The organism is Actinomadura mexicana (assembly GCF_900188105.1).
Classification (GTDB): Bacteria; Actinomycetota; Actinomycetes; order Streptosporangiales; family Streptosporangiaceae; genus Spirillospora; species Spirillospora mexicana.
In genome coordinates, this window is sequence record NZ_FZNP01000002.1 from 455,554 (window position 1) to 899,176 (window position 443,623).

A 443,623-nucleotide genomic window follows, 5' to 3' on the forward strand; every position below is an offset into this window, starting at 1 on the left:
CGCTCGGTGAGAAGGATGTCCGGGCCGGCCGGTCCCTCGCCGAACAGGATCAGGACGGCGGCGGCGCGGGCGGCGGGGGCGGGCCGGAACACGGGCGGCACGGGCAGTTTCGGCGCCTCCGCGCGGAAGCGGTCGAGCCAGGCGGGGCAGTCGGGGGCGGCGTCGGTCACGTCGGTCCCAACTCCGGAACGGCCCCGTTCCTTCCCGGGGCCGTCGGGAGAACCGCTCACGAGAACGGTCCGGGCTTGACGAGCTTGCGCGCCGTCTCCTCGTCCACCGGCCCCTCGCCGAAGGACGGGCACAGCCGCGCCAGCGGACACGCCCCGCAGGCGGGACGGCGCGCGTGGCAGATCCGGCGTCCGTGCCAGATCAGCCGGTGGGACAGCATCGTCCAGTCCTTGCGCGGGATGAGGGCGCCGATCTCCTCTTCCACCTTCACGGGGTCGTCCTCGGCCGTCCAGCCGAAGCGCCGGGCCAGGCGGCCGAAGTGGGTGTCGACGGTGATGCCGGGGACGTCGAACGCGTTGCCCAGGACGACGTTGGCCGTCTTGCGTCCGACACCGGGCAGCTTCACGAGGTCTTCGAGGCGTCCGGGGACCTCGCCGTCGAACCGGTCGCGCAGTGCGGCCGACAGCCCCATGACGGACTTGGTCTTGGCGCGGAAGAACCCGGTGGGCTTCAGGATCGCCTCGACGTCCTCGGGGTCGGCGGCGGCCAGGTCCTCAGGGGTGGGGTACTTGGCGAACAGCGCCGGCGTGGTCAGGTTGACCCGCATGTCGGTGGTCTGCGCCGACAGCACGGTCGCGACCAGGAGCTGGAACGGGGTGCCGAAGTTCAGCTCGCAGTGCGCGTCCGGGTACGTCTCGGCCAGGATCCGGTTGATCCGGCGCGCCCGCCGCACCAGCCCCAGCCGCGTCTCGTCCTTCCACTTACGAGCCCGCGCCTTCGGGGACGCCTCCGTCGCCATACCGGCCAGCCTAGAGCCTCGCGGCGTCGTTCCGGCCGAACGAGAAAGTCGCGCCGACCCGCGTAATCGGAGCGGCGGCGGGCCGTCTCCACGGGCACGACGTCCCCGAAGGAGTTCTCATGTCCGACCTCAGCCAGGTGGTCCGCCTTCCGGTGCGCCGGATCGAGCTCGACCTGTCGTTCGAGGGCGCCGCCCGGATCGCGGGTGATCTTCGCGAGCACGTTCCCGGCATCGCCGCGGAGGCGGTGCGCCGGATCGAGAGGCGGCTGCCGGAGTTCGTCCGGCCGCACGATCCCCGCTACGCCAAGGCGATGCAGCTGGGCGTGCGGTGCGCCATCGGGCACTTCCTGGAGCTCATGGCCGACCCCGCCGCGCCCTCGGCGGACATCGTGGAGTTCTGGCGGCAGATCGGGGTCGGCGAGGCCAGCGAGGGGCGGACGCTGGACTCCTGGCAGGCGGCGACGCGGATCGGGACGGGCCTGGCCGTCGAGCGGCTCACCGACCGCGCCGAGCGGATGGGCTGCCGCACGAGCCCGGCGATCATCGCGGCCATCGCCAACGCGGCGCTGGACTACCTGAACCAGCTGGCGGCGATCGTCGCCGAGGGCCACGCGGACGCCGCCGCGCGGGCCGCGGGCGCCCTGCAGGACCACCGGCGGCACCTGCTCGACCTGCTGCTGCAGGGCGCGTCCCCGGCGGACCTCAAGGGGGCCGCGCGCGAGGCGGACTGGGCTCTGCCCCGCACGTTAGCGGCCGTCGCCCTCCGCGAGCACGGCTCCGACGCGCGGCACCCGTCGCTGCCGCCGGACGTCCTGCTGGGCCTGCACCTGGGGGAGCCCTGCCTGGTCGTCCCGGATCCGGAGGGCCCCGGCCGCGCCCGGATGCTGGAGCGGCAGCTGCACGGCTGGACTGCCGCGATCGGCCCGGCGGTCGGGATCGGCGAGGTCGGGACGTCCCTGCGGCTGGCGCGCGAGACCCTGGCACTGGCCTGCCAGGGCCTGATCGGCGGCGCGACGCCCATCCCGGCCGAGCGGCACATGCCGATCCTGGTGATGATGCGGGAGCGGCCGCTGGTGGAGAAGGTGATCGCCCGCAGGCTCGCGCCGCTGCTGAGCGCGCGTCCGGCGCAGCGCTACCGGCTCGCCGAGACGCTGCTGGCCTGCCTGGAGCACGGGTTCAACGCCACGGAGGTGTCAGGTCACCTGCACCTGCACCCGCAGACCGTCCGGTACCGGCTACGGCAGCTCGACGACCTGTTCGGCGACGCCGTGCACGCGACGTCGGACCGGCTGGAGCTGCACATGGCGCTGCGCGCGTGGCTCGCCCTCAACGCCGAACCCGCCGCCGAACCCGCCGCCGCACGCGACCGCCTCAACTACGGGTGACCGCCGGTGGGGTCATCCGGCGGCTTCGACGGCCCAGCCCTGGGCCGCCATGCCCGCGTAGGAGGACGGTTTCAGCGTCACCGGCTTCAGGCCCGACCAGCTCGCCTGGAGGTAGTAGCCGTCGCCGTTGGCGAGCCGGTACACCGACGGCGCGAACCGCACCAGCTTCCAGACCTGGTTCGAGCCGCCGCAGGGCGCCATGACCACCGAGTACTCGCTTCCGCCCTCCCAAGGGACGCCCGCGGCAGGCGTCCCTCGGCTCAGGCATCGGCCGGTGGAGCTGCTCGTCAACGTGAAGCCGCCGGCGGTGCTCCTGCGCTTCCACCCGGTCGCCCGGGCGGTGCAGGAGCGCTGTACGACGGACGTTCCGCTGGGCGCCAGGCACGATTGCAGCGTCGTGTTCCGCACGTGGAAGGGGCCCGCACCGGACGCCGCACCGTCGCCTCCGCCCCCTCGAACCCGGGCGCCGCTTCCGGGGGAGCGGGTGCCGACGGTGTAGTCGGGCGGGGCGGCGTCGGCCGGTGCCGAGCCGGCCGGAGCGGGCGTCGTCGGGGGCGGTGCGGCGCGCGGGTCCTCGCCCGGACCGCCGCCGACCGTGGTGAACAGGATGATCATGATGCCGGTGGCGACGCCGCCGGCCACCGCGGCCGGTAGGGTCCAGCCGGGCAGGGACGCCGCCGGGGCGAGGGGCCCGAGCGAGCCGAGCGGCGCCGACGGCGCCCCCAGCAGGACGGCGCCGATCGGCAGGGCGCGCCGCAGCCGCCCGTTGAGGTCGGCCATCTCCTTGGAGGCCCGCGCGCACTCCTCGCAGGACTCCAGATGCCGGCGCAGGGCTCGGCTCCGCCGGCGACCGGGACGGCGGACGCTCGCGGCGAGCTGGGCGGTGAACTCCGCGCATTCGGGGCGCCCGCCGGAGCCGGCGACGAGGAATGCCTGCCGGAGCCCTTCGCGTGCCCGGAACGCGAGCTGGGAGACCGCGCCCTTCTCCATCCCGAGCAGCTCCGCGACCTGCCCGACGGGCTCGTCCTCGATGACCGTGTACCAGAGGACGGTCTGCCACCTTTCGGGCAGCGACCGAAACGCGCGGACGAGCGCGTCCAGTTCGTCGACGTCCGGTGGCTCGTCCTCGGATTCCGACGCCCACTCGGCGACCTCGTCGGTCACGACGGTGCGACGGGCGCCGCGCGCCCAGTCGGTGGCCGTGTTCCGCACGACGGTGTAGAGGTAGGGCCGGCACGCGTCCCGGGGCCCGCCGCCCTGGCGCATCGCCGCGAACGTGCGGGTGAACGCCTCGCTCGTCAGGTCCTCGGCGAGGTGCTGGTCGCGGACCAGCCCGCGCGCGTACCGCAGGACCGCCGTGTGGTGCCGCCGGAACAGCTCGTCCGAGGCATCCTCGTCGCCCTCTCCGGCCGCCGCCAGAAGGTCGGCGTCCGGCCGCGTTCCCACGCCCGCTACCACCACGCCATCCAACCCAAGGCCCGCATCTCACCACAACCTTCGGAGGTCGCTTGCTCACCGAAGGAGTAGACACCCGACTCGCGCCTGAATTACGGGGATTTATGGGCAATCTTAAAAAGACAGGCTTGTTCCCCGATGTTAGGGTCGCCGCATGATCCTGGACTCGTCCCGCTGGACGGCGACCCTCGCCGGGAGGCGCGTGCTGATCACCGGCGCCGCACGGGGCATCGGCGCGGCGCTCGCCGCCCGGCTGCACGAACGCGGCGCGCGCGTGGCGCTCGCCGGCCTGGAGCCCGACCTCCTCTCGGACGTCGCCGCCGGGTGCGGGACGGCGCCCTGGTGGACGTGCGACGTGACCGACCGCGGCACGGTCGAGGACGTCGTCGACGGCGCCGTCCGGGAACTGGGCGGCCTGGACGTGGTCGTCGCCAACGCGGGCGTGGCCGCGCAGATGCCGGTCATCGGCGGCGACCCGTCCGTCATGGAGCAGAGCGTGCGGGTCAACGTGCTGGGCGTCTACAACACGCTGCGCGCGGCCGGGCCTCACCTCAGCCATGAACGCGGTTACGCACTGGCCGTGTCGTCCCTGGCCGCGGCCGTCAACGCGCCCCTGCTGGGCGCCTACAGCGCTTCCAAGGCCGCGGTGGAGGCGCTGGGCAACACGCTGCGGGCCGAACTGCGCCCGTGGGGCGCCAAGGCCGGTGTCGCGTACTTCGCCGAGCTCGACACCGACATGACGCGCCGCGGGTTCGGCACCGAGGCCGCGTCCGCCCTGATGGACGCGTCGCCCCGGAGCAGCCTGGCCTTCGGCGTCACGCCGCTGAAGGTGGGGATCGACGCGCTGGAGCGCGGGATCGCCCGCCGGTCCAGGCGGATCGTCGCCCCCTGGTGGGTGGGCGGCGTCCTGCCGGTCCGGATGGCGGTGCAGCCGGTCGCCGACCATCTCGTCCAGCGCGGGCTGCGCGACATCCTGGAGATCGCCAGGAACGAGCGGGTGGAGCTGACGACACCGCAGCCGGACACCGGGCGGTGACAGCGCCCCGCGCCACTCCCGGCGGGATCCGCGAGGTGGGAGTGGTCAACTGGCTCGCCTGCCGCGTCGCGGGCCGGGCCGCCGGGACCGGGCCGCCGAACCTGTTCCTGACCCTGGCGCGCCGCCGCGGGCTGTTCCGCGGCTGGCTGTGGTTCGCCGGGCGGCTCATGCCCGGCGGCACCCTGCCGCGCCGTGACACCGAACTGGTGATCCTGCGCGTCGCCCACCTGCGCGACTGCCGCTACGAGTTCGGCCACCACGTCCGGCTCGCGCGCCGCGCGGGCGTGCGCGAGCCGGACGTGGAGCGGCTCAAGGCGGGCCCGGACGCCGACGGGTGGACGCCGCGCGAGCGGGCGATCCTCACCGCCGCCGACCGCCTGCACGCCGAGCAGGACCTGGACGACGAGACCTGGACGCGGCTGCGCACCCACCTCACCGAGGGCGAGTGCGTCGAGCTGACCATGCTCGCCGCCCACTACGAGATGCTCGCGACCGTGATCACGACGCTGCGCGTCCAGCCCGACCGGCCCCGCCGCCCCGCCGAGGCCGCTGACCGGCACGTCCGAGGAGGTCCCCCATCCGCACCCGAGCCCTCGCGATCGCCCTGACCCTCGCCACGGCCTCCACGGGACTCGCCGCGCCCGCCCACGCGGCCGGACCGGCGGTCCGGTTCACCGACTCCGGCGGCATCCACGTCGTGAACGTGCGGCGCATCGACGACCGCCAGTACGCGCTTCGCGTCAGCACGGCCGCACTGGGGCGGGCCGTGGACGTGCGCGTCCTGCTGCCGACCGGCTACGACCGGCGTCCCGGCTCCCGCTTCCCCGTCCTGTACCTGTTCCACGGGACGTCCGGGCGCGCCTCGGACTGGGTCGACCGCGGCGACGCCGAGCGGACCACCGCCGGAAGGCCGCTGATCACCGTCATGCCGGACGGGGGCTTCGACGGCAACGGCGGCGGCTGGTACACCGACTGGGCCGACCCGCGCACCGAGCTCGGGCCGTCCAGGTGGGAGACCTTCCACGTCGCCCAGCTCATCCCCTGGATCGACCGGAACCTGCGCACCGTGCCCCGGCGGGAGGGCCGGGCCGTCACGGGCCTGTCGCAGGGCGGCTTCGGGGCGATGAGCTACGCCGCCCGCCACCCCGAGCTGTTCGTGTCCGCGGCGGCGTTCTCGGGCGCGCCCGACATCGCCTACGACCCCGTCGTCTCGGTCGGCGCGACCGGGGTCGTGTCCTACGTCGCGGCCTTCGACGACGGCGTGAGCCCTGACGCGGTCTTCGGCTCCCGGCTGACGAACGCGACCAACTGGCGCGGCCACGACCCGGCGACCCTCGCGCCCAACCTGCGCGGGATGCGGCTCGCCCTCTACACGGCCACGGGCATCCCCGGGCCGCTCGACCCGCCCGTCCCCGATCCGGCCGCGATCGGCATCGAGGCCCTCACGCACGCCTCGACCGCCAGCTTCCACCGGCGGCTGGACGCGCTGGAGATCCCCAGCCACTACGACGACTACGTGCTCGGTACCCACACCTTCCCGTACTGGGCTCGCGACCTGCGGCGGCACATCGGCCCGCTGATGCGGACGTTCGCCGCCCCGCCGCACCCGCCCGCGAAGATCTCCTACCGTTCGGTCGACCCGGCCTGGACGCAGTGGGGCTGGACCGTCTCGCTCAAGCGGCCGAAGGCCCAGCAGTTCAGCGCGCTGACGGACGCCTCCGCGACCGGGTTCGCCCTGCGCGCCGCCGGGGCGGCCACCGTCACGACCCCCGCGTCCTACCGCCCCGGCGCCCGCGTCGTCATCAGCGTGACGCGCGGGCGCACGCACAAGGTCATCAGGACCGCCGCCGGCCCGTCCGGGCGGCTCACCCTCACGCTCCCGCCCGCGCGCGGCACCGCGACCACGCTGGTCGGCATCAGGCGTCCATGACGCCCGAGCGCAGCAGGAGCCGCACGTGCTCCATGACGGGGGCCCTGACCGCGCGCAGCGCCTCCATGTCGCCCGCCGCCACAGCCGGAGTCACCATCGAACTCACCGCCGACACGATGACCTCACAGGCGAACCGGCCGGCGTCGCCCGTCACGCCCATGAGGTCCGCGAGGCTCGCCGCCAGACCGCGCTGGATGCGCGCCCGCCGCCGGACGGCCTCCGGGCCCGCCGCGTACACCTCCACCAGGAACAGCCGCGCGTACCCGGGTTCCAACGCGAGCGCCTCCAGATAGGCGGTGAAGACGCGCTCGAACCGCTCCGCCGCGTCGCCCTCGCCCTGCGCCGCCCCCCGTTCGCCCGCGCCGCCCTCGCCCTGCGCCGCCGCCTCCAACTGGAGGTACAGCAGAGCGCCCGCCTGGTCGAAGGCGGCCATGAAGCAGTCGAGCTTGGACGAGAACAGCGCGTAGAAGCTCTGCCGGGACACCCTGGCCCGCTTCAGGACGTCCTCCACCGACGTCCCGACGAACCCCTTCTCCGCCATCGCCGCCGCCATGGCCCCGCACAGCCGGTCGCGGTGCACCCGCTCGACCTCCGAGCGCGACAGCGCGTGGCGCCCCCTGGGCAGGCGGCGCGGTGTGGGCCCGGGCTCGGACGTCTGCATCCGCTCAGGTTAAGGCACGGCCGCTTCCCTGCCCGGGCCATCCCGTAACGGGCGATGAGACCGGTGTGATGGCATTCACCCGGCGGTCCGTACACTGGGCGAACGGGATCGGGGCCGCCCCCCGGGACGGATCACCCCTGGTCCCGCGTTTCGGCGCGCCGTGACCCTGCCTTCACGTACGCGGTGGGACGTACGTCACACTAGGCAAGTAGGTGTTCCGAGGAGGAATGGCGTGACCGATCGCGACGTGGACGTTCTGAGCAGAGCTCCGCTCTTCGAGGCTCTCGACGAGCAGGGTGCCAAGGCGCTGCGCGCCAACGTGACCGAGGTGCGTCTCGCCCGCGGACAGACGCTGTTCAACGAGGGCGAGACCGGGGACCGGCTCTACGTCGTCCTCGAAGGAAAGATCAAGCTGACCCGGACGGCGCCGGACGGGCGCGAGAACCTGCTGAGCGTGCTCGGCCCGAGCGAGATGTTCGGCGAGCTGTCGCTGTTCGACCCGCGTCCCCGCACCGCGAGCGCCATCGCGGTCACCGAGTGCCGCCTCGCCGGGCTCGGCCACGACGACCTGCGGCCCTGGCTCACCGGCCACCCCGAGGTCGCCGTGCAGCTGCTCCGCGCGCTCGCGCAGCGGCTCCGCAAGACCAACGACGTGATGGCCGACCTGGTCTTCACCGACGTGCCCGGGCGCGTCGCCAAGGCGCTGCTCGACCTCGCGGAGCGCTTCGGCCAGCCGTCGGAGGCGGGCCTGCACGTCCACCACGACCTCACCCAGGAGGAACTGGCGCAGCTCGTCGGCGCGTCCCGCGAGACGGTCAACAAGGCCCTCGCCGACTTCGCGCAGCGCAACTGGCTGCGCATCGAGGCCCGCGCCGTCGTGATCCTCGACATCGAGCGCCTCCGCAAGCGCTCGAAGTAGCGCGGGGGTCAGATGGCCCCGCGCTCGGCGAGGTAGTCGAGCTGGGACTGGACCGACCACTCGGCCGCGGGCCACAGGGACCTGTCCACGTCGGCGTAGACGCGCTCGACGACCTCCCGCGCCGTGCGGGCGCCCGCGGCGACGGCGGCCTCGACCTGGGCGAGGCGCTCGCGGCGGTGGTCGATGTAGTGGTCGAGGACGGCGACGGGGTCGTCCAGCCTGGGCCCGTGACCGGGGAGGATGGTCGCGGCCCCCCTGTCGGCGGAGAACCGGCGGAGCCGGTCGAGCGAGCCGAGGTAGTCGCCGAGCCTCCCCTCCAGCACGGTCGTCCCGTACCCGAGGACGGTGTCGCCGGTCAGGACGGCGCCGTCGGCCGGCAGCCAGAACGTCAGCGAGTCGTCGCTGTGGCCCGGCGTCTCCATGATCCGCAGCTCCAGGCCGCCCGTGGTGACGACGTCGCCCTCCGCGAGGCCCTCGTCGCCGAGCCGGTGCCGGGGGTCCAGCGCCCGCACCTTGACCCCGCCGCCCGCCAGCTTCGCGAACTTCGCGGCGCCCGCGGAGTGGTCGGGGTGCCCGTGGGTGAGCAGGACGAGACCGACCCGCCGCCCCTGCGCCTGCACCGTCTCCAGGACGCGCCGCAGGTGCTCGCCGTCCTTCGGCCCGGGGTCGACGACGACGGCCTCGGCGGCACCGGGCTCGGCGATGATCCAGGTGTTGGTGCCGTCCAGGGTCATGGCGGACGGGTTCGGGGCGAGCACGCAGGTCGCCCGTTCGGTACCCATCCCGTCGATCTCCGTCATGTCCCCCATCCTGCCCGAGGCGCGATCGGGGTGACGGGCCGGGTTCCAGCCGAGACGCTCCAGCCGCCGGAGCGCGGAGGTGCCCGCCAGCCGCCGCAGGACGGCCTGGCTCAGCGGCACCCGGCGGGTCACCTTCCTCAGCCCTGCGGGTAGTGCCGCGCGACGCCCTCGGGCAGGACGAGGTAGGCGTCCCCGTCGATGATCTCGGCGACCGGCTCGTGCACGACGATCTCGCGCCGCGCGGCCAGCACGTCGGCCACCGTCGCGAACTCGGCGAGCTCCGCCAGCGTCGCGATCGTCGGCGGCAGCATCATCCACTCGCCGCGCGCGGCCCGCTCGGCGGCCTCCCCCGGGCTCACCCAGGCGACCTGGTCGGCCTCGGTGCTGACGTCCCTGGCCCGCTGCCCCGCCGGCATCGCGGCGACGAAGAAGCGGGTGTCGTAGCGCCTGCGCTCGATCTTCGGGGTGATCCAGTGCGCCCACGGGCGCAGCAGGTCCGAGCGCAGCACGAGGCCGCGCCGGTCGAGGAACCCCCCGAACGACTGGGAGCGGTCCAGCAGCGCCTGCCGGTCGGCCTCCCAGTCGTCGCCGCGCGTGTCGCCCACGACCGTCTCCGCGGTCGGACCGGCGAGCAGCACGAGCGTCTCCTCGAACGTCTCCCGGACCGCCGCGCAGACCAGCTCGCGGGCGAGCGTCTCGTCCGCGTCGAACGCCTTGCCCCACTCGGCGGGGGACGGCCCGGACCACGCCAGCGCCGCCTCCCCGTCGCGCGGGTCGACCGAGCCGCCGGGGAACACGTAGGCGCCGGGCGCGAACGCCATCGACCGGACGCGGCGCAGCATGAACGCCTGGAGCCCGTGCTCGCCGTGGTCGCGCAGCACGACCACGGTCGCCGCGTCCTTGGCGGCCACCGGCTCGGCCCGGCCTTCCAGGATGTCCTCGACCTGCCCCCGGAACGACTCGGGCAGCTTGAGTCCGTTGGTGATCCCCATGGCGAGCCATTCGGACATACCGAATGGCGTTCCGTCAAGCCCGGCGCCTCACGCCACCTCGGCGATCAGCTCCACCTCGACCGGCACGTCCCGCGGCAGGACGGCGACGCCGACGGCGCTGCGCGCGTGCCTTCCCGCGTCCCCGAACACCTCGGCCAGCAGATCGCTCGCCCCGTCGACCACCTGCGGCTGGCCGTGGAAGTCCGGCGCGCTGGCGACGAACCCGACGACCTTCACGATCCGCACGATCCGCGACAGCTCGCCGACCTCCGCCTTCAGCGCGGCGATCGCGTTCAGGGCGCAGATCCGCGCCTGCCGGGCCGCCTCCTGCGCGCTGACCTCGGCGCCCACCTTCCCGGTGGCGCCCAGCTCGCCCTTGACCAGCGGGATCTGGCCGGCGGTGTAGACGAGCGACCCCGTCCGCGCCGTCGGCACGTAGGACGCGACCGGCGGGACGACCTCCGGCAGCTCGATGCCGAGCTCGCGGATGCGCTCTTCAGGCGTGCTCATCGCCCATTCCTCCTCGTTGAGGTCCGTTACGACGGGGCTGTTCCGACAGGGCAGCCGCTACTCGACTTCGCGCTTGAAGTAGGCGACGAGGTTCTCGGGGTTCGGCCCCGGCAGGACGGTGACGAGCTCCCACCCGTCCTGGCCCCAGTTGTCGAGGATCTGCTTGGTCGCGTGCACCAGCAGCGGAACGGTCGCGTACTCCCACTTCTTCATGGCCCTCACCCTAGCGATCGGCCGTCCGCCCCGGCCGCCTGACCGGCCTCCTCGCCGTACCGCTCGCGCGCCGCGTGAATCTCGCCGATGTGCCGGTCGGCCCACCCCCGGATGGAGGCGAGCAGAGGCACGATCCGTTCGCCCAGAAGGGTCAGGGTGTACTCGACCTGGACGGGCACGGACGGAGTCACGCTCCGCGCCACGAAACCGTCCCGCTCCAGGGAGCGGAGCGTCTGCGTGAGCATCTTCGCGCTGACGCCCGGGAGCGCCCTGCCGACCTCTGCGTACCTGCGTGTGCCGTGCGCCAGGTCCGTGAGGACCAGCATGCTCCATTTGTTGCCGATGATCCCCATCAGCTGATGGGTCGGGCACTCGTCCATGTAGGCGTCGAACGCCGCCTTCTCCTGCTCGCGACGCTCCGCCGCCGTCATCGTGGCCATGCCGCGGGTTCACCTCCGGGTGCCGAACGCACTCCGAAGTAACTTCTTCCGGCCCGCGGCTGTTCCGGCGACAGTGGCCGGTGCGGGGTTCCCCGCACACCTGCCCACTTCGTCCAGGGAGTTCTGCCATGCGCGCGATCATCGTGAGGACACCCGGCGGGCCCGATGCGCTGGAGCTCGCCGACGTTCCGGTGCCCGTCCCGGGGCCCGGCCAGGTGCGGATCCGGGTGGCGGCCGCGGCGGTCAACCCGGTCGACGCCGCCACCCGCTCGGGGGCGCTCGCCGGCGCGGGACTGATGCCGCCGTTCGGTTCGCGGCCCGCTGCCGGCATCGGCTGGGACGTCGCCGGCACCGTCGACGCGGTCGGGGAGGGTGTGACCCTAATCGCCCCCGGCGAGGAGGTCATCGGCCTGAAGGACCGGCTCGACGTGCCGCTGGGCGCCTACGCGGACGCGATCGTCCTGGACGCGGACGCCGTCGCGCCCGCGCCGCGGTCGGTCCCGGCCGCCGAGGCGGCGACGATCCCGTTGAACGGGCTGACCGCCTGGCAGGCCCTCGACCTCCTCGACCTGCCCTCGGGAGCGACGCTGCTCGTCACCGGAGCCGCGGGCGCCGTCGGCGGCTACGCGGTGGAACTGGCCGCCCACCGGGGACTTCGCGTCGTCGCCGCGGCATCCGCGTCCGACGAGGCGCTGGTACGCGGTTTCGGCGCGGAGATGTTCGTCCCGCGCGGCGCGCACCTCGGGGACGGCGTCCGCGCGCTCGTACCGGGCGGCGTGGACGGCGCCCTCGACGCCGCCCTCCTCTCGGTCGCGGCCCTCGACGCCGTCCGGAACGGCGGTGCGTTCGCGGCGGTCAACGGCGGTCCGGCCACGCCGCTTCCGCTGCGCGGGATCACCGTCCACAACGTGTGGATACGCGCGGACGCCGCGCAGCTGGCCGCGCTCTCCGCACTGGCGGACGAGGGCCGCCTCACCCCCCGCGTCGCCGACGCCCTCCCACTCGCCGAGGCATCCAGAGCCCACGAGCGCCTGGACGCGGGCGGCCTGCGCGGACGGCTGGTCCTCACCCCATAGGGCCTTCTGGCGGGTCGGCGGGGTGTTCGGCGCGGAGCATGACACGGCGAAGGAGGTCCGCGAGAGTGCGGCGCTCGGCGGGATCGAGGGCGCCGAGCAGGCGGGTCTCCTCGACGCCCAGGCCGTCCATGGCGTCGCGCCAGGCGGAGCGTCCGGCGGGGGTCAACTCGACGACGACGCGGCGGCGGTCGGTGGCGGAGGGGGACCGGCGGACGAAGCCGCGGCGCTCCAGCGCGTCCAGCCGTCCGGTGATCGAGTTCGGGGGCATGGCGAGGTCGGCGGCGAGCCGGGAGGGCGCGGCGGTGCCGTGGCGCCCGGCGAGCGCGTGCAGCGTGTCGAACTCGTGCCGCTGCAGGCCCGAGGCGGCGAGGAGTTCCTCGCGCATCTGCCGGATGTGCTTGACGAAGAAGATCATCCGGGTGACGGCGCCCTCGATGTCGGGATCGAGGTCGGGCACGATCGGCGCCCACCGCTCCACGTGGTCGTCGGTCCGGTCCCTGTCGCCCATGCGGGGATCGTAGTCGGTTTCCTGGTTCGGTGGCGAATAATTCGTTGCCGATTAGTTCGGTGACGAAGTACATTGTCCGACCATGACCCATCCCCTGCGCGGCCGGGACTTCCGGCTGCTGTTCGCCGCCCGCGTCCTGTCCCTGACCGGGGACGCCGCCATCCCCGCCGCGCTCGCGCTCGCCGTCCTGCGGGCGACGGGCTCCACGTCCGCGCTCGCCCTCGTGCTCGGCTGCGCGATGGTGCCGCGCCTGCTCCTGCTGCCCCTCGGGGGCGTGCTCGCCGACCGGTTCAACGCGCGCGGCGTCGCCCTCACGACCGACCTCGCCGGTGCCGCGGCGCAACTGTTCGCGGCACTGGAACTCCTGAGCGGCGAGCCGCGGCTGTGGCACCTCGCCGCCGCCCAGGTGATCGGCGGCGCGGCCTCGGCCTTCCAGACGCCGACCGTCTCGCCCCTGATCGCCGGCACCGTCGAGCCGTCCGGGCTCCAGAAGGCCAACTCCCTGATGGGCGTCGCCAACGGCGCCACCCGCCTGGCCGGCCCCGCCCTCGCCGGCGCCTTCGTGCTGACCATCGGACCCGGCTGGACGTTCCTGCTGGACTCGGCGTCGTTCGCCGCGAGCGCGGCGCTCCTCGCCCTGGCGCGCGTCCGGCACGTCCCGATCCCGCGGCGCTCGCTGCGCGCCGACCTGGCGGAGGGCTGGTCGGAGGTCCGCTCGCGCGACTGGTACTGGACGAGCCTGATCGCGCACGGCGTCTGGAACGGCACGTCCGCCGTCCTGCTCACCCTCGGCCCCGCCCTCGCCGTCGAGCGGCTCGGCGGCGAGGGGGTCTGGATCGCGACCCTCCAGGTCGGCGCCGCCGGGCTCGTCGCCGGGGCGCTGCTGGCCGCCCGCGTCCGTCCGCGCCGTCCCGTCCTCGTCGCGAACGTGGGCCTGGCCGCGCTGGCCCTGCCCCTCGCCCTGTTCGCCGTCGCCGCGCCCGCGCCCCTGCTCGTCGCCGCGTACGGGCTGGCGCTGACCGGGCTCGGCGTCCTCAACCCGACCTGGGAGACCGTCGTGCAGATGACCATCCCACCGCAGGCGCTGGCCCGGGTGACGTCCTACGACTGGCTGCTGTCGCTGGCCGCGGCGCCCCTCGGCTACGCGCTCGCACCGTGGGCCGCCTCCGCCTGGGGCCCCTCCGTCCCGCTGTGGACGGCGGCCGTGCTGGTCGGCGCCGCCTGCCTGGGCACGGCAGCGGTACCGGGCGTCCGGCGCCTGACCATGCCCGAGGCCGCGCCGGACGCGGCGACCGCCGCACCTCAGCCGCGGGCCGGGTGAGGCCCGCCGGTCAGCTGGGCGGCCGCTGCTCCTGCGCGGCCTCCGGCGCACCGCCGCCGATGCCGCGCCGCTGCTCGTCCGGCGGCGCGGCCACCTCGGACCCGCGGCGCTTGGGCTCGTCCAGGCCGATGACCGGCGGGACCTCCTCGGCCGACTCCAGCGACGACGACTGCTCGGCCGCCTTGGCCAGCTCCTCCTCGGCCTTCGCCAGCCGCTCACCGAGGTCGGGCTTGGCCTCGCCGCCGTCCTCGGAGCGTCCCGAGCCGCCCGCGGCGCGCTCGAAGAACCGCAGGATCTCCACCGGCAGCGGCATGACGAGCGTGCTGTTCTTCTCGGCGGAGACCTCCACGACCGTCTGCAGCAGGCGCAGCTGGAGGGCCGCCGGGTCCTGCGACATGATCTCCGCGGCGGCGGCGAGGCGCTTGGACGCCTGGAACTCGCCGTCCGCGGTGATGATGCGGGCGCGGCGCTCCCGCTCCGCCTCCGCCTGCCGGGCCATCGACCGCTTCATGCCCTCCGGCAGCGACACGTCCTTGATCTCGACCCGCTCGATCAGGATGCCCCACGGCCCCTCGGTGATCTCGTCGATGATCGCCCGCAGCCGCATGTTGATCTTCTCGCGCTCGCCGAGCAGCTCCTGCATGTCGGCCTGCCCGATCACCGACCGCAGCGACGTCTGCGCCACCTGCGAGACCGCGTACTGGTAGTTGTGCACGTTCACGATCGCCTTCACCGGGTCGATCACCCGGAAGTACACGACCGCGTCGACGCGGACGCTCACGTTGTCCTGGGTGATCCCGTCCTGGCCGGGCACCCCCATCGTGATCGTCTGCCGGCTGACCTTCTGCATGCGCTCGGCGATCGGCACGATCACCGTCAGGCCCGGCGTGCGCACCGCGCCGGGCCGCATCTGCCCGTTCCGCTGTACCTGCCCGAACCGGAACACGATCCCGTGCTCGAACTGCTGCACGACCCGGATCGACGACGACAGGACGATCAGGCCGCCGACGACGAGGACGAGCAGGATGATCAGGGCCACCGCTTCCATCACGGCACCTCTTTCGCATGAGGGCCCGGGCCCCGGGAGGCGCCCCCGGAGCTCCGGCGGCGTCCGGACCGGTCAGGGTCCGGACGGAACCGTCCGTAGCACGGTTCACGTTTTCAAGCTAACCGCGCGGGCAGGCCGAATGACAGCATCCGGGCGGGGGAACCGTGTCAGGGATCACTTGCATGAGGGCGACCGCCCCCTCAAGTGTTTGACGAGTGAACGATATGGTCGATCGGGTGAGCGCGAGAGACACCGACTGGGACGGCGTACGCCTCCATGTGGTCACCGGCAAGGGCGGCACGGGCAAGACGACCGTCGCCGCCGCCCTCGCCCTAGCCCTGGCCGCCGGCGGCCGCAAGGTGCTGCTCGTCGAGGTCGAGGGACGCCAGGGCATCGCCCAGCTCTTCGACTGCCCGCCCCTGCCCTACGAGGAGCGCCGCGTCGCCGTCGCCCCCGACGGCGGGGACGTCCACGCGCTCGCCGTCGACACCGAAGAGGCGCTCATCGAGTACCTCGAGATGTTCTACAACCTCAAGCGCGCCGGCAAGGCGATGACCAAGCTCGGCATCGTCGACTTCGTCACCACCATCGCCCCCGGCCTGCGCGACGTCATCCTCACCGGCAAGACGTCCGAGTCGGTGCGCCGCAAGAAGAAGGACGGCTCGTTCGTCTACGACGCCGTCGTGATGGACGCCCCGCCCACCGGCCGCATCACGAAGTTCCTGAACGTCAACGACGAGGTCTCCGGCCTCGCCAAGGTCGGCCCCGTCCGCAACCACGCCGACACCGTGATGAGGGTCGTCCGCAGCCCCGAGACCGCGGTGCACTTCGTCACGCTCCTGGAGGAGATGCCCGTCCAGGAGACGATGGACGGCATCCGCGACCTCACCGCGGTCGGGCTCCCCGTCGGCGGCGTGATCGTCAACATGGAGCACCAGCCCGTCCTCACCGAGGACGACCTCGCCGTGGCCGCCGCCGGAGCCCTGGACACCGACGAGATCGTCCGCGGGGTGAAGGCCGCCGGCCTGGAGCACGACGCCGAGTCGATCGCCGCCGTCCTCGCCGGCGAGGCCTCCGACCACGCCCGCCGCACCGCCCTCCAGCGCCGCGAGAAGGAGCGCCTGGACTCCGTCGACCGGCCCCGCTACACCCTCCCCATGCTCTCCGACGGCATGGACCTGGCCGGCCTCTACGACCTGGCCGCCGCACTCCGCGACCAGGGCGCCGCATGACCGCGCCCGCCCACGCGCTCTCCACCGCCTACGGCCGCCACCGCGGCGTCTCCTGGGTGAGACTGACCCGCCGTGCGGGCGGGGACCGACCGGCAGAGGTGATCCGATGAGCCAGACCAGCAAGACCCCACCGGTGCTCGACGTCGACGGACTGCTCGACGACCCGCGCACGAAGATCATCGTGTGCTGCGGCTCGGGCGGCGTCGGCAAGACCACCACGGCCGCCGCGCTCGGCGTCCGCGCCGCCGAGCGCGGACGGGACGTCGTCGTCCTCACCGTCGACCCGGCGCGCCGCCTCGCGCAGTCCATGGGCCTGTCGGAGCTCGACAACAACCCGCGCCGGATCGAGATCGACGGCGAGTGCGAGGGCGAGCTGCACGCCATGATGCTCGACATGAAGCGGACCTTCGACGAGATCGTCGAGGCGCACGCCGACCCGGACCGGGCCAAGCAGATCCTCGCCAACCCCTTCTACCAGTCGCTGTCGTCCAGCCTGTCGGGCACGCAGGAGTACATGGCGATGGAGAAGCTCGGGCAGCTGCACCGCTCCGGTGCCTGGGACCTGATCATCGTCGACACCCCGCCGTCCCGGAACGCGCTGGACTTCCTGGACGCCCCCGAGCGGATGGGCCGCTTCCTCGACGGCCGCTTCATGAAGATCCTCGCCGCCCCGGCCAAGACCGGCGGCCGCTTCGGCGTCAAGGTGATCAGCGCCGGGTTCGGCGTGTTCACCGGCGTCATCAACAAGGTCCTCGGCGTCCAGCTGCTGCGCGACGTCCAGACGTTCGTCGCCGCCTTCGACACCATGTTCGGCGGGTTCCGGGAGCGCGCCGAGAAGACGTTCAAGCTCCTGCAGACCCCGGGCACCGCGTTCCTCGTCGTCGCCGCGCCCGAGCCCGACGCCCTGCGCGAGGCGTCCTACTTCGTCGAACGCCTCGCCGAGGAGCGGATGCCGCTCGCCGGACTGGTGGTCAACCGCGTCCACGAGTCCGCCGGCGACGTCATCTCGGCGGCCCGCAGCCAGGCCGCCGCCGAGACGCTGGAGGAGCGCGGCGAGCACACGCTGACCGCGGCCCTGCTGCGCCTGCACACCGACCGCATGCAGCTGGCCGCCCGCGAGGAACGCCTTCGCGACCACTTCGCGTCCACGCACCCGACCGTGCCGGTCACGGCCGTCCCGGCGCAGGCGGAGGACGTCCACGACCTGGACGGCCTGCGCCAGGTGGGCGAAGACCTGGCCGCCCCCGCCGCGTCCCCCACCGCCGCCTGACGCCCGCCGAAAACCGCACGCGTCCCGGACTCGGACGCCATACCCGGATGTTCTACCCGCTGTGCACTCTGATCAGCGGAAACAGTCTGAAATGGGCGTGACGGTAGGCCCGTACCCAATTGGTGGTACGGGCCTACCTGCCACGCTTTATTTGGACCGTGCCGGTCCTCGAACCGCTGCCGGACGGGCCCCGGGGACCCGTCGAACTCAGCTGGCGACGAGTTCCTCGGTGACGACGAGCTCTTCCTCGTCGATCTCCGCCGACCGCTCGTACTCTTCCTTCGCGGTCTCCAGCAGGTCGCGCCACGAGCGCACATCCGGCCGCCGCCGCAGCAGGGCCCGACGCTCCCGCTCGGTCATCCCGCCCCACACGCCGAACTCGATCCGGTTGTCGAGAGCGTCGGCGAGACACTCCGTGCGCACCGGGCAGCCGCGGCAGATGAGCTTGGCTCGGTTCTGCGCCGCACCCTGCACGAACAGAGCGTCCGGATCCGCGTTACGGCAGGCGGCGCGGGCGGTCCAATCCGTGATCCACATCTTGGCCCCACTCCCCTAGGGTCTGTGTCGATTTGCGCTCCTTGGCCGGACGGGCGCGGACGTCAGGCCGCCAAACGAAAGCCGTGGGGAAGAACTTACGGAAGCGAGGGACGTTTCAACAGCCCCCGTTGGGCCCATTCTCGATATAGCCCACCGGGGCCATACCGCCGGAACGGACTAGTTACCTGTAGTTGACGCGCCAGACACCGTGCAGGTTGTCACGATGAGGGCATAACGGACGTAGATCCTGATCAGCCGGTCCGGAAAGCACGAACCGCGGGGGACCTGTCCCTAATGCACTGCTCGTCCCGCGTACCCTAGACCCCGTGCGCGTTGCGAAGAACGATCGGGCCCAGGCCGCGTCCACGCTGTTCAGGTTGCTAGGTGCCGGGGTGGTGGCGGGCCTCGTCGTCGCGCTCATCGCGCTTCCCGCCGTAGGCAGCGCCGGGCTGACCGCCCGCGACGCCGCCAACAACTTCGAGGACATGGACAGCCGGCTCAAGACGACACCGCCGTCCGAGAAGACGGTGATGTACGACGGGAACGGCAAGCAGGTCGCCACGTTCTTCGACAAGTACCGCGAGTCCGTCCGGCTCGACCAGGTCGCCCCCATCATGCGGCAGGCGATGGTCGACATCGAGGACTCGCGCTTCTACGAGCACGGCGCGCTCGACCTCAAGGGCACCATCCGCGCGATGGCCTCCAACGTCGAGTCCGAGCAGACGCAGGGCGGCTCCACCCTCACCCAGCAGTACGTCAAGAACCTCCTGGTCGACAGCGCCAAGACCGAGGAGCAGTACCGCGAGGTCACGGCCCCCACGGTCGGACGCAAGCTGCGCGAGCTCCGGTACGCCCTCGACATCGAGCAGCGCCTCACCAAGGACCAGATCCTTGAGGGCTACATGAACGTCGCCTACTTCAGCGCCGGCGCGTACGGCGTCCAGGCCGCGTCCAAGCGGTACTTCAGCATCCCCGCGTCCAAGCTGGGGCTCGGCGAGGCCGCCCTGCTCGCCGGCATCACCCAGAACCCCACCGCCTTCGACCCCATCCGCAACCCCAAGGACGCACGCAAGCGGCGCGACGTCGTCCTCTACCGGATGGCGCAGCTCGGCCACATCACCAAGGCGCAGGCCGACGCGGAGGCCGCCAAGCCGATCCAGCTGAACCGCACCGACCCGGTCGGCGGCTGCGAGACCAGCAAGGCCCCGTACTTCTGCGAGTACGTGAAGTACGACATGCTCAACATCCTGTCGAACGGCAAGTACTGGCAGCTCAAGCCGAAGCAGCAGCAGAACGTCGTCAACAAGCTGAACCGCGGCGGCTACACCATCCGCACCACGCTCGACATGGACGACCAGCACGCCGTCGACAGGGCCCTGCGCGGCACCGTCGCCCCCGGCGGCAACCGCGTCGGCGCCGAGGCGATGGTCGAGCCCGGGACGGGCAAGGTCCGGGCCATCGGGCTGAGCAAGCGGTACGGCGCCGGCAAGGGCCGGACGACCATCAACCTGCCCGCCGACTCCGCGCACGGCGGCGGAAGCGGCGTCTCGGCGGGCTCGACGTTCAAGGTCTTCACCCTCGCCGCCGCCATCGACCAGGGCATCCCGGTCAGCACGACCATCAACTCCCCGCAGAAGACCACGGTCAGCGGGTTCCAGCCGTGCCGCTACACCGGGATGTACGACGGCAAGAAGGTCAAGAACGCCATGATCGGCGGCGGCTCCTGGACGCTGAAGAACGCCGGCGACAGCGAGCAGGGCAACTTCGACCTGAAGACCGGCACCTGGCACTCGGTCAACACCTTCTACGCCGTCCTGGAGAAGCGCGTCGGCGTCTGCAACGCCGTCAAGATGGCCGAGAAGTTCGGGATGAAGCAGGCCACCGGCGACCCCCTGGCGCCGAACCCGTCCCAGGTCCTCGGCGTCAACGACATCGACATGGTGCACCTCGCCGCCGCCTACGCCGGCTTCGCCGCCCGCGGCAAGTACTGCGCCCCCGTCTCGGTGACCGAGGTCGTCGACCCCGAGGGCAAGAAGCTCAAGCTGCCCAAGCAGGACTGCCACCAGGCCCTCGACCAGGACGTCGCCGACAAGGTGAACTCGATCCTGCAGGGCGTCCTCACCAAGGGCACCGCCGCCGGACGCAGCATCGGACGTCCCGCCGCCGGCAAGACCGGAACCTGTGAAGAGTTCACCTGCGCCGTGTTCGCCGGGTTCACCCCGAACCTCGCCGCCGCCACCGCCTACTGGGACTTCCGCGGCCCCTTCCAGTACAAGGTCTACGGCGTCTACGGCGCCGACATCCCCGGCGGCATGTGGCAGCAGTCCATGCGCAACGCCCTGGCGGGCAAGCCCGCGCCCGGCTTCCAGACCCCGACCCGCGACTTCGGCGACACCACGAACGTCCCGCAGGTGAAGGGCCTCACGATCGCGGCCGCCACCGCCAAGCTCAAGGGCGCCGACCTGAAGGTGCAGGTCGCGTCCGGCTCCGTCGACTCCGACCAGCCGAAGGGCACGGTCGTGTCCACCTCGCCCGACGCGGGCAGCTCCGTCCCGCCCGGCACCACCGTCATCCTCTACGTGAGCGGCGGCGGCAAGAAGCGCGGCGGCCGAGGGCCGCACTAGGGCGACTGACGCGAAAGGGCCCGGCGCCACGCCGGGCCCTTTCTCATTCCGCGAGCTGCCGCTTCACCTCCGCCGCGACGCGCCCGCCCTCCGCACGCCCGGCCACCTTCGGATTCACCGACTTCATGACCTGCCCCATCGCGCGAGGCCCCGACGCGCCCGTCTCGGCGATCGCGTCCGCCACCAGCGCAGTCAGCTCCTCGCCGGACAGCTGCGCGGGCAGGTACCCCTCCAGGACCTCGCCCTCGTCCCGCTCCGCCTGCGCCTGCGCCTCGCGCCCCGCGTCACCGAACGCCGTCGCGGCCTCCCGCCGCTTCTTCGCCTCCCGCGTGAGCACCTTCACGACGTCGTCGTCGGAAAGCGTGCGCGACTGCCTGCCGGCGACCTCCTCGTTCTTCACCGCCGTGAGCACCATGCGCAGCGTGCGCGTCCGCAGCTCGTCGCGCGCCTTCATCGCGGACGACAGATCGCTCTCCAGCTTCTCCTTCAGGGTCATGCCCCACATCATGCCCGTCCGCGACCTTCCGCCTCATCAGGATTACCGACCGGTGCCCATGTCTGAAAGCATGGAACCCTGAGAAGGGAGAGCCGTGCGAAAGATCCACGCCGTACCGCTGGGAGTGCTGGGCGCGGGCGCCGCGACCTTCGGGTACGCCTCGCTGATCGAGCGGAACTGGTTCCGCCTCCGCCGCTTCGACGTGCCGGTGCTGCCGCCGGGCCGCCCCCCGGTGAAGATCCTGCACATCTCCGACGCGCACCTCACGCCCGGGCGGTCCCGCCTGATCCACTGGGTCCGGTCGCTGGACGCCCTGGAGCCCGACCTCGTCGTCAACACCGGCGACACCCTCTCCCACCGCGACGCCATCGGCCCCTTCCTGGACGCCCTCGGCCCCCTCCTCGACCGCCCCGGCGTCTTCGTCTACGGCTCCAACGACCTGTACTCCCCGGTCCTGAAGAACCCGCTCCGCTACATCTGGCGCACGAGCAAGTCCGACTACGGCCGCCGCCGCCGCGAGCCCGACCTCCCCTACCGCGAGCTCGGCTCCTCCCTCCAGGCCGCGGGCTGGCTCGACCTCAACAACCGCATCGGCCGCCTCAAGGTCGGCGAACTGGACGTCGAGTTCGGCGGCATCGACGACTCCCACATCAACCGGGACCGCTACGACAAGATCGCCGGCCCGGTCGACCCCCAGGCCGACGTCCACCTCGGCATCATGCACTCCCCGGAACCCCGCAACCTCGACCGCTTCACCGCCGACGGCTACGACCTCCTCCTGGCCGGCCACACCCACGGCGGCCAGGTCTGCGTCCCCTTCTACGGCGCCCTGGCCACCAACTGCGGCATCGACCGCCCCCGCGTGAAGGGCCTCCACAAACACCGCGGCTCCTGGCTCCACGTCTCCGCGGGCCTGGGCACGTCCCCCAAGGCCCCCATGCGCTTCTGCTGCCCGCCCGAGGCCTCCCTGCTCACCCTCGTCCCCCGACGGTGAACTGGAAGACCGCCCCTTTCCTACCCGCCTTGTACGACCTCGCCGTCCAGAACCGCGCCCTCTCCCGCCTGGGAGCCCGCGCCCTCTGGAACTACGACATAGCCCACCTCCACGAACTCATCGCCGCCCAGGACCCCTCGGCCCTAACCCTGGACATCCCCTGCGGCGGAGGCCTGGCCATACGCGACAACCCCCGCCACGTAGCAGCCGACCTCTCCCGGACCATGCTCAAGAGGGCCCGCCGCAAGACGACAACCCTCGTCCAGGCAGACATCTACAACCTCCCCTTCCCCACCTCCACCTTCGACCGGTGCCTCACCTACAACGGCCTCCACTGCCTGGAGGACCCACCAGCCGCCCTCAAGGAACTGACCCGAGTCCTACGCCCAGGCGGCACCCTCCAAGGCGCGACCGTCGTCAAGGGCGCCGGCCGAGACCCCCTGATCGAGCTCCTCCAACACCAAGGCGCCTTCGGCAACCCGGGAACGGCCACCGACCTCCGAACCTGGCTGGAGACCGCCGCCCTGACCAACATCACCCTCACTCCCTCCGGCGCCGTGACCGCCTTCACCGCCCGAAAAACAGGGACGCAGCACTCCCCAGCATCCGCTAAGGTGGACTAGGCGCCGGGAGAACGTACAACTCCCGGGCAGCCACCACCGGGGTGTAGCGCAGCTTGGCAGCGCGCTTCGTTCGGGACGAAGAGGTCGTGGGTTCAAATCCCGCCACCCCGACAGAAAACGCCAGATCAGAGGCCGGTTCTCCTCCACGGAGACCGGCCTCAAGATCTTTTGACCCCCATCTGACCCCGACCCTAGCCGTGACCCCGCGACCTCCAGGGTCACGCACCATCACCAACCGGCCACAGCCCAGGCGCGCCGACACCCATCTGAACCATTGCTTCTGCCGCTCGCACCACCCGTTCCATTCCGCTCCTGCCTCTTTCGGGGCAGCGTCCAGCGGACAGCCCCAGGCTGCCAGCCCGCGAACATGGACGTAGGTGCATGAGCCGAGATTGTGCTCCTATCCAGTGAACGCCGACTGCCCGTCGGGCAGCAGGGAGCTCGCCAACGGATCCTGCGTCAGCGGCCACAAAGTGGTCTAGCTCATCACCGCCCTTTGCGTTGGGCATGATCCAAGGCAAGGACTCCGGTGAGCCCACTGTCGCCTCGGCATGCCGCCGAACCACGTGATTAGGCGGTGTGGGTTGCCGCCGGCCGCCGACAGGGCGACCTACTGGATGGGGCGGCCGGACTCCGGTGAACGCGTGGACCTAATCGAAGATCCTGCCGAGCACGTGTGAGTGGTCGGTCTTGTAACTGATGAGCATGGCCAGGGACTCGGACGGCACGTGGACGCTCTGGCGTGGCCACACCCGCGAGTCCGATCGGCGGTGCATCCGCCTTGACCCGCCGGACATCCTGCTGCCCACAGCTGAGTCCCTGAAGTCACCTGGGCCGTCGCGACTGTGACGGCCCAGGCTCGGCGACCTCGATGGTCTGAAGGCACCGGCCATTCCGGCCTGCCCCTCGACGAGCACGACCGTGCAGCGGGGCTGCTGCTGGCATCGACCGCCGGGGCTAGCCTGAGGCAGCGTCATCCCTTACCGCCATAGCCGAACACGAATAGACCGGCTTCTTGGTGCTCTCCTGCGCCCGCTCAAGGCGCCGCTCAACAACCTCTTGCCTCGCATCCACCAGTACGACCCCTTATATGGACGTGGAACTGACGGTTGTGTAGCGGCTGTCTTCAGGAGCCCTAGCCTCCTACTTATCAGCGCGCCGGGCTACCTTGTGAGCTGGCTATACCCGGTGCCGCCTCGCCCCACCGGTGGCCGCACTTCGACCATTTCCCACGACCACAGGGGCATGGGCGGCTGCCCCGCACCGGGGAGAAGTTTCTCCAGTACGGGCGCCGGGTCAGGGTTGCCGCTGCAGTTGTCAAACCGACGTCGTCCACAAGGGCAAGAGAGCGATCCAGGATGTCAGCGATCAGACGGCCGGCTCCGATCAGGGCATCCGCAACAATGAAAGCGATCGTCGGCTCCAACAACTGATGCTGGCCATCGCCCTCAAGCGAGAGCGGAGACCTTGCGTAGTACCGAACGAGCACAGCACCTGACTCGTGGGCCATCGGAGGGGATGCGTACGCAATCGTCGCCCCGAACGCCGGGTGTGCAGCATCAGACAGCCAGTCGTACCATTCATGGAAGCGCGGTTCTCCTGAGACCTTGGCCAGCTTCTTCACCAGCGTCAAGACGTTGGTCGCCTGCAGCTTCTCGTGGCTGTGCGCGAGGCGAGATCCCATGCCAGCATGTAGTAGGACAGGCGCAAGGGCATCACGGACGGTCCCGGGCCGTTTGAGCGCATCCGCTGGCGTGGCCTTGGCGATACGCCATGCCTCGGCGAGTTTCTGCGCCTGGTCGACGAGTGCACCTGCTTCCTCGACGACAGCTCGCGCTGTTACCGCTCCAGAGGCGATCCGCCAGCGCCAGAGATTATCCACGGTGTCTTCAAGGAGGTCGATGCTCCGCCAAGCGTGCACTAGCCACCAACTGACGAGCCGTGTATGCAGTTCGGGGTAGATCACCGCGGCTGCTTCATCCCGCATCCCGGGTTCTGACGGTTCATCCAACGCCAAGATCGTGGCCTCGTCGTCGGAAGCCACGTATACCCAGTCTTCGCGACGCTTGGCGGCACGTGCTTTCCACCGGGCGATGTTGCGGCCCGTGCGCGGGACGAGCAGGAGGTCGACCGTGCCAGCGTTCACCGTCAAGATTCGCAGATCCTCAACGCGACGGATTAGCGCGTCCAGTTCCTTGGTGCGTGCTTCGCCCAGCGCCTTGGCAGCCGTCTCAGCCATACTCGGTCGCGCTTGCACAGATGATCACATCCTCATGTCGTAGTAGACGCTCACCCAGCAAGGGCCGTAAAGCTTCAGACTCCGCTAGCATCGCCTACGAGTGTGTTCAGGCGCACGTGATATTCTCGTTTCCCACGCAACCGAGTGGCCCCAGCGCGGAGATTCCGAGAAGCCTTGCCCGAGGTTCCCGCACCGCTGCATGGACATTGCCGACGAACGAGTAATGTGATCCCCAGACTGCTCAGCGCTCGTGGCTGGGAACGTGCAGTGACCGCGAGAGGTTACCTCTTTCGTGGTTGTCACGCTTCGGCGGCGGATGCCGCCAGCCGAGCACATCCAACCGAGTGAGGCCGCGCACGGCCATCACTTCCTCAATATAGGGATTCGATCATCTCCGCGGGGCTCCCTCCGTAGCATGAGCCCGCCTCAGCGGGCCACTGCTCCACCCAGGGCAGCACATCCAGAAGTCCTGCAAGGAGCGGAACCGCGTCATCCCCTTCCTTGATCAGGCCGATGAGAATCAAGGCACGCTCGCGATGGTCTCACTACCCATCGGGCTGGAAGGCCGGTTCGGTGGCTCGACCGGCTGATGGCCTTGTGTCCTAGCTGCCACCGGGTCCAGAATGTCAGTCGCGCGGAGGCCAGTGGGCAGCGCAACCTAATCGGCGCACAGCTTCGCCGGGTCAACTCCTGAACGGCGGCTCAGGCTGAGGAGGAGATCGCCCGCGCCAAGCGCGTTTACGAGCAGCGGCGGCTCGTCGAGTGAGACCTGGACCTCTCGGCCCTGGCCGAGTTCGTCACCATTGAAGGTCAGCCCTCGCTCTACATCCCGGCGTCCCAGCGGAGGCGGCTCGACAACTCCTGCCACGGCTGAGAAAGCGCCCATGCGGTATCGCGACCGGCGTCCCCCCGTCTTCGGGACGGAGCGCCGGCCGCGGCCGCGTCAGTACTCGGAGCGTGTCTCATATTTCAGTACCACGGCGGACTTCTTCACGAAGTCATCAGTGCACTCAGCGAAGTGTAATTCCAGGGGTTTCCAGTCAGGCATTCAGTTGTTGTCAGCGCCAGCCACGAGGCGTTGGAGGTCAGCTGTAACTACTCTGTATGTAGTGCCTATGCGGATGACCTTGCAGGGGAAGCGGTTCTCGCGGGCGAGTTGGTAGGCGCGGGTTCGGCCGAGGCCGAGGGCTCGGGCGGCCGTCTCGATGGTGGTGGTAGTTGGGAGAGCCGCCAACTCCTCATGGGTCATCGGTTCCATGCTCACGCCTCCTGAGTGTGCGCGCGGCAAGAGTCGAGGGGGACGCTTCGTTCGCTGACCGCAGGCGGTACGAGGAGTGTCGGGTCGGTGATCGGGCTCGGGAAGTCGTTGGCCGCCGCTCTTACGCCAGCGTCGTCCTCATACGTGTTGTCTTGGGTGGTCAGGGACGCCGCGCCTCTGTGGGTGGGGCGGAAATGGACGGCATTGATGGTGGATTGTGCGTCGCTAAGGGCCGAGCAGAGAGCTTGGAGGAGGGGTCTTGCTTCGGCCAGAGTTCGACCGTGGCGGTCCAGAACGATAGCCAGGTCTTCACCGCGGTCGTGACCGAGGCGGTCGGCTTGGAGTTCTCGGAGGAAGAAGCGGTTGATCTGCTCGAGGAGCTGGTCGAGGCCGTAAGTGGTTGCGCTGAGGTTGCCGAGGATGGTGTAAGCGGTGGCGGGGAGGGTGAGGCTCGGAGGGCCGGCGGTGGCGTGATTGAGCTGGCGGACGTGTTCGTACAAGTTGGTCGCGAGGCGTGTGGTCTCTTCGTCGTTACGAGCGGTCGAGGGAGCCTTCGTTTCGTCGGTCATGTGGGTGACTCCTTGTGGCGTTGGGGTACGTGCGCGGGCTGTGCTCAGCCATGGCTTCGCCTTCCTTGTGGGGTGGGATGAGGGTGCGCAGGCTCGTCATCTCGGACGCCGCACTGGCGCACATCTGCATATCGTTACGATTGTTTACGCTCCGTTAGTATGCGGTGGCGTCCATCGTTACGCCACGACCGGTACCGGTGTGGCGCCAACTTCTCTGGTCGCTACTGCGATGGGCGGCGAGGGGTGGTGCGCGCCGGCGGTGCAGGCGCGGGCCTGGTAGATCGGTGAGGGCGGTCTGCCTCCAGGTTGGGGAAGGGCAGGGGGAAGCCAGCAGCAGCGAGTCGCGCCGGGTTGTGCTCGGGTGTGTCGTTGGCCGGCGCCCGGAACAACGTCGGGTTTGTCGGCCGTGGGGTCGGTTGGCGAAGTCGGGTGAGCTGGGCAGCAGCCTTACGGGCTGCAGCTGCTTGGGCGAAGCGTTGCTGCGATTGCCGGTGCTCCGCGATCGCTTCGATAAGGGCAGCGAGCTGCACGATCAGATCGGAGAGGACGCCTGCGAGGCTCGGGCGATGACTGTGCGCCCCTCCGATCTGGGACAGAGCCAGAACCCGCGCAACCGTACGGAGGTTCGTGCCATAGGGCGTGGTGGGGGACTGGCGCCCGTAGGGTTCGCGAGCTGCTCGGTCATAGAAGTCGGCCGCGCGGGCGAGTTCCCGGTTGCCGGTGATGGCCGCGGTTACGTGGAGGACGTCGGAGGCCGCGGCGGCTAGGTCGGCGCGGACGGCAGGGTCATGGATGTGGCGCATCTGCCAGGTGGCTGTCGCGGCAGCTCTTGCGGCCTGCTGGTAGGCAGCATCTCGCTCCTGACGAGTCAGCTTCACTTGGCCCAATGAGCGCGGGTCGAAGTGCCTGCCTTCCTCAGGAGCCGACCAACGACAGCGGAGTTTGGGAAGGGTGAGGTCGGCGGCGAGCTTGCCACCGGAGAACCAGACCGGTTGACCATCTTGGTTGGTGTGACCGGGAAGCGCGGCCGCGTAGCCCGTGATCTCTCCGGGAGTGCGGACGCTCTCACGGACCTTGACCAGCACTCCAGCCTGCTCAAGGGCGACAAAGAAGTCGTCCTCGGTCTCAGCTCCGGCAGCTGCGGTGGCAACGCGCCGGCGGAGGGTACTGCGGGGCGGTTCCGACCAGTTCTTTCGGTGAGCGAGTTCCGTCTCGGCTCGGGTTGGTCGGGGCGCTGCTGTGCGGTCGGCGGGTGCGGTTGGTGTCAGGCCGTAGCGGTCTTCGACGATGTGGCAGGCATGGGCGACCTTGAAGTAGTCGCGACGAAGGTTCGGGTTGCGTCCATCCTCGCGGGCCAGGACGGCAACGAGATGGATGTGGTCCTCGGCATGGCGGACCGCGATCCAGCGGCATGCTCTGTCATCACCTCGCGGCGCCAACCCGGTCTGGTGCATGACCTCCTCAGCAATGTCGGCCCAGTCTTCATCCGACAGGCGTCGGTCCGAGGGCGCTGCCCTGATCGAGCACTGCCAGATCGGCAAGGCAAGCGGCGTATGACGAAGGGTGTCGAGCGGAGAGGTCAGGACTCCGACTAGATGCCGGTAGTCGCGGTCGCCTCTGACGTCCGTTCCGGGCTCCAGAGCTATGGGCAGGCGGAACCCTGCAACAAGGTGGGGATCGACGTGCTCGTTACGTTTCCCTGGTCCGTAGAGGTACGACAGCAGTCGGGCGAGGCTTTGGCCGCGTGTCACTTTCCCGATCAACGCAGCAGCCGACCTATCTCAACAGACGAGGCGTCCACCCTGCGAAGGACCTTCTCCAGATACGCTAACGAAGCGGAAAGTTCTTGAGGCGCCTGTCCCGTTGCGTTCGCTATTCGGGCCATCTGATTGATGTTCACACCGATACGGTTCAGCTGTCGCGCGATGCTGCGCAGTTCCTCACAGAGCGCCAGAGTCGGTTGCTGTCCGGACCCGTGCTGACGAGTGGCTGCCTGTACGGTGTGGACGATAAATGTTCCATAGGCGGCGCCCGCTCGATGGGCTGCCTCACAGATCTCCTTATATTCCTCGTCACTTACTCGGAATCTCATCTCCCGATCTCGTCGACGCCCTCCGGTGAGCTGCGAACGTCGTTGCAGCTTGCTCTCCCTGCTGACCTGTTCCTCGTCCGTGTTCCATCTCCTGCCGTGCTTGTCGGACCGCGCCCGGTCGACTCAGCAAAGCGACACGGTATGGATCATCCTGGAGTCCGTACCGTGTCGCGACACGGCCCTACCTTGCAGCCTCAAAGCAGGGTCGTCGGCGATTCTGCCAGCCAATGCTACATTCAATCGCAGAGCGCTAATCCCTGGCGAACGGTGTCGTTGAATACCAGGCGGTTCAGATCATCAATTGACAGGAGCTACGCTACAGGAGTTAGCGTGCAGAGAGTTTGCGACCCTTGCCTCCCTCGAGATTTTTATGGAGGTCGACCGGTCGATCACGGCAGGTTCGAGCGGTGAACCGATGCCGGTTTCGCAACGGCGATTGGAGGCAAGGGCAGCTCGCGTACAAGATGCCGCCGATGATGAGCCGCACCGGGCAACTCTCGCGTGGGAGGCGTTGATGCTGCGCCAACGATCGTCGCGCTCTGTCCCGGCTTCGTCCACTGCGCGGCGGATGGTCCGTCCGCAACTCGTCCGCCGCCGTCCGTCCGACGTCCGCCCGGCGGACGGCGGACGGCGGACGGTTCGTCCGCGCGGACAAACTGCGGACGGACCGTGGACAAGTGGGGACGGGCGGCGGACAAACGCGGACCAAACCCTTCCCCGTCGGCGGCACCTGTATCGCTCCCACTCAGCGAAACGGGAACTCAGGCCGTGCGATGATACGGCGACGGCCGCTTGGGACCAGGACGGTCTGGACAGGGCGACTGTTGACGGTGTTGAACTGCAAGCAGAAGTCTCCGCGGCCCTTGATGGAGGTCCGAGTCCTCCAGGCCGCCAACGATCACCGAGCTTTGTGTGCCGCGCGCCGCGAACCCGCTCGTCCGCGGACGGCGGACGGCGTGGTCGAATCCGATCGCCGTCCACTTCGGCAGCGGTTTGTATAGCTGATAGCGGCGTCAAGCCCCGCCGGTCCTGCTGCGAGAGTCCTGGTTGAGCACTCGACGGAGATCGGCGCCGCCTCAGCGCCTTTCGGTCCCCCGCCATGCCTCTCTCAGCAGGATGCGGCGGCAACCGGCAAGTAGGCAGCTGAGACGGCCGTGACGTCGGCGGCATGTCGCTACGCCAGCGGGCAGGGGCCAGCCGGCCGCAAAGTGTCCTTCCCCTCGGGGCGTGGAGACCTGAATCAGAGAGATGGTTGGGTCGTGGGAGACAAGAGACGCCGGTTCGATCCGGAATTCCGTGAGGGAGCGAAGCGGATCGTCAAGGAGACCGGCAAGCCCGTCGCGCAGGTCGCTCGGGGCCTGGAGATCAACCCCTACACGCTGCACAACTGGATGAAGGCCGACCGTGTGCGGGAGGCCGCGAGCGAGGCGTTGAGCGAGTCCGAGCGTGAGGAGTTGGCTCGGCGTCACTAGGTCTCACCACCAGGGTCGTGCGGCCGGTGATACCCGGGGACGTTCACACCGGCCGCACGATAAACCGGCCAGGATGGCCAGCAAAGGACGCGGAGCACGGGGCGGCGCGCGTCGCGATGGCCGTCTCACGTCACGACGCCATACCCTCTGACCAGGCCAAACTCATAAACAACATCCGTGGACGCAACCACTGCGAGCGCGGCTCGCGAGGACTGATCAACTGCAGTCCGCCCGCGGGACAACACCTGTTTGCACCGATTACGTCGGCATCGCGATGTATATATGGAATCTGGCTCGCCAGCGGCTGGGGGAGGCCTGGCATCTGAGTGTCTGCGGGGGCTTGCCACGCAGGGCCCGAGACCGGTAGTCATCTATGTGAGATTTCAACTGCCTAACTGGACATCAACTAGTGGAGTGCGAACGCTTCAGTGCGGGTCTCCGAGGTTGAGCAGAAGGGGGACTCGAGCGGTGCCTGATCGGTTCACCGTGGGCAAACTGGTCCAGTACCCGGGATCACCTGGAGTCGGAAGAATCGGTACGGTCGAGGGCCGACATGCGCGGGTCGAGTTCTTCGAATCGGTAGCCGCGCCTGTTGCCCATTCCGAGCAGGTGGCCCTCGCCGATTGCCGTGCAGTCGCTCTCGCTGCTGAGACGCGAGTCTACTGGAAGAATCCGGACACTGGTGACTGGCTCGCCGGACGAGTCACCGCCATGGTTGATGATCGCTGTTTCGTCCGATTTCCCAACGCTGTCTATGACCGTCCTGTCCCAGTGAACGAACTTCGGGTGCGGTGGGATCGGCCGATCGCCGATCCTGTCACGGTACTGACGGCGGGCGGGAACGAGTCTGCTTACTTTCATGAGGCCCGGATGCCGTTTCTCCGTGGCCTGGTGGCGCAACGTGCGGCCAGCGCAAACATCTCGGCCCTGTCCTCTTCCGCGGTGGAGTTCTTCTCCCATCAGGTTCATGCCGCACTGACAGTCCTGTCCGACCCGGTGCAGCGGTATCTACTCGCGGACGAGGTCGGGCTGGGGAAGAGCGTCCAAGCAGGCTTTGTCATCCGGCAGACGCTACTTGATCATCCCGAGGCATCGGTTTGTGTCGTGGTCCCGGAGGTTCTCCGGCGGCAATGGTGCCGGGAGTTGCACGACAAGTTCTTCATCGGGGACTTCCCGTCGGCCAGGGTGAAGGTCGTGGCGCATGAAACTCCCGAGCGCTGGGCTGTCTACCACAAGAGTGATCTGGTGGTGGTCGACGAGGCGCACCGGCTGGTGCAGGCGAGCGGGCCCGAGGATCCCACCTATCAAGCGCTGGCGGATCTGGTGCACTCCTCACCCCGGTTGCTGCTGCTGTCGGCGACTCCGATCATGTCGCACCACACAACCCAACTCGGGCTGCTGCATCTACTCGATCCCGAGTTGTACCGGTGGAGCGACAGCAAGGCGTTCGAGCGCAAGTACCGGCTGCGGTCGCAACTGGCCAGAGAGGTTCACGCCCTCGACAGCGACTTCACCTATCTCCTGCCGTCAGCGATCGAGGACATCGGTGCGCTGCTGCCCGCGAGCGACCGCCGGTTCACCGAACTGAGCGGCAAGGTCCTCGAGCTCCTGGACGAGAACGACGAGTTGCGGCCCGACACCGACCCGGCGGAAATCAAGGTCCGGACCGAGGCACTCCGGGCGCACATCAGTGAGGCCTATCGGCTCCACCGGCGGGTTATCCGTCATCGGCGCCACACCGTCGCACGCGAAGACCCAGGCCCGCAGTTCCCGCTGTTCGAGGTGCGTGGCCGCCAAGAACCCCAGACCCTGGTGCTTGACGGTGCCGGCCACGCCGCGGCGGGAGATGCGCTGTCGCGGTGGCGGTCCCAAGTGTGGGACGCCCTCCTCAACGCGGGATTGGAAGGCCAGGCGCCCGAGTACGCAATGGCGCTGGCCGTCCTTGTCTCGCGCGCCTGTGTATCGCCGGAGGAGTTCGCTGCGGCCCTGGCCTGGCGGATCGAAGGTGACCAGATGGCGGCGGACTGGGCCGGGCTGGACGCACGCGAGCGAGCACTGCTGCGCGAACCGGCGGTGCTGGAGGCCGACCGAGCGGCGTTGGCGGGATTGCGCGAGTTGCCCGGCGGGTTCCGCCTTGGGAAACGGCATCTCGATGATCTGATCGACACGATGCTCCCGGCCATCAAGTCCAGGCGCCGAGCAGTCATCTTCTGCGGGCCGGGGCGCCTTGCCGGGGCTCTGACTGAGCGCATGCGGCAGCGCTTCGGGAAACTGGCCGTGTACGAACACTCCCGCCAGGTGGATGCCGACGCCGCCGAGGAAGCGATTTCCGCCTGGTCGGTACCCATGAGCAAGCACCCAGGCAGCACGGTACTGGTCACCGACGACTCGGCCGAGGACGGGCTGAACCTCCAGGCGGCCGATGCCGCCGTGCATGTACGGCTGCCGTGGTCTCCCAACCAACTGGAACAGCGGCTCGGACGTGTCGATCGTTATCAGGCTCCGGGCAGCGGCCCTGCGGAACCCGCGCACCAGTACCTGATCGGAGACCCTGACGCGGAGGCCTCGTTCATACAGGCCTGGTCCGTTCTGCAGACGGACGGATTCAAGATCTTCACCGAGTCGGTCTCCACTCTCCAGGACGCGATCTCGGAGGGGCTCGTCGAGGTGTGGACCGCTGCGCTCGAGCAGGGGCCTGAGGGGCTGCTCGCGATGGCTGAGCCGGTGAAGAGCAATCTCGGGGCGGCACGCGATGAGATAGACAAGTTGGACATGCTCGAGGCCGTCCACGAGACCGCCACGGAGGCCCGGGAACTCACCGGGGCGTTGCTGGAGGTGGAGGCGGCCTGGCGTGAGATGCGCACGGCTATGTTCAGCTACGTCGCGGACAAGGGCGGCATCAAACTGCGCCATCACGACCGGACCGTGGCTGGCTGCGAACGGGAGGTCTTCGACCTCTGGCAGTCCCACCCGCTGCTCGACCCGCGCCGCTGGTTCGATGCCCGGTCGCGGGTCTCCCAGGAGATGGCGCAGGGTGCTTTCAACCGCTCGGCAGCGTTTCGGGCCCCGGGCACCCGGCTCTTGCGCCCGGGGAATCCGCTGGTCGACATACTCGCCGCAGCCATCTATCACGACGATCGCGGGCAGGCCTCGGCGTTCCGCAGGATCGATCCCGCCTATGAGGGGCCGGCGATCGCGTTCTTCGGCTTCGACTACCTGATCGAGGCAGATCTGTCTGGGGCGCTCAGCCTGGTCACCGATCAGGCCGGAGCGAGCCTGGCGCTGCGGCGGCAGGCCGACCAGTTGCTGCCACCGTTCACGCTCAGGACTTGGATCGAGGCGGGCACGCAGTCGCCCGTCACAAGCGCGTCGGTGACGGGCTGGCTTGAGCGGCCCTACGACAACAGACGCGACCGCAACTACAACGCAGAACGGATGTCGCACTTGCTGGAGGTGTTCGGAGGCTGGGCCGGTTACCGCACCGCCGCCGTCGACGCGGAACACCTCGCGCGTGCCCATCTGGCCGACGTGACTGATTTGGCTCGCAGGTGCGCCCGCGCCCAGGAGCGCTCTCGGCAGCGAGTCGCGATCACGCTCGCCCAAGCACAGGCCCGACAGGACGCTGGTCATTTGGTCGGTGACACCGAGAGCCTGCTGACCGACGCGGCGGTGACCGACGCGCTGGTGGAGGGGTTGTCCCAGCCGGCGGTGAAGGTGGTCGCCGCCACGTGCATCATCCGCACCGGGCGTGAGGCGGTACGACGTGTCGGCCAGTGACTGGGTCAAGGCCAAGCATCTCTTCGCGGAATGGCCCGACCGTCAGCGCTCCGACGATGCCAGCGGCACACTGCGCCGTTTGTCGGACGCGCTGGCGCAGGTTCAGGACGGCGGCGCCGGCTGGCGAGACATCGCAACGCTGACCAGGCAGGTGCTGTTGGAGGCTCATGCTCGCGGCAACGAGTCGCCGTTGACGGTACCCGCCGACCCTGCACTGCCGACGATCGAGCAGTGGTGGCTGGCCGGATGCCAGGCACGGCAACTGACACCTGGCATGATCACCGTGTCCGCACGCCTCTGGCATCCCGACGTGCCCGAGGGCCCGGCGGCCAAGGCTGCTGAAGCAGACCTCCGGCAGGTCTATCTCGGCCACAACTCCAGGCAGCGTCTCCGGCTGGAGGGTGTTCCAGGGGACCCTTTCTGGTCCGCCGCGGTGGACTATGAGCGTTACTACTCGGTCGGCCAGCGCCAAGCCGCACGCTCGGTGGTGCTGGCACCTGCGGGAAGCACCACGATCATCTGTCTTCCCACCGGGCATGGCAAGACCCCGGTGGCGCTGGCTCCGGTGCTGCTCGGCGGGCGGGGCCGCGGTGTTGCCGTGGTGGTCGTGCCCACGGTCGTGCTCGCCCTCGACATGGAACGCCGCGTCCGCGATCTTGTGGACAGGCAGGCCGTGAAAGCACCCACTGGCCGCTACGCATATACCGGCAACCTCCCCGAGGAGGTCAAGCGCCAACTCGTGGACGATATCCGTACCGGGCGCCAGCCGGTGGTGTTCACCGCGCCGGAGGCGGTGGCGAAAAGCCTGCGCAAGCCGCTGGACGATGCCGCCGAGGCGGGCCTGCTCAGCCACTTCATCATCGATGAAGCACACCTGGTCGAGCAGTGGGGCAACGAGTTTCGGCCCGAGTTCCAAACAATGGCCGGCCAACTGCGCGGCTGGCGGCGGCGGGCACCCGAAGGCCGGGAGCCGCGCGCGGTGGCCATGAGCGCCACCCTCACCAGCGCGCAAGTCGAAACCCTAAAGTTCCTGTTCGGTGGCCCCTTGGGAGCGGAGGTCGTCTGGGCCTCGCAGCTGCGCAGTGAGCCGAGTTACTACATCGGCTCGTTCGGCGATGAGCAGACCCGGCGGGAGGATGTGGCCCGGGCGCTGACCCTTCTGCCTAAACCGTCGATCCTGTATGTGACCAGGGTCGAGGACGCCCGGGAATGGGCCGCACACCTGCAAGATCTCGGGATGCGGCGGGTGACCGCTGTCACCGGCGGGTCCACCGACGACGAGCGGCAGAGCGCCATGGAAGGCTGGGCTGGTCGCAGCGCACAGGCACCGGCGCCTACTTACTACGACACCGTGATCGGTACCTCTGCTTTCGGTCTGGGAATCGACCTCGCCGATGTCCGCACCGTGGTGCACGCATGCCTGCCCGAGACCGTGGACCGTTACTACCAGGAGGTCGGGCGCGGCGGACGCGACGGAAACCCGTCGGTGGCCTACATGGCCACTGCCCCACGGGATTTCCGCTTGGCGAGTGACCTCAACGCCCAGGCGATCCTCCGGCCGGAGACGGCGTGGGAGCGGTGGAGCGCCATGTTCCATCAGCGTCTGCGCCCCGATTCCGGCGGCATTTACCAGCTGAATCTCGGGTCGCTGCGAGCCAGCCTCGCGACGGGATACGAGACCAATCGCAAGTGGAACATCCATACGCTCAACCTCATGGTCAGGGCCAAGCTGATCGAATTGAGATCACCCGAGCCCCCTGCACCAACTGACGGGGAACCACCCGATGCCTGGCGTGTCCGGCTGCAGGACTATGTCGAGGCGCTGCCGGTCAGGGTCGATGTCCGGCTACTGGACGGCGGCACGAATGATCATCGGTACTTCACCGACAAGATCGCCGCGGCGAGGACGGGCATCCTGGACGCCCAGCGGGCCGCTTTGCAGCGGCTGCGCGAAGCGGTGAAGGGCAGCCGATGTGTCGCGGACGTTCTCGCCGATTATTACATCCTGCAGCGCTCGGCAGGATCGCTGCCGACCTCTGCCGCCTGCCGCGGGTGTCCTTATTGTCGTACTACCCGTGAACCACCTGACAACGGCCATCTCTACACCGAACCGTGGCAGCCCGACCCCGACCTCGTGTCCTGGCCCGGCGTCCCCAGTGACCCACTGAATTCCTTCCGCGGGCAAGGTCAGACCAGTCTCAGCATCTATTGGGCCGGCGAGGACGAGTATCGAGATCTCGTCGCTGATCTGGTGACTCGTCTGTGTCGAAGGGGGATGTCCATCGTCGGTGGCGTTGGTCTCGACGCGGGCTTCCTCGCCCGCATCCAGCAGAACGCCGCGCCGCATCCCCTCATTTTCGACGCTGAGGAAGACCTCCTTGCGGGCTTCCCCGGTCCCCTCATCCAGGTGCTGGGCGGCCAGCAGATGAGTACCGCCGAGGCTGAACGTTTCTGGAGCACCGACATCACCTATTTTGTGCACGCTCGCCATCTCCAGCACCCCGGCAAGGCTGGCGCGCGCCTCGTCGACGTGCACGGCAGCAGCATTTCCGTCCGAACCGCCTTGAGGTCTCTGTAATGGCACTGATCAACGATCCGGCGTCGCGGCCTGCTCCGATGTGGGCGGTGGTGCGATTCCTGGCCGCCGAGAAGCGGCCTGTCGCCGCCGAACGCGCCAAGAATCTCCTGACGCCTCCCGGGCTGGTCGGGGACGACCACAAGATGTTCGAGTGGGCCGTCGACACGCTGAAGAGACTCCGGTTGGCGGAGGAGACACCCGAGGGATACCTGCGGCTCACCGGCCCCGCCGCCCATCTGGGTGTGGCCGACTACGGGGCGTTCACCGGTGTGCTACGCAACGCGGTGCTCGCCCCTGAACTCAACTCTGGGTTGGGAAACGACGATAGCCAGGTTGAGGCCCGTGACCTGACCCGAGCCTTGTGCTGGTTCCTGTCCCTGGACCCCACAGGGGAAAGCGTCGGCCTCGGTAACTATCCCCGGCTCCAACTGAACGTTCTCAGTTCGGTGGTCGGGAAAGCCATTGAGAACAACAACCGCTGGAACTACTTCAAGGTATGGGCCCCCGCGCTCGGATTGGGGGCGGCGGCGCTAACGGTCAGCGGTGACGCGAGCCACCTGGTGCCCGACTGCACGCAGGCCGTCAGGCAGGTGGCGCAAGCGCTCTGGAGAACTGCGGACACGGTGAGCGCCGTGGAGGTACTGGACAAGCTGCGGACCGCCTTGCCGGTGCTGCCCGGCGGTGCCTATTCGACCGCGGTCGGAGTGGCGTCCCCCGGTGACACCGTGGCTGGGCCCGCGCTCTCCTTCGCCCTGCTACGCGGGGCCGACGAGGGCTGGTGGAGTCTGAAACGCGACGCCGACGCCAGTCGCACCCTGAGGATCCACGATCCCGACCGCCCGTCCTCCCCTCTTTCCTGCAGTTCCATCACGATCTTCGAGGATCTCCATGGCTGACCTCCGCGGCCACCTGTGCTGGGCGCCTGAGACCGCCTCCGCGACCATCAACACCGAGGCGGTCAATCCGTCCCCGGCGGTGTTCCTGGCCACGCACACGCCGTTGCGCATCCGCCGGGCCCGAATTCAGGATCGCTCGCTGATCCCCATGGACGGCACTGCCGACGAGGGCACCGTCCTGGCTGACTTCCTGGAACGTCGATCAACCACAGGAGCACTGCTGATGCCGGTGGTGGGCGACACCGGCTCGGGAAAGTCCCACCTCGTGCGGTGGGTGAGGGAGAACATCCCCGTTTCCGGCGACCGCCAGGTCATCTACCTGGAGAAGACGCAGACCAGCCTCAAGGCGGTCGTGAATGCGCTTCTGGAAGGAGTGGACAGCGAGTCACTGAGCAAACTGCGAGCCGACATCGACTCCTTCAGCAGTGGGCTGGACGAGGTCGCGCTGGCCCGGCGGTTGATCAACGCGCTGAACGAGGCACTGGCGGCCACCTCACCCCGGGACTTGTCGGGTGCGAACCGGATTCTGGCGGGACCCCGCGGGCTCGCTGTACTCCTCCAGGACCCCCATATTCAGCAGTATCTGTTGGGGCCCGGCAAGTACGTCCCGCTGCTGGCCGCTCAACTACTACACGACCGTGACGCCGCCTCCCCCGAACGTCCCGCCGGTTTCACAGTGGACGACCTGCCGCTAAAGGTGAGGGAGATCGACAAGGCCGCTGAGGTCTCCAAAGCGCTACTCTCCAAACTGCTGTCCAAGCCGGACCTGCGTACCGCGGCCGTCGACCTGCTCAACCAGCATATCGAGACGGCGATCCAAAACGTCTCCAGCCTGGGCTCTGGCCGGTTGCAACAAGCGATGCTCCAGGTGCGGCAGGAGTATGCGCGCCAGGGCAAGGAAATCATCCTGCTGGTCGAGGATTTCGCCTTGGTCCAGGGCGTGCAGCGCGAGTTGCTCGACGCGCTGACCGAGCCCGCCGTTCGTGAGGGCACCATCCGGTACGCACACATGCGCACGATGATGGCGGTGACCACCGGCTACTTCACCGATCTTCCCGAGACGGTGATGAGTCGGGTGTCCGCGGCCACCACCGGATACCTCTACGACCTCGACCTGATCTTCAACCGGCAGGACGATGGCGCCGAGCAGATCGCCTCGTTCGTAGGCCGTTACCTCAACGCGGCACGGATCGGCCAGGAAGAACTCGAGCGGTCCGGCGGACACCGTGTGCCCAACATCTGCGAGACATGCCCGGTCAGGAGCTCCTGCCACGACTCCTTCGGTCACAGCCCGGAAGGCCATGGCCTCTATCCCTTCAACCGGCCGGCGCTGCTGCGGATGGTCCATTCGGTGGCTCCGGCTAACCAACCCTGGGCCTTCGTCCCCCGTACAGTGCTCAGCAACGTCGTCCGCCGGGTCCTGGTCGATGATGCCGCCGAGATCAGCGCGTGTACCTTCCCTGATGCTGCTTTCAAGGAGCGTTTCCCACTCGGACCGGAAGATCCGCCATTGACCTCCGCGGTGTCGGAGCTCGTCAACAGCTACGATCAGATTGCCCCCCAGCGCCGCAACACGTTGCTGGAGTTCTGGGGTGATGCTCCGGCCGACCCGGCTGAGTTGGATCCGGGCATCCTCGAGGCATTTGGACTACCTCCCTTGCCCGATGAGGCCAGTCAGCATCGTCCGGCGGGTCCGGAGCCCACTCCGTCCGCCAAGGGTAAGTCTCCAGCGGGGGAGAACACGCCCTCTCCGGCCCTGCGGCGCAAACTCGAGGCCATCGAGAACTGGGCCACCCGAAACCTTCCACTCCAGCAGGCCATCGCAGGTGAACTGCGTGCCCTTATCGGCGAGACGGTGTTCCGCCGCTACAACTGGTCGCAGCCACTCATGAAGGAGATAGGGAAGACAGAAGCCGCCTCACGTGCCTGGCCCAACAACTCCATCGTGGTCTCCATCGAGGGGGCGGGTGGCGAAAACCTGCCCGGGACGGCCGCCGCCCCCATCAAGTTCAAGCGCAACACCCTCAACAGCCAGTTCTTTCAGAGCCTGCTGCTCGCCAAGTACAACTCGGGCGTCCCCAGATCCGAGGACATCCGCCGGCTGGCCCGCTTCGCCGACACCAAGGCCACGGATCTGGCAGCCAGGCTCCAGCAGAGCTTTGAGACCTCTGACGCCGACCTCACCACAGGGTTGCGAGCCGCACTTATTGGCGCGGCGCTCGCGGGGAAGGCCTGGCCCGGCATGGACGACGCCGACTTGCTCAGCGCCGCACTGCACGACGGCCGCGGCTGGACGCGCGGCGACCACACCATCCGCACCGCTCAATGGCGCCAACTGTTGGAGCATCATCTGAACCAGCGCAAGACCCTCGTGGAAGGACTCCGTGCCGGCCTCGGCTTGTCGCAAGGAATCGGGGCCGTACAGATGATCGACGCGGCCCGAGCCCTCCCGTTGCTGCGGCAAGCGGCCTCCAACTGGACCTGGCGCTCACCGGGGCAGGTTCCCGAGTGGGTGAAGCGTGCGGTCACGGGCTTTGCGACCTGGGAGGAGCGCATCGACGAGCAGAACACCGAGTTGGCAGCCACGCTCGGCAGGGTCCGCCGGCACCTGCCACGAGAAACCAGCGGGCGAGACAGTGTCGAAGCCGTTCAGGCGGCGCTGAAGGAAGCGGACAAGGTCGGTCTGTCCCCCACCGGAGCCCAGCAGAGGGACCGCCTGGATGCGCTCATCGCCGAAGCCGCCAATGCCGACTGGCAGGTTGTTTCGGCCCTCGAGCGGGACCTGAACAAGATCTCCTCAGCCGAGGCTGACCATGCAACGGCGGTGCGGGTCCATGCGGCCGTCCGGGATCGCGGTGCGTCGCTTTCCGCCATTGAGGCGTTCCTCACTGGGGCGGACCAGTGGCTGACCACCGCGCTGGGCGACGCCGGCGCTCGAAGCGACCTTGCCGGTGACGCCGCCGCCAGGGATGTGCAGACGGTGCTCAATGAATGGGCCGCGTTGAGCGAGGGGAAGAACGACGATGGCTGACGGATATTCCGTACTCGACAAGGCCCTGCAATTGCAGGGCGAGGCCCGCCGACTAGATCTTGGACGCAAGGACGTCCAGCAAGCCGAACGCATCGCCGAACGCGTCCACACACTCCGCGCCGCGCTCGGCGAACTGCGCGGCAGAGCCGACCTGGCCCGCACCCTCTCACAGCGGACCGGTGCCCGCATCGACCTGTCGGGGCTGAGCAACGGACAGCGGGAACTCGCTCGCAAGGCCGCGGGCGGACTCCCGAGCAACAGCGCATTCAACACCGCCCGCCAGAAGATCAAAGAGTCGAGCGACGGGCTCCTGGCCGAGATCCTGGACGTCTGGCGGACCTGGACGGCGCAGCGGCTGGATCGGCTTCCTCTGAACAGGATCGCGATGCTCGACGGGACCCAGCAGAAGGCGGCGCGTTCTACCCTCAGCAACCTCCGGACCTGCGCGCGCTCCGCCAACCTCACCTCCACCGACATCGTCATGTTCGTCACGCAATACGAGGGCCTGGAAGCTCAACTGGAGCAGGCCCAGGACGCGCCCCCGGCCCTGCTCGACTTGCTAAACCGTCTGAACACGGCCCCCTTGGCGCTGCGGGAGGTGAGCGACGAACAGATCGCGTTGCTGCGCCGCTACTCGATGGACGTTGAGATCGAATTGCGCAGGAGGAACTCGTGACACTAGGCCTGCACCCGCGCTTGGCCAGTCACCTGCTGGATCGGCTGGAAGACCTCGAACTCCCGCTGTTGGCATGGGGAGTCACTGCCGGCGCCCTGTCCAAGGACGAAGTTCTGGAGGTGATCTTCGAATCTCTTCTCGACCACCCGGACGCTCCGCAGAATGCCACCCCAGAAGACGTCCTGGGCAGGCTGATCGACATGGCGCTTCTGCACCCCGTCCCGGATTCGTCGCCCTCGCGGTATCGGACACGCTTCGCCGAGGCGCTGCGGCTCACCACCCAACTGCGACAACTCTTTCCCTGGCATCTCGACGCCGACGGCACCTCGAACCGCTGGTGGACACGTGGGCACCGCCTCGTCGCTGACTATCGACTGCACACCGCCGCGCGCCGGTACCCACGTCGGGACATCTGCGCGGCCGACGCGCTGGCAGCGTTCCGGCAAATCCCGCAATGGGGCCCGGTTCACGAACACACGGCCGCCGCACAGATCGGCGATCGGAGCCTCGCCCGGTTCCAGGTGGCGGCAACGCAGGCGGTCCTCGGCTCCCTCACCCGCGGGCGGTCGGCGGGCGTGATCGTCGGTGCGGGCACTGGCAGCGGCAAGACGCTCGCGTTCTACCTACCCGCCATGGCCGTCATGGCCGAGCAGGCCCGCCCTGGGCACTCCCGCGTTCACACGCTGGCCCTGTATCCGCGGACAGAACTGCTGCGCGACCAGCTACGCGAGGCCCTGGCCAGCACGCAGGCGGTCGAGTCCGTTCTGAGGCGGGACGGTCGGCGCCCCCTGCGCATCGGTGTCCTCTACGCGGACACCCCGCGAACTCCGCAGGAACTCGACGATTCGGGCCCAAGGCAGACCGCGGCAGCGCGGCGATGGCATCGGCGCAGCGATGGGGTGATCTGCCCGTTCCTGACCTGCCCGCAATGCTCCGACGGTGAACTGCTCTGGAACACGGCCGACCGGAAGGCCGGTTCGGAACGGCTGGTCTGCCTGGGCTGTAGGAAGGTCGTTCCGCCAGGCCGCCTCGCACTGACCCGCCGATCGCTTCAGGACGACCCACCGGATCTGCTGTTCACCACGACCGAGATGCTCAACCGGAACGGCTCAAACCCGTGGCTGGGCCGTCTGCTGGGCTGGTCGGGGTCGCACCCCCCGTCGCTAGTCCTGCTCGACGAGGTGCATACCTACGCCGGTCCGCAGGGCGCCCAGGTTGCCCTGCTCCTGCGACGATGGCGGCATGCGGTACGCAAGCCCGTCACCTTCGTCGGCCTGAGTGCCACGCTCAAGGACGCCGGCCCGTTCTTCGCCCAGCTCACCGGACTGCCCGGCAACGCGATCGAATATATCGAACCGGCCCCTTCCGACCTGGAGGAGGAGGGCCGGGAGTACGCGATCGCGCTGCGCGGGGATCCGGTCTCAGGCGCGAGCCTGCTGTCCACGTCAATCCAGACCGCGATGCTCTTCGGCCGGATGCTAGATCCGCAACGTCAGCCATCCCTGTTCGGTTCAACCGGTTTCCTGTTCACCGACGACCTGGACGTCACCAACCGCTTTTATGACGACCTGCGCGACGCCGAAGGCGGTCAGTCACGTGGCGGAATCCGGCTAGGCTCGCGACGCGGGAAGGTGCTGGCGGGACTGCGCTCCCCAGACCTGCCCCAGCAGTCGGCACGCTATGACGACGGGCAATCCTGGGACCTCGCTGAGAGAATCGGGCATCACCTCGATCCGGAGCTGGTAACCGGGGCTTTGCAGATCGGCCGTACCTCCTCCCAGGACACCGGCGTCGACCCGAACGCCCAGTTGACCGTCGTGACCTCCGCCGTGGAGGTGGGGTTTAACGACCCTCGCGTCGGCCTGGTGCTCCAGCACAAGGCACCCCACAACCCGGCCTCCTTCATCCAGCGCAGGGGCCGGGCGGGCCGCAGCCGCGGCACCCGCCCGCTCACCATCGTCACGCTGTCGGACTTCGGCCGCGACCGCCTGAGCTACCAGGGCTACGAGACGCTCTTCGCGCCCGAACTCACCGCGCGGAGCCTCCCGATTCACAACAGGTACGTCCTGAAAATTCAGGCGACCCAGTCGCTGATGGACTGGCTCGGCCGTGACCTACGGCGCGTGCATCCCCGACAGGATCCCCGCGTGCTGCTCACCGCCCCCAGGCGCCAACTGACGGCCGTGCAAGTGCAGGCCGGTCACTGGCTCGCTGACCGGCTGGAGCGGCTCCTGTCCGACAGCGCCCTGCAGGACAGGCTGGCCCGCCATCTTCAGGCGGCACTGCAGGTCAGCTCGGACGAGGCCCAGGCTCTGCTGTGGGACCAGCCTCGTTCGCTGCTACTCGCCGTGGTTCCCACCGCGCTGCGCAGGCTGCGCAGCGAGTGGAAGCCGCTGCGCGACGATCCGGGAGCCGTAGCCGGGGAACTGCTCCCCGAGTTCGTGACGCGTTCGCTGTTCGCGGCGCTCAACCTTCCTGAGGTCGAGTTCGACCTGCCGTTCGAGACCGGAAACGACGACGAACTGCTGCCCGTCGCCAGAGCGCTCAATGAAGCCGTCCCGGGCCGGGTGAGCAAACGCTACGGCTACCGGCGCGACGAGCACCGCACCTGGATGCCCGCTCCCGAGGACGGCGACCAACTCGAACTCGACCAGGCACTCATTCCCCGATCCCAAGAAGAGGGGACCTGGCACCCGCTCGGCGCTGATCCTGCCGGCTTGCTGGTTCTGCGGCCCTTCCGGATGCGGCTTCACCAACCCCCCAAGGAGGTGGCGAGCCGCTCCCAAGGCACCCCCCGATGGGGCACACAGATCGTCGTGCCCGACGAGGCCACACTCGGTGATCAAGAGGTTAACGGGGCCGCCCCGTGGCAGTGGAACCTGCGCATCGGCTTCGCCACGCACGCCACCGGCAACCCGATCGAGATTCGCCGGATGACCCACGGGGCCGACTGCGAGGTGGTACGCGGGCGTTCCAGCGACCGCAGGCGCATCCGCTACACCCTCGAAGGTCGGCCTGCCGCCCTGGGATTCAGCCTCCGGGTCGACGCGGTCCGTATCGGGCTGGGCCCACTCGACCTGACCGCTCCCCGCATTAAGGAATATTTGGCCTCTCCCCAATGGCGGTCCCAGGCGTTCTTCCATGCGGTGGCCGAGGACGAGACCCTCGCCGAGGCAGCCAACGTCTTCAAGCGCGACTGGCTCGCCCTGGTCTATCTCACCGCCTTCGCCCTCGCCGGACTGGACGGCAACACCACCCCTGAGCAGATCCGGATAGCGCTGTCCGGTGGTTCCTGGCGCGACGATCTCGCGACGATCCTTGGCGTGCTCTACCGCGAGGACGAGGCCGCCGAAAGCCAGGCCACAGCCCGCCTGGTCGCCGACCTGATCGAACTCAGCCACGACGACAGGGTGATCAGCGCACTCGACCGGGCAGGGCAGCTCCTTACCGCCCCGGACGTGGCCGACCTCACTCGGGAGCAGGCTCGCCGCGCCTACCGCGACACCTTCGCCGCCGCCGTGCTCGCCGCCGCGCTACGGGTCTGCCCCGACGCGCAGGAAAGGGACCTGATCGTCGACATCGTCCCAGGAACCGGTCCCGGCTCGGCCGACACGATTTGGCTGTCGGAGACCTCGATCGGTGGGCTCGGCGTGATCGAACAACTAGCCCGCTCCTACGCCACGGCCCCAACACGCTTCTGGTCACTGGTCGCCGGTGCCCTGCGGCCGAACGATTACGAGTACATCGACGCGACCGTCACCCGGCTCTTGCGGCACATCGTGTTCGAAGAACCCGCCGGTACCGCGGCGGCCGCCGTCGAGCGGATACGCAACTCGCCCTCGGCCGCCGAAGCCGACCACGCCCTGGGTGCCCTGCGGGCCGCCTGGGCCGAACTCGACGGAACCCCACGCCATGGCGCGGTCGCCACCGTCTCGACCCGGCTGTTGCGCCCTGGAAGCAACCGGGAAACCGACGAGAGTGCCCTGCGGATCCTGGACTCCTGGGCCGGCCTGGAGAGTCGGCTCGGAATCGAGATCGATGCCCGCGTGATCGCCTACGCGGTCGGCTCCGGGCGCCTTCAGGTAGGTGCCGGTCCTCTGAAGGCCGACCAGGCATTCAGCATGATGTGGCCGCGCGGTGCGCAGGCACGCAACCACCATCTGCAGCACTACCAACCGTACCTGGGCGCCAAGGCATTTCTCGACCGGCTGCTGGTGGAGGCCGCCCATGACGAGCGGCTACCACGGATTGAGGTGACCGAATCCGGTTGGGAACAGCAGTACAAGAAGGTCATGGCCGAAAGCGGGGCCGCCGACCTCTCGTGCCCAGCGGGTGACCGCCGCGCCCTGAGTGATGCTCTGGCCAAGGTCCCGGCGATCCGGGTGGACCGTGACGTGCTTCGGGTCCACGGTGAGGTCGAGCATGTCACCCGAGCCGCGAACCAGTACATCGCAAGAGTGGTCCTGCGGGAGGCAGAGCTGTGACGGATCGGGAGCGCACCCTGCGCACCGGCAGCCGGATGGGGCTGCGAGCAGATTCCATTCTCGGAGCCGCCCTGCTGTCGGAACTCGTCCACCCCGGGCCGGTGCTCTGGCTGGTGTCAAGCTGGATCACCGACGTTGAAGTGCTCGACAACGGGCATGGCGCGTTCGATGCGCTGCTGGGCGACGACCCGCCCGCCACGTGCAGGCTGTCGCAAATACTGGGCTCAATCGGCGCGGCGGGGGCGGACGTGCACGTGGTGACCAGGCCCACCCCGCATAATCAGGCCTTCATCGACCGGCTCCGCACCACCGTCCACAGCCAGCGGCTTCGGTTGACGCTCGATCCCAAGGTCCACGAGAAAACTCTGTGCGGCCGCGATTGGATGCTCAGCGGATCCATGAATTTCACCATAAGCGGGCTCGGCGACAACGAGGAATCAGTGACCTACCGCGTCGGTGATCCGGCCGTCGCCCAGGCACGGCTGGATTTCGCCGCACGATGGAAGGACCAGGTGTGACCGGCCAGAACCCTCCTCCGACCACGCCGGACAACGAGAGCGCCCGCGTTGAGGTCTTGCTCGAACGCTTCTTCGGGGCCGGCAATGACGCCGCTCAATGGGGCGAGTTGATCAGGCCGTTCGTCGACACACTGCGCAGTTCAGCGGACGCCCCGATCGTGCTGCCCCGCTTCCACGCGGACACCCGCGATTTCGCAATGTACGTCATCACCCGGTCTCCCACCGAACTCGTCCAGGCACGAGAGTTGGTCAGGGCATTCGTGGGACCCACCTACAGCACCGGCGGCGACACGATTCCGGCGGCTCTCGACTCCGAGGACCCTATCGACGCCGCAGTGATCGACTTCGCCGGTCCGCAAAGCACATTGGTCATCCGGACCAGTTCGCACCAGCATTACCGGCCGAAGTTGCGCGTGGCGTTGCAGTTGATGCAGAGCACGGCCGCCAGCCGGCCGGCCAGATCCTGGACAGTGATCAGGCCGCTCGGCCGACTGCTCGCCGAGTTCGATGCGTCGCTGGCCGCCGGCGGCGTTGCGTCCTCGAATTCAGCCCTAGAACAGGTCATCGCCCGCGGCGGGATCAGTGCCACCAACCTTGCGCATCTACGTATTAAGCGGTTCGACCGGCTGGGTCTGGGGCGGGACCTGCTGGCATTGAACGGCCTTGCCGAAGTCATGCGCCAAGATCCGCCGCGGCCCGTCACCGAAGCGGTCCTCAACGCCGTGCACAGCACGGCGTTGGACGAGCCGTTGAGCCAGGGCGACATCCCCGGTGCTTGCGACCGGCTTCGCGAGATCAACCTCCCTCTGCCCATCAAGGCCGATGTCGGCTTCTACAGCGACGAAGCCGTCACCGTCATGCTCACGACGGCAGTGGGACGAGGTGATCTCTCACAGCTTGCCCGCCTGGTCACGGCGTTGCGCCAGGACGACCGCCAGGACTCGGTGCCCGACATTGTGTGGCAAAAGGCCACCATCCTGGTGCAACCCCAGAGCCCTCACCCGCCCCTTCCCCAGGAGGCAAAGCCCGGCGCAACGCCGCCGATTCCCGCTCCGGAATCGACCCCAGATTTTGGCGAGCCCTCCCAGTTGGAGTCCTGGGGCGAACTCTTCAAGAGTCTCGCCGCTCCCGGCCCCTCACATCGGGCCGCACTCGACGCCCTCCGCCACGAGGTATGGAGGGACTGGCCTCCTCTGCCGGATTCCGACGAAGAACTCTCGCACGCACTCGCGGCCTTCGACGACACCGCCTGGAACCGGGCATGGGCGGCCGTCGGGGCAATCATCGAAGTGATCGGCAGCGCCGACACTGCCCCCGGCACGGTCCGCGAGTTCATCACCTACGCGCTCACTTTCAACAAGTTCTCGGCCGCCGACCTGGTCACGCTCCAGGCACTCACCGAGATCTTCCTGCGCGCCCGTCCAGTCGCCGACGCCTACCGTTCGCTGCTCGAGGAGTTGCGAGACAGTTGCCCCCAATGGGTCTCCCCGGAGAACGCCGACCCGGCCCTGGATCTCGCCGACCGACTGGTACTTGCCGCCTGCCCCGATAACAATGCTCGGCTGGGCCTCGCAGTCGCACTACTCACTCCGCTACACCGCTATCAGGGCCGCCTAGACGACTCCATCCTGCCCTTCGCGCGGCAACTTTCCGATGAACTGGACCTCCCCCTCGACTGGCCACAGGAGGAACCTGCCGAGGAAGACGACGGTCTCGGCGACTTGGCCGGACGCTCCCTGCTGCTGTACTCCCTCGACGAGGCGGTTCTGGATCGTGCCTCAAGAGCGTTGCAACAGCAGGCCCCAGACCTCAAGATCGCCCTTTCCTTCGACAAAGTGGGCAATCCATCACTCAGAGAGAAGGCACGGCGCGCCGATGTGATCGCCCTCGCTACAAGATGCGCCACTCACGCCGCAACCGGATTCATCACCACACACGCCAAGGCTTCCGAAATCACCTACGCGGACGGAAGCGGCTCGGCATCGCTTCTACGCGCAGCGACGAACGGCCTCAAGGCGCTACAGCAGCGGGTGTAGCCACCACATGCATGAAACCGTCCTCCGACAAGGGACTCTCGGTATCAGAAGAGGATCTGCTGGTCGACGACGCGGATCAAGCCGTTGGTGAGATAGCGGACGTCGCTGGGAGTGTTCTGGAGGTTATTCCACTTGCGCTCTTCACCGTCCCCGAAGTCCCAACTGCCCGAGGTCCAGGCAGCGGCACGCTTGATGCGCGCCAGCGCGTTGCGGACCACGTGTGTGCCGACGTTGTAGGCAGGCAGTTGTTCCGTAAGGTGGTCCATGACAAACCCCATGGCCTGGATCCCCGCCCCGTGGGTCAGCCGCGATTCCTTGGGAGGCAGTTCCCACGCCTCTGGGAACATCTCCCGCACGATCGCCCAGTAGGAGTTCAGATGCAGCAGCATCTGCTCTACGTCGCCCGAGCCGTCGCGAGGGTCCCGGTACTGGTAGAGAGCGCCTTCATAAAGGCTATGTTCGATCATCTTCAAGATGCTGTTGTCCTTGATATAACCGCCAGCCGAGGTGGGCGTCGCGATGGCGCGGTAGAAAGGACCATTAAACGTGCCGTTAAGGCGCGTCATCAATACCGCGGGAAGTTGCCGACGGGCATAGGAGGGCGGCAGATGTCCCTTGGTGTCGGGCAATAGTTCGTGAATGAGGCCTTTGGGCAGCGGCTTGGTGTTGTTGACGAGGATGAACTGGGCGCGCTGTTCGGTCTCGTCCTCGGCGATGAAGCCCACGGCGGCGACCGGAAACTCCCCGATATCGGCCTCTCTAATGGCGGCGCTGCGTTGCTGGCCATCCACGATCCACGCCGGCTTCTCTTCGTCGCTCAGCGTCTCATCCACCGGAACGATCAGATCACCAGGAGTGGAGTAAGCTGGACTGGCATCCTGCCCCGGTCGCTCGGCCGCGCTCGGTTCAAACCTGACCCGGCCGTCAAATGCAAGGACGATGGAGTTCGGCAGCATAGCGTCCCCCGACTCCAGATATCGGCGGATCGTACGGATGTGGCTAGCGACCTCTGGCCGCTGATAGCCGTGCAGCTGCTCCTGGTCATCGCGGCTGATACGGGAGACCGCCGCGAATTCGTGCAGCCGCTTACCATCCACCGCGAAACAATAAATGCTCCGCGAACCTTGCTTGATCTCCAGTGCAGGGAGTCGAAGCGTGTAGCTATCGGCCATTAGTTAGTTCTCCCGCACAGACGACTGGACAATATTCCGGACCTTGCGATTGAAAATAGCCAGATTATGGAACCCTCGACTCTTGTTTCGCTCAGTTCCTCGGAAGATAATGATCTCGATTCCGCACTTGCGACAGAGGGTGCATTCACAAGTCCTCCATGGCGCCGCTTCCAGGGTCCGTTGGTAAGCGGCGAGGCGACTCTTTTTCTCCGGGACGACGAGTTGCTCGTACTCGCCGAGGATATCGATGACCTTGTCCAAGAGCTCGGGATCCCGATCGTAACCGCGAAGCCGTTTGAGACATTCGCGTTCCGCGGCCTTAACCAGGGACTGCGACACCACCCCTGACAGAATCCGGCGCTTGAGGGCGGGATTGCCGTCCGCCTGCGGCACCCGGATGGCTGTGAATGTCTCGGTGGGGGTGTGGTAGTTGTTACGATCGTCCATGAACGACTGCCGGAACGGCGCCGTGCTGTCGAAACTGGTTACTCCAGACTGCGCGAACTCCTCGATCGAGCCGACTCGTGTAATACCGAGAAGATGCAACTGGGTATCCGGCCGCCGCACCGTGTCAATCTCCTTGAGGCAAGCGAGAATGTCATCGGTCTTCAGTGGGACCATGCCACCTAGAGCAATTCTCTGGTATCCGATCTCCTGAAGGCGCATGACACTGTCGGCGTAACTCGCCGGACTCCACCCCTGGGCGGCCCCGACCGCTTCGATCTTGCACCCCCTCGCGTGCACGCCAGCCAGAAAATCCTCCGCGTATCGGAGTGAGATCTGCCGACGCTTTGCCCAGGCGGGGTTTACTTCTGCGTCCGAAACGTCGGGGTCGTAGCCGAAGATGACATGGTCGATACTAATCCCGGAGTCGAATCCACAACCCTCGTAGAAGTCGAGAACTTCATCAACGCTGTAGGGGGGGACTTCCTCATCCGCATAGTTGAATGCGCCACAATCGCCCAGGGTGGCCACATTGTCCGGCAGGCGAAAAAATTTGGAAACGCCGAACCGATAGAGCCGTTCTCGCTGCGGCATCGAGTACTTCCCGGAGCCCTTGACCGAACCGTCGACGATCGCCTTACTTACGAGGACTCCGTCATAAGGCTGAGGGTTTAGAACCTCGTGCGCGTACCTATCGTCTCGCTGCCGAACCCGGTAGGGGGAGTACTCCTCGTTGAGGAAATCGTAGGTCGGGCTGACCTGGTCTTGGCTGTCGGGGAAGTAGAACCTCACGAGAGCTCCCTGCGGGCGTTCTGGTAGACGCGGATCAGGTGATTGGAGAGCTCTGTCACTTGCCTGCGCGTGTTCTCGATCTCGTTCCAGCGGTGCCCCAGATCCTCCCACGAGCCGGCTGTCCACCGGCAGTGGGGGGCGACCAGGGCAAGGTGCCGCCGAACCTGCTCGGGCGCGTCCGGCCGCAATGGGTCGACTGTCCCTAGGACCCGGTCCATGAGTCGCCCCATGGCTTTGATCCCGGCACCATGCATGAGCCGGCTCTTCTCCGGCGGCTTGCCCCACGCGTCGGGAAAGGTGTCCCGCACAGCCGACCAGTAGATGAACAGGGCCTGGATGATCCCGTCGAAATCGGTCTCGTTACGGCCTAGATCCCGATACGGGAACAAGCATCCGGCGGACGACATCAAACTTTCTTTGATCATGTCCACGATGCCCGTGTCGGTGATGACCGCCTTCGGCTGCTTGCGCCCCACCGTTGAAGGCCGCTTGATCATCTCGAAGAACGGCGAGTTCTCATCGGAGTTCAGGACGTCACACAGGCTGGATGGGGCCTTCTGTATCTGCAAGCGAGGCGGAAGCGGGCTGTCGACCTCGGGAAGCAGTTCAGTGACCAGTCCGCGAGGAAGCGGCCTGGTGTTGTTGATCCGGACGAACTGGTCGCGCTGCAACCGGACCGTCTCGGCGACGAACGCCATCACCACCACCGGGAAGTCCTGCCTCCGAGCCTTGGCCAGCGCGATGGCGCGTTGCTGCCCATCGACGATCCAGGCGGGCTTGATTTTACCCTCCTGAGGCAGTGGGATGATGAGCCTTCCCGTGTCGCAGACACCATCGTCGGCATGCCGATTGCCACCACGGGTGCTCCTGAAACGCACCTGCTCGGACAGCGCCATGATGATGGGGTTAGGCAGGATTGGCGCATCGCTATCCAAGTAGTCCACGATCTCCTGCACGTGCCTGCGCACCTGCGGCCGCTGATAGCCGATCAGCTTTCCGGCCTCATCGCGGCTCACACGGGAGATATCGGCAAACCGCAGGACATCATGGGCGCGGAGCATGAACACATAGAGGGGGTACTCCTCCGCCTGAACAATCCGGAGCGCACGGACCTCGGTTTCCAGAGGCTTGGTCCTGGCCGCCATCAGGACACGATCCCGGCGGAAGAGGCGATCTCGTTGAACAGCGTTCTGAAGCGCGCCTGCTCGCATGATTGGCCAGAGGCACGCAACTGGCGCAGCAAGCGGGTAGCTGAGGTCGGGCCCAGACCGAGGGAACTCCGGATGAAGCTGCGTACTTCGTCGTCGGTGAGCTTAGTCCCCGGTGGTCGTCGCCCAGTTTCCTTGGGGGCAGCAGCTGTGGCTTCGGCCATAAGACGGGTCAGATTGGATCGGCGGAAGGGAACTCCGTTGTCGCGGGAGGCAGCCAGCACGTGGGTCGCCGCACGGACGTTGAGGGACAGGAGGCTTCCGCCGATGGCGGGCCTGAGGGCCGCGGTGACCGGGACGACGAGACGCTCGATCTCATGACAACGACCGCTCGGCCCGATGATCGAGAGATTGTCGCTGTCTTTCAACTGGGAAGCCGCCTGGCTGAGGTCATCGGAGCACGCACGAAGGTAGGCCTCGGACAAAACTGCGACGATGACCGAGTCCGGGTCACGTGCGGCGAGTTCGGTGATTGAGCGGGGCTGCCCAGGCTGAGGTCCCGTCCAGGACGTCAGCCCAGACCACCATCGACGGGTTCCCTCGGTGTTCTCGGCGACCGAATCTTCCTGACCAACGGCGAACGTCGCCGCGTACGCGTCGATCGGGGCTTCGGCGGAAATCAGGCCGTAGCCGGCTGAGCAGACCCATAGGGACGCACCTGAGCCAGCGGTCTTAGCCAACGTCTTAGCCACTTGCCAATGCTCACCCGCGTACATCTGGCTGGCCGGCACACTGGGGGAACCGAAAGACAATCGCTTCACCCATTCGGTGCAGCGCTCCTCGAAATCGTCGACATCGAGATTGCGGAACTGGAGCCGCTCAGCAACCGCTTGACGCTTCCGGTTCGCGCAGGTGACCACTACATGCACGCTCGGCTTAACTCGGCCTGTGCCGTCCGCCATGCTTAGGCCCTCCCAGTCGGGGCCGTCCAGGACACCGCCGCGTAGGCCTCATGGTTGTGGATGCTCTCGTCGTTGACCGCCCGAACACGGTACAGGCGGATACGCTCCGAGGCGGCCAGTACCTGGGCAACGTTGCGGACCATGTCCTCTACGAAGACAGGATTGTCGTAGCCCGCCATGGTCACGTGGCGTTCATCGGGTCTCTTCAGCAACGCGTAGACAGGCGAGGATGCCGCTGCTTCAGCGATCCCGATGAGCTCGTCAAACCAGAGATCCGTCGGGTGTTCTGCAGGCTTGACGTCGATGGTGATGTGGCCACGCTGGTTATGGGCCCCACGATCGCTGATCGCCTTGCTGCATGGGCAGACACTAGTGACCGGCACATCCGCGCTCAGGACCATCGAGGCACCTTGAGGACCGCTGGAGACGGCCACCGCGCAGGTGTACTCGATGAATGCTCGAGCACGGGTAACCGGGGCTTCGCGCTCCAGGAAGTACGGGAACGACATCTGAACATAGGCGGAGGCAGTGCCCATGTGCTGACGGAGCTCGTCCGCGATACTGGTTACGTTTTGGGGGCTCAACTGGTCCCGGGCGCCGTGGAGCACTTCGATGAAGCGGCTCAGGTGCGCGCCCTTTACCTCGGGTCCGAGACTCACCGACATCGCGACTGTGGCGACAGTTTCTCGCTTTGCCCCCTGTCCATCGGCTACAAGAACCGGATAGCGAAGGCCTTCCACACCGACCTCATCAAGCGGGATCCCGCGAGAGTCTGGGGCCGCTTGCACGTCCTCGAGCCTCATGTGTCCCCCCTGTAGATGCAACCCGAGGTGCAAGTCTCACGCACCACGATCGCGGAGAGCGGCAACTGATGGGTCAAGCGATCCCAGATCCACCTGGCGAGAACTTCGCTGGTCGGGTTCTCAAGCCCCGGGACCTCGTTGAGGTAGTAGTGATCAAGCTGGTCCTGGATCGGCTTGAATGCGACCTTGATCTCGGCGAAGTCCATGAGCCATCCGGTGGCCGGATCGACATCGCCGCTAACGTGGACCTCTACGCGGTAACTGTGCCCATGGAGCCTCGCGCACTTGTGCCCGGTCGCTACATTCGGAAGCCGATGAGCGGCTTCGAACGTGAACTCACGGAAGATTTCCATCACCGAATCCCCAGGGTCTTGTGTGTCTGGACGCTCAAGTGCCATTGGGGGTGCTCTAGGCAGTACTCGACTGCCGCCTGGGTGTTGGCCACCAGGTCAGGACCGTCCATCGGCTGCAGCATGAACCGAGCGAAGTCAAGGTCCTCAAAGCGTTCTGGTTCCGCTCCGACCTGGGGGTAGACCAGTTTTAGATCGTTCCCAGATATCAGGACCAACTCCGTGCCGGCCTTCGGACTCACGCAGATCCAGTCGATCCCGTCAGGTGCCGGACGGGTGCCGTTGGTCTCGATGGCGACCTCGAAGCCCTCGGCATGCAGGGCGTCAAGCGCCTCGGCATCCAGTTGAAGCAATGGCTCTCCGCCCGTGCACACTACGTAAGGCCGGCTACGAGGATGTGACTGTCCCTGCCAAGTCTTGGCCACCGCAGCGGCCAGGTCGACGGCAGTCCCGAACCGCCCACCACCTGGTCCATCTGTCCCAACGAAGTCGGTATCACAGAACTGGCAGATAGCTCGGTGCCGGTCTTTCTCTCGTCCCGTCCACAAGTTGCAACTGGTAAACCGACAGAACACAGAGGGCCGCCCTGCATGACTTCCTTCGCCTTGCAGGGTGTAAAAAATCTCCTTGACTCTGTACATCTCCGTGGTCAGGCGTTTGCTGAGGAGAAGGAGGGATCCACCAGACCAAGTTCAGCAAAGCCGCGCCCCCGCAGTAGGCACGAGTCGCAGGTCTCACAGGCGCGACCATCGACTGGGTCATAGCAACTGTGAGTCCAGGAGTAGTCCACCCCCAGATCGAGGCCGCGCTGGATGGTTTGGGCTTTAGTCAGTTCGATCAGCGGCGTGTGGATCTTGAGCCGCTGGGTGCCCTCTACGCCGGCCTTGGTCGCCCGGTTGGCCATGTGCTCGTAGGCCTCGATGAACTCGGGACGACAGTCCGGGTACCCACTGTAGTCCATCGCGTTCACTCCGATGAAGATATCGGAAGAGCCGAGCGTCTCCGCCCAGGCGAGCGCGAAGGAGAGAAAGATGGTGTTCCGCGCCGGTACATAGGTGATCGGAATCTCGTCCGCGCTGACGTCGTTGACACTCTCGTGATGCGGCACAGCGAGTGCGTCATCGGTCAAGGCTGATCCGCCGAAGACGGCGAGATTGATGTCTGCGATCACATGCTGAGCGGCCCCCAACTCAGCCGCGACCTTCTTGGCCGCGTCGAGTTCTTCAGTGTGGCGCTGCCCGTACCGGAAGCTCAGCGCGTACGTCTCGTAGTCTTGCTCGCGGGCGATTGCAAGGACAGTGGTCGAGTCCAAGCCTCCACTCAGCAGCACGACTGCTCTGCGCTTGTCACTATTCACTTGCGACCTTCCGCTCGTCGAGGCACCGGGGAAACTACATCACCGTTCGTTGCTCGACGAGGTTACTTTCACGGAAGTCACATCGCAACGCTGACGCGGCGGTCCCACAAGCTGGACCGGCAGGGCGTCGTCACGCGTTGCACCTCGCCATGACCCGCTGCAGCCTCGCTGACATGCAGTGTTAGCCCCTTCAAGGCGATCGAGGCAAGGTGAGTCAGACAGAAACTGCAGCACGAGCGCCTACAGCATGACTGTCAGTTTCTGTTGATCAATCAAGCAGGGAGCCTGTGTTCTGTGGGGGTGTCGGTGACATACCACAGGCACTGTCGCGAGCAGCGCGCTGACCTGCGTATCGAGCACGCTCATCAGGCGATGGATGGCCGAGACGGCCTGATGAAGGGTCGTGCGGCCGGTGAAACCGGGGGGACGGTCACCGACCGCACGACGAGCCGGCCAAAGGAAGGCCGGCGAAGGACGCACGTCACGGGGCTGCGGCGCGCGTCCTGGTCTCAGCGCGTGATCAGTGCCCAGGCGGCATGTCCGTCGGCGCAGTCGTACTGCCCGGTCTCATCGGCGTACGCGTCCGCCAGGATCAGTCCGCGTCCGTGCTCAGCCGGATCGACGCTCCGGTCGGTGCGGGCGGCAGCGGGGCCGTCGTCCATGACCGTGAGGCGCGTCCACCGGTTGCTGATGCTGAGTTCGGCCCTGATCCGGCCGCCGGGCCGACTGCTCGCCGTGTGCAACAGCGCGTTCGTGCCGTACTCGCTGACGACCAACTCGAACGCCTCGGACAGTTCCGCCTCGTCGGCCAGGAGCAGGCGAACCCAGCGACGCAGTAGAGGCACCGCGCTGGTCACTCCGGGGACGTCAACGCGCCAGACGCGGCCGTCCTTGTCCCCCTCGGCGTTCGCCCCGTGCCCATTGGCCTGCCGCGCCGTCGGCATCCTCAAGATGGTCGGCGCGCCGTCTGCTTCCGGCGTGATGGGGCTGTCACCGTCCAGGGTTCCGACGGTCTGCGAAGTCGCCTCGGCGCGCTGGACAGTAGGCGATGCCACGGCCCGCAGAGCTATCCTCATCCGTACCTCCTTCGGGAGGGTGAGGCCGCGCGGCCGGGTCAGGGGCTCCAATCCGTAACCCGGCCGCGCGGCTGCTGTGTACTGACCGCCGAGACGCTCCGTCGGGTCAGCCGATCACGATCCAAAGCCTGCAGAAGCTCCTGCCACCACAAGCTGTGACTTGCTGCGCACCGTCAGTGTGCCGAGTAGCATGCGGCTGTGCAACTGCTCTCGTGAAATTTCTCCGGAGATGCAAGAGGTGGCGGCTTGACCTCCCCAACCGTTCGACGTCGGCAACTGGGCACGGAACTCCGTCAACTGCGTGAGGCCACGGGTCTCACCGGCGACGAGGTCACCGAGCGCCTGGGTTGGTATGGCGCAAAGGTCTCGCGGATCGAGAAGGGCCGGATCTCGGTCCCGTGGTCGGACGTCGTTGACCTACTCGACCTGTACGAGGTCAGCGACTCCGCCACTCGGGAGGCACTCATCCAGTTGGCCAAGGCGGCACGCCAGAAGGAGTGGTGGCAGCCCTACAGCGACATGCTCAGCAAGAACGCGCGGACTTACATTGGGCTCGAGTCAGCGGCCGAGTCACTTCGGACGTATCAGCCCTCGTCGGTCCCTGGCCTGCTGCAGACCACCGACTACGCGCGAGCGATCATCACTCGCGCTGGCCCGTTGACACTCGGAGAGGACGAGATCGGACGTCGTCTCAGCCTCCGTACGAAGCGCCAGGCCGTCATCGGTGAAGCAGGCAGCCTCCGGCTATGGACAGTGCTGGACGAGGCCGCCCTCTATCGCGAGATCGGAGGGTCCGATGTCATGCGCACGCAGCTCATGCACTTGGTCGAGATGGCGCACCACCCCCAGATCGACATCCAGGTGATGCCGTTCAGCGCAGGTCCACATGCCTCACTCAGCGGCATGATCGGGGTCTTCGGCTTCCCCGGCTCCGACCCGGATGTTGCCTACGTCGACAGCGTCTCGGGAACCCTCTTCTTGGAACGTGCAGCGGACGTGGAGGCTACGAGCACCGCGTTCCAGCACCTCAGCGCGACGGCCCTCAGCCCCGTGGCATCCGTCGACCTGATCAAAGCCGTAGCTCAACGACACCAGACAGGGTAGACAAGTAGGCATGATTCCGGATTTCAGCCGAGCATCTTGGATGAAGAGCACTCGCAGTCAGCAGACGACCGATCAGTGCGTCGAGCTAGCGGGCGCCGGTGGTTACGCGGCCGTGAGGGATTCCAAGGATCCGGAAGGTCCCAAGCTCATCCTCGAAGGCCCGGCTTGGCAGAGGTTCAGGCATCAGATCAAGGCCGGTGCCTTCGACTGAAAGTGCGCCGGGCCCAGAAAGCCGGTCCCAGCTCCCCGGAAGCGCTGGGTTCCTCCGCGCGGCAGCGGGTGGGCGGGGAAGACCGGCTACTCGTCCAGATAGAGCTGTGCAGCGCCCTCCGACATCGGGGGGAGACGGTGTGGAGAGTCCGCAGGAACTCATGGCCGTAGTGTCCAGCCCACTACTCCACCATCGTCAGCGTGCGCTGATCGAGCTCCTACGGATTCGGACGCCGTCGCGTCTGCCTCCTGGTAACTCGACGAGCCTGGCCTTGTTGGTCGCACGATGGGTCGGGAGCCATGGCCGGTGTTACCCCAACTGTCAATCCCCTCATAGCGTGGAGACGGTGTTAAGCCACTTCGGCCCTGAGCTGGGCCGTTGATGCTCTCCGTGCTTCTGCCATCTGACGCTCGAACGTGATTGGGGCGAGTCCCGTCGTTGGCGCTGTGTCTCCTGCTGGTGTTGTAGAAGTCGGCGATCCGGGTCGCGACCTTGATGCGGGCCTCGGCTCGGGTGGTGAAGCGACGCCGGCGGACGAACTTGATCCGCGGAGACCCTTAGGTGCCGCCGGACGCCTCGAAGGGCCGGCGGATCGCGGTGTCCAGCCCGGCCCGCCGACGCTGCCGCCCGATCGGCGCCTGGACCCCGATGCGCCTTCCACTTGTAGAACCAGGACTGCGAGACGCCCAGCGCCCAGCGGGCCACGGCATGGGGGACGTCGTGGCCGGTCTTCTGGTCGGCGATGAAGGCTGCCACGCTCATCGGCCCTCCACCTCCTTCCCCCAGGGGCTATTCGACACAGACGGCCAGTGGATAGCCCGTCATCTGCGCGACAACTATCCGGACCTACTGGCACTAGTGGAAGACGAGCTGAGCCTCTAATCCGCCAGGCCCAGCCGCACTGCCCATCGATACGGGATGTAGTTGTCCAGCACGTTGGCCGGCACCGACAACCGCTCATGGAGCTCAGGCTCGTCGTCTCGCGCGTAGAAGCGGTTCAGTCCGTCGAACAGCGCCAGCTCATACCCTAGGCCAGCACGCCTGGTTCCCACTCGTGATGGCTAGGACGCGAGGTCAAGGGCACCGTCGCCTCGATAACGATCGCCCTGGGCCGCCACGCCGCCAGATCCGCCGAGGCCAGTACGGAGACCTCAGCCCCCTCGACATCTACCTTCAACAGATCGAATCCTGGCTGCGCGTAATCCGACAGCACCGTCTCCAGCCGCGTCACCTCGACGCGCAACTCCTCACAACGCCATCCATCGGCAAGGTGCAGGGCCAGCACATCCCGCTCCAGAGTGCTGAGGCCACCGCCACCGGTCTTCCCCGGCCCCGGAACGATCCGGAAGAAGCTCGCCTGACCAGCCTGCTCCCCGATCGCCACGTCCAGCGTCACATCACCCGGCCGGGTAGCCCGCAAGCTCTCGAAACGCTCGGGCAGCGGCTCAATGTTGACCCCGCGCCATCCGAGCCGGTCCACCAAGTTCTTGGTGAGTGACCCCTGAACCGGGTTCCCAGCCCCAACATCTACGAAGAATCCACCAGACTGGTCGCCGAAGGCCCGCATCAGCACAACGTCCTCGGCGTCCCGCCATACGCGACCAGATCGCACCCAGCGGGCAGGTTCGACCCCATACCGCCAACCGTAACCACGTCGCGCTCGTCTTTGCCTCACACCACCGGGTAGCTGATTGGCGGGGCCCATCCTTCATGGGGTCGTCCCTCTACAGCACCAGCCGAGACTCGGGGAGCTCGACTGCAAGGAGCCCGCGCGATGATCCCAAGACTGATGGGCCGGAGTATCTCATTCTGCCTGGCATGGCACCGCCGGATTAGGTGCGGGGGCGGTCCGGGGTGCCTTCCAGCGGCCATGCCCGCTCACCGCGGGTGCGCAAGGCAGTGGCTATGCCCGCCAGGGCGTGCAGCGTCTTCGGGGCACGGGTGAGCCAGCCGCCGGTCTGGTAGCCGACGGGCCCGGGCCCGTAGTCGTGGATGAGGGCGATGTGGGAGTCGAACAGCAGGAAGTCGAAGTAACTGGACACGGGAGACGGCGGCACGAAGAACTCGATGCGCTCTCCCAGCCGGCTCCGCACCTCATAGTTGATCATCTCGTAGTGCAGGTAGTTGGTGAGCGGGTAGGAGAGCAGCCGTACCCGAGTGAACTCCAGGTTCCGCGACCTCACCTCGTCTCGAAGAGGCTGGTCCTCCATTGCCTCTTCCTCCAGGAGGCGGCGGGCCAGCGCGACATCGCCCGCTTGGAAGGCCTCCTGCGATCGGACGCTGTCGGCCTCACGGTATGACTGCCAGCACTCCAACTTGAGGAAGCGCCGCTCCGTGCGTGCCCAGGCTTCACCGAACGACTCCAGGAAGCCCTCCAAGGTGAGCCGCACACTGCCGTCCAGCGCCCACGCAGGCGGTTGATGCATCATTCGTCCGGGGTGAGTGCCTTCGTCAGAGCGATGATCTGATTTGACGGAAAGTGGATCTGGACGAAGGCGGTTATCGTGAATCGCTCGCCTGTCCAGACGACGGGCGTGTGGAGACGCCAGGAGCCCTGGGCCCATCGGGTGGTGACGAACTCGCGGAACTGGTCATCGGCCGCCAGATCGCTGAGGAGGGCGAGCGCATCGCCGCGCGGCATCTTGAGCCAGGCCCACCCGCGGTAGTACTCGATGAAACCAGCGTTGCCCGTCGGCTCGCCGACAGACTCTACGGCGTTGCGTTCGGCTTCGACCGCCTCACCTGTGTCCTGGCAGCAGGCAGCGGTTTGCCAGCGCCTCGCCCAGATGGCGCGGACGAGGTCGACCATGGCGTTGTCGATGAGGACCGCTTCCTCCTGGTGAGGAGGAACCAGTGTTGTCGAGGGATGGACCTGGAGGGCCATATGTGTCCTTCCAGCGTTCTTGGCGCACCGGGTTGAGGGGTGCGTTAGGTGGTTCGATGCTTGACCCAGCGAGTTGCTGCTGCGGCAAGCCCGGGGTGAGGTGCGTGGTCACCGATGTCTTCCCACATCGCGGCCTGCGCTTTGGCGAATGCTGTCACCGCGTCGGCGGTCGCGGCGGCGAAGAGCGGGATCTTGGACGCCCAGGCCTGTGCTTGCGCCGGATGGTGTCCGCAGGCGATGAGCCAGACGATCCAGCAGGCAGGGTCGATCCAGCGGGCTCCTCTGGTGGGCCAGGCCCAATCGAGCATGTAGGCCCGCTTGTCACTGCCGATGAGGATGTTGGTGGGTGACCAGTCGGTATGCGAGAGCCACTCGCCGGCGAACATCTCGGATTGATCGCTGTAACTCGACCAGCGTTGCTCGGCTCGCTTGAGTTCGACACCGTCAGGGGCGGGTGGCCAGTGAGCCATCATGGCGATGATGAGTTCGAGGTCAAGGCTGGACGGCTCGTAGGACGCAGGACGGCCCTCGATGAAGCCGAACCCGTTGAGGTCCCAGCCACCTGTGATCTCCGTCCATCGAAGCGGAGCCGAGACGTTCTGGATGTGCGGGTTGATCCGGCGTTCACGTTCCTGGGTCCAGGCGCGGGGGTGATCGGTGCGCAGCCCTTTGACGAACGTGGTGTCGTTGATGATCACGGCTATCTCGGAGTTGAAGCCCTCGCTGACTGGGCGAGCAGTGATCACCGGCCCGGTGTGCTTCTCGATCAGTGCCTGCGTCTGGTGCCAGGGGAGCCGTTCGGTCACATCGGAACCGTACTGGAGGGGCCCTCGCCTGCGGGGATGGGCGAGGGGCCGTGCTGCGGTGCCCTACGCGTCGTCATTGATACGGGTTGTCGTCGCCGCAGCCGAGGCCGATGGCGTATTCGGCTGCGTCATTGACATCCTCGACGATCTCGACGACGGCTTCCTCAGTCGCGGGGCCGTCCTGCACCTCGATCGTGATACTCACTGGGATACCTCCTCTCGGGGCTCTTGGTGCTGGCAGTAGGTGGCCAGCGGGGCTTTGGCTTTGCGGTAGAGCTGCACCAGCGGCATGCACGTCCCACATGTGCTCTGGAGCCTGCAGCCGGTGCATCCGCCCTGGCGGCGCAGCAGGTCGTCGCTGATGCCGCCCAGGCGTTGGAGCCCTTGTGGCCCCTCGCGTACCAGGTCGATGTTGGGGTCACGGCCGATCTTGCAGATGCTCGCCCGGCCGAACGGGTCGACGTGGAACGACGTGTGCCCCGCGTCGCAGCCGGTGAAGGGTGCCCGCTTGCTCAGGAACTGGGGTGACTGGGACGGCAGGTTCTCAGCACCACCGTGGATGGTCGGGGACATGTTGGCGTACTCGCGATGTCGTAGCCCGAACCGTTCGGCCAGTTGCCGCATGAGGTGGAGTTCATGGGCATTGCGGTTGGTGATGATCAGGCTCAGATCCAGCTGGAGGCCGGCCTCGTGCGCCGCCGACAGCCCGCGCATGAACTTGCGGAAGGAGCCGGGCCTCCGGGTGAGGCCGTCGTAGGTCTCCGCTGTAGCGCCATAGACGCTCAGGCTCATCTTGCTCGGCCTGTAGGTCGTCAGCAGGTCGAGCATTTTGGGGTTGGCCAGCCGGGAGCCGTTGGTCAAGATCTCCACCATCATGCCCAGTTCGTAGGCCTTGGTGTGGACGGCGGCGAACAGCCGATCCACCATCGGCTCCCCACCTGTGAGCTGGAGCCAGAGGACGCCGGCATCCCGGATTGCCTCCAGCAAGCGCTCACGCTCGGGCCAGCCCAGGCCATCGAAGGTCTTGAGGCCGAGGTAGCAGTGCTCACAGTCGTAGTTGCAACCAAGATTCAGCTCATAGGTCGCCTTGCCGAATTCGTGGTTCGACTCGCAGCGGATGAGCAGGTGATCGCCGGGCGGCTGCCCGTGAAGGTCGATCCCCCAGGCGGTTCGGGCGGCTGCTGTCAGCCAATCAGGAAGCACCTCGGCGTCGGCAAGTGCCCGGTAGGCCCCCTGCGAAATCTTGATTCCTCGGGTCTCTCCTGGCATCAGCACTAGGAAGCCGCCTAGGAATGGACTTGCGATTAATTGGTACATCTGGCCCGTCCCGTACATATCGCCTCGGCTTGAATCCGTCGGACGCGTTGCGGCGCGACGTCCAAGACGTTAAAACCGCAGGAGGGGTGCGACCCGGAAAGAAATTCCGGGGTCGCCTGACAGGGGGCTGTGATGTCCGATCACTTGCAGCACCTATCACCAGGGCAGCGCGTGGCCTGGCACCGCGTCCGGCGGGGCATGTCTCAAGAGGTCTTGGCCGGCCTGGTCGGACGGACCGAGGACTGGCTCAGCAAGATCGAGAATGATCGTGCGGCTTTGGACAGACTCTCGATCATCAGGGCACTCGCCGATGCCCTGCGCATCTCCGTCTTCGACATCATCGACCCACACCCTGCCGAGTCGACGCGCCGTGAGCCGTCCCACCTGGACGTCAGCGCGGTCCGTTCTGCGCTCACCGACTACCGGCAACTGTCCCCACTGCTGGCGGCGATCGAAGCAGAGCCCGAACCGCCCCGGCTGGAGGTACTTCGCCGCGATGTGGCAGACGTGATGGCCGCCTATCAGCATTCACGCTACGGACAACTGCTCGCCCGCCTGCCCACGCTGCTCACCCAGACCCACCTCGCTGCCAGGGAAGCCCGCGAGGAACAGCGGCCGAACGCCGATCGGCTCGCCGCCCTTGCCAACCAGTCGGCCGCGATGCTGCTCACCAAGCTTGGTGAGGCCGACCTCGCCTGGATCGCTGCTCAGCGCGGACTGACAGCGGCCGAACGCACCGCAGACCCCACGATCATTGGGTCGCTGTTCCGCTCGGTGATCCACGCCCTGCACTCCCAAGGCCGCCTCGACGAGGCAGCGACAATGGCCCAGCATGCGTCGCGATACCTGCAACACCAGCATGGTGATCGCTCACCTACGCTGCTGTCGATTCACGGAACCCTGCTACTCCCCGGAGCCGTCGCCGCCGCCCGCGCCCACAACCGAGCCGATGCCATGGGCTACCTGAGACAAGCCGAGCAGATGGCCGACGCACTCGGCGCGGACGCCAACCACCTGTGGACGGCGTTCGGCCCCACGAACGTGCGGATCCACCGCGTCACTGCAGCCATGGCGCTGGGTGATGTCCCCACCGCGCTCGACCTCATTCCAGGCATCACCACCGCCCACCTACCTGTCGAACGTTCGGTCCGCCACAGCCTTGAAGTCGTCAACGCCTACCGGGCCCGTAACAAGGTCGATGAGGCCATCAGTGAACTGCTCACCGCTGAGCGCCGGGCTGCCGAACAGGTCCACGCCCACGTCATGAGCCGCCAACTCGTCCACCAGCTCCGCGGCACTGCTACCGGCAAGAGAAGCCGCCTCCTGGCTGATCTCGCACGCCGAATGAGCATCATCTAGCCCGATCTCCTACGCTCAACACCCGTGACCGATGACCCGGCAGCAACCTTCGCCCGCGCCCGAGCGGCGGCAGGTGTCCTGTTCTTCAACGATCAAGACCACATCATGCTGGTCGAGCCGTCCTACAAGGACTATCGCGACATCCCTGGCGGCTACGTCGAGCGCGACGAGACCCCCTACCAAGCCGCGAAGCGCGAAGTCGCTGAAGAACTAGGTATCCGCCCGGAGATCGGGCGACTCCTGGTCGCCGACTGGGCGCCTAACGAAGCCGAAGGCGACAAAATCCTCTTCCTCTTCGATGGCGGCACCCTCACCACCGACCACCTCAATGCCATCCGCCTTGAACCCAGCGAACTGGTCGGCTGCCATTTCCACGACATCGCCCAGATCAACGACCTGACCATCCCGCGTCTCGCTCGCCGTCTTCTCCACGCCCACGCCGCCCACCGCGACGGCAGCACCCGCTACCTCGAACACGGGGAACGTACTTGAGCAAGCAAGACTGACCCTGTAGTGACCAGCGCGGCGGAGTCCAAGGTCAGGGAAGGACGCCAGCGTGTCCACGCCGGCGGCGTGATGGTCATGACCGTGCCGCGAGTAGGGTGGCGCGGTCGAAGCGGGCGATGAGGCCCGTTTTCCGGTGGTGCTTTCGGCGCAGGTGCGTGAGCCGTGCAGTGAACTCCTGGCGGAGGCCTGCACGCTCGGCGATGGCCCGCAGGTCTTTGAGGATCTCGACGGCCACGTCGTAGTCGGACGGTTTGCGGGCATCGATCAGTTCGTCGACCCGTGCCCAGGTGATTTCCGGGTCGCGGGCGATGGCTTCGAGTCGCTTCTCGCGGGCCGCCGCGCGTTGTTGCTCGCGGCGGGCCTCCTGCTCCGCACGTGCCGCCTCGGCCTGCCGTTCACGCTCGTGGCGGAGTGCGGCAGCGGCGTCCAGCAACTCGGCCACCGTGCGGCGCGGACGGTCGTCTCTCGCGGCATCTGGTTCGCCGCGGAACAGGCGGAGTAGCTCCATCTGGACCTGAGGCCCTTGCCCTTGCGCGACCCGGAGGAGGAGAGCCCGCCCCTCCTTCGGGGGCAGTTCTTCGATCCACTTGGCGAGCCGGCCAGGGTCGTCCTTGGCCTCGGCCAGGGGCGGACTCTTCTGGGCGGCGACCCGGAGCAGGTCGGAGTCGAGGCGGAGGAAGTCGGCGAGAGCGCTCTGGGGAGCGGTCAGGGCACGCAGCCCCGCAGGCACCGGCGGTTCGAGTTCGTCGTCCTCGTCCTGGTCGAAGGCGTCTTCGTCGCGTTCCCAGGTTCCGTAGGCCGCGAGCCAAGCGAGGTAGAGCGGACGCAGGTCCCCGGCGGCGAGTTCGGTGCGGACTCCGATGATCGCCGACAGGGAGTCGTCGGCGCCCTCAATCCAGTCGCCGCCCTCGTCCTGGCTGGTCAGGTCCAGGATGAGGTGCTTGTCGGAAACCTCTGCGGTGACATAGGGGTCGATGCAGTACCGCTCGGCGACCTTGAGGGGTAGCAGGCTGCGAGGAAGGCGAAGCATCACCTGGTGGGTGCCCCAGTTGGTGACGTACAGGTGGGCGTCGTAGTAGCGCCGCATCATCGTCCGCGGACTACCCCGGAAATCACCCCAGTGGTACTCGTTCGTGAAACTGGTGGCGGTGATCCGTGCCCGAGTGGACAGAGCGCGGACTTCGGCCTGCTGCCGCTCGTCCAGAGGCTGGTCGACGGCCAGGAACTCGTAGTACTGGTATTCGCTCATCTTCGCTCGTCGTCAGCAGGCCCAGTGTCGGTAAGCGTCGATCCATTCGGCGCCCGCCGGGTGTGGCGTTGGAAGCGGCAGATCTAGAAGCCCGATGGCCTGCCGGTGCTTGCCGCGGGTGCAGATCCCAACGATCTCGCCACCAGGCGAAAGATCAATCTTCGTGACGGTCTTCTCGACCCCCAGGACCGTGGTCTGGAAGGGCACGATCACCTGCTCTTCCAGCAGGCAATGGAACGCGGCGTGTTGCTCGTGCTCGTCGTAAGCGTCGACGATCGCCTGCTCGACCAGGGCGTCCAATTCGGCATCGCTCAGGCTTGTCACCCTGGTGAGGGTAGTGAGGACGGACTGAGGATGTGAGGTTTCGCCCGACCCGACGATCAATGGGTGGCGCGGTCCTCGGCTCGGAACCCTGGGTGCGCGGGATGTCGGCGCTCAGCGGGTTCCGCCGTTCGGCTTGAATGGCTCTGTGACGGACACGCAGGTCAACAAGGTGCGGCGGTTGATCGACGGATTGCGGTGGGACCGCCGCCGGGACCCTTATCGGGGACGCCGAGAGTACGCGGCTCGGGCCGACGAGGTGGCAGCGGAGATCGACCACCTGATCAGACGCGAGGCGGCGGCTCAGGCGGTTCCCTTGGCGCGCCGGGCGGTGGAGCGAGTCACCTCGGCGTTGCTGTATCTGGACGACTCGTCGGGGATCGTGGGCGACCGATTGCGCGAGCTGCTGTTCCTGTACGCCCAGGCGTGCACGGCGGCGCCGCCGGATGCCAAGCGGCTGGCTGCTTGGCTGGTGAGGACGCGACTGGACGGGCCGGGCTGGCCGGACATCCGGCTGGCGGAGTTCAAGGACGCGCTGGGGGAACGAGGTCTGAGCGAACTCGCCCGCCTCGTGAAGGAGCGTCGTGCCACCGATGATCCGGACTCATGGGCGGTGACCGTGGGCGTGCGGGACCTGCGGGAGCAACTGGCGGCGGTCTCGGGCGACGTGGACGCGCATGTCGCCGTGCTGGCCGAGGACCTGCGCGGCACCTACCGCTACACCGAGATCGTGAACGCCTTGCGGGCGGCCGGACGGGACGGTGACGCGGAACGGTGGGCCCGCGAAGGGCTGGCGCGTGACAGCGCGGGCCACCAGGCCGACGAGATGCGGAACCGGCTGGTGGATCTGCTGCTGGACCACGGTCGCGGTGACGAGGCCATCGCGCTGCGCCGGACCGCATTGAAGCACCGGACGATGCACATCGACTACGTAGCGCTCCGCAAGACCGCCGAACGCGCCGGCCAGTGGCCCGACCTGCGCAACCCGGCGCTGAGCGTGATCCGCGGCCGGGCACAGGTCGACCACCGCTACGTCACCGAACTACTCAACGTCTTGATCGATGAGAACCTTCTGGACGAGGCGTGGCACCTCGCGGTCGCCTATTCGAACGACCTGCACGAGTCGCAGTGGTTCCGGCTGATCGAGCTCTGGGAGATCGGGCACCCCGCCGACGTGATCGAGCCCTACCAGGACCTGATCGAGCTGCGGTTGGCGATGACCGGCGACAAGTACCGCTACAGCAAGGCGGTCAAAACGATCGCCCGACTCGGTGAGGCGTACCGGCGATCAGGTGACGAAGACGGCTTCGCCGGCTACCTGGCCGACCTCCGGATCCGCCACAAGCGCAAGACGTCGTTCATAGCCAGGCTGGACCGGGCAGGGCTGCGTCCGTGACCAGCACTCTTGAGCAGGAACGGACGACCATGCCAGTTGGCATGCTAGCTAGCGTGGTCGTGAGCAAGAGCGGAGTCCGAGGCAGGTCGGGATGTAAGTGGCGCCCCCGCCCCGGCTTCACATCGTTGAACTGGAGCGGGAAGGGTTGGCTGACCCTTCCCGCCGACTCCTCTCGACTATCGCGCGGTTGAGCGGTTGCGAGTTTTGGCTAGGGCTTCGAGGGCGGTTTCGTCGGCGTCGGGGAGGGTGTGTAGGTAGCGCTCTGTGGTGGCGATGGAGGCGTGGCCTAGGCGTTCTTTGACTATCTGGAGGTCGGCGCCGCCGTTGAGGAGCCAGGAGGCGTGGGCGTGGCGTAGGTCGCGCATGGTCGGCCTGAAGTCGAGGCCGGCCGCGGCGATGGCTGGGTTCCAGATGTTGCGGCGGAACCAGTCGTTGGGGATGTGGCCGTCTGTCATGCGCGTGCGGAGGGGGCGCGGGTTGTCTTTGCCGTTGGCGCGGCGGGCGGCTCGGTAGAGGGAGAAGACACCCCGGCAGTAGTCGCAGCGGCAGCGGCCGGCGGTGTAGCCGCTGAGGGTGCCGTGGTTGTAGGTGCGGCCCTTTTCGTTGGGTTCGGTTCGGCCGAGGGTCTCCGGGTCTGGGATCTCGGTGATGCGGGCTCGGGGCTTGTCCTGGGGCGGCATGTGGAAGAAGAGGTCGTCTCGGGTGAGGCGCGCGGCCCTGATGTGCTCTTCGAGCTTCTCGGTCATCTGGGCGCTGAGCTTGAAGCGGCGGTACTCCTTGTCCTTCGGGTAGTCCTTGACCAGGAAGTGGCCGCCTTCCGGGTGGAACTTCGGGTTCAGCTCCACGACCGTGCGGCTGACCGTGAGGATGCGCGTCTTGAGGTTGAGGTCCTTGGGACGCAGCTCGCTGAGTTCGCCCCAGCGGAGGCCGCTCTCGATCTCGGTTTCGGCGAGGAGTCGGAAGGTGCCTTCGGGGAGGGCGTTGTAGACGTCGTCGAACTGCTCGGGCGTGACGATCTGGAGAGGCTTGCGCGCGATGGGCGGAGACTTCACCCCACGACAGGGGTGTAGGTAGGTGACCTGGTCGTCCAGTGCCGTGGTGAAGATGGCACTGAGGATGATCTTGTTGCACTGGATGGTCACGGGCTTCATGCCCTGGTTCTTGAGCTTGGCGATCCAGGCTCGGACGTGCTCGGGGAGGATGTCGACCATCCTCATGCCGCCGAACTCCGGCATGAGGTGCTTGTGGATGGCGTAGGTGTAGCCCTCCCGGGTGCTCGCCTCCATCTCGTGGTTCGGGAGCCAGGTGTTCTCGACGTAGTCTCTGAATCGCTGCCTTCCGCGGGCAGGTTCTCCGGTTCTACCTTCCGAGACCTTAACTTCGGCGCGCTGCCATGCTTTGTCCGCTTCTTTCTTGCTCGCAAAGGTTCCAGCAGACCTTCGCTGGCCGCGAATGTCGTCGTAGTAGGCCGTGTAACGTGGCTTGCCGTCCTTACCCACTCTCTTGCGTGTCTGCCCCATGGGCTTTCCGCCTCCCAGGCTTGATCATCTGACCCTCGTTTGACCCCGGACTGCGAGTGATGGCGTGACCCTGGAGATCACGTGCTGGCAGCCGAACAGGCCATCTACCTGGGATTTTATCGAGATCCAGCGTTTTCTGCGAGCCGCAGAAAACGTACAATTCGCCCTTCGGGATTAAGAGGCCGTGGGTTCAAATTCTAGCAACCAAACAGAACGTCAGGCCGTAGGCTGACCTCCGGTCAGGAGACCGACCTTGAGGTCTTTTCTCCACCGTTCACCTTTGTGGACCTAGATCGTTTCTCGCGTCTATTGCGGGCGACTTGCGGTGCGATCGGGATCGCGGTCGCGCCTCAACATGCCTGTAGGTTCCATCACCCCGCCCTTCCTCGAGTTGGTTTTGGCTGCGGAGCCGAGAAGGGCCGGCTTGTCCGGCCCTTCTCGGCTATCGCTTGGTTGGGGGTTTGCGGGTTCTGGGCGGGGCCTTGATGGCTGTTCGCCGGCGTCCGGAGGGGTGCGGGTGGCGCTCGGTGGTGGCTCTCAGGTGGGGCCGGGGCCCTATCGTCACCTCTGGCGTGTCAGGCGCACCTCGGTCCTGCCGTCGTTCTCGTCGGTGGCGAGCCACCGGTAGGCGCTGAACTCCGCGGTGTCGCCGCCCTTGGTGACGGTGACGCGGTTCAGGAACCATCCGGACTTGTTACCGGAGTTGTCATGGCCGATGACGATGGTCTCCAGCCGTCCGATCTCGGTCAGATCCAGGGTGAAGTGGTCGGTGGCGCCTTGCTCGAAGTTGTCCCTGCTGTCGTCCAGGTTGACGGGGCCCGCGGAGGCGACCGAACCGTAGAGGGTGATGTGGACGTTGGCGTCGGTGCCGGCGTTCTCGACATTGCCGGTCTCCACCGTGATCTCGTATCGGGCCATGGGGGGCTCCCTCGATTCCAGGAGTACTGTGTTCACACGAGCACTCTGCGCAACAGATGTGCCCTCCGGCTCACCGACCACAAACGAGGCTTTGAGCGACTTCTTGTATCCCCACGGACACTGACGACTCGCGACCGGGTCGCCGTCACCTCCCGTTCGATGCCCAATTCGAGACGGTGAGCGAATGATCGGTCCTTGCTCGGTGTCGGGTCGCGCGGGCGGACCGGTAAGGACGTACGCGGACGGCGCCTGGGCGGCCGACACTCTGGCTGCAGCCTTATGCCCTGCTGAGGTTTCCCGAGTGCGATGCCGTACGAGCGCGGCGAACCGCGCGCCGAAGCTCTGGGCTGCCTGTGTAAGGGGCGGCGAGGTCCGAAATCTTGCGGCAGCCGTCCATCTGACATGGGTGGCGAGCGGCCCGATGCGCAATAGCGTGACGGGTATGCACGCGTTACGCCGCGGCCTGGTAGCGGGTTACCCCGGCAGCTCTTGGAGATCGTCTGCGTCCCGGCGCACCAGATGGCCGACTACCTGCATGGCCGCGCCGTCTATGAGGTTCGCTGGTCTCTCACCGGGTCATTGGACACACCGGTCGTCTCCGGCGGCACCGGATAGGTCGAGGCGTTGAATGACCAGCGGCTGGTAGCGCACGTGGGCGGGCTCGGCCGGAATTCACGGTGGGTGGCGTCGTCGTGCTCGCGGCTCGGACCCTCTGGACGGACGGCGCGCATCCGAAGCACGCCGCCCTCCCGGCGAGCCTTTCAGGGCACCGTCACGCTCTCGGCCAGAGCTCGCGATCAGGCGCCTGCCAGAAGCCCGCCCACTCCGAGTCCGCCGCCCATGGTGAGGGGGCGATTACGTGGCACGCCGACTGATCGTCGAGGATCTCCGTCTCGGGGTCGTGATCAGCAAGAGGTCCATCTGGAGATGGTTCGGCATTCTGCCGAGGTGCGCTGTGGCGACAGGGTATGGCGACGTTCGCAAAGGTGACTTCATCGAGGCCTGCACCCGTCCGAAGGCGGCGGTGGTGACCCCGCTCTGGTGCTGGGAATCCAGGATCTGCTCGACCGGCGGGAAGAATTGGGAAAGGCCGAGATAACAGAGGTGGTCGCCGGGCCCCTGGGCGGTCAAGTAGCGCACGTGACTCCGTCCACGGGAAGGTTGGCGGTGGCGACCGTGTCCGGGTCCTGCGCGGTGGGCGACCGGTGCCCGAGGCGCTGCGCCTGCTGTTCATGACGGGGCGGGACGGGCAGCCGGCCAGCGAGGTCTTCGCGGGTGACGGCGCGTCCCTGTATCTGGGTCATCCCGGTCTGCGTGCCGGGGACACGGTGATGGTCTTCGACGTCCCTCGCCCTGTGTGGACGGAGCATCGTGCCAGCCTTCTCACGGTTCGCACAGTGATGCGCTCGACCTCCGAAGTGGCCTACGCGGAGGCGTATGCCGACCCGCATTCACCTGGGAAGGGGCTGCGGCCGGCGGTCGGGCACCGCGCCCGTGTCCTACGCGACCGCGTGGTCGTCGCCGACGGCCTCACCATTGGCCACTGCCCCGAGAGAAGGGCGGCGGACCAGGTGATGAGGTTCATCGCGAGGAGCGGCGGCACCCGCACCGGTCTGACCGTTTTCGATATCGGTCTCGCCTTTCCGGATCTGCGAGCACGTGACCAGATCGAGGTGTATCAGGTCGTCCCGGCAGATGGGCAGCGCCATTCTGGCTGAGAACGGCCGGGGGCTCATGGGGCCGGCGCGCTGCCATTGGCCGCGCGGCGGGTTGACCTTCACGGGCCTGTTATCGGGAGCCCGTAGGCTGCCGGGGTGGACTGGGTTGAGCGGGTGACGGGGGTCCGCCGGTGGTCGCGCGGTGGGGAGCGGGCACCGCACAAGCCCCTGCTCTTGCTGTACGCGCTCGGGCACTTCCAGCGGTGCGGCGACGCTCCGATCTTCTATGGCGAGGTCGAGGAGCACCTCGCGGGCCTGCTTCGGGAGTTCGGGCCGCCGCGGAGCACCAGTCCCGCGTACCCCTTCCATCATCTGACCAGTGACGGTTTGTGGGAGGTGCGGACCGCCGACGGAGGTTCCAGTCCCGGACCCCGCGTCGGTGTCCTTCGCGCCGAGGCCGCGCGCGGCCGGCTCACCGGTGAACTGGCGGCCGCGCTGCGCGGCGATCCGCGCCTCTTGCCGCAGCTGTGCCGCGCCATTCTGGACGTCAACTTCGAACCGTCCCTGCACGACGACATCTGTGCGGCCGCTGGTATCGACCTGGAGTCGGTCGAGGCCGCGGGAGCGGTGTCGCGTCGGCGCGATCGTGCCTTCCGCGAGCAGATCATGGTCGCTTACGAGTACCAGTGCGCGTTCTGCGGTTATGACGGCTGGCTGAACGGGACCGCGGTCGGGTTGGACGCGGCTCACGTCCGGTGGTGGGCTTTCGACGGGCCCGACGACGTCACCAACGGCATCTGCCTGTGCACGCTTCACCACAAGCTCTTCGACAAGGGGGCTCTCGGTATGGCCGACGACCGGCGCGTCACCGTGTCGGTGCACTACATCGGGCGCGGGCCGGCCGCCCGCGCGCAAGTCCACGACCTCGCCGGACGGCCGGTCAGCGCGCCGCAGAGCGCCTTCCCCGACGTGGACGACGAGTACATCGCCTGGCACGCTCGCGAGGTGTTCCGCTCCCCCGCCCGGGCGGCTTGAGGGCGCTCTTCAGCCGGGCTGGGTGACGTCTCATCGCCGGGGCGCGTCTTGCCAGGCCGGGGAGCCTCACCACCGGGGCTTCCAGGGGCGGGCTGCATGCCTTGGTCTGGTGAGGGTAAAGCGACTGCGACCATAAGCGACTGAAAGGGCGGATTCATGATTATTGTCGCGATCGTGGGGGTCTGTGCGGTTCTGCTGGTTCTGGCGTTCCTGCTGCCGAGGCTCTCGCGGCATCCTCAGCGAGGTACTCAGCGAGTGCTGGGGGTGGGCTCACGTGCGGGTTCTTCGGCCCCGGGCGGGCTCGGGCGGCTGCTGAGCAAGCCGTTCCGCAGTTCCTCGCGGGCCGTCGGCCGCAGCGGGGAGGCCGGCCGGCGCGCCCGCGGCCGCTCGCCGTTCTGATCCCGAGCCGGAGCCACGACGTCCTTGGCGGCCCGTATCATGGCTCTTCGAGGGCCTTGACGGCGCCCAGGAGATTGCGGAGTGCCGTCTCGTCGCGTTCGACGTCTACCGGGTCGAAGGGCCATTCGGACACCGGGAGATTCGTTATCTCACCCGGCCGGCTCGACTCGGCCAAGGTCATCTCCGCTGCGACCTCGATCTCCATCTCGACCTCGAAGTCGCCGCTTGGCGAGGTGTCCATGATTCCTCCATGTGCGGCTGTGGGCGGCGCTGAGCCCGGAGCCCTGCCGTCTCCGGCCGCCCGAGGTTTCTGGGCGGCCGGAGACGAGCTGCTGGATGACGGGCTCGTGGCTACTTCGGGGTCTGGAGACGTCCTGGCCAGGTGTTGTAGTGCACCTTGCCGAGGGTGGCGTCGCCCAGGGGGACGAGGCTGTTCTGCTTCAGGGGAGCGCCGAAGTAGTGGGCGTCGGGGTCGGCGACGACCTCGCGCGGGTCGTTCCGGATGGCCAGGGCCTCGCGGAAGAACTCGTCCATGCGGTAGCGGTCCGGGCCCGCGATCTCGGTTCGGCCGTTCAGCGGGGAGGCGGTCGCGACCTTGGCGACCTGCTCTGCGACGTCGTCGGCCGCCATCGGCTGGTAGAGGACCGGGGCCATGCGGACCTTGCCGTCGGTGGTCGCCTCGTCGGCGATGGCCCTCGTGAACTCGAAGAACTGCGTCGCGTGGACGATCGAGTACGGGATCGGCGACTTCTCGATCAGGGACTCCTGGGCGATCTTCGCGCGGAAGTAGCCGCGCTCCGGCGGGCGTTCGGCGCCCACGATCGACAGGGCGACGTGGTGGCCGACGCCCGCCTTCTCCTCGGCGGCGAGCAGGTTGCCGGTCGAGGTCTCGAAGAAGTTCAGGACGGCCTCGTCCTCGAAGGACGGCGAGTTCGACACGTCGATCACTACCGACGCGCCGGTGAGGACCTCGGCGAGGCCTTCGCCGGTGAGGGTGTTGACGCCGGTGTTCGGGGCCGCGGGGACGGCCTCGTGGCCTTGCGCGGTGAGGTTCGCGATCAGCTTCGACCCGATCAGGCCGGTGCCGCCGATGACGACGATCTTCATTGGACTCTGCCTTTCGTTTCAGGCGGTCAGGTGTGCAGGACGGTCCTGAGGACCGTGATGGCCTGGGCGGTGGCGGCTCGTGTGGCGTGGGTGTCGCGGACGGGGTTGAGCATCATGAAGTCGTGGAGTGCGCCGTTGTAGCGGACGCTGGTGGTGGGGACCCCGGCTTCGGTGAGGCGGCGGGCGTAGCCCTCGCCCTCGTCGCGCAGGACGTCGTTCTCGTCCACGATGACCAGGGCGGGCGGCAGGCCGGCGAGGTCGTCCAGGGTGGCGCGCAGGGGTGAGGCGGTGATCTCGGCGCGTTCCTCGGGGTTTGGGGTGTAGGCGTCCCAGAACCAGGCCATGGCCTTGGCGGTCAGGTGCGGGCCGTCTGCGAACTCGCGGTAGCTGGCGGTGTTCTGCGCGGCGTCGGTGACCGGGTAGTAGAGCGACTGGTGCACGAAGGACACGTCACCGCGTCGTTTGGCGAGGATGGCCAGGACGGCGGCCATGTTGCCGCCGACCGAGTCCCCCGCGACCGCCAGGCGAGAGGCGTCGAGGCCTTCGGCCGCGCCGTTGGCGGTGATCCACTGCGCGGCGGCGTACGCCTGTTCGATCGCGACCGGGTAGCGGGCCTCGGGCGAGCGGTCGTACTCCACGAACACCACCGCGACCCGGGCACCGACCGACAGTTCCCGGACGAGACGGTCGTGGGTGCCGGCGTTGCCCAGGATCCACCCGCCACCGTGAACGTAGAGGACGGCCGGCAACGCGCCTGGTACGCCGGGAGGCTTGACCAGGCGGACCCGCACATCCCCCGCCGCAGCCGGGACCGTGATCCACTTCTCCTCCACCTCGGGCATCTCCACCGGGGCGGCCTGGACATCGTCCAGCAGCGTGCGCGCGCCCTCCACACCCCGCTCGGACAGCAGCGGTGGCTTGGCGGCCGCGTCGGCGAACTCCTGCGCCGCCGGCTCCAGAATGTGCCTGCTCATGGGCGTCTCCTCCCTTCGACTTCATCTCCACTGTCGCCGGACGGGTCCCGGAGAGGACCAGGGTGTGGCCCTGGCCTGGTCACTGGGGTTCCCCGGGGACGGCAAAGCGACCACCCCCGGAACTGCGAGATCTTCGTACTCCCGTAACGCTTCCCGACCAGGTAAGACAGGTAGGAGCGGAACCGATCGAATGGGTACCAGGTGCTACGAGGTCGACGCGGCGAGTGTGCTGAGTTGGACGCGCTGCTGGACGGCGTGCGCGGCGGTGAGAGCCGGGCGCTGGTGCTGCACGGTGAGCCCGGCGTGGGCAAGACGGCGCTGCTGCGGTATCTGGTCGAGCGGGCGCCCGATCTGCAAACGGTCCGGATCACGGGTGTCCCGTCCGAGACGGAGTTGGCCTTCGCGGGGCTGCACCGGCTCTGCGCGCCGCGGGCGGACAGGCTCGACGCGCTTCCCGCTCCCCAGCGTGAGGCGCTGCACACAGCGCTCGGGCTGAGCTCGGGACCCGCCCCAGATCGGTTCCTCGTCGGCTTGGCCGTCCTCGGCCTGCTCTCCGAGGCCGCCCGCGAACGTCCGCTGATCTGCCTGGTGGACGACGTGCAGTGGCTCGACCGGCCCTCGGTGCAGGCGCTGGCGTTCGCGGCCCGGAGGCTGCGCGCGGAGTCGGTCGCGCTGGTCTTCGCGGTCCGCGAACCCGAGGAAACGACGGATCTCGTCGGACTGCCAGAAATAGCCGTCATGGGCCTTCCCGACGAGGACGCCCGGGAACTGCTCCGCGCGTCACTGCCCGGCCGGCTGGACGAGCGGGTCCTCGACCGGTTCGTGGCCGAGACGCGGGGCAATCCGCTGGCCCTGCAGGAGATGCCCAAAGAGGTGGCCCTGGAGCAGCTCGCGGGCGGCTTCGGGATACCGGACGTCGAGGCGCTCGCGGGGAGGCTCCGGGAGATCTACCAGCGGCGGCTGGCGGGGCTGCCGGAGAGGACGCGGCGGTTGCTGCTGGTCGCGGCGGCGGAGCCGGGCGGGCAGCCGGTCCTGCTGTGGCGGGCGGCCGACCGGCTGGGAATCGGGATCGAGGCGGCGTCGCCGGCCGTCGCGGCGGGGCTCGTCGAGATCGACGATCGGGTGCGGTTCCACCATCCGCTGGTGCGTTCCGCCGTCTACTGGGCGGCGTCGCCGGAGGACCGGCGCGCCACGCATCGCGTTCTGGCCGAGGTCATCGACCCGGAGGACGAGCCCGAGCGCCGTGTCTGGCACGCGGCGCAGGGTGCGCAGGCGCCGGACGAGGAGATCGCGGCGGAGCTGGAGCGTTCGGCCGGGCGCGCGCGGAAGCGGGGCGGGCTGGCCGCCGCGGCGGCGTTCCTCGCGCGGGCGGTGGAACTGACCCCTGACCACGTCCGGCGCCAGCAGCGCGCCTTGGCCGCCGCGCGGACGACCCACCAGGCCGGGGCTCCGGACACGGCGCTCAGGATGCTGTCGGTCGCGGAGGCCGTTCCGCTCGATCAGGCGCGGCGCGGTCAGGTCCGGTTGCTGCGGGCCCAGATCGCCTTCACGGTGGGCCGGGGCCGCGACGCTCCGCGCCTGCTGCTCGACGCCGCCCGGCGGCTGGCCCCGCTGGACGCGCCGCTGGCGCGCGAGACGTATCTGGAGGCGATCAACGCGGCGCTGTTCGCCGGGCCGCTGGCGGAGGGCGCCGGGGAGGTGGAGGCGGCCGAGGCCGCGCGGTCGGCGCCGCCGCCCGAGGGTGAGCCGCGGCCGGCCGATGTCCTTCTGGACGGCATGGCTCTGCGGATCACCGAGGGCCTCGCCGCGAGCGTGCCGGCCCTGGAGGAGGCGATGCGCGTCTTCCGCGGCCCCGACCTGCCGGACGAGGACGGGCTGCGCTGGCTCTGGCCGGCCGGTGTGATGGCGGCGGCGCTGTGGGATCACGGGACGTGGGACGTGCTGTCCGCCCGGCATGTCCGGCTCGCCCGTGAGTCCGGGCAGGCCATGGCGCTGCCGCTCGCCCTGACCCAGCGGGTCGCAGTGGAGGTGTTCGCGGGCGAGCTGGCGGACGCCGAGGCCCTGGTCGAGGAGATCACGACGGTTTCGGAGGCGATCGGGAGCCCGCCGCCGCTCTACGGTGCGCTGCTGGTCACGGCGTGGCGGGGCCGCGAGGCCGAGGGCGCGGCGCTGCGGCGGACCGTCGCCGCGGAGGCGGCGAGCCGGGGTGAGGGCAACGGGCCGGCGGTCGGCGCGTGGGCGGCGGCCCTGCTGGCCAACAGCCTCGGCCGGTACGAGGAGGCGCTGGCCGCCGTCCCCGACGCCGGGGAGGATCGTCCGGCGGGCGTGGGTGCCGCGCCGTGGGCGCTGGTCGAGTACGTCGAGGCGGCCGTCCGGAGCGGTGCGCCCGGACGGGCCGCCGCGGCTCTCCGGCGGCTCACCGAGGTGACGGTCCCGGCCGGGACGGGCTGGGCGCTGGGCGTCCACGCGCGCTCGCAGGCCCTCATGAGCACCGGCACGGCGGCGGAGGGCCACTACCGGGAGGCGATCGATCTCCTCGGGCGGACGGGCGTCCGCGGCGAGCTGGCCCGCGCGCATCTCCTGTACGGCGAGTGGCTGCGCCGCGAGCGGCACCAGAGGGCCGCCCGCGAGCAGCTCAGAACCGCCCATGCGTCGTTCACCGAGATGGGGATGGACGCCTTCGCGCGGCGGGCGGCCCGGGAGCTGCTGGCCACGGGTGAGAACGTCCGCAAACGCGCCGGGGAGGCCGCGAGCGAGCTCACGCCGCAGGAGGCGCAGATCGTCCGGCTCGTCCGGGAGGGCCTGACCAATCCGGAGATCGGGGCCCGGCTGTTCATCAGCCCGCGCACGGTCGAGTGGCATCTGCGCAAGACGTTCGGCAAGCTCGGCATCACCTCGCGGAAGCAGCTCCAGCGCAGCGGCGCCGCCGGCGAGCGCTGAGCGCGCGGACGAAGGCCGGTGGTTTCGCCGATGCCCGCCGGGATGGCGGGGGTCAGACTCCGGGGCGTTGGCTGTCCCACCCCTGGAGGTTCCATGCGAAAGGTCCTCGGTTCCCTCGTCGCGTTGCTCGCGGCGCTGGCGGCGTTCGGAGTCGGCCTCGCGCCGGCGCAGGCGGCGGGGCCGCGACCCGTGGTGTTCGTGCACGGGTACACCGGCAACGCGTCCAACTGGGTCACCGCCATGTCGGTGTTCCGCGCCGCGGGCTACGGCAGCGACCAGCTGTACGCCTACGAGTACGACTCCTACGGCGACAACAAGCAGAACGCGGCGGGTCTCGCGTCGTACGTGAACCAGGTGAAGTCGCGGACCGGCGCCTCCAAGGTCGACATCGTCAACCACTCCATGGGCGGCCTGGTCAGCCAGTACTACCTGAAGGTGCTGAACGGGAACCCGAACGTCGCGCACCTGGCGTCGATCGCGGGGGCCAACCACGGGACGACGTACGCCAGCGCGTGCACCATCTACGAGACGTGCCGGCAGATGCTGCCCGGGTCGACGTTCATCCAGCAGATCACCGCGGGGGACGAGACGCCCGGCAGCACGCAGTACGCCACCTGGTACTCGGCGTGCGACGGCATCATCATCCCCTACACCAGCACGCGGCTGGACGGCGCTAACAACCACAACGTCGCCTGCCAGACCCACATCGGCTACCTCACCGACACGGTGGTCCTCGGCGCCATCGCCCAGTTCACGAAGAGCTGAGTCCGGCACTGGGCACAACGGGCGGGAGGGCGACCTCCCGCCCGTTCCGTTTGGCGTCGCGGGGGCCGGCGCAAGATCCGGGTGGAGGGCCGAGCCGAGGGGAGGCCCACCTATGGAGAAGCGTGCGGGGAAGCCCGTGGCGGCCGGTCTGGTCTGCCTGGGTCTGGTCGCCTGCCATGCTTCGCCCGCCATGGGGAGCGAGCCGCCGCCGGCCGCGAAGGGCAGCGGATCGGCCGCGCCGGGACGGCTCAGCGGGAAGGTGATCGTGATCGATCCCGGCCACAACGGCGGGAACGCGGCCCATCCGGAAGCGATCAGCAGACCGGTGTGGGTCGGCAACGGGCACAAGGCCTGCAACACGACCGGTACGGCCACGGCGGACGGCTACGCCGAGCACGCCTTCGCCTGGGACGTCTCGAACCGGCTGGCGAAGGCGCTGCGGGCCAGGGGCGCCAGGGTGACGTTGACGCGCGGCGGCGACACGGGGGTGGGGCCGTGCGTCACGGAGCGGGCGGCGATCGGGAATCGCGCGCACGCCGACGCGACGCTGTCGATCCACGGCGACGGGGCGGCGGCGTCCAGGCACGGATTCCACGTCATCCTGCCGCTGCCCGTAGGGAGGAACAGAGAGATCGTCGCCCCGTCCGCCCGTCTGGGGACGGCGATCCGCGACGCATACCGGTCGGGGACGAGCCTGCCCTACGCCGACTACCTCGGGAAGGACGGCCTCGACCGGCGGGATGATCTCGGCGGGCTGAACATGTCCACCGTGCCGGCCGTGCTCATCGAATGCGGGAACATGAAGAACGCGGGGGACGCGGGCAAGATGTCCAGTCCCGCGTTCAGGCAGCTCATGGCCGAGTCCCTGGCGCAGGGCTTCGAGAACTACCTCCGCTGAGTTTGCCCGCTGCTGGGATTGTCCGGGACGCCTCCGGCTAGGTCAGTCACGACGAGGCACACCGGACGAACGGACGATCGCCATGCACCGTACGCGCGGACGAATTGGGTCGCCGCCCAACTGGGAACTCCTGGTGGGGCTGGTCGCCACCGGCTTCATCATCTACGTGTGGGTGTGGGCGGCGACGCAGGGCGGCCCGCCCTTCTGGTAGGGCCGCCCGCCCGTCCTGCCCTAGCGGTCGAAGAGCGCCCTGAGGGATTTCGCCACCTCCGCAGGAGCCTCCTCGGCCATGAAGTGGCCGCACGTGACGGTCTCATGCCGGAGGTCGGCCGCCCAGGCGCCCCACAGCGCGACGGCGTCGTAGCCCAGGGCGGCGCCCCAGTCCTGCTGCAGGACGGTGACGGGCATCCGCAGGCGGTTGCCCGCGGCGCGGTCGGCCCTGTCGTGGTCGACGTCGACGCCGGCGGACGCGCGGTAGTCCGCGACGATCGAGGGGACGGCGGCGCGGCAGGCGTCCAGGTAGGCGGCGCGGACGTCGGGCGGGATCGCGGACGGGTCGTTCGTCCACACGTCGAGGAAGTGGCCGAAGAAGGCGTCCGAGGCCCCGGCGATCAGCTGCTCGGGGAGGCCGGGCGGCTGCGCCATCAGGTACAGGTGGAAGCCGACGGCGGCCGACGCGCCGTGCAGGACGTCCCACATGTCCAGGGTCGGCAGGACGTCCAGGCAGGCCAGGTGGGTGATCGTGCCGGGGTGGTCGAGGCCGGCGCGGAACGCGACGAGCGCGCCGCGGTCGTGGCCGGCGAGGGCGAAGCGGTCGTGGCCGAGGGCGCGGGCGAGGGCGACGGTGTCGGCGGCCATGGTCCGCTTGGAGTAGCCGTCGGACGGTTTGTCGCTCTCGCCGTATCCGCGCAGGTCGGGGACGATGACCGTGTGGTCGGCGGCGAGGTCGCGGGCGACGTGCCGCCACATCAGGTGGGTCTGCGGGAAGCCGTGCAGCAGGACGATCGGGGAGCCCGATCCGCCGACCGCCGCGTTGAGTGACACGCCCTCGGCGACGGGGACGCGCTGGTAGCCGAAATCGCTGATCGTTGGCATGCGTCCAGGCTGCCGGGCGCGAATGAGCATCCGATGAGCGCGCTATACCGTGGTGGCGTGGAGGTCCTGTTCGGGGTGCTCGGGCCGGTGACCGCATGGGACGGGTCCGGGAACGCGATCGCGCTGAAGGGGCCGCGTCACCGCGCCGTCCTGGCCCGCCTGATCGTGGCGCGCGGACGCGTGGTGCCGGTCTCCCGGATCGTGGACGATCTGTGGGTCGATCCGCCGTCGGACGCGGTCGGAGCCGTCCGCACCTTCGTGGCGGCCCTGCGGCGCGTCCTCGAACCGGACCGTCCGCCGAGGACGCCGCCCCGGCTGCTGGTCACCGAGGGTCCGGGGTACGCGCTGCGCGCCGGGCCCGAGGCCGTGGACGCCTGGCGCTTCGAGCGGGTCGTAGCCTCGGACCGTCCGCCCGCCGAGTCGGCGGGCGCACTGGACGAGGCGCTGAGCTGGTGGCGCGGCCCCGCCTACGCCGAGTTCGCCGACGAGCCGTGGGCGCGGGCGGAGCACTCCCGGCTGGCCGAACTGCGGCTGCGCGCCGTCGAGCGGAAGGCCGAGGCGCGGCTGTCGCAGGGTCGGGCCGCCGAGGCGATCCCGGACCTGGACGCGCATGTCGCCGACCATCCCTGGCGCGAGGACGCGTGGCGTTTGCTGGCGCTCGCCCTGTACCGCACCGGCCGCCAAGGGGACGCGCTGGCCGTCCTCCATAGGGCGCGCGGCCTTCTGGTCGAGGAACTGGGGTTGGACCCCGGTCCGGCCTTGCGCCGCCTGGAGGCGGACATCCTCCGCCAGGCCGACCACCTGGAACCCTCACGGGATGCGGCGTCGCGCGTGTGGGCGCAGGCGGCCGAGGCGTACGACCGGACGGTGGCGTCCGGCGCGCGCGCTCGGCTGGAGTCGACGGTCGGCCTCCTGCGGAGCCTCGCGGTGACCGGCGCCGGGGGGCTGGTGGCGGCCCGCGAGCAGCGCCTGGCGGCGATCACGGCGGCGGAGGAGCTGGGCGACGCGGAGCTGACCGCCCGGGTGATCGGCGCGTTCGACGTCCCGGCGATCTGGACCCGGTCGGACGACCCGCGCCAGGCGGCCGGGGTGGTGGCGGCGGCGGAGCGCGCCCTCGACAGGCTGCCGCAGGGGCACGAGGCCGCGCGGGCCCGGCTGCTGGCAACGATCGCGCTGGAGTCGCGCGGCGCCCGCCACGACCGCGGGCGCGAGGCGGCGCGGGCGGCGGTCCGGACGGCCCGCGAGCGTGATGATCCCGCCCTCCTGGCGTTCGCGCTGAACGGCGCGTTCATGCAGGCGTTCGACCGGGCGGGGCTGGCGCCGCGACGGGACGAGATCGGCGCCGAGCTGGTGGACCTGTCGGCGCGGGGCGACCTGTCGAGCTACGAGGTGCTCGGGCACCTCATCCGGGTCCAGGCCCGCGGCGCGCTCGGCGACTTCGGCGGCGCCGACCGGCACGCGGCCGCCGCCGACCACCTGGCCGAGCGGCACGAACGTCCGCTGGTCGGCGTGTTCACGACCTGGTACCGGGCGCTGCGGCTCGCCGCGTCCGGCGGGGCCTCGTTCGAGGAGGCGGAGGGGGCCTACCGGGGTGCGGCCGCTCGCCTGAAGGGGTGCGGTATGCCCGGTCTGGAGGATGGCTTGCCGCCGCTCGCCCTCCTCTGCCTGCGCGTCCAGCACCGGCTGCCCGCTCAGACCGAGCCCGCCGACTGGGGGCCGTACCTGCCCTGGGCCCGCCCCTTGGTCCTGCTGGCGCGCGGACGTCCCGTCGAGGCCGCCGCAGTGCTGCGGGAGGTCCCCGACCCGCCGCGCGATCTGCTGCTCGAAGCCTTGTGGTGCCTCACCGCCCAGGCCGCCATCGCCGTGGGCGACCGGGCGGCGATGCGACGGGCACGCGACGAACTCATGCCGGCCGCGAGCGAGCTCGCCGGCGCGCAGAGCGGGCTGCTCACCCTGGGCCCGGTCTCCCGCCACCTGGACGACCTCGCCACCGCCCTCGCCGAATGATCCCGGGCGGACGGCCGGCCACTCGCCCGCGTGGCAGGCACGAATCGAGGAGTTCTTCGCCGACGCGTGCACGGTCGGCAGGCCAGGGTCGTTTCGGGTGATCAGCCGCCTCCCAGCTCGTCCGCTTCAAGGCGGGCCAGCTCGCGGCGGGAGCGGATGCCGAGTTTGCGGTAGGAACGGTAGAGGTGGTGCTCCACCGTGCGCGGGCTGAGGAACAGGTGCGCGGCGATCTCCCGGCTGGTGTTGCCGTCCCTGGCCAGGCGCACGACCTGGAGTTCCTGGGGCGTCAGCCGCTCCAGCGGGTCGGCGGCCGTCGGCCGGGCGGTCGGGACGGTTTCCCCGGTCGCCTTCAGCTCCGCCTCCGTGCGGGCCAGCCACGGCGCGGCCCGCAACCGCTCGAAGGTCTTGAGCGCCGCCCGCAGCGGGGCGCGGGCGTCGGTGCGGCGCTGGGCCCGGCGCAGCCACTGGCCGTACACCAGCTCGGTCCGCGCCTGTTCGAAAGGGCGGTTCGCGCGCCGGTGCGCCGCCAGGGCGCGCAGGTAGTCGTCCTCGTCGTCACTCAGCAGCCCGCGGCAGCGGGCGCTGACCGCCTCGGCCCATGGCCGTCTACCGGCGCGGGCCCACGCTTCCAGGCGGCGCAGGGACTCCCGGGCCCGCTCAGGAGCGCCCAGCCGCACGGCCGCCTCGACCCTTTCGGCTTCGGCTGTGACCAGCACCGTCAGGTGGCGCAGCGGCCCCCGCTCCGCGGCTTCGAGCCGCTCCAGCACCCGGTCGTAGCGTCCCAGTCCCATGTCGAGCAGGCAGAGCGCGGCGAGGCCGGTCATGCCGCCGGCGTCCGGCTGGTCGCCGGTGAGCCGGACGCAGCGCTGCTCGTCGCCCTCGATCGCCGCCACTCTGGCCAGTACCGCGTGCAGTCGCCCGACGCGCCCGTGCATCCCGGTGTCGCGGGCCAGCTGAACGGCCTCGGCGATGGACGCCTCGGCGGCACGGTGCCCGCCGGCCTGCACCTGCACTCCGGCCAGGTCTTGCAGCACCTGCGGCAGCGCCACCACCAGGCCCTGCTTGCGGAACCGGGCCACCTCGGCGCTCGCCAGGGCGGCGGCCGCGTCGTCGTCGGCCATGACCATCGCGCAGAAGGCGGCCGACTGGACGGTGCCCTCCGGCAGCGTCCGCGGCGCCTGGCCGGTGACGTCAGGCAGCGTGTCCGCGACGAACTCTGCCAGCAGCGGCATGCCGCGCGCGTAGTCGTCGTCGACCAGGTGCGCCAGCCCCTGGACCATCGGATCCTGCGCGCCCATGGCGGTCAGCCGTGCGGCCGCACCCCGGATCACCTCCGCCTCGCCGCAGAGCCAGGCGTACCCGGTCGCCGTGCGCAGCATGGACACGGCGCGCACGGGTTCCGCGGCGGCGCACCGTTCCATCAGGAGGCGGGCGGCCTGGCGGCCCTGTCCCCGCTCGAACTCCACCGCCGCTCGTGTCTCGGTCAGCGTGGCGAGGGACGTGGGATCGTCCAGGATGGCCTCGGCCCGGCCGACGAGGCCGGCGGCGTGGTCGGTGTGGCCGGACGAGAGCGCCAGCGCCGCGGCCTGGCCGAGCCGGACGGCCCGGTCGCACGGTCGCGGGGTGAAGGCCGCGGCCTGTTCCCACAGCCCGGCGGCAGCGGCGAAGGCGGCCCGGCCGCGCGCTCGTTCGGCGGCGCGCGTCAGGTCCACCGCCAGGTCCTCGTCGGGTGAGGTCGTCGCCGCGGCCCGATGCCGGACCCGGCAGTCGTCGTCGGTGGCCGCGTCCGCCAGCGCCCGGTGCACGGTGATCCGCCGCGCCAGCGGCGCGGCCTGGTAGGCGGCGGTGCGGATGAGGGGATGGCGGAAGGCGATGGCTGCGGCACTCACCTCGACCATCCCGGCTCTCTCGGCCCCTTCCAGATCCTGCGGTCCGACTCCGAGCGCGTCCGCGGCGCTCAGCAGCATCGGCAGGTCGCCGCGGCCCTCGGCGGCCGCCATCAGCATCATCAGGCGGGTCCGGTCGGGCAGCAGGGCGATGCGTGCGCGGAAGGACGCGAGCACCCGGTCGGCGATCGGGATCGGGCCGGCCGCCGCGTGGTAGCGCCTCCGTTCGGAGGAGAACTCGATCAGCGCCAGCGGGTTCCCCTCGGACTCGGCGATCACCTGCTCCCGCGCCGCGGGGGCCAGGCCCCGGTGTGCCAGGACACGTTCCGCGTCTTCCAGCGACAGCCTCGACGGGCGGATCTCGGGCAGGCCGGGGGCGTCGAAGCCCTCCTCCCGCGCGGCGAACAGGAGCGCCGCCTTCTCCTCCGTCAGGCGCCGGGCGGCGAACAGCAGGGCGTCGGCGGTGGCATGGTCGAGCCAGTGCGCGTCGTCGACCAGGCAGAGCACCGGTCCGCCGTCGGTCAGATGGGCCAGCAGGCTCATCACGGCCAGCCCGGACAGGAACCTGTCCTGCCCGGCCGGGTCGCCCGAGCCGAGCACCGCCCGCAGGGCGTCCGTCTGTGCCGCGGGAAGGGCATCGAGGTGTTCCTGGACCGGCCAGAGCAGTTGGACGAGCCCGGCGAAGGCGAGATCCGCCTCCGTCTCGATGCCGGTGACCCGCAGTATTCGCACGCCGGTGCCGGCGCAGTACTCCGCGGCCCAGTCCAGCAACGCCGATTTGCCGATGCCGGGCTCGCCGCGCACGACGAGGCCGCCGCTGCGGCCGGCACGCGCGGCGTCCACGAGGTCCTGGATCGCGGCCTGCTCGCTCGCCCTGCCGTACAGCAACCGACCATGCCTCCCGTGCGGGATACGTACGGCGTACCGTCCGGGATACGTACGCGATCCCAGTAGTCCAGTACCGAAACCTTACCGATTCGGCCGGTAGAAGCCCGTTTCTACCCTCGTGGCAACGAAGACGATCTTGCAACGAGGAGGATGGTCGTGAACGAGCTTTTCACGCCGGTGGCCATCGGCGAGCTGGATCTTCCCAACCGCCTGGTCATGGCGCCCATGACGCGGAGCCGGGCACGGGGCGGGCTCGTCGGCGAACTGACCGCCGAGTACTACGGCCAGCGCGCCGCCGCCGGCCTGATCATCACCGAAGGCACCCAGCCGTGCGTGCTCGGCCAGGGCTACATCGACACCCCCGGCCTGCACTCGCCGGAGCAGGCGGCGGCCTGGCGGGCGGTCACGGACGCGGTTCACCGGCGAGGCGGCCGCATCGCGGTCCAGATCATGCACTCCGGGCGGATCGGCCATCCCTGCCTGTATCCCGGAGGAGAACTGCCCATCGCCCCGTCGGCCGTCTGCTCCGGAGAGCGGCTCTACACCCCCGAAGGGCCGGTGGAGTGCCCGACGCCGCGGGAGATGACGCTGGCCGACATCGACCAGGCCATCGAGCATTTCGCAACCGCGGCCCGGCTGGCGATGGACGCGGGCTTCGACGCGGTCGAGCTGCACGGCGCCAGCGGCTATCTGATCCACCAGTTCCTGTCCGACAACACCAACCGGCGCAGCGACGCCTACGGCGGCTCGGTGGCCGGGCGCATCAGGTTCGCCATGGAGGTCGTGCAGGCCGTCACCGACGTGATCGGACCGGGCCGCACCGGCATCCGGATCTCACCCGGCATCACCTACAACGGCATGGACGAGAGCGACACGGAGGTCCTCTACACGGAACTGGTGCGCGCACTCGCACCGCACGACCTGGCGTACATGCACGTCTCGGAGAACGACACACGCCACGTGACCAAACTCATCCGCGCCGAGTGGGAAGGCCCCCTCGTCCTCAACCCTCACCCGTGGAGCGGCGAGGAGCCGGCCGGCCCGGCGGACGGGATCGAGGCACTGCGGTCCGGCCTGGCCGATGCGATCTCCTTCGGCCGGCTGTGGCTGGCCAACCCCGACCTTCCCACCAGGATCACGGTGGGCGGACCGTACACCGAAGCCGACCCGAGCACCTTCTACGGCGGCGGCCACCACGGCTACACCGACTACCCGGCGCTGCCCGCGAGCGGGGAGGACGGATGAGGACCCCGTCCACCACCCCTTCGGCCGCGCGGACCGGAGCCCCGGATCGGCCCGGATCCGCGGGTCGCGGGGTCCCGGCTGCGTGGCTGGCGCTGCTGGCAGGGCCGCTCTCCTTCGGGATCGCCGGCCCCAGCCTCATCCTGCCGGACGCCGCCCGCGACCTCGCACTGAGTCTGGGCGCCGTGACCTGGATCGTCACCGCCTTCGGCTGGGCCATTGCGATCGGCACCCCCCTGATGGCGGGCTTGCAGAGCCACCAGGGCGTCCGCCGGGCCCTGCTCGCCTGTGCCGCGCTGGTCGCCCTGGGCGCGTCGCTCGTGGTGGTCGCGCCCTCGCTGCCGATGCTGGTCCTCGGCAGCGCGGCCCAGGGGCTCGGCACCGCCGGGTTCACCACGATCGCCATGAGCCTCACCCGCTCGGCGCGCGCCCTGGGACTCGTCACGGCCTCGCTGGCGACGGTCGGCTCCACCGCGCCGCTGGTCGCCGACCTGGCCGGAGAGCTGCTGTCCTGGCAGGCGGGCCTGGCCCTGCCCGCACTGAGCCTGCTCGCCGTTCCCGGCGTGCTGCGCCACCGACCGAGCGGCCCGGCGCCGGACGCGCCCTTCGATCCGGTGGGCGCGGTGCTGCTGGCGGCACTGGTCTCCGCGCTGGTGGCCGTGCCCCACTCATGGCGGCCCGCCGGGGCCGCCGCCGTGGCCGCCGGCGGGCTGCTGGCCCTGCACCTGCGCTCCAGGCGCGACGGATTCGTGCCCGCGTCCATCGTCCGCGCCCCGGTGTTCTTCGTGGCGTCCGGACTGGCGTTCCTGCTGGCCGCGACCAACTTCGGCATGATCTATCTGCTGCCCGCCCTGCTCGCCGAACAGGCGGACTGGAGCAGCGGCCAGGTCGGAGCCGCCATCCTGTGGCCGCTGCTGCTCGGCGGGCTGGGATCCTACGGGATGATCGCCGCCACCGCGAAGGCGCCGCTGAAGGCCGTCGCCGTGCTCTTCCCCGGGCTGGCGGCGGTAGGCGCGGGGCTGGCGTGCCTCAGCTTCTCGCCGGCCGTCCTCCTCATCGCCCAGGCGTTCACCTCCCTCGCCGCCGCCTCTGGACAAGGGGTGTTCGCCGCACGCGGCGCCGACGCGGTGCCCGAGGGCGCCAGATCGACGGCGATGGGCCAGTTCAACCTCTTCTACCTGCTCGGCGCCGCGTTCGGCCCCGCCATAGCCTCCGCGCTCGCCGGCTGACGTCGGGGCGTCTCCAGGGTGCACCGGGACCGGGACGGCGCGGTCCCCGACGGCGAGACCTGCTACCCGGCGAAGGCGGCCACATCTTCGGGCCCAGGATGTCGGGGCCCGGAGGCGGACGAGGCTTCCGGGCCTCGCCCCAGCAGGGGTTTACCCGGTGCAGACCATCTCCTGTCTCCCGCCGGGTAGGGCGCCAGCGAGAGCGGGTGAGAGGAGACAGGCGTCGTGACGGACGTTGCGAGCATGGGGCCACAGCCGGGGGACGACCGTCCGGTGCTGACCAACCGGCAGGGCCACCCGGTATACGACAACCAGAACCAGCGTACGGTCGGCTCCCGTGGCCCGGCCACGCTGGAGAACTACCAGTTCCTTGAGAAGATCAGCCATTTCGACCGGGAGCGCATCCCGGAGCGGGTCGTCCACGCGCGCGGCGTGACGGCGTACGGGTTCTTCGAGGCGTACGGGAAGTGGGGCGACGAGCCGATCTCGGCGTACACCCGCGCCAGGCTGTTCCAGGCCGGGGGCAGGCGCACGCCCGTCGCGCTGCGGTTCTCCACGGTCATCGGCGGGCGCGACTCGGCGGAGACGGCACGGGACCCGCGCGGGTTCGCCATCAAGTTCTACACCGAGGAGGGCAACTGGGACCTCGTCGGCAACAACCTGGCGGTCTTCTTCATCCGGGACGCCATCAAGTTCCCCGACGTCATCCACGCCCTCAAGCCCGATCCGGTGACGTTCCGGCAGGAGCCGGCGCGCATCTTCGACTTCATGTCGCAGACACCCGAGACGATGCACATGCTCGTCAACCTGTTCAGCCCGCGCGGGATCCCGGCCGACTACCGGCACATGCAGGGGTTCGGCGTGAACACCTACAAGTGGGTGAACCAGGCAGGTGAGACGAAGCTCGTGAAGTACCACTGGATGCCGAAGCAGGGCGTGCGCAGCATGACGGCGGACGACGCGGCGGCGGTGCAGGCCGACGACCTCGGGCACGCGACGAGAGACCTGCACGAGGCCATCGACCGCGGGGAGTTCCCGGAGTGGGAGCTGGTCGTCCAGATGATGGACGACCACGATCATCCGGAGCTGGACTTCGATCCCCTCGACGACACGAAGGTGTGGCCGGAGAACGACTTCCCGCCGAAGCCGGTCGGGCGGATCGTCCTGGACCGCAACGTCGAGGACCACTTCGCCGAGAACGAGCAGATCTCGTTCGGTACCGGCGTCCTTGTCGACGGGCTCGACTTCTCCGACGACAAGATGCTCGTCGGGCGGACGTTCTCCTACAGCGACACCCAGCGCCACCGGGTCGGCCCGAACTACCTCCAGCTGCCCGTCAACCGGGCCAAGGGCGCCAATGTGCGGACGAACCAGCGCGACGGGCAGATGACGTACCACGTGGACGCCGGGGGAGCGAACCCCCACGTGAACTACGAGCCGTCCATCACCGGGGGCCTGCGCGAGGGCGAGTACCCGACGCACGACGAGCAGGGCCCGGAGATCACGGGGCGCCTCACCCGCATGCGCATCGCCCGCGCGAACGACTACAAGCAGGCGGGCCAGCGCTACCTGCTGATGGAGGACTGGGAGCGCGACGACCTGGTGCACAACTTCGTCGAGCTGATCTCGCAGTGCGCGCGGCCCGTCCAGGAGCGCATGGTGTGGCACTTCCTGCTCGTCGAGGACGATCTCGGACTGCGCGTCGGCCAGGGGCTCGGCATCTCCGCCGACGACGTCAGGCACCTCGGCCCGCTGCCCGGGCAGGACCTCACCGACGAGGACCAGGGACGGCTGAAGAACCTCGGCCAGAACGGGTCGCGGGACGTCGACGGTCTGAAGATGACGCACTGCGTGGCGAACGAGAGGGCCGTCCGGCGGGCCTAGTTCTCGGAGATGAGGGTGTGGAGGCGGCGCGTGCCGTCGCGCCGCCCGGCCCGGTGGTGCCCCTCGACGGCGGCCTGGACGATCCGGCCCTCGGCGCTGAATGCCTGCTCCATGACCGTGATGTACTCGGCCGTGGGCGGGTAGAGGCGCGCGGCGGCGCCGGCCGTCCGGCGGATGAGGACGCGGGCGCCGGTGCGCAGCGCCGACTCGAAGTGGCGGACGTCCTGCCCCGCGCGGGCCTCGCTGGCGCCGAGGGCGCGGAACGCGTCGAGCACGGTGCTGGTCTCGCGGGCACCGGTGTAGGCGGCGAGGGCGTCCCGGACGAGGGCGAGGATCTCGCGCGCCCTCAGGTGCGTGTAGGCGGGGACGCGCTCGGCGATCTCACCGGCGACCTCGGCGGTGATCTCGTCGAGGCGGTCGGTGAGGAACTGGTCCAGAGTGGGCTGCATGGCGCGTCCCCTCTCGTTGCTCGTCCCCGGGGCGGGACCGGGAGCGTTGGCCGAGAGCACACCGATCCAGGCGGATGCGGTGGGGCTATGTTACCGGCGCGTAGGTCGGATGCGCTGCCCCCTTTTCCGAAATGTCATCAAGCTGGGTTGGCGGCCCGGCCCTCGGTGACCAGAAGGACGACCGTCCCCGCGTGCCCGGGCGCGAGGAGCGGACGGCGGTCCGGTGCCAGCGCGGCGCGGGCACCGGCGAGGGAGGCGGCGCCGCATGGCCCGGCTGGAACGCCGAGGTCGGCCAGGTCGCGCGCCGCGCCGGCCGTGGATGCGTCGGTGACCGCTATGGCGGCGTCCAGACCGGAGCGTAGGACGGGCCAAGCCAGAGTCGACGGGGTTGCGCAGTTCAGACCGGCCATGGTGGTCGGCCCCGTCTCAACGGTCAGCGGCCTGTTCTGGTGGAGGCTCGCCAACACGCAGGGCGCCGCATCGGGTTCGACGGAGAGCAACGTGGGGGCGGACCGCCCAGAGCGGTAGTGAGTCACAGCCGCCTGGGCCAGCGACCCCACCCCGACTGGAATCGCCACAAGGCCCGCTGGGGCGGCCCCCGCCTCAGCGAGTTGTTCGTCCATCTCGGTGAAGAGGGTGGAGTACCCCTCGACTATCCATTGCGGCACGCGTTCGTAGCCTCGCCACGCCGTGTCCTGGACGAGCAGCGCCGACGGGTCGGACGCCGCAGCATCGGAAGCGGCCCGCACCGCCTCGTCGTAGGGCACCGGCATCTCGGTCACGGCCGCGCCCTCCGCCTTGATCGCGGCCACGGCCTCGGGGTGGACGCCGCGCGGGACGTAGGCGTCCGCGGGCAGCCCCAGAAGCCGGGCCATCGCCGCGACCGCGCGCCCGTGGTTGCCGTCCGTCGCCGTCACGAGCCGGACGTCCGGCCGCATGGACCGCAGAGCCGCGAGGGACGTGGCGCCGGGCGCGAGGCCCAGACGGTCGCAGAGCGCCCGGTGGACGCCCCACGAGGCACCGAGAATCTTGAAGGCGGGCAGCCCGAGGCGCGCCGACTCGTCCTTGGCGAACAGCCGCCGCGCACCCAGTCCGGCCGCGAGGGACGGCAGCTCCACGAGCGGAGTCGGGGCGTAGCCGGGGAGCGTCCGGTGGAAGGCGGCGACGTCGCGCGGCGCGGGAGGGCACGTCCAGTCCCGCGCGGCCGGACGGGCGAACCAGGACGAACGGGCAACCGAGGCAGGGGCCGTGACCATGGCGAACACCGTGCCGCACCGACTTCCCATCGGTCCAGCGAATGTTTCCGAGGAATAATCGTCACTCAAGCCGATGAATGGAGGAGCCATGCTCGACCTGCACCGGCTCCGGCTCCTGCGCGAGCTGAAACACCGGGGGACGCTCGCCGCCGTCGCCGAGGCCCTCTCCTATAGCCCGTCATCTATCTCGCAGCAGCTCTCCGTCCTGGAGAAGGAGGCCGGGGTGCCGCTGCTGGAGCCGGTGGGCCGCCGCGTCCGGCTTACCGCGCAGGCCGAGATCCTGGTCGCGCACACCGAAGCGGTGCTGGAGCGCCTCGAACAGGCGGAGGCCGACCTCGCCGCGTCCCTGCACGGCATCACGGGGGTGCTGCGGGTCGCCGCGTTCCAGACGGCCGCGCTCGCGCTCGTCCCGGACGCGCTCAGCGCGCTCCGCGACGCCCATCCGCGGCTCCGGATCGAGGTCACGCAGCGGGAGCCGGAGAGCGCACTGCCCGCCCTGCTCGCGCGCGACTTCGACCTGGTGATCACCGAGGAGTACCCGGGCGAGCCGAGCCCGCGCCCGCCGGGCGTCGACTACGCGGAGCTCGGGACGGACGAGATCCGCCTCGCGCTCCCGTCGCGCTCACCGGACGCGGCCCTGCGCGACCTGGCGGGGAGCCCCTGGGTGATGGAGCCGGCGGGCACGGCGTCCCGGCGGTGGGCGACGCGGCTGTGCCGGGAGGCGGGCTTCGAGCCGGACGTGCGCTTCGAGTCGACCGACCTGCTGCTGCACCTGCGGCTGGTCGAGCGCGGCCACGCCGCCGCGCTGCTGCCGGGTCTGGTGTGGCAGGACGGCCCGCCCGCCGTACCGGTCACCGGGCTGCCGGAGGAGCACCGCACCCGGCGCCTTTTCACGGCGTCCCGCCGAGGAGGCGGCTCCCACCCGGCGGTACGCGCCTTCCGCGAGGCCCTCACGGACGCCTTCTCGCACCGCCCCTGGCAGGGCACGTCCTGAGGCGGCCCTCTGGCGGGCGCGTGAACCCGAGTGGGGTCTTCGGGCAACAACCCGTCGCAACCTCACGAAGGGACACCATGACGCATCGAGACGGGCCCACCCGGTGACCGGCGCCGCCGTCGGTCACCGGGCCTGCCGGGACCTGAGCGACGCCGAGGCGATCCGGCACTCGCTGACCGAGCCGGAGAGCTTCGCGGTGCTGTTCGAAAGGTACGGCCGCCAGATCCACCGGTACGCGGCGCGGCGGCTCGGCGCGCAGGCGGCCGAGGACATCGTCGCCGAGACGTTCTTCGCCGCCTTCCGGCAGCGCGCCTCCTACGACCTGGCGCAGCCGGTGGCGCGCCCCTGGCTGTACGGGATCGCGACCAACCTCATCGCGCGGCACCGCCGCACCGAGGAGCGCATGTACCGGGCCCTCCAGCGCACGGGACTCGACCCGCTTCCCGAGCCGCTCGCGGAGGCCGTCGTCCGGCGCGTGGACGCGCAGGTCGAGGACCGCCGCCTGGCCGGGGTGATCGCGGCGCTGCACCGCCGCGACCGCGACGTGCTGCTGCTGTTCGCCTGGGCCGAACTCGGCTACGAGGAGGTCGCCGCGGCGCTGGGCATCCCCGTCGGCACCGTCCGCTCCCGCCTCAACCGGGCCCGCCGCAAGATCCGCGGGGTGCTCGGCGACGCAGTTTCGATCGGAGAGGAGCACTGATGGACGAGCTCACGAAGGTCCGGGAGTTCCGCGAGACCGTTCCGCCGATGTCCGCCGAGGCCGAGGAGTCGGTGCGGGGCGGCCTGCGGGCGCTGGCCGCCGGCGACGAGCCCGCGGCCCGCACCGCGACCGGAAGACGCCGGCGCCCGGTCGCCCTCCCCACCGGTGGCCGGCTCACGCGCTGGATACTGCCGGCCGGGGCGGTCATGGCCGCCGCGGCCGTGGCGGGGGCCTTCTTCCTGCACGATTCCGGCAAGGCACCGCGTCCGCCGCTTCCCACGACGGCACTTCCCCCTGTGGACGCCAAGCCGTTTCCCGACGTCCAGCTGGTCAGCGCGGTCGAGTTGGGCTCACGTGCCGCTCGTGCCGCCGAGCGGCAGCCGTACCGCAAGCCCGGGCCCGAGCAGTGGGTCTACACGCGTTCCGTCGCCGCGGGCGGCTGGAACATGAGCACCTGGTGGAAGGGCGTCGACGTCGGTTCCCGGATAACGTACGAGGACTGGGAGCGTGTCGACGGCGGCGGCCGGGCCCACTACTTCGGCGGCAGGCTGCGAGTCTTCTCCCACCCCCCGAACGACTCGCAGAACGGACCGCTGTTCAACCTCGGCAACTACGGCACCCTGCCCACGGCACCCGGCGCACTCCTGCATCGCCTTTCCACGGCCCGGTACCCGACCCAGGAGGGCGAGACGGGCGCCCAGGACGTCTTCGAGTTCATGGAGAAGATCCTCCGCGACCCGTCGCCGCCCAAGCTGCGATCGGCCGTCTACCGGGCACTGCCCAAGGTCGACGGCGTGACGCTGCAGAAGAACGTGCGGGACGCCGCCGGCCGCCCCGGCGTCGCCTTCGCCCGGACCGACGATCTCGGCGAACGGACCAGCATCATCCTCGACCCCGTCACCTACGCCTACCTCGGCAGCCGCGAGGACGTCGCGCGCGCCCACACGCACCCGCTGGATGGCGGCAAGTCGGTCACGACGAAGCCGGGCACTGTCCTGTCCTGGTACGCGGAACTGACCCAGACAATCGTCGACGGCCCTGGCAGGCGCCCCTGAGAGGTACGGGGCCTCCCCCGGGTCACCTTCCCCCCAGGGGGTGACCCGGGGGGAAACTCCACCGTGAATCGGGGTTTTCCCCTATGGCGATGAATTCGTGCGGGAGGCAGAGTCGTAAGCAGCAGAAGGGTGACGAGGAAGTCTCCCGCAGGAAGAAGGCACTCCGATGTCGACCATGCCGAGCTTCACCTCGATGAACGCGTCCGACCTCGCCGAGATCCTGTTCACCTCCCGGCTGCAGGAGTCCGACCGTCCCTCAGCCGAGCAGGTCCGCACCGCGATCAACGACCGGTTCGGAGCCTGCGGCGGCGAAAGCGCCGCGTGGGTCGCCACCGTCGCCCAGGAGGCCGGCGACCACCCGGAGACCTATCTGGCCCGCATGCGCTGGGCGCTCACCACCGTGCACGCGGCCTACCCCGACCTGACCACCGCCGCCTGACCCCGGGAGGGATCATGCGCTCACCGTTCGCCGACCGTCGCGAGGACATCCTCCCCCGCTCGCTCGCCGACCTGCTCGCCGCCGAGGCGCCCCACTCCGCCGACGAGGCGCCCCGGCGCCGGCAGCGCAGGACCAGGACCGTCCGGCGCGTCACGCAGCCGCCCGCGGCTCGACGCCTCCCGTGATCGGTCCGGCCCGCCTCCCGTGACCCGCGGGCCCGACGAGATCTTCTCTGCGCTCGGGGCCCGGCCCGAGCCGGACGGGGCCCTAGGGCCCTGAAAGGCGGGACTCGAATCCTTCTAGCGTGTTCTCAACTGAGAGAACGAGCGGAAGGACGGGGCTCGATGAAGCGACGAGTTGTGGATATCGCCGCAAGCGGCGCAGCGTGCAGCGCCATGACGGCTGCCCTGATGTTCTTCTCTGTTTTCCAGGGGCAGGGGGAAGTGGCGAGCCGCGCCTCGGACACCAAGGTCGCGGCCGATGCAGGAGTACCGGTTCAGAAAGCACCGTCCTCCCACCCCGAAGGCGCGAAGAAGAGATGCGTTCTGCGCTCGTGGCGCCCTGCCGTCAGCGGGAAGGGCGCGGCCGCCAAGGTCGTCGGCTACGGCAGCATCATCTGCGACAAGCCCGGCCACATCACCCTTGAGGTGTCGCTGTGCAAGCGCGTACCGCTCGGCGGCTGGGCCTGCAACACAGGCCAGAACTCGTACGTCCTCAAGAAGTGGGGGGCGTATCTCCAGGTCAAGGCGACGATCCCGTGCGAGCGGACCCCGGGCCGAGAGACCTACCGGACCGCAGTCGTCGGCGATGTCGTTCAGGGCTGGGGGCAGCACCACAAGAACGGCGACAAGGCACGACTCTTCTGCCCCGGCTGACGCACGGCAGGTGGCCCCGGCCGGTTCGTCCGGCCGGGGCCTTCGGCTTTCGGGCCACCGGCTCGGCGTCCCGGCCCGCCGGGGTCAGTGGCGCGACTTGGTCTTCTTGACCGTCTTGTGCTTGGACGACTTCTTCTTGTGGCCGCCGCCGTCCGACTCCCACTCGTACCCGGGGGTGTTGTTCTTGCAGAAGCGGTCGCTCACCTTCGTGTCGGTCGCGTCGTGCTCGCACCACCGGTCCTGACCGCAGGCGGTCAGCCCGAACGCGGCGACCAGACCGACGAGCGCAAGGGCCGCGGAACGGGTCTTCAACATCTTGTGCCTCTCTCCGGCAGGGGGCGTCGACACCGACGAGGGATATGACGTGCGCGATCGCCCCGGCGTTCCGTCGCCGAGCGATGCGGGACGTGGCCCGGACCGGCCGCGAACTATGCTGGCCGCCGTGAGCGAAGAGCCGATGGAGGAACAGGGCGGCCACCCCGGCGCCGGGGCCCGCGAGTACCGCATCGGCGAACTCGCCACCGCCGCCGGGGTCCCGGTGCGGACGCTGCGGTACTACCAGGAGCGCAAGCTGCTGCCGCCGCCCCGCCGCGAGGGACGCATCGGCCTGTACTCCGAGGACCACCTGGCCCGCCTCCGCATGATCGGGAACCTGCTGGACCGCGGGCACACCCTGGAGGGCATCCGCGAGCTGCTGGCCGCCTGGGAGCAGGGCCGCGACATCGGCACCGTCCTCGGCGTCGAGAAGGCGGTCACGACCCCGTGGTCGAACGAGGTCCCGGTGACGATGACGCTGGACGAGCTGGCCGCGCTGTTCCCCGGCGAGGTCGGCCCGGAGGCCGTCGGGCGGGCCGTCGCGCTCGGCCACATCGAGGTGGACGGCCACCGCGTCACCCACTGGAGCCGCCGCCAGCTCGACGCGACGGTGGCGCTGGTCCGGGCCGGGGTGCCGCTGGACGCCGTGCTCGCGGCCGGGCAGGAGCTCCAGCACAGCATGGACGACCTCGCCGCGATGTTCGTCCGGCTGATCACGACGCACGTCGTCGGGCACCTGGACGAGGCCGTCGACGACCGGCACCTCGGGGCCCTCACCGAGACCATCGCCCGGCTGCGCCCGGGGGCCCAGGTCACGGTGGAGGCCGGCTTCGCGCGGGCCATGGACCGGCAGGTCCGCGCCGCGATCGACGAGCTGCTCGGCCGCCTGGCCACTCCCTGAGCCGTCCTTTACCGAAGCACGGCCGCCGGACGCCCCGCCCCTGCTTTCATGATCATTAACGTGGCCGGATGGCACGATCCATCGCCGCGCTCGCGCTCGCGGCCGCGCTGCTGCCGGCCGCCGCGCCCGCCCGGGCCGCGGCCCCGGACGGCCCCTGCTCGTCGTCCCGGCACCCGAAGGCGGCCGACCGGCTCGGCGCGCGGCTCAGGCAGGCGCTGCGCGGCCGCGCCGGGACCGAGTCCGTCGCCGTGTACGACCGCAGGCGCGGCATCCGCTGCGCGGTGGCGGCCGGGCGGCACTACGACTCGGCGAGCGTCGTCAAGGTCACGGTCCTCGGCGCGCTGCTGCGCCGGGCGGCCGGCGAGGACCGCCCGCTGACGGCGACCGAGAGGATCCGGGCCCGCAGGATGATCACTCGCTCGGACAACCGCGCGACCTCCGCCCTGTGGCGTGCGCTGGGGCGCGCCCGCATCGCCGGCTTCCTCGACGAGGCCGGGATGACGCAGACGGAACTGGACCCCGGCGGCCGCTGGGGACTGACCCAGATCACCGCGCACGACGAGATCGAGCTGCTGGAACAGCTCACCTCTCCGAGCGAGCTCCTGCCCGCCAAGGCCCGCGCGTACGCGTTGGAGCTGATGCACGAGGTCGTCCCGGCACAGCGGTGGGGGACCCCGGCCGGACGTCCCGCCGGCGTCACCTGGCACGTGAAGAACGGCTGGCTGCCGCGCCCGGAGCGGCGCTGGCGCGTCCACAGCATCGGTGGTTTCGACGGGCACGGCGAGGACTACATGATCGTGGTCCTCACGCAGGACACCCCGTCCATGGCCTACGGAGTCACCACCATCGAACGCGTGGCCCGCACCGTCCACCACACCCTGGCCGCGACGAGGCTCCCGACGCCGCCCGACCGTACGCGGAAGACCCCCTGACCGCCGCAGGGCCGGCCGAAGGCGACCGTCAACGCGGATCGGTGCCCTGACGCTCGGCGGGGCCCTGTTCCAATGCGGCCTCATAGGCCCGCAGGGCGTTGATCATCGTGGCGCGTTCGGCGGGGGCGAGGTCGCGCATGACGCGCTCCCAGGCGGAGGCGCTTCCGGAGAGCCATTCGGCGATCGGCGCGGCGAAGGCGGGGGCGATGGCGACGATGCGGCGGCGGCGGTCGGCGGGGTCGGGGGTGCGTTCCAGGACGCCCGGCCGCGACAGGTCGCTCACCATGAGGCTGACGGTCGTCGGGGCGACCTCCAGCCGGGCGGCGAGTTCGTTGACGCTGGCCGGGCCGTCGTATTCCAGGTGGGCCAGCAGCGCGAGATGGCGCGGCGCCAGGTCGAGGCCCTGGAGCGCCGGCGGAATGGGCAGGCGTTTGGCTCGGCCGACGAGCCGCGGCATGAGCAGCAGCAGGGTGCGGACGGCCTCGTCGACGGCGGGACCGCCCGATTCGGTGGACATCGGCACCCTCCACAAGTACCTTTAAAATCAAAGCCTTTGAGGCCAAAGAGAACGGGGACCCCTGTGCCGCATCTGACCGTCCACCTGCCGGAGGACAAGCTGGCGGGCAACGAATCCGAGCTCATCACCGCTCTGACCGAGGCTATCGTCGGCGTCTACGGCGAATGGGCCCGCGGCCTGGTGGGCATCCGCCTGTCCGGCGTCCCCGCCGGCCGCTTCGCGCAGGGCGGCAAGGCCGTGGACACGAACGTCTCGCTGCTCATGGGCGTCCGCGCAGCCGCCTTCGAACGCCCCGACGCCGCCGAGATCAGCGCGAACCTGGCCGCCGCCCTCACCGACGCGGTCACCGACGTCCTCGGCGAGGACCTCCGCCCCGGCACCACGGTGGAACTCGTGCCATCCCCCCAGGAACGCACCTTCGTGGCCGGCGTCCCCGCTCCCTGACCGGCGGAAGCCGCATGATCATCAATGTCGGCGAGCCGGAGACACGGCGCGGGCGGGTCACTACGGTCCCTTCCTAGCCGGGAACTCATCTCTCTGGAGGAACGCCGTGGCCGCAGGCGAGGAGGACGTCGTCACCCTGGACGTCACGACGGGGAGCGAACTCGGGTTGTCCGAGGCCGACCTCACGCTTCTCACCGAGACCGGGCTGCTCAGAGACGCGGGCGGGTACTTCTGCACGGACATCCCCGACGGGCCGCTCGGGCTGTTCGCCGTCCTCCCGCTGAACGAGGACAACCGGGCGCTGATCCTGGGCGGGACCGGCCCCGACGGCGAGAACACCCAGAGCCACGACGACGCCTTCGACACCAGGGGCGACCTGGTCGACGAGCTGCACCTCGGCTGGGCGGGCGACCGCGAGGAGATCGCCGCAGCCCTCTCGGAGACGGGCCTCGCGGTGAAGCCCCCCGGAGACGAGGGGACGACCTTCATCCTCGCCCCCGCCGACCGCCGGAGCTGACCCACCTCTCGATGGGGACGGCGACCGCCTTCACGCCATGGCGGTGCGGGGGGCTCGGCGATACTGGGGGGATGGTCGACGACGAGCGCTGGAAGGCGCGTTTCCGAGCCGCGCGGATCAGCCTGCCCCGATGGGCACGTGACGCCCCGAACCGCAGCATCTACCGCTCCAACGTGAGCGGGACCTGGGAGGTCTACACATGGGACCGCGAGACGGGTGAGCAGCGCCAGGTGACCGACCGCCCCAACGGGACGTGGTCCGGAACCGTCGACCCTTCCGGCGAATGGGTGTGGTGGTTCGCCGACACGGACGGCGACGAGTTCGGCGTGTGGAAGCGCGTCCCGTTCGGGGAGACCGAGAGCGTTCCGGCAGTCCCGGAGTTGGAGCCGTCGTACCCGTCGGGGCTGGCCCTGGGCCGCGGCGGCCTCGCCGTGATCGGACGGACGACCGAGGAGGGCAACACCGTCCACCTGTGCCGGCCGGGTTCCGCGCCGGAGGTGCTCTACCACCACGCGGAGGACGCCCACGTCGCCGGCGTCTCGCGGGACGAGTCCCTGATCGCGATCGGGCACAGCGAGCACGGCGACAGCCGCCACATGGCGCTGCGCGTCGTGCGGCAGGACGGCTCCCCGGTCGCCGACCTCTGGGACGGACCGGGCAAGGGCGTCTACGGCGCCGGTTTCGCTCCGGTCGACGGCGATCCGCGGCTTCTGGTCAACCACGAGCGGCGCGGCCGGGAGGAGATGCTCATCTGGGACCCGATCGCGGGCACCGAGCAGGAGATCGTCCTCGACCTGCCCGGCGAGATCGGCGCGAGCTGGTACCCGGACGGGGCGTCGCTGCTGCTCTCCCACTCGCACGAGGCGCGCGACGAGCTCTACCGCTACGACCTGACCGACGGCGACCTGACCAGGATCGACACGCCGCGCGGGGTGCTCGGCGGGGCGGACGTCCGGCCGGACGGGACGGTCGAGTTCTCCTGGTCGTCGGCCGCCGAGCCGCCGGTGATCCGCTCGACGTCCGGCGCGGTCGTGCTCACCCCGCCCGGACCCGCGGCGCCGCCGTCCGTCCCGGTCGAGGACGTGTGGGTGGAGGGCCCGGCCGGCCGCATCCACGCGCTGGTCAGCAGGCCGGAGGGCGACCGCCCTCACCCGACCGTCTTCGACGTCCACGGCGGGCCGACCGCGCAGGACGACGACTCGTTCGCCCCCGCCGTCGCCGCCTGGGTCGACCACGGGTTCGCGGTCGTCCGCGTCAACTACCGGGGCTCGACCGGCTACGGCTCCGCGTGGCGCGACGCCATCGAGGGGCGCGTCGGGATCACCGAACTGGAGGACATCAAGGCCGTCCGCGACTGGGCGGTCGAGTCGGGCCTCGCGGATCCCGCGCGCCTCGTCCTGACCGGCGGGTCATGGGGTGGGTTCCTCACCCTGCTCGGCATCGGCACCCGGCCGGACGACTGGAGCGTCGCGGTCGCGGCCGTTCCGGTGGCCGACTACGTCGCCGCGTTCGAGGACGAGATGGAGGGCCTCCAGGCGTTCGACCGGTCCCTGTTCGGCGGTTCGCCGGAGGAGGTCCCCGAGCGGTACCGCGAGTCTTCCCCCATCACCTACGTCGCGCGGGTCAAGGCGCCGGTGCTGGTCCTGGCGGGGGAGAACGACCCGCGCTGCCCCATCCGGCAGATCGACAACTACCTGGCGCGGCTCGCCGAACGGGGGCACCCGCACGAGGTGTACCGGTACGACGCGGGCCACGGCTCCCTCGTCGTCGAGGAGCGCATCACCCAGATGGCCGCCGAGATCGGCTTCGCCCGGAAACATCTCGGCATGTCGTGATCTTTCCCCGGGGGACGGGCGGGCCGCCCCGCCCGTCCCGGGTTTACAAGATCGCCCCGTCGGGCATCCCTCCGATCGGCCGCACGCACCACCGGTCCAGCGCGGACCGGCTCTCGCCCCCCGGACATCACCGATCGGGGGGGGTCGCACATGCCACGGCCGTGCAGCATCCACTGCGTCATGCCGTCCGAGTGCCGCCGGGCCCCCGGCCTGGCCCACCACCCGGCCTTCCGCCCGGTCGCCGCGGCGACCGCCCTCGCCATCGCCGGCACCATGCTCGTGCTCGCCTCTCCCGGCGCGTCCGCAGCGACGCACGCCTCTCCCGGCTGGCGGGCCGCCTCCGGCACCGGGCCGCCGTCCCCGGCGAGGCGCCTGCTCGACCCGGCGCCCGCGTCCCGTCCGAACGTCAGGTCGGCCGCACGGAAACGGACCGTCCCGCCGCGGGACGCCCCGCCGGACCTGCCGAGCTCGCAGCGCCTGGACCAGCAGTTCGCCGAGTACGCGCTGCGGGCGAGCGGCATCGGCTGGCGCTCCACCGGCCGCTGCTCCGACCGGACGGTGCGGACCTGCACGTCGTTCGAGGGCATCCGGTGGGGGACGATCAGGAGCCTGATCGAGTTCGCGGAGTCGAGCGGTTGCGAGGTCACCGTCACGGGCGGCACCGAGCACGGCCACGCGGGCGGCACCTACAGCCACGCGAACGGCTACAAGATCGACATCGCGACCGGGAGCTGTGTCGACGAGGCCGTGCGGCGCTACCCGTTCACCGGCGTGCGGGGGGACGGCGCGCGGCTCCACCGGTCTCCCGAGGGCGTCGTGTTCGCCCGCGAGAAGGACCACTGGGACATCACGATCAGGCGCGGACCTCGCGGATGATGCCCACCAGCTCGCGGGTCACCGACTTGAAGCCCGGAATGCGCGACATCGCGACCATGCGGTTGACCAGCGGGACCGTCCGCTCGACCAGGAGGTAGGTCTTGCGGCAGCCGGGCGAGCTGTCGTGCACCCAGTACAGCACGACGCCCATCGAGTAGATCCACAGCAGCTCGGGCAGCTCCGCCCGGAACTCCTTGTCGATCTTCAGGTCGGAGCCCTCGACGACCTCGCGGTAGATGGCCACCGCCGAGTCGCGGGCGGGCCCGGACTCGGCGCTGAACGGGTTGAGCGGGCTGGTCGGCTCGGCGGCGAACTTGAAGAACTTCCCGGCGAACTCGTGGTAGGGGACCATCGTGTCGACCCGGGCCTTCAGGACGCCCAGCAGCCGGGGCGCGAACTCGCGCTCGGCGTCCAGGACGGCCCGGCAGGCGGCGACGTGCTCGTCCTGCAGCTCGTCGTAGTAGGCCTGGATCAGCTCTTCCTTGGACCCGAAGTAGTAGTAGGCGTTGCCGACCGAGACACCCGCCTCCTTGGCGATCGCCCGCATCGTCGTCTGCTCGTATCCGCGCTCCCGGAACAGGCGCAGCGCCGTCTCGACGATCAGGGCGCGCGTCTGCTCGGACTTCACGGCCTTCGTCTCGGTCACGCATGCCACCCTAAAGCCCGAGTACGACCTCCCGCTCATGCCGCCATCCGCCGCGCGGTGCAACCCGGCGCCCCGGCACGGTGTTGACCGAGCATGACCAATGCCCTGGAAGCCCTGGAACGTTTCTACGCCGCGGAAGCGGACTTTCTGGCCGTCGGCGGCCCCGGCAAGGGGGATTTCTCCGCGATGGCCGCTCATCTCACCTCGGACGTCGTGATGTACCAGGCGCCCAGCCTCCCCTACGGCGGGACGTGGCGCGGTCACGACGGCATGGAGCGGTTCATGGCCGTGATGAGCGGGCTGTGGTCGGAGCTGACGTTCCGCGAACAGCACTACGCGGTGGACGGCGAGACGGTCGCGGTCCGCAACGACTGCGTCTTCCGGGCCCGCGCGACCGGGCGGGAGGTGGAGACGTCCGTCCTGCAGTGGATCACGGTGCGGGACGGCCTGGTCAGCGAGTTCCGCCCGTTCTACCTGGACACCTCGGCCGTCCTCGCGGCCCTCAGGGGGTGAGCTCGGCGGCGACCAGCTCGGCGATCTGGGCGGTGTTGAGCGCCGCGCCGTTGCGGAGGTTGTCGCCGCAGAGGAAGAGGTCGAGCGCCCGCGGGTCGTCCAGCGAGCGCCGCACCCGCCCCACCCAGGCGGGATCGGTGCCGACGACGTCCGCGGGCGTAGGGAACTCCTGCGTCTCCGGGTTGTCGCAGAGGACGACGCCGGGCGACCCGGCGAGGACGGCCTGCGCCTCCCGCTGGTCGACCCGGTCCTCGAACACCGCGTGGACCGACAGCGAGTGCGCCGTCACCACCGGGACGCGGACGCAGGTCGCCGTCACCCGCAGGTCGCGCAAGCCGAGCACCTTCCTCGACTCTTCCCTGATCTTGAGCTCCTCCGAGCTCCAGCCCCCGTCGCGGACCTCGCCCGCCCACGGCACCACGTTCATCGCGAGCGGCGCCGGGAACGGCCCGAACTCGCCCACCGCGCAGCGCAGATCGCCCGCGCGGTTGCCGAGCGCGCGGTCTCCGCCGACCTTCTCCATCTGCTCGTACAGGGTGTCGACGCCCTCCAGCCCGACGCCCGACGCGGCCTGGTAGGACGACACGACGAGCTCGCGCAGCCCGTACCGGCGGTGCAGCACCCCGAGCACCATGATCATCGACAGCGTGGTGCAGCTGGGGCTCGCGACGATCCCGCGCGGGCGCCGGCGCACCCGCTCCGGGTTCACCTCCGGGACGACCAGCGGCACGTCCGGCGCCATCCGGAACGCCCCGGAGTTGTCGACCGCCACGGCGCCGCGGTCCGTCGCGACCGGCACCCACCGCGCCGCCACCGCGTCCGGCACGCCGAACATCGCGATGTCGACGCCGTCGAACACCTCGGGCGCCAGCGGCTCCACCTCGACGTCCGCACCGCGCAGCGGCAGCGTCCGTCCCACCGACCGGGGCGAGGCGACCAGCCGGATCTCCCCGTACACGTCGCGGCGGGTGGACAGCAGGTCGATCAACACGGCCCCGACGGCCCCCGTGGCTCCGACGACGGCGAGCGTCGGCCCGCCCGTCCCCCGCGTCCTCGCACCGGCCGGCCGGGCATTCGGGGCCATGGTCGCCTCACCCTCTCGCCGTCGAGTCGTGTCCGCACGTCCAACTCCCGCCGCGTGCGGCCGGTTCCCCGAACGACCCTGCCACCGCGGGCGGCCGGCGTCAGCGTCATGCGGCACAGGCCGAACACGGCAAAGCGGGCCGCACGGAATCCGTGCGGCCCGCCGGGGCGTGCGGTCAGCGGCCGGTGCCCCCGTAGACGACGGCCTCGACCTGCTCGGCGTCCAGGTCGAACGCGTGGTGCGCGGCGGCGACCGCGGTGTCGATGTCGTCCTGGGCGACGACGACCGAGATCCGGATCTCCGAGGTGGAGATCATCTCGATGTTCACCCCGGCCTCGGCGATCGCGCCGAACAGCGAGGCGGTGACGCCCGGGTGCGAGCGCATCCCGGCGCCGATCAGCGACACCTTGCCGATGCGGTCGTCGTAGCGCAGCGACTCGAAGCCGATCTTCTCCTTCAGCTTGTTCAGCGCGGTGAGGGCGCTCTGCCCGTCGGTGGACGGCAGCGTGAACGAGATGTCGGTCCGCCCGGTGGACGCCGCCGACACGTTCTGCACGATCATGTCGATGTTGATCTCGGCCTCGGACAGCACCGTGAAGATCGTGGCGGCCTCACCGACCTTGTCGGGCACCCCCACGACGGTGATCTTGGCCTCGCTCCGGTCGTGCGCGACGCCGGAGATGATCGCCTGCTCCATGTCCTGTCCCTCGATCTCGCTGCTGTCGACGACCCACGTGCCCACCTTCTGGCTGAACGAGGACCGCACGTGAATCGGGATGTTGTAGCGGCGCGCGTACTCCACGCAGCGCAGATGCAGGATCTTCGCCCCGCTGGCCGCCATCTCCAGCATCTCCTCGTAGGAGATCTTCGGGATCTTGCGGGCGGCGGGCACGATGCGCGGGTCGGCGGTGAAGACGCCGTCGACGTCGGAGTAGATCTCGCAGGCGTCGGCGTCCAGGGCCGCCGCCAGCGCGACGGCCGTGGTGTCGGACCCGCCGCGGCCGAGCGTCGTGATGTCCTTGGTCCCCTGCGAGACGCCCTGGAACCCGGCCACGATGCAGATCGAGCCGCCGTCCAGGGCCGTCCGGATCCGCCCCGGCGTCACATCGATGATCTTGGCTTTGCCATGCGAGCCGTCAGTGATCACACCGGCCTGGGAGCCGGTGAACGAGCGGGCCTCGTGGCCCAGGTTCGCGATGGCCATGGCCAGCAGCGCCATCGAGATCCGCTCGCCGGCGGTGAGCAGCATGTCCAGCTCACGGGCGGGCGGCAGGGGGCTGACCTGCTTGGCCATGTCGATGAGGTCATCCGTCGTGTCGCCCATGGCGGAGACCACGACGACGACGTCGTTGCCCGCCTTCTTCGTTGCGACGATGCGCTGGGCGACCCGCTTGACGCCTTCGGCGTCGGCGACGGAGGAGCCACCGTACTTCTGCACGACAAGAGCCACGAGTGGGCGCTCCTCGGATCGGGGTCAGGCGTTTCTGGTCGTCGAGTCTACAGAGCCGGACCCCATGGATCACGACCAGGTAACTCTCCCGGCCCCGGGGGCCTGCCGGACTCGACCGCCGGCCCGGGGCCTGCGGGGCGGGGGCGGTGCCCGGCGGGGGTCACGCGATGTACCAGGCGACATGAACGACCGTGGCGCAGAATGTACGCGCCATGGAATGTCAGGAGTGAAACACGCGAATAGTCTGAAGCAAAGGGGAGCGCGAAGGCGAGCCGAGGGAGAACGTGCGAATGTGGCACCGGCTATCGCGGATACCGCTCGCGTCCCGGATAACCGAATGGAACCGTGAGCGATCTTCTTGGGTGCTCTGCGAAGGAGTGCACGCGAACGTCCGGGAACTGGATGCCCATCTGGCCACCCGGCGCACAAGTCCGCCCTCCGCGGAGCACGCCCAGCTCGTCACGAACGCCAGGTCGGCCCTGGACAGCGCGTGCCGAGTCATCGACGTCGACGAGCACCCGCGCGGCCGGACGGCGTCGCACGTCACCGCGGCGCAGATGCACGTCAACTCCGCGCGCACCCTGTGGCTGCGGACACTCCCTCCCGAGGATCTCGTTCCCCACCTGCCCGACCTGTTCGCCATCATCAAGCAGCATCTCCCCGCGGACGACACCCGCCGGATCGCGGCAGAGGAGGCCGCGCGGGACCTGCAGCAGGCGCATTCGACGGATCGGGACGCCGCCGGCCGGCACCGCTGGTGGACGGTGGCGCGCGGCGCCGAACATTCAACGCTGTCGTTCCCGGGGATGTCGGCCGTGCTGGACGCGGTCGACGCGGCCCGGGAGGCCTCCCTGAAGGAGAGGCTGCGCGCCGTGAACTTCGCGCGGCTCGTCTGGCTGGTGACGTTCGGCTTGTTCTGCCTGGCGTTCGGCATCGCCCTGGTCGGGGGCATCTGGAAGTCGGCCGCGCCCCTGTGCTTCACACCCGAGAACCTCTCCCAGCAGGCCGTCGCCTGCCCCAGCAGATCCGTCAGCCCGCCGCCCCCCGGCTCCCCCGGAGCTGTGGCCTCTGCGGGGGACTACGCCATCGTCGAGATCGCCGGCATGACGGCGGCCTGCATCGCGGCGGCCTCCGCTCTGCGGAAGGTCCGGGGAACCACGACGTCCTTCGGCATCCCCGTGGCGCTGGCCCTCCTGAAGCTCCCCACCGGGGCGATCGTGGCCGTGCTCGGGCTCGTACTCCTGCGCGGCGGGTTCATCCCGGGGCTGAGCGCCCTCGACTCCTCGGGCCAGATCATCGCCTGGGCGGTCCTCCTCGGCTACTCGCAGGAGCTGTTCACCAACTTCGTGGACAGGCAGGGCCGGGAGGTGCTGGAAGGGGTGCACGGGACCGCCGATCCGAAGGCGACACGGGAGACCGTCGTCCCGGAGCCGCCGGCGACGGCCTCGGTACCGGCGCCGAGCGGCAATGGTGAACGGCCGCACGCGAGTGTAGATAAGTGAATAGCTCACTACTTTCCAAGAGATGACGGCCCGCAGCGCGTATTTACTGAGCTATTCCTCCATGCGCGTTGCCCTCTTGAGGCAATCCTTCGGATTGTGGACATAGGAGGGAACATCCTCGCAAGGAGGTGATCGACATGACCGAACAGAGCGTTAAGGAAGCCGTGCAAGCCCCACCCTGGCCGGGTCGATTCCTCGCCCTGATGAAGGGCGACGACGTCCGCACCTGGCAGGACAAGATGCGCAAGCGCGGTTGGACGAGCCTCACGGTCGACGGTATCTACGGCACCCACTCCGAGGAGGTCTGCACGGCCTTCCAGAAGGAGAAGAGGCTGAACGTCGACGGCATCGTCGGGCCGCAGACGTGGGAGGCGACCTGGAAGGCGCCCATCACGTAGTACCTTCTGCGCTGCCATCGAGCGGGTGTGCCTGGCCAGGGCACGCCCGTCGCCATGCGGAGTCACAGGATCGGTGGCCCCAAGGCCGGTGCGCCGAGGGCCCTTCGGCAGGTCCGGCGCAGGAGTGATCGTCAGGCTTGCCTCGAAGCGCCGGCGCTCATCCCGCGGATGGCGCCGGCGTCGATCCTCGTCCAGTCCTAGACGGTGGTCCTGATGGGGGTCTGTGCCGGTTCGATGGGCCTCGCGGGACGGCTGCGGAGACCGAACGCGGTGATCAGGGCGGCGGCGACGGCTGCGGCGAAGGGGACGGTGAGGGCCGTCCGGAGCGCGTCGAGACGGGCCTCCGGGGAGCCGTCGCCGCCGAGCGCCGCGACCTGGACGGCCGTCACGGCGGAGAGCCCGAGGGCCGCGCCGAACTGGATCGCCGTGTACAGCAGGCCGCCGGCCAGCCCGTACTCGCCCTCGTCGACGCCGTCCGTGGCGGCCATCGTCAGCGGGCCGTAGGCCAGCGCGAACGCGAGACTGAGCAGAGCGATGATCGGGAACATGACGGTGTAGGCCCAGTCGAGCCCGATCGGCAGGAACAGCCCGTAGGCGACGGCCGCGAGAACGAGGCCGCCCAGCAGGACCCGCAGGTTGCCGAAGCGGTTCACCAGCCGCGGGGTGAGGGTCGGCGCGAGCACGGTGTCGAGGCCGACGACGAGCATGCCCAGTCCGGTCTGCCACGTCGTCCAGCCGCGCAGTTCCTGCAGGTACAAGGTCATCAGGAACTGGAAGCCCGCGAAGGCGCCGATGAACAGGAGCGCGCTCAGGTCCGTCCGGACGAGGGCGGCCGACCGCAGGATGCCGAGGCGGACGAGCGGGCTCGGCGACCGGCGCTCGACCACGGTGAACACGGTGAGGAGAAGCAGCCCTCCGGCGAAGACGCCCCCGGTGAGCGCGGTGCCGTCGCCGGGGTGCTCGAGCCGGACGATCCCGTAGGTGAGGAGCAGCATGGCGCCGGCGACGGCGAACGCGCCCGGCAGGTCGAAGTCGCGCGTCCCCCTCCTCGGCCCGGCGGCCCCCGGCTCGGCGATCAGCGGGACGGCCGCCGCCAGCAGCAGCGCCGACAGGATGACCGGAGCGAAGAACACCCAGCGCCAGCCGAGCGACGTCAGCAGGCCGCCGGCGACGAGGCCGAGCGAGAAGCCGCCCGCGGCCGTCCCCGCGTAGACGCCGAGCGCCCGGGTGCGCGCCGGCCCGGCCGGGAACGCGGCGGTCACCAGCGCGAGCCCCGCCGGTGCCATGAACGCCGACGCGACCCCGGTGACGAACCGCGCGACCAGCAGCATCCAGCCCTCGGTGGCCAGGCCGCCGAGGCCGGAGAACACCAGGAAGGCCGCCAGCCAGAACAGGAACACGCGCCGCCGGCCCAGCAGGTCGGCGGCGCGCCCGCCGAGCAGCATGAATCCGCCGTAGCCGAGCACGTAGGCGCTGATGACGCCGCTGAGCATGCCGGTGGAAAGCCCCAGGTCCGCCCGGATCGAGGGGAGCGCGAGGTTGAGCATCGCCATGTCGATCCCCTCCAGGAAGACCGCACCGCACAGGACCAGCAGGGACGCCCAGGCGCGGCCGCCCATGCGGGACGCGGATGTTGACATGACCCGGCTCCTCTCTTCCGAGGCACCGGTTCCCCTGATGGACGCCGGTTCCCTCTTGTTACCGGCAGCATCTTCCGACACCATCAGCAAGCATGGAAGACGGAACTTTCGCGTCCCCCGGTTACTGCGGGGTCACCGCCGCCGACGAGGACGTTCTGCAGTGGGACACCCGCAACGACTGCGAGGTCCGGCAGATCCTCGACCGCATCGCCGACAAGTGGTCCCTGCTCGTCATCGCGCTGCTCGACCAGCGCTCCCTGCGCTTCACCGAGCTCCGCCGCCGGATCGACGGCATCAGCCAGCGGATGCTCGCGCGGACGCTCCGGCACCTCGAACGGGACGGGCTCGTCAGCCGCACCGTCCACCCGACCGTCCCGCCGCGCGTCGACTACGCGCTCACGCCGATGGGCGCGACGCTTCATGAGACGATCCGGTCGCTCGTGGTGTGGACGGAGGAGCACCAGAGTTCGATCGCCGCCGCCCGGACCGCCTACGACGTCCGCGTCGAAGCCGAACGGCGGGCGGCCGAGCAGGAGGCCGCCGAACGCGACGCGGTGGCCCGCGACGTCCTCGCCTACCGCCGCTGACCGCACGCGAAGCCCGCGCCGGCGGTTTCCCGGGAGACCTGCTCGCTCGGAGCGGTGCCGCCAGAGCGCCGGCGGGCCCCGCGCGCTCGCGGCAATCGGTTCAGCGGCGGGCGGGGTCGGTGGACAGCTCGGAGAGGTTCATCGCCATCGTGCGGTGGACGGCGGGGATCCAGTCGAGGGTGCGCAGCAGGGTGTTGCGCACCCCGCGCAGCACGGGGCCGCCCAGGGTCGCGACGTTGGTCATCTTGTCGGTGAACGAGACGACCTGTTCCGCTACGGGGCGGCGCTCGGCCTCGTACTCGTCCAGCACGGAGTCGGGGGCGCCGTCGCCCAGCACCGCGGCGAGCTTGCCCGCGAGGTTGAGCGCGTCCTGGATGCCGGTGTTCATGCCCTGCCCGCCCGCCGGGCTGTGGACATGGGCGGAGTCACCGGCCAGGAAGACGCGGCCCGCGCGGTACCGCGCCGCCAGCCTGTGGTGGACGCGGAAGCGGGAGCTCCACACGACGTCCTTGATAAGCGCGGGCTGGCGCCTGGGGCCGCGCGCGTCCAGGAGCGCCTGGACGTCGGCGGCGGTCGGGTCCTGGGGCGCCTCCTCGACGGTCGCGACGATGCGGTGCCGCCCGCCGGGCAGCGGCGCGACGACCGTGACGCCTTCCGAGGAGAAGAACAGCATGACCTCCTCGCTGCCGCCGGCCCAGTCCAGGTGCACGTCGGCGAGGATGAACGACTGCGGGTAGGCGTCACCCTCGAAGGCGATCCCGGTGTGCTCGCGGACGGTGCTGTGCATCCCGTCCGTCCCGACCGCGTAGGCCGCGCGGATCCGTTCGCCGCTGGCCAAGGTGGCCGTCACACCGTCCTCGTCCTGGGCCAGGTCCGTCACCTCGGACGGCCGGTGCACGAGGCCGCCTGCCGCGTGCAGCCGTCCGAGCAGGATCTCCTCGGTGACGTTCTGCGGGACGAGCAGCGTGTAGGGGAAGTCGGTCGGCAGGTCGCCGAACTCGACGGTGAGCAGCACGCGGTCCCGCTCCCGGACGGTGAAGCGCGGCACGATGATCCCGCGCTCGACCAGCTCGCCGGTCGCCTCGATCTCGCGCAGCGCCTCCAGCGTGCGGGCATGGACCACGGCCGCCCGGGAGGTGTTCGCGCCCTCCGCCGCCCGGTCCAGCAGGACGGCGTCCACCCCCTTCTGCCGCAGCGAGGCGGCGAGGGACAGCCCGGCGGGCCCCGCGCCGACCACGAGCACGCCGGTGGACTCCGGAACAGCCGTCATGATCACTCCTGTCGCCCATGGACGTTGGCCAACGCCTGGTGGCCAACGTTCGGTGGCCTGCTCGTGATGGACTCTAGGACGTTGTCTCCGTGTTTGCCAACGCGTGATGGCATAGGTTGGCGGGCATGGCCTTCACCGAGCGTTCCGCGGCCAGCCGGACGGCGATCCTGGACGCGGCCCGGCGCCGGTTCGCCGAGGACGGCTACGAGCGCGCGACGATCCGGTCGATCGCGGCGGAGGCCGCCATCGACCCGTCCATGGTCATCCGCTACTTCGGCAGCAAGGCCGAGCTCTACGCCGCGGCCTCGGCCATCGACCTCGCCGTCCCCGATCTCGGCGACGCCGACGACGCGGCGGCCGCCTACGTCGAGTCCTTCCTGGCCCGCTGGGAGGCGGCCGAGAACACCGCCGAGGCCGTCCTGCTGCGCACGGCCCCCACCCATCCCGACGCCGCGGCCCGCGTCCAGGCCGTCTTCGACCAGGAGATCGTCCCCGCCCTGGAGAAGGTCCTGCCGGACGACCCCGCCGTCCGCGAGCGCGCCGCGCTGCTCCTGAGCCAGACCCTCGGCATCGTCTACGGCCGCTACCTGCTGGGCCTTGAGCCTTTGGCGTCCATGGACGTCCACGAGATCGCAAGAATGGCCACCGAAGCCGCCAGAATCGCCCTTGGCGACCCTCGCGAGTGAAGTCGGCGGTACGGGTCGCCGGCCGAGCGGTCAGCGTCTCCACGCATCGCCGAAACGCATAGCCGGGAGGCCGGGGCGCCCGAGAAGATCGTCCGCGTGACCGTGCCTTCGAGCGGGCGCGTCGCGTATGTGGTCTTCGGCACGTCGCAAGGGCGATGCGCGACGAGGTCACCTGGGGCGAGCGCTTGGGCGGACCGATGGAACCGCAGTACCTGGGCGGGCTTGCTCGGCGCTGGTGACATGAGGGTCGCTGTGTCGTCAGCGGTATGAGACCTCCGGCCATCGCCCAGATCTCCTCCGCTGACCACCCGGACGGTGGGTCAAGCGTCTAGGTAAAGGCAGGCGCCGGCGGGGTGCCGTGGTTCAGCTCGTCCACCAGGGATCCGTCGCGTTCGTGCCATGGCCCGGCCCGGGACGGGGCACGGCGGTGAGGGAGTCGATGGGAGAGCTGATGGGCGGGTTCGACGAGTTGCCGAGGGTTCGCCGGGGACCGCTGCCGTCCCTCTACGCGGCGCTGCGGCGGAGGGCTCCGCAGGTGGCGACGGTGCGGCCGGACGGTGGCGGGGGCTTACTGCACGTCTCCTACCGGGGTCAGGAGGGCCGGGTCGTCTGGGACGACGACCGCGAACAGTTCGCGTGGCACTCCGGGGGGAGCGGCCAGATCGGCTCGGACGTCGAGAAGGCGGCCGAGCTGATCGCGTGGGCGCTCGGCGCACGGACCGGCCCCGCCACGTCCGGCTAGGCGGGGCACGGCCGGGTCAGGCGGGGGCGGCTTCCGTGGCCGCTTCCGTGGCGACGCTCAGGCGGGCGTTGGCGACGAAGGCGTGCAGGGCCCGCAGAGCGGCGCCGGCGTGGTTGCCCCAGTGGTTGAAGTACGAGTACTGCCACCACCAGAGGGCTTCCAGAGGACGGTCCTTGTTGTAGTGGCGGAGCCCGTGGACGAGGTCGCTGGCGACGTCCACGAGGTCGTCCGACAGGCGGTAGGAGGTCGGCTCGGTGTCCTTGTAGGGATCGAAGACCTCGACGTACTCGTCCATGGCCTGGAGCCGCTCGGCCAGGCCCTGCCGGATCGAGTCGAGGTCGGGGTCGTCGCCCATCTCGGGCTCCCAGTTGTCCGGGAGGATCACGTCGGCGCTGGCGCCGAGCTGCGCCCCTGCCAGGATCACCTGCGACACCTCCAGCAGGAGGAGCGGGATGGTGTGCGTCCCGCCGTCGCCGCGGGCGACCGCCTCCAGGCCGTTCAGGTAGTTGTCGACGTGGCACGCCACGCGTTCGGCGAGGGCGTTCCAGTCCTGCGGGCTGTTGGTGTCAGACATCGAGCAGCCTCCGTCCTTCGAATGCGCGGCCCAGTGTGACCTCGTCGGCGTACTCGAGGTCGCCACCCACCGGAAGGCCGCTGGCCAGTCGGGTGACGGTGATGTCCATGGGCTTGACCAGCCGGGCGAGGTACGTCGCGGTCGCCTCGCCCTCCAGGTTGGGGTCGGTGGCGAGGATCAGCTCGGTCACCGCCCCGTCCGCGAGCCGCTGCATCAGCTCGCGGATGCGCAGGTCGTCCGGGCCGACGCCCTCGATCGGGCTGATCGCGCCGCCGAGCACGTGGTAGCGGCCGCGGAACTCGCGGGTCTTCTCGATCGCGACGACGTCCTTGGACTCCTCCACCACGCAGATGATGTGGGGGTCGCGGCGCGCGTCACGGCAGATCCTGCATTCCTCTTCTTCCGCAACGTTCCCGCATGTTTTGCAGAAGCGGACCTTGTCCTTGACCTCTTTGAGCGCCTTGCCGAGGCGCTCGACGTCGGCCGGATCGGCGGCGAGGAGGTGGAAGGCGATCCGCTGCGCGCTCTTGGGGCCGACGCCGGGCAGTCTGCCCAGCTCGTCGATGAGGTTCTGAACCACCCCTTCGTACAACGGACCCCTCCTTTACTGTCGTCTTCTGCCCGCGGCCCGGTTCAGGCGCCGCCGAGGCCGGGGAAGCCGCCGGGGATGCCCCCGCCGCCACCGAGCCCCTGGGCGAGGGGGCCCATCTTCTCCTGCTGGAGCTCCTGCGCCTCGCGGGCGGCGTCGCGGATCGCGGCCAGCACCAGGTCGGCGACCGTCTCCGCCGTGTCGGCCGGGTCGTCGGCGTCGATCGCCTTCGGGTCGATCGACAGCCCCGTGACCTCGCCCTGCCCGTTGACCGTCGCGGTCACGAGCCCGCCGCCGGCGGTCCCCGTCACCTCGGTCTCCGCGAGCTCGCGCTGGGCGTTGAAGAGCTGCTCCTGCATGGCCTGCGCCTGCTGGAGGAGTTCCTGCATGTTCAGCTGACCACCGGGTTCCACGGTGCACTCCCTCTTCCGGCCCCCGAGGGCCTTCTCTCTGGCACTCCGCCAGCCACCGGACGTCCGTCCCACGAGACTACGGGCTCCCAGGCCGTTTCGGTACGCGAGGACCCCAGCGCGCCATTTCGGAAGCACCTCCGGGAATCGGCGCCCTACCGGCCCCCTGCCCGGGCCCGGCGCCGCCGGTTCAGAGGGCCGAGTTGTCGATCTCGCGGATGATCTGGCCGCCGAGTTCGCGCTGGATGAGGGCCATTCCGCTCATCTCGGCCTCGGTGCCGTCGGCATCGGCGTCGCCCTCCGGGTCGACCTCGTCGCTCTCGTCCGCGGGAGGGGGTTCGGGCGGCGGCGGGGGCTCGTCCGGCGGCGGCGGAGGCGGCTCCGGGGGCCCGTCGGCCCTCGGCGCGGACGGTCGCGCGGACGGCTGGAAGGGCGGCCGCGGCTGCGGTGCCGGGTTCGGTGTGGCCGCCCCACCGAACCCCGCGCTAGGGCCCGGCCTTCCCCCTGGTGGGGACCCGCCGGGCGCTCCGCCCACGACGGTCTCTATCCGCCAGTCGACGCCCATCCGCTCCTTGAAGACCTCGCGCAGGACGGCGTCGCGGCCGCCGTTGACGAAGCCGAGGCGGCGTCCCTCCGCGTCGAAGCCGAGGGTGAGGACCCTGCCGTCGAGCGAGAGCGGCTGCACCCCGGACATGATGACCATCCAGGTGGCGCGGCTCTTCTGCTTGACGGCCTCGACGACGTCCGGCCAGAGCCTCTGGACGGTGGAGAGGTCCGCCCCTCCGCCGCCTCCGCTGGAAGCGGCGGGGGCCGGCGGTGCACTGGAGGGTGCGGGTGATGCGCTGGAGCCGGGACGTGCGCCGGCCGGCGCGGCCGTGGGCCGGGAGGCCGCGGGTTGCGGGGCCGCGGCGGGGGCGGCTGCGCGGTTATCCACAGAACCGGATTCTGCGGGTGCTGTGCCGGGGCCAGGGTTGACACTGGAAGTGGGGTCGGCCCCCCGGGAGGGAGGGGACTGGGTTCCGGGCGTTTGAGAACCCCCGTCGCGAGACGCTGGAGCCCCCGGCTGCTCCGACGCTCCCTGCACCGGACCGCCCTGCGCCGGACCGCCCTGCCCGGACGTTCCGTGCGTCGCACCGGCCTGCCCCGAAGATCCTGGAGGGGGGCCTCCCTGACCTGCGCCGCCCTGGACGGGGGCCGGACCCGGACCCGCGAAGGCCTGCGCCAGAGGGTCACCGCCCTGCCCGCCACCGAACCCGGCCTGACCACCGCCGAAGCCGCCCTGGCCGGCCTGGCGTTCCAGACGGTCGAGGCGAGCGAACATGGACGCCTCGTCCTCGTACGCGGCCGGCAGCAGGATCCGGGCGCAGATCAGCTCCAGCAGCAACCGCGGGGACGTGGCGCCCCGCATCTCGGTGAGCCCGGTGTGCAGCAGGTCGGCGGCACGCGTCAGCTCTCCGGGCCCCATCGAGGACGCCTGGCGCCGCATCTGCTCCAGCTCGTCGGACGGGAAGTTCAGCAGCCCCGAGGCCCCGGCCTCCGGGACGTTCGACAGGATCACCAGATCGCGGAGGCGTTCCAGCAGGTCGGCGGTGAAGCGGCGCGGGTCCTGGCCGCTCTCGATCACGCGGTCGATGGCGGCGAACACGGCGGCGCCGTCCCGGGAGCCGAAGGCCGCGACGACCTCGTCCAGCAGCGCGGAGTCGGTGTAGCCGAGCAGCGACACGGCCCGCGCGTAGGTGATGCCCTTCTCGTCCGACCCGGCGAGGAGCTGGTCCAGGATCGACAGCGTGTCGCGCGCGGAACCGGCCCCGGCCCGGACGGCCAGCGGGAGCGCGGACGCCTCGTACGGGACGTCCTCGCTCTTCAGGATCTCCTCGACGAGATCCTGGAGGACGCCGGGCGGGATCAGCCGGAACGGGTAGTGGTGGGTCCGGGACCGGATCGTCCCGATGACCTTCTCCGGCTCGGTCGTCGCGAACACGAACTTCAGGTGCGGCGGCGGCTCCTCGACGAGCTTCAGCAGCGCGTTGAAGCCCTCGCGGGTGACCATGTGCGCCTCGTCGATGATGTACACCTTGAAGCGCGCCGCGACCGGGGCGAAGAAGGCCCGTTCTCGCAGGTCGCGGGCATCGTCCACACCACCGTGGGACGCGGCGTCGATCTCGATCACGTCGATGTGCCCGGTTCCGGACGGTCCGAGCGCGACGCACGAGTCGCACTTGCCGCACGGGTCGGGGGTCGGCCCCTCCTCGCAGTTCAGCGAGCGGGCGAGGATCCGGGCGCTGGACGTCTTGCCGCAGCCGCGCGGACCACTGAACAGGTACGCGTGGTTGATCCGGCCGTTGCGCAGCGCCTGCTGGAGGGGCTCGGCGACGTGTTCCTGCCCCTTCAGCTCGGCGAACGTCGCTGGCCGGTACTTGCGGTACAGAGCCAGACTCATCGGGGGTCCGCCCTCCCTCGAGAAGCAGAGCGTCAGAAGCGCCGTGTCGCCGTGGACCGGTCGTCGCGGACCGGTCGCCGTCAAACCAAGGGACCCCCCGCACACCCGCCAGAGCCTGTTTATCCTTGCTGCCTTCCGGCCCTGGGGAGGTTCACAGGGTGACGCCGTGCGAGGGGTCTGCCCAAAGTCTATGGCATCCCCGGCCCAGGATCGCCACGCATTCGGCGTAGTCTCCGCCCATGCCCGCCTCTCCCCAGGACACGCTCCTGCACATCGCCGAACGAACCCACTGGGAATCCGCCCGGAGCACCGGCGTGGCGTACACCATGTCCACCCTGGGCCGGACCCTGGACGAGGAGGGCTTCATCCACTGCTCGTCCGACATCGCCCAGGTGGAAGGCGTCCTGGGCCGCTTCTACGGCGACGTCCCTCGCGACGACCTGGTGCTGCTGGCCGTCGACGTCTCCCGCCTCGACGCGCCCGTCCGCTACGAGCCCGCCGGGGACGAGCTGTTCCCCCACGTCTACGGACCGATCCCGGTCAACGCGGTTATTGATGTCAGGTCACTGCCCGAGAACCGGTAGGCTTCCGCGTGGAGGATTCGCCTAGTGGCCTAGGGCGCACGCTTGGAAAGCGTGTTGCGTGCAAGCGCTCGCGAGTTCGAATCTCGCATCCTCCGCCACACCGAGGCCGGTGCCCGACGCGGGCACCGGCCTTTCGCATGTCCGGTGGGTGACGGCGTCACTGGCCCAGCGGGGAGATCGGGCGCTCGAAGAAGGTCTCCAGGACCACCGTCGCCTTCGTCCCGCTGACGCCCTGGATGTCGTACAGCCGCCGCAGGACGTCCTGGAGCCGCGCGGTCGTCGACGTCCGCACCTTGACGAGCACGGACGCGCTGCCCGCCACGACGTGGGCCTCCTGCACCTCCGGTATGGCGGCGAACTCGGCGGCGCGGTCGCCCATCCAGACCGAGGAGTCGATCAGGGCGAAGGCCAGCACGCCCTGCCCGAGCGCGGCCGGCTCCACGTCCACGCTGGTCCGCCGGATGACGCCCCGCTCGCGCATCTTCCGGACCCGCTCGTGGACGGCGCCCGCCGACAGGCCGACCGCCGTGCCGAGCGCCGTGTAGGACCGGGTGGCGTCCTGCTGGAGGAGTTCCAGCAGCTGACGATCGATGTCATCCACGTTCCTCACAAGATGACTGTATCGCGCATGATCATCCCGAAGTCGCTCCGAACGATCTTCACATCACCCGCGATGACGAGGGGCACCGCGCCGCGTCTCGCCAGGCGGCGTGTCATCGCCGGCGGCGAGGCACCGCCGAACGGGGCGGCGCCGAACGCATGTGGTCGCGCACCGGCGACAGCAGGTCGGCCAGAGCCTGGGTGTCCCGGCGCGACAGCGGTTGGAAGAGCTGCCGGCTGAGGACCTCGGTGTGGCCGGGGAGCACCTTGGCGAGCAGCGCCCGCCCGGCATCGGTGATCGTGACCGTGACGCCCCGGTCGTCGTCTGCGGAGCGCGTGCGCCTGACGAGGCCCGACTTCTCGAGCAGGCCGGCCTGATAGGTCAATCCGCTGCGGCTGTACACGACGCCGTCGGCCAGGTCGGTCATGCGTTCACTGCCGCTCGGCGAGTCGAGGCCGAGATGCGCCAGGAGCTGGAACTGCACGTAGCTGAGATCGCCGGCCTCGCGCAGCTGCTGCTCGACCGCGTGCCGGAGCAGGCCCGCCACCTCCATGAGGGCGAAGTACGCGCCCAGCTGGACGGCGTCCAGGGACGGCGGCGTGTCGGGCATGGTGGAGACTTTATCACTGCTTCATCTTCGAAGCATTTGCTTCGACTTCAAAGCACTGCTACGGTGGCACAAGTGCTTCGGATTCGAAGCACTCGACCGAAGGTGAGGCACCGCGAATGAAGGCAGTTCGATTCCACGAGTACGGCGAGCCCGACGTCCTCCTCTACGAGGACGTCGACCGGCCGGTGCCGGGCACCGGACAGGTGCGAGTGCGCGTCGCCGCGACGACGTTCAACGGCGTCGATGGCAACATCCGCGCGGGGTTCATGCAGGGTCCGATGCCCCTCACCTTGCCGCACGTCCCCGGCCTGGACGTCGCGGGAACGGTCGACGCGCTCGGCGAGGGCGTCGGCGGCCTTGAGATCGGTGACCAGATCGTCGGATTCCTGCCGTTCGTCGACGACGGCGCCTCGGCGGAGTACGTCCTCGCGCCCGCCGAGATACTGGCGCCGGCTCCGACGAGCATCCCGCTCACCGACGCTGCCGCGCTGCCCCTGGTCGGTCTCACCGCATGGCAGGCGCTCTTCGACCACGCCGAACTGAAGGCCGGGCAGCGGATCCTGATCAGCGGCGCCGGCGGAGCCGTCGGCGGCTACGCGGTACAGCTGGCCAAGGCTGCCGGCGCCTACGTGATCGCCACCGGCAGCCCCCGCAGCACCGAGCGCGTCAAGGCGGCGGGTGCCGATGAGGTCATCGACCGCACCACGACCGAGGTGACCACCGCGGTGACCGAGCCGGTCGACGTCCTGCTCAATCTCGCACCGATCGACCCCACGGAGTTCACTGCGCTGGCCGGCCTGGTGCGCGACGGCGGCGTCGTGGTCAGCACCACCGTGTGGATGCCCGCCCCGGCCGACGAGGAGCGCGGCGTGCGAGGCATCGACCTCTACGTCCGCAGCGACCCCGAGCAACTGTCGGAACTCGTGGCGCGTGTGGACCGTGGCGCGCTGACCGTCGACGTCGCCGAGCGTGTCCCGCTGACCGACCTGGCCTCAGTCCACGCTCGGGCGGCCGCGGGGACGCTCTCGGGCAAGGTCGTCGTCCTTCCGGCCACCGCCTGACCCACCCGTCCGCAAAAACGCGCACTGACAAGACCCTGTCGCGGGCCACGTCACTGAAGCATTGGTCACACTGACACGAACGTGTCGCGCAACATCGGGCGAGGTGCGAGCCACTGCTTCCCGGCGCCTACATCTGGTCTGACCACCAGTCGTGAACGGCCGCACCCGACCCTTCCGGTACTAAGTCACGGTCGGGATGAGCTGGGCGGTAACTGGTTTACCGAATCCGGAAAGCAGAGTGACGCATGTTGTTGCGCGCCTTCTCCGCGCACTGGCGAGCCCGTAGACTCGAAGGGTGATCTTCAAGGCGGTGGGTGAGGGAAGGCCCTATCCAGAGCACGGTTTCTCGTCCCGGGACTGGGCCAAGATCCCCCCTCGCCAGATCCGCCTCGACCAGCTCGTCAGCACCAAGCGGGAGATGGATCTCCACTCGCTGCTGTCGAAGGACTCCACGTTCTACGGCGACCTGTTCCCCCACGTGGTCCAGTGGCAGGGCGAGCTCTACCTGGAGGACGGCCTGCACCGGGCACTCCGGGCGGCCCTGCACCAGCGGCTCGTCGTGCACGCGCGCGTCCTCGACCTGGACGCCGTCGACATGACCTGATCAGCGGGTACGGGCGGGCTCCGGCGCCGGGAGGGCCTTCGGCTCGACCAGCGGCGCCGCCGGGTGGGCCGCGCGGACGAACCCGGGGCGCGCGGCCAGCAGTCCGACCACGACCTCGGGGACCACCAGGACGAGCAGCAGGGCCAATGGCACGTTCCAGCCGCCCGTGGCATCGTGCAGGACGCCAACCGCGAGCGGGCCGGTTCCGGCGAGGAGGTAGCCGCCCGTCTGCGCCATCCCCGACAGGCTCGCGGCTGCGGACGGGGTCGGCGAGCGGAGGCTGAGCAGCGTGAAGGCCAGCGGGAACGCGCTGCCGGTGCCGATGCCGAGGATCACGACCCACGCCCACCCGGGGGCGAGCAGCAGCCCGACCAGGCCGACGACCATCGTGGCCGCGACGGCGACGACGAGGGGGCGCTGGTCGCGCAGGCGGGCGGCGAACACCGGCACCAGGAAGCCCAGCGGGATCCCGACGATCATCATGGTGGAGACCATCATCCCGGCGGTCGCGGCCGGGTAACCGGCGTCGCGCATGACCTCGGGAAGCCACGACAGGAGCACGTAGAACATCAGCGACGCCAGGCCCATGAACGCGGCGACGAACCAGGCCGTCGGGGAGCGCAGCAGCGATCCCCCGGCGCGCGGGACGGTGACCGGCGGCGTCGGAGCGCGGCGGCCGCGCAGGGCGATCGGACCCCACACGAGGGCGGCGACCAGCGACGGGACGGCCCAGACGGCGAGCGCGAGGCGCCAGCCGCCCGCCTCCTCCAGCGGCACCGCGAGGCCCGCGGCGATCGCGCCGCTGGCCGCCATCAGCATCATCGCGAGCCCGGTCAGCGAGCCCAGGCGGGACGGGAACGCGCGCTTGATCACGGCCGGCATGAGGACGTTGCCCATCGCGATCCCCGCCCCGGCCAGGACCGTTCCAAAGAACAGCGAGACCGGGGACTGCACCACCCGCAGCACGATCCCCGTCGTGATCATGACGAGGGAGCCGGCGATCGCGGTCTCGGTCCCGAACCGCCGCGCGACGGCCGGCGCGACGGCCGCGAACACGCCCAGGCACAGCACCGGGAGCGTGGTGAGGACGCCGGCCTCCGCGCCCGACAGCCCGAACGCGTCCCGCAGGTCGCCGAGCACGGGCGAGATCCCCGTGATCGCGGCGCGCAGGTTGATCGTCAGCAGCACCAGGCCGACGAGCGACCATGCGGCCGCGGCCCGGGAACCTGGAGTCGTGGAGCTGTTCATGTCACCTTCGTTGTTTCGGTCGCTTCGAGCGCAGGTTCTGCTGCGTCGAGCTGGTTCTGCTGCGTTCCGGTGCCCGTGCCTGCCGGTCGCCGGGCACCCCGACGGCCGCCCCGTGAGGTGGGCGGGTCACGCCCCCGGTCATGGTGCGGGCTTGTGCTTACCGCGCTAGGTCTCCTGCGGAGCCGTTCCGGACAGGGGGACGGTCGAGGCGAGGATCTGGTCGAGACACGCGTGGGTCGCCCGGGTGGCGGCGTCGGCGTCCCCCGCCTCGATGGCCGCGGCAATGGGGCCGTGCGGGACGTCGGCGTGTGCGAGCAGGCTCCCGGCCGCGCCGATGCTGGCCCGGAGCGCCGCGCTGAAGTCGCGGTACAGGTCCGTCAGGACGCGGTTGTGGGTGGCCTCGACGACGGCGGTGTGGAATTCGAGGTCCGCCTCGACGAACGCCGAGTGCTCGCCCGCCGCCCATGCCGCGTCCCGGCGCGCGAGCGCGACCGCGATGGCGGCGATGTCGGCGTCCGTGCGCCGGGTGGCGGCGAGCCTGGCCGCCTCCACCTCGAACCCCCGCCGGACCTCCAGGATCTCGACGAGTTCCGCGGTCTCCAGCCGCCGCCGGACGGCTCCGGACAGCTCGCTCGTCGCGCGCACGTACGTCCCGTCGCCCTGGCGGCTCTCCAGGAGCCCCGCGTGGGTCAGCGCCCGCACCGCCTCCCGGACGGTGTTGCGCCCGACCCCGAGCGTCTCCGACAGCACCGGCTCCGGCGGGATCTTGGCGCCCACCGGCCACCCGCCCCCGGTGATCTCGCCCCTGAGCTGGTCGATCACCTGGTCGACCAGTGACGACCGCCGTGCCGTCCGCAGAGTCACCCGAACCTCCAGTCAACCAGTCATCCCATGTCTGGATGATACGACATCCATGACCCCCGGGCTATTCCGGCCCCACCGCCATGGGGTTCGTGGAGGCGCCCGGCGGAGCCGATCCCGCAGGTCACGGCTCCACGATCGACGAACGTGTGCGATGCGACACCCAGACGGCAGGGCGAGGCGGCACGCGCTCATCGCGGCCGCCCCGCCTTTCCCGCGAGCGAGCGATCTAGTGCCGGGCGCTCAGGGCGACGCGGTTGAAGACCGACAGGCCGGCCGCCTCCAGGGCCTGGCGGTAGGCGGTGGCGGCGTTGTCGGGAGACTCGATCAGTTCGTAGAGTTCGCCGAGCTCCCGGTAGAGGTGCGCCGCGGGACGGCCCTCGGGAAGGGTCGCCAGTTGTTCCGAGGCGGCGCGAAGGACGACCTGGGCGGCCGAGGTGTTGCCCTGGGCCACCCGCGCACGAGCCAGGACCAGGCGGGCCAGAACGGTCTTCTGGGTGCGGACGCCCTGCTCGTTGGCGGGCTGAGGCGTCATGGTGTGTCCGCTCTCGGGGGCGGACAAGGCCATGCCGGTGTCCAGGAACTGTTCGAGCGCGGCGATCGCCTCGTCCAGGTCGCCGACGAGGACGAGGGCGCGGGCCTTGGCGATGGTGCCTTCGGTGGCCTCGGCGTCGTCGAGACCGGTGGCGTCCCGGAGGAGTGTGAGCGCCTCCTGGGCCGCTTCGCGGGTCCCTTCCTGACGCGGGCGCTCGAACCCGTACTCACCGGGCGGCGCAGCGCCGGGCGCCGCGGCGGCGGAGAACGGCTCGACACCCCTGAGCAGCGCCTTGGCTCCGGCGAGGGCGAGGCGTGCGTGGGCCTTCATGGGGGTCGTGTCCGTACGCGCGGCAAGGGCCTGGTCGGCGAAGTACAGGGAGTCGCCGACCGCCCCCTCGTCCAGCGCCCGCATGCTGGCGCGCTGGTAGTGGACGCTCAGCGGATCGGCGGCACCGGCCCCCTCGGGGTGCAGGAGGCGCCGCCCGAGTTCGTGGGCGCGAACGGGATCGGAGCGATCCACATAGGCGAGCAGCAGGATGCGTCCGGCCTCGGTGTACTCGTGGCCGGCGTGGAGGCCGAGCCGCTCCAGCCGTTCGAGGGCCCGCTCGCCCAGCGCGACGGCCTGCCCCAGGTCGCCGACGGTGTGGTACGACCGGGCCAGCGCGATCACCGGGGGCAGCCAGCTCGCCCGGCCCGGGTCGCGCTCGGCCTGCTCGCGCAGCTCCTCGAACAGCTCGATCGCGCGGTCGGTGCGGCCCAGTTCCTCAAGGGCGCGGGCGCGGCCCAGGCGGGCGCGGGCCGTGAGGTCGGGGTCGTCGCTGCGGGCGATCACCTCGTCGAACCCGGCCTCGGCCGTGGCGGGGTCGCCGCGCAGCAGCGCCAGATGGGCGTGGCGCTCCCGCACCTCGAGATGGGCGCGCTGCTCCGGCTCGACGCCCTCCGCGAGGTACTCGGGAGTGCAGCCGAGACGCTCGGCCAGCATCCGCAGGACGGTCGGCGTCGGCGTGCGCTTGCCCGACTCGATCAAAGAGATGTAGCTGTCGGAAAGGTCGTGACCGGCGAGTTGTGCCTGCGACAAGCGTCTGGTCAGCCGCAGGTTGCGGACACGTTCGCCGACGTTGCCTGGACCCGGCATGTGGACTCACTTAGCGGAAGTAAACAGGCGGCTGGGGTGCCGACATGATTGCACATTGCGGGTTATCACACATCGAGAGCAAGGAAGCGGCAGGAGAAGAGAGCGGCCGGAAGGCCCGCGCGAGCGGCGCTTCGGCAAGATTCGCCGGTTCGCGCCGGCGGGCCTTCCCGTCGATCGCGACGTCTGTCATTCGCCGACGGTATCCGACGGTCCCGGCAAGATCGCAGAGACCGCCGATATTGATCAGCCCACCGCGCTTTCCGGCCAGTACCGGACGGCCGGCCGCGCGTTCCGCGAGGTTGGGACCGCTCCCAGCGGTATCGGCCGGTGCAACTCGCGGATCGCCGGGTCCCCGTGGTCCGGCGGTGCGGTCGCCGATGTTCCGGTGCGTCAGGCCGTCCTGCATGGTCTCAGATCACCACGAGGGCCTCTTCGGCACCCCCTGCGGCAACAGGAAAGCCGGGCACCGCGGTGCCCGGCTTCCAGCGTCAGGAACGTCGCAGAGCTAGATCTCCCCGTCGGGGTCGTCGCCCTTGGGCAGCGTGGCGGTGGGAGCGTCCTGCGCGTCGGCGTCTTCCGGCGGACGGGGCCGGCGCGGCGGCGGGGGCGGGGGGAGCGCCTCCTCGGGAGCCGGGTTCTTGTTCGGGAAGATCATTTCGCAGACTTCGAGGTAGAGCTGCTCGGGGTAGGGCAGGAAGGGCACGTTCGTGAGGGCCTGGTCCTGGCCGGCGGACTCCAGGACGAACTCCCCGTATCCGAGCATGCGGCCCGCGATCGTCCGCTTGAAGCTCATGTCGGTGACCTTGGCCAGCGGCATCATCGCGACCTTGCGGGTGATGAGGCCGGTGGTGAGCAGCATCCGCTGGTTGGTGATGACGAAGTAGTCGACGGACCACTCCGCGACCCGCCACACGAACCAGGCGAGCAGGATAAGCCAGCCCCACCAGACCCAGCTGAAGACCGAGCCGCCGTTCTCGGCGAGCGTCTGGCTCAGCAGGCCCGCGAGGATGAGGCCGCCGAGCAGGAGGCCGACCGGGACCATCAGCACGGCCGGATGGCGCCGCACCGTGATCACCTGGTTCTCGTGGGGGAGCAGGTACTTGTTGACGGACGCCGGCGCGGAGTCGCCGGGAGTGACGAGTCTCATGCCGGCCTCAGGCGAGCGAGTTGACGAAGGTGGCGAGGGAGTCCGCCGCGGTGGAGATGCCCGTTGCCGCGTTGTCCACCGATTTGGCCGCCCCGTCCGGCTGCGTGATGATGTAGAACGCCACGAAGGCCATGGCGGCCCACGTGATGTACTTCTTGGCCGGCACAGCTGCCTCCCGGAGCGTTGACCCACGGACCCCGGTTTCAGTTTCGCACAGCCCACACGGGCGGCAAAGCAGCGCGACGGCGCGCGGCGCCCGCTTTGCGGGTCAGGGCGCGTTGTCCAGCGAGGAGCGGCGCGCCTTGCGGCGCCTCTCGGCCGCGACCGTCGCCAGCACCTCCAGATGCCGGCGCGCTATCCGCTCCACGAGGTCGGGCGGGGCCGATCCGGTCACCTCCTCGGCGCCGTAGCGCGCGGCCGCGACGCACCGTTCCACCGTGTCGGTGCCGTGGACGTCGTGGAACTCCTCGGTGAGCCGTTCTGCGATCTCGGTGTAGCGCGGCAGGTCGCCGTCCCCTGGGTGAGCCATCATGTGTCCCCGAAGCTCGCTCGCGCCGCCCGGTCCGTGACGGTCCCCTGTGCCGGGACGGCGGAGGGGAACGCGCGCTCGCGTTCCGTAGAGGTGGTGGTACCCCCTGCCGTCGGGATCGAACATCGCAGGTCACGCCGGGGAAACGGACTCCTGCCGGAGGGGTTAGACGACGCCGTAGAGCCGGTCCCCCGCGTCGCCGAGGCCGGGCATGATGAAGCCCTGCTCGTTGAGGTGGGAGTCGATCGCGGCCGTGACCACCTTGATGGGCGCCGAGATGTCGGAGAACGCCTGCTCCAGGTACTTCAGCCCCTCGGGCGCGGCGAGGAGGCAGAGCGCCGTGACGTCGTCGGCGCCGCGCTCGAACAGCAGCCGGATGGCGGCCGCGAGCGTCCCGCCGGTCGCGAGCATCGGGTCGAGGACGTAGCACTGCCGCCCGGACAGGTCGTCCGGCAGCCGCGTCGCGTAGGTCTGGGCCTGCAGGGTGCCCTCGTCCCGGATCATCCCGAGGAAGCCGACCTCGGCGGTGGGCAGCAGCCGCGTCATCCCGTCCAGCATCCCGAGGCCGGCGCGCAGGATCGGCACGACGAGCGGCTTCGGGCTCGCCAGCTGGACGCCTTCCGCCGGGACCAGGGGCGTCTGCACCGTGGCCTCGGCGACCCTGACGTCGCGGGTCGCCTCGTAGGCGAGCAGGGTGACCAGTTCGTCGGCCAGGCGGCGGAACGTGGGGGAGTCGGTGCGGACGTCCCGAAGTGTGGTGAGCTTGTGCGCGACGAGCGGGTGGTCGACGGCGAGGGTCTGCATGCGATCACGGTAGCCCAACCCGCGGGGCGGTCCGGGGCGCCAGGATAGGTCGCCGCTGAGCGGGCAGGATGGCCTTATGAACAGCGAGAGCGATCAGCAGCCGAGCGGCTCGCGGGCCCGGGAATCCGCGCCCGATCCGCCCGCTCCCGCCCCGGCTCCCGGCAGCGAGCCCCCGGCGCCCGACTTCGCGGTGACCGAAGTCACAGCCGAGGGCGCCGAGCGGCGTCCCGGGCCCCAGGGCGACATATCCCCCGAGCAGGTACGCGAGCACCTGCGCCGCAGGGCGCTCTTCCTGCGCGAACTCGCCGAGGCCCGCGAGCTGCGCCGGCGCGTGACGCCGCACCGTTCCCGCCGCGCGCGGATCCACGCGGCACTTCGGCGCCGCACCTTCCGCATCAATTGATCCGGATCGGTTAGGTTCATGCCGCCGGGCACCGTGATCGGCGCTGACTCCCGGCCTCACCTCCGGGTGCGGCGGCGAGTTTGGTGGTGGGGCACGCGAGCGCGCGCCGCATCTGCGACCATGCCCTGGCAGGAGACGTGCCGGTGGGGTGGAAATGACGGATGTGGACGCGACGGACTTCGCCGTTGTGGTGTATCGCGAAGACGTGGGCTGGGAGGCCGAGATCCTTCCGGTCGCGCTGACCGAGGACCTCGCGGGGCTGATCCATGCCCTGCGGCAGCAGCCGAGCCTCGGCGGCACGGTCGGGCTGGTCTCGGTCGGCGACGACTTCTTCGTCGCGATCCGCCTGCTCGGCGACGAGGTCATGGTGTTCCTGTCGGACGTCACCGCCTCGGTCGACTGGCCGCTCGCCCGCCAGGTGCTGGACTACCTGGACATCCCGGTCCCGGACGAGGAGGAGCTCGACCAGGTCCTCCCGGTGGGCGACATGTCGATCTTCGCCGACCTCGGGCTGGACGAGATGGAGCTCGGCGCGATCTCCGGCGACCTGGAGCTCTACCCGGACGAGATGCTCCTCAGCATCGCCGGCCGCATCGGTTTCGCCCCGGCCTTCGAACGCGCCCTCGACGCCGTCCCCTGACCCGCCCGCCGCCATGCGCGGCGGTCAGCGGGGGAAGCCGCTGCGCCGGGCGTAGGCGCTCAGACCCGCCCAGTCGTCGCCGGTGTGGCTGTGCTGCGGGTCGAGGCAGCCGAGGCTGATCGGGCGCTTCGCGTCGTAGCGGGGCGCGTGCGGGTCGGGCGGGTCGGCGAAGTTCAGGACCTCGGCGATGTTGCGGGCCGCGGCGTCCCGCACGGTCAGCGGCTCCAGGCCCCACCGCCACTCGATCGCCTTCAGGACGGACGTGTGGTCGTACACCTCGTGCGCGACGGCCCCGCGCCGCGCCCGCGGGGAGATCAGCAGGCAGGGGACGCGGAAGCCGCGCAGCCCGGTGCCGAGGTCGGGCCGCGGGTCGGGCCCCTCCGGCGGCGGCACGTGGTCGAAGAACCCGCCCCACTCGTCGTAGTTGATCACCAGCAGCGTGCGCGGCCAGTTCGGCGAGGTGACGAGCGCGGTGTAGACCTCGTTGAGGAACGCCTGGCCGAAGCGGATGTCGGCGAGCGGGTGCTCGTCCTCGGACATGCCGGGCAGGAACAGCTCGCCGAGGAAGCCGGGCTCGACGAAGCTGACCGCGGGCAGCCGCCCGTCGCGGGCGTCGGCGCGGAACTCGGCGATGTTCCGGCTGATGTCGAGATGCCGCAGGCCCCACAGCGCGGTGAACGGCACGTCGCTGAAGTAGTACCGGCAGGAGATCCCCCTGGCCTTCAGCCGGTCCCAGATCGTGGTGGTCTCGGAGATCGTCAGCGAGTTGGAGATCCGGTCGGTCTGCCCGGCGTGCTGGAAGATCCGGTTGGGGAACGTGGACGACATGATCGCCGGGAAGTAGCGGTCGCAGACCGTCCAGTCCAGGGCGGCGCGGCCGTGGAAGCCGAGGTCGGGGCCCTCGTAGTAGCCGATGGAGAACACGTCGTTGTCGCCGGCGCGCAGCCACCCGTCGCACTCGCCGTCGTTGTACTCGGTTCGCCCGCCCTGGTAGGAGTGGTCGGGGTCGCTGAAGCCGCACCCCCACGGCACCTTCAGGTGGTGGGTCTCGTGCGCGTTGCCGCCGGCGTCGGTGAAGGTGAGCCCGGCCTGGCGGCCGTCGGCGCCGGGCAGCCAGCCCATGTAGTGGTCGAAGGACCGGTTCTCCATCATCACCACGACGATGTGGTCGATGCCGGACTCCTCCGGATCGGGCAGTCCGGCGACGGGGGCGCGCCGGGCGGCGGCCAGCTCGGCCGCGTGGGCCTGGGCGGACGACCCGGAGGCGGCACCCGCCGCGATGATCGCCGCGGCGCCCGCCGTCCCGGCCAGAAACCCGCGCCTGCTGAGTTCGTCGGCGCCCATGGCACTCCTCCCGGGATGGCGATCGCTGAGCAGTATGCGGACTCGCATGACCCCGGGGAAGGACGCCGGGCGTCCGTCACCGGACAAGAACGCGAAGTTTATTCACAACCGCTTCCGGGCACCCGGCAGCCGATTCCCGCGCACGGGGGGTGTGAGCGGGCAGACCGTTTGGGTCACAATAAGCAGGTGTCCTACTTCGCCGCCGTGTTCGCACAGACCCCCCAGGGCTGGGTCGGAACCGAGGCCGTGCTCGACGAGGCGGAGAGCGTCGACGACGTCGCCGACCTGATGCGGGAGGCCGCCGTCGAGTCCTACGGTGACCCGGTCGTCCTGCTGGTCGAGCAGGACGACGACTGGTTCGCGATCGTCCGGCTCGACCGCGACGACGAGCCGCGCCCCTACATCTCCGCCGTCCGCGAGGACGGACTCGGCTCGCTCTTCCAGCAGCTCGTCGGCGAGGTGCCGGACGGCGACGCGGCGGGCGACGCGGCCCTGCTGGAAGACCTCGGGATCGACGCCAGGCGGCTCGGCGAACTCGGCGAGCGCGCCCTGCCCGGCGACGCGCTCCTCGCCGTCGCCGAGAAGGCCGGATTCGGCGAGGAGTTCGACCACCTCCGTGACTGACGCGCGCGATCCGGTCGTCGCGACGTTCCGGCCGGCGATGCTCAGGGCCCTCGACGCGGCCCGCGAGGCGGCCGCGGACGGCGAGATCCCGGTCGGCGCCGTCGTTCTGGACGCGTCCGGCGAGATCATCGGAACGGGCCGCAACGAGCGCGAGCGGACCGCCGACCCGACCGGCCACGCGGAGATCGTCGCGATGCGGCGGGCGGCGGCGGCCCTCGGCGGGTGGCGGCTGTCCGGATGCACGCTCGTCGTGACGCTGGAGCCGTGCACGATGTGCGCGGGGGCGTCCGTCCAGGCCCGGCTGGACCGCGTGGTCTATGGTGCGGTCGACCCGAAGGCGGGCGCGGTCGGGTCGCTGTGGGACGTCGTCCGCGACCGGCGCCTCAACCACCGCCCCGAGGTGATCGCCGAGGTGATGGCCGAGGAGTGCGCCGCCCCGCTAATCGAGTTCTTCGCGCGCCGCAGAGTCGGGTAGGCTCTCCCGCGGTGGTGTCGCCTAGTGGACGAGGGCGCACGCCTCGAAAGCGTGTGAAGTGCAAGCTTCCGTGGGTTCGAATCCCACCACCACCGCCGCCACGAAGGCCGCCGCCCGCCCGGGCCGGCGGCTTTCGCGCTTTCCGGGCGCCTCTCAGCCCGTCGCGGGCCCCCTGCCCCCTCCCCGCCAGAGCGGGATGCGGGACGGCCGGAAGGCGGTGCGGGCTCGCTCCGGGGCCGGCGCGGGCCCGCCTGGAACAGCAGCACGGAGAGTTAGCCCGATATGAGGATCGCGTCTGCTCCTGAAGGGGGCCACCCGGGCAATGGGAACATCGACTACAGGTCGGCTCCGCTCGATACGAGGCGGACGAGGATTCCTCAGCCGACCGTGACGAGTGCCACGCCGGCTATGGCGACGGCCATGCCGACGCGTTGGACGGCCCGCAGGCGCTCGCTGTACGCGACTCTCGCCAGCAGGACGGTGATCGCCGGGTAGAGGGACGTGAGGACGGCCGCGAGGCTGAGCATGCCGTTGTGGACCGCGAGGAAGTACAGCACGTTCGCCCCCGCGTCCAGGCTGCCGGACAGCAGCGCCAGCACGATCAGTGTCCGTCCGGACAGCTTCGGACCCGCGTTGCCGCCGCGGGCCGCCAGGAACAGCAGCACGATGCCCACGATGGCGAGGTTGCCGAGGCGGGCGCCGACGATCGGCCAGAGCCCGGTGCCGTCCCCCGCCTCGTTCAGCAGGACGAAGAAGACACCGAAGCAGCTGCCGGACAGGCCGGCCATCACCGGGCCCGAGTCCAGGAACCGCCGTCCGGCCGCGCCCGCGGCGGGCTCCTTCTCGCCGCCGGCCTCCATGCTGACCAGGCCGATCGCGACGAGGCAGAGCAGGACGCCGAGCAGGACGGAGGCGTCAAGCCGCTCGCCCTGGGCGACGCCCACGGCGACCGGTATCACGGCCGCGGCCAGCGCCGACACCGGCGCCACCACGCTCATCGGCCCCCGCGCGAGGGCCCGGTAGAACGCGATCAGCCCGCCGCCGCCGCAGAGGCCGGCCGCGAAACCCCACGCCATCGGGCCGGGGCTCACGTCCCCGCCGGTGAGCAGCGCCGACACCAGCACGACCGCCAGCCCGATCGGAACGCACCAGGTCAGCACTCTGATCGCGGTCGATCCGCGGGTCGCGGTGCCGCCGAGGAAGTCGGCGACCCCGTAGGCGAGGGCGGCGGCCAGGGCGAGAACCGTGACCATCACCGCCCGCCGATCAGCCTGGTCTCGATCCGGACGCCGGGCGAGATCGTCCGCAGCCGCTCCGCGAGCCGGTCGCCGGCCTCGGCCAGCCGGTCGAGGGGGTACGGCTCAAGGCGTTCGAGGAGGAACAGGCCGTTCGTCGTGGTCTCCGTCAGCCGCGTCCGGACGCACTGGCGCCAGTTCCAGCGCCGGCAGGTGACGCCCTGGTCGTCCCGCCAGACGACCTCGCCGGGGTTCGGGTGCTCGACCGCGGGTTCGCCGCCGGCGACCACGTCGAACGGCTCGTCACCGGTGGCCCTGGCCAGCCGCGCCGGGCCCCGGTAGGCGTCCAGGTCCTCACCGCCGATGGGCAGCGCGTACTCGACGCTCACCGCGTTGTAGGCGTCCACGACCCTGTTGACGGACGGGAGCGCGTCGGCGCGGCGCAGTAGCGCGTCCACCGAGGGCCGGGTGCGCTGCGGCTTGGCCCCGAACGCCCGGTAGGCCTCGCGCCACGCCTCGACGTGCGGGTCGCCGGCGTCCGCCGCCTTCGCCGCCTCGGCCAGCCATCCCTCGCCGGCCTCGTCGCTCGGGCCGTTCTCCATCCCCTCGGCGGTCATGACGAGCACGGCGAAGTCGGGACGCAGCTCCCGCACGGCCTCGTCCACCACGATCCGCTCCAGCATCCTCATCCTCCGCACGGTCACTTTAATGACATTCACATATCATCATACCGACCGTCGGTGGCGGTCCCCAAGCGATGCAACCTCCTGCGGTCCGTATTCCAGCCCTCGTGCACCCCTGTGCTTGATCTACTCCAGGAGGTCGGCTGAAGCCTCGGCGATGTCCCGGCCGGCGCTGAGGTGCGGTCGAGGCGCGTTCGGCGACGTCTCGGCGGCACATGGTCCGGCCGCACTCCGCGTGGCTGATGTGGGAGCGCGCGACGTTGACGTGCCTCGGGAGTGCGGGAGACTGGCGGACGGCGGACCGGAGCGAGGCGGCTGGAGGGCGCTTGAGCGGGCAGGAGGCGATCGGCGAGGCCGTGGCGCGGACGGTGCGGGCGCTGCGGGCCGGGCACGGGTGGAGCCTGGACGAGCTCGCCGGGCGCGCCGGGGTGAGCAAGGGCGTGCTGGTCGGGCTGGAGCAGGGGCGCGGCAACCCGAACCTGGGGACGCTCATCCGGATCTCCGACGCGCTCGGGGTCCCGCTGACCCGGCTCGTGCAGGTCGAGGAGGAGCCACCCGTGCGGCTGTTCCGGCCTGAGCGGCACGTGGTGCTGTGGCAGGGCGAGCACGGCGGAACGGGAACGCTGCTGGCCGGGAGCGACCCGCGGCCGTCGCTGGAGCTGTGGAACTGGGTGCTCCAGCCCCGCGAGACGCGCGAGAGCGACGCGCACGTACCGGGCACCAAGGAGATCGTGTACGTCCAGGAGGGCGTGCTCACCCTGGGTGTGGACGGCCGGACAGACCTCGTCGGGGCCGGCACGGCCGCCGTCTTCGTAGGCGACCGCCCCCACTCCTACGGCAACGCGGGGGAAGAGGAAGTCCGCTTCATCCTGGCCGTCCTCGACCTCTGACCAGCTCTGCGCACGCGGGTGAGAACCGGCGGGCACCTGCGGTCAGGGCCGGACGCGCGGACCGGGGCAGCGCGCGGCCGGTCGGGGCCGCGGTGCCCGTGGACGGGGCTGGGCGTGCGACTCGGGCATCGGCGCGCCGGTGGGAGCTGGGACGTAGGCCAGGGCGGACGCGCGTGCGGGCCGAGCGTGAAGCGGGGCCGAGCGTGTGCAGGCGGTTTCGGGTGGCAGCGCACGGGTCGGGCCGAGCGGGCGGGATCGGGTGGGCTAGCCGGTCAGGCGGACGGGCATGGCCAGGTAGCGGTAGCCGGTGTCGGTGTTCTCGGGGTCGGGCTCGTCGTCCTTCTTGTCGGGGATGGCGGTGAGGAGGGCGGCCTTGGTGGGGCCGGTGCATTCGAGGCGGGCGTACTCGGTGTCGATGCCCGCCAGGCCGTCCAGCAGGTACTGGGGGGCGAACGCGATGTCGATGTCGTCGCCGTCGAGGCGGGCGCCGACGCTCTCGTTGGCGCGGGCCGAGTCGCCGGTGGCGGCGCGGATGCGGACCTCGTCGGCGGTGAAGGCCAGCCGGATCGGGGTACCGCGCTCGGTGACGAGGGCGGCGCGCTTGATCGCCTCGACGAAGGGGGCCACCTGGATCTCGGCGACCGACGTCCAGGTGCCGGTGAGCCGGGACCGGTAGTTGATGTACTGGTCGTCGAGGAGGCGGCTGGTCATGCTGCGGCCGCCGCCGGAGATGCCGATGAGGGTGTCGGCGGTGCCGCCGAGGCAGATGGAGACGTCCGCGCCGCGCTTGATCGCCTTGGCGGTGTCGGCGAGGGTGCGGGCGGGGACGACGACGCCGGCGGTGAAGTCGGGCTCCTCGGGGGACCAGGTCAGCTCGCGGGCGGCGATGCGGTACCGGTCGGTGCAGGCGAGCCACATCGTGTCGCCCTCGATGTCGATCCGGACGCCGGTGAGCATGGGCAGGGTGTCGTCGCGTCCGGCGGCGGGGGTGACCTGCGCGACGGCGGCGGCGAACAGGTCGCCGGGGACGGTGCCGGCGCGGGCGGGCGGCTCGGGGAGGGTGGGGTAGTCCTCGACGGGCAGCGTCAGGAGGCCGAACTCGGCGGGGCCGCAGCGGACGACGACCTCGGAGCCCTTGGTGAAGACGTCCACCGGCTGGTTCGGGAGGTTGCGCACGATGTCGGACAGCAGCCGCCCGGGGACGAGGGCGCGGCCCGGCTCCGCCACGGCCGCCTCGTCGGTGGCGTGGGCGGACACCTCGTAGTCGAACGCGCCGAGGGTGAGGCCGCCCTGCTCGGTGACCTCGATGAGCATGCCCGCGAGGACGGGGAGCGCGGGGCGCGACGGCAGCGTCCGCGCGGCCCACGCCACCGCGTCGGCGAACGTCGGGCGCTCGACTCGGAACTCCACTTGATCAGCCCTTCTCGGGGTGGACGGCCGTCACGAGCACGGTAACCCGGGGCTCCGACATTCCTCCACGTGGGTCAGAAGAGCGCGTTCTCGGTGGCCCTGAGCTTGCGCTCGAAGTCGAGGAGGTAGCGCTTGCGGTCGAGGCCGCCGCCGTAGCCGGTGAGGGAGCCGGTGGAGCCGACGACGCGGTGGCAGGGGACGATGACGCCGACCGGGTTGCGTCCGTTGGCGAGGCCGACCGCGCGGGACGCGGTGGGGCTGCCGATCTCGACGGCGAGTTCGCCGTAGGTGACGGTCTGGCCGTAGGGGATCTCCTGTAGCGCGGCCCAGACGCGCTCCTGGAAGGGCGTTCCGTGGAGGCGGAGCGGGAGGTCGAACTCGGTCAGTTCGCCTGCGAAGTACGCGGTGAGTTGTTCGGCGACGGTCGCGAAGGGCTGGTCTTCGGGGTCGCCAGGGGCGCCGAAGGTCTCCTCGGACGGACGGTGCCGTTGCATCTCCATGTAGAGCCCGGACAGAGCGCCGTCGGTGGCGACCAAGGTGAGCGGGCCTACGACGCTTTCTATGACGACGTGCGTTGTATCCACAGCGGTTCCTTCAGTTCGCGGGAAGCAGGTTGATGGCGTGGTCGAGGGTGGCCCAGAGGTACTGGACCGAGTAGGCGCGCCACGGTCGCCATTGTGCGGCGCGCCGGGTGAGCGCCGCAGGGGTGACGGGAAGTTCGAGCATTGCGGCGGCGGCCCTGATGCCCAGGTCGCCGGGGATGAACGCGTCCGGGTCACCGAGGGCGCGCATCGCGATGGTCTCGACGGTCCACGGACCGAAGCCGGGTAGGGCGGACAAGCGCGCGCGGGCCTCGTCCCAGTCGCTTCCCACGCCGAGGTCGATCTGCCCCTGGGCGAGGGCGTCGACAAGGGTGGTGAGGGTCGTGCGGCGGGTCTTGGGGAAAGCGAGGGACTCCGGGTCGAGTTCGGCAAGGGCGGAGGGGGTCGGGAAGAGGTGCGTCAGCCCGCCGCCTGGGTCGTCGATGGGGTCGCCGTAGGCGGTGACCAGGCGTGCCGCGTGAGTTCGTGCCGCGGCCGTCGAGACCTGCTGGCCCAGGACGGCACGGACGGCGAACTCGGGGGCGTCCACGGTGCGGGGCACGCGGCGCCCGGGGGCCTTGTCGACGAGCGGGGCGAGGACGGGGTCGGTGCGGAGGATGTCGTCCACGGCGACGGGATCGGCGTCCAGGTCGAGCATCCAGCGGCAGCGGCTGATCGCGATGGGGAGGTCGCGCAGGTCGCTGAGGTTGAGCGTGCAGGCGACGTGGTCCGGCTGGGGTCGCAGGGTGGCGACGCCGTGCCCGTGGGGCAGCCGCATGGCGCGCCGGAACGCGCCGTCCCGCCACTCCTCGACGCCGGGGACGGCGGTGGCGGCGAGGTGCCCGAACAGGTTGTCCGGGCACAGCGGGGCCCGGAACGGCAGCCGCAGCGACAGGACACCGGACCCGGCGGGCGGATGTCCCTTGGCGACGCGGTCGCGCAGGGCGGACGGGGTGAGCGCGAACACCTCGCGGACGGTGTCGTTGAAGGCGCGGATGCTGGCGAACCCCGCCGCGAACGCCACGTCTCCCATGGGGAGGGGCGTCGTCTCGATGAGGAGCCGCGCGGTCTGCGCGCGCTGGGCTCGTGCCAGGGCGAGCGGGCCCGCGCCCAGTTCGGCGTTGAGTTGGCGCTCTATCTGCCGCGTGCTGTAGCCGAGCCGTGCCGCGAGGCCGGGAACCCCCTCCCGGTCGACGACGCCGTCGGCGATGAGGCGCATGGCCCGGGCGACGACGTCCGCGCGGTGGTTCCATTCCGGGGAGCCTGGGGACGTGTCGGGACGGCACCGTTTGCAGGCCCGGAATCCGGCCTGCTGGGCGGCGGCAGCGCTCGGGTAGAAGCGCATGTTCTCCGGCTTGGGCGGCACCACGGGGCAACTCGGACGGCAGTAGATCCCGGTGGTCACGACCCCGGTGAAGAACCATCCGTCGAAGCGGGCGTCCTTCGACTGGACGGCCCGCACGCACCTTTCCACGTCCTCGTGCATGCCTCCAGCATCACCGATGGTCAGGGGTCTTGACTGGCAGGAATCCGACATTATCGTCGCGGCCCAGGTCACCGGATGCACGGGCATGACGTCCCAGGTAATCGATCTTCCGCCGCGGACCCGGCAGCGTAGAGGTCATCGGGGCGACGAACCCGAACATCCAGATGGGAGTCACGACATGAGCGATGTGCAGCAGCGGGTCGAGCGCTACCTGGCCGTGTGGAACGAGACCGACCCGGCCGCGCGGCGTGCCGCGATCGACGAGCTGTGGACGGAGAGCCCGGTCTACGTCGACCCGCTCGGCGTGGCGGAGGGGCGCGACGCGATCGACGCGTTCGTCGGCGCCGCGCAGCAGCAGTTCCCCGGCCTGGTGTTCCGTGCGGCGGGGACGGTTGACGCCCACCACAACGTGGCCCGCTTCACCTGGGAGCTCGGCCCGGAGGGCGGGGAGGCGATCGTGGTCGGCTTCGACGTGGCGACGTTCGACGACGACGGCCGGTTCGACCGGGTGACCGGGTTCCTCGACAAGGTGCCGGCCTGACCCGGGCTGTGCCGGCCCGTACCGCCGGGGGGCGGCGTGCCGGACGCCCGTGACGTCCGGCACGCCCCGTTCACAGTTGCCGCAGCGCTCCCCCGTCCACGGACCATTCGGCACCGGTGACTTGGGTGGCCAACGGTGACAGCAGGAAAGTGATGACCCGTGCGACGTCCTGGGGCGTGCCCAGGCGTCCGGTGGGGAGCCGCCGTTCGTCCTGGACGAATCGCTGGATCGCCTCCTCCACCGGTAGGCCGTACTGGTCGGCCAACTGGTCGGCGAACCCTCCGGGCTCGTCCCACAGGCGCGTGCGGGTCGGGCCGGGCATGACGACATTGGAGCGGACCCCGCAGGGCCCGAACTCCCCCGCCAGCGTCTTGGACACCGACAGCAGCGCCGTCTTGGACGCCGCATAGTCGACCAGTGGCGTATCGGGAAAACGTGCGGCCTCGCTTGCGACGTGCACGACGCTCCCCGCCCCCTGGTCGATGAGTGCGGGCAGCGCGGCACGGGCCATGCGCACGGCCGCGTGCAGGTTCAGCTCGAACGTCGCGTGCCATTGGGCGTCGGTGACGTCGAGGAACCCGATCCGGGATTCCAGGGCGCCCGCGTTGTTGACGAGGCCGTCCAGGCGTCCGTGCCGCTCCAGCGCGACGTCCACGACGTGCTGCGCGGCGTCGGGACGGGTGAGGTCGGCGGCCACGTCGACGGGGGAGCGCGCCACCCCGACGACCTGGGCGCCCTCGCGGGCCAGGAGTGCCGCGGTCGCCTCGCCGATCCCGGCTGACGCGCCGGTCACGATGTAGACCCTGCCTTCGAGTTCGAGATCCATGCCGGTCCCCTACCTGCGGCGCAGGAACGACCCGGCGAGGGCCGCGCCCGCGAGGACGATCGCGACGTTCACGGCCGTCGCCATGTGGACGCCGCCGAGGACGGACGCGTTCGCCGTGGCCACCGCGCTCATCACGGGGATGCCGAGGGTGATCGCGACCTGCTGCGTCATCGTGGCGAGACCGGTCGCGAGGCCCTGCTCGCGGTCCGGCAGCCCGGACGTCGCGATCCCCATGAACGCGACGATCGCGACGAGGTTCCCGAACCCCCCGATCGCGGTGGCGGCGAGCAGCAGCCCGAGGGCTCCGCGTGACTCCCCGAGGCCCAGCAGCGCGGCGGTGGCCACGGCCTGCAGGACGAGTCCGGACACCAGCGTGGCCGGGCCGCCGAGGCGCCGCATGACGCGGGGCGCGGCGACGCCTCCGGCGAACGTCCCGGCGCCGAGGACGCCGAGCGCCAGCCCGGTCGCCAGCGGCGAGAAGCCCAGGACCTTCTGGAGGTAGAGCGTCATCAGGAACACCAGCGACGTCTCCGTGGCAAACGCGACGAAACCGCCCACGTTTCCCCACGTGACGGTGCGCCGGGTGAGGACGTTCAGCGGCGCGAGCGGAGCCGGGGACCGCCGCTCGACCAGGATGAACGCGGTGAGCAGGACCGCGGCGGCGACCAGTGCGCCGAGCGCGGCGGGGGAGCCCCATCCGGTCGAGCCGGCGGACGTGATCCCGTAGACGAGGGCCAGGAGGCCGCCGGTCACGGTCACCGCGCCGGGAACGTCCAGCCTCGCCCTGTCCCGGGACCGGCTCTCCGCGACCACGGCGGGCGTGACCGCGAAGATCAGCACCGCCACCGGCACGTTGACCAGGAAGGCCCAGCGCCAGCTCAGCAGGTCGGTCAGCACCCCGCCGAGGACCGCGCCGACGGTGAACCCGGCCGACATCAGCGCGCCGCTGAGCCCGAGCGCCCGCGTCCGCAGCGCCCCCTCCGGAAAGGACGTGGTGAGCAGCGACAGGGCGGCCGGTGTGGCGATCGCCGTGGCCAGGCCCTGAAGGACGCGTCCGGTGAGCAGCATCGCCGGTGCGGTGGCCAGCCCGCCGACCAGCGAACCTACGGCCAGGAGCGCCATGCCCGCGAGCAGCATCCGGCGCCGTCCGAACAGGTCGGCCACGCGACCGAACAGCAACGTGAATCCGGCGGCGGGGAGGGCGAACGCCGTGGCGATCCACTGGAGTTGGTCCAGTCCGAAGCCCAGCCCTCTGCCGACGATGGGCATCGCCACGTTCAGGATGGAGAAGTCGATGGCGAGCATGAACTGCGCGCCGAGCAGGAGGGTCAGAACGAGCTTGTGCCGTGACGACATCCGCTCTGGAGGAGCGGACACGGCGGTGGTGAGTGCGGTCATGGCAGAGACCCTCGCTGCTCTGGACGCGCCTACCCAGTCCCCGCTCGTTCGTACCACTCCCAGTAGCAGGCTCAGCGACCTGGGAGTGAGAGCCAACTTGGCTCCCTGGCGTGACGGCCTTCCGGTGTCCGTCTCCTTAGGCTCAGCAGCGTTCAGCCAAACCGACCAGGAGGATTGCCGTGCGTGGCAAAGTTTTCGCCCTCGCCATAGCCGCAGTCAGCGTGACCTCACTCAGTGCATGCGACGTGGCATTCGCTTCCACCTACGAGGACGACGCCACGCTGAAGGGCAAAATCACCGCTGTGCGAATCGACCACATCGACTCCGGCAGTGTGACGCTTCACGGTGGCTCGTCCAAGACGTCCCTGCACCGCAAGGTCAAGCACCGCGGTGACAAGCCGGAGGGGCCCAGCTACCGGATCGAGAACGGTGTCCTGACGCTGCGCGGCTGCGGCTCCGACTGCTCGGTGAGCTACACGGTCGAGCTTCCGGCGGGCCTCCCCGTGTCCGGCGGCACCTCGAACGGCTCCATCACCCTGTCAAAGGTGGGCAAGGTGGACGTGTCCACCAATTCAGGCTCCGTCCGCCTGGACGGGGCCGCGGGGCCGATCAAGGTCAGGACGGACAACGGCGAGATCCGGGGGAGCGGCCTCAAGGGCGGCGTCGACGCCGAGACGGACAACGGCGACGTCACCCTGACACCCGGTTCGCCGCAGGACGTCCGCGCGAAGACGGACAACGGCGAGGTCTCTGTCACCATGCCCGCAGGGCGCTACCGCGTGAGCACGCACACCGGCGACGGGGACCGGCGGCTCGGCATCCCGAACGACCCTTCCGCCAAGTACCGGCTCGACGTCAGCACCAGCAACGGCGACATCACCACCTGGGCGGCCTGACCCACCGGTCCTCAGGACCAGTGCGTTCAGGCGGGTGACGGCGTACTGCCGCATCCTCTCGTCGTCCAGGGAGTCGGGGACGTCGCGAGCCTGCTCGCACCTGGCGATGGCCTCGCCGGCCCGACCGAGGTCGTCGACCGCCTCCGCGGCACGGGCGGCGCGCCCGAACAGGCCGCGCGAGCCGGTCCCGGATAGCCTCGGCTGCATGGCGCGCAACGGCGAACTCGGCGAGTTCCTCAGGTCGCGGCGGGCGCGGCTGCGGCCCGCGGACGCCGGCCTGCCCTCGTACGGGACGCGGCGGCGTGTACCCGGCCTGCGGCGCGAGGAGCTGGCACAACTCGCCGGGGTCAGCGTCGCGTACTACATCAGGCTGGAGCAGGGGACGGCCGACGGCGTGTCCACCGAGGTCCTGGACGCGATCTCGCGCGCGCTGCGGCTGGACGGCGACGAGCACGCCCACCTGCACCGGCTCGCCCACCCACCGCGCCGCGCGCCCGCCTCCGCGCCTCCGCGCCTGCGGGCCCCGCTGCAGCACCTGCTCGACTCGTTCACGCACGCGCCCGCGTACGTCGTGGGGCACTACACGAACGTGGTCGCCTGGAACCGGCTCACCGCCGCCGTCTTCGTCGACCTGGCGAACGTCCCGCCGGACGAGCGGACCTGGTCGCACCAGATCCACCTGAACCCCGACTACAAGGCCCGGCTCGGCGACAACTGGCAGACGGTGGCCCGCCGCAACGCCGCCTACCTGCGCTTCCGTTCCGGTCAGGACCCGGACGACCCGCACCTGCGCGCGGTCATCGACTGCCTGCGGGAGCGGAGCCCGGAGTTCGGGCGCCTGTGGTCGGCGCACCATGTCACGGATCTGACGCACGGCGAGGCCCGCATCGACCATCCCGAGGTGGGACGGCTCGTCCTTCCGTTCGAGACCCTGCACCTTCCCGGCGACCCCGACCTCAGCCGCCTCATGCTCTACGCGGCCGCACCGGGCTCGTCCTCAGAGGCGGCCCTGCACAAGCTGGCCGAGGCGTCCGCACACCTCTCCAGCGCCGACCTCGCCTGACGCGGCCCGTACCGGCTCACTTGGCGGCCGCACGGAAGTGGGCGTCACGGTCGGCCGTCGCCAGGGCGGTGTTGAGCAGGGCGATCACCGCGAAGGCGACGGCCGACGTGGCGTGGCCGACACCGTGGAGGGCGAGCGCGCCCGCACCGAACACGGCCGCCTTCACCAGCAGGACGAGCGGCAGCGCGATCGCGAACCGGGCCCGCGGCGCGGCGAACAGGCCCCACAGGACGATCGCGGCAGCGGGTGCCCCGAGCCCGAGCACGACGTTGACCAGCACGTTCCCGCCCGTCGTGAAGCCCCACCAGGCGAGCGCGGCGATGGCGACGAGTTCCAGCAGGAAGGCGAGGCCCTCGTTCATGGCATGAAATGGCCCAGGTAGACGCACGCCGATACGGTACCTCCGTGGACGAGATCTCCTGGCGGGAGGACGGCCGGGACCATCGCGTCCGCTGGCGGTCGGAGAGCGGCGCGCCGCCGCCCCGCCGCATCGTGGTCGCCGACGACGAGACGCGCGCGGACGACGCCTACCGCCTGGCGTGCGAGGGCACCGCGCTGCTGTGGCGCGGCGACTTCCAGAACGCGCGGCAGCTCCTCAAGGCCATGGCGCGCCGGATCGACCGCCCCCCACGGCGGCGCAGGCACAAGCCCGAACCGGACCGCGCGCAGGCGTTCCACCTGTACCGGCAGGCACGCGCCCAGCGCGCGCGGACGCTCGGCATGCTGCTCATACCGTTCGACCCCGGTCACGTGGTTCCGCTACGGCGAGCACCGGACGTCCAGGAAGCCTGTACGGAGGCCTACGGGACGGGCGACCAGCCCTACATCACCTCACTGCGTGAACTGCTCGGCCTGATCGGCGCACACGAATGGCGTGAGAAGGGCGTCCCGATCCCTGCGCTGGGCAGCGACCGCATTCACCCGCACTACGGCGTCTTCTCACCGATCAGGGGCGAATACGTAGACCTGGTGGGCGAGGCACCGCTTCCACCAACGAAAACGGCGTTCGACATAGGAACCGGTACCGGCGTCCTTGCAGCGGTGCTGGCTCGTCGTGGCATCGAGCACGTCGTCGCCACCGATCAGGACCCGCGTGCACTGGCGTGCGCCCAGGAGAACGTCGACCGTCTGGGGGTGCACGTCGAAGTCATGCAAGCCGACCTCTTCCCGGACGGACGCGCCGGTCTAGCGGTCTGCAACCCGCCCTGGGTTCCGGCCAAACCGAGCACCCCCCTGGAACACGCCGTTTACGATCCGGGCAGCCGGATGCTGCGCGGTTTCCTGTCCGGCCTCGCCGACCACCTCGAACCGGGCGGGGAGGGCTGGCTGATCCTGTCCGACCTGGCCGAACACCTGGGCCTCCGCACGCGGGACGAGCTCCTGGAGATGATCGCCTCGTCCGGTCTGCGGGTCGCGGGCAGGCTCGACACCGCACCGCGCCACCCGCGCGCCGCCGATCCCGACGACCCCCTCCACGCGGCCCGCGCCGCCGAGACCACGTCCCTGTGGCGGCTCACCGCCGAATGACCCCGTTCAGCGGTGGCTGCGGTGCGCGGTCTCAGGGCCGATGACGCGCAGCAGATCGAGGGACTCGATGCTGTCGGTCCCGGGCGGCGGCGTGAAGACGAAGAGCCGCTGGTCCTCGGCCGGCGTCAGCAGCGCCTCGGTGTCGAACTCGATAGGGCCGATCTCCGGGTGCACGACCTTCATCCGGCTGGTGCGCTCGACGGCGACCTCGTGCCGGTCCCAGACCCGGGTGAACTCGTCGCTGGCCGCGTGCAGCCGTTCGACCAGGGCGGACGCGGCCGCGTCGTTGCCCCGGCGCGCGACGGCCGCGCGCAGCTGGGCGACGTGCCGGCGGCCGTGCGGCTCGTGCTCCTCCTCCGGGTACGCCTCCCGGACGAACGGGTCGGTGAACCACCGCCACACGATGTTGCGGTCAGGCTCCTCCACCGTGCAGACACATCCGAACAGGGTTTCGGCCAGCGCGTTCTGCGCCAGCAGGTCGCCCAGGTCGCCGATGATCTGCGCCGGCGTCTCGTGCAGCCGGTCCAGCAGGTACAGCATGCTCGGCCGGACGTACTCGCCCGCGAGCGGCCCGGCGGGCGGCCGGTGGCCGGCGAGGACGTACAGGTGGTCGCGCTCGTCGATCGTGAGCCGCAGCGCGCGGGCCAGCGCGCCGAGCAGCTGCGTGGACGGCTGCGGGCTGCGGGCCTGCTCAAGGCGCATGTAGTAGTCCGCCGACATGCCGGCGAGCAGCGACACCTCCTCGCGGCGCAGCCCCGGCGTGCGGCGCCGGGGGCCCGCCGTCAGCCCGACCTCCTGCGGGCGGAGCCGCTCGCGGGAGCGGCGGAGGAAGTCGGCGAGCTGCTTGCGGTCCATCTCCATGCCTCCATGATTACGCCCCGTCCGGAATGTCCGTAGCTCTGAGACTGGGATCGGTTGTCCTAGCCAAAGCCGTCCGCTCCTCATCGCGGCCGGGCGCTGGCAGGGTCGACGGCGTCCAGGAAGAACATCGAGAAGGACGGCCCGTCATGCCGAAGCTCACCATAGGAAACGCCACCGTCCCCTACCGCGTCGAGGGTTCGGGGCCCGCTCTCGTCCTCGTGCACGGCGTCGGACCCGGCTCGGGCATGTGGGACCAGCTGCTCGACCGGTTCACCGACCACCGCACCGTCGTCCTGCCCGACCTCTCCGGCAGCGACCCCGCCGAGGACGACGGCTCGCCGATCACTATCGAGGCGCTCGGCGCGCAGGTCAACGCGGTGATCGAAGACGCGGGCGCGGGCCCGGCCGACGTGGTCGGGTTCTCGCTCGGCGCCCCGACCGCCGCGGCGGCCGCGGCGCTGCGGCCCGACCTCGTCCGGCGGCTGGTGCCCGTCGCGGGGCTGTCCCACTCGGGCGACGAGTACGTCCAGCAGCACATGACCCTCTGGCTGGGTCTCGCCGGCGACCCGGAGAGCTTCGGGCGGTTCGCGACGGTCACCGCGTTCAGCCGCGCGTTCCTCAACCAGATCGGGCACGACGCGGTCGAGCAGCAGCACGCGTTCATGGTCCTGAACGACGACCGGCTGCGGCAGATCGACCTGGTCAGGCGGCTCGACATCCGGCCGCTGCTGCCCCGGATCGCGGCGCCCACCCTGGTCATCGGGGCGACCCGCGACCAGACGATCCCCGTGCAGAACCATCGGGAGCTGTTCGCGGGCATCGGCGGCAGCGAGTACGCCGAGCTCGACACCGGCCATGTGGCGATGGCCGAGCGGCCCGACGAGTTCGTCGAGCTCGTCCGGGACTTCTTCGAGCGTCCCTGACCGCCGCGCCGGGGGCCGCTCAGCCAGGTGCCGCGGATACCGGGCCGGGCGGACCCTGGTTACCGTGCATGCGCCGGGCACCATGGGAGACATGCGTCCCATCGATCAGCAGACCATCCTCATCACGGGCGCGACCGACGGGCTCGGTCGCGCCCTGGCCGCCGAACTGGCCGCCGAAGGGGCCACGGTCCTCGTCCACGGGCGGAACGACCGGCGCGGCGAGGCGACCCTCCGGGAGATCGGCGGCAGGGCGTCCTGGTACCGCGCCGACCTGTCCTCGCTGGCCGAGGTCCGCGCGCTCGCCGAGGCCGTCCGTGCCGACCATCCGCGCCTGGACGTCCTCGTCAACAACGCGGGCATCGGCATCGAAGTCGACGGCCCCCGGCAGGAGAGCGCGGACGGCCACGAGCTGACGTTCCAGGTGAACTACCTGTCCGGTTACCTGCTCACCCGCCTGCTCCTCCCCACCCTGATCGCCTCCGCGCCCGCCCGGATCGTCAACGTGAGCAGCCTCGGCCAGCACCCCATCGACTTCGACGACGTGATGATCACCCGCGGGTACACCGGGATGCGGGCGTACTACCAGAGCAAGCTCGCCCAGATCCTGTTCACCTTCGACCTCGCCGCCGAACTGGCCGGGACGGGCGTCACCGCGAACGCTCTGCACCCGGCCACCTACATGCCGACCAAGATAGTGGTCACGCCGATCAGCACCATGGAAGAGGGCGTCCGCGCGACCCACCGCCTCATCGCCGACCCCGCCCTGGACACCGTGTCCGGCCGCTTCTTCGACGGGCTCCAGGAAGCGCGCGCCGACGCCCAGGCCTACGACGCCGACGCCCGCGCCCGGTTGAAGGCCCTCTCGGACGAGCTCACGTCCCCCTGAACCAGCACGGTCTCTGAACCAGCACGGTCTCTGAACCAGCACGGTCTCTGAACCAGCACGGTCTCTGAACCAGCACGGTCTCAGACATGCGCGGCCTCCCAGATCGGACGGGCCTCGACCCGCGTGATGCGCCATCCATCCGCCGTCCGGACGGCGCGCAATTCGTAGCGCTCGCCGAGCAGGCGCACGCCGTCCTCCCGGGCGAAGACCACCAGGAGGTTCGCGCCGATCGCGGCATGGTCGCCGTCCACGTCGATGAGCGGGTCGGTGATGAAGTGCTGGGTCGGCACCGTGTGGTTCCGGCGCGCCTGCGCGACGAGGGCGTCCACCCCTCTCGCCACACCGCCCGGCGTGTGCGCCTCGGCGTCTTCGGCGAAGATGGCCCGCCCGTCACCGGGGCTCTTGTCGTCCAGCCACCGCCCCAGACGGCTGACCAGGGCGGATAGTTCGGCACGAGTGTCCACGGCTTCTCATTTCATTGGTATCGCCAATGTTGGCATAGCCAACAATAAACGATCGTTGGCTGAACCAACAAGCCCTAGACTGGACCGCATGACGACGTCCGACGACCGGACGCCCACGCGGCTCCGGCGCACCCCGAGCTGGCTGATCAACCTGGCCTCCGCGCACAGCCACCGCCTGCTCGCCGAGGGATTCACCGCGGCCGGCGCCCGCGGGTACCACTACCGGCTGCTCGCCGCCCTGGACGAGTACGGCCCGTCCAGCCAGGCCGACCTCGGCCGCCGCACGGGCATCGACCGCAGCGACGTGGTCGCCGCCCTGAACGAACTGACCGCCAAGAACCTGGTCGACCGCTCCCCCGACCCGGCCGACCGGCGCCGCAACGTCATCACGCTCACCCCGGAGGGATCCCTCCACCTGGAGGAACTGGAGAAGGTCCTCACCCGCATCCAGGACGACCTGCTCGCGCCCCTCGCGCCGGACGAACGCACCCGGCTCACCGAACTGCTCGTCCGCCTCGTCGACCACCACGCGGAGAACCGCCGGCCCTGATAATCGCTGGCGATCGTTGGGACGTCCAACGTAGAGTGACCGCCCCCCAACCTGAGGAGCCGCCCGTGCCGCCCGCCATCCGCCTCGCCGAACTACCGCCCGCCGCGATGAAGGCCCTGCTCGATGACGACCTGGAGGGCGCCGGCGCGGTCGCCGGGGTGCCCCTGACCGACTACTTCATCACCGGCGACGCGAAGTACCTCTGGCGCTTCCGCCTCGCCCAACTCGACCGCGACCCGTCTCACGCCCCCTGGATCGTCCGGGCCGCCGTCACCGAACCGGAGGGCGTGGTCGTCGGCCACGCGGGCTTCCACGGCGCCCCGGACGAGAACGGGACCGTCGTGATCGCCTACTCCGTCGACCCCGCCCACCGCCGCAAGGGCTACGCCCGCGCGATGCTCGCCGCCCTGCTGGCCCGCGCCGCCGCCGAACCGTCCGTCACCACCGTCCGCGCCACGATCAGCCCCGACAACGAGGCGTCCTTGGCCACCATCGCCGGCCAGGGCTTCACCCACATGGGCGAGCAATGGGACGAAGAAGACGGCCGAGAACTGATCTACGAGCGCCCCGCCCGCTGAAGATCTTCAGAACGCTCCGGCCCCCGGCGGCCAACACCGCAGCTCAGCGGTCTTTGGTGGCCTGTTCGACCTTCCGTCCCCCCCAGGCGCCGTCGTCGACAGCGCCGCACGACCTTTCGGCGGGCGATACCGCCGCTTGCGGCGTTAGGCTCGCGGGGACGGGCACCGGGGGGAGACGCACCGCGAATCGGATGGGGGCCTGATGGAGAGCCGAGAGCTACGCGAGTTGCAGCGGCCGCTCAAGGAGCGCTACCGGGAGGATCCCGGATCCGCCGTGGTGACCTTGAGCGCCTCCGGGACGCTGGAGGACGGCGTCACCTGCTCGGTGGAGACGGGACGGGCGCTGGCGGTGGCCGGGCTGCACCCGGCGGCCGGCGGCGACGGCACCCTGCTGTGCTCCGGCGACATGCTCCTGGAGGCGCTGGTCGCCTGCGCCGGGGTGACGCTGCGCTCGGTCGCGACGGCCCTTGAGCTGGACGTCCACGGCGGGACGGTCAGCGCGGAGGGCGACCTGGACTTCCGCGGGACGCTCGCCGTCGACAGGGAAACGCCCGTCGGCTTCCGCGCCATCCGGTTGCGGTTCGAACTCGAGACCTCCGCCTCGGAGGAGGACATGGCCACGCTGCTGCGGCTGACCGAGCGGTACTGCGTCGTGCTGCAGACCCTGGCGTCCTCCCCCGAGCTCACGGTGACCTCCCGCGCCGGCTGAGCACGTCCCACCGGCCCCGAGCCTCGTCGGCCTACAGGGACCCTCCTTCGCGCTGGCGGCTTCCGCGAGCGTGGCGGATGGAACGGTCGGACGCTCCGCTCGGGGCTCCCTCCACCCCCGGGCTCGGTCGCCGGTCCGGGCTCCAGGCCGGGATGGTCGCGCAGCCAGGTCTCCGCGCGCCTGCGCGACGCCTGCGACAGCCACGCGTCCTGGACGACCTCGGTGAGTTCCCGCAGCGTGAGCTCGCCGAGGCGGCTCGCGACGGTCGTCTGCCCGCATGCCGGGCAGCGTACCCGGGCGCCCCCTCTCAGACCCGCCCCGAAAGGCACCGGCCCCTCCGCGCGGCGCATGCCGGTCGGCGGAGCCCACGCTGATCGTCAGGGCTGCTCCCGGCGCGTCCGTCCTGCAGGGCGATCTCCGCTTGGAATGCCGGGAAGCATCACGAGGGGGCGGGCCCGGAGCGGTCAGGAGCTGAGGACCTCGCGCTCGATCTGCTCGAACTGCGCGCCCATCGCCTCGGCCAGCGCGGTGGCCCCCGACAGCGGGCGCACCATGACCGTCAGCTCGTCGATCAGGCCGTCCTCGTCGAGGTGGAGGAAGTCGCACCCGTGCACCTCGCGGCCGTTCACGGTCGCCTGGAACATGAGCGCGTGGTCGCGGCCGTCCGCGCCGGCGATCTCCCGCACGTAGCGGATGTCCTCGAACACCCGCGCCGCGGCTCGCACGATCGCCGCCGTGATCGCCTTGCCGTGGTACGGCTTGAACACGACCGGGCTGGTGAACACGGCGTCGTCGGCCAGGAGCCCTGCGATCGCCGCCGTGTCCCCGTCCTCCACCGCCCGCCTGAACGGATGCATGCGACACCCCGAGTTATCCAACTTGTTGAATAGGTGCAAATTACACTAGCCGGGTCGCGGGAGGCCGTCCACCGGGCGGCGGCGTGGCGACGATCACGGGCCGATACGCTCGGACCATGTCGTTGCGGAACGCGGTCCTGGCCACGCTTCTGGAGGGCGAGGCGTCCGGGTACGACCTGTCCAAGAGCTTCGACGCCGGCGTGGCCAACTTCTGGATGGCCACTCCCCAGCAGCTCTACCGGGAGCTGGACAAGATGGCCGCCGACGGACTGATCCAGGCGCGGGTCGTCCAGCAGGAACGCCGCCCCAACAAGCGCCTGTTCTCCCTCACCGAGGCCGGCCGCCGCGCCCTGCACGAGTTCACCGCCAGGCCCCCGCGCCCCGGCGCGATGCGGGAGGAGCTGATGGTGCAGGTCCAGGCCGTGGACGCGGGGGACGTCGAGGCCGTCATGGCCGCCCTCCGCGAGCGCCGGACCTGGGCCGAATCCAAGATCGCCCGCTTCGAGCGGCTCCAGGCCCGCTTCCTGAACGGCCGTACCGAAGCGGAGTACCTGGCCACCGCCGACAGGATCGGCCCCTACCTCACCCTCATGCGCGGCCTGGCGTTCGAGCGCGAGAACCTCCGCTGGTGCGAGGAGACCCTGACCATCCTCGACCGCCGTACGACGAGCCACCCCCTGAAAGGCTGACCGGGTCCAGGCGCTCCTGCGTCCGAGCCCCGCCCCCGGACCGGTCACCGTCTCGGGGCGGCGCGCTGGTGCTCGGACAACACGGTTGCCGCCGGCCGCACAGCACCCCGCCGTCTCAGGCGGGAAGGGGCTCAGCGCAAGCAAAGGGCGGATAGGTCTCGCCGACCGTCCGCTCAGCGGCGTCGATGTAGCCGGTGAGGGCGTTGCGGGATCGAGCGAGCCTCTCCATCTGGTCGTCCAGTCGCCGCAGCCGTGTCCGCATCGCGACCAGCAGCTCGGGACACCCGAGCAACTCCGGGGTCTCCCCGGCCGCGCAGGGCAGCAGATAGGCGATGTCCTCAGACGACAGTCCGGCGCCGAGCAGGTGCCGGATCTGCTTCACCCGCAGTACGGCGGCGTCGCCGTACTCGCGGTAACCGTTCGCGCCGCGATCCGCCTCCAGCAGGCCCTGCGCCTCGTAGTAACGCAGCTGATGGGCCTTCACGCCCGTCCGGCGGCTCAGCTCTCCGATCCTCATCGCATCCTCACTTGACCTTCAGACCGGTATCAACGTTGACGATGCTGCCATGGACGACAACACCGACATCCCCGTGACGGTCATCGGACTCGGCCTGATGGGCCGGGCACTGGCCGGCGCGTTCCTGAAGGCCGGACATCCCACGACCGTGTGGAACCGCACGACCTCCAAGGCCGACCAGCTGGTGGCCGAAGGCGCACGACTGGCGCCGACGGTCGGCGACGCGATCAAGGCGGGTTCCTTGACGATCGTCTGCCTCACCGACTACCAGGTCATGCGCAAGGTACTCGACGCGAGCGAGCTGGACGGCACCACGCTGGTCCATCTCAGCTCGGGCAGTTCGGCCCAGGCCCGGGAGGCCGCCCGATGGGCCGAGGGGCGCGGCGCCCGTTACCTGGACGGCGCCGTCATGGCCGTCCCGCCGGTGATCGGGACCGCCGAGGCGGTGATCCTGCACAGCGGGCCGCGACCGGACTTCGAGGCGCACGAGGCGACACTCGGCGCGCTCGGCACCGTCACCCATCTCGGCGAGGATCCCGGGCTGGCCTCCCTCTACGACGTGGCCGGCCTGGCCATGATGTGGAGCGTCCTGAACGCCTGGCTCCAGGGCACCGCCCTGCTCGGGACGGCCGGTGTCGACGCCGCGGCATACGCGCCGTTCGCGCAGCAGATCGCCGCGGTGGTGGCCGGATGGCTTCCCGGATACGCCGAGCAGATCGACCGCGGCTCCTTCCCGGCCGAGGTCTCCGCCCTGGAGACCGACGCGCGGGCGATGGCGCACCTGCTCGAGGAGAGCGAGGCGGCGGGCGTCGACGCCGGGCTGCCGAAGCTGATCAAGGCGATGGCCGACCGCTCGATCGCCGCCGGACACGGGGCGGAGCAGTACCCCGTCCTGATCGAGGAGTTCCGCACCCCCCGAGGAGCCTGACCGCTCCCGCGATGACTGCGCTGTGAGGAGGACGCCGCCCGCACGGCGGGCCCGGGCGGAGGGACCTACCGGGCCCGCCCGGCCACGCCCAGGCCCACCTGCGTGTTCAGGGGTGGAACGCCCGCCGCGCCGCCGAGCGACCCCATGTCTTGGAGTTGCTGAAGCGCTCGGGAGCCCGTATCACCGAGGCGCGTTACTGGGCCATGTCGACGAAGCGGCTGTAGTGGCCCTGGAAGGCGACCGTGACGGTGGCGGTGGGGCCGTTGCGGTGCTTGGCGACGATCAGGTCGGCCTCGCCGGCGCGCGGTGACTCCTTCTCGTAGGCGTCCTCCCGGTGCAGCAGGATCACCATGTCCGCGTCCTGCTCGATGGAGCCCGATTCGCGCAGGTCGGACACCATGGGCTTCTTGTCGGTCCGCTGCTCGGGGCCTCGGTTGAGCTGGGAGAGCGCGATGACCGGGACGCCCAGCTCCTTGGCGAGGAGCTTCAGCGAGCGGGAGAACTCCGAGACCTCGACCTGGCGGCTCTCGACGCGCTTGCCCGACGTCATCAGCTGCAGATAGTCGATGATCACCAAACGCAGGTCGTGCTGCTGCTTGAGGCGGCGGCACTTCGCGCGGATCTCCATCATCGACATGTTCGGCGAGTCGTCGATGAACAGCGGCGCCTCGGCCACCTCGCTCATGCGCCGGGCGAGGCGCGTCCAGTCCTCGTCCTGCATGGTGCCGGACCGCATCGCGTGCAGCGCCACCCGCGCCTCCGCGGACAGCAGGCGCATCGTGATCTCGTTGCGGCCCATCTCCAGGCTGAAGAACGCCGAGGCCAGCCCGTGCTTGATGGACGCGGCGCGGGCGAAGTCGAGGGCGAGCGTCGAGTTGTGCGTCGGGATGCAGGAACGCCCCGCCAGGTACATGTGGTCGTCGTTGTCGACCTGGACGCACCGCACCGGCACGCTCTCGACCGGCCGCACATCCACGATGTACCGCACCCGCGTCTCCGGATGGACGCTCGCGCGCTGCCGCGCCGCCTTGCGCGGGAGCCGGAACACCGTCTCGGCGGGGACGAAGCCCATCTGCCAGAAGTCTTCACCGGCGGGGTCTGCGGTCATGGCGACGTCATGGCCGAGGCTGACGAGCAGCTCGCGCATGTCGCCCGCGAGGCGTGCGGACGTGACGGCGACGTCGACACGGCCGTCCGTGGAGATGTGCCCGCAGACGTCGAGCAGCCCGGCGAGCAGCGCCCGTCGCTGGGCGGCTGAGGCGCGCAGGTAACGGGACGGGATGCGCTTGCCGCCGAGGAGAGCGAGCGAGGCAAGCCGCTCGCGCACGCCGGACAGGAGATGGCACCCGAAGAGCGGCTCCGCGGCGACCTCCTGGCCGGTGGCCTCGATCTGGGTGATGACGGAGCCGTCCAGGCAGGTGATGCGGGCGTCGTCATCGTCTCCTGCACCGAGCCAGGCGCCGAGGACGTAGGGGTCGAGCGGCAGGTCGGCCTCGGGGAGGTCGAACGGGGCGGCGAACTCCACGGCGCGGCGGGGGCCTCGGTCCAGGGCCGCGAAGATCTGCTCGGTCGTCTCGATGCGGTGGACGGTCTCGCCTGCGTGCGGCGAGGCGGTTCCGTGGTCTTCCGTGGTGCCGGCTCCCTGGGACGGTGAAACCGAGGCCGCCTCGCCAGGGCTCACCCCCGAGGAGCGGACGGTGGCGTGGACGAGTGCGGCGTCGCGCGAGTCGAAGTGGTTCGTCTCCTGAGGCACGACGGGGCACGCGTCGTCGGTGAGGCGACGCGTGCGCGGCCCGGACCTGCCTCCCATGCCCGCGGTCGCGCTAAGCCGGGCACTCCCGTGACCTGCGAGAGGACCGCGGCAGGCGGCTTCGGCGACCGTGGAGGAGGACTGCCGGGCCTCGCCCGCGGTCGGCCGCCGGCCGGGCAGGCCGAGCGCTTCCCGGGAGACGCTCTCTTCGGTGGTGGTGCGCCACTGGTGTTGGGCGTCGGCGACGACGACCTCACCGTCGGAGAACTCGATCTCGTAGCAGGGGCGGCCGTGCATCACCTCGGTCGCCGCGACCACGCGGGTCGGCCTCCCGTCGGCTCCGATCAGATGGTCACCAACGGACACATCGCCCATGGTCGACCACCCCAGAGGGGTCGGAAGTGGGACATCTACGTTCAAAGCCTTGCCCATCGCGGGGCGCGCGGCGACGACGATCATCTGGCCGGGGTGCAGGCCGTTGGTGAGGGCGTCCAGGTCGGCGAAGCCGGTGGGGCAGCCGACCATCTGGCCGCCGCGGCTGCCGATCGCCTCGATCTCGTCCAGGGCGCCGGGCATGATCTCGCTCAGCGCGACGTAGTCCTCGCCGGCGCGCTTCTCGGCGATGGCGAAGACCTCGGCCTGGGCGCGGTCGAGGACCTCGTCGGCGTCGGCGCCGTCGGCCGCGTAGCCCATCTGGACGATGCGGGTGCCGGCCTCGACCAGGCGGCGCAGGATCGCGCGCTCGTGGACGATCTTGGCGTAGTACCCGGCGTTGGCCGCGGTGGGGACCGAGGAGATCAGGGTGTGCAGGTAGGGGGCGCCGCCGATGCGGCCGATCTCGCCGTTCTTGGTGAGCTCGCCGGCGACGGTGACGGCGTCGGCGGGGTCGCCGCGGCCGTAGAGGTCGAGGACGACGTCGTAGATGATCTGGTGGGCGGGGCGGTAGAAGTCGGGAGTGCGCAGCAGCTCCACGACCTCGGCGATGGCGTCCTGGGAGAGCAGCATGCCGCCGAGGACGCCCTGCTCGGCCGAGATGTCGTGCGGGGGGGTGCGCTCGAACTCATGCTCCTGCGGCCCGATATCCGCAACGCTCATCGCCACACCCCCTTCGTCCTGGCCCGCCGGCGGCCCCGTCCGCACATCGCCGACCGTTCACCTCACGTCTATCTGTCGCATCGGACATTCTCGCGAGGGCACGCCGCCGCGGGCAAAGCGGCCTGTGGACAAGCCTGTGGATGACTTGTGCAGACACGCGGGTCAGGTTGTGCACGACCTGTGGACAAGTCTGTGGATTCTTCGGGGACGGCACCCGGACCTCCCCACTGAGCTGCGACAACCTCGTCCACCGGGTGTGCGGAAAAGAAAGTGCGCCGACGCGGGCCATGTAAGGCTTCTATTTCGTTTGCGAGTTACACGCTGGTAGCCTCGGCGCGATGACGACCCCCCGGCGGCTCGCGACCGCGCACGACCGCGAGATCCTGCGCCTCGCCGTGCCGGCCTTCGGCGCGCTCGTCGCCGAACCCCTCTTCCTGCTGTCGGACTCGGCCATCGTCGGGCATCTCGGCACCGCGCAACTCGGCGGGCTCGGGGTCGCCGGGCAGGCTCTGAACACGCTCGTCTACCTCTGCGTCTTCCTCGCCTACGGCACGACCGCGGGCGTGGCCCGCCAGGTGGGCGCGGGGGACCTGCGGGGGGCGATCAGGCAGGGGATCGACGGCATGTGGCTCGCGATCGCCATCGGCGCCGTGCTGATCGTGGCGGGCTGGCCGCTGATCCCCTGGATCGTGGACGCCTTCGGAGCGTCCCCGGGCGTGGCGCCCTATGCCGAGACGTACCTGCGGGTGAGCCTGTTCGGGATCCCGTCGATGCTGGTCGTCCTGGCCGGGACGGGCGTGCTGCGCGGCCTCCAGGACACGCGCACGCCCTTGCTCGTGTCGATCGGCGGCTTTTCGCTGAACCTGCTGCTGAACGTGGTGTTCGTCATCGTGCTGGGGTGGGGGATCGCCGGATCCGCGTGGGGCACCGTCCTCGCGCAGACCGGCGGCGCGGTCGTGTACGTGGCCGTGGTGCTGCGCGCGGCGCGGCGGCAAGGCGCCCTGGTCCGCCCCGACTGGGACGGGCTGCGGACGTCCGCCACGGCCGGATTCGGGTTGCTGGTACGGACGGCGGCGCTGCGCGTCGTCCTCATCGTCGGGACGTCGATCGCGGCGCGCATGGGGGACCCGGAGATCGCCGCTTACCAGGTCGGCTTCCAGGTGTGGACGTTGCTGGCGTTCGCGCTCGACGCCATCGCGATCGCCGGGCAGGCCATCACCGGGCGTTACCTGGGCGCGGCCGACATCACCGCCACGCGGGCCGTCACGCGCCGGATGGTGGGGTGGGGCGTCGGCTGCGGCGTCGTGTTCGGCCTGGCCGTCCTCGTGATCCGGCCGTGGCTGCCCGCCCTGTTCACCTCCGACGGCGACGTCCGGAACCTCCTGCTCGCCTCGCTGCTCCTCGTGGCGGTGCTGCAGCCGGTCGCCGGGGTGGTGTTCGTCCTGGACGGCATCCTGATCGGGGCCGGCGACGGCGCCTACCTCGCCGTGACGACGCTGGTCGCGACGGCCGTCTTCCTGCCCGCCGCCCTCGTCGTCCACCGGACGGACGCGGGCCTGACCGGCCTCTGGGTCGCGATCGGCCTGTGGATGCTGACCCGGATGATCACGCTGAGCCTGCGCGCCCGCGGCGACCGCTGGATGGTCACCGGCGCCGTCCGCTGACACCGAAACGCGGCACGGCCGGCCACCGCCATGGCCCCCGCCCGAGCGGACCGGACGGTGACGATCAGCAACCCGTCATCCGGGCGGGTCTCCTCCGCATGGCCGTCCCCGGCCCTGCGGACCAGACCGTGATCGGGGCGTACACGATCGGTCAGGTCCGATTCTCGGATCGCCGCCGCATCGCCGGTCACTCCCGCTACTATTCGAACATGTGTTCCACACATGGCGAGCGGATGGCCCGGCTGACTCAGGCGATCGACGACCTGGCGGCGGAGGGCCTCGCCGGCCTGCCCCCCGAGGCCCTGGTCGAACGGGTGGCGGGCATCTGGTCGCTCGTCGAGGGCATCGACCCCGAGATCGCCCGGCGCCGCACCCGCTACACGATGCCCGAGACGTAGCGGCTCAGCCCAGCTCGTCGAGGGGCGGCAGCAGCGGCGACAGGATCGACCCGCCGTCGGTACCGCCCTGGTCCGTGGAGCTCTCGTCCGTGGAGCTCTCGTCCGTGGAGCTCTGGTCCGTGGAGCTCTGGTCCGACGTGCCCTCCAGGCGCTCCGCCACCGAGCGCCGCAGCTGGGGCAGCCGCGCATAGAGGACGTCCCCGGGGCACGAGGTGCTGTTGTAGTCGCGGTGACCGACGATGGCCTCGGACGGGTCGAGGCCGTACTTCTGGCAGAGCCAGACGCACACCTCCGTCAGCGATCTCCACAGGGCGCCCGGCACCGCCGCGGACATGTAGGTGCCCTCGTTCTCGATACCGATCGTGTGCTGGTTGTGGTGGAGGACTTGCGCGCCGATGGCGAGGCCGCCCGACCGGATGGCCTTGAGGCTCCGGTTGCGGCCCTCCATCACGGCGCCGCCGCGGCTGATCGTGAGCTGCTGGCCCGTGTCGTCCCAGCCGTTCCGGTTCATGTGGATGTTCTGGATGGCCCGCGACAGGGCGAACGCGTGGGCGAGCGAGCGGTCCCGCGCGTTCACCGTCGCCGTGTGGTGCACGATGATGTGGTCCGGCGGCCGGTCGGCCACTTCGGCCGCGCGCCTGGGCGCCCTCGCGTTCCACTGCGCCCGCGTGTACACCTGCGGGGCGTCGGCAGTGAACAGCACACGGCCGTCGGCCCCCCGGTACGGCCCGGCCGCAAGATCCTCCGCCATGGCCTCATTCTGGCGGGACGTCCCCAGGGGCAGCACCTCCAGCAGCCCGGCCCCCATGACGCCGCCGATGACCGCCCTGCGTGTCACTGCTCCGCCCGTGCACCGCCGGTCGTGCGCGCCCTCCCCCGAATGCGCGATCACCACCGCCCCCCTTCGTCCCGCGACACTATGATCACGGAACGTGATCGCCGCAAAGCTGATCACTCAAACACACGGCGATTCACGGTCGTATTGCGAGAAACCCCAACAATTAAGGCCCTCGCAAACGCCGGCGGATCCCGCATCTCCGGCCCCCGCGGTCAGGTCCGAAGACGAGTTCCGGACTGCGTGACAACGCCGACGACCCCCGGCCCTGAGCGGGTCCGGGGGTCGTCGGGTGTGGTCGTGCGTCAGGCCTCGAGGACGTTGACGTCGATCGTGGCGTTGACGTCGCTGTGCAGGCGCACGCTGACCCGGTGGGTGCCGACGGTCTTGATCGGGTTCCCGATCTCGATGCGGCGGCGGTCCAGGTCGGGGCCGTTGGCGGCGCGTACCGCCTCGGCGATGTCGGCGGCCGTGACGGCGCCGAACAGGCGGCCGTTGCTGCCGGTGCGGGTGCGCAGCGTCACGCGCAGCCCGCCGAGCCGGTCGGCGACCTCGCGGGCGTGCTCGACGGTCGCGATCTCGCGAGCCGAACGCGCCTTCTTGATCGACTCGACTTCCTTCTCGGCACCCCGGGTCCACTTGATCGCGAACCCGCGGGGGACGAGGTAGTTGCGGCCGTAGCCGTCGCGGACGTCGATGACGTCACCGGGCTCGCCGAGCCCGGTGACCTGCTGGGTCAGGATGAGCTTCATGTTCTTTACCCCCTGCCTCAGCGCGCGGTGCTGGTGTACGGCAGCAGCGCCATCTCGCGGGCGTTCTTGATCGCCGTGGCGACGTCCCGCTGGTGCTGGGTGCAGTTGCCGGTCACCCGCCTGGCACGGATCTTGCCGCGGTCGGAGATGAACTTCCGCAGCAGGCCCGTGTCCTTGTAGTCGACGTAGGAGATCTTCTCCTGACAGAAAACGCAAACCTTCTTCTTCGGCTTGCGGGGAGGTGGCTTCGCCATCGTGGTGCTCCTTTGGGAGAGCCCCGCTCACGCGGGAATGGACGTGTACTTGTTGTCTTTTGGTCGTACCGGAGCGGCGGACTCAGAAGGGCGGGTCGTCGGAGAACCCGCCGCCGCCACCGCCGCCACCGCCGCCACCGCCGGTGGCCCAGGGGTCGTCGGCCGGAGCGCCGCCCTGCTGGCCGCCGCCGAAGCCGCCGCCCTGCTGGCCGCCGCCGCCGAAACCGCCGCCGCCCTGACCGCCCTGGCCGCCCTGGCCGCCGCCGCCGAAGCCGCCGCCGCCGCCCTGACCGCCACCGAAGCCGCCGCCACCGCCGCCGCCCTGCCGCTGGGTCTTGTTGACCTTGGCGGTGGCGTTGCGCAGCGACGGGCCGACCTCGTCGACCTCGACCTCGAAGACGGTGCGCTTCTCACCCTCGCGGGTCTCGTAGGAGCGCTGCTTGAGGCGTCCCTGCACGATCACCCGCATGCCGCGCTGCAGGGTCTCGGCCACGTTCTCGGCGGCCTGCCGCCAGACGTTGCAGGTCAGGAAGAGCGCTTCGCCGTCCTTCCAGTCGCCCGCCTGGCGGTCGAAGAACCGCGGGGTCGAGGCGAGGCGGAACGACGCGACCGCCTGGCCGCTAGGGGTGAAGCGCAGATTCGGGTCCTCGACGAGGTTCCCGACGATCGTGATTACGGTGTCGCCTGCCATGGGGCTCGCTCCGGCTGCTGTGAGGGCTGAGCCTGGCTCAGTGGACCTCGGGGCGGATGACCTTGGTACGGAGGATCGACTCGCTCAGGTTGAGCTGCCGGTCGAGCTCCTTGACCGTGGCAGGCTCAGCCGACAGGTCGACCACCGCGTAGATGCCTTCGGACTTCTTCTGGATGTCGTACGCCAGGCGCCGGCGGCCCCAGACGTCGACCTTCTCCACGCTGCCGCCGCCGTCCTTGACGACCTTCAGGAACGGGTCGAGCGCCGCGCTCGCGGTGCGCTCGTCGATGGCGGGGTCGAGAATGGTCATGAGTTCGTAACGACGCATGCTGTCCCTACCTCCTCTGGACTGATGCGGTCACGGTCTCTCCGTGACAGGAGGGCTCTTGCGTCCGTCGCGGCGGTGCCGGACCGGATCGCCGGACGGACCTGCCACGAGACCGATACAGGCTACCAACACTGAGGCGCGCCCGAGCCCGTTCCCGCAGCGGAGCGCGGGGAACCGGCTCGTGCGGCCCGTCCCGGAGGGCGGGGGCGCCCCCCGCGAAGTGACAGGCGCCCGTTCCCGCGACCAGGCCGTCGCACGCCTAGCGCCTTGCTCGGGGTTGGGTGGGGCGGGTACAGCGGCGGCGTTCCAGTTCGGCCATGATGTCCGCCATGCGGGCGCGCATGCGGGCGGCCTGGGTGGTCAGCATCGACAGCTCCTCGACGAGCTCCGCGTCACCGATGAGCCCCAGCTCCGCGTTCTTCACGGTGTGCACCTCCTGCTCTCCCCCCGCTTCCCCTCGGGGGACGGACCGAGCCGGTGTTCTCGAATCCGTGTTCGACCGTACCGGGTGCCTCCGACATTCCGCGCCGCCCACCGGTTGATCTCCGTCTCGGCTGGGAATTGCTTTACCCGCACGGCCCGTCCGGTCCCGCGCTCACCGTGTGGCCCCGGTGCGGGAGTCCGAGCTGGAGGAGGATCCCCATGTCCCAGCAGGCGACCGGCGCCGGCGCACGCGAGAGCGCCGTCCGCGCCCAGAGCGAGGCCGAGCCCCATCGGCGCAAGGACGTCCTGGCGGTGGCCGCGGTGACGATCGGAATCCTGGCGCTGATCCTGGGCTGGATCCCCGCGACCCACTTCCCCGGGGCGCTGCTCGGCGTGATCGGCCTGCCGGTCGCCCTGTACTCCCAGATGATCTCCGCGACGACGAACGAGCGGTGGCTGAACGTGGTCGGGATGGTCGCCTCGTTCGTCGGCGCCGGCTTCGCGCTCAGCCACGGAGGCTTCTCGATCTGACCGCGGAGCCGGCGTGACCGCGCAGCTTGTCGCGGGGCGCGGCTAGTCTCGTGGGCATGCGCATCGGAGCCCACGTCGACCAGAACAACCCGCTCGACAACGCCCGCGCGGTCGGCGCCGACGTCGTCCAGTTCTTCCTCGGCGATCCGCAGGGGTGGAAGAAGCCGGTCCTGCCCGAGGGCGTGGAGGCGCTGGAGGGTTCCGGCGTGGAGGTGTACGTGCACGCCCCGTACACGATCAATGTGGCGACGTCCAACAACCGGATCCGGATCCCGAGCCGCAAGAACCTCACCCAGCAGCTGGAGGCGGCCGCGTCGATCGGCGCGAAGGCGCTGATCGTGCACGGCGGGCACGTGCTGAAGGACGACGACCCGGAGACCGGCTTCGAGAACTGGCGCAAGGTGTTCGAGCGGGTCGAGTGCCCGATCCCGGTCTACATCGAGAACACGGCGGGCGGCGGGAACGCGATGGCGCGCAGGTTCGACCGGATCTCGCGGCTCTGGGAGGTCCTCTCCGGGGTGCCGGGCCTTGAGTCCAAGCTCGGTTTCTGCCTCGACACCTGCCACGCGCACGCGGCGGGGGAGGAGCTCGTCGACGCCGTCGACCGCATCAAGGCCATAACCGGCCGCATCGACCTGGTGCACTGCAACGACAGCCGGGACTCGTTCGGGTCGGGGGCCGACCGGCACGCCAACCTGGGCGGCGGCAGCATCGACCCGGAGCTCATCCTCGGCGTGGTGAGGGCGGCGGGCGCCCCGGTCGTGGTGGAGACGCCCGCGGAGGGCCAGGCCGACGACATCTCGTGGTTGCGTTCGAAGCTCTGAGAAAGCGGAGTCGGGATCGTCGCCGATGTCCGGGAACCGCGGTGGCGGGTGCGGCATCTAAACGCGCGTAGGCCCAGCCTGACGACAAAACTCGAAGGTCACGTCACACTGGCATAATCCGGAACCAGCCCTCAGCGCACGCGTGCTCTCCGGCGGCGGGCGCGCGAATCGATCGGGAAGCACATGGCACAGCCCCCCTACGACCCCTACGGCTACGGAGCCCAGGACCCCTACGCGCAGTCCTACTCGCAGCCCCCGGCCGTGCAGCACCACTACTACGGGCAGTCGATGCCGGTCGTCCGGCCGACCAACGGGATGGCGACCGCCTCGCTGGTGTGCGGGCTGATCGGCTTCTTCGCCTGCGGCGTGACGTCCATCCTCGCGGTGATCTTCGGACATGTCTCGCTCGGTCAGATCAAGCGGACGGGCGAGGGCGGGCACGGCATGGCCGTCACCGGCCTGATCCTCGGCTACCTGATCTCCGCCGGCTGGCTCCTCATCCTGCTCTTCTACATCCTCGGGATCGCGATGTTCGCGGCGAGCAGCGGTTCCACCAGCACCTACTGATCCGGGCCCGCCCTCAGGCGAGCCGGGGGACGCCCGCCACTTCCACGCCGACGCTCGACATCAGCACCGTCATGGGGGTGGGGGTGTCCCGCCAGGCCTTCACCGCGCGCCCGAACACGTCGAGGACGGCGCGCAGCGACGCCGGGTCGGCGTCGGCCAGTTCCGCCCACGATTCGTAGAGCACCAGGTAGCCGTGCTTGGTGGGCGTCCACGACAGGTCCCTGAGGCATTCGCCGAGATCGGCCCAGTCGGTGCCCGCGCCCTCGGGCAGTTCGAACACGCCGCCGCACAGCCGCAGGAACGAGTCCCTGTCCCTGGCGCGGCGTCCGTCGAGGTAGAAGCCGCGCCAGCCGGCCTCGTCGGCGCGCTCCCTCCAGCTCGTGTCGCCGACGGCCCCCGGCATAGGGGGCGCCCGCCACTGGTAGACGCCCGGTCTCAGCCGTCCGGCGAGCAGCTCGGTCAGTGCTCGGTCCGTGTTCACGTCGTCTCCCGGCAGTTGCCGCTCCCCCGCGGGTCCGCGGGGTCGGGGGCGACCAGCGCCGCCTGCCGCGTTCCGTTCCCCCACGCTCACCACAGAACCCCTCGATATCGGTAGATTCCGGCCATTTAACCGCCGCATCTTCCGCGACACCCCTTCCCCCGAGGCGCCGATGCGGATCCCTGGCGCGCCGGCGTCCCTTGACGCGCGACCGATCGATCGGCGACGGCCGCGCGATCCGGGTCACCGGCGAGGTCCGGCACGGGGAGGTCCGCGTCCACCGCGGCGGCGTCGCCACCCTGTCGGCGATGTTCTCCCGCGAATTCGTCCAGGACGTCCGCCGTGCCCGCCGCGAGGGCACCACCCCGAGCGTCGCCGACCCGGCCTACGAGGACTGAGCCGGTGGCCTCAAGCGCCCCACCAGGCCCGTCCCGGCGAACCCGCCCGGACGGGCCTCTCCCGTGGCCGATGTGAGAGCGTGCGAATCCGGGTTGAGTCTCCAGCGGGTGGAGGCCGCAGGGTGAGGGGCATGGACGGCGACACCACGTACACGATCGGCGAGCTGGCGCGCCGCACCGGGCTGCCGGTGCGGACGATCCGGTTCTACTCCGACACCGGTGTCGTCCCGCCCACCCGCCGTACCGAGGCCGGTTACCGGCTGTACGACGCCGACGCCGCCGCGCGCCTCGACCTGGTGCGGACGCTGCGGGACCTCGGCATCGACCTCGCCACCGTCCGGCGGCTGCTGGACCGGGAGGTCGACGTCGGGCAGGTCGCGGCGGCGCACGCGGACGCGCTGGACGTGCAGATCCGCACGCTCAGACTGCGCCGGGCCGTGCTGCGGGCGGTGGCCGAACGCGGATCCACCCCAGAGGAGATCGAACTCATGCACAGGCTCGCCCGGCTGTCCGACGAGGAGCGGCGCCGGATCATCACCGACTTCATCGACGAGTCCTTCGCCGGACTCGACCTGCACCCCGGCTTCGCGGAGAAGATGCGCGCCGCGCTGCCGGAGCTGCCCGTCGATCCCGAACCCCAGCAGGTCGACGCCTGGATCGAGCTGGCCGAACTGGTCGCCGACCCCGGCTTCCGTGCCTCGGTGCGCCGGATGGCCGAGTTCCAGGCGGCCGAGGTCGCGCAGGGGACCCTCCCTGACGGCCTCGCCGGCCTCGGCGACCTGACCCGGGACAAGGCGGAGCAGGCCGTCGCGGACGGGATCGAGCCCGGATCGGACGCGGCCCGTCCCGTCGTCGACGAACTCGTCCGCGCCTACGCCGACGCCTGGGACGCCGCCGCCGACGCCGATTTCAGGCGCGGCCTGCTGCACAGGTTGGAGGTCGGCACCGACCCCCGCACCGAGCGGTACTGGCAGTTGCTCGCCCTCATCAACGGCTGGCCCGTCCCGCCGACGATGACGCCGCTCTTCCAGTGGTTCATCGACGCGCTGCGCTCCCGCGGCTGACTCAGGAGGAGGGCAGGGGCACGCCGGCGTGGTGGTCGCCGCGCCGGCGTGCCAGCGCCACCACGTCGGATGCGCCGTCGAGGACTCCGCCCGCCGGGTCGTCGTCCCCGTCCGACCGGACGATGTCGCCGGACGGGACCAGGACGTCCCGCACCACGAGCGCCGCCAGGACGAGGACGGTCACGAACCGGGCGAGCAGCGCCAGCGTGTAGACGTCCTTGCTGATCCCGCCGTCCGGGGCGTCCAGGCTCAGCACCGCCGACAGCGTCCCGGACAGGTCGGCCCCCTGCGTCTGCGCGGACACCGACAGCAGGAACCACCAGATGCCGAAGAAGTAGGCGATCTCGCCCAGCTGCCAGGCGACGAACGCCGGCGGCTTCGGCCGTGCCAGCACCGCCAGCGGCAGCAGCCACAGGACGTACTGCGGCGACCAGACCTTGTTCGGCAGCATGAACGCGACCAGCACGAGGAACATCAGCTGCGGCAGGCGCGGGCGGCGCGGGGCCGCCAGGGCGAGGACGGCGATCCCGGCGGCGAGGACTAGGAACGTTCCCGTGCCGAACAGGTTGAGAAGGTCGGTGTCGGACGCGGGCTTCTCCAGCCCGTGGTCCTGCAGGACGAAGAAGATCGAGCCCCAGTCGATGCCGCGCTTCTGGCTGAAGGTGTAGAACTCCTTCCACCCGTCCCACGCGAAGAGCATCACGGGCAGGTTCACGGCCAGCCACCCGGCGGCGGTGCCGGCGAGCATGCGGCCCATGGGACGCCACTGCCCGGCCCGGACGCACAGCAGGACGAGCGGCCCGAGGAACAGCAGCGGATAGAACTTCGCCGCGATCGCCAGGCCGAGGAGGGTGCCCGCCAGGGCCGGGCGGCGCGCCGACCAGGCCGCCAGCGCCAGCGCCGACAGCGCCACCGCCAGCAGGTCCCAGTTGATGTAGGCGGTGAGGAGCAGCGCGGGGGACAGCGCCACCATCAGGCCCGTGCGCAGCGAGCGGCGTCCGGCCGCGTACGCGGTGGCGAGGACGGCGACCACCGCGAGGACGGCGAGGAGCAGGACGGTGCCGTTGTAGAACGCGAGGCCGCGCGAGTCCACCCCGAACGGCTTGACCAGCCACGCGACCAGCTGCATGAAGCCGCCGCTCAGAACCGGATACTCCACGTACCGGATGTCGGAACCGGTGAACGTGTCGAAGTACGGGAGCTTCCCGTCGCTGAGCCCGCGCACGTAGTAGAGCGGATAGACGTCGGTGTAGCAGGCGTTCGCCGTCGTCTTGAGGAAGTCGAACCGCACCGACGCGCAGGGCTGCTTCTGCAGCCAGCCGAGAAGGCACGTCAGGGCGGTGAGCCCGACCAGCACCGGCGCGAGCGGCTTCAGCCGTCCGGGAGCGTCCGCCCGGTCGCTGTCGGCGGACATCGTGAGCCTCTCCGTAGACGACGACATGGAGAGCAAGCCTATTCGCCCGAAGGGCACGGGCGATCAAGAACGGGGACGGCCCGGAGCCGTGGGGCTCCGGGCCGGTCGCGTCGCGGACGTGCCGCTAGTTGTTGGTGGGGGGGTCTTCCTTCCGGCAGGCCGGGTCGTTCCTGTGCTCGGGTTTCGCGCACCACCAGGTCTTGTCGCCTGTGGGAGGCAGGTCGGGGTTGCAGCCGAGCGGCATGTTGTACTGGTTGCACGGCACGTCGCCCGACCCCGGCGGGGTGATGGTCGGCGTGTTCGTCGGCTTCGGCGTCTCCGACTCGCAGCCGGGCTGCGGCCTCTGCTGCCCCGGCTGCCCCGGCTGGCAGGTCGGCGTGTTGGTCGGTGTCGGGGTCGAGGTCGCCGTGGGAGTGGGCTTGGCCTTGGCCCACGGGGCGACCTGGCCGCCGTTGACCGGCGGCGGGAACGGCGTGATGTCCTTGCCCTCCAGGGCCTTCAGCATGAAGGTCTTGAACAGCTCGGCCGGGACCGTACCACCGTAGACCTGGCTGTAGTTGCCGACGCCGATCAGCGACTTGCGGTTGCCCTTCTTGTCCTGCCGCCACATCGCCGCCGACGTCGCGAGTTCCGGCGTGTAGCCGACGAACCAGGCCGACTTGTTCTCGTCGGTGGTACCGGTCTTGCCGGCGACCGGACGGGCGCCGAGGCTCGCGCGGGTACCGGTACCGCTGGTCACGACCGCCTGCATCGCGTTCGTGGCGTCCGCCGCGACGCCCTCGTCGAAGGCCGTCGAGGGCTTCTGCCAGGGCAGCTTCTCCAGCGGCTTCTGCTTGTTGTTCAGGATGGGGCGGCCCCGGTTGTCGGTGATCTTGGCGATCACGTGGGCCTGCCGGTGCTTCCCACCCGCCGCGAACGTCGAGTAGACCGACGCCATCGTCACCGGGGTCGCGTCGATGACGCCCAGCGGCAGCGACGTGATGGTGTTCGAGAGGTTCTCGGTGTCCTCCGGGATGCCCATCTTCTTGGCCATGTCCACGACGTTGGCCAGCTGGACCTTCTGCCCCAGGTCGACGTACGCCGTGTTGATCGACAGCGCCGTCATCTGCTTGAGGTTGTAGACCCCGTTCTCCTTGCGGCTGTCGTTGGTGAAGGACGCGCCGCCGATCGTCCGCTTGTAGCTGCCGTCCATCGTCGTCCGCAGGCTGATGCCCTGGTCGAGCGCCGTGGCGAGCACGATCGGCTTGAACGACGAACCCGGCTGCACCTTGCCCTGGAAGGAGTTGTCGAACTGCTGCTTGCGGTAGTCCGTACCGCCGTAGGCGGCCACCACGCCGCCCGTCTTCGGGTCGACCGCCGCGAGACCGAACTGGATGTCGTTCCCCAGCCCGTTCTGCTTGCGGATCTGCTTGACGGCCTTGTTCGTGTAGTCCTGCAGGTCCTTGCGGAACGTCGTGGTGATCTTCAGGCCGCCGGTCTCCAGCATCTGCTCGTCGATGCCGAGCACCTTCAGCTCGTTGAGGACGCGGTCCTGGAGGTAGCCGGAGTTCGGGTCGTCCGGGACGTCGCTCCAGTTCTTCTGCGTCTGGGGGAACTTCGCCTGGGCGCGCTTGCCCGAGTCGAGCCACCGCTTCTCGACCATGCCGTCGAGGACGTAGTTCCAGCGGTTGATCAGCGCCTGCTTGGCCGGGTTGGACGCCGGCCCGTAGGTGGCGAAGTAGCCCGGCCGCTGGATCATGGCCGCGAGCATCGCCGCCTGCGACTCGTTGATCTCGGTGACGGGCTTGTGGAAGTAGGCGCGGGACGCCGCCTGGATGCCGTAGGCGTGCCGCCCGAACGGGACCGTGTTCAGGTACAGCTCCAGCACCCGCGACTTGTCCATCTCCTTGCCCATGCGGATGGAGATGAGGATTTCCTTGAACTTGCGGCTGACCGTGCGGTCCTGGCTGAGGTTCGCCCAGTAGTTGCGGGCGAGCTGCTGCGTGATCGTCGAGGCGCCGGCGACGTCGCCGCCGGTCCCCGCCCGGTACATCGCGCCGACGATGCCCATCGGTGAGATGCCCGGCTCGTGCCAGAAGTTGCGGTCCTCCGCCGCGAGGACGGCGTTCTGGACGTGCTTGGGCACCTTGTCCAGCGAGATGTCCTCACGGTGGGTGCCGATGCGGGCCAGCGGCGACCCGTCCGCGTAGCTGATCACCGACTCCTGGGCCTTCGCGGCCTGCTGCTTCTCCGTCGGGATCGGGGTGTTGGCGTAGGCGACGATGACGAGCGTCGCCAGGCCGAGGATCACCACGCTGACGGCGGCGACGGTGATCTTCCAGTTCGGGACGTAGCGGCGCCAGCCCGTCTTCTTGTTCGCCTCGTCGGTGGGCTTGCGTTCGCGGCGGCGGCCACCGCCGCGCCCGCCGCGCCCGCCGCGCCCGCCGCCGCGGCCCTCGTCACCCCAGAAGCCGTCGTCGCCGCCGCCTCCAGAGCCGCCGCGGCCGCCAGGTCCACCCGGCCCGCCCGGCCCTCCGGGGCCACCCGGCCCTCCGGGACCGCCCGGCCCGCTCGGAGGACCCCCGGGCCCGCCTCGCATGGGACGGCCGGCGCCGCCCGACCGCATGGGCGCGGGGGCGCCGCGACGCCGCGTGCCTCCAGGGGCGCCGGCCCGCGAGGGCCCGCCCGCACGTCCGCCCGGCCTGCCTCCGGGGCGCGGCGTCCTGCCCGGCGTCGGCGAGCCGCCGGGCGCGCCGCGCTGCCCGCCCGAGGGCGTGCCGGAAGAGCCGGGACGGGGGGAGCCCCTCCGGCCAGAGCCCTCTCCGAAATCCGGTCCAAATCGGCTTGGGTTACTCACGCGGCCTCATCAACTGGGGTACGGCTTTGCGTCGTCCGAGCGTACTGTGCCCCCGGCGCGCAGGGGGCCGCTGAGGCAAGGCTCACCTTCATCGGAACGGACGGGCGCATGCGGTCAAACGCGCCGGCGTGCGGCGACTCGCAAGGATGCTCCATGTCACACCCCCAATATCCAGTGGACGGTTCGGGTCGCGAGGGCCGGTCGGTTCATTCGGGCGGCCTCGCCAGCGGCAGCAGGGGCCGCAGGCTCTCGGTCTCGGTCTGGGCGCCGCGGCCGCCCCTCCGGCCCCGGCAGGCGGGGTCGCCCTGGTGGAGCTGGCACCACCACCGGGGCGGCGGGTTGCTCGGCGGCTTGTTCGGGTCGCAGTTGCCGTTCTGGAACGGGGACTGGCAGGGCTGGCCCTGGCCGCCGTCGCCGCCGTCGCCGCCGTCCTGGCAGCGCGGGTCGAACTTGCCCACCGGGGTGTTGCACCACGGCGGCTTGCCCTCGTCGTCCTTCTTCTTCTTTTCCGGCGGCTTCGCCCACTTCTGCACGATCCCGCCCCACGCGGGCGGCGGGAACGCCTGCGAGTCCATGCCCTGCACCGCGTTCGCCATGTAGGACCGCCAGATGCGGGCGGGGATCGTGCCGCCCTCCACCTCGCCGATCTGCGGCAGGATCACCGACTTCTTCTTCCCGTCCGGGCCGAGCGCGTCGTTGTAGATCGTCACCGCGGTCGAGACCTGCGGGACGTACCCGACGAACCACGACGAGACGTTCCGGTCCGTCGTACCGGTCTTGCCCGCGGCCTGGCGGCCGTCCGGCAGCGCCGCCGCCGTCGCGGTCCCGCCCTTGATGACCTGCTGCATCGCGTACGTCGCGTCCGCGGCGACCTTCGGGCTGAAGACGCGGCGCTTCTCGTACTTCGGCCGCAGCCGCACCGTCTTGCCGTCCGACTTCTTGACCACGCGGATCACGTGCGGCTGGTGGTACATCCCGCCGTTGGCGAACACCGCGTACCCCGCCGCCTGCTCGATCGGCCGGATGTTGTTGACGCCCAGCGCGAGGTTGAGGCAGCACTTGTGCGGTTCCAGCAGGTCGGACGCGATGCCGGCGTCGGTCTCGGTCTTCATCGCCTCCTCGATGCCGACCTTGCCCATCAGCTGGAGGAACGCGGTGTTGACCGAGTCCTTCGTCGCGGTGATCAGATTGATCGCCGGGCCCACGTCATGGCTGTTCGGGACGATCACGGCGTTCGGGTCGTCCTTGGACACCACGCTGCCGTCCGGGCCGATCGGCGCCTTCGACCGTCCCTCGACGAGGCTCTTCAGGCTGTAGTTCTGCTTCAGCGCCGTCGCGAGCACGTACGGCTTCATCGCCGAGCCCGCCTGCGCCGAGCCCTGCCACACGTTGTCGAAGGACTGGTCCAGGTAGTCGGGGCCGCCGTAGAACGCGACGACCTCGCCGTTCGCGCTGTTCACCGACACCAGGCCGACCCGGATCTTCTTCTTCGCGAGCTTCTTCGGATTCACCTGCGGGACGGTGTGCTCGGCCGCCCGCTTGGCCATGACCATCTTCTTTCGGTCGAACGTCGTGTAGACCCGCAGGCCCTGGGTCGTCAGCTCCTTGGTGTCGATGCCCTGCCGGCCGAGCTCCAGCTTGGCGCGCATCAGCATGTAGCCGCGCTGGCCGCCGTAGAGCTGGTCGCTGGTCCCCGCCTTCCGGATCTTCGGCGGGCCCTGCTTGATGTACTTGTCGGCCTCGGCCCGGCTGAGCTTGCCCATCGAGACCATGCCGTTGAGCGTGTACTGGTACCTGCCGGTCGCCCACGCCTGGCCGGCCTTGTCGCTCGGGTCCCGGTTCGGGTTCTGGATGATGCCGCCGAGGAGGGCCGCCTGGTCGGGCCGCAGCTTCCACACGTCCGTCCCGAAGTACTCGCGGGACGCCGCCTGGATGCCGTAGGTGTCACGGCCGAAGTAGATCGTGTTCAGGTAGAGCTTGAGGATCTCGTTCTTGGAGTGCTCGTCCTCCAGCTTCAGCGAGATGAACAGCTCCTGGAACTTCCGGCTGACCGTCCGGTTCTTCGGATCGGAGTAGTAGTTCTTCGCGAGCTGCTGGGTGATCGTGGAACCGCCGCCCGACCCGCCGGTCAGGTTGTCCCACACCGCCCGCGTCGTGCCCTTGATCGAAAACCCCGGGTCGGTGCGGAAGCTGCGGTTCTCCGCCGCCAGCACCGCGTTCTGGACGTTCGGCGGGATCTTGGCCAGCTCGACGCTCTGCCGCTTCTTGCCGATCCGGCCGATCTCGGTGTCGTCGGTGTAGTAGAAGATCGACGCCTGGTCCTCGACGCCCGCGACCGTCGGCTCCTTCGGGGTCGGGGTGTTGGCGTAGGCGACCCAGACCAGCGTGACGAACGCCGCGAGGCCGAGCCCGCAGATGCCGCCCATGACCTTCCAGGACGGGATGAAGCGCCGCCAGCCGGTCTCGCGGGACCGCAGATGGCCGAGGAACCCCTTCTTGCCGGGCGGCCCGTGCCGTCGGGGGCCCCCGGGGCCCCCGGGGCCTCCGGGACCACCGGGTCCGCCGGGTCCGCCAGGGCCGGCGGGGCCAGCCGGGCCGCCTGTGCGGTTGGCCGCGCGCACACCGCCGCCGCGGAACTTCGCGGTCACCTTCGCGCCGAGGTCCTGCCCGGCCTTTGTGAGCCCACCGAGCTTCTCTCGCACGCCCGGCTTCGGGGCCGCGCCGGGCATCCCCGGCGTCCCGAACCCCACGGGCGGGCCCATTGCCCCCGCACCGGGCGCACCGGCGATTCCCTGCGCGGGACCCATGCCGGGCGCGTTCGGGAACCCGGGACGTCCCGGCGCCCCCATCCCAGGAGCCGCCTGCCCGCCAGGGGGGCCGCCCATCCCAGGACGACCGCCTCCCATGCCGGGTCCGCCCTGCATGCCGTGGCCACTCGGGGGCGCGTTGCCGGGCACGTTGCCCATGCCGGGCCCGCCCGACGACTGGAATCCACCGGGTCCACCATTGCCACCGGGTCCACCGAACCCGCCTTGGCCAGGCGTCCCGCCGGGACCACCGCTGCCTCCAGGACCACCGAACCCGGCTTGGCCGGAACCGGGACCGCCGGGGCCGCCGAATCCGCCTGGACCGGACGTACCGCCGGGGCCGCCGTTAGGACCGAACCCGCCGTTACCGCCGAAGCCGCCCTGGCCGGGCGCTCCGCCCGGTCCGCTCTGGCCGCTCGGCACGAGCGCGTTGCCCGGAGCGGCCGGACCGCCCGGGGCGGCGTGGCGACCGGTGGACGGCGGGACGGGGCTCGACGGGCCCGCGGGAGCGGGCGCGGCCGGCAGGGGACCTTCGAGCGGACCCGGGCTCGCGCCGGGAGCGCCCATGAAACCGGGCCCTTCCGGGGTGCCCGGCGGGGCGGGGTTCGGGGGCGCGCCAGGGGGGCCCGCGGCGTTCGTTCCGGCGGGCTCACCGTGGGCGCTCGGAGAGCCGTGATCGCCGGAGTCACCGGGACGGGGGTTCTGGTGCCCGCCCGGCCTCTGCGACCCGGGTTCCGGTCGGGGCTGGCTTGGATTACTCACGCGACCTCATCAACAGGGGACAACGGTTGTTGCCGAGGGCCGGGGGGCTCCCGGCCCTTGTTGCGGCTCGTGCGCCGTCCGAAGAGTACTGTGCGGGCTGGTGAGCGGGGGGAGCGTGTGCTCGGCGAAGGACGCCCCGGCCGGTCCGCGCCCCGAAGGGTCGGTGGCTCCTCCTCACTCGGCTACCGTTCCGGGCTGTCCCGGGATCAGGGTCGTGCGACGCGGCCAGGTGGTTCCAGGACGCAACTTTGACACATTTCCACCACATACACCCTGAAATCGCCACATTCGCGATACGGGCTGATGGGGGCGTCGGGGCGTCCCAGGTAGATCGCCACTTGCCAGGAGGAGCCGGGCTACGTATCTTGTCGATGTATCGAGTCGATACATTCACTCGATACATCGGATCGAGACATCGGCTTCTGCGGAAGAGGGACCGGGATGGCGGCCAAGAAGGGCGCGGGCGTGCTGGAGCTCGCCGTGCTCGGGCTGCTTCACGAGTCCCCGATGCACGGATACGAGCTGCGCAAGCGGCTCAACACCCTGCTGGGCATGTTCCGCGCGTTCTCGTACGGCTCGCTCTACCCGTGCCTCAAGCAGCTCCTGGCCAACGGGCTGATCATGGAGGACCGGCCGGAGGAGCCGAACGCGCCGCTGGCGCTGCAGAGCCGCCGATCGAAGATCGTTTACAAGCTCACCGCCGAAGGCAAGGAGCGCCTGCAGCTGCTCCTCACCGAGGCCGGCCCGGCTTCGTGGGAGGACGAGGGGTTCGGCGTGCACTTCGCCTTCTTCTCGCACACCCGCGCCGACGTCCGGCTGCGGATCCTCGAAGGCCGGCGCAGCCGGCTGGAGGAGCGCCTGGAGAGCGTTCGCGCCGCCCTGGCGCGAACCCGCGAGCGAGTCGACTCCTACACCCTGGAACTGCAGAACCACGGGCTGGAGTCCGTCGAGCGCGAGGTCCGGTGGCTCAACGAGCTCATCGGGCGCGAGCGGGCCGAGCAGGAACAGCAAGCACAGTCAGCTAAGCGAATTGACCAGGACATGCCTCGGGACGAGGGCCGCTGAGCAGTGGCCCGGCGCCTTCGGGGGCGGGTGAGACCACCACATGTTCCGTAACAGAGAAGGAGCTACCGGATGGGTTCGGTGCGCGTAGCCATCGTCGGTGTGGGCAACTGCGCCTCTTCCCTCGTCCAGGGCGTCGAGTTCTACAAGGACGCGACCCCCGACACGCGAGTTCCCGGCCTGATGCACGTCCAGTTCGGCGAGTACCACGTGGGCGACGTCGAGTTCGTGGCGGCGTTCGACGTGGACGCCAAGAAGGTCGGGATGGACCTGTCCGAGGCCATCCACGCCAGCGAGAACAACACCATCAAGTTCGCCGACGTGCCGCCCACCGGGGTGACCGTCCAGCGCGGGCACACTTTCGACGGCCTTGGCGAGTACTACCTGGACATGGTCGAGGAGTCCGACGCCGAGCCGGTCGACGTCGTGCAGGCGCTGAAGGACGCCGAGGTGGACGTCCTGGTGTCGTACCTGCCGGTGGGCTCCGAGGAGGCCGACCGCTTCTACGCCCAGTGCGCGATCGACGCCAAGGTCGCGTTCGTGAACGCGCTGCCGGTGTTCATCGCCAGCGACCCCGAGTGGGCGCAGAAGTTCACCGACGCGGGCGTGCCGATCGTCGGCGACGACATCAAGTCGCAGGTCGGCGCGACCATCACGCACCGCGTCATGGCCCGCCTCTTCGAGGACCGCGGCGTCGAGCTGCTGCGCACGTACCAGCTCAACTTCGGCGGCAACATGGACTTCATGAACATGCTGGAGCGCAAGCGGCTCCAGTCCAAGAAGATCTCCAAGACGCAGTCGGTCACCTCGCAGATCCCGCACGAGATGGCGAAGGCGGACGTGCACATCGGCCCGTCCGACCACGTGCCGTGGCTGGACGACCGCAAGTGGGCCTACGTCCGGCTGGAGGGCCGCTCCTTCGGCGACACGCCCCTCAACCTGGAGTACAAGCTGGAGGTCTGGGACTCCCCGAACTCCGCCGGCGTCATCATCGACGCCGTCCGCGCCGCCAAGATCGCCAAGGACCGCGGCATCGGCGGCCCGATCCTGTCGGCCAGCTCCTACTTCATGAAGTCGCCGCCGGAGCAGTACAACGACGACCAGGCGCACGACGCGGTGGAGAAGTTCATCCGCGGCGAGATCGAGCGCTGAGACCGGCGGGCGCAACGCGCCGGTCAGCGTTCCCCCATCCAGGGGTCGGCGGTTCGCATCCCAGGTGGGACGCGGTTCACGAGCCGTTGAGAGCCTGATCACAAAATTTCCCGAGGACGCCCTGTCAGTGGACATCCCACTGTCAGGGCGTCCTTACTTCTGTAGAGAAACGGTGATGTACCGGCCCTTTGTCACGCTCTGGCCCTACTGTGACACCGCCGGTGACTAGCGCGCCAGGTTCTGAGTCAGTGAGGTGACACCGTGGCGGCACGCGAAATGATCAAGGTGGCGGCGGGGCTGGCGGGCCTCGTGGTGGGGCTCGCCGGATGCGCCGGAGGAGGCGACGGCGCGTCCGCGGAAGGCGCGTCCCGCCAGGGCGGCACGCTGCGCGTCGTCGGCTCGTCCGACGTCGAGCACCTCGACCCCGCGTCCGTGTCCAGCGTCGGCGCGTACGGGCTCGTCCGCACGTTCGCCCGGACCCTCTTCGGGAACCGGGCGTCCAACGACTTCCAGGAGACGGTCCCCGTGCGCCCCGACGTCGCCGCGCGGATCCCGACGCGCGAGAACGGAGACGTCGGCAAGGACCGCCGCACGTACACGGTCCGGCTGCGCGACGGCGTCCGGTGGAACACCAGCCCCCCGCGCCCCGTGACCGCCCAGGACTTCGTCCGCGGCCTTGAACGGCTCTGCAACCCGGCCTCGCCGTCCGCGGCCAAGGGCTACTTCGTCTCCACGCTCAAGGGCATGGACGTGTTCTGCCGCGGCTACGGATCCGTCGACGCCAAGGACGCCGGGGCGATCGCCGCCTACCAGCGCGACCACGGCTTCGAGGGCGTCCGCGCCAAGGACGAGCGGACGCTGGTGTTCAAGCTGAAGCGTCCCGCCAGCGACTTCCTCAACCTGCTCTCGCTGCCGGTCACCGCGGCCGCGCCGCAGGAGTACGACAGGTACGTCCCGGACAGTGCCGAGTTCCGGCAGCACACCGTCTCCGACGGCCCGTACCAGATCACCGATTACAAGCCGGGCATCTCCTACCTGCTCACCCAAAACCCGGCGTGGCAGGCGGGCTCGGACCCGCTGCGCGAGCGGCACGTCGCGAAGATCCAGATCACGCTGGGGCAGGACTCGCCGGAGACCGTCCAGCAGCAGATCGAGCAGGGCACCGCCGACCTCGCGTGGGACCAGCCCGTCCCGACGTCGGCGATCCCGCGGCTGCGCGACGACCCGCGCTTCGCGATCAGGGAGACCCCGAACAACAGCCCGTACCTGGTGTTCAACACGCGCAGCCCCCGCAACCGCGGCGCGCTCGGCGACCGGGCGGTCCGGCAGGCGCTGGAGTACGCCGTCGACCGCAGCGCCCTCATCAAGATCGTCGGCGGGCCGTCGGTGGCCAGGCCGCTGCACACGGTGCTCCCGCCGGGCAACTCCGGCTACGCGGCCGTCAACCACTACCCCACGCCCGGTGAGTCCGGCGACCCTGCCAAATGCCGCGAACTGCTCGGCAAGGCGGGCCGCTCCGGCCTCACGCTGAAGTTCCCGTACCGGACGAACAGCGTCCACAGACTGATCGCCCAGTCCATCGCCCAGAACCTCGACGCCTGCGGGGTCGAGACGGAACTGACCCCCGACTCGGGCGGCTCGTTCTACTCCAGCACCCTGTCCACCCCCGCCCGCGCCCGCGAGGGCAAATGGGACATCGCCGCCCCCGGCTGGGTCCCCGACTGGTACGGCAACAACGGCCGCTCGATCATCCAGCCGCTCTTTGACGGCCGCACCTACGGCCCCAACTCCACCAACTACGGCGGCTACGACAACCCGCAGGTCAACGCGCTCATCGACGCCGCCCTCACCGCCCCCGACGCCCAGCGCGCCGCCGGCTACTGGCAGCAGGCCGACCAGAAGATCATGGAAGACGCCGCGATCGTCCCCCTCCTGGACCGCGCCCAGACCACCTACCGCTCCTCCCGCCTCCACGGCACCTACTTCCTCCCCACCACCGCGGGTTACGACTTGACGCGGGTTTTCATCGCTTAGTTGGGGTGGGGCGCTCTGCGCCCCACCCCAACTAAGCGGGCGATCGCTGGCATCGCTCCGACTCGCCTGGCGGCTCGCTGCGCGATCAGATTCTCGCTTCGCTCGAATCTGCCTTCGGACGCGATCGCAGCCGTTGAGGTCGTTGCGTGGTTGCGGTGCACCAGGCACGAAGGGGAGAGCACTGCAACAAAGACGACATACTCTGATCGGATGCGGGCTGGTGAGTTGCGGGAGATCTTGCGGGGGCGGGATTTCCGGCGGCTCTACGGGACGCGGCTCGCCTCGCAGCTGACGGACGGCGTGTTCCAGGTGGCGCTCGCCGGATACGTGTTCTTCTCGCCCGAGCGGCAGGCGACGGCGGCCAAGGCGGCGGCCGCGTTCGCGGTGACGTTGCTGCCCTACTCGGCGCTCGGGCCGTTCGCCGGGGTGTTCATCGACCGGTGGCGGCGGCGGCAGATCCTCGTGTGGACGCCGGTGCTGCGCGCGCTGCTCGTGCTGCTCGTCGCCGGGCTCGTGGCGGGCGGGCAGGACGGGCTCGGCTTCTTCCTCGGCGTGCTCGTGGTGCTGGGCGTGAACCGCTTCTTCCTCGCGGCGCTGTCGGCGGCGCTCCCGCACGTCGTGCGGCGCGACCAACTGGTCACGGCGAACGCGTTCAGCGTCACGTCCGGGACCGTCGTCGCGTTCGCCGGCGCGGGCGCCGGCTACGGGCTCCGGCGGGTGTTCGGCGCCGGGCACGACGGGACGGCGCTGATCCTCGTGGCCGCGGCGGCGCTGTTCCTGCTCGCCGGGCTGATCGCGACGACGCTGCCGAAGGGGCTGCTCGGCCCCCACCGGGCGGTGGAGGAGGTCGCGACCGGGGCGGACGTGCCGCAAGCCCCTCGGGTGGTCGAGGCCGTCCGGGGGGTTCTGGGCGGGCTCGTGGACGGGGGGCGGCATATCGCGCGGCGGCCGCAGGCGGCGCTGGCGCTCGGTGCGATCTCGTTCCACCGGTTCCTGTACGGCGTCGTTCTGATCATGACGCTGCTGCTGTGCCGGAACCACTTCGCCGGCGACCCCGACCGGGGGCTGGAGACGTTCGCGCTCATGCTCGGGGTGTCCGGCGCCGGGTACTTCGCGGCGGCGCTGATCACGCCGCCGGTGGTGCGGCGGATCAGCAAGCAGGCGTGGGTGGCGTGGCAGCTCGGCGGGGCGGCGCTGAGCCTGCTCGTCCTCGGCATGCCGTTCGCGGAGCGTCCCTGGGCCGTCGGCGCCTTCCTGCTCGGCGTCGTGTCGCAGGGCGTGAAGCTGTGCGTCGACACGACCTTGCAGGAGACGATCGACGACGCCTACCGGGGGCGGGTCTTCGCCGTCTACGACATGCTGTTCAACGCGACGTTCGCCGCTGCCGCCGCCGCTGCCGCGACCTGGCTGCCCGCGGACGGGCGCGCCGACCTCACCCTCCTCGCGGTGGTCGCGGCCTACGCGGCGGGCGCCGTCGCCTACCGGACGGCCGCCTCCCGCATGCGCCGGCCCGCGCACGCCCTGCGTTAGAGCGACTCCGCGACGGCGTGCAGGGCGGCGGCGATGTGGTGGACCTCGTCTTCCGTGCACACGTACGGCGGCATCGTGTAGACGAGCTTGCCGAAGGGGCGCAGCCAGACGCCGTGCGCCATGGCGATCTCCTGGACGGACGGGACGTCCACCGGCTCGCGCGCCTCCACCACGCCGATCGCGCCGAGGATGCGGACGTCCGCCACTCCGGGGAACTCCGCGACGCCGTCGAGCCCGCTGGTCAGGACCGCCTCGATGGTGTCGACCTCGTCCCGCCAGTCGCGCGAGAGCAGCAGGTCGATGGACGCGGACGCGACCGCGGCGGCGAGCGGGTTGGCCATGTAGGTGGGCCCGTGCATCAGGGCGCCCGCCTCGCCGGAGGTGATGCCGTGGGCGACGCGGTCGGTGCACAGCGTCGCGGCCATCGTCATGTAGCCGCCGGTCAGCGCCTTGCCGAGGCACATGATGTCGGGGACGACCTCGGCGTGGTCGCAGCCCCACAGCTCGCCCGTCCGGCCGAACCCGGTGGCGATCTCGTCCAGGATCAGCAGCAGGCCGTGCTCGTCGGCGATGTCGCGGAGGGCGCGCAGGTACTCGGGGGCGTAGAAGCGCATGCCGCCGGCGCCCTGGACGATCGGTTCCGCGATGATCCCGGCGAGCTCGCCCGCGTGCTTGGCGGCCAGTTCGGCCAGCTCGTCCAGGAACGCATCGTCGGGTTCGGCGGAGTAGCCGAGCGGGGGCGGGGGCGCGAAGACGTGCTGGGGGAGGACGTCGGCGAACATGTGGTGCATCCCGTTCACCGGGTCGCAGACCGCCATGTCGCCGAACGTGTCGCCGTGGTAGCCGCCCCGGACGGTCAGGAGCCGGCGCCGTTCCGGACGCCCCTGCGACCGCCAGAACTGCAGCGCCATCTTGATCGCGACCTCGACCCCGACGGACCCGGAGTCGGCGAAGAACACCTTGGTCAGCGGCTCAGGAGTGATCTCTACGAGCCGCTCGGCGAGCCGGACGGCGGGCGGGTGGGTGATCCCGCCGAACATGACGTGCGCCATCTTGCCGAGCTGCCCGGTGACGGCCGCGTTCAGCTTCGGGTGGTTGTAGCCGTGCACCGCCGCCCACCAGGAGGACATGCCGTCGATCAGCTCGGTGCCGTCCGCGAGGGTCAGCCGCACCCCGTCCGCCGACACGACCGGCAGCGCGGGCGCCGCCGCGGGCATCGGCGCGTACGGGTGCCAGATGTGCTCCCGGTCGAACTCCAGCATCCGCTCGGTCTCCCGGGGGCTCATCCGCCCCAGCCGCAACGGGATCACTCGCCGTTCCCCTCCCGGTCGGCCGGGGCGCCGATGCCCTCGGCGGCGGCCCAGCGGCGCAGTTCGGCGGCGGCGGCCTCCTTGCCGATCATGCCGCGGTCCAGGCGGAGTTCGAGGAGGAACGCGTAGGCGCGGCCGACGAGGGGGCCGGGGGTGATGCCGAGGATCTCCTGGATCCCGTTGCCGTCGATCTCCGGGCGGATCGCGGCCAGCTCCTCCTCCTCCGCCAGCCTCTCGATCCGCACCTCCAGGTCGTCGTAGGTGCGGCGCAGCCGGTCGGCCTTGCGCTTGTTGCGGGTGGTGCAGTCGGCGCGGGTCAGCTTGTGCAGGCGGGCGAGGAGCGGCCCGGCGTCGCGGACGTACCGGCGGACGGCCGAGTCCGTCCACTCGCCGGTCCCGTAGCCGTGGAAGCGCAGGTGCAGCTCCACGAGGCGGGACACGTCGGCGATGACGTCCTTCGGGTAGCGCAGCGCGGTCAGCCGCTTGCGGGTCATCTTCGCGCCCACGACCTCGTGGTGGTGGAAGGAGACCCGGCCGCCCGGCTCGAACCGCCGGGTCCTCGGCTTGCCGATGTCGTGCAGCAGCGCCGCGAGCCGCAGGACGAGGTCGGGGCCGTCCTCCTCCTGCGCGATCGCCTGCTCCAGGACGATCAGCGAGTGCTCGTAGACGTCCTTGTGCCGGTGGTGCTCGTCGATCTCCAGCCGCAGCATGGGCAGCTCGGGCAGGACGTGCGCGGCCAGGCCCGTCTCGACCAGCAGCGCCAGGCCCTCCCGCGGGTAACGGCCGCAGAGCAGCTTGGACAGCTCGTCCCGGACCCGCTCGGCCGACACGATCTCGATGCGGTCCGCCATGTCCTTCATCGCGCGGACGACGTCGGGCGCGACGGTGAAGCCGAGCTGGGAGGCGAACCGGGCGGCGCGCATCATCCGCAGCGGGTCGTCGCTGAAGGAGTCCTCCGGCCGGCCGGGCGTCCGCAGCACCTTGCGCTGAAGGTCGGTGAGGCCGCCGAACGGGTCGACGAAGTCGTGCCCGGGCAGCCGCGCCGCCATCGCGTTGACGGCGAAGTCGCGGCGCCGCAGGTCCTCGACCAGGGACGTCCCGTAGGACACCTCGGGCTTGCGGGACTTCGGGTCGTAGGACTCGCTGCGGTAGGTGGTGATCTCCAGCTCGACGCCGTCCTTGCGCAGGCCGACCGTGCCGAACTCGATGCCGATCGTCCAGTGCGCGTCCGCCCAGCCGCGGATGAGCTCCAGGGTGCGCTCGGGCGGGGCGTCGGTGGTCAGGTCCACGTCCTTGGTCGCGCGGCGCAGCAGCGCGTCCCGGACGGGGCCGCCGACCAGCGCCAGCTCGTGACCGGCCGCCGCGAACCGGGCGCCGAGATCATCGGCGACGGGCGCGATCCCGCGCAGCAGCTCGGCGATCGCGGTACGCCGCGAGGACTCTGAAGTCACGTTCTGGTCAGGCACGGCCATCGAGCGTATTTCCTTGGTTGACGGGCTGACAAAGGACTTTCTGGCGAGCGTCGGGGCCCGCACGGGAGTCCTTTCGGGGCCGAAGAAGGACGGGGCCCTTCACACGCCCCGATCCCCGGGTTACCTTTCGGGCACCCCGACGACGCCCTGCGCGACCCGGTGAGCCTCCCGTACGACAACGGTAGCGGGATCCAAAAGGGCCACGGTCCGCCGCACCTGCGGTTGAGGCGCGTCGCGAGGGTTCGCGTCCCGCGCGGCAGGGATGGAACCTGCCGTTCCGGGTATGTGGGGGCTTCCCCCGCAATGTGCGACGCATGGGGCCGTAGGGAAACCAGATCCGGGGTGAGCGGGGACGCCCCCGCGGGATGGAGCCGAACATGAAGGACGCTCTCACCATCCACCGCGCGCTTCTCGGTTGGGAGACGGCGCACGAGATCGTGCGGCTGCCCCTCGCGATGACCCGGGCCGACGAACTGCCCAGGGCGCTCGGCCTGCCGCCGGAGCGGTGCCTGGTGACGCGCGTCTACTCCTGCGAGGGCGCCCACCGCGGCCGCCCCTTCCTGGCCGGGGCGATAGTCCCGGCGGGACGGCGGCCGTCCGCCGAGGCGGTGCGGCTGGGCGTGGGCGCCCGCGGCGTCCGGCCCGCGCACGCGGACGTGGTCAACGCCGTCACCGAGTACGCCGCGGGCCTGGTCTGCCCGCTGCTCCTGCCGGAGTCGATGCCGCTGCTGATCGACCGTGAGCTCGTGGACGGGCTTCACGCCCATGGTGTCGTCTACACCGCGACCGGCGAGGCGTCCACGGCGCTCGGCATCAAGGCCAGCGCCCTGTACTCCCTCTGCCATCCGAGACCCGTCGACCTGCTGGCCCCGCTCAGCGCCGCGTCCGCCCCGGGGCGGGACCACGTGACGACCTGAGCCGCCCGCCCGTCTCGGCCCGGCTGGCGGGTGCACCGGGCAACGCCATGAACACCGACGGACTACCATCGGGGCCGTGGTGCGGGAAAACGACGCCCGCCGTCCTCGGCCTGTCCTCGCGCCGCCGGACGGGTTCTGGACGGGCACGGCGTGAGGGCGGACACGGCGTGAATGCGGTCGGACGCGCGTTGGCGCTGGCCGCGCTGCTGCCCTGTCTCGCCATGGCGGCCTCCCCGGCCATGGCGTCCCCCGCCGGGGTCCGGGCCCGGACCCCCGCGAAGGCCCCGGCCGGCGCCCCGGCCGCGGCCCAGGCGCGCGCGCAGGTGGCGCTCGCGCTCACCAAGGTCACGCCGAAGACCCTCACCGCGAAATCCAAGATCGAAATTTCCGGCGCGGCGCGGAACCGCACCGGCCACCCGCTGGCCGGCCTCACCCTGCGGCTGCGCTACAGCGCCCAGCCCGTGACCAGCCGGAGCCAGCTCGACCAGCTCGCGTCCGGGCAGCAGACCGCGCTGCCCAACGTCGCCCCGCAGCAGCAGTCGCTCGCGCAGGCGACCAGGCCCGGGGTGACGCAGGGCTGGAGCTTCCGCACCACCGCGCGGCAACTGGGCCTGCGCGCCCCCGCCGCCACCCCCGGCGTGTACCCGATGCGCGTCGAGGTGCTGAACTCCGCGCAGCAGGTCGTCGGCGGCCTGACGACCTTCCTGACGCTGATGCCGAAGCAGCGGAGCTTCAAGCCGGTGGCGGTCGGCTGGGTGCTGCCGCTGATCGACCGGATGCACCGCGCCAACGACCGCACGTTCATCGACGACGAGCTCACCAAGGAGCTGTCGCCCGGCGGCCGGCTCCACCGGCTCGTGGAGGCCGCCGCCACCACCGGCACGCCGGTCACCTGGGCGATCGACCCGGCGCTGCTGGACGACGTGCAGCAGATGGCGTCGGGCGACTACTACGTCAGGCCGCCCGGAGCCCGCAAGGGCGTCCGGAAGGAGAAGAGCAAGGTCGCGGCGACGTGGCTGGCGTCGCTCAAGACCGCCTCCAAGGGCGACCCCTACTTCGTCCTCCCCTACGGCGACCCCGACGTCACGGCCCTGGTCCGGCGGAAGGCGACCCGCGACATCGGCGTCGCCTTCGACGCGCGCAACACCGGCTTCGTGGCGCAGATACTCGGCCGCCAGCCCGACGCTCACGTCGCCTGGCCGGCGTCCGGCGTCGGCGGGCCCGGCACGCTCGAACAGCTCGCCAGGTACGCCCTGAAGGACGGCGGGTCGTTCCTGATGAGCAGCTCCCAGTTCGAGAACCCCGCGACGGGCGCGCAGCCGAACGCGACCACCGCGCTCCAGACGCACCTGGGCGCCAAGAAGGCCCTCCTCTACGACCAGACGGTCACCCAGATCCTCGACCAGGGGTCGCGGTCCGCCTCCGGGGCGCTGATGAGCGAGCAGCGATTCCTCGCCGAGACCGCGATGATCGCGGCGGAGGCGCCGAGCGTCCAGCGCACCGTCGTCGTCGCCCCCGACCGGCTGTGGGACCCCGCCAGCGGGCTCGCCAAGAACCTGCTCACCTACACCAAGGCCGCGTCCTGGATGAACGAGGTGCCGCTGCGCTCGGTCGAGTCGGCCCGGCCGCAGGCCCGCGCCTTCCACGGCTACTCCGACGACTACGAGAAGTTCGAGCTGGGCGACGTCCACCTGGACCAGACCCGGGCGATAGCGAAGCGCGCGGCGACGTTCCAGGCCGTGATGACCGGCCCGGTGAAAATCTCCTACGAGCGCGCCGTGCTGCGGCTGGAGTCGGTCGGCTGGCGGACGTCGCCGAGCCGCGCCAAGCGGGCCCGCAAGGAGCTGGAGGACGAGCTCCAGGCGGACATGCACCGGGTCCGCGTCGTCCCCCCGAAGAACAGGCGCGTGCTGATGGGGGGCAGCTCGGGCAAGCTTCCCGTCCTGGTCGAGAACACGCTGAGCGACCAGTCGGTGAAGGTCCGGCTCGTCGTGACCTCGGAGAACACCGCCAAGCTCAAGCTCGGCGAGCTGGAGCCCGACGACGCGGTGATCGAGCTCGGACCCGGGGAGCGGGCCCAGCGGTGGATCCCGGCGCAGGCGGCCGGCAACGGCAACTTCGGCGTCCGCCTCGATCTGCAGATTCCCGGCGCGGGCGGCCGGACGTACGGTGACGGCGAGACCATCACGGTCACCACGACCGGGTACGGGCGCCTCGCCCTGCTCATCACGGGCGGCGGACTTGCCGTACTCTTCGTGGGCGTCGGAGTGCGGGCCATCAGAGCGAGGCGCCGCCGGAAAGCGGAGGCAGCCGGTGACGGGTCGACCGGAATGGGATCGGCAGGGACAGGGGAACCAGGGGGCGGGCTCCCAGGGCCCGGGATACCCTCCGCCGAATACTCCGGGGCGCCCGGGACAGGGCTACCCGGCGCAGGGCGACCCCCAGGGGTACCCGCAGGGCCCGCCGCCCCAGGGCCCCCCGCCCCAGGGACCGCGCCCGCAGAGGCCGATGCCGCAGGGCCGGCGGCCGGGCCCTCAGGCGCCCGGCCCGAGGACCCCGCCGCAGTACCCGGGCCGGCCGCAGACGGGCCGGCCGCCGGGCGCGGCGAACATCGCCGCCGAGACGGTGGTTGACATCCCCCTCCCCGGCGGAAGCGTGCCTGACGCCGACACCACGGTCGTGGACACGCCTCCGCCGCAGGAGGGCAAGGGCTCGTCCGGCATCCTGAAGTCCGGCGCGATCATGGCCGTGGGCACCCTCGCGTCCCGCGTCACCGGCTTCCTGCGCACCGCCGTCATCGTCGCCGCGCTCGGCACCGGACTGCTCGCCAACGCCTACAACACCGCCAACACCATCCCCAACCAGATCTACGACCTGCTGCTCGGCGGCATCCTCACCAGCGTCATCGTCCCGCTGCTGGTGCGGGCCAAGCAGCGCGACCGGGTCGCCGGGGAGCAGTACGAGCAGCGCGTGTTCACCCTCGCGGTGATCGGGCTCGGCGTCCTCACCGTCGTCGCGGTGCTGCTCGCGCCGCTGTTCATCGACGTCCTGGCGGGCAGCTACACCGGTGACCAGCGCACCGTCGCCGTCCTGTTCGCGCGGTTCTTCCTGCCCCAGCTGTTCTTCTACGGCGTCGGGGCGTTCGCCGGGGCCATCCTCAACACGCGCGGCAGCTTCGGCGCGCCGATGTTGGCGCCCGTCCTGAACAACATCGTCGTGATCGCGGTCGGCGGCGCGTTCCTCGCGATCACCACCGGGCGCGTCGACCCGTCCACCATCTCCGACCAGCAGCTCATGCTGCTGTCCGTCGGCACGACCGGCGGCATCGTCCTGCAGACGGTCGCCCTGTGGCCGTCGCTGCGCCGCGTCGGGTTCCGGTGGCGGCCCCGTCTGGACTTCCACCGCGGCGAGCTCGGCGAGGTCGGGCGGATGGCCGGCTGGACGCTGCTGTACGTCGTCGCCGCCCAGGCCGCGTTCGCCGTCGTCACCGCGCTGACCAACCGGGCCGGGAGGCTCGCGTTCGGTCAGGGGCTGGGCGAGGGCTACGGCTACACCCCGTACTTCAACGCCTACCAGCTCTTCCAGCTCCCCTACGCGATCGTCGGGGTGTCGGTGATCACCGCGCTGCTGCCGCGGATGAGCCGGTTCGCCGCCGAGGGCAAGACCGCCGACGTGCGCGCCGCGTTCTCCAGCGGGCTCCGGCTCTCCTCTGTGGTCATCATGCCGGCGGCGGCGCTGATGCTGGTGCTCGGACCGGAGATCACCACCGTGCTGTTCGCGCACGGCAACACCACCCCCGACGACGCCCTGGTGATCGCGCGGGTCATGCAGATGTTCGCCATCGCGCTGGTCCCGTTCTCCGTCTACCAGCTGATGCTGCGGGTCTTCTACGCCTACGGCGACACCCGGACGCCCGCCCTGATCGGCCTGGTCGTCACCTCCACCAACATCGCCATGGCGTTCACCGCCTACAACGCCCTGGACGTCAAGTGGATCGTGGTCGGCATCGCGGGCGGGTTCGCCGTCAGCAACCTGGTCGGGACTATCGCCTGCTGGCTGGTGATGCGCCGCAAGCTCGGCGGCATCGACGGCCGCCGCATCGTCGGCGGCCACCTCAAGCTGCTCGTCGCGATCTGGCCGCTGATCGGGTTCGCCTACGCCGCGCACACCGTCGCGGACGCCCTGGGCGGCACCGAATCGATGCTGCCCGCGCTGGCCACCCTGGTCGCCGGGTCCGTCGGCGGCGGGCTGCTGTACGTGCTGTTCGCCAAGCTGATGCGCGTGGAGGAGATCCAGACGACCATCGCCACGTTCGCCCGCCGGCTGCCGGGGCGTGCAAAGTAAAAAAGGACGCGCGGCGATAAGGCGGCCACTCGCGTGAGTAACCACTACCATGTGGGGGACTACGGCTTGCGGGGCGACACCCTGGGGAACGCAAAGAGGAGGGTCGGAGGCGTAAGCTGCCACGCCACGAACATGGGATCTGACCACCTGTGCAGGACGTTGCCGTGAGCACGTCAGTCATCGAGCCCGGCACCCGTCTCGCCGGCCGCTACCGGCTCGAGGAGCGCATCAGCGACTCGGGCGGCTCGTCGCTCTGGAAGGCCATCGACGAGATCCTCGCGCGGGCGGTAGCCGTCCGCACCTTCGACCCCGAGTTCCCCCGGATCGCCGAGGCGGTCACGTCGGCACGGTCGGCCAGCCGGCTGAACGACCCCCGCCTGACCCAGGTGTTCGACGCCGACGACTCGGGGGAGAGCGCCTACATCGTCAGCGAATGGGTGGCCGGAGAGCCCCTGGAGGGCATGCTCGCCAAGGCCCCGCTGGAGCCGGGCCGCGCCGCGACGCTGCTGTACGAGGCGTCCGAGGCGATCTCCGCCGCGCACGCCGCCGGGCTCTCGCACCTCTGCCTCACCCCCCGCGACCTGGTCTGGACGACCGGCGGCACCGTCAAGATCCTCGGCGTCGCCACCGACGCGGTCCTGTGCGACCGCACCTCCGACGACGCGGCCGCGGAGGACGTCCGCGGCCTCGGCCGGATGCTGTACGCGGCGCTCACCGCCCACTGGCCCGGCGACGGGGACGGCTCCGCGCTGCCCGCCGCGCCGGCGTCCGACGGCGTCCCGCACGCGCCCCGCCAGGTCCAGGCCGGCATCTCGCACGGGATCGACTCGATCGTCTGCCGCTGCCTCGGCATCGGCACGGGCGAACCGCTCGCGTCCCCCGCCGACCTCGCCAAGGCGCTGCGCGGCGTCCCGCGCACCCCGCTGCCGCTGTTCGCCGGGCTCGGCCACGCCCCGCCGGCGTCCCCGCGGCAGACGCCGCCGAGGCGCCCAGCGGCACCGCCGCCGCAGCAGCCGCACCGGCGGCCCCCGCCCGAACCGCCCACGGCCTCGCACGTCCCGCCGCCGCGTGCGCGCGCCCAGCGGCACGCCGCCCCGCCTCCGCCGCCGAGCACCTCCACGCGGACCACGCCCGCGCACAGCCACGGTGGCCCCAAGCGTCCGGCCAACCGCGCTCTGATCGGCATCGCGGCGGCCGCGCTGACCGTCATCGTCGGGCTCGGCGCCTGGGCGCTGTCCGGCCCCGGCGGCGACGACGACCCCAAGGGGGGCGGCGCCACCGACAACTCCCAGACGAGCTCGCCGCCCAAGCCGTCCATCGCGAAGCTCACCCCGCAGAACGTCCTACCCGCCCAACGCCCTGTGGGCGGCCACGTCGACGGCGCGATCGGCAAGAACCTCGCGTCCATCATCGACGGAAAGCCCGGCGGCGACTGGGAGACCCAGAGCTACGCCGACTCCGACTTCGGCCGGTACTCCAAGGGCCTCGGCGTCCTGCTCGACATGGGCAAGCCCGTCAAGGTCGCCAACGTGAAGGTCTACTCCCCGGTGAGCGGGGGCGTGCTGCAGGTCCGCGTCGGCGACTCGCAGTCCCCGACCGACCTCAAGCGCGTCGGAGAGCAGACCCCCAACGGCGGCGAGGTGGCCTTCGCCGCGAACCCGCAGGCCACGGGCCGGTACGTGCTCGTCTGGTTCACCAAGCTGCCCGGCGGGCCGTTCAAGGGGCGGCTCGGCGAGATCGCCGTCCACGGAGCGGCCGGCTGATCACGTTCCGGCAGTGGGCCGATGTGAGCTGTGACGTGGAGCGGCGCATGTCTGTATCGTGCCTGTGAGCAGTTTGTCCCCTCGCCCCCAGGATCACGTGGTGCCTACCTCAGCAGCCGGTCGCGGACGCCCGGCGCCAAGCGGGCGTCCCGAACGAGAAAGCGGTCGCTCATGACGTCGGTGAGCATGCGTCGCGTAGGCGAAGTGCCCGACAAGGAGCTCCTCGCCCGGCACTCCGAGGGGGACCCGCACGCCTTCGCCGAACTCGTGCACCGCCACCGCGACCGCATGTGGGCGGTCGCGCTGCGCACGCTCGGCGACCCGGAGGAGGCGGCGGACGCACTGCAGGACGCGTGCCTCTCGGCCTTCCGCGCCGCCGGGCGCTTCCGCGGGGACGCCGCCGTCACCACCTGGCTGCACCGCATCGTGGTGAACGCCTGCCTCGACCGCGTCCGGCGCAAGTCCGTCCGCCCGGCGACGCCCATGGGCGACGACGCGACCTTCGACGCCGTCGCGCCCAAGATGCCCGACCCGACCGACGCGCACGGCGTCTCCCTCGACGTCCGCACCGCCCTGGAGCAGCTGCCGTACGAGCAGCGGGCCGCCCTCGTCCTCGTCGACATGATGGGCTACTCCGTCGACGACGCCGCACAGGTCATGGAGGTCCCGCCCGGAACGATCAAGAGCCGGTGCGCGCGGGGCCGCGCCCGGCTCGCGCCCCTTCTCGTCCACCACCGGAACCGACGGGAGCCCAGGAACGTCGGAGGTGTGGAAGGAGGTGGCATGCCCAAGTGAACCCCGCGCACCTTGACTACGACGTCTTGGCCGACCTGGCCGAGGGACTTCTCGAAGACGACGAAGCCGCCTCCGTCAACGCACACCTAGAAACCTGCGCCGATTGCCGTGGACTGTCCGCCGACCTCGCGGACGTCTCCCGGATCCTGGCGGAGGCCCCGGTGCCGTCCATGCCCGCCGAACTGGCCGAACGCATCGACACCGCCATCGCGGCGGAGTCGATGCACACCGCCACCGTGGCGAGCCTGGAGCAACGGCGCGGAAGGCGGCATTGGCGGATACTGTCGGCGGCCGCGGCGACGGTGGTCGTGCTCGGCGGCGGAGCGACGGTCGGCAAGATCGCAATGGACGGCGCAAGCAGCAGCGACGGCGCCGCCCGGCACCCGGCCCCGCATCGCTCCCTGACCGATCCCGGCCCAGGGGTGCCGAAGGCGGCCCCCGGAGCACCGGAACCCGCGTTCAAGGTCGCCCAGAGCGGCACCGACTACCGGTCGGGCACGCTGGGCGACCAGGTCGGCGGCGTCGTCTCGGGCGAGCAGGAGATGCGCGCCGATGCCGCCGCGCCCGGCGCCCGGCTCCGCGGCTGCGTCACGGGCGTCGCCGGCGAGCAGCAGCTCCTGCTCGTCGACCAGGCGAAATACGAGGGACAGCCCGCGATCATCATCGCGGCGAACGGCGACCGGCCCGGTAAGCGGAACATCTGGGTCGTCGGACCGGACTGCTCCCCGCAGGCCCATCACTTGCTGAAGCAGCTCAAGAACGCCTGACCCGCCAACGCCCTGACCCGGGTGCCCGCACGTCTGAAGGCCATGGACGGCCGACCCCGTCCATGGCCTCTCACATGGCACACGGACCGCCTGAGACGTCCTGCCTCCCCATGGGACGCCCGATCTTCCTGCGAAGTTCGTGGAGCAGCGGCGGTGGTGCCGGGGTTGCACGCCGCTACGCCGCGTCCGCAGGGCGTCGTCAGAGCGAGGCGAGGAAGTCGAGGGCCGTCGTCCAGGCCCGCTCGGCCGCTTCGGCGTCGTAGTCGGGCAGGTCGGGGTCGGTGAACAGGTGGCCCGCGCCGCGGTAGCGGAACACCTCCACGTCAGCGCCCGCCTTGCGCATCTGCAGGTACCACGCGTTGAGCCAGTCGACGGGCTCCCAGGTGTCGGGATCGGCGACGTGCAGCTGCACCGGGATGTCGGTGGACGCGTCCTCCGCGATGTCGGACGTGCCGTGCATCAGCAGCAGGCCGCCCGCCTTGTCGTCGGCGAACGCGAGGTTCTGGGCGATGGAGCCGCCGAGCGAGAACCCCGCGTAGACGAGCCCGCCCTCCCCGGTGAGCGGCGCGGCCGCCACGACGGCGCGGCGCAGCAGCTCGTCCCGCCCGATCTCGTCCTTGATCTCGATCCCGGCCTCGGCCTCGTCGACGACGCGCCCGTCGTAGAGGTCGGGGGCGTGCACCTCGTGCCCGGCGGCACGGAGCCGGTCGGCCGCCTGGTGCACCGCGGGCCGCAGCCCGTACATCGAGTGGAGGAGGAGAATGCGTGCCATGGGCCAAGCCTAGAGCGCCGCCCGGACCCTCGTGCCGCTGGTGGACGGCCCGGCGCCGCGTACCGGGGAATCAGCGGGCCCTAGGATCGGTTGACGCGACTGTGAGGCCGGGTCGTGCGGCACCGACGGCCAACGAGGAGAGGCAAGAACTGTGAGCGACGTCCGTAACGTCATCATCATCGGCTCCGGCCCCGCGGGCTACACGGCCGCCGTCTACGCGGCCCGCGGCGACCTGAAGCCGCTGGTGTTCGAGGGGTCGGTGACGGCCGGCGGTGCGCTGATGAACACCACCGACGTGGAGAACTTCCCCGGCTTCCCCGACGGGATCATGGGCCCCGACCTGATGGACAACCTGCGCAAGCAGGCCGAGCGGTTCGGCGCCGAGCTCATCACCGACGACGTCACCGAGGTCGACCTGACCGCCGACCCGAAGGTCGTCAAGGTCGGCGACGAGACCTACCTCGCCAGGACCGTGATCGTCGCGACCGGCTCCGGGTACCGCGAGCTGGGGCTGCCGGACGAGAAGCGGCTGTCCGGCCGCGGCGTCTCCTGGTGCGCCACCTGTGACGGGTTCTTCTTCCGCGAGCAGGACATCGCCGTCGTCGGCGGCGGCGACACCGCGATGGAAGAGGCGATCTTCCTGACGAAGTTCGCCCGCTCGGTGACCGTGGTCCACCGGCGGGACGAGCTGCGCGCGTCCAAGATCATGCAGGACCGGGCGTTCGCCAACGAGAAGATCAAGTTCCTGTGGAACAGCGAAATCGCCGCGATCCACGGCGAGGACCGGGTGACCGGCGTGACCGTCCGCGACACCGGTACCGGCTCGGAGTCCGCCCTGGAGATCACCGGCCTGTTCATCGCGATCGGCCACGACCCGCGCAGCGACCTGTTCGCCGGGCAGCTGGAGACCGACACCGACGGCTACCTGCTGGTCGACGCCCCCACGACGAAGACGAAGATTCCCGGCGTGTTCGCCTGCGGTGACGTGGTCGACCACATCTACCGGCAGGCCATCACCGCCGCGGGCAGCGGCTGCTCGGCCGCCATCGACGCCGAGCGCTGGCTGCAGGACCAGGACGCCGCCGAGACCGTCCCGCAGGCCTGACCGCGCCACCGACCATGCGGCGCCGGCCCGGCGCGGACGCCGGGCCGGGCCCGTCGCGGCGGGCTGCATCGGGCGGGGGAGCGTCCCCGCCCGCGCGAGAACCGAAGGAGACCGATGAAAGCCGTGAGCGACGCCGACTTCGCGTCCGAGGTCCTGGAGAGCGACAAGCCCGTTCTCGTTGACTTCTGGGCGGAATGGTGCGGCCCCTGCCGGATGGTGGCGCCGATCCTGGAGGAGATCTCCAAGGAGCACGGCGACAAGCTCCAGATCGTCAAGCTGAACATCGACGAGAACCCGCAGGTCCCGCAGCGGTACGGCGTCATGCAGATCCCGACGATGAACGTCTACAAGGACGGAGAGGTCGTCAAGCAGATCATGGGCGCCAAGCCGAAGGCCGCCCTGCTGAAGGATCTCGCCGAGTTCATCTGAGCCTTCTCGGACCGCCGCCCGCGGCGACCGCGAACGTGTGGCCCGCACTCCCCGGAGTGCGGGCCATGCGCCGTTCAGAGCGCCTCAGACGGGCCGTAGCGCCCCTTCTGGGGTCATGGAGCCCAGGAGCCGCTCTAGCGCCACCTCGACGTCCTCACGCCACGACAGCGCCGACTTCAGCTCCAGCCTCAGCCGCGGGTACCGGTGGTGCGGCCGGACGGTCTTGAACCCGACCGACAGCAGGTAGTCGGCGGGCACCATGCACCCGCCCTCCTCGCCCTTCAGGTCGCCGAACGCCTCGATCGCCTTCACGGCGCGCCGCGTCAGGTCCTTCGCGACCCCCTGGACGAGCATCCGGCCGATGCCGCCGCCCGAGAACTCCGGCACGATGTGCGCCGTCATCAGCAGCACCGCGTCGGCGCTCACCGGGCTCGTCGGGAACGCCACCGAACGCGGCACGTAGAGCGGCGGGGCGAACATGACGAACCCCGCAGGGACGTCGTCCACGTAAACGATCTTGCCGCAGCTGCCCCACTCCAGAAGGGTGGAGGAGATCCACGCCTCCTTCTCCAGGCCCGCGTCGCCGCTCTCCAGGGCCCGGTCCCGGCTCACCGGGTCCAGCTCCCAGAACACGCAGCCGCGGCAGCGGTGCGGCAGATCATCGAGATTGTCCAGCGTGATGTTGACGAGACGACGCGACACCGGGTCGGCACCCCCTGTTGCGATCCTCGCCCGCCGGCCTGGACCCGTGGCGGCGGAAGTTCCCGGCAACCATCCGGGACCCGCGGGCATCGTATCGGACAGGAGTTTCCCCAATGCCGCGGCACGCCACACCCACGGGCCTCGCCTCGGCGGCCATGACGTAGTTTGCAGGGAAGCCGATTCGCCTCGGAGGTACTTCGTGGAACAGCACTCGCGTACGGACGCCTATGCCGATCGCTACGCCGCCCGTGCCGCCGGCATGGTGCCGTCGGAGATCCGGGCCCTGTTCGCGATGGTCGCCCGCCCCGAGGTCGTCTCGCTCGCGGGCGGCGCGCCCTACGTCTCGGCGCTCCCCCTCGACGCCGTCGGCCGGATGATCGGCGAACTCGTCGCCGGCAAGGGCGCCGAGGCCCTCCAGTACGGCTCCGCCCAGGGCGACGAGCAGCTCCGCGAGCACATCTGCGAGGTCATGTCCCTGGAGGGCGTCCAGGCGTCCGCGGAGGACGTCGTCGTGACCGTCGGCGCGCAGCAGGCGCTCGACCTCATCACGAAGATCTTCGTCGACCCCGGCGACGTGGTCCTCGCGGAGGCCCCGTCCTACGTGGGCGCGCTCGGCACGTTCGCCGCCTACCAGGCCGACGTGGTGCACGTGCCGCTGGACGAGGGCGGCCTCGTCCCGTCCGCGCTGCGCGAGACCCTGGCCCGCCTCCGCACCCAGGGACGCCGCGTCAAGTTCCTCTACACCGTCCCGACCTTCCAGAACCCCGCGGGCGTCACCCTCACCACCGCCCGCCGCGCCCAGATCCTGGAGATCTGCGCCGAGTACGACGTGCTGATCATTGAGGACAACCCGTACGGGCTCCTCGGCTTCGACGGCGAGCCCATGCGGGCCCTGCGCGCGGACGACGCCGACCGCGTCATCTACCTCGGCTCGTTCTCCAAGACGATCGCCTCCGGGCTCCGCGTCGGCTGGGTGCTGGCGCCGCACGCGGTGCGGGCGAAGCTCGTGCTGGCCGCCGAGTCCGCGATCCTGTGCCCGTCGAACTTCTCGCAGCTCGCCGTCCGCGAGTACCTCACCACGCAGCCGTGGCGGGAGCAGATCAAGGACTTCCGGGAGCTGTACCGGACGCGCCGTGACGCGCTGCTTGAGTCCCTCGACCAGCTCATGCCCGACGGTTGCACCTGGACACGCCCCGCCGGCGGCTTCTTCGTCTGGCTGACCCTGCCCGAGGGCCTGGACGCCAAGGCGATGGCCCCCCGCGCGATCGCCGAGCGCGTCGCCTACGTCCCCGGTACCGGCTTCTACGCGGACGGCACCGGCCACCGGCACATGCGCCTGTCCTACTGCTTCCCCGAGCCGCACCGGATCCGCGAGGGCGTCCGCCGGCTGGCCGGAGTGGTGGAGCAGGAGATCCGGCTCCGGGACACTTTCGGCACCACCAGCGGCGGCTCGTCCACCGGCGTCCAGACGCCGGGCCCGGGCATCGTCTGACTGTTTCACGTGAAACGAGGGGCATCTTGGAACTCGGGCATGTCGTCGTCCTCGCCGGAGGACTCTCCTACGAGCGCGAGGTCTCGCTCCGCTCCGGCCGGCGCGTCGCCGACGCGCTGCGGGCCCGCGACATCCCGGTCGAGCTCCGCGACGCCGACGCGACACTCCTGGACTCCCTGACCGACGACCCGCCGGACGTCGTCTTCCCCGTCCTGCACGGCGCGGCGGGGGAGGACGGCTCGATCCGCGACGTCCTCGAACTGCTGAACGTCCCCTATGTCGGCGCCCGTCCGGACGCGTGTCGTGTCGTCTGGGACAAGCCGACCGCCAAGTCCGTCGTGCGACGCGCGGGCCTGCGGACGCCCGGCTCCGTCGCCCTGCCGAAGGAGATCTTCCACGACCTCGGCGCGGCGGCCGTCCTGGACCAGATCATTCGCGGCCTCGGGCTCCCCCTGTTCGTGAAGCCGACCCGCGGCGGCTCGGCCCTGGGCGCTTCCGTCGTCCGCGAGGCGTCCGAACTGTCCGCCGCCATGGTCGGCTGCTTCGCCTACGGCGACGCGGCCCTCGTCGAGCGCCACATCAGCGGCACCGAGGTCGCGGTCAGCGTCATCGAGCGCGACGGCGTCCCGACCGCCCTGCCCGCCGTCGAGATCGTCGCCCCCGGCGGCCGCTACGACTACACGGCCCGCTACGACGCCGGCGACACCGAGTTCATCACCCCGGCCCGCCTCACCCCCGAAGCGACCGCCCGCGCCGCCGCGGCCGCCATCACCGCCCACCGCGCCCTCGGCCTGCGCGACCTCTCCCGCACCGACCTCATCGTCTCCCCCGACGGCGAGGTCCACTTCCTGGAGGTCAACGTCGCCCCCGGCATGACGGAGACCAGCCTCCTCCCCCGAGCCATCAGCGTCGCCGACCTGGACCTGGGCGAAGTCTGCGAATCCCTCCTCCAGTCCCACCTCCGCTGACCCACCCCGCCGACACGCCTCCGCTCCACGGCCAACCCTCCGAGGCCGCCGACGACGTGTGGCCGAACGCGACCACCGCTGCGCTCGCTCCGCCGCCCTCCCGATGACGCGACCGTCAGCAGCACACGGACCCGCCGTTCACCCCGCGCGTCGCCAGCAACTGCAGGGCAGAACGAGGCGCAATCTTGGTGCGGTCAAAACGAGGGCTGGACCTCCCCCTTGCCCTGATGTTGCGAATACCGGGGGCGATCGGCGAAGAAGCCGAGCAGTGTTCGAGCTCGCCGTTCTCTCTGGGACGGCAGACGCGGTCCAGCCGCCACCATCACAGGCTGGAGGGGCCCTGATCTGCGTCTCAGCGTTCGTCACACGGGCTCGGTACTTCGGGTGGGCGCGTCCCCCCACCCCTCCGTCTGCATGCGCTAGAGCGCGTTGTGGGGCATCGGCGGCCGGAGCAATGCGACTCCAACTGCCGTCCGCTGCCCCTTCCCGGTCCGGCAGCAGCATTCGCGCGTCATCTCAGACGTTGCTCCGAGCCGCCGCCAGCATCGTCGCGTTCACCGGACTCCGGTCGCAGGGGCCGCCGGTCCGCCTCCCGCGCGGCACTGCGGATCGCGGCCAGTCAGCGGGCGCGCTCAGGGAGCACAACGAGTGCTCCGGTGGGCTTGGGAGCGCGTGGGCCGCAAGAGCACGCCTCAGGACACCAGGAAGCCACTTCATCGGGGCACCTACGAGGACCGCCGGAGGGAGAGGTCCGAGCGCAACTTCACCCCCGCCGTCGAGGCTGCGTGCGGGCACTGCGCCCCTGTTTCACGTGAAACAGCACCCCCTCGCTCGCACGAGGAGAGGGCAGATTGCGACAGTAGCCACACAAATCCCCAGACTGCGTCGACACACCAGGCACACAGACGCTCGCTGGACTCCCTACTCGACGTCACTAGCTAGGTACCTGGTTGCGGTAGTTAGCGGTCCATCACGCGCGCCGGCCCGCTCATCAGAACGAATGAGAGGATCTTCTTTCGCCGCCTGTTGGGCACGGCCGCAGAGAATGCATCCACGTGAGATGAACACGGCCACCCGCGGGTGATGGAGGGGCCGGTCGTACGCCCCCGGTTCCCTGGCCAGCGGACTACAGGTGGACGGTTTCCCGTGAAACTTCCTCCGCGTGCCTTGATGTGCAAGCACCCCAACCTCGCCGTGCGAACGAACTTCTCGCTTCGCGGGGACGTAGAAGAAGGTTCGGGCGCCGGGGGGCACATCTCGCGCCGCAGCGACGCAGGGGGCCAGTTGACCCAGGAAGTTCGGTGGGAGTCGGGTAAGGGCGGCTGCGGCGTCTGGCGAGTCATGGTGCGACGGGCGGCCGTATTGGTCGATCGAGCGCTGCCGGGCGGGGGATGTTTCACGGGAAACGTGGGGCGGGAACGAGAAGCGCCCCGGGCCTTGGGGTCCGGGGCGCTTGGGGTGGGCGGGAGCTAGGAGTCGTCTACGCCCTCGTCCTCGGGGGCCATGGACTTGATGATGCGGTCCAGGTCTTCCAGGGTGGCGAACTCAACGACGATCTTGCCCTTGTTGCGGCCCATGTCGACGCGGACCTTGGTCTCGTAGCGGTCGGAGAGGCGGTCGGCCAGTTCCCTGAGACCGGGGGCCACCGGCTGCTTGCGGCGGCCCTGGCGCGGCGCCTTCGGCTCGTCCTCGACCTCGCGGAGCGCGATCATCTCTTCGAGCGCGCGCACGGAGAGGCCCTCCTGCACGATCCGCTGCGCCAGGTGCTCCTGGGCCTCGACGCTGTCGAGGGAGAGCAGCGCGCGGGCGTGGCCGGCGGACAGCACTCCCGCCGCCACCCGGCGCTGGACGGCGGGCGGCAGGTTCAGCAGGCGGAGCGTGTTGGTGATGTGCGGCCGCGACCGGCCGATCCGGGTGGCGAGCTGCTCGTGGGTGGCGCCGAAGTCCTGCAGCAGCTGCTGGTACGCGGCCGCCTCCTCCAGCGGGTTGAGCTGCTGCCGGTGGAGGTTCTCCATGAGCGCGTCACGGAGCAGGTCGTTGTCGCCGGTGTCGCGGACGATCGCCGGGATGACGTCCAGCCCGGCCATCTTCGACGCGCGCCAGCGACGCTCGCCCATGATGAGTTCGTAGTCGTGCTCCTCCGCGGAGGACTTGCGGACGACGATCGGCTGCAGCAGGCCGACGATGCCGATCGACTCGGCGAGCTCCTCCAGGGCCTGATCGTCGAAGTGCTCGCGGGGCTGGCGCGGGTTGACCGCGATGGAGCGGACGGGCAGTTCCGCGAAATGGGCTCCGGCGACCGGCTCGAGTGGCGGTGCGGGAGCGACCGTGCCGTTCGAGACGGGGCCGCCGGGGTATCCCGGCTCTCCCGCGCCGTTCGGCTCGGCGGACGCCGTCGTGGGCGGGGCGGTGGGAATGAGGGCACCGAGGCCCCTGCCCAGACCGCGTCGCTGCTGGCTCACTGGACAGCTCCTCCGTGGGCCATCTCCGAGGCGGCCTCGCTGTAGGCGAGGGCGCCGCTCGAACCGGGGTCGTAGGTCATGACGGACTGTCCGTAGCTGGGCGCTTCGGACACCCGGACGCTGCGGGGGATCACCGTGTTGAGCACGACGTCGCCGAAGTGGGTCCGGACGTCCTCGGCGACCTGCGCGGCGAGGCGGGTCCGGGCGTCGTACATCGTCAGCAGTATGGTCGACACCCTCAGCTTCTGGTTGAGGTGCGCCTTCACGAGGTCGACGGTCCGGATGAGCTGGCCGAGGCCCTCCAGGGCGTAGTACTCGCACTGGATCGGGATGAGCAGCTCGTCGCCCCCGACGAGGGCGTTCACGGTGAGCAGGCCGAGCGACGGCGGGCAGTCGATCAGCACGTAGTCGAACTTCTCGATGTCGTAGGCGTCCAGCGCGCGCTGGAGGCGCGACTCGCGGGCCACCTTGGAGACGAGCTCGATCTCCGCGCCCGCGAGGTTGAGCGTGGCCGGCGCGCAGAAGAGATTGGGGATCTCGGGCGCCGGGACGATGATGTCGGCCAGCGCCATGTCCTCGATCAGCACCTCGTAGATCGACGGGACCTCGGCGTGGTGTTCGACGCCGAGGGCGGTGGACGCGTTGCCCTGCGGGTCGAGGTCGACCACCAGTACTTGCGCGCCGTGCATGGCGAGGGAGGCGGCGATGTTCACCGAGCTGGTGGTCTTGCCGACGCCTCCCTTCTGGTTGGCGATGGTGATGAGCCGGCATCTGTCGGGCCGCGGCCACTCCCGTTCCCTGCGACCCGCCATCGCCTTGAGCGCGGTGACGGCTGTTTCATGTGAAACCTTGGCGTCCCGCAGCGCCTCTCGCACGAGTTCTGACTCCCCCTGAGTTGGTCCGGTGCGCGAGCCCGGCGGCTGCGCGCCGGCGTTCGTCGGCACGTAACCGACGTTCTCCGCGGTACCGGACGTCGTGTTACCCCACATCGCGTGCCCGGAGGGTGCGGTGCCCGGCGATGATCCCGGGTCCGGCCGCGTCCCACCGGAGACGGGCGCCGGGGCGCCCTCGTCCGCGCCGGGCAGGCCCGGGCCGGACGGCTGTTCGTCGGGGGATTCGTCGGCGCGGTCAGGCCTGCCCAGTCCTGGTCCCGTGCTCATGAAGACCTCTTCCTCGACCCTTTGGCGCGCCGGGGGGCGCGCTGCCGTCGCCCGACAACCTCACCTCGGCCGGCGACCACACGGACGAGTGTTGTCGGCGGATCGACCATACCGCGCCCGACTTGCAGCAGTTCCGCCGAGCGCACTCCGAAGCCCTTCAGGAGCGGCTCCGCCTCCTGCAGTTCGGCCGCGGCCCGCTCGCCCTTGAGCGCGAGGAGCTCACCGCCCGGACGCAGCAGCGGCAGCGCCCACCCGGCCAGGCGTTCGAGGGGCGCGACGGCGCGTGCCGTGGCGACGTCCACCGCGAACTCCTCGACCACGTCCTCGGCCCGGGCCCGCCGGACGTCGACGTTCCGCAGCTCGAGCAGCTCGACGCACTCGTTCAGGAACGTCGTGCGCCGCAGCAGCGGCTCCAGCAGGGTGACCCGCAGGTCGGGCCGGACGATGGCCAGGACGATGCCGGGGAGCCCCGCGCCCGAGCCGATGTCGACGACCTGGGCGTCCTCCGGTACCGCCGACGAGACCACCGCGCAGTTGATCAGATGGCGTTCCCAGAGCCGGTCGGCCTCGCGCGGCCCGATGAGCCCGCGTTCGACCCCGGCCTTGGCAAGGAACGCCGCATAGCGCTCCGCGATCGGCAGCGCGTCACCGAATACCTCACGTGCAGTCCCCACCAGACGAATCGTTCCACAAAACCCGGTGCGGCCGTGCACGCGCAACGTTCCTGGGACGCCGGAGTGGGACGACCCTTGCGCTATGGCGAGAACCACATGACCCCGCCGCATAATCGCCGAGGGCCGGGTACAAGCTGCCGTGACGCTCGTCCGTCCCCCCGGAAGGAGCTCCGACACATGGGAATCGGAGTCAGTCTCGCATTCATCGCCCTCGGGGCGATCCTGGCTTTCGCCATCCGCGTTGACCTCAGCGGCCTCGACATCCACATGGTCGGATGGATCCTGATCCTGGTCGGCCTGATCAGCATGGGATTCACGCTCAGGTACACCCGGCCGCGCCGCGCGGCCGGACGTGTGGCCGGGGCCGATCCCGCCTACGGCGACGAGCCGGGGACGGTGGTCCGCGAGGAGCACATCATCGAGGACCCGCCGCCGCCCGGTGGCCGTCCCGCCGAGCGGATCGAACGCGTGGTCGAACATCCGGCGGACAGGGGAGTCACCCACGGCCATCCGCAGGACCCGGCGTACGCGCAGGATCCCGCCAACGCTCAGGACCCGGCAGTGCAGAACACGGTCGACACCGGTGTCGGCGTCCCGCGCCGCCGCTGGCGCCGGACCGCACGGCGGTAGTACCGAGAACCCGCTCGGTGTGCCAGGGCGGCGGTGCACACCGAGCTCCCCAGGGCCCCGCGCCGGCCAGGGCGCGGGGCCCTCTCATGCCCGAAGAAGAAGGCCGGTTCCGTCCGGAAAGGCGACGGCCCCGACCGGGGTCCGGTCGGGGCCGTGGTGAAGCCGTGCGGGTCAGGCGGGGGAGACGACCACGTAGCGGTCGGGCTCCTCGCCCTCGGACTCGCTGCGGAGGCCCGCGGCGGCGACGGCATCGTGGACGATCTTGCGCTCGAACGGGGTCATCGGGGCGAGCGGCTTGGGCTCGCCGGACTGCTGGACCTCGTTCGCGACGTCCGTCCCGAGCTTGGTCAGCTCGGCGCGGCGCCGCTCGCGGTAGCCGCCGATGTCCAGCATGAGGCGGGTGCGGTTGCCGGTCTGGCGGTGGACGGCGAGCCGGGTGAGCTCCTGGAGGGCCTCCAGCACCTCGCCGCGCTTGCCGACCAGCTCGTCCAGGGCACCTCCGACGACGGCGACCATGGCGCGCTCGCCCTCGACGTCCATGTCGATGTCGCCATCGTAGTCACCGATGTCCAGCAGGCCCTCGATGTAGTCGGCGGCGATCTCGCCTTCCTGTTCGAGCGCCTGGACGTCGACCTCGGTGGTGTCGGTCTGGCTCAACGGGCTCTCCTTCTCCGGCACATGCTCGGGGTCCAAAACTAGCGCTTCTGGGTGCCGCTGCGCTTGCTGCGCGACTTGCGGGTCGGCTGGTTGCGCACGACCTTCGGCTTGTCCTCGGGCTCGGGCTCCGGCTCCGGCTCCTTCTTCAGCTTCGCCTTGATCCCGGACGGCGCCGCCTGGCCGTTCTTGGACGCCCCCGCCTTGGACCCGGCGGTCTTGGGGCCCGTCTTCGGCCCCGTCTTGGCCGTGGCCGCCGCGGCCTCGCCGTCCGTGCCGGGCGGTGGGTACCGCTTGTAGATGTAGTGCTGCTGCGCCAGGGTCCAGCTGTTGGACGTCACCCAGTACATGAGGACGCCCAGCGGGAAGCCGAGGCCGAAGAGGCCGAACAGCGGCGCCAGGAAGACCATCATCTTCTGCGCCTGCATCATCGGGTTGGCCTCGTCCGCGACGGGCTGCCGCTTCATGCTGGCCCGGACGGTGAAGAAGGTCGTGACGGAGCTGATCACCACGGCGATGCCGGTGACGACGATCGCCGTCCAGCTCTTGGGGTCGGTGCCCCAGGCGTTCAGGAACGTGTCCGGGATGTGGGCGCCGAAGATGTTCGCGTTCTGCGCGCTCGCCACCAGGTCGGACGAGACGGCGAAGACGCTCTGCCCCGGCTTGGCGTCCGAGATCTGCTTCAGCGTCTGGAACAACCCGATGAAGATGGGCATCTGCACCAGGAGCGGCAGGCAGCCCGACAGCGGGTTGGCGCCGTTCTCCTGGTAGAGCTTCATGACCTCCTGGTTGAGGCGCTGCTTGTCGTTCTTGTACTTCTTGCGCAGCGCCTGAACCTTCGGGTTCAGCTCCTGCATCTTCCGCGAAGCGTGGATCTGCTTCACGAAGAGAGGGACGAGGAGCAGCCGAAGGAGGACGGTGAGGAGGATGATCGAACCGCCCCACGCCCATCCGCTGTCCTTGGGGACGACCGTACTGAGCCCCGTGTGGATCCACACGATGAGCTGAGAGACGATCTCGTACAACCAATCAAGCACCGGGCAGCTCCTTGGGCTCTGCTAGGGCGGGGCCGCTCTCCTCGCGGCCGGAGTTCGAGGAAGCCGCCGCGCGCTGTTCCGGCGTCCTCTTCGGCGGTACCGGGTCGTGACCGCCTGGGTGGAAGGGTTGGCACCGCGCGATCCGGCGGGCCGTCAGCCACGTGCCGCGCAGCGCCCCGTGCACCTGGAGGGCCTCCAGGCCGTACGCGCTGCAGCTGGGCTGGAAGCGGCACTGCTGCCCGAGCAGGGGGCTCAAGAAGCGGCGGTAGGCGCGGACGAGAAGGATCAGCACGGCCGCGACGGGACCCGGGTGGCCCGTCCGGTGCTGCGCGGGGAACTCGGTCCCCTGCGGACTCCTCATCTTCGCCCCTTGGACGCGGGCCGCAGCAGCCGGTCGAGCGCCGACTCCAGATCCGCGGCCAGTTCGTCTGGTCGCGCCGCTCCCGCACGGGGGTTGGCGCGCACTACGAGCAGGCTACCCGCTGGGAGGCGGTCGAGGTGCGGGCGCATCAGGTGGCGGAGCCGGCGCCGGGTCGTGTTGCGAACCACGGCGTTGCCGACGGTGCGCGCCACGATGAACCCGACCAGCGGCCGCGCCGCCGCCGGTCGGCACTCTTCCGGGCGCAGCAGGTGAACGACGACGTTTGGCCGTCCGGCGCGGCGTCCGCGCCGGACGGCCAACGAGAAGTCGTCCCGCCGCCGCATCCGGTTTCCGGACGGCAGCACTATGAGGGTGGGATCAGACCGCGACGCGGGCGCGGCCCTTGCCGCGCCGGTTCGAAAGGATCGCGCGGCCCGCGCGCGTGCGCATGCGCAGCCGGAAGCCGTGCTTCTTGTGGCGACGACGGTTGTTCGGCTGGAAGGTACGCTTGCTCACTTGAGGCTCCAGTGCTGCGGTCGGTTCGTCTGAGGACTTGACGCTCGAAAACTCGCACCGAGGGCCGTGTACGGTCCCCCGCAGCGGGGGCCCACCCGAGCTTTCCTGAGGGGCAGCCGGCGGGCACGCGGCATCTCCGTCGATGCGACTCGACCTCAGAACGTTACGGGGTACCTAGGGGGCCGGTCAAACGGAGGCCGCCGCCGCGGTTGCTCCCGCTGCGCGGCCGCGAGGGCTCCCGGCGCAAGGCTCCGCCGGACGGGCGGGATCGCTGGTGACCGTGTTGCGGCCGTGTCCGGCAGCGGTTAAGGTCGACGAGGCGAGCCGACACTTCCTTCGACGAATCCGATGTCGGCGCTCAGCCCTCAAGCCCCCCGTTCAAGAGTCACTCCGCACCGGCCCTCACGAAGGCCGGGCCCCTCGTCGACCGCATTCCCCTGAACCCGCCTTCCGGGTTTTACACAGGGTCCCCCATGCCTATGCACAGCATGTGGACAACTCTGTGGACAACTCGTGAGAGAGTAAGTCTTCCGCGTCGCGGCAGTGTCCTGTGAGGCGCGTGCATCCCGCGGGAAAGCCGGGCATTCAGGTGCTCCGTTCGGCGGAGTTGTGGGGAGGGGACCTTGCGCATGGACGGTCAGGATCTTGGATCGGTCTGGGCCCGCACCCTCACCGCGCTCTCCGAGAGCGATCTGTCGCCGAGCTACCGAGCATGGCTGCCCATGGTCCGCCCGCTGGCCCTCGTCGAGGGAACGGCACTGCTCGCCGCGCCGAACGAATTCGCCAAGGACGCGCTTGAAACGCGCCTGCGCAACCTCATCACGCAGGCTCTTTCCCGCGAGCTGGGCAGGGAGATCCGGGTCGCGGTGACCGTCCAGCCGGAGCCCCCGGGGGGTGCCCGTCCGGGGGCGGGCGAGCCCATGTCCGCGCCGATTCCCGGGCCGGGCGCAGGGCCCGGCATGCACGAGCCCACTCCTTCTTATGGCGAGCCCTACGGAGAGCGGGCGCACGACGAGCGCGACCGGGATCGAGACCGTTCTTATACGGAGCAGCCCTACGGGGAGCAGCCGTACGGAGACCAGTCGTCCTACGCGGAACGTCCCGACCGCCCGTATCCGGAACAGCCGTACACAGACCAGGGATACCGGTCGCAGTCGGGAGTTACCCACAACCCCGGTTTGCCCGGAGGTTATCCACAGGCTCAGGACGACGACCGGGGGTCGTACCCGGCCGCTCCCCGCCCGCCCGCGTACGGTGCGGGCCCCGGCGGGCGCGGACCTGCGCCCTACGAAGGCCGCGGCTACCCGAGCTACGGGGGCCAGGAGGGCTACGGCGGCGAGCCCCAAGGGCGGCCGCCGCACTCCCATCTCAACGACCGCACCCTCGGCCCGTTGCGTCCCGGCGGCCGCCCGGAGGCCCAAGGCCGCGAACCGCAGCACGCCGGCAACGAGGCCCCGCTCGGGCACTCGGACGACAAGTTCCCGAACGGCGAACAGCCCTACCCAGGGGCCGAACAGTCTTATTCAGGCGGTGAGCAGTCGTCCTACAGGGGCGAAGGCGTCTTCCGGGACGAGGAGGGCTCCGATTCCAGGCTTCCCGGGTCCGATCCCCGAGGCCCTAAGCCCGACCCCCGTGCGCCCGCGCCGGCCCCCGCACAGCAGTCCGGTGCGTCCGAGCATGCGCGGCTGAACCCGAAGTACACGTTCGAGACGTTCGTCATCGGCTCCTCGAACAGGTTCGCGCACGCCGCCGCCGTCGCGGTGGCCGAGCAGCCGGCCAAGGCGTACAACCCGTTGTTCATCTACGGTGACTCGGGCCTGGGGAAGACTCACCTGCTGCACGCGATCGGCCACTACGCGCAGAGCCTCTTCAATGGGGCCCGCGTCCGCTACGTGAGCTCCGAGGAGTTCACGAACGACTTCATCAACTCGATCCGCGACGGCAAGGCGGACGGGTTCCGCCGCCGCTACCGGGATGTGGACATCCTCCTCGTCGACGACATCCAGTTCCTTGAGGGCAAGGAGCAGACGCAGGAGGAGTTCTTCCACACCTTCAACACGCTCCACAACGCCAGCAAGCAGATCGTCATCTCCAGCGACCGCCCGCCCAAGGAGCTGGTGACGCTGGAGGACCGGCTGCGCAACCGGTTCGAGTGGGGCCTGACGACCGACGTCCAGCCGCCCGAGCTGGAGACGCGGATCGCGATCCTGCAGAAGAAGGCCCGGCAGGAGGGCCTCGCCGCGCCGCCGGACGTGCTGGAGTTCATCGCCTCCCAGATCGCGACGAACATCCGCGAGCTGGAGGGCGCCCTGATCCGGGTCACGGCGTTCGCGAGCCTGAACCGGCAGTCGGTCGACATGAAGCTCGCCGAGATCGTTCTGAAGGACCTCATCCCCAACGACTCCGGTCCCGAGATCACCGCCGCGATGATCATGGCGCAGACCGTCGAGTACTTCGGGACGACGATCGACGACCTGTGCGGCCCGTCCCGCTCGCGGATGCTCGTCACCGCCCGGCAGATCGCGATGTACCTGTGCCGGGAGCTGACCGAACTGTCCCTTCCGAAGATCGGTCAGCAGTTCGGGGGGCGCGACCACACCACGGTCATGCACGCCGAACGGAAGATCCGATCGCTGATGGCCGAGCGCCGCGCCATATACAACCAGGTCACGGAGCTGACGGGGCGCATCAAGCATCAGGCCCGCAAGCGCTGATCCCCCTGTTCGTACACACTGTGGACAGCCCTGCGTCAAGCCTGTGGACGGGCCCCGCCCGCGCCGTCCACACCCCGTCCAGGGCAAAGAAGCGACAAAAGGCACGCGTCCCCAGAGAATCGGCGGCACTGCTCACAACTTGTGGAAAACTCTGGGGATTTTCGCGGATAACCCTGTGGGCAACCTTTGGAGAAGCTGAGGATGAACGGTGGACGGGTGTGGACCGGCTGTGCACCGCCGCCTCGTCTTCTGGGGAAAACCGGTGGACGGCCTGGGGACGGCCTGGGGACGGACCCGGAGATCACCGGTCCCGTCGTCCCCAGGGCGGGCGAACGGGCTGTATACCCGTGGAGAACTCGTGGATAACCGGGGGATGACATGAGGATGACGTGTGGGGATGTTTTCGCCGTCCCCAGGCGCCGCCGCGCCGTCCACGGGCCATGCACAGCCCCGGTGGACAGAGAAACGGGGTCTCACCTGCGACAACGGCCTCTGTCCACACTATCCACCGCCCCTATTACTAGTACTGCTCTACTTCTCTATCCAAGAAAAGATCCATCTCAAGTCAGGGCCTGGGGACAACGCGCACCGAGCGCCCCGGCCCGGACGAGATCAGCTCACCCTTGTCCGACACCTGCAGGAGGCGGGTCCCTTTGAAGTTCCGCATCGACAGAGACGCCCTGGCCGACGCCGTCGCCTGGACCGCGCGCACGCTCCCCGTCCGTCCCCCGGTACCGGTCCTCGCGGGCATGCACATCGTCGCCGGGGGGGAGGGCAACGGCGACCGGCTGAAGCTGTCCGCGTTCGACTACGAGGTCTCGGCACAGGTGTCCACGGACATCGACGTGGAGGAGGCCGGGACGGCGCTGGTGTCCGGGCGGCTCCTCGCCGAGATCTCGCGCAGCCTTCCTCCCCACCCTGTGGAGGTGACGACGGACGGCGCGAAGGTGATGCTCCGCTGCGGCAGCGCGAAGTTCACCCTTCTCACCATGCCTGTGGAGGACTACCCGACGCTGCCGGAGATGCCGCCCGCGGCGGGGTCGGTGGGCAGTGACGAGTTCGCCGCCGCCGTGTCCCAGGTCGCGATCGCCGCGGGCAAGGACGACACGATCCCCATGCTGACCGGCGTCCGGGTGGAGATCGAGGGTGAGACGGTCACGCTGGCGTCCACGGACCGCTACCGCCTCGCCGTCCGCGAGCTGCACTGGAAGCCCGAGCGCCCCGACTTCTCCGCCGTCGCGCTCGTCCCGGCCCGCACGCTGGCCGACACCGCCAAGTCGCTGACGGCCGGCGCGGAGGTGTCGATCGCGCTCGCCGGGACGGGCGGCGCAGGCGAAGGCATGATCGGCTTCGAGGGCGGCGGCCGCCGCACCACGTCACGGCTGCTGGACGGCGACTTCGTCAAGTACCGCTCGCTGCTGCCGAGCGAGTACGCGGGCCTCGCCGAGGTCCAGACCGCCGCCTTCATCGAGGCCGTCAAGCGCGTCTCCCTGGTGGCGGAGCGCAACACCCCGGTCCGGCTCTCGTTCAGCCAGGGCGAGGTCGTCCTGGAGGCCGGGACGGGCGACGAGGCTCAGGCCGTGGAGGCGCTGGAGGCGTCCCTGGAGGGCGAGGACATCGACATCGCGTTCAACCCCGGGTTCCTCCTCGACGGGCTCTCCGCGATCGGCTCGGACGTGGCGCGGCTGTCCTTCACCACCCCGACCAAGCCGGCCGTCCTCACCGGAAAGCCGCCGCAGGACGGGGAGAACCCGAACTACCGTTACCTGATCATGCCGGTCCGTTTGTCCGGATAAATACCACCCTCCGGGGCATGGCACCGTGACGATGTTCGCGGGGGAGCCGCGCCCCCGCGGTCGAGGCGGAACAGGCACGCAGGCAGGCACGCACAGGGGAGAGTGAGCGTTTCATGGAGCTGGGCATCATCGGCCTGGGCAAGATGGGCGGCAACATGGCCGAGCGGCTGCGCCGCGGCGGCCACACCGTCGTCGGCTACGACCGCGACCCGGAGGTCAGCGACGTCGGCTCGGTCGAGGAGCTGGTCGAGCGGTTGTCCCCGCCGCGCGCCGTGTGGGTGATGGTCCCCGCGGGCAAGCCGACGGCGGAGACCATCCACAAGCTGGGGGAGGTCCTGGAGCAGGGCGACCTCGTCGTGGACGGCGGTAACTCACACTATGTGGACGACCGGAAGCACGGCGAGGAGCTGGCGGCCAAGGGCATCGGGTTCCTCGACTGCGGTGTCAGCGGCGGCGTGTGGGGCCTGGAGAACGGCTACGCGCTCATGGTCGGCGGCGACGAGGACGGCGTGAAGCGGCTGATGCCGATCTTCGAGACGCTCAAGCCGGAGGGCGAGTACGGCTTCGTCCACTCCGGCAAGGTCGGCGCCGGCCACTTCGTGAAGATGGTCCACAACGGCATCGAGTACGCGATGATGCAGGCGTTCGGCGAGGGCTACGAGCTGATCGAGGCCAGCGACATCGTCACCAACGTGCCGGAGACGTTCCTGAGCTGGCAGGAGGGCACCGTCATCCGCTCCTGGCTGCTCGACCTGCTGAACCGCGCGCTTTCCGACGACCCCGAGCTTGACGACCTGCGCGGCTACGCCAACGACTCCGGCGAGGGCCGCTGGACCGTCCAGGCCGCCGTCGACCACGCCGTCCCGCTGCCCGCCATCACGGCGTCCCTGTTCGCCCGTTTCGCCTCCCGGCAGGACGACTCCCCCACGATGCGCGTCGTGGCCGCCCTCCGCAACCAGTTCGGCGGCCACGCCGTCGAGTCCGCCAAGGGCGCCGACTCCCCCGGCGCCGATGTGAACCCTCCCTCGGTCTGACGCTCAGTTATCCACAGTTGTGGGTTCCGGCCCCGGCTCTCGGCGGTGTGGTTCAGGCTGGGAGTGGGGTCGGCCCCCCTGGGAGGGCGGGGGTGTGCACAGGCCCGCGGGCGGGTGGAGGTGTGGTGAGGGGTGGGGAAGGCTCTACGCTCGTGTGTTGTGCACGTTGCCCACCTCTCGTTGCAGGACTTCCGCTCGTATCCGACCGCCGAGGTCGCGCTGGAGCCGGGGGTCACCGCGTTCGTGGGGCCGAACGGGCAGGGCAAGACGAACCTGGTCGAGGCCATCGGGTACGTCGCCTCGCACGGCAGTCACAGGGCCGCGACGGATGCGCCGCTCGTCCGGCACGGGGCGCCGCGGGCGATCGTCCGGGCCGGGGTGGTGAAGGACGACCGCAAGGCGCTGATCGAGCTTGAGATCAACCCGGGCAAGGCGAACCGGGCGAGGCTCAACCGATCCCCCGTCCCCAGGCCGCGCGAGATCCTGGGGATGCTGCGGACGGTGTTGTTCGCCCCGGAGGACCTCGCGCTCGTGAAGGGCGATCCGGGGGAGCGGCGCCGGTTCATGGACGAGTTGCTGACCGCGCGGGCGCCACGGTTCGCCGGCGTGCGGTCCGACTACGACCGCGTCCTCAAGCAGCGCAACGCGCTGTTGAGATCGGCGGCCGCGCACCGGCGCTCCCCCGGCCCGGAGGTGCTCGCCACCCTGGACGTGTGGGATGCGCATCTGGCGCGCGTGGGATCAGAGCTTCTGGCGGCACGGCTCGATCTCGTCGAGGCGCTGCGCCCGCTCGTGGTGCGGGCCTATGCGGCGCTCGCTCCGCACAGTGGCGCGGCCGACCTGATCTACAGGAGCTCCCTTGGGGAGGCGGAGTTGTCCACAGACCGTGGACAACTGGCCGAGCAGATCCTGAAAGCGGTCGCCGGGTCGCGCAAACAGGAACTGGAACGCGGCGTGAGCCTCGTCGGCCCGCACCGGGACGAGCTGGTGCTGCGCCTCGGGGAGCTTCCGGCGCGCGGCTACGCCAGCCACGGCGAGTCGTGGTCGTTCGCGCTCGGGCTGCGGCTCGCCGCGTTCGACCTGCTCCGCGCGGACGGCGACGACCCCGTCCTCATCCTGGACGACGTGTTCGCCGAGCTGGACACCGGACGGCGCAGCCGGCTGGCCGAGATGGTGGCGCCGGCCGAGCAGGTCCTGATCACGGCGGCCGTCCCCGCCGACGTCCCCGCCGAACTGACAGGGGGCTCGTATACCGTCTCGGACGGCGAAATCGTTCGTGACTCCGAGGGGGCGAGCGAGTGAGTGATCCACAGGATGTGCACAAGTCCGCCGAAGCCGGGGCTCCTCCCGCCAAGTCAGGGATCGAGCTGGCCCGCGAGGCGCTCGCCCAGGCCAAGGCGGACGCGCTCAAGCGCGGCACGATGCCCGGCCAGGGCGGCAGGCGCAAGGGCGCCGGGCGGGGCGGGCGCGTGCGGGATCCCGGGCGGGGCGGCGATCCCAAGCTGTTCGGCGCGGCGATCCGGGAGCTGATGGCGTCGCGCGGGTGGGAGCAGCGCGCCGCGGTCGGCGGGGTGTTCGGCAACTGGGCCGGCATCGTCGGCGCGGAACTGGCCGAGCACACCCGGCCCGACCACTTCGAGGACGGCGAGCTCACCGTCGCGGCCGATTCGACGACGTGGGCCACCCAGCTCCGCCTGCTGTCGTCCACGCTCGTGCGGCGGCTGAACGAGGAACTCGGCCACGGCACCGTCCGCCGCGTGAAGGTGGTGGGGCCCTCGTCAGGGCCGCGCCGGACGGGCGCCTGGCGCGTCCGCTGAGCCGACGCCGCGGGCCCCGCCGATGTGTCGGTGGCGGGTGGGAACATCTGTTCGGTGATGGGTCATCCAGTTCAGCGGCCAGGGCCACGTAGGCCAGACAACCCCCCTGGACCAATGGGGGGATGTGTCTCCGGGCCCGCTCGGCCGCCACACGCGCACACAGCGCTCGCGAGTGCCACTTTTCGCCTCGTCACCCGGTAGAATGAATGCGGGTTCAGGATGCTGCGCCGCCATGGGGTGCCCGGGGCTCTGACCAGCACGACCAGAGCACCGACCGGGTGCCCGCATGTGTGTTACGGGGCACACCGCGCCTCCCTCGGGCGCGGAGCGGCAGACATCCCCGGCAGGAGGATCTCCTTTGGCGTACGACGCTAGTTCGATCACTGTCCTTGAAGGGCTTGAGGCGGTTCGCAAGCGCCCGGGCATGTACATCGGCTCGACCGGTGAGCGCGGCCTGCACCACCTCGTCTACGAGATCGTGGACAACGCGGTCGACGAGGCCTTGGCCGGCTACGCCGACGACATCGTGGTCACGCTCATGGCCGACGGCGGCGTCAGCGTCCTCGACAACGGCCGCGGGATCCCCGTCGGCGAGCACCCCGTGGAAAAGCGCCCGGCCATCGAGCTGGTGCTGACCACGCTGCACGCGGGCGGCAAGTTCGACGGCAAGTCCTACGCCGTCTCGGGCGGCCTGCACGGTGTGGGCTCGGCCGTGGTGAACGCGTTGTCCACCCGGATGGAGGCGGAGGTCCGCACCGACGGCCACGTGTGGCGCCAGTCCTACACGTGGCAGGGGCCCGAGATCGAGCTCCAGAAGGGCGAGGAGACCGACGAGACCGGGACCCTCATCACGTTCTGGCCCGACCCCGAGATCTTCGAGACCCTCGAGTGGAACTTCGAAACGCTCTCCCGCCGCATGCAGGAGATGGCGTTCCTCAACCGCGGCCTGTCCATCACGCTGCTGGACGAGCGCCCCGACCACGCCGACGGTGAACCGCACGTCGTCCGGTACCACTACGACGGCGGCATCGAGGACTTCGTCCGCTACATCAACGCGCGCAAGGATTCCGCGCACGAGTCCGTCATCTACTTCAACGACGACACCACCGGCATGTCGGTGGAGATCGCCATGCAGTGGAACTCGTCCTACTCCGAGTCCGTGCACACCTTCGCCAACACCATCAACACGGCGGAGGGCGGTACCCACGAGGAGGGCTTCCGGGCCGCGCTCACCACGATCGTCAACCGGTACGCGCGCGACAAGGGCCTGCTGCGCGACAAGGACGACAACCTGACCGGCGAGGACGTCCGCGAGGGCCTCACCGCGATCATCTCGATCAAGCTGGCGGACCCCCAGTTCGAGGGGCAGACCAAGACCAAGCTCGGCAACACCGAGGCCAAGTCGTTCGTGCAGCGGGCCTGCAACGTCTACCTGCGCGACTGGTTCGAGGAGAACCCGGGCGAGGCCAAGGAGATCATCAACAAGGCGTCGCAGGCGGCGCGCGCGCGGGTCGCGGCGCGGCAGGCGCGTGACCTGACCCGGCGCAAGAGCCTGCTGGAGTCGACGTCCCTGCCCGGCAAGCTGTCGGACTGCCAGTCCACCGACCCGGCCAGGTCCGAGCTCTACATCGTCGAGGGCGACTCGGCGGGCGGCTCGGCCAAGGGCGGCCGCGACCCGCACTTCCAGGCGATCCTCCCGATCCGCGGCAAGATCCTGAACGTGGAGAAGGCCAGGATCGACAAGATCCTGAAGAACAACGAGGTGCAGGCGATCATCACCGCCCTCGGCACCGGGGTGCACGACGAGTTCGACATCTCCAAGCTGCGCTATCACAAGATCATCCTGATGTCGGACGCCGACGTGGACGGCCACCACATCAACACCCTGCTGATGACGCTGCTGTTCCGGTTCATGAAGCCGCTGATCGAGGCCGGCCACGTGTACCTGTCGCAGCCCCCGCTCTACAAGATCAAGTGGGACGCGCGGGGCAGCGAGGCCGACTACGCCTTCTCCGACTCCGAGCGGGACGCGATCATCGAGGCCGGGATCGCCGCGGGCAAGCGCGACCCCCGTCCCCGCGACCTGGTGCAGCGGTTCAAGGGCCTCGGCGAGATGAACGCCAACGAGCTGTGGGACACCACCATGGACCCCGACAACCGGGTCCTGCTGCAGGTCCAGCTGGACGACGCCGCCCAGGCGGACGAGCTGTTCAGCGTGCTCATGGGCGAGGAGGTCGAGCCCCGCCGGGAGTTCATCCAGCGCAACGCCAAGGACGTGCGCTTCCTCGACATCTGAGGTACGTGCCAGGGCCGGCTCCCCGGCCTGACTCCCAGAGGCGGACGTACTTCCTTCCCATCGAGCAGAAGAGGTCTTGAGAGTGACGGACGTGACCACAGAGGGCGGGCACCCGGGCGAACGGATCGAACCGGTCGACATCCAGGTCGAGATGCAGAAGAGCTATCTCGACTACGCGATGTCGGTCATCGTCGCGCGCGCGCTGCCCGAGGTGCGCGACGGCCTCAAACCCGTCCACCGCCGCGTCCTGTACGCGATGTACGACGGCGGCTACCGGCCCGACCGCGGCTACTTCAAGTGCGCCCGCGTCGTCGGCGACGTCATGGGGAACTACCACCCCCACGGCGACTCGGCCATCTACGACGCGCTCGTCCGGCTCGCCCAGCCGTGGTCGATGCGGTACCCGCTGGTCGACGGCAACGGCAACTTCGGCTCGCGCGGCAACGACCCCGCCGCGGCCATGCGGTACACCGAGTGCCGCATGGCGCCCCTGGCGATGGAGCTCCTGCGCGACATCGACAAGGAGACCGTCGACTTCTCCCCCAACTACGACGGCCGCTCGCAGGAGCCCGACGTCCTGCCGTCCCGGTACCCGAACCTGCTGGTCAACGGGTCCGCCGGCATCGCGGTCGGGATGGCGACGAACATCCCGCCGCACAACCTGCGCGAGGTCGCCGACGGCGTCCGGTGGTACCTGGACAACTACGGCGCGTCCGACGAGGAGCTGCTCGAGGCACTGATCGAGCGGGTCAAGGGCCCCGACTTCCCGACCGCCGGCCTCATCGTCGGCCGCAAGGGCATCGAGGAGGCCTACCGGACCGGCCGCGGCTCCATCACCATGCGGGCCGTGGTCGAGGTCGAGGAGATCCAGGGCCGCAACTGCCTCGTCGTCACCGAGCTCCCCTACCAGGTCAACCCGGACAACCTCGCCCTCAAGATCGCCGACGGCGTGAAGGAGGGCAAGCTCGACGGCATCGCCGACGTCCGCGACGAGACGTCCGGCCGGACCGGGCAGCGCCTGGTCATCGTCCTCAAGCGGGACGCCGTCGCCAAGGTCGTCCTGAACAACCTGTACAAGCACACGCAGCTGCAGGAGACGTTCGGCGCGAACATGCTCGCGCTCGTGGACGGCGTGCCGCGCACCCTGCGCATCGACCAGTTCGTCCGGCACTGGGTCGCGCACCAGATCGACGTCGTCGTCCGCCGCACCCGGTTCCTGCTCCGCAAGGCCGAGGAGCGCGCCCACATCCTGCGCGCCCTGCTCAAGGCCCTCGACCGCATCGACGAGGTCATCGCCCTGATCCGGCGCTCGCCGTCCGCCTCGCAGGCGCAGCAGGGCCTGATGAACCTGCTGGAGATCGACGAGATCCAGGCGCAGGCCATCCTCGACATGCAGCTGCGCAAGCTGGCCGCCCTGGAGCGCCAGCAGATCATCGACGAGTACGACAAGCTCATGGCGGAGATCGCCGACTACAACGCGATCCTCGCCTCGCCCGAGCGGCAGCGCCGGATCGTCGCCGACGAGCTCGCCCCGATCGTCGAGAAGTTCGGCGACGAGCGGCGCACCCAGATCATCCCGTTCGACGGGGACGTGTCGTACGAGGACCTCATCGCCGAAGAGGACGTCGTCGTCACCATCACCCGCGGCGGCTACGCCAAGCGCACCCGCACCGACCACTACCGCGCGCAGCGGCGCGGCGGCAAGGGCGTCCGCGGCGCGCAGCTGAAGCAGGACGACATCGTCGACCAGTTCTTCGTCACCACGACGCACCACTGGATCCTGTTCTTCACCAACAAGGGCCGCGTCTACCGCGCCAAGGCCTACGAGCTGCCCGACTCCGGCCGCGACTCGCGCGGCCAGCACGTCGCGAACCTGCTCGCCTTCCAGCCCGACGAGCACATCGCCCAGGTCATGGACCTGCGCGACTACGATGTCGCCCCCTACCTCGTGCTCGGCACGAAGAAGGGCCGCGTCAAGAAGACCGCGCTGCGCGACTTCGACTCGCCCCGCACCGGCGGCATCATCGCCATCAACCTCGTCGACGACGACGAGGTGATCGCGGCGCGGCTCGTGTCGTCCGAGGACGACCTGCTGATGGTCTCCACCGGCGCCCAGGCGATCCGGTTCCGCGCCGACGACGAGTCGCTGCGCCCGATGGGACGCGCCACGTCCGGCGTCATCGGCATGCGTTTCGAGGAGGACCAGGAGGTCCTCAACATGCTGGTCGTGCAGGACACCTCGCAGGACGTCCTGGTGGCCACCCGGGGCGGCTACGCCAAGCGCACCCCGGTGGACCAGTACCCGCTCCAGGGACGTGGGGGTAAGGGCGTTCTCACCGCTAAGATCGTGGAATCTCGCGGGATGTTGGTCGGGGCCCTGATGGTCGGCCCGGACGACGAGGTGTTCGCGATGACGTCGAACGCCGGCGTGATCCGTACCACCGCCGCCGAGATCAAGCAGTCCGGCAGGCAGACCATGGGCGTCCGTCTGATGAATCTCGCCGACGGGAACAGCGTGGTGGCCATCGCGAGGAACGTAGAGTCCATGGAGGACTCTGACGAAGCCGAAGGGGGCGACGGTGAGTGACGTGTCCTGCATCGTCACCGAGCCGCTAGGCCAGGAGGACACGTGAGCACCGAGCCCGGCCAGGACGACGACGGGGCCGGCACCGCCGGCAAGGGCGGCGACCGGAAACCCGGCCCCGCCAAGTCCGGCCCCGCCAAGTCCACCGGCAAGTCCAGGGGGAAGCCGGGCAAGACGGTGGCCGCCGCGTCCGCCAAGTCCGGGCGCGACGAGACGACCGTCGACATCGACACCGGTGCGACGGACCCCGTCGGCAAGGGCGACGACGAGACGCGGGCCGATCTCACCCAGATCGACGACGCCTCGGCCAAGCCGGCCGACACGCCTGAGATCGCCCCGGTCAAGGACACCGCCGCACAGCCCAAGCCCGCCGCCAGGCCGGCGCCTCCCGTCGGCGGCGCGGCGGGTGCGCCGGCCGGTTCCGCCTCCGGGCCCGCGGGCGGCCCGCGCCCCGCGGCGGGTTCCGGCTCGGCGGGCTGGGCCAAACCCGCCGAGCCGTCCGGTTCGGTCTCGACAGGACGTACGGACACGCCCGGCAAGGCGTTCAATTCGGCGGGCGGGCCGTCCGGCAACTCAGGCGGCTCAGGCGGCCGCGGCTTCGCCGGCACCGTCCTGAAGGACCGTCCGTCCACCGCGATGGCCCCGGCCGGCGCCGCGTCCAAGCCCGCGCCCGGCAAGCCCGCCCGCAAGGCCCAGCTCCAGCTCGCCAGGCTCGAACCCTGGTCGGTGATGAAGTTCAGCTTCGTCATGTCGCTGGTCTGCTTCGTCATCCTGCTGGTCGCCGTCATCGTCCTGTATGTGATCCTGTCCGGGCTCGGCGTCTTCGACGCGATCAGTGACACCGTCAACAGCCTCACCAAGGAACAGGGCGAGACCACCGGCAGCGTCGACGCCGGAAGCTGGTTCTCCTTCATCCGCGTCTTCGGCTACACGGTCCTCGTCGGCGCCCTGAACGTCCTGCTCATCACCGCCCTCTCCACGGTCGGCTCCGTCATCTACAACCTCGCCGCCGACCTCGTGGGCGGTGTCGAGGTCACCCTCAGGGAGGCCGAGTAGCCCTGCCGCCGCCGCCCGGCAATCGATTTCCGGTTGCCCGCCCAGATGGGGTAACCTCTCGTTGCGCCGCCAGGGCGGCGGCACACTCCGGGCCTATAGCTCAGTCGGTTAGAGCGCATCCCTGATAAGGATGAGGCCGGTGGTTCAAGTCCACCTAGGCCCACCAGCTCAGAACCCCCCACCGGGACCGGTGGGGGGTTTTTGACGCAGTGGTGACAGCAACGGCTCAGCTTACCGAAGACAGCACCGGCTCAGACTTCTTGATCTGCAAGAGGCGGGGTTCGTCCCCTGCGGGAAGCCGCGCGGTCATCCGCTCGGAGATGTGATCGATGCGCAGGCCCTTGACCGTGCGCGTCAAACGCGCCGAACAGTCCGCCGAGACCATCCACGACTGCCCCACCGACCGCTCCGTCTGGTCCTTCCCACCGAGCGCCGCGCCCTCTTCGCGCTGGCAGTGGCCACTCGAACAGGCGACCCGGACGGAGCCCTCCAAGCCGCCGAGATGGCCGACACCGCATGGGCAGCTGGCGCACCCGTCGCCCCGGCGCTCTGGGCTCAAATCCGCGTCGGCACCGGAGTAGCCCACCTGCTCAAAGGCGACCTCGAAGGCACCGCCGAACAACTCGCCCAACTTGCGGTCCACCCGACAGACCCCTTGAGGCAGATCCGCAACGCCGTCCAGACGGCCACCCTCAAAGTGACTGGCCGCGAAGGCCACACCGAGGGTCCCACCCAGTGGGCGCCACACATGACGCTCGCCTGCAGCGAGACCGAGCAACCCGCCGAACCGCTCATAACGGCACTCGGCCGAGAACTCCCAGGCCAGGAGTTCACGATCAACGCCGTAACCCTCGTCGAACAACGAGGCCCGAACGCCGTTGGGACTGGCACCCCGTAGGACGCGCAGCTCTCGGCGACCGCTACTAGAGGCTTGCCGGATTGGGCTGTTTTAGATCAAGGAGCGCGCCGTTGGCGCGCTCGCTCCGTTCGTCGGGCTTGACGGAGGCTCGGGTCCGGGCCAGTCCCAGCCGGCAGATGCATAGGTCGGGGGTCTCGGCGTTGTCGCCGAGACCCCCGCAGGTGGATGGCTAGCCGCCTCTACCGCGACGGCCGGCGATGTGGCTAGCGCTGAGACCTGTACCCGGCGATGAAGCCAATCCAGGCAGAGCAGGCGCCGATGACACTGAGCACAGCGGCGACGGCTAGTGGGGTCGCCGCCAGTAGGAGCAGCCCGATGGCCCAGGCATAGTTCACGATACCTAGGTGAATGCTGGTCTTGAGCAGGTCGCGGCGGCGTAGCCGTGCGGATAGCGAACTGCCAGCGCGTCCGCTGATCCCACCGAAGACTGCGCAGATCAGGGTGGCCTTGAAGAACACCATGGTGCTGACAGGGCGGCCGTCGTTGAGGAACACGCCCACATGATCTGCGCCGAAGAGGTGAATCCAGCAGAACGTGGCCCAGCCGAACAAGGCGGCTGCAGTGATAGCGCCGAATGTGGCGCCGCGGACTTCGGCGTGTCCAATCTTGATCATGGGGGTCTCTCCTTTGTAATTCGGCCCGTACCTGTGTGCGGGTCGTTGTGATGTACCGTCCGGTGAGCCTGGGGCCGTGCAAGCGCCTTGTCCGTGTCCGACCTGGATAAGGGCGGCGGCGCTCTCCCGGCCTCGGACTACTACGGCGGCTCCGCCCCACCCGGCCCGTTCAGCGGTCGATGCGCCTATCCCCGCCACCAGGCTGGACGCCCGTGACCTGGAACTGAGACCAGGTGGTTCCCGTGTTCACCGTGATTCGCTCGACGAAGTAGGAGCCCGACTTTGTCCCTGCGGCATCGCCATGAGTACGCCGCAGATCTTCCTCATGGCCTCCCGGTCGGCAACGGCAAGCCAACCCAGGAGTTCCCCACCGGCTCCGCCGGCGGGTGCGCACCGCGTCCTGCCCAGATCCACCAGGTTCGAGCAGGCGTCAAGTGGAGGGACGTAACAACGCCGGTTCCTCTCGTACTCCTCTCCATCTCGCTCACCGGACCCGCACCATCTGGCAGTACTGGCACGCCCCGGCTTTGCCAGAGCTGCTCCCACCCTCCCCGGCATCACCCGGATCAGGCTGCCCTCAACTACGCTGACCTGCTGCGACAGACCACCAGTGGAGGTCTCCCACCTCCACTCGAATCACAGCGCCTCACGGTGCACGCCGTTAACTTGACACACCCACCTTGCCGGGCCCCGTCCGGTGGTCGTCGATGTTGCTGTCGGTGTAGATCTCCGCGCCGTCCGCACAGTGCTTTCCCACGGCGAGAGGGAAACAGGCGCGGACGCATCTGTGGGTTGCTGCCCTTCTCAGATCCACTGTGGAGGGCGAAAATGATCGCATGTGGATTTGGCCAATCATCGGGTTCTTCGCCCTGCTGCTCGCGTTCGGAGTGGCTTACGACTGGCGTCTACGCCGGCGAGGGCACCGGTTCCGGGACAGTGAGGCCCTGAATGCCGAGGCGCGCGAGAACCGGCGCGACATGCGTGCTTGGGACAGAGGCTCACAAGGGAACAGTGGAGGGGATCTGTCTTGGACGGCGGAAACCCGCCGCCGCCGCGGAGGCAGCACCCGATGACCTGCTTTTCTCCCCCGCCGCTCCTTCGTCGTTTCTAACCGGGGGACCCCCGGGCCCCTGGTGTGAGGCTTCGCCCCCACGCCCCCTCGGTTGCGGTTCTTGGGCACGTATTCGCCCGCGTGGGTGGTCCTGCGGGGGCTTTCCGGGTGTCGTTCGGTGCGGGCTAGATGGCTTTGCGGGTCTGGGGGGCCAGGTCGTCGACGATCCGGGCTACCGCTTCGACCAACGCCCTGCCTGTTGGGGTGCCGGTCACTGTCCACACTTCCCGGTCTTCCTCCTCGACACCGGTGACGCCGCCGACGCCGCTCAGAGCGTCCGCGATTCGGCGGCGCAGCTCGGACTCGAGAGGGTCCGTGCGGATGAACTCCATGACCCAGGCGCTGACGCTCCAGAACGGCCCTGCCCGAAGCTTGGAGGCCGACACGGCGCGCAGGTCCGGCTCATCTGTCTTGCGTATCCACTCTTCGGCTATCCCGGAGTCGAGCGGCTGGACCTGCTGGACGTCATCACTCACGCGACGAGGTTAGTGCGGATCAGTTCGCCCTTCAGCCCTGTCGTCGTGGTGCGCGGATGCGGGGGACGGTGTCGCCCTGCCCGCACCGAGAACGGCCTCGAAAGGCAAGTGAGACGCCCGGTCCCGCGTTCGGCAGCCCGTCGCTGTCGGGGCGGTGATCGCCTGGGGCCCGCCGCTCAACTGCGCAGCTGGGCGTTGAGCCGTGCCGCCTGCCGCGTGAGGTGGTCGCGTTCGGGGAGGTTGGGCGCTGACCGGGCGGCCTGGGCGTAGAGCCGTGCCGCGGTGACCCGGTCACCGCCACGCTCGTGCAGGTACGCCGCGGCGGCGGTGTGGCGGGGCAGGGCGGGGTCGAGTTCGGCCAGGGCGGCCAGGCCGGCCCGCGGGCCGTCGGCCTCGCCGACCGCGACGGCCCTGTTGAGGCGGGCGACCGGGTTGTCGGTGAGGCGCACCAGTTCGTCGTACCACTCGACGATCTGCACCCAGTCGGTCTCGGCGGCCGTCCGGGCGTCGGCGTGGAGCGCGGCGATGGCGGCCTGGGCCTGGAACTCGCCCAGGCGGTCGCGGATGAGGGCCGCCTGGAGCACGTCGACGCCCTCGGCGATCAGGCGGGTGTTCCACAGGCTGCGGTCCTGCTCGGCCAGGGGCACGAGCCTGCCGTCGGGGCCCGTCCGTGCCGGGCGCCGTGCGTGGTGCAGCAGCATGAGCGCGAGCAGGCCCGCGACCTCCACGTGGTCGATCTTGGCCGCCAACTGGCGGGTGAGCCGGATCGCCTCGGCGGCGAGGTCGACGTCGCCGGAGTAGCCCTCGTTGAAAACGAGGTAGAGCACGCGCAGCACGGTGGCGACGTCGCCGGGCTGGTTGAACCGGACCTCCGAGACGGTCCGCTTGGCCCTGCTGATCCGCTGGGCCATGGTCGCCTCCGGCACGAGGTAGGCCTGGGCGATCTGGCGTGTGGTCAGGCCGCCGACCGCGCGCAGCGTGAGTGCGACGGCCGAGGCCGGCGTCAGGGACGGGTGCGCGCACAGGAAGTACAGCTGGAGCGTGTCGTCCACCGCCCCGCCCCGGCCGGGCACGGGCTCGGTCTCGACACGTTCCTCGCGGCGCCGCCGGGACGTTTCGGCGCGGGCGGCGTCGAGGAACTTGCGCCAGGCCACGGTGACCAGCCAGCCCTTGGGGTCCTGCGGCGGGTCGTCCGGCCACACGCGCACGGCCTCGACCAGTGCGTCCTGCACGGCGTCCTCGGCCGCCGCGAAGTCGGCTCCGCGACGGACCAGGACACCGATCACCGCGGGCACCAGCTCCCGCAGCAGCGATTCGTTCACCCGGTCACCGTGGGCCGCCCGGCCAGGAAGGGGCGCACCTCGAGCCACTCGTGGATCGGCCTCCCGCCCGCACCCGGAGCCGCGGACAGTTCGCCGGCCAGCTCGATCGCCCGCTCGTAGGTGTCGACGTCGATCACTATCCAGCCGGCGATCAGGTCCTTGGTCTCCGCGAACGGGCCATCGGTGACCGGCGGCCGGCCCTCGCCGTCGGAGCGGACGAACGCGCCCTCCGGGGAGAGCCCCTGGGAGTCGACGAACTCGCCGGTCCCTTCGAGCCGAGCGATGTAGTCCTGCATGTACTGCATGTGGGCCGAAAGCTCCTCCGGCGTCCACTGCTCCATCGGCACGTCGTTGACCGGTGCCGGCGCGCCCCGGTAGTGCTTGAGCAGCAGGTACTTGGCCATCGTGTTCTCCTTGTCGTGGTACGAGGCCATTGTGGCCGTGTTCACTACCGCGGACGGAGCCGCACGCCGGTCGGCCGCAACGGGACGGGACGTCAGCCGAGTTGCTCGGCCAGCGCGACGATGATGCCCGCGGGGCCGCGGAGGTAGCAGAGCCGGTAGCTGTCCTCGTACCGCGCCACTTCGCCGAGGAGTTCGGCGCCGTGGGCGCGCAGGCGGGTGACGGCGTCGTCGATGTCGTCGACGGCGAACATGACACGATGCAGGCCCAGCGTGTTGGGCGGCGGGTTCTCCGGTCCGGTGCTGACCGCCACGGGGGTGTGGTACCTCACCAACTCCAGCTTGCCGTGGCCGTCCGGGATCCGCATCATCGCGATGTCGCTCCGGAGGCCGTCGAGCCCGACCGTGAGATCCGCCCAGAGGCCTTCGATCTCCGCCTTGCCCTCCAGTTCCATGCCGAGTTCCACGAAGAACGCGATTGCGGCCTCAAGGTCGTCGACGACGATGCCGACGTTGTCCATCCGCTTGATCGTCATGGTGGATCTCCCTCTTCGTCGTGCGGCCCGTCGTGGCCACCGGTGTCCCTGGGACGGAGCCGGCGCCACATCCTCGACACCGGAACCGTGCGGACTTCTGGGACCTGTTCGCTATGGCCGGACCGGCTCATGGGCCTGAGGGTTATCGGACTGAGCAGGGAGTGAAAGCGGCCCGGGCCTCGCGATGGGTTCGTTCGGATTGGCGCGGCTCAGGCGAGGCTGTGGAGTCGGTAGATCAGGTGGGTCACGCCGCGGCCCTGGACGATATCCGGGTCGTCCAGGACGAGGGGGACATCGGTCACCGCGTTGAAGAACGGCGTGCCGCCGCCGAGCAGTACGGGCACCAGATCGACCCAAAACTCGTCGATCAGGCCTGCCGCCAGGGCCTGGCGGGCCATGTCGCCGGCGGCTACACCGACCGCTCTGTCTCCTGCAACCTCCGCCGCCTGGCGGACGGCGCTCTCGACCCCGTCGACGACGAAGATGAAGCCCTTGTGCGGCCAGTCGTCGGGTGCCTTGTGGGTGACCACGAACACCGGCACGCCGAACGGGTGGGTGCCGCCCCAGCCTTGCGTCAGGTCGAACAGCTTGCGGCCGACCACCAGCGCTCCGGTGCCGTCCACCAGCCTGTGCAGGTGCTCACTGCTCTGCGGGGTGACCTGGAATGCGAGTTCCGGGTGGGCGGTGGCGACCTCGACGTCCCCTGTCCGGTGCCAGCCGAAGAGGTGCTCGAACCCGCTCTCGTCCGGCCCGGAGATGTAGCCGTCCAGGGACATCGACGCTGATGTGATGACCTTCGCCATGGTGCGCTCCAAGCTCTCTGCGGTCGGTCGACACAAGCTTGGACTTGCGATCTCTGGAGAACTCACCGCCCTTGAGGCGGTCAGAGGCCGGTTTCGAGGGTCTCGAAACCGGCCTCTGGATCGTCGGCGTGCCATGGTCCCGTGCCGGCATTCGGGTTCGCCGCCGCCGGATCCGGGTCTAGGCGGGCTGGGGCGCGCGGGCGGCCCTGACGGCCTCGCGCAGGTGCTCCTCCTGCTCAGGGGACAGCGAGGTCTGGATGAGCCTGCCGCCCAGCGGCGCCATCTCCGGGACGGCCTTCTCGGGATTGCGCTTGTCGATCAGGACGAACACGGCCGCGGCGCCGGGCGGCAGGTGCTCGCCGAGATTGCGCATGAAGTCGTCGTCGATACCGGACTCGGCTGCGGAGCCCGCGGCCGCGCCGGCGGCCCCGCCGATCGCCATGCCGAGCAGCGGCATGAAGAAGATGAGCCCGATCAGCCCGCCCCATGCGGCGCCGCCGAGCGCGCCGCCTGCGACGAGGTTGCGGGCCTGATGGAGCTTGATCTTGCCGTCCTGCCTGCGCTCGACGATGACGACGTCCGCCAGCTCGATGATGTGTTCCTTGTGCAGCTGGACGAGCTTCTCGCGCGCTTGCTCGGCGTGCGGCAGGTCGTCGTAGGCCACGGCGATCAGGTCGCTCATGTTTCCCCCGTTGTGTCCCCCCTGCGGCCGGGCGCAGGAGGGTCCGTGGTCGCTGTGTGCGGCGGTTCCCGGCTTGCCGATCACCCGCGCGATCTGTCGGGATGCCCAGAAAATCCCCAATGGGTGGTTGGCCGCAAACCATGGACGATCGTCTCTTGGACCGGGATGGGGCAAAACGTGGGTTCCGATTGGCGGAAGCCGGCGGCGCACGGGGGCACGGCGTGATCGAGCCGGTGGTCGCCGGTAAGCGAATGAGGTGCGGGCTGCGCGCAGCGGCTTTCGCTCGACGGTGCCGGAGGGCTGGGGCAGGCGCGGCTTCTCAACGGCCGAAACGCGGGGCGGCATGGGCGCATCTGGGCCTTGCGGGACGAGGTCGTGGAAGAGCAGGGCGTCTGCTCTTCGCGCTCGGCCAGGTATCGGTAGGCGTCGCAGCGACTCAGGGTTCTTCGCTGCTTCTCGGCTGCGGTGGCGTTGAGTTCGGGCCTTGGCCTATGCGGCTCTGGAGACGGTTATCCAGATATGGAGGGCAGTTCTCCACAGCCTGTGGATAACCGAAGGGTCGGCGATGCCGATGAGGGCGGTGTTCCCATCGAACCCTGCCACATTGGCGTGCAGGAGTGCTGATCGCTGCGGTTGATCTGTGGCACGCTGCGAGGCCCGATTGTGGGGGGGGGGGGGGGGGGGGGGGGGGGGGGGGGGGGGGGGGGGGTAGGTCACGTGAGCTTCCTGCTGAGGATGAAGTCGAACTCGGCGTGGCGGAAGGGGGCTTGGACGCCGTTCCGCGCGGCCGTCTCCGCATCGTTCGACTCGGTGAAATCGCAGATGAGGCTTTGCTTGACCGCGAAGACCGCGTCAGAGTCCAGGTAGGGACTGCCTGCCACGAAGACGTGAGTGGTCAGCGGGGTGTGGCCCTCCGCCTGGACGATGAAATGGATGTGCGCCGGGCGGTAGGGATGGCGTCCGGCGGCCGTCAGAAGCCGTCCGACCGGTCCGTCCGTCGGGATCGGGTAATGGCTGGGCAGGACGGTCCGGAACCGGAACCGTCCTGCGGAGTCGGTGTGGAAAAGGCCGCGCCCGTTGCCGGACGGTTGGACCCCGGGCTGCTGGACGTCGTAGAACCCTTTCTCGTTGCACTGCCAGACGTCCACCTCCGCGTCAGGCAGAAGATTTCCGTCGCTACTCAGGACACTCCCGGCCACCAGGCACGGTTGTGCCTCTCCGATCAGGTCGATGCTGTCGCCAAGCGCGCGCGGGGGTGACTCGACCATGTGGAACGGGCCCAGGACGGTGCCCTCGGTGCCGTCCTCGTGCTCGTTCAGAGTCTCCACGAGCATGGAAACGCCCATGACGTCCGACAGCAGGACGAACTCCTGGCGCGTGTCGGTGCAGGTCTGGCCGACCGCGGTGAGGAACTTGATCGCTTGCTCCCATTCGCCGATCGACGGCCGCACCTCACCGACGAACGCGTGCAGGTGGCGAGTGAGGGCGTCCAGCAGTTCGCGGAGTCGCGGATCGGGAGTGTCGCGGAAACTCTCCTGGACGGCCCGCGTCGCAGTGTGCTCGTTGAAGTCCACGGATTGCCTCCCTTTCCACAACCTGTGGAAAACTCTGGCGATGGGGACGCCCCCCGTCTCAGGAGTGGTGCCCGCCGAACGGTGAGGCCGATCTTCGCGGGCCTCTCCATCCTCCGTCGCCCGCCACGAAGATCGCCCCTGACCAGGGCGGCGATCGCCGCGCCGATGATCGCGCTGACGTCCATCATTCCTCACGCCCGCGGTTCGCGCGCGCTCGAACGCCCACGTCCACGCCGTCCGGGAACCCGGCCGCTCGTCGACGCTAATCAAACTTGACTAAGTCGACCGCCCTTCCTACGCTCCGACCATGGGTGAGAAGGCGATTCCGATCTTTCCGTGCCGGTCGATAGAGCCGACCTGGGACTTCTACCGGTCGCTCGGTTTCGAGCAGACCACCTGGCAGACGCGACCCAACCCGTACCTCGCGGTCCGGCGCGGCGACGTCGAACTGCAGTTCTTCGGGTGGAAGAAACATGATCCGGCCGCGTCCATGAACATGTGCTACATCATCACGACGCAGGTGGACACCCTGTACGAGGCGTTTCGCGGCGGGCTCCGCGAGGCTCTCGGCCGGGTCCCGACCCGGGGGCTTCCCCGGCTGAGCGCAGTGCGGGACATGTCCTACGGCGTCCGGCAGTTCCTGCTCAGCGACCCGGACGGGCTTCAGCTCCGCATCGGCCAGGCCATCTCAGACGACACGCGGCATGCGCCCGTCCCGGAGGAGAAGGTGGCCCGGGCCTTCCACATGGCCGCGCTCCTGGGCGAGTCGAAGGGGGACCATCGCGCCGCTGCCCGGATCCTCGATCGGCTGCTGCGGTCGGCTGAGGCGCTGTCCCCGTCCGAGCGGCTGAAGGCCCTGGTCCTGCGCGCCGACGCGGCCGCCCACCTGGAGGAGTGGCCTCGCGTCCGCGCCCTCACGGCCGAGGCCCGCGCGATCGACCTGCCCGACCCGTCCGAGCTGGGCGACGACCTCGGCCGCCTGGCCGACCTCGAAGCCGCCGTCCCCGTCGACGATCCGACCGCACCGCCCAGAGGCACGCCCTGACCGGATTCCGTGCGGGTGAAAACGCGGGTGGCGGGACCTGACGACGTTGATCGCCCCGCGGCGGCCGCCGGGCCGGCCGCCGGTGCGGGCCGAGACGAGGCTCAGCCTCGTGCTGCCCTCGACGGGTGCGCTGTTGGGGACGCGGCTGGGGATTGCTGTGGGCAACGCTGTCCACCGGTGCGGTGAGGTTGTGGAGGGATTTTGCCCACAGGCTGTGAACGGGGTGTGGAGAATGTCGGCGCAGAGTGGGTTCTCCTGCTGGTCAGCGGCTTTTCCACGACGTGGACAACTCGGCGCGCGGGTTGGGGGCGGGCTGGGGAAGAATGTGGACGCGGAGTCGCGTGGCCGTACCCAGGTTGTGCACGAGGGTTATCCACAGGCTGTGGATTATGTGGACGGACGGGCGACCTCGGTCATGATGGGAAGGGTGGCGGCCGACGTGCCGTCCGGACCGTGGAAAGCCCGGTTGTTCTGGGGATCCGCCTGTGGACGCGTCCCCGGAAAGCCCTGCTGCGACGACGGGGGAGGTGTGCGCAACGGTTACCCACAGCTTGTGGATAACACCTTCTGGAGCTCCCCGGCGGATGTGACATCTCGCCTGATCTCCTGATCTGGCGCGGCGGGCGGGCCGGCTCCTGCTCAGACGAGCACCACCGGGTCTGGGCAGGTCGGTGAGCATGTCGGCGGCGTCCCCCGGAACGCGACGAACCGGGGTTCGGGCCTCGTGGATCGTGACGGCTGCAAGAAAGAGCGGCCCTCGTACGCACGGGTACGAGGGCCGGTTGTAGAGGCGGTGCCGGGAGGGGGCTCCGCCGGGTGGCGGGTGCTTACGCCGCTACTGCCGTCACGACGGAGGCGATGAAGATCCACCACCAGTGCCACGCCTGGTCCAGGGCGTACCGCCCCGTCCCCAGCACGGTGTTGTCGTCCTTGCCGTCGCGCGGGGCGCCGAGCCGGTAGAAGGACCCCACGTCCTCTCCCTTGAGCCCCTGGAGTTTGTCGACGAGTTCGGCCAGGCGCTCCAGGGTGGTCCGACGGTCGGCCCAGTAGTGGGTGACCGCCGAGACCAGTTGTCCGAGGGTGAAGCTGAACAGCGAGATCCGCAGGTCGAAGAGCGCCCACATCATGCCGACGATCAGCGAAGTGCAAACGGTGTAGGACACAACGTGCCGAAGGCATGCCAGGCGCCCCTTCCACATGTGGGCGCCGTGCAGACCCTTGTCCCTGTCCTGGGCCTTGGTCTGGACCCAGTGGTCGCCGACGTTGTGCGCGATGAGCATCGAAACCAGCACGACCACGAAGGTCAGGGCAGTGACGATCTTGTCCGGAGACATGTTCACCTCACGGTGTCTGAGTTGTCGGCCCGGGAAGACCCGGGCGGCCGGCTCCGAGCGCCGGATGATCAATACCGTTTCACAGGAGTGCCCGACTCGTGGCCGGACCGCCGCGCGATGGGGGCCGCAGCAGAGGGGCTGACGGTGCCTGCGGGGCCGCGGGTGTGATCGGGATGAGGTCGGGGGTGCTTTTTCGTTGGTCTGGTCATGACCCGCCCTACTCGGCTCGGCGCCACGGAGGCGAGTGTCGCGCCACGCCCGGCGGCACAGTGGATTTCGCGCTCCGATCGGCCCGAAGGCCAAGCCGGGCCGTGCGGGAAGGCCGCTCCGACCTGCGAACATCTGTTCGAACGCGTGCTACCCTCGCCGCATGGGGCAGTTGCTGAACGAGCCGATCCGAGCCGAGCACGACCCGGCGGGACGGCTCACCGCGTACGAGTGGCGAGGGACGCGCTACGCGGTGGACGCGGTGCTGAAGACCTACGGCTCGGCCCAGGAGGGCAGGGTCTACCGGTTCCGGGTCACCGGCGCGGAGGGCGTTGCCGTCGTGGAGCTCGGTCGTGACGAGGACCGCTGGCGGCTCCGGCACGTCTTCTCGGCCTGACCGGCGCCCGGATGGCGGGGTCCCGCTCGACGCCCGGGGAGCCGACCGGACACTGTGGACGCGTGTGGGCGGCATCCAGGGCGCGCCGCTCGATCTGCTGACGGCCCGCATCGGCCGCCGGCACTACGCGCCGCACACCCACGACGAGTACGCGATCGGCGTCACCGTCGACGGCTTGGAGACGATGATCTACCGGGGCGAGAGGATCTACTCGCCGGCCGGCAGCGTCGTCGTGATCGAGCCGGGCGAGGCGCACACCGGTGGTCCGGCGCGTCCGGAGGGCTTCGCGTACCTGTGTCTCTACCCCGCCGCCGAACTGCTGGGCGCGGCGACGACCGCGGAGCCCGGCCCGGTCCTGGCCGCACCGCACTTCGCGAGCCCGATCGTCGACGACCGGGGGCTCGGTGAGGCGCTGCGCATCGCCCACCATGCCCTGAGGCTCGGCGCCGACCCGCTTGAGGGCGAGTCACGGCTGCTCGGCGTGCTGGGCGCGCTCGTCCGGCGGCACGCGGCGTCCGGCCCGAAGGCGGTCCCGGCCCACCGCCGGACCGAGGCCGGACGCATCGCGAGCACGGTCGCGACCCGCCTTTCCGACGAACTGCTCGCCCCGCCGACGCTCGCCGAAGTCGCCACCGACCTGGGGCTGTCGCGTTACCAGCTGCTGCGCGCCTTCCGGGACGCGATGGGCATGCCGCCGTACGCGTGGCTCGCCCAGCACCGGGTGGCCCGCGCTCGGGCGCTGCTCGACGCGGGACACCGTCCGGCCGAGGCGGCGACACTCGTCGGGTTCGCCGACCAGGCGCATCTCACCCGCTGGTTCCGCCGCGTGCTGGGCGTCACCCCGGGCGTTTACCGCAACAGCGTTCAAGACAGCACATCTCGCCGGCCCTCATTCTGAGCGTCCGCCGGGTCGAATCCCGGGTGCCAGGCCGATCGCGAACGCGCCCGCTCCATGAGGCTCTGGGCGCGGGGGCGGCGGTCGAGAACGGAGGTCGGGTTGAGTCGCCGCGGCTGGATGCTGTTCGCGTTGATGAGCGTGCTGTGGGGCATCCCCTATCTGTTGATCAAGGTGGCGGTCGAGAGCGTCTCGGTCCCCATGGTGGTGTTCGCCCGCACCGCGCTGGGCGCGCTCGTCCTGCTGCCGCTGGCGCTCAGGGCCGGGCGGCTGGGCGCGGTCCGCCGCCACTGGCGCCCGCTCCTGGCGTTCACCGCGGTGGAGATCCTCGGTCCGTGGGCGCTGCTGTCGGACGCCGAGAACCGGCTGACCAGCTCCATGACGGGGCTGCTCATCGCCGCCGTCCCCATCATCGGCGTGGTGCTCGCCCGGTTCACCGGGGACGCCGAGCGGCTCGGGCCGCTCCGGTGGGCGGGACTGCTGGTCGGCCTGGCCGGTGTCGGCGTGCTCGCCGGGCCGCACCTCGGCGGCGGCAGCGCGCAAGCGATCGGCGAGGTCATGCTGGTCGCGGTCGGGTACGCGATCGCCCCGATGATCGCCACCCGGCGCCTCCAGGACCTGCCGAGCCTGCACCTGGCCGCGTTCTCGCTGACGATCGCCGCACTCGCCTACACCGGCCCGGCCGTCGCCACCTGGCCGGGCGCCATGCCCGGCGGACGCGTCCTCGCCGCACTCATCGCCCTCGGCCTGGTCTGCACCGCGCTGGCGTTCATCGTGTTCTTCGAGCTCATCCGGGAGGTCGGCACCTCCCGGGGCATGGTGTTCACCTACGTGAACCCGGCCGTGGCGGTCGCGGGCGGCGTCGCCCTGCTCGGCGAGCCCCTCACCGGGACGATCGTCGCGTCCTTCGTGCTGATCCTCGGCGGCTCCGTCCTCGCCACCGCGCGCCGCTCCCCGGCGCCCGCTCCCGCAGCACCCCCGCCTGGCGACAGCAGCACCGCCCACGCCCCCGAACCCACCGCCCCCGAACCCACCGCCCCCGAACCCACCGCCCCCGAGCATTGACCCTGCCCGACCACCCGGTCCTACCGGTGCCGGGTGTCGGGGTCAGCGAAGGGTGGCGATGAACTTGCCGGGCTTGCCGAGGTTCCCGGCCGGGTCGATCGCGCGGTACTCGATGGTGTGACGGCCCTTCCCGAGCCTGCCGTAGGTGAGGCTGTCGATGATCGTGCCGTTCTCGGTGAACAGCCAGGGAGCGGACGAGTCGGTCGGCCAGCCGAAGTAGTTGAACCAGCCGTCGCCGTCCACGCGGAACTCGGAGACGACCACGCCTGGACGGTCGTCCGCGCCGGCGAGCCGCATGGTGAAGGGGCCGTCGAATACGTATTCGGGCGTCCGCCCTGGACGGACCCGGCTCTGTGCCGCCTTGGACAGTTCGTACGCCACTGTCGGCGCCTGCGCGTCGATCGTCCAAGTGCGGGTGTTGGAGCCGACCCGTGCGACGAGCGTGTGCGTGCCCTTCGCCAAGCGGAACCGTCCGAGATCGATGTCTCGGTCGCCGCCGCGTACACGGCGCCCGTCCAGTACCCAATTCACCTTGGGCACACTCTGCACCGGGTGGGTCGTCTCCACATAGACGACGGAATCGCCGCCTACTGGCTTGTCAGTCGGCGTGGACGATGTGAAGTCGACAGGCACGTTCTCAGGCGCGGTGGTCACGCCGGTGTCGACCGTCCATGTGCGCACCTGCGTGAGTGCGGCGGACGACCGGATGGCCGGATCCCGGACGAAGCCGGTGGGGTCGGTGACCGTCGCCTCGACCGTGTGGGTGCCCTTCCGTAGGTGCAGCCTGGACAGGTCGAGGTTCGCGCCTCGTCCAACTGTCTTCCGATCGACCGTCCATGCGATGGACAACGGGTGACCGGTCGGATGCATCGTTTCGACCCACAGCACACGGTCGTCGCCCACCGGCGCGTTCGTGGGCGTGTTCGCCTGGACGAGGTTGACCTTGCCTGAGATCCGCTGGGTCATCCGTTCACGCGCGACCTGGTCGTAGTAGTAGCCAAGCGTCTTCATCATGGAGTGCTGGCTGGGCCTCCACACGCCCTTACTTGAGTAGAGGCCACCCTCGAACCGTCCGATGGTGCCCCCGGCCTCGCTCCGTTCACCGAGCCATCGCCACCACTTCTGCTTCTGCGCCTGCATCTCCTTCTCGGTCAGAAGCGTGTGATGGATGGAGCCGGGCTCCGGACCGGTGTACGTCCCACCAGGGACGCCCCGCTGGTAGTAGTCGTACTCGTCGTCCAGCCCACCCAGCGAGTGGCCGAGCTCGTGCGGCGCGATGAGGGCCGACATGGCGTTCCCACCGGACGCCGTCGCATAGGCGCCGCCTGCACCGCCATAGGTGTCGCTGTTGGCGAGCGCGAGGATCTGACGATTTCCTACAGTCGTGCCTTGGACGAGGTCCGCGTAGGTCTTGGCGGCCGCAGAGTCCATGACGAGCAGACGCTGGATGCCGTCCTCTCTACAGCCGCTCCAGAAGGCCATGTTCAACGGCGTCGTGCGACGAGGCGAGGACAGCGCCGGGTCACAGCTCACGCCGGACTCGCCGGACGGAGTCTCCACCGCGTACACGTTGATGTAGCTGCGATACGACTTGAACGGCTCGATCGTCCACAGGTCGTTGAGGTGCTTGGCGAGGTGCGCGCGGAACTTCGGCATGTCCGCCGCCGTGTAGCCGTCGCCCAGCACCACGAGGTTGAAGCGCTTCGCGGGGTCGCCGGTGACCTGCACCGGCACCACGGTCGCCTCCGCGGGTCCGGCCGCCCGCGCGGGCACCGACACCAGCGAGAGGGCGGCCGCCGCCGCCGTCCCGATCACGATCTTCCTGCCCGTCCGCATGGCGCAGACCCTCCTCGCGCGGGGGCGCGCGGCAGGCGGAATGCTGCCCGTACGCTGCGCCGGCTCGTCCCGCTGATCAAGCGGGCCCGCCCGGATTATCGCTGGAAGATCCCGATTTGTCGCTACCGCTTGCCGCGCTGTCCGTCCGCGAGGCCCTGCGAGATCCGGTGCCCGCCCGCGCGCCGCTGCACGGCCGCCGACAGGACGGGCGCGACCCCGCCGATCCGCGCGCCGATCCTCAGCCCGAGCGGCGCGACGTCGATCTCCGCGATGTCGCGCTCGACGGCCCGGACGGTCGCGCGCGCCACGTCCCGGGGCGACCGCGTCCCGACCCCCTTCGGCAGGGTCACGCCGGCCTCGGCGAACATGCCCGCGTCCCGGATGAAGCCGGGGAAGACCGTCGAGACGCCGACGCCGTGCGGGCGCAGGTCCTCGCGCAGCGCCAGGGCAAATCCCCGCATACCGAACTTCGTCGCGTTGTAGAGGGACGCGTGCCCGGACGCCGTCTTGCCGGACAGCGACGACACGAAGACCAGGTGGCCGCGGCCACGATCGGCCATCTGCGCGGCGGCGAGCTTCGCCATCACGATCGGCGCCCGCAGGTTCACGTCGAGCGCCCGGTCGATCTCCCCGATCGCGTACTCGGAGAGCAGCCCGGACGCCGGCAGCGCCGCGTTCGCGACCAGCAAGTCCACCCGGCCCGCCTCGTCCAGGAGGCTCTCGGCCGTCGCCCGATCCGCCAGGTCGGCGACGATGGCGCGGCCGCCGAGCCGCTCGGCCAGCGGTTCCAGGACGTCGGCCCGGCGCCCCGTCAGCACCAGCCGGGCGCCGCGACCGGCGAGGGCCCTCGCCAGTGCCTGACCGATCCCGCCGGTCGCGCCGGTCAGCAGGACGTTCGCTCCGCGCAGATCCATGCCGCGATGATGGCGGATCACATTCCGATGCGCCACAGCAGCAGGATGATCGACGAGAGCACCAGACCGGCGGTGCCGAGCGGCACGTCGCCCAACGCGATCACGGCCGCGCACGCCGTGGCGGTCAGCCCCGCGACCAGCACCAGCCCGCGGCCCCCGGACGGCCGCTCGTCCGGTACGTCCGGCTCCAGTTCGTGCTCCCAGCGCCGGAAGTCGTCTTCTGCCATCGGCACTCCCGAAGGTCGTCCACCCGGATTATGCGGCTGTTCCGGCGTTCCGACGAGAGGGTGAAATGCGAGGCTTCTTTGATTGTGTCGTCCGGTGAGGGGCCCTTCGGTGCTGATCGCCCGGCCGCGGTTGCTAGGCTGCGGAGAGCCTGGGGGAAGCAGACACTGATGAGCCGTTCCCGGGTTCTGACTTGATAGTCGAAGGTGAAGGGGTCCCACCGTGAAGAAGCTGCTCGTCCTCGCCGTCGTCGCACTCGGTGGCTTCGCCGTCTGGCGCAAGCTCCAGCAGGACCGCGCCGAGCTGGACCTGTGGACCGAGGCCACGTCGTCCGACAACTGACACGCCGGCGACAGGCCCCGGCGTGAACGAGGCAGAGCCGATCACCGTCGCCTGCCTCGATCTCGCCGGGACCACCGTCGCGGACGGCGACGCCGTCGAGTCCGCCTTCGCCGAGGCGATCGCCACCCTGGGGATCGTCTCCGGCACGGCGTCCTACGGTCGTGCCCTCGCCCGTTTCCGCGACGCGCGCGGCGAATCGAAGATCGGCATCTTCCGCTCGCTCTTCGACGAGCCCCGCGCCCAGGTCGCGCATCTCGCGTTCGAGCGGTCCTATCACGACCTGATCGACCGGCGCGGCCTCACACCCGTACCCGGCGCCGACGACGCCCTCGGGCGGCTGCGCGGCGCCGGTGTCCGCGTGTGCCTGCTCACCGGTTTCGGCCGCGGCACGCAGGCCCGCGTCCTCGACACCCTCGGCTGGTGGGACCGCGCCGACCTGACCCTCTGCCCCGAGGACGTCCCCCGCGGCCGACCGTGGCCCGACCTCGTCCTGACCGCGGCCCTGCGCCTCGGCGTGGACGACGTTCGCCAGATCGCCGTCTGCGGTGACACGGCAGGCGACATGCTCTGCGGCCGCCGCTCCGGCGCGTCCATCGTCGCCGGCGTCCTCACCGGCGCCCACGACCACGACCGCCTCCTCGCCGCCGGCGCCACCCACATCCTCCCCACCGTCGCAGCCCTCCCCGACCTCATCCTCCGCACCCCCGCCAACGCCCACCACGGGTAGCGGACCTGCGAGGGGGACGACCACCCGCGTTGCCGGTATCGCCGCGCAGACGGCCTGCACACGCCTCGTCGTAGGGCTGCCGCACCCGGCGACGAACCGCCGCGTAGCCTCGCCGCTCAGGCGCTAATCGCCGACGACGCTGATCTGGACGGGGCGCATCCCGTCCGACGCTGATCGCCCTGACCTGCACGGTCGGACATTCGTGAGGCCGCTCTCCCGGGTTGTGCAGCCGCCGGCGGCCGGATCATCCACCGGTACGCCCAGCTCCCGGCGCCCCTCACTCAACTGGCCGATTCTGGGACGCTCCGCACCCCCACGGCGGTAGTGCATGGCACGCGGGCCCCAGAGTGCGCGAGGGGACCTCATATCGCCGCGCGGACGGCCTCGGCGATGAGCTCCATCTGGTCGGTCTGGACGTCGAGGGACGGCGCGGCGATACGGCAGACGAGGTGTTCCGCGCCTGCGTCCGTGTATCGGGCCAGCGTGGCGGCTACCTTCTCGGCCGGGCCGGCGACGATCGCCTGGATGGTCCGCACCGTTTCGTACGGAAGGCCGTAGGTCGCCCGGCAGTACGAGTCGAGCCGCCGTTCCAGTCCCTCCGCTTCATCGCTGATCAACACCGTGACGAACAGCGCCGGGGTGACCGCGTCCGCGGGCCGGTCCGCCGACGCGGCCGAGGACAGCACCGACGCGCTCCCGGCTCGGTAGTCGGCGGGGTCGGGCGGATAGGGCAGCCATCCGTCGTAGAGCCGTCCGGCCCGCTCCAACGCGGACGGGCTCGCCCCGCCCAGCCAGATCGGCGGCCCGCCCGGCCGGTAGGAACGTGTGGATTCAGGTAGTTCGTCGAAGTGCAGCACTTTTCCATGGAAAGCACGCTCGCCCGACCACAGCGCCCGCCATAGGGCCACCGTGTCGTCCAACCGTCCGAACCGGCGCTCCCACGGCACCCCGGACACCGCGTACTCGATCTCCGACCGTCCGGGGAAGCCCGCACCCACGGTGACGATCAGGCGCCCCGCGGACAAGTGATCGATGGAGGCGAGCGCCTGAGCCGTCATCACCGGACGGCGGAAGGCGGGCAGGAGGGTGGCCGTCCCCAGAGTGACGCGTTCGGTCGCCGACGAGAGGGCGGCGAGCATGGCCAGCGGCTCGATCCGCGGGCCGAGCAGGGTGTCGTTGGCCCATACCGAGTCGTAGCCCAGTCGTTCGGCCCGGACGGCGAAGTCGACCAATCGGCGGGCGTTGTCCCACTGAGCCCGGTTGGTGGGGAGCAAGATCCCGAGTCTCGTGTCCATGGGAGAGGATCGTGGCCTCCTCCATGAAAGACAACAATTCCCTCGAAGGCATGACCTGCCCGGCGAGCTGGAGGGGGGTGGACTTCATCCAAGCTCTGCGCCCGGCCAGACGCCGTCCCCTTACGGCCGCGCTCGCCGCGCGACGAGATGCACCTGACGACGTTCGCGACCGCCCTCGGCGCCACCCCGTGGCGGAACTGAAACTGGAGGCTTACCTCCCTGCCGACGCGGCCATGGCACCGCTCCTGGACGGCTGCCGCGCATCGCGTCGAGAAAGCGCCAGGCGCCGAGGCCCCCACGGAGCGCCCAACCTGGAAAGCTTGCGCTCCGCCCACGGTGTACGATCGTCACCGGTCACGCCGACCAGCCGTCACCGCAGGTCAAGCAAAAGACCAGGGGCCTTAGCTCAGTTGGTAGAGCACCGGCTTTGCAAGCCGGGTGTCAGGGGTTCGAATCCCCTAGGCTCCACCTACTCAAAAGCCCAGGTCGGACGCCAAGTCCCGACCTGGGCTCTCGCCTCTCACGACCGCTTCTTCCGCTTCCGTGCCCGATCGCTTCGCCTTCTGAGTTCGGCCTTGGCCGTCGCACTCAAGGGGCGGCGGCGCTCAGGCCGCCCGGAGCGTGCGGAGTGGGCGCCGGTCACCGGACGCCCGCGCCGGCCCGCGCATCGCGCCGTGCCCGCCGGCCCCACCCCGACCGCCCACCACAGGGGCGCGCCGCCGCCTACGATCGGTCCATCTCATTGAAGGTGACCGTGACCATCCCCGTGGAACTCAAGCGCTCCTTGAAGCGGCTGCGCGAGGTGCGCGCCCGTCGACCAGCGGAGACTCAGACGCTCGCGTTCGCCGAATGGCGGGACGAGATGGCGGATGTACTCGATGAGCTGGCCCAGCGGCTCTTGTTCGAAGAGGACAGGGAGCAAGCGGCCGCAGAGGCGGAGGCTTCTCGGGCACAGGCCAACGAGATTCGCGCAAGACCTGGTTGAGCGAGCTCGAACCAGGGCTGCGCCGCCCCTGAACCCCCGCGACCCGGAGGGCACTCCCGCACGAATCTGCCTGTCACGGGGTGCGCGCCCGCCACTGGTACGCGCCGCCGTCCGTGCTCCCAGCAAAGAAAACCCGATCTGCTCCTGTGTCCTCATCGACGTGCTGAGGATGCAAAACAGTTGGGTCGGAAGCGATGCATGAGCTGCAAAAGGAGTTGGCTCCCCGCAAGATGCGGGGAGCCAAATGGTCTGCTCAGGGCGCAGATCAGCGCCCCGTGCCGCTCGCCTCCTCGGCCTCCTTCTTGGTGTCGTACGGCCCGGAGACGATCTTGTCGGTGCCGGCCTCCAGCACCCACCACTTGTTGTTCTTTCGCTTGCGGACGTGAGTTGCCACGGTGTCTTCCTCTTCGTTGCGTCCCGCCCGCACCTAGCGCGGACGGCCTATTCATGACCGTGCCCTCTCCGTATTGCCGCGCAAGCACTCGCTCTGGGGGCCAGTGCGGGGGATATCTACCGAGGCCTCATCCGACCGCTCACCGGAAGGGTGCGCCGCCGCCCTGCCGAATCGACGGAGGCTCCAAGCCCGTTCGGCGATGAGCACAGGGCGTGACTGTGGTCGAGCGCCGTTGGAGTCCTTCGGGAGTTGCCGGAAGATCGGTTGCGCGTGCGCCACTGGGGAACCCCGTGGTTCCCCAGACCCCTCCTGGCCCCGGAAGGTACTCCCGCGCGAATCTGTCTGTCGGGAGGTAAGCGCCGTTCGCGCGGAGCACCTTCCGGACAGGTTCGTTGGTCTGTTGAGGCGAATGTCCCAGGCCGGTCGAGTGTTGGGCACGCTGCCCTTCGTGCAGGTCGCGGGGAGAGGTGCGCCGGGCCATCCGTGGGCCATTAGGCAGGGTGATCAGGGGGCAAGAGCGGTCACTTGGGGATCGAGGTTCGCCGAGGTGGGATGCCTCACGGGGATTGATCTCGCAGATTTGCAATCCCCTAGGCTCCAGGCACCCAAAAGCCCAGGTCGGACACCATGTTCCGACCTGGGCTCTTGTCCCTCACGACCGCTTCTTTCGTGCCCGATCACTTCGCCTTCTTGAGTTAAGCCTTTGCAGTCGCACCCAAGGGGCGGCGGGGTCCAGCCCCTGGCCGCTCGGAGCGGGCGGGGTGGGCGGCGGTCAGCGGGCGGCCGCGCCGGGCGCGGGTCGTGTTGTCTCTGGTCCGTTCACCAGGTGCCGGCGGTCGCAGGGTCGCGCCGCCTCGTCATTGATCGAAGGAGGTGTCGCGCTTCACCCCCGCCTTGTGAAGCGCGGCATGGGCACGAAACCGAATGCGGTCGCACTGACGCCGCTCCTCAGTGGGAGTGCCATCAGCGCACACGCAGCGAACTGCCAACCACTCCAGGTCCTCCGGACTCAACCAGACGGCCACCCGACCCAGGTTCGCCTCATGTTCGGGATCAGTTGGCTCTGGTGGTCTCGGCATGGCGCGAGCCTAGAACGTCCCGACGCGCAGAAGCGCCACCGGCGGGGGCACTCCGGCTCCGGGAAGTGGGGGCGGTGCCCGTGATGGTCGCCGTGGGGTGAAGTTCAGGCGGGAGGGCCTTGCTGGTCACCCAGTGGGCCGCCGTCACCGCTCATGTCAGTCAGTTCGATGCTTCAGGCATCGTCCGGCAGCGCGTAGAAGCTGAGCGGTTCATAATCTTCCCGCCGTGGTCCAGGTGCTCCGTGGGCACGTCCTGATCATCGCAGCGCGGGCGGGTGTGCCCGCTGCGTGCCCGCTGAGAGGTGATCAACGGGGACAGGCGGCAGCCACCGCCACCGGGCAACGACCAACGCGCCCGGCCCGGCTCCGCCGGATCGCTGACGGCCTGCGTCCCGAAATTCTTCGAAGAACATCGGGAGGCGGTGTCGGATCGGGGCGGTGGTGTTCGTAGCCGGGGTGAGGCCGCCCACGAGGGGCGGCGCCAACGCAAGGAAACGCGATCATGAAGCTGACGACCGTCACTCAGGTCACCATCGATGGAGTGATGCAGGGAAACGGCGGCGCGTCGGACGAGGACCGCAGGAACGGGTTCGAGCGCGGCGGATGGGCCCTGGGGAAGGGCGACAACGAGACCAGGACGTTCATCAACCAGACCTACCAGCGCGCCAAGGCGTTCCTGTTCGGGCGGCGGACCTACGAGCTGTTCGCCGGTTCATGGGGGACCTTTACGGTCCAGGACGCCCCTGGCTGGGAGTCCGTCGTGGAAGCGTTGAACACACGGCCCAAGTACGTGGCGTCGACCACGCTCACGGATGCGCCGTGGTCGGACACGACCGTTCTGTCCGGAGACGTCGCGGCCGCCGTCCGGGAGTTGAAGGCCGAGCCGGGGGGTGAGGTGCAGGTGCACGGCAGTGGCATCCTGACCCGGTGGCTGCTGGAGAACGATCTGGTCGACGAGATGACTCTGATCACCGTCCCGGTGGTGCTCGGCCAGGGCGCGCGGCTGTTCCCGGACGCGGGCCCGGATCTCGCGTTCGACCTGGTCGAGTCGCGCGTCGACTCCAAGGGCGTGACGATCCAGGTCCTGCGGCCTGCCGGGCGTCCGCAGTACGCGCCAACGGCTTGAAGTCGCTGGCCACCGAACCACGCCGTCTCGGCACCACAGGAGATGATCTTCAAATGCGATACCTGGTTTCCGTGATCGATGACAAGAGCGAGCCCGGCAGCACGGACAGGGAGCCTGCCATCAGCGCGTTCAACGAACGGCTGATCGCCGAGGGCCACTGGGTCTTCGCGGGCGGCCTCGCGGACACCGACGCGGCCACGGTCGTCGACAACCGCGGCGAGCAGGCGGTGTTCAGCGACGGGCCTTTCGTGGAGTCGAAGGAGTACCTCGCCGGCGTCTGGGTGTGGGAGGCCCCCGATCTCGATGTGGCGCTCAAGCTCGCCGCCGAGGCGTCGAAGGTCTGCGATCGGAAGATCGAGGTGCGGCCGTTCCGATGAGCGATGTCGAGGAGGCGGTCACCCGGGCCCACCGCGAGGAGTGGGCCCGGGTGGTCGCCTCTCTGACCAGGCGCTTCGGTGATCTCGACATCGCCGAGGAGGCGGCGGCCGAGGCGTTCGCGATCGCCGTGCAGCGGTGGCCGGCCGACGGTGTACCGCCCAACCCCGGTGCCTGGCTGACCACCACCGCCAACCGCAAGGCCATAGACCGGATCCGGCGCGAGAACAAGCGCGACGACAAGCACAAGGAGGCTCAGATGGTGTATGACGACGACCCGCCCGAGCCTGTCGGCGCCATCGACGACGACCGGCTCCGGCTGATCTTCACCTGCTGCCACCCGGCGCTGGCGATGCAGACCCGCGTGGCGCTGACGCTGCGGATGGTCGGCGGTCTGACCGTGCCCGAGATCGCCCGCGCCCACCTGGTGGCCGAGACCGCCATGGAGCGGCGGATCACCCGCGCGAAGGCCAAGATCAAGGCGGCTCGCATCCCGTATCGGGTGCCGGCCGCGGAGGATCTCCCGGCACGCGTGTCCGGCGTGCTCGCCGTCCTGTTCCTGGTGTTCAACGAGGGCTACCTGGCCACCGGCCCCGACACCGGTCCCCTACGTCACGACCTGACCGCCGAGGCGATCCGGCTCACTCGCCTGATCCGCGCGCTGTTGCCGGGCGACGGTGAGGTGGCCGGGCTGCTGGCGCTGATGCTCCTCACCGAGGCTCGCCGCACCGCCCGGGTCTCGGCCGGGGGCGAACTGGTCCCCCTGGCCGAGCAGGACCGCGGGGCATGGGACGCGATGCTGATCGCCGAGGGGCACCGGCTGGTGCGCGAGCGCCTCGCCGCTGCCGCCGCCGGGACCGCTCCGGGCCGCTACCAGATCCTCGCGGCGATCAACGCCGTGCACACCTCTGCCCGCGACATCCGCGACACCGACTGGTCGCAGGTCGTCGCCCTCTACGACCAGCTCGTCCGCCTCGACCCCTCGCCGGTCGTCGTCCTCAACCGGGCCGTCGCGGTCGCCGAGCTCGACGGACCGGAGGTGGCACTGGCGGCCGTCGACCGTCTTGGGGACAGGCTGGCCGGCTATCACGCCTACCACGCCACCCGCGCCGACCTGCTGCGCCGGCTGCACCGCGGTCATGAGTCCCGCGAGGCGTACGACAGAGCCATCGAACTGGCCGGCAACACCGCCGAGACCGCCTACCTGACCCGCCGCCGCGACCAACTGCGGTAGCCACGGATCCCGGTCGACCACCCCGCGAGCAGCGGCGGCCGACCCGGGGCGCTCTGCCGATGCATTCCGCAACCCGTCGCGCCGGCGCGACGGTTTCGCTTCGTTCGAGCTTCGAATGCCAGGTCGCGACGCCTACCTCGCCACCGGCATGCCGTCCGGCGCGCGCCTGCCCGGCAGCGCCGTGGACGACCCCAAGGCCAAGGGCGCCTTCTGCTGATCATGCGGCACTACGACGGCGTCAACGGCTCCATCGAGTCCGGCGACAAAGTTCGCGGGGCGGTGTCGGATCGGGGGCGGGGTGTTCGTAGCAGGGGTGTGAGGCCGCCCACGAGGGGCCGGCCCTGAAGAGCAGGGAAGCACGATCATGAAACTGGCGACCAGGACACGGGTGCCGCGATGACGACCATGACGACGACCACGACGTCCACGACGTCCACCCGTCCGAAGTCCTCCCGGTCGATGTGGGCGATCCTGGCGCTGGTGCTGCTCGCCGACGCCCTGGACGTGATCGACGCGACCGTCACCAACATCGCCGCGCCCACCATCGCCGACGAGCTGCACGGCGGCCAGGGCCTGATCAAATGGTTGGGCACGGCGTACATGCTCGCCATGGGCGTGCTGCTCATGGTCGGCGGCCGGCTGGGCGACAGGTACGGGCAGCGCAGGCTCTTCCTGATCGGGATGGCCGGCTTCACGGTCGCCTCGGCGACGGCGGGCGTGGCCCCCGACCCCGCACTGCTGATCGTGGCCCGGGTGGCGCAGGGGGCCTTCGGTGCCCTGCTGATCCCGCAGGGCATGGGGATCATGACGAAGACGTTCTCGCGCGAAATGCTCACCAAGGCGTTCGGGCTGTTCGGCCCGCTGCTGGGAGTGGCCACCATCGGCGGCCCGGTACTGGCCGGCCTCATCGTCAGCGCCGACCTGTTCGGCCTTTCCTGGCGCCCGATCTTCCTGATCAACCTGGTCCTGGGCGTGGTCGGTCTGGCGGTGGCGGTCAGGATCCTCCCCCGCGACGACGGCGACCACTCCACGGTCGTCGACGGGTGGGGCTCGGGCCTGCTCGCCGGCGCGATGTTCGGCCTGCTGTACGGCCTGATCGAGGGCTCCACCAGCGGCTGGACCACGATCCCGATCGCCTCGATCGTCGCCGGCCTGGCCTTCTTCGCCGCCTTCGCCCACCGCCAGTCGACCGCCGCCGACCCGTTGCTCGAACCGTCCCTGCTGCGCAACCGAGGCTTCACCTCCGGCCTGCTCGTCGGGCTCATCGTCTTCGCCGCCACGATCGGACTGGTCTACGTGCTGTCGCTGTACCTGCAGGAGGGCCTGCACGCCTCCCCGCGCGGCGCGGCGCTGGCCCTGCTGCCGCTGACCCTGGGCATCATCGCCTCCGCGTTCGCCGCCATGGGCGGCCTGATCGCCAAGCTGGGCCGCGCCCTGGTCTTCGTCGGCCTGGCCATCGTGCTGGCCGGCTGCGGCTGGGTGCTCGCCCTGGTCATGGCCTCGGGCACCGGCCCCGGCCTGGGGGCGCTCACCCCGGCGTTCTTCGTGATCGGTCTCGGGCTGGGCTGCTGCTACGGCACGATCTTCGACGTCGCCCTGGGCGACATCAACCCCGACGAGGCCGGCAGCGCCAGCGGCTCGCTGAGCTCAGTGCAGCAGCTCGCCGCCGGAACAGGATCGGCCGCGGTCACCTCGATCTTCTTCCAGGCCGCGAACTCCGGCTTCGACCACGCCATGAAGATCAGCCTGATCGTCGTCCTGGGCTTGGTCGCCCTCAGCATCCCGCTCGTCACCCTGATGCCCCGCAGAGCCCTGAAAGAGGCCCGGAACTGACCAGGGCCACCCCCCAGCTCGCATGCAGAACCGCCTCCCGGGATTTCCAGGGCCCCGGCCCAGCGCCGAACCGTCAAATCGGCATGACGGTACGTCTGCGGGGCCGGGGCTGCGGTTTCCGGATCTGTGTTGCGGCCGTCACCAGGTGTTTCGGCGACGCCGGGGGGCTGGGAAACGCCTTGGACGATGGGGCGTCCGGCACTAGCGGAACCCTCCTGGCCGCCGTAGGGTTCACCGCGTGATCAAATTTGGAGGGCGCGTGCTGCGCCTGGCCGCTGTCATGCTTCCCGCGTTGACGCTGACGACCGTGTTGGCGTCCACTTCGCCGGCGAGCGCGGCGGGCCCGTCATGCGGGTCGAGGTACGCCCTGCGCAGTACCCATTCGATTTACGTGAACTCCAAGGTCCGCGGGTATCTCAAGGTCTACTACAACTCCTCCAACGGCTATAACTGCGCACTGGCCGTCCGCAAGGGCTCGACGTCGCTCTACAGCATCAGGCTCAAGCTCTGCGTCTACAACGCGGCCAGGACCAAGTACGGCAGCTGCAAGTACGACGGTTACAGCAAGCGGAACCATTGGTACTCCGGGCCGCTTTACGTCTACGCCCGCAATCGGTGCCTGTACGTCAATGCCTTCATCAACACCGACGGCGTGCACAAGGGGGAGCTGACCGGCAGGAAGGTTCACTGCGGCTGACTGGCGCCCGACCTCGGTCGCCCAGCCTGCGCCGCGCGACCGTCCGACGGCCGACCACATGCTCACTACATCTTTCTGAGGCGTGGTCCGGTGGTGATGCCGCCGGGCCACATTCGACGCTCGAAAGGTCCTTGCCCCGGGGCGACGTGGGGCGAGGCGTACCCCGCCGATGTGGAAACTCCGTGGGACTGCGACGACATGCGCCACATCATCCGTCCTGCCAACGAGGCTTATGGAACCGGTCCCTCCGCGCAAACGCGGAGGGGCCGGTCTGTTGATCAGCCGCTCAACCGGCCCGGCCCCCGCGGGGGCCGGGGCCCGTCGGAACTAGCAGCTGTGTCCGTCACACAGTGAGCAGTACGACACCTGGCAGAACATGCAGGTGACCTGCACGTGTCCGGGCCTGTCGCACGCCTGGACGATCGGAGGCGCCTCGGTGGTCACGAAAGCGACCGCCGAGCCCCCGGTACCGGGGAAGAGCGGAAGCGTTCCGATGGTCACGGAGGCGACTGTCGACCGCCCGGTACTAAGTGAACAATCAGGCGCTCCCATGAGCGGAGTGCCCGTGTGTGCGTTAGCCATTTATATCAACCACCTTGTTTTCTTGTTTCAGCCCCGGAGACCTCCGGGCAGGCACCGGGATGAACCGGGCCCAAAGAAGACCGTGCGGGTTCGGGGCTGTTACGCAAGGTATTGAGTGAGCTGAAATCCCAGCAGGGGCCGGCACCTTGCCCTCGCGTGAATCGGGCAGACCGGGGGCCTGCCCGGGAATCCGCAACACTTTTTCCGCACGAGACCGCGTATCTGTAATGGGATCAGCGAACTTTTCGCAGGGAGTCCCCAGCCATGGCGGGACGGTCTGCGAACTGCTCGGCTCTATGCGTTGCCGGATGACAGAGACGAACGGCAACGGCCGCCCACCGAGGCAGCCGCTCGTGCCGAATGAGGCATGGAACGCTCGTGCGAAGCGCTGGAGTCGGAGCCGCCCGGATCCAGGCAAGAGCAAGAGCAACGCAGCAGGGGGTGTGCTTCGTTGACTTGGGGTTGGGCTCGCGGTCTGGGTGTTCGGTGGGCGGGGTGTGGATGGTTCTGAGTGGGGCCAAGCGTGAGTACCGGGAGGTGCTTGAGGCGTTTGCCGGCTTGGACGAGGTGGTCCGAGGCCCGGCTGGATGGGATGCATCAGGAGGCACACGCTGAGGTACTCGCCATCGCGGCGGAGCGACGCGGGGGATGATTCGCGGTACGGCGGGGCTACGCCGGTTGCGAGCGGGCGTGCCCGTACTGGGCCAGGGCGTGGAAGGCGGCTTTGGGTTCCCAGGGCATGTCCGGGTAGGCGGTGCCCTTGCGGTCGTCGGGGAGGACCTTGACGATGCCGAAGGACGCCCTGTCGAAGTCGTGGGCGTCGGTGTCGGCGTGGGGCAGGTCGTAGCGGGCGAAGGTGTAGACGAAGGCCGCGTCGATGCCCGAGGTTTCGAAGGTGCCGAGGAGTTCGCGCAGGTAGTCGGCCTGTTCCTGCTCGTCGCGGACGACCGGGCGGGTGAAGCGGGCGGGGCGGGCCTGGTCGTTCCACTCGATGACCTCGTCGCCCCGGCTCGCGATGGCGGCGGCGCCGCGGTAGGACGCGCAGCCGAACTCGGTGACCGCCGCGGGCCTGCCGTGGGCGGTCAGGGCCCGCAGCCCGGCGGGGAGTTGGTCGGCGTTCTGCGCGTCGCGGTAGCCGGCGTCGGTGGCGACCATGTCGAACGGTGTCCAGTCGACGCCTTCGAACGGCAGCGAGGCGTAGCCGACGCGGCCGCCGAACTCGGCCCGCACGGCTGCGACGGCCTTGTCGAGGAAGGCGTTGATCGCGGCGGGCAGGGTGGCCAGCACGGGCCGGAGTTGCTCCGGGTCGGACAGGACGGCGACTCTTTCCTGGAGGGTGTCGCCCGGGAGGAAGCCGGCGGTGCAGATGGAGATCTCCGAGCCGGTGAGGAAGACCACCTCGGCGCCGTCGCGGCGCAGCCGCTCCGCCCGGGCGGCGCTGTCGGTGAGGAAGTCGAGCAGTTCGTCCTGGGTGAGTCCGTTGGTGAACGGGCAGTACCAGACTTCGAGTCCGGCCTCGGCGGCGAGGTGGGCGGCCGTCTCCAGCCGGTCGCGGTCGCCGCCGGTGATCCGGACGGCGTCGCAGCGCAGGTCGGTGCGGATGATGTCCATCTCGCGGCGCACGGTGGCCGGGTCGAAGGGCTCGCGGGTGGTGGTTCCCGCGCTGGTGAATCCCGTGTCGAAGTTGATGCCGAGGGCGCGCATGGCCGTTCCTTCGAGTCGTAGTTACGGTACGCACCGTACCCTATAGCTGATTCTGTTTGCCGCTGGTGAGGTTGGTCTGGAGTACGCTTCGTACCCTGGCGGATGAAGGGGCTGCATGGCTGAGGGTGGCGGGTCGCGGCGGCGGGGGGCCGCGCTGGAGGAGGCGATCCTGCGGGCGGCGGCCGAGGTGCTGCGGGAGTCCGGTGCCGGTGGCCTGACCATGGACGAGGTCGCCCGGCGGGCCGGTACGAACAAGAACGCGATCTACCGGCGGTGGCCGAACCGCGTCGCGCTCGGTGTCGCCGCGTACCGCCGGCTGGCCGACGCGGAGATCACGGTCCCGGACACCGGCTCGCTGCGCGACGACGCTCTGGACCTGCTGCGTCGCGCGAACAGCACGTGGTCGTCGCCGTACGGGGAGATCCTGCGCGGACTGATCGCGGCGGCCGGGGGCGCGCCGGAACTGCTCGCCGAGCTGCGGGACGGCGGCGGCGGCGCCTACGAGGCGGCGTGGCTGACGGTGCTCGGCCGGGCGGTCGCCCGTGGTGAGGCCGTGGCCGAGGCGCTGCATCCGCGGGTCGCGTCCACGCCGGTGGCGCTGCTGCGCAGCGAGTACATGACGCGGGGCGTCCCGGCCGTGCCGGACGGCGTTCTCGTCGAGATCGTGGAGGAGGTCTTCCTGCCGCTGGTCCGGGGGCGCGCCACCTTCAGTCCACGAGGTTCTTGATTCCGCGGGCCGAGAGCTAGTTCTCCCCGGTCGACGAACGTCATGGACGGGTCGTAGGGCCGGCTGAATGCCACGGAGCCGTGGGTTCAGTGGCCCGCGGTCAGAAGTCCTCGATCATCCTCCGAAGGTGTCGCGGGGTCGGTGGACGCCCGGACGACGAGGCTGGGAGGCAGGCGCTCAGCCGGGGCCGTTCCTCCGGCGAGCAGTTCGACGAGCAGGTCGAGGGCACGTGCGCCCATTTCGCGCATGGGCGAGCGGACGCTGGTGAGGGGGATGGGCAGTTCCGCCGCGAGGGGGGTGTCGTTGTAGCCGGCGACGGCGACGTCCCGGCCGGGGCGCAGGCCCTGGTCGCGCAGGACGCCGAGCGCGCCGATGGCCGCGAAGTCGTTGACGGCGAACAGGGCCGTGGGCCGGGGGTCATGGCGCAGGAGGCGCGCGGCGGCGGCTCGGCCGCCGGCGGCGTCGAAACCGGAGTGGACGACGTGGGAGCCGGGCACGGGGAAGCCCGCCTCCCGGTACCGGTCGACGAAGCCGGCGGTGCGGTCGGCGCCGGTGCTGGCGAAGGGCTCGCCCGCGATGACGCCCACCCGCCGGTGGCCGAGGGCGAGCAGGTGGTCGGCGACCAGGCGTCCGCCGAGACGGTCGTCGCAGGTGACGGACGGGTGGCGGCCGGCGTGCCGGCTGACCAGGACGAACGGGACGCGCCGCTCGGCGATCTCGTCGAGGAAGGCGGCGCCGGTGTGCGCGTCGCCGAAGACCAGGCCGTCGACGTGCCGGGACAGCGCCAGTTCGGTGCGCGCCCGCTGCTGCTCCGGCCGGTCGTGGCTGTTCATGACGAAGGTGGTGAGGCCGTGCCGGGCGGCGGCGTCCTCGATGCCCTCGTAGATCGTGGCGAGCACCAGGTCGGACAGCCGGGGGACCAGGACGCCGACGAGGTTGCTGCGCTGGGTGCGCAGGCTGGTGGCGTGCGGGTTGGGGCGGTAGTCCAGCCGGGCGGCCCAGCGCCGGATCTCCTCGGCGGTCTCGTGGGATGCGGCGCGCTGGGCGTCCTCGGGGGAGCCGTTGAGCACCCGGGAGGCGGTGGAGACGTCGACGCCCGCCGCCTGCGCGATGGTCCGCAGCGTCGCGGGCCGCTGCCGGTCGTTGCGGGCCACCTCGTCCGCCTTCCTGCCGTCGTGCCCTTGACAGGGCTGCCGTCCGGTGTCTTTTATACAACCCAAACGTTTGACCCAATCGTTTGGGTCACTGAAGATTCCATCCGGATCGATGGGAAAGAGGCGAAGCCGTGACACGACGGGTCGATGCGGGGCGGTCGGTGTGATCAGCCTGCCGCCGGGAGCGGGCTGGTTCGCCCGCCATACGGTCGCGGGACTGGCCGACGCCCTGCGGGACGGGCGGACGTCCCCGGGCGAACTGGTGGATCGGGCGCTGGACGAGGCGTCCAGGCTCGGGGCGCTCAACGCGTTCGTCACCGTCGACGGGACGGGGGCGCGCGCGGCGGCGGAGCGCGCCGGACGGGAGCTGGCCGCCGGCCTGGACCGCGGTCCCCTCCACGGCATCCCCGTCGCGGTCAAGGACGTCGTCGACACCGCGGGGCTGCGCACCACGATGGGATCCCGCCACCACGCGGACCGGGTGCCCGCGCACGACGCCGAGTGCGTGCGCCGGCTGCGCGCCGCCGGCGCGGTCATCGTCGGGAAGACCACGACCCACGAGTTCGCCTTCGGACCGACCGGCGACCGCTCGCTGAACGGGGCGACCCGCAACCCGTACGGGGACGGGCGGCTCGCCGGAGGGTCCAGCAGCGGGTCCGCCGCGGCCGTGGCCGCCGGGATCGTCCCGCTCGCGGTGGGCACCGACACCGGCGGCTCGGTGCGCATCCCCGCCGCGTGCTGCGGGATCGTCGCGCTCAAACCCACCCTCGGCGCCGTGCCGTCCGACGGGGTCTTCCCGGTCTCGTCCTCTCTGGACACGGTGGGCCCGATGGCGCGGACCGCCGAGGACTGCCTGCTGCTGTGGAACGCTCTGGCCGGCCGGGACGCCCCTGCCCCTGATGCCGCCGGTGTCCGCGTCGGCTGGGTGGCGCCGGACGCCGTCCACCCGAGCGACCCGCGCGTGACCGCCGCGGCCCGCGCCATGCTGGAACCGCTGCCCGTGCGGGACGTCGCCGTCCCGGACCTCGCGCGGTTGCGCTGGGCCTACACCGCGATCCAGAGCGGCGAGGTCCACCGGCTCCACGCGGGACGGATGGCCGCCGCGCCGGAACTCTACGACGCGGAGGTGCTGGCGCGCCTGCGCGCGGCCGGGCGGATCACCGCCGAGGACACCGCCGCGGCCCGCGAGATGCGGGAACGGGTCCGCAGGGCGGTGACGACCCTCTTCGGACGTTTTGAGATCCTCGCCATGCCCACCGTTCCGGTCGTCGCTCCGCCACTGGGCGCCCGGACCCTGGCGCTGAACGGGACGCCGGTCGACGTCCGTGCGGCGCTCCTGGCGTTCACCAGCCCGTGGAGCGTGCTCGGACTTCCCGCCGTCAGCCTGCCCGCCGCCCTCGTCGACGGGCTGCCCGCCGGTCTGCAGCTGATCGCCCGGCCGGGCGCCGAGCGCCTGCTGCTCGCCGCCGCGCGCCGCCTGGCGAAGACGATCTCCACCACCCCGTCGCAGCCATGAAGGAGCAGCCCATGCCCGCCGTCAGCCCGGTCACCGCGGCCGCCGTCCAGTTCGACCCCCAGGTCGGCTGCGTCATGGCCGACGCCGCGACCTAGCGGCCCGTCGTCGAGCACATCGACCTTCCCAACCCGGTGGTCGTGCTCAACCGTCGCGGGCGCGGGGAGAGCGGCCCTCTCGGATCCCACTACTCGGTCCGCACCGAGGTGGACGATCTGAGTCACGTCCTCGGAGGTCTCGGCGATGTCGGCCTTGCCGGCGGGACGCACCTGTTCGGCTGGAGCTACGGCGGCCCGGTCGCCCCTCGCCGACGAGCTCGGCGCCATCGACGGCCACCGGCCCGCCTTCGGCGCCTACGCGGACCTCGACGTGCCGGTCACCCTGCTCCTCGGAGCGGACAACGAGGGGCAGCCGCCTTACGGGACCGCGTTCGCGCAGTTCGAGCAGGCGATGCCGCGAGCACGGGTCGTCCGCATCCCGGGAGAGGGCCACCTCGCCCACGCCTCCGCTCCCCGACTGCTCGCGGCGCACATCGCGGACGCGGTGAAGGAGCACTGAGCGCACCCGCGTGCCATCCGTCCGCGCTTCCTCGGCTCATGGCTGCGACGTGGTGGCGCGTGGCGGGGAGGCGGCCTCGGCTCGGGCGGCGTCCAGGGCGCCGATCGTGGTGGCCAGGGCGAGGAGCACCATCGCGATCCGGAGGGTGATGCGCAAGATCTTCATCTGTGGAATCCCCCGTTCCATCGAACGGATCCTGTACTCAATGTGATGCGGCCGGACCGGGAAGTGTTCTCCGAACGCCTCAGAATGGACGAGAAGGACCGTTCGATGGACGGGTCACGCGGGTTGGGGGGCCGGGGCGGTGGCCTGTTCGCGTTGCCAGAGCGCGCGGTAGGGGCCGGGGCGGTTCAGCAGGTCGGTGTGGGTGCCCCGGTCGGTGACGCGGCCCTCGTCCAGGAAGATGACCTCGTCGACGGCGTCCAGGCCGGCGAGGCGGTGGGTGACCAGGAGGGTCGTCCGGCCTTCGGTGGCGGCGAGGAGGTCGGTGGTCAGCTCGTCGGCGGTCGCGGTGTCGAGGTGCTCGGCGGGCTCGTCGAGGAGCAGGATCGGGAAGTCGGCGAGGAGGGCGCGGGCCAGTGCGATGCGCTGGCGCTGGCCGCCGGAGACTTGAGCGCCGTGCTCGCCGACGCGGGTGGCGAGGCCGTCGGGGAGGGACTCGACCCAGTCCAGGAGCCGGGCGCGGTGCAGCGCGTCGCGGATCTCCTCGTCGGTGGCGGACGGGCGGGCCAGGCGGATGTTCTCGCCGATCGTCGAGTCGAACAGGTGCGCGTCCTGGGCGCAGAGGCCGATGACCTTGCGGACGTCGTCGCCGGAGAGGGCGCGCAGGTCCACGCCGTTGAGGGACGTCCGGCCGCCGGCGGGTTCCAGGAAGCGGAGCAGCGCGGCCGTCAGGGTGGTCTTGCCCGCTCCGCTCGGGCCGACGATCGCGCAGCGGCGGCCGGGCGCCAGATCCAGGGAGACGCGGTCGAGGGCGAAGGGTGCGCTGGGCGTCCAACGGGCCCGGAGGTTCTCGACGGAAAGTGTGTAGGGCGCCGCAGGCAGCGGTGCTGGGGCGTCCGGTTCCTGGACCGGGGGCGGGCTGTCCAGGACGGCGAAGATGCGCGCGGCCGAGCGGCGGACCCGCTCCAGGTACTGGGCGGCCAGGGGCAGCCCGGCGACGACCTCGAATGCGGCCAGCGGGAGGAGGACGACGACCGCGAGCAGGACACCGTCGAGGGCCCCTGAGCGGACGGCCGGCACGCCGACGGCGAGACTGCCCCAGACGGCCAGACCACCGGCGAGGGCGGAGATGGCGGCGCCGAGCCCGGTGGTCGCAGCGGAGCGGGCCGTGGCGCGCGTGAAGTCGCGATCGAGTCGCGCGGCCTTGGCGAGCTGTTCGGGAGCGGCGCCGTACGCGATGAGTTCCGGGGCGCCTTGCAGGGTGTCGACGACGTGGGAGGTGAGTTCGCCGCGCAGGTCGGTCGTGCGGCGTTCGGCCCGGCGGGAGACGACGCCCGACAGCCAGGGGGCGACGACCCCGGCGAGCAGCAAGGCCAGCAGGAGGACGACGCCCGCCGAGGGAAGCAGCAGCCAGGCGAGCCCGACGGAGGCGCCGCCGACGACCGCCGCCACGGTGCAGGGCAGCAGCACCCGCAGGAAGAGGTCCTGGACGGCGTCGACGTCCGCGACCAGCCGGTTCAGGAGGTCGCCGCCGCGGAAGGCGGGAAGCCCGGCGGGTGCGAGCCGCTCCAGCCGCTCGTACACCCGGGCCCGCAGGTCGGCGAGGATCCGGAACGTCGCGTCATGCCCGACGAGGCGCTCGACGTACCGGAACACGCCCCGCCCCAGCCCGAACGCGCGGACCGCCACGATCGCGACCATCAGCATGAGCACCGGCGGGTGCTGCGCCGCCCGCGAGATCAGCCACGCCGACGTCGCCATCAGCCCGACCCCGCTGCCGAGGGCCAGCACCCCGAACAGCAACGCCAGCGCGAGCCGTCCCCGCGCCGGACGCGCGAACCGGAGAAGCCGGAAGATCATGCCCTCACCCCCGCCGCGGCTGTGAAGCCGCCCGCGCCCGCCGAAGCCTTCCCGGCGGGACGCCGGAAGGTCCCGCAGGTTTCACGTGAATCATTTCGGCCACCGGGGTTCGATGCCGCTCCGCGGGCGGGGCCCGATGCCTTCCGGTGGCCGGAGGCCGAGGTGGAGGGGGTCATGTCGTCACCAGGGCCGGGGTGATGGGGACGGTGCGGTCGGCCATCGCCGCGAGGGCCGGGCGGTGGGCCACGAGGATGACCGTGCGGGACTCCGCCAGGCGGCGGACGGCGTCGAGGACGGCGGCCTCGCTCTCGGTGTCCAGGTTGGAGGTCGGCTCGTCCAGGAGGAGGAGCGGGGCGTCGCGGAGGAAGGCGCGGGCCAGGGCGATGCGCTGGCGCTGTCCGGCGGACAGGCCCGCGCCGCGGTCGCCCAGGGGGGTGTCGAAGCCCGAGGGGAGGGCGTCGACGAACCCGAGGGCGTTCGCGGCGCGGGCGGCCTCGCGGACCTCGGCGTCGGACGCGTCCGGGCGGCCGAGGCGGATGTTCGCGGCTACGGAGCCGGCGAACAGGTGCGGGCGCTGGGGGACCCAGGCGATGCGCTCGCGCCAGGCGTCCGGCGAGAGGTCGGCGAGGTCGTCCCAGTCGACCAGGACGCGCCCCGAGTCCGGGCGGACGAAGCCGAGCAGCACGGCGAGCACGGTCGACTTGCCCGCGCCGCTCGGGCCGACCAGGGCGACCGTCTCGCCCGGGTGGACGGTCAGCGAGAAGTCGTCGAGGGCGGGGGCGCCGCGGCCGGGGTAGGTCACCGTCACGCCGTCCAGGCGGAGGGTCGCGCGGTCGGGGTCGGGGACGTCCCGCCGCGTCCCGGAGGGGGGCGGCGGCGTTTCGAGGACCTCGAAGATCCGCGCGGCGGCGGTGAGGCCCTCGACGCTCGCGTGGTACTGCGCGCCGACCTGGCGGAGGGGCAGGTAGGCCTCCGGCGCGAGGATCAGGACGAGCAGCGCGGTCTGCAGGCCGAGGCCGCCCTCCACCAGCCGGAGCCCGATCGACACGGCGACCAGGGCGACGGACAGGGTGGACAGCAGTTCCAGGACGAGGGCGGACAGGAACGCGATCCGCAGGGTGGACATGGTCGCGCGCCGGTGCCGGCCGGTGATCTCGCGGATCCGGTCCGCCTGCGCGCGGGCCCGGCCGAAGATCTTCAGCGTGGGGAGCCCGGCGACGACGTCCAGGAAGTGGGCGGAGAGCAGGGAGAGCGTCCGCCACTGCCGGTCCATCCTGCGCCGGGTGGTGAGACCGACGAGGATCGCGAAGACGGGGATGAGCGGGAGCGTCGCGGCGATCGTCACGGCGGAGAGCCAGTCGCCCAGCAGGATCCGCGCGCCGACCGCCACCGGGACGATCACCGCGAGGACCAGTTGCGGCAGGTAGCGGGAGAAGTAGTCGTCCAGCGCGTCGATCCCCCGGGTGGCGAGGGTGGCGAGCTCGCCGCTGCGCTCCCCGGACAGCCAGCGCGGCCCGAGGGCCAGCGCGTGGGCGAGCAGCCGGCCGCGCAGCTGCGACTTCACCGCGGCGGACGAGCGGTGCGCGGCGACCTCCTGGAGCCACGCGACGAGCGTCCGGCCGAGGACGACGGCGAGGAGCAGCAGGAGCGGGGTGCGCAGGCCGCCGAGCGACGCGCCGTCCAGGAAGGCGCGGGTGAGCATGCCGGCGAGGAGGGTCGCCTGCGCGATGATCAGTCCGGCGGTGGCGGCGCCGAGCAGCACCGACGCCGCGAGGAACGGGCGCGTCGTGCGGGCGTGGCGCAGCAGCCGGGGGTCGAGGGGCTTCATGCGACCGGCTTCCTCACCGGGATGTGGGACGTGCCGATCCGCTTGCGGAAGACCCAGTACGTCCAGCCCTGGTAGATCATCACGATCGGGGTGAACACGGCCGCCACCCACGTCATGATCTTCAGGGTGTAGCCGGACGAGGCCGCGTTCGCGGTGGTCAGGCCGCCGGTGCCGAGGGTGGACGGCAGGACGTCCGGGAACAGCGACAGGAACAGGGTGGCGACGGCGAGCACGATGGCGGCGCCGGTTCCGATGAACGCCCAGCCCTCGCGGCCGCGCCGGTTGGCCGCCGCGGCGGCGAGCAGCCCGGCGGCGGCGCCCGCGGCGGTGAGCCAGGTGACGGGCTTGCCGTACTGGAGCTGGGTGATCAGCAGGAAGCCGCCCCCGGCGACGATGGCGGCGACCGCGGCGAGGCCGGCGATCCGGCGGGCCCGCGCCCGGATGCCCCCGGTCGTCTTGAGCGCGAGGAACACCGCGCCGTGCAGGATGAACAGGGTCACGGTGGTGAGCCCGCCGAGCAGCGCGTACGGGCCGAGCAGGTCGGCGAGGGAGCCGGCGAACTCGTGGTCGGCGTCCAGCGGCACGCCCCGGACCATGTTCGCGAACGCGACCCCCCACACGAAGGCGGGCACGAGGCTGCCCCAGAAGATCGCCTTGTCCCAGTGGGACCGCCAGCGGGCGTCGTCGCGCTTGCCGCGGTACTCGAACGCGACGCCGCGGATGATCAGTGCGAGCAGGATCGCGAGGAGCGGCAGGTAGAAGCCGCTGAACAGGGTGGCGTACCACTCGGGGAACGCGGCGAAGGTGGCGGCGCCCGCGACGATGAACCACACCTCGTTGCCGTCCCAGACGGGCCCGATGGTGTTGATGACGACGCGGCGCTCGACGTCGTCGCGGCCGAGCACGGGCAGCAGCATGCCGACGCCGAAGTCGAACCCCTCCAGGAAGAAGTAGCTCGTCCACAGGAAGGCGATGATGATGAACCAGGCGGTGGTGAGTTCCATGACCGGCCCTCAGTAGGCGAACGCGAGCGAGCGCTCGGAGTCGGAGTCGGAGTCGGACCCGGGGCCGTCGGACGGCGGCGGCAGCACCTCGTCCTCCGACGGCGGCCCGGCCTTGGCGTACCTGAGCATCAGCCCGGTCTCGATGACCAGGAGGACGCCGTAGAGCGCGGTCAGCGACGCGACCGAGATGAGCATCGACGACGCCGACACCCCCGGCGAGACGCTCGACGACGTCTTCAGCACGCCGAACACCGACCAGGGCTGCCGCCCCATCTCGGTGAAGATCCATCCGGCGGAGTTGCCGACGAAGGGCAGGGTCAGCGAGAGGACGCCGATCCGGTACACCCAGGGGCTGGAGGGGAGCCTGCCGCGCCGCAGCAGCCACAGCCCGGCCAGCGAGACCAGCGCCATGGCCATCCCGGCGCCGACCATGACCCGGAAGTTCCAGTAGATGACGGGGATCATCGGGCGGTAGTCGCCGGCCCCGTAGCGCGCCTGCTCGGCGGCCTGCACGTCGTTGATCCCCTTGACCTCGCCGTCGAGGGTGCCGGTGGCGAGGAACGACAGCACGCGCGGCACCTTGACCCCGAAGACCTCCTCCTCGCCGTTCAGCGTCCCGACGGTGAAGATCGAGAAGGAGGCGGGCTGCTCGGTCTCGTAGAGCGCCTCGGCCGCGGCCATCTTCATCGGCTGCTGCTCGGTCATGACCTTGCCCTGTAGGTCGCCGGTGATCGCGACGCCGATGGAGGCGATCGCGGTGACGGCCAGCGCGAGCTTCAGCGACGGCCGGAACACCTCGACGTTCCTGCGGCGGGCCAGGTGCCAGGCGCTGACGCCGGCCATGAACATGCCGCCGGTGGCGAACGCCGCCGTCATGGTGTGCGGGAACGCGACGAGCTGGGTGGAGTTGGTCAGGACGGCCCAGAAGTCGGTGAGGACGGCCCGTCCGGACTCGTGGTCGATCCGGTAGCCGACGGGGTGCTGCATCCAGGAGTTCGCGGCGAGGATGAAGTACGCCGACAGCAGCGTCCCGATGTGCACGAGCCAGATGCAGCCGAGGTGCAGCCGCTTCGGCAGCCTGTCCCAGCCGAAGATCCACAGGCCGAGGAAGGTCGACTCGACGAAGAAGGCGAGCAGGCCTTCGATGGCGAGGGGCGCCCCGAAGACGTCGCCGACGAACCGGGAGTAGTCACTCCAGTTCATGCCGAACTGGAACTCCTGCACGATGCCGGTGACGATCCCCATGGCGAAGTTGATCAGGAAGAGCTTGCCCCAGAACTTGGTGGCGCGCAGGTACGCCGTCCTCCCGGTCCGCAGCCAGGCCGTCTGGAGGAGCGCGACCAGCGCGGAGAGCCCGATCGTGAGCGGGACGAAGAGGAAGTGGTAGACGGTGGTGATCCCGAACTGCCACCGGGCGATGTCGACGGTGTCCATGGGCGCAGGCCTCTCCGGCGTATCTACTACGAGCTGTAGTACTACATCCTGTCAGAGATACTACGGCCTGTAGTACTACGACTGGTGGTTAGTTGGGTCACTCGCCCCGGACGTGCTGGACGGGGCGGCGCGAGGGATGCGCCGCCCCGTCCAGGGCAGGTCTGCGTTCGGTCTAGCGGGCCGTGCGATGGCGGCGGCGGGTCAACTCCCGGCGCGCGGGACGAGGCAGCCCGAGCGGTTGAAGTCGAGGACGCTGCCGGGGGCGATGCAGGCGGCCAGGGTGTAGGTCTGCTGGGCGTACCCGATGTTCGGGTGCACCGTGACGGTTCCGGACTGGTCGACCTCGCACGGGTTGTTCAGCGTGCAGCGGCCGCCGTCCTCGTTGATGGTGTTGTTCGCCCCGACCACCTTGCCGGTCGAGGCGTCGACGAGCGGGGAGCCCGACGTGCCGCCGATGACGTTGCACGAAGGGGTGTAGCGGATCGAGTCCTTCCACGTCCACGCCCCTTCCTTGACGCGGTAGGCGAAGCCGTCGATGTTGCAGGAGTAGATCCTGCGCCAGTAGCCGGAGACCACGCGCACGTCCGCGCCGGCGGTGGGATGGCTGAGCGAGAGCTGGAGCGCCGGCGTCCTGTAGGCCTGCTGGATGGCCGCGTAGCTCTGGGTGAGCCGGTACAGGGTCACGTCGGTGTCGGTCATGGTGGAGTACAGCACCCTGTTGGCGCGCAGGGTGCCGAGCGTGCCCGAGCCGCTGGAGTTGAGCAGGCTGAACGTGCGGCTGGACGCCCGGTTCGTGATCACCTGGCCGGCGCCGGGCATGCCGCCCTCGTAGCAGTGGCCGTTGGTGAGCACGAGCGCCGGGTCGCTGTCGGCGGCGGTCGGGGTGCGGACGAGCGAGCCGGAGCAGTTGCTCAGGGCGACGATCCCGGTGAAGTCGACGGCCCTGACCTGGACGGGGCGCGCGGGCGCGGCGGAGGCGGTGGAGGCGCCGGCGGTCAGCGCCGCGGCGCCGACGGCCGCTGAGGCGAGCACGCCGAGAATGCGTCTGTGCATGGCGGGGGGTCCTCTCCGGTGAGGGTGGCAGCGTGATGCTAACCACGGCCCCGCCGTCCAGAAAGGGCGAATCTGGACGAAAAGGGAGAACGCCGCGAATCTGGCAGGCATTGCAAAGCCAGACCCGCGGCGTTCCCTCCGGGGTCAGTAGTGGAACGCGGAGGTCACCCTCGCGCCCTTCGTGCCGAGGTTGACGACCGACGCCCCGCCGGACGGGACGGCCCGGCAGAACGCGCCGCCGTAGCCGTCCGGGAAGACGAAGAGACCCCACACGCCCAGCCAGTCCTCGACCGCGCCGGTCTCCGCGTTGAGCATCGGCTCGCCGGCGGGGACGACGCGGCGCTGGACGATGTAGTCCTCCTTCAGGCACTCGGCGACCGTCTCGGCCCACTCGCGGTCGGTCTGGTCCCAGCCCACGCGGATGCCCCTCCCCGACAGGCCCGCGACGGGCTTGAGGATCAGCTCGTCCCGCTCGGCCCGGACCTGGTCGGCCAGGTCGGGGGTGAGGGTCCGCGTCCACGGCAGGATGCGGTCGATCAAAGCGTTCTCGTCAGGCGACAACTCCGCGCGCATGTCGGGATCGGAGAGGAGCGGCAGGCAGCTCTTGTAGGAGAACATGGACGCCGTCAGGGGAGTCCACAGCACGACCTTGCCCTCCTCGTAGGCGCGCATGACGGCCTCGACGGGCTTGTCGTTGCGCGGGTCCCGCGCCACCTGGTGGGCGGAGAAGTACCGCAGGACGAGATCGAGCGGGCGGTCGTGCAGGTACAGCCGTCCACCTTTCTCCTGCACCTGGTCCACTTCGCCGATGAGCAGCTCGATGCCGTATCGCTTCATCGACTCCTGGAAGGAGCGGTGCAGCGACTCGTACGCCGCCATCCCGCCGACGGCCTCAAGTGTGGCGACGACCGGCGCCTCCTTCTGCGTGGCCTGGACGAACTGCCGCGCGATGGCCGCCGGAGTGTCGACGGTGGACAGGCCGTGCTCGTCGGCGAACGCGGCGAACTCCTTGCGGGCGAGCAGGCAGCGGTTGGCCTCGCTCATGTCGACGCCGCCCAGTTCGCTGCCGATGTTGAACTCCAGCAGCCGGAAGCGCGAACCGTCGTCGTAGAGATCGGCCCGCCCGTACAGGACCGGCTCCGCGTCGAACCGCGTCATCAGATCGGTGCGGCGCGCGTCCGCGCCGACCGCGGCACAGAACCTGCGGCGGTCGCCGTCGAACAGCCGGTCCGGCAGTGCCGTCATCAGCCGGAACAGCCCGGCCAGGTCGTCCGCCGCCCGGCGCGTCCGCGCCTCGGACGAGAACAGCGGCCGGGTCGCCAGGTACCTGCCCCACGCCTCGGTGAACACGGGCGGGTACTCGGCCTCCGCCATGGCGTCGCGCAGGGGCCCCTCGCCGGCCGCCTCCAGGTACTTCGCGGTGACCATCAGCCGGCCTCGTCCGCGTCGACGACGAGGTCCTTCTCGATCTTGCGGATTGCCTCGCGGTCGGCGTAGATCTGCTCCGCGTCCTCGTGGGCGAGGATGATGTAGCCCATCGTCATGCTGGCGAACAGGTCCGTGCTGGCGTCGACGTGGTCGCCGGTCCTCACCACGTGCACCGGCGAGTGGTAGCTGGGCAGGTCGCGCGCCAGGTCGTAGATCTCGGCGTTGCGCACGATCCCGGTGGAGTGCGACATGAGGAACACGGCCATGACGTTGCGGCGCAGGGTGTAGCCGGGCGGCATCTGCGGACCGAGGCCGCGGCACACGTCCACGATCCTCGTGACCTGGCTCTCCCCGGTGGCGATCTCGGTCACCGCGGGATTGCCCGCCCCGGCCAGCCGCGCGTTGACCTCCAGCAGCCGCGGCCCGTCCGGGGTCATCATGATCTCGGTGTGCGCGGCCCAGTTGCGCAGCCCGACCGCGTCCAGGGCGGCGAGGCCGTAGTCGATCAGCTCGCCGTAGGCGTCGGTGTCGTAGGGGAGCCACTCGACGAAGTCGTACACGGCGATGCCCTCGCCGAACGGCACCCGCCGGTACTTGATCATGTCGGTGATCGAGTGCCGGCCGTCGTGGCTGACGGTGTCGATGGCGTACTCGGTGCCGGTCATCATCTCCTGGACGAGGACCTCCTCGGCCAGCACGTCGAGCTTGTCGCGGGTACCGAGCATCGCCGTGAACTGCTCGCGCCACCCCTGCCCGCCGGGAGCGCGGCTGACCCCGACGGTGCCGGCGCTCGTCGGCGGCTTGACGACGAGGTCCCTGCCCGCGAGCCCCTCGCGCTCGATCCAGGCGGCGACCGCGTCCGGGTCGGTCGCGGAGATCTGCCGGGGGACGGGCAGCCCCGCCGCGGCCAGGGCCTGGTGCATGAGGTACTTGTGCCGCCGGGCGTCGACCAGTTCCGGGTCGTTGGAGAACTCCGGCGCGAGGGCGTCGGAGCACTCCTGCGCCAGCCGCAGCGCCGCCTCGACCCCGGGGATGACGGCGATCGGGTTCAGCGCGCCGAGCCGGGCGATCGTCTCCGCCATGTCACCGTGATGGTTGATGACCGCGTCGTAGTTGCCGGGATCGTGCGAGGAGTGCAGCGGGGCTAGCGCGGGGCCCGTGTAGTCCATCAAGGCCACCGGGCTGAACCCCGCCTCCCGGAGCGCAGGAGCGACCATCGCCGCCGAGGTGAAGGGCCGCACGATCGCGACGACTGGCTTGTCCATGGTGGTCACCTTCTGTTTCGATCGTTCCGTTCGTTGTGCGGCGCCCGTCCTCGCGGGCGCGGCGGCCGTGCTCGCCGAGGTGTCGCCTCGCCTCATTCGCCGCCCTCGGCCGCCGTGGCCGGCTCCAGGGCCGGCCCGGGCTCGTCCGCCGGGCGGCGCCGCGCCAGCCCGGCGCCGGCGGCGACGGCTGCGGCGCCCGCGAGCCCGAACGCCCCGGTCAGCACCCAGACGCCCGCGCCCCACGCGTGCCACGCCGCGACTCCGATCATGGGGCCGACGGCGTAGCCGACCTGCTGCGGGATCGTCGCCGCCGCGATGTAGCGGGCGCGCAGCGCGGTCGGTGCGACGAGCCCGGGGTAGGCCATCATCGACGGCGCCGCGATGATCTCCCCGAACGTCCACACGACCGTCGCGAGGAGGAGCAGCGCGACGGGCGTCGGTCCGGTGTAGATCAGATGGCCGACGCCCAGCATCGCCATGCCGAGCGTCATCGGCACCCCGATCGGCAGCCGCTGGAGCCACTTGGACAGCAGCACCTCGAAGGCGATGACGATGCCTCCGTTGACGGTCAGCAGCATCGCGAACACCCGCTCGTCGTGACCCGAGCCCGTCACGAACAGCGGCAGGGCGGCCGACGACTGGATGTAGGTCACCGCGGTGAGGAAGAGGCCGAGCACCACGAGCATGAACCGCCGGTCGGCCAGCACCTGCCCGTAGCCGGCGCGCTCCCCGCCGGACCCGCCGTCCGGGGTCTCGGGCTCGGCGTCCGACCGCAGTGCCACGTAGGCGACCAGGCCGAAGGCCAGCGACGTCGCCGCGTCCACGTAGAACAGCGCGTGGTAGGACGCGTAGGTCAGCAGCAGCGCGGCGCCCAACGGGCCGACCGTCGAACCGACATTGAACGTCAGCCGCAGCACCGAGAAGACCATCACGTGCCGGTCCTTGGGCGTCAACTCGACGACCCACGCCATCGCCGCCGGCCGGTACGCCTGGGCGGTCAGTCCCGCCCCCCCGGCGACCAGGGCGCCGACCCAGACATTCGGCACGTGCACGAGGGCCGCCGTGAGCGCCGCCGTGCTCGCCATCGAGCCGACGATGACCCAGCGGTACCCGACGCGGTCCGCGGCGGCGCCGCCCACCGCCGACCCGGAGATCCGGCCGATCATGAGCGCGGTCAGCACGACGCCGCTCTCCCACGCGCTGAAGCCCTCGCCGGTCAGGAACAGCACCAGGAACGCGTTCAGGAACGCCGCCAGGTTGCTGATCAGGTTGCCGAGGACCAGGATCCGGACCGTACCGCTCATCTCGCGCAGCGTGGCGAGGACCGTCGGGTGCTCCGCGGACGTCATGGCGCCTGCTCCAGCGGGGTGCCCTCGAACGTGAAGTACCGTCCGGCGTCCGGGATCGCCGCGCGGGTCTCCTCCAGCGTCTCCCCGACCGCGATCACGAATCCCGAGCGGGCCAGGCCGTGCGGGGGCAGCCGCACCCGCGCGCCCGGTTGCGTGCCGAGCTCGACCTCGGCGACCGGCGGGCGCATCAGCTCCGTGTGCGCGGTCGCCGAGGTGATCTCCATGTCGTACGGGGGATAGGCGAACCGGATCGACGCCGCCCTGCGCGGCTTCGGGAACGCCACGGCCGGCCGGCGGCCCGCCGCCACGTCGGCCGCCGCCAGCGGCCCGTCGACACCGGACGTGAGCAGCCCGAGGTAGGGGATCATGCCCCCGCCCAGCCGGACGTTGATCTCGATGACGTGCTTCGCGCCGTCCGGGGTCAGCTTGAACTCGATGTGCGTGAACCCGTCGGTGAACCCGACCGCGGCGTGGACCCGGGTGAGCATGTCGTGGAAACCGGTGTCGAACAGCAGCGGGTCGCCCGCGTCGACGTCATGGCCGATCTCCTCGAACGCCAGGTCGCCGCTGCCGCCGAGCACCTTGCGCGCCACGACCAGCGGCGTGCACTCCCCCTGGAACAGGACGCACTCGACGGAGATCTCCGGGCCTTCGAGGAACTCCTCCACGATCACGTAGTCCTCGAACTGGCGGATGCCGCCCATCCGCGTCCCGTCGGTGAGCGCGAACGCGGCGTCCAGGTCCTCCGGCCTCTCGACCTTGCTGAGGCCGAGGCTGCCGCCGAGGTTGCGCGGCTTGACGATGAGCGGGCAGCCGATCTCGCCGGCGAACGCGCGCGCCTCCTCCAGCGAGGCCACGGCGCGGGACGCGGGCTGCGGGAACCCGGCCTCCCGCAGCGCCTCCCGCGTCGCGGACTTGTCCCGGCACCGAGCCACCGCGCCCGGGTCGAGGACGGGGAACCCGAGCGCCGCGCTGAGGTGCGCGGACGTCTCGATGTAGACCTCGTCGTAGCAGAACACCCCGGCGACCTCGTGGTCGCGGGCGACCTCGCGGGCCGCCGCCGTCAGCTTGTCCAGGTCGAGGCAGTCGACGACGGTGTGCCCGGTGATGTAGGGCTCCTCCCAGCTCACCGGGGACGGGTTGAGCAGCCAGAGCCGGTACCGCTGCGACACCGACTCCAGGATGTACTTGCGGTAGACCCAGTAGCTGCTCGCGACCAGGAGAAGGAGCGGACGCTCGCCGCCCGCGGGCGGGTCATACGACATACGGACCTCGATCGCAGGTTGTCAGGAGAAGTAGTCCTCGGGCCCGCCGCGGCGGCGGACGTCGAGGGTGGCGCAGTGGAAGCCGCCGCCGAAGGTGTTGACCGTGCGGAACGGGACGGGGATGGGGGTGAACCCCTCCTTCTCCAGCAGCCGCAGCAGCTCGGTCTCCTGCGCCTCGACGAAGATCCGGTCCTGGTCGAGCATCAGGGTGTTCATCGCGATCCACCGGCTGCAGAAGTACATCGTCTGGTCGGCGGGGAGGGCGGGTTCCGGGCAGATCAGCACGTCCCAGTCGGCGAACATCTCCGGCAGCTCGGGCACCCGCTCGGGGTTGATCAGCACCCGGCCGGGACGCAGCGGGACGAACGTGGCGTTCATGTGCATCGGGTGGTCGTCGGCGAACGCGACCTCGTGCACCCGGAACTCGCCGCCGAGCAGCCGCCGCACCCACTCGATGCCGAACCGGTTGGTGACGTGGCTGCGCTGGACGAGGATGTCGCGGCCGAACCGCATGAAGTCGCCCGCGTCCACGATCGGCTCGAACTCGGTGATGACCGAGGTCGCGTCGGGGAACGGGTCGTCCGGGGACATGGTCTCCGGCTTGGCGGCGGCGTAGCCGGGGTTGAACGACGCGTCGGTGAGCTGCGGCTTCGGCGCCGCGACCCAGCGGGCGCCGCGGCGGAAGTAGTCCTTGAAGATCGTCCGGAACGGGTGGGTGGCGAAGTAGTAGGACCGCCAGCCCATCGTCGCCTCGACGATCTGGTCGCCGGCGACCAGCGCGATGTCGCGGGGGAAGGTGTGCGACGAGCCGCCGGTGGACGTCCAGTCGGCGGTCCCGAACGGGCGGGACTGGTCGACCGGGTCGGGGCGCCGGACCGTCACGCCCTCGCCCTCCAGGATCGACACGAACCCTTCGAGCTCCTCGCGGGCCGCCTCGACCTGCTCCGCAGGGAAGCCGCCGCCGCCGTTGCGGCGGTAGAAGTCCCACGCCTCGGGCGGGACGGTCGCCTCGATCGCCGGATGCCACGGCGGGACGGCGGCCCCGTCGACGACGCCGACGATCACCTCTTCCAGCGGGTCCCACTCGTTGTACGAGCCGACCGGGGCGGGCCGCCCGGCCGGCGGCGCGTTCTCGGTCATCGCGACGTCCTCTCGACGGTTCGAACGGTCACCCGGGCCTCGGGCGAGGCGGCCTTCAGGCCGTGCAGGCGGCCGCGCGGCACCAGCAGCACGTCGCCCGTGCCGAGCCGGTGCGGGCGGTCGGTCGCCCACGCGTACACGTCCGCCTCGCCGCTGGTGATCTCCACGAGCCGGTCGGAGTCGTACACGCCGGTACAGAAGGGGCTGTCCGGGCGGAGCCTGCTGGTCTCGGCGTCGTCCATCGCGGAGGACGCCAGCGCGGCGCCCGCCTCGGTGTGCCGGTCGAGGTCGTCGGCCCAGGTGATCTGCGCGCGGAAGTCGGCGTCGCCGAGGCGCAGCAGGAGCTTGGTGTCCTCGATGCCGCGCACCAGCTCGGGGATGACCATCTCGCCGTGCGTGCTGGCCAGGCCGAGCAGCAGGTTCTCGTAGGTCATCCGCCCGTGGTGGACGTCGATGTGCGCGTGCTCGTCGCAGTACTTGGCGTCCACTCGGTCGCCGTAGACGGCGCGGAGCATGGCGCCTGTGTCGGCGAACCCCTGCGCGAACAGCCACTCCAGGTACGTCACGGCGGCCATGTAGCGGAACATGCCGCGGTGGTCCTCGGTGAGCCAGTTGAAGTAGTTCACCCCGACCAGGGAGCTGGTCAGGTAGAAGTTCCAGTAGGCGTGCAGGTCGGTGCGCAGCCCGACGCTGGCCAGCATCTCCTTGAAGATCGTGCTGTGCTTGGCGCCGTAGACCCCGTACCCGAACTCGTCGTTGAAGATCTTGAAGAGCTCGGACTGCTCGACGCCGTAGGAGCCGCCGAGGTTGCGCGCCATCGCCGAAGCCTCGGTCAGCGCGTCCAGGGCGAGCTGGACGAGGTGCAGCGCCGCGGCCTCCTCCGGCCGCCGGCACTCGGTGATCAGCCGCATGGTGCCGGTCACCTCGGCCGCCGCGTCCACCGCCGGGTTGCTCCCGGACGCGTCGGCGGGCGCCCCGGCCACGCCGACCTCCGCGAGGAAGTACGCCTGCAGCTCCCCCAGCGTCCGCACCGGCGGGACGGTGACGGCGTCGTCCAGGAAGGAGAACGCGTACCGCTCCAGGCCCGGCCGGACGGCGTCGCGCAGCGCCCGCACCTCGTCGCCGTAGAACAGGTCGAAGTCGTCCTTCGCCGAGGCCAGCCCGCCGGGGGGCAGCAGGATCATGTCGCTCTCGTAGGCGTTGCACAGCACGCGGCCGGCGACGAGCTGCCCGCTGCCGAGGAACTCCGCCTCCGTCGCCGGGACGGAGAAGTCACGGTCGCCGGTGCCGGGCGGGCCGATCGGCCGCCGGAACGGGTTGCCCTCGATGAGGACCTCGGGCCCCGGCCGGAAGATCTGCTGCGAGCAGTACGCGGCGAGGGCGCTCGCCGCGGCCGCCGTCGGCGCCGGACCCGTCGTCACCATGCCCGGCGCCGGCGCGCCGATCGCCTCCGTTGCGGTCGTCATGCGACCACCTCCTCGGACTCGACCTCGAAGCGGACGCACTCGCCGTCGTGGGCGGCGACCAGCGACACCGGCAGGTCCGGCTGGACGTGCAGCGGGACGGGCAGGCACTGGATCGCCTGCTTCCAGTGCGAGTCGCGTCCGGGGGCGTTGTCGACCACGATCCCCGGCAGCAGCTCCATCTCGAACCAGAACGCGATCGCGTGCATCTTGCCCGCGGCCGTCGGCTGGACCGTCAGCTCGGTGCGCTGCGGCCGCGCGTCCGCGGTGTAGAAGTCGAACTCGAACACCGTCATCGGCTCCGACAGCGTCCGGTGCTCGTGCCGGTGCAGCCGGGAGTCGAAGTACTCCAGCGTTGACAGCCGGTTGAAGGGCGCGAGGTCGAACCCGTACAGCTTGCCGACATGGTTCTTGCGGTGCAGCGGCTCGCTCTCGACGAGCTGGGCGATGATCCGTCCCCGCGACGGCATGATCGTCGCGTCCGGGGCGAGGAGGTGCTCGCGGGCGTGCGCGATCGTGCCGAGGATCCCCTCGCCGAGCAGCCCGCAGTCGACGATCTCGGTGACCAGCAGGCCGGCGCGCCTCGGCAGGTCCCCGGGCACCGTCATGCGGGTGGACATCTTCGCCACGACGCCGACCGCGTCGTCGTACCCGGCCACCCGGACCACCCGCGCCGCCGTCTCGGCGACGGACGACTGGCCCTCGCAGGCCACCACCTCCCGCGCCCCGGCCCGCGCCGCCATCATCGCCAGCAGGCCCGACCCGGCGCCGATGTCGAGGACCAGCGCGTCCGGGTCGGACGCCACCGCCTGCCGGATCGCCCGGTCGTACAGCTCGGCGCGCTCCTCGTCGTGCAGCATCTCCCAGTGCCAGCGGGGGACCGAGCACCGGACGGCCCGGTTCCGGCCGATCAGGGCCTCCTGGTTGTCGGCGTCCATGCCGAGGATCAGTTCGAAGGCCCGGGCGGCGTCCTCGTAGCGGCCCTGGTGGTGCAGCTCGCGCCCCCACTTGAGGAACTCGCCGAGCTCCATCGCGTCGCGTATCCCGGCGACCGTGCCCTGCGTCTGCGGCTGTGCGCTGTTCATCGGCTCTCGGCTCCTTCGTCGTGAGTCGGGTCGGGCGGCAGGTTGGCGAGGATCTCCTTGTGGATGACCGAGACGGGGGCGCCCGTGTCCGGCAGGACGACGACGGCCTCGTCGCCGCTGCGCACCATCGGCAGGCAGGAGCGCTTCACGGCGGAGACGCCGACCTTCGTGCCGTGCCACGGGCAGCTGAGCCGCCGCCCGTCGGGGGTGCGGCGGGCCAGGCTGAGCGGGCCGCCGCGGTGCGGGCAGTGGTCGCGGACGAGCAGCGAGCGCTCGCCCTCGTGCAGGACGAAATAGCGGTCGTGTCCGACCATCACGGTGTTGTGCCGGCTCAGATCCATCACGATGACGCGGGCCATCGGCTCCTCTTGTCTTTCGGGCGCGACCGGTGACGGGCGGGGGCGGCACAGGGCGTGGCGCGGTCAGGCGGGGCGGGAGAGACGGGAGTCTCGGTGGGAGCGTCGAGGGGAGTGGGGATTCTCAGGCGGGAGGCACGGCGTGGAGCAGGCAGGCGGTCTCCGGCGTCGCCGGCCGGATGCCGTAGAGGCGTCCGCCGGGGATCAGCAAGGCCTCGCCGTGCGCCAGCCGCTCGGGCGGTCCGGTGGGGGTCGTGACGAGGTCGGCCTCGCCGCGTTCCACCTCCAGGACGACGTCGCCGTCGTGGCTGCGCGTGCCGAACGGGCTCTCGGCGGTCAGCGCGACGCGCTCCGGCGGCTCGGACCCCGTCCGCGCCGAACCGGCGAGCTCCCGGTACCGGGGAAGGTCGTCCGACCAGCGGATCTGCGCCGCGGTGTCGTCCTCGAACCAGCCGCCGACCAGCCGGGCCTCGGCGATGCCGCGCAGCAGCTCGGGGACGACCCGCGGGCCGTGCCGCCCGGCCAGGGCCAGCAGCACCTGGTCCCGGGTGATGCGCCCGTGGTGCTCGTCGATGTGCGCGTGCTCGTCGCAGTAATGCAGATCGACGGCATCGCCGAATATGCCGCGGAAGACTTTGATCATTTCCACGAACGCGGGCGCGAAAACAGCCTCCGCATAAGTGACGGCGCCCGCGTATCGGAAGAACTTCGCATGGTCGCGGGACAGGTAGTAATAGTAGTTGTTCGTCGCCAGCGGACCGGCCAGGTAGAAGTTCCAGTACGCGTGCACATGGGTCGCCATCGCGCGGCTGCGCAGCATTTTGGCGAAGATCGTGGTGTGCTTGGCGTCATAGACCCCGTAGCCGAATTCGTCGATGAAAATCTTGAACAGGGCGGACTGTTCGGGGCCGTAGGCGCCGGCGAGGTTGCGCGACATCGCGGAGGCCTCGGTGAGCCCGTCCAGCGCGAGCTGCACCAGGTACAGGTCGGCGGCGCTCCTGCGGTCGCGGGCGTTCGCGATGGCGGTCAGCGCGGGCGACGGCCCGGCGGCGGCCTCCTCCACGACGTGCTGGAAGTAGGCCTCCAGCACCTCGGGCGTGGCGGCGCCGCTGACGTCCACCGCCTCGTCCAGGCAGCCGAACGCGAAACGTTCCAGGTCCGAGACGGAGCCTTCCCGGAGTTCTTTGAGGTCACGGCCGTAGAAGAGGTCGAAATCCTCGTACAGGCCGTCGAGTCCCTGCTCGGGGAGCAGCACCGTCTCGGCCTCGTAGTAGGTGCCGAGCAGCCGGTGTGCGGCGAGGGAGCGGTGGGCCGCCCACTCGCCGGGCCCCGGCGGGCGGTCGAAGTCGGACTCGGCCAGCGAGCCGGGCACGAGCATGCGGCGGTAGGGGTTTCGGCCGTGGACGACCTGGGCGTCACCGCGGAACAGGGGATGGCCGGCGAACGCCAGGATCCGCTTTCCGAGGGTGCCGCCGGCGCGTGTGGCGGCAGGGGCTGCCTGCGGTTGGACTGTCATTAACTTTTACCGTTCACCTGACTACTCAAGGGTCGGGTGTAGCTGAAGGCGTGCGCGGCCGATTGTGTCGGCCATGGTCACAAGAACGGCTTCCATTTGTTGATGCGATGAACAAATGTCGCTGAGTGGATATGATCTATCACTAGCAGTAAGAGATCGCTTCCCCTCGACTGCCGGGCAGATTAACAAAGGCTCTGGCCGATGATCAACGATTGAGCTGGAAGTTTGTGCCGGCGTTCGACGCCGCCCGCCGGGCGGCCGGAGGTTTCGGCTCTGTCGGAATAGATCTTGCGGGCGTCCGGGCCGATCGGCGCCGGCGCCCGTACGCGGCCCCTGGCAGACGCGCTGACCTCGCTGCCCCTCGCGGTCGCCGGGGGTGCGCCACGCTCGCCGCCATGGCGCAACTCGCCCCTGACATCGGTGACTTCCGCTGGTCAGGAACCCCGGAGGCGGCCCTCGATTCGTGACCGTAATCGGACGCCCGCCCGTACCCGGCGCCCGGCGCCCGGCGCGCGGGGGGGTCAGGGGGTTGTGGTGGTGCGGAAGTTGCGGCGGTAGGCGGACGGGGAGGTTCGCATCGTCCGGGTGAAGTGGTGGCGGAACGTCGCCGGGCTCTCGAAGCCGACCGCCGCGCCGACCTCCTCGACCGGTGCGCCGCCCTCCTCCAGCAGCGGCAGCGCGGCCAGGACCCGCTGGCCGACCACCCAGCGCAGCGGGCTCGTCCCGGTCCGCCGCTGGAAGCGCCGCAGGAACGTGCGGGGCGCGAGGCACGCCTCCCGTGCCATCCGGGCCACCGTGATCGGCTCGGCGAGGTGGTCGAGCGCCCATGCCATGGCCCGCGCGACCGGGTCGTCCTCCCCCGGCGGGACCACCGCCGCCTCCACGAACTGCGCCTGCCCGCCGTCCCGGTGCGGCGGGACGACCAGCCGCCGCGCCACCGCGTTGGCGACCCGGGCGCCGTGGTCCTTGCGGACGAGGTGCAGGCACATGTCGAGGCCCGCCGCGCTGCCCGCCCCGGTGAGCACGTCTTCGCCGTCCACGTAGAGGACGTCGGGCGTCACCCGGACGTCCGGAAAGCGGCGGCGTAGCAGGTCGGCGTACCGCCAGTGCGTGGTGGCCGCCCGTCCGTCCAGGAGCCCTGCGGCGGCCAGGGCGAACGCGCCCGAGCAGATGGACACCACGCGGGCGCCCCGCGCGTGCGCCTCCCGGAGCGCCGCGACGACCTCGGGCGGCGGGTCCCGGCGCACGTCGGGGACGGCGACGACCAGCACGGTGTCCGCGGACGCGAACGCGTCCAGCCCGTGCTCGGTCGTCATCGTGAAACCGCCCACCGCCCGCATCGGGCCGCGCTCCAGCGAGCAGACCCGCAGGTCATACCAGGGGACGTCCAGTTCGGGCCGGGGCAGCCCGAACACCTCGACGACCGTGCCGAGCTCGAACGGCGCCATGCCGTCGAACACCAGCACCGACACGGTGTGCCGGCGGGAGGGGGCAGCGACGCGCATGGCGGGATCTTAGCGATACGCGGCATTCACGCCACTTCCGGGCGCGCCGCGGCCACCCGAGGATCGAGGTGGCCACGAGAGACTTCTCACGTTCGAGGGAGCCCGCACATGAACGCAGTCGGCCCGGTGCCCGCCGCCACCGCCGGCGAGGCGCTCCGGCACTTGGCCGCCCGCCTGGCCTTCGAGACGGACGTGTCCGACGTGGCCGCCCGACTCGCCGAGGGGGCGCCCGGCATCGTCGTCGTCGACACCCGGAGCGCCGAGAGCTGGGCGCAGGGCCACGTCCGGGGCGCCGTCCACCTGCCCACCGCCGAGATCGCCGAACGGGCCGCCGCGCTCGTCCCCGAGGACGCGGACGTGGTCGTCTACTGCTGGGGGCCGGGCTGCAACGGCGCCCAGAAGGCGGCGCTGGAGTTCGCGAAGCTCGGCCGTCCCGTCAAAGAGATGCTCGGCGGATTCGAGTACTGGGTGCGGGAGGGCTACCCTGTGCAGTCCGGTGGCGGCGCCGTCACGCGGCGTTCGCCGGACCCGCTCACGGCCCCCGTCGACGGTGTCTCCTGTGCCTGCTGAGGCCGGTGTGACGCATGTTCCTTCCGGGACGGGGCATAAGGTCGTCCCCCGACGACGTTAGACTCTAGGTAACAATCTTCGGCGCCGACGACGGCGCCAGGCTCGTCCTTGCAGGCCACGCCCATTGAGGTGCCTCCCGAGACGTGCCCCCTCTCGGAAGGTAATGCGTGACCACAGCTGCCGCTGCACAGAACCCGACCATGCCCGCCATCGCGGACGAGGAGACGGTTCCCACCTTCGCCGAGCTCGGCCTCCCGCCGGTGATGGTGAGCGCCCTGGCCCGCCAGGGCATCGAGGCGCCCTTCCCGATCCAGGTGGCCGCGATCCCGGACGTCATGACGGGACGCGACGTCCTCGGGCGCGGTAAGACCGGCTCCGGCAAGACCCTCGCCTTCGGGCTGCCGCTCCTGGCCCGCCTCTCCGGCCGCAAGGCCGCCCCCAAGCGTCCCCTGGCGCTGATCCTCGTCCCGACCCGCGAGCTCGCCCAGCAGGTCCAGACGAACCTGGAGCCGCTCGGCCGCGGGCTCGGCCTGCGCTTCAAGACCGTCATCGGCCAGACCTCGATGTTCAAGCAGATCGACGCGCTGCGGCGCGGCGTCGAGGTGCTCGTGGCCACCCCGGGCCGGCTCAAGGACCTGATGCGCCAGGGCGCCTGCGACCTGTCCGACGTCGAGATCGCCGTGCTCGACGAGGCCGACCACATGGCGGACATGGGCTTCCTGCCCGACGTCACCGACATCCTCGACGCCGCCAAGCCCGGCGGGCAGCGGCTGCTGTTCTCCGCCACCCTCGACAAGGACGTCGACGTCCTCGTCCGGCGGTACCTGAACGAGCCGGTCACGCACGCGATCGGGCCGGTGGACGAGTCCGTCGCCACCATGGACCACCACCTGCTGCTCGTGGCGCCCAAGGAGAAGAGCGCCGTCATCGCCGAGATCGCCAACCGCGAGGGCCGGACGATCCTGTTCGCCCGCACCAAGCACGGCGTCGACCGGCTCGCCAAGCAGCTCACCCAGGCCGGGGTCCGCGCGGCGGGCCTGCACGGCGGCAAGAGCCAGGGCCTGCGCACCCGCACCCTCGCCGAGTTCCGCGAGGGCACCATCAGCGTGCTGGTCGCCACCGACGTCGCCGCCCGCGGCATCCACGTCGACGACGTGTCCCTGGTGATGCACGTCGACCCGCCCGCCGACCACAAGGACTACATGCACCGCGCCGGGCGCACCGCCCGCGCCGGCGAGCGCGGCACCGTCGTCACGCTCGTCCTGCCGCACCAGGTCCGCGCCACGTCCTCGATGACGCGGCGCGCCGGCATCAACGCGCCCCGCACCCGGGTGACCACCGGCGACTCCGAGTTGGCCAAGCTCACCGGCGCCCGGATGCCCTCCGGCATCCCGATCGAGGAGCCGATCATCCCCGAGCGCCCGGCGCGCCGCGAGGGCGGCCGGGGCCGGCCGTCCGGCGGGCGACGGGGCCGCGGCCCGCGCACCTTCGACCGCGAGGGCGGCAACCGCCGCCGCGACGGCGAGGGCGGGCGCGGCGAGCACCGCTCCTACTCGTCCGGCGAGCACCGCGGTGGCGGTCCCCGGGCCGGCGGCGGCTCCCACGGCAACCGCCGGGGCGCCTCCTACGGGGGCGACCGCCGGACCGCCCGGACCAGCTGACCCACGACAGAAGAGCCCCGCCGGCGACGGCGGGGCTCTTCGCCTTTCAGGCGGGCGGTCGCCGTGCCGAGGCGGTCAGCCGGCCTCCTCGCTGAGGACGTCGCCGTCACGGGCGGCGGACTCGGCGCGCAGCCTGTCCTGGAGGATCTGCAGGCCCTCCAGGCCGTCCACCGAGAGGGCCGCGAGCTCGTCCAGGGACATGAGGGGGTCGCTGCGCAGGGGCGGCTGCCACCCGTTCTCCTTGTCGTGGCTGCGCAGGATCTTGGCCGGGACGCCGCCGATGACCGAGTGGTCGGGGAACTCGCCGCGGACGACGGCGCCGCCCGCCACCGCGACGTTGCGGCCGAGGCGGGTGCCGGGCAGGATGATCGCCCCGGTGCCGATCCAGCAGCCGTCCCCGATCACGACCGGGTTGTTCTCCGGCCACTGCCGCCCGATCGGGGTGTGCAGGTCGCCGTAGGTGTGGTTCTGGTCGGTGATGTAGACGTTCGGGCCGGTGAAGACGTCGTCGCCGATGTCGATCGACTGGTGGCCGACGATGTGGGTGCCGCGGCCGAGCGAGCAGCTCCCGCCGATCCGGACGACGACGTCCGGCCCGAGGTCGAGGCCGGGCACGAACCCGGCGGAGATGGTGACGTGCGTGCCGACCAGCGTGTGGTCGCCGATCGAGATCCAGGGCTCGCCGTAGATCGCGCCGGTCGGGAATCCGATGCAGGCGCCCTCGCCCAGATAGGCGAACTCGCGGCGGCCGGGCGTGTGCGGGGTGATCTCTCCGTGCCGCTGGATCCATTCCCAGGCGTGGTGCAGGGCCGTGTGCACGCCCTGGCGCGCCCGCTGCTTAGTGCGGGCCGCCAGCACCTGCCGCAAAGGGCGTTTCGGCGACATGGCGTTCACCGTACCGGGTGGTAGCAACCCCCGCCCGCACGGGGACGGCGAAGGGCCCGGCCGCCCGTGCGGCCGGGCCCTTCACCTGTGCGCTCTGCGCTTTCGCGGGGCTCAGTGCGGTGAATGCACCTGACCTTCCACGTCGGCGCCGCTGACCGTCATGGAGTCGGCCGAGGTCGCGCTGCCCGACTGCTCGCTCGACCCCTTGGCCATGTCACGGACGGCGCCGCGCCGCGTCGCGACGGCGCCGGCCACCCCGACGGCGGCGACCACCCCCATCATCGCCATGAGGGCGCCGCGCCCGGGCTTCGCCGTCGACTTCGGCGGTTCCACCCGTCCGGCGACATCGCTCAGGAACGAGCTCACCCGCGGGGCGAGCCCGGTCTCCACGTACCGGGCCGCCTGCCGCAGCCTCGGTGCGCTCCAGCCGCGGGCGACCATCACGCGTTCGTTCGCGATGGGCCCGATCCGCTCTGCCGCGCCGGCGGCGCCCTGCCGGCACGCGTCGGCGCCCTGACGGGCCGCCTGCTGGACGCGGCCGAGCCGGTTGACGACCTCGTCCTGCGGCTTCCGGCGGATATTGATCATTAGGGACACGCTAACCTCCCTGTTTGCGAGGTCCTGTCAGGCAGCCTTCCCTGCGAACGGGAGGTAAACACCGCGATCGTGACGCGTCTTTCACTCAGGGTGACGGTCCGGGCCTGGCCGGGACCGCGCACCGGACGTCACAGAACCCATCTCAAGAGGAGGCGGCCAGCGTGGCCAACGAGATCTTCGCGACGCTCAACACGTCGCTCGGCAAGATCGTGATCCAGCTGTACCCGGAGCACGCGCCCGAGACCGTGGCGAACTTCGTCGAGCTGGCGGAGGGCACCCGCACCTGGACCGACCCGCGTACCGGCCAGAAGTCGGACAAGCCGCTCTACAACGGGACGATCTTCCATCGGGTCATCGACCAGTTCATGCTCCAGGGCGGGGACCCGCTCGGCACCGGCACCGGCGGCCCCGGCTACGAGTTCAAGGACGAGTTCCACCCGGACCTGAAGTTCAACCGCCCGTACCTGCTGGCGATGGCGAACGCCGGGCCCGGCACCAACGGCTCCCAGTTCTTCATCACGCTGAGCGTCGCGCACACCCAGCACCTGACCGGCCGGCACACCATCTTCGGCAAGGTCATCGAGGGCACCGACGTCGTCGACCGCATCGGCAAGGTCCCGACCGGGCGGATGGACCGTCCGAAGGACGACGTCGTCATCGAGTCGGTGACGATCGAGCGCCGTTAGACGTTCGTCACGGTGAGACCCCGCTACGGGTGAGCCGAGCACCCACCGTACGTACGGCCCACGGAGCCACTGATGAGCACAGACCAGAGTCCCGTTCCCGAGACCTCGGTGCCGACCTGCTACCGGCATCCGAGCCGCGAGACGTATGTGCGCTGCACTCGTTGCGACCGCTTCATCTGCCCCGAGTGCATGCGGGACGCGGCGGTGGGGCACCAGTGCGTGGAGTGCGTCGCCGAGGGAAGCCGGGGGGCCCGCAGGGCGGTTCCCCGGACGGTCCTCGGCGCGCGGGGCTCGGCGGCCGCGGTGCCGGTCGTGACCTACGCGCTCATCGGCGCGTGCGTCGCCGCGTACCTCGCCGAGCTGGCGTCCTGGCGCGTGGTCTGGGACTTCATGATGCTCGGCCGGGGGGTGCTGCCCGGCGGGGAGGTCGGCGGGGTCGCCGAGGGCGAGTGGTACCGGCTGTTCACCACGATGTTCCTGCACCAGCGCGGCGGATCGTTCGGCATCACCCACATCCTGTTCAACATGTGGGCGCTGTGGGCCGTCGGTCCCGCGCTGGAGCAGGTGCTCGGACGGTGGCGCTTCCTCGCCCTCTACGTGCTGTCGGGGCTCGGCGGCTCGGTGCTGCTGTACATGGTCGGCTCCCCGCAGGACTCGGCGGTCGGAGCGTCCGGGGCCATCTTCGGGCTGTTCGGGGCGTACTTCGTGATCGGCCGCAGGCTCGGCGGGCCGGTCGGCCCCATCGTGGTGCTGCTGGTGATCAACCTGGTGATCACGTTCTCGGTGCCGGGCATCTCCTGGCAGGGCCACGTCGGCGGCCTGGCGGTGGGGGCGGCGCTGGCCGCGGCCTACGCCTACGCGCCGGACGCGCGGCGCCGGCTGTTCCATTTGGGCGCGCCGCTGGCCGTGCTGGTGCTGCTCGCGGTGCTCGTGATGCTCAGGACCGCCGAGCTGAGCCCGGCGGTGTAGCCGTGCGCGGAGCCGCCGCGCACGGCTACACGGCTACACGGCTGCACCGACTGCACCGCTGCACCGACTGCACCGGCTGCACGGCTCACGCGCGGCGGCGTCCGCGCTCCGGCGCCTGTGGACACCCGCTGTGGAAAACCTGGGGAAAGGCGCGGTGAGAGATCCTCAACCTGTGGATAAGTTGCGGTCAGCGCCAGCGGGTCGAGAGGATCACGCCCAGGATGATCGCGGTGAAGCCGATTCCCAGGTTCCAGTTGTGCAGGTCGGTCATGTACGGCACGTCCGTACCGGTGCTGGCCGTCACGTAGAAGACGGCGATCCAGATGAGGCCGATCAGCCACAGGCCGACCATCGTCGGCACGAGCCAGCGCGGGCTGACCTCGGGGGCCCTGGACTTCTGCGGGGGCGTGTAAACGGCCTTCTTGCGCACTTTGGACTTGGCCACGGTGGGATCGATCTCCTCGGGCGTCCGGCGGCCGGAGCGCCGGACCGCGCATGGGTGTTTTGTCGGTTAGCGTAGTCGCTGGTGAGCAGCGTACGGCGTCCAGCGTGGGGAAGCATCATCCCAGTTCTCACGCTCCTTGCGGGAACCTTGTTCGCGGCGAGCGCGAGCACGGCCCGCGGCACGAGCCTGCGCGAGCAGGGGCGGACCAGGATCACCGAGCTCATCACCGCGGAGCAGCGCCGGGGCCGGCAGGACCGCGCCGAGTACCGGCGGCTGCGCCGCCAGGTCGACGGTATCTCCCGGGAGGCCGGACGTCACGACGCCCGGGTGAAAAACGCTCAGGGCGAGGCCGACCGGCTGGCCGCCGAGGCCGGGTTCACCCCCGCCGCCGGCCGCGCCGTCCGGGTCTCGCTGGACGACGCGCCGCCGCCGAAGCAGGGCGAGCTGCCCCGCGGCGTCCGCCCGGACGACCTGGTGGTGCACCAGAGCGACGTCCAGGCCGTCGTCAACGCGCTGTGGGCGGGCGGCGCCCGCGCCATGCAGATCATGGACCAGCGAGTGATCGCGACCAGCGCGGTGCGGTGCGTCGGCAATACGCTGATCCTCCAGGGCGTCGTGTACTCCCCGCCTTTCCGAATCGTCGCCGTCGGCGATCCGGACCGGCTGCGCGCGGCGCTCGGCGCGTCCCGCGAGATCGCGGTCTACCGCGAGTACGTCCGCGCCTACGGGCTCGGCTACGCGGTGCGGACGGTGGGACGCGCCACGTTGCCGCCCTACACCGGCAACGTGACCATGAAGCACGCTACGGTTCCGGCGGAACCGCCCAGAGGCGGCTGAACCCCCCGGTAGAGGAGGACGCGGTGCGGACGGTGATCCGTGGCATGGGCGAGCTGTGCATCACCGCCGGGCTGATCGTCATGCTGTTCGTGACGTACGAGCTCTGGGGCACCGGCCAGTACACCAAGGGCGCGCAGGACAGGCTCGGCGACGAGATGCTGAAGAACTGGCGGGCCGCCAAGGTCACCACGGAGAGGGTCAGGCTCGGAAAGGGCCTCGCCGTGATCCGCATCCCCCGGTTCGGCGAGCACTACCGCTTCGTCGTGATCGAGGGCGTCGACCTGGCCGACCTGCGCAAGGGGCCCGGCCACTACCCCGGCAGCGCGTTGCCCGGCCAGGTCGGGAACTTCGTGGTCTCCGGCCACCGGACGACCTACTCCGCGCCGTTCAACCGGCTCGGCGAGCTCGACCGCGGCGACGAGATCCTCATCGACACCCGGGACGAGCAGTACGTCTACAAGGTCACCGACAGGCGGATCGTGAAGCCGTCGGCGGTGGAGGTGACCGCGCCCGTCCCGTTCCACCCGAAGCGGCGGCCGGCAGAGCGGCTCCTCACGCTCACCACCTGCCACCCGAAGTACTCCGCCGCCCAACGAATGATCATCTTCGGCGAGCTGGCCGAGGCGCGGCCGCGTGCGGCGTCGGCCCGGGCCGCCGGGACGTAGGAGGCCCCGTGTACGCCTGGATCTGGCGCCGGTTGCCCGGCGCGTGGCAGACCAAGACCGCGACCGCGCTCGGCCTGCTCGTCGCGATCGCCGTCCTCCTCTGGTACGTCGTGTTCCCGTGGGTCGAACCCAAGGTCCAGTTCGACCACGGCGTCGTGCAGGACCCGGCGCCGTCCGGCTCCGCCACCCCGGGCTGACCGGCGATGCGCGTCCTCGTCGTCGACAACCACGACAGCTTCGTCTACAACATCGTCCAGTACCTGCTGGAACTCGGCGCCGACTGCGTGGTCAGGGACCGCTCGGACGTCACCGTCCAGGACGCCGCCGACGTCGACGGCGTCCTGCTCAGCCCCGGACCCGGCCACCCCGCCGGCGCGGGGGCCTGCCTCGACCTCGTGCGGGACGCCGAGCGCCGCGGCACCCCGCTCCTCGGCGTCTGCCTCGGCCACCAGGTGATCGCCCACGCGCACGGCGCGACGGTCGACCGCGCTCCCGAGATCGTCCACGGCTTCACGAGCGAGATCCACCACGACGGCGCCGGCGTCTTCCGCGGCCTGCCGGACCCGTTCGCCGCGACCCGCTACCACTCGCTCGCCGTCGTGCCCGGGACCGTCCCGCCGGACGTCCTGGAGGTGACCGCCCGCACCCGCGACGGCGTCGTCATGGGCCTGCGCCACCGCGCCCGGCCCGTCGAGGGCGTCCAGTTCCACCCCGAGTCGATCCTCTCCGTCGCCGGCCATCGACTGCTTCGGAACTGGCTCGACACCTGCGCTGACCAGCGCCTGCACCGTGCGGGCAGCGGCTAGATACCCACATCTCGCCCCAAGCTAGAAAATTTCGGTTGAAATACGTAACGTCCCCCGACGTCGCGACGAAGACCATAGCGAAGGGCTTCCGCCATTGCCCCCGAGTGGCGGAAGCCCTTCTCTCATGTCCGGGGCCCCGTCCGGCCCCGTGGACACGGCCCGCGAAACGCCCGAGGGCCCCGCCTCCCTGCCGGAGACGGGGCCCTCGATCGCTTCTGGTCAGCCCTGGCCGTTGCCCGGGGGGAAACCGGGCAGGCCCGGCGTCGGCGTGCCCGGGGTGCCGGGCGGCGGCGTCTGCGGCTTCTGCGCCACGAAGATCGTCACCGTGTCCCCCGGCGCGACCGTCGCGCCCTCACCGGGCTGCTGGTCGTACACGAAGCCGGGCGCGACCTGCTTGTCGGGCGGCGGCGTGCCCTTCTGCACACTGCACTTCAGGCCGAGGCCCTCCAGCTTGCCGCAGGCGGCCCGCTGGCTGTTGTTGAACAGGCTCGGCACCTTCATGCTCGACGGGCCGGTCGACACCGTCACCGTCACGTTCGAGCCCTTGGTCGCCTTCGAGCCGCCGGGCGGGCTGGTCGAGATCACGTTGCCGCGCGGCACGGTGTCGTTCGAATCGACCCTCTTGTCGACCTCGAACCCGCGCTCCTCCAGCATCTTCTTCGCCGTGGCGTACGGCTTGCCGGTCACGTCCGGGATCTCGATCTCCGTGGGCGGCTTCTTGCCCTTGGAGACCAGCAGCGTCACGGTGGCGCCCTTGGCGGCGTCCGTGCCGGGCTGCGGATCGGAGCTGATCACCTTGCCCTCATCGATGTCGCTGTTGAAGGCGGTCTTCGGCTCGCCGACCTTGAAGCCGAGCTTGGTGAGCTGGGCCGTCGCGTCGCTCTGCGAGACGTTGACGATGCTCTTCGGGATCGCGACCTGGTCGGCCCCCTTGTCCCCGCCGCCGCTCATCAGCAGGCCGATGAGTGCGGCGCCGCCGATGAACAGCACCGCGAGGCCCACCCAGAGCGCGGCCTTCTTGCCGGCGCCGCCGCGTCCGGCGCCGTCGTCGTCGTAGTGGGCGGGCGGCAGGCCGTAGCCGTCGTCCTGCGGCCGCCGCACCTGCGTGCGCGCCGGGCCGCCGTAGGCGCCCATCACCTGGGTGCCCTGCGGCTGCTGGCCGCTCATCAGCATCGTGGACGCCGCCGTCGACGCCACGGGCTGGCCCTGCAGGACGCGCTGGATCTCCTGCCGGAACTCCGTCGCGTTCTGGTAGCGGTGGTCGGCTTCCTTCGCCATCGCCTTCAGCACGATCGCGTCCGCCCACTGCGGGATCTGCGGGTCCACCTGCGACGGCGGCACCGGCTCCTCCCGCACGTGCTGGTAGGCGATCGCGACCGGGGAGTCGCCGGTGAACGGCGGCTTGCCGGTGAGCAGCTCGTACAGCACGCAACCGGTCGAGTAGATGTCGCTGCGGGCGTCCACCCGCTCGCCGCGCGCCTGCTCGGGCGACAGGTACTGCGCGGTCCCGATCACCTGGGCGGTCTGCGTCATCGTGGACGCCGTGTCGGCCATGGCCCGGGCGATGCCGAAGTCCATGACCTTGACCTCGTGCTGCCGGGTGAGCATCACGTTGGCCGGCTTGATGTCGCGGTGCACGATGCCGCCGCGGTGGCTGTAGTCCAGCGCCCGCAGGATCCCGTCGGTGATCTCCAGGGCCTTGTCCGGCAGCAGCGCGCGGTTCTCCCTCAGCAGGTCGCGCAGCGTGCTCCCGTCCACGTGCTCCATGACGATGTACGGGATCGAGGTGTCGCCGATCATGTCCTCGCCCGTGTCGTACACGGCGATGACCGAGGGGTGGTTCAGCGACGCGGCCGACTGGGCCTCGCGCCGGAACCGGGCCTGGAACGTGGGGTCACGGGCCAGGTCGGACCGCAGCGTCTTGACCGCGACGATGCGATCGAGACGGCGGTCCCGGGCACGGTAGACCTCGGCCATGCCGCCGCGCCCGATCACCGTTTCGAGCTCGTAGCGGCCGCCGAGCAGCCGAGGTTGACTCATATGTGCACTTTCCCTCGTACGTCTACACCTTGTCTCCAGAACCTAGCTTCCCCTCCGGGGTCGGCGGGGGATCCGGGCTCGGAGTTGACGGAGTCGTGGTGCTCCCCGTCGGTGCGGGTGTGGGCTCGGGGGCGGTGGGAGTCGCCCGGGGCGGATTCGGAGATGGCTTGTGTGAGAGGGACGCCTTGGGCGGCGCCTGCGTTGACGGACGGATCCTATGCGTCCGGTGCCGTGGCGGGACAGCCGGCCTCGGAGTGCTCCGGGCCGTGTGCCGCGGCGGGGTGCCGGGGGCGGCGGGGGTGGACGCCGGATCGTCGACACTGCCGTCCCCGACCGGCCGGGTGGCGGGGGCGGCGGGCGGTTCCCGCTCGTCCTCGCCCGGTCCGGCGAAGGCCAGCCCCTTCCACAGGGAGCCGACGACGATCACGCAGACCAGCACGACGGCCGCGACGGACGCGTACGCCAGTGCCGAGCGCCGTTGCCCGGACACCGGTCCGCTGGCGAGGTTATCCGCCCCTCCGTCAGCGTCAAAACCCGACAAAGTAGACGATCTTGCGGGAAGGGGATCCGGGCCGGTGGCGGGGGACCGGTGTGCGCGCCTGCGAGCCGCGTCCAGCCGGGCGGCCTCGCGGGTCGCGCCGGCCCGGCCCGTGCTGAGCGACGCGCGGATCCCGAGCGCCCGGGCGGCGACCGTGTCCGCGTCCGCGGGGCGGTCCCGCGGCTCCTTCGAGAGCATCTCCATGACCAGCTCGCGGGCGGACTCGGGCACCCGTCCCGGTAGCTCCGCGGGGGCGTCCCGGACGTGCTTGAGGGCCACCTCCACCGCCGTCGGCCCGTCGAACGGCGGTGCGCCCGTCAGGCACTCGTATGCCACCGCGCCCAGCGAGTACAGGTCCGCCGCCGGGGACAGCTCCAGGCCCTGCGCCTGCTCCGGCGAGATGTAGTGCGCGGTCCCCATGACCATCCCGGTCTGGGTCTGCGAGGCCGCCGCCAGCCGGCGGGCGATCCCGAAGTCGGTGATCTTCAGGGTGCCGTCCGGGGCCACCATCAGGTTCGCCGGCTTGACGTCGCGGTGCACGATCCCGGCCGCGTGCGCGACCGCCAGCGCCCGCGCCGCCTGGACGACCAGGTCGAGCACCGCCTCCAGCGGCAGCCCGCCGTCGCGGGCCAGGATCTCGTCCAGGGGCTCGCCCGGCACCAGCTCCATCACCAGGAACGTCCGGCCGGCCTGCTCGCCGTAGTCGAACGCCCGCGCGATCCCCGGGTGCCGCAGTTCCGCCGCGAAGCGCGCCTCCGACTCGAAGCGGCCGCGCGCCCGCATGTCCGAACCCATCTCCAGGCGCAGCAGCTTCACCGCCACCAGCCGCCCCGACAGCGCGTCGGACGCGCGCCAGACCTCGCCCATCCCGCCGATCGCCAGCCGCTCCAGCAGCCGGTACCGGTCGTTCAGGACGAGGCCCGTACTCACTTCTGCAGGACTTTCGCCATGATCGCCCCGGCGATGGGGCCCGCGTTGGCGGCGCCGGATCCCGGGGCCTCGGTCATGACGGCGAACGCGTAGCGCGGGTTCTGGGTCGGGCTGAACCCGACGAACCAGTTCGCGTTCGGGTTGCCCGGGCCCTGCTCGGCGGTGCCGGTCTTGCCGGCGATCCGCATCCCGGCCAGGTTCTTCGCGGTGCCCTCGGTGACCACCGCGCGCATCATGTCCTCCAGCTGGCCCGCCTGGTCGCCGGTCATCCCCTCGCCGAACTCCTTCGGCGAGACGTTGTACAGCTCGCTCTGGTCCTTCGCGCGGACCTTCTGCACCACGTACGGGTTCATGATCTTGCCGCCGTTGGCGATCGAGCAGGCGACCATCGCCATCTGCAGCGGCGTGGCCCGCACGTTCTCCTGGCCGATACCGGACCGGGCCGTGCCGTCCTTGCCGGTCTCGATGGTGTTGCCCTTGGCGTCCTTGATCGAGACCGGGACGTCGCTCTCCGCGGCGTACATGTCGGGCTCCAGCTGGACGTGCTTGCCGAACCCGAACCTCGTGGCCCCGTCGTGCAGCTCCTGGATGCCCAGGTCCAGCGCCATCTTCGCGAACGAGGTGTTGCAGGACTCGGCGAACGCGCCGCGCAGCGGGGCCGACCCGGCGCAGCTGCCGCTGTCGTGCGAGTTCGGCAGCGGACGGCCCGACTCCGGCAGGATCAGCTGCCCGGTGTTCACCGTCGAGGAGCTGTTGAGACCGAGCTTCTGCATCCCGATCGCCGACACCACCGCCTTGAACGAGGAACCGGGCGGGAACGTCTGGCTGAGCGCGTTGTCGACCAGCGGCTTGACGACGCCGTCGCCCTTGTCGAGCTGCTCCAGCCGCTTGCCGCCCTTCTCACCGGTCTGCGGCGCGACCTCGTTCGGGTCGAACGACGGCCACGACGCCGCCACCTTCACCGCGCCCGTCTTGACGTCGATCACCACGGCGCCGCCGCGGCGGCCGCTCGCCGTCCGGGCCTTCAGCTGCTCGTAGGCGGTGCGCTGCGCCCGCGGGTCGATCGTCAGCTCGACGTTCGCGCCCTCGGCCTTCTTGCCGATGAACGTGTCGAACCAGCGCTGCTGCGTGATCCGCGTGTCCTTGCCGCCGAGCAGCGAGTTGTAGGCCCGCTCGACCTGGGTGGCGTTGCCGTTGAAGTACCCGGTGATCGGCGCGAAGACCGGCCCGTCCTTGTAGGTCCGGCCGTACTTCGGATTGTCCTTGCCGGTCTCCTTCGAGGTCACCAGCACCTCGCCGCCCGCCGAGATCTGGCCGCGCGGGGAGTTGAACACGTCCGCGTACTGGCGGCTGTTGCGCGCGTCGGTCCGCAGGTCCTCCGCCTGGCTGCCCTGGACGTAGTTGATCTGCGCCATGAGGCCGAAGAACAGCAGCAACGCGAAGATCGCCACCCGCCGAACCGGCTTGTCCATGTTCATAGGGGGGAAGTCACCTCGTGCTCACGATCTGGGTCATGCCCTCGTCCTGGATCGCCTGCGGGGCGGGCTTGCGCGCGTCATGGCTCATCCGCACCAGGATCGCGATCAGGATCCAGTTGGCCATCAGCGACGAGCCGCCCTGGGACAGGAAGGGCGTCGTCAGGCCGGTGAGCGGGATGAGCCGCGTGACGCCCCCGACGATCACGAAGACCTGGAGGGCCAGCACGAACGACACGCCGCCCGCGAACAGCTTCAGGAACGGGTCCCGCGCCGCCACGGCCGTCTTCATCCCGCGTTGCACGATCAACGCGTATATCAACAGAAGCACCATCAACCCGGTCAGCCCGAGCTCCTCGCCGAGCGAGTCGAAGATGAAGTCGCTGAAGGACAGGGGCGTCCGCCACGGCTCACCCTGCCCGAGCCCGGTGCCGAGGACGCCGCCCTGGCCGAGCGCGAACAGGCCCTTCATCAGCTGCGCGCTGTCGGAGTACTCCCCGCCCAGCTCGGCGCAGGCCGAGAAGCCCGGCGAGATGCTGCCCTCCGCCTTGTACCTCTTGTAGATGGTGGTGTCGGGGTTGACCGGGACGACCTTGCCGCTCTCCAGCAGGCAGCCGCCGTCGAAGTACGGCTTGGGGTTCTGCCAGATGTCGATGCGCTGGTTCACGTGGCCCATGAACGGCAGCAGCGTCGCGATGAAGATGCCGATCGCCAGCAGCCCCATGCCGATCACCACCCAGGACACCCGCTGGGTCGCGATGTACAGCATCGACACGAACAGGCCGAAGAACAGCAGCGCGGTGCCGAGGTCCTTCTGCATGAACAGGACGCCGAGGCAGAAGAACCAGATCACCATGATCGGGCCGAGGTCGCGGGCCCGCGGCAGGCTGATCGGTCCGACCTTCTTGCCGATCAGCGACATCGCCTGGCGCTTGTTCACCAGGTATCCGGCGAAGAAGACCACCAGCAGCAGTTTCGCGAACTCGCCCGGCTGCACCGAGAACGGACCCAGATGGATCCACACCCGGGCGCCGTTGATCTCCGCGCCGATGCCCGGGACGATCGGGAGCAGCAGCAGGATGACCGCGGTGAGCCCGATCAGGTACGTGTAGCGCTGCGCGGTCTTCGGCGTGAACGACATCGGCGCGTCGGGCTTGTCGGTGTCGCGCATGATCAGCACGGCGCCGACGAACAGGGCGATGCCGATGAACGTCCACATCAGCTGGCCGGGCGCGTCGGCGGCGTCGGGGAGCAGCTTCTTGCCCGCGGCCGCCGCGGCCTTGCGGTCGTGGCTGGTGTCGAGGTCCAGGCGGTAGATCATCGCCAGCCCGATGCCGTTCAGCGCCACGGCGAGCGGCAGCAGCAGCGGGTCGGCGTAGGGGGTGAACTTCGCCTGGATGAGGTAGGCGACGAACGCCAGTACGGCCAGGCCGCCGCCGTAGACGAACAGGCCGCCGGGGATGTTCCCGTCACGGGCGAGGCCGACCTCCGCGAACGCCGACAGCGTCAGGATCATCGCGAAGGCGAGAAGCGCCAGCGAGGCGGCGTTGCGCCGCTGGTACGGGAGGTGGGCCCTGATCTGCTCCCCGATCGATTGCATCTACGAGCTCCCCCCGCTGGAGGGGCAGTCCTTGATGGACGGGGTGCGCTGCTTGCACTCTTCCCGGTGCGCGCCGAGCTGGTCGAGCTTGGCCTGCGCCGCCTTCTGCCCGATGAACACGAGGGTGCCCTTCTCGACCGCGGTCACGTCCGAGGCGGGCAGCTCGTCGATCCGGATGTCGCTGCTCTTGACGGAGGTCTGCCGGCAGTTCTGCTGCTCGCGGCCCTTCACCATGGCGACCTTGCCGCCCTCTCCGATGAGCGAGTACTTGCAGACGGCGCTCTCCAGCTGCTTCAGCGCCTTCGGGCCGTCGACGGTGTAGGTGTCCTTGACCTGCTGCTGGAGGTCCTGCGGAAGGTCGGCCACCAGGATCGGCTGCTTCGGCTGCTCCTTCTCGGCGGCCTCGCGGGACAGGCTGAGGCCCGGCACCTTCTGCGTCGTCCCGCGGTAGAGGACGACCTCGCCGGCCTTGTTCGCGCCGACGTAGTAGCCGTTCCGGACGTTCTGCAGCAGCACGAACCCGCCCGCCACGACGCCCACGACGACCACGCCCGCCACGACGACCAGCCACGTCCAGCGCCGCGTGCCGCCCCGCCGTCCCCCCATCCGCTGGGCCTGCGGCATCGCGCCCGGCGCCGGAGGGGGGCCCATCGCGTCGGTCATCGGCATCGGGGCCTGCGGCGGCGGCATCTCGTCCACCGCCACCGGCGGATGGGGCCGGGTGTCGCGCAGCTGCGCGGCCCGCCTCGCCGGGGTGTCGGCGACGGTCGTGTTCGGCCCCGTGCCCCCGCCCGGCGGCTCCGGCGGCGCCGCGTTGGCCGCCGCGCCCACCGCGTGGCCGGGGCCGCCCGTCGGGGGCTGGCGCTCCAGGTCCACCACGTCGGCGACGACGCAGGTGATGTTGTCGGGGCCGCCGCCCCGGTTCGCCAGGTCGATCAGCTGCCGGACGGCCTGCTCGGGGTCGTCCACCTCCGTGAGCACCTGGAAGATCGTCTCCGCCGTGACGACGCCGGACAGGCCGTCCGAGCACAGCAGGTACCGGTCGCCGGTCTTCGCCTCGCGCAGCGACAGGTCCGGATCGACCTCGCCGCGGCCGTCGAGCGCCCGCAGCAGCAGCGAGCGCTGCGGGTGCGAGGCCGCCTCGTCCGGGCTGATCCGGCCCTCGTCGACCAGGGACTGCACCAGCGTGTGGTCGTGCGTGATCTGGAACAGGCTGCCGTCGCGCAGCAGGTAGGCGCGCGAGTCGCCGATGTGCACCAGCGCGACCTGGTTGCCCGCCCAGAGCATCGCGGTCAGCGTCGTCCCCATGCCCTGCAGGGCGGGGTCGGACTCCACGATGCGGTGCAGGTTGTCGTTCGCCGTCTTGACCGTGTGCTCCAGCGCGGCCAGCAGTTCGGTCGCGGGGAGGTCCTTGTCGAGCCCCCGCAGCGCCTCGATCGCCGCGGCGCTCGCGATCTCGCCGCCGACGTGCCCGCCCATCCCGTCGGCCACCGCGAGCAGGTGCGCGCCCGCGTACGCCGAGTCCTCGTTGCCCTCGCGCAGCATGCCGACGTCGGAGCGCGCGGCGTAGCGGATTCCCAGAGTCATTTGCGCAGCTCGATCACGGTCTTGCCGATACGGACGGGAACGCCCGGGGGAACCGGCATCGGCCGGCTCACCTTCGTGCGTCCTAGATACGTCCCATTGGTCGAGCCGAGATCTTCCACGATCCACTGACCGTCCTGCGCGAAAAGTCGGGCATGCCGGCTCGAAGCGTAGTCGTCGGTCACGACGAGCGTGGCGTCATTGGCGCGGCCGATGGTGATGGGCACCCCGGTGAGGTCGATGACGGTGCCGGCCCGCTCGCCCTGGACGACCACCAGCTTGGTCGGGGCGCCGTTCTGGGCGCTGGGCTGCGGCCGCGGTGGTTTCGGCTGCCTCGCGGCCCGGGGGGGACGGGGCTGGGATGCGCGCGTGGCCGCCTTCGAGGCGGCCTTCGAGCCGAACAGGTCGGCCCTGATCACGCCGACGGCCGCGATGACGAACAGCCACAGCACCGCGAGGAACGCCAGCTTGATCAGCGTGAGGGTGAATGGGGACATCGGAGTCGGGGTTACTCCCTATCGCGGCGGAACACAAGAGTGGTGCGGCCCATCGTGACCCGGGAGCCGTCGACCAGCGTGACCCGCCGGATCGGCTGCCCGTTCACGAACGAGCCGTTGGTCGACCCTAGATCCACGAGAGCGATTTCGGGACCTTCTACGCGTATCTCGGCATGGTGCCGGGACACGCCCGGGTCGACGAGGCGCAGGTCGCAGTCGGTGCCGCGACCCAGCAGGGTCACGGGAGTGTTGATCTCATAGGTGCGCTGAGTCGTGTCCGATCCCTCCACCGCCGTGGTCACCAGAAGTCGCGGATGCCCCCCGAACACCCCGCCCCGGCCGCCCTGCGGCACGTCGCTCACCGGCTGGCGGATCTCCCCGCCCTCGACCGTCGAGCCCCGGATCACCCCCGACCTGATGCGGAACATGCCCGTGGCGAGATCCCCCGCGTTCTCGAACCGCACGCGCACCGGACCCACGAAGGAGTACCCCTGCTCCTTCGCGTACTCGCGCGCGAGATTCGCCAGCTCCTGGCTCAGGCTGTCGGCGTACACCTGCAGCCGCTGCCCGTCCTGCTGAGAGATCTCCACGACGAAGTCGTTCGGCACGAGCGTCCGGCCCTGTGCCACGATCGCCGCCCGATCGTCCATCTCGCGCTGCACAGCACTGGCCACCTCGACCGGCTGCAGCTCGGACTTGAAGGCACGGGCGAAGGCCCCTTCGACCATGCCCTCGAGCCGTCGCTCGAAGCGCTGAATGACGCCCACGGGCACCTCCCTTCCCCACTGGTAGACGATCGTATCGGTGCGAAGGTTCGCTCGGCGTATCTGGATACCTAACCACCCTCGACCCCGTGCTAGCCTTTTCAGGCACCCGGAAACGGGGCGACACCCACGGGCGGGTGGCGGAACGGCAGACGCGCACGGTTCAGGTCCGTGTGTCCGAAAGGATGTGAGGGTTCAAATCCCTCCTCGCCCACTCAGGGGTACAGACGAAAGTCGTAGCCCCACAGTGACTGAACAGACCCTGGAGCGGCAAGCTCCGGGGTCTTCGTCGTTTCGGAGGCCAGTCTTCTGTGACCGCAGCGACCGAAGCGGCAGGCGCACAGGAGGTTCCCGGCCCTTGGGTCCGGTTTGTGGTGGTGTGCGGGTGAACGACGCCGAACTCGAGGCGATCAGCGCCCGCGCGAGCGTGGTCGGGGTGAGCCGTCAGCGGCTCATGGTCGAGGCCGCCACCGCCGGGCATTCCCCCGACGAGCTGGCGCCCGCGCTGCGCTCCGTCCAGCAGGCCATGGAACGGCTGCAGGCCGCCGTGGACGCGCTCACCTGAGCACCGTTATCCCAGGGGGCTCCGCCGCCCCCTGGACCCCCGCGGGCCGGAACACCCGCACGCCCGCCAACGCGGTCACAGATGCGGACCGTCCGGGCGCTCCGGAACCGGCGCGGGGGACACCGGACCTCGGGAAGCATGAAGTAGAAGTGGTTCCCACTTCCCGGGGAGCGGAGAGCGGGGACGCAAGGACCGGTCTTGGTCCGCCCGTCCCACCCGGGGGGCCGGAGAGCGCGCGGAGACCCGGGACGGAGAGGGCGGGACGGGCGGACCGGCTACGGTCGCCGGTGGCCCCGCTCACCGCGAGCGGCCGACGGTAAGTCCGACATAACGCATAACTTGCGCTGCGCTAAGGGCCAGTCGCGAGCCCGGCGAGCCCGGTGAGGCTGCCTGTTTGAGACCCCATATGCAGCTGTGGGAAGCCATCTGGCCGTCACTCGTCTCTCTGTGCGGATCCGACCTGGCGTGCATCCTGGGGGAAAGTTCGTGAAGGTGGCGGACGCTAGTCTGCCGATGTGACTGAGACTTGGAGCGAAGATCGACTCGTTGCCGAGGGCTATCGGCGTGTGCTCGTCGAACTGGATCGGTATGACGGCGTACGCGCGGGTCTTGCCGAGATAGATGGCAAGGTGCACTATTTCAAAATCCTCAACCAGCTCGACATGGTTGATGAAGTTGAGTACTACGTGTGGCCCGCGAGCGGCGACGTCGCGGCGATGGAACGCGAGCAATGGGTCATCTATGTCGAGTGGAACCGGCGTTATGAGGCCGGAGAGGCCGGGGTGGACAGCCATCCAGGGCACGGAGGGATCGACGCGCGGTACGACGAGCTGACATCGTTGCTCACGCCGCACCGCCGGGCGCCGGCTGATGCGCTGCGCCTGGTGGCCGAGTGGCGGTTCGGCCCAGGCGCCCGCTATCGGGCCGAGGGGATCGACACCTGGGTCCGGTGGAAGGCGATCGGGTAAGCCCGGCTGACAGTCGCCCCGGACGTCACGTCATCGCCGTACGTGAACTCCCAGACGTACACCCTCTCGGCCAACCGCCACAATCCGGCCGCACGTCCACCAGGACCACGCCCCCGACCGACCTCGCCTTTCGCCCACGTCTTTCGAGACCGTAGGCCGGACACCCCTACGGCGAGGAGGCACCGCTGGCCGGCGATGGCGAGGGCGGCAAGGATCTGTTGGGGAACTCGCGAAGTACGGAATCGAAGCCGACGCAGGCGGCTACCTATACAAGAAGCAGGTTCAACTGGCGCAGATCATCGAACAGGAGGTTTCTCCGCTCCTGGAATCTGTCGGTCTTCCGCGGGCGACCGTCGAACACGGTGGCCGGGTCACCTCTGCCGGGTGGGCCTTTACCATCCCGCCCGGCGATGATCCCCCGCTTACCATCCACTGGTACCCGACGGTGGAGGAGGCCGAACGGCTCATCAACGCCACCAAGAGCGACGAGCAAGCGTGGGCGCATGCAGACAGGGTTATGGCCGTAATGCGGGCGATGGAGACGGCCCTGGCCGAAGTACTGCGCATCCACGGCTACCAGGTGGATCAGAGGCCGTCCACGGATGGCAACGGCCAGCGCTTCGAGGTCCGAATCGAGCCCCGAAACTGACGTGTGCGAGGTCGGTGCTGGCGGTACCTAGCCTCGGGCTTTCACCGGACGGCGGGTCGAGAGTGACCATCCAGACAAGAAAAGTGCCTCCGAGCTGGGAGGATAGGGCTTGTCGAGAGTCGCGCAGGCCGCGGGCGGTGCACGATCCGGGCAAGGTCGTCGCGGCCCAGGCGGTGATGCTGGCGCTGGGCGGGGACTGCCTGTCCGACATCGCGGTGCTGCGCGCCGAGCCGGAGCTGTTCGGGGCGGTGCCGTCCGATCCGACGGTGTCGCGGCTGGTCACCACCCTGGCCCATGGATCTGGACGCCACGATCGTGCTCGCGCACTCCGACAAGCAGCACGCGGCCCCGACGTGGCAGCGCACCTTCGGCCACCATCCCATGACGGCGTTCATCGACCACGGCCCCGCGGGACCGGTGAGGCCGCCGCGCTGGTGCTGCGGCCCGGCAACGCCGGGTCCAACACCGCCGCCGACCACATCACCGCAGGGCGCCTGACCCTCAACCAGATCCCCACTGAGTGCGTCGATCAAAAGCAGCAACGTTTGTTCAGCTGTTTCGTGAACGACGGGGCGGCGTTCGGGTCGAGGATGTCCGATGGGATTCGGCAACGCTCCTCCCGGCGCGTCGGTCAGCGAGGCGCGACGTGGCGGCGGCCTCCGGCCGGAGGCCTGGGCCGGTCGTGATCGGTAGGGTTGGGGGCATGCTTTGACGCCTGCCCGGTACTCGGGCGCCTCCGCGATCTCCTTCGTTCATCGCACCTGATTTGGAGCTGACGAAGGAGATTCTTTCCGTGACCAGGTCGGTCTATATCGACGTTCCGGATGTGTTCGCCGCGTCTTATGGCGCGCACGGCCCCGAGGCTCGGGCGTGGATCGCCGAGCTGCCGCGACTGGGCGGTGAGTTCCTGGATCACTGGGGGCTGCGGCCTGACGGCCCGCCCGCATATGGCATGGCGTCGCTGGTCCTGCCCGTGCTTCTGTCCGACGGAACTCCCGCCGTCTTGAAGCTTCAGCAGCTGCGGGAGGAGACCGCCGGCACCGCGGCCGGCTTGCGGGCGTGGAACGGCAACGGGATCGTGCGTCTGCTCGACCATGACGAGAACAGCGCCACGCAGTTGCTGGAGCGGCTGGATGCGGCCCGGCCCCTGTCCTCGGTCGCCGACGACACCAGGGCCATCCAAATCCTGGCCGGTCTAATGGCGCGGCTGACCTCAGTGCCTGCCCCGAAGGATCTGCGGCGGCTGTCCGACATCGCTTCGGCCATGCTCGACCAGGTTCCGCGGGCGGTGCAGGCATTGCGCGACCCTGCCGAACAGCGGCTGGTGCGCACCTGCGCGTCCGCCGTGGCCGAGCTGATGGATGAACCTGGCGACCGTCTGCTGCACTGGGATCTGCACTACGACAACGTTCTCGCGGGAGAGCGGGAACCCTGGCTGGCGATCGATCCCGAACCGCTGGCCGGCGACCCGGGATTCGAGTTGCTGCCCGCACTGGACAATCGGTGGGATGAGGTGCAGGCCACCGGTGATGTGGCTCGCGCGGTGCTCCGGCGCTTCGACCTGCTGACCGAGGTCCTCGGCCTGGACCGGAACCGAGCGACCGGATGGACCCTCGGCCGCGTGCTGCAGAACGCTCTGTGGGACATCGAAGACGGCAAGGCGACGCTGGAACCCGCCCAGGTCGCCATCGCCACGGCCCTGCTGCGCCGGTGGTAAGAGCTCGCGCGGGGGCGGGGTCGTCATGCCTGCCCTCGGCTGCGGCGTTCGCAGGTCAGCCGATGGCTTGCTGTTGTTGCTGATGATGGTTCCGTCGAAGGTGAGGCGGTCGACGATCGCGGCGCGGAGCCGGGGGTCGGTGAAGGTCTTGGTCCAGCCGCCGAAGGATTCATTGGAGGCGATCACCAGGCTGTTCTTCTCCTAGCGTTCGGTCAGAACCTGGAACAGCAGTTCGGCGCCGCGCCGGTCCAGCTCCATGTATTCCAGTTCGTCGATGCAAAACAGGTCCACCCGCCCGTAGCGGGAGATCGTCTTGGACAGCTGCTTGTCGTCGGCGGCCTCGACCAGTTCGTTGACCAGCTTGGTCGCTAGGGTGTACTTCACCCGGAACCCGGCCATCGCCGCTTCGGTGCCCAACGCGATGAGCAGGTGGGACTGGGGTAGAGACGAAAGTCGTAGCCCCACAGTGACTGAACAGACCCTGGAGCGGCAAGCTCCGGGGTCTTCGTCGTTTCGGAGGCCAGTCTTCTGTGACCGCAGCGACCGAAGCGGCAGGCGCGCAGGTGGATGCCCCGGCCCTTGGGTCCGGTTTGTGGTGGTGTGCCGACGTCGTGAGCGTCGGGGAGTCAGGCCGCGGGCGGGGTGATGTGCCCGGTGGGTGTCCAGGTGCCGAGCGGCTTGGGTGTCTTGTGTCGGGCGCGGCGGTGGGGCCGTCCGTCGGGTCCGGGAAGCGTGGCGAGCCAGGCGTTGATCTTGCGTTCGCTGGCGTGGGCCAGTTGGAAGGCCGGCAGGAGGGTTTGCGCGGCGATGCCGCGGACGCGGCGGTTGCCACCGTGCGCGTAGCCCGATGAAGATCACGATTGGGTTTCGTGGGGCAACCTGGTCGCCGGGCCGGACGTCCTGATCAACGCTGATCATCGCACCCACCCAAGGGACACTCGTGCTTCGTATCGCCACCACCGGGATGACGGCCGTGCTCATCCTCGGCACGTTAACGGCCGCTCCCGCCCTCGCCGACGGGGCGGCGTCCATCGCGCTCGCCGCCCAGGCCGCTTCCGTCGACCCCGACAACCCCACGACCACGATCACCGGGAAGGTCGTCGCCGCGGACGGAACCCCCGCCGCGAGCATCCCGGTCGACCTGTCCACGAACACTGGATGGGGCTCGGTCGACGACGCCACCACCGCCGCCGACGGCACCTTCACCGCGACGCTGATGCCCAACGGGGCGAGCGACTCGGTGAGCGTCTGGGCCGATGTGCCGTCGCTCGGACTCCACTCCGACATGGTGACCGTCCAGGTCGTCCATGGGAAGACGCAGACGACCCTGATCGGGAGCCGAGCCGGCCTGGACGAGGGCCAGCCCCTCACCCTCAGCGGTCAGGTCACCTACCAGGGCAGGCCGCTGTCCGGACGGACGGTCGTCATCGACCCCGCCGTCGACCCGGCCCGCTGCACCACGCCCATGTACACCTTCCGGGCCGGCACGGACGCCGAAGGCCGGTTCAGCAGCACCATCAAGCCACCCTGCACCGCGACCTACGTCGCGCGGTCACCCGCGGTCGGTCTTTACGAAGGCTCCACTGCGACCCTCCCCGCGGTCAGCGTCCGGCCGGCCACGAAGACCTCGCTGTCGGCGACCATGGACGCCTACGGGCGTTTCCGGGCGCGGGGCACCCTGTACGCGGCCTCCGCCGGCGGAGACGTGAACGGCAAGCAGGTGCTCCTCGAATACTCCCCCAACGGCCGCACCGGCTGGCAGACCGCCCGCCGGATGAAGACCAGCCAGGGACAGTTCAGCGCCTCGTTCAACGTGAACAACTCCGGCTACTGGCGGGCTCGCTTCGCCGGGGACACCACCGCGGCCCCCTCCGCCAGTTCCGTGCGCAAGACGTGGCGATGGTCGACCTCGATGTCCAAGCTGAAGGCGTCCTCGACCAAGGTCCGCAAGAACCGCTACATCACCGTCTCCGGGACCCTGAGCCGCTACTACAGCAGCAAGAACCGTTTCGGCGCGTTCCCCGGCCAGAAGGTGCGCATCATCTTCCGGTTCCGCGGCAAGAAGACCTGGTACCACGTCAAGTGGGTGAAGACCAACAGCAAGGGCCGCTACACGGCCAAGGTCCGCGCCTACGGCGACGGCTACTTCGCCGCCACTTTCGCAGGCACCAGCGACACCTGGGCCGCCGGCACGCCCAATGACCGCTACGTCAACACCTACGCCGTCCCGTCCCCCAGCGGCCGTTCCGGTCCGCCGCCCGTCATGACCGTTCTCCCGTGGCGAGGCGACCAGTAGCCATCGCGTCAAGCCACGACCGCCGCTGACCGGCGGGGAACATCCCACGCCGGGCCTTCCTCCGCCGGTCTGCGGTCGGCCCTGTCCCGCGCGCCTGACCCGCCACCAGTCACCCGTCGACGAGTGGTCGGGCCTGGACCGCTGCCGCTTCCACACCGACGGTCCCTGATCCCGCGCACACTGCAGACGCGCACACTGCAGACGATCACGAGACCGACGTCCCTCCCGCTGATGAGGATCACGAGTGGAAGATGATGCCCTCAACCTCGTCGTCCACCTGCGATACGGCGCGAGCCTGTCACCCTTCTGGGAGTGGACGGCGCACCCCGACAGCCACGGAGGGACCAGCCACTACATCACCATCATCGCCCCGCCGCCCAGCCCAGCCTCAGCAGCCGAGGTCGGCGAGAGAATCGCCGGAGTGCTGAGCGGCGCCATCAAGGCCTGGCCGACCTCGCAGACACCGGTCGTCTAAGCCCACGCCCGGCGGCCCGACCACCAGGGCGCGCGGGACCTCCTCCCGAGCATCCGAGCCGCGCTGCAGGCCGTGCTCACCTCGACCTGCGAGAGCCCTACCGTGCCACGGCCGCAGACGGGTGCGGATCGTTCTCCCCCGCGGGTGAAGGCGCCGGTGCAGGACACCGCCCGTGCTGTGCTCGTGCAGGAACCGCCCAAGAGCGATGAGGTGACCGCCGGGGTCTGGCAGGGCGGGCGCCTCGGACCGGAGACCGACCCGCAAGACGACGAGGCGGTTCCAGGCCGCGTTCGGTACGCACGTGGTGCTCCAGCCAGCGCAGGGCGCGACGTGGCGCTGAACGATCTCTCCGGACCGGGCGTCCCCTCGCTGGGGACGTCCGCCTGACCGGTCCCGCCCTCCATGATCACGACTCGGCGACGGCCGCCAGGAATGCCGCTTTTATTGGGAATTCTAGCTCTACGCTTCCGCCGTGACCACGCCGCCTTCCGACGACGTCCCGAGCGACTCCGCGCCATCCGACATCTGGGCTCCGCCCGATTCCCCCGCGTCCCCGGCCGTTCCCCCGGCCCCTGCGCCGGATGTCGCCCCGCCCGTCCCCGCCGGGCGCCGGACGAACCGGTTTGCGGTCATCGCGCTGGTCACGGGGCTGCTCGGCCTGATCCCGTTCGCGGTCGGCTTCGTCATCACCGCGCTCGTCCAGACCGGCCGCCGCGGCGAGAAGGGCAAGGGCCTCGCCATCGGCGGACTCGCCGCCTCCGTCGCCTGGGCCGCCGCCGTCGCCCTGACGCTCGCCCTGTTGCCCGCGGACGTTAACGAATCGTCCGTACGCGAGGACGGAAAGGTGGCGGTCATCGCCATGCGGCCCGGCGAGTGCTTCAACGAGTTCGAGGAGGGACCTGCCGGCCTGTTCGTGCGGCGGTCACCCTGCTCCACGCCCCATCAGGGAGAAGTCGGCGCTGAGGTAGAGCTGCCGAACATCCCGTATCCGGGGGAGAAGGAGGTGGCAGCAGGGGCGTTGACAGTCTGCGAGGAGCGCACCGAGTTTCTGCAGGGAAGCCAGTACGGCCCTGATCTGAAGCTCCATGTCGCGCCACCGGACGAGGACGCATGGAAGAACGGAAGGCGGGCCGCGAAATGCGTCATGCTCTATGCGGGCTCTGGGCGGCTTCCAACGTCCCTCGACCAGACCCTGGAAACGAGAACGAAGGACAGTTCCGAGCTCTCGCCGGGTGACTGCATCAGGAAATGGGAAGACAACGGCATCCAGCGCCTCGTCCCCTGCGACAGAGTGCATCAGTACGAGGTGTTCGCCGTCTACACGATGAACGGCGACAAGTACCCGGGGGAGGAGGCCGTGGAAGAAAAGGTGAGCGAAGGCTGCACCAAGCGTGCCCGCAAAGTCTGGGGGGCGAATCCTCCCAACGACGTCGACGACACCGCCTACGTGGCCCCGACCGAGCAAGCCTGGGGATACGGACGCCGATTCGTCATCTGCATGGTCGAGGGCAGCCATAAACCCCTGAAGCGGTCCGTGGTCCCGCACTGACCCGTCTCCCGGGCGGGGCCCTGGCCCCCGAGGCGGGCCCGGTCAGGCGCCGCAGGTCGGCGCGCAGCGCGGCGGTTTGGTCATCGTGGTCGTCGGCGCGCTCGTCCAGCCGTTCGACCTGGCCGCGCAGTTCCTCCAGCCGGTGGTCGTTCTCCAGCTCATACAGGGGTGTGCTCCTGACTGGCGTCAAGGCCAGCGGTATCGGCCGCGAACTCGGCCCTGAGGGCATGGCCGGCTACCAGCAACTCAAGTCCGTCTACTGCTGACAGGGCGAGCGCCGCGCCGACCGGGGCGAACACCGGCCAGACGACTACCGCGGCAGGAAGGCTCGACACGGGACCGTCAGGTGCAGCACTGCCTGGCGATCCTGGCGCTGTGCCAAGCGACCACGATGGCAGCAGAACGCAGAAGGAGTTCACGCGGCCCGGTCAACCGCCCTGAACGAGTCCCGCCTGTGCTCCAGTGGGATCGGCGATGACGACGACGCGGCCCACCGGGCCCTCCATCGGCGGTACCTCGATGGTACCTCCCAACTCGACGGCCCGGCCCGCAGAGGTATCGCAGTCGGTGACCGTGAAGTAAGGAGCCCAGGCGGGCGCGTCCCTGTGTTGGAGGCGGCCTGCCTGGGACATGCCCGCGACATAGTGGTCACCGAGGCGGCACAAGGTGTATGCGCCCGAGCCGCGGTCCTCGGTGGTGAACGTCCAGCCGAACACGTCCGCGTAGAAGCGCTTCGCCGCTTCGACGTCCGGGCAGAGCAACTCGATCCACGAAAGCGTCCCGTGCTCTCCGCTCTTCACCGCGCCGCGCCAGATGTACGCCTGCCAGAGGCCGAACCCGGCGCCCAGCGGATCCGCGCACAGCGCCGCCCGGCCGAGATGGGCGTTGTCGTACGGGTCCGAATAGGCACGCCCGCCCGCCCCCTCGACCGTACCGACGGCCGCATCGGTGTCGGTGACGCTGAAGAAGCAGGTCCAGCCAGGCGTCTCGGTGTCATCTTGGAGCTTCGTCATTCCCGCTGTCTCGACAGAGTCCGGCCCCATGGTGAAAGTGGTGCAGTCGCCGAGCCGTTCATAGGAGATCGTGTACGAATTCCAATTGAACAAACCTTCATAGAAGGCCGCCGACACCTCGCTATTCGGACTGTACAAGCCAGCCCAACAGGGCTCTCCTACCTCGTATGCCACTACCTCGTTCACGAGACACCCCCGTACAAGAGACTTCAAGGCTATCGCCCAGGTAGTAAACACCTTGTCCAAGGAAGGACTTCCTTTGACTAATTAGCGGCTGTTCCGTCCTGTGGTTTCTGTCTGGTTCGAGGTCAGGTTCCGCGCCAGGTGGGGGTGTTCTCGCCGGTGAGCGGCGAGTCATGAGATCGGTTATCGCGATGTGGACCACGGTGGCATGCGCAGGTAGGTACAGATGACGTTGACGATGATCTGTCGCCGGGCTGGATTGTCCTGGATGAGGCGTTCCAGGCGTACATGCCAGCCAGCCTTGGGGTGCCTCGTCGCTGCCGAACTGGTTAGCGGCGTCGGCGACGGGCGGCGCCCCGATCGAGGCGGGCTGGTTGACCACCACCAGTACACGCGCGAAGGTGTCGCTGGCCGCCCCGGAGGAACAGGTCCGCGAAAGTGGTTCCCTGCGGTGGCCGGCGGCGAGTAGACGCTGCAGGAGCTGGCGCACGAGTACCAAACCGAGGGCTCAGGGTACCGGCGCACCGTGCAGACCGCCTATGTAGAACGGGATGTTCTCACTTGCCCGTTACCCGCTTGAACGCGCTGATCAGGTCCTTGGTGACCGTTGCTCGGCCCGGGCGTCAGGGTCAGGGGGTGTCGAGGAAGCCCGCAGGTCTTGATCGCAGCCGGCGAGGCGGGGTTTCGGAGCCGGAAGGGCTCACGGGTGCTGCGGCGTACTTCAGGGCATGCGGCTGCCAGCCCTCAGTGGGGACAGCTCAGTTACGACGGTGCGGGTGACTGGTGTCGGTCAGGGCAGGTTGCCGACGTAACCCTGGACGGCGTTCGCGGAGCAGTGTGAGCACGCGCCGAGAAGTCGGTCACCGTGCATGACTTGGCGTTCGGTCCGGTGCCGACCGGCCCAACGGCATCATCGACGGGCTGTGATCAAGGGGTGGGGAGGCGAAAGGCGGCGGGACGGACGCCGCGCGCCCGTCCCGCCGCCTTCTCCCGGTACTCGCCGATCAGGAGCGGAAGGCGGCCGCGTTCTCGGCGGACCACTGGGCGAAGCTGCGCGCGTCGCGGCCGGTGATCTCCTTGACGGTCGGGACCACGGTGTAGCCGACCTCTGGCGTGTTCCCCAGCGCGTTGACGAGGAACTCGATGGTCTCCGCGCCCATGCCGTCGCCGCGCCACTTGGCGCGCGCCTGGTCCACGGTCAGCTCCACGAACCCCACGTCCGTGCCGATGGCCGCGCTCAGGATCGCGACCTTGTCCCTGAGTGTGATCGCCTCGGGGCCGGTGATGGTGAGGGTCTCGCCGCCATGCCCGCCCTCGACCAGCACCGTGGCGGCCACGGCGGCGATGTCGCGCTCGTGCACCGGCGCGCTGAGCCGGTCCCCGAACGGCTCCTTGATGATGCCCTCGGCCCTGATCGTCTGTGCCCACCAGCGCAGCGTGTTGGACATGAACTCGACCGGCTCGAGCAGCGTCCACTCGATGTCGTTGGCGGTCAGAGCCTGCTCCAGCTCACCGTCCGCGCGCCCGCCGAGGACCGTGACCCGCCGCACGCCCGCCTCGGCGGCCAGCTTCACCAGACCGGCGCCGTTGGGCAGGGGCGTGTAGTCGTCACCCGCGAAGTTGATCAGGTGCGCGGCCTCGATGCCGTCGAAGACGCCGGTCAGTGAGTCGAGGTCGGCGAGGTCGCCGGCGACGACCTCGACACCCTCGGGGAAGGCGGCCTTGGCGGGGTTCCGGGTCAGGGCGCGAACCGGTCGCCCTGCCGCGCGGAGCTCCTCGACGACGAAACGGCCGACGGTCCCGGTGGCACCTGTGACGAGGAAAGTCATGATCGAATCCTAACTATGCGGAACGGAACGTTCTGCTCTCATTCTAACAGAACGGAACGCTTCATTCCACTATCGAGTGGAGGCTGACCGTCGGCGTACCCGCTGGCCGCATGTCTTTGGGCCGAGGGGATCGAGATCGGGGTGTCGACTCGCTCGCTCAAAGGACGGTTTGCGGCTCCGGCTCCGCTTGGGGTCGAAGAAGCCGTCGGCCCCGGCGACCAAGAGCAAGCCGTCCCAGAGTCGTCCGGCGGCTTCACCGCAGGGTGCGGGTGTGATCACGGATCCGAGCGGGGTCGTGCCGGCGATGCGGAGTACAGGCGGCGAGCCTTCGGAGCGGAGGGGGTGACGAGCGATCTTGCGCGGCTAACCTTGTTAGCCTTATGGTTGTAGCTAATAAGGTTAGCCGAGAAGGAAGGGGTCGTTATGGCTGTCCGCATCGTCCGTATCGTGGGGATCGTGGTCGTCGCACTCGTCGTCGTCACCGGAGGCCTGTACGGCTGGACCAGGAGCCACCCGCACAAGCTCCGCGCCGAGATCGAGGTCGACGCCTCCGCCGCCCAGGTCTGGCAGGTGCTCACCGACTTCCAGGCCTATCCCGAGTGGAACCCGTTCATCCTCAGCGCCGTCGGCGAGCCGAAGAGGGGCGCGAAGCTGGTCAACAAGCTGGCCGGAAAGGACGGCGGGAAGGGGATGACCTTCAAGCCGACCGTCCTGGTCGCCGACCCCGGGCACGAACTGCGCTGGATCGGCCGGTTCGGCGTCCCGGGCGTGGTCGACGGCGAACACTACTTCCTCATCCAGGAGACGGGCCCCGGGCGCGTCAGGCTGACCCAGGGGGAGGACTTCACCGGCTTCCTGGTGCCCTTCGCCGGGAGCGCGATCGACGTCCAGGACAACTTCGCCGCCATGAACGCCGCGCTCAAGAAGCGCGTCGAGGCTGCGCGCTGAGAGAAGATCGCACCGTGAGCGACCGGCCTGAACTCAGCCTCCTGAGCTCCCGCGCGACCCAGATCGTCTCGGTCGCGCGGGAGCTGCTCGAAGAGGAGGGGTGCGATGCCCTCACGATGCGAGCCCTGGCCGCGCGGCTGGACATCCGCGCGCCCTCGCTCTACAAGCACTTCCCGAACAAGGCCGCCGTCGAGTCGGCGCTGATCGAGCTGGGCATGGCCGAGCTCGGCGCCGAGCTGTACCGGGCCATCGAGGAGCCGGAACCGGTGCCGGCGCTGCTGCGGGCCTACCGCGCCGCGGCTCTGGCCGGCCCGCACCTGTACCGGCTCGCGACGCGGGGCCCGCTGGACCGGGCAAGTCTCGCGCCGGGCCTGGAGGACTGGGCGGGCACCCCGTTCTTCCTCGTGATGGGCGAGCCGTACACCGCGCAGGCACTCTTCTCGACCGCGCACGGCATGACGATCCTGGAACTGGACGGACGCTACCCGCCGGGCTCCGACCTCGACCGGACCTGGGCGGAGGCCGCCCACGCCTTCGAACTCATCCGGACCAGCCGATGACGACGCAGGCGGGCGCCGCGACGGCCGGGGGCCCAGGGCGTCGGTGCTCGCGACGTCGGCCAGCCTGACGGCAACTGGTCGATGGCGGCACCTTATGCATGCCGATATGGGTATATGATGAGGCCATGGCACGGGCAGCAACGACGTCGGACGTCTTCAACGCGATCGCCGAGCCGCAGCGCCGGGAGATCCTGGTGCTGTTGCGGGTGGGTGAGCGGTCGGTGACCGAGTTGGCCCGGGAGCTGGGGATGACCCAGCCGGGGGCGTCCAAGCACCTGCGGGTGCTCCGGGAGGTCGGGCTGGTGCGGGACCGCAAGGCGGGCAAGCAGCGCCTCTACGACCTGGATGCCCGCGGGCTGCGAGCGGTTCACGAGTGGACCGGCGGGTTCGAGCGGTTCTGGAACGAGAGCTTCGACCGGCTGGACGCGTACGTGCAGGACCTGAAGCAGGCAAGGCGGGAAGAGGAGTAGCTGATGAGCGCGACGGAGCGAGGAACGCCGGCGCAGTCCGCGACGGCCGACCGCGAGATCGTCATCTCCCGGGTCATCGACGCCCCACCAGAGCTGGTGTTCGAGGCGTTCACCGAGGTGCGGCACCTGTCGCGATGGTGGGGACCGAAGGGGTTCACCACCACCACGCGGGCGTTCGAGTTCCGCGTCGGCGGGGAGTGGGACTTCGTGATGCACGGACCGGACGGGACGGACTACACCGAGTGGATCACCTGGCGGGAGATCGCCCCGCCGGAGCGGATCGCGCTGCTGCACGGTGAGTCCCGCAGCGACCCGAACGCCTTCGAGTCGGTCCTGACGTTCGCGCCCGACGGTGCGGCGACCCGGATCGAGATGCGCACGGTGTTCCCCACCAAGCGACTGCGCGACGAGGCGGCCGAGAAGTACCACGCGATCGAGGGCGGCCGGCAGACCCTGAGCAACCTGGCCGCCTACGTCACCGAGATCGTTCGGAAGGGGGCGGAGGGCTGATGGCGGGAGAGTCTTCGGGGTCGAGGAACACAAGCCGGAGTCGTGTCTCGGCCGGTCGCCAACGATGACCCGGCGGACTGGCGATCGAATCTGCCCGGCGTCCACACGACCGGTTTCCCAATCGCAGAACCACTAGAGGGAGTTCATGGTGTCGGATACCACCTGCCATATGTCGATCTCACTGGACGGCTTCGTCGCTGGACCCGACCAGAGCCGTGAGGCCCCCCTGGGAAGGCGGGGGCGGGAGTTGCACGGCTGGCACATCGGCGACCCGCGGGCCAACGATGCGGACAGGATCGCGAACGAGTGGCTGATGCGCCCGAGGGGCGCATACGTCATGGGCCGCAACATGTTCGGCCCGATCCGCGGGGACTGGGATGAGGACTGGTCGGGCTGGTGGGGCCCCGAACCGCCCTATCACGCGCCGGTGTTCGTACTGACCCGCCACCGCCGCGATCCGATCCCGATGGACGGGGGGACGACGTTCCACTTCGTCACCGACGGCTTCGACGCGGCATACTCCGCGGCGTGCCAGGCCGCAGGCGACAGGGGCGTGGACATCGCCGGCGGTGCCTCGACCGTCCGGCAGGCACTGGCAGCCGGGGTGATCGACGAACTCACCCTCGACATCGCGCCCGTTCTGCTCGGTTCGGGCGAGCGGATCTTCGACGGGGTCGACTTCGGTTTCGAGCCCGCCGAGGTGCTTCACTCTCCGCTGGCCACCCACATCCGCTACCGCCGTATCAGCTGAACCGGCTTCTGCTCCGAAGCGCTCGGCCAGGCTCGCGCCGCCTCCCCACCCGGACAACAGGAGTCGGTCCATGCGGCTGACGGCCGCCGACTATTCGCCGGGACCCGACAACAGAGCACCGACCCTGATCAACGCCTCGTCCAGCGAGGCGGCGGTCTGGTCGTGGCCAGTGAGACCAGCCCCCTCGGCGGAGCCGACCGAAAATCCCCACTCCGTTCCCGCAGGGAGACCATCGATCACGGCCACGCTCCCGTCATGCCGAAGCAAGATCGATACAGCTCCGGACGGAAACTCCTCGACGCTGACCTCTGCCGCGTTGCCGAGCAATGAACGAACAGCCCGCCTGACGGTCTCTGCTGCTGGAGTCGGCACCCGGCCTCCAATCCATGAGTCAGATCACCTGAATCTCACATTCTTGCTTGAAAATAGGATCCGGCGTCTCCGACGCCCGGCCGGGCAGAGCCGGCCGGCGTCGGCCAGAGCTCCCGGTGCTCAGGGCAGGTGCGGATGGGGTGTCTGGGCTGCGTCCCGGTCGTCGCAGACCATGAGGAGGAGACTGGCGCGGTCCTCGCTCAGGGAGCGGCACTTGTGGGGGGTCGTGGCCTTGAAGTAGGCGGCGTCTCCCGCATCGAGCTCGATGGTCTGGGACGGGAGAATGAGTTCGGCGCGTCCCTGGTGGACGAAGAGGAACTCCTCCCCCGGGTGGTCTCGAAAAGGAAGTGCACCGGTGTCGTGCGGCGGGTGGAGCATGAACGGCGTCATCCGCTTGGCGCTGGCGTGCAGCGCGATGCCTTCGTAGCGGGAGCCGGTCTCGTCGCCCGATGTGAGCGCCGGACGCTCTCCGGCCCGGGTGACGGTGACCTCGGTGAGTTCCGTGGCATCGGCGAAGAGCGTGTCCAGCGGGACGTCCAGGGCCTTCGCGAGGGATGCGCAGACGGCGATCGACGGGATGCTCCGGCCGCGCTCGACCTTGGAGAGGTAGCTCTTCGTGACGCCCGAGCGCTCGGCCAGTACCTCCAGCGTCATCAGCCGCTCCTTGCGCAGCTGCCGCACCCGGTTGATCACTGAGTCTTCCCTTCGCGCGTCCTCCGGCCGGGCCGCCAGCCGGAAATCCCAGTATGTCCCTCGATCGGCCCAGGGGAGCCCCGGGCGTCCCGCGGAAGGAGCGCCCGGGCGGTCTCCCTTGCCGAGATGACACAAGGTGTCCTAAAGTGAACCTTGTTTCCGAGGTGCCGCCCACGGTCACCGAGACCGGACGGGCCGGGCCCGAGATGGAGGAGGAATGGCGAAGACGCTGCGGGACTCCAAAGACGTGCTCCTCGAGCGTGCCGAGCGGCAGATGGGCGACCACTTCGGCGACTCGGGGCTCACCACGCGGCAGAAGCTGGCCCTGACCTGCCGGATCGCGTTCGACGGCGGACACGACTCGGGCCTGGCCGGGCAGATCAGCGCCCGCGGGCGGGAGCCGGGCACCTACTACACCCAGCGGCTCGGTCTCGGCTTCGACGAGATCACTGAGGACAACATCCTGCTGGTGGACGAGGACCTCCAGGTGCTGGAGGGCGACGGCATGCCCAACCCCGCGAACCGTTTCCACTCCTGGATCTACCGGGTCCGGGAGGACGTCAACTGCATCATCCACACGCACTCGCTGCACACCGCGGCGCTCGCGATGCTGGAAGTCCCCCTCGTGGTCTCCCAGATGGACACCACTCCGCTGTACGACGACTGCGCCTTCCTCAAGGACTGGCCCGGCGTCCCGGTCGGAAACGAGGAGGGTGAGATCATCTCCGCCGCGCTGGGAGACAAGCGGGCCATCCTGCTGGCCCACCACGGACAGCTCGTCACCGGCGCCACGATCGAGGAGGCGTGCACTCTGGCGATGCTGATCGAACGCGCCGCGCGGCTGCAGCTCCTCGCCATGGCGGCGGGCACCGTCCAGCCGCTCGACCCGGCCCTGGCCCGCGAGGCCCACGACTGGACGTCAACGGACCGGCGCAACAAGGCGAACTTCGCGTACTACGCGCGCAGAGCCCTGCGCAACCACCCCGGCTGCGTCGCGGGCGAGGTGCGGCTGTGACGGCGAACCCGCCCCTGAGCGGGGTCATCGCCTACCCCGTCACTCCGTTCGACCGCGGCACCGGCGACGTCGACCTGGCCGCGCTGCGGCGGCTCACCGAAGAGCTGATGGACGCCGGGAGCCACGGCATCGCTCCGCTGGGCAGCACCGGCGAGGCCGCCTACCTCCGCGAGGACGAGTGGGACGCCGTCTGCGAGACCACGCTGCAGACCGTCGCGGGACGCGTCCCCACACTGGTCGGCGTCTCGCACTGGAGCACGGACGGGGCGGTCCGCCGGGCGCGCGTGGCCGCCCGGCACGGCGCCACAGCGATCATGGTGCTTCCGCAGGTGTACTGGAAGCTGACCGAGGCCGAGCTCGGGCGGCACTTCGCCACAGTGGCGGCGGCCACCGACCTGCCGATAATGCTCTACAACAACCCGGGCACCAGCGGCACGGACCTCACCCCGGAGGCGGTGGTCGCGCTCGCCCGGCAGATCCCCAACCTCACCATGGTCAAGGAGAGCTCCGGCCACGCCGGGCGCTTCCGCGCCATCCGTGAGCTCTCGGACGGTGCGCTGTCGGTCTACAACGGGAGCAACCCGCTGGCGCTGGAGGCGTTCCGGTCCGGGGCCGCCGGGTGGTGCACCGCGGCGCCCTGCCTGGTTCCGCGCTGGTGTCTTGAGTTGCACGCCGCGGCGGCGGACGAGCGGCACGAGCGGGCCGACACGGTCCTGGCCGAACTCCTGCCGTTCCTGAAGTTCATCGTCGCCCACGGCCTCCCCCGGACGATCAAGGCCGGACTGGAGATCCAGGCCCGGGACGCCGGCCTGCCCCGGGCGCCGCTCCAGCCGCTGCCCGACGCGGAAACGAGCGAACTGCGAAACCTGCTGGCGCGGCTCGAATCGCACCCGCTCCTGGACGACCCGGCGACCGCGTCCGCCTAGACCGCCCCGTGCCGCTCACTCGGTGGACGAGCCGAGCGGCACGGGCCACCACTCCGAGAACGCCCTGCGCCGTCATGGCGGAGGGCGTCCTCGCGCCGGGCACACGCACGCCCCGCGCGCGGAAGGAGACCACGCCCCCCGACCTGTCCGTCCCGGCTGACCAGGACGGCGAACGCCGCCGCGGCATCGCTGCTGCGCCGGACGCTGCGACGCCACGCGCCGGCGGGGCTCACGACTTGACCTCGACTTTGGTCGAGGTTGAAGGATCGTCAGCCCAGGGGGCCACGCCCCCGCGGCTGCCCGACCATCAGGAGCATGATCTTCATGGGCACGGATACCGGCTTCTATTCGATCATCGACTACACGGTCGACGGGATCGACACCCAGCGGGAACTCGTGGCGGCCTTCGGCGAGATCCAGGAGCGTTGGGTGCGGTTCTATCCCGGCTACCGGTCGGCCCGCTTCCACGTGAGCACTGACGGCACGCGCGTGTACAACATCGTGCACTGGGCGAGTGAGGCCGACTACCGCAACTTCGTGGACACCTCCGACACCGAAGGCCGAATGGCCGCCATCGGCAAGGCACTGGAGGCCCTGTCGGGACGGGCCGAACCGCGCATGAGCGGGATCCCCACCTACACCGTCGTCCGAGAGGTCGGGCCAGGACCACACCCTCTGGACCCCTGACCGGAACGGATCCCCTCAGCAAGCTGCCAACCGGAGCGCGCCTGGGCGGAGGCACTGCTCGCTTCAGGCGACCGCCGACCAGATCGAAGGATGCCATGAGAGTCGAGATCTATGCCGATGTCCTGTGCCCGTGGTGCTACATCGGCAAGCGACGCCTGACCGCAGCACTGGAGGGCATCCCCGACCGCGCCGGCGTGGAGATCACCTGGCGCGGCTACGAACTGGCCCCTGAGGAGGGCCGGGATCCCGGCCCCACGGCCGCCGAGGCAATGGTCGGATGGTGGGGTGATCAGGCACCGGCCCGGATCGCCCGGATCCAGACCCTGGGCGCCGCCGAGGGGCTGGAAATCAACCTGCATCTGGCCCGGCCGGTGAACACCTTCGACGCCCACCGGCTGTGCCGGCTGGCGGCCGGCCAGGGGCGCGCCGGCCAGATGATGGAGCGCCTCCTCGGCGCCTATCACTCCGAAGGGCTGAACGTGGCCGACCCGCGGGTCCTTCAGCGCCTGGGCGAGGAGGCCGGTCTGGCCGCCGCCCGGGTGCGCGCCGTACTCGCCGGCGACGACTACGCGGAACAGGTGCGGGCCGACCGGCGCCGCGCGGCCGAGCACGGTGTCACCGGCGTCCCCTCACTGGTGATCGACGGCGCGGCGCCGGTATCAGGAGTCCAGCCCGTCACCGCGCTGCGGCGGCTGCTGGAGCGCGGTCTCACCAACCGGCCTTCCGCGGCTTCAAGGCGGTGAGGGCAATGCGGGCGGCGTAGGGCGGACCGCCCGGCTGGACGTTCGCGACGTGGGTCTTGGCGGTGCGGCGACCGGGCGTCGTCGCGCCGCATCAGCCACCGGGATCACCGTCCCCGTTGATCGGGTGGTCCTCGGGGTCGGTACCGGTGTCGATTCGGTAGCCGACGCCGGGCACCGTGGCGATGAGCCAGGGTTCGCCGAGTCGTTTGCGCAGGGCGGAGACGGTGATGCGGACGGCGTTGGTGAACGGGTCGGCGTTGGCGTCCCAGGCCCGTTCCAGGAGCTCTTCGGCGCTGACGACCCCGCCGTCGGCGGCGACGAGGACGTCGAGCACGGCGAACTGCTTGCGGGTGAGCGCGACGTAGCGTCCGTCGCGGAAGACCTCCCGGCGGAAGGGGTCGAGCCGCAGGCCCGCGATCTCGCGGACCGGGGGCCGGGCGTGCGCGCGCCTGCGGTCCAGCGCACGCAGCCGCATGACGAGCTCCCGGAGTTCGAACGGTTTGGTGAGGTAGTCGTCGGCGCCGAGCTCGAAGCCCGATGCCTTGTCGTCGATCCGGTCGGCGGCGGTGAGCATGAGGATGGGGATGCCGCTGCCGGAGGCGACGATCCAGCGGGCGACCTCGTCGCCGGAGGGGCCGGGGATGTCGCGGTCCAGGACCGCCAGGTCGTAGGCGTTGACGCTGAGCAGTTCCAGGGCGGAGTCGCCGTCGCCGGCGATGTCGGCGGCGATCGCCTCCAGCCGCAGACCGTCACGGACGGCTTCGGCCAGATAGGGCTCGTCCTCCACGACCAGCACGCGCATACCTGAAGGCTAGGCAGCACGGCATATCGCCGACATATGCAAACGGGCAGGCCCTGGTCCGGTGACCGTATCGCTCACCGGTCCTCAGCCGCGCAGGCCCACCTCGTCATCGTGGGCATCGTCGCGCTGGCCAACTGGCCCGCCCACTGGCGAGACCTCCTGCGGACCCCTGCGCCGCAGCGGCCCGATCCCCACGTCCGGCCAACGAACTGAAGGATGTAGCACCTTAGGGGGCACCTGACCCGCACTGACCTGCGGCCCCGTCTCGGTCGTCCTTCCAGGGCCTACCGGGGCGGCGGAGCGCGTATCAACGCCTCGCTCTTCCCGGTAGGCCATCTGGGGGGAAGGAAGAGTAGGAAGGGCCGCGCGTCAGGTCGCCGGGAGTCTGCGGACGGCCACGCCGACGAACTGGTCGGCGCGGACGAACCCGTAGGCGCGGGAATCCCAGCTGGTGGCCGCGTTGTCGCCCAGCACGACGAGGGCGCCCGGCGGCACGGTCCTCTCCCGCGTCTCCCGCAGGCACGGCACCCGGTCCACCGGCACGGGATCACCGGCCACCGCGACCGCCCGCTTGACGTACAGGAGCCCGTCCGGGTGGTCCCGCACGACGGGAACCTCGTCGTCCGGGGCGGGGCCCGGATCATCCGGGGGCGGCGCGTCCAGCGTCGGGGGCCGGATCCGCACCACCACGATCTGGCCCGCGCGCACCCGCCGGGTCCGGCGGACGAGGAGCCGGTCGCCGGTGTGGAGCGCCGGCTCCATGCTGGGGCCGTCGACCGTGGTGACCAGGTACCGCCGGCGCACCCACGCGGTGAGGGCGCCGGCCAGCAGGAGCATGCCTCCCGCGGCGGCGAGCCACGTCATCCGATGTCCTCGGAGGGCTGCGAAGCCTCCTGGTAGCCGGCGGCCTGGAGCCGGAACAAACGGGCGTAGTGGCCGCCCGCCGCCATCAGCGCCTCATGCGTGCCGAGCTCGGCCACGCGCCCGCCGTCGAGGATCGCGATGAGGCCGGCGTCCCGGACGGCGCTGAGCCGATGCGAGATCAGCAGGCTGGTCCGGCCGGCCCGGTGGAGGCGCATCTGGGCGTGGACCTCGTGCTCGGCCTCGGGATCGAGACCGGAGCTGGGCTCGTCCAGGATCATCAGGTCCCGGCCTTCGCGGACGAAGGCACGAGCCAGCGCGAGGCGCTGCCACTGGCCGCCGGACAGCACCACCCCGGTGCCGGTGTCCTCCTTGTCGGCCTCGGAGAAGAACATCCGGGTCAGTAGGGTGTCATACCCGTGGGGCAGACCGGCGAGCCTGTCGTGGACGCCCGCGCGGGCGGCCGCCCGCCGGACCGCCTCCGGCCGGTCGAGCGTCCGCAGGTCGCCGACCGCGATGTTCTCCCTCGCGGTCATGTCGTAGTTCATGTGGTCCTGGAACACCGCGCTGATGCGTTCGCGCAGCGCGTGCGGCGGCATTTCCCGCAGGTCGACGCCGTCCCACAGGATCCGCCCGCGGGTCGGGTCGTACATGCGGCAGAGCAGTTTGACCAGCGTGCTCTTGCCCGCGCCGTTCAGGCCGACCAGCGCGACGGCCCGGCCGTGCGGGATCGTCAGGTCCACGCCGCGCAGCACCCAGGGATGGTCGTCGCTGTAGCGGAACCACACGTCCTGGAACTCGATGCCCCGCCGCAGCGCCGGGGCATCGCCCGTGGCGGTGCTCGGCAGGTCCGGTTCCGCGCGGGTCACCGCGACGTAGTGCGTGAAGACGAGCAGGCGGCCATGGGCGGTGGCGATGGAGGACGTCAGCAGGTTCAGGGCGGTCTGGACGCCGGCGAACGCGGCGACGAACATGGTGACGTCCCCGACGCCGAGCGCCCCGTGCCGCGCGGCCGTGATCGCCCACCACAGGCCGCCGCCCGCCACCGCGGCGCTCAGCGCGGTGAGGCCGCCCTGGACCGCCAGTTCGCGCCGGCTCATCCGCTGTTCGGCCCGGTTGCCGCGTTCGCGTTCGGACATCATCCGGGCGCGCAGGAAGGCGCCGATGCCGAACAGCCGGATCTCGGTGGCCGCCTCCACGTCCGTCAGCAGGCCGCTGTAGAAGAACTCGCGGCGGTGGGTCCGCTCGGTCGCCCACTGCATGGCCGCCCGGCTCCGCGACAGCAGGAGTTCGGCGATCAGCGCCGGTACCGAGGCCAGCAGCACCAGCCCCGTCATCGGCGGGCTGATCACCAGCAGCGAGGTGAGGAAGCCGATGAGGGACAGCGCGCCGCGCGCGCTGCCGCAGACGGAGTCGACCAGGTACCCGGCGGTGGCGGTCGCCTCCTGCGCCAGGCGCAGCCGGTCCAGGAAGACCGGGTCCTCGAACCGCCGCAGCCCGACCTGGCGTTCGGTCGCGGCGAACAGCCGGTCGGTCGCCCGGACCCCGGCGGCCCGGCCGGCCTGGTCGCGCAGGTACGAGCCGATCCCGGGCAGGGCGGCGGTGACCAGACCGGCCGCCACCAGGGCGGCGGCCGGGCCCGCGACCGGGTCCTGAGACGTCGTCAGCCGGTCGACCACCGTCTTCATCAACCATGCGGTCGTGATCGGCGCGGCGGCCTCGGCCAGGGTGATCAGCAGGTGGCCGGACACGCCGCCGGGCGCCGACCGCCAGATGAGCGCGGCCGCCTCGGTCCCGGCGGAGGCCAGTCCGCGGACGTGGGCGCGCCCTTTCACGCGTCCGGCCCCCCGCCCGCGTCCGGCGTCCTCACGCCGGGGATTCGATGGGCAGGTCCTCCAGGCGCCCGCCCGCGGCCACCACGCGCCGCCCGCCGTCGACGATGTAGAGCGCCGGCGTCCAGGTGTTCTGGAAGGCGCTGCTCACGGCGCCGTCGTGGTCCTCGACGACGACGCGGACCGACGGCGACAGGACCGCGACCAGTTCGGGGTCGTCACCGGTCACCACCGCGAGCCGGGGCAGCCCCGTCGTGAGCGCCGCGAAGCGCGGAGCCAGCTCGTGGCAGGGGTCGCAGTTCGCGGAGAAGAAGGCGACCAGCCCCGGGAGGTTCGTCTGGGAGACCGGCTCGCCCTCGGTGGTCGTCGCGGTGAAGTCGCCGACCTGCGAGCCGGGCCGGAGCGCCATCGGCGGGCCCGCGTGCCCCGGGTCCGCGGCGCCGTGCCCCCGCAGCCTGCGGATCAGGGCGAGCGTGAGGACGAGGTTCAGCGCGGACAGCAGGCCGATGAGGACGACGGCGGCGGTGAGATAGGGCATCAGGGGTTCCTCGCGAACAGCTCGACGATGTCGTCGAGGGAGATGATCAGCACCGCCCCGGCCAGCCCGGCCGCGGCGGCCACCGCGACGCCGCCCGCGGGCGGCAGGCCACCGGGGGCCAGGGCGCCGAGCACGGCGCAGGTGAGCAGCGCTCCGTTGCGGACGACATGGCGCGGACCGAGCGGAACGCTGGACGGGCCGAAGCAGCGGCAGGCGGTGCGGCGTCCGCGCCGGACCGAGGCCGCGACGGCCGCGGTGAAGGCGGCCAGCAGCACGGCGGCGAGACCGAAGCCGAAGGGGGCGGTGACCGGCGCGACCAGCAGCGGCGGCACCAGCGCCTCAAGCGCGGTCGTGGTGATCGCCACGAGCCGGGCGCGGCCGGGCCACGCGGGCACCAGCGCGGGAACGGACCTGGCGAAACCGTCGAAGTCGCGAAGTTTGGAAACGGCCGACACGGCGAAGACCAGCCCGATCAGGCAGGCGCTGCCGATCCGCACGAGTTCCATGCGCACTCCTCACAGGGCGCCCGTCGCGGGCGGCGACGCGCCGCCCGCGACGGGGAGTCTCACGGTGATCCGCAGGCACCGACGACGTAGTGGTGGCACTGGCCGTCGCAGCAGGTCTTGCGGTACTTCAGACCGCCCGAGCAGTAGTAGTAGTTCGTGCAGCCGGCGGACGCGGTGGCCTGGGGGGCCACGCGCGCCAGCAGGCGGTCGACGAGACGGGCCATGCGTGCCTCCTCTCCCCCCGGCCGTCGGCGGCCGTGGGAGTGATCATGATTCGGACCAACCGGATTACAGCACACCGCGGGCCGTGATCCCGTCAGAAGGATCATTTCTGCCGCAGGCGTGTTCAGCCGGGGCGGACGGGCACTTAACGGGAGTCCGCCCGGCCTCGCCTGCCGCCGGCAACCGCCGGGGGCGCACCGCCGACCAGCACGCACCGCCGACCAGCACGCACCGCCGACCAGCACGCAACTCCCCACGGTGGCCACGCGGGTCCCTTCGTCGGGCCGCGGGCCGGGCCGTCCGGCGTCGGCGGCAGGCGCGCCTGCCGCCGACGCCGGACGGCCGTAGCCCGGACGGCGGCGTGCTCACCGTGCCCTTCCGCGATCGGTATGGGTGACGCGCCGGATCGTTCATTTCCATGACACGCCTTGGGTGGCTCGCCTGGGGAAGGTTCGGGGGTTGCGAGAATGCGAGGGTGCCTGAAACCCGAGGTCAGGGGCCGTTGCCGTCCTTGCTCGTGCTGCTCACGATAATGACTGGATTGGTGGATTCGGTCAGTTTTCTTGAGCTCGGAAACGTCTTCGTCGCGAACATGACCGGGAACATCGTCTTCCTCGGACTGGGGCTGGGCGGCAGCGGGACGGAGGTTCTGCTGACCACGGTGTCGACCGGCTTCTTCTGCCTCGGGGCGGTCCTCGGGGGACACTTCGCCTTCACCCGGCTCGACCACCGCGGCCGGCTGCTGGGCGCGGCGACGGCGACGCAGGCGGGCGCGCTCGTCGTCGCCGCCGTGATCGTGGCGAACCTCGGCCACCGTCCCGACCCCGGCCGCCTGGCGACGATCGCCGTCCTCGCCGTCTCGATGGGCTGGCAGTACGCGATCGTCCGGAGGCTGGAGGTGCCCGACTTCAGGACGGTCGTGGTCACCACGACCCTCACCGCGCTGGTCGCCGAACGCGGGGAGAGCGGGGCGCGGTTCGCGCGCAGGGGCCTTTCGATCGCGGCCCTGCTGCTGGGCGCGGCCATCGGCGCCCTGCTCGTACGGAACGTCTCGGTGTCGGCCCCGCTGTGGTGCGCGGCCGTCCTGCTGGCGGTCGTCGCCGCCGCGTCCTTCGTCGCCGCGCGGCGACCGGACGCCCGGAACTGGGCCTGACCGGGCGGGCGCAGGTGGGAGTCCGCGGATGCTGGGTAACGCGACGGCATGGACAGAATCACGCGCGGACTGGCCGCCGGGGCGGCCGGGACCACCGCCCTCAACATGGTGACCTATCTCGACATGGCGGTTCGGGGACGGCCTGCCAGCAGCACGCCCGAGCAGAGCGTGGAGAAGCTGGCCGACGTCGCCGGGGTCGATCTGGGCGAGGGTGAGAAGGCCGAGAACCGCAAGGCCGGGCTCGGGCCGATGCTCGGTTTCGGCACCGGACTCGGCGCGGGGCTGCTGTACGGGCTGCTGGCGGGGCACCGGCGCTTCCCGCGGCCGGTCGGGGCCGCCGTGCTGACCGGGCTGGCGATGGCCGGGTCGAGCGTCCCGATGACCGCCCTCGGCCTGACCGATCCCCGCGAATGGTCGGCATCGGACTGGGCGTCCGACGCCGTCCCCCACCTGGCGTACGGTGCGGTGGCCGCCCTCGTCTACGAGGCGCTGAACTAGGGCCAGGGCGCGGCGAACGCCCTGGCCGGGTTCGTGGTGAAGATGGCCGTAGCCGCCTCGCGGCCCAGTTGCCGTTCGACGCGCGGGCGCAGTGCGCGGAGCGTGTGGGGGACGCCCAGTTCCGTGCGGGCGCTCGCCGTCGTCGTGTCGCCTCCGATCAGGAGCCGGTCGGTGTGCCCGGCTTCCGCGAGCGCGGCGAGCGAGGCGAACAGGTGCCCGTCGGTGGCGTGGTGGGTGCGGGACGGGCCGTCGAACGCCAGGTAGGCGCCCGATTCCGCGGCGCGGCGGTGGACCCACGGGTCGGGAGAGCGGTTGAGGTGGCCGAGGATCACCCGGTCCGGGGGCACGCCGAGGGCCCCGCAGAGCAGGTCGAGGACGTCGAGGGCCGACGTCCCCTGCTCCAGGTGGACGCCGATGGGGGCGCCGGTGGCGTTCGACGCCGTGGCCGCCGCGGTCATGACGCGCCGGGCGTGGGCGTCCAGGCCGTGGAAGGCCGTGGCGACCTTGATCATCCCCGCCCGGCCGCGGGTCAGCTCGTCGACGAACAGGGCGTCCGGCCGGAGGCGTTCCAGCAGGCCGGCATCGTAGTGGGCGGCCTGGTGCAGGCCCGTGGCGGCGATGACGTGGACGCCGGTGGCGCGCGAGACGTCCGCGAGGTCGTCGATGCGGCGTCCCATCCCGTAGGGCGTCCACTGGGCGACCGCCCGGCCGCCGAGTCCGGCGAAGGCGCGGAGCTGGGCGGCGGCCGCGGCGGGGTCGTCGAGCTCCTCGCCCGGGAGCAGGGGCGTGCGGAGGAACAGGTGGTCGTGGGCGTCGCAGACGCCGAGGTCGCCGGGGGCGATGTCGCCGAGGACCGTCCTGATCCTCACAGCGCCGCCGCCACCACGCGCAGGCCGGCGAGGACCTTCGGGACGCCGACGTACGGCGCGAGGTGGACGAGCGCCTCGACGATCTCCTCGCGGGTCATGCCGAGCCGCAGGCAGGTCGTCACGTGCCCGGTGAGCTGCGGATCCACGCCGCCCATCGCGGTGAGGGCGGCGAGGTTGAGCAGCTGCCGGTCGCGCAGGGAGAGGCCGTCGCGCTGGTAGGTGCCGCCGAACAGGCTCGTGACGATCCAGTCGGCGAAGCCCGGCGCGAGGTCGTCGAGACCGGGAAGGGCGGCGTTCTGGGTGGCCTCGTCCTGGAGGACGTCCAGCAGCCGGTAGGCCGCGTCCCGGTCGAGGCGGGTGCGGGTGAGGTGCTCGGCGAGCGGCATGGAATCTCCTTAGTAACGCTTGAATCGTTACCGTAGCATCGTAACGGGTCGAGCGTTACTATGGCCCCATGAAGGATGACCCGTCGGCGTTCCGGCTCGACTGCGGTGCGACCTGGCTGAACCTGCTCGCCACGCGCGGCCGCGCCTTCGGCGCGCGGTCGGTCGAGCGCCTTCCCGATCCCGGCCGGTTCGCCGAGTGGCTGGAGCTCTGCGAGCTCGCCCCCGTCCGGCCGCCCGACCGGCACGATCTGGACAGGGCCCTTCTCCTGCGCGAACTGCTCCGCCCCGTCGCCCTCGCGACCGTGGACGGGCGCCCGCCGGACGGGGACGACGTACGGAGCCTCGCCGGCTACCTCGCCGAGGAGGACCCGGTCGACCTCTCGGCCGGCGGGCGGATCACCAGGTCCGCGCCCCCCACCGCCGGGGCGGCGCTGGGGCGCATCGCGCGGCAGGCGGTCGACCACCTGACCGGCCCCGGACGAAGCGACCTCAAGGTCTGCCCCGAGGACGACTGCCGCGGCGTTTTCGTCGATACGGCCGGTCGCCGCCGCTGGTGCCCGTCCCCTGCCTGCGCCAGCCGAGGCCGAGTGCGCGCCCTGCGCGCGCGCCGCGCGGCCGAGGCGAAGACCCGGAACGCCTAGCTCCCGCACGGCGAGCGCACCCCCTTCGTGCAACCGGTGCGGGCGGAGTGGGGTTCAGAGGGCGAGGCGCGTCCGGGTGGGCGCGCCCGCCTATGAGAGGGGAACCCATGGACATGCGGCTTGCCGGGCGCGTCGCGATCGTCACCGGGGCATCGAAGGGGATCGGGGCGGCCGTCACGCGGACGCTGCTGGAGGAGGGCGCCCGCGTCGTGGCCGTGTCCCGCAAGCCCGGCGGGGAACTGGACGCGCTCGCCGGGCCGAACCTGCTGCACGTGCCCGCCGACCTGATGGACGCCGACGCCCCGGCGCAGGTCGTGGCGCGGGCCGTGGAGGAGTTCGGCCGGCTCGACGTCCTGGTCAACAACGCGGGCGGGCCGCCGCCCGGCGCGACGCTGCCCCGGTTCGGGTTCCTGACCCCCTCGGACGACGACTGGCGCGAGATGTTCGAGTTCAACCTGTTCGCCGTGGTCCGCGCGGTGCGGGCGGCGATCCCGCACCTGCTGGAGAGCGACGCGGCGTCGGTCGTGAACGTCTCGTCGGGGAACGGGCGGCGTCCCGGGCCGATGAACTACGACTACAACGCGGCGAAGGCGGCGCTGAACAACCTGACGAAGGGCCTGTCGGAGGAGTTCGCGCCGCAGGGCGTCCGGGTCAACTCCGTGTCGCCCGGCCCGGTCCGGACGCCGTGGTGGACGGACGAGGGCGGCGCCGCCGACGTCATCGCCGGGGCCACGGGCTCCGACCGCGACACGGTGCTGGACGGTGGCGCGGCCGAGATGATGAGCCTCACGACCGGCCGTCTCGCGACGCCGCAGGAGGTCGCGGACGTGATCGTGCTGCTGGCCTCGCCGCGGTCGGCGAGCACGACCGGGGCCGACTTCGCCGTCGACTCCGGCTTCCTCAAGGAGGTCTGAGCCCGGCCGGCCCCCGGCGGAGCGGCCGGGGGCCGGTGCGGCCGGGGGCCGGCGCGTCAGCGGCTGGGGCGGCGCGGCAGCAGCAGTGCCGGGATCAGCGCCAGGGCCAGCATGCCGACCGCGAACAGGTAGGTGTGCTGGAACGCCTCCGCCAGCGGCCCGGCGACCGCCCGGCGCCCGTCCGGCCCCAGCCCGTGGACGGCCTGGAGCGCGCCGCCCGGCCCGTCCGGTACCAGGCCGCTCATCAGCGACGACAGCACGACCGACGCCGTCGCCATCCCGACCGCGCCCGACATCGTGTTGACCAGGTTGACCGTCGCGCTCGCCGCCGGGGCCCGGTCATGGGGCAGCCCGCGGGTCGCCGCCGTCATCGCGGGCATCATCGTCGCCCCGCCGCCCGCGCCCATCAGCAGCATCGTCGCGCACAGCCCCCAGTAGGACGCGTCCGCGTCGAGCTGGACGGTGAACAGCGCGAATCCGGCGAGGGCCGTCGCGGCCGAAACGGGGACGAGCCGCCCGGGCGGCACCCGGTCGGCGATCCGGCCCGCGACCTGCATCGCCGTCCCGGAACCGAGCGCGAACGGGATGCCGAGCACGCCCGCCATCGTCGCGCTCTCGCCCCGGACGACCTGCAGGTACAGCGGGAGCAGCAGCATCGAGCCGAAATAGCCGAACGAGAACAGGGTCAGCGTCCCGGTCGCGGCGGCGAACGTCCGGTCCCGGAAGCCGCGCAGGTCGATCAGCGGATGCCGGGCCGTCAGCGCCCGGACGGCGAACGCGGCGACGAGCACCGCGCCCGCGGCCATCGGCACCACGACTCCGGGCGAGCCGAACGCTCCGCGGTCGCCGCCCGTCGTCACGCCGTACAGCAGGGCGGCGATGCCGGGCGAGAGCGTCAGCAGGCCCGGGACGTCCAGCGGCCTCGCCTCCGCCGGGACATCGCGCGGGAAGAGCCGCGAGGCCAGCGCCACCACGGCCGCCGCGACGGGCAGGTTCACGAAGAACATCCACCGCCACGACACCTCGTCGATCAGCCAGCCGCCGAGGACGGGCCCGGCGAGCGGCCCGACGAGGATCGCCAGCCCGAGGGTGCTCATCAGCCGGCCGAGCCGCTCGGGCCCGGCGGCGCGCAGCAGGATCGTCATGCCGACGGGCATCACCAGCCCGCCGCCGAACCCCTGCACGACCCGGAACGCGATCAGCGACTCGATGTTCCACGCCAGCCCGGCGAGCAGCGACCCGGCCCCGAACGCCGCGATCGCGCCGAGGTACAGCCGGCGGGCGCCGAACCGCCCGACCGCCCACGCGCTGGACGGGATCACCGCGCCGAGCGCGAGCGAGTACCCGGTGGCCACCCACTGGATCGTGCCGAGCGGCGCGCGGAACTCCTGCGACAGCCGGTTGATCGCGACGTTCACCACCGTGGTGTCCAGCGTGATCATGATGGAGCCGAGGACGAGCACGAGCACGACCGCCATCGGGTCCGGCGCCGTCCGGTCGTGCGGCGGGGCCTCGGCCGTCGCGGTCACCTCAGCCCCCGTACGGGCGGACGGCCCGGGCGTCGTGCAGCGCGCGCCCCCACCAGGCGAGCTGGTCGAGCATCCCCTTGGCCGCCGCGGAGGCCCCCTCGGGGTCGTTCGGCCGGCCGTCCTTCCCGAACCAGTTCCACGGGTGGTGGAAGCTGACGGTGTCGCGGACGGTCACGGCGTGCAGTTCGGCGAAGACGCCCCGCAGGTGCTCGACGGACCGGAGCCCGCCCGCCAGCCCGCCGTACGAGACGAACGCGACGGGCTTGGCCCGCCACTCGTGGAAGTGGACGTCGATCAGGTTCTTCAGCGTGCCGGGGAAGCTGTGGTTGTACTCGCAGGTGACCACGACGTAGGCGTCGGCCTCGTGCAGCGTCCGGGTCACGCGCGCGAACTCCTCGGAGGCCGGCGCGCCCAGCGCGGACGGCGGCGGCTCGTCCGCCACGTCGATCACGTCGACGGCCAGGTCGTCGCGCTGCCGGGCCTGCTCGGTGAACCAGGTCCCCACGGTCGGTCCGAACCGTCCCTCGCGCGTGCTCCCGATGATGATCGCGACGCGCAGCGGTTCCTCGGTCATGTGGTCTCTCCCCCTCGTAGGCGCGGCATGGTGACGCGACCGAAGCTACGGAGACCACCGCGTGCGGCTCATCTGTCAGATGACTGGGTGCCCTACCTGTCCGCGTGACGCCCGCCGGCGGACGGAGCCGCGGCGGCGGCGCCGGTCTCGCCCACCTGGGCGGCGAGTGCGTCGCGCAGGGCCGTCAGGCGGGCGATCTCGGTGTCGAGGACGGCGAGGCGGCGGCGGGCGACCCCGGCGCTCCGCGTGCAGCCGGGGCCGCCGTAGGGCGGGAGCGCTTCGCCTTCCAGCAGGTCGAGCCGGTCGGCGCAGCCGCGGACGTCCTCGACGGTCAGCCCCAGGGACAGCAGCCGGCGGATGGTCAGCACCCGGGCCACCTCGCGGGGCCCGTACCGGCGCTGCCCGCCGGAGGTGCGGGACGGCGGGGGCAGGAGGCCGCGCTGCTCGTAGAACCGCAGTGCCCGCGGGGTCGTTCCCGCCGCCGCGGCGGCGTCGCCGATCCGCATGAGGACTCCTCTCGGGACGTCACAGCTCGACGATGACGGCTCCCAGGTGCCGTCCGCTGATCAGTTCGTGCAACGCCCGCGGGGCGTGTTCGATGCCCGCGACGCGCACGTGCGGGAAGGTGATGTCCCCGGAACGCAGCCAGGCGCCGACGCGCTCGGCCCACTCGGGACGCGCCCCGGTGTCGTCCAGCCCGCCGAAACCGCGCATCTCGATGCGCTTGGCGATCAGCTGGAACGTGTCGACCTCGACCGGCGCCGTGGTCCCCGCGCGGTCCGGTGCGAGCTGCCCGGCCAGCGTCCCGACGAGGACGAACCGGGCACCGGGCCTGGCGGCGGCGACCGCGGCGCGGAGTTGGTCGCCGCCGACGTTGTCCACGAGGACGTCGATGCCGTCGGGTGCGGCCTCCGCCAGTTGCTCGGCGATGGGCCGCCCGCCCCGGATCACGGCCGCGTCGTACCCCAGCTCGGACACCAGCCGGGCGGCCTTGCCCGGCGAACCCGTGCTGCCGATCACGCGGCCCGCGCCGAGCAGGCGGGCGACCTGACCGGCCAGCGAGCCGACCCCGCCCGCGCCGCCGGACACGAACACGGTGTCGCCGGGACGGACGCGCGCGTCCCGGGTCAGCGCCGTGTACGCGATGCCCGCCTGGCCGAGGTGCGCGACCGGATCGGGCAGCGTGCCGTCCAGCGGCGAGCACCGGCCGACGGGCACGACCGCGTGCTCGCGCCAGCCCAGCCAGTGCCGGACCAGGTCGCCGGGACGGAGCCCGGCGTCGCGGGGGGCCGAGACGACCTCGCCGATCGCCGCCCCGAACAGGGGGTCGCCCGGACGCAGCGGCGGGAAGGGAGTGCCCTTCACGCCGCCGCCGATCAGGGTGCGCAGCGAGGGGAAGACCTGGAAGTAGCGGTTGCGGACCAGCACCTCCCCGTCCGCCGGCGAGGGCGTGGGAACTTCCACGACGCTGAAATGCTCCGGCCGGGGCAGCCCGTCGGGGACGGCGGCGAGCTGGACCACGCGCGAGGTACGGGGCAGTGACGGCATCGGACTCTCCTCAAGACCTGGAGTCCGGGGCGGGCCCGGACGCGGGCCACGAAGCTAACCGTTGACCCGCGCGTCAGGGTCAAGCGTCCACCGGGCCCGGCTCGGTCAGGCGGCGCGGGCGGGGCGGGGTCAGCACGGCGGCGGTGAGCGCCGCGACGGCGGCGGTGACGGCGGCGAGCACGAAGCCGTGCGTGAAGCCGTCGAGCGTGTCGCCGGTGAGGCTGGCGGCCGCGACGCTGGAGATGACGGCGGCCCCGATCGAGGCCCCGAACTCGTGGAACGTGCTGACGATGCCGGACGCGATGCCGGATTCGTGCGGCGCCACCTGGCCGAGGGCCGTCGCGGAGGCGACGACGAACATCGCGCCGGTCCCGGCGCCCGCGACCGCCGTGCCGATCACGACGGTCACGGGGGCGAGTGAGACGGCGGGGAGGGCCATGCCCGCCGCGGTGGTGACGAGCCCGGCCACGGCGAGCCGGCGCGGTCCCGCCGCGGCGATCGTCCTGCCGGTGAGGCCGGCGCCGGCCATCGTCGCGACCGCGATGGGGAGGAACAGCAGGCCGGTGCGCAGTGCGCCGTAGCCCCGGGCGTGCTGGAAGTAGAACGTGCCGAGGAAGAACATCGCGATCATCAGGGCCGTCGCCATCACGATCAGGAACGTGCCGGTGGCGACCGGGCGGCGGACCAGCAGCGAGACGTCCATCATGGGCGAGCGGGCGGTCTTCTGCCTGGCGGCGAAGGCCAGGTAGCCGAGCACGGCGAGCAGCACCGGCAGGCCGGTGCCGAGACTGAGCCAGCCGTCGTCCCCGGCGCTGATGAACGCGTAGATCAGCGCGCCGGAGGCGGCGGTGACCAGCAGCGCGCCGAGGACGTCGAGCCCTGGGCGGGGCGCGGCCGGCCGGTGGCGCGGCAGCATCCGGGCGAGCGCGGCGAAGATCACCACACCGATGGGGACGTTGACGAAGAACACCCAGGGCCAGCCGGGCCCGGCGGTCAGCGCTCCTCCCAGCAGGACGCCGAGGGCGGCACCGCCGCCGCCCAGCGCGGACCAGACGCCGAGCGCCTTGTTCCGCTCGCCGTCCTGGAACAGGGTGACGACGAGGGACAGGGCCGACGGGGACAGCATCGCCGCCCCCACTCCCTGGGCGACGCGACCGCCCAGCAGCATGGCGGCCGACCCGGCCAGGCCGGTGACCAGCGACGCGGCCGTGAAGACCAGCAGGCCGGCCAGGACGACGCGCCTGGCCCCGATCAGGTCGGCGGTCCGCCCGCCGAGCAGCATGAGCCCGCCGAACGTGAGGGTGTAGGCGCTGACCGTCCAGGTCACGGCCTGGCGACTCAGCTCCAGGTCGGCCTCCATGTGGGGCAGCGCGATCGCGACGACCGTGACGTCCAGGATCAGCATGAGCTGGGCCACGCCGAGGAAACCCAGGATGCGCCAGCGCAGCGGATGGGCCCCCGGTGAGGCGGGACCGTCTTGTGTCATGGCCGACTCCTTAACTCGTACAGTGTCATACGAGATATAGCAGATCAACCCGTACTACGTCATACGAGTTAAGATGCGGCATGCCCTCCGCCACCACCGGCCGGCGCCGGCGCGCCGACGCCGAGCGCAACATCGCCCGCATCGTGTCCGCGGCACGCGAGTGCCTGAGCAGGGACCCGAGCGCGAGCATCGACGACATCGCCAAGGCGGCCGGCGTCGGACGGATGACGCTCTACGGCCACTTCCGCAACCGGGCCGAACTGGTGGAGGCCGCCCTGGTCGAGGCCCTGCGCGCCGGGGACGTGGTGCTCTCGGGCGTCGACCTGTCCGGGGACCCCCGGGAGGCGCTCGCGCGGCTGGTGGAATCCAGCTGGTCCCTCGTGACCGAATCGAGGGCGCTGCTGGCGGCGGCCCAGGAGGCCCTTCCGGCGGGGCGTGTGCGCGAACTGCACGCCGATCCCGCGGAGCGCGTCGAGGCCATCATCCGCCGGGGCCAGCAGGAGGGCGTCTTCCGCACCGACCTGCCGATCATCTGGCTGGTCAACGTCGTGCAGTACGTCCTGCACGGCGCCGCGGAGGAGACCCGCGCCGAGCGCCTGGACGCGGAGGAGACCGGCCGTGTCGTGACCGCGACGGTGCTGTCGATCCTGGCCGGGTAGCCCGAGCGCGGCTTCACCCCCCGAGGTGATCGGAAGGGGCGCGGCATGGAACGAGCAGTGCAGGTGGCGGCGCGCGTCACCGCGTCCCGACGAACTGGTGGTCGGTGCGGATCCGGCCGTCGCCGTCCAGGTAGAGGACGTCCAGCCCGCCGCCGACGGCCTCGCCCCCGTCCGCCGTCACCATCGCCCAGCGGACTGCGATCACGTGCGGCAGCAGGACGACGGGCTCCTCGGCGATCTCGAAGACGTGCTCGCCCGGTGCGACGAACATCTCGTAGGCCCTGGCCACCCGGGCGTCCAGAGCGCGGTGGCCGTGGACCTCCAGGGGCGGCGCGGGCACCCCGAGCGCCGCCGCGGCGTCCCGGACCGCCTCCGGCGGGTTGACCAGCACGTGGGTCGCGTCAGGCGCCCACATCTCGCGGATCAGCGTGCTCCGCGCCGCGGGGTCGGGCTCGTTCCACTGGGCGAGATAACGGTCGGCCACTTGCTTCACATCGATGCGCATGCCCGGCAGTCTGCGAGCTGCGGGCTGCGTCCGCGATTCCCTCCAGGGAATGGAGCCGGTGCGGGCGTCCGGTGTGGAATGGGGGCATGACAGTGGTGGCCGAGCCTGGGCAGTTCGCCCGCGACCTGCGGCGCTGGCGGGCGCGGCGCCGCTTCAGCCAGCTCGAACTGGCCATCAGGGCCGACACGACCCAGCGCCATCTGAGCTTTCTCGAACAGGGACGCTCCCGGCCGGGCCGCGCCATGGTGGTGCGGCTGGCCGAGTCCCTGGAACTGCCGCTGCGGGAGCGCAACGGGCTTCTGCTCTCCGCCGGGTACGCGCCGGTCTACGCCGAGTCGCGGCTGGACGCCCCCGAACTCGGGCCCGTGCGCGAGGCCCTCGACCGCATCCTCGACGGGCACATGCCCTACCCGGCGGTCGTCGTCCGGCCTTACGGCGAACTCGTCGCCGCCAACCCGGCGTTCGGCGTCCTCACCGGGGGCGCCGCCCCCGCCCTGCTGGAACCGCCGGTCAACGTGCTCCGCCTCGCCCTGCACCCGGACGGGATGGCCCGCCGCGTCGAGAACCTCGCCGAATGGGGCCGGCACATCACCGGAAGCCTGCGCGACAGGGCACGGCAGATCCCCGACCCGGGACTGGCGGAGTTCATCGACGAGCTGGACGGCTACCTGCCCCCGGTGGAGTCGCCGGGCGAGCACCTCGGCTTCGCCGTCCCGCTCCGGCTGCGGGTGCCGGAGGGCGAGCTGCGCCTGATCACCACGCTGACCTCGTTCGCGACCGCCGTGGACGTCACGCTCTCCGAGCTGCGCCTCGAAGCGTTCCTGCCCGCCGACGAGACCACGGCGACCCTCCTGCGGAGGCGGGGGTGACGTGTCAGGGGGGACGGCCGGTGCCGCGGGCGGGCAGGATGGCAGGGTGAACGAACTCGAAGAAGGCACCCTGCTCACCCTGGACTTCGACAAGCTGGCGGGCGTCGCGGCGACCGGGGCGCGGGTCGTCCCGGTGGTCCTGCAGGACGCGGGCAGCGGGGACGTCCTGTTCATCGGATACGCGAACGACCAGGCCCTCAAGGCCACGCTGGAGGAGCGGATCGCCGTCCTGTGGTCGACGTCCCGCAACGAGCTGTGGCGCAAGGGCGCGACCTCGGGGGACGTCCTCGAAGTGGTCGACGTCCGCGTCAACTGCGAGCAGAACTCCCTGCTCTACCTCGTCGACCGCACCACCGGCGGCGCCTGCCACACGAACCTCCCGTCCGGGGAGGCCCGCCCCACCTGCTACTACCGCTCCGTCACCGACGGAGGGACGCTGCGCCACCTCCTGCAGTGACCGGCCGGGCGGGCGGCCGGCCCCGGGCGGGAACGCCGGGGGCCGGACGGTCCGCGCCGCCGGTCAGGCGCGCTTCGGCGTGTAGTGCATGGCGGCGATGCCGCAGTCGAACAGGCGCGCCTCCACGAGGTCGAGCCGCTGGTAGTCGCCCTCCGGGAAGACCGGCATGCCCGAGCCGATCGCGGTCGGGTTGACGAACAGGTAGAGGTCGTCGAGCAGGCCCCGGGCGATCAGGTCCCGGACGAGCGTGCCGCCCCCGTAGGCGATCAGGTCGCCGCCGGGGCGGGCCTTCAGCCCGTTCACGATCTCGGTGAGGTCGCCCCCCGCGACCTCGGCGTTCTTCCAGGGCGACTCGGTGAGGCCGTTCGAGATGACGACCTTCGGCGTGTCGTTCATCTGGTCGACGGCCTCCTGGGTCTCACCCTCCGGCCCCGACTCCCAGGCCGGGATGAACCCCTCGGCGAGCCTGCGGCCCAGCACGATGCAGTCCACCGGCCGCATCAGCGCGTCGATGTACCGGCCGATGTCGTCGGTCCACGGGAACGTCATCCAGTCCATCTCGCCGTTCGGGCCGGCCATGTAGCCGTCCGCGCTGACCTGCACCTGAAGCTTAAACTTCCGCATGATCTCCCCTTCGGGCCACGGTCCATACGTTGTTTCCTGTGCGCAGAGCTTCGCGGACACCGTTTACGGAATGTTTACGGCGGTCCGGAGTGCCCGTGGCCGGCGTCGGCGGCCGGAGGGCCGGATGCGGTCACCGGGTGGAGCGACGTCCGGCCGCCTGCGACCTTGAGGACGGGCGCGCCCTGCTCGACGGACCGGGGCCGAGGGCCCGGGGGGCGAAGGATGCGGCGACCGTTCGCGGCGGCGATGGCGGGCTCCCTCCTGCTCGGCGGGTGCGCGGGCGGCGGCCCGAGGTCCATCCGCGGCGAGGAGACGCTGACCGCGGGCGTGCGGCCGGACCTGCCGGGCATCGGGTTCCGGCGCCCGGACGGCACGTTCGAGGGCCTCGACGTGGACGTGTCCCGCTACCTCGCCGCGCAGATGGGGAAGAAGGTCCGCTTCGTCCCGGCGCTGGCGCGGGACCGGGAACGTCTGCTCCGCGACGGGGACGTCGACATGGTCCTGACGTTCTGGCTGGAGCCCGAATGGAAGCAGCGGCTCGCGTTCGCGGGCCCCTACCTCCTGTCGTACCAGGACATCCTGGTCCGGGACGGCGAGCGCGGCGTGCGCGGCGTCCGCGATCTGAAGGGGCGCAGGATCTGCGCCGTCACCGGATCGGGCGCGGCCGAGGCGGTGACGGTCGAGCGGCAGGTGCCGGCCGTGCCGGTGGCGGCGCGGTCCTACGACGAGTGCATGGGCATGCTGGCGGACGGCCGCATCGACGCCATCACCACGAACGACACCATCCTGGCCGGGCTGAAGACACGGCGGGGCGCCGGCTTCCGGCTGCTGAACGCCCGGTTCGGCGAGCGGCGGACGGGCATCGCGATCCGGCGCGGCGATCCCGACGGCTGCGAGGCGCTCAACACGGCCATCACCCGCATGTACCAGGACGGGGCGATGGCGGCCTTCCTGCACAAGTGGTTCGGCTCGTCCGGTCTGGACCTGTCGGACGTGGAGGTACCGCAGTTCGAGGGCTGCCTCTGACCGCGGGTCACCGTCCGCTCTCGCCGCCGCCCAGGAGGGGGGCGTCGGTCCGGGAGCCGCCGCTCTGCAGGGCGTCGCCGGTGGACCCGTCGCCCTGGGAGCCGTTCTTCTTGTTCTTCTTGTTCTTCGAGTTGCCCGAGTTGCCCGAGTTGCCCGAGTTGCCCGAGTTGCTCGGGCTGGTCGGCCGGGTCGTGCCGTTGTTGCTCCCCGGGCCGCGCGGGGGTGTCGGCTTCGCCTTCGGACTCTTGGTCTTCTTCTGCTGGCCCGGCGCGGACGTCTTGCCGTGCTCGCCGGCAATCCTGCCCCGATCCTGGGACGGCTCGGGCGAGGACCCCGGCCCGGGCCGGTGCAGCGGGTGGGACCCGGAGCCGCCGCCCCGCTCGCGGGTCTTGCGCTCGTGGGGCGTCGACGAGGGCGCGGGCGCCGGGTCCTGGCCGGGGAGGTTCCCGGTCGCGAAGGCCACGCCGCCGGACAGCAGGACCGAGCCGCCCACCACCGCGATGATCTTGGCGGTCAGGAACCCGCGCAGGGCCGCGGCCCGGGAGCGGCGGGCCGGTCGGGGCGCGGCCAGGAAGGCGGCGACGGCGGCGTCCTCGCCCGCGAGCTCGCGGGGGCTGCCGGGCGCGGAGGCCGCCGCGAGCAGTCCGCGCAGCCCGGGGTGGCCGCCGGCGCCGTCGAGCAGCCGCTCGGCGGCGCGCGGGTCCAGCCGTCCGGGCTCGGTGTCGTTGCTCATATCACCCCTTCAGCGCCGCTGCCGCCGCTTCTGTCACCGCGCACGAGGGGGCGGGTGTCCGCCGCGCCGTCGGCGGCGTCCGCGCGGGACGCCGGCAGCCGCTCGGCGAGGCGCCGCAGCCCCCGGTAGGCGGCGGTCCGCACGGCGCCCGCGCGCTTGCCGAGCACCGTGCCGGCCGACTTGGCGTCCAAGCCCACGACGACGCGCAGCAGCACCGCCTCGGCCTGGTCCCGGGGCAGGCCGGCGATCAGCCGGAGCGCCTGCTCGGTGGCGATGCCGTCGATGGCGTCCAGCTCGGTGTCGGCTTCGGCGGCCATCGCGACCAGCTCCTCGACCGGCAGGTCGGAGCCGGGGCGGCGGGACTTGCGGCGCAGGTGGTCCAGCGCCCGGTGCCGGGTGATCGTCGCGGTCCAGCCGCGGAAGCCGTCGAGGTCGCCGCGGAACGTCGAGAGGTCCCGGGCGATCTGCAGCCACGCCTCCGACGTCACATCCTCCGCGTCCGCGCCGACGATGGCCCCGGCGAAACGGATCAGGCGGGGCTGGACATCGCGGTAGAGCATGCGGAAGGACTCCTCGTCGCCGTCCTGCGCCGCCCGCAGCGCCCGGCCGAGCTCGTCCTCGTCCACCGCGCCATTGTGCAGGCATTCCCGTTGTGGTGTGACACGGACGCGCGGGTTCGCGCTGACGGAGTGAACCCCGCCCGGCCGCCCGGCCGCCCTTCGCACGAGATGACGGACGCAGATGATCGGCAACGCCTCGCACGACCGGGACGAGCTCCTTGTCAACGGCATGGCGCCGGTCGCTTCTCTCCCGGCCGGGCCTCTCGCCGAACCCCTCCCGCCGGAAGGGGCGGCGGCGACCCCCGTCTTCGTGGACGCGACCGGCTGGCGCGCCCGGATCGGACGCCGGCTGGGCCTGCTCGTCGGCGCGCTGCTCCTGGTGTTCCTGGGCGCGCTCGGCCTCGGCATGACCACGGGCGCCGACGTCCCGCTGACGCCGTGGAGCGAGCCGTCCGTCCAGCCGCGGGCGAAGGTGGCCCGTCCGAGCGTCCCGGCGGGAGAGGCGGGTGAGCGGGCCCCGGCCGCGCGTCCCCGGCCCACCGGGCCGGCCGCCCGGTCGCCGCGCGCGTCGGCGTCACCCGCTGCACCCGTGGCGCCCGCGGCCCCGGCGCCCGCGGCCCCGGCGCCCGGGGCGTCGGCGGCCCCGCCGGCGGCGACGGCGACGGGCACCGCCACGAGCGCCCCGGGCAGGTCGCAGGCGACGCCTCCCGCCTGGGGACGCAAGAAGAAGAGCCGCTGAGCATGCGGCGCGGTGCGCCGCGGGGCCACTGGATCCTGCTGTCGCTCGGCGGCCTGGTGCTGGCCGTGCTCCTGCTGATGGACGGCTTCGCGGGCGGGGCCGTCGGCGAGGCCCCGCGGGCCGATCCGGGGCATTCCGGGCCGGCGCCGTCCCGGGTGACCGCGGGCGGTCCCGTCGTCCACCTCGCGGGCGGGGTCCCGAAGAGCCGCCGCATGCCCGCGAAGACGATCGCGCTGACGTTCGACGACGGCCCCGACCCCGAGTGGACGCCCCGGATCCTGGACGTCCTGCGCCGCCACGGCGCCCGCGCCACGTTCTTCACCGTCGGCTCGCACGTGGCCCGCGAGCCGGCGCTCACCCGCCGCATCCTGCGCGAGGGCCACGAGATCGGCTCGCACACCTACACGCACGCCGACCTCGCCGCCGCGCCGCGCTGGCGGGCGCGCCTGGAGATGGACCTCACCCAACGCGCGCTGGCGGGCGCGGCGGGCGTCCACACCAGGCTGATGCGGATGCCGTACTCCTCCCGTCCGGACGGCCTGACCGCGCCTGAGTGGCGCGCGGCCGAACGGGCGGGAGGGGACGGCTACGTCGTCGTCCTCACCGACCGCGACACCGAGGACTGGGCGCGTCCCGGCACGGAGAGGATCGTCGAGCGGGCGCTGGCGGCGGGGGCCCGCGGCGAGGGCGCGGTCGTGATGCTGCACGACTCGGGCGGCGACCGGTCCGAGACGGTCGCGGCGGTCGGGCGGATCCTCGACCGGCTCCAGCCGCGGGGCTACCGCTTCACCACGCTCGCGCAGGCGCTGGGCATGCCGCCCGCCGAGGTCGCGGTGCCCGCGCGCGAGCGGGCCGTCGGCTGGACGCTGGTGGCCGCCCAGCGCGCCGCGGCCGGGCTCACCGGCGCCATGGGCGCGGTGTTCGGCGTCGCGGGCCTGCTCTGCGTGCTCCGCCTCGTGGCGCTGCTGGTGTTCGCGCACGTCCACATGCGCCGGGTGCGAAGGCCCGAGGGCCGCCGGCGCCGCGCGACCGGGCCGCCGCCCCCCGGCGGGCTGCCACCGGACCCGTTCCCGCCCGTCTCCGTGATCGTCCCCGCCTACGACGAGGAGGCCGGCATCGCGGCGACGGTCACCACGCTGCTCGGCACCGACTACCCGGACACCGTCGAGGTGATCGTGGTGGACGACGGGTCCACCGACGGCACGGCCGCGATCGTCGAGTCCCTGGGCCTGCCCGGGCTCCGGCTCCTGCGCAAGCCGAACGGAGGGAAGCCGAGCGCGCTCAACGCGGGCATGGCCGCGGCGCGGTCCGAGATCCTCGTGCTCGTGGACGGCGACACCGTCTTCCAGCGCGACACCCTCCGGCACCTGCTGGCCCCCTTCGCGGACCCGGAGGTGGGCGCGGTCAGCGGCAACACCAAGGTCGCCAACCGGGGCGGCCTCCTCGGCCGCTGGCAGCACATCGAGTACGTCATCGGCTTCAACCTCGACCGGCGGATGTTCGACCTCCTGCGGTGCATGCCGACCGTGCCGGGCGCGATCGGGGCGTTCCGGCGGTCCGTCCTGGCCGAGGTGGGCGGCGTCCCGGGCGACACCCTCGCCGAGGACACCGACCTCACCATGGCGATCTGCCGCACCGGGCGGCGCGTCGTCTACGAGGAGAATGCCCTGGCCTGGACGGAGGCGCCGTCGTCGCTGCGGCAGCTGTGGAGGCAGCGGTACCGCTGGTGCTACGGGACGATGCAGGCGATGTGGAAGCACCGGCGCTCGGTCGTCGAGCGCGGCGGCTCGGGGCGGTTCGGGCGCCGCTGCCTGCCCTACCTGACGGTGTTCCAGGTGCTGCTCCCCCTGCTGGCCCCGGCGATCGACCTGTTCGCGGTGTTCGGCCTGGTCTTCCTGGACCCGCTGGTGCCCGTCGCCTCGTGGACGATCTTCGTCGCCGCGCAGGCCGCCGCCGGCGCCTACGCCCTGTGGCTGGACGGCGAGTCCGTCCGCCCGCTGTGGGCGCTGCCGCTCCAGCAGTTCGTCTACCGGCAGCTCATGTACCTGGTCGTCGTGCAGTCCGTGGTGACCGCGCTGCTGGGGGCCCGGCTGGGCTGGCACACCATTCGGCGGACGGGGACCTTCGCCGATTTCGGAAGCCGGGAACAATCCCCGGGGCCCATCGGTTACAGATGACAGCCGGTGTGCCTGGTGTCCCCGGGCCTCACCTTTCGCCTTCACGGAATACCGTTCGGCTGGAGCCGTGTTGTGCCTTTCGCCGAGAGGCGACCCACACACCGGTGCTGGACCAGGGCCCCGCCGGGTCGCACGACTCGGCGGGGCCCTGGTCGTCTCTGCGGCAGACTGGCGTCATGAGTCTCGCCGCGCACCTGGAGGAACTCGGCCGCCCGCTGGTGGACGAACAGCTCCGGCACCCCACCGTCAAGGGCATCGCCCAAGGCGACCTCGACGAGGCCGTGTTCCGCTCCTGGCTGGAGCAGGACTACCTCTTCCTGCACGACTACGTGCGGGTCTTCTCCCGCCTCGCGTGGCAGGCTCCCGACGCCCACCTGGGCGACCTGGTGGACCTGGCCCACGCCACCTTCCACGACGAGCTCGACCTGCACCGCTCCCTCTCCACGAGCTTCTCCGCCGACCTCGACGGCGCCCGGAAGGGGCCCGCGTGCGCCGCCTACACGTCCTTCCTGCTGGACAGTGCCGCCGTTTACGGCGACGGCCTCGCGGCCCTGTACCCCTGCATGTGGGGCTACTCCACGCTCGGGCGGATCCTCGCCGAGAACCCGCCGTCCGAGCCCCGCTACCGCCGCTGGGTCGACACCTACGCCGACCCCGGCTTCGCGGACCTCGCCGCCCGCATCGCCCAGATGATCGACGAGGCGGACCCCGACCCCGCCACCGCGGAACGCCTCTTCGTGCAGGGCATGCGGCACGAGGTGGCCTTCTGGTCCGTGGAGTCTTGAGCGGTCACGCGCGAGCGAGCGGGGGGTAGTCGACGTAGCCCTCGGCGTGGCCGCCGTAGACGAGGTCCTGTACGGCGCCGGCCAGCGGTGCCGACGTCGCGAACCGCGCGGGAAGGTCGGGGTTGGAGATGAAGAGGCGGCCGTAGGAGAAGACGTCGGCCAGGCCCGCGGCGACGACCGCCTCACCGGCGCGCTGGGACGTCGGCTCGGGGCCGTTGAAGTTCCCGATCAGCGTGCCCGACCAGCGGGGGCGCAGGTCGGCGAGCGCCCCGTACGCGCCGCGCTCGATGACGTGCAGGTAGGCCAGGCCGAGCGGGTCGAGGGTGTCGACGAGGGCACGGTAGGTGCCCCTGGGGTCCTCCTCGGCGATCTCGTTCTCCGGGTTGCCGGGGGAGACGCGCAGCCCGACGCGCTCCGGTCCGACCGCGTCCGCCACGGCCCGCACGACGTCGAGGGCGAAGCGCAGCCGGCCCTCGCGGGAGCCGCCGAACCGGTCGGTGCGCCGGTTGGTGTTCTCGGCCAGGAACTGCTGGACCAGGTACCCGTTCGCGCCGTGCACCTCGACGCCGTCGAACCCGGCCCGGACGGCGTTGCGCGCTTCGGCCGCGAACGCGGCGGTCGTCTCCTCGATCTCGGCGGTCGTCATGGCGCGCGGCGTGACGTGGGGGACGTTCCCCTCGCTGGTGTGGATGCCCTCCGACCGGATGCGCACCGCCGAGGGAGCGACGGGCGTCGCGCCGCCCGGCAGGATGAGCGGATGCGACATCCGGCCCACGTGCCAGAGCTGGGCGAAGATCGTCCCGCCCGCCTCGTGCACGGCGTCCGTCACCTCCCGCCACCCGGCGATCTGCTCATCCGTCACCAGCCCGGGGATGCCGGGGCCGCCCTTGCCGAGCGGGTGCGGCCAGATCCCCTCGGTGACGATGAGGCCCGCCCCCGCGCGCTGCGCGTAGTACTCCCCGGTCAGCGGGTGGGGGACGCCGGTCACGTCGTCGGCCCGGCCCCGCGTCATCGGGGCCATCGCGATCCGGTTGCGCAGCCTGAGGTGCGGGCCTTCGTACGGGGCGAGCAGGGGGCTGGTCATCGTCCTCTCCCTCCGGGCGGGCGCGAGGCAATTTTTATGTACATGCATGAGTTGTATGTACATGCACATGTTTCCACCGCAGGTAAACTGGCGTCAAGAGGAAGCGGGGTGCGCGATGGGCGCTGACACCAAGGCCGCGGCGGACGGGGCGCTCTGGGACGGCATCGTCATGCTGCACGGACGGGTCGAGCACCGGCTCGCCAAGGCACTGCAGCGCCGCCACGGGATCGGCCTGTCGGAGTACCGCGCGCTGGGCCACCTCGCCCGCGCCGAGGACGGCGAGCTGCGCATGCAGGAGCTCGCCGACCTGATCGGCCTCAACCAGAGCTCGGTGAGCCGCCTGGTCGCCCGGCTGGAGTCCGCCGGCCTCACCCGCCGCGCCATGTGCCCCAAGGACCGCCGCGGCGTCTACACCGTCATCACCGACGAGGGCCGCGCCGTCCAGGACAAGGCCGCCCCCACCTACACCGAAACCCTCACCCAGTCCCTGGACGAGGCCACCACCGACCCGACCCTCACCACAGTCCTAGCCACTCTCCGCCCCTGACGAGGCGCGGTGCCCCGGCTACCCGGCCGAGGGGCCCGGCGCCGGGGGCACTCACGTCGGCCGGTGCACCAGCCACGCAGCGACCTCCGATGCCGCGATTGCGTGCGAAGCCCGTTTCGAGCCCGCGAGAAACTGATCGCGCAGCGAGCCCCTGGGCGAGCCGAAGCGATGCAGCAATCGCACGCGGTTCGTGCTGAGCCGGGCCCCCGGGGCCCGGCTCAGCACGAACCGCAATCAAGCAGAGAACCGCCTCAAGCGCAGGCTGTTGGTCACCACGAAGACCGAGGAGAAGGCCATGGCCCCTCCGGCGATCATGGGGGTGAGCAGGCCCGACGCGGCGAGGGGCAGGGCGGCCACGTTGTAGGCGAAGGCCCAGAACAGGTTGCCCTTGATGGTGCCCAGGGTGCGGCGCGACAGCCGGATGGCGTCGGCCGCGGCGCGCAGGTCGCCGCGCACCAGGGTCAGGTCGGACGCCTCGATCGCCACGTCCGTGCCGGTGCCCATCGCCAGGCCGAGGTCGGCCTGGGCCAGCGCGGCGGCGTCGTTGATCCCGTCGCCGACCATGGCGACCGTCCGGCCCTCCGACTGGAGGCGCTTGACGACGTCCACCTTGTCCTGCGGCAGGACGTCGGCGATGACCTCCTCGATCCCCACCTCGCCGGCGACCGTGCGGGCCACCGTCTCGTTGTCGCCGGTCAGCAGGACCGGCCGCAGCCCGAGCGCGCGCAGCCGCTCGATCGCCTCCCGCGAGGTCGGCTTCACCTGGTCCGCGACGGTGATCACCGCGCGGGCCTCGCCGTCCCAGCCGACCGCGACCGCGGTGTGGCCGAGCGCCCGGGCCTTCTCCATGGCGCGTTCGAGGTCGGGCGTGAGGTGCTGCGACCACTCGGCGAGCAGCCGCGGGCGGCCCGCCAGGACGCCGTGGCCGTCCACCATCCCCTGGACGCCGAGGCCCTCGACGTTGGCGAAGTCCTCGACCGTGCCGAGGTCGCCGACCCGCTCGACGGCGCCCTTGGCGATGGCCTGGGCGATGGGGTGCTCGGACGCGTTCTCCAGCGCGCCCGCCAGCCGCAGCACCTCCTCCTCCGCGACGCCGTCGGCGGTGATGACGTCGACCAGGGCCATCCTGCCGGTGGTGACGGTGCCGGTCTTGTCCAGGACGACGGTGTCGATCGCGCGGGTGGACTCCAGCACCTCCGGGCCCTTGATCAGGATCCCGAGCTGCGCGCCGCGCCCCGTCCCGACCATCAGCGCGGTCGGGGTGGCGAGGCCGAGGGCGCACGGGCAGGCGATGATCAGCACGGCGACCGCGGCGGTGAAGGCGCCGGCGAGCGGCTCGCCGGTGCCGATCCAGAAGCCGAGCGTGCCGAGCGCCAGCGCGATCACGACCGGGACGAAGACGCCCGAGATCCGGTCGGCGAGCCGCTGCACCTGCGCCTTGCCGGTCTGCGCGTCCTCCACGAGCCGCGCCATCTGCGCGAGCTGGGTCTCGGAGCCGACCCGGGTGGCGCGCACCAGCAGCCGCCCGCCCGCGTTCACGGTCGCGCCGACCACGGTGTCGCCCGGCCCGACCTCGACCGGGACGGACTCGCCGGTCAGCATGGACGCGTCCACGGCGGACGAGCCCTCCTCGACCGTCCCGTCCGTTGCGATCTTCTCGCCGGGACGGACGACGAACACGTCCCCCGCGGCGAGCCGGTCGACCGGGATCCGCTCCTCGCGCCCGTCCCGGACGACCGAGACCTCCTTGGCGCCGAGCTCCAGCAGGGCCCGCAGCGCGGCGCCCGCGCGGCGCTTGGAGCGCGTCTCGAAGTACCGCCCGGCGAGGATGAACATGATCACCCCGGAGGCGGCCTCCAGGTAGATGTTCATCGACCCGTCCGAGCGGGTCATGGAGAACTCGAACCCGTGCTTGATGCCCAGCTCGCCCGCGGTGCCGAAGAACAGCGCCCACAGCGACCACGCGAACGCGGCCAGCGTGCCGAGGGAGATCAGCGTGTCCATGGTCGCCGTGCCGTGCCGCAGGTTGACCGCCGCGGCCCGGTGGAACGGCCAGCCCGCGTACACCACGACGGGGGCGGCGAGCGTGAGCGACAGCCACTGCCACGCCTCGAACTGGATCGCCGGGACCATCGCCATCGCTATCACCGGGATCGACAGCACCACCGCGGTGATCAGCCGCTGCCGCAGCGGGCGCAGCTCGTCGGCGGGCTCCGGGGCCCCCTCCTCGGCGGCCCGCGGCGGGGCGGGGAGGGCGGCGGAGTAGCCCGCCTTCTCGACCGTGGCGATCAGCTCGTCGGGCGACACCCCCGACCCGAACTCCACCCTTGCCTTCTCGGTCGCGTAGTTGACCGTGGCGGTCACGCCGTCCATCTTGTTGAGCTTCCGCTCGATGCGGTTGGCGCACGACGCGCACGTCATACCGCCGATCGCCAGCTCGATACGCCCGGACACAGCGTCCGTGCTCATCGCGTCCTCCTCTGCTTCGATCGTGCGGAACGTCAGTGGGTGTGGGGCTGGTCGTCGTGCCCCTGCGCGGGCTTGTCGCCCTGCTCCTGGGCGGGGACCTGCCCGGCGTGCACCGTGAACTCGGCCGTGCGGACCTCGCCGTCGTGCTTGAAGTCCAGGTACAGGCGGTACGCGCCGGAACTGGGCGCCTCGGCGAAGAACGTGATGCCGGGACCGGGCTCGGTCTCGCCGTCGCCGGGCTCCCCGTCCGGGTGGACGTGGAGGTAGGCCAGGTCGCCCTGCCGCAGAGCGACGAGGTGCCCGTAGGCCTCCAGGTACGGCTCCAGGTCGGCGACCGGCTTGCCGTCCTTGCTCACGGTGAGGGTCAGCTCGGTGGACCTGCCGGGAGTGAGGCCCCCGGTGAGCCGCACCTCGTAGCCGTCCACCTTCGCGACCTGCCCGGGTTCGGGCAGCGGCACCGGCCGCAGGTCGCCGGGGACGAACACGTCCGTGCCGAGCGTGAGCTGCCGCTTCGCGCCGTCCGGCTGGATGTCGGTGAAGAACCGGTACACGCCGGGCTTGGCCAGCTTGATCGGGACGGTCCAGACGCCGCCCCCGGTCTCGGTCGGGTGCAGGTGCTGGAAGCCGGACAGGTCGCGCCGCGCCACGATCAGGTGCAGGCGCTTGCCGTGCAGCGGCTTGAACCCGGTGACCGGCCTGCCGTCCGGCCCGTTGATCGTGAACCGGAAGTCCGTCTTCTCGCCGCGGCTGAGGACGGTCCGCTGCGGGGCCAGCGTGAAGCCGTCCTCCGACACCTGGAGGCCGCCCGGCGCGTGGGACGCCGTGCCTTCGTGGCCTCCGGCGCCGTGGCCGCCGCCGTTCTCATGGGACGCCATCTCCGCCGTGCCGCCGACGGGACCGACGATCTTGCCGACGCCCGCGGCGCCGCCGAAGACGACCGCCAGTCCCACGGCGTAGGCCCCCAGCCTGGTCGCGCTGTTCATGCCGATTCACTCCGCTCGGTGTTCCGAGGGACGCACCCCGCCCGGGCGGGCGAGGCGCGGTCCGCTCACGAGGTCAGCTGGTATCCGGCCTCCTCGACGGCGGCCTTGACCCGGGCGTCGTCGAGGAGGGTCTCGCTCGTAACGGTGACCCTGCCGGTCGGGAGGTCGACGTCCACGCCGGTCACGCCGGCGATCTGCTCGACCTCCTCGGTCACCGAGCTCACGCAGTGGCCGCAGGTCATCCCGCTGACGGTGTAGGTGGCGGTGCTCATCGGCGTCTCCTTCGCTATTACCCCTAGGGGGTATCTCGTCGGCCTCATGCTGCCATAGCCGGACACCGGTGACAACCCCTAGGGGGTATGGGTGATTCCGAGATCCGGGTCACACCGGTTCCCATGGTTTTCCACAGGCGTCCACAGGGCTGTGGACAGACGTCCCGACGGCGCGGCCCGTCGCGGATACTGAAGCCATGCCTGAGCTACCTGAGGTGGAGGCGCTGGCGGGGTTCCTGCGGGAGCGCGCGGTCGGCCATGCCGTCGCCCGCGTCGATGTTCTCGCCATCTCCGCCCTGAAGACCTACGACCCGCCGGTGACCGCGCTCGGCGGGCTGACCGTCACCGGCGCGGCCCGGCACGGCAAGTTCCTCGACCTGGACGTCGACGGGCTGCACCTCGTCATCCACCTCGCCCGCGCCGGCTGGCTGCGCTGGCGCGACGAGATCCCGGCGCGGCCCGTCCGGCCCGGGGGGAAGAACCCGCTCGCCCTGCGCGTGCACCTGGACGACGGGTCGGGCTTCGACCTCACCGAGGCCGGCACCAAGAAGGGCCTCGCCGTCTACGTCGTCCGCGACCCGGACGACGTGCCCGGCGTGGCGTCCCTCGGCCCCGACCCGCTGGACGAGTCGTTCACCACCGCGGCCCTGGCCGGGATCGTCAACGGCAAGCGCAGCCAGATCAAGGGCCTGCTGCGCGACCAGAAGGTGATCGCCGGAATCGGCAACGCCTACTCCGACGAGGTGCTGCACGTCGCCAGGATGTCCCCGTTCAAGATCGCTTCCACGCTGACCGAGGAGGACGTCGCCGTCCTGCACGAGGCGATCGTCGCCACGCTGCGGGACGCGGTGGAGCGCTCGCGCGGCCTCGAGGCGCAGGACCTCAAGGGCGAGAAGAAGACCGGCCTGCGGGTGCACGGGCGCGCCGGCGCGAAATGCCCGGTGTGCGGGGACACGGTCCGCGAGGTGTCGTTCGCCGACTCCGCGCTCCAGTACTGCCCCACCTGCCAGACGGGCGGCAAGCCGCTCGCCGACCGCCGCATGTCCCGCCTCCTCAAGTAGCGCCGGGCGAAACCGGCCGCGGGCCGGTCCGCCCAGGTGCCGTGAGACGGGTCAGGCCCCGGCGGGGCCGGGGCCTGACATTCGGGTTCTGGACGGAGCCGGAACGGGGATGGCTCGTCCGGATGGACGGGTCGGGGTCAGCGGACCTTCGGGACGTTCCCGAAGACCGGGCCGATCTGGCTCCAGCGGTGCAGCTGGCAGCCGTCGTCGCGGGTGAACGTGGTGTCGATCCGCTTGCCCTGCCAGGTGCCCTTGACCGTGGCGATCTCCGGACCGCCGTAGATCTCGGTGCACATCTGGTCCTTGGGAACGGGTGTGAAGGGTTCCTTGACCTTGGTGAGCGCCGCGCAGGCGCCCGCCGCCTCGGGATGGTCGCCGCCGGGCGGGTCGCAGGTCAGCCGCCAGGTCTTGGCGGGCGCCTCCTTGGAGGCCTTGACCTGCACGGTGAGCGTGTCCGCCGGTGCGCCGGACGGCTGCACGGAGGTCGTGCCCGAAGGCGCCTCGGCGGAGTTTCCGTTTGCCTGTTCGTCGCCGCAGGCGGCCGTGGACAGGAGCAAGGCCAGCCCGGGCGCTGCGAAAAGGAGCGTCCGATACCGCATGCGTGATTCGACGCAGGGGGGCTTCGCGCGGTTCCATGGGGGGTGTGATGAATTTCGGGGAAGACGTACCGGCGGTGGTCGCCGCGGACGTTCCGCAGGACGGCTACCTGCTGGACGTCCGGGAGCAGGACGAGTGGGACGCGGGTCACGCGCCCGCGGCGGTCCACATCCCCATGCACCATCTGCGGGACCGCGCCGGCGAGATCCCCCGCGACCGGGAGGTCTACGTGATCTGCCGGTCCGGGTCACGGTCCGCGCAGGTCACGTCCGCGCTGAACCAGGCGGGATGGCTGGCGAGGAACGTCGGCGACGGCATGCACGGGTGGGCCGAGGCCGGGCGCCCGATGGAGGGTGCGGGGAACGGCCCGCCCTACGTCGCGTGATCTGACGAATGTCGTGTGATCTGACCCCCATGCCCCCTTCTGGGGCGTGACGGGCGGTTGTACGATCGGGCCTGACCGAATACCCGCGGGAGCTCGGGCCACAGCCGGGCTGAGAGGGCGGCCTCCAAGGCGTCGCCGACCGCATGAACCTGTCCGGGTAATGCCGGCGTAGGGAGTGTGTCCCGTGACGTCCGATGTCGAAAAGCGCCCCCAGGGCGATCGCGCCCGCGACGAGGTCCCGTTCACCCTCGACGAGCCGGCCCCCAAGGTCCTCGGATTCTGGGACCAGAGCGCCTTCTGGGGGAACCTCGGCGTCAGCCTCCTGGCCTTCTCCGGTGCCTACACCGTCCTCGCGCCGGACGCCGACGGCCGGCCGACGATCTCGATCATGGCGGGCATCGTCGCGATGGCCGTCGGGACGGTCCTCGGCGGGCTGATGCTCGGCCTCGCCGCCGTGCCCGGCGCGCGCACCGGGCAGCCCGCGATGGTGCTGCTGCGCGGCCTGTTCGGCGCGAAGCTGTCGTACGCGCCGACCGTCCTCAACATCGCCCAGCTCGTCGGGTGGGGGACGTTCGAGCTGATCGTCATCGCCGACGCCGCCCGCGAGCTGTGGGACGGCGTCCCGCGCTGGGGCTATGTGGTCGCCGCCGGCGCGGTCACGACCGTGCTGACGGTCTGGCCGCTCGGCTCGGTGCGGTTGCTGCGCCGCTACGTGACCGTCGCGGTGGCGATCGCGCTCGTGTACTTCTACGTCCGGCTCGTCCGGGAGCCGCTGCCCGACCTGACGCAGGGCTCGTGGGGCGGGTTCTGGCTCGGCGCGGACGCCGCGCTTGCCGTGTCGATCTCCTGGGTCCCGGTCGCCGCCGACTACACCCGGCACGCGCGCACCGAGCGCGGGGCGTTCGGCGCCGCGGCCGTCGGCTACTCCGTCACGCAGATCGTCGCCTACGTCCTCGGGCTGCTCGCGCTGGCGCTGGTCGCGGGCGATTCGGGCAGGATCTTCGACCCGTTCCTCGGCGCCTCGCTGGGCGTGGTCTTCTTCGCGGTGTTCGTGCTGCGGGAGGCCGACCAGTCGTTCGCCGACACCTACTCCACCGCGGTGTCGATCCAGAACCTGTTCCCCCGGGCCGACCGCCGGGTGCTGAGCGTCGGGCTCGGCATCGGCATCACCGTGCTCGCGCTGGTCCTGGACATCGGCGACTACGCGGGATTCCTGTCACTGATCGGATCGGTGTTCGTGCCGATGCTCGGCGTCCTCGCCGCCGACTTCTTCCTCGGCCGCCGCCGGGCGGGCGGCTGGGACGTCTCGCGGACCGCGCCGTCCCGCTGGGGCATGATCGCGGCATGGGCGATCGGGTTCGTCGTCTACCAGCTCGTCAACCCGGGCACGGTCGCCCGCTGGACCGCGTTCTGGTCGGACGTCCGGGACGCGCTGCACTTCACGCCTCAGGCGTGGATGAGCGCCTCGCTGCTGTCGTTCCTGGTCGCAGGGGTCGCGGCCCTGCTCATCGGCAGGCTTACCAGACGGTAAGGTTTGGGTCGAAAGCAAGTTTCGGCGCAAGTTGCCCGGCGGCAGGCCGGAGTGCGGTGGCACGATGACAGACGTGTATCAGCACGTGCACGATCCGATCGCGCGGGCCGTCATCGAGAGCGCCGCCGACGCGATCGTAGCCGTGGACCAGCGGCACCGGGTCACCGTGTGGAACCCGGCGGCCGAGCGCATGTTCGGCTGGAGCGCCGAGGAGGTGCTCGGCCGGGTCCCGCCCATCGTCCCCGGCGAGCTGAAGGCCGAGCACAACGCCGTCCAGGAACGGCTCGTCACCCGGCGCGGGGGCGAGGGCGAGGGCGACGGCGGGCAGATCTCGATCGCCACCCGCCGCTTCCACCGCGACGGCCGGCTCATCGACGTGCGCATCGACACGAGCCTGCTGAAGGATCCGAGCGGCAGGCTGCTCGGCTGGGTCGGGGTGTACCACCCGGTCGAGGACGACGAGATCGTCCAACACCGCATGACCGAGCGGGCCCGGCTCGTCCGGCGGCTGAACGACATCGTCGCCGACCTCGGCGCCGAGCTCGACCTCGCCGTCGTGCTCGACCGGATCACCGCCGCGCTCATCGAGCTGACCGGCGCCGACGCCGGCGGATTCGTCAAGATCGAGGGCGAGCGGCTGCGGCTGGTCAGCATGTCCGGGCTGCCGGAGCGGATGCGCGGCCGCCGCGCCGAGCTGCGGCCCAGCCTCGTCGGGGAGCTGCTGCGGTCGGGCAAGACCGTCAAGCTCGCGACGGGCGAGCGGCGCCTCGGCGACCTGATCTGGTCGGAGCTGCCCGGCCTGCACACGATCGCCCTCGGCCTGTCGTACCTGCAGAACCGGCCGTACGGGGCGCTGTACGCGCTGTTCTCCGGACGCAAGGTCGGGCACACCGAGCTCGAACTGCTGGAGCTGCTCGCCGGGCACGCCGGGGTCGCGGTCGGCAACGCCGTCGCCTACGCGGAGGTCGTCCGGCAGCGGGCGCACGAGCGCGCCGTCATCGACTCCAGCGCCGACGGCATCGCGGTGCTGGACCACGACCTCGTCGTCCGGCACTGGAACAACGCCGCGCACACCCTCACCGGCATCCCGCCGGAGGACGCGATCGGGCGTCCGCTGCCGTTCGACATGCCCGCGCTCGGCGAGATGCTCACGTTCCGCCTGGAGTCGGGCACGTGGCTGAACGTGCTGGCCGCCGAGATCGAGGAGACCGGCGAGCTGGTCGTCGACTTCCGCGACGTCTCGGAGGCCAAGGCGCTGGAGGAGGCCAAGGACCTGTTCCTCGCCACGACCAGCCACGAGCTGCGGACCCCGATCACGGTCGTGCAGGGGTTCGCCTCGACGCTGGTCAACCGGTGGGACGAGCTGACCGACGCCGACCGGCGCGCCGCCGTCGCCACCATCGCCGAGCGCGCCCAGTCGCTCGGGCGGCTCGTCGAGCACCTGCTGCTCGGCTCCCGCGCCGGGGCCGACGAGCTGGCCGTGACGATCGAGCCGTTCGACCTCGCCCGCGTCCTGGAGGGCGTGGTCGCCGGGTTCCGCTCGCTGTCGCCGCTGCACCGGGTGGAGCTGGAGATCGATCCCGGACTGCCGCTGTGCAGCGGGGACGCGATGGCCACCGACATCGTCCTCGGGCAGCTGCTGGAGAACGCGTTCAAGTACTCCCCGGACGGCGGGACCGTGCGGGTGCGGGCCCGGCGCGAGGGCCCCGGCATCGTCGTCACCGTCTCCGACGAGGGCATCGGCATCCCGATCGGCGACCATGAGCGGATCTTCGAGCGGTTCGTCCAGGGGGACGCGGGGGACCGCCGCCGGTTCGGCGGCATCGGGCTCGGCCTGTACATCGTCAGACGGCTCACGGAGGCGCAGGGCGGCACGATCTCCGCGCTTCCCGCAGGGCGTGAGACATCTCACATGGAAGCTACCCAAAATACCAAAAATGGGAGCATTGGCACTGAAACCCCCGATGAGAAGCAGACCGCTCGACTACTCTCCGTCACCGACAGGCGTGGACCCGCAGGTGGCGCACGGGCGGGCGAGGGGACGTGCATGCGCCTGGTGTTGCGTTCGGCGCGCTGAGCGGACGGTTACTTACCGTGCGGACAGTCCGTCCCGGGCGGTCCGGTGAGACGGGCGTGACCAGCGCTTTCGGTGGTCCCGCGAGGTGGCAGGCTGGGAACGGTGCGAAGAAGTGCGGTGTCGGCGGGGTGTGATGGACGAAACGCGTGTGCGAGGAGTAAATCCGCCGTTGGCTGGATAGATCCTTGGTTGGTTGCCGTTGGTGACGAGATTCCGATCCCGGGGGTGGTCACCGTGACCGGACGGCAGATGACTCGTTGTGCAGGTGGTGAACTGATCCGTTCGGGTTTCCCGTCATGGCCATCAGGGCATTTCGGACGTACCGGAAGGGTGATGACGGGACTCGTCCGAGTGAGCGGAGCATCGGGGAGGTGAGGGCGTCGAGCGTCGTACTGCTGCCACACGCACCGTCCAGCGTCGCGGTCGCCCGCAGGCGCCTCAGCTCGGAGCTGACCGACTCGGGCGTCTACGACTCGGTCGTGGACGACGCCAGCGTGATCGTCAGCGAACTGCTCAGCAATGCCCTGCGGCACGCGCGGCCGCTGCCGTCCGGCCAGGTGAAGGTCTGCTGGCTGTGCCGCGGTGACCTCCTCGAACTGGAGGTCAGTGACGGCGGCGCCATGACCGAGCCGCGCCGGGGCCCGGGCACGCTGTCCTCGCTCGGCGGGCGGGGGCTCGGCATCGTCGAGGCCCTGTCCGAGGGCTGGGGAGTGCGCCACGAAGACGGCGCCACGACGGTCTGGGCCATCCTGCGGACGCCAAGGTCGCCCGGCGACGACCGGATGGCGGCTCCTGCCGGCGCCAACACCGTCGTCCCGGATCTGTCCGCATTTCCGGACCTGCTCGACGAGCCGGACGAAGACCTCTGCAACGGAACCAGGAGTGAAGTGGCTCCGAGTCGGGCATATCCGGCATAGAGCGACCCTGCCTGGAAGGAACCCCGCCCGACCTTGTATGGTCCTCTCCAACGCTCGGGCGATGTCGTGCCCCCGTCGACATCGCGAGCGTTGATGGTTCTTCCCGGCGCCGCGCGCTTCCGAGCCCCCGGCGCCGGGAAGAACACAAAACCCCTCGACGCCGGTGCCCCCGGGTGAGACTCAGATCTCCTCGCGCAGGATCGGGCACGACATGCAGCGGGGACCGCCCCGCCCCGTCCCGAGCTCGCTCCCGCTGATCCGGATGACCTCGATCCCGGACGCCTCCAGCTGCGCGTTGGTCTCGATGTTGCGTTCGTAGGCGACGCACAGGCGCGGGGCCACGGCGAGGGTGTTGTTCCCGTCGTCCCACTGCTCGCGCTCGGCGGTGACCGGATCGAGCCCGGTGTCGATCACCTTGAGGCGGTCCAGGCCCATCGCGTCGGCGGCGGCCCGAAGGTACGGGCGCGGCTCGTCGACGCGCAGGTGGCCGTCGTCCAGCGTCACCGTGTAGGCGGTCAGCGAGTGCGCCACCGGCGGATACATCACGACGGTGTCGACGTCCACCATCGTGCAGACGGTGTCGAGGTGCATGGTGGCGCGCTCCTGCGCGATCGGCACGGCCAGCACCGTATGGGCCAACCCGGCCCCGACCACCTGGCGGGCCAGGCGCTCGACACCCGCCGGCGTCGTCCGCTCCCCGGTGCCGACGGCGATCACGCCCGGGCGCAGGAGCAGGACGTCGCCGCCCTCCAGATGCTCCAGCGACGGCGTGTAGACCGGCTCCACCCCGGCGAACCGCGGATGGTGCGCGTAGACCAGCCCGGTGAGGGCCGACTCGCGCCGCCGCGCCTCCATCGCGAGGCTCGTCACCGCGACGCGGTCGCCGATCCAGGTGCTGTTGTCACGGGTGAACAGCAGGCCCGGCAGCGGGTCGACGATGAAGTCCCGCTCGTCCATCAGCCGGTAGACGAGGCCGTGCCCGGCCTTCAGCTCCTCGTGCGCGAGCCCGGCGATCAGCGTGTGCGCGAGGTTCTCCGGATCGAGCCCGCGCAGGTGGTCCCCGACGACGCGGCGGAGCTGGTCCCCGAGGCGCAGGTCGACGATGGCGTCGGCGATCGCCTGCTCGCGCGCGGCCTCGTACTCCAGGGCGTCCTGCAGCAGCTCGGTCACGTACAGGACCTCGACGCCGCGCGACCGCAGCGCCTCGGCGAACGCGTCGTGCTCCTCCTGCGCCCGGCCCGCCCACGGGATCGCGTCGAACAGGAGCTTGTCGCTGTTGCGCGGGGTCAGCCGCTTGAGCTCCGCGCCGGGACGGTGCAGCAGCACCGTCCGCAGCCGTCCGACCTCGCTGGTGACCCGGTGCTCGTGCGCTGTCTTCGCTGCCGTCACCCTCCGCAGTCTAGGCGGCGGACGATATGCCACTATTCGAGGGTGATCGGCAGGAACGCGGGGCTGCCCCTCCACCTCACGTCGGCGACGATGCTGCGCGTGTCCGCCGAGGGGGTCGCGACCGCGCTGGTCCTGACCGTCCAGGCGCGGACGGGCCACGCCGCCACCGCCGGGTACCTGCAGACCGCGATGACGCTGCCGTACGTGCTGAGCGGGCCCGTGATCGGGAACGCGCTGGACCGGGTGGCGCGCCCCCGCCGCGGCGCCCTCGCCCTCGCCGCCTGCTACGTCGCCGCGACCGGGCTGCTGCTGGTCCTCGCGGGACGCTCGCCGCTCGCCCTGGCGCTGGTCGTCGCCGCCGTGATCGGCTGCACCGAGCCCATCGTCGTCGCGCTGACCAGCCTGCTGCCCCGGTTCGTCCCGGCCGACCGGCTCTCGCGCGCCTACGGCCTGGAGGCCTCCAGCTACAACCTCGCCGGGATCGCCGGCCCGGGCCTGGCCGCCGGCCTGGCCGCCGCGGTCGGCGGCCAGTACGCCGGAACCGCCGTGGTCGCGGTCGGCGTCCTCGGCCTCCTGACCCTCCCCTTCCTGCCCTTCCCCGGCCCGTCCGCGAGCGCGGACGGCGCCGCGCCGGGTCCGGCGCCGGTGGAGGCCGCGGCCGGCACGGGCGAGGTCGGCGGGCGGGCGGCGGCCGTCGAGACCGGGACGGGCGCCGCGGCGCGACCGTCGCCGGCCGGGGCGGTCTCGGTGATCACTGGCGGGCTGGTGGTGCTGGCCCAGGGCCGGGTGCTGCGGGCCCTGACCGTCGCGACGACGCTCGCGTGGATGGGCTTCGGCGGCGTCGCCGTCACGGCCGTGCTGCTCGCCGAGCACATCGGCGCGCCGCCCAGCGCGGGCGGACGGCTCCTCGTGGCCATGGCGGTCGGCTCGCTGATCGGCTCCCTGGCGTCCAGCCGGTGGCTGACGCCCAAGCACGCCGAACCCGTCATGATCGCCGGACTGGTCGCGTTCGGGGCGTCGCTCGCCGCCCTCGCCGTCGCGCCGTCCGTGCCGTGGGCGACGGCGGCGTTCGTCGCCTCGGGGATCGCGGAGGGACCCGTGTTCGCGGCCACGCTCATGCTGCGCCAGCGCGAGTCGCCCCCCGACCGGCTCGGGCAGGTCAACACCACCGGCGGCAGCCTCAAGATCGGAGCCTCCGCGGTCGGCGCCGCGCTGACCGCCGCGTCCGCCGACGCGATCGGCCCGGTCGGCCTGGTCCTCGCGATCGCCGGATTCCAGTTCGCGGGCGCCCTGCTCGGCTACCTCCTGCTCCGCGCACCGGCAGGCGAGACCCGCGTCGGCACCGTCGAGGACGGTTCCTGAACCGGAGGGACCCGTACACGGCCGCACGGGCAAGAGGGGGTGAAACGTCCACGACCGGAAGGTCCGCGCATGCCGACAACGAGCCGCTCCTCGCCCCCGCGGCCCGAGCCCGCCGCCGATGACGACCCCACCGACGCGTCCCTGATCGCCGCGTCCCGGTCCGAGCCCGAGAGGTTCGCGGCCCTGTTCCGCCGGCACGCCCCGGAGATCATGCGGTACGCGGCGCGGCGCCTGGGCCGGGACGCCGCCGAGGACGTCGTCGCCGAGACCTTCCTCATCGCCTTCGACCGCCGCCGCCGCTACGACGCGGCCCGTCCCGACGCGCGGCCGTGGCTCTACGGGATCGCGACCAACCTGATCCGCCGCCACCGCCGTGCCGAGGTGCGGGCCCTGCGCGCGCTCGCGCGCGGCGGACTCGACCCGGTCACCGAGCCCTTCACGGACGCGGTCGAGAACCGCGTCCAGGCGGGCGCCCGGTCGCGGGCCCTCGCGGCGGCCATCGCCGGGCTGCCCGCGGCGCAGCGCGAAGTGCTGCTGCTGGTGACGTGGGCGGGGCTGACCTACGACGAGGTCGCCGAAGCCCTCGCCGTCCCCGCCGGGACGGTCCGGTCCCGCATGAACAGGATCCGCCGCAAGCTGCGCGAGGCCCTCACCGAGGAGAACCACGATGGATGAGCTCAAGCTGGTGGAGCGGCTGCGCTCCGAGGTCCCCCTGGACATCGACGTGACCGGTGCGGAGAACCGCTGGCGGCGGCGGGCGTACGGCGGACCCGTCCGGCGGCGGCGCCCGCTGCTGCTGTCCGGCGTCGCCGCCGCGGCCTGCGCGGGCGTGGTGGCCACGGTCCTCGTCGGTCACCAGGAACCCGGGCGGAGGGCCGACGTCGCCGCCGTCCTCGACCGGGCCGCCGACCATGCGGCGGGCGACCCGGTGCCCCGCGCCGACCAGGTCGTCTACCAGGAGAGCGTGACGCGGCGGCGGGTCGGCGGCGCGGGCCGCTGGTACGAGGTCCGCACCCGGACCTGGGAGCCCGCCGGCGGTGCGGGGAGCGGCCTCGTCATCGAGAAGAACTCGATCCGGCCGCGTCCGGGCGAGGAGCTCCCGCCGGACGGCGAGAGCGTGGTCGGCCCCTGCCCGGCGTCGCCGCCGATCGAGCGCCCCTACCTCGGAGCCCTGCCCACCGACACCGGCGCCCTGCTCGACCTCCTGGCGGACCAGGGTGAGGGCGACCGGGGCGACCGGCAGTGGGCGGCCGCATCCGACCTGATCGACCGGCCCGCGCCGCCCCGGGTGCGCGCGGCGCTGTACCGCGCGATCGCCGAGATCCCCGGGGTCCGGCTGCGGGACGACGGCGTCGACGCCGCGGGACGCCACGGGGTCGCGGTCACCCGCACCCAGGACGGCGTCCGCGACGAGCTCGTCTTCGACCGCGCGAGCCACCGCTTCCTCGGCACCCGCGACGTCATCGCGGGCAAGGGCAACCCGTTCGGTCCGCCGGGCACCACGACCCAGTCCAGCGCCCTTCTGGACACCGCGATCGTCGACCGTGCCCCGATCCCCGGCCCTGATGCGACCCCGTCCGGCTGCTGAACCCCGACACCCGGTGACCGGCCTTGCCCGGAGGGCAGGGCCGGTCACCGTGAGCGGCGGAAAACCTGTCGACTTCCGCAGGGGGCGACCGTAGTGTCCGGGACATGTTCTTCGCAGCCGGCACCCGGACGCTCGCAGGCATCGCCCTGCTGAGCGCGGTGCCGGCTGCCTTCTCGGCAGCGGCGGCGGAAGCGGCCGTCTTCGACGGCCTGCGACGCTGACCCCTCTCCGTCCCTCCGGAGAACCAGCGGAGGGGGATGGCCGAAGACTGGCGCCCGAGTGCGCGCAGTGGCTCTCACCGGATCCACCAGTGAGGACGAGACCATGGCCAAGCAGCTCTACGAGCGCGACAAGCCGCATCTCAACATCGGCACGATGGGGCACGTCGACCACGGCAAGACGACGCTGACCGCGGCGATCACCAAGGTGCTCGCCGACCGCGGGCTGGCGTCCCCGGTGCCGTTCGAGCGCATCGACCGCGCGCCCGAGGAGCGCGACCGAGGCATCACGATCAACGTCGCGCACGTCGAGTACGCGACCGCGACCCGGCACTACGCCCACGTCGACATGCCCGGCCACGCCGACTACGTGAAGAACATGATCTCCGGTGCCGCCCAGGTGGACGGGGCCGTGCTGGTCGTGTCCGCCCAGGACGGCGCCATGCCGCAGACCCGCGAGCACGTCGTGCTCGCGCGGCAGGTCGGCGTCGGGCACATCGTGGTGGCGCTGAACAAGGCCGACATGGTCGAGGACACCGAGCTCCTCGACCTCGTCGAGCTGGAGGTCAGGGAGCTGCTCACCGAGTACGGGTTCCCCGGCGAGGAGGTCCCGATCGTGCGCGTGTCCGGCCTCCGGGCGCTGGAGGGCGACCCGTACTGGACGGCCCGGATCGTCGACCTGCTCGACGCGATCGACGCCTACGTGCCCGTGCCGCGCAGGGTGCTCGACAAGCCGTTCCTGATGCCGGTCGAGAGCGTCCTCACGATCACCGGGCGCGGCACCGTCGTGACCGGCGTCGTGGCGCAGGGCGCGATACGGCTCGGGGACGCCGTGGAGGTCGTCGGGCTCGGCGCGACGTTCGGCTCCGTCGCGACGGGGCTGGAGACGTTCGGGCGGACGATGGACCACGCCGAGGCGGGCGACGACACCGCCATGCTGCTGCGCGGCGTCAAGCGGGACCAGGTGCGGCGCGGCCAGGTGGTCGGCGCGCCGGGCGCGATCCGGCCGCACTCGCGGTTCCGGGCGAAGGTCCGGGTGCTGACCGCCGACGAGGGCGGGCGGAGCCGGCCCTTCCTGCACGGCTACCGGCCGCAGTTCCACTTCCGCACCACGGACGTGGTCGGCGGCGTCGACCTCGGCGAGGGCGGCATGGCGCTGCCCGGCGGCTCGGTCGAGATGACCGTCGACCTGGGCAGGCCGGTCGCGATGACCGAGGGGCTCGGCTTCGCCGTCCGCGAGGGCGGCCGGACGGTCGGCGCGGGCACCGTCACCGCGCTGCTCGACTAGCGGGAGAGGGGCCCCGGCACTCGCCGGGGCCCCTTAACCTTGATCAGGTAGACCTCCCGCCTCCGGTGACCGAGTGGTCGTGAACGGCTGGCGGATGCGATCTTGATGTGGTGAGATTCCGGCATCACCCCCGCAGAATTCCCCGTCTGGAGCACGTGTGCGATCCCCCCGCGCCCTGATTCCCCTGCTCTCGGTCTGTGCGGCCGCCGCGGTCGTGACCGCGGCCGCCACCGGTGCCAGCATCGAGGGCCTGCCGGGCGGCGGCGGAGGTCCCGCCCATGCCGACGGGGCCGCCCCCCGCCCCGCCGCCGTGACGATCAACGCGGTGAGCTGGAACGTCTGCGGCGGCTCCGACTGCCCCTCCGGCGCCGCGCCCGCCAAGCTCACCAAGGAGATCGTCCAGCGGATGCGGGCGACCGAGGTCGGCGGGCGCACGGTGCGGCCGAACGCCGCCCTCCTCCAGGAGGTCTGCGAGGGCCAGGTCCGCTCGTTCAGGACGTCCCTGCCCAAGTGGAGCTGGGCGTTCGCGCCCGGCGACGGGGCGTGCGCGGCCGGGCAGGGGCGCGTCGGCGTCGCCATCGGCACCGACGCCCCGCTCACCGCGCACCGGCAGGCCAGGCTGCCCGCCCCCTCCGGGAGCACCCGGATCGCCCTGTGCGGCGAGGTCACGTCCTGGACGACCCGCGTCTGCGTCACCCAGCTCAGCGAGGCCGAGAGCGCCCAGTGGCGCCGCAAGGAGGCCGGCGCCCTCACCACCCTCGCCGGCACGGACCGCGTCCTCGTCGGCGGCGACCTCGGCGACGCCCCGGAGAGCCCGGCGCTCGACCCCCTCTACGCCGCCTACGACGAGTGCGACCAGTCCGGCACGTCCCGGACGGGGGCGAACACCCGCCAGAACTGGCAGGGCGCCGCGCTCGCCAAGACCGACTACCTCTTCATCGGCAAGTCGGCCGCCGTCTCCTGCAGCGTCCCCGCGACCCCCGTGAAGACCTCCGACCACCGCCCCCTATCAGCAGTGGTCCGCTACCAGTAACCACACACACCCAGCAGTAACCCAGCGCCCCAGTAACCCCGCGGCCGCTAATGCCGCTGGCGGCCCAGCGGTCAGTAATGCCCCAACCCCACAACGACCTGATGGTCGCGATCGCGTCCGAAGGCAGATTCGAGCGAAGCAAGAATCTGATCGCGCAGCGAGCCGCAAGGCGAGACGGAGCGATGCCAGCGATCGCCCGCTTTTATCGACGATGGAGGGCCGCCAGGCCCGAAGAAGGAGAAAAAGCAATAATCACTGCACTCCGCGGTCCTTGCCCTGCCAGTAGGGGGCGCGGAGGTCGCGCTTGAGGATCTTGCCGGTGGGGTTGCGCGGGATGGCCTCGCGGCGCTCGACCGAGGTGGGGCACTTGAAGTGGGCCAGGCGGTCGCGGCAGTAGTCGATGATGTCCTGGTCGGAGACGTCCCCGGAAGCCACGACGATCGCCTTCGGCGTCTCGCCCCAGCGCTCGTCCGGGACGCCGATGACCGCGCAGTCGCTGACGGCCGGATGGCCCATCAGGACGTTCTCCACCTCGGCGGGGTAGATGTTCTCCCCACCCGAGATGATCATGTCCTTGACGCGGTCGTGGATGTAGAGGTAGCCGTCCTCGTCGAGGTAGCCGGCGTCGCCCGTCCGGAACCAGTTGTCCTCGGACAGCGCGCTCGCGGTCGCGTCCGGCATGCCCCAGTAGCCCTTCATGTTCTGCGGCGTCCGGCAGATGATCTCGCCCACCCGGCCGGGCGGCATCTCCTCCCCGGTGGCCGGGTCAACGATCCTGAGCTCGGTGTTGTCGTTCGGCAGGCCGGCGCTGCGCAGCCGGTGCGCGTTCGGGCCGTCCGGGTCGTGGTCCTCGGGGGGCAGCGAGGTGATCGCGCCGGTGACCTCCGTGAGGCCGTACACCTGCCGGAACTCGGTGGCCGGCAGCATCGCCATGGCGGTGCGCAGGACGTCCTCGCTGATCGGGGACGCGCCGTAGAGCATGAGCCGCAGGCTGGACATGTCGGACGCGGTGACCTCGGGGATCAGCGGCATGAACTGCAGCAGCACCGGGACGAGGAAGATGTGCGTGACGCGGTGCCGCTCGATGCCCTGCGCGATCGCGGTCGGGTCGGGCTCGCGCGTGACCACCCCGGTGAGGCCGTTGTAGACGGCGGAGACGGTGAGCACGTTGCCGGCCACGTGGTACATCGGCATCGCGATCATCAGCACGGACGACTCGTCGATGTTCCACACGTCGTTGGTCACCGCGAGCGCGGCGAGGAAGTTGTCGTGCGTCAGCATGACGCCCTTGGGCAGCCCCGTCGTGCCGGACGAGTACAGCTGGACGAACACGTCCCCGCTGCCCGGCCCGTACGCCGGGGGCTCGGTGGGTGCCGCGTCGATCCAGGCGGCGTAGTCCTGGTGGGGGTGGTCTTCGCCGGCGATGACGACCGTCAGATCGGTGTGTTCGAGCTTGCCGGCGATCGCGTCCAGGACGGGGAGGAACTCGGGGCCGACGACGAAGACCTTCGCCTGCGCGTTGTTGACGATGTAGGCGACCTCGTCGGGCGCCAGCCGGTAGTTCACCGGGACCTGCGCGGCGCCGATCCGGGTCGCGCCGAAGAGCAGCTCGGCGTATTCGAGGGAGTTCTTGTCGAGGACCGCGACCCGGTCGCCGGGGCCGAGCCCGGCGGCGGCGAGGGCCGCGGCCACCCGGTCGACGCGCCGGTCGAAGTCGCGGTAGGAGACCTCGGTGTCGCCGGCGATGAACGCGACGCGCTCGGGATGGGCGATCGCTCGTTCGCGCAGCACTCCGTCAAGACCCGGCACGATAAGCCCCTTCGCCGATGACCGCCTGGTTATTCCGGCATCATGCGGTCACCGGCGACATCGCGGCAAGGGGATCGGGCCGCTCGCCTAGCGGCTTTTCGACATCTTGGAGACCGCGGTCACGGCGAGTACCACCACGACGGCGACGAGTCCGATGAAGAAGAAGAACTTCAGCATCGAGAAGATCGCGCCGATGACGGTGACCACCAGCCACACCGCGAGAAGAACACCGAGGATGGTCAGGATCGTCTTACCCATGACCCCACCGTATGCGCTCGCGTCACCCGGGGTCATCAGCCTGCGGAACGACCTCGCCACCGCCGTGCGGCGGAGGCGCACCCTGAAGGACTCCCAGGGCCGGACCCTGACCCGCGCCGGGGAAGGGCGGCCGGTCGGAGCGGCGTGCGCCCGGTCAGGCAGGGCGCCCGGATGGAAGCATGATCGATTCCTTACGGGGTGGTGACATCCCGCGTAAGTCCGGCCGCCTGGGCCTAGCTTTGAGGGGTGAACACCGCCTTCCACGCCGGGCGCGTCCTGGTGGTCGACGACGACCCGACGGTCGCCGAGGTCGTCGCCCGCTACCTGGCCCGCGACGGGCACGAGGTCGTGTGCGTCGCCGACGGCCGGACCGCCCTGCGCAGGGCGCTCGACGAGCCCCCGGACCTGGTCGTCCTCGACCTCATGCTGCCCGGGATGGACGGCCTGGAGGTGTGCCGGCGGCTCCGCGAGACCTCGACCGTCCCGATCGTGATGCTGACGGCGCTCGGCGCGGAGACCGACCGGCTCGTCGGGCTGGAGACCGGCGCCGACGACTACGTGACGAAGCCGTTCAGCCCGCGCGAGCTGGCGCTGCGCGTCCGGTCGGTGCTGCGGCGGGCGCGGGGCGCGCTCGTCCCGACCGGCCCGTCCGGCCCGCTGCGCGACGGCGACCTCCTCGTGGACGTCAGCGCGCACGAGGCGGAGCTGCGCGGCGGCCGGCTCGCGCTCACCTCCCGCGAGTTCGACCTGCTGGCGTTCCTGCTGCGCCATCCGCGGCAGGCCTTCACCCGCGAGGAGCTGCTCGAACGCGTCTGGGACTGGACGTTCGGCGACTCCTCCACGGTGACCGTCCACGTCCGGCGGCTGCGCGAGAAGATCGAGGACGACCCGACCGCGCCGCGCCGCATCGTCACCGTGTGGGGCGTCGGCTACCGCTACGAGCCCGCGGAGACCGGCCCGTGATCCCCTTCGAGGACCTGCTCTGGGTGGTCTTCTACGCGGCGCTGGCCGCGTTCGCCGTAGCGGCGGTCGCCCTCGCCGTCCTGCACGCGCTGCGCGGCCGCTCGGTCGGGACCCAGCTGGTCGTCGTCGGCGCCGCCACGGTGCTGGCGACCATCTCCGGCATCCTGGTGATCTCGTACCTGATGCTGCTGAACGACCACGACCGCTCGGTGGTGCTCGCCGTCGTGACGTCCGCCGGGGTGGTCGCGATGGCGGTGTCGGTCCTGCTCGGCCGCCGCCTGGTGGCCGCGAACCGGACCCTGGTCGAGGCCGTCCGCGCGGACCGGTTCCGTCCCCCCTCGGCGCGCCTTCCGGCCGAGCTGGCGGAGCTCTCCCGCGAACTGGAGGCCGCCTACGACCGGCTGGCCGCCGCGCACGAGCGCGAGCAGGCCCTGGAGGCGAGCCGCCGCGAGCTGGTCGCCTGGGTGAGCCACGACCTGCGCACCCCCCTGGCCGGGCTCCGCGCGATGGCCGAGGCCCTGGAGGACGAGGTCGTCGCCGACGAGGAGACGATCCGCCGCTACCACGGCCGCATCCGCGTCGAGGTGGAGCGGCTGACCGAGATGGTGGACGACCTGTTCGAGCTGTCCCGCATCCACGCGGGCGCCCTGCGCCTGTCCCGCGAGCACGTCGGCCTCGCGGACCTGGTCGCCGAGGCGGTCGCCGGCGCCGAGGCCCTGGCCCGCGCCAAGGGCGTGCTGGTGCGCGGAGACGTCCGGGAGGGCCTGCCCGTCCAGGTGGACGCGGGCGAGCTGGGCCGCGCGCTGCGCAACCTCGTCGTGAACGCGATCCGGCACACGCCGAGCGACGGCGCGGTCGAGATCACCGGCGAGGTCCGCGGCGGCGAGGCCCGCGTGACGGTGGCCGACGCCTGCGGCGGCATCCCGGAGGGCGACCTGCCCCGCGTGTTCGACGTGGCGTTCCGCGGCGAGGCGGCCCGTACCCCGGGCGGCGGCGCCGGCCTCGGCCTCGCCATCGCCCGCGGCATCGTCGAGGCCCACGCGGGCGAGATCGGCGTCGCCAACACCGGCCCCGGCTGCCGCTTCGAGGTCCGCCTTCCCTGTTAGTTCTGCGTTTTTCTCCTCCTTCGGGCCTGGCGGCCCTGCCGTGTCTATTGCAGTGCCCTCCTCCTTCGGGCCCGGGGGCCCTCCATCGTCGGGAACTGCGGGCGATCGCTGGCATCGCTCCGGCTCGCCTGGCGGCTCGCTGCGCGATCAGATTCTTGCTTCGCTCGAATCTGCCTTCGGACGCGATCGCGACCATTGAGGTCGTTGCGTGGTTGCTGTGGTGGTTGGGGTCTGGCGCGTCCGGTGGTGGCGGGTCAGGAGTCCAGGGCTTCGGTGATGGTGCGGTAGGTGGGGCAGGGCCAGCGGGACATGCAGGCGCGGCAGCGGCGGATGGGGCGGTCGGGGTCGCTGGTGATGCCGCCGCCGGACTCCTGCGGGCGGTGCAGGTCGACGAGGCGCAGGGTGAGGTCGGCGAAGGCGATGACCTCTTCGCGGGCACCGGAGAGGAAGGCGAGGTCCTCGCGGGACAGACGCGTCCGGACGGGGACGAATCCATCCTTGTTCACCAGGCGGAACAGGACCTGCGTGGACGTCCGCCACGTGCTGGACTTCGCGGCCCGCGCCCGGATCGTCTCCAGGCGCTCGCGCAGTCGACCATGCCGCTGTTGCACCCGTTCAGGTTCCCCTACTCCGAGCGATCGTGCGGCCGAACCCGCGATATCGGCGGACCGGATCTGCGCCTCCGACGGCTGAAATCCCCACATTACGGTGCGTAGTTCTCAAAGCGTGCGGGACTGGCAAGGCGGCGACACGCCCCGGAAACGACCACGGCGCAGGGGACTTGGCGAACCGCCTGGCTCCCGGGCCGTTAGCGAGATAGTGTGCCGGACGTGGAGCTAAATGTCTCGACCGCGTCTCGGGGGGGTCACGCCGTTGTCACGGCGACCGGTGAGCTCGACCTGTACACCGCGCCACGGCTGCAGGCGGCCCTCGCGGGCCTGCTGCGCGACCAGGCCGACCACATCGTGGTCGACATGAGCGGCGTCGAGTTCTGCGACTCGACGGGCATGAACGTGCTGCTCTCGGCCATGAAGCGGCTGAAGGAGCAGGGCGGCGCGCTGGAACTGGCGGCGCCGCGCCCGGCCGTGAAGCGGATCCTGCAGGTGACCGGGCTCGACACCGTCTTCACCGTGACGGAGGCGGCGCCGGTCCTGGACGCCGGCTGACCTTTCCGACCACTCGTCCCTACCGCCGGCGCCGCGGGTGAACCCCGCGGGTCGCCGTCCGGTCGCACGGTAACGGCTTGGGCCGTTCCCCGGAGCCCTGCGGCATCGCGCGCCCGTCCCCGACTACGATCGCGGATATGCAGGACGTAGCGGTATGCATCCCGGCCAAGGACGAAGCCGACCGCATCGCGGCCACGGTCAGGGCCGCGCAGGAGCTTCCCGGCGCCGACGTGGTCGTGGTGATCGACGACGGTTCGTCCGACGGCACCGGGCGGGTGGCCCGCGAGGCCGGGGCGCGGGTCGTGCGGCACAGCCGCAACCGGGGCAAGGGCGCCGCGATGGAGAGCGGGGCCGAGGCCGTCCGGTTGCTGGACGAGGGCCGCGACCGGCCCCGCCACCTGCTGTTCCTGGACGCCGACCTCGCCGAGACCGCGCGCGAGGCCGCGCCGCTGGTCGAGCCGGTCAGGTCCGGTGAGGCCGACATGACGATCGCCGTGTTCACCACGACCGTGAAGCTCGGCGGGCACGGGTTCGTCGTCAAGCTGTCGCGCGACGGGATCCGCCGCGCCACCGGCTGGGAGGCCACCGCGCCGCTGAACGGGCAGCGCTGCCTGACCCGGGCCGCGTTCGACGCCGCGCTCCCGCTCGCCGCCGGGTTCGGGGTGGAGACCGCGCTCACCGTCGACCTGCTGCGCGCCGGTTTCCGGGTGGCGGAGGTGGAGGTGCCGCTCGCGCACCGCGCCACCGGCACGGACTGGCGCGCCCAGCTGCACCGCGCCCGGCAGTTCCGGGACGTGGCGAGAGCGCTCGCCGTGCGCGAACCGGCGGTGGCCAGAGGGCTGGACCGCCTGCGCGGCAGCCGCCCGTGACCCGTCTCGGCACGGGCGGGCTGTGGGGGATCGGGGCCGGCGTCGCCTGCTTCGTCACCACCGCGCTCCTCGGGCCGTCGGTGTTCGAGCCGGAGCTGGAGGGCCCGCGCGCCGAGCCGCCGTACGCGCTGGAGGTCCACCCCTCGCCGTACCTGGTGATCGGTCTCGTCGTCGCGGGGATCGTCGCGAGCGCACTCGGGCTCGGGTTGTGCTTCGCCGCCGTCCGCAGGGGCTGGCGCGTGCGGGCCCTGCCGCTGGTGGCCGCGGGCCTGCTGGCGGCGGCCGCGTTCATGTTCATGCCGCCGGTCGGGTCCACCGACCACCTGAACTACGCCTCCTACGGACGGATGGCGGCGACCGGCCACGACCCGTACCGCACGAGCGCCGTCGACCTGCCGAAGGACCCGGTCGCCGGGGCGCCCGAGGAGTGGCGGACGACGCCGTCGGTGTACGGGCCGGTCGCCACGGGCGGGCAGGCGTTCGCCGCGTGGATCGGCAGCGGCTCGGTGCGGCTGACCGTCTTCGTCCTGTCGGTGCTGAACGTGCTCGCGTTCGCGGTGACGGCCCTGGTCCTCTACCGGATGTCCGGGACGGAGGAGCGGCGGCTCCGCACGGCGCTGCTGTGGACGTGCAACCCGCTCGTGCTGTTCCACCTGGTGGCGGGCGCGCACAACGACGTCCTCGCGATCGCGCCGATGGTGGCCGCGCTGGCCGTCTTCGGCGGCGGTGCCGCGGGGCGGGCGGGCTGGGCGCGCTCCCTGGCGGCCGGGGCGCTGGCCGGGCTCGGGACGGCGATCAAGCTGCCCGCCGCGCTCGTCGCCGGGGGCCCCGCCTGGGGGCTGCTGCGCCGGACCTGGACGGAACGCCGGAAATGGCCGGTCGGCCACCTGGTCGCGCTGTTCGCCGGGGGCGCGGCCGTCACGGCGCTGTCCTACGCGCTCGCCGGGCCGCACGCGCTCGACCAGGTCCGCGAGGCCAGCAACATGGTCTCCTTCGCGACCCCCTGGCATCTGCTGGACGAGTCGCTCGGCCGCGGCTCCCAGCGCGACGTCATCAAGCTGGGCGCGATGCTGCTCGGCCTGGTGCTGCTCCTGCTGCTCGTCCGGGCCCTGCCCCGGGAGGACGCCCTCGTGCCCGGCGCGGAGGAGCGTCGCGTCGCCGCCGCGATCGCCCTCGCGTGGCTCCTCGCCGCGCCCTACGCGCTGCCCTGGTACGACGGGTTCGGGTGGGCGCTGCTGGCGCTGCTGCCCTGGACGCGGATCGACTGGATCCTGCTCGCCCACACCACCGCGCTCAGCCTCGCCTACCTCCCGGCCCGCGCGCCCGCCCGCATCCGGCTGCCGGACGACCTGGAGTGGCTGTTCACCGTCGTTCGGCCGACCGTGGTCCCGTGGACGCTTCTGGCGATCCTGACGGCGCTGGTGGCGGCGTGTCTGCGTTCCTCAGGTCGATCTCCAGCGACCGGAGCCCCGCGGCGAGCATCAGCGGGGTCGCCAGGCTGAACGCCACCGACAGGATCACCACGCCCGAGTCGTTCACCAGCGTGCCGATGACGCCGACCGCCAGCGCGCAGATCACCGCCGGGCGCATCGTCAGGCTCTTCTCGTAGGCGCCCTGCAGCAGCGACACCCGCCACCGCGTGGGCCGCGCCAGGACGAAGAACAGGAACACGACGGCGGCGGCGAGCGCGAGCGTGTAGGGCCAGTACCCGAGGCTGTTCAGCATCGCGTCGAACTTGCGGCTGACGACGTCCCACGCGTCCCCGGCCACGAGGTCCTGCCAGAACCGGCCGAGATGCGTCGGGTTCGCCGACCGGGCGTTCAGGTACGAGATGAACAGCACGAGCACCAGGCCGGCCAGGAAGAACAGGCCGAGCTTGAGCGGCGACATGCGCTTGCCCGCGACCATCAGGCCGAGCATCGCGAACGCCGGGACGATCGCCAGCACGCCGCCGAAGTCGCTGCCGAACGCGGGCAGGCCGTCCACCGCGACGGTGAACGCGCCGATCACCGCCACGATCGCGACGGCGACGGCCTTGTTGCCCCTGCGCAGCGGGTACTCCGTCAGCCACGCCGCCGTCAGGATCGCGGCCACCGCGAACAGCGAGAACGCCTGGTTGCCGAAGCCGTAGAACCGTCCGGCGACGAGGGCGGTGTAGCCCATCAGCGTGTTGAGCTGGAGGGAGGAGCCCGTCATCACGTCCAGCGCGAGGACGAGCGCCGTCACCCCGGTGATCACCAGGCCGGGGACGACGGGGGAGCGGCGCCACGGCCCGGCGAGCGCCACGCCCGTCAGCAGCCCGGCGAAGCCCAGCACGGTGCAGATCAGGACGGGCGTCGGGTGCTCGGCCCGCCACCACGGCAGCAGCCCGGCGAGGAACGACGCGCCGGGCGCCGCGCCGCCGAGCAGCGCGATCACCCGGGTGCCGCCGAGGATCCGCGCCCGCGAGTGGCGGTCGCCGCCGAGGCGCCGCAGCGCGACCACGGCGATCCCGTACAGGACGAGCTGCACCGCGAACAGCACCCAGTAGAACGACGTCTGGACGGCCCGGATCGCCTGCGCCGCGACGTCCTCGTCCATGAGCGCGTCGACCCGGTCGTGCGTGGACGAGGTGGACGGCTGCGACCGCCACGCCGACCCGACGGCCTGCTTGGGCTGCTTCACCCCGAGCAGCTTCAGCGTCGTCGCGGTGAGGTCGGTCAGCGTGACCAGCCCGTCCTGCCGGGTGGCGCTGGAGGTCATGTAGCCGGGCCCGTAGGCGGCGCCCTTGGCGACGGCCACGCGCAGGTGCGGGTTGACGCCGGTGTCGGACAGGCCCGCGACCAGCACGGTGGTCCCCTCCGGGAGCCCGGTGACGACCTGCGCGACGCGGCGGTCGGCGGCCTTCGCGGCGGCGGCGCGGACCTCGTCCGACAGCGGGACCTGGTCGCCGTGCGGGTCGACGCCCGCGGTGATGTAGGCGCGGAAGAGGTCGTCCACGTCGACCGCGGCGAGCGGGCAGCGCGCCCAGTCGGCGGCGGTGGCCTTGTCGGGCGAGGCGACGTAGCGGTCGACCCGGCCGGCGCCGTCGGCGGTGCCGAACACCGCGCCGGGCCCGACCGCCATCGTGCAGCCGCCCGCCCGGTGGACCTCGTCGCCGAGCAGCCCGATCCGCGCGTGGTAGTTGGTGCCGGCGTTGTCGCTTTTGATCGCGGGCCAGCCGGCGGCGACGGCGCCGCCTTCGGGCGGCGGGCCGGCGGGGGAGGTCTGGCCGGGCAGGACCGGCGTGGACGGCAGCGCGCAGTCGCCGTGCGCCAGCCGCGACCGCTGCCCCGCCGACAGGGTCAGCCAGCCGTCGGTCGGGCAGGTGATGACGCGGGTGGTGCGGACGCTGAGGCCCGCGGCGGAGCCCTGCGAGGTCAGCCCCCACAGCGCCGGGGTGTTCTCGCGGGTGACGTCGGTCCACATCAGCGCCGGCACCCCGATGATCACCACGCGGCCCGTGACGGCCCGCTCGGCGGGGGCCGCGGGGGAGGCGTGCGCCGCCGCCGGCCCGGCAACGGCCGCGAGCGCCGCCGCGAGGGTCGCGAGGAACATGGCGATCTTCGTTCCCCGGGACGTCATGGCGTTCAGGTTACAAGAGCCCCACCACCGGGCAGGGGCCATATCCTGCGGGCTGTGGACGGTCTGATGGCGCGGGATGCCCGCGACTCCCCCGGCGAGGCTTCCGGCGCCCCCGCCCGGCGGGGCGCCCGCGACCTGCTGGTCCTGCTCGCCGGGATCGCCGTCGCCGTGGCCGCCGCCGTGCCGATCGTCCACCAGTGGCTCGGCAACCAGCCCGACCAGCGGCTCGTCGATCTGGAGGTCTACCGGGAGGGCGGGCTGGCGGTGCTGCGCGGCGCGCCCCTGTACGACTTCCTCACGCAGCCGCCGCAGCTGCTCCCCTTCACCTACCCGCCGATCGCCGCGGCCCTGGCCGTCCCGTTCACGCTCCTGCCGTGGCGCGCGGCGCAGTGGGTGTGGACGGGGCTGATCTACCTGTCGCTGGTGATCGTCGTCTGCTATGCCTTCCGCGACCTCATCCGCCGGACGGGACGCTGGGCGCCGCTCACCGCGGGCGTCCTGGTCGCGGCGATGACGTGGCTCGACCCCGTCCGCGACCAGGTCAGGTTCGGGCAGGTCGGGCTGTTCCTGCTGGCCATGTGCCTGGCCGACTGCTGCGCCCGCACCGCCCGCTGGCCGCGCGGCATGCTCGTCGGCCTCGCCCTGGCGATCAAACTGGTGCCGGGCGTCTTCCTGATCTACTTCCTGGTCACCGGGCGGCGGGACGCGCTGGCCAACGCCGTGCTGACCGCCGTGGTCGCCACGCTGGGCGGGTTCGCGCTGCTGCCGTCCGACTCGTCCGCCTACTGGTTCGGCGCGCTGCTGGAGGGCGGCGACCGGACGGGCGCGGTCGACGGCACCACCAACCAGGCCATCCAGGGGATCGTGGCCCGCGTCCTGGACGAGGGACCGGCCCGGACGGTGGTGTGGCTGGCCCTCGCCCTGGTCGTCGCCTGGTTCGGCTTCGGGTGGGCGCGGCGGGTGACGCTCGCCGCCGACGCGGCGTCCGGCGCCGACGCCTCCAGCCTCCTGCTCGCCGGGGTCGCGATCGTCGGGCTGCTCTCCGTCGTCCTGTCCCCGGTGGGGTGGATCCATCACCTTGTCTGGATGATCGCGGTACTGGGGGCCTTGGTGGGTGAGGGGCGTGACACGCGAAGATGTCTCGTCGCGTTCGGCCTGTGGCTGCTGTTCCTGTTCCCGGTCCCGTGGTGGGCGCGCGGTCTGATCGGCCCGGATCATTCCCCCGTAACGGTTTTCGCGGGGCAGGTGCTGCGCGACTCGTTCGGCCTCGCCGCGCTGGCCTCGATCGTGGTCCTCGGTACATGGCTGGTGAAACGGCTCGATTCGGACAACCACCCCCGAGATCCTTCGCAACGGCAGGTCGGCATGGGTACGCTCGGCCCGTGATGCTCGTCGCGGTGGCCGTCGCCGGCCTGGTCGCCGGGGTTGCGGGGCTCTCCATCGCGGTGGTCGCGCACAACCGGGTCAACCAGGTCGTCGACGAGTGCGGGGAAATGCTGAGGCGCCAGCTCCAGGTCGCGAGCGGCGAGGTGGACGAGCGCGCCCTGCGCGACCTCGCGATCGTCCACTACGACGCTCTCAAGGAGATGTCCGGCCACCGGTCCTTCTCCCTCGCGCTGATCAACGCGGTCGGGGACGGTGTGGTGGTCAGCTCCATCAACGGGCGGACCGAGACGCGGACCTACGCCAAGGCCGTCCAGGGCGGGCACGCCGTCGAGACGCTCTCCCCGGAGGAGAACCAGGCCCTGCGGGCCGCCCGGCTCGGCAAGGGCCCCGTCGTCTCGATGGACGACCCGCTGCCCGACTTCGGCGGCGGCGACCGCACCCCCACGGCCCGCGCCTGAGGCGGTGCCCGGACGGGCGCCCGACCGGCGCCTGAGGGGACGGCGTCCCGGACGGTAGACTCGGCTTTCTCGCCTTGCCGCAAGACGGCTTCCGCACAGCCGAAACCACCTATCGGGGGACCCCAGTGACCGCAGACGACAGGCCAGCGCGCTACGCCTACCTGGGTCCGCGGGGCACCTTCACCGAGGCCGCGCTGCTCACCCTGCCCGGCGCCGCCGGGGCCGAGCACATCCCCTACGCGACCGTCCCGGCCGCCCTCGAAGCCCTGCGCGGCGGCGAGGTCGACACCGCCGTCGTCGCCCTGGAGAACTCCGTCGAGGGGTCGGTCCCCACCACGCTGGACGAGCTGGCGACCGGCGAGCCCCTCCAGATCGTCGGCGAGATCCACCTGCCGGTCTCGTTCGCGCTCCTCGTCCGCCCCGGCACGGCGCTGGACGACATCAAGACCGTCGCGTCCCACCCGATCGCGCAGCCGCAGTGCCGCCGCTGGCTCATGGAGAACGTCCCGGACGCCGAGTGGCGCGCCGCCACCTCCAACGCCGAGGCCGCCCAGCACGTCGCCGACGGCCACTACGACGCCGCCCTCGCCGGCTCGTTCGCGGCCGCCCGCTACGGCCTGTCGGTCCTCGCGGAGGACATCCACGACATCGCCGACGCCGTCACCCGCTTCGTCGTCCTGACCCGTCCCTCCCCCCCGCCGCCGCCCACCGGCATGGACAAGACGACCGTGGTCGCGTTCATCGGCGAGGACCACCCGGGCGCCCTGCTGGAGATCCTCACCGAGTTCTCGGTCCGCGGCATCAACCTCACACTGATCCAGTCCCGCCCGACCGGTGCCGGCCTCGGCTCCTACCTGTTCTGGATGGACTTCGAGGGCCACGTCGTCGACGCCCGCGTCGGCGAGGCCATGATGGGGCTGCGCCGCGTCTGCGCCGACGTCCGCTTCGTCGGCTCCTACACCCGCGCCGACCAGGTCCGTCCCGAGATCCGCCGCGGCACCCACGACGCCGACTTCACCGAGGCCGCCGCCTGGATCACCGGCATCCGCACCGGCCGCGCCTGAGCCCGCGGCCGGAAATCAAAAGCGCCGGGGGCGCGTTGGCACGGTAGACCGTCCTGAGAGAGGTATCCCCGTGCGTGTTGAGATCTGGACCGACGTCGTGTGCCCCTGGTGCTACCTCGGCAAGCGGCAGTTCGAGCACGCTCTGGAAGGGTTCGCGCACCGGGACCAGGTCGAGGTGGTCCACCGGGCGTTCCAGCTCGACCCCTCGTTCCCGCAGGGCGAGACGGTCGACGTGGCCGACATGCTGGCCGAGAAGTACGGCATGACGCACGCCGAGGCCGTCGAGAAGAACCGGGAGATGGAGGAGCGCGCCGCAGCGGCCGGCCTGGAGTACCACCTCGAAGGCCGCCAGGCGGGCAACACCGCCGACGCGCACCGGCTCGTCTACCTCGCGGGCCAGCGCGGCGTGCAGGGCGCGGTCGTCGAAGCCCTTTTCAAGGCGTACTTCACCGACGAGCGTCCGGTGTTCGACCGGGACACCCTCGTGGACGTCGTGGCCGAGGCGGGCCTGGACGCCGCCGAGGCGCGCGACGTGCTCGCGTCCGGGAAGTTCGCCTCGGAAGTGGAGACGGAGCAGCGCGCGGCGCGGGACATCGGCGCGACCGGCGTGCCCTTCTTCGTCATCGACCGCCGCTACGGCGTCTCGGGCGCCCAGCCCGCGGGGACGTTCGCGCAGGTCCTCGACCAGGCCTGGGCGGACGCGAACAAGTAGCGGCCGCGCCCTCCCGGGCGTGACGCAACCGAGATCGTCAGGGGCCGCCGTGGCGACAACCGGTTGTGGATCTTGGACGTCCTCTTCACACCAGTGATAGTGGAGAGGTCGTCCCGTGCGCCGAATGCTCGCCATCGTCGCGGCCCTGGCCGTGGCTTCCCCCCTCACCGCGGCCCCCGCGCACGCGGCGGCACCCCTGCGGGTGCCCGGTGACCGCGCCCTGTCGTCGGCGGGCTCGCCGTCGATCGCCGAGCAGCGGCTCAAGACCCGGCTGACGATGAACGTCCCGGACCGCCTGCTCGTCGGTGAGCAGGTCCCCGTGACGGGCCGGCTCGAACGTCAGGACCTCGACGGCACCTGGGGCCCGCTCGCGGGCAAACGGCTCGATCTCCAGTTCAGTCGGTCGTCGAGCCCGGACTGGAAGACGATCGCCGCTCCGGTCACCGACGCCGACGGTTACTACAGCGTCCAGGTCCTGGTGGTCGAGAACGGCGCCTGGGCGATCGACTTCGCGAACGATCCGGTCGACTTCCCGGACGACTACCGCGAATACGAGATGGCGTACGCCCACACCGACGTCCGTCAGGTCACGCACCGGACCTCCATCAGCGGTTTCAACGCGACGCCCGAGCCGGTCGGCCTGGGCGGCATCCTGCGGGCGTCCGGCACGGTGATGTTCACGAGGGCGGACGGGACGAAGGCGCCCGCGGGCGGCGCCACGGTGCGGCTCCAGTTCTCGACCGACGGGACGACCTGGAAGGACAAGGCCGCGCAGTCGCCCGGCGGCGACGGCAGGTTCGCCATCGACGTGAAGGCCGAGCGTGACGGCTACTGGCGAGCAAGGGTCCCCGACGACGACGGCTACCTCGTGGTGCCCTCTGTCAGCAGCACCGACCACGTCGACGTGAGGTACAGGACGTACGTCCACCAGTTCAACGCCTCCCCGGAGCCGGTGAAGAAGGGCGCGGCGATCACCGTCAAGGGCCTGCTGTACCGCTACATGCCCGCGGGAATGCCGGGCCCGGGCGCGCCGGTCTCCATCTACTTCAAGGCCAAGGGGTCCTCGAAGTGGACCGGCGTCGCGGTGGTGAAGACGGCGAGCGACGGCTGGTTCGCCAAGAAGTTCATGGCGTCCAGGGACGGCTACTGGACGGCGGTCTACAAGGGCAGTGCCGCGTACCTGCGCTCCAACCAGCCGGCCGACTACGTGGATGTCCGCTAACGGTCAGCGGCTGTCCGGTGGTGGATCTTGGACGTAAGGTCCACACCAGTATTCAGTGGAGAGGTTTCCCCTTTGCGTCGCCCATCAGCACTGCTCGCAACCGCCGCCCTCTCGGCCTCGCTCTTCGTCGTCCCCGGCACCGCCCACGCCGACGCGACCGATGTCAGCCCGGCCCTCGGCGTCACGCTCGACAAGCAGGCCACGACCATCACGGCGCAGCTGGCGCCGGGGTTGACCGTGGTGCCGTCCACGGCGGTGACCATCCGAGGCAGGGTCCTCCGGCAGGACCCGACCGGCCCCGTTCCCGCGGCCGGCGCCGAGGTCCAGGTCGATGTGCCGGACGAGATCAACGGCCCCGGAGGCACCACGCGGGTCCAGACCTCCGCCGACGGCACCTTCCGTGCCTTCTTCGTCGCCGGGCAGCAGCTCGGCAAGTCGGGCACGGTGACGGCCCGCGTCCTGGAGAACGATGTCCTCACCGGCAGCCAGGTGAGCCTGGGAACGGTCAGCATCCGGAACTCTTCCGAGATCACCGGCTTCAACGCCTTCCCGGAACCGCTCGCCTACCGTGACTCGATCGTCGTGCACGGGCGACTGGACGTCCGGCCCGACTTCACCAACGTCGCGAACCTGCCGGTGTACCTGGAGTACTCCCTGGACGGGAAGACGTGGAAAGTCTGGGCGACCCAGACCCTGGCCCGTCCGGCGAACTTCTATTTCAACGCCGAGACGCCTGTGACGAAGGACGCGTACTGGCGCGTCCGGTACCCGGGCAGCGATCTGACCATGCCTGCCATCAGCAACGTCGACTTCGTCGACGTCAAGTACCGGACGCAGTGGTACGACTTCAACGTCTCGCCCGAACCCGTGAAGAAGGGCGGGGTCATCACGGTCAAGGGGCGGCTCTACCGGTTCCGGGACGTGGCGGGTCCGGGGCCGAACGCGCCCGTGTACGTCTACTTCCAACGTGCCGGTACCTCGACCTGGACCCAGATGGCGGCTACCAAGACCGACGCCAACGGGTGGTTCAGCAAGACGTTCAAGGCGTCCGTGGACGGCACGTGGAAGGCGGTCTACAAGGAGACCTCGGGCTACCTGGGCTCGACTTCGCAGGGCGACGCCGTGGACGTCCGCTGACGTAGGCTGCCGGGCGTGGCGAAGGACTTCGATCTATACGAGCGGGAGCTGTGGGCCGGGCGGGCCCCCGCGTACGAGCGGGGGTTCGCCCACGTCACGCGGTACATGATCGAGCCGCTGCTGGACGCGGCCGGGGTGGCGGACGGGACGCGGCTGCTCGACGTCGGCACCGGGCCCGGGTTCGTCTCGCGGGAGGCGGTGCGGCGCGGCGCGCGGGTGTCGGCCATGGACGCCGAGCCGGGCATGGCCGAGACGGCGCGCCGGAACGTCCCCGGGCTGGACGTGCGGGTCGCCGTCCTGCCCGAGGTCCCCTTCGAGGACGGGACGTTCGGCGCGGTCGCCGGCAACTTCGTCATCAACCACGTGGGCGACCCCGGCGGGGCGCTGGTCCGGCTGCGGCGCGCGCTGCGGCAGGGCGGGCGGGTGGCGGTGACCTGCTGGGTGATGCCGGGCAGCGGCGCCCTCGCGGTCGTCCGGGAGGCGATCGAGGCGGCGGGCGTGCCGTGGCCGGACGACATCCCCGAGCCGCCGTTCCTGGAGTACGGCGAGCCGGTGGCGTTCCCGCGGCTTCTCGCCGAGGCCGGTTTCGCCGATGTCGCGGTCGAGGAGGTGACCTGGGAGCACGTCGTCGACCCCGAGGAGTGGTGGGAGACGGGCGCGCTGGCCCGGGTCGGCACGAACGGCGTGGTCGTCGGGCGGCAGGACGCGCCGACCGTCGCCCGCGTCAAGGCCGCCTACGACGAGATCGTCGCCGATTACGCGGCCGGCGACGGGAAGGTCGCGCTGCCCGCGCACGCGCTGCTGGCGAGCGGCGTCCGTTAGCGGCGTCCGTTAGCTGCGTCCGTCGATGGCGTCCGTCAGCGGGCGCGAACCGCCGATACTCGCGCGCGGACGGGGGCGCCGGGCCGGTAGCCTCGGGTCTGTGATTGACCTGCGAGCTCTTCGAGAGGATCCCGAGCGGCTGCGCACCTCGCAGCGCGCCCGCGGTGAGGATGACGCCGTCGTCGACCGGCTGCTCGACATGGACGGGAGGCGCCGCTCCGCGCTGACCTCGTTCGAGCAGCTCAGGGCGGAGCAGAAGAGTCTCGGCAAGTCGGTGTCCAGGGCGCAGGGCGACGAGCGGCAGGCGCTGCTGGCCCGTGCCAAGGAGCTGGCGCAGCAGGTCAAGGAGCGCGAGGCGGAGGCCGACCGCCTCGGCGAGGAGCTCGACGCACTGCTCAAGGGCGTCCCGAACCTCATCGAGGAGGGCGCCCCGCCCGGCGGCGAGCAGGACTTCGTCGTCCTGGAGCACGTCGGCGAGCCGACCGCGTTCGACTTCGAGCCGAAGGACCACCTGGAGCTCGGCGAGAGCCTCGGCGCCATCGACATGGAGCGCGGCGCGAAGGTGTCGGGCGCGCGGTTCTACTACCTGACGGGCGTGGGCGCGCGGCTCCAGTACGCGCTGCTGAACCTCGCCATGGAGCAGGCCGTCGCGAGCGGGTTCGTGCCGATGTACCCGCCGGTCCTGGTGAAGCCGGAGGCGATGGAGGGCACCGGGTTCCTCGGCGCGCACGCCGCCGAGGTGTACCAGCTCCCGCAGGAAGAGCTGTACCTCGTCGGGACGTCGGAGGTGCCGCTCGCCGCGTTCCACATGAACGAGATCGTCGACGAGCTGCCGCGGCGGTACGTGGCGTGGTCGTCCTGCTTCCGCCGCGAGGCCGGCTCCTACGGCAAGGACACGCGCGGCATCATCCGCGTCCACCAGTTCGACAAGGTGGAGATGTTCTCCTACTGCGACCCGGCCGACTCGCACGCCGAGCACCTGCGGCTGCTGGAGTGGGAGAAGGAGATGCTCGCCAAGGTCGAGATCCCGTACCGGGTGATCGACGTGGCGGCGGGCGACCTCGGCGCCAGCGCGGCCCGCAAGTACGACTGCGAGGCGTGGGTGCCGACGCAGAACACCTACCGCGAGGTCACCTCGACGTCGAACTGCACCGAGTTCCAGGCGCGGCGCCTGGCGGTGCGGCACCGCGACGCCGACGGCAGGAACCAGCCGGTGGCGACCCTGAACGGGACGCTGGCGACGACGCGCTGGATGGTCGCGATCCTGGAGAACCACCAGCAGGCCGACGGCTCGGTGCGCGTCCCGAAGGCGCTGCAGAAGTTCCTGGGCCTGGAGGTCCTGGAGCCGGTCAAGCGCTGAGCGTCGGTGAAGCGGGGCCCGTCCCGGCTTGGGGCGGGGTCCCGTTCGCGTCGCCCGGGGCTCTCGGGCGATGCCGGGAGCCGGGTGTGTCATGCCCCTGGCCTAGGGTGTGTCCCATCTGCCCAGGAAGGTGACATGTCTGAGTCCTCGCCGCGCGTGATCGCCACCGACCTCGACGGCACGATCGTGCGCTCCGACGGCACGATCTCCGCCCGGACCGTCGCCGCCCTCTCCCGGGTCGAGCGGGCCGGGTCGATGCTCGTCATGGTCACCGGACGGCCGCCGCGCTGGATGACGGAGATCGCCGCGGCCGTCGACCACCGCGGCGTCGCGATCTGCGCCAACGGCGCCGTCCTCTACGACCTGCACACCGAGACCGTCCTGCAGGCCAACGAGATCGCGCCGGACGTGCTCGCCGAGGTGATCGGGCGGCTGCGCCGCGTCGTGCCCGAGCTGCGCTTCGCGGTGGAGTACCCGACCGGCTTCGTGTTCGAGGCCAGCTACGACCTCGGCCGGTGGGACGCGGCGGCGCTCGGCGGCCGTCCCGCCGACGACGCCGAGCTGGTCAGCCGGGGCGGAACCAAGCTGCTCGCGTTCCACCCGGCCGCCGACCCCGACGCGCTCTCGGCAAAGGCGGTCCAGGCCGTCGGCGACCTCGTGACCGTGACGCACTCCTCCGGGCGGGGGCTGCTGGAGATGAGCGCGCTCGGCGTCACCAAGGCCAGCGCCCTGGCGGCCCTGTGCACCGAGCACGGCATCACGGCGGGGGACGTCACCGCGTTCGGCGACATGCCCAACGACCTGCCGATGCTGACCTGGGCGGGCACGTCCTACGGGGTCGCGAACGCGCACCCGCTCGTGCTGGCCGCCGTGTCGCACAAGACGTCCCGCAACGACGACGACGGCGTGGCAGAGGTCCTGGAGCGACTCTTCCCATAGAGCGGCCGCACCCGCTGCGGGGTGCGGCCGGAGTCGCGCGTCCTACAGGTAGGGGCCGGACGAGCGCGGCCCGGGCTTCGGGTCCTCCTCGACGCCGGGGGGCACCATTCCCGCGGGGAGGGCGCGGCGCATCTGCTCCAGCTGCGCCCGCGCCGCCATCTGCTGGGCGAACAGGGTCGTCTGGATGCCGTGGAACAGGCCCTCCAGCCAGCCGACGAGCTGCGCCTGCGCGATCCGCAGCTCCGCCTCGCTCGGCACCGTGCCCTCGGTGAACGGCAGCGACAGCCGCTCCAGCTCCGCGACCAGCTCGGGCGCGAGGCCGTCCTCCAGCTCCTTGATGGACGACTGGTGGATCTCCCGCAGCCGGGCCCGGCTCGCCTCGTCCAGCGGGGCGGCCTTGACCTCCTCCAGCAGTTGCCGGATCATCCCGCCGATCCGCATGACCTTCGCCGGCTGCTCGACCATCTCGGTCACCGACTTGCCCTCGGTCTCGCCCTCGCCGCCGCCCTCGACGGTGATGCCGTTCGGGCCTAGGACGAGCACCTGGGGCTCTTCCGACTGCTTCTTCGAAGGCTCGCTCATAAACTCCACATCCTCACACGGTCAGCAGGATCTTGCCGACATGACCGCTCTGTTCCATCAACTCATGCGCGCGGGACGCCTCCGCCATGGGGATCCGCCGGTCGACGACCGTCCGGATCCGTCCCGACTCCAGGAGCGGCCACACGTGCTCCCGGACGCCGGCCACGATCCCCGCCTTCTCCTCCAACGGACGGGCCCGCAAAGTCGTGGCGTGCACCAGCGCCCGCTTGCGCAGCAGCATGCCGATGTCCAGCTCCGCCTTCGCGCCGCCCTGAAGTCCGATCACCATCAGCCGCCCGCCGGTGGCGAGGGCGTCCACGTTGCGCTTCAGGTACTTGGCGCCGACGAGGTCGAGGATCACGTCGTAGGGGCCGCTCTCGACGAAGTCGTCCTCGCGGTAGTTCACGGTGACGTCCGCGCCCAGCTCCCGGCACCGCTCGGCCTTCTCCGGGCTGCCCACCGTCGTCACCACGCGCGCCCCGCGCGCCTTGGCGAGCTGGATGGCGAACGTCCCGATGCCGCTGCCGCCGCCGTGGACGAGCAGCGTCTCGCCCTCGCGCAGGCCGGCCAGCATGGCCACGTTCGACCACACCGTGCAGGCGACCTCCGGGAGCCCGGCCGCCTCCACGACGTCCACGCCGCGCGGCACCGGCAGCACCTGCGAGGCGGGGACCGCGACCCGTTCGGCGTAGCCTCCGCCGCCGAGCAGCGCGCACACCTCGTCGCCGACGCCCGGGCCGGTCACGCCCTCGCCCAGCTCGGCGATCCGGCCGGACACCTCAAGGCCCGGGTACGGGGGCGCGTCCTGCGGCGGCGGATAGAAGCCCTTGCGTTGCATGACGTCGGCGCGGTTGACGGCGCTCGCCGCCACGTCGATCAGCACCTCGCCCGGCTTCGGCTCCGGATCCGGCACCGGCCTCCACTCCAGGACGTCCGCGTCGCCCGGCTCGCGAATCACGATCGCATGCATACCGTTCACGCTACCGGGCGCCTCCAAGGCGTCCCCCGCCCCCCGGGGGCCGTCGCGGCAAGGCCGATCTACGCGTGGGATGCCCGGTATTGACGCACCGGTATCCTGCGTGGGGGTCTTTTTGCCCGCCTGCACCGTGTGGATCATCAGAGGCGTGCCCGAGGGGGAAAACGGTGGCGAGGAACGAGCACGACGGGCGCTCACTGGAGGAGCGGCTGGCCTCTCTGGACGCGATGAGCGGTGACACGACGGGACCGTCCCCCGCTCCCGAGGGCGCGCAGCCGCCGCAGGGGCCCGAGGAGCAGGAGGACGCGCCGCCCGCCCCCGCGGAGCCGCCCGGCCTGAACGCCGAGTCCTGGCTCGCGGCGCCCCCCGCCTACCAGGACCCTCCGGAGAGCTTCGGCCCGCCGCAGCCGGCGCCCTACGAGGGCGGCCCGATGCCGCAGCCGTTCGACGGCGGGATGCTCCCGCCCCCGTACGCGGCGGGCGGCTACCAGCCCCAGCCGTCCCCGTACGACGCCAACGGCAACGCGGCCCCGCCCCTCGACCAGCTTCCGCCCTACCCGTCCGACCAGTTCGGCCGTCAGGACGCGCCCGGCCAGGTCTACCAGCCGGTCGACCCCGCGACGGGCCGGCCCTACCCGCAGGACACCGACGCCTCGGGCCGCCCGTACGTCCCCCTCGACCCGGCTACGGGCCACCCCCTCGCCCTCGACCCGAACGCCCCCGGCCAGCCCTACCCGCCGGTGGAGCCGACCACCGGCCAGCCGTACGACCCCGGTGCGGGCGCCCAGCCCTACCCGCCCGCGGAGCCCGCCACGGGTCAGCCTTACGCGCCCGACCCGAATGCGGGCGACCAGCAGTTCCTCCCGGTCGACCCGGGCACCGGTCAGCCGATCCCGCCCGGTCCGAACGCGCCGGCCGGCCAGCCGTTCCAGCCGGGTCCGAACGCGCCGGGCGGCCAGCCGTACCCGCCGGTCGACCCCGGCACGGGCCAACCGTACGCGCCGGACCCGAACATGGCGCAGCCCTTCCTGTTCGGCCCGGGCGCGGACGCGGCACAGTTCCCTCCGACGGACCCGAGCACCGGCGGGCCGTACGCGCCGGACCCCAACGCCGGCGGCCTGCCGTACCCGCCGGTCGACCCGAACACCCGGCAGCCGTACGCGCTCGACCCGAACGCCGCGGGTCAGCAGTTCCCGGCGTTCGACCCGAACACCGGGCAGCCGTTCCAGCCGGACCCGACCGCGGGCGGCCAGCCGTATCCCCCGATGGACCCCGCCACGGGCCAGCCCTACGCACCGGACCCGGCCGCGGGCGGCCTGCCGTACCCGCCGGTGGACCCGAACACCGGGCAGCCTTACGCGTCCCCCGCCGCCCCGGGCGCCGGGCAGCCGTACCCGCCGCAGGGCTACGGGTATCCGGCCGGGCCGCCGCAGGGGGAGGGGCAGTACCCGCAGGCGCTCGGCCAGATGATGCAGCCGGGCCACCCCGCGGGGCCCCAGCAGCAGGAGCCGCAGAGCGCCGACAGCCTCAGCTCCGAGAACCTGCTCGGCGAGCGCCGCATCGCGCCCTCGTCCGGCTGGCGGCGCGCGGTCTACAAGGCGACCGCGGGCAGCATCCATCCGGGCGAGTCGCAGGTCGACCTGCGCCGCAAGGACCTGATCGGACGGGCGCGCACCGCCGTGGCGGGCGGCCACCACCGGGTGGCCGTCATGTCGCTGAAGGGCGGCGTCGGCAAGACGACCACGACCACCGGCCTCGGCTCGATGCTGGGATCGCTGCGCGGCGACCGCGTCATCGCGGTGGACGCGAACCCCGACCGCGGGACGCTGTCGGACAAGGTCAGGCTGGAGACCGCCGCGACCGTCCGCGACCTGCTCAACAACCGCGACCAGATCCACCGCTACGCCGACGTCCGCGCGTTCACCTCGCAGAACGAGGCGCGCCTGGAGATCCTCGCGTCCGACCGCGACCCGGCGGTCAGCGAGGCGTTCAGCGCCGAGGACTACGCGGCCGTCGCCGTCGTCCTGGAGCAGTACTACTCGGTCTGCATCACCGACTGCGGCACCGGGCTGCTGCACTCGGCGATGGCGGGCGTGCTGAGCCTGGCCGACCAGCTCGTCCTGGTCAGCTCCCCGTCGGTGGACGGCGCCCGGTCCGCGAGCGCGACCCTCGACTGGCTGGAGGCGCACGACCACGGCCACCTGGTCCGCAACGGCGTCGTCGTCCTGTCGATGGTCCGCAACCGCACCCGCAGCCAGGTCGACCTGGACAAGCTCCAGGCCCACTTCGAGAGCCGCTGCCGCGCCGTCGTCCGCATCCCCTACGACGACCACCTGGAGGAGGGCGCCGAGGTCGAGCTGGAGCAGCTCGCCCCCGCGACCCGCGAGGCGTATCTGACGCTCGCCGCCGTGGTGGGCGACGGCTTCGCCTTCCAGCGCCCGCAGTCCTGACCTCGGCTACGGTTGCCATCTGTGACGGATGACGACGGTGTGTACGTGGGGAGGGCGGCGCCGGACGCGGCCGCCGACCGCGGCTGGCTGCTCGGGCATTTCAAGACGCCGGGCGACCTGCGGCACAGCGCCGAGGTCGAGATCAAGTGGGGCGTGCACCCGAAGGGCGAGCGCCGCGCCGCGTGGACGGACGGCGAGAAGCGCACCGCCCTGCTCGTGCTGATCAGCGGCCGCTTCCGGCTGGAGTTCCCCGGCCGCGACGTCGTCCTCGCCGAGCAGGGCGACTACGTGGTGTGGGGACGCGGCGTCGACCACTCATGGGAGGCCGAGGAGGAGTCGGTGGTGCTCACGGTGCGCTGGCCGTCCATCGCCGGCTACCGCGTCCCCTAGAGGCGGTCGTCATATGCGGTCGAACGCAGCCGCCCCCGCCCGCTATCGTGGGCGATGACCGCCGCCAGGCGGTCACCTGGAGAGTTCGCATAGTGGACTAGTGCAGGCGCCTTGAAAGCGCCCAGGGCTGGGGACAGTCCTCGTGGGTTCGAATCCCACACTCTCCGCTCAAGGGCAGGCGGAGGCAGGGCCGCGGAAAGCGCGGCCACGGTCTCACAGGGGGCGACTCTCGCAACGCCCGGCCCCTCGGGGTGGGTGACTCGGGTTGCTCTCGTGGTGAAATGGTCCGACTCGGGCGGAAGGGTTCGTTACCCTCTTCGGCATGTCGCAGACACCGCAGGATCCTGCAGGCACGACGCACCAGTTCCAGAACTTCGCCAGCCAGGCGCAGCCGGAGAAGTCCGGACCCAGTATCGGCCTGATCGTCGGCATCGTCGCCGTGGTGGCCGTCGTCGCGATCCTCGTGATCGCCCTGATGATGATGTGACGCTCAGCGGCCCGAACTGGAGAAGTGCTGGTAGTCGCGGGCGCCGCTCCAGGTGCCGCCCCAGCTCCAGCCGATCGAGGCGAACGCCTTGACGACCTTGTCGCCGGCGTGGATGACGCCCGGGTCGTCGTTCTTGCGGTTCTTGTACTTGACGCAGTCCTTGTGCGCGACACGTCCGTCCGCGTAGACGTACGGGTTCTGGCACGGGTTGATGTCGACCGCGAGACCGTAGGCGTGGTTGGAGAACGAGCTCGACCCGGTCGCCTGGCGGCAGTTGAACGCCGAGGTGTTGTTCGCCTCGATCGAGTCGAAGTCGCTGCCCTTGTACTTGTCGACCGGCTCCATGCGCTCGATCGGGTAGCGCATGGCGTACAGCTTCCTGAACACCTTCACCAGATCGCCGGCCGCCTTGGCGTTGACGACGAGCCGCCCACCGGTGTGCGGCTCGTCGTCCATCCCCCAGTAGGTCATCTCGATCATCCGGAGCCCGGAGGGCGACACGGGGCAGCCGCGCCGCCACGAGTGGTCGAGGTCCCCGGCCGACACCTTCTTGATCGTGGACTGGAAGCCCTGCCTGCTCGGGGACGGCGACGGGGTGCTCGGAGCGGACGCGGTCGGCGGGGTCGCCGGCGGCGCCGACTCGCCCGTGTCGTCGCCGCCGCGGCCACATCCGGCCGCGGCGAGCGGCACGGCCACCAGCGTGGCGAGGAAAGTCGCGGTTCCCATAGCCCCTCTACCTGGCATCTTTGCAGCATACGCAGGTCAGGGGGAGCGCGGGCCGGGCCGGGTATTCGCTACGGTGCGTTTGAAGGCGCGCCCGCCGGAAAAGGGCCGGGACGGACGGGCCGTGGATCCCATCATCCGCCGGGCATGTCGCCCGGCGGCGTCCGGCCCCAGGGAGCCGGAATGGCGGAACCTCAGGAGAGGGACCTCCCCAGCCTCGAAGACGAGATCTTCGCGGTCGCGCACAGCGTGGAGGTCGAGCAGGCGGCGCGGGCGCAGCCGCTGCTGCAGACGGAGAGGGCGCAGGTCGCCGCGGAGCGCGCGCGGGCGTTCCTCGGCCGGGACGTCAAGGCGCTGGCGGCCGGCATGGCGGCCTTCGTCTTCGTCGACGCCGTGATGATGTACCCGCCGCTGATGATGAGCCGCAGGCCCAGCCTGCTGCCGCAGTTCGTGACGCTGCTGGTGCTGGCGTTCGGGCTCGGCGGCCTGCTGGCCTGGAAGGTCGGCGGGCGGTGGCGGACCTTCGGCATCGGGATGATGCTCGCCTGGGGCCTGCTGACCCTGCTGTCCGTCGGGTTCCTGACCGGCGTGACCGCCCCGCTCTAGGACGAGCCGCCGAGCCGCTTCAGCACGACGCCGAACGCGCGCCCGATGGCCTCCAGGTCCTGGGGCTCGACCACGTCGATGAAGAACGTCCGGACGACCTCGACGTGGTCGCGGGCGGCGCGCTCCAGCGCGGCGAAGCCCTCGTCGGTCAGGTGCGCGTAGACGCCGCGCTTGTCGTTCGGGCAGCTGTCCCGCTTGACCAGGCCCTTGCTCTCCAGACGGGAGCAGGTGTGGGAGAGCCGGCTGCGCGACTGGCTGGCGTTGTCGGCGAGTTCGGCCATCCGCAGCCGCCGGTCGGGCGCCTCCGACAGCCGGACGAGGATCTCGTACTCGGAGTTCGACAGGCCGTGCTTGGTCTTGAGATCGCGGTCCATGACCTCGGTGAGCCGGACGCTGCCGTCCACGTATGCCCGCCAATCGCGCTGCTGGGCGGCATCGAGCCAGCGAGGTTCGGTCATGCCCCGAGTATAGCCCATATGTTGAAGATTCAACTAACTCGCGCTATCTTCAGCCTAGCAGGACGGGTACCTCCGTCCGAGGAAATAGTTGAAGCATCAACTATGTTGCAGGGACCAGTGCACCGCCCGATCGCGGACGGACACCCGGACGAGGGAGAACCCGATGCCTGCCGTGATGGCCGACCCGCTGACCCTGCCCCGCCTGCCGCTGCTGCCGCAGGAGGGCACCGACTGGCGCCGCGTCGCGAAGATCGTGACCGCCGAGCGCCACCTGGAGGGCGAGGGCTTCCAGGTCAGGCGCCCGTTCCCGGGCATCGACCTGTCCCTGGCCGACCCGTTCCTGCTCCTGGACCACATGGGCGCCGTCGAGTACGCACCGGGTGAGGCGAAAGGCACCCCGTGGCATCCGCACCGGGGGTTCGAGACCGTCACCTACATCATCGACGGAGCGTTCCAGCACCGGGACACCACCGGTGGCGGCGGCCTCATCGCCGATGGCGCCACGCAGTGGATGACGGCCGCGTCCGGGCTCCAGCACATCGAGCAGCCGCCGCCCGAGCTGGTGGCCAAGGGCGGCCTGTTCCACGGCGTCCAGCTCTGGGTCAACCTGCCGCGCGCCCAGAAGTGGGTCCCGCCGCGCTACCAGGACATCGAGGCCCGCGACGTCAAGCTGCTCGCCGCCGACGACGGGTCGTCCCTGGTGCGCGTCATCGCCGGGTCGCTCGCCGGATACGACGGCCCCGGGGTCACCTACACGCCGATCAACTACCTGCACGCGACCGTCGCGCCCGGGGCGCGCCTGGCGCTGCCCTGGCCGCGCGACTTCAACGCGCTGGTGTACGTCCTGTCGGGCCGCGGGACGGCGGGCGTGGAGGAGGCCGCGCTGGACGAGGGGCAGCTCGCCGTGTTCGCCGGCTCGCACCACGGGGGCGACGGGGACGGCCTCGTCGTCCGCGCCGCCGACGGGCAGCCGGCCGCCGGTGCCGCGGGCTGGGAGATCCTCGTCCTCGGGGGCCTGCCGATCCGGGAGCCGATCGCCCGGTACGGCCCCTTCGTGATGAACACCCGCGACGAGATCGTCCAGGCGTTCGAGGACTTCCAGGCCGGGCGCATGGGCACCGTCCCCGCCGAGAAGGTCCCCCACCGGTCCGACGCGGACGAGCCCCTGGCCTGACCCCCGGGTCGGGATGCCGAGCTCCCCGGCCGCGGGGGTGGTGCCCGCGGCCGGGGTCGTCTTCCGTGTTCGCGTGACGGAGGGGAGGGCGTGCGCTACTGTGTTCGAATAATCGAACACAAGTTCGACCGCCCTGTTCGAACGCGCTCGCCTGGAGGCGACATGGTGGCGACCATGGCCGCACGGGAGCCCGAGGGCTCCGCGCGCTGCGGACGGCGGCGCGACCACGCGACACGCCGCAGCGTTCTCTACGCAAATCTACGGCCGCAGCTATATCGCCTCATAGAGTCCGAGAGCGTGGACCCCGTGCGGAACCCCTATGCCCCGGGCGCCGGGCAGCGCCCGCCCGAGCTGGCCGGCCGCGACCGCGAGCTCCGGCAGTTCGAGGTGGTGCTCGAACGCGTGGCCCGCGGCCGCCCCGAGCGCAGCATGATCGTCACCGGGCTGCGCGGAGTGGGCAAGACCGTGCTGCTCAACGCCTTCCGGTCGCAGGCGATCCAGCGGCTGTGGGGGACGGGGAAGATCGAGGCCCGGCCCGACCAGTCGATCCGCCGTCCGGTGGCGTCCGCGCTGCACCGGGCCGTCCGGGAGCTGGCGCCCCGGCACCGCGCGCCCGACCGCATCGAGGAGTTCCTCGGCGTGCTCAAGGCGTTCGCGCAGGCGGGCCCCGAGCCGTCCGGCAAGGCCAAGGCGCGGGCGCACCGCTGGCAGCCCGGCATCGACGTGCCCGCCGCGCGCGGCCGCGCCGACTCCGGCGACCTGGAGATCGACCTCACCGAGCTGTTCGTGGACGCCGCCTCCGTCGCGACCGACGTCGGCGTCGGGATCGCCCTGTTCGTCGACGAGATGCAGGACATCCCGGCCGACGACGTGTCCGCGCTGTGCGCCGCGTGCCACGAGCTGTCGCAGGTCGGCGGCCCGCTGATCGTGGTGGGCGCGGGCCTGCCGCACCTGCCCGCCGTCCTGTCGGCGAGCAAGTCCTACTCCGAGCGGCTCTTCCGGTACGCCCGCATCGACCGGCTCGACCGCGAGTCGGCCGACGTCGCGCTGCTGGCCCCCGCCGAGCGCGAGGACGTCACCTTCACCCAGGACGCCCTGGACGCGCTGTACGGCGCGGCCGACGGCTACCCCTACTTCGTCCAGGCGTACGCCAAGGTCGTCTGGGACGTCGCGCCCGACAGCCCCATCACCGCCGACGACATCAGGGTCGCCGCGCCCGAGGCGGAGAGCGAGCTCGCCGTCGGTTTCTTCGGCAGCCGTTACGAGCGCGCCACCCCGGCCGAGCGCGACTACATGCGCGCCATGGCCATGCTCGGCGACGACCCGGTGCCCACCGCGTCCGTCGCCGACGAGCTGGGCCGCAAACCGTCCAGCCTGTCGCCCGCCCGCGACGGGCTCATCAAGAAGGGCCTCATCTACAGCGCCGAACGCGGCATGGTGGCGTTCACCGTCCCGCACTTCGGCAAGTTCCTCCGGGCCCAGCCCGCCTGACCTCTCCGCCTATCGGGCTCTCTAGCGACAACGCTAGAGAGCGGTAGAAGGCCGCATCGAGCCGCCTCGTCGCGGCGAGTATCCGACTCTCTAGTGACAGGGATAGAGAGCCGTAGATTTCGCTCGTCCCTCCTCTGGTTTTCTCTAATGCTTTCTAGGCTTTTTCGTAGAAAGCGCTAGAGAGTTGCAGAGGCGACCAGGTCCACGCTCGACGAGGAGGCGATGCCAGCAGGAGCAGGGCGGCCCGCCCCCCCGGGCGCGGACGGCGACCACCCCGCCTCGGCCGACGCCCCCCTCGACGTGGGAGAGGAGGAGTCCGAAGGCCGTTGGTGAATCGGCGCAGCCGACCTACCGGCGGCGTCCCGCGTGTTGTCTGCCAGGTCAACGGGGTAGGAGACCTTGTGGCGACCCGCGGCGGGCAACTGGGCGATGCCGAAGGAAGACATGACAGTGCGACGCCGGCCCCGCGGCCACGAGACCGACGACGATCTCCTGGACGAGGACGAGATCTCCGCCTCGGTCCTCGGCTACGACGAGTCCGCGATGCGGCAGGACCAGGGCGGCCGCCCACCGGAGACCGGGTCGGAGAACCGGTACATGGTCCGGCTGCGCGAGGCGCTGCACGCCCGCACCCGGCGCCTCCTCTTCCGGCACTCGCGCGGGGGCACCGCCCAGCAGTTCTGACGGCGTCCCCGGCCGGGCCGTCTCTCCCCGCCTACTGGGCACGTCCGGCGGGCGCCACCACCGCCGACCGGACGGCCCGGTCCCGCTCCGACGTCGACACCGCGAAGACGATCTCCACTTCCCGCTCGCGCACCCGTCCGGGGAAGGCCACGAACCGCCAGCAGCCCTCCCGCCACACGTCCAGCGGCACCGCGCTCCTGATCGCGTTCTCGTGCTCGGTCCACGCCGCGCTGTCGTACAGTCTCGCGAAGGTCTCCGGCATCGGGCTGCGGCGCCGCTCGCACGGCACGGCGCGCGGCAGCCGGTGCCGCCCGGCCAGCTGCGCCAGCTCGGGGGACAGCGCCACGAACAGTGCGACCTCGACCGCGAACACGAGCCACACCTGCGCGTGGACGTCCCGCAGCACGTCCACGCCCGCGTGCGGCGCGCCGAGCGAGACGACCGCCGCGCAGGTGAACAGCATCGCCCGCAGCACGCTGCGCCGGTCCACCTTTTTGGCGCTGAGCGCGCCGAAACAGCCGCAACCCGCGTCCGGCCTGTGCACCCGCAGCTCGCCGACGACCCAGGTCGCGGCGGCGAAGGCCACCGTCGTCGCCAGCCGCACCGACAGGTGCGAGGTCAGCAGCAGCGCGAGGCCGAGCACGCCCTCGCCGATGCCGAGCCCGACCGTCATGCCCCGGCCGCGGCGCAGCGCCGACAGCCGCGCGAGCCCGGCCGGCACCGGGACGCCGTGCACGTGGTCCGGCGCGCCCGCCGCCCGCTCCCGCACCGTCAGCTTCGCCAGGCACGCCGCCAGGAGCACCGCCGCCAGCAGCAGGACCTGGGTGTTCTGTATCGCCGTCAGCATGGCCCCACCACCCTCTGCGGCGCGCCCGGCCGGACGGTCGCGTTGAAGCAGCCGGCCGCCAGGTCGCCGCCGAGCCCGGCGAAGGCGGCCGGGGTCAGCTCGACGATCCGCCCCCGCGGCGAGGCGTCGCACTCCACGCACCGGTCGCAGAACCGGGCCGCCGTGCAGCCGCACTCGATCACCGGCACCGGCGCCGACCGCCCCGCGCACTCGTTGCGGACGATGATCTCGCTGCCGATCGACAGGTACGGCATCGGCGCGCATCCGGACGGGGCGTCCGCGCAGCCCCCGGCGTCCCCCTCGGAGTCGACCGCCGGGTAGGACGCCCCGTTCCGCCACTCCCCCTCCACGCCGCCGAACCAGGTCGCGGTCCCGCTCGGCTCCCGCGGCACCGGCGCGGCCGCCTCCGGCGCGGCGAGGTCGGCCACCCGGTAGCCGGGCTGCGACGTGCCCGGACGCACCGCCTGCGGGCCGCCGGGGGACCCCACGCAGATCACGTCGATCAGGTAGCCGGGCTCCAGGCGCGGGTGCCGGACCAGCACCGGGCCGAGGACGGACGGCGGGACCACCACGTGGGCGCGCCCGCGGTGCGGCCCCATGTCCACCTCCACGGTGCCGCGCCCGCACGCGAGGATCGTGCCGCTGACGCGGCCGATGCCCACCCAGATCCGCTCGGCGCGGCCGGTGCCGGTCCGCCGGACGACCACGGGCCGGCCCGGCCGCAGCGCGGCGGGGCCCCCGCGCCCGCCGTGCCAGATCGCGGTGTCCTCGCTCATCGCGATGCGGGTCTCGGCCCCCCGCGCCCCCGCCTCGGCCACCACCAGCAGATGCGGGCTCGCGTCCAGGACGATCCCGCTCACCGCGCGCGCGCGGCGGTCGGCCTCCGGACGTTCGGGGGCCGCGAACAACGCCCGGCGGTGCGCCGCCCGGCGGAGGTGGGTCGTCGGCATCGCGGCACTCCGGCATCGATCATCGTGACGTTCGGCAACAGCTGTTAGGACAGTGAGTCAAGAGTCACGCGCCGTGACCCGGCTGTCGACGGATTTGTCGCGATAAGTCAACGAGTGGAGGAAATTTGATCTACCTCGGTTGAAGAATATGAACTGGTTGACCCGGATATGTTGTTCTAGTAGGCCCGTAATGACGCCGCGCATGCGATCGTCGTCATACCGGGAGTCGGCGCGGCTCCCCAGCCCCTGAGTCCGGTGGTGGGTGTGAACGCGACGCGGCACGAGGAGTTCCGCGCATACGTGTTGGAACGCGGCCCCGTTCTGCTCAGGGCCGCCACCCAGCTCACCAGCGACCGCGCCGAGGCCGAGGACCTCCTCCAGGCCGCCCTCGCCAAGACCTTCCTCGCCTGGGACCGCATCGAGGACCGCTCCGCCCTGGACGGTTACGTCCGCCGCGCCATGGTCAACACCCAGATCTCCTGGTGGCGCCGCCGCAAGCTGGACGTCTACCCCACCGACCAGCTCCCCGAACGCCCCGTCGAGGACCACACCGACCGCAGCGAGATGCGCGACGCCCTGGGCCGCGCCCTCGGCCGCCTCCCCGAACGCCAGCGCCTGGCGGTCATGCTCCGCTACTACGAGGACATGTCCGAACGCGAGATCGCCGAAATCCTGGGCGTGAGCGTCGGCACGGTCAAGTCCACCGTCTCCCGAGCCATGGCCCGCCTGCGGGAGCTGTATTAGAGGGTTGATTTGTCCGATCAAGCGTTCTTGGATGGGGACACCTGTATCCCACTCTTGGAGGAACTCGAATCCCGGCGCGGGTCGGGTGACCGGAAGGCGCTCCAGGCGCCTGGAGGTCGCACGACCCGTCGAGCCGGGCGACCGCAGCGACGCAACGTGAACCCGCACGGGCACAGCACACCCGCACCGTGGCGTGAGGATCGCCCGGCTCGTGACGGGGGGTTCCAGGGGGGTCGCCACCCCTGGGGAGAAAGGCACAGCCGTGTGGAGCACGATGCAGGACTTTCCGTTGACCATTACGACGATCATGCGCGGCGGGGCCGGGGTCTTCGGGGAGGCCGCGGTCTCCACCTGGACCGGGGACGGGACGCGGCGCCGCACGTACGCGGAGGTGGGTGAGCGCGCCGCGCGGCTGGCGGGGGCGCTGCGGGGGCTCGGAGTGACCGGGGACCAGCGGGTCGCCACGTTCATGTGGAACAACACCGAGCACCTGGAGGCGTACCTGGCGGTGCCGTCGATGGGCGCCGTGCTGCACACGCTCAACCTGCGGCTCTTCCCCGACCAGCTCGTCTACATCGCGAACCATGCGGAGGACCGGGTCGTCATCGCGGACGCGTCGCTGATCCCGCTGCTCGCGCCGGTGCTGGCGCGGTTCGAGACCGTCCGGCACGTGGTGGTCGTCGGGGAGGGCGACACCGCGCCGCTGGAGGGCGCCGGCAAGGAGCTGCACGACTACGAGGAGCTGCTCGCGGCGGCTCCGGCGACGTTCGCGTGGCCCGAGATCGACGAGCGGTGGGCCGCCGCGATGTGCTACACGAGCGGGACCACCGGGAATCCGAAGGGCGTCGTCTACTCGCACCGGTCGGCGTACCTGCACTCGATGTCGACGTGCACGGGCAACGCGATGGGGCTGGGCGCGTCCGACGTGGTCCTGCCGGTGGTGCCGATGTTCCACGCGAACGCCTGGGGGCTGCCCTACGCGGCGGTGATGGCGGGCGCGTCGCTGGTGATGCCGGACCGGTTCCTGCAGGCGGAGCCGCTCGTCCGGCTCATCGAGGCCGAGCGTCCGACGGTCGCGGGCGCGGTGCCGACGATCTGGTCGGACGTGCTGCGGTACGCCAAGGAGCACGGCTCGGACCTGACCTCGCTGCGGCTCGTCCCGTGCGGAGGGTCGGCGGTGCCGGAGTCGCTGATGCGCGGGTTCGAGGAGATCGGCGTCCGGATCGTGCAGGCCTGGGGGATGACGGAGACCTCGCCGGTCGCGTCGGTCGCGCACCCGCCGCCCGGGGCGGCGGGCGAGGACGTGTGGCGGGCGCGGGCGAGCCAGGGCCGTGTCCTCGCCGGGCTGGAGATGCGGATCGTGGGGGACGGCGACGTGGTGCTGCCGCGCGACGGGGAGGCCGTCGGGGAGGTCGAGATCCGCGGGCCCTGGATCACCGGCGCGTACCACCTGGACGAGGATCCCGAGAGGTTCCACGACGGCTGGCTGCGCACCGGGGACGTGGGGACGCTGTCGCCGGACGGGTACCTCGTCCTCACCGACCGGGCGAAGGACGTCATCAAGTCGGGCGGGGAGTGGATCTCGTCGGTGGAGCTGGAGAACCACCTCATGGCCCATCCGGACGTGGTGGAGGCGGCCGTGGTCGGCGTGCCCGACGACCGCTGGCAGGAGCGTCCGCTCGCGTCAGTCGTCGTGCGGGACGGGGCGGAGGTCACGGCGGCGCAGCTGCGGGAGTTCCTCGCCGGGCGGATCGCGAAGTGGCAGCTTCCCGAGCGCTGGACGTTCATCGCGGAGGTCCCGAAGACCAGCGTCGGCAAGTTCTCGAAGAAGACCCTTCGGCAGATGTACCGGGACGGCGACCTCACGGTGCTGACGATCACCTGACGACCCGGCCTCCTGTTCGCCGATGCGCGGTGGGTGCGCTCCGCGGGAGCCGGATTCGACGGAAAGGTGTTCCGGTGCCGGTGCGCGGACGGTGATCCGGAAGGGCGGCGTGCCGATTGACACCGCTTCGATTACTGGATTCTGACGCCGAGTCATTGTTCGGGTGGTCACGCAGGGGCGCGCCTACTCACTGTCGGTTACTCTCGCGGCGATTTCAACGGATCAAGTGGTGCGGACCGGGCTCGCGGGTGTATGCAAGGTGGGCTGAATGTCCGGATGGCCCCCATGGGGGCAACTTCCACACTCCGCTGCCGGGAGCGTGAATGCCCAGGTTGTCCACCTCCGCCCCCACAGCCGACCGCAAGCTCGTCAAGGGTTTGAACGAAGGTGACGAGGCGGCCCTGGCCGCGCTCTACGACGAATACGGCGAGCGCCTCTACGATTACGCGCTGTCGATGTCGGGGGACGAGAAAGCGGCCGCCGACATCGTCCATGACGCGTTCATCGACGCCTGCCGCCGTGCTCCCCGAATGCGCGACCACCTCTATCTGAGTTCCTGGCTGTACGGCGCGGCGCGGCGCCGCTGCATCCGCCGCGGCCGTCCCAAGGTGCTGTTCTGGGACCGGGACGCCGAATTCTCCGACGTGCCGTTCCTGGACCGTGCCGAAGACGGCGACGCGGCGCCGGACCGTCCGCGGTCCGACGAGCTGCACGACCTCCTGCGCGCGTGCCTGTCCCGGCTGGAGCCGGTCGACCAGGAGGTCATGCTCCTGACGCACCGGCACGGCATGCGCCCGGCCCGCCTCGGGGCGACGCTCGGCCTGTCCGCGCGGCGGGCCGCCGCGCGGGTGCGCAGGACGCGCGCCCAGCTCGACGCCGCCGTGCAGCGGGAGATCGGCCGCGCGGGACGGGAGTGCGCCGCCGCCGCTCGCACGGCCGAGGAGACCCGGTCCGCGGCGATCCCCGTGCTGGCCGCACGCGCCCCGGCCCCCCGGGAGGAGGCCCCTCCGGCGGAGCCGGGCAGGGGGCCGTGGTGGCGTTCGCGCCGCCGCGGCGAGGTCTCCCCGGTCGATCCCGCGACCGAGATGCACGCCGCCGGCTGCGACGACTGCCGCGCCCGGGCCCGGGTGACCGCGGCCGCGCTGCTCGGGCGGGCGCCCGCGCCGGTGCTGCCCGCGGCGCTGCGGCACCGCGTCATGCACACCGCGACGGACCCCGAGCTGGCGGGCTACCGCGCCGACATCGCGGCGCGCGGCGGGACGCTGACCCCGTCGGGCCTGCCGAGCCAGCCGGACGTGCCGTCGCCGTTCACGCGCCGGTGGCTGTTCACCGGGGGCGGCATGGTGGGCGCGCTGGCGGCGGCCCTCGCCGTCGCGGTCGTGATGGGGCCCGGGATCGGCGGCGGGACGCTGTCGTGGCCGCCGTTCCGCACGCATCCGCAGCCGTCGATCACGCAGGAGAGGCCGGAGGGCCAGGGGCACGGCAGGGGGGCGCCGCAGGGGCCCGGCGGGGGCGCGCAGGCCCGTCCCGGCCAGCCGCCGCCCGACCCGCAGACCCACGAGAAGAACCAGGAGCGGCCGGAGGATCCGGTGCAGACGCCGCAGCGGCCGCCGCCGTCGTCCAGCACGCCCGAGACGCCCGGCGTCCTCGTGGTGAGCCCCGCCAAGGTCGAGATGTACGGGACGAAGACCGCCCAGGTCAGCCTTGCGGCGAAGAGCGGCCCGGTGTCCTGGACGGCGATGACGTCGTCGAACCAGCTGATCCTGTCGCAGATGCAGGGCGGCATGCCCGAGGACGGCACCACGAGCCTGACGATCACGCTGCGGACGGCGCTCATCGGCCTGCCGGGGCAGGGCACGCTGACCTTCACCGACTCCGAGGGGGCGCCGCACGAGGTGAAGGTCGTCTGGGGCGCGACGCTGCTGTAGCGGCTCAGCCGCCGGCGGCGGGGCGCTCCCCGAGGTGGTCCCTGATCATTTCGAGGTGGTCGCCGAGCGCCGCCTGGACGCGGATCTCCATGGCCCGCGCGATGAACGGGTCGACGACCATCTTCACCAGCGGACGCATCCGGCGGACCACTTCGGCGACCTCGCCCACCTCGTCGCCGTCCGGGACGGGCTGGCGCTCCAGCCGCGTGAACACGTGCTCCTGCACGAGGTTCACGAACCGCCCGGCGATCACATCGCAGTCGGCGCGGATCTGCCCGGCGATGTCGAGGACGGAGTCCAGCGGGATGCCGGCGGCGACGAGTTCGGCGCCGACGTGCAGCAGCCGCGGGCTCGGTACCCGGTACTTGTCCCCGTCGGGCTCGATCAGGCCGAGCTCGACCGTCCGCTCCAGGGTGCGGGCGACCTGGTCCTCGTCCAGGCCGGTTCCGAACTTCGCCACCAGCTCCTCGTAGGTGGCGGTGCCGGGGATCTCGTCCGACCACGGGTCGGTGAGGACCTTCTCCAGCCCGAGCACCTCGGCGACGTCCTTGCCGGTCTCCCAGGCGCCCAGCAGGTCCTTGATGATCGCGAAGGTGTAGCCGCGGCCGAGCAGCTTGCCGATCAGCCGCAGCCGCGCCAGGTGCGTGTCGTCGTACATGCCGACCCGGCCTTCGAGGCGGGGCGGCGGCAGCAGGCCGCGGTCCTGGTAGGCGCGGATGTTGCGCACCGTGCTGCCCGCCAGCCGCGCCAGCTCGTCGATTCGGTACTCGGCCATGCCCCGTCCGCCGGCTCGTGTCGTCGTGACCGCCGTGATCTTACCCCCACCTCATTGTTACATCGATCAATGGCACATAAGGTTGCCGCATGGCGGACGACATCGAGGAGACCCTCCTCGGCGGCCCCCTGTGCTACACGCGCAGGGAGGTCGAGGCCAGGGCGGGCGTCTCGGACGACTTCGCCCGGCGTATCTGGCAGGCGCTCGGCTTCCCCGTCCCGCCGGACGACGAGGTCGCCTTCACCGACGGTGACGTGGCCGCGCTCCAGGAGATCCGCGAGGTCCTGTCCCACGAGCTGGTGGACGAGGAGACGGTGCTCCAGCTCGTCCGCGCCGTCGGCCAGACGATGGGACGGCTCGCCAGCTGGCTCGGCGACGTGTGGCTCCAGCGCCTGAGCGCCCTGCCGTCCGACGAGCCGGTGACGTCCGACCTGGTCACCGCGGCTCTGATCGCCACCGAGGAGCTTCGGCCCTCGTTCGAGCGGCTGCTGCTGCACGGCTGGCGGCGCCAGCTCACCGCCGCCGGCATGCGCGCCGCCGCGTCCACCGCCACCGCGCAGGCCGACCCCGCCGCGGGCGTCGCGCTCCTCGCGGTCGGGTTCGCCGACGTCGTGTCGTTCACCCGGCTGAGCCGCAGTCTCGACGGCGACGCCCTGGCCGGCTTCGTCGAGCGCTTCGAGTGGGCCGTCACGCACATCGTCGCCGAGTGCGGGGGCCGCGTGGTCAAGACGCTCGGCGACGAGGTCCTGTTCGTCGCGCCCGCCGCCGGCGCCGCCGCGGAGATCGGGCTGCGCGTCGCGGAGCGGTTCAACGAGGACCCCGGCTCGCCCAAGGTCCGCGTCGGCCTCGCCTACGGCGAGGTCATCCAGCGGCTGGGCGACGTGTTCGGCACGCCCGTCAACATGGCCGCGCGCCTGACCTCCACCGCCTACCCGGGGACGGTGCTGGCCGACGCAGGCATGGCCTCCGCGCTGCCGTCCGGGCCCTACGACGCCTCCGGCCTGCGTCCCCGCCCGTTGCAGGGCCTGGGCCGCGTGCGGCCGTTCCTGCTGCGCCGCCCCAAGGCTTAGCGGACCCGCGCCTCCCCTCCACCGGCGCCGCTCCCTCCGGTGCCGGTAACGTCGCAGGTCAAAAGCCGGTTGTGCAATGCAAAATCATGTGTTGCAAATCTGGCGCCGCGCCTGGTGCGCCCCATACTCTCCACGAATACCGGCACGAAAGTCCGGTTACCTGCACCTGCTACCTGTTCGACGCGCCCGAGGGCCGCGCGCTGTTCTCGGGGACCGCGTTCCCGACGGCGGCCGGATCTCCCTGCAGAACCTGCACGACTCGCGCGTCCCCGACTACGCCGCGAGCCTGGAACGACTCGCCGGGCTGGAGGTCGACATGCTGCTGCCGGGCCACCGCGAGATCTCGCCCGCCCGCGCCGGACGGCGCCTGCGAACCGCGCGGGACGTCCTGCGCCGCGGCCTGCTCCCGGGGGGCACCCCATGACGACCGGCCAGGCCAAACCGCGGAACCAGTCGTCGTCGCTGCGCCGCGCGCTCGCCGTCCTCGACCTCGTCCGCGACGACGCCGACGGGCGCGGCGTGTCGCTGACCCGCATCGCCGACGACCTCGGCATCAGCAAGAGCACCGTGCTGCGGCTCGCGCAGCCGCTCATCGACGGCGACCTGCTCACCCGCGACCGCGAGACCGGCTGGTTCCGGCTCGGCCACGGCGCGCTGCGCCTCGGGCAGGCGTACCTGTCGTCGCTGGACATGCGGTCGGTCGCCGCCGACCCGCTCCGCCGCCTCCAGCACCTCGCGGGGGAGACGTGCCACCTCGTCGTCTACGAGGCCCCCGACGTCGTCTACATCGACAAGGTGGAGAACGAGCACAACGTCCGGATGGCGTCCCGCGTCGGGCTGCGGATGCCCGCCTACCGGACGGCCGTCGGCAAGGCCGTCCTCGCCTGGCTGGGCGAGGACGACCTCCAGGCGGCCGTCGCGGCCGGGATGCCGGCGCGCACCGAGCGGACGATCACCGACCCGGCGCGGCTGGCCGCGGAGCTGGAGCGGGTGCGCCTCTGCGGGTACGCCGTGGACGACCGGGAGAACGAGCCCGAGGTCCGCTGCGTCGCCGCGCCCGTCTTCGACCACACCGACCGGGCCGTGGGGGCGCTCAGCGTCTCGGGGCTGGCGTCCCGATTGACGCCGGCGCGGGTCAGGGAGGTCGGGCCGATGGTCGAGCGGGCGGGCCTGGAGATCTCCCGCGTGCTCGGCTCGTCCCGGCCGTCCCGCGGCCGGGACGGCCGGGGCCCTCACGCAACGTCCCGTCACGACCCGCAGGAAGGGAACCAGCCGTGAGCCTCACCATTCCCGGCGAGCACGTCGACTGGCGGACCAAGGGCCTCTGGGCGCCCGGTCCGCCCGTCTCCCTGGGAGAGTTCGCCGCCGCCCGGCACCCGCTGTTCGGCGGCCCGTTCACCTGGCCGGTGATGGTGGCGCGGCGGTCGGCGCTGGACCGCAACATCGCGGCCCTCGCCGCGTTCAGCCGGGAGCACGGGCTCGCGTTCGCGCCGCACGGCAAGACGTCCATGGCGCCGACGCTGTTCCAGGCCCAGCTCGACGCGGGCGCCTGGGGCATCACCGCCGCGACCGCCAACCAGGTGCTGGCCTACCGGACGTTCGGCGTCCCCCGCATCCTGCTGGCCAACGAACTGCTCGATCCGACCGCGCTGCGCTGGCTCGGCGGCGAGATCGACCGCGGCATGCAGTTCCTGCTGTACGCCGACTCCGCCGAGGGCGTCGCGGCGATCTCCGCGGCGGCCGGTGAGCGCCCGTTCCGGGTGCTCGTCGAGCTCGGCCACGACAACGGCCGCACCGGCTGCCGCACGGTGGCGGAACTGGCCGCGGTCGCCCGCGCGGTCGCCGACGCGCCCGGCACGGAACTCGCCGGCGTCGCCGGGTACGAGGGCGGGCTGCCGGACGTCGCGGCGGCCGGTGCCTATCTCGGCGCGCTGCGCGACGCGACCGCCGAGCTGTCCCCGCTGCTCCCCCGCGACGTCGTCGTCACCGCCGGCGGCAGCGCCTACTTCGACCAGGTCGCCGAGAAGCTCGCGGGCGACTGGCTGCCCGGCCACGACCTGACCGTGGTGCTGCGCAGCGGCGCCTACGTCTCCCACGACGACGGCATCTACACCGACCGGACGCCGTTCAACCGCGTCCCCGGCTCGCTGGACGCCGCGCTGGAGATCTGGGCGCAGGTCACCTCCGTCCCGGAACCCGGCCTCGCGATCGTCGGGATGGGCAAGCGGGAGGCCCCCTACGACGCGGGCCTGCCGGTCCCGCTGCGGATCCGCAGGGCGGACGGGACGATCGCCCCCGCGGACGCCATGCGCGTCACCGGCACCAACGACCACCACGCCTACGTCGCGACGGGGGACGCCTCCGTGCGTCCGGGGGAGCTGATCTGCTTCGGCATCTCCCATCCCTGCACGGCCTTCGACAAATGGCAGGTCATCCCCGTCGTGGACGACGACCACACGGTGGTCGACCTGATCCGCACGTACTTCTGAGACCGGTACCTCCGAGAAGGGAACCCCATGACCTCCCGCCTGGCACCGAGCCTCGACCTCGTCACGTTCGGCGAGACCATGGCGCGGCTGGAGAACCCCTCCGTCGGGCCGATGCGGCACGCCCGCTCGCTCGACCTCGGCATCGGCGGCGCCGAGTCGAACACGGCGATCGGGCTGTCGCGGCTCGGCGGCGGCGCGGCCTGGTTCGGCCGCGTCGGCGACGACGAGTTCGGCCGGCTGATCACCACGGTGCTCGCCGGGGAGGGCGTCCGGGTCGGCCACGCGGTGGTGGACGGCACCGCGCCCACCGCGCTGCTGTTCAAGGAGCGCCGCTCGGGCACGCTCACCCGCGTCCAGTACTACCGGACGGGCAGCGCGGGCTCCCGGCTGCGCCCGTCCGACGTTCCGCACGACCTGATCCGGACCGCGCGCGTCCTGCACGTCACCGGCATCACCGCCGCGATCGGCGACACCGCCCGCCAGGCCCTGGACGACGCCGTCGAGACCGCGCGGGACGCCGGCGTCCCCGTCTCCCTCGACCTCAACTACCGGTCGGCGCTGTGGACGCCCGCCGAGGCCGGGGAATGCCTGCACACCCTGGTCGAGCGCGCCGACCTGGTGTTCGCGACCGAGCAGGAGGCCCGCCTCGTCGTGCCGGGCGACGACCCGGGCGCGCTCGCCACCGCCCTGGCCGCGCTCGGCCCCCGCGACGTCCTCGTCAAGCGGGGCGCCGCCGGGGTGGTCGCGTTCTGCGAGGGGCGGCTGCACGTCCGGCCCGCCCACCGGGTCCCCGTCGTGGACCCGGTCGGCGCCGGGGACGCGTTCGCCGCCGGCTACCTCGCCGAGTTCGCCCGCGGCCTGCCCGTCGCCGCGCGCCTGGCCACCGCCACGGCCGCGGGCGCGTTCGCCGTCACCGTCCGCGGCGACTGGGAGGGCCTGCCCAGCCGCGCCGATCTGGAACTCCTGGAAACCGCAGAGCACGACGTCACCCGATGAGCGGTGTCATCGATAAGCAGGGTCATCCGATGAGCGGGGTGACCCGAAGAGCGACTCGACCAGCCGAGGAGACAGACATGAGCAAGCGCGAACTTCACAGCGCGGACTCCGCCCCGCCCGTCGGCACCTACTCGCAGGCTCTCGTGGTCGGCGACTTCGTGTACACGTCCGGGATGGGGCCGCTCGACCCGAAGACCGGCGAGATCGTCGGCACGGACGTCGCCGCGCAGACCCGGCAGACCCTCGCCAACCTGGCCGCGATCCTGCGCGAACATGGGCTGGGCCTGGACGACGTGGTGAAGTCGACCGTCCACCTCCAGGACCTCCACCGCGACTTCGCCGCCTACGACGAGGTCTACCGGGAGCACTTCACCAAGCCCTACCCGGTGCGCACCACCGTGGGCTCCGAGCTGATGAACATCCTCGTCGAGATCGATTTCGTCGCCTACAAGAAGAGCTGACGGAGGTCCCTTTCCGCCATGAATAAGACTTCTGCCTGACGCCCCCACGGTCGGGCACTACGCCTGCGGCCTGTGCCCGCGGCCCGTCTCGACCGCGTCCAGCCCGCCGGGCATGATGGCCACATGAACGCCTGGATCACCGTCGTCACGTACGAGAACGTCCGCGGCTGCCCGGGGCCCGCCGCCGCGCTGCGGGGTTGACTGCGTGACCGCGGCATCGACTGGATGCCCTTCCAGGGCGACGAGGTCACGATAGGGCTGGCCTGCGGGCGGGACGAGGACGGACGCCCGCGCGGCTGGTACAGCGTCCGCGTGCGGGCCGACGCCCTCCGGTGCCTCGGTCTGCATCCCGACCAGCCCGCGTCCCGGGTCGCCGGTCCTTCTCCTCCGGCCTGGTGGCACGCCGCCGCGGAGCGCGCGGCGCGCTCGTGGTGACTCAGCCGTCCGCGGCCGAGAGGCGGCGGGCGAACATCGGGATGATGATCGCCGCGTCCTGGAAGACGTTGCGCGCCACACCCCGCGGCGTCACGGTGAAGACCTGGAGGGTGTGCAACCGGTACGCGCCCTCGGACCACCGGTACGCGACAAGGGCCGGCTGCCCGTTGGCGAACGTCCGCGCGCGGCGGAGAACGAGAAGGGGCCCGGCGTGAACCGGGCCCCTTGGCCGTGATCGATGAGAAGGCGATCGCGGCCGGTCGGTGCGTCAGGCCTCAGACCGCGACCGGTCCAGAGCCGTCAGCGCCGTGTGCACCAGCAGCCGGACGCCGAGCGCGATGCAGCTCTCGTCGACGTCGAAGCCCCCCTGGTGAAGGTCGTACTTCGGCGTGCCGGGCCTGCGCACGCCGAAGCGCCCGAGGGCGCCCCCGACCAGTTCGAGGTACAGGGCGAAGTCCTCCCCGCCGATGCTCTGCCCGGTGGGGTTGATCTTGTCCTCGCCGAGCGCCAGACGACCGGAGTCCCGGAGGATCCGCACGCTCGTCGCCTCGTTGATCGTGGGCGGCAGGTTGATCGAGGTGATCAGCTGTGCCTCGACCTTGTAGAGCCCGGCCAGGTGGTCGAGCAGCCTCGGCAGCTCGGCCAGCGCCAGCCGCCGGTCCTGCGGGTCCAGGCAGCGGAGCGTCCCCTCAAGGAACCCCTCGGTGGGGATCGCGTTCGCCGCCGAGCCCGCCTCGACGCGGCCCCAGCCCAGCACGTGGGCGGAACGCGCGTCGATCTCGCGCGACAGCACCGCCGGCAGGCCGGTCGCGATGGCCGCCAGAGCCGTGATCAGGTCGGCGGTCAGGTGCGGCCGCGCGGTGTGCCCGCCCGGCCCGGTGACCTCCACCCGGATCCTGTCGTAGGACGCCGTGATCGCCCCGGTCCGCAGACCGAGGAATCCGACCTCCTGCGCCGGATCGCAGTGCAGCGCGAAGATGCGCTCCACCCCGTCCAGAGCCCCGGCGTCGATCACGTTCCGCGCGCCGCCGGGGTACTCCTCGCCGGGCTGGAAGATTAGCCGCACCGTTCCGCGAAGCAGGCCGGCCTCGGCCAGCATCGCCAGGAAGCGGGCCGTGCCCAGCAGCATGGTGGTGTGGACGTCGTGGCCGCAGTTGTGCGCGACGCCCGGCACCGTCGAGCGGTACGGGACGTCCTTGGTGTCGTGCTGGGGCAGCGCGTCGATGTCCGCGCGCAGCGCGATCATTGGGCCGTCGCCCCCGCGGATGTCGCAGATGACGCCGGTACCGCTGGGCAGGACCCACGGCCGGAGGCCGATCGCGGTCAGGAACTCGACGATGGCCGTGGTCGTGCGGTGCTCCTTGAACGCCACTTCCGGGTGCGCGTGCAGGTCGCGGCGGAAGCCGATCAGCTGCTGCTCGCACCGGGAGAGGTATTCGTCGACCCGGAGCCTCAGGCTGCCGGGGTCGAAACCGGGCGCGTTATCGCCCGGAGTCCATATCTTGGACATGGTGTCCTTCCTTTGTTTGGTTTGTCGCGTGACGTCTGAAGATCGCCACGGGGAGTACCGTACACCGATTAGGCGGATTCACAACAGGCCTCGCCCTCGGCGCGCGAAGGGCATTGCGAACCGGCCAGACAGCGCAATTTAGGTAGAATCGGACTTTGTTCTCGCAAAGTGCCCTGGGCAGGAAAAGGCCATCCATTCCGTGAACGAGAAGCGGCCTGGAGAAGGGTCCGCTGGGCGCGGGTAGTTTCGCCACCACGAGCTCGTAGGAGTGGTCGACCAGCTCCCCATCTCCTCGCCGGGCACCGAGCCGTCGAGGGGCGTGGTCGCCGCCACCGGCTTCATCCCGGTACCCGCCGGCCGGGCCCGCCGCCCGCCGGCGCCGGCGCCGCCACCGAGGCGCCCGGTCGATCAGGTCGCCGCGCAGGCCCTCGGGCAGCGTGCGGCCCTGCCCGGTCACGCGGAGGCAATGACCTGACCAAACCCGTAACGAGGGGCACTCGCGGCGCCACCGGCGGGTACTCCGGCTACGAGCCGCGATCGGGGGGTGGAGGCGGTGCGCATCCGAGGACCCGTCGCCCCCATGGCCGCGACCGCCGTCGACCGCATCCCGCAGGAAAGGGCCTGCTCAGGCGGCTGCCGCTACGAACCGAAATTCGACGGATTCCGCTGCGTCGCCCGCGTGAGCGAGGAAGGCGGTGTACAGCTCTGGTCACGCCGCCTCAAGCGCCTGGACGCGGCCTTTCCGGAAATCGTCTCTGCCGTCTCCGGAACCCTTCCGCCCGGCACGGTCGTGGACGGCGAGATCGTCCGCTGGGGAGGCGACGGCCGTCTGGACTTCGCCGCCCTCCAACGCCGCCACGTCACACGCCGCACCGGCTCCCCGATCACTGAGCCGTGCCACTACGTCGTCTTCGACGTCCTGGAGACCGGCGGGACGGACTACCGCTCCGCCCCCCTCTCCTCCCGCCGGGCCGAACTGGAGCGCCTCCTGCACGACCTTCCCGGCACGTCCCGCATCGTCCTCTGCCCGCAACTGCGCGACGTGGGCGAAGCCCGCCTGTGGTTCGAGATCCTCGTCGCGCAGGGCATCGAGGGCCTGGTCGTGAAGGCCGCGGACGGCACCTACAAGGAGGGGAAGCGCGGCTGGTGGAAGGTGAAGCACCGCACCACGACCGAGGCGATCATCGGCGGGGTGACCGGCACCCTCGAACAGCCGCAGGACCTGCTCCTGGGCAGGTACACCACCGCCGGGAGGCTGCGAGTGGTCGCCCGCACCACACCGCTCGACCCTCGGGCGCGCACGGCGCTGACCGGCGCCCTGTCCCGTGCGGGCGCGGACCACCCCTGGCCGGAGCCCCTGCCCGCAGGCTGGGCCGGCGGCCTCCCCGCCACCAGGGAGCCGATCCACTACACCCGCGTGACACCGGACACTGTCGCGGAAATCAGCGTGGACGCCGCAGTGGAACACGGCCGCTGGCGCCACCCCGCCCGCTTCGTCCGACTGAGAACCGATCTGACCTCTGACGACGTCCCCCAAGACCTGAACCTGACCTGACCTCGAAAGGCTCGACGGCCGTGCTGCCGGCCCGGTCAGGCGGTCCTGGCGGGACGGCCGAGTCCGGCGAGATGGAAGGCGATGATCTCGCGCATCCGCGCCGGGGTGGTCACGTGGGGGTGGGTCGCGGCGTGGACGGCCAGGCCGTCGACAAGCGCGTGCAGCCGGTCGGTCTCGTACTCCACGGCGGGTTCGGGAACGTCCAGGGAGCGTGCGAGGGAGCGGCAGCCCTCGCGCAGGAGGTCGTACCCTTCGCTCTGCAGGGCCCGCAGCTTCGGATCGACCATCGCGCGGGCGGTGAAGGCCAGCCATACCCGGTTCTCGACGGCCCGCTCCTCGTCCATCGGCAGCAGTTCGGCCAGGACCAGCTCGGCGCGGCGACGCGGATCGGGCTCGGGGGGAAGCGCCGCCATCCGCTGCTCGATCCGCTCGATGATCGCGCGCAGGGTGAACGCCAGCAGCTCGGACTGCGTGGCGAAGTAGTGCCGCAGCGAACCCATCGACAGCCCGGCCTCGCTCGCCACGTTGCGGACCGAGGCCCGGTCCAGCCCGTCGCGCAGGATCACCCGCCACACCGCCGCCGCCACGTCCCGGCGCCGTTGCTCACCGTCCACCACTCGAGGCATCCCCTATTAGTAGCACAGTCGTGCTACTATCCGCCGGAAGTAGCACAGTTGTACTACTAAGCCTCGAACGGAGACCTGCCGATGCGCCTTGAGCAACCCGCGCGACGTCCGTCCGGCACCGGCCCGCAGTCAGGCGGCGGCACGGTCCGATCGCTCCTCCGCAATCGCGCCGTATGGGCGGCCGTGCTGGGATGGGTGTCGGCGAACGCGCTGATCCTGGTCCTGGCCGACCGGAGACTCCCGCTCGACCTGCACGACGCCGCGGAGCGCACCACGTCCGCCCATCTGGTGGACCTCGACCTCCGGCTCGCCGAGGTCTTCGCCATCATGGCCCTGGTCTTCCTCCTCACCCGGCGCCGGCCCAGGCCCGACCTGGCGGCCCGCGCCCCCGAGCGCGCCACCGCGCTCCGTGAGACCCTGCTCCTCACCGCCTACGGCGCCGGCGGGCTCGCCTTCGGGTTCGCGGTGGGGCGGGCGTTCGGTTGGCACCCGTTCGGCCTGCACCTGGCCGGCTCGATGAGCGAGTCGAACGACCACGTCACGCGGGCCGAGGCGATCGCCTGGGCCGGTTACAACCTGGTGGTCTTCGCGATCGTCCCGCTGGTGTACTTCCGGCGCCGCTACTCCGCCCGGGAGCTCGGCCTGGTCTCCGCCGACCGGCGCGGCGACTTCGGCCTGATCGTCGTCGTGCTCCTGGTCGAGGCGGCCGTGCAGACCGCCGCGCTGCGACCGGAGATCTTCGGCCTCGGCGCCCGGCAGTTGCTGCTGGGCGCGCCGCTCACCTTCGTCCTCTACATGGCGGGCACGGTCCTGCCGACGATGGTCTTCGTCTACGCGATCCTGATCCCCCGCTTCGTCAAGCTGACCGGCTCGATCGCGACCACCGTGATCTTCGGCGGCCTGGCCTACGCGGCGTTGCACGTGTGGGACTCCTGGGCGGAGTACGGCTCCCCCGGGGAGGCGGCCATCTCGATCGCCTTCCTGCTGCTCACCTACTTCGGTCCCGGCATGGTGAAGGCATGGCTGACCGTGCGCACCGGCAACGCGTGGGTGCACGTCTGGGCCTACCACGCCCTGGCGCCCCACACCCTGGTCGATACCCCGCACGTCGCGCACACCTTCGGCATCCACCGGTGACCGGGACGGGGACAGCAGATGGAGGGGCAAGTGCCCGGGCTGTGGGCGGTCGGGGCGGAGCCGGGCGCCGTTCGGGGACGGCGCCCGGTCCCGGCTCAGGAGAGCATGTTGATCTTGTACTGCATGATCCGGTAGTTCTTCGGGTCGAACCACTGGCTGACGATGATGTGGAAGTTGCCGAACGTCGAGCCGGGGACGACGAAGCCGCCGTAGGGGCTGGCGACGAGGTTGGCCGCCTCCGCCCCGGGAGCGGACGGCAGGATCATCGTCTGCTCCAGCGTCCTGGTCAGGTCCGAGGTCGGGAGCGGGTAGACCATCGCCCGGATCGACAGCGCGTTCATGTTCAGCCAGGTGAGGACGTACTTGCCGTCCATGGCGCGGAAGCAGATCTCGCCCCACTTGCGGACACCGAAGACCGTCGTCGGAGGCGCCCCCCAGTGCCAGCCGCCGTCCGCGTACCCCCACGGCTCGTAGGCGCCCGGGTCGCCGAGCCTCTCCTTGCGGACCCGGTGGAGCAGCATCCCCGAGTCCCGCTCGCGGTTGAAGACCGTCGACAGGACGTAGCACCATCCGTCGTCGGCCACCGCGTAGGTCTTCTGCTGGAACTGGCCGCCGTGCAGGTCACCCGGCCACTGGCACAGGTACTCCCACGTCTCGCCGTTGTCGGTGGAGCGCCAGAAGTCGGTGTGGTGGGTGTCGTAGATGACGCCGCGCATGAGGTGCATGTACATGACGCCGTCCACGACGAACGCGTCGGACGGGATGGCCGTCGTGGCCTTGTCGCCGACCGGGTTGTGCGGCTCGTCGACCATGGCCCGGGCGTGGCCTCCGCCGACGCTTCCGTCGATGCGCAGGTTGTTCACGTCGCCGTTGCTGGAACGCAGACCCACCGGGGCGCGCCAGTCGTCGGCGGGCTCGCCCGGGTTCGGCACGTGGTCGCCGTTGAAGGTGTCGCCGCAGACGAACAGCATGCTGCCGTTCGGGCACCGCACGGGGATGCCGAGGTCGGTCCAGGGCGAGGCGAACGGGCCGGTCTCGATCGGGCCGCTCAGATTCTTGATCTTGGTCGCGAGGGTCGGGCTGGACGGGTCGCCGGGCCCGCCGGCCGTCATCACCGTCGCTCGCCGCCCATCCTGGCTGAACCCGACCCACCCCGCACCGACGGCCCCCGCGCCGAGGGCGGCGCCGGCACCCATCCTGAGGAGCTTGCGGCGGGAGAGACCGCTGGTGGCCGTGCCCTTGTCGTCCGATGGACGTGTCATCTGGCGATGCCTTTCAGATCGACTTTCGTGCACTGGAGATGCCCTCGGCGCCGCAGCCCTTGGCGAGGGTCGGTGGACCCAGGTCGTCCGGCGGCAGCTCAGAAGAACATCAGTGTCTGTCTTAGCGTAGAGCGGGAGAGAGTCGCCAGGGAATCACGTTCAGTGATCCGGATTCTCCGCACCGCGGCACGCGCCGGCCGCGCATGGGCGAACCTCCACCGGGCCCGGCGCTTCGCCAAGGCCTGAACCTGGAGCGACCGGTCGCGAGCGGGGCCGGACGCTCACGCCCCAGGAGTCTGGTGCCCGTTCCCCGGCAGGTCGGGGAACGCCCGGCCTGCCGGTGACGAGTCCTCCTTGACGGACGTAGGGGATCAGGCGGTCTCGATGCGCTGGGCGAGCCAGTTCTCAAGGACCTCCAGCGCCGGGCGCCCGCTGCCGTCGACGGGGGCGGAGCCGTACATCACGTGCCGCTGCGTGCCGTAGAAGACCGCCGCGTCGAGGCCCTCCTTGACCAGGTTGCTCGGGTTGAGCCTGGTCTTCAGCAACCCGTCGAGCGTGCCCTTGGGCAGCGGCACGCCGGCGACGTCCAGACCGTGCTCGGTCAGGTCGGTGACCTGGGGGACCAGGGAGAGGAGATCGACGCCGTAGAAGGCGTTGAGCGACTTGACCGGGTCGGCCGGGTCGATGGTCGGAGGGCGCTTCGGGTCGAAGTCGTCCAGCTTGTTCTGGATGGCGCGCAGGTCGCGGGTGATCCGGACCCAGTCGACGCGGTCCAGGACGGCCAGGGCCTCCCCGACGGCGCGCTCGGGGGAGCCGGGCGGCCACATGGCCAGCAGTGCGGCGAGGGGGGTGAGGTCGACCCGGTTGGCCGTCTCGGCCAGCGGCATCAGCCGGTCCTCGATCGCGACCAGTGAGCGGTACACCCCCCGCGTGTCGCCCCGCTGGGCGTACGCGGGGACGGCCCGCGCGGCGCGCTGGATGCCGCGGTAGTCGATCCTGCTGATCCCGCCGATGACGTTGCTCGCCTGGGCCAGCAGCGCGACGGGCTGGAGCCCCTGGATGACCTTGGTGACCTTGGCCACCTGGTCGGAGGGCAGCCCGGTCAGCGGCGCGGCCTTGGCGGCGGCGGCGAGTGCGGCCCGCGCCAGCGCGGCCGTGTCCCCCGCCTTCGCGGCGGCCTGCACCGCGTCGAGTTCGGTGGCGAGTCCCACCAGGTCGGTGTTGGACAGCGCCTGGAGCACCTGGCCCGCGATGTGGTTCTGCGAGCCGGGAGGGGAGTTCAGCAGCGTGTTCACCAGGACGGGGTTGGCGACCGTGCGGGTGAGCGCCTGCAGCGGGCCGACGAGTCTCGCCAGATCGCCGGCGGTGCGGGCCGCCCCGGTGGTGTCCTTGCCGCGCGCCTGCCCGGTCAGCGTCTTCAGGCCGGTGGGGACGGCGGTGAGGTCGGCCGGCCTGCCGTTGGCGGTGCCGAGGTCGGTGGAGAGCTCGCGCTCGGCCGAGCCCTGGAGGTTGGCGATGCCGACCCGGCTCAGCACGGTGCCGAGGGTGGCGGTGAGCTCGTTCTCCTCCGGCAGGGCGCAGTACAGGTCGCCCTTGAGGCACACGTTCGCGACCCGGCCGGACAGCTCGCCGAACCCCTGCGGCCGCGGCCCGGCGAGGCCCCTCGTGCCGGGGAGCGGATCGCCGAGGTTCACCTCGCCCCTGGTCCCCCTGCCGGGGTCGGCCGCGCCTCCGCCCGCGATGTAGGAGGCGGCGGGGACCGGCCCCTGGCCGGCCCCGATCTGGGCGGCGACGTCGCCGTTGACGTCCGCGCCCTGGCTGAAGCCGAGCCCGGCGAACCGGGTGCCGGGGCAGTCCCGGGCGATGTCCGTCATCGCCTTGCGGGCGGCGTCGATCCCGGTCTGCTTGGAGTCGTTGTAGGTCTTGCCCTGGTCGAACGCGGTCGCGTTGTAGCCGACCCAGTACGAGGAGATCCGGTCGCCGAACCGCCGTTCCAGCGGTTCGGTGACGCCGCGGAGCATGCCGACGGGCGTGTCGGGGTCGGCGGCCGACGTGGTCTCCCAGGTGCCGGGCACGACGATCAGCTTGATCGGTGTGCAGGACATGGCCTCGGACGTCCGCGCCGCGTTGACCGTCCTGTCGGTGTTCAGCAGCGGCACCGCGGCGGCGGCCGCGACCGCTCCGGCCACCGCGACCGCGATGGCCGGCCTGCGGTAGCGCCGCCTCATCGGCTTCCTGGCGTGCAGTCCGGAGCTCATCGCTTCCCCCTCAGGGCGCAGTAGGAGTCCTGGGCCGTCTTGACGACCGCCGATTCGGCCTTGCCGGCGATCATGTTGTAGCGGTTGGTGGCCACGACGACCTGGTCCTTGCCGTCCGGGCTCGTGTACCACTGGCTGAAGTAGCCGAGCACGGCGCCGTTGTGCGACCACGCGGTGCCGCACGGGGTCTTCGCCATGAGCACGCCGAGGCCGTAAGGCTGCTCGGGGGACGCGACCTGCTGCATCTCCCGCTGCTGCGCGGGGGGAAGCAGGCGGCCGGACGCGAGCGCGCGGGTGAAGTCGGCGAGGTCCTGCTGGGTGGAGACCATGGCGCCCGCCGCGCCGAAAACCTGGACGTTCGTGAACGAGATGTCCCGGACGGTGAAGTAGCCGTGCAGCCAGTTCCCGTACAGCTTGGGGTCGGCCTCGGGGAACGTGGTGTCGGTGAGGCCGAGCGGCTTGATGATCCGGTCGCGCACCTCGGCCGCCGGACGGTGCCCGGTCGCGGCCTGGATGATCAATCCGCCGAGGACGTAGTTGGTGTTGGCGTAGTTGAACTTGGCGCCGGGCGCCGAGAGCGACTTCCTGGACGTGGCGACCTTCACGAGCGCGCGCGGGTCCCACTTCCTGTAGGGGTTGATGTCGGCGAGGTAGGTCCCCGAGATCCACAGGTCGTCGACGTAGTCGGGGAGCCCGCTGGTGTGGTTGAGCAGCTGCCGGATCGTGATCTTGCGGCCGTCGTTGCCGTTGGCCGCGACCAGGCCGGGCAGCCACCGGTCCACGGTGTCGTTCATGGACAGCTTGCCCTCGGCCTCCAACTGCAGCAGGACCGTGGCCACGAACGCCTTGGTGTTGCTGGCGATGCGGAACTTCGCCTTCGGGTCGGCCGGCACGCGCCGGAACATGTCGCCGTAACCGGACGCGGCGTACTGGGTGGAGCCGCCGCTGCGGGCCATCCCGATCACGCCGGGCAGCCTGTGCTCGGACTGGAGCCTGGTCACGCGCTCCTTGAGGACGCCGCCCGCCCGCGCACCGGTGGTGGCCTCGGTCTTCGCGCCGACCGAGGCGACCGTGGCCTCCCGGTCCTGGACCCCCACCGTCACCGCCGTCACGGTGGCGGCCGCCGCCGCCAGCGTCGCGCCGGCGCGGACGAGGAACTTCCGACTTCGCATTCGGTCTCCCAGACAATTCGACGATCGTGTCTGCGACGCTAGTGAGACCCGTTGAAATTACGATGACAAGGGAATATCGAGACCGCGTTGCCCGGCGTACCGGATGTCATTTCCTGGACCTGGCGAAAACGCGCCGAACGCTTCCGGAGGCCGTTCGGCGCGCGCTGCCGGAGAAATGGACGGTGAACGGCGGCTAAAGGTGGTGGGGCGTGCCTGCGACGGCGACCAGGCCCGCCCTGCCCAGGGCCTGCGACTCCTCCGCTGCGAGTTCCTGCGCGAACAGTGCGAGCAGTCCGTTCAGCCGGTACTGGTGGACGGACGGCTGCTGCACGAGGTTCGCGTCCACCAGGTTCTCGAGCGCCTGCTCGGCCCCTTGCGCGGCCCAGCCGAGGGCGACCGCCAGCGCCCGATGACCGGATCGCCCGTCCGGGGCCGTTCCCAGCGCGCGGAACGCTCGCCGCTCGGCGGCCGGAAGCCGGTCGTAGGAGAGCCGGAACGCCCCTTCCACACTCCGGTCCTCCGCCGTGAGCTCGCCCAGGCGGCGCCGAGCGTCGGCCATCCTGCGCACCAGATGCCCGATCGCCCAGGACGGGCGGCTCTGCATGCGCGCGCCCGCGATGCACAGCGCCAGGGGCAGCCGGTCGCACATGGACGCCAGCTCCCGCACGGCGAGCGGCTCGGCCGCGGCGCGCTCGGCGCCCACGATGCGGGCCAGCAGCGCTTCCGCCGCCTGCCGGGTGAGCGGCCCCAGCGAGACCCGGCGGTCCACGTCCAGCCCGACCAGCCGCCGGCGGCTGGTGACCAGCACCCGGCTGCCCGCGCCCGCGGGGAGCAGCGGGCGCACCTGGTCGGCGCCGGACGCGTCGTCGAGGACCAGCAGCAGGCGCAGCCCGGCGGTCGCGCTCCGCCAGGACGCCGCGAGCTCGTCCAGGTCGCCGGACGCGCTCCCGGAGCCGACCGCCCGCAGCAGCCGGCGCAGCGCGCGTTCCGGCGGCACCGCGTCCCGCCGTTCGCTGTGCCCGTGCAGCTCGACGAACAGGCAGCCGTCCGGGTGGTCGCGGCGCAGCGCCCGCGCGGCGCACACCGCGAGCGCGGTCTTGCCCGCGCCCGCCACCCCGTCCACCGCCGCCACCGCGGGCCCGCCCCGGCCGGTGAGCAGCGCCAGTTCGTCCTGCCGTCCGATCAGCTCCCCGACCTCTGCGGGCAGTTCGTCGGGAACCTGCCGCACGGACGGCACCTGCGTGCGTCCCTCACGCCTCGCCTCGTCTCGCGGGACGAGGTCCAGGGCCGCGTCGTCGCCGCGCAGTACCGCCTGGTGCACGCGCCGCAGCCGCTCGCCCGGTTCCACCCCGAGGTCGTCCACCAGCCGGCGGCGCAGGTGCGAGTACGCGGCCAGCGCGTCGGCCTGGCGGCCGCTCCCGTACAGCGCGCGCATGAGCAGCGAGGTCAGGGACTCGCTGTGCGGGTGCTTGGGGATCAGGGCGTGCAGCTCACCGACGGCGTCCACGAACCTGCCGAGCTGGAACTGGCACTCGACCTTCTCCTGCAGAAGGGTGAGCCTGCGCTCCTCCAGCCGCAGGCGCTCCGCCTCCGCGAACGGCCCGGGGAGCCCGGCCAGCGGTTCGCCCTGGAACAGCCCGAGGGCATCGAGGCAGGCGCTCACCGCGGCCGCCAGATCGCCGGACCTCCTGGCGGCGGCCGCCTCGTCCGCGGCCTCGTCGAGCCGCAGCACGTCGACCGCCGTCCCCCTGCTGACGAAGCGGTAGCCGCCCCGGTCCCGTGCGATCACCGACTCCTGCGCGTCCTCGCCGAGCGTGCCCAGGCAGCGGCGCAGCCGGTGGACGTACACCGGCACGATCTTGCTCCCCGAGCCCGGCGGTTCGACGCCCCAGACGCCGTCGAGCAGCTCCCGCCGGCTCACCGTCATGTCCGGACGCAGCAGCAGCGCGGCCAGGAGGGCCTGCTGCCTGAGGGGGCCGAGGTCGAGCCGGGTCCCGTCGCGCCACGCCCGGAACGGGCCCAGCACGGTGAAGTCGAGCAGGCGGGGGGCCGGGTCCGGCATCGTGTCCGAGGTCATCGCCATCGCCATCATCAGACCGATCTCTTCGAACTGCTGATCTAGGACGATCCGCGCGTATGAAGGAGCATTCGCGGACCATGGCATAACTTTGTAATGGGCAGGTTAATACCATGTGATGGCGCGGTGCGGTGATTGGTTCGGAGCCGCCGGCGTGGCGGTCATCACGTCACCGCGCGGGGCGGGGCCGCCGGCCCCGGCGGGGCGCCGGTTCGGGGGCGACGGCCGCGGCCGTCTCGACGTTCAGCAGCGACTGCCCGGCGGACCGCTCGGCGGCCGCGCGGTCGTCCCCGAGCCCCACCAGCAGATTGATCACATGCGGGCCCAGGATGTGCAGCACGCCGCGGCCCTCCTGGCCGAAGACCCCCGTGCTCTCCAGCAGCACGTAGCCGTGGATCATGCACCAGATCTGCCCCGCCACCAGGACCGGGTCGTCCCGGCGGAGCCGCCCGGCGTTCATGGCGCGCCGCACCAGCCGCGGCAGCAGCGCGAAGGCGTCGTTCAACTCGGTGACGGTCGCCGGCGTGCCCTCGGCGGTGAGGTCGTGCCCGAACGAGGGGAGCGCCCCCGGCGAGGCGAGCCCGAACATCAGCCGGTACCGCTGCGGGCTGGCCATCGCGAACTCCCGGTAGGCCAGCCCGAGGACCAGCAGGTCGGTCACCGGGTCCTCGGTGTCGGGCACCTGCCGCAGGTGCCGCTCGAAGCGCGCGAACGCCTCCCGCCCGATCGCTTCGTACATCCCGGCCATCCCACCGAAGTGGGTGTAGACGGCCATCGTGGACGCGCCGATCTCCGCGGCGAGCCCCCGCGCGTTGAGCGCCTCGGGCCCGCGTTCCTCCAGCAGCCGCATCCCGGCCTCGACCAGCTTCGCGCGCGACCCTGCCGACGTCTTGGACATGACAATGTTATAGCGCGCCCGGCACGGTCCAAAGTCACCTGAACGGGCATGTCTTTCTGGTGCGGCGGCCTCGGCGCCCCCGCGGGGTAGGGCGGTGCCGGGACTGCCGGCCCGCTAGGTGGACATGGCCGGGACGACCTTGAGGAAGGCATCGGCGATCTCCTGGTACCCCGCCGCGGTCGCGTGGCCGTCGCCGTCGCTGCACTGGTACGTCCACGCGCAGATCCGGGCCACGCCGCGGGGGACTGCGCCGTACGGAGGGGCCGCCACCTCGGTGAGGTCGTGCCCGGCGAAGGCGCCGTTGACATCCGCGACCCTGAATCCGGCGGCGAGGTAGACGCCGTGCTCGTAGGCGTTGAAGGTGTCGACGACCGGTATCGAGGCGAGGGCGGCGGCCCTGCCGCCCGACACCCAGGACGCCAGGCCGGGGTTGTAGTAGTTCATCGCGGCGTAGGCCGGGCCGCCGCCGCCCGCGAGCCGCAGCCGCGCGGTGATCTGCGGCAGGTTGGCGATCAGAGAGCCGACGCTCCGCAGCGCGCAGCCCGCGTCGACGCCGCCGCCGGGCAGGCACCCGTTGGTGTCGTTGGCCCCGATGTCCAGGGTGACGTATCGGACGTGACCGGCGTGCGCTTTCAGGAAGGCCTCGGCCGCCTCCAGTTGGGAGCCGGTCGCGTACCCGCAGATGCCGCCCTTGAGCATCGTCGTGGTGGTCTCCCCGGGACACCCGAGCTTCACCAGTTTCAGCCGGGGGTGCCGTGCCTTCAGCGCGGCATGGAGACGATCGGTGTAGCCCTGGTCGGTCCTGCCCACTCCGGCCTGAACGCCCACGGACAACGAGTCGCCTAGCGCGAGGTAGTACTCCGGACCGCTCGCCGAGGCGACCGGCCCCACCAGGCCCAGCCCCGCCACGGCGGCGACCACGACGGCGATCGATCTGACCAGCCCCATCCCCGCTCCAGCGATTTCGGCGCACGCGCACCCCACCTGGCACGCGCGTAACGAACCACCAAGCTAACAAACATCGCTGTCTATTTAAACTCCCCTCGGCAGCCCGACCGCCGATCGGGGATGCCCGCCCCGTCCCGTCCTCGCGAGGTCACCAGGGGACGGGCCGGTGCTCGCGGCTCCATCTCCGACAACAAGGAACCTGCCGTCCGCTGGACCTGGTGGACCCTTCCGGCCTGGTGCGCCCGCCCAGGCCGGAGGGGCCGTCAATGCTCGTCGAGTCCGGTGATCCTGGTTCGGAGGTCGGCGACCAGGTTCGCCGCGTGCGGACCCGCGGCGTGGCGTGCCGAGTCGAAGCCGTCCGCGACCGCGGCGAGCGGGTCCGGGTTGGTCGCGCGGTGCAGAGCGCGCCAGACCCACGGGTGCTCGCCGCCGTCGAGCTGGGAGCGGCGGGCGCGCAGGTGGGCGCCGGCGGTCAGGGCACGGGCGGCGACGCTGGCGGCGACGTCGGGGTCTTCGCTGAGCCCCGCGTATCGGGCCGACTCCGCCGCCGCCCACCAGGCCAGGTCCCGAAGCGCCGGTTCGGGCAGCCCGGTCAGTTCCTCGATGACGGTGCCGAGCGGGGCGCCGGACCGTGCCCGGTACGGGTACAGCGGGGGCAGGTGCGGAACGATCCGGAAACCGATGTCGGCGTCCTCCATGCGGGCCAGGTCATCCGCGGTGATGCCGTGGCCGATGAACCGCTGTACCGCGACCATCCCCATCATCTGCCTGCCGCGGTTGTAGTCGGCGAAGTCGAGGCCGGCGAGCGCCGCGGTGAGCCGCGGTGGCGCGTCGAGCTCGCCGAAGGGCTCCTCCGACAGCAGCACCTCGCCGTGCTCGGCGAACGACAGCCGGGTCAGCGCATCGACGTTCCAGTACATGCTGGCGGCCCGGCCGCCGACGGACGCACGGGTCAGCACGGGCTCGGTCGAGCCCTGCCAGCCGTTGTACTCGACGGCGAGCACGGCGCCGCCCTTGTCCAGGACCGCGACCCATGGGTCGATCGACCTCCGGCCCATCAGCTCCTCGCCGATGGCCCGCATCGACTCCGGCCGGTCCGGGTCCGCTCCGAAGGCGCGCAGTACGTCCGCGACGTCCGTCCCGGTCACCACCGTCACCGTCGCGGCCACCTCCAGGGAGCTCCTGCGCAGCCACCGGTAGACGGCTTCGGGCGGTTCGGGACGCACCGGCTCCGGCTCACCGCGCAGCCGGTGGCCGAGCCGGTCGGTGCGGGCGTGCACGATGTCGGGCGCGGCGGGCGCCTGCCACACCACCAGTTCGTAGTTCTCCGTCTCGGCGGTGTCGTCCCGGCCGCGCGCGTGCACCCGCAGCCGGTAGTCGCCCGGCCAGGGAGGGGTGATCCCGCGCAGGGACGGCGCGCCCGCCCGGGGGCCGCCCAGGGAGGCGCCGCCCGTGGCGGCGCACCAGCTGACCTCGACGATCTCCTCCCATCCGGTCGCGACGTCCGGCGGCGGCTCTTCCAGGACGCTTAGCAGGACCCGGACGTGCCCGCTCTCGGCGCCGGTACGGATCACTGCGCCGCCCGGAACCACCGCGACCAGCCCATTGCCATCGAAGTCGACGTCCGGGGGGCCGTCCGCCTCCAGCAGCGCGAACCGGTGCCCCGACACCTCTGCCGACCCGCTGGACCGGAGGGGCAGCAGGTAATCCGCCCGGGTCTTGGCGAGGACGGCGGCGGCGTAGCCGGCGGGCATCGGGGCTTCGCGCAGCAGCAGGACCGCGGTGCCGATCGCCGCGCCGAGCACCGCCGGCGGTTCGGCCGCCCAGGGCGGGACACCCGCCCGCCGCACGACGGCGGCGGCGGCGGACACGGCCAGCGCCAGCCGTGCCGCGCCATGCGCCGCGGCGACCTCCCGCTCGCCGGTGACCGCGCTCTCCACCGTCAGGAGGGCCGCCACGCGCGGGTGGGCGGCCAGCCGGCGGGCCAGTGCGGCGACGAGCGGCACCGCCCCCGGCCGGATCCGGTCCAGCCGGGCCGCTCCGTTGACCGCCTCGCTCGTCCCTTCCATGATGCCGATCGCGAAACCGCCGGTCAGCGGCTCCCCGAGGAGACCGCACAGGTCCGGGACTCCGGCGAGGTCCAGCTCCGGCACGGTCAGCTCCAGAGCGCCGAGCAGGCGTTCGACCAGCAACGGCGGCAGCGCGCCGAGCGCGTCCCGAACCGGCGAGTCGCCCGGCCCGGGCCGGGCGCGGGAGTGCGCCCAGGCCGCAGGGACGGGCCCGACGGCCGATCGACGGAGCGGTCCCGCGTCGTCGGCGACCGCCCGCAGCCGACCGAGCTCGGCCGCCGGCGTCGCCGGAACGCGGGCGGCGATCAGCGGTATCACCGCGGCGACCGGTCCAGCCGCTTCCTCGATTAACGCGTCTGGAATCTCCACCACGGCACCTCCGGCGGCCAGCGTGTACAAGACGCCAGAACACTAGGCTTCGCCGCTGACACTGACGCCCCCGGCGAGAGCCCCGCCGACGTCGCCTACGCCCAGCGCGCGAAGGCCGCCGAGGGGCTGCGACAGCGCACTGCACGCGTGCGTCGTGTGGGACGACACCGTCCCCGGCCGAGTCGGTGGACGCACGAGGGCATGCCCCTCACCGACCCCACCCCCCGCGGCCGCCACCTCAGGGCCACCGCGATGCGTTGAGAACGGCGGAGGATCGGTCCTGATGCTCAGGCGCGGTACGCAGCCGCGAGGCGCTTCGGGGCGGAGAGCCGCCAGGCCTCGGTGACCAGTTCGTTCAGTTCCCCGGGGTCGACGGTGGCCAGCCTGACCTTCACCCATGCGAAGCGTCCGCCGGCCCAGGACGGGGCGAAAGTCTCCGGGTCTTCGGTGATGAGGGCGGCCTGCTCCTCCCGGGTGGCTTTGAGCATGACGACGCCCTCGGCCTCGTCGAAGTAGCCGAAGCCCTTGTCACGGACTCGGAAGCCGGTCATGTTCCCGTAAGACTCGCGCTCGGTGACCTCCGGCAGGCCGAGCACCATCTGCAGGAACTCTTCAGGACGCATACTCAAAGAGGTACCACCCAGGTCGGACGCTTCATCACCGCGGCTCGCGGCTGGAACCACCCGCAGCAGAGGTTCATGGGAGTGGTTCGTAGAACGAGTCGACGGCGGGCTGGCCGGTGTAGTTCGGGCCGGCCTGATCGTCGGCCCCCAGGTAGCGGTACGGAAGCCGTACCTTCGCATGTCCGTGGCGGGAGATGCGGCGGCGGGCGGAGTCGTAGGCGAAGCCCCGCGCGCAGCTGGGCCGTGAGGCGGCGGCCGGCGGGGGCGCCGTCCGCAAGGCGGACCGAATGGGCGTCGAAGTTGGCGACGAACAGCCCTTCGCCGGTGAGCCAGGACGCGAGGCGGCTCAGAACGCCGAGTTTGTCGCCCACGTAATGCAGCCCGTGCACGCACGTGATCAGGTCGAAGCGGCCGTCGGGGACCCACTCGGCCGCAGAGCCGCTGACCAGGCGCAACAGAGCGGGGAAGGGTTCGGGGCGAAGTGGTCCACGAGGTCGAGCCCGATGATCTCAACCTGACCGGCCAGGCCGCGATCGGTCAGAAGCGCGGCCGCCTCGGCCGGGGCCCGTCCGCTCCCGCAGCACAGGTCGAGCCACCGCACGGGCGACGAGGCCCTGGCGCGGGTGCTCATCTGTGGATCAAGCCCCGGTCGATCTCGACCTCGATGGCGGCCTCTGGAGCGACGGCACCGCCCTGTCCCCGCACCGGGCACTACCGGTCACTGCTGGGTTCTCGGGTCCTCGGTGGGGTCGGCGTACAGGGGCGGGCAAACGCGGCCGATCGCACTGGTGCGCAGCTCGTAGTGCCAGGATTCGTTCCTGTAGATCTGGCACAGTCCGTACTCGGCCCCGTTTTCCGAAAGCCATTTCGTGGCATCGGAATGGCCGATGTCGACCGCTTCCCCTTTCACGTGGAGTGAGGTCGAGGCGGTGGCCACCCAGCGGGCGGCCTCCTTCTCAGAGCCGTACTTGGCGACCGCCTCGCGAAGCAGGAGATTCTGGTATGCCGGGGAACGCCAACCGCTGTTGACGTAGAACTTGATTCCGTCGTCCGCGGCGTCCCGCGCGGCCCGGCGGAGGGTCTGGAGGAGATCTGGATCGAGTTCGGCCACAGCTGGAAACGCGTCGTCGAACACCGACACATCGTCCGGGACGACCCCGTCACCTTCGTCGATCGGACCACGGGCCCCGTGGCGAGGAGCGCTCTCGCCGGGCGCAGCGCGCTGCTCACCGCGAGGATCTTTGGGGGATGACGCGGCGGATGAGGACCATGAGCGGGCCGGGGAGGGCGAGGAATCCGACCGGTAGCCGAGAGCCGAGCTGATCATCGCTATGACGACCATCAGGCCGATGCCGGTAAACCAGTAGATCTTGCGGGGCGCTTTTCGTGCCGATGGAGGTATTGGTGGCATACCGCCAGTCAAGGCAGTGTGGCGTAGCCGGGGCGTATAGGGTTTCTGATATGCCGACGATATGTGCCGGTCCGTAGAATTGACGTATGCGTGTGGGCAGCGAGATGCAATGCGGCCAGTTCGCCGGCGCCGAGTGCACCACCGCCGGACACGAGGGGGAGGCGCCCTCTGCGGGCCGGGCAACCACAGGGACTGTCGGCCGATGGTGGCCGCGCGTCGACTCCGTCCGATGCCCGCCCGCCGTCGGTTGACCTCGGCCCTGATGCCCATAAGGGTGTGCGGTGATGAACGGGTCAATGCCAGATCATGACGACGGTGCCCGCGACGGCTTGACGATGCAGCATGTGGGGATCGCGGGCGCGGTCGGCGCGGTGGTCCTCGGGCTGGTCGTGGCGGTGGCGATCGCCGTCACCCCGGAGGATGGCGGCGGGCCGGATGAGCGCGCGGTGGCGGCGTCTTCCGCGCCCGCCGGCTCGGCCGTGCCGAGACCGTCCGCGACGGCGGCCGGCTCAGCGCCGCCCGCGGCGCCGGTCGTGCGGTGGCGGGGGACGCTGACGCTGAACGGGCCGCGGGCGCGGCGGGATCTGGACGCGACGCCGCCGCGGCTTTCGGAGCGGGACGGGGAGCCCGACATTCGGGGCGACTGGCTCAAGCCTCTGGTGGAGGCCGAATCGGACGCGCAGGTCGTGCTGATGCGTCCGGGTAGCGAGCCGGCGGCGGCCCGGTGTCGGGATGCCGCGGCGACGGAGGGAGCCGACGAGGTCGAGGTGGACGAGGGAGACGTGGTCTGCGTGCTGACCGCCGCGGGCCGGGTGGCGCGGCTGGCGATCGTGGAAGCGCACATGACCAGCAGAGCGCCGATCGTCAGGGCCCGCGTAGTGATCTGGGACATGCCGGGGCCCGCACAGTGACCGCTGGCCAGGCCCCCGGCAGGTGATGGTGCGGAAGTTCGGCCGGCGGATCGCGCCATCTCCGCCGGCTCGCGGCGCTCGGTCCGCCGCCTGCCGGATCTTCACTACGCGGTGGACACCTGCGGGCAGCTCGCACGGGGGACGAGCCCCGCGCGGCCACGTCAGCGGACGCCGGACTTATAAAACTTCATCGGTGTTCGCCCGCGGACACCACTGTTTCCGAAATCTTGTGATCGTTTCAGCGCTCGCGAAATGCGTTCGCGTCGTCCGGACGGTCTGAGGCAGCATGGGAGCGCGGCGGCGTGGAGGGCGGGTGGCTGTGTCAAAAGCACGAGGCGGCTCAAGGGACGGCAAGTCGGCCCGGCAACGGGCGGTTATGCTGGCCCTGCGCTTTTACAGCGGCGTGCTGCGCCGCCAGTGGCGGATCTCGCTTCCGGCGATGATTTTACCGGCACTCGGGAATACCTGCCTGTTCTACCTGACCCCGCTCATGGTGGCCGCCCTGGTGGGGCGCCTGGCCGAAGGCGGGGAAAGCGACCTCGCCGCCCTCCTGCCCTACGTCCTCGGATTCGCCGGCCTGATGACGGCGGGCGAGGCGCTGTGGCGAGTGGGCCTGCACTTCCTCAACCGGACGAACAGCCGCGGCATCGAATGGCTCGCCAACACCGGCATGGACGAGTTGCTCGCCAAAGACGCCGCGTTTTTCCATGACAACTTCGCCGGTTCGCTGACCAAACGGATACTGAGCTTCTGCGGCGGTTTCGAAAGTTTCGCCGACACCCTCACTTTCGCGGTCGTGGCCAACGTGATCCCGCTGTCCTTCGCCTCGGTGATCCTGTGGCGGTACCACCCGCTCCTGGTCGTCGTCCTCCTGGGCCTGATCGTCTTCACCGCCTTCCTCGTCGTCCCGTTCATCCGCCGCAGGCAGGCGCTGGTGGACAGGCGCGAGGCGGCGAAGGTGAGGGTCTCGGGCCACATCGCCGACGTGCTGACCAACATGGAGACGGTCCGTGCGTTCGCCGCCGAGGAGCGGGAGGCCGCCGAGTTCCGCGGCCGGGTCGCCGAGCAGAACCGCCTGGCGCTGCGCTCCTGGGACTACGCCAACCTGCGGGTCGACACGATCGTCGCTCCGATGTCGATCCTGACCAGCGCCCTGGGGTTGTTCGTCGCGGTGGCGCTTCGCGGCGGGCTCGGCGTGGAGGCGATCGTGGTGACGTTCTCCTACTACACCAACGCGACACGCATCATGTTCGAGTTCAACCAGATCTACCGGCGGATGGAGAGCACACTCACCGAGAGCGCCCAGTTCACCGAGCTGCTCCTGGCGCCGCCGACCGTCGCGGACCCGCCCGACCCGCAGCCGTTGCGTCCGGTCGACGCCTCGGTCCGCTTCGAGCGGGTGCTCTTCGCCCACGGCGGCGGCCCGCCCCTGTTCGAGGGACTCGATCTGGAGATCCCCGGCGGCGCCAAGATCGGCCTGGTGGGACGGTCCGGAGGCGGCAAGACCACCCTCTCCCGGCTGCTGCTGCGCCTCATGGACGTCGACGGCGGCCGGATCCTCGTCGGCGGCCAGGACATCGCGCGGCTGCGCCAGAGCGATCTGCGGAGCATGATCGCGTACGTCCCCCAGGAGCCCGCGATGTTCCACCGGTCGGTGCACGACAACATCGCCTTCGCCCGGCCGGGCGCCACCGAGGCCGAGATCCTCCGGGCCGCGCGGGCGGCGCACGTCACCGAGTTCGTCGAGACGCTCCCGGACGGGTTCGGCACGCTGGTCGGCGAGCGGGGCGTCAAGCTCTCCGGCGGCCAGCGGCAGCGCATCGCCCTCGCCCGCGCCATCCTGCGGGACGCCCCGATCCTTCTCCTGGACGAGGCGACCAGCGCGCTGGACTCGGAGAGCGAACTGCTCATCCAGGAGGCGCTGTGGCACCTGATGCGCGACCGCACCGCACTGGTCGTCGCGCACCGTCTGAGCACGGTCGTCCGCATGGACCGCCTGGTCGTACTCGACCGCGGCCGCGTCCTCGAAGAGGGTTCCCACCGGGAACTCCTCCAGTCCGAGGGGGCTTACGCCCGTCTCTGGCACCACCAGTCCGGCGGCTTCCTCACCGCCGAAGCCGCCCGGGGCGCCTTGCCCGCCGCCCAGCGCGACCAGGACTCCCAACCGGTGACCGGCTGAGTGGGGCCGTCCCCGCGGTTGACCTTGAACCTGACGCGCATAAGGGTGAGTGGTGATGAACGGGTCAATGCCAGATCATGACAGAAGCACCGGCACCGGCTTGACGATGCAGCATGTGGGGATCGCGGGCGCGGTCGGCGCGGTGCTGCTCGGAATGGTCGTGGCGGTGGTGATCGCCGTGACCCCCGAGAACGGCGGCGGGCCGGGCAAGCGTGCGGCGGCCGCGCCGCCGACGACGTCGACCAAGGCGGCGCCTTCCGCGCCCGCCGGCTCGGCCGCGCCGAAACCGTCCGCGAAGGCGACCATCTCGGCGCCGGTCGTGCGCTGGCGGGGGACGCTGCTGCTGAAAGGGGCGACGACGCGGCGAGATCTGGACGCCGTACCGCCGCGACTCTCGGAGCGGAACGGGGAGCCCGACATCCGGGGCGACTGGCTCCAACCTCTGGTGAAGGCCCAGTCGGACGCGCAGGTCGTGCTGATGCGTCCACGGAGCGAGCCGTCGGCGGTCCGGTGCCGGGATGCCCTGGCGACGGAGGGGTCCGACGAGGTCGCGGTGGACGAGGAGGACGTGGTCTGCGTATCGACCGCCGCGGGCCGGGTGGCGCGACTGACGATCCTGAAAGCGCGCATAACCATCAACTCACCGATCGTCAGGGCACGCGTGGTGATCTGGGACATGCCGGCGACCGGACAGTGACCGCCGGCGGCCCCGGCGGTTCTTTGGGCGCCGGGGCCGCCGATCCTCGCGACGCCCCGGCTGTGAGGCTTTGTGCCCACCCCTGGGACTGTCGGAGAGCCGTCAACAGGCCGTCGCGCCGACCCGACCCGTAACGCCTCCTACGGGCAGCCTCCACCACCGCACCGGCCATGTGAGGGACCTCCCGGAGCCTCCAAGCCCGACGCGGGCGCGGTCGTCCTGGGCGCCTCGGCGGCGTCGGCGCCGCTCGTGGTGGACGCGCGGGCTCAGCCGTTGTCCTCGACGCCGAGCGCTTGCACGATTCCCTCGGCCACCGACGTGATGATCCCGGGGTAGTAGAAGACGACCGCGATCACGATGCTGAGCACGATGAACTGAATGAACCGCGTGATCTCCCGGGTGAACAGGAAGAACAGGGCCACGATCCCGACGATGACCAGGAACAGCGGCCCGAAGATATTGCGCAGCCAGTCGGCCAGTTGCTGGGTGTTCGGGTCGTCTTTCGCGGCCAGGATCACGGCCGCCTTCACGCTGTGCATCATGTCGTCTCTGCTCCCTGCCCGGCTCCTGTGATCGCTACCATCTCACGCGGCCAGGGGTCCCACCGCGCAACCGGTCCGCGTTGTCCCCCGGCGCTCGACGGCGCCTTGCCGCACGGCCGCCGGGCGGGGTCTCGGGCCGCGATCGGGTGCTCATGATGACGTGTTCGCTCGCGTCCCCGGCGACCGTGCCGGGCGGCGGCGCCTATCGCGCCCGCACCATCGGGTCGTCTCGCCACCGTCGAGCCATTGTCCGATCCTCTCGCGTGTCCCGGACCCATTGTGCGCCGTTGGCCGTTTCCGGCAAAGGGCTCCGGCGGCCGGTCGTACGTCGCGTCATCACCCATCAGTCGGCAACACTAGCCGCGGTCGGCGCGGACGTGCCCCGGCCGAATCCGTCGCCGGGCCGGAGCATTGCCGGCACGCTGCGGCAATGCCCGCCGCGAACCTCGGCTGGGTCGGCGTCGAAGCCGGTCGCACCTACATGCCCATCGCACGAGCCCACCACAGCGCTCCCGGCACGGAGTAGCCATGGACGACTGAGTGGAGCCAGGGCAAACCTGACTCCACTCCGCCGTGCGGGCGTGTCACTGGAACTGTGCGAAGAATCTCCAGATCTTTCCCCTGGTCCAGGTGGCGACGATTCGCCCGTTCGGCTTGGGGCAGATCAGGTGCGGCTCCAGAGTTGGTTGCTTCCGTTCCAGCAGGAGTAGAGCTGGGTCGGGGTGCCGTTGGCGGAGCCGGCGGCGTCCAGGCAGAGGCCGGACTGGACGCCGACGATGGATCCGTCGGAGTTCAGGCGCCACTTCTGGTTGTCGCCGCCCCAGCAGCTGTAGATCTGGACCTTGGCGCCGTTGCCGGTGCCGGCGGCGTCCAGGCACTTGTCGCCGTAGACCCTGAGCTCACCCGCGTCGGTGGAGGTCCACTGCTGGTTGGTTCCGCTGTGGCAGTCCCACAGCTGGACCTGGGTGCCGTCGGTGGTGCTCGCGTTGGGCACGTCCAGGCAGCGGCCCGAACCGACGCCCTTGATCGTCCTTCCGGAACCGGTGGGGGGCGACGAGGTGCCGTTGAGGGCGTTGAGGACCGAGGTGTAGGCGGCCTTCTTGTTGCCGTTGCCGTCGAACAGCAGTGGCGTCTGCTCCGAGCGCCACGAGTCGGTGTCGCGCACACCCCAGACGGTGATGCCGAGGCAGCGCGAGACGGCCAGGCAGTCGTTGGTCACGTTGGCGTAGGTCGTGGCCGAGGCACCCTGGATGTCCAGTTCGGTGATGGACACATCGACGCCGAGAGCGGCGAAGTTCTGCAGGGTGGTGCGGAAGTTGCCGTTGTAGGGGCTGCCGCTGTTGAAGTGGGACTGGAAGCCGACGCAGTCGATGGGCACGCCGCGCTGCTTGAAGTCGCGGACCATGGCGTACACGCCCTGGGTCTTGGCCCAGGTCCAGTTCTCGATGTTGTAGTCGTTGTAGCAGAGCTTGGCGGCGGGGTCGGCGGCGCGCGCGGTGCGGAAGGCGACCTCGATCCAGTCGTTGCCGGTGCGCTGCAGGTTGGAGTCGCGGCGGCCTCCCGAGCCGTCGTCGGAGAAGGCCTCGTTCACGACGTCCCACTGGGCGATCTTGCCCTTGTAGTGGGCCATGACGCCGTTGATGTGGTCGATCATCGCCTGGCGCAGGCTGCTGCCGCCGAGGCTCTGCATCCAGCCGGGTTGCTGGGAGTGCCAGGCCAGGGTGTGGCCGCGTACCCGCTTGCCGTTCTGGACCGCCCAGTTGTAGACGCGGTCGCCGGAGCTGAAGTTGAACTGGCCCCGCTGCGGCTCGGTGGCGTCGATCTTCATCTCGTTCTCGGCGGTCACCATGTTGAACTCGCGGGACGCGATCGTGGTGTAGGCCGAGTCGTTGAGTCTGCCCGAGGCGATGGCGGTGCCGAAGTAGCGGCCGCTCTGCGCGGCCGCGGCGCCCAGCGTGCTCTCCGCGGCGGTGGCCGGGGGCGGCGCCACCAGAGCGGCCGCTGCGCTGAGCACCCCGAGGCCGCCTGCGAGAAGGGCCCGCCTGCGGATCCTGGACCCGGGCATGGCGTTCGTACGCACGTCTTTCCTCCATGAATGAACGATGGGTGGAAGCACGGAACACAGCCGTGTAAAGGACGCCGCGCTCCATCACAGGAACGCACACACCACCAGGGCGTCGCGGACTCAGTGTGTGAGCCCCCGCAGATCCCGTCAATAGTCTCCAAGTCTTTTCATAGCGGCGTATGCGCGATCTGCGGCTGGCCGGCGCTCGAAACTTTTCGAAGTTCCGGGGCCCTTGACGATGCCTTTCTTCCTGTTATTTACTCCGGCCACCGCCACCCCTCGACCGCCGATGGAGAGAAGGTCTCGTCCGACGAAAGTTGTTAGCGCTAACATCCAAACGAAAGGATGAAGGTCATGGTGAGGACCGGTGCGGTGCTGGCATCGCTCCTGCTTTCGGTGCTCATGTGCGTGACGAACCCGCAGCCCGCCCAGGCCGCGACAGTGGATGTGAACAAGTGGTACGTCCTGGTCAACCGCAACAGCGGCAAGGCCTTGGACGTCTACAACCTGGCGACCGGCGACGGCGCCCGCATCACCCAGTGGACGCGAAACGATCAGAACCAGCAGCAGTGGCAGTTCGTCGGCTCTGGCGACGGCTACTACCGCGTCAGGTCCCGCCACTCCGGCAAGGTGCTGGACGTCTACGACTTCTCCACCGCCAACGGCGGCTCGATCGTCCAGTGGGCGGACCTGAACGGCACCAACCAGCAGTGGCGGCTGGCCGACAGCCCTGGCGGCTACGTGCGGCTGGTCTCGCGCCACAGCAACAAGGCCCTCGAAGTGCAAGGCGGTTCCACCGCCGACAACGCGAACATCGTCCAGTACGACGACTGGGGTGGTGACAACCAGCAGTGGCAGCTCGTCCCGGTCGGCGGCGACTCCACTCCGGCGTGCGATCTCCCGTCGGCGTACCGCTGGTCATCAACGGGCCCGCTCGCGCAGCCCAAGTCGGGATGGGTCTCGCTCAAGGACTTCACCGTCGCCCCCTACAACGGCAGGCACCTCGTCTATGCGACGACGCACGACACGGGGACGAGGTGGGGTTCGATGAACTTCGGCCTGTTCGGCAACTGGTCGGAGATGGCCTCGGCCGCCCAGAACACGATGTCGAACGGCACCGTCGCGCCCACGCTGTTCTACTTCGCTCCGAAGAACATCTGGGTGCTCGCCTACCAGTGGGGCGGGACCGCATTCTCCTACCGGACGTCGAGCGACCCGACCAACCCTAATGGGTGGTCATCACAGCAGGTGCTCTTCTCCGGAAGCATATCCGGCTCGGGAACAGGGCCCATCGACCAGACGCTCATCGGTGACAGCACGAACATGTACCTTTTCTTCGCCGGCGACAATGGCAAGATCTACCGGGCGAGTATGCCGATCGGAAACTTCCCGGGCAGTTTCGGCACGACCTCGACAGTGGTCATGAGCGATTCGACCAACAACCTGTTCGAGGCCGTCCAGGTCTACAGGCTCCAGGGCCAGAGCCGCTACCTCATGATCGTCGAGGCGATCGGCTCGCAGGGGCGCTACTTCCGCTCGTTCACGGCCACCAGCCTGAACGGCTCGTGGGCACCGCAGGCCGCGTCCGAGGCCAACCCCTTCGCCGGCAAGGCCAACAGCGGCGCCACCTGGACCAACGACATTAGCCACGGCGAACTGATCCGGACCAGCGCCGATCAGACCTTCACCGTCGATCCCTGCAATCTGCAGCTGCTCTACCAGGGGCGCAGCCCCAACTCCGGCGGCGACTACGGCCTCCTGCCCTACCGGCCGGGCCTGCTGACCCTGCAGCGCTGACGGGGTGGCACGGATCCGGCCCCGCTGCCGGCCCGGCGAGGCGGGCTCGGCGAAACGCCGAGCCCGCCAAGTGCACCGCGCACCGTTCACGGACGGATGCTCAAGGAGCCCCCAGTTAGCGGAGGACGGCCAGGACACGGCGGTGACCGGCGAGCGTCGGGCCGCCCCAGGAGTCCTTCAGCGAACCGCCCGTCCCGATGAGACGGCGGGCCCGGTAGAGCAGGTTGAGCACCACGATCGCCCACCCGTACGCGGCCGCCAGGAGCGACAGGACACCGAGCGGCAGCGAGAGGAGGGCGTGCAGGATCGTTCGGAACCGTCCGGGACGCGCGGACGGCACGTCCAGCAGACGGCGCGCGAGCGCCGGCTGCACCCGGGCACCCGTGAGCGAGGCCAGCCCCGCAGGCAGGGCCGCGAGCGCGTAAGCGGACGCCGCCAGAGCGATGGGCCGAAGCGAGACCCGCGCGTGTCGCGGGAAACGAGAACCGCCATGAGACACCTTCCGAGCTGCGTGAACAGGTGTCTCCAGGCTCGTCCTCAGGGCGTCCTCGGGTCGATCGTGGAAGCAGGCGGACCGGGGGTTCGGTTAACCTCACCCCGTCCGCGAACAAGGGATCAAATCATTCGGTCAAGGACCGTAGGCAGGCCATGAGGGCCTTGCCGCGCGGACTGCGGCATGGGAGTGCCTCCGACATCGGGGCACAACGGCTGAGGTCATCCGTCAGCCCAGCGACGCGGCTCGCGGCGCGTAGCTCGTCCGGGGCATTCGGAAGGTGGGTGGCGAACTCGCTCTCAGGGCACGGTCGCCTTCGGACGCGGTGGCGATCTCCCCGGGGAGATCGCCCCGCCGCGTTCCGTGTGGGTCGGCGGTTCATCGTCCTTGGCGGAAGATGGCTCCGTCAGACGAGGACTCATCCGCAGGCCTTAGCTGCCCCACGCCCCACAGGGTGCTGGTCCCCGGAACCAGGGCCATGCCGTCGACGTAGGCGGTACGGTTCCCGGCCTGCACGGTCGAACTCGACCAAGTGCCGTCGGACGAACGGTGCATCAGCACCGGTACGTCGCGGCCCGCCTCCCGCGGATCGCCGTCCCCGGAGATCCACAGCCCGCCGTGGCCGTCGGCCGCGGCGACCCGCGGACGCCAGCTCCCCGGCACGTCCACCTTCTGCCACCGACTGCCGTCCCAGCGTGCGGCCACCGGGAGCTCCGTTACGCCAAGGTCGTCGGTACGCCACACCGTCCCGGTCACCCAGACTTGCGTGGCCGACACTGCGACCACGTCCGACAGGAAGACTTGCTGCGAGGGCTCTCCCTCGCCGCCCCGGATGTCGTCGGGCAACCCGTCGCCGGCCGGCACCTGGGTCCAGGCCGTGCCGTCGTAATGTGCGATCACCTTGAAGCTGTCCGAGGAGTCGTTACCGATCGCCCAGATATCGCGAGCCGATACCGCGCTGGCCCGTTCGATGCTGTACGGCAACTGGATCTGGGTCCACCGGCGGCCGTCGAAGTGCCAGGTGCCCACGCCGGCGTCGCGGCGATTGTCACTGAAGACCCATGCCTTGTCGGGGCCCGCCGCGGTCACACCGCTGACGACGCCGGTGGCCCATCGATGTGCGACCACCCATTTGCGGCCGTTCCAACGCAGTGCGTATGAGCCTCTGGAAGCGTTATCGCTGTCGCCGACCGCCCAGGTGTTGGAAGCGGATGTGGCGCTGGCCTCGCGGATCTCCCCGGGCAGTCCGGCGGGCACTGCCACGTCGCGCCAGGCCCTGCCGTTCCAGTGCTGCGCGACGATCCGGTCGTGCTGGTCACCGGTGACGAACGTCCAGGCGTTGCGCGGGCCGGTGGCCGTGACCGCCGACATGAGGTCGTACTGGCTGAAGTCGTTGGTCTTCACCGGCTGCCAGGGCTGCGGCTGTGCGGCTCGTGCCGGCTGTACCGCTCCCACGAACGACAACAGCAGCGCGAACATCGGCACTGGCATGAGATGACGGAGCTTGAGGGTGAAGGTGATGCGTGAATGCCACATCGTTCCCCCGATCAAGAAAGGGCTGAAACGGTCATCTATAGGACACTTGGTGCGTCCCGTTGGTAGCACTCGATACCGGATACGGTCACCGCGTCAACCGCTCGTCTTGATCATCCGTCCGGTATCCAAGCTGACCGCGGATGCGGCCCGATCTCCGCTGATGTTGCCGATCACGCCCGATTCCGCCTTGATCGACAGGTTGAGAACAGCCAGCTCCGCAGGCAGTCGGGCCAGATCGAGGTCGGGCCGTCCACAGCCAGGTGTCGCCGAGAAGGGCCTACAGGGCGGCCGAATCCCACAAGACAAGCCCGTTACCGGGCACACCATAAAATCCCTCTACTGGCCTGTGCAAAACGCTTAGATCGGGGTTTTCTGGAACGGCATCTGTGCGCCGGAGATGTAGCCGTGGCCCCGGGTGTTCGCGAGTTCGGGCACCACCCTCAATGGTCCTTGCTCGGTCGGCCGTGCACACGCAAGCCGTGTGACGTTGCCAGAGAGTCGCCTCGCCGCGCAGCGTGGCGGCGCGCGGTCTGCGGCATGAGAGCGCGTTCCCGGGATGGCTCGGCCGTCCTGCGACCGCGTGATGAGGCGAGCCGCGGAGTTCGTCCCCGCCGCCGAAGGTTACCGATCCGGTTCCGCGGGTCGGCGGGCGAACAGGATCGCACCCGGCTTCGGCTCGTCCGGATTCAGCAGATGCTGCGCCTCCACGGCGAAGCCCGCCTCGCGGAGCCAGTCGGCCATGCGGGACGGTTGGCGGTGGTGCACAGACGCCTGCAGGGCATGGTCGCCTTCACCGGTCGTCTCGATCTTTGACTCGTTACCGACGTGGAACCCTACGGCCAGTACCCCACCGGGCCGTAGCACCCGGTGGAACTGTTCGAGCACGCCCGGCACCGCCTCGTCCGGGATGTAGATCAGCGACCACCACGCGAGCACACCGGCGAGGGAGTCGTCGGCGAGTTCCAGGTCGGTCATCGAACCGACCTCGAACCGCGCGCCGGGATGCTCGCGGCGGGCGTTCTCGATCATCGCGGGTGACAGGTCGATGCCGAACGCGTCCGCGCCCAACTCCCGCAGCAGGGCGGTGGTGTGCCCCGGCCCGCAGCCCACGTCGGCGACGGGCCCGCCGCCGATCGCGCGGACCAGGTCGGCGAACAGCACCACCCCCGCGCGGACGTGGAGCAGCCTGTCGAGCAGGTCACGGGTCTCGTCGGCGTAGCCGGCCGCCAGGGCGTCGTAGGAGTTCCGGGTATCGGTCAACCAGGTCATCAAATGACAGTAGCCCCTTCATCGCCCATCCAGCCGGCGCCCAGGATCAGCACCGAGCGCCCGCCCAGCGGCAGAAGAGTACGTCTGGGACGTCAACGAAATATTCGGTGGTCCCATTCGGTCCGCGGTGGTGAAGTGACGGGGTGAAGCAGCAGCGGTCCACGTGGCGCCCGACGGCCCTTCCCGTACGTCACCACGCTTGCATCGCCGCGGCCCAGAGCGGCGATGCACTGGTCAACGCCTCGATCGGTCCCAACGGCGAGGTCATAGCACTGTGGTCGGCCGGCGCCGACGTGCAGGCCGTGACTTCGACGACGACGCAACCGGGCTGGGCCGTCTTCCCGGACCCTCGGGCCCCTCGCCCGGTGACCACTCGTGTGACGCTGCACTCGCCGACGCTGACCAACGTGATCACGATCCCCGACTTCCCGCTCGCGCACCCGGCCGTCCAGCCGCTGCCGGACGGCCGGGTTCTGGCCGTCGGTGCCAGGGCTCGATGGCGTCAGGACGGCCCGGATCGCAATGCGATCATCTACTCCGCCGACGGAACCGCTCTGACCGCTGAAACGCTCGGGGACGGCATCGAGCACGTCTTCACCACCGGAACCGGTCACGTCTGGGTGGGCTACTTCGACGAAGGCGTCTACGGCAACTACGGCTGGGGCGGTGCCGACGGCCCGGCACCGATCGGCTCCTGCGGGCTCGCACGCTTCTCCCCGAACCTGAAGGCCGACTGGCGGTTCCCCAGCCACATGGACAACCCGTGGGGCGCGATCAGCGACTGCTATGCGCTCAACGTCGACGCCGACACCGCCTGGACCTGCTACTACACCGACTTCCCCATCGTCCGCGTCCACGATGGAGAACTCACCGGCTGGGACGGCTACGGCGCCGCCGCACGTGCGCTCATCACCGACGGCTCACGCATCGCCCTGTACGGCGGATACAGCGCCGACCGCGACCGCCTGATCGCCGGCCGGCTGACCGACAGCCAGATGCGGAGCACCGGAGATTACCGGGTCGTACTACCGGACGGGCAGGAACTCCCCCGCGACGCGCGCGTCATCGGACGTGGCCCCGACCTGCACATCCTCACGGACGCGGACTGGTACCGGCTCGACCTCAGCGACATCCCAGCCGAACCATGACACCGCCTGCCGGGGCGGACAGCGCGATCAGCAGCGCACAACCAGCGGCAGGAGTGGACCTTGGGGCATCATTCGGTCAAGGATCGTAGGTAGGCCATGAGGGCCTTGCCGCGCGGGGTGAGGCGGTAACCGGTCTCCAGGCTTTCAGTGATGCCGAGGGCTTTGAGGCGGCGGACGTCGGCCTTGAAGGGGAGTTTGTCGCGGTCCAGGCGTTCGGCCAGGTCCAGGGCGCGCAGGCCGGGGTGTTCCTCGATGAGGCGAAGGACTTCGCGGGTCCAGGGGGCGCGGCGGCTGCGGGTGTCGATGGCGTCCAGGGCGGCTTTGAGGTCGGCCAGCTCCTGCTCGGTCAGGTCGGCGTTCCCGGCCAGCTCCGAGCGGGGGTCGGGGCCGCCCAGACGGAGCATGACGCGGTGGTAGCCGCCCTCCTTGGTGCTCTTGGACAGGGCGGTGAGCAGCGCCGCACGGTCTTCGAAGCCCGACCGCAGGGCGTCCTCCTCGGTGATCTCCTCGGGGGTGACGGCCGTGACCGAGTCGATGACGATGATCCCCGCCCAGGTCCGCTGGGTGCTCCCCGCGCGGACCCGGGGCTCGGCCCACACCCGGAACACCCGGTCGATCCGCCCACCCGCGATCCCCTCAAGGACCTCCCGCCTGAACAGCATCGTTCCCTCCCGGGTGCTACGCCTCTTCCCGCAATCTTCTACGACGCCGCTACTCGGCGGAACGTGTGGCCAGCGGGGTGGTGGTGCCGGGTGGTCAGTGCGTGTCGGCGGCAGACCGGACGGCAGTGCGCAGGGTCGCGCGGGTGAGCAGGAGGACGGGCCCGTCCGGGTCCTTGCTGTCCCGCACCGCCACCGCCCCGCCGACTCCAGCAAGTTCGACGCACTCACCGCCGTTGCTTAGGCTTCGCCTGGCTTTGCGCCACTTGGCGTGCTTCAAGTCCATCTTTCTTCGGCCACCTTCCTGATGAAGTCTCGCGACATGTCTCCCGGAAGTGCTCTGTTCCGGAGGTCAACCAGGACGCGTGAGAGTTCCGCGAGGTCTGCGGGGTCGTCGGTCGTGAGCCCCCGTATAGCCGTCTCTATGTAGGCTATCTGGCTCATATCAGCCATCGTAGCCAGAATGAAGCTGCTGCCGTTTCCTGGGTGTTCGCCGCTTCCTATGACTACCTGGACCGTCACGTTGGGGCGCTCGCTGAGGGCGATCAGGTGCTCAAGCTGCTCCCTCATCGTCTCGGCAGTACCGACCGGCCTGCACAGCGCTTGCTCGTCAACCAGGAACGTCACCATCGGACCGTTCTCCTGGTCGAGGATCTTCTGTCGCTCCAACCGCGCCGCTACGGCCTCTTCGTTTCCCTTGAGGATCGCTTTCGCGTATGCCGGTGTTTGGGCGAGCCCTGCCATGACGCAGAGTTGGTAACACGTCAACTCGACGGCGTCACTTTCGATCGCGGGCCAGTCGAACCAGATCGGTACGGGATGACCGTCTTTGTTCAGGTCCTCCCACAGGCTGATGAGTGCGCCACCCGCTTCCAGGTAGTCGTCCACGATGTCCACGAACGATCGATTTGCGCGCCTCTTCCCCGCCTCGATGCGGCTGACCTGCGCACCGCTCAGGTTCGTCAGGTGGGCAACGGTCTCCTGCTTGGCGCCCTTGGCCTCCCGCATCCGACGCAGTTGGCGACCAAAGGCGACGAGAGCGGGGGACTCCCGAGGCCGTTGTCGACGTGGAGGCATGGGGACTTACCTCTCCTTGGGACTTACCAGATGGATAGAACGATTACCAACGTCCTCCAGTCCGAAATGGCAAGCCAATCGTAGCCCGGAGAGTGACTCAATGTGAGCTGTATGTCACAAGCGGCGAGGAGGGGTCATGGCTGAGGCGGCGTGCAGCGCGAACGAGATGGTGGTGAAGCAGGACCTGGCGGTCGTCGCGGAGGTGCGGCGGTTCGTGCGGCTGGTCACCGGCCGGTGGGGCATGGACGACTTCGTCCCATGCCTGGTGGCCAGTGAGCTGGTCACCAACGCTCTCCGCTACGCGTCCGAGAAGGACGGCGACGTGACCTTGCGGCTGGATCGCACCGAGGACGGCGCGCTGTGGTTGGAGGTCCAGGACGCCACCTGCGACCTGCCGCACATGCTGAAGACGGACACGGTCAGCGAGACGGGCCGGGGCCTGTTCATCGTCGACCAGTACGCCCGCTGCTGGGGCATCCGCGCCCTGGCCGGCGACGTCGGCAAGATCGTCTTCGCAGTCCTCGACGCCCCGTGACGGGATGCGGCGGGACGGTCTCCCGTCCACGAACGGCAGGCTATGCCGCGCGGAGGTGGAGGCGCAGGGGGAGGCGGGGAATAGGTCGGTGTTTTGCGGGTGCGCTCGTCGTCAGGGCCGTCGATGCCCTCAAGAAAATTAAGAGCGCCAAGGTTCAGTTCGTCCTCGACAGCGGCTTCGGCCCCCAGGCCGGCGAGTGGCTCCTGAAGTAGCCGCCGAAGGGCCGCTTGCTCGGCCAGTCGAGAAACGGCGGGCGGCCCGCAGCAATGTGCCGCAACCGGCCAGCCGCTCACCATCCGCCACCATGCTCTGTACAGTCCCTTTCGGGGCTGACCGCCGGTACGGCACGAGCTCGGTTGTGCGTGTGGCGACGCAGTCGCGGCGCCTGAAGAATTCACCCCCCCGCACGTCAGGAGCCGACGATGGATGAAGAGATTCAGCTGATCAGTGACGGCGATGGGCTGGCGGTCATCGGGGATCCGACGGCCGTCGAACAGTTCCTCGCCTATGAGGGACTACCGTCGAAGGACCTCGGACTGCGACGGCTCGGATCCGCCCTCAACACCGGCGCCGTGGTCGCCCAGGCGGGTTCGGAGATCGCCGCCAACTCGGGTCGCTGGGTGAAGCTGACCAAGGAGTCCGCACAGGCGATCAATAAGTACGGGCTGAGGGAGAGCAAGAAATCAGGTCTCAGCACAGGCGTGCTGAAGGGTAACAAGGGCCAGATCAAGGGGTTCGTCGAGTTCGTGAAGGGACCCGGATCGCTTCTGAGTAATCCGGCGATCCTGGCCGGTGCCGCGGGGATCATGGCGCAGGTCGCGATGCAGCAGACCATGGACGAGATCACCGACTACCTCGCCGCGATCGACGAGAAGGTCGACGATGTGCTCCGCGCCCAGAGGGACGCCGTGCTGGCCAGGATGATCGGAGTGGGCCTCGTCATCGAGGAGTCCATGACCATCCGAGAGCAGAGGAGCCGCGTCGACGAGGTCACGTGGTCGAAGGTGCAGACCGCGCCGGCGACGATCGCGGAGACCCAGGCGTACGCGTTGCGTCAACTCGATGCGGCCACGGAGAAGCTGGAACGCGGAACCAAGGTCGGTGATCTCGCCAAGGCGGCCAGGGAGGCGGAGTCCAAGGGCAAGGAGTGGCTCATTGTACTGGCGCGATGCTTCCAACTGCAGGATGCGATCGCCGTACTCGAACTCGACCGGGTGCTGGACGTGTCTCCAGAGGAGTTGGACGGGCATCGCCTCGGACTGAAGGCTGCCCGGCAGAACAGGATGGAACTCATCGCGGAGAGCACCGAGCGCCTGATGGCCCGCATGGAAGCGGCTGTCGGCACGGCCAACACCAAGGTCCTCATGCATCCGGCGAAGGCCCCGGCCGTAGTGCAGTCCAGCAATCAGGTCTCGACCGCCATCGTCGAATTCCACGAGCGGCTCGGAATCGAGAGCGCTCGGCAGTCGTCAGAGGCAAGACGATGGGCGGACGCGGCCAAGGAGGTGAGGGACAAGGCGCTCGAGACTGGAGCAGACCGCGTCGACACCGCCAAGCGCCTCGGCAACGAGACCCTCGACCTGGCCAAGTCGGCGAAGGGCAGACTCTCCGACCGAATCGCCGAGCGAGCACTCCGTCGGCAGGGGGACGACAAGGAGCGCGCAGAGAAGGAATGAGCGGGCGCCGGCCGCCTCGCCGCTGCGTCATCGCCGGCCGGGGCCGCGCCAGTACTGTTGTTTGCCCTTGTCGCGTATGACGATGCCGATCCGTGCCAGTTCGCGGCGCAGTTCCTTGACGGAGTCGCCGGAATCCGAGGACTTCATGGCCTCCGCGCGGGCCGCGAGCAGTGCGTTCGCCAGTTCGGGCAGTTCCGGGGACTTGGAAACCCAGAGCCGGAACTCGTCCTCGTAGGGATCACCGGCCACCCATGCGTAGCCGTGTTCGGTGAAGGCCGCGGCCAGGCGCCGGGCGTTGAAGTCGCACTTCTCCCGGGCGATCTCCTCGCCCTTGGGGCCGAGCAGCACCAGCCGGTCCTTCTCCCGGAAGACGTGGCCGACCTGTTCGCGGGCGATCTCCTGGACGTGGCCCGTCCGCTGCAGGATCACCCGTTCGCCGGACACGGTGACCGAGGTCTGCTCCAGGGAGTCGAAGAAGATCAGGGCCGTTCCCGCGAGCGCCCCCAGGACGACCAGGCCGACGGTCAGCCACGGCTCGGGGATGGAGACCAGCAGTCGGGCGGGGCCCCGCATCGGTGCCCAACGCAAGCCCACCAGCCAGTTCGCCAGCGGATCGAGCAGCCAGGCGACACCGGCCAGCAGCCCCGCCGCCGCTGCGTACAGCGCCCCCTGAGCCCAGGCCGACCGAGCCAGCGTGATCGAAGTAGCCGGATGCGATCGCATGTCTAGGACCTCCAAGGCGGCGCGACGGTCCCCTTGGAACGGCGCAGGTGATGATCGATGCGGGTCGGGAGGAGCAGCACGCCCACCAGAAGCGCGCTGTTGACGGCGTAGCCATGGACGTCCCGCGTAGTGCGGCGCGCACGCCTCGATGACCGCGATGGGGGCGCCGAAACTCCAGATCACGTGGCCCGCGACGAATCCCAGCAGGTACTTGGCGCTGAGACCCAGTTCCGGGATGTGAGTCGGCAGCCGCTCGCGGTCCCAGGACGGCTCGTCCACGAATCGGGATTGAACAGGCTCTGGTCGATCAGCCCCGCCTGGACGAGCCCGAACGCCGCACCCAGCAGCACGATCGTCGGCCAGCCCCGGCCGGTGCGGCGGGCGGCCTCGCGGATCAGTACCGCGACGGCCACCACCAGCGCCATCCGGCGCGGCAGCGGAGGCGGGCCGGGGGCTTCCACATCCATGATCTCGAACCTAGAAGTCCGCCTCCGCACTGACAGCCGCCCAAAGGCGATCGCCGACCGCTCAAAGGTCGGTACCAGGCCAGGCTTTGGTCGCACGGTCGCCAGGTGCCTCGGGCGACGAGTACAGGCCGCTCCGGCCGATGCACGGCGTGGCTCCGGCCGATGCACGGCGTCATCTTTGGTGCCCCTCGCGCTGATGTCCATGACACCCTGGCCGGCGGGCCCGCCCCCGGCCCGCTCACCTCGCAGCATCGCTCGCCGGGGCAGGGCCGAACCCGGTCGATGAGCCGGACGGCAACGCGCCGCGCTCCGGGCAGGTGACCTCCGCGAACGAGGGCGGCACGCCGTCGCTCTCCCTCTGGAAGCGAAACGGGAGGCCGGCATCGGTGCGTGTCCGCGGCAGCGCGGTTCCCGTACGGCGCTGGTGTTCATGCGTCGGAGGGGGGCGCCTCCTCAGGCAGGTAGGTGGCCAGCGCGCGCAGTCCCGCCAGCACCTCGTCGGCGGTGGGCGCGGACTCGGGATCGGTGAGGTGCTGCATCATCATGCCGCTCACGAGGGCGAGCTGCACCGAGCCCAGAGTGCGGATCGTCGCTTCGGAGAGCTCCGCCTCGGTGGTTCCGGTGACCTCTCGCGCCATGCCGCTGCGTCCCTGGCGCAGCCCGGCGGCCAGTTGCGCGCGCAGTTCCGGGTCGCGCTGCGCCCGAAGGGCGGTCTCCAGGTTGGCGATCCAGAAGGTCTTGTTGACCGAGAACGCCTCGATCAGGCGGCGCCACAGCGCGTCGAGGTCGGTCTCGTCCGCCAGCGGCCCGAAGGCCCGGTCGCCCTGGTCGAGCGCCTCGAAGAGCGCTTGGTTGAGCAGCGCCTCCTTCGAGCCGAAGTGATAGCCGATCGCCGCCATGCTCACGCCCGCCGCGGACGCGAGGTCGCGGACCGTCGTGCGCTCGTAGCCCTTCTCGAAGAGGCACTGCCTGGCGGCCTCCAGCAGCTTCTCCCGGTTTCCCATGACGCGGACCCTAGCAACGGACTGGATGTCTGCGCCAGGCGATCGCCTTAGGCAAACGCCTTAGGCAACCGCCTTGCGCATATGCCCAAATGCTGGCTACGCTTCCGAGCATCGAAGATCACCTTGTTCCGGGAGTGTCATGAGCACCATCAAGATCCGCCTCACGGCCTTCGCCGCAGCCACCGCCGCCGCGACGCTCGCCGCCACGGCGCTCACGGCCGGCCTCGCCTACGCGCGGCCTGGCGCCGCCCCCGACCCCGGCCGGGTCATGACCGCCGAGGGCCCGGTCCAAGGCATCGTCACCGGGGCCGTGCGCACGTTCCAGGGCCTTCCCTACGCCGCTCCCCCGACCGGAGAACGCCGCTGGAAGGAACCGCAGCCGGTGCGCCACTGGTCGTCCCCGCTGGACGCTCGCAACCCGAAGAGCGCCTGCACCCAACCGACTGACCAGCCCATCGCGATCGAAGGCGGCGGCAGCGAGGACTGCCTCTACCTGAACGTCACGACTCCGGCCGGGCGCACGACGGGACGGCTGCCGGTCATCGTCTGGATCCACGGCGGCAGCTTCACCTACGGCGACGGCGCCACCTACCGCGCGGCCAAGCTGGCCGCCGCCCAGCAGGGCGCGATGGTCGTGACGATCAACTACCGGCTCGGCGCGTTCGGCTTCCTCAGCGCACCCGGCCTGCGCGCACCGGCCAACCTCGGACTCCTCGACCAGCAGGCCGCGCTGAAATGGGTCAGGCGCAACGCCGGCGCCTTCGGCGGCGACCCCGGCAACGTCACGATCATGGGGCAGTCGGGCGGAGGCTATGGCGTCTGCGCCCACCTGGCCTCGCCCGGAGCGCGCGGTCTCTTCGGCAAGGCGATCGTGCAGAGCGCGGGTTGCGTCGGACCGGACGGCTCGTTCACCCGAGCGCAGGCGGAGGCCAACGGCCTCGCCGTCGCCAGGGCCGCGGGCTGCGACGACGCGCGTACCGTCGACTCCTGCCTGCGGGGCAAGTCCACCGCCGAGCTCATCGAGGCGTCCGCCTCCGGGCATGACGGCTACCGGCCGGTGGTGGACGGCAAGGTTCTGCCCGAGGCCCCGGCACGGGCGATCGCCGCCGGGCGGATCGCCCGGGTGCCGGTGCTGCACGGCTCCGCGCACGACGAGATGAGCGGGCTGGCCGGGCTCGACGAGACCATGACCGGGAAGCCGCTGACCGCCGAGCAGTACGCCAAGAAGATCACCGAGCGGTTCGGGATGGACGCGCCGGCGGTCCTCGCCGAGTACCCGGCCGAGAACTACCCGGCACCCGGCGCCGCGCTGTCGGCGGTGCTGACCGACTCGGAATGGTCGACCGCGGCGTTCGACACCCAGCGCGCGCTGGCCCGCCACGTCCCCGTCTACGCCTACGACTTCGCCGAGGCGAAGGCCCCGTACTTCAGGAACGTCCCGCGGCCGGCGAGTTTCTCGCTCGGCACCGGCCACATGATCGACCTGGCCTACCTGTTCGACAACGATCTGTTCGAGCCGCTCGACGTCCCGCAGGCCGAACTGTCGGACACGGTGGTCTCCTACTGGAGCCGGTTCGCGCACACCGGACGGGTGAACGGGACCGGCAGCCCCGTGTGGAAGCCGTTCACGACCCGCGACCCGTACGTGCAGCGGCTCGCGTCCGGTCACATCGGACGCACCGACTTCGCGGCCGACCACCACTACGCCTTCTGGAAGTCACTCGCCACCTCGTAGGCCCCTTCCCCGGCAGGCCCGGTGGAACAGACCCACGAAATCCGCGGCCGCGTCAGCCGGGACGCACCAGACCGTCGCGCTCGGCGCTGCTCGGTCCGCCGCGGCGCCGCTTCAGAGCCGTGACCACATCAGAGAACCAGAACGCCCTCGCCGAAGCGGTCGCCTACGGCGAGGGCGTTGGTCACGGCGGAGGGCCGTGGGTGCGGCACCGCTGTCAGCCCGCGCCAAGCAGCGCCGATCGCCTCGGCCAGGCCGGCGTTGGCGCCGGAGACGACCAGTTGGACGCTGGTCAGGCCGCGTTCGACCAGCCCACACAGGAATGCCGGCCGACCGGCGCCGTCTTCGGCCGAGGTGACCTCGATGCCGAGGATCTCGCGGAACTGTCAATCAGCGGTCGAAGTCGAAGAAGGGGTCACCCTGCGGAACGGCTCGTGGTTGCGGGAGGGGTTCCTGTCGTGCGGATGGAAATGGCGGCTCTTCGCGTACTCGAAAGGTGTCCTGGTCGATGGGGTCTGATACCCGGCGGACGGCCTCGGCCAACTCGGCGTTCGGCCATCTCGTCGTGGAGTCCCAGGTGCACTGCGCGAATTTCAAGAGTACGTAGCTCGGGTCAATCGATCCGGAAACGTAGTGGAGGCGGGCGCCGGTGAAATCCGTCCCGGTGAGGTCGGCGCCGGTGAAGACGGCTCCCACCAGGTGGGCGCCGGTGAACTTGGTCCGCACGAGCCTGGCGCCATTGAAGCATGAGGCGCCGACCTCGGGGGCGCCGCCGAGGTAGGCGCCGGTCAGGTCGGCATCGGTCAGGTCGGCGCCGATGAAATCGCCGACGATGCCGAAGTCGGCATGGCGTAGATCCGCGCCGATGAGTTTGGCGCCGGTGAACCGGGCTCCCGCGGTCGGGATCGGTTCGGCCGAGGAGAGATCGGCATGGCGCAGATCGGCTCCGCTGAGGTCGGCGCCGGTGAGGTCGGTGCCCTCGGGGAACCGGACGCCCCGCAGGTCGGCCCCCTGCATGTCCTTGCCGACGAGCCGGGCGATGGTCTCGGCGCTGCTGTCATCGATCAGTTCCGCCAGGTTCTCCGGTAAGCCGGACGGCCGACTGGCCCCTGTCCGCTCGCCGGTGATGGCGTCTTCGGGGACGACCCTTCCGTGCAGCGCGTACAGGTGGAAACCGTCGCGGTAGCGTAATGCCGGACCTGTGCGACAGTGCAGCACCAAGGGGTCTTCCCCGGGCCTTGGCGCGGTGGCGAGACGGATCTGGGCGGGACGCTCGCACACCAGGCAGATCCTCTCGAAGGGCCACCAGCCGCCGCAGGACTCGATGAGTTCTTTCCACAGCGCCAGCCGGTGATGCCAGACCTCCCGGCGTCGTTTACGGGACAACCATCCGCCCCTCTTGCCCCGACGACCGCTGAGCAGGGTCAGCAGGAACTCACCCGGTTCCGGCACACCGTGGGCGGCCGCGATCGCCTGGGGCTCCGGCGTGCCGAACTCACTCCAGTTCCAATCGGGATCCCCCCGGGGTGAGTCGATCCACACCAGCTGAGGCTGCGGCGCGCCGACCAGTTCGTACAACCCGCGGATCGCCGCCTCGGCGGCAGGCCGGTCGGCCGGCTCAGTGGCTTGCCGTCCCGCCCAATCAGGCAGGCGAGCGGCCAGTCGTGTGATTTCCAGTCCGGCGATGTCCGGGCTGAGATAGATCTCGGTGTTGAACGGGCGAGGTAACGCCATACTCGGTCCTTATCACGGGACGCGTCACGCATCCAGGTCCCGACCCAATGCGGCCTTCAGCCAGTCCGGCACTCCTTGCGGCACCGCGGTGGCTGTGGCCGTCCCCGCCGACCGCAGCCGAGATCATCCGACGCCGCCAACGTGATCTCATTCGCGACCCGCCCCTACCGGCGCGGCCAACACGCAGGGTGACCAAGCCCGTGGCGGCCAGCCCCGCATCGTTCGGCAAGAACAGTCCGCCGACATCCCGTGCACACCCGGCCAGGAAAAACGGACATCTGGAATGCGACAGGGACTTCGCTCAAGATCGCAAGCTTGGACGAAGTCCCTGGTCAGAGGAGCGGAGGTTCGGGGACCTGGACCCCGGATGGGCTTGCACCCAAACCGCATTAGCGCTCCTGGAGACGCCATCCGGGACGCGCGGGAATAGGCCGCCGTCATTTATCTGCTTCAGCTCACGTGGCGAACATCCTGGATATCTCACGGGCAGACGACGTCGGCACCTCCTCCCCGGAACCGGCGTGGGAGATGTCGGGCATGGACCATGTCCAGCTGCCGGCGGGCGCGGTGCTCACCGAACCGCCGGTCCCGCTGTGGGCGCTGGTGCTGGAGGGCGAACTCACGCTTGAGGCGGCGTTCGAGGCGCGGTCGCTCGCCGAGGGGGACGCCGTCCTCATCGACGCCCGCACCGCTCACCGGCTCACCGCGTCGGAGCGGCACGAGGAGTCCGCCTTGGTCGTAGCGGACCTGCGCATGGCCGTCCCGGTCCGTCGGCTGCCCAGCCCGCTGGTGGTCCGCGGCTTCGGCACCCGGCACGGCGGCGTCATGGCGCTCGTCACGCAGTGCCCGCTCGAACGTGCGTGCCGATCGACCCTGTTCGCCGCCAGCTACGGCAACCTGATCGGCGCGGCGATGACCACCTCTTGGCAGGAGGACGAGGGCGGCGACGCCGGACCTCCCGACGAGGCCGTCACCGCGGTGGTGGCCGCCGTGACCGCCCGCCCGGCCGAGCCGTGGACCGTCGAGGGGATGGCCCGCCTGGTCCACCTGTCGCGTTCCGCCCTGGGCGAGCGGTTCCGCCGCGCACTCGGCCGCGGACCCGCGGAGGTGCTCCGGGAGATCCGGATGCGGGAGGCGCGCCGGCTGCTCGCGGACCCCTCGCGTCCGGTGGAGTACATCGCGTCCGCCGTCGGGTACGGCTCCACCGCCGCCTTCAGCCGGGCGTTCTCGTCCCACCACGGCGTCGCGCCGCAGGCCTGGCGGGAACCGTCACCCGCGCGGGACGCGCAGCGCGGCGAAAAGCAGCCCGGCCGCCGCGGCGAACCCCGTGCCGAGCAGGAAGGCCGCCTGCACGCCGCGGGCGTCCAGGAGCGCGCCTCCTGACGCAGACCCCAGCGTGATCGCCACCTGGAACGCGGTGACCTGCAACGACAGGGCCGACTCGGCGCGTTCGGGCTCGACGCGGGTCACCCACAGCTGGGTGGCGACCGGGACCATGTTGAAGGCCAGGCCCCACACGACGACCCCCGCGGCCAGCACCGGCAGGGATGGCGCGGTCGCGGTGACCAGCAGGCCGCCGGCCAGCAGAAGCGGGGCCGCGGCGACCACAGCGCGCAGCCGTCCCGCGAACCGCCCGGCGCCGAGGTTGCCCGCCAACCCGCCCACGCCCCAGGCCAGCAGCAGCCATACCGTGGCGCCCGCGTCGATGTCCTCGATCGCGACCCGGATGTAGGGGTAGGCGGCGAAGTTGCCGAACGCGACCAGGACCACGCCCAGCACCCCGGCCATCAGCCACCGGTTGGCGAGCGCCGCCCGCAGCATCGCCATTCCGGCGGCCGGGTGCGGGGGGACCGGCGGCAACGTCAGGGCCACGGCCAGGGCAGCGGCGATGCCGAGGGCCGCCGCGACGCCGAACACCAACCGCCAGCCGACCGCGTCGCCGAGCAGGGACGCCAACGGGACGCCGCCGATCGTCGCGAGGGTGACGCCCAGCGCGATGGACGTTGAGACCACGCTGTCGCGTCCCGGCACGGCGCGGGTTCCGGCGCCGAACGCGAACGACCAGTACCCGGCGATGGCGACGCCGAGGACGAGCCGGCCGAGGAGTAGGACGGCGAAACCGGGGGCGACCGCCACCGCCAGGTTCGAGACGGCCGCCGCGACCAGCAACCCGATCAGGACCGTGCGCCGGTCGGTCCGCGGCAGCAGCACCGCGATGCTGGGGGCGGTGATCGCGCCCGCGACCGCGGTCGCCGCGACCGCCAGTCCGGCGGTGCCCTCGCTGACCCCGAGGTCGCCGGCCATCGCGGGCAGCACGCTCGCCGGCAGGAACTCGCTGGCGACGAGCACCGCGATCCCGGCGGCGAGCGCGACGATCGGTGACCAGTTCGTCGAGCCGCCGGACCGTGCCGGGGCCTCGGGCTGCGGAGTGCCGGTGGACGGCAGCGAGGGCTGAGGCGTTGACATGCCTTCCAGCATCGCCTCCTCCGCGCCGCCGCAGTTGATCGCGTGACGCGCACAGTTGACCGTCTGACCGGTCTGCGACCGGCCAGGCTCTCGGTGGAGTCGGGGTCCCCGCGGGGGTGGATGACGATGGTGCGGTCGTGCCCCGCGGTTGCTAAGGACCGCATTTCGCGAGGTGCAAGAGCTCGAACGGTCACGCCGCATGTGTGTGGGAGGTCGTTGCGACCAAGAGAGCGGAGCTGCTAAAGGCACGCGACCAGTACCCACGGAACGTGTGTAGTCACATCCAGAAGATCAACAACTTGACGCACGTGGCCGGCGCGAGCACCTCGAAATGAACGCCGCGGCCATCGTCTTCTCGGTTTCCTCGACCAACTCGATGTCTTCGGATCTTTTGGCGCGACGTCGGGCGGAGCAAGCGAGATGGTGGCGGCAGCAACGATCGACAAGGCGGCAAAGAATCTGGTAGCCGTCACGGATCGCCGCATCATCATGGCAAGGACCGGCGGCTTTCCCTAAGCAAGGCCAGATCGATCAGGGTATCCCGATTGACCAAGTGCGATACGTCCGAGCGGTCACACAGGACGGAAGCGGGCGCTCGGCGGTCCACATCATCACGCCCGATGAGAACATCCCGTTGATCTTCCAGGCTGAGGTCGAGAACACTCAAGTGGACGCACTCGCCGCCGTGCTCGCCGAGCCAATGACGATCCCCGACGCGGAACGCGACGAGCTTCAACAGCGCCGCTACTCCGCCCTCGAGGCTGGCGAGCAGGGCGAGAGCACCGGAACGAGATCTATCGAACCGATTGACTCCGAGGCCGCGACCGGCGACGCCGAATAGGGCTCGAGCCGGAGAAGCGGGTTGATGATACGGCCGCCCGTCGGCAGATCCGCGCGGGGACGCTGGTCGCCGAGGGGTCTGGTAATTGTTGGCCTACTGATGTCACCAGCCGCAGCGCATACCTCTACCCCGGGCGTGAGGTCGGGCACACTGATGCTTCCACCCTCTGTTACACGGACGCCTTGACCAGTGGCCGCTCCATGCCCGGACGACCGGCTGCCCACCACCACCGCCGTGAGCGCGACGGCTTGCCGCTGACCGCGCATCCCTCCACGAGCCGCGCTCGGAGGTGTATCGAGCGGAGATCCTTGATGGGCGTCAGTCCATCCCGGGTCTGCGCGCGCCAGAAGTCCCAGCTGTTGTAGCTCTGCCTGCGCGTCACAGCGGCCGCCGCCGTGGACGGCGAGTTGTCAATCCTGCCACGACTCCGACACGGAGCCGCGACGCTCGCCCTGCTCGGCAACGCCAACATGGAAGTGATCAGCGAGACGCTCGGCCACGCGCGCCATGCGTTCACCGCCGACACCTACACCTCGGTACTTCCAGAGGTGTCCCGGGCAGCGGCAGAGGCTGTAGCCGCGGTCGTCCCTCGCCGACCGCGGTCGAGACCATCCAACGCCATCAACGTGATCTCATTCGCGCGCCACCGCAACCGGCACGGCCAACACGCAGGATAACCAAGCCCGGCGGGGCTACCTTGGTCAACGCTCGGGGCCGAAAGCACTCCGCCGACCTCCCGTCCACACCAGGCCAGGAAAAACGGACATCTGGAACGCGACAGGGACTTCGCTCAAGATCGCAATCTTGGACGAAGTCCCTGGTCAAAGGAGCGGAGGATCGGGGATTTGAACCCCGGATGGGCTTGCACCCAAACCGCATTAGCAGTTCCATTTTTGGCGTGTTATGGGGTAATTCACGGTCCTTGTAAGTCCACACTTCCGCAGGTCAGTGGCTTGCATAGTTCCGCCTCATCTCCCGTGATCCATTACAGTTCGTGCACACCCTGTGCGCACCAACCGCCCGAAGCGCAGGTACAGGCCGTGCATACGCAGAGTGATCGAAAGGCTGTGCGCCACATTGGAACCCTCGTAGGGACGATGAGGCCATGCGGGGGTCCGTGAGTCAACTTGCGGACCCTTCCCGGTTGCTGCCGCGTAGGGGCGATGAGGACCCTGTTAAAGCTGCATGACTGTCGAGGAAAGAGGGCGCCGCTCAAGCCGGAATCCCGCGGGTCCAAGAGCGCCACAGCATAAGGTGATGGCTCTGCGCGGGAGGAGTGGGTTGATGCTGTTGATGCTTCCGGCGGATTCCGCGCGGCACCGGGACGGGGTTCGCGCGATGGTGACCGCGAGAGTTGCCTGGCTGCGCAGGCGTGGGCTGAGCGCGCCGGAAGGGATCGCGGAGACGCTGGCCGGTCAGGTGGGTGAGCCGGAGTGGCCGGTGTGGGCGCTGGAGGCCGATGGGACGGTGGTGGGATGCACCACCGTGCTGAGTGAATGTCCGGCTTGGGCGTTCACCCAGCACGAGCGGCAGCAGCCGTCGGTGTTCCTCGCGTCGACCTGGACCCTTCCGTCAGCGAACCGGTTTGGGCATTCGATCGCACGATGGGCGTTGGACCACGCGGCCCGGACGGGCCGGTTGCACGTGCGGCGCGGTGCGTTCCATACCGCGCTGGCCGACTACTACTGCCGGGTGCAGGGGTGGACGTTGCTGCGGGAGGTGGAGCGGCGAGGCCGCACCGGCTACATCATGTCCCGGCCCGCTGAGCGGCAGCCGGATCTGCCGGTGCGGACCGCGACCGCGCCGACCGCGACCGCTGCCGGGGGCTGAGCGACCGCAGGCCCGCCTCCAGGATCAGCGGCCGGTACACCTCGTAGGTGCGCTGACCGGTGGCGGCGAAGCACCTGCAGGCGCGGCGCAGCTCGGCCTCGTCCAGGTACCCATCGGCGACGAGTCGCGACCCGTCGTCGAGTAGTGATTCGAGCAGAGTCACGCCGTGGCGGCGCATCGCCAGGTCCAGGATGTGCTGGAAGTTCTCCGGGAGCGGTGGATGAACGACCTCTGGGGGGAAGCCGAGACGTGTGAGTCGCTCGCGGAACAGCCGCTTCTTCGCGCGCCAGTACGCGGGCAGGCTCTCGGTAAGACGGACGATCTGCGGGGCGGCAAGGGGGTTGATCGGCCACAGTCCGCGCCGCATGTAGTGGGGGTACAGGGCGGCGTAGGCGTCCAGGATGGACCACAAGGTGGGGCCGACCGGTGCGGCGTTCTCGTAGCGGGCCTCCAGCAGACGGCGGCCCTGGTTGCCGAGGTAGACAGGCTCGTTGTGGTCGCCGATGCGAAGCGGCGGCTCTGGTCGGCGCCCACCGGTACGAGTGATCTCGTTGGTGCGGAGCTTCATCACTTCGTCGCCGCCCAGGCCGGTGAAAACGACACGGGCGCCAGCGGCGACGTAGCGGTCCAGGAGCAGATTGCGGGCTTCGGCGTACGGGCCTTCTTGGGGGTGGAACCGGTGCCCGCATGCGCGCGGGCCGTCGGGTGCGAAGGGCAGATGGTCGACCATCTGCAGTTGGTGGTCGCCGGCAAACCCGGCGCGTCGCAGCTGGGCGCGACGGCGGCTCTGTTGCTGGCCATAGGGGCCGGTGAGGAGCATCGCGCCGGTGGTGACACGGCCGGGGTGGAGCTGAGCGAGGGTGAGCGCGACGTTGGTGGAGTCCATGCCGCCTGACAGGTCGGCGACGGTGGTGTCGGGGGTGAACTCCCACTGCTCGATCACGTGGGCGAGCAGGTCCTCGAACGCGGCGACGGGATTGGCGTCCTGGTGCAGGCGGCGTGGCAGCGCGTGCAAGCCGGGCCCGGGGTAGTCGATGCGCAGGCGCCCGATGCCGCCGAGCCGGCGAGTGAAGGTGGCGGTGGCGCGTTCAGTGACGGTCTGCACGTCGGCGAGCAGGGTGTGGCACGAATAGATGGGGGTGTAGGTCAGGAACCGCACCACCTCGACAGGGTTGAGACGGTCGGTGGTGGCGTCGAGGAGATCCAGCAGGTCCCAGGAGCCGTGGAGCGCCCCGTCCGGGCTGGTGGTGAGGTGAACCGGTGCCAGGCCCCAGGCGCTGGCAGTCATCCGGACCGCTGCGGGATCGAGGTCGATCAGGACGAAGCCCAGGGGCCAGGCGGTCGCCTGAGCGCGCAGTCGCGCATAGGCGCTGTCGTTGGGAGCGCAGTGGACCCGGCTGACCTGGGCGGTTCCGCGTCGCCGTTCGCGGTTGATGATGAAGCCGCGGCCGCCGGGCCCGAGGACCAGTTGATGTTCGAGCGCCGGGTGGGTAAACGGCTCGATCCAGCCCAGGCCTTGACCGGACTCGGAGTCATGTCGCCAACTCCCGTCGGCTGGGTGCCAGCGCAGCGCGGCTGGGTCGAGGGGGCGGTGGAGGCTGAGGCGAAACATGGACGGTGCCCTCCTACTGTGGCGCGGGGACGGGCCGCAGAGCCCGTCCCCGCGGTCGATCAGATCTCGTCGTACTTGTTGGGCTGGTCGGAGTCACCGTCCTTCTTGGTGTACTCCTTGGCCTGCACGGTGGTGAGGGTCTCGGGATCGGTGAACAACCCCGCGAGCGTGTCGGGGGCCGCGGCCCCCGGGGTGGGTGACGTGGTTGCCATGGCGTTGCTCCTTTCTCGGTGGGGATGACCGGTGAGGCCAGGCGCCTCGCTGCAATGGCACCTCGCCGAGTCGCGGAACGGTGGATCGTGTGCAGGGCGGGCACGCGTTTGCAGAATCTGCACGCGGCTCTGGGCAACTTCCCGTTGAGCTCGTAGCGTGTAGGGGTCTGAACTCTCTGTGCTCCCCGGGAGCGGCGATGCAGACGGACCCGTTCTGGCGGTCGGCTGTGGTGACGGCGCTGGTCGATGCCGGGGAACTGGGGCAGGTGATCCGGCTGGCGCGCCAACATCGCGGGTGGCGCCAGGCCGACCTCGGCAGAGCCACCAGCTACTCGCCGGCCACCATCTCCCGCTTGGAGCAAGGACGCAGCGCCGGGCTCGACGTGATGAAGGCCAAGAAGGTCGCGGGCGTCTTAGGGATGCCCGCTCAGACTCTGGCCGCGTTACTGGGGGTCGTCGGCCCGCCTGGGGCTACGGTGGTCACCAGAGTGGCTCCCGTGGTCCAGGAGGATCCGATGCGCCGTCGCAACTTGCTCGCCGCGGGGCTGGCCGCTGTCCCGGTGGCGGCCCTGACACGGCTGGATGACGCCCTTGCGCTCACACCGCCGCCAGCGGCCCCGGCGACACGCACGCAGGTCGCTGGACAACTTCGTCGGGCGTGGCAGCTGTTTGACGACGGACGCCTGACCCAACTGGTGGACGGTCTGCCCGCGCTCCTGGCCAACGCCCATCAGACCGCCGCCGAGGGCGCTGACGAGCCGGCAACGTGGATGCTGGTCGCCGCGGTCTACGACATGGCGGCCGAGGCGCTCAACAAGGTCGGCGCCACCCCGCAGTCGCGGCTCACCGCAGACAGGGCAATGACGTACGCCGCTCGGTCGGAAGACCCGGTCGCACAAGCTGCCGCTGCGCGCTCGTTGGGGATCGTGCTGCGCCATGAGGGTCGCCAAGCGGTGGCGCAGCGCCTCACCATGCAAGCCGTCGCCAGGCTGGATCGTGCCGGGCTCGCAACCCCGGCCCAGACCGCGGCCTACGTCCAGACGTTGTGCACGACCGCCTACAACGCTGCGCTGGCCGACGACCGAGACGGTGCTCTGGAGATGGTCACCGAGGCCAGACGGGCCGCACGCGGACTGCCCGACCGGATGCCGGCGCGCCCGACCACTGCGCACCGATTCAAGATCACCCTGCCGCAGCTCGCGCTCTACGAGGTCGGTGTGCGTTGGGGGCTCGGTGACGCAGGTGCGGCGCTGGACGCTGGCAAGCACCTTCGGCCGGAACAGTTCGCCACCCCCGAGCGGCGAGCTCGGCTCCACACCGACATGGCCCGGGCCTATGTCCAGCGCGGCCGACCCGAACCCGCAATCGCCCGCCTCCTGGAGGCCTACGAACAGGCCCCCAGCGAAGTGCGCGACCGCCCCTCCATCCGGCGCCTGGCCGGTGGACTCGTCGAGCGGCATCGGCGGGTGCCAGGAGCGCGAGAACTCGCCGCAATCCTCTGATCATCTGCGAGCAACACCCCGGCGTCTGGATGGGGCGCGAGCCCTCGTAGGTGTGATGAGGCGGCCCGGCTTCTACCACCAAGCGGCCCGCGACCATCGCCTCCGCGCCTCCCTGGACGAGGAGCGGTTCACCGCCCTCAACGCTTGCGCCGACCCCGGTGAAGACTTCGTACGTATCGTCGAGCAACTGATCAGCAACGACTCTGGAGCAGCTAATGACTGAACGTCCCTACGTGCTCTTGTCCTGCGCGGCCTCGATCGACGGCTACATCGACGACACCACTGAAGAGCGGCTTCTGCTGTCCAACGATGAGGACTTCGACCGAGTCGACGAAGTCCGGGCCGGCTGCGACGCCATCCTCGTCGGTGCCAACACCATCCGCCGAGACAACCCCCGCCTGCTCGTCCGGTCAGAGGAACGCCGCAAAGCCCGCGTCGCCCGCGGCCTGCCCGAGAGCCCGATCAAGGTCACCTTCACTGCCCGCGGTGACCTCGACCCCGGCGCCAAGTTCTTCGCCGCCGGCGGCGTCGAGAAGATCGTGTACTGCTCCAGCAGCGCGGTGGACAGTTGCTGTGAGCGCCTCGGCGACGTCGCCACCGTCGTGGACGCCGGTGACCCGGTCGACCTCGACACCATGCTTGCCGACCTTGCCGGCCGAGGGGTTCAGCGGTTGATGGTCGAAGGCGGCGGTACCGTCCACACCCAGTTCCTCACCGCCGGACTGGCCGACGAGCTCCAGCTCGTGATCGCCCCATTCTTCGTCGGAGATTCCGCTGCCCCGCGCTTCGTCGGAACGGGACAGTTCCCGCACCACCCCGGCAACCGGATGACGCTCGAAGACGTCCGTCCCATCGGCGACGTCATCCTCGCCCGCTACCTCCTCACACGCTCCTGACTGCGTGGTTGGGCTTGTCAGCGGGCGCGTCCGATTGGCCGGAGTTGCCTCGGCGGTAGGTGCCGGGCGCAGACTGTAGCCGAGGGAGTGGTGCGGCGGGCTGGCGGGTCGGGGGCGGGACCACTCACAGCCACTCGGCCGATCGGGGGCCGCCAGCGTAGCTGGTGCCGGGCGGTCAGTGCGTAGTGGACTGGACGGCCGAGCGCAGGGCCGCGGGGGTCAGCAGGAGGACGGGGCCGTCCGGGTCCTTGCTGTCCCGCACCGCCACCACCGCACCGGCAACGTCCGCCAGTTCGACGCAGTTGCCGCCGTTGGAGCCGCTGTAGCTGCTCCTGCGCCACTTGGCGTCTGTCAGGTCCATTTTTCTTGGATGACCTTTCGGATCAGTTCGCAGGACATTTCTTGCGTGAGTGCCCGGGAACGGAGGTCAATCAGGGTACGCGCAAGGATGGAAAGCTCTGCGGGGTTGTCCGTCGTGATGCCACGGACGGCAGTCTCGATGTATGCGACCTCGCTGCGATCCTCCATCGCTGCGACCACGAAGGCACCCATGTTGCCGTCATGCTCGCCACTTCCCAAGACTACTTGAACCGTGACATTCGGCAACGAGCTGATGTTGATCAGCTGCTCCAGTTGTTCTCTCATCGTCTCCGGGGTGCCTACGAGTCGGGTGAGCACCTGCTCGTCGATGAGCAGCAGTAGAGCGGGGGGAGCCTTGCCGTCGTCCCTGGTAAGGATGGCCTGACGCTGGATCCGAGCGTCGGCGGCCTCCTTGTTGTCACGCAAGATCGCCAGTGCATAGGCCGGAGTCTGGGCGAGCCCAGGAATTACCGAGTGCTCGTAGCAAACGAGGATCGCCGCATCTGCTTCGATCTGGGGCCAGTCGAACCAGATCGGGACCGGGTGGCCGTCCTTGTTCAGGTCCTCCCACAGGTTAATGAGCGAGCCGCTGGCCTCCAGGTGGTCGTCGACGATCTCGACGAAGGTGCGGGTTGCCCTCCTCTTCCCGTTCTCGATCCGGCTGATCTGTGCACCGCTCATCGTTGTCAGTTGCGCGATGGTCTCCTGCTTGACCCCCTTGGCCTCCCGCATCCGGCGCATCTGACCGCCAAAGGCGACGAGGGCGGGTGATTCGCGAGGACGCTGACGCCGTGGGGGCATGGCTCTTACCTCTCGACGGAAGGTGCCAACGACGATCACGTACTTCCCAAGAACTACCAAGTGTTCTTGGTAGGCACATCGTAGCCCTGAAAGTGGCTCAATGTGTGCTGTATGCCACACAGGGTGAGGAGAGGTTATGGTGCAGGCGGCGACGCAGAACGAGATGGTGGTGAAGCAGGACCTCAAGGTCGTCGCGGAGGTGCGGCGCTTTTGTACGGCTGGTCACCGGTCAGTGGGGCATGGACGACTTCGTGCCCTGCCTGGTGGCCAGCGAGCTGGTCACCAACGCCCTCCAGCACGCGACGTCCGCGACGAACGGCGACGTGGTCTTGCGGTTGAGCCGGACCGAGGACGACGCGCTGTGGATGGAGGTCCAGGACGCCGCCTGCGGCCTGCCGCACATGCTGGCGGCCGACGCGACCAGCGAGACGGGTCGGGGCCTGTTCATCGTCGACCAGTACGCCCGCTGCTGGGGCATCCGAGCCCTGGCCGATAACGTCGGCAAGATCGTCTTTGCGGTCATCGACCGCTCATAACGTCCTCAGCGCGGCGCAGTTCGGTGCGGATTTCCGTTCCCTGGTCAGCGGTCGGCGGCGGGGGACCACTCGTCGGCGAAGGTTTCGAGTTGTTCGATGACCTTCTGGATGGCGTCGGGCTGCTCTTCGGGTGGGTAGCCGTGCCGCGCCAGGAGGCGCTTGATGATGGAGCGGAGCTTGGCCTGGACGTCGTCTCGGGCGGTCCAGTCGGTGGACAGGTTGCGGCGGACGGCCTTGACGAGGTCGCGTGCGATGGCGGCGAGCTGGTCGTCGCCCACCAGCTCGCGGACGGTGTCCTTGGCGGCGACCGCGTCGTAGAAGGCGAGCTCGTCGTTGCTGAGGGCCGGGTTGAACTGCTGGCCTCGGTTGGCGTCGGCGGCGACCTCCTTGGCCATCGCGACGAGTTCGGCGATGATCTCAGCGGCTGTGAGGTTCTGATTGGTGTACTTGCGCATCAGGTCCAGCAGGCGGTCGGAGAAGCTCTGCCGACGCACGATGTTGTGCTTGGTGACCTTGCGCATCTCCTGCTGGACGAGTCGGCGCAATGCCTCGATCGCGATGGCGGGATGCTTCGCGGCCTGCATCTTCTTGATGTAGGTCTCGTCCAGGTGGGACAGGTCCGGCTGGTCCAGGCCGGCTTCCTTGAACAGGTCGATGACGTCTCCGGCCTCGATCGCGCTCGCGGTGAGCTGCTTGAGGTACAGCTCGACCTCTGCGGGGACGGGACGGCCTTCGGCCTGGCGGCGGGCGGCGTCGAGCTTGACGACCACCACGCGCACGTCCCGGAAGAACGCGATGTCGTCGCGGACGTCGTTCAGGTCGCCGCTGGTCGCGCACAGGGCGTAGAGGCGCGCGAGGCGCGAGGCGCAGCGCAGGAACTTCTCCTTGAGCGTCTCCTTGTCGGGATCGGACGCGTCAGGCCGGTTGAGCGGGTGCTGCGGGTTCCAGATGTGGTCGGCGGTTCCCGTGACAGCGTCGCGGTACGCGGTGGGCGTCCCGGTTTGCAGGATCTGGCGCCAGGGGTGGTCTCTGAGCAGTTCACCGATGCCGTCGAGGAGGTCGCGGACCTTGGTGATCGCCTTGTCGAGATCACGGCCCATCGGCTTGGTGTGCTGGTCGTCGGTGGTGTACTCGGCCAGAGCTGCTATCAGGTTGTCGTGGAGCGGCGCGTAGCCGACCATGAGGCCGTCCTGCTTGTTGCGGAACGCGCTGTCCAAACTCGATCCGCGAACGACAAATATGACGGTACCTGCAGGAACCGTTCGAGTGCCGCTTTTTGCGCCAAGCGATGTGACGTTCCTGTCGGACTCGAATATCCACGGCAATTTTAGACTTCGTGCCGATATCCATGGGATGTCGCCGTCCCAATATGACGGTTCCGAGGTCTTCGGTGTTCCTCCGGACAGCCACTTGGCGACGTCCTTCGTTGGCCGCCGACTCCACCGCGACGCGGATGCCATGCTCCTGTAGCTGGCTAGTGCGAGGTCCAGAGCGCATTCAGCGATGCGGTCGTTGACGGAGATCTTGTCATCGAGGGCCCCAAGTAGCCTTGCGATGGCCTCCTGTTCGCGCAGGCCGGGGAGTTCTCCGACGTCCAGTCTTCTGATGTCTCCCACATTGAGGTGAGGAACAGTTGACCCCTCCGCCTGTGAGATCATCAGGTTCTGAATATCTGGCGATAGGAGCTTGTAGTGCAGATATCTGGAATGGGCTATGGATGAATTTGGGCGAAGCAAAACGGTCCTTTGTCCAAGGCAGACACGACTACGGCCAGGCTCGCCGCCATGACGATCGCCGTCTGCGCCCACGTCCAACCGGCTGTTGCGGAGGTCCCTGGCATGTCGGCTCCCAATCGCTGCCACCACAGCGGACTTGATCGTTACCCCGCGGCACCTCCACGCCGACCGAAATCACGAAGCCAAACCGTGAGGTGCATCTTCCAAGATCCATTTGCCTCCTCGGTGCCCTCCGCTCATGCGCCAGTAGTTCTCGAGGAACAGATGTCGCTGCACGATCCAGATCAAATCGAGCAAGCCCTTGTCGCTGGTCCATCGGCGGCTCTCGGAATCGAGGGGATACCACAGACACAGTGATCCGTCCGGATTCCGGTGGGGCGAACTCGCACCGGTCTTGGCCCAGACTCGAGGGTGGTCCTCGGGCGGCTGACCGTAGGTGGTGTAAGGCGGATCAGCGAAGAACTCGATGCTCACCGCGACCGGCGCCGTGTCGCCAACGACCGCCAGACCGTTAAGGCGATAGGTAAGTGAGCGATGGCCGTAATGGTGCCGCAGAAAGTTCCTGAATCGGCGACGAGCATCACGTTCGAGTGGCGCCCACCAGGCGACCTCGAGCCCGTACCAGCCGTCATTGCGCCGCCCACGCTCTGGTGGGTGTAGGCGTTCCGGTACGACTGAGTGGGATGGCGGCCTTGTACCGTCCGGCCTCCTCTTCCATCTGCTCGGCGAGAGCACTGTCGGGAACGACATCGGGGAGTAGGCGGTGAAGGACATGTTGCGCAGAGGCTTGGCGTCCCGCCTGCTCATGTTCTCGTGCCTCCTTTACCTCGTCGCGCGCCACGGACAGACGGTGGGCAGCATCGGCCTGATCGATGTTGAGCCGGATCGGCTCTTCAGCGACCCCCGCCGGGTCTTCCGTCAGGTGATCGGCGATCTCAGTGGCCGCATGGACGAAGAACGTCTCCAGCGCATCGACAAGCGTCATCGGCCGGTCGAGACATCCGAGTGCGAGTGCTTTGATGTTCCACGAGCACATGGGGTCGCTGTGGCGATCACGCCAGTGCTTCAGGAGACGAACCGTGCGGGCGAAGACCTTGTCGGTGTCCTCGATGGCTTGGAGGATCATGCGCGTGTGGGCCTCGGGATCCACATGCTCCCACTTGTCGGCCGAGTCCAAGTCAGGGATGTAAATTCCGCGTCCACTCGGGTGATCGATCGCCACGATGACATCTGCGGTGAGGTTCTCTCCGCCTTCGGCGACCGGTTTGCCGAAGCGGACGAGAACTGAGCGGTGCCTGCCCTTCACGATCACGACCAGTTCCGGGAACTCCTCTTCCGGGAGGTGCTTCTTGATCGTGTCGCGAGCCCGCTCCATGAGCATTTCGGGGCCCAGGCCCTCCGGGCCGTACTCAGGAGCACCAGCGACCACGATCCCGAGATCTACATCCTTCAGCGGAGTGTTGGCATCACCGTGCGCAACGCTTCCTGTGTAGTAGATGCGCGAGTTAGGAAACTCCGCTCTCAGCGCCTCCACGACCAGAGAACGCCAGTGCCGGGCTTGGACCAACTCGTCAGGGTCGACCTCCAACGCCTTGCGTCCATCATCCAGAAGGCCCTCAAGCAACACCCTCACCTCCAACGGCAGCAGGTATTGGGATCCATGGAAGCAGGCAGCACTAGATCTAGTGGTCTCCGACACGCCGATCGAGCGTATCTTCGAGTCCCGAACGCGGTCCCACCACGTGCCGGTGCAGAACGGTGAGGAGGTGAGCAACGCGAAGAGCAAGCAGGCTTTACATATCTCGAGCGAGCGTCTAAAGCGACCGAGTCATGGCCGTCGGGCTCGACCCCCGCCGCAGGCCGGTCGGTTCACGAGCCTGCGACATGCCGTGGGCGACCGAACGACGCCTCCGCACCCAGAGCGGGAGCGCAGGGCCACCGAGGAGATTTCTAGTGCTCTGACCGCATAGGTTCGCCGGGTTGGCGGCGACGGTGCTCGGCCCGGCTGGATTCGGTGTGGGAACAATCTGAGTGGTGGCGGAGTCGATCAAACTAGGCTCCCAGCATGTCTGGTCCGACGTTGGTGATCGAGTTGGCGGAGCCGCTCTCCCCGGCTGCGCTGCGGGAGTTCCGCCTGTTGATGGTGGGGCTCTCCTCCCACTTCACCGAAAAGCGGCCCGGTTTCTTCGACGTCAACGTGCCCGCAGAGCGACTGGGCGTCGAGGACAGGCGAGAGAGGGACTGGCGAAAGCCGTTCCCGCTTCCACTCCTAGGCAACACCTCCGCGCACGAGGAGTTGACGGCCCTGGTGGGATTCAATCCGCAGCGCGAGGACTGGCGTCGGCCCTTCCTGGTCTACTTGATGGGGCCGGATGTCGGCGATGAGAGCCTCTTCGAGGCTGAGCACGCGGACGAGCCCGAGGCGGAGGCCATTCTCGGCTTCAGAGCGACCCATGCCGTCAATGTCAGCGCCTGCTGCAATCGCGAGATCGACCACGTGACCACGGCCCTGCTGACCGCCGCTGTCATGGACGTCATCGGAGGCGTGGCCAAAGCCGAACTGCTGGACGGACAGGCGTCGGTCGTCGCTGGCCTTCCGGGGGTGCTGGGGATCGCGGACGACGACTGGATGGCGCTGGGAACGGCAAAGTTCCTGCGGGCTTGGGCCGGGCACCCCGCCTTCCGGCTGGTCAAGTAGCCCAGACAGGTCCGCGGCGGCGGAGGTGATGCTGTGACCTGGAACGTTCGCCAGATTGCCTGATCATGCGGCGAGAGCCGGTCGGCCGCCCCAGCGGATGCCTTTCTCACCGCGGATGCGGGCTCGTTCCTTGCGTTCGGCGGCCAGGACGTCGTGGTGGCGGGCGTTGGCGTTGCGCCAGCGGAGGTAAGCGTGCAGGGCCCGGGTCTGCACGGTGTGGTTGGGATGGTTCGGTTTGGCGATGGTGAACTGCCGCAGCGGTCCGAAGTGCGCTTCGATGGGGTTCGCCCACGAGGCGTAGGTCGGGGTGAAGCACAGCTCGACCTTGTGTTTCTTCGCCCAGCGGCGGATGTCGGCGCCCTTATGGGCGGACAGGTTGTCCAGGATCACGTAGATCGGTGCGCCGTCGGGTCGGGCGGCGCGGATCGATTTCAGAGCGGCCAGCGTGTTCACGGCTCCCTTCTTGCGCCGGTTCACGCCCCATAGGCGGTCGTCGCCCACCGAGTAGCAGCCGTGGAAGTACCGGACTCCGTGGGTGCGGTGGTAGGTGGCCGGCAGCCGGTCGGGACGCCGTTGTTCGGCCCAGCCCGAGCCCGCGGTGGGCCGGATCCCGAGCGGGCCGAACTCGTCGAAGGCGAAAACCCGGTCCGGGAAGCGGTCCAGGACGTGCTCGATACGGTCCAGCTTCGTCTCCCGTTTGGGGTCCGGGGACTCCTTCCAGGTCTTGGTGCGCTGGAAGGTGACGCCGCGGCGGGCGAGCAGGCGCCGTAACGCCTCACGGCCGATGCGGATCACCCGGCCATGCACTTTGCGCAGGTAGGCGACGAGCTTGCGCAGCGACCAGCGGGTGAATGGCTGGCCGAGCTTGACCGGGCGGGTGGTGGCCGTCTGGATGACGAAGTCCTCGTCGTCATCGCTGAGTTGGCGGGGACGACCTCCCGCCCACCGAGGGTCCAGGCAGGCCAGGCCCTTCTCATTGAACGCGTGGATCACATCTCGGACGGTGTCCTCGTCTGCCTGCACCAGCTGGGCGATCACCGGCACTCGGTTTCCGCCCGCCGAGGCCAGCAGCATCATCGCCCGCCGGTAGCGAACCGAACTGGTGCTGCCCCGGCGAACGATCTGCTGCAACTTCTGCCCCTCCTGGTCGGTCAGTCTGCGCACACGGACGGGCTCGGCCACCGCGCCTCCAGCGGTCGGATCGGATGTCACCGCACATCCAACCGCTGCAACCGCCGACCCGGCGAACGTATGTGGTCAGCGCACTAGTACTACATGCCTAGATCTCGGTGGGCGATCCAACGTTTCCTCTACATGATCACGCTGGGTGGTGTAACGGTGTCTGTATGTTTGACCCCCG

At 70.7% G+C, this 443,623-nt stretch carries 424 protein-coding genes, 7 tRNA genes, 1 other RNA gene, 10 pseudogenes and 1 riboswitch (1 of these 443 cut by a window edge); of the genes and pseudogenes, 225 read left to right on the forward strand and 217 right to left on the reverse strand.

Annotated features, from left to right (window positions below; genetic code table 11):
• A protein-coding gene (locus CHC11_RS06435; RefSeq protein ID WP_179278717.1) for an NUDIX hydrolase crosses the window boundary here: on the reverse strand, nucleotides 1-170 show its start. It extends 532 nt beyond the left edge of the window; only the first 170 of its 702 coding nucleotides appear in the window; the start codon lies at nucleotides 168-170; its stop codon lies off the left edge, out of view.
• A 56-nt stretch (nucleotides 171-226) separates the two neighbouring features.
• Complete coding sequence (gene nth, locus CHC11_RS06440; RefSeq protein ID WP_089310653.1) at nucleotides 227-967, reverse strand: endonuclease III; 741 nt, start codon at nucleotides 965-967, stop codon at nucleotides 227-229.
• A 119-nt stretch (nucleotides 968-1,086) separates the two neighbouring features.
• On the opposite strand from nth, the gene CHC11_RS06445 reads away from it, so the two are divergent.
• Complete coding sequence (locus CHC11_RS06445; protein WP_089310654.1) at nucleotides 1,087-2,352, forward strand: PucR family transcriptional regulator; 1,266 nt, start codon at nucleotides 1,087-1,089, stop codon at nucleotides 2,350-2,352.
• Nucleotides 2,353-2,364: 12 nt separating this feature from the next.
• Here the strand turns inward: CHC11_RS06445 and CHC11_RS06450 are convergent, their stop codons facing one another.
• Entirely contained in the window at nucleotides 2,365-3,798 is a 1,434-nt protein-coding gene (locus CHC11_RS06450) for a sigma-70 family RNA polymerase sigma factor (RefSeq protein ID WP_179278718.1), read from the reverse strand.
• Between the two features lie 163 nt (nucleotides 3,799-3,961).
• On the opposite strand from CHC11_RS06450, the gene CHC11_RS06455 reads away from it, so the two are divergent.
• The 3 genes from CHC11_RS06455 to CHC11_RS06465 all read left to right on the forward strand — a co-directional run bounded on the left by CHC11_RS06455 (nucleotide 3,962) and on the right by CHC11_RS06465 (nucleotide 6,773).
• A complete protein-coding gene (locus CHC11_RS06455) occupies nucleotides 3,962-4,843 on the forward strand; it encodes an SDR family NAD(P)-dependent oxidoreductase (protein WP_089310656.1) in 882 nt (293 codons plus the stop codon).
• Nucleotides 4,840-5,451: a carboxymuconolactone decarboxylase family protein gene (locus CHC11_RS06460; protein ID WP_089310657.1), complete on the forward strand. Its 612-nt coding sequence runs from the start codon at nucleotides 4,840-4,842 to the stop codon at nucleotides 5,449-5,451. Before CHC11_RS06455 ends, CHC11_RS06460 begins: the two co-directional genes overlap by 4 nt.
• A gap of 89 nt (nucleotides 5,452-5,540) precedes the next feature.
• Entirely contained in the window at nucleotides 5,541-6,773 is a 1,233-nt protein-coding gene (locus tag CHC11_RS06465) for an alpha/beta hydrolase (protein WP_179278719.1), read from the forward strand.
• Here CHC11_RS06465 and CHC11_RS06470 read toward each other — a convergent pair.
• Nucleotides 6,760-7,434, reverse strand: a complete 675-nt coding sequence (locus CHC11_RS06470) for a TetR/AcrR family transcriptional regulator (protein WP_245918812.1) — start codon at nucleotides 7,432-7,434, stop codon at nucleotides 6,760-6,762. The two genes, CHC11_RS06465 and CHC11_RS06470, sit on opposite strands and share 14 nt — an antisense overlap.
• Before the next feature lie 232 nt (nucleotides 7,435-7,666).
• On the opposite strand from CHC11_RS06470, the gene CHC11_RS06475 reads away from it, so the two are divergent.
• The gene (locus CHC11_RS06475) at nucleotides 7,667-8,353 is read left to right on the forward strand and encodes a Crp/Fnr family transcriptional regulator (RefSeq protein WP_067483689.1); all 687 of its coding nucleotides are present in this window, start codon (nucleotides 7,667-7,669) and stop codon (nucleotides 8,351-8,353) included.
• Nucleotides 8,354-8,361: 8 nt separating this feature from the next.
• Here the strand turns inward: CHC11_RS06475 and CHC11_RS42450 are convergent, their stop codons facing one another.
• The 5 genes from CHC11_RS42450 to CHC11_RS06495 all read right to left on the reverse strand — a co-directional run bounded on the left by CHC11_RS42450 (nucleotide 8,362) and on the right by CHC11_RS06495 (nucleotide 11,308).
• Complete coding sequence (locus tag CHC11_RS42450) at nucleotides 8,362-9,153, reverse strand: MBL fold metallo-hydrolase (protein ID WP_425427289.1); 792 nt, start codon at nucleotides 9,151-9,153, stop codon at nucleotides 8,362-8,364.
• 137 nt (nucleotides 9,154-9,290) lie between these two features.
• Complete coding sequence (locus CHC11_RS42455; protein WP_425427279.1) at nucleotides 9,291-10,163, reverse strand: NUDIX hydrolase; 873 nt, start codon at nucleotides 10,161-10,163, stop codon at nucleotides 9,291-9,293.
• A 30-nt stretch (nucleotides 10,164-10,193) separates the two neighbouring features.
• The gene (locus CHC11_RS06485; RefSeq protein ID WP_089310659.1) at nucleotides 10,194-10,655 is read right to left on the reverse strand and encodes a RidA family protein; all 462 of its coding nucleotides are present in this window, start codon (nucleotides 10,653-10,655) and stop codon (nucleotides 10,194-10,196) included.
• 57 nt (nucleotides 10,656-10,712) lie between these two features.
• Nucleotides 10,713-10,868 (reverse strand): Sp36 family protein, encoded by a 156-nt coding sequence (sp36, locus tag CHC11_RS06490; protein WP_089310660.1) that lies wholly within the window; start codon nucleotides 10,866-10,868, stop codon nucleotides 10,713-10,715.
• 5 nt (nucleotides 10,869-10,873) lie between these two features.
• Complete coding sequence (locus CHC11_RS06495; RefSeq protein ID WP_089310661.1) at nucleotides 10,874-11,308, reverse strand: winged helix-turn-helix transcriptional regulator; 435 nt, start codon at nucleotides 11,306-11,308, stop codon at nucleotides 10,874-10,876.
• A gap of 128 nt (nucleotides 11,309-11,436) precedes the next feature.
• Here CHC11_RS06495 and CHC11_RS06500 point away from each other — a divergent pair, with 128 nt between their 5' ends.
• The gene (locus CHC11_RS06500) at nucleotides 11,437-12,384 is read left to right on the forward strand and encodes an NADP-dependent oxidoreductase (RefSeq protein ID WP_089310662.1); all 948 of its coding nucleotides are present in this window, start codon (nucleotides 11,437-11,439) and stop codon (nucleotides 12,382-12,384) included.
• Here CHC11_RS06500 and CHC11_RS06505 read toward each other — a convergent pair.
• On the reverse strand, nucleotides 12,374-12,892 hold the full coding sequence (locus tag CHC11_RS06505; RefSeq protein WP_089310663.1) for a MarR family winged helix-turn-helix transcriptional regulator: 519 nt from the start codon (nucleotides 12,890-12,892) through the stop codon (nucleotides 12,374-12,376). The two genes, CHC11_RS06500 and CHC11_RS06505, sit on opposite strands and share 11 nt — an antisense overlap.
• Nucleotides 12,893-12,974: 82 nt before the next feature.
• Here CHC11_RS06505 and CHC11_RS06510 point away from each other — a divergent pair, with 82 nt between their 5' ends.
• The gene (locus CHC11_RS06510) at nucleotides 12,975-14,213 is read left to right on the forward strand and encodes an MFS transporter (RefSeq protein WP_089310664.1); all 1,239 of its coding nucleotides are present in this window, start codon (nucleotides 12,975-12,977) and stop codon (nucleotides 14,211-14,213) included.
• 10 nt (nucleotides 14,214-14,223) lie between these two features.
• Here the strand turns inward: CHC11_RS06510 and CHC11_RS06515 are convergent, their stop codons facing one another.
• Nucleotides 14,224-15,261: a slipin family protein gene (locus tag CHC11_RS06515; RefSeq protein ID WP_089310665.1), complete on the reverse strand. Its 1,038-nt coding sequence runs from the start codon at nucleotides 15,259-15,261 to the stop codon at nucleotides 14,224-14,226.
• A 236-nt stretch (nucleotides 15,262-15,497) separates the two neighbouring features.
• Here CHC11_RS06515 and bagA point away from each other — a divergent pair, with 236 nt between their 5' ends.
• Both bagA and bagB read left to right on the forward strand, forming a co-directional pair.
• Nucleotides 15,498-16,493 carry an ATPase BagA gene (gene bagA, locus CHC11_RS06520; RefSeq protein WP_089311064.1) on the forward strand — a complete coding sequence of 332 codons (996 nt, stop codon included), beginning with the start codon at nucleotides 15,498-15,500 and terminating at the stop codon, nucleotides 16,491-16,493.
• A 106-nt stretch (nucleotides 16,494-16,599) separates the two neighbouring features.
• A complete protein-coding gene (bagB, locus tag CHC11_RS06525) occupies nucleotides 16,600-17,763 on the forward strand; it encodes an ATPase BagB (RefSeq protein ID WP_089310666.1) in 1,164 nt (387 codons plus the stop codon).
• A gap of 207 nt (nucleotides 17,764-17,970) precedes the next feature.
• Here bagB and CHC11_RS06530 read toward each other — a convergent pair whose 3' ends face one another.
• On the reverse strand, nucleotides 17,971-18,300 hold the full coding sequence (locus CHC11_RS06530) for a WhiB family transcriptional regulator (RefSeq protein WP_089310667.1): 330 nt from the start codon (nucleotides 18,298-18,300) through the stop codon (nucleotides 17,971-17,973).
• Nucleotides 18,301-18,626: 326 nt separating this feature from the next.
• Here CHC11_RS06530 and CHC11_RS06535 point away from each other — a divergent pair, with 326 nt between their 5' ends.
• On the forward strand, nucleotides 18,627-20,924 hold the full coding sequence (locus tag CHC11_RS06535; protein ID WP_143226952.1) for a penicillin-binding protein: 2,298 nt from the start codon (nucleotides 18,627-18,629) through the stop codon (nucleotides 20,922-20,924).
• Between the two features lie 43 nt (nucleotides 20,925-20,967).
• Here CHC11_RS06535 and CHC11_RS06540 read toward each other — a convergent pair whose 3' ends face one another.
• Nucleotides 20,968-21,420 carry a GatB/YqeY domain-containing protein gene (locus CHC11_RS06540; RefSeq protein ID WP_179278721.1) on the reverse strand — a complete coding sequence of 151 codons (453 nt, stop codon included), beginning with the start codon at nucleotides 21,418-21,420 and terminating at the stop codon, nucleotides 20,968-20,970.
• A 94-nt stretch (nucleotides 21,421-21,514) separates the two neighbouring features.
• Here CHC11_RS06540 and CHC11_RS06545 point away from each other — a divergent pair, with 94 nt between their 5' ends.
• The 3 genes from CHC11_RS06545 to CHC11_RS06555 all read left to right on the forward strand — a co-directional run bounded on the left by CHC11_RS06545 (nucleotide 21,515) and on the right by CHC11_RS06555 (nucleotide 23,148).
• On the forward strand, nucleotides 21,515-22,414 hold the full coding sequence (locus CHC11_RS06545) for a metallophosphoesterase (RefSeq protein ID WP_089310670.1): 900 nt from the start codon (nucleotides 21,515-21,517) through the stop codon (nucleotides 22,412-22,414).
• Nucleotides 22,415-22,443: 29 nt separating this feature from the next.
• A complete protein-coding gene (locus CHC11_RS06550) occupies nucleotides 22,444-23,037 on the forward strand; it encodes a class I SAM-dependent methyltransferase (protein WP_179278722.1) in 594 nt (197 codons plus the stop codon).
• A gap of 37 nt (nucleotides 23,038-23,074) precedes the next feature.
• A tRNA-Pro gene (locus CHC11_RS06555) sits at nucleotides 23,075-23,148 on the forward strand.
• A 1,039-nt stretch (nucleotides 23,149-24,187) separates the two neighbouring features.
• On the opposite strand, the gene CHC11_RS06560 is transcribed toward CHC11_RS06555, so the two are convergent.
• From CHC11_RS06560 to CHC11_RS43780, 5 genes are all read right to left on the reverse strand, one after another.
• Nucleotides 24,188-25,276, reverse strand: coding sequence for a hypothetical protein (locus tag CHC11_RS06560; RefSeq protein WP_218825954.1), 1,089 nt, complete (start codon nucleotides 25,274-25,276; stop codon nucleotides 24,188-24,190).
• A 1,048-nt stretch (nucleotides 25,277-26,324) separates the two neighbouring features.
• Entirely contained in the window at nucleotides 26,325-26,534 is a 210-nt protein-coding gene (locus CHC11_RS06565; RefSeq protein ID WP_245918818.1) for a helix-turn-helix domain-containing protein, read from the reverse strand.
• A gap of 2 nt (nucleotides 26,535-26,536) precedes the next feature.
• On the reverse strand, nucleotides 26,537-27,103 hold the full coding sequence (locus CHC11_RS06570) for a hypothetical protein (RefSeq protein WP_089310672.1): 567 nt from the start codon (nucleotides 27,101-27,103) through the stop codon (nucleotides 26,537-26,539).
• A gap of 221 nt (nucleotides 27,104-27,324) precedes the next feature.
• Entirely contained in the window at nucleotides 27,325-28,866 is a 1,542-nt protein-coding gene (locus tag CHC11_RS40090; protein WP_143226953.1) for a relaxase family protein, read from the reverse strand.
• The gene (locus CHC11_RS43780) at nucleotides 28,863-29,243 is read right to left on the reverse strand and encodes a MobC family plasmid mobilization relaxosome protein (RefSeq protein WP_425427290.1); all 381 of its coding nucleotides are present in this window, start codon (nucleotides 29,241-29,243) and stop codon (nucleotides 28,863-28,865) included. The genes CHC11_RS40090 and CHC11_RS43780 overlap by 4 nt, the downstream gene beginning before the upstream one ends.
• A 1,211-nt stretch (nucleotides 29,244-30,454) precedes the next feature.
• Between CHC11_RS43780 and CHC11_RS06585 the strand changes: the two genes are divergently transcribed.
• The 9 genes from CHC11_RS06585 (at nucleotide 30,455) to dpdD (ending at nucleotide 48,663) form a co-directional block, all read left to right on the forward strand.
• The gene (locus CHC11_RS06585) at nucleotides 30,455-30,667 is read left to right on the forward strand and encodes a transposase (protein ID WP_143226954.1); all 213 of its coding nucleotides are present in this window, start codon (nucleotides 30,455-30,457) and stop codon (nucleotides 30,665-30,667) included.
• A gap of 468 nt (nucleotides 30,668-31,135) precedes the next feature.
• Entirely contained in the window at nucleotides 31,136-34,444 is a 3,309-nt protein-coding gene (dpdE, locus tag CHC11_RS06590; protein WP_218825955.1) for a protein DpdE, read from the forward strand.
• Entirely contained in the window at nucleotides 34,416-37,022 is a 2,607-nt protein-coding gene (gene dpdF / locus CHC11_RS06595; RefSeq protein WP_218825956.1) for a protein DpdF, read from the forward strand. The genes dpdE and dpdF overlap by 29 nt, the downstream gene beginning before the upstream one ends.
• A complete protein-coding gene (gene dpdG / locus CHC11_RS06600; RefSeq protein ID WP_089310677.1) occupies nucleotides 37,022-37,918 on the forward strand; it encodes a protein DpdG in 897 nt (298 codons plus the stop codon). Before dpdF ends, dpdG begins: the two co-directional genes overlap by 1 nt.
• Nucleotides 37,911-40,949, forward strand: coding sequence for a protein DpdH (gene dpdH / locus CHC11_RS06605; protein ID WP_089310678.1), 3,039 nt, complete (start codon nucleotides 37,911-37,913; stop codon nucleotides 40,947-40,949). Before dpdG ends, dpdH begins: the two co-directional genes overlap by 8 nt.
• Nucleotides 40,942-41,625 (forward strand): hypothetical protein, encoded by a 684-nt coding sequence (locus tag CHC11_RS06610; RefSeq protein WP_089310679.1) that lies wholly within the window; start codon nucleotides 40,942-40,944, stop codon nucleotides 41,623-41,625. The genes dpdH and CHC11_RS06610 overlap by 8 nt, the downstream gene beginning before the upstream one ends.
• Nucleotides 41,622-46,109: a protein DpdJ gene (gene dpdJ, locus CHC11_RS06615; RefSeq protein WP_089310680.1), complete on the forward strand. Its 4,488-nt coding sequence runs from the start codon at nucleotides 41,622-41,624 to the stop codon at nucleotides 46,107-46,109. Before CHC11_RS06610 ends, dpdJ begins: the two co-directional genes overlap by 4 nt.
• Complete coding sequence (gene dpdK, locus CHC11_RS06620; RefSeq protein WP_218825957.1) at nucleotides 46,106-46,627, forward strand: phospholipase D-like domain-containing protein DpdK; 522 nt, start codon at nucleotides 46,106-46,108, stop codon at nucleotides 46,625-46,627. Before dpdJ ends, dpdK begins: the two co-directional genes overlap by 4 nt.
• A complete protein-coding gene (gene dpdD / locus CHC11_RS06625; RefSeq protein WP_089310681.1) occupies nucleotides 46,624-48,663 on the forward strand; it encodes a protein DpdD in 2,040 nt (679 codons plus the stop codon). Before dpdK ends, dpdD begins: the two co-directional genes overlap by 4 nt.
• A gap of 44 nt (nucleotides 48,664-48,707) precedes the next feature.
• On the opposite strand, the gene dbpB (CHC11_RS06630) is transcribed toward dpdD, so the two are convergent.
• From dbpB (CHC11_RS06630) to CHC11_RS06670, 9 genes are all read right to left on the reverse strand, one after another.
• Nucleotides 48,708-49,835, reverse strand: a complete 1,128-nt coding sequence (gene dbpB / locus CHC11_RS06630; protein WP_089310682.1) for a DGQHR domain-containing protein DpdB — start codon at nucleotides 49,833-49,835, stop codon at nucleotides 48,708-48,710.
• A gap of 3 nt (nucleotides 49,836-49,838) precedes the next feature.
• Nucleotides 49,839-51,071, reverse strand: coding sequence for a tRNA-guanine transglycosylase DpdA (gene dpdA, locus CHC11_RS06635; protein WP_089310683.1), 1,233 nt, complete (start codon nucleotides 51,069-51,071; stop codon nucleotides 49,839-49,841).
• Nucleotides 51,068-52,216, reverse strand: a complete 1,149-nt coding sequence (gene dbpB / locus CHC11_RS06640; RefSeq protein ID WP_089310684.1) for a DGQHR domain-containing protein DpdB — start codon at nucleotides 52,214-52,216, stop codon at nucleotides 51,068-51,070. Before dbpB (CHC11_RS06640) ends, dpdA begins: the two co-directional genes overlap by 4 nt.
• The gene (locus CHC11_RS06645; protein ID WP_218825958.1) at nucleotides 52,216-53,181 is read right to left on the reverse strand and encodes a hypothetical protein; all 966 of its coding nucleotides are present in this window, start codon (nucleotides 53,179-53,181) and stop codon (nucleotides 52,216-52,218) included. The genes dbpB (CHC11_RS06640) and CHC11_RS06645 overlap by 1 nt, the downstream gene beginning before the upstream one ends.
• 2 nt (nucleotides 53,182-53,183) lie before the next feature.
• Entirely contained in the window at nucleotides 53,184-53,984 is an 801-nt protein-coding gene (gene folE2, locus CHC11_RS06650) for a GTP cyclohydrolase FolE2 (RefSeq protein WP_089310685.1), read from the reverse strand.
• Nucleotides 53,981-54,337 (reverse strand): 6-carboxytetrahydropterin synthase QueD, encoded by a 357-nt coding sequence (gene queD, locus CHC11_RS06655; protein ID WP_089311070.1) that lies wholly within the window; start codon nucleotides 54,335-54,337, stop codon nucleotides 53,981-53,983. The genes folE2 and queD overlap by 4 nt, the downstream gene beginning before the upstream one ends.
• On the reverse strand, nucleotides 54,337-54,975 hold the full coding sequence (gene queE, locus CHC11_RS06660; protein ID WP_089310686.1) for a 7-carboxy-7-deazaguanine synthase: 639 nt from the start codon (nucleotides 54,973-54,975) through the stop codon (nucleotides 54,337-54,339). The genes queD and queE overlap by 1 nt, the downstream gene beginning before the upstream one ends.
• 8 nt (nucleotides 54,976-54,983) lie before the next feature.
• Entirely contained in the window at nucleotides 54,984-55,691 is a 708-nt protein-coding gene (queC, locus tag CHC11_RS06665) for a 7-cyano-7-deazaguanine synthase QueC (protein WP_089310687.1), read from the reverse strand.
• A gap of 509 nt (nucleotides 55,692-56,200) precedes the next feature.
• On the reverse strand, nucleotides 56,201-56,767 hold the full coding sequence (locus CHC11_RS06670; protein WP_089310688.1) for an ATP-binding protein: 567 nt from the start codon (nucleotides 56,765-56,767) through the stop codon (nucleotides 56,201-56,203).
• Nucleotides 56,768-57,013: 246 nt separating this feature from the next.
• Here CHC11_RS06670 and CHC11_RS06675 point away from each other — a divergent pair, with 246 nt between their 5' ends.
• Both CHC11_RS06675 and CHC11_RS06680 read left to right on the forward strand, forming a co-directional pair.
• Nucleotides 57,014-57,871 (forward strand): helix-turn-helix domain-containing protein, encoded by an 858-nt coding sequence (locus tag CHC11_RS06675; RefSeq protein ID WP_089310689.1) that lies wholly within the window; start codon nucleotides 57,014-57,016, stop codon nucleotides 57,869-57,871.
• Between the two features lie 40 nt (nucleotides 57,872-57,911).
• Nucleotides 57,912-58,082, forward strand: coding sequence for a DUF397 domain-containing protein (locus CHC11_RS06680; RefSeq protein WP_245918935.1), 171 nt, complete (start codon nucleotides 57,912-57,914; stop codon nucleotides 58,080-58,082).
• A 1,027-nt stretch (nucleotides 58,083-59,109) separates the two neighbouring features.
• Here CHC11_RS06680 and CHC11_RS06685 read toward each other — a convergent pair.
• The 6 genes from CHC11_RS06685 to CHC11_RS06705 form a co-directional block, all read right to left on the reverse strand.
• The gene (locus CHC11_RS06685; protein ID WP_245918938.1) at nucleotides 59,110-59,649 is read right to left on the reverse strand and encodes an FkbM family methyltransferase; all 540 of its coding nucleotides are present in this window, start codon (nucleotides 59,647-59,649) and stop codon (nucleotides 59,110-59,112) included.
• A 265-nt stretch (nucleotides 59,650-59,914) separates the two neighbouring features.
• A complete protein-coding gene (locus CHC11_RS06690; RefSeq protein WP_245918824.1) occupies nucleotides 59,915-60,511 on the reverse strand; it encodes a DUF6879 family protein in 597 nt (198 codons plus the stop codon).
• The gene (locus CHC11_RS06695; RefSeq protein WP_089310692.1) at nucleotides 60,508-60,966 is read right to left on the reverse strand and encodes a hypothetical protein; all 459 of its coding nucleotides are present in this window, start codon (nucleotides 60,964-60,966) and stop codon (nucleotides 60,508-60,510) included. The genes CHC11_RS06690 and CHC11_RS06695 overlap by 4 nt, the downstream gene beginning before the upstream one ends.
• A gap of 44 nt (nucleotides 60,967-61,010) precedes the next feature.
• Complete coding sequence (locus CHC11_RS06700; protein WP_089310693.1) at nucleotides 61,011-61,772, reverse strand: hypothetical protein; 762 nt, start codon at nucleotides 61,770-61,772, stop codon at nucleotides 61,011-61,013.
• 73 nt (nucleotides 61,773-61,845) lie between these two features.
• Complete coding sequence (locus tag CHC11_RS43310) at nucleotides 61,846-61,977, reverse strand: hypothetical protein (RefSeq protein ID WP_268248267.1); 132 nt, start codon at nucleotides 61,975-61,977, stop codon at nucleotides 61,846-61,848.
• A complete protein-coding gene (locus CHC11_RS06705) occupies nucleotides 61,974-63,041 on the reverse strand; it encodes a radical SAM protein (protein WP_245918826.1) in 1,068 nt (355 codons plus the stop codon). Before CHC11_RS06705 ends, CHC11_RS43310 begins: the two co-directional genes overlap by 4 nt.
• Nucleotides 63,042-63,221: 180 nt before the next feature.
• Between CHC11_RS06705 and CHC11_RS06710 the strand changes: the two genes are divergently transcribed.
• On the forward strand, nucleotides 63,222-64,448 hold the full coding sequence (locus CHC11_RS06710) for a helix-turn-helix domain-containing protein (RefSeq protein ID WP_089311073.1): 1,227 nt from the start codon (nucleotides 63,222-63,224) through the stop codon (nucleotides 64,446-64,448).
• A 24-nt stretch (nucleotides 64,449-64,472) separates the two neighbouring features.
• Nucleotides 64,473-64,940, forward strand: a complete 468-nt coding sequence (locus CHC11_RS06715) for an NUDIX domain-containing protein (RefSeq protein ID WP_089310694.1) — start codon at nucleotides 64,473-64,475, stop codon at nucleotides 64,938-64,940.
• Between the two features lie 88 nt (nucleotides 64,941-65,028).
• Here CHC11_RS06715 and CHC11_RS06720 read toward each other — a convergent pair whose 3' ends face one another.
• Both CHC11_RS06720 and CHC11_RS06725 read right to left on the reverse strand, forming a co-directional pair.
• Nucleotides 65,029-66,204 carry a hypothetical protein gene (locus tag CHC11_RS06720; protein ID WP_089310695.1) on the reverse strand — a complete coding sequence of 392 codons (1,176 nt, stop codon included), beginning with the start codon at nucleotides 66,202-66,204 and terminating at the stop codon, nucleotides 65,029-65,031.
• A 12-nt stretch (nucleotides 66,205-66,216) separates the two neighbouring features.
• Nucleotides 66,217-66,528, reverse strand: coding sequence for a calcium-binding protein (locus CHC11_RS06725; RefSeq protein ID WP_089311074.1), 312 nt, complete (start codon nucleotides 66,526-66,528; stop codon nucleotides 66,217-66,219).
• A gap of 145 nt (nucleotides 66,529-66,673) precedes the next feature.
• Between CHC11_RS06725 and CHC11_RS06730 the strand changes: the two genes are divergently transcribed.
• Nucleotides 66,674-67,921 carry a hypothetical protein gene (locus CHC11_RS06730; protein WP_143226955.1) on the forward strand — a complete coding sequence of 416 codons (1,248 nt, stop codon included), beginning with the start codon at nucleotides 66,674-66,676 and terminating at the stop codon, nucleotides 67,919-67,921.
• Between the two features lie 176 nt (nucleotides 67,922-68,097).
• Here the strand turns inward: CHC11_RS06730 and CHC11_RS06735 are convergent, their stop codons facing one another.
• Together CHC11_RS06735 and CHC11_RS06740 are read right to left on the reverse strand one after the other, a co-directional pair.
• Nucleotides 68,098-69,441, reverse strand: coding sequence for a tyrosine-type recombinase/integrase (locus CHC11_RS06735; RefSeq protein WP_089310697.1), 1,344 nt, complete (start codon nucleotides 69,439-69,441; stop codon nucleotides 68,098-68,100).
• A 561-nt stretch (nucleotides 69,442-70,002) separates the two neighbouring features.
• Entirely contained in the window at nucleotides 70,003-70,359 is a 357-nt protein-coding gene (locus CHC11_RS06740; protein ID WP_089310698.1) for a PLAT/LH2 domain-containing protein, read from the reverse strand.
• A gap of 1,205 nt (nucleotides 70,360-71,564) precedes the next feature.
• Here CHC11_RS06740 and CHC11_RS06750 point away from each other — a divergent pair.
• The 3 genes from CHC11_RS06750 to CHC11_RS43785 all read left to right on the forward strand — a co-directional run bounded on the left by CHC11_RS06750 (nucleotide 71,565) and on the right by CHC11_RS43785 (nucleotide 73,451).
• Nucleotides 71,565-72,077, forward strand: a complete 513-nt coding sequence (locus tag CHC11_RS06750) for a hypothetical protein (protein ID WP_089310700.1) — start codon at nucleotides 71,565-71,567, stop codon at nucleotides 72,075-72,077.
• Nucleotides 72,078-72,173: 96 nt separating this feature from the next.
• Nucleotides 72,174-73,052 carry a phosphorothioated DNA-binding restriction endonuclease gene (locus CHC11_RS06755; protein ID WP_089310701.1) on the forward strand — a complete coding sequence of 293 codons (879 nt, stop codon included), beginning with the start codon at nucleotides 72,174-72,176 and terminating at the stop codon, nucleotides 73,050-73,052.
• Nucleotides 73,053-73,208: 156 nt separating this feature from the next.
• Nucleotides 73,209-73,451, forward strand: a complete 243-nt coding sequence (locus CHC11_RS43785; RefSeq protein WP_089310702.1) for a DUF6411 family protein — start codon at nucleotides 73,209-73,211, stop codon at nucleotides 73,449-73,451.
• A 37-nt stretch (nucleotides 73,452-73,488) separates the two neighbouring features.
• Here the strand turns inward: CHC11_RS43785 and CHC11_RS06765 are convergent, their stop codons facing one another.
• The 3 genes from CHC11_RS06765 to CHC11_RS06775 all read right to left on the reverse strand — a co-directional run bounded on the left by CHC11_RS06765 (nucleotide 73,489) and on the right by CHC11_RS06775 (nucleotide 75,532).
• Nucleotides 73,489-73,692 (reverse strand): hypothetical protein, encoded by a 204-nt coding sequence (locus tag CHC11_RS06765; RefSeq protein ID WP_089310703.1) that lies wholly within the window; start codon nucleotides 73,690-73,692, stop codon nucleotides 73,489-73,491.
• A 110-nt stretch (nucleotides 73,693-73,802) separates the two neighbouring features.
• Nucleotides 73,803-74,558: an SDR family oxidoreductase gene (locus tag CHC11_RS06770; RefSeq protein ID WP_089310704.1), complete on the reverse strand. Its 756-nt coding sequence runs from the start codon at nucleotides 74,556-74,558 to the stop codon at nucleotides 73,803-73,805.
• 26 nt (nucleotides 74,559-74,584) lie between these two features.
• Nucleotides 74,585-75,532 carry an alpha/beta hydrolase gene (locus CHC11_RS06775; RefSeq protein WP_089310705.1) on the reverse strand — a complete coding sequence of 316 codons (948 nt, stop codon included), beginning with the start codon at nucleotides 75,530-75,532 and terminating at the stop codon, nucleotides 74,585-74,587.
• Nucleotides 75,533-75,733: 201 nt separating this feature from the next.
• Here CHC11_RS06775 and CHC11_RS06780 point away from each other — a divergent pair, with 201 nt between their 5' ends.
• The 4 genes from CHC11_RS06780 (at nucleotide 75,734) to CHC11_RS43315 (ending at nucleotide 80,346) form a co-directional block, all read left to right on the forward strand.
• Nucleotides 75,734-78,472, forward strand: coding sequence for an ATP-binding protein (locus CHC11_RS06780; protein ID WP_089310706.1), 2,739 nt, complete (start codon nucleotides 75,734-75,736; stop codon nucleotides 78,470-78,472).
• 93 nt (nucleotides 78,473-78,565) lie between these two features.
• Nucleotides 78,566-79,237, forward strand: coding sequence for an esterase/lipase family protein (locus tag CHC11_RS06785; RefSeq protein WP_179278724.1), 672 nt, complete (start codon nucleotides 78,566-78,568; stop codon nucleotides 79,235-79,237).
• A gap of 112 nt (nucleotides 79,238-79,349) precedes the next feature.
• Nucleotides 79,350-80,135: an N-acetylmuramoyl-L-alanine amidase gene (locus CHC11_RS06790; RefSeq protein WP_089310707.1), complete on the forward strand. Its 786-nt coding sequence runs from the start codon at nucleotides 79,350-79,352 to the stop codon at nucleotides 80,133-80,135.
• Between the two features lie 82 nt (nucleotides 80,136-80,217).
• Complete coding sequence (locus tag CHC11_RS43315; protein ID WP_281258283.1) at nucleotides 80,218-80,346, forward strand: hypothetical protein; 129 nt, start codon at nucleotides 80,218-80,220, stop codon at nucleotides 80,344-80,346.
• Between the two features lie 20 nt (nucleotides 80,347-80,366).
• Here CHC11_RS43315 and CHC11_RS06795 read toward each other — a convergent pair whose 3' ends face one another.
• Nucleotides 80,367-81,230, reverse strand: coding sequence for an alpha/beta fold hydrolase (locus CHC11_RS06795; RefSeq protein ID WP_089310708.1), 864 nt, complete (start codon nucleotides 81,228-81,230; stop codon nucleotides 80,367-80,369).
• A gap of 33 nt (nucleotides 81,231-81,263) precedes the next feature.
• Between CHC11_RS06795 and CHC11_RS06800 the strand changes: the two genes are divergently transcribed.
• On the forward strand, nucleotides 81,264-83,237 hold the full coding sequence (locus tag CHC11_RS06800) for an AfsR/SARP family transcriptional regulator (protein WP_218825959.1): 1,974 nt from the start codon (nucleotides 81,264-81,266) through the stop codon (nucleotides 83,235-83,237).
• Between the two features lie 101 nt (nucleotides 83,238-83,338).
• Here CHC11_RS06800 and CHC11_RS06805 read toward each other — a convergent pair whose 3' ends face one another.
• Nucleotides 83,339-86,011 (reverse strand): ATP-binding protein, encoded by a 2,673-nt coding sequence (locus CHC11_RS06805; protein ID WP_089310710.1) that lies wholly within the window; start codon nucleotides 86,009-86,011, stop codon nucleotides 83,339-83,341.
• A 150-nt stretch (nucleotides 86,012-86,161) separates the two neighbouring features.
• On the opposite strand from CHC11_RS06805, the gene CHC11_RS06810 reads away from it, so the two are divergent.
• From CHC11_RS06810 to CHC11_RS06820, 3 genes are all read left to right on the forward strand, one after another.
• Nucleotides 86,162-87,256 carry an alkene reductase gene (locus tag CHC11_RS06810; RefSeq protein ID WP_089310711.1) on the forward strand — a complete coding sequence of 365 codons (1,095 nt, stop codon included), beginning with the start codon at nucleotides 86,162-86,164 and terminating at the stop codon, nucleotides 87,254-87,256.
• Nucleotides 87,253-88,482: an MFS transporter gene (locus CHC11_RS06815; RefSeq protein ID WP_089310712.1), complete on the forward strand. Its 1,230-nt coding sequence runs from the start codon at nucleotides 87,253-87,255 to the stop codon at nucleotides 88,480-88,482. The genes CHC11_RS06810 and CHC11_RS06815 overlap by 4 nt, the downstream gene beginning before the upstream one ends.
• A 225-nt stretch (nucleotides 88,483-88,707) precedes the next feature.
• Nucleotides 88,708-90,366, forward strand: coding sequence for a catalase (locus CHC11_RS06820; protein WP_089310713.1), 1,659 nt, complete (start codon nucleotides 88,708-88,710; stop codon nucleotides 90,364-90,366).
• Here CHC11_RS06820 and CHC11_RS06825 read toward each other — a convergent pair.
• Together CHC11_RS06825 and CHC11_RS06830 are read right to left on the reverse strand one after the other, a co-directional pair.
• Nucleotides 90,363-90,815, reverse strand: a complete 453-nt coding sequence (locus CHC11_RS06825; RefSeq protein WP_089310714.1) for a PucR-like N-terminal domain-containing protein — start codon at nucleotides 90,813-90,815, stop codon at nucleotides 90,363-90,365. The genes CHC11_RS06820 and CHC11_RS06825 overlap by 4 nt on opposite strands.
• 137 nt (nucleotides 90,816-90,952) lie before the next feature.
• On the reverse strand, nucleotides 90,953-92,071 hold the full coding sequence (locus CHC11_RS06830; protein ID WP_089311076.1) for a pyridoxal-phosphate dependent enzyme: 1,119 nt from the start codon (nucleotides 92,069-92,071) through the stop codon (nucleotides 90,953-90,955).
• A gap of 88 nt (nucleotides 92,072-92,159) precedes the next feature.
• Between CHC11_RS06830 and CHC11_RS06835 the strand changes: the two genes are divergently transcribed.
• The 6 genes from CHC11_RS06835 to CHC11_RS06855 all read left to right on the forward strand — a co-directional run bounded on the left by CHC11_RS06835 (nucleotide 92,160) and on the right by CHC11_RS06855 (nucleotide 96,134).
• Nucleotides 92,160-93,065: a LysR family transcriptional regulator gene (locus CHC11_RS06835; RefSeq protein ID WP_089310715.1), complete on the forward strand. Its 906-nt coding sequence runs from the start codon at nucleotides 92,160-92,162 to the stop codon at nucleotides 93,063-93,065.
• 103 nt (nucleotides 93,066-93,168) lie between these two features.
• Nucleotides 93,169-93,765, forward strand: a complete 597-nt coding sequence (locus tag CHC11_RS06840) for an RNA polymerase sigma factor (protein WP_179278725.1) — start codon at nucleotides 93,169-93,171, stop codon at nucleotides 93,763-93,765.
• Nucleotides 93,765-94,820: a CU044_5270 family protein gene (locus CHC11_RS06845; protein ID WP_089310716.1), complete on the forward strand. Its 1,056-nt coding sequence runs from the start codon at nucleotides 93,765-93,767 to the stop codon at nucleotides 94,818-94,820. Before CHC11_RS06840 ends, CHC11_RS06845 begins: the two co-directional genes overlap by 1 nt.
• A gap of 166 nt (nucleotides 94,821-94,986) precedes the next feature.
• Nucleotides 94,987-95,259: a hypothetical protein gene (locus CHC11_RS06850; RefSeq protein WP_089310717.1), complete on the forward strand. Its 273-nt coding sequence runs from the start codon at nucleotides 94,987-94,989 to the stop codon at nucleotides 95,257-95,259.
• Nucleotides 95,260-95,273: 14 nt separating this feature from the next.
• Nucleotides 95,274-95,444, forward strand: a complete 171-nt coding sequence (locus CHC11_RS41115; RefSeq protein ID WP_179278726.1) for a hypothetical protein — start codon at nucleotides 95,274-95,276, stop codon at nucleotides 95,442-95,444.
• 159 nt (nucleotides 95,445-95,603) lie between these two features.
• Entirely contained in the window at nucleotides 95,604-96,134 is a 531-nt protein-coding gene (locus tag CHC11_RS06855; RefSeq protein WP_143226956.1) for a hypothetical protein, read from the forward strand.
• 84 nt (nucleotides 96,135-96,218) lie between these two features.
• Here CHC11_RS06855 and CHC11_RS06860 read toward each other — a convergent pair whose 3' ends face one another.
• The gene (locus tag CHC11_RS06860; RefSeq protein ID WP_089310719.1) at nucleotides 96,219-96,449 is read right to left on the reverse strand and encodes a hypothetical protein; all 231 of its coding nucleotides are present in this window, start codon (nucleotides 96,447-96,449) and stop codon (nucleotides 96,219-96,221) included.
• A 127-nt stretch (nucleotides 96,450-96,576) separates the two neighbouring features.
• Between CHC11_RS06860 and CHC11_RS06865 the strand changes: the two genes are divergently transcribed.
• Together CHC11_RS06865 and CHC11_RS06870 are read left to right on the forward strand one after the other, a co-directional pair.
• Nucleotides 96,577-97,350 (forward strand): MerR family transcriptional regulator, encoded by a 774-nt coding sequence (locus tag CHC11_RS06865; RefSeq protein ID WP_245918832.1) that lies wholly within the window; start codon nucleotides 96,577-96,579, stop codon nucleotides 97,348-97,350.
• A gap of 68 nt (nucleotides 97,351-97,418) precedes the next feature.
• Nucleotides 97,419-98,282 carry a serine hydrolase gene (locus CHC11_RS06870; protein WP_089310720.1) on the forward strand — a complete coding sequence of 288 codons (864 nt, stop codon included), beginning with the start codon at nucleotides 97,419-97,421 and terminating at the stop codon, nucleotides 98,280-98,282.
• A 28-nt stretch (nucleotides 98,283-98,310) separates the two neighbouring features.
• Here CHC11_RS06870 and CHC11_RS43320 read toward each other — a convergent pair whose 3' ends face one another.
• Nucleotides 98,311-98,799, reverse strand: a complete 489-nt coding sequence (locus CHC11_RS43320; protein ID WP_089310721.1) for a MarR family winged helix-turn-helix transcriptional regulator — start codon at nucleotides 98,797-98,799, stop codon at nucleotides 98,311-98,313.
• 63 nt (nucleotides 98,800-98,862) lie between these two features.
• Between CHC11_RS43320 and CHC11_RS06880 the strand changes: the two genes are divergently transcribed.
• From CHC11_RS06880 to CHC11_RS42000, 4 genes are all read left to right on the forward strand, one after another.
• Nucleotides 98,863-99,243, forward strand: a complete 381-nt coding sequence (locus CHC11_RS06880) for a tautomerase family protein (RefSeq protein WP_089310722.1) — start codon at nucleotides 98,863-98,865, stop codon at nucleotides 99,241-99,243.
• Between the two features lie 106 nt (nucleotides 99,244-99,349).
• Nucleotides 99,350-99,760 (forward strand): hypothetical protein, encoded by a 411-nt coding sequence (locus CHC11_RS06885; protein WP_089310723.1) that lies wholly within the window; start codon nucleotides 99,350-99,352, stop codon nucleotides 99,758-99,760.
• A 71-nt stretch (nucleotides 99,761-99,831) separates the two neighbouring features.
• A complete protein-coding gene (locus tag CHC11_RS06890; protein WP_089310724.1) occupies nucleotides 99,832-101,595 on the forward strand; it encodes a S9 family peptidase in 1,764 nt (587 codons plus the stop codon).
• A gap of 150 nt (nucleotides 101,596-101,745) precedes the next feature.
• Nucleotides 101,746-102,471, forward strand: coding sequence for a hypothetical protein (locus CHC11_RS42000; protein WP_218825960.1), 726 nt, complete (start codon nucleotides 101,746-101,748; stop codon nucleotides 102,469-102,471).
• Here CHC11_RS42000 and CHC11_RS06900 read toward each other — a convergent pair.
• On the reverse strand, nucleotides 102,449-103,117 hold the full coding sequence (locus CHC11_RS06900) for a TetR/AcrR family transcriptional regulator (RefSeq protein WP_089310725.1): 669 nt from the start codon (nucleotides 103,115-103,117) through the stop codon (nucleotides 102,449-102,451). The two genes, CHC11_RS42000 and CHC11_RS06900, sit on opposite strands and share 23 nt — an antisense overlap.
• Nucleotides 103,118-103,210: 93 nt before the next feature.
• On the opposite strand from CHC11_RS06900, the gene CHC11_RS06905 reads away from it, so the two are divergent.
• Nucleotides 103,211-103,630, forward strand: coding sequence for a nuclear transport factor 2 family protein (locus CHC11_RS06905; protein WP_089310726.1), 420 nt, complete (start codon nucleotides 103,211-103,213; stop codon nucleotides 103,628-103,630).
• Here CHC11_RS06905 and CHC11_RS06910 read toward each other — a convergent pair.
• Complete coding sequence (locus tag CHC11_RS06910) at nucleotides 103,620-104,714, reverse strand: aspartate-semialdehyde dehydrogenase (protein WP_089310727.1); 1,095 nt, start codon at nucleotides 104,712-104,714, stop codon at nucleotides 103,620-103,622. The genes CHC11_RS06905 and CHC11_RS06910 overlap by 11 nt on opposite strands.
• A gap of 175 nt (nucleotides 104,715-104,889) precedes the next feature.
• Nucleotides 104,890-106,164 carry an aspartate kinase gene (locus tag CHC11_RS06915; protein ID WP_089310728.1) on the reverse strand — a complete coding sequence of 425 codons (1,275 nt, stop codon included), beginning with the start codon at nucleotides 106,162-106,164 and terminating at the stop codon, nucleotides 104,890-104,892.
• 377 nt (nucleotides 106,165-106,541) lie between these two features.
• On the opposite strand from CHC11_RS06915, the gene CHC11_RS06920 reads away from it, so the two are divergent.
• The gene (locus CHC11_RS06920) at nucleotides 106,542-107,666 is read left to right on the forward strand and encodes a hypothetical protein (RefSeq protein WP_089310729.1); all 1,125 of its coding nucleotides are present in this window, start codon (nucleotides 106,542-106,544) and stop codon (nucleotides 107,664-107,666) included.
• Between the two features lie 137 nt (nucleotides 107,667-107,803).
• Nucleotides 107,804-108,064, forward strand: coding sequence for a peptidoglycan-binding domain-containing protein (locus CHC11_RS06925; protein WP_089311080.1), 261 nt, complete (start codon nucleotides 107,804-107,806; stop codon nucleotides 108,062-108,064).
• A 197-nt stretch (nucleotides 108,065-108,261) separates the two neighbouring features.
• On the opposite strand, the gene CHC11_RS06930 is transcribed toward CHC11_RS06925, so the two are convergent.
• Nucleotides 108,262-109,704 (reverse strand): MFS transporter, encoded by a 1,443-nt coding sequence (locus CHC11_RS06930; protein WP_089310730.1) that lies wholly within the window; start codon nucleotides 109,702-109,704, stop codon nucleotides 108,262-108,264.
• A 92-nt stretch (nucleotides 109,705-109,796) separates the two neighbouring features.
• Between CHC11_RS06930 and CHC11_RS06935 the strand changes: the two genes are divergently transcribed.
• Nucleotides 109,797-110,291 (forward strand): winged helix-turn-helix transcriptional regulator, encoded by a 495-nt coding sequence (locus CHC11_RS06935; RefSeq protein ID WP_089310731.1) that lies wholly within the window; start codon nucleotides 109,797-109,799, stop codon nucleotides 110,289-110,291.
• A 100-nt stretch (nucleotides 110,292-110,391) separates the two neighbouring features.
• On the opposite strand, the gene CHC11_RS06940 is transcribed toward CHC11_RS06935, so the two are convergent.
• Nucleotides 110,392-111,561 (reverse strand): FAD-dependent monooxygenase, encoded by a 1,170-nt coding sequence (locus tag CHC11_RS06940; RefSeq protein WP_089310732.1) that lies wholly within the window; start codon nucleotides 111,559-111,561, stop codon nucleotides 110,392-110,394.
• A gap of 125 nt (nucleotides 111,562-111,686) precedes the next feature.
• Here CHC11_RS06940 and CHC11_RS06945 point away from each other — a divergent pair, with 125 nt between their 5' ends.
• Nucleotides 111,687-112,247, forward strand: coding sequence for a TetR/AcrR family transcriptional regulator (locus CHC11_RS06945; protein WP_089310733.1), 561 nt, complete (start codon nucleotides 111,687-111,689; stop codon nucleotides 112,245-112,247).
• A 439-nt stretch (nucleotides 112,248-112,686) separates the two neighbouring features.
• The gene (locus tag CHC11_RS06950) at nucleotides 112,687-112,989 is read left to right on the forward strand and encodes a hypothetical protein (protein ID WP_143226957.1); all 303 of its coding nucleotides are present in this window, start codon (nucleotides 112,687-112,689) and stop codon (nucleotides 112,987-112,989) included.
• Between the two features lie 16 nt (nucleotides 112,990-113,005).
• Here the strand turns inward: CHC11_RS06950 and CHC11_RS06955 are convergent, their stop codons facing one another.
• The 5 genes from CHC11_RS06955 to ffs form a co-directional block, all read right to left on the reverse strand.
• Nucleotides 113,006-113,563 (reverse strand): DUF5063 domain-containing protein, encoded by a 558-nt coding sequence (locus CHC11_RS06955; protein ID WP_089310735.1) that lies wholly within the window; start codon nucleotides 113,561-113,563, stop codon nucleotides 113,006-113,008.
• Nucleotides 113,556-114,155 carry a recombination mediator RecR gene (gene recR, locus CHC11_RS06960; protein WP_089310736.1) on the reverse strand — a complete coding sequence of 200 codons (600 nt, stop codon included), beginning with the start codon at nucleotides 114,153-114,155 and terminating at the stop codon, nucleotides 113,556-113,558. The genes CHC11_RS06955 and recR overlap by 8 nt, the downstream gene beginning before the upstream one ends.
• Before the next feature lie 41 nt (nucleotides 114,156-114,196).
• Nucleotides 114,197-114,565, reverse strand: coding sequence for a YbaB/EbfC family nucleoid-associated protein (locus CHC11_RS06965; RefSeq protein WP_089310737.1), 369 nt, complete (start codon nucleotides 114,563-114,565; stop codon nucleotides 114,197-114,199).
• 187 nt (nucleotides 114,566-114,752) lie between these two features.
• Complete coding sequence (locus tag CHC11_RS06970) at nucleotides 114,753-117,002, reverse strand: DNA polymerase III subunit gamma and tau (RefSeq protein WP_089310738.1); 2,250 nt, start codon at nucleotides 117,000-117,002, stop codon at nucleotides 114,753-114,755.
• An 85-nt stretch (nucleotides 117,003-117,087) separates the two neighbouring features.
• Nucleotides 117,088-117,183: signal recognition particle sRNA small type (gene ffs / locus CHC11_RS06975), an RNA gene on the reverse strand.
• A 58-nt stretch (nucleotides 117,184-117,241) separates the two neighbouring features.
• Between ffs and CHC11_RS06980 the strand changes: the two genes are divergently transcribed.
• Together CHC11_RS06980 and CHC11_RS06985 are read left to right on the forward strand one after the other, a co-directional pair.
• The gene (locus CHC11_RS06980; RefSeq protein ID WP_089310739.1) at nucleotides 117,242-117,586 is read left to right on the forward strand and encodes a DUF952 domain-containing protein; all 345 of its coding nucleotides are present in this window, start codon (nucleotides 117,242-117,244) and stop codon (nucleotides 117,584-117,586) included.
• A gap of 10 nt (nucleotides 117,587-117,596) precedes the next feature.
• Nucleotides 117,597-117,684 (forward strand) — tRNA-Ser (locus CHC11_RS06985).
• Nucleotides 117,685-117,743: 59 nt separating this feature from the next.
• Here the strand turns inward: CHC11_RS06985 and CHC11_RS06990 are convergent.
• Both CHC11_RS06990 and CHC11_RS06995 read right to left on the reverse strand, forming a co-directional pair.
• Nucleotides 117,744-118,196 (reverse strand): Lrp/AsnC family transcriptional regulator, encoded by a 453-nt coding sequence (locus tag CHC11_RS06990; protein ID WP_245918835.1) that lies wholly within the window; start codon nucleotides 118,194-118,196, stop codon nucleotides 117,744-117,746.
• Between the two features lie 103 nt (nucleotides 118,197-118,299).
• A complete protein-coding gene (locus CHC11_RS06995; protein ID WP_089310740.1) occupies nucleotides 118,300-118,797 on the reverse strand; it encodes a MarR family winged helix-turn-helix transcriptional regulator in 498 nt (165 codons plus the stop codon).
• 116 nt (nucleotides 118,798-118,913) lie between these two features.
• Here CHC11_RS06995 and CHC11_RS07000 point away from each other — a divergent pair, with 116 nt between their 5' ends.
• Both CHC11_RS07000 and CHC11_RS07005 read left to right on the forward strand, forming a co-directional pair.
• The gene (locus tag CHC11_RS07000; RefSeq protein ID WP_089310741.1) at nucleotides 118,914-119,858 is read left to right on the forward strand and encodes an NADP-dependent oxidoreductase; all 945 of its coding nucleotides are present in this window, start codon (nucleotides 118,914-118,916) and stop codon (nucleotides 119,856-119,858) included.
• 295 nt (nucleotides 119,859-120,153) lie between these two features.
• Nucleotides 120,154-120,462, forward strand: coding sequence for a type II toxin-antitoxin system VapB family antitoxin (locus tag CHC11_RS07005; RefSeq protein WP_089310742.1), 309 nt, complete (start codon nucleotides 120,154-120,156; stop codon nucleotides 120,460-120,462).
• On the opposite strand, the gene CHC11_RS07010 is transcribed toward CHC11_RS07005, so the two are convergent.
• The 8 genes and pseudogenes from CHC11_RS07010 to upp all read right to left on the reverse strand — a co-directional run bounded on the left by CHC11_RS07010 (nucleotide 120,463) and on the right by upp (nucleotide 126,723).
• On the reverse strand, nucleotides 120,463-121,710 hold the full coding sequence (locus CHC11_RS07010) for a CynX/NimT family MFS transporter (protein ID WP_089310743.1): 1,248 nt from the start codon (nucleotides 121,708-121,710) through the stop codon (nucleotides 120,463-120,465).
• A 165-nt stretch (nucleotides 121,711-121,875) separates the two neighbouring features.
• Nucleotides 121,876-122,574 carry a FadR/GntR family transcriptional regulator gene (locus CHC11_RS07015; protein ID WP_089310744.1) on the reverse strand — a complete coding sequence of 233 codons (699 nt, stop codon included), beginning with the start codon at nucleotides 122,572-122,574 and terminating at the stop codon, nucleotides 121,876-121,878.
• Nucleotides 122,575-122,800: 226 nt separating this feature from the next.
• Nucleotides 122,801-124,243, reverse strand: a complete 1,443-nt coding sequence (locus CHC11_RS07020) for a helix-turn-helix domain-containing protein (RefSeq protein WP_089310745.1) — start codon at nucleotides 124,241-124,243, stop codon at nucleotides 122,801-122,803.
• A gap of 10 nt (nucleotides 124,244-124,253) precedes the next feature.
• On the reverse strand, nucleotides 124,254-124,649 hold the full coding sequence (locus CHC11_RS40095) for a hypothetical protein (RefSeq protein WP_143226958.1): 396 nt from the start codon (nucleotides 124,647-124,649) through the stop codon (nucleotides 124,254-124,256).
• Between the two features lie 231 nt (nucleotides 124,650-124,880).
• Nucleotides 124,881-125,390 (reverse strand): annotated as a pseudogene (locus CHC11_RS07025) (PH domain-containing protein); the annotation flags it as partial.
• 7 nt (nucleotides 125,391-125,397) lie between these two features.
• Entirely contained in the window at nucleotides 125,398-125,556 is a 159-nt protein-coding gene (locus CHC11_RS41120) for a hypothetical protein (protein ID WP_179278682.1), read from the reverse strand.
• 102 nt (nucleotides 125,557-125,658) lie between these two features.
• Nucleotides 125,659-125,919 (reverse strand): hypothetical protein, encoded by a 261-nt coding sequence (locus CHC11_RS07030; RefSeq protein WP_089310747.1) that lies wholly within the window; start codon nucleotides 125,917-125,919, stop codon nucleotides 125,659-125,661.
• 165 nt (nucleotides 125,920-126,084) lie between these two features.
• Nucleotides 126,085-126,723, reverse strand: coding sequence for a uracil phosphoribosyltransferase (gene upp, locus CHC11_RS07035; RefSeq protein ID WP_089310748.1), 639 nt, complete (start codon nucleotides 126,721-126,723; stop codon nucleotides 126,085-126,087).
• A gap of 76 nt (nucleotides 126,724-126,799) precedes the next feature.
• Here upp and CHC11_RS07040 point away from each other — a divergent pair, with 76 nt between their 5' ends.
• Together CHC11_RS07040 and CHC11_RS07045 are read left to right on the forward strand one after the other, a co-directional pair.
• Nucleotides 126,800-127,126 (forward strand): hypothetical protein, encoded by a 327-nt coding sequence (locus CHC11_RS07040; RefSeq protein ID WP_089310749.1) that lies wholly within the window; start codon nucleotides 126,800-126,802, stop codon nucleotides 127,124-127,126.
• Nucleotides 127,127-127,280: 154 nt separating this feature from the next.
• Nucleotides 127,281-127,766 carry a tRNA adenosine deaminase-associated protein gene (locus CHC11_RS07045; RefSeq protein WP_089310750.1) on the forward strand — a complete coding sequence of 162 codons (486 nt, stop codon included), beginning with the start codon at nucleotides 127,281-127,283 and terminating at the stop codon, nucleotides 127,764-127,766.
• A 24-nt stretch (nucleotides 127,767-127,790) separates the two neighbouring features.
• Here the strand turns inward: CHC11_RS07045 and CHC11_RS07050 are convergent, their stop codons facing one another.
• Nucleotides 127,791-129,110, reverse strand: coding sequence for an alkaline phosphatase family protein (locus CHC11_RS07050; protein ID WP_089310751.1), 1,320 nt, complete (start codon nucleotides 129,108-129,110; stop codon nucleotides 127,791-127,793).
• 186 nt (nucleotides 129,111-129,296) lie between these two features.
• Between CHC11_RS07050 and CHC11_RS07055 the strand changes: the two genes are divergently transcribed.
• The 3 genes from CHC11_RS07055 (at nucleotide 129,297) to CHC11_RS07065 (ending at nucleotide 130,304) form a co-directional block, all read left to right on the forward strand.
• On the forward strand, nucleotides 129,297-129,734 hold the full coding sequence (locus CHC11_RS07055; RefSeq protein WP_089310752.1) for a tRNA adenosine deaminase-associated protein: 438 nt from the start codon (nucleotides 129,297-129,299) through the stop codon (nucleotides 129,732-129,734).
• A 37-nt stretch (nucleotides 129,735-129,771) separates the two neighbouring features.
• Nucleotides 129,772-130,209 carry a tRNA adenosine(34) deaminase TadA gene (tadA, locus tag CHC11_RS07060; RefSeq protein ID WP_089311082.1) on the forward strand — a complete coding sequence of 146 codons (438 nt, stop codon included), beginning with the start codon at nucleotides 129,772-129,774 and terminating at the stop codon, nucleotides 130,207-130,209.
• 10 nt (nucleotides 130,210-130,219) lie between these two features.
• Nucleotides 130,220-130,304, forward strand: a tRNA-Ser gene (locus CHC11_RS07065).
• A 282-nt stretch (nucleotides 130,305-130,586) separates the two neighbouring features.
• Here the strand turns inward: CHC11_RS07065 and CHC11_RS07070 are convergent.
• Nucleotides 130,587-131,462: an EamA family transporter gene (locus tag CHC11_RS07070; RefSeq protein WP_089310753.1), complete on the reverse strand. Its 876-nt coding sequence runs from the start codon at nucleotides 131,460-131,462 to the stop codon at nucleotides 130,587-130,589.
• Nucleotides 131,462-132,133, reverse strand: coding sequence for a B3/B4 domain-containing protein (locus tag CHC11_RS07075; RefSeq protein ID WP_245918837.1), 672 nt, complete (start codon nucleotides 132,131-132,133; stop codon nucleotides 131,462-131,464). Before CHC11_RS07075 ends, CHC11_RS07070 begins: the two co-directional genes overlap by 1 nt.
• 320 nt (nucleotides 132,134-132,453) lie before the next feature.
• Between CHC11_RS07075 and CHC11_RS07080 the strand changes: the two genes are divergently transcribed.
• A complete protein-coding gene (locus CHC11_RS07080) occupies nucleotides 132,454-133,017 on the forward strand; it encodes a helix-turn-helix domain-containing protein (protein ID WP_089310755.1) in 564 nt (187 codons plus the stop codon).
• Nucleotides 133,018-133,281: 264 nt separating this feature from the next.
• Here CHC11_RS07080 and dnaN (CHC11_RS07085) read toward each other — a convergent pair whose 3' ends face one another.
• The 3 genes from dnaN (CHC11_RS07085) to CHC11_RS07095 all read right to left on the reverse strand — a co-directional run bounded on the left by dnaN (CHC11_RS07085) (nucleotide 133,282) and on the right by CHC11_RS07095 (nucleotide 136,494).
• The gene (gene dnaN, locus CHC11_RS07085) at nucleotides 133,282-134,427 is read right to left on the reverse strand and encodes a DNA polymerase III subunit beta (protein ID WP_089310756.1); all 1,146 of its coding nucleotides are present in this window, start codon (nucleotides 134,425-134,427) and stop codon (nucleotides 133,282-133,284) included.
• Between the two features lie 74 nt (nucleotides 134,428-134,501).
• Entirely contained in the window at nucleotides 134,502-135,011 is a 510-nt protein-coding gene (locus CHC11_RS07090; protein WP_089310757.1) for a methylated-DNA--[protein]-cysteine S-methyltransferase, read from the reverse strand.
• A 10-nt stretch (nucleotides 135,012-135,021) separates the two neighbouring features.
• Nucleotides 135,022-136,494, reverse strand: coding sequence for an AlkA N-terminal domain-containing protein (locus CHC11_RS07095; protein ID WP_089310758.1), 1,473 nt, complete (start codon nucleotides 136,492-136,494; stop codon nucleotides 135,022-135,024).
• A gap of 178 nt (nucleotides 136,495-136,672) precedes the next feature.
• Here CHC11_RS07095 and CHC11_RS07100 point away from each other — a divergent pair, with 178 nt between their 5' ends.
• Nucleotides 136,673-137,035, forward strand: a complete 363-nt coding sequence (locus CHC11_RS07100; RefSeq protein WP_089310759.1) for a nuclear transport factor 2 family protein — start codon at nucleotides 136,673-136,675, stop codon at nucleotides 137,033-137,035.
• 70 nt (nucleotides 137,036-137,105) lie between these two features.
• Here the strand turns inward: CHC11_RS07100 and CHC11_RS07105 are convergent, their stop codons facing one another.
• A complete protein-coding gene (locus tag CHC11_RS07105; protein ID WP_089310760.1) occupies nucleotides 137,106-137,861 on the reverse strand; it encodes an SDR family NAD(P)-dependent oxidoreductase in 756 nt (251 codons plus the stop codon).
• A 9-nt stretch (nucleotides 137,862-137,870) separates the two neighbouring features.
• Nucleotides 137,871-139,259, reverse strand: a complete 1,389-nt coding sequence (locus CHC11_RS07110; RefSeq protein ID WP_089310761.1) for an MFS transporter — start codon at nucleotides 139,257-139,259, stop codon at nucleotides 137,871-137,873.
• A 245-nt stretch (nucleotides 139,260-139,504) separates the two neighbouring features.
• Between CHC11_RS07110 and CHC11_RS07115 the strand changes: the two genes are divergently transcribed.
• Nucleotides 139,505-140,155 (forward strand): DUF4097 family beta strand repeat-containing protein, encoded by a 651-nt coding sequence (locus tag CHC11_RS07115; protein ID WP_218825961.1) that lies wholly within the window; start codon nucleotides 139,505-139,507, stop codon nucleotides 140,153-140,155.
• 205 nt (nucleotides 140,156-140,360) lie between these two features.
• Complete coding sequence (locus CHC11_RS07120; RefSeq protein ID WP_089310763.1) at nucleotides 140,361-141,218, forward strand: helix-turn-helix transcriptional regulator; 858 nt, start codon at nucleotides 140,361-140,363, stop codon at nucleotides 141,216-141,218.
• 16 nt (nucleotides 141,219-141,234) lie between these two features.
• Here CHC11_RS07120 and CHC11_RS07125 read toward each other — a convergent pair whose 3' ends face one another.
• Entirely contained in the window at nucleotides 141,235-141,579 is a 345-nt protein-coding gene (locus CHC11_RS07125; protein ID WP_089310764.1) for a YrdB family protein, read from the reverse strand.
• Between the two features lie 44 nt (nucleotides 141,580-141,623).
• On the opposite strand from CHC11_RS07125, the gene CHC11_RS07130 reads away from it, so the two are divergent.
• Nucleotides 141,624-142,745 carry a methyltransferase gene (locus CHC11_RS07130; protein ID WP_245918840.1) on the forward strand — a complete coding sequence of 374 codons (1,122 nt, stop codon included), beginning with the start codon at nucleotides 141,624-141,626 and terminating at the stop codon, nucleotides 142,743-142,745.
• 6 nt (nucleotides 142,746-142,751) lie between these two features.
• On the opposite strand, the gene CHC11_RS07135 is transcribed toward CHC11_RS07130, so the two are convergent.
• Nucleotides 142,752-143,606, reverse strand: coding sequence for a helix-turn-helix transcriptional regulator (locus tag CHC11_RS07135; protein WP_245918842.1), 855 nt, complete (start codon nucleotides 143,604-143,606; stop codon nucleotides 142,752-142,754).
• 146 nt (nucleotides 143,607-143,752) lie between these two features.
• On the opposite strand from CHC11_RS07135, the gene CHC11_RS07140 reads away from it, so the two are divergent.
• Complete coding sequence (locus tag CHC11_RS07140) at nucleotides 143,753-144,529, forward strand: alpha/beta fold hydrolase (protein WP_089310766.1); 777 nt, start codon at nucleotides 143,753-143,755, stop codon at nucleotides 144,527-144,529.
• Nucleotides 144,530-144,620: 91 nt separating this feature from the next.
• The gene (locus CHC11_RS07145) at nucleotides 144,621-145,415 is read left to right on the forward strand and encodes an SDR family NAD(P)-dependent oxidoreductase (RefSeq protein ID WP_089310767.1); all 795 of its coding nucleotides are present in this window, start codon (nucleotides 144,621-144,623) and stop codon (nucleotides 145,413-145,415) included.
• A gap of 80 nt (nucleotides 145,416-145,495) precedes the next feature.
• Here CHC11_RS07145 and CHC11_RS07150 read toward each other — a convergent pair whose 3' ends face one another.
• Nucleotides 145,496-145,879, reverse strand: a complete 384-nt coding sequence (locus CHC11_RS07150) for a nuclear transport factor 2 family protein (protein WP_089310768.1) — start codon at nucleotides 145,877-145,879, stop codon at nucleotides 145,496-145,498.
• Between the two features lie 88 nt (nucleotides 145,880-145,967).
• Here CHC11_RS07150 and CHC11_RS07155 point away from each other — a divergent pair, with 88 nt between their 5' ends.
• From CHC11_RS07155 to CHC11_RS07165, 3 genes are all read left to right on the forward strand, one after another.
• A complete protein-coding gene (locus CHC11_RS07155) occupies nucleotides 145,968-146,429 on the forward strand; it encodes a MarR family winged helix-turn-helix transcriptional regulator (protein ID WP_089310769.1) in 462 nt (153 codons plus the stop codon).
• Nucleotides 146,430-146,494: 65 nt separating this feature from the next.
• A complete protein-coding gene (locus tag CHC11_RS07160; RefSeq protein WP_245918844.1) occupies nucleotides 146,495-147,007 on the forward strand; it encodes a GNAT family N-acetyltransferase in 513 nt (170 codons plus the stop codon).
• A gap of 202 nt (nucleotides 147,008-147,209) precedes the next feature.
• Nucleotides 147,210-147,716 carry an OsmC family protein gene (locus tag CHC11_RS07165; RefSeq protein ID WP_089310770.1) on the forward strand — a complete coding sequence of 169 codons (507 nt, stop codon included), beginning with the start codon at nucleotides 147,210-147,212 and terminating at the stop codon, nucleotides 147,714-147,716.
• Between the two features lie 464 nt (nucleotides 147,717-148,180).
• On the opposite strand, the gene CHC11_RS07170 is transcribed toward CHC11_RS07165, so the two are convergent.
• Nucleotides 148,181-148,573: a nuclear transport factor 2 family protein gene (locus CHC11_RS07170; protein WP_089310771.1), complete on the reverse strand. Its 393-nt coding sequence runs from the start codon at nucleotides 148,571-148,573 to the stop codon at nucleotides 148,181-148,183.
• A gap of 116 nt (nucleotides 148,574-148,689) precedes the next feature.
• On the opposite strand from CHC11_RS07170, the gene CHC11_RS07175 reads away from it, so the two are divergent.
• Nucleotides 148,690-149,262: a PadR family transcriptional regulator gene (locus CHC11_RS07175; protein ID WP_179278727.1), complete on the forward strand. Its 573-nt coding sequence runs from the start codon at nucleotides 148,690-148,692 to the stop codon at nucleotides 149,260-149,262.
• A 115-nt stretch (nucleotides 149,263-149,377) separates the two neighbouring features.
• Here the strand turns inward: CHC11_RS07175 and CHC11_RS07180 are convergent, their stop codons facing one another.
• Nucleotides 149,378-149,779, reverse strand: a complete 402-nt coding sequence (locus tag CHC11_RS07180) for a MerR family transcriptional regulator (protein ID WP_089310772.1) — start codon at nucleotides 149,777-149,779, stop codon at nucleotides 149,378-149,380.
• A gap of 49 nt (nucleotides 149,780-149,828) precedes the next feature.
• Between CHC11_RS07180 and CHC11_RS07185 the strand changes: the two genes are divergently transcribed.
• Nucleotides 149,829-150,707 (forward strand): NAD(P)-dependent oxidoreductase, encoded by an 879-nt coding sequence (locus CHC11_RS07185; protein ID WP_089310773.1) that lies wholly within the window; start codon nucleotides 149,829-149,831, stop codon nucleotides 150,705-150,707.
• A gap of 193 nt (nucleotides 150,708-150,900) precedes the next feature.
• On the opposite strand, the gene dnaB is transcribed toward CHC11_RS07185, so the two are convergent.
• Nucleotides 150,901-153,552 carry a replicative DNA helicase gene (gene dnaB / locus CHC11_RS07190; RefSeq protein WP_089311086.1) on the reverse strand — a complete coding sequence of 884 codons (2,652 nt, stop codon included), beginning with the start codon at nucleotides 153,550-153,552 and terminating at the stop codon, nucleotides 150,901-150,903.
• 338 nt (nucleotides 153,553-153,890) lie between these two features.
• On the opposite strand from dnaB, the gene CHC11_RS07195 reads away from it, so the two are divergent.
• Nucleotides 153,891-155,216, forward strand: coding sequence for an MATE family efflux transporter (locus CHC11_RS07195; RefSeq protein ID WP_089310774.1), 1,326 nt, complete (start codon nucleotides 153,891-153,893; stop codon nucleotides 155,214-155,216).
• A 209-nt stretch (nucleotides 155,217-155,425) separates the two neighbouring features.
• Nucleotides 155,426-155,614: a hypothetical protein gene (locus CHC11_RS07200; RefSeq protein ID WP_089311087.1), complete on the forward strand. Its 189-nt coding sequence runs from the start codon at nucleotides 155,426-155,428 to the stop codon at nucleotides 155,612-155,614.
• Between the two features lie 4 nt (nucleotides 155,615-155,618).
• Here CHC11_RS07200 and CHC11_RS07205 read toward each other — a convergent pair whose 3' ends face one another.
• The 6 genes from CHC11_RS07205 to CHC11_RS41125 all read right to left on the reverse strand — a co-directional run bounded on the left by CHC11_RS07205 (nucleotide 155,619) and on the right by CHC11_RS41125 (nucleotide 158,898).
• The gene (locus CHC11_RS07205; protein ID WP_425427291.1) at nucleotides 155,619-156,365 is read right to left on the reverse strand and encodes a peptidoglycan recognition protein family protein; all 747 of its coding nucleotides are present in this window, start codon (nucleotides 156,363-156,365) and stop codon (nucleotides 155,619-155,621) included.
• A gap of 389 nt (nucleotides 156,366-156,754) precedes the next feature.
• Entirely contained in the window at nucleotides 156,755-157,201 is a 447-nt protein-coding gene (gene rplI / locus CHC11_RS07210; RefSeq protein WP_089310775.1) for a 50S ribosomal protein L9, read from the reverse strand.
• Between the two features lie 17 nt (nucleotides 157,202-157,218).
• The gene (gene rpsR, locus CHC11_RS07215) at nucleotides 157,219-157,455 is read right to left on the reverse strand and encodes a 30S ribosomal protein S18 (RefSeq protein WP_019631633.1); all 237 of its coding nucleotides are present in this window, start codon (nucleotides 157,453-157,455) and stop codon (nucleotides 157,219-157,221) included.
• A gap of 82 nt (nucleotides 157,456-157,537) precedes the next feature.
• Nucleotides 157,538-158,146, reverse strand: coding sequence for a single-stranded DNA-binding protein (locus CHC11_RS07220; RefSeq protein ID WP_089310776.1), 609 nt, complete (start codon nucleotides 158,144-158,146; stop codon nucleotides 157,538-157,540).
• Between the two features lie 37 nt (nucleotides 158,147-158,183).
• Nucleotides 158,184-158,474: a 30S ribosomal protein S6 gene (gene rpsF / locus CHC11_RS07225; RefSeq protein WP_089310777.1), complete on the reverse strand. Its 291-nt coding sequence runs from the start codon at nucleotides 158,472-158,474 to the stop codon at nucleotides 158,184-158,186.
• A gap of 259 nt (nucleotides 158,475-158,733) precedes the next feature.
• The gene (locus CHC11_RS41125; RefSeq protein ID WP_179278728.1) at nucleotides 158,734-158,898 is read right to left on the reverse strand and encodes a hypothetical protein; all 165 of its coding nucleotides are present in this window, start codon (nucleotides 158,896-158,898) and stop codon (nucleotides 158,734-158,736) included.
• Between the two features lie 218 nt (nucleotides 158,899-159,116).
• On the opposite strand from CHC11_RS41125, the gene CHC11_RS07230 reads away from it, so the two are divergent.
• The 3 genes from CHC11_RS07230 to CHC11_RS07240 all read left to right on the forward strand — a co-directional run bounded on the left by CHC11_RS07230 (nucleotide 159,117) and on the right by CHC11_RS07240 (nucleotide 160,819).
• Nucleotides 159,117-159,428, forward strand: a complete 312-nt coding sequence (locus CHC11_RS07230; RefSeq protein WP_089310778.1) for a hypothetical protein — start codon at nucleotides 159,117-159,119, stop codon at nucleotides 159,426-159,428.
• Nucleotides 159,429-159,484: 56 nt separating this feature from the next.
• A complete protein-coding gene (locus CHC11_RS07235; RefSeq protein ID WP_089311089.1) occupies nucleotides 159,485-160,252 on the forward strand; it encodes a deoxyribonuclease IV in 768 nt (255 codons plus the stop codon).
• 183 nt (nucleotides 160,253-160,435) lie between these two features.
• Nucleotides 160,436-160,819 carry a DUF4190 domain-containing protein gene (locus CHC11_RS07240; protein ID WP_089310779.1) on the forward strand — a complete coding sequence of 128 codons (384 nt, stop codon included), beginning with the start codon at nucleotides 160,436-160,438 and terminating at the stop codon, nucleotides 160,817-160,819.
• Nucleotides 160,820-160,832: 13 nt separating this feature from the next.
• Here CHC11_RS07240 and CHC11_RS07245 read toward each other — a convergent pair whose 3' ends face one another.
• Nucleotides 160,833-161,300 (reverse strand): barstar family protein, encoded by a 468-nt coding sequence (locus CHC11_RS07245; RefSeq protein WP_179278729.1) that lies wholly within the window; start codon nucleotides 161,298-161,300, stop codon nucleotides 160,833-160,835.
• A 197-nt stretch (nucleotides 161,301-161,497) separates the two neighbouring features.
• On the opposite strand from CHC11_RS07245, the gene CHC11_RS07250 reads away from it, so the two are divergent.
• The gene (locus tag CHC11_RS07250) at nucleotides 161,498-161,695 is read left to right on the forward strand and encodes a hypothetical protein (RefSeq protein WP_089310781.1); all 198 of its coding nucleotides are present in this window, start codon (nucleotides 161,498-161,500) and stop codon (nucleotides 161,693-161,695) included.
• A 131-nt stretch (nucleotides 161,696-161,826) separates the two neighbouring features.
• A complete protein-coding gene (locus CHC11_RS07255) occupies nucleotides 161,827-162,759 on the forward strand; it encodes a MerR family transcriptional regulator (RefSeq protein WP_089310782.1) in 933 nt (310 codons plus the stop codon).
• A gap of 1 nt (nucleotide 162,760) precedes the next feature.
• Here the strand turns inward: CHC11_RS07255 and CHC11_RS07260 are convergent, their stop codons facing one another.
• The 3 genes from CHC11_RS07260 to CHC11_RS07270 form a co-directional block, all read right to left on the reverse strand.
• Nucleotides 162,761-164,173 carry a glycosyltransferase family 87 protein gene (locus tag CHC11_RS07260; protein ID WP_089310783.1) on the reverse strand — a complete coding sequence of 471 codons (1,413 nt, stop codon included), beginning with the start codon at nucleotides 164,171-164,173 and terminating at the stop codon, nucleotides 162,761-162,763.
• A 124-nt stretch (nucleotides 164,174-164,297) separates the two neighbouring features.
• On the reverse strand, nucleotides 164,298-166,751 hold the full coding sequence (locus CHC11_RS07265) for a transglycosylase domain-containing protein (RefSeq protein ID WP_281258285.1): 2,454 nt from the start codon (nucleotides 166,749-166,751) through the stop codon (nucleotides 164,298-164,300).
• 464 nt (nucleotides 166,752-167,215) lie between these two features.
• Nucleotides 167,216-169,771, reverse strand: a complete 2,556-nt coding sequence (locus CHC11_RS07270; RefSeq protein ID WP_143226960.1) for a transglycosylase domain-containing protein — start codon at nucleotides 169,769-169,771, stop codon at nucleotides 167,216-167,218.
• Nucleotides 169,772-171,019: 1,248 nt separating this feature from the next.
• Here CHC11_RS07270 and CHC11_RS07275 point away from each other — a divergent pair.
• The 4 genes from CHC11_RS07275 (at nucleotide 171,020) to CHC11_RS07290 (ending at nucleotide 176,356) form a co-directional block, all read left to right on the forward strand.
• The gene (locus CHC11_RS07275) at nucleotides 171,020-171,643 is read left to right on the forward strand and encodes a PadR family transcriptional regulator (RefSeq protein WP_089310785.1); all 624 of its coding nucleotides are present in this window, start codon (nucleotides 171,020-171,022) and stop codon (nucleotides 171,641-171,643) included.
• 69 nt (nucleotides 171,644-171,712) lie between these two features.
• Nucleotides 171,713-172,792, forward strand: a complete 1,080-nt coding sequence (locus CHC11_RS07280) for an inositol-3-phosphate synthase (RefSeq protein ID WP_089310786.1) — start codon at nucleotides 171,713-171,715, stop codon at nucleotides 172,790-172,792.
• 261 nt (nucleotides 172,793-173,053) lie between these two features.
• Entirely contained in the window at nucleotides 173,054-174,826 is a 1,773-nt protein-coding gene (locus CHC11_RS07285) for an ABC transporter substrate-binding protein (protein ID WP_245918848.1), read from the forward strand.
• Nucleotides 174,827-175,036: 210 nt separating this feature from the next.
• Complete coding sequence (locus tag CHC11_RS07290) at nucleotides 175,037-176,356, forward strand: MFS transporter (protein WP_089310788.1); 1,320 nt, start codon at nucleotides 175,037-175,039, stop codon at nucleotides 176,354-176,356.
• Here the strand turns inward: CHC11_RS07290 and CHC11_RS07295 are convergent.
• Nucleotides 176,353-177,666, reverse strand: coding sequence for an adenosylmethionine--8-amino-7-oxononanoate transaminase (locus CHC11_RS07295; RefSeq protein WP_245918850.1), 1,314 nt, complete (start codon nucleotides 177,664-177,666; stop codon nucleotides 176,353-176,355). The genes CHC11_RS07290 and CHC11_RS07295 overlap by 4 nt on opposite strands.
• Nucleotides 177,663-179,138, reverse strand: coding sequence for a CCA tRNA nucleotidyltransferase (locus CHC11_RS07300; protein ID WP_089310789.1), 1,476 nt, complete (start codon nucleotides 179,136-179,138; stop codon nucleotides 177,663-177,665). Before CHC11_RS07300 ends, CHC11_RS07295 begins: the two co-directional genes overlap by 4 nt.
• Before the next feature lie 377 nt (nucleotides 179,139-179,515).
• On the opposite strand from CHC11_RS07300, the gene CHC11_RS07305 reads away from it, so the two are divergent.
• The 6 genes from CHC11_RS07305 (at nucleotide 179,516) to CHC11_RS07325 (ending at nucleotide 187,724) form a co-directional block, all read left to right on the forward strand.
• On the forward strand, nucleotides 179,516-180,055 hold the full coding sequence (locus CHC11_RS07305) for an aminoacyl-tRNA deacylase (RefSeq protein WP_089311092.1): 540 nt from the start codon (nucleotides 179,516-179,518) through the stop codon (nucleotides 180,053-180,055).
• Nucleotides 180,056-180,222: 167 nt separating this feature from the next.
• A complete protein-coding gene (locus tag CHC11_RS42470; RefSeq protein WP_245918852.1) occupies nucleotides 180,223-182,688 on the forward strand; it encodes a DUF6049 family protein in 2,466 nt (821 codons plus the stop codon).
• 22 nt (nucleotides 182,689-182,710) lie between these two features.
• On the forward strand, nucleotides 182,711-184,399 hold the full coding sequence (gene murJ, locus CHC11_RS07310; RefSeq protein WP_245918854.1) for a murein biosynthesis integral membrane protein MurJ: 1,689 nt from the start codon (nucleotides 182,711-182,713) through the stop codon (nucleotides 184,397-184,399).
• Nucleotides 184,400-184,563: 164 nt separating this feature from the next.
• On the forward strand, nucleotides 184,564-186,162 hold the full coding sequence (locus CHC11_RS07315) for a protein kinase family protein (protein WP_089310791.1): 1,599 nt from the start codon (nucleotides 184,564-184,566) through the stop codon (nucleotides 186,160-186,162).
• A gap of 186 nt (nucleotides 186,163-186,348) precedes the next feature.
• A complete protein-coding gene (gene sigM / locus CHC11_RS07320; protein WP_089310792.1) occupies nucleotides 186,349-186,957 on the forward strand; it encodes an RNA polymerase sigma factor SigM in 609 nt (202 codons plus the stop codon).
• Complete coding sequence (locus tag CHC11_RS07325; RefSeq protein ID WP_089310793.1) at nucleotides 186,954-187,724, forward strand: anti-sigma factor family protein; 771 nt, start codon at nucleotides 186,954-186,956, stop codon at nucleotides 187,722-187,724. The genes sigM and CHC11_RS07325 overlap by 4 nt, the downstream gene beginning before the upstream one ends.
• Before the next feature lie 199 nt (nucleotides 187,725-187,923).
• Here CHC11_RS07325 and CHC11_RS07330 read toward each other — a convergent pair whose 3' ends face one another.
• Nucleotides 187,924-188,496, reverse strand: coding sequence for a dienelactone hydrolase family protein (locus tag CHC11_RS07330; protein ID WP_089310794.1), 573 nt, complete (start codon nucleotides 188,494-188,496; stop codon nucleotides 187,924-187,926).
• 151 nt (nucleotides 188,497-188,647) lie between these two features.
• Here CHC11_RS07330 and trxB point away from each other — a divergent pair, with 151 nt between their 5' ends.
• Together trxB and trxA are read left to right on the forward strand one after the other, a co-directional pair.
• A complete protein-coding gene (gene trxB, locus CHC11_RS07335; protein ID WP_089310795.1) occupies nucleotides 188,648-189,601 on the forward strand; it encodes a thioredoxin-disulfide reductase in 954 nt (317 codons plus the stop codon).
• 114 nt (nucleotides 189,602-189,715) lie between these two features.
• Nucleotides 189,716-190,030, forward strand: a complete 315-nt coding sequence (gene trxA / locus CHC11_RS07340; RefSeq protein WP_089310796.1) for a thioredoxin — start codon at nucleotides 189,716-189,718, stop codon at nucleotides 190,028-190,030.
• An 84-nt stretch (nucleotides 190,031-190,114) separates the two neighbouring features.
• Here the strand turns inward: trxA and CHC11_RS07345 are convergent, their stop codons facing one another.
• Nucleotides 190,115-190,732, reverse strand: coding sequence for a GNAT family N-acetyltransferase (locus tag CHC11_RS07345; protein WP_089310797.1), 618 nt, complete (start codon nucleotides 190,730-190,732; stop codon nucleotides 190,115-190,117).
• Between the two features lie 259 nt (nucleotides 190,733-190,991).
• Here CHC11_RS07345 and CHC11_RS07350 point away from each other — a divergent pair, with 259 nt between their 5' ends.
• The gene (locus CHC11_RS07350; RefSeq protein WP_089311093.1) at nucleotides 190,992-192,224 is read left to right on the forward strand and encodes an aminotransferase-like domain-containing protein; all 1,233 of its coding nucleotides are present in this window, start codon (nucleotides 190,992-190,994) and stop codon (nucleotides 192,222-192,224) included.
• Between the two features lie 23 nt (nucleotides 192,225-192,247).
• Nucleotides 192,248-193,192, forward strand: coding sequence for a D-alanine--D-alanine ligase family protein (locus tag CHC11_RS07355; protein WP_089311094.1), 945 nt, complete (start codon nucleotides 192,248-192,250; stop codon nucleotides 193,190-193,192).
• A 1,469-nt stretch (nucleotides 193,193-194,661) separates the two neighbouring features.
• Here CHC11_RS07355 and CHC11_RS07360 read toward each other — a convergent pair.
• From CHC11_RS07360 to rsmG, 3 genes are all read right to left on the reverse strand, one after another.
• Nucleotides 194,662-195,654 carry a ParB/RepB/Spo0J family partition protein gene (locus CHC11_RS07360; RefSeq protein WP_089310798.1) on the reverse strand — a complete coding sequence of 331 codons (993 nt, stop codon included), beginning with the start codon at nucleotides 195,652-195,654 and terminating at the stop codon, nucleotides 194,662-194,664.
• Nucleotides 195,651-196,466: a ParA family protein gene (locus CHC11_RS07365; RefSeq protein ID WP_143226974.1), complete on the reverse strand. Its 816-nt coding sequence runs from the start codon at nucleotides 196,464-196,466 to the stop codon at nucleotides 195,651-195,653. The genes CHC11_RS07360 and CHC11_RS07365 overlap by 4 nt, the downstream gene beginning before the upstream one ends.
• Nucleotides 196,467-196,810: 344 nt before the next feature.
• Entirely contained in the window at nucleotides 196,811-197,488 is a 678-nt protein-coding gene (gene rsmG, locus CHC11_RS07370) for a 16S rRNA (guanine(527)-N(7))-methyltransferase RsmG (protein ID WP_089310800.1), read from the reverse strand.
• 177 nt (nucleotides 197,489-197,665) lie between these two features.
• Between rsmG and CHC11_RS07375 the strand changes: the two genes are divergently transcribed.
• Nucleotides 197,666-198,118, forward strand: coding sequence for a DUF6458 family protein (locus CHC11_RS07375; protein ID WP_089310801.1), 453 nt, complete (start codon nucleotides 197,666-197,668; stop codon nucleotides 198,116-198,118).
• Nucleotides 198,119-198,289: 171 nt separating this feature from the next.
• Here the strand turns inward: CHC11_RS07375 and CHC11_RS07380 are convergent, their stop codons facing one another.
• Genes CHC11_RS07380 through rpmH form a run of 5 tightly spaced genes read right to left on the reverse strand, consistent with a single transcriptional unit; the run spans nucleotide 198,290 to nucleotide 200,686 of the window.
• A complete protein-coding gene (locus CHC11_RS07380) occupies nucleotides 198,290-198,775 on the reverse strand; it encodes a Jag family protein (protein WP_089310802.1) in 486 nt (161 codons plus the stop codon).
• A 38-nt stretch (nucleotides 198,776-198,813) separates the two neighbouring features.
• Complete coding sequence (gene yidC / locus CHC11_RS07385; protein ID WP_089310803.1) at nucleotides 198,814-199,809, reverse strand: membrane protein insertase YidC; 996 nt, start codon at nucleotides 199,807-199,809, stop codon at nucleotides 198,814-198,816.
• On the reverse strand, nucleotides 199,802-200,170 hold the full coding sequence (gene yidD, locus CHC11_RS07390; RefSeq protein WP_089310804.1) for a membrane protein insertion efficiency factor YidD: 369 nt from the start codon (nucleotides 200,168-200,170) through the stop codon (nucleotides 199,802-199,804). The genes yidC and yidD overlap by 8 nt, the downstream gene beginning before the upstream one ends.
• A complete protein-coding gene (rnpA, locus tag CHC11_RS07395) occupies nucleotides 200,167-200,514 on the reverse strand; it encodes a ribonuclease P protein component (RefSeq protein ID WP_245918858.1) in 348 nt (115 codons plus the stop codon). The genes yidD and rnpA overlap by 4 nt, the downstream gene beginning before the upstream one ends.
• A gap of 34 nt (nucleotides 200,515-200,548) precedes the next feature.
• The gene (gene rpmH, locus CHC11_RS07400; protein ID WP_089310806.1) at nucleotides 200,549-200,686 is read right to left on the reverse strand and encodes a 50S ribosomal protein L34; all 138 of its coding nucleotides are present in this window, start codon (nucleotides 200,684-200,686) and stop codon (nucleotides 200,549-200,551) included.
• A gap of 629 nt (nucleotides 200,687-201,315) precedes the next feature.
• On the opposite strand from rpmH, the gene dnaA reads away from it, so the two are divergent.
• The 9 genes and pseudogenes from dnaA to CHC11_RS07445 all read left to right on the forward strand — a co-directional run bounded on the left by dnaA (nucleotide 201,316) and on the right by CHC11_RS07445 (nucleotide 214,149).
• On the forward strand, nucleotides 201,316-203,400 hold the full coding sequence (dnaA, locus tag CHC11_RS07405) for a chromosomal replication initiator protein DnaA (RefSeq protein ID WP_089310807.1): 2,085 nt from the start codon (nucleotides 201,316-201,318) through the stop codon (nucleotides 203,398-203,400).
• 653 nt (nucleotides 203,401-204,053) lie between these two features.
• Complete coding sequence (gene dnaN, locus CHC11_RS07410) at nucleotides 204,054-205,196, forward strand: DNA polymerase III subunit beta (protein ID WP_089310808.1); 1,143 nt, start codon at nucleotides 204,054-204,056, stop codon at nucleotides 205,194-205,196.
• Between the two features lie 80 nt (nucleotides 205,197-205,276).
• Nucleotides 205,277-206,230: pseudogene (gnd, locus tag CHC11_RS07415) on the forward strand (phosphogluconate dehydrogenase (NAD(+)-dependent, decarboxylating)); the annotation flags it as partial.
• A gap of 159 nt (nucleotides 206,231-206,389) precedes the next feature.
• Complete coding sequence (gene recF / locus CHC11_RS07420; protein WP_089310810.1) at nucleotides 206,390-207,532, forward strand: DNA replication/repair protein RecF; 1,143 nt, start codon at nucleotides 206,390-206,392, stop codon at nucleotides 207,530-207,532.
• Nucleotides 207,529-208,047, forward strand: a complete 519-nt coding sequence (locus CHC11_RS07425; protein WP_245918861.1) for a DciA family protein — start codon at nucleotides 207,529-207,531, stop codon at nucleotides 208,045-208,047. Before recF ends, CHC11_RS07425 begins: the two co-directional genes overlap by 4 nt.
• Before the next feature lie 358 nt (nucleotides 208,048-208,405).
• The gene (gene gyrB, locus CHC11_RS07430) at nucleotides 208,406-210,343 is read left to right on the forward strand and encodes a DNA topoisomerase (ATP-hydrolyzing) subunit B (RefSeq protein WP_089310811.1); all 1,938 of its coding nucleotides are present in this window, start codon (nucleotides 208,406-208,408) and stop codon (nucleotides 210,341-210,343) included.
• 82 nt (nucleotides 210,344-210,425) lie between these two features.
• Nucleotides 210,426-212,930, forward strand: coding sequence for a DNA gyrase subunit A (gyrA, locus tag CHC11_RS07435; RefSeq protein ID WP_089310812.1), 2,505 nt, complete (start codon nucleotides 210,426-210,428; stop codon nucleotides 212,928-212,930).
• A gap of 678 nt (nucleotides 212,931-213,608) precedes the next feature.
• A pseudogene (locus CHC11_RS43790) lies at nucleotides 213,609-213,983 on the forward strand (DUF3566 domain-containing protein); the annotation flags it as partial.
• Between the two features lie 89 nt (nucleotides 213,984-214,072).
• Nucleotides 214,073-214,149, forward strand: a tRNA-Ile gene (locus tag CHC11_RS07445).
• Between the two features lie 60 nt (nucleotides 214,150-214,209).
• Here CHC11_RS07445 and CHC11_RS43795 read toward each other — a convergent pair.
• The gene (locus tag CHC11_RS43795; RefSeq protein ID WP_143226961.1) at nucleotides 214,210-214,383 is read right to left on the reverse strand and encodes a UTRA domain-containing protein; all 174 of its coding nucleotides are present in this window, start codon (nucleotides 214,381-214,383) and stop codon (nucleotides 214,210-214,212) included.
• Nucleotides 214,384-214,485: 102 nt separating this feature from the next.
• Between CHC11_RS43795 and CHC11_RS43800 the strand changes: the two genes are divergently transcribed.
• Entirely contained in the window at nucleotides 214,486-214,881 is a 396-nt protein-coding gene (locus CHC11_RS43800) for a 2'-5' RNA ligase family protein (protein ID WP_089310813.1), read from the forward strand.
• 224 nt (nucleotides 214,882-215,105) lie between these two features.
• Here CHC11_RS43800 and CHC11_RS07455 read toward each other — a convergent pair whose 3' ends face one another.
• The 8 genes from CHC11_RS07455 to CHC11_RS07490 all read right to left on the reverse strand — a co-directional run bounded on the left by CHC11_RS07455 (nucleotide 215,106) and on the right by CHC11_RS07490 (nucleotide 222,421).
• Nucleotides 215,106-215,516, reverse strand: a complete 411-nt coding sequence (locus CHC11_RS07455) for a hypothetical protein (protein WP_089310814.1) — start codon at nucleotides 215,514-215,516, stop codon at nucleotides 215,106-215,108.
• 1,236 nt (nucleotides 215,517-216,752) lie between these two features.
• Nucleotides 216,753-217,103, reverse strand: a complete 351-nt coding sequence (locus CHC11_RS07460) for a hypothetical protein (protein ID WP_089310815.1) — start codon at nucleotides 217,101-217,103, stop codon at nucleotides 216,753-216,755.
• Nucleotides 217,104-217,279: 176 nt separating this feature from the next.
• A complete protein-coding gene (locus tag CHC11_RS07465; protein WP_089310816.1) occupies nucleotides 217,280-218,425 on the reverse strand; it encodes an RNA polymerase sigma factor in 1,146 nt (381 codons plus the stop codon).
• Complete coding sequence (locus tag CHC11_RS07470) at nucleotides 218,422-218,829, reverse strand: YciI family protein (RefSeq protein WP_089311097.1); 408 nt, start codon at nucleotides 218,827-218,829, stop codon at nucleotides 218,422-218,424. Before CHC11_RS07470 ends, CHC11_RS07465 begins: the two co-directional genes overlap by 4 nt.
• A gap of 92 nt (nucleotides 218,830-218,921) precedes the next feature.
• Nucleotides 218,922-219,347 (reverse strand): VOC family protein, encoded by a 426-nt coding sequence (locus tag CHC11_RS07475; RefSeq protein WP_218825988.1) that lies wholly within the window; start codon nucleotides 219,345-219,347, stop codon nucleotides 218,922-218,924.
• A 224-nt stretch (nucleotides 219,348-219,571) separates the two neighbouring features.
• Complete coding sequence (locus tag CHC11_RS07480; RefSeq protein WP_089310818.1) at nucleotides 219,572-220,165, reverse strand: dihydrofolate reductase family protein; 594 nt, start codon at nucleotides 220,163-220,165, stop codon at nucleotides 219,572-219,574.
• Nucleotides 220,166-220,343: 178 nt separating this feature from the next.
• Nucleotides 220,344-220,847 (reverse strand): DUF1269 domain-containing protein, encoded by a 504-nt coding sequence (locus CHC11_RS07485; protein WP_089310819.1) that lies wholly within the window; start codon nucleotides 220,845-220,847, stop codon nucleotides 220,344-220,346.
• Nucleotides 220,848-221,560: 713 nt separating this feature from the next.
• Nucleotides 221,561-222,421: a dioxygenase family protein gene (locus CHC11_RS07490; RefSeq protein ID WP_089310820.1), complete on the reverse strand. Its 861-nt coding sequence runs from the start codon at nucleotides 222,419-222,421 to the stop codon at nucleotides 221,561-221,563.
• 307 nt (nucleotides 222,422-222,728) lie between these two features.
• Here CHC11_RS07490 and CHC11_RS07495 point away from each other — a divergent pair, with 307 nt between their 5' ends.
• Nucleotides 222,729-223,466, forward strand: a complete 738-nt coding sequence (locus CHC11_RS07495; protein WP_089310821.1) for a bleomycin resistance protein — start codon at nucleotides 222,729-222,731, stop codon at nucleotides 223,464-223,466.
• A gap of 827 nt (nucleotides 223,467-224,293) precedes the next feature.
• On the opposite strand, the gene CHC11_RS07500 is transcribed toward CHC11_RS07495, so the two are convergent.
• A complete protein-coding gene (locus tag CHC11_RS07500) occupies nucleotides 224,294-224,800 on the reverse strand; it encodes a DUF3307 domain-containing protein (RefSeq protein ID WP_089310822.1) in 507 nt (168 codons plus the stop codon).
• Nucleotides 224,801-225,170: 370 nt separating this feature from the next.
• Between CHC11_RS07500 and CHC11_RS07505 the strand changes: the two genes are divergently transcribed.
• From CHC11_RS07505 to CHC11_RS07515, 3 genes are all read left to right on the forward strand, one after another.
• The gene (locus CHC11_RS07505; protein ID WP_089310823.1) at nucleotides 225,171-225,404 is read left to right on the forward strand and encodes a hypothetical protein; all 234 of its coding nucleotides are present in this window, start codon (nucleotides 225,171-225,173) and stop codon (nucleotides 225,402-225,404) included.
• Between the two features lie 64 nt (nucleotides 225,405-225,468).
• Nucleotides 225,469-226,302, forward strand: a complete 834-nt coding sequence (locus CHC11_RS07510; RefSeq protein WP_245918868.1) for a helix-turn-helix transcriptional regulator — start codon at nucleotides 225,469-225,471, stop codon at nucleotides 226,300-226,302.
• 99 nt (nucleotides 226,303-226,401) lie between these two features.
• Nucleotides 226,402-227,364 (forward strand): DMT family transporter, encoded by a 963-nt coding sequence (locus CHC11_RS07515; RefSeq protein WP_089310825.1) that lies wholly within the window; start codon nucleotides 226,402-226,404, stop codon nucleotides 227,362-227,364.
• A 42-nt stretch (nucleotides 227,365-227,406) separates the two neighbouring features.
• Here CHC11_RS07515 and CHC11_RS07520 read toward each other — a convergent pair whose 3' ends face one another.
• The 3 genes from CHC11_RS07520 to CHC11_RS07530 all read right to left on the reverse strand — a co-directional run bounded on the left by CHC11_RS07520 (nucleotide 227,407) and on the right by CHC11_RS07530 (nucleotide 230,341).
• The gene (locus CHC11_RS07520) at nucleotides 227,407-229,200 is read right to left on the reverse strand and encodes a M64 family metallopeptidase (RefSeq protein ID WP_089310826.1); all 1,794 of its coding nucleotides are present in this window, start codon (nucleotides 229,198-229,200) and stop codon (nucleotides 227,407-227,409) included.
• A gap of 122 nt (nucleotides 229,201-229,322) precedes the next feature.
• Nucleotides 229,323-230,114: an SDR family NAD(P)-dependent oxidoreductase gene (locus tag CHC11_RS07525; protein WP_089310827.1), complete on the reverse strand. Its 792-nt coding sequence runs from the start codon at nucleotides 230,112-230,114 to the stop codon at nucleotides 229,323-229,325.
• Between the two features lie 17 nt (nucleotides 230,115-230,131).
• Nucleotides 230,132-230,341, reverse strand: a complete 210-nt coding sequence (locus CHC11_RS07530) for a hypothetical protein (protein ID WP_143226962.1) — start codon at nucleotides 230,339-230,341, stop codon at nucleotides 230,132-230,134.
• A gap of 220 nt (nucleotides 230,342-230,561) precedes the next feature.
• Between CHC11_RS07530 and CHC11_RS42005 the strand changes: the two genes are divergently transcribed.
• Together CHC11_RS42005 and CHC11_RS07535 are read left to right on the forward strand one after the other, a co-directional pair.
• A complete protein-coding gene (locus tag CHC11_RS42005) occupies nucleotides 230,562-230,681 on the forward strand; it encodes a DLW-39 family protein (protein WP_021592723.1) in 120 nt (39 codons plus the stop codon).
• A gap of 22 nt (nucleotides 230,682-230,703) precedes the next feature.
• Nucleotides 230,704-231,408 carry an HAD family hydrolase gene (locus CHC11_RS07535; RefSeq protein ID WP_089310829.1) on the forward strand — a complete coding sequence of 235 codons (705 nt, stop codon included), beginning with the start codon at nucleotides 230,704-230,706 and terminating at the stop codon, nucleotides 231,406-231,408.
• A gap of 362 nt (nucleotides 231,409-231,770) precedes the next feature.
• Here CHC11_RS07535 and CHC11_RS07540 read toward each other — a convergent pair whose 3' ends face one another.
• On the reverse strand, nucleotides 231,771-232,703 hold the full coding sequence (locus CHC11_RS07540) for an LLM class flavin-dependent oxidoreductase (protein WP_089310830.1): 933 nt from the start codon (nucleotides 232,701-232,703) through the stop codon (nucleotides 231,771-231,773).
• Nucleotides 232,704-233,098: 395 nt separating this feature from the next.
• Here CHC11_RS07540 and CHC11_RS07545 point away from each other — a divergent pair.
• A tRNA-Ala gene (locus CHC11_RS07545) sits at nucleotides 233,099-233,171 on the forward strand.
• Nucleotides 233,172-233,457: 286 nt separating this feature from the next.
• A complete protein-coding gene (locus CHC11_RS07550) occupies nucleotides 233,458-233,688 on the forward strand; it encodes a hypothetical protein (RefSeq protein WP_089310831.1) in 231 nt (76 codons plus the stop codon).
• Between the two features lie 265 nt (nucleotides 233,689-233,953).
• Here the strand turns inward: CHC11_RS07550 and CHC11_RS43325 are convergent, their stop codons facing one another.
• A complete protein-coding gene (locus CHC11_RS43325; protein ID WP_281258286.1) occupies nucleotides 233,954-234,082 on the reverse strand; it encodes a hypothetical protein in 129 nt (42 codons plus the stop codon).
• A 1,581-nt stretch (nucleotides 234,083-235,663) separates the two neighbouring features.
• On the opposite strand from CHC11_RS43325, the gene CHC11_RS07560 reads away from it, so the two are divergent.
• The 5 genes from CHC11_RS07560 (at nucleotide 235,664) to CHC11_RS07580 (ending at nucleotide 240,426) form a co-directional block, all read left to right on the forward strand.
• Nucleotides 235,664-236,287, forward strand: a complete 624-nt coding sequence (locus tag CHC11_RS07560; RefSeq protein WP_089310833.1) for a dihydrofolate reductase family protein — start codon at nucleotides 235,664-235,666, stop codon at nucleotides 236,285-236,287.
• On the forward strand, nucleotides 236,284-236,664 hold the full coding sequence (locus tag CHC11_RS07565; protein ID WP_218825962.1) for a YciI family protein: 381 nt from the start codon (nucleotides 236,284-236,286) through the stop codon (nucleotides 236,662-236,664). The genes CHC11_RS07560 and CHC11_RS07565 overlap by 4 nt, the downstream gene beginning before the upstream one ends.
• Entirely contained in the window at nucleotides 236,661-237,896 is a 1,236-nt protein-coding gene (locus CHC11_RS07570) for an RNA polymerase sigma factor (RefSeq protein WP_089310835.1), read from the forward strand. Before CHC11_RS07565 ends, CHC11_RS07570 begins: the two co-directional genes overlap by 4 nt.
• 396 nt (nucleotides 237,897-238,292) lie before the next feature.
• Nucleotides 238,293-239,729, forward strand: coding sequence for an MFS transporter (locus CHC11_RS07575; RefSeq protein WP_089310836.1), 1,437 nt, complete (start codon nucleotides 238,293-238,295; stop codon nucleotides 239,727-239,729).
• A gap of 391 nt (nucleotides 239,730-240,120) precedes the next feature.
• Nucleotides 240,121-240,426: a hypothetical protein gene (locus tag CHC11_RS07580; protein WP_089310837.1), complete on the forward strand. Its 306-nt coding sequence runs from the start codon at nucleotides 240,121-240,123 to the stop codon at nucleotides 240,424-240,426.
• A gap of 1,251 nt (nucleotides 240,427-241,677) precedes the next feature.
• Here the strand turns inward: CHC11_RS07580 and CHC11_RS07585 are convergent.
• Nucleotides 241,678-242,712 carry a glycoside hydrolase family 113 protein gene (locus CHC11_RS07585; protein ID WP_089310838.1) on the reverse strand — a complete coding sequence of 345 codons (1,035 nt, stop codon included), beginning with the start codon at nucleotides 242,710-242,712 and terminating at the stop codon, nucleotides 241,678-241,680.
• A gap of 115 nt (nucleotides 242,713-242,827) precedes the next feature.
• Here CHC11_RS07585 and CHC11_RS07590 point away from each other — a divergent pair, with 115 nt between their 5' ends.
• Nucleotides 242,828-243,439: a TetR/AcrR family transcriptional regulator gene (locus CHC11_RS07590; RefSeq protein ID WP_089310839.1), complete on the forward strand. Its 612-nt coding sequence runs from the start codon at nucleotides 242,828-242,830 to the stop codon at nucleotides 243,437-243,439.
• Between the two features lie 86 nt (nucleotides 243,440-243,525).
• Here CHC11_RS07590 and CHC11_RS07595 read toward each other — a convergent pair whose 3' ends face one another.
• Nucleotides 243,526-244,593, reverse strand: a complete 1,068-nt coding sequence (locus CHC11_RS07595) for a LacI family DNA-binding transcriptional regulator (RefSeq protein WP_089310840.1) — start codon at nucleotides 244,591-244,593, stop codon at nucleotides 243,526-243,528.
• 163 nt (nucleotides 244,594-244,756) lie between these two features.
• Here CHC11_RS07595 and CHC11_RS07600 point away from each other — a divergent pair, with 163 nt between their 5' ends.
• Together CHC11_RS07600 and CHC11_RS42010 are read left to right on the forward strand one after the other, a co-directional pair.
• The gene (locus CHC11_RS07600) at nucleotides 244,757-246,109 is read left to right on the forward strand and encodes an amidase (RefSeq protein WP_245918870.1); all 1,353 of its coding nucleotides are present in this window, start codon (nucleotides 244,757-244,759) and stop codon (nucleotides 246,107-246,109) included.
• A gap of 240 nt (nucleotides 246,110-246,349) precedes the next feature.
• Nucleotides 246,350-246,664, forward strand: a complete 315-nt coding sequence (locus CHC11_RS42010; RefSeq protein WP_218825963.1) for an alpha/beta fold hydrolase — start codon at nucleotides 246,350-246,352, stop codon at nucleotides 246,662-246,664.
• 36 nt (nucleotides 246,665-246,700) lie between these two features.
• On the opposite strand, the gene CHC11_RS43330 is transcribed toward CHC11_RS42010, so the two are convergent.
• The 16 genes from CHC11_RS43330 to CHC11_RS07680 form a co-directional block, all read right to left on the reverse strand.
• Nucleotides 246,701-246,829: a hypothetical protein gene (locus CHC11_RS43330; protein ID WP_281258287.1), complete on the reverse strand. Its 129-nt coding sequence runs from the start codon at nucleotides 246,827-246,829 to the stop codon at nucleotides 246,701-246,703.
• 114 nt (nucleotides 246,830-246,943) lie between these two features.
• Complete coding sequence (cydC, locus tag CHC11_RS42015; protein WP_089310842.1) at nucleotides 246,944-248,686, reverse strand: thiol reductant ABC exporter subunit CydC; 1,743 nt, start codon at nucleotides 248,684-248,686, stop codon at nucleotides 246,944-246,946.
• A gap of 172 nt (nucleotides 248,687-248,858) precedes the next feature.
• On the reverse strand, nucleotides 248,859-250,514 hold the full coding sequence (gene cydD, locus CHC11_RS42020) for a thiol reductant ABC exporter subunit CydD (RefSeq protein ID WP_089310843.1): 1,656 nt from the start codon (nucleotides 250,512-250,514) through the stop codon (nucleotides 248,859-248,861).
• A complete protein-coding gene (cydB, locus tag CHC11_RS07620; protein WP_089310844.1) occupies nucleotides 250,511-251,518 on the reverse strand; it encodes a cytochrome d ubiquinol oxidase subunit II in 1,008 nt (335 codons plus the stop codon). Before cydB ends, cydD begins: the two co-directional genes overlap by 4 nt.
• 9 nt (nucleotides 251,519-251,527) lie before the next feature.
• Nucleotides 251,528-252,952 carry a cytochrome ubiquinol oxidase subunit I gene (locus CHC11_RS07625; protein WP_089310845.1) on the reverse strand — a complete coding sequence of 475 codons (1,425 nt, stop codon included), beginning with the start codon at nucleotides 252,950-252,952 and terminating at the stop codon, nucleotides 251,528-251,530.
• 201 nt (nucleotides 252,953-253,153) lie between these two features.
• Nucleotides 253,154-254,005 (reverse strand): S1 family peptidase, encoded by an 852-nt coding sequence (locus CHC11_RS07630; protein ID WP_089310846.1) that lies wholly within the window; start codon nucleotides 254,003-254,005, stop codon nucleotides 253,154-253,156.
• A 144-nt stretch (nucleotides 254,006-254,149) separates the two neighbouring features.
• Nucleotides 254,150-255,433 carry a hypothetical protein gene (locus tag CHC11_RS07635; RefSeq protein ID WP_089310847.1) on the reverse strand — a complete coding sequence of 428 codons (1,284 nt, stop codon included), beginning with the start codon at nucleotides 255,431-255,433 and terminating at the stop codon, nucleotides 254,150-254,152.
• Nucleotides 255,433-256,698 carry an ATP-grasp domain-containing protein gene (locus CHC11_RS07640; protein ID WP_179278732.1) on the reverse strand — a complete coding sequence of 422 codons (1,266 nt, stop codon included), beginning with the start codon at nucleotides 256,696-256,698 and terminating at the stop codon, nucleotides 255,433-255,435. Before CHC11_RS07640 ends, CHC11_RS07635 begins: the two co-directional genes overlap by 1 nt.
• Before the next feature lie 92 nt (nucleotides 256,699-256,790).
• Nucleotides 256,791-258,047 carry an MFS transporter gene (locus CHC11_RS07645; protein ID WP_089310849.1) on the reverse strand — a complete coding sequence of 419 codons (1,257 nt, stop codon included), beginning with the start codon at nucleotides 258,045-258,047 and terminating at the stop codon, nucleotides 256,791-256,793.
• The gene (locus tag CHC11_RS07650; RefSeq protein WP_089310850.1) at nucleotides 258,044-259,312 is read right to left on the reverse strand and encodes an ATP-grasp domain-containing protein; all 1,269 of its coding nucleotides are present in this window, start codon (nucleotides 259,310-259,312) and stop codon (nucleotides 258,044-258,046) included. The genes CHC11_RS07645 and CHC11_RS07650 overlap by 4 nt, the downstream gene beginning before the upstream one ends.
• A gap of 21 nt (nucleotides 259,313-259,333) precedes the next feature.
• Nucleotides 259,334-260,452, reverse strand: coding sequence for an amidinotransferase (locus tag CHC11_RS07655; RefSeq protein ID WP_089310851.1), 1,119 nt, complete (start codon nucleotides 260,450-260,452; stop codon nucleotides 259,334-259,336).
• Nucleotides 260,449-261,918: an iron-containing redox enzyme family protein gene (locus CHC11_RS07660; RefSeq protein ID WP_089310852.1), complete on the reverse strand. Its 1,470-nt coding sequence runs from the start codon at nucleotides 261,916-261,918 to the stop codon at nucleotides 260,449-260,451. The genes CHC11_RS07655 and CHC11_RS07660 overlap by 4 nt, the downstream gene beginning before the upstream one ends.
• Nucleotides 261,915-263,000: a 50S ribosomal protein L11 methyltransferase gene (locus CHC11_RS07665; RefSeq protein ID WP_089310853.1), complete on the reverse strand. Its 1,086-nt coding sequence runs from the start codon at nucleotides 262,998-263,000 to the stop codon at nucleotides 261,915-261,917. The genes CHC11_RS07660 and CHC11_RS07665 overlap by 4 nt, the downstream gene beginning before the upstream one ends.
• The gene (locus CHC11_RS41130; RefSeq protein ID WP_089310854.1) at nucleotides 262,997-263,359 is read right to left on the reverse strand and encodes a Rieske 2Fe-2S domain-containing protein; all 363 of its coding nucleotides are present in this window, start codon (nucleotides 263,357-263,359) and stop codon (nucleotides 262,997-262,999) included. Before CHC11_RS41130 ends, CHC11_RS07665 begins: the two co-directional genes overlap by 4 nt.
• Nucleotides 263,360-263,480: 121 nt before the next feature.
• Entirely contained in the window at nucleotides 263,481-264,872 is a 1,392-nt protein-coding gene (locus CHC11_RS07675; protein ID WP_089310855.1) for an iron-containing redox enzyme family protein, read from the reverse strand.
• Between the two features lie 521 nt (nucleotides 264,873-265,393).
• Entirely contained in the window at nucleotides 265,394-266,377 is a 984-nt protein-coding gene (locus tag CHC11_RS07680; protein WP_089310856.1) for a helix-turn-helix domain-containing protein, read from the reverse strand.
• 108 nt (nucleotides 266,378-266,485) lie between these two features.
• Between CHC11_RS07680 and CHC11_RS07685 the strand changes: the two genes are divergently transcribed.
• Together CHC11_RS07685 and CHC11_RS07690 are read left to right on the forward strand one after the other, a co-directional pair.
• Entirely contained in the window at nucleotides 266,486-266,947 is a 462-nt protein-coding gene (locus tag CHC11_RS07685) for a rhodanese-like domain-containing protein (protein ID WP_089310857.1), read from the forward strand.
• Nucleotides 266,948-267,114: 167 nt separating this feature from the next.
• The gene (locus CHC11_RS07690) at nucleotides 267,115-268,608 is read left to right on the forward strand and encodes a DEAD/DEAH box helicase (protein WP_342749960.1); all 1,494 of its coding nucleotides are present in this window, start codon (nucleotides 267,115-267,117) and stop codon (nucleotides 268,606-268,608) included.
• A 75-nt stretch (nucleotides 268,609-268,683) separates the two neighbouring features.
• Here CHC11_RS07690 and CHC11_RS07695 read toward each other — a convergent pair whose 3' ends face one another.
• Entirely contained in the window at nucleotides 268,684-269,493 is an 810-nt protein-coding gene (locus CHC11_RS07695) for an acyltransferase (protein WP_089310859.1), read from the reverse strand.
• A gap of 111 nt (nucleotides 269,494-269,604) precedes the next feature.
• The gene (locus CHC11_RS07700; protein WP_089310860.1) at nucleotides 269,605-270,081 is read right to left on the reverse strand and encodes a hypothetical protein; all 477 of its coding nucleotides are present in this window, start codon (nucleotides 270,079-270,081) and stop codon (nucleotides 269,605-269,607) included.
• A 170-nt stretch (nucleotides 270,082-270,251) separates the two neighbouring features.
• Here CHC11_RS07700 and CHC11_RS07705 point away from each other — a divergent pair, with 170 nt between their 5' ends.
• Together CHC11_RS07705 and CHC11_RS07710 are read left to right on the forward strand one after the other, a co-directional pair.
• Complete coding sequence (locus CHC11_RS07705; RefSeq protein WP_089310861.1) at nucleotides 270,252-270,776, forward strand: peptidylprolyl isomerase; 525 nt, start codon at nucleotides 270,252-270,254, stop codon at nucleotides 270,774-270,776.
• A 72-nt stretch (nucleotides 270,777-270,848) separates the two neighbouring features.
• Nucleotides 270,849-271,745, forward strand: a complete 897-nt coding sequence (locus CHC11_RS07710; RefSeq protein WP_089310862.1) for a rhomboid family intramembrane serine protease — start codon at nucleotides 270,849-270,851, stop codon at nucleotides 271,743-271,745.
• 187 nt (nucleotides 271,746-271,932) lie between these two features.
• Here CHC11_RS07710 and CHC11_RS07715 read toward each other — a convergent pair whose 3' ends face one another.
• Nucleotides 271,933-272,190, reverse strand: a complete 258-nt coding sequence (locus CHC11_RS07715) for a cell division protein CrgA (protein WP_089310863.1) — start codon at nucleotides 272,188-272,190, stop codon at nucleotides 271,933-271,935.
• Nucleotides 272,191-272,271: 81 nt separating this feature from the next.
• Between CHC11_RS07715 and CHC11_RS07720 the strand changes: the two genes are divergently transcribed.
• Genes CHC11_RS07720 through CHC11_RS07735 form a run of 4 tightly spaced genes read left to right on the forward strand, consistent with a single transcriptional unit; the run spans nucleotide 272,272 to nucleotide 274,498 of the window.
• Nucleotides 272,272-273,027, forward strand: coding sequence for a DUF881 domain-containing protein (locus CHC11_RS07720; RefSeq protein ID WP_089310864.1), 756 nt, complete (start codon nucleotides 272,272-272,274; stop codon nucleotides 273,025-273,027).
• 23 nt (nucleotides 273,028-273,050) lie between these two features.
• Nucleotides 273,051-273,692: a class E sortase gene (locus tag CHC11_RS07725; RefSeq protein ID WP_245918873.1), complete on the forward strand. Its 642-nt coding sequence runs from the start codon at nucleotides 273,051-273,053 to the stop codon at nucleotides 273,690-273,692.
• An 8-nt stretch (nucleotides 273,693-273,700) separates the two neighbouring features.
• Nucleotides 273,701-273,889 carry a hypothetical protein gene (locus tag CHC11_RS07730; protein ID WP_089310865.1) on the forward strand — a complete coding sequence of 63 codons (189 nt, stop codon included), beginning with the start codon at nucleotides 273,701-273,703 and terminating at the stop codon, nucleotides 273,887-273,889.
• Nucleotides 273,890-273,895: 6 nt separating this feature from the next.
• Nucleotides 273,896-274,498, forward strand: coding sequence for an anthranilate synthase component II (locus CHC11_RS07735; protein ID WP_089310866.1), 603 nt, complete (start codon nucleotides 273,896-273,898; stop codon nucleotides 274,496-274,498).
• Between the two features lie 219 nt (nucleotides 274,499-274,717).
• On the opposite strand, the gene pknB is transcribed toward CHC11_RS07735, so the two are convergent.
• The 7 genes from pknB to CHC11_RS07770 are packed head-to-tail and all read right to left on the reverse strand — an operon-like array spanning nucleotide 274,718 to nucleotide 283,929.
• Nucleotides 274,718-276,538 carry a Stk1 family PASTA domain-containing Ser/Thr kinase gene (gene pknB / locus CHC11_RS07740; RefSeq protein WP_089310867.1) on the reverse strand — a complete coding sequence of 607 codons (1,821 nt, stop codon included), beginning with the start codon at nucleotides 276,536-276,538 and terminating at the stop codon, nucleotides 274,718-274,720.
• Between the two features lie 22 nt (nucleotides 276,539-276,560).
• Nucleotides 276,561-278,006 carry a serine/threonine-protein kinase gene (locus tag CHC11_RS07745; protein WP_089310868.1) on the reverse strand — a complete coding sequence of 482 codons (1,446 nt, stop codon included), beginning with the start codon at nucleotides 278,004-278,006 and terminating at the stop codon, nucleotides 276,561-276,563.
• The gene (locus CHC11_RS07750; protein WP_245918875.1) at nucleotides 278,003-279,478 is read right to left on the reverse strand and encodes a peptidoglycan D,D-transpeptidase FtsI family protein; all 1,476 of its coding nucleotides are present in this window, start codon (nucleotides 279,476-279,478) and stop codon (nucleotides 278,003-278,005) included. Before CHC11_RS07750 ends, CHC11_RS07745 begins: the two co-directional genes overlap by 4 nt.
• 16 nt (nucleotides 279,479-279,494) lie before the next feature.
• A complete protein-coding gene (locus tag CHC11_RS07755; RefSeq protein ID WP_089310870.1) occupies nucleotides 279,495-281,081 on the reverse strand; it encodes an FtsW/RodA/SpoVE family cell cycle protein in 1,587 nt (528 codons plus the stop codon).
• Complete coding sequence (locus tag CHC11_RS07760; protein ID WP_089310871.1) at nucleotides 281,082-282,668, reverse strand: Stp1/IreP family PP2C-type Ser/Thr phosphatase; 1,587 nt, start codon at nucleotides 282,666-282,668, stop codon at nucleotides 281,082-281,084.
• The gene (locus CHC11_RS07765) at nucleotides 282,665-283,162 is read right to left on the reverse strand and encodes an FHA domain-containing protein FhaB/FipA (RefSeq protein ID WP_089310872.1); all 498 of its coding nucleotides are present in this window, start codon (nucleotides 283,160-283,162) and stop codon (nucleotides 282,665-282,667) included. Before CHC11_RS07765 ends, CHC11_RS07760 begins: the two co-directional genes overlap by 4 nt.
• An 11-nt stretch (nucleotides 283,163-283,173) precedes the next feature.
• Nucleotides 283,174-283,929, reverse strand: coding sequence for an FHA domain-containing protein (locus CHC11_RS07770; RefSeq protein ID WP_021596783.1), 756 nt, complete (start codon nucleotides 283,927-283,929; stop codon nucleotides 283,174-283,176).
• A 128-nt stretch (nucleotides 283,930-284,057) separates the two neighbouring features.
• Here CHC11_RS07770 and CHC11_RS07775 point away from each other — a divergent pair.
• The 6 genes and pseudogenes from CHC11_RS07775 to CHC11_RS07795 all read left to right on the forward strand — a co-directional run bounded on the left by CHC11_RS07775 (nucleotide 284,058) and on the right by CHC11_RS07795 (nucleotide 287,825).
• Nucleotides 284,058-284,140, forward strand: a tRNA-Leu gene (locus CHC11_RS07775).
• Nucleotides 284,141-284,311: 171 nt separating this feature from the next.
• Nucleotides 284,312-284,491: a hypothetical protein gene (locus tag CHC11_RS07780; RefSeq protein WP_143226963.1), complete on the forward strand. Its 180-nt coding sequence runs from the start codon at nucleotides 284,312-284,314 to the stop codon at nucleotides 284,489-284,491.
• A gap of 515 nt (nucleotides 284,492-285,006) precedes the next feature.
• Nucleotides 285,007-285,459 (forward strand): hypothetical protein, encoded by a 453-nt coding sequence (locus CHC11_RS07785; RefSeq protein WP_089310874.1) that lies wholly within the window; start codon nucleotides 285,007-285,009, stop codon nucleotides 285,457-285,459.
• Nucleotides 285,460-285,904: 445 nt separating this feature from the next.
• Nucleotides 285,905-286,108 carry a hypothetical protein gene (locus tag CHC11_RS41135; protein WP_179278733.1) on the forward strand — a complete coding sequence of 68 codons (204 nt, stop codon included), beginning with the start codon at nucleotides 285,905-285,907 and terminating at the stop codon, nucleotides 286,106-286,108.
• A 122-nt stretch (nucleotides 286,109-286,230) separates the two neighbouring features.
• Nucleotides 286,231-286,623, forward strand: a pseudogene (locus CHC11_RS41140) (transposase); the annotation flags it as partial.
• Nucleotides 286,624-286,901: 278 nt separating this feature from the next.
• Nucleotides 286,902-287,825, forward strand: coding sequence for an aminoglycoside phosphotransferase family protein (locus CHC11_RS07795; protein WP_089310876.1), 924 nt, complete (start codon nucleotides 286,902-286,904; stop codon nucleotides 287,823-287,825).
• Between the two features lie 84 nt (nucleotides 287,826-287,909).
• Here the strand turns inward: CHC11_RS07795 and CHC11_RS43335 are convergent.
• Nucleotides 287,910-288,857, reverse strand: a pseudogene (locus tag CHC11_RS43335) (ATP-binding protein); the annotation flags it as partial.
• On the opposite strand from CHC11_RS43335, the gene CHC11_RS07805 reads away from it, so the two are divergent.
• The 3 genes from CHC11_RS07805 to CHC11_RS07815 all read left to right on the forward strand — a co-directional run bounded on the left by CHC11_RS07805 (nucleotide 288,766) and on the right by CHC11_RS07815 (nucleotide 292,145).
• Nucleotides 288,766-290,121: a carboxypeptidase-like regulatory domain-containing protein gene (locus CHC11_RS07805; protein ID WP_143226964.1), complete on the forward strand. Its 1,356-nt coding sequence runs from the start codon at nucleotides 288,766-288,768 to the stop codon at nucleotides 290,119-290,121. The pseudogene CHC11_RS43335 and the gene CHC11_RS07805 sit on opposite strands and share 92 nt — an antisense overlap.
• 244 nt (nucleotides 290,122-290,365) lie before the next feature.
• Complete coding sequence (locus tag CHC11_RS07810) at nucleotides 290,366-290,596, forward strand: hypothetical protein (protein ID WP_089310878.1); 231 nt, start codon at nucleotides 290,366-290,368, stop codon at nucleotides 290,594-290,596.
• A gap of 472 nt (nucleotides 290,597-291,068) precedes the next feature.
• Nucleotides 291,069-292,145, forward strand: coding sequence for a DUF4190 domain-containing protein (locus tag CHC11_RS07815; RefSeq protein WP_089310879.1), 1,077 nt, complete (start codon nucleotides 291,069-291,071; stop codon nucleotides 292,143-292,145).
• A 428-nt stretch (nucleotides 292,146-292,573) separates the two neighbouring features.
• On the opposite strand, the gene CHC11_RS07820 is transcribed toward CHC11_RS07815, so the two are convergent.
• From CHC11_RS07820 to CHC11_RS43805, 3 genes and pseudogenes are all read right to left on the reverse strand, one after another.
• The gene (locus CHC11_RS07820) at nucleotides 292,574-293,275 is read right to left on the reverse strand and encodes a VOC family protein (protein ID WP_143226965.1); all 702 of its coding nucleotides are present in this window, start codon (nucleotides 293,273-293,275) and stop codon (nucleotides 292,574-292,576) included.
• Between the two features lie 1,070 nt (nucleotides 293,276-294,345).
• Nucleotides 294,346-295,170 (reverse strand): NAD(P)H-binding protein, encoded by an 825-nt coding sequence (locus CHC11_RS07825; protein WP_089310881.1) that lies wholly within the window; start codon nucleotides 295,168-295,170, stop codon nucleotides 294,346-294,348.
• A gap of 156 nt (nucleotides 295,171-295,326) precedes the next feature.
• Nucleotides 295,327-295,488, reverse strand: a pseudogene (locus tag CHC11_RS43805) (mycothiol-dependent nitroreductase Rv2466c family protein); the annotation flags it as partial.
• A 105-nt stretch (nucleotides 295,489-295,593) separates the two neighbouring features.
• Between CHC11_RS43805 and CHC11_RS07835 the strand changes: the two are divergent.
• From CHC11_RS07835 to CHC11_RS07855, 5 genes are all read left to right on the forward strand, one after another.
• Nucleotides 295,594-296,118 carry an SRPBCC domain-containing protein gene (locus tag CHC11_RS07835; RefSeq protein WP_089310882.1) on the forward strand — a complete coding sequence of 175 codons (525 nt, stop codon included), beginning with the start codon at nucleotides 295,594-295,596 and terminating at the stop codon, nucleotides 296,116-296,118.
• Nucleotides 296,119-296,132: 14 nt separating this feature from the next.
• Nucleotides 296,133-296,678 (forward strand): TetR/AcrR family transcriptional regulator, encoded by a 546-nt coding sequence (locus tag CHC11_RS07840; protein WP_089310883.1) that lies wholly within the window; start codon nucleotides 296,133-296,135, stop codon nucleotides 296,676-296,678.
• Nucleotides 296,679-296,803: 125 nt separating this feature from the next.
• Nucleotides 296,804-297,148: an ArsR/SmtB family transcription factor gene (locus tag CHC11_RS07845; protein ID WP_089310884.1), complete on the forward strand. Its 345-nt coding sequence runs from the start codon at nucleotides 296,804-296,806 to the stop codon at nucleotides 297,146-297,148.
• A gap of 3 nt (nucleotides 297,149-297,151) precedes the next feature.
• Nucleotides 297,152-297,658 carry an SRPBCC family protein gene (locus tag CHC11_RS07850; protein WP_089310885.1) on the forward strand — a complete coding sequence of 169 codons (507 nt, stop codon included), beginning with the start codon at nucleotides 297,152-297,154 and terminating at the stop codon, nucleotides 297,656-297,658.
• 169 nt (nucleotides 297,659-297,827) lie between these two features.
• Nucleotides 297,828-298,409: a dihydrofolate reductase family protein gene (locus CHC11_RS07855; RefSeq protein WP_245918877.1), complete on the forward strand. Its 582-nt coding sequence runs from the start codon at nucleotides 297,828-297,830 to the stop codon at nucleotides 298,407-298,409.
• Nucleotides 298,410-298,901: 492 nt separating this feature from the next.
• Here CHC11_RS07855 and CHC11_RS07860 read toward each other — a convergent pair whose 3' ends face one another.
• Entirely contained in the window at nucleotides 298,902-299,474 is a 573-nt protein-coding gene (locus CHC11_RS07860) for a helix-turn-helix domain-containing protein (protein ID WP_089310886.1), read from the reverse strand.
• 217 nt (nucleotides 299,475-299,691) lie between these two features.
• On the opposite strand from CHC11_RS07860, the gene CHC11_RS07865 reads away from it, so the two are divergent.
• From CHC11_RS07865 to CHC11_RS07880, 4 genes are all read left to right on the forward strand, one after another.
• Nucleotides 299,692-300,489, forward strand: a complete 798-nt coding sequence (locus tag CHC11_RS07865; protein WP_089310887.1) for an aldolase — start codon at nucleotides 299,692-299,694, stop codon at nucleotides 300,487-300,489.
• Entirely contained in the window at nucleotides 300,486-301,415 is a 930-nt protein-coding gene (locus CHC11_RS07870; protein ID WP_089310888.1) for a dihydrodipicolinate synthase family protein, read from the forward strand. Before CHC11_RS07865 ends, CHC11_RS07870 begins: the two co-directional genes overlap by 4 nt.
• A gap of 324 nt (nucleotides 301,416-301,739) precedes the next feature.
• Nucleotides 301,740-302,102: an antibiotic biosynthesis monooxygenase family protein gene (locus CHC11_RS07875; protein ID WP_089311100.1), complete on the forward strand. Its 363-nt coding sequence runs from the start codon at nucleotides 301,740-301,742 to the stop codon at nucleotides 302,100-302,102.
• Between the two features lie 95 nt (nucleotides 302,103-302,197).
• A complete protein-coding gene (locus tag CHC11_RS07880) occupies nucleotides 302,198-302,845 on the forward strand; it encodes a DsbA family oxidoreductase (RefSeq protein WP_089310889.1) in 648 nt (215 codons plus the stop codon).
• Between the two features lie 91 nt (nucleotides 302,846-302,936).
• Here CHC11_RS07880 and CHC11_RS07885 read toward each other — a convergent pair whose 3' ends face one another.
• From CHC11_RS07885 to CHC11_RS41145, 6 genes are all read right to left on the reverse strand, one after another.
• Entirely contained in the window at nucleotides 302,937-303,647 is a 711-nt protein-coding gene (locus CHC11_RS07885) for a response regulator transcription factor (protein WP_089310890.1), read from the reverse strand.
• A gap of 369 nt (nucleotides 303,648-304,016) precedes the next feature.
• Complete coding sequence (locus CHC11_RS07890; protein ID WP_089310891.1) at nucleotides 304,017-304,511, reverse strand: S26 family signal peptidase; 495 nt, start codon at nucleotides 304,509-304,511, stop codon at nucleotides 304,017-304,019.
• Complete coding sequence (locus CHC11_RS07895) at nucleotides 304,508-306,343, reverse strand: ABC transporter ATP-binding protein (RefSeq protein ID WP_089310892.1); 1,836 nt, start codon at nucleotides 306,341-306,343, stop codon at nucleotides 304,508-304,510. Before CHC11_RS07895 ends, CHC11_RS07890 begins: the two co-directional genes overlap by 4 nt.
• A 31-nt stretch (nucleotides 306,344-306,374) precedes the next feature.
• Nucleotides 306,375-306,878, reverse strand: a complete 504-nt coding sequence (locus CHC11_RS07900) for a peroxiredoxin family protein (RefSeq protein ID WP_089310893.1) — start codon at nucleotides 306,876-306,878, stop codon at nucleotides 306,375-306,377.
• The gene (locus tag CHC11_RS07905; RefSeq protein ID WP_089310894.1) at nucleotides 306,878-307,384 is read right to left on the reverse strand and encodes a MauE/DoxX family redox-associated membrane protein; all 507 of its coding nucleotides are present in this window, start codon (nucleotides 307,382-307,384) and stop codon (nucleotides 306,878-306,880) included. Before CHC11_RS07905 ends, CHC11_RS07900 begins: the two co-directional genes overlap by 1 nt.
• Nucleotides 307,385-307,443: 59 nt before the next feature.
• On the reverse strand, nucleotides 307,444-307,608 hold the full coding sequence (locus tag CHC11_RS41145; protein ID WP_179278735.1) for a hypothetical protein: 165 nt from the start codon (nucleotides 307,606-307,608) through the stop codon (nucleotides 307,444-307,446).
• A 416-nt stretch (nucleotides 307,609-308,024) separates the two neighbouring features.
• Here CHC11_RS41145 and CHC11_RS07910 point away from each other — a divergent pair, with 416 nt between their 5' ends.
• Nucleotides 308,025-308,759, forward strand: a complete 735-nt coding sequence (locus CHC11_RS07910) for a YoaK family protein (RefSeq protein WP_089310895.1) — start codon at nucleotides 308,025-308,027, stop codon at nucleotides 308,757-308,759.
• Between the two features lie 48 nt (nucleotides 308,760-308,807).
• Complete coding sequence (locus CHC11_RS07915) at nucleotides 308,808-309,257, forward strand: hypothetical protein (protein WP_089310896.1); 450 nt, start codon at nucleotides 308,808-308,810, stop codon at nucleotides 309,255-309,257.
• On the opposite strand, the gene CHC11_RS07920 is transcribed toward CHC11_RS07915, so the two are convergent.
• Both CHC11_RS07920 and CHC11_RS07925 read right to left on the reverse strand, forming a co-directional pair.
• On the reverse strand, nucleotides 309,254-310,126 hold the full coding sequence (locus CHC11_RS07920) for a phosphotriesterase family protein (protein WP_089310897.1): 873 nt from the start codon (nucleotides 310,124-310,126) through the stop codon (nucleotides 309,254-309,256). The two genes, CHC11_RS07915 and CHC11_RS07920, sit on opposite strands and share 4 nt — an antisense overlap.
• The gene (locus tag CHC11_RS07925) at nucleotides 310,123-310,512 is read right to left on the reverse strand and encodes a carboxymuconolactone decarboxylase family protein (protein WP_089310898.1); all 390 of its coding nucleotides are present in this window, start codon (nucleotides 310,510-310,512) and stop codon (nucleotides 310,123-310,125) included. The genes CHC11_RS07920 and CHC11_RS07925 overlap by 4 nt, the downstream gene beginning before the upstream one ends.
• Before the next feature lie 68 nt (nucleotides 310,513-310,580).
• On the opposite strand from CHC11_RS07925, the gene CHC11_RS07930 reads away from it, so the two are divergent.
• Both CHC11_RS07930 and CHC11_RS07935 read left to right on the forward strand, forming a co-directional pair.
• Entirely contained in the window at nucleotides 310,581-311,153 is a 573-nt protein-coding gene (locus CHC11_RS07930) for a CGNR zinc finger domain-containing protein (protein WP_089310899.1), read from the forward strand.
• 107 nt (nucleotides 311,154-311,260) lie between these two features.
• Complete coding sequence (locus CHC11_RS07935) at nucleotides 311,261-312,067, forward strand: SDR family NAD(P)-dependent oxidoreductase (protein ID WP_089310900.1); 807 nt, start codon at nucleotides 311,261-311,263, stop codon at nucleotides 312,065-312,067.
• Between the two features lie 56 nt (nucleotides 312,068-312,123).
• On the opposite strand, the gene CHC11_RS07940 is transcribed toward CHC11_RS07935, so the two are convergent.
• From CHC11_RS07940 to CHC11_RS07960, 5 genes are all read right to left on the reverse strand, one after another.
• Entirely contained in the window at nucleotides 312,124-313,596 is a 1,473-nt protein-coding gene (locus CHC11_RS07940) for a DHA2 family efflux MFS transporter permease subunit (RefSeq protein WP_245918881.1), read from the reverse strand.
• Nucleotide 313,597: 1 nt separating this feature from the next.
• The gene (locus CHC11_RS07945) at nucleotides 313,598-314,170 is read right to left on the reverse strand and encodes an NADPH-dependent FMN reductase (protein ID WP_089310901.1); all 573 of its coding nucleotides are present in this window, start codon (nucleotides 314,168-314,170) and stop codon (nucleotides 313,598-313,600) included.
• A gap of 92 nt (nucleotides 314,171-314,262) precedes the next feature.
• Nucleotides 314,263-314,676: a MerR family transcriptional regulator gene (locus CHC11_RS07950; RefSeq protein ID WP_089310902.1), complete on the reverse strand. Its 414-nt coding sequence runs from the start codon at nucleotides 314,674-314,676 to the stop codon at nucleotides 314,263-314,265.
• A 19-nt stretch (nucleotides 314,677-314,695) separates the two neighbouring features.
• The gene (locus tag CHC11_RS07955) at nucleotides 314,696-315,718 is read right to left on the reverse strand and encodes an MDR family NADP-dependent oxidoreductase (protein ID WP_089310903.1); all 1,023 of its coding nucleotides are present in this window, start codon (nucleotides 315,716-315,718) and stop codon (nucleotides 314,696-314,698) included.
• A 79-nt stretch (nucleotides 315,719-315,797) separates the two neighbouring features.
• On the reverse strand, nucleotides 315,798-317,204 hold the full coding sequence (locus tag CHC11_RS07960; protein ID WP_089310904.1) for an MFS transporter: 1,407 nt from the start codon (nucleotides 317,202-317,204) through the stop codon (nucleotides 315,798-315,800).
• An 80-nt stretch (nucleotides 317,205-317,284) separates the two neighbouring features.
• On the opposite strand from CHC11_RS07960, the gene CHC11_RS07965 reads away from it, so the two are divergent.
• Nucleotides 317,285-317,863, forward strand: coding sequence for a TetR/AcrR family transcriptional regulator (locus CHC11_RS07965; protein WP_089310905.1), 579 nt, complete (start codon nucleotides 317,285-317,287; stop codon nucleotides 317,861-317,863).
• Between the two features lie 76 nt (nucleotides 317,864-317,939).
• Here the strand turns inward: CHC11_RS07965 and CHC11_RS07970 are convergent, their stop codons facing one another.
• The gene (locus CHC11_RS07970) at nucleotides 317,940-318,368 is read right to left on the reverse strand and encodes a hypothetical protein (RefSeq protein ID WP_089310906.1); all 429 of its coding nucleotides are present in this window, start codon (nucleotides 318,366-318,368) and stop codon (nucleotides 317,940-317,942) included.
• Between the two features lie 86 nt (nucleotides 318,369-318,454).
• On the opposite strand from CHC11_RS07970, the gene CHC11_RS07975 reads away from it, so the two are divergent.
• Entirely contained in the window at nucleotides 318,455-319,237 is a 783-nt protein-coding gene (locus CHC11_RS07975) for a helix-turn-helix domain-containing protein (protein ID WP_089310907.1), read from the forward strand.
• A 46-nt stretch (nucleotides 319,238-319,283) separates the two neighbouring features.
• Nucleotides 319,284-319,694: a phosphoribosyl-AMP cyclohydrolase gene (locus CHC11_RS07980; protein WP_089310908.1), complete on the forward strand. Its 411-nt coding sequence runs from the start codon at nucleotides 319,284-319,286 to the stop codon at nucleotides 319,692-319,694.
• A 63-nt stretch (nucleotides 319,695-319,757) separates the two neighbouring features.
• Here the strand turns inward: CHC11_RS07980 and CHC11_RS07985 are convergent, their stop codons facing one another.
• Entirely contained in the window at nucleotides 319,758-320,318 is a 561-nt protein-coding gene (locus CHC11_RS07985; protein WP_089310909.1) for a dihydrofolate reductase family protein, read from the reverse strand.
• Nucleotides 320,319-320,540: 222 nt separating this feature from the next.
• Here CHC11_RS07985 and CHC11_RS07990 point away from each other — a divergent pair, with 222 nt between their 5' ends.
• Entirely contained in the window at nucleotides 320,541-321,344 is an 804-nt protein-coding gene (locus CHC11_RS07990; protein WP_089310910.1) for a transporter substrate-binding domain-containing protein, read from the forward strand.
• A gap of 7 nt (nucleotides 321,345-321,351) precedes the next feature.
• Here CHC11_RS07990 and CHC11_RS07995 read toward each other — a convergent pair whose 3' ends face one another.
• Both CHC11_RS07995 and CHC11_RS08000 read right to left on the reverse strand, forming a co-directional pair.
• On the reverse strand, nucleotides 321,352-322,077 hold the full coding sequence (locus tag CHC11_RS07995; RefSeq protein WP_089310911.1) for a hypothetical protein: 726 nt from the start codon (nucleotides 322,075-322,077) through the stop codon (nucleotides 321,352-321,354).
• Entirely contained in the window at nucleotides 322,074-322,703 is a 630-nt protein-coding gene (locus CHC11_RS08000; RefSeq protein WP_245918883.1) for an RNA polymerase sigma factor, read from the reverse strand. Before CHC11_RS08000 ends, CHC11_RS07995 begins: the two co-directional genes overlap by 4 nt.
• A 115-nt stretch (nucleotides 322,704-322,818) precedes the next feature.
• Here CHC11_RS08000 and CHC11_RS41150 point away from each other — a divergent pair, with 115 nt between their 5' ends.
• The 3 genes from CHC11_RS41150 to CHC11_RS08015 all read left to right on the forward strand — a co-directional run bounded on the left by CHC11_RS41150 (nucleotide 322,819) and on the right by CHC11_RS08015 (nucleotide 326,338).
• Nucleotides 322,819-323,376: a hypothetical protein gene (locus tag CHC11_RS41150; protein ID WP_179278683.1), complete on the forward strand. Its 558-nt coding sequence runs from the start codon at nucleotides 322,819-322,821 to the stop codon at nucleotides 323,374-323,376.
• Nucleotides 323,377-323,378: 2 nt separating this feature from the next.
• Nucleotides 323,379-325,553 carry a bifunctional polysaccharide deacetylase/glycosyltransferase family 2 protein gene (locus CHC11_RS08010; protein ID WP_089310914.1) on the forward strand — a complete coding sequence of 725 codons (2,175 nt, stop codon included), beginning with the start codon at nucleotides 323,379-323,381 and terminating at the stop codon, nucleotides 325,551-325,553.
• A 176-nt stretch (nucleotides 325,554-325,729) separates the two neighbouring features.
• Complete coding sequence (locus CHC11_RS08015) at nucleotides 325,730-326,338, forward strand: TenA family protein (protein WP_089311102.1); 609 nt, start codon at nucleotides 325,730-325,732, stop codon at nucleotides 326,336-326,338.
• Between the two features lie 4 nt (nucleotides 326,339-326,342).
• Here the strand turns inward: CHC11_RS08015 and CHC11_RS08020 are convergent, their stop codons facing one another.
• Nucleotides 326,343-327,422: an alkene reductase gene (locus CHC11_RS08020; protein ID WP_089310915.1), complete on the reverse strand. Its 1,080-nt coding sequence runs from the start codon at nucleotides 327,420-327,422 to the stop codon at nucleotides 326,343-326,345.
• A 115-nt stretch (nucleotides 327,423-327,537) separates the two neighbouring features.
• Between CHC11_RS08020 and CHC11_RS08025 the strand changes: the two genes are divergently transcribed.
• Nucleotides 327,538-327,969, forward strand: coding sequence for a MarR family winged helix-turn-helix transcriptional regulator (locus CHC11_RS08025; RefSeq protein ID WP_089310916.1), 432 nt, complete (start codon nucleotides 327,538-327,540; stop codon nucleotides 327,967-327,969).
• A gap of 234 nt (nucleotides 327,970-328,203) precedes the next feature.
• Here CHC11_RS08025 and CHC11_RS08030 read toward each other — a convergent pair whose 3' ends face one another.
• The 3 genes from CHC11_RS08030 to CHC11_RS08040 all read right to left on the reverse strand — a co-directional run bounded on the left by CHC11_RS08030 (nucleotide 328,204) and on the right by CHC11_RS08040 (nucleotide 331,693).
• A complete protein-coding gene (locus CHC11_RS08030) occupies nucleotides 328,204-330,438 on the reverse strand; it encodes a heavy metal translocating P-type ATPase (RefSeq protein WP_089310917.1) in 2,235 nt (744 codons plus the stop codon).
• Nucleotides 330,439-330,470: 32 nt separating this feature from the next.
• A complete protein-coding gene (locus CHC11_RS08035) occupies nucleotides 330,471-331,421 on the reverse strand; it encodes a hypothetical protein (protein WP_089310918.1) in 951 nt (316 codons plus the stop codon).
• A 65-nt stretch (nucleotides 331,422-331,486) separates the two neighbouring features.
• On the reverse strand, nucleotides 331,487-331,693 hold the full coding sequence (locus tag CHC11_RS08040; protein WP_089310919.1) for a heavy-metal-associated domain-containing protein: 207 nt from the start codon (nucleotides 331,691-331,693) through the stop codon (nucleotides 331,487-331,489).
• A gap of 197 nt (nucleotides 331,694-331,890) precedes the next feature.
• Between CHC11_RS08040 and CHC11_RS08045 the strand changes: the two genes are divergently transcribed.
• Nucleotides 331,891-332,754 (forward strand): Fpg/Nei family DNA glycosylase, encoded by an 864-nt coding sequence (locus CHC11_RS08045; RefSeq protein WP_089310920.1) that lies wholly within the window; start codon nucleotides 331,891-331,893, stop codon nucleotides 332,752-332,754.
• Nucleotides 332,755-332,891: 137 nt separating this feature from the next.
• On the opposite strand, the gene CHC11_RS08050 is transcribed toward CHC11_RS08045, so the two are convergent.
• Nucleotides 332,892-333,353 (reverse strand): SSI family serine proteinase inhibitor, encoded by a 462-nt coding sequence (locus CHC11_RS08050; protein ID WP_089310921.1) that lies wholly within the window; start codon nucleotides 333,351-333,353, stop codon nucleotides 332,892-332,894.
• 47 nt (nucleotides 333,354-333,400) lie between these two features.
• Between CHC11_RS08050 and CHC11_RS08055 the strand changes: the two genes are divergently transcribed.
• From CHC11_RS08055 to CHC11_RS08070, 4 genes are all read left to right on the forward strand, one after another.
• Complete coding sequence (locus tag CHC11_RS08055) at nucleotides 333,401-333,736, forward strand: rhodanese-like domain-containing protein (protein ID WP_089310922.1); 336 nt, start codon at nucleotides 333,401-333,403, stop codon at nucleotides 333,734-333,736.
• Nucleotides 333,737-333,811: 75 nt separating this feature from the next.
• A riboswitch (TPP riboswitch) is annotated at nucleotides 333,812-333,928 on the forward strand.
• Entirely contained in the window at nucleotides 333,921-335,267 is a 1,347-nt protein-coding gene (locus CHC11_RS08060) for a purine-cytosine permease family protein (protein ID WP_089310923.1), read from the forward strand. Its footprint overlaps the riboswitch before it by 8 nt.
• Nucleotides 335,268-335,331: 64 nt before the next feature.
• Entirely contained in the window at nucleotides 335,332-337,344 is a 2,013-nt protein-coding gene (locus CHC11_RS08065) for a sensor histidine kinase (protein WP_245918885.1), read from the forward strand.
• 371 nt (nucleotides 337,345-337,715) lie between these two features.
• On the forward strand, nucleotides 337,716-338,261 hold the full coding sequence (locus tag CHC11_RS08070) for an ATP-binding protein (protein ID WP_245918888.1): 546 nt from the start codon (nucleotides 337,716-337,718) through the stop codon (nucleotides 338,259-338,261).
• 180 nt (nucleotides 338,262-338,441) lie between these two features.
• Here CHC11_RS08070 and CHC11_RS08075 read toward each other — a convergent pair whose 3' ends face one another.
• Nucleotides 338,442-339,650: an arginine deiminase gene (locus tag CHC11_RS08075; RefSeq protein ID WP_089310924.1), complete on the reverse strand. Its 1,209-nt coding sequence runs from the start codon at nucleotides 339,648-339,650 to the stop codon at nucleotides 338,442-338,444.
• A gap of 42 nt (nucleotides 339,651-339,692) precedes the next feature.
• On the opposite strand from CHC11_RS08075, the gene CHC11_RS08080 reads away from it, so the two are divergent.
• The 5 genes from CHC11_RS08080 to CHC11_RS08100 all read left to right on the forward strand — a co-directional run bounded on the left by CHC11_RS08080 (nucleotide 339,693) and on the right by CHC11_RS08100 (nucleotide 345,139).
• Nucleotides 339,693-341,012 carry an MFS transporter gene (locus tag CHC11_RS08080; protein WP_089310925.1) on the forward strand — a complete coding sequence of 440 codons (1,320 nt, stop codon included), beginning with the start codon at nucleotides 339,693-339,695 and terminating at the stop codon, nucleotides 341,010-341,012.
• A 69-nt stretch (nucleotides 341,013-341,081) separates the two neighbouring features.
• Nucleotides 341,082-341,687, forward strand: a complete 606-nt coding sequence (locus CHC11_RS08085) for an RNA polymerase sigma factor (RefSeq protein ID WP_089310926.1) — start codon at nucleotides 341,082-341,084, stop codon at nucleotides 341,685-341,687.
• Entirely contained in the window at nucleotides 341,680-342,600 is a 921-nt protein-coding gene (locus tag CHC11_RS08090) for a CU044_5270 family protein (RefSeq protein WP_089310927.1), read from the forward strand. Before CHC11_RS08085 ends, CHC11_RS08090 begins: the two co-directional genes overlap by 8 nt.
• A gap of 324 nt (nucleotides 342,601-342,924) precedes the next feature.
• Entirely contained in the window at nucleotides 342,925-344,106 is a 1,182-nt protein-coding gene (gene tuf, locus CHC11_RS08095) for an elongation factor Tu (RefSeq protein ID WP_089311104.1), read from the forward strand.
• Between the two features lie 157 nt (nucleotides 344,107-344,263).
• Nucleotides 344,264-345,139 carry an endonuclease/exonuclease/phosphatase family protein gene (locus CHC11_RS08100; RefSeq protein WP_089310928.1) on the forward strand — a complete coding sequence of 292 codons (876 nt, stop codon included), beginning with the start codon at nucleotides 344,264-344,266 and terminating at the stop codon, nucleotides 345,137-345,139.
• 252 nt (nucleotides 345,140-345,391) lie between these two features.
• Here the strand turns inward: CHC11_RS08100 and CHC11_RS08105 are convergent, their stop codons facing one another.
• Nucleotides 345,392-346,948: a long-chain-fatty-acid--CoA ligase gene (locus CHC11_RS08105; RefSeq protein WP_089310929.1), complete on the reverse strand. Its 1,557-nt coding sequence runs from the start codon at nucleotides 346,946-346,948 to the stop codon at nucleotides 345,392-345,394.
• A gap of 87 nt (nucleotides 346,949-347,035) precedes the next feature.
• Entirely contained in the window at nucleotides 347,036-347,206 is a 171-nt protein-coding gene (locus CHC11_RS41155) for a hypothetical protein (RefSeq protein WP_179278736.1), read from the reverse strand.
• A gap of 246 nt (nucleotides 347,207-347,452) precedes the next feature.
• Here CHC11_RS41155 and CHC11_RS08110 point away from each other — a divergent pair, with 246 nt between their 5' ends.
• Both CHC11_RS08110 and CHC11_RS08115 read left to right on the forward strand, forming a co-directional pair.
• Complete coding sequence (locus CHC11_RS08110) at nucleotides 347,453-348,169, forward strand: response regulator transcription factor (RefSeq protein WP_089310930.1); 717 nt, start codon at nucleotides 347,453-347,455, stop codon at nucleotides 348,167-348,169.
• The gene (locus tag CHC11_RS08115; protein WP_245918890.1) at nucleotides 348,166-349,275 is read left to right on the forward strand and encodes a sensor histidine kinase; all 1,110 of its coding nucleotides are present in this window, start codon (nucleotides 348,166-348,168) and stop codon (nucleotides 349,273-349,275) included. Before CHC11_RS08110 ends, CHC11_RS08115 begins: the two co-directional genes overlap by 4 nt.
• A gap of 254 nt (nucleotides 349,276-349,529) precedes the next feature.
• Here the strand turns inward: CHC11_RS08115 and CHC11_RS08120 are convergent, their stop codons facing one another.
• Nucleotides 349,530-349,886, reverse strand: a complete 357-nt coding sequence (locus CHC11_RS08120) for a hypothetical protein (protein WP_089310931.1) — start codon at nucleotides 349,884-349,886, stop codon at nucleotides 349,530-349,532.
• 219 nt (nucleotides 349,887-350,105) lie between these two features.
• Here CHC11_RS08120 and CHC11_RS08125 point away from each other — a divergent pair, with 219 nt between their 5' ends.
• The 3 genes and pseudogenes from CHC11_RS08125 to mptB form a co-directional block, all read left to right on the forward strand.
• Nucleotides 350,106-350,441, forward strand: a complete 336-nt coding sequence (locus tag CHC11_RS08125; protein WP_089311106.1) for an STAS domain-containing protein — start codon at nucleotides 350,106-350,108, stop codon at nucleotides 350,439-350,441.
• Between the two features lie 137 nt (nucleotides 350,442-350,578).
• Nucleotides 350,579-351,310: a glycosyltransferase family 2 protein gene (locus tag CHC11_RS08130; RefSeq protein ID WP_089310932.1), complete on the forward strand. Its 732-nt coding sequence runs from the start codon at nucleotides 350,579-350,581 to the stop codon at nucleotides 351,308-351,310.
• A gap of 155 nt (nucleotides 351,311-351,465) precedes the next feature.
• Nucleotides 351,466-352,134, forward strand: a pseudogene (gene mptB, locus CHC11_RS44040) (polyprenol phosphomannose-dependent alpha 1,6 mannosyltransferase MptB); the annotation flags it as partial.
• 538 nt (nucleotides 352,135-352,672) lie between these two features.
• Here mptB and CHC11_RS42495 read toward each other — a convergent pair.
• On the reverse strand, nucleotides 352,673-354,913 hold the full coding sequence (locus CHC11_RS42495; protein ID WP_143226966.1) for a hypothetical protein: 2,241 nt from the start codon (nucleotides 354,911-354,913) through the stop codon (nucleotides 352,673-352,675).
• Between the two features lie 54 nt (nucleotides 354,914-354,967).
• Here CHC11_RS42495 and CHC11_RS08140 point away from each other — a divergent pair, with 54 nt between their 5' ends.
• The 9 genes from CHC11_RS08140 to CHC11_RS08180 all read left to right on the forward strand — a co-directional run bounded on the left by CHC11_RS08140 (nucleotide 354,968) and on the right by CHC11_RS08180 (nucleotide 364,013).
• The gene (locus CHC11_RS08140) at nucleotides 354,968-356,299 is read left to right on the forward strand and encodes a glycosyltransferase 87 family protein (protein WP_245918892.1); all 1,332 of its coding nucleotides are present in this window, start codon (nucleotides 354,968-354,970) and stop codon (nucleotides 356,297-356,299) included.
• Nucleotides 356,299-356,757: a DUF4446 family protein gene (locus CHC11_RS08145; RefSeq protein WP_089310935.1), complete on the forward strand. Its 459-nt coding sequence runs from the start codon at nucleotides 356,299-356,301 to the stop codon at nucleotides 356,755-356,757. The genes CHC11_RS08140 and CHC11_RS08145 overlap by 1 nt, the downstream gene beginning before the upstream one ends.
• A gap of 125 nt (nucleotides 356,758-356,882) precedes the next feature.
• A complete protein-coding gene (pheA, locus tag CHC11_RS08150; protein ID WP_089310936.1) occupies nucleotides 356,883-357,821 on the forward strand; it encodes a prephenate dehydratase in 939 nt (312 codons plus the stop codon).
• Between the two features lie 70 nt (nucleotides 357,822-357,891).
• Entirely contained in the window at nucleotides 357,892-358,533 is a 642-nt protein-coding gene (locus tag CHC11_RS08155) for a DsbA family oxidoreductase (protein ID WP_089310937.1), read from the forward strand.
• Between the two features lie 124 nt (nucleotides 358,534-358,657).
• On the forward strand, nucleotides 358,658-359,755 hold the full coding sequence (locus tag CHC11_RS08160; protein WP_089310938.1) for a hypothetical protein: 1,098 nt from the start codon (nucleotides 358,658-358,660) through the stop codon (nucleotides 359,753-359,755).
• A gap of 72 nt (nucleotides 359,756-359,827) precedes the next feature.
• Nucleotides 359,828-360,892, forward strand: coding sequence for a hypothetical protein (locus CHC11_RS08165; RefSeq protein WP_089310939.1), 1,065 nt, complete (start codon nucleotides 359,828-359,830; stop codon nucleotides 360,890-360,892).
• A 15-nt stretch (nucleotides 360,893-360,907) separates the two neighbouring features.
• Nucleotides 360,908-361,714, forward strand: coding sequence for a class I SAM-dependent methyltransferase (locus tag CHC11_RS08170; RefSeq protein WP_089310940.1), 807 nt, complete (start codon nucleotides 360,908-360,910; stop codon nucleotides 361,712-361,714).
• A 100-nt stretch (nucleotides 361,715-361,814) separates the two neighbouring features.
• Nucleotides 361,815-363,074, forward strand: coding sequence for a serine--tRNA ligase (gene serS, locus CHC11_RS08175; protein ID WP_089310941.1), 1,260 nt, complete (start codon nucleotides 361,815-361,817; stop codon nucleotides 363,072-363,074).
• A gap of 135 nt (nucleotides 363,075-363,209) precedes the next feature.
• Nucleotides 363,210-364,013, forward strand: coding sequence for an HAD family hydrolase (locus CHC11_RS08180; protein WP_089310942.1), 804 nt, complete (start codon nucleotides 363,210-363,212; stop codon nucleotides 364,011-364,013).
• A 42-nt stretch (nucleotides 364,014-364,055) separates the two neighbouring features.
• Here the strand turns inward: CHC11_RS08180 and CHC11_RS08185 are convergent, their stop codons facing one another.
• Nucleotides 364,056-364,595, reverse strand: a complete 540-nt coding sequence (locus tag CHC11_RS08185) for a bacterial proteasome activator family protein (RefSeq protein ID WP_089310943.1) — start codon at nucleotides 364,593-364,595, stop codon at nucleotides 364,056-364,058.
• A 13-nt stretch (nucleotides 364,596-364,608) separates the two neighbouring features.
• Nucleotides 364,609-365,565: an NAD(P)H-quinone oxidoreductase gene (locus tag CHC11_RS08190; RefSeq protein ID WP_089310944.1), complete on the reverse strand. Its 957-nt coding sequence runs from the start codon at nucleotides 365,563-365,565 to the stop codon at nucleotides 364,609-364,611.
• 173 nt (nucleotides 365,566-365,738) lie between these two features.
• On the opposite strand from CHC11_RS08190, the gene CHC11_RS42500 reads away from it, so the two are divergent.
• From CHC11_RS42500 to CHC11_RS41165, 4 genes are all read left to right on the forward strand, one after another.
• Nucleotides 365,739-368,021, forward strand: coding sequence for a MinD/ParA family ATP-binding protein (locus CHC11_RS42500; RefSeq protein ID WP_245918894.1), 2,283 nt, complete (start codon nucleotides 365,739-365,741; stop codon nucleotides 368,019-368,021).
• A 21-nt stretch (nucleotides 368,022-368,042) separates the two neighbouring features.
• Nucleotides 368,043-368,411: a cupin domain-containing protein gene (locus CHC11_RS08200; RefSeq protein ID WP_089310945.1), complete on the forward strand. Its 369-nt coding sequence runs from the start codon at nucleotides 368,043-368,045 to the stop codon at nucleotides 368,409-368,411.
• 78 nt (nucleotides 368,412-368,489) lie between these two features.
• Nucleotides 368,490-368,578: transfer RNA gene (locus tag CHC11_RS08205), tRNA-Ser, on the forward strand.
• 155 nt (nucleotides 368,579-368,733) lie between these two features.
• Complete coding sequence (locus tag CHC11_RS41165; RefSeq protein ID WP_179278738.1) at nucleotides 368,734-368,898, forward strand: hypothetical protein; 165 nt, start codon at nucleotides 368,734-368,736, stop codon at nucleotides 368,896-368,898.
• Between the two features lie 3 nt (nucleotides 368,899-368,901).
• Here the strand turns inward: CHC11_RS41165 and CHC11_RS08210 are convergent, their stop codons facing one another.
• On the reverse strand, nucleotides 368,902-369,624 hold the full coding sequence (locus CHC11_RS08210; protein ID WP_089310946.1) for a M15 family metallopeptidase: 723 nt from the start codon (nucleotides 369,622-369,624) through the stop codon (nucleotides 368,902-368,904).
• 180 nt (nucleotides 369,625-369,804) lie between these two features.
• Between CHC11_RS08210 and CHC11_RS08215 the strand changes: the two genes are divergently transcribed.
• Nucleotides 369,805-370,227 carry a hypothetical protein gene (locus CHC11_RS08215; protein WP_089310947.1) on the forward strand — a complete coding sequence of 141 codons (423 nt, stop codon included), beginning with the start codon at nucleotides 369,805-369,807 and terminating at the stop codon, nucleotides 370,225-370,227.
• On the opposite strand, the gene CHC11_RS08220 is transcribed toward CHC11_RS08215, so the two are convergent.
• The gene (locus CHC11_RS08220; protein ID WP_089310948.1) at nucleotides 370,224-370,685 is read right to left on the reverse strand and encodes a MarR family winged helix-turn-helix transcriptional regulator; all 462 of its coding nucleotides are present in this window, start codon (nucleotides 370,683-370,685) and stop codon (nucleotides 370,224-370,226) included. The genes CHC11_RS08215 and CHC11_RS08220 overlap by 4 nt on opposite strands.
• A 163-nt stretch (nucleotides 370,686-370,848) precedes the next feature.
• Here CHC11_RS08220 and CHC11_RS08225 point away from each other — a divergent pair, with 163 nt between their 5' ends.
• The 3 genes from CHC11_RS08225 (at nucleotide 370,849) to CHC11_RS08235 (ending at nucleotide 374,034) form a co-directional block, all read left to right on the forward strand.
• A complete protein-coding gene (locus CHC11_RS08225) occupies nucleotides 370,849-371,859 on the forward strand; it encodes a pirin family protein (RefSeq protein WP_089310949.1) in 1,011 nt (336 codons plus the stop codon).
• Between the two features lie 306 nt (nucleotides 371,860-372,165).
• Nucleotides 372,166-373,350: an ATP-binding protein gene (locus CHC11_RS08230; RefSeq protein ID WP_425427292.1), complete on the forward strand. Its 1,185-nt coding sequence runs from the start codon at nucleotides 372,166-372,168 to the stop codon at nucleotides 373,348-373,350.
• Nucleotides 373,351-373,794: 444 nt separating this feature from the next.
• On the forward strand, nucleotides 373,795-374,034 hold the full coding sequence (locus CHC11_RS08235; protein ID WP_143226967.1) for a hypothetical protein: 240 nt from the start codon (nucleotides 373,795-373,797) through the stop codon (nucleotides 374,032-374,034).
• Nucleotides 374,035-374,065: 31 nt separating this feature from the next.
• Here the strand turns inward: CHC11_RS08235 and CHC11_RS08240 are convergent, their stop codons facing one another.
• A complete protein-coding gene (locus tag CHC11_RS08240) occupies nucleotides 374,066-374,881 on the reverse strand; it encodes a MauE/DoxX family redox-associated membrane protein (protein WP_089310952.1) in 816 nt (271 codons plus the stop codon).
• Nucleotides 374,875-375,831 carry a hypothetical protein gene (locus tag CHC11_RS08245; RefSeq protein WP_245918896.1) on the reverse strand — a complete coding sequence of 319 codons (957 nt, stop codon included), beginning with the start codon at nucleotides 375,829-375,831 and terminating at the stop codon, nucleotides 374,875-374,877. The genes CHC11_RS08240 and CHC11_RS08245 overlap by 7 nt, the downstream gene beginning before the upstream one ends.
• Before the next feature lie 255 nt (nucleotides 375,832-376,086).
• On the opposite strand from CHC11_RS08245, the gene CHC11_RS08250 reads away from it, so the two are divergent.
• The 3 genes from CHC11_RS08250 to CHC11_RS08260 all read left to right on the forward strand — a co-directional run bounded on the left by CHC11_RS08250 (nucleotide 376,087) and on the right by CHC11_RS08260 (nucleotide 380,388).
• Complete coding sequence (locus tag CHC11_RS08250) at nucleotides 376,087-376,575, forward strand: SigE family RNA polymerase sigma factor (RefSeq protein WP_425427286.1); 489 nt, start codon at nucleotides 376,087-376,089, stop codon at nucleotides 376,573-376,575.
• A 274-nt stretch (nucleotides 376,576-376,849) separates the two neighbouring features.
• A complete protein-coding gene (locus CHC11_RS08255; RefSeq protein ID WP_281258288.1) occupies nucleotides 376,850-378,460 on the forward strand; it encodes a long-chain fatty acid--CoA ligase in 1,611 nt (536 codons plus the stop codon).
• Nucleotides 378,461-378,783: 323 nt separating this feature from the next.
• The gene (locus tag CHC11_RS08260) at nucleotides 378,784-380,388 is read left to right on the forward strand and encodes an RNA polymerase sigma factor (RefSeq protein WP_089310955.1); all 1,605 of its coding nucleotides are present in this window, start codon (nucleotides 378,784-378,786) and stop codon (nucleotides 380,386-380,388) included.
• Between the two features lie 4 nt (nucleotides 380,389-380,392).
• On the opposite strand, the gene CHC11_RS08265 is transcribed toward CHC11_RS08260, so the two are convergent.
• Complete coding sequence (locus tag CHC11_RS08265; protein WP_089310956.1) at nucleotides 380,393-381,163, reverse strand: MerR family transcriptional regulator; 771 nt, start codon at nucleotides 381,161-381,163, stop codon at nucleotides 380,393-380,395.
• 89 nt (nucleotides 381,164-381,252) lie between these two features.
• On the opposite strand from CHC11_RS08265, the gene CHC11_RS08270 reads away from it, so the two are divergent.
• The 8 genes from CHC11_RS08270 (at nucleotide 381,253) to CHC11_RS08295 (ending at nucleotide 386,614) form a co-directional block, all read left to right on the forward strand.
• Nucleotides 381,253-382,233: an adenylate/guanylate cyclase domain-containing protein gene (locus CHC11_RS08270; protein WP_089310957.1), complete on the forward strand. Its 981-nt coding sequence runs from the start codon at nucleotides 381,253-381,255 to the stop codon at nucleotides 382,231-382,233.
• A 91-nt stretch (nucleotides 382,234-382,324) separates the two neighbouring features.
• The gene (locus tag CHC11_RS40135; protein WP_143226968.1) at nucleotides 382,325-382,657 is read left to right on the forward strand and encodes an MBL fold metallo-hydrolase; all 333 of its coding nucleotides are present in this window, start codon (nucleotides 382,325-382,327) and stop codon (nucleotides 382,655-382,657) included.
• Complete coding sequence (locus tag CHC11_RS08275) at nucleotides 382,654-383,511, forward strand: IclR family transcriptional regulator (protein ID WP_089310958.1); 858 nt, start codon at nucleotides 382,654-382,656, stop codon at nucleotides 383,509-383,511. The genes CHC11_RS40135 and CHC11_RS08275 overlap by 4 nt, the downstream gene beginning before the upstream one ends.
• Nucleotides 383,508-384,722, forward strand: a complete 1,215-nt coding sequence (locus CHC11_RS08280; RefSeq protein WP_089310959.1) for an alanine racemase — start codon at nucleotides 383,508-383,510, stop codon at nucleotides 384,720-384,722. The genes CHC11_RS08275 and CHC11_RS08280 overlap by 4 nt, the downstream gene beginning before the upstream one ends.
• A 27-nt stretch (nucleotides 384,723-384,749) precedes the next feature.
• Nucleotides 384,750-385,718: a sugar kinase gene (locus CHC11_RS08285; RefSeq protein ID WP_089310960.1), complete on the forward strand. Its 969-nt coding sequence runs from the start codon at nucleotides 384,750-384,752 to the stop codon at nucleotides 385,716-385,718.
• Between the two features lie 77 nt (nucleotides 385,719-385,795).
• Nucleotides 385,796-386,179 (forward strand): RidA family protein, encoded by a 384-nt coding sequence (locus CHC11_RS08290; protein WP_089310961.1) that lies wholly within the window; start codon nucleotides 385,796-385,798, stop codon nucleotides 386,177-386,179.
• Nucleotides 386,180-386,251: 72 nt separating this feature from the next.
• Entirely contained in the window at nucleotides 386,252-386,380 is a 129-nt protein-coding gene (locus CHC11_RS43340) for a hypothetical protein (RefSeq protein WP_281258289.1), read from the forward strand.
• Nucleotides 386,381-386,404: 24 nt separating this feature from the next.
• Nucleotides 386,405-386,614 carry a hypothetical protein gene (locus CHC11_RS08295; protein WP_089310962.1) on the forward strand — a complete coding sequence of 70 codons (210 nt, stop codon included), beginning with the start codon at nucleotides 386,405-386,407 and terminating at the stop codon, nucleotides 386,612-386,614.
• Between the two features lie 268 nt (nucleotides 386,615-386,882).
• Here CHC11_RS08295 and CHC11_RS08300 read toward each other — a convergent pair whose 3' ends face one another.
• Complete coding sequence (locus tag CHC11_RS08300) at nucleotides 386,883-388,124, reverse strand: amidohydrolase (RefSeq protein WP_089310963.1); 1,242 nt, start codon at nucleotides 388,122-388,124, stop codon at nucleotides 386,883-386,885.
• A gap of 553 nt (nucleotides 388,125-388,677) precedes the next feature.
• Here CHC11_RS08300 and CHC11_RS08310 point away from each other — a divergent pair.
• The gene (locus tag CHC11_RS08310) at nucleotides 388,678-389,679 is read left to right on the forward strand and encodes an ATP-dependent DNA ligase (protein WP_245918900.1); all 1,002 of its coding nucleotides are present in this window, start codon (nucleotides 388,678-388,680) and stop codon (nucleotides 389,677-389,679) included.
• 35 nt (nucleotides 389,680-389,714) lie between these two features.
• Here the strand turns inward: CHC11_RS08310 and CHC11_RS08315 are convergent, their stop codons facing one another.
• Nucleotides 389,715-390,305, reverse strand: a complete 591-nt coding sequence (locus CHC11_RS08315) for a TetR/AcrR family transcriptional regulator (protein ID WP_089310966.1) — start codon at nucleotides 390,303-390,305, stop codon at nucleotides 389,715-389,717.
• A gap of 81 nt (nucleotides 390,306-390,386) precedes the next feature.
• Here CHC11_RS08315 and CHC11_RS08320 point away from each other — a divergent pair, with 81 nt between their 5' ends.
• Nucleotides 390,387-391,442: a hypothetical protein gene (locus CHC11_RS08320; protein WP_218825966.1), complete on the forward strand. Its 1,056-nt coding sequence runs from the start codon at nucleotides 390,387-390,389 to the stop codon at nucleotides 391,440-391,442.
• A 95-nt stretch (nucleotides 391,443-391,537) separates the two neighbouring features.
• On the opposite strand, the gene CHC11_RS08325 is transcribed toward CHC11_RS08320, so the two are convergent.
• From CHC11_RS08325 to CHC11_RS08375, 9 genes are all read right to left on the reverse strand, one after another.
• Nucleotides 391,538-392,704 (reverse strand): DUF4185 domain-containing protein, encoded by a 1,167-nt coding sequence (locus CHC11_RS08325; protein ID WP_089310967.1) that lies wholly within the window; start codon nucleotides 392,702-392,704, stop codon nucleotides 391,538-391,540.
• A gap of 371 nt (nucleotides 392,705-393,075) precedes the next feature.
• On the reverse strand, nucleotides 393,076-394,962 hold the full coding sequence (locus tag CHC11_RS08330) for a cutinase family protein (protein ID WP_089310968.1): 1,887 nt from the start codon (nucleotides 394,960-394,962) through the stop codon (nucleotides 393,076-393,078).
• Nucleotides 394,959-396,134 carry a serine hydrolase domain-containing protein gene (locus CHC11_RS08335; protein WP_089310969.1) on the reverse strand — a complete coding sequence of 392 codons (1,176 nt, stop codon included), beginning with the start codon at nucleotides 396,132-396,134 and terminating at the stop codon, nucleotides 394,959-394,961. The genes CHC11_RS08330 and CHC11_RS08335 overlap by 4 nt, the downstream gene beginning before the upstream one ends.
• A gap of 193 nt (nucleotides 396,135-396,327) precedes the next feature.
• Entirely contained in the window at nucleotides 396,328-398,217 is a 1,890-nt protein-coding gene (locus CHC11_RS08340) for an AfsR/SARP family transcriptional regulator (protein WP_218825967.1), read from the reverse strand.
• Between the two features lie 163 nt (nucleotides 398,218-398,380).
• Nucleotides 398,381-399,109 (reverse strand): TetR/AcrR family transcriptional regulator, encoded by a 729-nt coding sequence (locus CHC11_RS08345; RefSeq protein WP_089310970.1) that lies wholly within the window; start codon nucleotides 399,107-399,109, stop codon nucleotides 398,381-398,383.
• A gap of 114 nt (nucleotides 399,110-399,223) precedes the next feature.
• The gene (locus CHC11_RS08350) at nucleotides 399,224-400,057 is read right to left on the reverse strand and encodes an SGNH/GDSL hydrolase family protein (protein ID WP_089310971.1); all 834 of its coding nucleotides are present in this window, start codon (nucleotides 400,055-400,057) and stop codon (nucleotides 399,224-399,226) included.
• A gap of 263 nt (nucleotides 400,058-400,320) precedes the next feature.
• Nucleotides 400,321-402,495 carry a DUF6461 domain-containing protein gene (locus CHC11_RS08355; protein WP_089311111.1) on the reverse strand — a complete coding sequence of 725 codons (2,175 nt, stop codon included), beginning with the start codon at nucleotides 402,493-402,495 and terminating at the stop codon, nucleotides 400,321-400,323.
• A 287-nt stretch (nucleotides 402,496-402,782) separates the two neighbouring features.
• Complete coding sequence (locus CHC11_RS08360) at nucleotides 402,783-403,118, reverse strand: MmcQ/YjbR family DNA-binding protein (RefSeq protein WP_089310972.1); 336 nt, start codon at nucleotides 403,116-403,118, stop codon at nucleotides 402,783-402,785.
• 718 nt (nucleotides 403,119-403,836) lie between these two features.
• Nucleotides 403,837-404,253, reverse strand: a complete 417-nt coding sequence (locus CHC11_RS08375; protein WP_245918903.1) for a M15 family metallopeptidase — start codon at nucleotides 404,251-404,253, stop codon at nucleotides 403,837-403,839.
• A gap of 605 nt (nucleotides 404,254-404,858) precedes the next feature.
• On the opposite strand from CHC11_RS08375, the gene CHC11_RS08380 reads away from it, so the two are divergent.
• The 3 genes from CHC11_RS08380 to CHC11_RS41170 all read left to right on the forward strand — a co-directional run bounded on the left by CHC11_RS08380 (nucleotide 404,859) and on the right by CHC11_RS41170 (nucleotide 408,316).
• Complete coding sequence (locus tag CHC11_RS08380; protein ID WP_143226969.1) at nucleotides 404,859-405,440, forward strand: hypothetical protein; 582 nt, start codon at nucleotides 404,859-404,861, stop codon at nucleotides 405,438-405,440.
• A 376-nt stretch (nucleotides 405,441-405,816) separates the two neighbouring features.
• Nucleotides 405,817-407,619 (forward strand): ABC transporter ATP-binding protein, encoded by a 1,803-nt coding sequence (locus CHC11_RS08385; protein WP_245918905.1) that lies wholly within the window; start codon nucleotides 405,817-405,819, stop codon nucleotides 407,617-407,619.
• 49 nt (nucleotides 407,620-407,668) lie between these two features.
• A complete protein-coding gene (locus CHC11_RS41170; RefSeq protein WP_179278739.1) occupies nucleotides 407,669-408,316 on the forward strand; it encodes a hypothetical protein in 648 nt (215 codons plus the stop codon).
• A gap of 266 nt (nucleotides 408,317-408,582) precedes the next feature.
• Here CHC11_RS41170 and CHC11_RS08395 read toward each other — a convergent pair whose 3' ends face one another.
• Nucleotides 408,583-408,855 carry a hypothetical protein gene (locus CHC11_RS08395; RefSeq protein WP_342749962.1) on the reverse strand — a complete coding sequence of 91 codons (273 nt, stop codon included), beginning with the start codon at nucleotides 408,853-408,855 and terminating at the stop codon, nucleotides 408,583-408,585.
• A 667-nt stretch (nucleotides 408,856-409,522) separates the two neighbouring features.
• Nucleotides 409,523-410,938, reverse strand: a complete 1,416-nt coding sequence (locus CHC11_RS08400; protein ID WP_089310980.1) for an endo-1,4-beta-xylanase — start codon at nucleotides 410,936-410,938, stop codon at nucleotides 409,523-409,525.
• A gap of 387 nt (nucleotides 410,939-411,325) precedes the next feature.
• Here CHC11_RS08400 and CHC11_RS43810 point away from each other — a divergent pair.
• Together CHC11_RS43810 and CHC11_RS43815 are read left to right on the forward strand one after the other, a co-directional pair.
• A pseudogene (locus CHC11_RS43810) lies at nucleotides 411,326-411,742 on the forward strand (RICIN domain-containing protein); the annotation flags it as partial.
• Nucleotides 411,743-411,826: 84 nt separating this feature from the next.
• Nucleotides 411,827-412,720 (forward strand): annotated as a pseudogene (locus CHC11_RS43815) (non-reducing end alpha-L-arabinofuranosidase family hydrolase); the annotation flags it as partial.
• A gap of 115 nt (nucleotides 412,721-412,835) precedes the next feature.
• Here CHC11_RS43815 and CHC11_RS08410 read toward each other — a convergent pair.
• The 3 genes from CHC11_RS08410 to CHC11_RS08420 all read right to left on the reverse strand — a co-directional run bounded on the left by CHC11_RS08410 (nucleotide 412,836) and on the right by CHC11_RS08420 (nucleotide 416,018).
• The gene (locus CHC11_RS08410; RefSeq protein ID WP_089310982.1) at nucleotides 412,836-413,093 is read right to left on the reverse strand and encodes a hypothetical protein; all 258 of its coding nucleotides are present in this window, start codon (nucleotides 413,091-413,093) and stop codon (nucleotides 412,836-412,838) included.
• 498 nt (nucleotides 413,094-413,591) lie between these two features.
• The gene (locus tag CHC11_RS08415; protein ID WP_089310983.1) at nucleotides 413,592-414,749 is read right to left on the reverse strand and encodes a hypothetical protein; all 1,158 of its coding nucleotides are present in this window, start codon (nucleotides 414,747-414,749) and stop codon (nucleotides 413,592-413,594) included.
• A gap of 621 nt (nucleotides 414,750-415,370) precedes the next feature.
• Nucleotides 415,371-416,018 carry a class I SAM-dependent methyltransferase gene (locus CHC11_RS08420; protein WP_089310984.1) on the reverse strand — a complete coding sequence of 216 codons (648 nt, stop codon included), beginning with the start codon at nucleotides 416,016-416,018 and terminating at the stop codon, nucleotides 415,371-415,373.
• 365 nt (nucleotides 416,019-416,383) lie between these two features.
• On the opposite strand from CHC11_RS08420, the gene CHC11_RS08425 reads away from it, so the two are divergent.
• Nucleotides 416,384-417,166 carry a hypothetical protein gene (locus CHC11_RS08425; RefSeq protein WP_143226970.1) on the forward strand — a complete coding sequence of 261 codons (783 nt, stop codon included), beginning with the start codon at nucleotides 416,384-416,386 and terminating at the stop codon, nucleotides 417,164-417,166.
• A 68-nt stretch (nucleotides 417,167-417,234) separates the two neighbouring features.
• Here the strand turns inward: CHC11_RS08425 and CHC11_RS08430 are convergent, their stop codons facing one another.
• The 3 genes from CHC11_RS08430 to CHC11_RS08440 all read right to left on the reverse strand — a co-directional run bounded on the left by CHC11_RS08430 (nucleotide 417,235) and on the right by CHC11_RS08440 (nucleotide 418,902).
• Nucleotides 417,235-417,828 (reverse strand): ASCH domain-containing protein, encoded by a 594-nt coding sequence (locus tag CHC11_RS08430; protein WP_089310986.1) that lies wholly within the window; start codon nucleotides 417,826-417,828, stop codon nucleotides 417,235-417,237.
• A 94-nt stretch (nucleotides 417,829-417,922) separates the two neighbouring features.
• Nucleotides 417,923-418,111 (reverse strand): DUF397 domain-containing protein, encoded by a 189-nt coding sequence (locus tag CHC11_RS08435; RefSeq protein ID WP_089310987.1) that lies wholly within the window; start codon nucleotides 418,109-418,111, stop codon nucleotides 417,923-417,925.
• Nucleotides 418,102-418,902, reverse strand: coding sequence for a helix-turn-helix domain-containing protein (locus CHC11_RS08440; RefSeq protein ID WP_089310988.1), 801 nt, complete (start codon nucleotides 418,900-418,902; stop codon nucleotides 418,102-418,104). Before CHC11_RS08440 ends, CHC11_RS08435 begins: the two co-directional genes overlap by 10 nt.
• Nucleotides 418,903-419,038: 136 nt before the next feature.
• Between CHC11_RS08440 and CHC11_RS08445 the strand changes: the two genes are divergently transcribed.
• Nucleotides 419,039-419,437, forward strand: coding sequence for an ATP-binding protein (locus CHC11_RS08445; RefSeq protein WP_089310989.1), 399 nt, complete (start codon nucleotides 419,039-419,041; stop codon nucleotides 419,435-419,437).
• A gap of 422 nt (nucleotides 419,438-419,859) precedes the next feature.
• A complete protein-coding gene (locus tag CHC11_RS08450; protein WP_089310990.1) occupies nucleotides 419,860-421,113 on the forward strand; it encodes a hypothetical protein in 1,254 nt (417 codons plus the stop codon).
• A 27-nt stretch (nucleotides 421,114-421,140) separates the two neighbouring features.
• Here CHC11_RS08450 and CHC11_RS08455 read toward each other — a convergent pair whose 3' ends face one another.
• From CHC11_RS08455 to CHC11_RS08465, 3 genes are all read right to left on the reverse strand, one after another.
• Entirely contained in the window at nucleotides 421,141-421,836 is a 696-nt protein-coding gene (locus tag CHC11_RS08455; protein ID WP_089311112.1) for a YqeB family protein, read from the reverse strand.
• Between the two features lie 179 nt (nucleotides 421,837-422,015).
• Nucleotides 422,016-422,303: a hypothetical protein gene (locus CHC11_RS08460; RefSeq protein WP_218825969.1), complete on the reverse strand. Its 288-nt coding sequence runs from the start codon at nucleotides 422,301-422,303 to the stop codon at nucleotides 422,016-422,018.
• A gap of 428 nt (nucleotides 422,304-422,731) precedes the next feature.
• Nucleotides 422,732-423,307: a TetR/AcrR family transcriptional regulator gene (locus tag CHC11_RS08465; RefSeq protein ID WP_089310991.1), complete on the reverse strand. Its 576-nt coding sequence runs from the start codon at nucleotides 423,305-423,307 to the stop codon at nucleotides 422,732-422,734.
• Between the two features lie 139 nt (nucleotides 423,308-423,446).
• Between CHC11_RS08465 and CHC11_RS08470 the strand changes: the two genes are divergently transcribed.
• Nucleotides 423,447-425,042 (forward strand): carboxylesterase/lipase family protein, encoded by a 1,596-nt coding sequence (locus tag CHC11_RS08470; RefSeq protein ID WP_089310992.1) that lies wholly within the window; start codon nucleotides 423,447-423,449, stop codon nucleotides 425,040-425,042.
• A gap of 196 nt (nucleotides 425,043-425,238) precedes the next feature.
• Here CHC11_RS08470 and CHC11_RS42505 read toward each other — a convergent pair.
• Both CHC11_RS42505 and CHC11_RS08480 read right to left on the reverse strand, forming a co-directional pair.
• Nucleotides 425,239-425,422: pseudogene (locus CHC11_RS42505) on the reverse strand (transposase); the annotation flags it as partial.
• Between the two features lie 7 nt (nucleotides 425,423-425,429).
• Nucleotides 425,430-426,773 carry a pentapeptide repeat-containing protein gene (locus tag CHC11_RS08480; protein WP_089310993.1) on the reverse strand — a complete coding sequence of 448 codons (1,344 nt, stop codon included), beginning with the start codon at nucleotides 426,771-426,773 and terminating at the stop codon, nucleotides 425,430-425,432.
• Nucleotides 426,774-427,310: 537 nt separating this feature from the next.
• Here CHC11_RS08480 and CHC11_RS08485 point away from each other — a divergent pair.
• Nucleotides 427,311-428,156: an AraC family transcriptional regulator gene (locus CHC11_RS08485; RefSeq protein WP_179278741.1), complete on the forward strand. Its 846-nt coding sequence runs from the start codon at nucleotides 427,311-427,313 to the stop codon at nucleotides 428,154-428,156.
• On the opposite strand, the gene CHC11_RS08490 is transcribed toward CHC11_RS08485, so the two are convergent.
• Nucleotides 428,043-429,239, reverse strand: a complete 1,197-nt coding sequence (locus CHC11_RS08490; protein WP_089311114.1) for an MFS transporter — start codon at nucleotides 429,237-429,239, stop codon at nucleotides 428,043-428,045. The genes CHC11_RS08485 and CHC11_RS08490 overlap by 114 nt on opposite strands.
• Nucleotides 429,240-429,792: 553 nt before the next feature.
• On the opposite strand from CHC11_RS08490, the gene CHC11_RS08495 reads away from it, so the two are divergent.
• Nucleotides 429,793-430,080 carry a hypothetical protein gene (locus CHC11_RS08495; RefSeq protein ID WP_089310995.1) on the forward strand — a complete coding sequence of 96 codons (288 nt, stop codon included), beginning with the start codon at nucleotides 429,793-429,795 and terminating at the stop codon, nucleotides 430,078-430,080.
• A gap of 1,284 nt (nucleotides 430,081-431,364) precedes the next feature.
• On the forward strand, nucleotides 431,365-431,910 hold the full coding sequence (locus tag CHC11_RS08500; protein ID WP_089311115.1) for a hypothetical protein: 546 nt from the start codon (nucleotides 431,365-431,367) through the stop codon (nucleotides 431,908-431,910).
• Here the strand turns inward: CHC11_RS08500 and CHC11_RS08505 are convergent.
• Entirely contained in the window at nucleotides 431,828-433,522 is a 1,695-nt protein-coding gene (locus tag CHC11_RS08505; RefSeq protein ID WP_089310996.1) for an asparagine synthase-related protein, read from the reverse strand. The genes CHC11_RS08500 and CHC11_RS08505 overlap by 83 nt on opposite strands.
• A gap of 59 nt (nucleotides 433,523-433,581) precedes the next feature.
• Nucleotides 433,582-433,734: a hypothetical protein gene (locus tag CHC11_RS41175; RefSeq protein ID WP_179278742.1), complete on the reverse strand. Its 153-nt coding sequence runs from the start codon at nucleotides 433,732-433,734 to the stop codon at nucleotides 433,582-433,584.
• A gap of 197 nt (nucleotides 433,735-433,931) precedes the next feature.
• Here CHC11_RS41175 and CHC11_RS08510 point away from each other — a divergent pair, with 197 nt between their 5' ends.
• The 3 genes from CHC11_RS08510 to CHC11_RS08515 are packed head-to-tail and all read left to right on the forward strand — an operon-like array spanning nucleotide 433,932 to nucleotide 436,132.
• Nucleotides 433,932-435,236, forward strand: coding sequence for a helix-turn-helix domain-containing protein (locus CHC11_RS08510; RefSeq protein ID WP_089310997.1), 1,305 nt, complete (start codon nucleotides 433,932-433,934; stop codon nucleotides 435,234-435,236).
• A 55-nt stretch (nucleotides 435,237-435,291) separates the two neighbouring features.
• Nucleotides 435,292-435,459 (forward strand): hypothetical protein, encoded by a 168-nt coding sequence (locus tag CHC11_RS41180; protein ID WP_179278743.1) that lies wholly within the window; start codon nucleotides 435,292-435,294, stop codon nucleotides 435,457-435,459.
• Nucleotides 435,452-436,132, forward strand: a complete 681-nt coding sequence (locus CHC11_RS08515) for a RibD family protein (RefSeq protein WP_089310998.1) — start codon at nucleotides 435,452-435,454, stop codon at nucleotides 436,130-436,132. The genes CHC11_RS41180 and CHC11_RS08515 overlap by 8 nt, the downstream gene beginning before the upstream one ends.
• A gap of 175 nt (nucleotides 436,133-436,307) precedes the next feature.
• Here CHC11_RS08515 and CHC11_RS08520 read toward each other — a convergent pair whose 3' ends face one another.
• Entirely contained in the window at nucleotides 436,308-436,493 is a 186-nt protein-coding gene (locus CHC11_RS08520) for a DUF397 domain-containing protein (protein ID WP_089310999.1), read from the reverse strand.
• Nucleotides 436,484-437,293, reverse strand: a complete 810-nt coding sequence (locus CHC11_RS08525) for a helix-turn-helix domain-containing protein (RefSeq protein WP_089311000.1) — start codon at nucleotides 437,291-437,293, stop codon at nucleotides 436,484-436,486. The genes CHC11_RS08520 and CHC11_RS08525 overlap by 10 nt, the downstream gene beginning before the upstream one ends.
• Before the next feature lie 239 nt (nucleotides 437,294-437,532).
• On the opposite strand from CHC11_RS08525, the gene CHC11_RS08530 reads away from it, so the two are divergent.
• Nucleotides 437,533-437,829, forward strand: coding sequence for an ATP-binding protein (locus CHC11_RS08530; RefSeq protein WP_089311001.1), 297 nt, complete (start codon nucleotides 437,533-437,535; stop codon nucleotides 437,827-437,829).
• 44 nt (nucleotides 437,830-437,873) lie between these two features.
• Here CHC11_RS08530 and CHC11_RS08535 read toward each other — a convergent pair whose 3' ends face one another.
• From CHC11_RS08535 to CHC11_RS08540, 3 genes are all read right to left on the reverse strand, one after another.
• On the reverse strand, nucleotides 437,874-439,046 hold the full coding sequence (locus tag CHC11_RS08535) for a DUF3387 domain-containing protein (protein ID WP_218825970.1): 1,173 nt from the start codon (nucleotides 439,044-439,046) through the stop codon (nucleotides 437,874-437,876).
• 693 nt (nucleotides 439,047-439,739) lie between these two features.
• The gene (locus tag CHC11_RS40140) at nucleotides 439,740-440,039 is read right to left on the reverse strand and encodes a hypothetical protein (protein ID WP_143226971.1); all 300 of its coding nucleotides are present in this window, start codon (nucleotides 440,037-440,039) and stop codon (nucleotides 439,740-439,742) included.
• Nucleotides 440,040-440,193: 154 nt separating this feature from the next.
• Nucleotides 440,194-441,264, reverse strand: coding sequence for a nucleotidyltransferase family protein (locus CHC11_RS08540; RefSeq protein WP_143226972.1), 1,071 nt, complete (start codon nucleotides 441,262-441,264; stop codon nucleotides 440,194-440,196).
• A 366-nt stretch (nucleotides 441,265-441,630) separates the two neighbouring features.
• Here CHC11_RS08540 and CHC11_RS08545 point away from each other — a divergent pair, with 366 nt between their 5' ends.
• Nucleotides 441,631-442,263 carry a DUF6368 family protein gene (locus CHC11_RS08545; protein WP_089311004.1) on the forward strand — a complete coding sequence of 211 codons (633 nt, stop codon included), beginning with the start codon at nucleotides 441,631-441,633 and terminating at the stop codon, nucleotides 442,261-442,263.
• Between the two features lie 63 nt (nucleotides 442,264-442,326).
• On the opposite strand, the gene CHC11_RS08550 is transcribed toward CHC11_RS08545, so the two are convergent.
• Entirely contained in the window at nucleotides 442,327-443,445 is a 1,119-nt protein-coding gene (locus CHC11_RS08550; RefSeq protein WP_218825971.1) for an IS630 family transposase, read from the reverse strand.
• Nucleotides 443,446-443,623: the final 178 nt, after the last annotated feature.

Bases quoted from the DNA above. Each gene is read 5' to 3' on its own strand.
- CHC11_RS08045 (WP_089310920.1), top strand. From the start codon at position 331,891: ATGCCTGAGCTACCTGAGGTGGAGGCGCTGGCGGGGTTCCTGCGGGAG.
- CHC11_RS06495 (WP_089310661.1), bottom strand. From the start codon at position 11,308: ATGGCCACGATGACGGCGGCGGAGCGTCGCGAGCAGGAGAAGGCGGCG.
- CHC11_RS06530 (WP_089310667.1), bottom strand. From the start codon at position 18,300: ATGTGGATCACGGATTGGACCGCCCGCGCCGCCTGCCGTAACGCGGAT.
- CHC11_RS06710 (WP_089311073.1), top strand. From the start codon at position 63,222: ATGTCCGATCACTTGCAGCACCTATCACCAGGGCAGCGCGTGGCCTGG.
- CHC11_RS08180 (WP_089310942.1), top strand. From the start codon at position 363,210: ATGTCTGAGTCCTCGCCGCGCGTGATCGCCACCGACCTCGACGGCACG.
- CHC11_RS06855 (WP_143226956.1), top strand. From the start codon at position 95,604: ATGAAGCGACGAGTTGTGGATATCGCCGCAAGCGGCGCAGCGTGCAGC.
- CHC11_RS07330 (WP_089310794.1), bottom strand. From the start codon at position 188,496: ATGGCACGCATTCTCCTCCTCCACTCGATGTACGGGCTGCGGCCCGCG.
- CHC11_RS07910 (WP_089310895.1), top strand. From the start codon at position 308,025: ATGACACGCCTTGGGTGGCTCGCCTGGGGAAGGTTCGGGGGTTGCGAG.
- CHC11_RS43320 (WP_089310721.1), bottom strand. From the start codon at position 98,799: ATGTCCACCGAATCGGGCGGTCCCGCCGTCGACGAGGCCGTCCGCACC.
- CHC11_RS07145 (WP_089310767.1), top strand. From the start codon at position 144,621: ATGCGTCCCATCGATCAGCAGACCATCCTCATCACGGGCGCGACCGAC.
- CHC11_RS07165 (WP_089310770.1), top strand. From the start codon at position 147,210: ATGGAGAGCCGAGAGCTACGCGAGTTGCAGCGGCCGCTCAAGGAGCGC.
- CHC11_RS07945 (WP_089310901.1), bottom strand. From the start codon at position 314,170: ATGACCGAGGAACCGCTGCGCGTCGCGATCATCATCGGGAGCACGCGC.
- CHC11_RS07905 (WP_089310894.1), bottom strand. From the start codon at position 307,384: ATGGAACTCGTGCGGATCGGCAGCGCCTGCCTGATCGGGCTGGTCTTC.
- rpsF (WP_089310777.1), bottom strand. From the start codon at position 158,474: ATGCGTCGTTACGAACTCATGACCATTCTCGACCCCGCCATCGACGAG.
- CHC11_RS08360 (WP_089310972.1), bottom strand. From the start codon at position 403,118: ATGCGTCCTGAAGAGTTCCTGCAGATGGTGCTCGGCCTGCCGGAGGTC.
- CHC11_RS06800 (WP_218825959.1), top strand. From the start codon at position 81,264: ATGAGCGCGCTATACCGTGGTGGCGTGGAGGTCCTGTTCGGGGTGCTC.
- CHC11_RS07995 (WP_089310911.1), bottom strand. From the start codon at position 322,077: ATGAGCAACGACACCGAGCCCGGACGGCTGGACCCGCGCGCCGCCGAG.
- CHC11_RS06955 (WP_089310735.1), bottom strand. From the start codon at position 113,563: ATGTCTGACACCAACAGCCCGCAGGACTGGAACGCCCTCGCCGAACGC.
- CHC11_RS07230 (WP_089310778.1), top strand. From the start codon at position 159,117: ATGTCCCAGCAGGCGACCGGCGCCGGCGCACGCGAGAGCGCCGTCCGC.
- CHC11_RS07505 (WP_089310823.1), top strand. From the start codon at position 225,171: ATGGGGCAGTTGCTGAACGAGCCGATCCGAGCCGAGCACGACCCGGCG.
- dnaB (WP_089311086.1), bottom strand. From the start codon at position 153,552: ATGAGCGTTGCGGATATCGGGCCGCAGGAGCATGAGTTCGAGCGCACC.
- CHC11_RS06970 (WP_089310738.1), bottom strand. From the start codon at position 117,002: ATGAGTCTGGCTCTGTACCGCAAGTACCGGCCAGCGACGTTCGCCGAG.
- CHC11_RS08220 (WP_089310948.1), bottom strand. From the start codon at position 370,685: ATGACCGAACCTCGCTGGCTCGATGCCGCCCAGCAGCGCGATTGGCGG.
- CHC11_RS08455 (WP_089311112.1), bottom strand. From the start codon at position 421,836: ATGCGATCGCATCCGGCTACTTCGATCACGCTGGCTCGGTCGGCCTGG.
- CHC11_RS08530 (WP_089311001.1), top strand. From the start codon at position 437,533: ATGGACGACTTCGTGCCCTGCCTGGTGGCCAGCGAGCTGGTCACCAAC.
- CHC11_RS06995 (WP_089310740.1), bottom strand. From the start codon at position 118,797: ATGCCCGACACGCCGCCGTCCCTGGACGCCGTCCAGCTGGGCGCGTAC.
- CHC11_RS08190 (WP_089310944.1), bottom strand. From the start codon at position 365,565: ATGCATGCGATCGTGATTCGCGAGCCGGGCGACGCGGACGTCCTGGAG.
- CHC11_RS07900 (WP_089310893.1), bottom strand. From the start codon at position 306,878: ATGCCCTATCTCACCGCCGCCGTCGTCCTCATCGGCCTGCTGTCCGCG.
- CHC11_RS07935 (WP_089310900.1), top strand. From the start codon at position 311,261: ATGGACATGCGGCTTGCCGGGCGCGTCGCGATCGTCACCGGGGCATCG.
- CHC11_RS07765 (WP_089310872.1), bottom strand. From the start codon at position 283,162: ATGTCCCCATTCACCCTCACGCTGATCAAGCTGGCGTTCCTCGCGGTG.
- CHC11_RS06850 (WP_089310717.1), top strand. From the start codon at position 94,987: ATGTCGACCATGCCGAGCTTCACCTCGATGAACGCGTCCGACCTCGCC.
- CHC11_RS07200 (WP_089311087.1), top strand. From the start codon at position 155,426: ATGTGTTCCACACATGGCGAGCGGATGGCCCGGCTGACTCAGGCGATC.
- CHC11_RS07175 (WP_179278727.1), top strand. From the start codon at position 148,690: ATGTCGTTGCGGAACGCGGTCCTGGCCACGCTTCTGGAGGGCGAGGCG.
- CHC11_RS07835 (WP_089310882.1), top strand. From the start codon at position 295,594: ATGGCTGTCCGCATCGTCCGTATCGTGGGGATCGTGGTCGTCGCACTC.
- CHC11_RS07930 (WP_089310899.1), top strand. From the start codon at position 310,581: ATGAAGGATGACCCGTCGGCGTTCCGGCTCGACTGCGGTGCGACCTGG.
- CHC11_RS08130 (WP_089310932.1), top strand. From the start codon at position 350,579: ATGCAGGACGTAGCGGTATGCATCCCGGCCAAGGACGAAGCCGACCGC.
- CHC11_RS42450 (WP_425427289.1), bottom strand. From the start codon at position 9,153: ATGACGGAGATCGACGGGATGGGTACCGAACGGGCGACCTGCGTGCTC.
- CHC11_RS07140 (WP_089310766.1), top strand. From the start codon at position 143,753: ATGCCGAAGCTCACCATAGGAAACGCCACCGTCCCCTACCGCGTCGAG.
- CHC11_RS07575 (WP_089310836.1), top strand. From the start codon at position 238,293: ATGACGACCATGACGACGACCACGACGTCCACGACGTCCACCCGTCCG.
- CHC11_RS42000 (WP_218825960.1), top strand. From the start codon at position 101,746: ATGCCACGGCCGTGCAGCATCCACTGCGTCATGCCGTCCGAGTGCCGC.
- CHC11_RS41115 (WP_179278726.1), top strand. From the start codon at position 95,274: ATGCGCTCACCGTTCGCCGACCGTCGCGAGGACATCCTCCCCCGCTCG.
- CHC11_RS06470 (WP_245918812.1), bottom strand. From the start codon at position 7,434: ATGCAGACGTCCGAGCCCGGGCCCACACCGCGCCGCCTGCCCAGGGGG.
- CHC11_RS41150 (WP_179278683.1), top strand. From the start codon at position 322,819: ATGATCGGCAACGCCTCGCACGACCGGGACGAGCTCCTTGTCAACGGC.
- CHC11_RS08020 (WP_089310915.1), bottom strand. From the start codon at position 327,422: ATGACCAGCCCCCTGCTCGCCCCGTACGAAGGCCCGCACCTCAGGCTG.
- CHC11_RS43330 (WP_281258287.1), bottom strand. From the start codon at position 246,829: ATGAAGATCTTGCGCATCACCCTCCGGATCGCGATGGTGCTCCTCGCC.
- CHC11_RS06670 (WP_089310688.1), bottom strand. From the start codon at position 56,767: ATGAGGATAGCTCTGCGGGCCGTGGCATCGCCTACTGTCCAGCGCGCC.
- CHC11_RS41130 (WP_089310854.1), bottom strand. From the start codon at position 263,359: ATGGCCCGCGTCATCGTGATGGATCTGAGCCGGCACAACACCGTGATG.
- CHC11_RS06930 (WP_089310730.1), bottom strand. From the start codon at position 109,704: ATGTCAACATCCGCGTCCCGCATGGGCGGCCGCGCCTGGGCGTCCCTG.
- bagB (WP_089310666.1), top strand. From the start codon at position 16,600: ATGAGCCAGACCAGCAAGACCCCACCGGTGCTCGACGTCGACGGACTG.
- CHC11_RS07845 (WP_089310884.1), top strand. From the start codon at position 296,804: ATGGCACGGGCAGCAACGACGTCGGACGTCTTCAACGCGATCGCCGAG.
- sp36 (WP_089310660.1), bottom strand. From the start codon at position 10,868: ATGAAGAAGTGGGAGTACGCGACCGTTCCGCTGCTGGTGCACGCGACC.
- CHC11_RS06810 (WP_089310711.1), top strand. From the start codon at position 86,162: ATGGTCGTGAACGAGCTTTTCACGCCGGTGGCCATCGGCGAGCTGGAT.
- CHC11_RS07675 (WP_089310855.1), bottom strand. From the start codon at position 264,872: ATGACAGTCCAACCGCAGGCAGCCCCTGCCGCCACACGCGCCGGCGGC.
- dbpB (WP_089310684.1), bottom strand. From the start codon at position 52,216: ATGGCGGCCAGGACCAAGCCTCTGGAAACCGAGGTCCGTGCGCTCCGG.
- CHC11_RS07960 (WP_089310904.1), bottom strand. From the start codon at position 317,204: ATGACACAAGACGGTCCCGCCTCACCGGGGGCCCATCCGCTGCGCTGG.
- CHC11_RS08215 (WP_089310947.1), top strand. From the start codon at position 369,805: ATGGCGGAACCTCAGGAGAGGGACCTCCCCAGCCTCGAAGACGAGATC.
- CHC11_RS07850 (WP_089310885.1), top strand. From the start codon at position 297,152: ATGAGCGCGACGGAGCGAGGAACGCCGGCGCAGTCCGCGACGGCCGAC.
- CHC11_RS08415 (WP_089310983.1), bottom strand. From the start codon at position 414,749: ATGTGGCATTCACGCATCACCTTCACCCTCAAGCTCCGTCATCTCATG.
- CHC11_RS07270 (WP_143226960.1), bottom strand. From the start codon at position 169,771: ATGGGCCCGCCCGTGGGGTTCGGGACGCCGGGGATGCCCGGCGCGGCC.
- CHC11_RS08345 (WP_089310970.1), bottom strand. From the start codon at position 399,109: ATGTCCAAGACGTCGGCAGGGTCGCGCGCGAAGCTGGTCGAGGCCGGG.
- CHC11_RS07305 (WP_089311092.1), top strand. From the start codon at position 179,516: ATGAAGGACGCTCTCACCATCCACCGCGCGCTTCTCGGTTGGGAGACG.
- CHC11_RS07120 (WP_089310763.1), top strand. From the start codon at position 140,361: ATGGCGCGCAACGGCGAACTCGGCGAGTTCCTCAGGTCGCGGCGGGCG.
- cydC (WP_089310842.1), bottom strand. From the start codon at position 248,686: ATGATCTTCCGGCTTCTCCGGTTCGCGCGTCCGGCGCGGGGACGGCTC.
- rpsR (WP_019631633.1), bottom strand. From the start codon at position 157,455: ATGGCGAAGCCACCTCCCCGCAAGCCGAAGAAGAAGGTTTGCGTTTTC.
- CHC11_RS41175 (WP_179278742.1), bottom strand. From the start codon at position 433,734: ATGGCAACCACGTCACCCACCCCGGGGGCCGCGGCCCCCGACACGCTC.
- cydB (WP_089310844.1), bottom strand. From the start codon at position 251,518: ATGGAACTCACCACCGCCTGGTTCATCATCATCGCCTTCCTGTGGACG.
- CHC11_RS08010 (WP_089310914.1), top strand. From the start codon at position 323,379: ATGCGGCGCGGTGCGCCGCGGGGCCACTGGATCCTGCTGTCGCTCGGC.
- CHC11_RS08460 (WP_218825969.1), bottom strand. From the start codon at position 422,303: ATGGATGTGGAAGCCCCCGGCCCGCCTCCGCTGCCGCGCCGGATGGCG.
- CHC11_RS08335 (WP_089310969.1), bottom strand. From the start codon at position 396,134: ATGCGAAGTCGGAAGTTCCTCGTCCGCGCCGGCGCGACGCTGGCGGCG.
- CHC11_RS06445 (WP_089310654.1), top strand. From the start codon at position 1,087: ATGTCCGACCTCAGCCAGGTGGTCCGCCTTCCGGTGCGCCGGATCGAG.
- CHC11_RS07685 (WP_089310857.1), top strand. From the start codon at position 266,486: ATGAACGCAGTCGGCCCGGTGCCCGCCGCCACCGCCGGCGAGGCGCTC.
- CHC11_RS08275 (WP_089310958.1), top strand. From the start codon at position 382,654: ATGACGACCGGCCAGGCCAAACCGCGGAACCAGTCGTCGTCGCTGCGC.
- CHC11_RS06540 (WP_179278721.1), bottom strand. From the start codon at position 21,420: ATGACCCTGAAGGAGAAGCTGGAGAGCGATCTGTCGTCCGCGATGAAG.
- CHC11_RS07485 (WP_089310819.1), bottom strand. From the start codon at position 220,847: ATGAGCGACCTGATCGCCGTGGCCTACGACGACCTGCCGCACGCCGAG.
- CHC11_RS08500 (WP_089311115.1), top strand. From the start codon at position 431,365: ATGCTGTTGATGCTTCCGGCGGATTCCGCGCGGCACCGGGACGGGGTT.
- cydD (WP_089310843.1), bottom strand. From the start codon at position 250,514: ATGAAGCCCCTCGACCCCCGGCTGCTGCGCCACGCCCGCACGACGCGC.
- CHC11_RS07755 (WP_089310870.1), bottom strand. From the start codon at position 281,081: ATGCAATCGATCGGGGAGCAGATCAGGGCCCACCTCCCGTACCAGCGG.
- CHC11_RS07650 (WP_089310850.1), bottom strand. From the start codon at position 259,312: ATGTCGTATGACCCGCCCGCGGGCGGCGAGCGTCCGCTCCTTCTCCTG.
- dnaA (WP_089310807.1), top strand. From the start codon at position 201,316: ATGGACGGTCAGGATCTTGGATCGGTCTGGGCCCGCACCCTCACCGCG.
- CHC11_RS08240 (WP_089310952.1), bottom strand. From the start codon at position 374,881: ATGCTGACGGCGATACAGAACACCCAGGTCCTGCTGCTGGCGGCGGTG.
- dpdH (WP_089310678.1), top strand. From the start codon at position 37,911: ATGGCTGACCTCCGCGGCCACCTGTGCTGGGCGCCTGAGACCGCCTCC.
- CHC11_RS07495 (WP_089310821.1), top strand. From the start codon at position 222,729: ATGGGTGAGAAGGCGATTCCGATCTTTCCGTGCCGGTCGATAGAGCCG.
- CHC11_RS06925 (WP_089311080.1), top strand. From the start codon at position 107,804: ATGACCGAACAGAGCGTTAAGGAAGCCGTGCAAGCCCCACCCTGGCCG.
- CHC11_RS07110 (WP_089310761.1), bottom strand. From the start codon at position 139,259: ATGACCGCACTCACCACCGCCGTGTCCGCTCCTCCAGAGCGGATGTCG.
- CHC11_RS06860 (WP_089310719.1), bottom strand. From the start codon at position 96,449: ATGTTGAAGACCCGTTCCGCGGCCCTTGCGCTCGTCGGTCTGGTCGCC.
- CHC11_RS07655 (WP_089310851.1), bottom strand. From the start codon at position 260,452: ATGACCGAGAACGCGCCGCCGGCCGGGCGGCCCGCCCCGGTCGGCTCG.
- CHC11_RS07260 (WP_089310783.1), bottom strand. From the start codon at position 164,173: ATGTCCGCCGACAGCGACCGGGCGGACGCTCCCGGACGGCTGAAGCCG.
- CHC11_RS41180 (WP_179278743.1), top strand. From the start codon at position 435,292: ATGAGGCGGCCCGGCTTCTACCACCAAGCGGCCCGCGACCATCGCCTC.
- CHC11_RS07890 (WP_089310891.1), bottom strand. From the start codon at position 304,511: ATGACGTGGCTCGCCGCCGCGGGAGGCATGCTCCTGCTGGCCGGCGCC.
- CHC11_RS07710 (WP_089310862.1), top strand. From the start codon at position 270,849: ATGAGCACAGACCAGAGTCCCGTTCCCGAGACCTCGGTGCCGACCTGC.
- CHC11_RS07990 (WP_089310910.1), top strand. From the start codon at position 320,541: ATGCGGCGACCGTTCGCGGCGGCGATGGCGGGCTCCCTCCTGCTCGGC.
- rplI (WP_089310775.1), bottom strand. From the start codon at position 157,201: ATGAAGCTCATCCTGACCCAGCAGGTCACCGGGCTCGGCGAGCCCGGT.
- CHC11_RS07875 (WP_089311100.1), top strand. From the start codon at position 301,740: ATGGGCACGGATACCGGCTTCTATTCGATCATCGACTACACGGTCGAC.
- CHC11_RS07265 (WP_281258285.1), bottom strand. From the start codon at position 166,751: ATGCGAGGCGGGCCCGGGGGTCCTCCGAGCGGGCCGGGCGGTCCCGGA.
- CHC11_RS07095 (WP_089310758.1), bottom strand. From the start codon at position 136,494: ATGCACGAGGACGTGGAAAGGTGCGTGCGGGCCGTCCAGTCGAAGGAC.
- CHC11_RS07500 (WP_089310822.1), bottom strand. From the start codon at position 224,800: ATGTCTCCGGACAAGATCGTCACTGCCCTGACCTTCGTGGTCGTGCTG.
- CHC11_RS08035 (WP_089310918.1), bottom strand. From the start codon at position 331,421: ATGAACAGCGCGACCAGGCTGGGGGCCTACGCCGTGGGACTGGCGGTC.
- folE2 (WP_089310685.1), bottom strand. From the start codon at position 53,984: ATGAGGCTCGAGGACGTGCAAGCGGCCCCAGACTCTCGCGGGATCCCG.
- CHC11_RS06935 (WP_089310731.1), top strand. From the start codon at position 109,797: ATGGAAGACGGAACTTTCGCGTCCCCCGGTTACTGCGGGGTCACCGCC.
- CHC11_RS07290 (WP_089310788.1), top strand. From the start codon at position 175,037: ATGCGGGCTGGTGAGTTGCGGGAGATCTTGCGGGGGCGGGATTTCCGG.
- CHC11_RS06910 (WP_089310727.1), bottom strand. From the start codon at position 104,714: ATGGCCCCGAATGCCCGGCCGGCCGGTGCGAGGACGCGGGGGACGGGC.
- CHC11_RS08160 (WP_089310938.1), top strand. From the start codon at position 358,658: ATGCTCGCCATCGTCGCGGCCCTGGCCGTGGCTTCCCCCCTCACCGCG.
- CHC11_RS07970 (WP_089310906.1), bottom strand. From the start codon at position 318,368: ATGCGCATCGATGTGAAGCAAGTGGCCGACCGTTATCTCGCCCAGTGG.
- CHC11_RS07640 (WP_179278732.1), bottom strand. From the start codon at position 256,698: ATGGACAAGCCAGTCGTCGCGATCGTGCGGCCCTTCACCTCGGCGGCG.
- CHC11_RS08515 (WP_089310998.1), top strand. From the start codon at position 435,452: ATGACTGAACGTCCCTACGTGCTCTTGTCCTGCGCGGCCTCGATCGAC.
- CHC11_RS07135 (WP_245918842.1), bottom strand. From the start codon at position 143,606: ATGGAGATGGACCGCAAGCAGCTCGCCGACTTCCTCCGCCGCTCCCGC.
- CHC11_RS07470 (WP_089311097.1), bottom strand. From the start codon at position 218,829: ATGGCCAAGTACCTGCTGCTCAAGCACTACCGGGGCGCGCCGGCACCG.
- yidD (WP_089310804.1), bottom strand. From the start codon at position 200,170: ATGAGGAGTCCGCAGGGGACCGAGTTCCCCGCGCAGCACCGGACGGGC.
- CHC11_RS06485 (WP_089310659.1), bottom strand. From the start codon at position 10,655: ATGAGCACGCCTGAAGAGCGCATCCGCGAGCTCGGCATCGAGCTGCCG.
- CHC11_RS07170 (WP_089310771.1), bottom strand. From the start codon at position 148,573: ATGCATCCGTTCAGGCGGGCGGTGGAGGACGGGGACACGGCGGCGATC.
- dpdG (WP_089310677.1), top strand. From the start codon at position 37,022: ATGGCACTGATCAACGATCCGGCGTCGCGGCCTGCTCCGATGTGGGCG.
- CHC11_RS07865 (WP_089310887.1), top strand. From the start codon at position 299,692: ATGGCGAAGACGCTGCGGGACTCCAAAGACGTGCTCCTCGAGCGTGCC.
- CHC11_RS06905 (WP_089310726.1), top strand. From the start codon at position 103,211: ATGACCAATGCCCTGGAAGCCCTGGAACGTTTCTACGCCGCGGAAGCG.
- CHC11_RS06735 (WP_089310697.1), bottom strand. From the start codon at position 69,441: ATGGGGCAGACACGCAAGAGAGTGGGTAAGGACGGCAAGCCACGTTAC.
- queD (WP_089311070.1), bottom strand. From the start codon at position 54,337: ATGGAAATCTTCCGTGAGTTCACGTTCGAAGCCGCTCATCGGCTTCCG.
- CHC11_RS07220 (WP_089310776.1), bottom strand. From the start codon at position 158,146: ATGGCAGGCGACACCGTAATCACGATCGTCGGGAACCTCGTCGAGGAC.
- CHC11_RS07275 (WP_089310785.1), top strand. From the start codon at position 171,020: ATGGCGGCCAAGAAGGGCGCGGGCGTGCTGGAGCTCGCCGTGCTCGGG.
- CHC11_RS07915 (WP_089310896.1), top strand. From the start codon at position 308,808: ATGGACAGAATCACGCGCGGACTGGCCGCCGGGGCGGCCGGGACCACC.
- CHC11_RS08290 (WP_089310961.1), top strand. From the start codon at position 385,796: ATGAGCAAGCGCGAACTTCACAGCGCGGACTCCGCCCCGCCCGTCGGC.
- CHC11_RS42495 (WP_143226966.1), bottom strand. From the start codon at position 354,913: ATGACGTCCCGGGGAACGAAGATCGCCATGTTCCTCGCGACCCTCGCG.
- CHC11_RS06835 (WP_089310715.1), top strand. From the start codon at position 92,160: ATGCTCGACCTGCACCGGCTCCGGCTCCTGCGCGAGCTGAAACACCGG.
- CHC11_RS07000 (WP_089310741.1), top strand. From the start codon at position 118,914: ATGAAGGCAGTTCGATTCCACGAGTACGGCGAGCCCGACGTCCTCCTC.
- CHC11_RS06685 (WP_245918938.1), bottom strand. From the start codon at position 59,649: ATGCGGGCCTTCGGCGACCAGTCTGGTGGATTCTTCGTAGATGTTGGG.
- CHC11_RS08450 (WP_089310990.1), top strand. From the start codon at position 419,860: ATGGATGAAGAGATTCAGCTGATCAGTGACGGCGATGGGCTGGCGGTC.
- CHC11_RS08520 (WP_089310999.1), bottom strand. From the start codon at position 436,493: ATGGACCTGACAGACGCCAAGTGGCGCAGGAGCAGCTACAGCGGCTCC.
- CHC11_RS08050 (WP_089310921.1), bottom strand. From the start codon at position 333,353: ATGCGGTATCGGACGCTCCTTTTCGCAGCGCCCGGGCTGGCCTTGCTC.
- tadA (WP_089311082.1), top strand. From the start codon at position 129,772: ATGCTCAGGGCCCTCGACGCGGCCCGCGAGGCGGCCGCGGACGGCGAG.
- CHC11_RS07030 (WP_089310747.1), bottom strand. From the start codon at position 125,919: ATGGCTCACCCAGGGGACGGCGACCTGCCGCGCTACACCGAGATCGCA.
- CHC11_RS06945 (WP_089310733.1), top strand. From the start codon at position 111,687: ATGGCCTTCACCGAGCGTTCCGCGGCCAGCCGGACGGCGATCCTGGAC.
- CHC11_RS06740 (WP_089310698.1), bottom strand. From the start codon at position 70,359: ATGGCCCGATACGAGATCACGGTGGAGACCGGCAATGTCGAGAACGCC.
- CHC11_RS07105 (WP_089310760.1), bottom strand. From the start codon at position 137,861: ATGGATCTCGAACTCGAAGGCAGGGTCTACATCGTGACCGGCGCGTCA.
- CHC11_RS06845 (WP_089310716.1), top strand. From the start codon at position 93,765: ATGGACGAGCTCACGAAGGTCCGGGAGTTCCGCGAGACCGTTCCGCCG.
- CHC11_RS07075 (WP_245918837.1), bottom strand. From the start codon at position 132,133: ATGAGGATGCTGGAGCGGATCGTGGTGGACGAGGCCGTGCGGGAGCTG.
- CHC11_RS08040 (WP_089310919.1), bottom strand. From the start codon at position 331,693: ATGAGCACCGCCACCTACACCGTCAGCGGGATGACCTGCGGCCACTGC.
- CHC11_RS08440 (WP_089310988.1), bottom strand. From the start codon at position 418,902: ATGCCTCCACGTCGACAACGGCCTCGGGAGTCCCCCGCTCTCGTCGCC.
- CHC11_RS07530 (WP_143226962.1), bottom strand. From the start codon at position 230,341: ATGGCAGAAGACGACTTCCGGCGCTGGGAGCACGAACTGGAGCCGGAC.
- CHC11_RS07180 (WP_089310772.1), bottom strand. From the start codon at position 149,779: ATGAGGATCGGAGAGCTGAGCCGCCGGACGGGCGTGAAGGCCCATCAG.
- CHC11_RS07825 (WP_089310881.1), bottom strand. From the start codon at position 295,170: ATGACTTTCCTCGTCACAGGTGCCACCGGGACCGTCGGCCGTTTCGTC.
- CHC11_RS07925 (WP_089310898.1), bottom strand. From the start codon at position 310,512: ATGCCGCTCGCCGAGCACCTCACCCGCACCCGCCTCGACCGGGACGCG.
- CHC11_RS07185 (WP_089310773.1), top strand. From the start codon at position 149,829: ATGGACGACAACACCGACATCCCCGTGACGGTCATCGGACTCGGCCTG.
- CHC11_RS07855 (WP_245918877.1), top strand. From the start codon at position 297,828: ATGTCGATCTCACTGGACGGCTTCGTCGCTGGACCCGACCAGAGCCGT.
- CHC11_RS06980 (WP_089310739.1), top strand. From the start codon at position 117,242: ATGCCCGCCTCTCCCCAGGACACGCTCCTGCACATCGCCGAACGAACC.
- sigM (WP_089310792.1), top strand. From the start codon at position 186,349: ATGCGTCGCGTAGGCGAAGTGCCCGACAAGGAGCTCCTCGCCCGGCAC.
- CHC11_RS06455 (WP_089310656.1), top strand. From the start codon at position 3,962: ATGATCCTGGACTCGTCCCGCTGGACGGCGACCCTCGCCGGGAGGCGC.
- CHC11_RS08385 (WP_245918905.1), top strand. From the start codon at position 405,817: ATGCTGGCCCTGCGCTTTTACAGCGGCGTGCTGCGCCGCCAGTGGCGG.
- CHC11_RS08260 (WP_089310955.1), top strand. From the start codon at position 378,784: ATGCCCAGGTTGTCCACCTCCGCCCCCACAGCCGACCGCAAGCTCGTC.
- CHC11_RS08505 (WP_089310996.1), bottom strand. From the start codon at position 433,522: ATGTTTCGCCTCAGCCTCCACCGCCCCCTCGACCCAGCCGCGCTGCGC.
- CHC11_RS06645 (WP_218825958.1), bottom strand. From the start codon at position 53,181: ATGGCGGACGGCACAGGCCGAGTTAAGCCGAGCGTGCATGTAGTGGTC.
- CHC11_RS08235 (WP_143226967.1), top strand. From the start codon at position 373,795: ATGACAGTGCGACGCCGGCCCCGCGGCCACGAGACCGACGACGATCTC.
- CHC11_RS07475 (WP_218825988.1), bottom strand. From the start codon at position 219,347: ATGGACAACGTCGGCATCGTCGTCGACGACCTTGAGGCCGCAATCGCG.
- CHC11_RS07125 (WP_089310764.1), bottom strand. From the start codon at position 141,579: ATGAACGAGGGCCTCGCCTTCCTGCTGGAACTCGTCGCCATCGCCGCG.
- dbpB (WP_089310682.1), bottom strand. From the start codon at position 49,835: ATGGCCGATAGCTACACGCTTCGACTCCCTGCACTGGAGATCAAGCAA.
- CHC11_RS07950 (WP_089310902.1), bottom strand. From the start codon at position 314,676: ATGCGGATCGGCGACGCCGCCGCGGCGGCGGGAACGACCCCGCGGGCA.
- CHC11_RS06795 (WP_089310708.1), bottom strand. From the start codon at position 81,230: ATGCCAACGATCAGCGATTTCGGCTACCAGCGCGTCCCCGTCGCCGAG.
- CHC11_RS08485 (WP_179278741.1), top strand. From the start codon at position 427,311: ATGGACCATGTCCAGCTGCCGGCGGGCGCGGTGCTCACCGAACCGCCG.
- CHC11_RS06765 (WP_089310703.1), bottom strand. From the start codon at position 73,692: ATGGACACCTCGCCAAGCGGCGACTTCGAGGTCGAGATGGAGATCGAG.
- CHC11_RS07155 (WP_089310769.1), top strand. From the start codon at position 145,968: ATGACGACGTCCGACGACCGGACGCCCACGCGGCTCCGGCGCACCCCG.
- CHC11_RS06560 (WP_218825954.1), bottom strand. From the start codon at position 25,276: ATGGCTGAGACGGCTGCCAAGGCGCTGGGCGAAGCACGCACCAAGGAA.
- CHC11_RS07280 (WP_089310786.1), top strand. From the start codon at position 171,713: ATGGGTTCGGTGCGCGTAGCCATCGTCGGTGTGGGCAACTGCGCCTCT.
- CHC11_RS06940 (WP_089310732.1), bottom strand. From the start codon at position 111,561: ATGACGGCTGTTCCGGAGTCCACCGGCGTGCTCGTGGTCGGCGCGGGG.
- CHC11_RS06610 (WP_089310679.1), top strand. From the start codon at position 40,942: ATGGCTGACGGATATTCCGTACTCGACAAGGCCCTGCAATTGCAGGGC.
- CHC11_RS07680 (WP_089310856.1), bottom strand. From the start codon at position 266,377: ATGCGCGTCGCTGCCCCCTCCCGCCGGCACACCGTGTCGGTGCTGGTG.
- CHC11_RS06705 (WP_245918826.1), bottom strand. From the start codon at position 63,041: ATGCCAGGAGAGACCCGAGGAATCAAGATTTCGCAGGGGGCCTACCGG.
- CHC11_RS07590 (WP_089310839.1), top strand. From the start codon at position 242,828: ATGGCTGAGGGTGGCGGGTCGCGGCGGCGGGGGGCCGCGCTGGAGGAG.
- CHC11_RS06790 (WP_089310707.1), top strand. From the start codon at position 79,350: ATGGAGAAGCGTGCGGGGAAGCCCGTGGCGGCCGGTCTGGTCTGCCTG.
- CHC11_RS08480 (WP_089310993.1), bottom strand. From the start codon at position 426,773: ATGGCGTTACCTCGCCCGTTCAACACCGAGATCTATCTCAGCCCGGAC.
- CHC11_RS06695 (WP_089310692.1), bottom strand. From the start codon at position 60,966: ATGGCCCTCCAGGTCCATCCCTCGACAACACTGGTTCCTCCTCACCAG.
- CHC11_RS07625 (WP_089310845.1), bottom strand. From the start codon at position 252,952: ATGGACACCGTCGACATCGCCCGGTGGCAGTTCGGGATCACCACCGTC.
- nth (WP_089310653.1), bottom strand. From the start codon at position 967: ATGGCGACGGAGGCGTCCCCGAAGGCGCGGGCTCGTAAGTGGAAGGAC.
- CHC11_RS08340 (WP_218825967.1), bottom strand. From the start codon at position 398,217: ATGGCGATGACCTCGGACACGATGCCGGACCCGGCCCCCCGCCTGCTC.
- CHC11_RS08465 (WP_089310991.1), bottom strand. From the start codon at position 423,307: ATGGGAAACCGGGAGAAGCTGCTGGAGGCCGCCAGGCAGTGCCTCTTC.
- tuf (WP_089311104.1), top strand. From the start codon at position 342,925: ATGGCCAAGCAGCTCTACGAGCGCGACAAGCCGCATCTCAACATCGGC.
- pknB (WP_089310867.1), bottom strand. From the start codon at position 276,538: ATGAGTCAACCTCGGCTGCTCGGCGGCCGCTACGAGCTCGAAACGGTG.
- CHC11_RS06775 (WP_089310705.1), bottom strand. From the start codon at position 75,532: ATGAGCAGGCACATTCTGGAGCCGGCGGCGCAGGAGTTCGCCGACGCG.
- CHC11_RS08300 (WP_089310963.1), bottom strand. From the start codon at position 388,124: ATGTCCAAGATATGGACTCCGGGCGATAACGCGCCCGGTTTCGACCCC.
- CHC11_RS42455 (WP_425427279.1), bottom strand. From the start codon at position 10,163: ATGTCCGAATGGCTCGCCATGGGGATCACCAACGGACTCAAGCTGCCC.
- CHC11_RS07760 (WP_089310871.1), bottom strand. From the start codon at position 282,668: ATGACTCTGGGAATCCGCTACGCCGCGCGCTCCGACGTCGGCATGCTG.
- CHC11_RS08145 (WP_089310935.1), top strand. From the start codon at position 356,299: ATGCTCGTCGCGGTGGCCGTCGCCGGCCTGGTCGCCGGGGTTGCGGGG.
- CHC11_RS08420 (WP_089310984.1), bottom strand. From the start codon at position 416,018: ATGACCTGGTTGACCGATACCCGGAACTCCTACGACGCCCTGGCGGCC.
- CHC11_RS08490 (WP_089311114.1), bottom strand. From the start codon at position 429,239: ATGTCAACGCCTCAGCCCTCGCTGCCGTCCACCGGCACTCCGCAGCCC.
- CHC11_RS07455 (WP_089310814.1), bottom strand. From the start codon at position 215,516: ATGATCAAGATTGGACACGCCGAAGTCCGCGGCGCCACATTCGGCGCT.
- CHC11_RS08315 (WP_089310966.1), bottom strand. From the start codon at position 390,305: ATGCCTCGAGTGGTGGACGGTGAGCAACGGCGCCGGGACGTGGCGGCG.
- CHC11_RS07695 (WP_089310859.1), bottom strand. From the start codon at position 269,493: ATGTCGCCGAAACGCCCTTTGCGGCAGGTGCTGGCGGCCCGCACTAAG.
- CHC11_RS07235 (WP_089311089.1), top strand. From the start codon at position 159,485: ATGCGCATCGGAGCCCACGTCGACCAGAACAACCCGCTCGACAACGCC.
- CHC11_RS08285 (WP_089310960.1), top strand. From the start codon at position 384,750: ATGACCTCCCGCCTGGCACCGAGCCTCGACCTCGTCACGTTCGGCGAG.
- CHC11_RS08320 (WP_218825966.1), top strand. From the start codon at position 390,387: ATGCGCCTTGAGCAACCCGCGCGACGTCCGTCCGGCACCGGCCCGCAG.
- CHC11_RS07985 (WP_089310909.1), bottom strand. From the start codon at position 320,318: ATGCGGAAGTTTAAGCTTCAGGTGCAGGTCAGCGCGGACGGCTACATG.
- CHC11_RS06500 (WP_089310662.1), top strand. From the start codon at position 11,437: ATGCGCGCGATCATCGTGAGGACACCCGGCGGGCCCGATGCGCTGGAG.
- CHC11_RS08055 (WP_089310922.1), top strand. From the start codon at position 333,401: ATGAATTTCGGGGAAGACGTACCGGCGGTGGTCGCCGCGGACGTTCCG.
- CHC11_RS08090 (WP_089310927.1), top strand. From the start codon at position 341,680: ATGGATGAGCTCAAGCTGGTGGAGCGGCTGCGCTCCGAGGTCCCCCTG.
- CHC11_RS08185 (WP_089310943.1), bottom strand. From the start codon at position 364,595: ATGAGCGAGCCTTCGAAGAAGCAGTCGGAAGAGCCCCAGGTGCTCGTC.
- CHC11_RS07965 (WP_089310905.1), top strand. From the start codon at position 317,285: ATGCCCTCCGCCACCACCGGCCGGCGCCGGCGCGCCGACGCCGAGCGC.
- CHC11_RS43315 (WP_281258283.1), top strand. From the start codon at position 80,218: ATGCACCGTACGCGCGGACGAATTGGGTCGCCGCCCAACTGGGAACTC.
- CHC11_RS07010 (WP_089310743.1), bottom strand. From the start codon at position 121,710: ATGAACAGCTCCACGACTCCAGGTTCCCGGGCCGCGGCCGCATGGTCG.
- CHC11_RS07645 (WP_089310849.1), bottom strand. From the start codon at position 258,047: ATGACGTCCGCGGAGCACCCGACGGTCCTCGCCACGCTGCGCGAGATG.
- upp (WP_089310748.1), bottom strand. From the start codon at position 126,723: ATGCAGACCCTCGCCGTCGACCACCCGCTCGTCGCGCACAAGCTCACC.
- CHC11_RS43800 (WP_089310813.1), top strand. From the start codon at position 214,486: ATGGCCGACACCGCATGGGCAGCTGGCGCACCCGTCGCCCCGGCGCTC.
- CHC11_RS07195 (WP_089310774.1), top strand. From the start codon at position 153,891: ATGACGACCCCCCGGCGGCTCGCGACCGCGCACGACCGCGAGATCCTG.
- CHC11_RS07660 (WP_089310852.1), bottom strand. From the start codon at position 261,918: ATGACGACCGCAACGGAGGCGATCGGCGCGCCGGCGCCGGGCATGGTG.
- CHC11_RS06770 (WP_089310704.1), bottom strand. From the start codon at position 74,558: ATGAAGATCGTCGTCATCGGCGGCACCGGCCTGATCGGGTCGAAGCTG.
- CHC11_RS07630 (WP_089310846.1), bottom strand. From the start codon at position 254,005: ATGCACAGACGCATTCTCGGCGTGCTCGCCTCAGCGGCCGTCGGCGCC.
- CHC11_RS07585 (WP_089310838.1), bottom strand. From the start codon at position 242,712: ATGCGCGCCCTCGGCATCAACTTCGACACGGGATTCACCAGCGCGGGA.
- CHC11_RS07045 (WP_089310750.1), top strand. From the start codon at position 127,281: ATGACGGATGTGGACGCGACGGACTTCGCCGTTGTGGTGTATCGCGAA.
- CHC11_RS06690 (WP_245918824.1), bottom strand. From the start codon at position 60,511: ATGATGCATCAACCGCCTGCGTGGGCGCTGGACGGCAGTGTGCGGCTC.
- CHC11_RS07665 (WP_089310853.1), bottom strand. From the start codon at position 263,000: ATGAACAGCGCACAGCCGCAGACGCAGGGCACGGTCGCCGGGATACGC.
- CHC11_RS06815 (WP_089310712.1), top strand. From the start codon at position 87,253: ATGAGGACCCCGTCCACCACCCCTTCGGCCGCGCGGACCGGAGCCCCG.
- CHC11_RS06505 (WP_089310663.1), bottom strand. From the start codon at position 12,892: ATGGGCGACAGGGACCGGACCGACGACCACGTGGAGCGGTGGGCGCCG.
- CHC11_RS06570 (WP_089310672.1), bottom strand. From the start codon at position 27,103: ATGACCGACGAAACGAAGGCTCCCTCGACCGCTCGTAACGACGAAGAG.
- CHC11_RS07020 (WP_089310745.1), bottom strand. From the start codon at position 124,243: ATGCCGGGTCCAGGCAACGTCGGCGAACGTGTCCGCAACCTGCGGCTG.
- CHC11_RS06830 (WP_089311076.1), bottom strand. From the start codon at position 92,071: ATGGTCACGGCCCCTGCCTCGGTTGCCCGTTCGTCCTGGTTCGCCCGT.
- CHC11_RS07955 (WP_089310903.1), bottom strand. From the start codon at position 315,718: ATGCCGTCACTGCCCCGTACCTCGCGCGTGGTCCAGCTCGCCGCCGTC.
- CHC11_RS06870 (WP_089310720.1), top strand. From the start codon at position 97,419: ATGGCACGATCCATCGCCGCGCTCGCGCTCGCGGCCGCGCTGCTGCCG.
- CHC11_RS08025 (WP_089310916.1), top strand. From the start codon at position 327,538: ATGGGCGCTGACACCAAGGCCGCGGCGGACGGGGCGCTCTGGGACGGC.
- CHC11_RS08085 (WP_089310926.1), top strand. From the start codon at position 341,082: ATGCCGACAACGAGCCGCTCCTCGCCCCCGCGGCCCGAGCCCGCCGCC.
- CHC11_RS07050 (WP_089310751.1), bottom strand. From the start codon at position 129,110: ATGGGCGCCGACGAACTCAGCAGGCGCGGGTTTCTGGCCGGGACGGCG.
- CHC11_RS08225 (WP_089310949.1), top strand. From the start codon at position 370,849: ATGCCTGCCGTGATGGCCGACCCGCTGACCCTGCCCCGCCTGCCGCTG.
- CHC11_RS06510 (WP_089310664.1), top strand. From the start codon at position 12,975: ATGACCCATCCCCTGCGCGGCCGGGACTTCCGGCTGCTGTTCGCCGCC.
- CHC11_RS07885 (WP_089310890.1), bottom strand. From the start codon at position 303,647: ATGCGCGTGCTGGTCGTGGAGGACGAGCCCTATCTGGCCGAAGCCGTC.
- CHC11_RS07520 (WP_089310826.1), bottom strand. From the start codon at position 229,200: ATGCGGACGGGCAGGAAGATCGTGATCGGGACGGCGGCGGCGGCCGCC.
- CHC11_RS08325 (WP_089310967.1), bottom strand. From the start codon at position 392,704: ATGACACGTCCATCGGACGACAAGGGCACGGCCACCAGCGGTCTCTCC.
- CHC11_RS07255 (WP_089310782.1), top strand. From the start codon at position 161,827: ATGGACGGCGACACCACGTACACGATCGGCGAGCTGGCGCGCCGCACC.
- CHC11_RS08350 (WP_089310971.1), bottom strand. From the start codon at position 400,057: ATGGGGCTGGTCAGATCGATCGCCGTCGTGGTCGCCGCCGTGGCGGGG.
- CHC11_RS06720 (WP_089310695.1), bottom strand. From the start codon at position 66,204: ATGAGCGAATACCAGTACTACGAGTTCCTGGCCGTCGACCAGCCTCTG.
- CHC11_RS42010 (WP_218825963.1), top strand. From the start codon at position 246,350: ATGTCGGCCTTGCCGGCGGGACGCACCTGTTCGGCTGGAGCTACGGCG.
- CHC11_RS06515 (WP_089310665.1), bottom strand. From the start codon at position 15,261: ATGGAAGCGGTGGCCCTGATCATCCTGCTCGTCCTCGTCGTCGGCGGC.
- rnpA (WP_245918858.1), bottom strand. From the start codon at position 200,514: ATGCGGCGGCGGGACGACTTCTCGTTGGCCGTCCGGCGCGGACGCCGC.
- CHC11_RS08245 (WP_245918896.1), bottom strand. From the start codon at position 375,831: ATGCCGACGACCCACCTCCGCCGGGCGGCGCACCGCCGGGCGTTGTTC.
- CHC11_RS07560 (WP_089310833.1), top strand. From the start codon at position 235,664: ATGAAGCTGACGACCGTCACTCAGGTCACCATCGATGGAGTGATGCAG.
- CHC11_RS41145 (WP_179278735.1), bottom strand. From the start codon at position 307,608: ATGGCCCGTCTCGTCGACCGCCTGCTGGCGCGCGTGGCCCCCCAGGCC.
- CHC11_RS07480 (WP_089310818.1), bottom strand. From the start codon at position 220,165: ATGGCGAAGGTCATCACATCAGCGTCGATGTCCCTGGACGGCTACATC.
- CHC11_RS08395 (WP_342749962.1), bottom strand. From the start codon at position 408,855: ATGCACAGCGTGAAGGCGGCCGTGATCCTGGCCGCGAAAGACGACCCG.
- CHC11_RS40095 (WP_143226958.1), bottom strand. From the start codon at position 124,649: ATGCAGGACGGCCTGACGCACCGGAACATCGGCGACCGCACCGCCGGA.
- CHC11_RS07300 (WP_089310789.1), bottom strand. From the start codon at position 179,138: ATGGCCGTGCCTGACCAGAACGTGACTTCAGAGTCCTCGCGGCGTACC.
- CHC11_RS07205 (WP_425427291.1), bottom strand. From the start codon at position 156,365: ATGGCGGAGGATCTTGCGGCCGGGCCGTACCGGGGGGCCGACGGCCGT.
- CHC11_RS07040 (WP_089310749.1), top strand. From the start codon at position 126,800: ATGAACAGCGAGAGCGATCAGCAGCCGAGCGGCTCGCGGGCCCGGGAA.
- CHC11_RS07100 (WP_089310759.1), top strand. From the start codon at position 136,673: ATGAGCGATGTGCAGCAGCGGGTCGAGCGCTACCTGGCCGTGTGGAAC.
- CHC11_RS08525 (WP_089311000.1), bottom strand. From the start codon at position 437,293: ATGCCCCCACGGCGTCAGCGTCCTCGCGAATCACCCGCCCTCGTCGCC.
- trxA (WP_089310796.1), top strand. From the start codon at position 189,716: ATGAAAGCCGTGAGCGACGCCGACTTCGCGTCCGAGGTCCTGGAGAGC.
- CHC11_RS07635 (WP_089310847.1), bottom strand. From the start codon at position 255,433: ATGGTCACCGCGAAGTACCTGGAGGCGGCCGGCGAGGGGCCCCTGCGC.
- CHC11_RS07525 (WP_089310827.1), bottom strand. From the start codon at position 230,114: ATGGATCTGCGCGGAGCGAACGTCCTGCTGACCGGCGCGACCGGCGGG.
- CHC11_RS07540 (WP_089310830.1), bottom strand. From the start codon at position 232,703: ATGGACACGAGACTCGGGATCTTGCTCCCCACCAACCGGGCTCAGTGG.
- CHC11_RS08510 (WP_089310997.1), top strand. From the start codon at position 433,932: ATGCAGACGGACCCGTTCTGGCGGTCGGCTGTGGTGACGGCGCTGGTC.
- CHC11_RS07735 (WP_089310866.1), top strand. From the start codon at position 273,896: ATGCGCGTCCTCGTCGTCGACAACCACGACAGCTTCGTCTACAACATC.
- CHC11_RS08330 (WP_089310968.1), bottom strand. From the start codon at position 394,962: ATGAGCTCCGGACTGCACGCCAGGAAGCCGATGAGGCGGCGCTACCGC.
- CHC11_RS07240 (WP_089310779.1), top strand. From the start codon at position 160,436: ATGGCACAGCCCCCCTACGACCCCTACGGCTACGGAGCCCAGGACCCC.
- CHC11_RS08445 (WP_089310989.1), top strand. From the start codon at position 419,039: ATGGCTGAGGCGGCGTGCAGCGCGAACGAGATGGTGGTGAAGCAGGAC.
- CHC11_RS07750 (WP_245918875.1), bottom strand. From the start codon at position 279,478: ATGGACAAGCCGGTTCGGCGGGTGGCGATCTTCGCGTTGCTGCTGTTC.
- CHC11_RS07570 (WP_089310835.1), top strand. From the start codon at position 236,661: ATGAGCGATGTCGAGGAGGCGGTCACCCGGGCCCACCGCGAGGAGTGG.
- CHC11_RS07070 (WP_089310753.1), bottom strand. From the start codon at position 131,462: ATGGTCACGGTTCTCGCCCTGGCCGCCGCCCTCGCCTACGGGGTCGCC.
- CHC11_RS07975 (WP_089310907.1), top strand. From the start codon at position 318,455: ATGACAGTGGTGGCCGAGCCTGGGCAGTTCGCCCGCGACCTGCGGCGC.
- CHC11_RS07350 (WP_089311093.1), top strand. From the start codon at position 190,992: ATGGTGCCGTCGGAGATCCGGGCCCTGTTCGCGATGGTCGCCCGCCCC.
- CHC11_RS43785 (WP_089310702.1), top strand. From the start codon at position 73,209: ATGATTATTGTCGCGATCGTGGGGGTCTGTGCGGTTCTGCTGGTTCTG.
- CHC11_RS41165 (WP_179278738.1), top strand. From the start codon at position 368,734: ATGTCGCAGACACCGCAGGATCCTGCAGGCACGACGCACCAGTTCCAG.
- CHC11_RS06785 (WP_179278724.1), top strand. From the start codon at position 78,566: ATGCGAAAGGTCCTCGGTTCCCTCGTCGCGTTGCTCGCGGCGCTGGCG.
- CHC11_RS08545 (WP_089311004.1), top strand. From the start codon at position 441,631: ATGTCTGGTCCGACGTTGGTGATCGAGTTGGCGGAGCCGCTCTCCCCG.
- CHC11_RS08435 (WP_089310987.1), bottom strand. From the start codon at position 418,111: ATGGACTTGAAGCACGCCAAGTGGCGCAAAGCCAGGCGAAGCCTAAGC.
- queE (WP_089310686.1), bottom strand. From the start codon at position 54,975: ATGTACAGAGTCAAGGAGATTTTTTACACCCTGCAAGGCGAAGGAAGT.
- CHC11_RS06680 (WP_245918935.1), top strand. From the start codon at position 57,912: ATGAAGAGCACTCGCAGTCAGCAGACGACCGATCAGTGCGTCGAGCTA.
- CHC11_RS06565 (WP_245918818.1), bottom strand. From the start codon at position 26,534: ATGGAACCGATGACCCATGAGGAGTTGGCGGCTCTCCCAACTACCACC.
- CHC11_RS07880 (WP_089310889.1), top strand. From the start codon at position 302,198: ATGAGAGTCGAGATCTATGCCGATGTCCTGTGCCCGTGGTGCTACATC.
- CHC11_RS08065 (WP_245918885.1), top strand. From the start codon at position 335,332: ATGACAGACGTGTATCAGCACGTGCACGATCCGATCGCGCGGGCCGTC.
- CHC11_RS08015 (WP_089311102.1), top strand. From the start codon at position 325,730: ATGAGTCTCGCCGCGCACCTGGAGGAACTCGGCCGCCCGCTGGTGGAC.
- CHC11_RS06825 (WP_089310714.1), bottom strand. From the start codon at position 90,815: ATGCAGCCCACTCTGGACCAGTTCCTCACCGACCGCCTCGACGAGATC.
- CHC11_RS08255 (WP_281258288.1), top strand. From the start codon at position 376,850: ATGCAGGACTTTCCGTTGACCATTACGACGATCATGCGCGGCGGGGCC.
- CHC11_RS08270 (WP_089310957.1), top strand. From the start codon at position 381,253: ATGGCGGACGACATCGAGGAGACCCTCCTCGGCGGCCCCCTGTGCTAC.
- CHC11_RS07700 (WP_089310860.1), bottom strand. From the start codon at position 270,081: ATGATCAATATCCGCCGGAAGCCGCAGGACGAGGTCGTCAACCGGCTC.
- CHC11_RS06950 (WP_143226957.1), top strand. From the start codon at position 112,687: ATGGGAGAGCTGATGGGCGGGTTCGACGAGTTGCCGAGGGTTCGCCGG.
- CHC11_RS08265 (WP_089310956.1), bottom strand. From the start codon at position 381,163: ATGGCCGAGTACCGAATCGACGAGCTGGCGCGGCTGGCGGGCAGCACG.
- CHC11_RS07375 (WP_089310801.1), top strand. From the start codon at position 197,666: ATGGGAATCGGAGTCAGTCTCGCATTCATCGCCCTCGGGGCGATCCTG.
- CHC11_RS07365 (WP_143226974.1), bottom strand. From the start codon at position 196,466: ATGGCGGGTCGCAGGGAACGGGAGTGGCCGCGGCCCGACAGATGCCGG.
- CHC11_RS08295 (WP_089310962.1), top strand. From the start codon at position 386,405: ATGCCCTTCCAGGGCGACGAGGTCACGATAGGGCTGGCCTGCGGGCGG.
- CHC11_RS41155 (WP_179278736.1), bottom strand. From the start codon at position 347,206: ATGGGTAAGACGATCCTGACCATCCTCGGTGTTCTTCTCGCGGTGTGG.
- CHC11_RS08430 (WP_089310986.1), bottom strand. From the start codon at position 417,828: ATGCTGTTCAGGCGGGAGGTCCTTGAGGGGATCGCGGGTGGGCGGATC.
- CHC11_RS08470 (WP_089310992.1), top strand. From the start codon at position 423,447: ATGAGCACCATCAAGATCCGCCTCACGGCCTTCGCCGCAGCCACCGCC.
- CHC11_RS06890 (WP_089310724.1), top strand. From the start codon at position 99,832: ATGGTCGACGACGAGCGCTGGAAGGCGCGTTTCCGAGCCGCGCGGATC.
- CHC11_RS08210 (WP_089310946.1), bottom strand. From the start codon at position 369,624: ATGGGAACCGCGACTTTCCTCGCCACGCTGGTGGCCGTGCCGCTCGCC.
- CHC11_RS08030 (WP_089310917.1), bottom strand. From the start codon at position 330,438: ATGAGCACGGACGCTGTGTCCGGGCGTATCGAGCTGGCGATCGGCGGT.